Below are 461,373 nucleotides of genomic sequence, written 5' to 3'. Positions count from 1 at the left end.
CCAAATCTCCCAATGTAATTTTAAGGCTACATCCTGTTGCTACAACATTGCTGTCAGTAGTTTTTTCAGGTAAGAAACTCATTAGTGACGGAACCGCTAAAAGTCCCCCACTGAGGACAGTGGTTTGAAAGAATTTACGTCTATTCATAATATCGATTAGCTTTACTTTATTTATTGATGACACAAAGATACAAAATAATTGACAATTAATAATTGATAATTGACAAAAAACTCCCCGTGATGCGAGCTGCATAGGCAGTTTGCACCACGGGGAGTTTATTTATTGTGTGTTATGCTACGACTCGTGTTACGACTTAATTAGCTAAATTCTTTTTCTTAGAACTCTTTGCTTTGCTGTTGAACTCTAAACAGAGTTGTAACCAAAAGTCAAAGTCTTTTTTTTGGTTGTACCCCGTAGGGTCTACATAGCAATAGCCAGAGAGTTCTTTGCCTCTCATTACCACTGGCGAGAAGCCCTGCCTTTCGGCAATTTCTTCTGTCTGCTCAGGATCAAACCTACACATTAAGGAATCCTTTCCTATATTGATGCACATCTTGTCATTCACCAAGAAAGCCAAACCGCCAAACATCGCTTTTTCTTCCACCGTAATATGGGGAATTTTTGCTAAATATTCGCGAACTCTATTCGCAAGTGTTATACTATAAGCCATTTTTTATTAGATTTTTGAGCTAAAATAGTTTAAAGCTACTACAGTTCCCAAATGTCTCGACTCGTGCATATTGTTTACATACATAGCATCTTCTATAGTATCAATAGAAAATAAACCTACCTTAACCGTTGGAAACTCATTGAATAGCCTTCCTTGATAATCTTCTTTTAATTGATTTGCCGTACTGAGTAACAATTCCTTTACTTGGTAGATTTCTTCTTTTGAAGGTGTAATCTTTTGAGGAAAGGTGCCACGATTGTATTTCTCTAAAAAATCAGTGCTGATTAGCAGTTTATTTCCACTGAGCTGATAACATAAGAATTGTTGTACAGCAATACAATGTGCTATATTCCAAAAGATGTTATTAGAAAAACCTGTTGGGATATAGCCTAATTGTTCAGGGGTAAGACTATCTAAGTAAGTCAATAGGTTTTTGCGAATGGATAAAAGAAAGTCAAAGTGTTTTGTTTTTGTCATTTTTAAATATTTTTTAGAAATCGGGGGCAAAAGTACTGCCTTCAAACTAAAAAAATCTTGCCATAAGACAAGATTTTCACATTTCTTTCCTGATACGACTCAGTGAAGTATCTGTAATGCCTAAATAAGTAGCTATATGTTTTAAGGGGGCGTACTTTATAGCACTGGGTTTTTCCTTTATAAACTGCATATAGCGTTCTTTGGCGGGGAGTATAATCATTTCGAGGGAACGTTTCTTTGCCTCAAACAATTTCTCTGCCATAAAGAGTCGCCCCCATTCCGAATATCCTTTCAAACTGTGATAAAGTTCTTGAAAACGGTCATAATCTATATGCCACCCCTCACAATCGGTAAGGGCTTGGATATTTTCAGCAGAAGGTAAATGTTTAAAAAGAGAAAGTTCTTGCACGATAATTTCACCTTCACAAAAGAAGTCGGTAGTGATATCATTTCCTTCATAGTCATACACAAAGGCGCGAGCAACTCCTCTCTGCAAGATGAGATAACCACGAGCTATTTCGTCCTTGCGCAAGATAAAATCACCCTTGCGAAAAGCAATAGGCTGATGGGCTTTTTGTATCTGTTGTAACTCTTGAGCCCCTATAAGAGGGTGTTTGTAGATATTTTGAAATAAGTTATGTGGCATTATTATTCTTTGATATTAGCTAATAAACTCCCCATAATTACTGCCTGTACGACTCGTCCCACGAGGAGTTTTATTTACGCTTGTCGTGCTACGACTTGCCTGTCGTGCTACGACTCCTCGATTTTAAGGTAGTCTTTAGCTTTATCAGTAAGTCGCATTTTACCATCAGCAGCTTCTAATTTCAATTGGTGACAATTTGACACCGTTTCATTTCCCTCTTTTTTGAGTCGTTCTTTTAGTTTGTTCCAATACTTTCGAGCAGTAAGAAAATCTTTACTATCCGCAAGTATAGCCACTACATCTACAATAGAGAAATACCATTTCTCGTGAGTGTCGTCCCAAATGGTACGCACCTTGCGCTCTTCAAATAATTTGATAGCTTCTTTTTTCATATCCGATAAGGTTTTTGTGCTTTTTCAAACAACAAAAGTACAAAATAATTAATAATTGACAATTAACCATTGATAGTTTACAAAAACTCCCCGTGGTTACTGCCTATGCAGCTCGCACCACGGGGAGTTCATTTTCTAATTTTCTAATTCTCTCATTTTCTCATTTGCTAATCGACGATTTTATCAACTGTAGTATTGCTGCATCTATTTTCTCTGCTGTGCTGAAGTTTTGTTTTATATGGTATTTTTCAGCGATAGCAGTAATTTTCTCGTAGCGTATATTTACCGTTTTACCCTCCTCGTAGATGAGGATTTTCAAAGGGAGTTCAATAGCCAACCGAGGGTTTTCCTGCATTAGGGCGGTTCCTACTTTGGGGTTACCTACTATAAGCACGGTGGCAGGCTGCATACTTTCGCCTACTGCCTCAGCCGCTTTGTGATGTTCAATAGTAGCAAAAATGATAATTCCTTTGCTGTTCAGTGTTTTCTGAAGTGCCGCTACGGTCTCTTCAAAAGCTAATGGACTTTGGAAGTCTCCATAAGGTTTTATCACATCTTTACAACTGATAATATGTGCTGCTACTAAGAACGGGAATAATAAGAAGATAATAAGGTGTTTCATATAGTTTATTACAAGTGTTTTTCAAAGAAAGTAAGGGTAAGTTCATTTAGTTTGTGGTGGGTTTCCTCAATAGAGGTTTTGCCACTAAATCCCAAAAGATGAGGAAAAGGCACCCATAAAGGTGCATCGGTAAAATCTACGTGGAAGATATCAGGGATTTGTACAAATTCACTCTCAGCTGTATTTTTGCATAGGTTTTCCATTGTGCTGAGGTGCTCTTGAATATCGCTTTCTGTCCACCCCCCTGAGCGTTCTCTTTCTGTGCGCATAGCTTCTGCAGGACGTGTGATCACCATTGTAGGAACACGCAAGCCTGTTTGTGCTATTTTTAGCGGAATCTGTGATTCCATAATCAAATTAGCTTTGATACGAGGGGCTTTCCACGAGGCTTCCGATACGATAATTCCTCCGAGAGAAACCCCAAAAGCTCCTAATCTATCCAAGTTGAGTTTGTTGTAAAGAAGATGGTTAGGATCGTTTGTATTGAGCGCAGTAAGGAAATCTATTACTCGCAATACATCTTTGGCGAAGTAGGCTATCAATCCCCCTTCAAAGGTTTTTCCGTTATAGTTCAAAAGAGGATTTTCTTCTGTTAAGCTCTCATTGAGCATAGGGTCGATGAGTGTTCGCGGCAGGCTTTGGAGCGTACTACCGTCGGGGAAAGTTGCTAAGGCTACCGCCATAGGGCAATCAATACCCACCACTATATAGCCTTGAGAAACTAACTCTTGTATCTGAAAAGTGCTTATACATCGGTGACCATAAAGTCCTGTGAGGTACAGAAGTACAGGATATTGCGCTTTTTCCTTGTTTACAGGAGCTTTTTCTAAGGCATTAGAACGCTTGAATTGCAACGAATAAAGCAACGCCTTTGGAATATGCAAAAGCTCTGAAATAGCCTCGCTCACCTTTGTAGCTTCAGGGATATAAGGGGCGTAATCGTGGTGAGAGGTATTTTCGGCAGGGTACCACACTTGTATGGGGATTTGTCTGGCTTGGTGTTTATCCGTGATAAAAATCTCCTCCCTATCAGGGTCGGTTACCCAATAACTCACTGTGCCAACGGCATACTTGCCCATAGGTTTTGCAAAAAGCGCAGGACGGAATATATAGTAAGCCCCTCCTACGAGCAAGAGCAAGAACAATAGTATGGTGATAAGGATATACATCTTTTTCTTTTTCATTTGCTAATTATATTGAGGTAGTGGCAAAGATGTGCAATGAACCATCTGTTTCTTTGCGCTGTATATAGCCTTTGTGGGTCATTTGGTGTAATTGTTTCTTTACTGCTGCGGTGGCTATCCCAGCTTTTTTTGCATTTAAAGGTAGCCTGTGGCTACCTTTAAACGGTATAATATGCAAAAGTACATATTATTTTTTACTTAACCTACTAAATTTGTAGCTTTTGTATCAGCCACCCATTCCACCATCAGTGGCATCTAATTTTAACTGGTGATAATTTGACACCGTTTCATTTTCCGTCTTTTTTGAGTAATCCCCAAAGATGTGCATTTTGAGTTCTTTAAATCTTATTTCACTAATTGTTCTATCTGTTTTTGCAGTGTTGCTCGCTCGTTAGCCGATTTAGAAAGAGCAATCGCTTTTTGGTAGTGAGCAATTGCTTTTTGGTTATTGATATCAGTATACAAATATCCTAATAACTCGTGGTAGTAACGATTGTCTTGTAGTCCTAATTTTTCAGCTTCTACAATAGCTTTTTCTTTGCCGTACACCTTGCCGTAAGCAAAAGTCCTGTTTAAGGCTATTACAGAAGAATATTCAATGATAATGAGTTGGTTATATAGGCGGAGAATATACTCCCACTTATTTTCATCGGTAGGGGTAGTATGCCAATAGGCAATACCAGCTTCTAAGTGATATTTAGAGATTTGAGAGTCTTCGCAGGCTTTTACTAAGTAATAGTTGCCTCTGTGTATGAGTTCTTTGTCCCATTTGCTTTTATCTTGTTGTTCATAAAGGGTGTTTTCACCTGTGGTATTGATACGAGCTTCAAGTCTGGAACTTTGGAAACACATCAGCGATAAAAGAGCATTCACTTGTGGTGTATCAGTTTGAGGGTGCTCGGCAAGTAAGAGCGTAAGACGTAAGGCTTCTTTGCAGAACTCCTTTCGTATAAACTGATTGTTAGTTTCGGAAAAATAGCCTTCATTGAAAAATAAGTACAAACAGCGCAGTACAGTTTCTAATCGGGCTTGTATATCGGATGGGCTTACGGTTTTGATTTGAAAATGATGCTCTCTAAGCTTGTTTTTAGCCCTAAGAAGTCGTTTTTTTATAGTTTCAGTATTGGTGAGTAGGGCATTGGCAATCTCTTCTACTGTAAAACCACAGAGTATTTGCAAAGCCAAACTTATTTGTGATTCTACAGAAATAGAAGGGTCACATATATTGAAAAGCATTTCTAACTGACTGTCGTTTATTTCAGAAGTTTCAAAGGTAAGTTCTTCGCTTTTCTCAGTAGGTGTAAGTGTCTTTTTTACTTTATCTTCAAATATAGCTACGTGTTTTTCATAGTCCCTAGCTTTGTTTTTAGCGACAGTGTAAAGCCATGCAGTAGGGTTAGCAGGCAAGGGCTGTATTTCCCATAATTCATAGGCTTTTAAGAAAGTATCACTCGCAATATCTTCAGCAATCTCCAAATGAGAAAAGCCAAAATGGCGACATAACACTGCCACCATTTTAGCGTATTCTTTTCGAAACAAATCGGATAAAAGTTGTGAGTGAGGCATTTTAATCTCTTTTTAGCACTTCACGTACTTCAATACTGCCACCTACTTGTTCAAAAATAGGGTTGGCTTTAGCCATTTCCACTGCTTCATCAATGTTTTCAGCTTTTACTACCACATAGCCACTGATAAACTCTTTAATTTCGGTAAAAGGTCCATCGGTTACAACCTTATCGGCTTTGATAGTTTTGGCACTACCAGCGATAGGCAAAAGGGTATTGCCTTTGTCGGCTAATTTGTTTTGTGAAGCGATACCTGCAAGCCAGTTCATACGTTCTTGCATTTGCTCGGGAGTAGGTTTGAAATCAGCGATGTTGTTCAAACGAAAAATTAATACAAAATCTTTCATACATTTTTAAATTTAATATTATACCCCTATAACGATTGAATTTCCTCTATGGGGACAAAGATAGTAAAAATTAACAAATAAAAAACTCCCCGTGATGCGAGCTACATAGGCTGTTTGCATACGAGGATTTTATTTGTAATATGTTCTCGTTAAATGATTACATCTTCAGGAGAAGCATAAGAAAAAGGCACCCATCGGTAGTCCTTCTCTTTGCCTATATATCCCAAACCAGGGAAAGGTAAATGCCCTGCAAGAATAAGTGTATGCTCTTTGTAGCAGTTTTCGAGTACGCGTAGGCGTGTGTGAATACCTTGCTGATAATCAGTATCCCACAACACACCCCAATCGGGTTTAGCAATGAGCAAAGGCGAGTGAACCGTATCGGCTAAATGCTTTAACGAACGTCCCTCTGAGATGATAGTTACAAGCGTATGCCCCGGCGTATGTCCTTCGGCTAACTCGGTTTTTAATATCCCAAAAAGAGTATCACCTGCGCTGAAGAAGTGCAGATGATTGCCAAGAGCTTTGAGAATATTGCGCGAATAGTTTAAGTATTGTTCTAACTGCTGAGGAGTTCTCTTATATTTAGTTTTAGAAAAATCGGGATTAGGTGATAGCCAAAAGTCGTATTCCTTTTTGTTGATATAACATTGCGCATTAGGGAAAGTGAGTTTGCCATCGGGAGTGGTAAGTCCCCCAATATGGTCGCCGTGAGCGTGAGTGATAAATACATCAGTAATATCAGAAGGAGAAACACCTATCCTTATGAGATTTTCGGGGAGTCTTCCTATATTGGTTTTCCCAGAATGTTTGCCATTACCTGCATCGATTAAGATATACTTATTAGCCGATTTTATAAGCAATATATTCACCGACATCTGCATCAGTTCGGGGTTGAGATACAGTTTTTGCATCTGGTTTACAAAGTCCTTTTTAGGTATTTGAGGGGCAAAGATAGATTGAGGAGGAGTGACGTTCATATATCCATCAGATAGGAGAAAGAGCTCCAAATCTCCCAATGTAATTTTAAGGCTACATCCTGTTGCTACAACATTGCTGTCAGTAGTTTTTTCAGGTAAGAAACTCATTAGTGACGGAACCGCTAAAAGTCCCCCACTGAGGACAGTGGTTTGAAAGAATTTACGTCTATTCATAATATCGATTAGCTTTACTTTATTTATTGATGACACAAAGATATAAAATAATTGACAATTAACCATTGATAGTTTACAAAAATCCCCGTGGTGCGAGCCACACAGGCTGTTTGCATACGGGGATTTCTTTTTCTCATTTGCTAATTCCCTAATTCTCTAATTCCCTAATCTGCTAATTTCCAATCCTTACCTTTTACCTAAAAATTTCTCTTTGGCAACTCTATTATTGGGTCTATCGAGCGCTGTAACTACTATCTTACTACCTGAAAGGGCAGGGTTCAGGGCAGTAGTAGCGTATTGCCAAATGTCAGCGGTAAGTATGGCATTGCCTTCTTCAACGGTTTCCTCACCGTGCGATATCGTTACTTTCACCTGAATAACCTTAAAATTATCACTTACTTCAATGGTTATAAGCTCTCCTTTTTGGGTACCTGTATAGGCTTCGGCGTCGATGTGTCTGATTTCAGGAGTTTTGAGGTAGTCGGACACTGCCATATTATAAGCGTTGATAACACTTCGTCGTTTAGCCTCTGCTGTATATAAGTCTTTCAGAACAGGGTCTTGCAAAGCGTTTTTGGCATAGGTGCTAGCAAGCCTAAATCGGTTATTTTGCGAAATGAGAGTAGGGTGAGTAGTAGGCTTTCGGCGGGGTTTAGCAACAACAATAATCTTATCGCCTACTCTGCGGTATACTACTTGGTTACCGAGTTTCCCCGAGATGCCTTGCATTGCTAAGTTGTCTTTTATTTTAGCCATAGGTCTATTAGTTAATTTGTCCTTTTGTTAATTAGTACTGCAAAATTATAAAACATTTACTGAATTAGCAAATGTGCCCATCTGCTCTTCGGGTTAAGACTGTTTATCGTTCGGTGTAGAGCCACTGTAGACCCACTGTAGACCCACTGTAGAGCCACTGTAGACCCACTGTAAAGCCACTGTGGGTTCGGTATAGCTTCGGTGTAGATAGCAATAAAATTCTCTGTATGATTTTAATAGGTAAATATACGAATTTTCATTTTTATAAAACGTTTACTTAACCTTATTTCAAAGGGTTAAGCCTTATACTTCCCTCTTTTCCAAATTTCTACTGAGTTGATAATGTTCTGCCACAAAATATAACAACCAGGACCTACGGTAGAAAGAGGGTGCAGGTAGGTGGTAGCTATCCAAATGGCAAAAGCCGTATTTTTTTGTCCTAAGGCTTGTCCTGCCTCAATCGAAGCTTCAAAAAACCGACCTATATACCGTCCAATAGCGTATTGCATTAGGCATAATAGTAACCCCCAAAAAGCAATGAGCAATAAAAAACCTATCCCCGATTGTGCGTGGAAGATATTTTTAAGAGTCGTACCGGTAACTATCATCAGTGAACAACCCCAAAGATAGAACGAGAGGTCGGGAATGTGTATCAGCCATTGGTGAAAGCGGTGAAGTTGTGGTACAATCTTGGTAAGTAGTGCTAAGAGCATAGGCACAACCAACACCAAACACACTTTCTGCATTATGAGCGAGAATGCAGTCCAAAAAGTAAACTCCGATGCAGGTTCTATCAGCGGGAAACAAATCGGAATCAGTAGGGCGCAAAGCAGATTAGAGAGGAAAGTGTAGGTGGTCATCTGTTCCAAATTGCCCCCAAGTTTTAAGGTTACTACGGCTGCAGCTGCGGCACAAGGGGCTATCACACAAGCAAGAATGCTCTCCAAGAGTATCAACTCCTTCCCACCAATCCGAAAATAAAGAATCACCCCTACAATCGCTGCTACCAAAACAATTTGGAAGAGACTTGCCCAAAAGTGCCATCGTACAGGCAACAACTTCTTAAAGTTTACCTTGCAGAAAGTAACGTACAGTATCAGGAACATAAACAGAGGCAGTATAGTGTCGAACGTAGGAGCAAGTTTTTGTGAGAGAGTATCCAGCGCAGGCACGTAGTAAAATATGAGATATACCAAAGCGCCTATGCCCATAGAAATAGGCAGTGTCCAATTCTTTATAAAACGAATGAGTGTAAGCATTTTAAATTTACCGATGAGCTAATGATTTAAGGCTACAAAAGTACAAATAATTTGCTAATCAAACTGCCTGTACAACTCGTATTTAAAATTTCTAATTTGTCAATTTACTGATTTCTCTCTATCTTTGCCCTCAATTTACCGATTGTTAATGAACAAATTAAGACATTTCTATGAAACAGCTTTTATCACTTATTGCTATCCTTTCAGTATCAACTCTTTTGGCTCAAAATCCTTTTGAAAAAGAAATCTTGCAATCTAAGTATACTATCGATTCTATAGTAGCAACCGAAAAACTACTTCTTTACAAGAGAGAAGCCGCCGTTCAGCAGTCGCTAAAAGAGGGCAAGATTACCAAAGAGCAAAGTGCAAAAATGCTCAAAGAGATTAAGGAAGCAAGCGAACTGAGCACTAAACAGAAAACCTATAAAGAAGGCTTACGTCTATCTGCTCTTATCCAGCAAAAGGCTACTGAACTCAGTATGGACACCCTGCAAAAAAACGCAACGCTCGATAGTCTTATATCTACTGAGCCAAAAGAGAACTATATACAAACTGTTCAACAGTTAGATTCATTGCCCAATAAATATAATGAAAATAAACACGGAGTTACAGTAGCTATTCATTTGGCTATCGGATTACAGTCTGTAACCAATGATAAAACTTACTTTAACCCCTATTTAAATACAGAATTAGGACTTGTTTTTACCTCTCAATTGTATAAAAAGAAACAACTTTCCCTCAATTACGGCTTAGTGTGGCAAAGCAATAGACTGAACATAAAAGGTAATAATTATCTCATTTCAGAAAATGGTGACACAAAATTAGTACCTTTTTCTAAGCCTTTAGACCGAGCTAAACTGCGTGTTAATTACCTCATCTTGCCTATTGAATTACAAAAGAATTTTAAGTCAAAAATACATATAGGAGGAGGCGCTTACTTTGGCGCACTCATCGATGTAAACCAAAAGATAAAATACACTGAGGGAGACGACCATTTAAAACTATTTCTCCGCAATGGTTTGAAAGTAAATAAATTCACCTACGGACTATCAGCTCAAGTAGGCAACAAATGGTTTTCGATTTATGCTAAATACAGTTTAGCTCCCTTATTCGAAAATAGTCCTAACAATATACACCCTTTTTCAATAGGTATAAAATTTTAGTAGAATATGACAAAACGTTTCCTCTTTTTCCAGCTGATACTTTTTGCGCTCCCTTGTTTTGCTCAACAAAGGGTGGTAAACAAGCATCACGAGTCTGTTGAATACGTAAATATAGGCATAGTAGGCACCAATAAAGGTATTATTAGCGATGAAAATGGTTACTTTTCGCTCGAAAAGCTCGGGGCAAAGCCCACTGATAGCATTTATTTTTCACATTTGAGCTATCAACATAAAGTATTAGCTTATCGTGATATCAAAAAAGAAGTGCAACTCACCGAAGCAGTAATTAACCTTCCCACTACTACCCTAACAATGAAAACACCTAAAATACGCTATGTAAAAAGTAAAGGAGTAACTACTTTTTTTACTCTTTACGGCGAAATGAAACAGTATTTTCAGCAACACGGTGGCGTCCTCTCAGAATTAGGCGATTTCATTTCGCTTTCTAACGACACTCAGCTTACCGAGTTCAGTATTGAGATTAGGAAAAGTACCTTTTATATGGCAGTCTTGCGTGTAGTAGTGTACCAAACCGATAAGGAGCACAAAAACTTCACTCCGCTTATCAAAGAACCTATTTACATTCATTTATTTCCTTCTGATAACCCACAAACTTTCACTCATAAACTATCAGTATTAGTACCCAAAGGCGAAATGTGGGTAGGTGTACAGTTTGTGGAAGTGAGAGGTAAAGATGATGCTACTATTACCTTCAACGCTACTACCAACAAGTGCTGGTTACGCTTCCCTGATAATACAATCAGGCAAGTGAATGGAGGCTTCGGAATTCCCTTTACTGTAAAAGGCTACGACATCATCAAACAATAAAGACCAACTTTGCCAAAGTTAAATAATTTGCTAATTAGCAAATTTTCTAACTATTTTCCAACCTTTTTATTTTTTCTTCGTTTATAAGGGCAAATTGGAGGACTTATGAAAAAGAAAATATTTACATCTGCTAAACTATTGTTGATGGGAGTTATCCTATTGTGCTACCTTGTTTTTAGCGCTTGTTCAGCACTCACGCTTGAGTTTGAAGAGAGGGACTTGACCATTACAAATCTTGACGGCAAGACCATTCCCATAAGAGTTGAGCTTGCTCGCTCCATACGAGAGATGTCAAAAGGTTATATGGGGCGTGAGAATATTCCCGAAGGAACGGGTATGCTTTTTATCTTTAAAAGAGACGAAAAGTTAAGCTTTTGGATGAAAGATACGCCTACTCCCCTTTCTATTGCGTTCATTAACTCGAATGGCGAAATTCGCGAAACACGCGATATGACACCGTTCAGCCATCAAAGTGTGGACTCATCGGAACCTGTGCGTTATGCTCTTGAAGTGCCTCAAGGATGGTTTAAAAAAAACAACATAGGAAAGGGCTGTACAATCAAACTGCCGTAACCGATGAAGTTGAACAATCTCCTGTTTTTCTACATCGTACTTAATCTGAACCTTAAAAAGAATAAATCATTCATCATTTAAAGAAAAATGCAAATCGACCATCGTCTCATCGAGAAAGCTCAGCGCAACGACCGCTTAGCGCAAAAGCAGTTGTACGACCAGTACGCTCCTGCTTTGCTGAGTGTGTGCAGGCTGTACATTAGTGATTTGCAATTCGCCGAAGATGCCTTACTGAAAGCCTTTTTCAAGATATTTACCAGTCTCTCTAAATATGAAGAACAAGAGCACTTCTATGCGTGGATACGCAGGATTACTGTAAATGAATGTATAGATTTTCTCAAAAGCAAAGCCCAAAAGCTATCCTTCACCGATTGGAGCGATACTTACGACACTATCGACGAGAGTGATTTAGACAATGAATCTTTTAACGATGAACAAATACAAGCCTTTATAGATAAACTTCCTTCTGCCTGTCGTACCGTTTTCAATCTTTATGTGTTTGAAAATGAATCTCACAAGCAGATAGCAGAGAAGTTAGGTATTAGTGAAGGCACTTCTAAATCGCAATTGGCTTATGCCAAAAAACTTTTACAACAATACGTTACAAACTATAAAAAAAGAGCTTAAAAAATGTGGAAAGATAGCATACAACGCCTATTTAGGTATCGGAAAATTATCCCCTCGCCTACTCTATGGGAACAGTTAGAGACGCAATTAGCCGAGAGTGAAGCCCAACAAGCAAGGCAGAATAGCCGAAAAGTGTGGTATTACGCCATAGCTGCCTGCTTGCTATTGTGCCTCGGGATAGGGTATTTGTTACAACAGCAACAAACCAATACAACCCCTGAATATCAATCGCAGAAAGTAGTAGTTGTAACCACAGAAAAAGAAAATGTATCATCTGTTGGTACTACTATCACTCCTACTACGATAACCGAAACTCCCAAAGTTCCCATAGTCCAAAGGACTCTTACAACTTTGCCAGCTGTTAAGAGTTCCATAGCTTCTCCTGCCCTCCTCGATATCAATGAGGTAGATACTCTTTTTGCCGAGTATACTGCTGATGCTATTGAAACCAGAATTACAAAACAAATGGAAAAGCAAATAGCAGGGGATTTACAGCAACTATCGGCAGAAGATTTAGCTCTTATCGCTACTACTCAAGCTCAACTCAACCAATATGTAAATCAAAAATACGAGCAAGATGCTACTTTTAACACCATTGAAAGGGACTTGCTTAGAAACAGGGTAAAACTATTAGCTGAAAGGCTACTAAAAGAAGTAGGAACACGCGTTGTTTTAAACAATAAAGACTAAAAATAAATATCAAAATGAGAACATTACATTTTTTATGGGTGATTTGCTTGTTGGCGACAAGCGTCACCTTCGCACAAGACCATTCCAAAGAAGCTATCAAAAAATCGAAATACACGATAGACTCTATTGTATTTGCAGAAAAAGAAACGCTCAAAAAGAAACTTTCAGCTGTAAATCAGTTGCTCAAAGAGAAGAAAATCAGTGAAGAACTGAGTCAGCAGATGAAAGAAGAGCTCACGGCTACTACCGAGAAGAATATCAAAGAAAAGACGGCTGCTGAAGCCGAACATTTAGCGAAACTCATACGTGAAGGAGCGACATCAGCCTCCACAGAAACCCAAACCAATACGGTTACCACAGCTAAATCGGATGCGTATAAGCGCGCAATGGAAGAATTAGAAAATATTTTCCGCAAGAAGGAAGAGAAAAAAGTGAATACCAATCGTGCCTTAGACGAAATAGGGCTTTATATGGCAATAGGGTTTCACAACCTAAACAGTAGCAATGGCTTTGGTGATAATCGTTTTAAACCCTTAGGTTCTAAATCGTTTGAATTGGGCTTTACATCAGGGTTTCGCTTGCTTAAAACGAACAATTTGTTGCATATCAACTATGGAATTGCCTGGATGCACGACGGGCTCAAATTCAAAGAGAGCGAGTACTTTGTAAGAGAAAACGGTGTAACAAAATCGGTGGAGTATACCGCTAATAAACTTAACAAATCGAAATTGCGCACCAATTACCTCATCGTGCCTGTGGACTTCGAATTTGATTTTACACCTCCTAAAACTAAGAACGGAGTAACCATTTACCCTGTTCACGACAGTTTCAGAGTAGGTTTTGGGGGTTATGTAGGGGTATCTATAGGCAACAGTCAGAAAATAAGATATGACGATGGTTCTATTCATAAAAATGTTATAAGAGAGGACTTAAATATCAGCCCTTGGGTATATGGACTTTCGGCGCATTTAGGATATAAAAGTTGTGTGCTTTACGCTCGATATAGCCTCGCTCCTCTTTTCCGCAACAATCCTGTAAACGAGTATCCTTTTTCTATAGGGATACGTTTTGGAGATTAAAAGATTTGTTTTATATCTCTTAGCTAAAATTTATTTTCCTGAAAATAGTATTATAATCAAAAAACTTTGTACCTTTGCAACGTTGCTTGTAAAGGTACTTTTTTGTTTGGTATAAAAAGTAGCCTTTTGGACGATTCAAAAGATAACGGAGGATTTCAGAAGTAGTGTAAGAGGATTTTTGATGAAAAAAGGGTATTGGAAGGGTGTACTTAGCTTATAGGGAGCTTATAGGAAGCTTATACGAATCTTGGACGATTGGTATAGAAAGGGTATATAAGTGATTGACTCATAACACAATACAACAGTGCTAAAAATGTTAAAAACGGGGTTTCGAGGCGAAAGAAAGAGAATCCTCACCCCGATCACATACTCTCCTATTCGGAGACTTCTCCCAAGGAGAGGGGGAATAGGGACGAGTGACGATTGACGAATGGCAAATAACAGATGAAGAAGATAATATTAAAGAAGGAACTGAAATGAGGGGAAAGCGATTGAGAAATGGTATTGTTTGAAACTAATGATACATAAAACATCTAAAAATTGACAACTAACGACTAAACACTAAATATAATGACTAGTACAAAGAAAATTAATCCCGACTATGTGTTTGAAACCAGTTGGGAAGTATGTAACAAAGTAGGAGGTATTCACACGGTGATTACCACGAAAGCTCCGAGTATTGCGAAACAATTCAGAAGGAAATATATTCTGATTGGTCCCGATATTTGGCAACACAACGAAAATAAAGAATTTGTAGAAAACCCCGAACTCTTCAAATCGTGGCGTGCTAAAGCAGCTTCTGAGGGCTTACGCGTGCGTGTGGGGAATTGGAAAATAGAAGGCAACCCCATAGTAATTCTCGTAGATTTCTCTCATTATGTAAGTGCCAAAAACGAGATTTTGCGTTATTATTGGGATAACTACAAGCTCGATTCTTACAACAGTCCGTGGGATTACGTAGAGTCGGTGCTTTTTGGTTATGCAGTAGGGAAGGTGATTGAGAGCTTTGTGAAGTTCAACACTGCTTCACGCGAAAACGTGATTTGCCATTTCCACGAATGGATGACCGGTAGTGCGCTACTCTATCTGGAAGAAGAAATGCCTAAAATAGGTTCGGTATTCACTACTCACGCTACCGTAGTAGGTCGTGCGATTGCCGGCAATGGTTATCCGCTCTACAACGATATGAAGAACTACAAACCCGAAGAAATGGCCTATCGGTTTGGGGTACAACACAAGCACTTCCTCGAAAAAGAAACTACCAAAGTAGCCGACTGCTTCACTACGGTAAGCGAAATTACTGCCCAAGAAGCGTTGCACTTCCTCAGTAGAAAAACTGATATCATCACGCCTAATGGCTTCAACGACGCCATAGTACCAGCTGAAAAAGATTTTGATAAGAAGCGTGCAGAAGCTAAACAGCGTCTTATCAGCGTGGCACAGGCTTTGGTAACCCAACCTATTAGCAAGGATACCAAAATTGTAGCTATCAGCGGTAGATATGAGTTCCGCAACAAAGGTATCGATGCCTTTATTGATGCCTTGGGAGCACTGAATAGGAATTCTAATAACAAGAAAGAGCTTTTGGCTTACATCTTAATTCCTACAGCTCACGATGCGCCTAACCAAGGATTGCTAAACAATTTGCACAACCCTCAGCAAACTACCGAAAACGAACAAAAGCACCTTACCCATATTCTCCCTGATGTGTATCACGATGTGATAATGACTCGTATTTATGAGCAACAGCTCTTCAATAGGAAGGAAGATAAGGTGAAAGTGATTTTCTGTCCAAGTTATCTCAATGGCAACGACGGGGTGTTCAACCTTTCTTATTACGACTTGCTCATCGGGTTGGACGGCACCGCTTTCCCTTCGTACTACGAGCCTTGGGGCTATACACCGCTTGAAAGTTTGGCTTTTAAAGTGCCTACCATTACCACTACTTTGGCAGGTTTTGGCAAGTGGGTGAACGATTATTACCCCGAAAAACAAAAAGCGATAGAAGTAGTACCGCGCACCGATAGCAACTACGGTGAGGTAGTAGGCGCGATTGCTAAGAATATTCAGAATTTATTAGACAGGAAAGAACAAGACTTCCAAGAGCTTCGTGAAACAGCAGGTAAAGTATCAGAAATCGCTCTGTGGAAGAACTTGGTACAATACTACATAAAGTGTTATGAACTCACTCTTGAAAATATAGAGGACAGAGTGGAGAGTCTGCCTCCGGTAGAAACTGATGGGGTGGCATATCTAGAGAAATCGAAGGTGGTGAACACGCCTAACTGGCGCAGTGTGATTATCCACCGTGCAATTCCCGAAGCCTTACAACCGCTCGAAGAACTCGCTAAAAACCTTTGGTGGTGCTGGAATGACGAGGCTTACGAAGTTTTTAAATACATAGATAAAGCCCAATGGATAGAAGTGCGTAAGAACCCTATTGCATTGCTGGACAGCATCTCACTTACTCGTTATAAAGAATTGGAGCAAGATGCGGTATTTATGCGCAATCTTTCGAAAGTATATGGTGATTTCCAAGCCTATATGGCTAAGAAATCGGAGATGGTAAGTCCGTCTATCTCTTATTTTAGTATGGAATACGGCTTACATTCTTCCTTGAAGATTTATTCAGGAGGTTTGGGTATCTTGGCAGGCGATTACCTAAAAGAAGCCAGCGACAAGGCAACCAAAATCACTGGGGTAGGGTTGTTATACCGCTATGGTTATTTCACTCAAAAACTATCTTCAGCAGGTAACCAAGAAGCCGACTACGAAGCACAAGATTTCTCGAAGATACCGGTAACGCCTGTAACAGATGAGAGTGGAAAATGGTTGATTATATCAATAGATTTACCAGGTAGAACCCTATATGCACGTGTATGGCGTGTGGACGTAGGTCGTATAGAGCTTTATCTTCTCGACACCGATTTTGAGAACAACCGCGAAGACGACCGTTCTATCACCCACCACTTGTATGGAGGCGACTGGGAAAACCGTCTTAAACAAGAAATGTTATTAGGTTTAGGAGGTATTAAGATGTTGCGCAAGCTAGGTATCGACAGTGATATTTACCACTGCAACGAAGGGCACGCTGCCTTTATAGGGTTGGAACGCCTCAGCGAGTATATCCAAAACGAGAACCTTACTTTCTCGGAAGCGATGGAAGTGGTGCGCGCTTCGTCACTCTTTACTACTCACACCCCAGTACCCGCAGGTCACGATGCTTTTGAAGAAGGCTTATTACGCGCTTATTTAGGTAATTACGCCGATATATTGCACGTGAATTGGGAACAAATACTCGCTTTGGGTAAAATAAACTTACAGAACCCACACGAGAAATTCTCGATGAGTAACCTCGCAGCGAACCTTTCGCAAGAAGTAAACGGTGTGAGCTGGCTACACGGTGAGGTAAGTAAAGAAATCCTCAAAGACTTGTGGCCAGGTTATATGCCTGAAGAACTTCACATTAGCTATGTAACCAATGGGGTACACCAACCTACGTGGACAGCTGGCTTGTGGAAAGAAGTAGAAAACGAGGTGTTTGGCAAAGACTACAAAACACACCACTACGACCCTAAGAGCTTTGAGGGTATCTATAAGGTATCTGACCAACGCGTGTGGGAAATCAAAACGGCTCTTCGTTCTAAGCTCTTGCGTCGTGTAGAACAAAAGCTACGATTAGAGAAAAACACCCCTTATTTCTCTCCACGTCAGTTAGTGGAAATCAAAGAGAACTTACGCGAAGATATCCTTACCATTGGTTTTGCACGTCGTTTTGCAACCTACAAACGCGCTCATTTGCTCTTTACCAATATAGAGCGTTTGGATAAAATAGTGAACAATCCTGAGCGTCCTGTACAGTTTATCTTTGCCGGTAAAGCCCACCCTGCCGATAAAGCAGGACAGGATTTGATTAAGAATATTGTGGAAATCTCGAAATTACCACAGTTCTTAGGCAAGATATTATTCGTTCCTAACTACGATATGGAGCTCGCGCGCCATATGGTACAAGGGGTAGATGTATGGATGAATACCCCTACACGTCCGCTAGAAGCCTCAGGAACCAGTGGTGAAAAAGCTGCGATGAACGGGGTAATGCACTTCAGCGTACTTGATGGTTGGTGGGTAGAAGGGTATCGGGAAGATGCCGGTTGGGCTCTCCCTATGGAACGCTCCTACGAAAACCAGCAGTATCAAGACGAAATGGATGCAGAGACGATTTACAACATTATTGAAGACGAGATAGCTCCTATATTCTATGATAAGAATAAAGATGGCATCTCATCACGCTGGTGTGCACTCATCAAGAATACCATTGCCAAAGTAGCGGTAAACTTTACCACTACTCGTATGCTCACTGATTACGAAAAGCAATACTATTACCCAATGACTGAGCGCGTAACCAAGATTAAAGACAATCACTTTGCAATCGCTATTGAACTTTCGAACTGGAAACGCAAAGTAACTCAAGAATGGGATAACATAAAGGTAGTGAGCTTCAAAGTGCCTAATCGCAATGAGCAACTCATTTCTATTGGCAAAATATACAAAGGTGAAATTACCTTAGAATTAGGAGAATTACGCCCTGAAGACGTAGGAGTAGAATTGGTAGTAGCCCAACATAAAGACGATAAGTTTAAAGTACTCTCGACAAGTGAGTTTACAGTAGTGGCTCAAGAAGGCAACAAAGCTACCTATCAATTGGAAATTGCCTCAGAATATCCAGGTGCTTTGCACTTAGCAATAAGAATTTTCCCAAAAAATAATTTATTGCCACACCGCCAAGATTTCGCTTTAGTAAAATGGTTATAACAAATAAATAAGTATTTCATTTTAAAGTATATAGGAAGAAAATAAGCAAATATATAAAGGTTAAAAAACCTCTATTTTGGAGAGATTAAAAAGAATAAGAAATGTTAAAATTAATAAAAAAATATCTCTAAAATGATTTTGTATTAAAATAATACTTATATTTGCACCAAAATTAAAATAGTAATCAAAATTCATTTTTTAAGTATGAAGAAAATCAAAGTAACTTTATTTGCTTTAGCTGCTGCTTTTTCAGTGGCAGTTCAAGCACAAGATGAAGACAGTCCTTGGCAAATAGGATTTGGAGTGAACTCCGTTGATATTCGTACCCCTGATGCATTCGGGGACTTAATGAAAGACTGGGGAGGGCCAAGCGATATCAATATCCTTCCAGCAGTTTCTCGTCTTTCAGTAGGTAGATATATCGGAGCTGGTTTTTCTGCTGAATTATCAGGTTCTTTAAACAAAATCGAAAAAGGATTCGGTTATGTTAAAGACGGAGAAAAAGTAGATTTATCTTTCTGGTCTGCAGACTTAGCGTTGCAATACCACTTTAAATCTCTTTGGAACAAAGAGAAAGTAAAATGGTTTGACCCATTCTTACAAGTAGGTGGTGGTTATGCCGCTATTGACAACGAAGGTAAATTCCGCGCCTTAGGTGGTGGTGGTGTAAACTTTTGGTTTACCGAAAACATCGGTATTAACTTGCAGACAGCTTACCACCCTACTTTCCAATCTGATTCAAAAGTGGACTACTTCCAACATGCTGCCGGTATTACCATTAAATTTGGTAAAAAAGACCGTGATAAAGATGGTGTAGCTGACAAAGATGACCTTTGCCCAGATGAACCAGGTAAACCAGAATTGAAAGGTTGCCCAGACCGCGATAATGACGGTGTAGCTGATAAAGACGACGCTTGTCCTGATGAAGCTGGTAAACCAGAATTGAAAGGTTGCCCAGACAGAGACAATGATGGTATCGCTGATAAAGATGATGCTTGTCCTGATGAAGCTGGTCCAGCTGAATTTAACGGATGCCCTGATACTGATGGTGATGGTGTGCCAGATAACGTAGACCAATGTAAAGACGTAGCTGGTCCTAAAGAAAACAATGGTTGTCCTTGGCCTGATACTGATGGTGACGGTGTTCTTGACAAAGACGACGAATGCGTAGACGTACCTGGTCCTGCTTCTAACAACGGTTGTCCTGAAGTAACTCAAGAAGTTCAAAAGAAATTGAATGACTTCGCAAAAACTATCTTGTTCGATGTAAACAAAGCTACTATCCGTCCTGAATCAGCAACTGTATTGAACCAAATCGTTGACGTATTGAACCAATACAAGAATTCTAAATTCTCTATTGAAGGTTACACTGATATCAGTGGTAAGAGAGCTAAGAACCAAAAATTATCAGAAGATAGAGCTTATTCAGTTAAAGCTTACTTAATTGATAAAGGTATAAACCCTGCTCGTTTGACTGCAAAAGGTTTCGGTCCTGATAAACCAATCGCTTCTAACAAAACTAAGAAAGGTAGAGAGCTCAACCGTCGTGTTGAAATCAACTTAGTAAAATAGTTGTTTCTCTAACCCTTTTGTTACACATAAAAAGAGGTTGCCCGTAAGGACAACCTCTTTTTAATTATTAATTATCAGTTATTAATTACTAATTGTTTATGTTTCCTTCTATCGAAATTCAATTGCAAACCTTACCTAATAATCCTGGTGTCTATCAGTTTTACGATGCTACGGACACGCTTATTTATGTAGGGAAAGCCGTCAATTTGAAAAAGCGCGTTTCTTCTTATTTCCAAAAGGAACACGACAGTGCCAAAACACGTATTTTGGTGAGGAAAATTGTGCGTATAGAACACATAGTCGTAGCTACCGAGAGTGATGCATTACTACTCGAAAACAACCTTATCAAGAAATACCAACCGCGCTATAACATTCTCCTAAAAGACGACAAGAGCTATCCTTGGATATGTGTGAAGAAAGAGCGATTTCCACGCGTATTCTCTACGCGTAGGGTAGTAAAAGACGGTTCGTTGTACTTTGGCCCTTATACCAGTATGAAAACCGTACACACACTTTTAGATTTGATAAAAGAGCTCTTCGCTTTGCGCAATTGTAATTACGATTTATCTCCGCAAAACATCGCTAACCACAAGTTCAAAGTGTGCTTGGAATATCATCTGAAAAATTGTAAAGGACCTTGTGAAGGATACCAAAACGAAGCAGATTACAACCAGAATATTCAGCAGATTGTAGAAATCCTCAAAGGGAATTTCAAAGATGCATTACATCAGTTTAAAGAGGAGATGATGGCACTGGCTTCGGAAATGCGATTTGAAGAAGCACATCTCATCAAGCAAAAGATACAGAGTTTAGAGAACTATCAGGCAAAATCGACCATCGTAAGTAGTAAAATTAGCAATGTAGATGTATTTTCTATCGTTTCGGACGAAGAGTACGGTTATGTAAATTTCCTACAAGTAGCCTACGGAGCGATTGTGAGAGCTCATACTTTGGAGATTAAAAAGAAATTGGAAGAAACCGATAGAGAGCTCTTGGAATACGCTATTATTGATATTCGTGAACGTTTCTTCTCTAATTCCAAAGAGATTATTGTGCCTTTTGAGGTTACTCTTTCAGAAGGATTACAAGCGACTATTCCTAAGGCAGGTGAGAAAAAACAACTCTTAGACCTATCGATGCGCAATGCCAAACACTTCCGTCAAGATAGATTCAAGCAGGAGAAAATAGTAGACCCCGAACGCCATACGAACCGTATTCTCACCCAGATGCAACGCGACTTGCACCTTTCTGTCCCTCCGGTACATATTGAGTGCTTTGACAACTCGAATATTCAGGGTACGAACCCCGTATCGGCGTGTGTAGTATTTAAGAATGCGAAGCCAAGCAAAAAAGACTATCGCCATTTTAACGTGAAAACTGTAGAAGGCCCTAACGATTTTGCCTCGATGGAAGAAGCCGTATATAGACGTTATCGGAGATTGTTGGACGAGGAGCAACCTCTGCCACAACTGATTGTAATAGACGGCGGGAAGGGACAATTATCTTCGGCATTAAAAGCCTTAGAGCAATTAGAACTGCGCGGAAAGATAGCTATTATAGGTATTGCGAAGCGTTTGGAAGAAATATATTTCCCTGAGGATAGTATTCCATTGTATTTAGACAAGCGTTCGGAAACCTTGCGAGTGATACAGCAGTTACGTGATGAAGCTCACCGTTTTGGGATTACCTTCCACCGGCAAAAACGGAGTAAATCGGCTATTGTATCGGAGCTTGATGGAGTAGAGGGCATAGGAGAAAAGACTAAAGAAGTACTCTTACAACATTTTAAATCGGTAAAACGCGTAAGAGAAGCTACTTTAGAGGAGCTTACCCAAATAGCAGGCTTTAGAGGTAAGAAAGTATATGAATATTTCCAGAGTCATAAATAAAAACGAAGGCTTTATCTGTTGCTAATTACAATTTGTTTCATACCTTTGGAGCAAGTTCTATTATAGAAATAATCTATGGCGAAAACAGTAAACAGCTCAGCTGTAATAGCTTTATAATCAAACGTTATTCGGAGCTAAGACGAACAAAAGACGGTGCGAGCCGCACGGGCAGATAAAAAATGAACGAAGAAAAGAAGAACAAACAACGAACAAACAACGAACAAACAACGAACAAACAACGAACAAACAACGAACAAACAACGAACAAACAACGAACAAACAACGAACAAACAACGAACAAAAGACGAAGAACAGTGGTACAAATCTGGGTTCTTAGAGGTGTATAATGAGTACTTCTGCTATAAAAATAATTTATTCTTTTAATTAAAAAGTTTTTAATATATTATTCATAATTATTTCGTATCTTTGTCGCAAGTTTCATCTTAGAAAAAACACCTATGAAAAAACTAAGTATGGTAGCTCTTTTGGCAACGGCAATGGTAGCTTGCAACAACAGCACCAACACAACGCAAAGCACTGAAAAAGAAACCTCTATTATTATATGATAAAGTAGCGGATAAAGGGAAAGAATGAATAACTATGAAAGTCTCTGAAGCAATTAGTATCACAGATAAATTATTTGAGCTCTACAAGAAAAAGATAGAGGTAAACATTCCTCTATTTCTCTCAAAAATAAAAGAAATACCTCTTACAAAGGAGAGTTTTCAGTTCTATACGGCTGTTTCTTCTATGGCTTCTTCGAAAATTGAAGGAGAAGTATTAGACATCGATAGCTATTTGAAACATAAATTAAATGGAGTAATTTATCAAAAAAACTTAGTTGAAAAACCTAATGATGTGTTTGCTGCCTACACTTTTGCTCAGAACTCCCCCCTTACTGTTGCTAACCTACTGAAAGCACATAAAATTATTACAAAGAATTTGCTAACCGCCAGTTCACAAGGAAAAGTGCGTACTTCGGATATGATTATACGTGATGTGGCAAAAGGAATCGTTATCTATGAAGCCTGCGCTAAGGAAGAAGTGAAAAGTGAGTTTGACGCTTTTTGTAATTTCTTAGAAGAGCTCATAAAACGAACATTATCTGTACAAGAAACGTTCTTCTATGCCTCATTATTGCACTTATTTTTAGTAAAGATACACCCTTTTGACGATGGTAACGGGCGTACAGCGCGCTTACTCGAAAAATGGTTCTTAGCTGAAAAAATAGGTAAAAATGCTTGGTTTATACCCTCTGAAATGAATTATTGGGAACAGCGTGAAACTTACTACAAGAATATAGCTCTGTTAGGGTTCTTTTACGAAAAACTGAATTATAATAACAGCATACCTTTCTTACTAATGCTACCTAAATTTTTGAAAAATACTACTCAATAACTGAATTATTAATTGTTAATTGCTAATCGTTAATTGGATAATAATGCTTCTTTTCTTTAAAAACTCCAAAAACACTATCTATGTGGTAGCTACCGAAGTTGCCCTTACTGAGACCGACCTCAACAAACTGAAATGGCTGTTTGGCAATGCCCAGCAACTCCCCTACCCTACCCTTAGCGGTATTTTCATCGGACCCCGTGCGGCGATGATTACCCCTTGGAGTACCAATGCGGTGGAAATCACCCAAAATATGGACATTCACGGGATTACCCGTATTGAGGAGTTTCACGAGGTAACCGACCCCAATACACCTTTCGACCCTATGCTCTTTGAGCGATATAACGGTCTTACCCAAGACAGTTTTACTATTGACATTCAACCACAAACAACACTTGAAATAGATGATATCGAGGCATATAACCAACAAGAAGGGCTTGCGCTAAGCGCCGAAGAAGTTGCCTATTTGCAAAATCTCTCTCAACAACTCGGGCGCAAACTCACCGACTCGGAAGTGTTTGGCTTCTCGCAAATCAACTCCGAACACTGTCGCCATAAAATCTTCAACGGTACTTTTGTTATCAATGGTGAGGAAAAACCTTCTACCCTCTTCAAACTCATTAAAAAGACTTCACAAGAACACCCTAATAGCATTGTTTCGGCTTATAAGGACAATGTGGCTTTCATCAAAGGGGCTACTGTCGACCAGTTCGCACCCAAAAGTGCTGATAAACCCAATTTCTACGAAGTAAAACCTTTTGAGGCAGTGCTCTCACTCAAAGCCGAAACCCACAACTTCCCCACTACGGTAGAACCTTTCAACGGGGCTGCTACAGGTTCGGGAGGTGAAATACGCGACCGTCTCGCGGGCGGACAAGGTTCTTTGCCTTTGGCAGGTACGGCTGTGTATATGACGGCTTACCCTCGATTAGAAGAAGACCGCCCTTGGGAAAAAGGAATGGCTGAACGCCAATGGTTGTACCAAACGCCAATGGATATCCTCATCAAAGCCTCTAACGGGGCAAGCGATTTTGGTAATAAATTCGGGCAACCACTCATTACGGGCTCTCTCTTCACCTTTGAACACGAAGAAGGCGGACGCAAATTAGGCTTCGATAAGGTAATTATGCAAGCAGGAGGCGTAGGTTATGCCAAAGCCTCACAAGCTATAAAACACACCCCTCAAGAAGGCGACAAAATCGTTATCTTAGGCGGTGAAAACTACCGCATCGGGATGGGAGGGGCTGCCGTATCATCTGCCAATACTGGGGCTTTTGGTACAGGTATTGAGCTCAATGCCGTACAGCGTTCTAACCCCGAGATGCAAAAACGCGCTGCCAATGCTATTCGCGCGATGGTAGAATCGGACGAGAATCCTATCGTTTCTATACACGACCACGGAGCAGGCGGACACCTCAACTGTCTATCGGAACTTATAGAAGAAACTGGTGGTAAAATCGACTTAGACAAACTGCCCGTAGGCGACCCTACCCTATCGGACAAGGAAATTATAGGTAATGAATCTCAAGAGCGTATGGGATTGGTTTTGCCCGAAAAGGCTATTACCAAACTGAAAACCATTGCCGACCGTGAACGTGCGCCTATGTACGAAGTGGGCGTAGTTACTAGCGACAAGCATTTTAGCATTGCCTCCGCAAAGAAAGGTACCCACCCAATGGATTTAGACCTCAGCGCGCTCTTTGGCAGTTCGCCAAAAACTGTAATGACCGATGAAACAGTAGTTACTAATTACGAAGAGTTACACTACTATGCAAGTCAGTTACAGAACTATTTGGTACAAGTACTGCAATTAGAAAGTGTGGCTTGTAAAGACTGGCTTACCAATAAGGTAGACCGTTGTGTAGGGGGCAAAGTCGCCAAACAACAATGTGCAGGCGCACTACAACTCCCTTTGAACAACGTAGGGGTTATGGCTTTGGACTACAATGGCAAAGAAGGAATCGCTACCAGTATTGGTCATTCGCCTCTTACGGCACTCATCAGCCCTACCGCAGGCAGCCGCAATGCCATTGCCGAAGCACTGACTAACATTGTTTGGGCGCCACTAAAAGACGGCTTGCAAAGTGTATCGCTATCCGCCAACTGGATGTGGGCGTGCCGTAATAAAGGAGAAGACGCGCGTTTGTACGAAGCCGTAGAAGCAGCTTCTAATTTTGCGATTGAATTGGGTATCAATATCCCTACCGGTAAAGATTCCCTATCAATGAAACAAAAATACCCCGAAGGTGGTGATGTGATTGCCCCAGGTACGGTGATTATTTCGGCAGCTGCCCATTGTACCGACGTGCAAAAAGTGGTAGAGCCCGTACTCAAACGCAATGGAGGTAACATTTATTATATCAACTTCTCGGGCGCTCAATTTGAATTAGGAGGCTCGGCTTTTGCCCAAGTATTAAACAAAATAGGCGACAAAGCTCCTACTGTAAAAGATGCCGAAGGCTTTAAAATAGCTTTCAACGTATTACAATCACTGATAAAAGAAGGAAAAATACAAGCAGGACACGACATTGGTAGCGGCGGACTTATCACAACGCTTTTAGAGATGTGCTTTGCCGAAAACGACTTAGGAGCGACTATCGATTTGAGCGGACTTTCAGCCGATGAAGACCTTATCAAAACCCTTTTTGCTGAAAATGCAGGGGTAGTAATTCAAGCCGATAGCAGTGTTGAAGCTACTTTAGAAGAAAACTTCTTAGAATGGGCTAATATAGGCGAAGTAACTAATTCACAAGAACTTACTATTCACCATTTCGGAAAATCGTACCATTTCAATATCCCCGAATTGCGCGATGTGTGGTACCTCACTTCTTACCTGTTAGATAAACAACAAACGAAAAACGACAAGGCGACCGAGCGTTATCAAAACTACTCCGAACAGCCTTTACAATACACTTTACCAGCGCATTTCACGGGCGAAAAACCCGCACGCCCCGCAGGCAAACGCCCTATAGCGGCAGTGATACGCGAAAAGGGTAGCAACTCCGAGCGCGAAATGGCAAATGCCCTATACTTAGCAGGCTTTGATGTGAAAGACGTACATACCACCGACCTTATCAGCGGACGTGAAACCTTAGAAGATGTACAATTTATAGGGGCTGTAGGTGGTTTCTCTAACTCCGATGTATTAGGCAGTGCCAAAGGTTGGGCAGGGGCTTTGCTCTACAACGAGCAGGCTAAAAAAGTATTAGACAACTTCTTTGCTCGCCCCGATACCCTTTCAGTAGGTATCTGCAATGGCTGTCAGTTGTTTATGGAATTAGAAGTCATCAATCCTGAGCACGCAGAGCACGGAAAAATGTGGCATAATGATAGTGGCAAGCACGAAAGTGGTTTTGTATCAGTAACCATTCCAGAGAACAACTCGGTGATGCTCTCCACCCTTGCAGGTAGTACCTTAGGGGTATGGATATCACACGGCGAAGGAAAATTCCACTTGCCATTGGCAGAAAATCAGTACAATATCGTAGGTAAATACGCTTATCAGGAGTACCCTGCCAACCCTAATGGCTCTGATTACAACACGGCTATGTTATGCGACAAAACAGGGCGCCATTTGGTAACGATGCCTCACATAGAGCGTTCAGTTTTCCCTTGGCAATGGGCGTACTATCCGAGTGAAAAAACAGCGGTTAGCCCTTGGTTAGAGGCATTTATCAATGCCCGCAAGTGGATTGAAGCACGTAATGCCAAATAAAAATGGTAAATAAAATCTTAAAAAAATAAGTGCGCAAGTATTAAATTTACGCTAAAAAGGGGCTTATGGAGCCCCTTTTATATTAAACTTTTGTTAAACTTAAAAATACGCTTGACAGGTACTGTTTTATTCGTACCTTTGCGTCGCAATGAGGGTGGTAGCTCATTGTAAACTTCAAATAATAGTTTTCATAATTTAAAGTTTTGGTTGGTTAATGAAGAAGTCCGATAATCCTTTTATCGGACTTTCTTTTTTAATTCTTGCAACACTTCTTCTAAATCAACAGAAAAAGAAGGTAATTGTATTCTAATAGTACTGAAAGGGCAATTACCTTTTAGCTTCTTTGTGATATGAATATGCAAGGCATTGGCTTTCAATTCAAACACTACATCTTGGCACAAGGCATAAATATAATGAGTTTGCTCATTGTATTCAAAATAAAGTTCTTCTTCATAAGCTAATCTACTTATAGAAAAATATTGCTCCTTATTTACAAAAGCTATTTGCAAAAGCTCTCCCCAAGATGCACGAGGGTTGAGGTCTATTTCTTCAGAGGTAAAAAGTAAGGTGTTCATTATGTCTTAAACTATTTTATAGTTTCCCGTACTATCGGTCGGTTATAAACTGAATATTTGGATTCTGTGTTCATACTGCAATACTCATAATTCTATTATTTTTTTACAAAGATACTGATTCTTTCCTGAAAAGCAAGAAGATTTTTAAATTTTAGACTTGGAAAATCTCAAAGAGACTTAGAAAATATTAGAAAAACTTTGAGATATCAGAAATGAATTTGAACTTCCGGAAGATAACGAAGAAGTTCGAAGGAGGTGAGTTAGGTAAAAGGTGAAAGATGAAAGGTAAAATGGGTATGCTTAGCTTATAGAGAGCTTATAGGAAGCTTATACGAATCTTGGACGATTGGTATAGAAAGGGTATATAAATAGTTGATAATGAATAGCTAAAAATGAAGAATAAAATGGATTTTTGAGGAAAATAAAGCGATAAATAAGGAAAGTTAAGAGGGCGGTAAGACGATGGTATTAAGAACTGAAGAAATAGAATAATATCAATTATCTTGTTTAGTGTGAATTTTGATACTGCTTCTTTTTCGTGCGGGAGAAAACTGAAAATGAGCCGTGTAAAATGAGAATATTATACAGGTTAATCGTGTAGCGTATACACAAAATGAAGATTTTAGGGATATTGAAGTAAAGAATCTAAAATAGTATTAGGTATTGATAATAAGCTATTTAAGTGTAAAAAAGGCTACTTTATCATTTTTGGCACGCTATTTTCAATATAGAAAGTGTAAGTTTGACAGACGGGATGTTAGTAAGACTTGCAAGTGCATTTAAATCATAATAAATGATGACACTAAAAATTGCTTGAAAAAACTGAATTAAACAAAATTACTGAAAAATTGCTATAAGAAACATTGTTAGATAAAAATTATTCATTGAAACAAGATTTTGAGAAGACACAGAGATTGCTAAAATAAACATTGTTAATCAAAATTACTATAAGAAACATTGAATCATTAAAGCAAAGACTGAAAAAACTAAATTACAAAGTCATTTATTAGGCTATTTAAAGACAAAATTTTATGAGAAAAAACAAATACTTTTAAGTTCATAAAATTTTATCAACTTAAAAGTATTCATTTTGGAGTTAGTAGTAGTATTTATATGCATTGTGAAAAAAGACTCTTCCGAAAGGGAGGGTCTTTTTTTAATGGTTAATGATTAGTGATTAATAGTTAATAAGGTATTGCAGTAATCCTTTTGCGACTCCGTACCTCTCTTCTTTAACAGGGGTTAACACACTATTTTTAAAGGGGATTAATCACTTTTCGCTATTCGTTATTCACGGTAAGTCTTACAGTTTCTATTTTAGTCTGTGAGCAGGCTTCGATAGTGAAGATAAAAGGAGGAATCTCTATCACTTCGCCTTGAGTAGGGATTCCTTCGTTATGAAGCACTATAAAACCACCAAGTGTTTCGTATTCCTCGCTTTCTGGGATATCCAAATGATAGGTTTCATTGAGGTATTCGACCTCCAAACGCGCTGAAAAAAGGTATTCAGTATCGGATATTTGTTCTTCTATAAACTTATCTTTGTCGTGCTCGTCTTCTATTTCGCCAAAGAGTTCTTCTACGATATCTTCTAAGGTTACAATGCCCGAAGTACCACCATACTCATCAAGCACCACTGCCATACTCTTGCGTTTGCGGGTGAGAATGTTTAGTACTTCGTTTATTTGGATAGTCTCAGGGATATTCACAATAGGAATAAGCACTTCTTTAATGTTTTTTGGCTTCTTGAACATATCGAAAGAGTGAACGTAACCCAAAATATCATCTATATTTTCGTTGTATATCAATATTTTGGAAAACCCTGATGATACAAAGGTAGCAATAAGATTTTCAATAGATTCATTGAGTTCCACGGCTACTATTTCAGTACGCGGAATCATTATTTCACGTGCTTTTACACCCGAGAACTCCAAGGCGTTTTGGAACATCTGCACCTCACTATCTACCTCTTCTTTTTTAGGAGCGTTTTCCATCTGTTCGGAGATATAATCTACTAGCTCTACTTTAGAGAACGAAAGAGGCACATAATCGCCTTTCGTCTTGAAGAATACGCGTAAGACAAAATCGGATATCCACATCACAAAACTGGAAAACGGATAGAACAGCAGATAGAAAAAGTATGCAGGAATAGCAAATACTTTCAGGAGTTGGTTTGCATAAATCTGGAAGAACACTTTGGGCATAAACTCTGCCGTGATGAGAATTATGAGGGTAGAAATAATGGTATGCCAAAGGACATTTTGGAAGAAAGGAGGCAAAAGAACTGTCATTACTTTTCCCATTTCAAACCCATACACTACAAGGGCTACGTTATTGCCCACAAGCATAGTAGCCAGTAGTTTAGAAGGCTTTCGGGTGAGTTTGGTAAGCACATTAGCAATCACTCCTTCTTGCTTTTTAAGGATTTCTACGTGTACTTTGTTAGACGACACGTAAGCGATTTCAAACCCCGAAAAGAAAGCTGAAAGCACGAGTGTAGTAAGAATAATTATTACAGAAATAGGTTCCATAAGGGTATAATAGAAAAAGGCAGTTGCTATCAACTGCCTTTTATATAAGTGCAACACTTGTTATAATAGCTAAGCTGAGTGCAAGCTTCTTCATTAGTGATTCTTATTTTAAGTTATTCACTCGGCAAAGGTACAAAAAAATAAATAATGAACAATTATTTCTTATTTTATTGTTCTGATGTACTCCAAAAGTTCACGAGCTTGCTGTTCGTTCAAGCGCTGGTTGAGCATTAAGGTGTTGTACTCTTCTACCAACTTCTTGGCGATAGGGTCTTGCTTATCCATCACATCGGGATTAAGAATCATATTCATCACCCACTCTGGCGTACGGCGGTCGAGCAAACCTATCATCGCAGGCCCTGTGAGTCGCTTTTTAGGACGATGGCACACGGTGCAATAGGTGTTGAAAGTTTCTTCTCCTTTAGCTGCCATTGCTGCATCGGGGGTATCGGCTAAGGGTGGGGTGATGGTCTTCACGGGGCCTATCCCTTTGTTGTTTTGCCAATCGGAAAAATCGGGCTCTGGTGTACTGTTTGAAGGGGCAGGTGTAGTAGTGGTTGCCTCTTGGGTAGTACTATCGGTGGTGGTGTTATTGTTGTTCGTTCCGCCACCACAAGCGGTTAAAAGTGCCATAGTGGCGAATGTTAAAAAGTGTTTTTTCATTAGTGTTTAAAGAAATATAGCTTGCGCTATGAAAATTAATTAAGTATTCTTGTTTTGTAAAGCAGTATGACTAAAGTCATAGAAATTAAACAAAAATCAATAAGAAAATTAAACAAAGATATAGATTCCCTGTTTGATTTGGTGTGATTTGTTCAATTTATCTCCCTCAGGGAGACTGTTGCCTATAAAAGTTTTACGACTTCCTTAGCAAAATAGCTAGCGATAAGGTCAGCACCGGCACGCTTGATACTCACAATTTGTTCCATCATTACAGCATCGTGGTCGAGCCAACCGTTGGCAGCAGCAGCTTTCAGCATCGCGTATTCACCCGATACTTGGTAAACAGCCACGGGCACTTCGCTCATATTCTTCACCTCGCGAACGATGTCTAAATAGCAAAGCCCTGGTTTTACCATCACAATATCAGCGCCTTCCTCTATATCCATACGGGTCTCGCGTAAGGCTTCGAGGCGGTTGTGATAGTCCATTTGGTAAGTTTTCTTATCCTTAGGGATATCCTGTTGGTCTACGGGAGCACTGTCGAGTGCATCGCGGAAAGGCCCATAGAAAGCTGAGGCGTACTTGGCACTATAAGCCATTATCCCTACGTGCTCAAAGCTATTGTCTTCAAGGGTTTCGCGCAAGGCGAGGATACGTCCGTCCATCATATCGCTGGGCGCAATAAAATCAGCACCTGCCTGAGCATGTGAGAGTGCCATTGTACAAAGAGCATTTACAGTAGCATCGTTTACAATGCGTCCGTTTTCCACAATGCCATCGTGACCATAAATAGAATAAGGGTCGAGCGCTACATCAGTCATTACGAGCATTTGGGGAACTGCTTCTTTCACAGTTTTAATAGCGCGTTGCATCAAGCCATTAGGGTTGGCTGCCTCTACGCCTTTGTTGTCTTTGAGAGCGTCAGGCACTTTCACAAACAGTAATACCGATTTGAGTCCTAAGCTCCAAAGCTCTTTTACTTCTTTTGCCAATAGGTCGAGGCTATAACGGTAATAACCCGGCATAGAGGCTATTTCTTCTTTTACGCCAGTACCTTCAACTACAAAGAGAGGTACAAGAAAATCATTAGGGGTAACAATCGTTTCTTTTACCAAACTACGTACCGTATCGTTTACGCGCAAACGACGGTTTCTTCTGAGTGGATACATTATATTTAGTTATTAATTTTTAATGATTAATATTTAGTCCTTATTTATCTTTTTACCTGCTATCTGCTCGTGTGGTTCACTCCTTTTGCCTCAAAAAACTCCTTCACTTCTTTTTCAAAAATCTCTATGGGATAAGTGTGTGCCATAGTATTCAAGAGGTGAATTTCTATATTTTGCTGAGGACTCATATCTTCTCGGAGAACTGATAGCGACTCCCACGGTGTAATGACGTCGTCCTGCAAACCGATAACTATCTGCATATAAGTGCGGTAATTAGGGTTGGGTTGGGTGTTAAAAGGTACTTCGTGTCGATAGGTAAGTGCAGGATTGAACAACAAGCAAGGTTTTCCAAGCTTTTGAGCGAGGTAATAGACAATGAGCCCTCCAAGACTCGAACCTATAAGCACATCAACCTCAGCATACTCTTTTTGTAACTCAGCAAAGAGGTTAGGCGCATTCCGATAGTCAATCGTAGGGGCGAAGATTTCACCGTAAGGGGTGAGCACTGCGCGCCTATCGTCTTGTAAGTAGCTATCGAGACCGTGTAAATAGAGTATTTCCATAATGAGTGCAAAAGTACAAAACATTTTTTAATTGACAAATTTGTCTTCTGTTGGCTATAGTCAGAAGTGTTTCGTTTAGAAAATTGACTTTAACAAAATTTAAAACTTCACTCAACTTAAACCCCTCTTCTTATCACCTCAAAATCAACTTAAAAGCACCTTTTATTCGTCTTAGCTTCGCCTTACCTTCGCCTTAGGTTCGCTTTAGGTTCGTCTCAGAAGGCTCCAAAATTCATTTTCCTTTTTCCACCTTTATGTTTCAATATTTTTCTTTTCACTGAAAAAATTAGTATCATCTATCTGTTTTCTCTTCTGCTAATTTGCTAATTCCCGCATAAAGATATATATTTGCACTCTTATAATAAAAAACAACCTATATGTTCCAAACACCTTATAACGCAGCGCCCTTTTCGCGCTTTGCTCCTACCGACTATCTACCAGCCATCGAAAAAGCTATTGCCAAAAGCCTCAAAGAAATCGATACCATTGCTCATAATCCAGAAGTGCCTACCTATATGAATACAATACAGCCTTTGGCTTATGTGGGATTAGAACTCGACCGACTTACGGCGATGTTCTTCAACTTGAACAGTGCCGAAACGAACGAAACCCTGCAAGCAGAAGCTCAACGCATCTCGCCTCTGCTCACCGATTACAGCAATGATATCCGTTTGAACGAAGTACTTTTTAAACGTGTTGAAGCAGTTTACAAAACCCGCAATTACCTTTCCGCTTCAGCAGAACAACATACTCTACTTGAAAAGACTTATAAGAGTTTTACTCGCAATGGTGCAAATTTATCATCGAATGATAAAGAGCATTTGCGCAGAATTGACAAGGAATTAGCGCGCCTCAAACTGAAGTTTTCAGAAAATGTATTGGCTGAAACACAGCATTACCAATGGGTGATTACCCATAAAGAAGAGCTCAGCGGTCTGCCCGACTTTGTATTAGAGATGCTCACTACCGAAGCCAAAAAGCACCATAAAGAAGGTTGGGCAATCACCCTCGACCTGCCTGTCTATACCGCCGTGATGAAATATGCTAATAACCGTGAGTTACGCCGTAAACTTTTTATTGACTATCACAGTCGTTGTGCAGGTGATAGTGCTTATAATAACGAAGCCAATGTGTTGCGTATCGCTGAGTTACGTGCGCAACGCGCCTCACTGTTGGGTTATCCCGATTATGCCTCTTTGGTATTAGAAGAACGTATGGCAGAAACATCAGAAAAGGTAATGGATTTCTTGAATAAACTTTTAGCTAAAGCCAAACCGCAAGCAATCAAAGAATTAGAAGAACTAAAAGCCTTTTCAGGACTTGATGACTTTCAGCAATGGGATTTTGCTTATTATGCCGAAAAACTGAAACAACAGCGCTATCAAATAGATGACTCTCTATTAAAACCCTACTTATCTTTGGATAAAGCAGTGGAAGGAATGTTTGCAGTAGCACATAAGCTCTACGGTTTGCACTTCACCCTTACCGATGAGGTAGAAAAGTATCACCCCGAAGTACAAACCTACAAAGTAACCGATGATAAAGGAGAATATCTCGCCCTTTTCTACACCGATTTCTTTCCACGTACAGGCAAACGCAATGGTGCGTGGATGACCTCTTACAAAGAGCAATACACTGATAGTGAGGGAAAAGATTCGCGTCCACACATTTCCATAGTGTGTAACTTCACGCGCCCTACTGCTTCGGCTCCTTCCTTGCTCACCTTCAACGAACTGACGACTCTCTTCCACGAGTTTGGGCACGCTCTTCACGGTATGCTTTCTAAGGTTACGTATCCTTCTCTAAGCGGTACTAATGTAGCCCGCGACTTTGTAGAGCTTCCCAGCCAGCTGATGGAGAACTGGTGTTACGAAGAAGAAACCTTGCGCCTTTTTGCAACACATTACCAAACAGGTGAGCCTTTGCCCATAGAATGGGTGCAAAAAATAAAAAAAGCTGGTGTTTTTATGGAAGGACTTTTAAGTGTGCGTCAGTTAAACTTTGGGTTCTTAGATATGGCGTGGCATACCTACCCTCATTTGGAACGCCTTGAAGATGTTCACACTTTCGAACAAACAGTTACCAAAGAAACTCAACTCTATCCAACTGTGGAAGCAATGTGTATCTCGCCCGCCTTTTCACATATTTTTAGTGGAGGCTATGCCGCAGGGTATTATAGTTACAAATGGTCGGAAGTGTTAGATGCTGATGCTTTTGAAGTTTTTAAGGAAGCAGGTATTTTTAATACTGAGGTAGCTACTCGTTTCCGCAGAGAAGTGCTCAGCAAAGGTAGTAGTGAGAAGGAAATGACCCTTTACAAACGCTTTCGTGGAAAAGAGCCCTCTATAGATGCTTTAATAAGAAGAGCAGGATTCGACTTAGATAAGAGATAAAATAGTATCAATTAATAATAATCAATAGTATGACAACAGAAAATACACAATTGGTAATCCTTGATATTCAAGGGAAGTTATCACAAATCGTTTATAAATCGGAAGAAGTGTTACACAACAGCAGGATTCTTATTGAGGGGTGCAAGCTCTTAGAGCTTCCTATCATTTGGGTGGAGCAAATGCCCGATAAGTTGGGTGCTACTCACCCTGTGATTGCTGAGATATTAGAAGGCAAAACCTCCGTGAAGAAAAGTAGCTTTTCAGCTTGGGGCAATGCTGAGTTCCGCAAAGAGCTTAAGGCTAACAATCGCAAGCACGTATTGCTCATAGGTATTGAAACTCATATCTGTATTTACCAAACTGCGCTCGATTTACTCGCTGAAGGTTATGAAGTATCTGTAATTGCCGATGCAGTATCTTCGCGTACCGAAAACAATAAGCACATCGGGCTCACAATGCTACGTGATGCAGGAGCTACTCTATTAAGCACCGAAGCGGCACTCTTTGCTCTCTTGCGCACTGCCGAGCACCCGCGATTTAAGGAAATAGCAAGATTAGTAAAATAATGATTAATAAAAAGGCTGTAAGAGTTTTCTTACAGCCTTTTTACATTAACATTCTCCTACTTTTCTAATTTAATAGTGAGCACAGGTGTGCTGGAGTGATTTACAAGGTCACTACTGATACTTCCATTGAAGAAGTGAGCAATACCCTTACGTCCGTTAGGGAACATACAGATAAGGTCTATATTGTTTTCCTTCACATAGTTTAAGATTCCTGTTTCTACACGAATATCGTTATAAACGTGTGTTTCAAAATGCTGATGAGAGTGTTCAGCTTCTTTAAGGAACTCTTCCATACGTTTGTTTATTTCGGAAGTAGTGAGGAATTGGTAAGGAGTATTAACATACACCAAATCAACCTTAGCACCAAATACTTTGGCAAGTTTCAGTGCCTTTTCAAAAGGTTTTAAAAATCGTTTAGAGAAATCGCAACCAAACATCATATGTTTAATTTTGAGCTTTTCGTGTGGATTTTTAATTACCAATACAGGCACAGAGGCAGAGCGGATTACTTTTTCAGCATTAGAGCCTATAAAGAGTTCTTTGGCACCTGAAGCCCCATTAGAGCCCATAAACACAAGGTCGATATGGTATTTCTTTACAACTTCTTCCACAGCTTCGGGTAGCGGAGCGGTTTCAACAAGGTCAATCACTTCGACAGTGGTATCAATTTCCTTTTTAAGGTCGTTGAAACGCTGTTTAGTAAGGTTGAGGAAATACATCGCTTCGGGAACCGATACTTGACTTTCGGTCATTAAGCGGATAGGAAGTTCAATGGCGTGCAACACATATACTTTGGCATTGTGTTGCTTGGCTAAGTTAATCGCAACGTGTAGTGAAGCGATTGACTTTTCTGAAAAATCGGTGGTTACTAAAATGTTTTTCATAAGAATCTATTTTTTTTAGTTAAAAGTTATGAGTTTAGAGTTATGAAAGCGACCTACTCTAAAATTAGGTTTAGCTTATACAAAGCTTATACGAATCTTGAACGATTGTTATACAAAGGGTATATAAAGCATTCATTAACAGTTTTTTTATCAGATGTTTTTATCAAGAAAAAAAGGTGTTATAACGGCGGTAATTACTGTTTTTATTTTATTCTTAACAATCAGTTTATTAGTACTTTTAATACCTTTATGACCTACCAAATGCCTATCTATACAAATATTGATAGTTTTATGCGTTAGTTAAATTTCACGTGGTAAAGGTACTACTTATTTTTATAACTTCCAAACTTTTTTTACTTTTTTTCTTGTTATTTAGAAAATTCGTCGTATCTTTGCACCGAAAAGTAATACTTGAGGGGACATTTAAGTCCCCTCTTTTTATAGCAAATGAATTTCAAAGACCAAGTTAAAGAGTTAGTTAATAAGGCTTTAAGCGAGCACACTGAACTATTTCTAACCGATTTAAGCGTAGGAACTGACAATACCATTCGCGTGACTATCGACGGGGATAAGGGCGTAGGTATTGACGATTGTATAGAGCTTAGCCGTGCTATTGAAAACTCTTTAGACCGCGAGGTGGTAGATTTCGCCCTGGAGGTTACTTCGTTTGGTGCTACTGAGCCTTTTGTAATGGAACGCCAATACACTAAAAATGTGGGTAGAACCGTGCAAATCACAACACTCGATGGTAAAACACACGAAGGAGTACTGAAAGGCATTGTTGAAGGTAAAGCCGTACTCGAAACTGAAACTCGCGAACCGAAGCCCGTAGGTAAAGGTAAAATCACTGTAAAAAAAGAGCACTTGTTTGCGCTCACCGATATAAAAGAAACTAAAGTAATCATTAAATTTTAATTAAACGTATATGAATAGTCTTGAATTAATCGAATCATTCTCGGAGTTTAAAGATGATAAACTCATCAACCGCGAAACCTTGATGGCTATTTTGGAAGAGGTTTTCCGCAATACCCTAAAAAAGAAATATGGCTCTGACGATAATTTCGATATTATTATCAACCCCGATAAAGGCGACTTACAAATCTTTCGCAACCGTGTGGTAGTGGAAGACGGTGCAGTAACGAACGACAATCAGCAAATTGAACTTTCGGTAGCTCGCAAAATTGAACCCGATTTTGAGGTAGGAGAAGACGTTTCAGAGGAAATTAAAATTAATGACTTGGGTCGGCGTGCTATCTTAGCTTTACGCCAAAACCTGATTTCTAAAATTCACGAATACGATAGTATGACTATCTATCAGCGTTTCAAAGACTTGATAGGTCAGCTATACGTAGCCGAAATACACCATATCCGTCACAAAGCTATCATCTTATTAGACGACGAAGGCAATGAGATTATCCTTCCTAAGGAAAAACAAATTCCGTCAGACTTCTTTAAGAAAGGCGAGCACGTGCGCGGAATTATCGAATCAGTAGAGCTGAAAAGTACCAAACCTACCATTATTATGTCGCGTACCTCTCCTCTATTCTTGGAGCGTTTGTTCGAACAAGAAATCCCCGAGATTGCCGACGGGCTTATCACTATTAACAAGGTCGTGCGTATCCCAGGAGAGAAAGCAAAAGTGGCTGTAGATTCATTCGACGACCGTATTGATGCGGTAGGTGCGTGCGTAGGTGTGCGTGGGTCTCGTATTCACGGTATTGTGCGCGAGTTGGGCAATGAGAATATCGATGTATTACCGTTCACCAATAACCCACAACTGCTCATCACCCGTGCCTTGGCACCTGCACGTGTATCTTCAGTGATTATCAACGAAGAAGAAAAACGTGCTGATGTGTATTTGGCAAATGAAGAAGTATCGAAAGCCATTGGTAAATCGGGCTATAACATTCGCTTGGCGAGTCAGCTTTCAGGCTATGAAATCGACGTATATCGCGAAGGAGCAACCGAAGAAGATATTGAGCTTAGCGAGTTTAACGACGAAATTGAAGAATGGGTGATTGAAGAACTGCAAAAAGCAGGACTTGATACAGCTAAGAGTGTATTGGAACTTTCTACCGAAGAGCTAATGCAACGCACTGACCTCGAAGAAGAGACCGTAAACGAAGTGCTACGCATTTTGGCAGAAGAGTTTGAATAGGGTAAAAAAAAAATCTGTGAAAGCAGAGTATATGAGGGAGGTAGATTCCCTACAACTTAAACAAAGAATAATGTATCCTTTCTTCTTAAAAGAGGAATGGATTTTAATAAACATATATGAGCGAGGGAAAAAAAATAAGATTAAGCAAAGTTTTAAAGGAGTTCAATATCTCTATGGTAACAGCCGTAGAATATCTGAAGAAGGAGAAAGGGATAGAAATAGAATCTAACCCTAATACTTCTATTACAGAAGATATTGTGAAGTTCCTTTCGAACAAATTTAACGCCGACAAGAGTAAGCGTGAGGTTTCAAAAGAGATAGTGGAAGACAAGCGCAAAGAGCGTGAGGCTATCCGCATAGAGCAAGAGAAAGAAAACCAAGAGAAGCGCAAACAGCAGGAGCAAGAAGTGATAAAAGCTAAGGCTCAACTGGCTGGGCTCAAACCTGTAGGTAAAATAGACCTTGAAGAAGGTAATAAAAAAGAAGGAACAGCTCCTACTCAAGAAGCACCAGAACCAGAAATTACTACTTCAAAGCAGGAAGTAACTACTTCTAAAATAAAGACAACAACCTTGAAGCAAGAAGCAACTCCTGGAACAGTGCAATCTCAGCCGTCTGCCAAGAACAATAAAGAAAAAGATAAGAAAAAAGACAACAATAAACCCGACGCTCAAAAGAATAAATCTGCTTATCAAAATCCATTGGCACAAACCGTTGCTACGCAAAAGAAGAAGGAACAACAGAACCATAACTCTAAGGAAGAACTCACCTCTGAGATTCCCGCAGGTGTAATTGAAACCCAGTACCAAAAGCTCACAGGTCCTAAAGTAGTGGGTGAGAAAATAGACCTCAGTCAGTTTGAGAAAAAGAAGAAAAAGCGCAAACGCAACCGTCACAAAGACAAGGATAAAGAGACTCAAATTACTACTAATAGCGCTACTGATACTACCGGCGACAGCGAAAAACGCAAACGCAAACGCATTCGCAAAGATGAAGTGAATGTGGCTAAAGGTGGTGACAACACGAAGAAAGAAAAGAAAAACAAGATTATTGCCAAAATAGAACCTTCTGAAGAAGAAGTACAAAAACAAGTGCGCGAAACCCTCGAGCGCTTGCAAGGTAAAGGTACAAAATCTAAGGGGGCTAAATACCGCAAAGAAAAACGAGAAACACACCGACAAAAGGTAGAACAAGAGCTCGCAGAACAAGAACAACAAGAAAAAATACTAAAAGTAACCGAGTTTGTAACAGTAAACGAACTGGCTACAATGATGGATGTGCCTATCAATAAGGTGATTGGTGCGTGTATGTCTCTCGGTATTATGGTAACAATGAACCAGCGTCTCGATGCCGAGACCCTCTCAATAGTAGCTGATGAGTTTGGCTATGAGGTGGAATTTGCAACAGCTAACATCGAAGAAGCTATCCATACCGAAGAAGATCAACCTGAAGATTTAGTACCTCGTGCTCCTATTGTTACTGTAATGGGTCACGTAGACCACGGTAAAACATCGCTCTTAGACTACATTCGTAAAGAAAATGTAATTGCAGGTGAAAGCGGGGGTATAACTCAGCACATTGGGGCTTACAGCGTGAAATTAGAAAGTGGTGAGCGTATCACTTTCCTCGATACTCCTGGTCACGAAGCCTTTACTGCTATGCGTGCTCGTGGTACTAAGGTAACCGATATTGCTATTATTGTGGTAGCTGCCGACGACGATGTGATGCCTCAAACCAAAGAGGCTATTAGTCACGCACAAGCCGCAGGAGTACCTATTATCTTTGCTATTAACAAGATTGATAAACCGAATGCGAACCCCGATAAAATTAAAGAACACTTGGCGACTATGAATCTCCTCGTAGAAGAATGGGGCGGTAAAATACAGTCGCAGGATATTTCGGCAAAGCAAGGTATCGGTGTATCTGAACTATTGGAAAAAGTACTCTTAGAAGCTGAAATTCTTGAACTGAAAGCAAATCCCAACAAACCGGCGGTAGGTACTGTAGTGGAAGCAGCTCTTGACAAAGGTCGTGGTTATGTATCTACTATATTGGTAGAATCGGGTACGTTGCACGTAGGCGACTATGTACTGGCAGGTACCAACTCTGGTAAAATACGTGCTATGCACGACGAACGAGGTAAGAAGGTAAAAGAAGCAGGCCCCTCTACTCCTATTTCTATCTTAGGATTGGACGGTGCTCCACAAGCAGGTGATAAATTCTACGTATTCGAAGACGAAAAAGAAGCCAAACAGATTGTAGCTAAACGCGCTCAATTACAACGCGAACAATCAGTACGTACGCAACGCCACATCACCCTTGACGAGATAGGACGACGCATTGCACTGGGTGACTTCAAACAGTTGAATATTATTCTTAAAGGTGACGTAGACGGCTCAGTAGAAGCACTTACTGACTCTTTCCAAAAGCTCTCTACTGAAGAGATACAAGTGTCTATCATTCATAAAGGCGTGGGAGCAATTACCGAGTCTGATGTATTATTGGCTTCCGCCTCCGATGCTATTATCATTGGTTTCAACGTTCGTCCGATGACCAACGCACGCGCCTTGGCAGAAAAAGAATCTATCGATATCCGTACCTACTCTATCATCTACGACGCTATCAACGACCTCAAAGACGCAATGGAAGGAATGCTTTCACCAGTATTCAAAGAAGAGGTTACTGGTACAGTAGAGATACGCGAACTCTTCAAGATTTCTAAAGTAGGAACCATTGCGGGCTGTATGGTAACCGATGGTAAAATCTACCGCAACTCTAAGATACGTCTATTGCGTGACAATGTGGTGATTTATACGGGTGAACTTTCTTCACTCAAACGTTTCAAAGACGATGTAAAAGAGGTGAGCAAAGGTTATGATTGCGGTTTGCAGATCAAGAACTACAACGATATTCACGAAGGCGATATAATAGAAGCCTTTCAAGAAGTAGCAGTAAAGAAGAAACTGTAAAGAGAGATATAAAAAAAGCGCCTTAGGGCGCTTTTTTTATATCTCTGAACTAATTACTACTGCTATTGAAAAAAGCTTTGTGATAAAAATCAGCTAATAACACTGAGATAGCATCCATTTTTTGCTGAGGGGATAGCTTTTGAGCAATGGTTTGATAAATCTCTTCTTTATGTTGTTCAGCAAAGTTGCTCAGCAGTCCTTTTTCTTGAATCAAATGTTCCATAGTAATATCTTTCAGCTCATTAAGCATCCAAAGATGTGCCTGATAGCCTTCCTCTGCTTTGTATAGCAATTCTTGATTTTCAGCAGTATTATTCAAGTCATAGGCTTGTTTCTTAGCAAAGAGGTCTGCTTTAAACTTGTCATCACTTTCCAATGCTTGTTTATACAAATTCTTCAAACAACGGAATACAAAATAACGATAGTCAGCTTGTTGCTTCTTAGCTTTTTCTACAAGTAGCTTTTGCTCTTGTAACAAACGTTTCTTATCTTTCTTAGCACTTACTTGCAACTGACAGTGTACCTCTGCAATTTGAGTATTCAGTTCTCCCATAAAACTCAAATCAGTGATGTTTGAAAGTTCAGGTATATCTTTTGTAATTACAACTTCTGTAGTTGCTGTCACTTGTTGTTCTATAGGTTCTTCTACCGTTGTAAAAACTTCTGGCATTACTTTCTCCTCTTGTAATGGAATAGTATCCTTAGCTTTCTCAAGGTCTTCTGCTTTTTCAACTTTTTGCTTTTTCTCCTTACGAGGCTTTTTCTCTTTAGGAGTTTTCTCCTTTTTCTTAAATTTAAACGATGGAAAAGGCAATTCTACCTTTTCAAAATGGTAGGTATAACCTATACTCACATTAGTACTTTGTGCCGAAGTGTTTTGAGTATCACTTTCAGCATTGCGGAATGACTGTAAGGCGCTCAAGGTAAACTGGTGGTTTTTCCAAGGAAGAAAGTTTATATTTAGTTGCACATTAGCTGTGCTACCTTTGGAGGTGGCCGATTGTGAAACACTGTAGTTTCCTAAAAGTGTAGTGTTAAGTTTATCTTCAAAAAACGCTTTTCCCACCGTAAGAGAAGGTCCCATCACTTCTGTTTTTTCTCTCGCTACAATACTATATGAGTAGTTGAAGGAAGGTGATAAACTGAGTTTACTTTCAGGAAATTGTACCATATAGGCAGCTCCTGCATTGTGAAAACGAGAAATCCCTCCCCTGCGTACTATATCATTTTGTTTATTCACCACATCGTTGAAAGAATACGAAAGAGTTATATTCTGTTTTTCATTGATAGCATAAGCTATGTTGGCATTCGTGTTTTGTGATACTTGTCGGTAGTTGATAGAGTCTTGAGGGTGTTCATAGAGTTGCGGATTGTTGATTCTATCAAAAGGATTGATAAGTTTATTAGTAAACATCGTAAAGTTGCTATAACTTCCTGAAAGAGATAGTTTAGACGTAACCTTGGCATTTACATTGGCTGAGCCTACCCACTGGTTGGACTGTTTAGGCTTTTGTTGGTTTAAATTGTCGTGTTGTCGTCCTATGCTAGTAGCTATTGACACATTGCCATTAAATAAATTCAACGAACTGTTTAGGGTGATATTCTCCATATCGTTTACAAAATAGTAAGCCCCTAAAGTCTTGTAATCGGGGTCTACTTTCTCGTAACGTACCCCTACACTCGCCTTCGTGAAAATAAAGTTAATACCTGCATTGTAAGCTGTAAAATCCTGCTTTTGGCTTTGAGTATTGCCCAAAAGACTTAAAGCATATTCACCAAACACTTCTACAAAATGCAGAGGTTTATATTTAGCAAATCCTGAATACACTTGGTTGGATAGTGGATATATTTTCTTCTCATCGGGAATAGGCACCGATAGAGAATTAGCTTTATCGTTAGCAAAGAAAAGAATTCCGCCTATTTCTAAATCTTCTTTTTTATAGGAGAGCTTCGTGCCATAACCCCAACGCTCATAGGTAGGTATAGTTTGAGGGCGACCATCGTATTCAGTTGCTTTGGCAAGTCTACCTCCCATAAACGAAGCTCTTAAAGGATATTTTTCAGGGGTGAGCTCTAAGCCTCCTCCTGTAAATTGTAAACCGTTGAATGTATAAGGAGAAAAGCTCATACTCACATCACCTATATGGGCTAAAATCCATTTGTATTTAGGGTGCAGACTTAGACGATTAAACTTAAAGGGAATTTGGTAGTCTAAAGCATCTCCTTGATTGGTGTATCGATAATTGATAGGCATCGTCCAATCGTAAAAGCCCAAAGTAATATTACCATTGAAGAAATACAAGAAAGGTTCATTAGTAGCACTATCAGACGCCTGGTTATACACACCACTTACCGAAGCACTCCCGGAGATAGAAAAAGGTTTCTTCTTGAGTTTTTCTTTCAGCTGAGTATCTATATTCTCTAAATCTACCTGCTGAGCTAAAAGAGGTAGAGAAAGTAATACAAAGAATACAAGTAGGTAAGTTCGCGCCATTGATTAATGATTTTTTTGCATTTTAATATCAACAACTAAGTAAGATTCCGCACCATTGCTTACGTATTCCTTTATCTTAATAGCTCCTTTTCGCCCGTTAGCTGTCTCAAAAAGCACAATTCTGTTTGTCATTTCCTTATTGAAAGGAGCTTTGTTACTATTAGATTTAATAGACAATGAAGATAGAGTAGTTCCCGAAGAAAGCGCATCGAAATCAGCTACTGAGAAAAACACCTGCCCCTTATTCTCTTGTTTGTTGATAAAGTAACTTTTTGTAGCATTGGGAATAGGGTCAAAAACAGCTGTTTGTGCTTCATCTGGTGATAAGAATACATTATAAGCAAAAGAAGTGCTCTGCCCGAAATACACAAAATCAATAAGCTTGCCGTTCTCCGCTGTTACTTCATTAGGCTTTAGTACTTCCCCTAAAAAAGAAGAAAAATAGCAACCTACTGTTTTATTAGTATTGATACCTAATTTTATATCTGTAAAGGTAATAAGATTATCACCTGCTGTTACCGTAAAGTTCTTTCTTTCAGATAAAGTTTGCTTGTCGTTATTAGCTGTAAGCTCTATCTGATACGTTCCTGCGGTAGGAAGTATAAACGATGGATTTTCATCGGTGCTCTCTTGCTGAAAAGCCCCGCTACTCACTTTCCAGCGATAAGCAGTGGCATTTACCGATTGGTTTTTCAAGAACAAGCGTACAGGGGCTTGTGTATTATGAGGGTATTCATTGGTCATTTCAAAAGCAACAACTAAAGGCGCACGCACTACTACTGTTTTCTCCATTACCCGACGCTGAGAGTGGTTACTCGCTTCCAATCGCAATGTAAATACCCCCCCTTTTTCAAAGGTTACCGTAGGATTTTTCTCCGAACTATAAGCAGGCGTTCCTCCTTCAAACGACCATTGATAAGTAGTCGCTCCCTCACTTTGGTTGCTAAGAGTAAGCGTAAGAGGTGCTATATCACTCCCTTGTTGAGTAAAACTAAACAAAGCTGATAGCTCAGGGTAAACTGTAAACGATTTTTGGAAAGTGCGCGCCTCACCGTCTAAATTGGTGGTATGTGCTGTAATAGTATAAGTACCAGGCTCGGTATAACGAATATCCTCGGGATAAAAGGCATTAGAAGAAGTATAACTGCCATTAGGAAATTCCCACTGAAAAGCATCAGCTCCTGTGATTTTGTTTATGATGCGCACTTGTGCTGGAACATTGTAATTATCATCTACCATTGCAATGCTAAAATCACCCTCAATAGGCATATTTTGCTCTTGCTCACAAGCAAAGCAAAACCATAGTGCTAAACAAATTACTATCTTTAAAACTAAACGCATTGTATCATATTCTAAAACGGCTACAAAAGTAACACTTTTTATAGAATAAACCTAAAAAACATTTACTTTTTTAAGTCTAATATGTCATTCTTAACCCTCTAAGAACTAAAAAATCTGCTAATTCCCCCTACCCTATGATTCACACCTGTCTATGCGACTCTTGCACTTTCTCTTTCTTTCGCCTCGAAACCTCGTTTTTGGCATTTTTGGTGTTGTTGTATTATATTATGAATCAACTACTTATATACCCTTTCTATACCAATCGTCCAAGATTCGTATAAGCTTCCTATAAGCTCTCTATAAGCTAACCACACCCTCCTCACAGCCTTTTCTCTCCCAAAAACCTCCCAATACACTTTTTATATTTTTCGTTTTCCTCCGATAAATCAGACCAGTCCGATTTGTCCAACAAGTAAGACCTATTAAAGAACCTTTTTTATCACTACACTTTTGCTAATTTCCTCATTTCCTCATTTTCTAATTCTCTAATTTTATAATTTTCCCCTCCTCTTTTACAAAAAATTGTACAATTCAACTATTTGATGTATCTTTGCAAAAATACTATAAAATGAACTGCACTCGGTTATTTTGTTTCCTCTGTGTGTTTCTGTTTGCGAAAACACCCCTCTTTTGTCAAGAAGAAAAGTCTATTTCTACCGCTTTTCCGTTCTTAATCCTTAATTCTGATGCTATATCAGCAGGAAAAGGAGAAGTAGGGGTAGCTTCCTCTCCCGATGTGTTTTCCCAAAGAGTGAATGCTTCCAAATATATCTTTCTACCTACTTCTTCAGCAGTAGCCATTAATTATATGCCCTTCACTCATAGAGCTGTGCGCGATGTGTTTTTAGGGGGGATTACTTTTTACAAAAAGAGAATACGCGATGCTTTCGGGGCAAATTTCTCATATTTCAGTATCGGTGATGTCAACTTAACCCAAGACATAGGGCAACAATCGTATATGTTAGGCACTTTCAAGCCTACTGAGCTTTCATTGGAGGGCTCTTATAGTTTGCAATTAAGTCAATCGTTCGCTATGGGGGTTACCTCTCGTTTTTTAAGTTCACAACTATCTATTCCTTCGCAAGGGAAGAGTGTAGCCCGAGCATTAGCTTTTGATATAGCAGGCTATTTTTATTCACAAGAGCACTTTATTAGTAGTTTGTTATACCGATACACTTGGGGATTCCAACTTTCTAATGTGGGAACAAAGGTGAAGTACGACGACTTGGGCAGGTCTTTCTATCTTCCCACCCAACTGAAATTAGGAGCAGGTTTTTTATTGCAAACCGATAGTTATAACGAGTGGGAACTCTCGATAGAAGCACAGAAATACCTTGTGCCTACCCCTAATGAGCAAGGTGTCCCCGACAAAGATATTATAGAAGCCTTAATAACCTCTTTCTACGATGCTCCTAATGGTTTCCGTGAAGAGTTTCACGAGATTAATTGGGCAGTAGGTTTGGAATACAAGTATAACCAATCATTTTTCTTGCGCTCAGGATTCTTCTACCAACACAAGGACAAAGGCGACCGAAAGTTTCTATCCATAGGAGCAGGTTTTGCTTTTAACAATTGGCAAATGGACGTAGCTTATCCTTTTTCGTTCTCCACCTATAACAATCCATTCAACACCTTTAAAATTAACCTCATTTACCGCTTTGGGCAACAATGATTATTTTACAATCATCTTCTGCACCATCACATCTCTTCCCGTTTTTTAGCTTTAAGTGTAAAACCAAGTAATGAACAGAGAATTAATATGACAAGACGGAAGTGCATTTATTTTATTAATGGTTCATTTCATATAAATTCCTTATCTCCAAGTAATTAAAGGATTCTCCTCTTAATCTATAATTCTCTTTAATGATAATAGAAAAATCTTTAGCTGTAATAATCCAATTCCAATATTGATATGTATTGTTTATATCTATTAACTCCAATAGAAAATCATTCATCTTTTGTTCTCTACTAAGACACTTTATGTAATTTGTTTCCTTAAAAAGAAAGTTAGAATAATTATCATAAACCTCCCTTGTTGAGTTAATAGCCTCATTAAAAGAAAAGAAGCAATAACTCAAATACGAAATCTGATTAGTTTTATTCAATGGGTGATGAATGCCTAAAATAGCATTATATATAGATAACATTAGTCTGTTTCCAGAAACAAATATCTCCCCTACATAGGTTTCAAATAAACCTATTTCATTATAATATCCTTTAATTTCTTGCATTAAAATATAAAGTTATCAGTATTTAACCATTCTTCTAAAAAAGGATTGTAGTCATTCATACTTATATGCTCTAATGAGATAGGAGAATTTTTATTAATCACATAACTACATTTAAAAGCATATATAAAAAGTAATCCATCATATTTTAATCTATTATAAATTCCCATACCTCCAAATTCAAAAGGAAAATTATGTTGAAAGATATTCTCTAATTTCAATGTTTGGGAGAGAGAGGCTACAAATCTTTGATTTTTTTTGAAGATGTATTTTTTTTTCTAACTTACTTACCTCTTCAAAAAGAAAGTAAGATTCTTTTATATAAACCCCCTCTTTATCTTCTATATTTAGATATTTCAAAACATCTTTATTTTCTACATACAAATTCAATACTGGTATTCTTAGTTTATGATTTTGAAAATCACAAACTTCAGTTCCTATCCAGCTAGTTTCAAAGGTATAGAAATCAGACATTTCTTTATCTATATTTTCAAATATCATACTACTTCTTTTTTAAAATAATTGTTTGTAAACTATTTTTATCAATACTCTCCTTCATTCCTATTTTACCAATCCATTTCTCCTTTTATAGCTGAATAGATTTCCTCCTAAATCTTGAGTCAAATTATTTAATACTCACTATCTGTTATTCATAGCAAAGTACTACTAATCTATTTCTCGTCTTTCTCGAAGTTTTTGTATTTCCATTCCAAAATGATAGCCGATATCAAAAATATCTGTTAAAGCAAATTTTGTTGATGAAATATCAACAAAATTTACTTCATCATAAATTATGTTTTCAATTTTAAAATCAGTATCATAGGTCTTATTGTACCAATTTAAAACTTCTTCTAAATGTTTTTCATCATCACAAATAATACTAAAAGTTACTTTTTTATAATTCATATCTATACTTTTTATTTTGCACTATCGATTAAAGTTATTTTTACATTTGGAAACACCTCATTAAACTGCTGTATTCCTATACAAGAGAAATAATAGTTTTATACATTTTTTAAAGTTAATCTAGTATATAAACAACCTAAATCAAAGATATCTGCTAATGATATATTCCCTTTAATCCTAGCAAAATTCACTTCATCGAATATATATTCTACTAATTCAAAATCAGTAGAATATGTCTGATTATATATATTTATAGCCCTTTTTATAATATTCTCATTATCACAAATTATTTCAAAAATTAATTCTTTATTTTCTTCCATAATATTTTATTTTACACCATCGATTAAAGTTATTTTTACATTTGAAAACATCTCATTAAACTGTTGTATCACTCCTTGATAATCTATTTTACCAATCGATTTCTCCCTTTTCTCTCATTAAGTGTTCAATAACAGAAAGCCTATGACCAAGATTAAATAAGTCCTCTGGATAATATTTTGAGACTCTTATCTTACAAAAAATAGCTTCATCATCTATTATTTCTACTATTTCAAAATCTGTATTATTATAATTGTTATGTTGTTCTATAGCCTTATTCAAGACTACATAATCCATTACCATTACCTCAAAAATTAATTCTTTATTTTCTTCCATAATATTTTATTTTACACCATCTACTAATATTAACTTTATATTTGGAAACATTTCATTGAATTGTTGTATTATACCTGTACAAGATTTACAATACTCTAATTCTGATATTATTTTTAATTCTCCTTGCATTTTTCCATATACTCTTCCTTTTTCTGCGCCCAATTCATTAGCCAATCTATTAAGCATTTTATATTCGCTATCAATATCTCATAGTCAAGAATTACCAGTCTATTTCTCCATTTTGTCTAAGTTTATCTTCTAAAACAGCTAAGCTATATCCTAATCCAAATATATTTTGAATTTTCCATTTAGTTACCTTAATATCACAAAAAGGTACATCATCATCAATTATATTGATAATTTTAAAATCTGTTTCAAAAAACAGATTATAATTTTTAATTTCTTTTTCCAATATATCTGGTGATGTAACCATTATCCTAAAATTTAATTCTTTATTTTCTTCCATAATATTTTATTTTACACCGTCTACTAATATTAATTTTATATTTGGAAACATTTCATTGAATTGTTGTATTATACCTGTACAAGATTTACAATACTCTAATTCTGATACTATTTTTATTTCTCCTTTTATAGCTGAATAAACTTCGCCACTTTTTGCTCCTAAATCTTGAGCCAAATTATTCAACATTCTATACTCACTATCTGTTATTCTTAACCAAGTATTACCTCCTTTTCCCATAGCTTCTATTGCCTTGAAAATATGTATTTCATCTTTAGCTCTTTCTATATTTATACTTCTCCACATTTTATTATCTACTATTTTCCCATCTATAGTTCCTTCTAAATATCCTACGTTTCCGCCTTTTACTTTATTGGTAGCTCTGTAGTTTTTAATTTTCTGTGCGGCTTCTGCTACTTCATCAGCAGTAGCTTTAAAGATATTTTTGACCCCGTTCCAAATCTCTCGTTTTACAACTTTATCTGCGTTCTTAACAACAACTTCAGTAGCTACTTCTAATTCTTTTGCCGATCCCTTTAAAACCTTTTTGCTTTTCACTATAGCAGTAGTAGCGTTTTTCCCCGCTTTTAAAACTCCTTTACCTGCCTTATAAAAGCCCTTACCTACTACTGTAAACGTTAGCCCTGCTTCAATTACAAGTGATGTACCCGCTACAAGACGACTTCTTTCTTCTCCTTCAAAATTCTTCCCTGTAATTAAAATATAGCCACTTTCTATAGGAATAATATAATCTACTACTGTAAATAGGAAATTGCGTAATTCATCAGGCATCGGGGCTCTTTTAAACTCCCTAAAGTCAGGGAAAAAGCGCTCCCATTTTTGAGAATTAGGCTCATATACGTAAAAGTATTCTTTGTCGTGATCTTGTGATAAAGCATTGGCATACACATTATATTGAGTATGGAAGAAATAAAAGACTCCTCCTTTTGCTTTATACATCGTACCATTAGTACACTCTTGATATTCTATATAATCAAGATTGTATTGCCCAATTTTACCAATGCCTCCTTTTGCTTTTTTCCATTCTTTACAATGAGTAGTAGAAGTATTAGTGCTTTCGTGTACAAAATCTTCTAAATATTGTTTTATGTCAGCAATTGCACTCTGTTCACGTTGTGCAATTTTACTTAGAATCTCAGTTTGTCTTGCATTAATCTTTTTTGTATTCTCTAAGTCTTTTTTACCAACACTATTTCCTGCAAAACTTTTTTGCTGTTGAAGTTTCCTCAGTTCATTAACTTCTTCTTTTGTTATTAAAGGGTGTTTCTCTGTAAAACTTTCTACATCATTATAAACCGATAATGTTTTCTCCCATTGAGAGATATTCTCTTTAGTTTTCTTGTCATATTCTTCTTTGTCTATTTTATTTTCAGAAAGCTGTTTTTCTAACTTTTCTTGATTCTGAACTATCTCCTCTTGTTGTTTGCCTACATTCTTTAATGAATTTATAGCGTCACTAAGTGTTTTAATAATAGGCACTTCCACCACATTTCTCTCCGTCTCATCATAAGTCGTTACTAACTTCCCCTCTATGAGTTGACGTTCGGTGTTGAGCTTGATGCCGTTAAACACTACCTTTATCTTAGTGTCTTGCAGATAAGGTACTTTCACATAGCCTTCTCCTGAGTATATGCCATTGCTGCCCGTAGCGTTGAGCACGGTTACGGGGAAATCGCCTGCCGTAAAGGTCGTGTTAGGATATAGGTTATCCTGTAGTGGGTTAGTGTTCTTGATGCGTATTTCGGGTTTTACCCCACATTGCACTTGGCTCTTTTCGTCTATCTGCTCGGTGGTGGTAAACTCTTGTTCGGTGCTATACACATAGCTATCTTCACCAAAAACTGAGGTACTATTGGCTGTGTTTAAACCACAAGCTACACCTACTTTGTAGATGTAGGTGCGTCCGCGTTTAAGGTTCGTGAGCTTGGCATAGGGCATACTCACTTTTTGCGATCTCCACGTCTTGCCTTTCTCGCGGTACATCACCTTGTAAGGGTATTCCTGATTAGGCATCATCGCCTGAGCACTCCATCGCAATTGTGCCGAGGTGCTCTCGGTTATCGCTGTGAGGAACTTTGGCGCTTCACAATGAGAGACTAAATCAAAGTAAAATGTCTCGGAGTTGCCGTTGTTTTTAAAGTACGACTGTTCGTTAGGGTTATTGGGGTTATTTGTAAAAGCTCGTACCTGCCATACGTAGCGCTTGTTTTCCAATAGGATGGGCATCATATTGGTATACTGCAACGCAGGGGCATTGGTTTTGGTTTGGTATACTAATCTGCCGCTCATAAATGCCTCTTCGGGCACTAAAGCTAAATCCCATACTTCTTTGAGGGTGAACTCGTACTGCATAAAGGGGGCTACATCGCGAGGCATCCATTGGAAAACAATATGCTGAAAAGCGTTCTTTTTGGTAAGCACTTCTCCTTTTTGAGGCATTGTAAGTACAGGGGGTGAGTAGCGTCGCACTTGTATCATCGCGCGTCCTTTGTTGGACACGGGGCGACCTGTAGCTATGTCGTAAAGTGATAAGCCAATAAAATAGGTGCCTTCAGGAAGTAGCCCATTGTAAGTCGCCTCATTAATACCGTAGAGATTCTCGTAGCGCAGTAGGGTTTTAAAATCTATATTGGTAAGTGTACGTCGTACGCCTGGGGAGAGGTTTACCAAATAGGGGGTAATATAATCGGGTGTTTGAGCAATGACTTGTCCTTGGAAGTTTTCGAGCGAGAATCGTAGCGCAAAAGGTCGTCCGCCGGTAGAGAGGTCTTTGAGCAGGAAATGTGCTTGTATTTTCTGTTCAAAGGTGTCGGCATACCCTCTGAGGCTCTGAGGATAAGGAGGGGTAACGAACACTTGTACATCCACAGGATATTGCTGAGCTTGCAGGGTAAAGCTCAGCAAGGTGAGAAGGAGGAGTATGTAACGACGGAGGAGGGGCATTTTAATGACAAGTTACGAATGACTAATGATTTACAATCATTTTTTGAACCATTACATCACCTCCTGCTTCTAAGATTATCAAGTATTGACCTGATAATCTACTATTTGAAACAGGAATATTGAAAGTTGTACTTTCAGGTTGTTCAATAGGAGGGATTACCATTTGACCCAAGATGTCCATTCCGTAAATTTTTATAGCGGCAGGTTTTTTGAGTTTCACTTCTATGCGGAAAGTACCATTGTTAGGGTTATCTACAATTTTGAAATCATCTATAACTACTTCTTTAAAACTGTTTTCTTTACCGATGCCCAATCGGTCTTTTTCGACCCAAAGTGTTTTGTATATAGTCTTCTCACATCCGTCTAATAAGCCTTTTAAGCCTATGGTATAAGTACCTTCTTTAGGAAAACGCACTTCTGCTCCTCCGTTTTCTTCTTTGATAAGCGTAACTTCTTGAGGTAACACCCATTGGGTAGTAATGCTATGAGATAAGTTTATCAGTTTTACTGTATAGTTATAGTAAGCATTGGTTGCTGCCAAAAAGTCTACCTCTAATACTTTATCACTTTGCAACACCTCAAAAGTAGTCGCCTCTCTGCAACCTTTTTGGTCAGTAATTTCTACTTTATAGATACCTTTTGTTGATACTGCAAAAGTAGGTTCAGTACTAAGGAGGGTACCAGTACTATCTGTCCAACGGAAAGTAGCTGAAGGGAAAGCTGTGCTTAAATCAAACGAACGACTATCGCCTTGGCATATTGTGATTTGTGAAGGGATATTGATAACTGTTTTTTCAGGTTGCAATACTTCGTAAAACTGTTCTAACGCAGGACAATCGCTTTGGTCACGGAATACTGCTTTGTATTTACCTGCTTTTAACCCATTGATAGTTTTACCACCATTGGTAATACGTTGTGAAAGAAGATTCCCCTGAGCATCATACCACGAAACACTTATATTTCCTTTACCTCCTGAGAGTGTAAGCGCTATCTTACCATCATTGCCCTCATAGCAGGTTACGGGATTGATGATAGCATTGTTTACCTCTACTTCCTCAGGATAAGAAAGTACTACCTTTTCTTGCACAGAACAACCGCGACTATCACTTACAGTTACGAAATACTTCCCAGCCGATAGACCTGTGATATGAGCTCCTGAATGACCTGTATTCCAAAGATATGTATAAGGAGGGGTACCTCCAGAGGCTATGGCAGTTGCTTGTCCCCCATTAGGAGCACTACAGGTCATTTCTGATTTAGTAACCTTCAAGTAAAGAGGGTCAGGATAAGTAAGAGTATAAGTTCCAACAGCTTTATTTTCATTAGCATCTATAACTTCTACTTGATAGATACCATCTACAAGATCTGTAATAGTCTTATTTCTTGTTTCGGTATATGGTTTGTTAAATCTTTTCCATACATATCTGTAAGTAGGTACTCCTCCTTTAGCATTTACCGTCAGCGTACCATTACTATTGATGCTCGAATTATTATTGGGGTCACTATTACGAGGGTTACAACTGATAGGTGTAGCTTCAATGCTATTTATAATAAGTTCATCAGGCTCAGTAATGGTAATTTTCTTAGTAAGCGTACAACCATTTCTATCTTTAATAGTAAGCGTATAAGTATCTGCCCCTAAAAAATAGTAAAGAGCTAAAAACTCCCCCTTTTTTTCTCCTGTCCCCATATGAAGAGTGTTAATAAATTCTCCATTACTTGCTTGCAACTGAGTTGTATATCTATAACTATCGATCGGAGTCCCTCCGGTAATAATTGCTGAGATCATACCATCTTTACGCTTATAGCCCTTAGCATGTGTGATGAAGTTTACTTTCCCTTCATTAACAATAGTAATAGGCTTTGCTGGACCTCCTATTTTTACAACCACAGGAGATACTTTCCCATTTTTAAGAATCTGGCAATCGTTCTTATCGGTAATAGTAAGGGTGTAAGTACCAGTGGGTAAATTTGTAAGAAAAAAACTATTCCCACCAACCGTTACAGGAGGCTCGTCATTCTTAACGTATTTATAAGGAGGGGTACCGCCTAAGACTCGGACTTCTATTTTTCCTTTGGTATCTCCAAAACACTTATTGTCTGTTGGAAAAGCAGAGGCTGTAAGAGGTTTAGGAACAGTTATGGTAAAAATACCTTTGTGTTGTGCATCATCTGTATATAAGGGAATATCTTTTCTTTGCCCATTATTGTTTAGGTAGTAAAATTTTCCCATTATATCTATCTGATAATTAGTAGTTACAGAAGCAGTACGAAGTACCACATTATCTATGTGGTCGTGTTGTAAGAAATATTCTGTTAAATCTTTAGGTAAACCATCAATATCCCCTCCTTTTTCATTCTCCCCTGCTTTTATGAAAGAAAAACCATTGAATACTTCCCCTAAATAAGCCTCTCTATTTTTCTTATATTGTTCTAAACTACCTAATAATTTCCTACTGAGCTGGATAGTAACAGTAGCTGTAGTTTCATTACTATTACATAAAGGAGATTGGATATTTTTTATTGTAATGAAGGGAGCTGCTTGTGTAACAGTAAGAGGGATAACATTATTCAAGGGACAACTTTCTCCTCCTCTTACTAAAACTCTAAAATTTATAGTCTTCCCTATCATTTTTTCTGCTTCTTCTTTAAAAATTTTCTTAGCAGAAGTTCGAATAATATGTGGAGAAATCCAATTACTTATATATTCTGTAGAAGTAAAATCTCTCCACCCATATATAGGATGTTCATATTGAAATTTGTATAAATTTCTATCAAACCCTTCCTTTGCAACTAATAGAATTTCTGAGTCTATAGGCAAATAGCTATTGCTTTTGCCAGAAGTACTTATTGATTTTAAAGTAAGTGATGGGGTTACATTAATTCTAAAAGTAATATTAGTCATCCTCGGGGAGTGAGTATCTATTTCAAAGTACTGATTGGGGCATAAATTTAAAGGAATATTCTCTTCATAATGTGCATCGGTTCCTACTTTAAAGTTTACAAATCCTTTAACGTGAATGCTAAGAGGTTTCTTATTAATTCTAATTGGAGGAAGAAAAAGATTATTCTCTTTAGAACCATACCCCAATTTCTGACGGTATATTTCTTTACTTCCTCCTTCATAATAAATTTTTATAGAAATATAGGAAGATGTTTTACGTTTAACTTTTCTTCGGACATCATAGCTTAAATTAGTTAGTTCTATATTATATAAATAATCCTGAGCAAGTATAGTGGTAGTTGTTATGAAAAATAATATGAAGTAAAGGACTTTCTTCGTCATTGTAGTAAGTTTAATATTCAATTATTCAGAAAAGCTCAAGAAATAAAACCTTTCCTGAGCTTTTAAAAGATGCATTTATCGTTTCTCATAAGTATCTATTGAAGTCACTTCTTCTCCATCTTCATCTTTTTCTGTATAGGTAAGTATTAATTTATTTCCTGAAACAGAAAATGTATACACAGATTTGCCTACTGTAAGTTTATCTCCTAAGATAGAAAAGGTATTTTTAGATTCTTTTATAGTACAATTATTACTTATATTCAGTGCCTCAAATATTGTATAAGAATCTTCTGTGATAACAATGTGTTCTTGTTTATCACATTCAGTAAGTTTTACATCTTCTCCTGCATCTGTACTTGATACAAGATACCACGTTCCAATTAATGCTTTTTTTGCATCATCCTGGGGGTTTGGGCTGTCGTTATTGCTTTTTCCACACGCCGTGGCTAATAATAATGTTAAGGCTACAAAAGCCAAAGTAAAGATTTTTTTCATCGTATATTTTTTTTAAGCGTTATTAATGCGACAAAGGTAAGCTATTTTTGTGAGATGTGCAAATAATATGTGAGATATTTTTCTTACAAATCTACTTATTCCCTTTCTGTACCAGAAAACTTATCTAAAAAAATATTCTCTCCTTCTCTCCTTTGTTTTTCTTTCGCTTTATTTCCCTAAAATCACCGCTAATTCTTCACTCTTAGCTATTCATTATCAGTTCTTTATACACCCTTTCTATACCAATCTTCCAAGATTCGTATAAGCTTCCTATAAGCTCTCTATAAGCTAAGCATAAGATTCCTTCAAGCAAAAAGCACCTTCCCCATTTATTTATATTTTCGTTTTCTTATCTTTTAAAAGTAATAAAGCTACTAAGTATTCTCCTTTGGCTTTCTGTTGGTTGTAAATTTAGCGATGACTGCGTTTTGTTCAGGGCTATAGGTAGAAAGGTCGCCAAACTCGTTTTCTGTGGGCAAAGTGCTGTTTTTGAGTTGGTCGCTAATATCAAAAGGTTTTTCAATATGTCAAGGAACATTATTTGTTTTTTCAGAATTTTATAGCGTTAGACATTGTATCCATTTGTTTAGTAAGAAAATCCCCGTAAAACTTATTAGAAACAGTTGTCAAATCATTTATATCACGAAAGCCATAGTTATCATTTGAGTGAATTAAAGTATCTATCATCTTGTCACAATCAAACTGAGCTATGATATAAGGGTATTTTTTATCTCTATCTCTTTCCTCATTAAAAAGCATTAAATGTTGAACTAAAAGAACAATATTATTCTTTTTATCATAGATTCCAGAAAAATAATATAGGTCTGGTGATACTTTTTTTATATCAACAGAATCTGTTTTTACAAATATACAATATCTATTTCCACTAATTTCTACAATTTTAAATATCTGACCCGATATATAATAAGAAGTATTTTCTTTATATATATTCCAACTATTCTGTTCTTTTTTAGAATTATAGCAACTTTCATAAAACATCAAAAAACACATTATCCCCAATAAGGTTATTATTATTATATTAGCTGTCTTACTCGTCTTTATTACCATAGTTCTATTACCATTATTTTTATAAAACTTTTTATTTTCTCCCAATTATTTTTAGGAGTATTAAATGAGTCTCCATTTATAAAGTAATTCTCCCTTCCCATAAGTAACACTTCCTGTTATTACAGTAGAAACTCCCGCACCAATACCTATATTAGTTCCTATAGAGAACACATTCCAATCACTACCTTCTGCTATGGTTCCTGAAGTTCCCACAGAAATATCTACCCCTGCTGTTATTGAACCAGAACTAGCACCAGCCTCTATTCTTTTATATGTGTAATCTCCTTCAAATTTTTTCTGATTTCTCTCCCTGTGATTCCAAGTTACGAAATGAGATTTTGATCTATTAACTCCTGCTCCTACCGCCGAGATAGCTCCTACTCCAAATTCTCCTCCTTTATAGGAATATACATATCCTGCATTCTTTCCTCCCAAGAATGTAACATTTCCAAATATTCCTCCTCCTTCTAATTTAATACCAGAATTAGCTTCTATTCCTCCTGATATTTCAAGTCCTACCCCAACTCTATCTCTATTGGCGTTCACTACTTCTAATGCTTTATTTACAATCTTAAAAGCCTCTTCTATTTTATCTTTAGGTAAAATAGTCTCTAACCAACTTTTATCCACAGTACCTCCTTGGAAAGCAGGTTCTAATAGAGCATCTTGATTGGTTGCTGAAAGTGTTATAATGTCTTGTTTAAACTCGTTGTTTTTCTTTTTCTTGTAAAGATAGTCATAATACTTTTCTAACAAACGAATCTCTAAACTTTGTCCTTCTTTTTCTTGATAGTCTTGAGGAGTGTTTATCAGTTTTTGGGTCATAGTGTTTATACCATAGGCACTTCCTATCACTAACTGCCCCCAATTATCCGTTGGGTCCGCATTCTCTAGCATTTTCTTCATTACACGTTTGTATATCTCAATATCTTGCTTTTTAGAGAAAATTACTAAAGTAAATTGAATTTAGAGATTTTATATATGTGCTAACTAATACTTTATCTGCTTTAAGAAGATTTTTTCATTCATTCTCTTCAATGTATTTTTGGAACTTTACTTGGAACTCTTCTTCTTGATTAGTGACAGCTCTTAATTTTTTTTATAGGTATAGATTTTATATCTACCTCTTGTCCCTTTTCAAAAGTCCAATTTTCTATAATATAATATGTAGGAGAAAAATCTTTTATAATTATTCCATAGGAACCATTCATCAGATTATCACTATTAGCAATAATCCCTAAATCATATAATTTCATCTTATTTAGCAAATCCATCAAAAGGTGTTTTCTTTGTCTTAGCTGTTAATTCTATATCCGCAAAAGGGTACTGCTGAGCTTTAACTGTAAAACCAAGTAATGAACAGAGAATTAATATGACAAGACGGAGGAACATTTATCTAAACATCAAACATCATTTTGATTCAAGATTCTTTTCATACTCCCATCGTCCCAATTCTTTTCTCTTTTCTAACTGGTGCAAGACTAACTTCTTTATTTTTATATCATTAGTCTCAGATGCCAATTTTTCTAAAGCTAAAAGACTCTCAGGCTGTGGTTGAGCTCCTATAGCATAAATGATTTTTTTTATATATGAATATTTAGAAATCTCATCTTGTAAATATTCAGGAATATTATTTATTGCTTTTAGTAAAATAGGTATATTCTCAATATTGTTATTCCATGTAAATTGAAATAGAGTAACTATATCTTCATTTTCTATATGCCATTTTTCACATAATAATTCCCTATTAATACCTTCAAATAAAGAAATATTATTTATAGGAACAAGTCTTAGATAACTAAGATATTCCTTATTTTTCAGTTTAATAGCTTCTAAATATTTTTGAAGTATAAAATTATCATTTTGATAATTTGGCAATTTCTTATAAAATTCGTTTAATGATATATCTGAGGAAGCAAAATCTAAGATAGTATCTTTTTCTATTTGTGTCATTTTTTAATAATTTTTATAAGTTGAAATTCAATTATATTATTATTGAATTGATTCAAACCTTTTCCTTGACCTAAAGCGATATTAATTTGTTTTGTATTTGAGTTTCTTAATGTTTCTACTTTAAAACGAGTGCGTGTTTGATTCCAATTTCCACCAATATCTTTTGCTGTAGGCATTTTCTCAAATTTTCTTTCAACTAAAGGGTTACCATCAGTAACACCTATTTCTCTTAGTTCATCAATAGTACCTCTTTTTACCTTAAACTGAACTAATATTCCTTCATAGCCTTCTGAAAAAGCCATATTAGGTGAGGTAGTAGCCTCTCCTGTAGCCCGCATTTTATTTGTTCAAAAGTTTATCTTAAACTTTTTGACTCATAAAAATAACTCCTTGACAAAAAGTACAATAGTTTAAACCCTAATCATCTATTCTTTTCATACTCCCATCGTCCTAATTCCTTTCGCTTTTCAAGCTGATGTAAAGCCAATTCCTTTATTTTTATATCATTAGTCTCAGATGCCAATTTTTCTAATGTTAAAAGACTCTCAGGCTGTGGTTGGGCACCTATAGCATAAATGATTTTTCGTATATAAGGATATTTAAAATCTTCTGGCTCTAAATACTTAGGAATATTTTTTAATGCTTTTAATAGAATAGGTATATTTTTTATATTATTATTATAAATAGATTGAAAAGCACTTACTATATTCTCGTGTTCATTATGGAAATTACATAGCAAGAACTCTTGGTATAAAGCTTCATAATCCTTTTCACTTAATCTTTTAGGTAATTCCCATAGAATAGAATTAAAAAATTGATTGTATCCTTCTTCATCTATACAATCTTTAACACTATATAACAAAGATCTCAATTCTTGAAAATTGGCTTTAAAATCTGTCTTTTTTTTAAAATCATTTGTGTCAATTTTCCAATGATACAAATCTTTTATTAACTCATAATCTTTTTGATTTATGTTCTTCATTTGTTTTGTTATGGCAAATTGTCGTTTTTCGTCGTAAACGTTTGCAAAACATCTCTACAATATGATGCAAAAACAACACTTGTGACGGCAAAGGTAATGGAGATAGTTTTAAACTTTGTCAATTGATTGTTCCCATCGTCCTAATTCCTTTCGCTTTTCTAGCTGATGTAAAGCCAATTCCTTTATTTTTATATCATTAGTCTCAGATGCCAATTTTTCTAATGCTAAAAGACTCTCAGGCTGTGGTTGAGCTCCTATAGCATAAATGATTTTTCGTATGTAAGGATATTTAAAATCTTCTGGCTCTAAATACTCAGGTATATTGTCTATTGCTTTTAATAGAATAGGTATGTTTTTGGTACTATTATTCCACATTGTTTGAAATAAATCAACAATATCTTCGTGGGAATTATGAAAATTCAATAAAAGCAATCTCCTTAAAGGTTCTTCGTTAGAAGAATTAAAACAATTTAACAACCAACCCGTTAGGATAACATTTTGTACTGTTTCTAAGTCCTTTTTTTCTACTAATGCATATATTGCATCATTAAATGATGATTTATCAATTTCTTTTTTTAGAAAAGCTTTCAATTCTTCATCATCTTTTATTTCCTCTGTAAAATAATATTTATCCATTATATTATTTATAATATCAACAGTTTGCATATTTCTCCTAATTTTTAATTTCTTTTACAAATCTAAACTCTAAGATATTATCATTAAATATTTTCAATGCTTCTCCTTTTCCAAGTGCAATATTCACTTGCCCTTTTTCAAGTTTAAATCTTGCATATTTTTCATTCCAAGGAGAAATGTCTTTCTTCAAAGTAGCGTGCAATTCTAATATATCAGGGTGATTCCCACTTGCTATACCTATGTTCTCTAATTTCTCAATAGTACCTCTTTTTACCTTAAACTGAACTAATATTCCTTCATAGCCTTCTGAAAAAGCCATATTAGGTGAAGTGGTAGTCTCTCCTGTAGCCCACATTTTATTTGTTCAAAAGTTTATCTTAAACTTTTTGACTCATAAAAATAACTCCTTGACAAAAAGTACAATAGTTTAAACCCTAATCATCTATTCTTTTCATACTCCCATCGTCCCAATTCTTTTCTCTTTTCTAACTGGTGCAAGGCTAACTTCTTTATTTTTATATCATTAGTCTCAGATGCCAATTTTTCTAATGCTAAAAGACTCTCAGGCTGTGGTTGAGCTCCTATAGCATAAATGATTTTTCGTATGTAAGGATATTTAAAATCTTCTGGCTCTAAATACTCAGGGATACTATCTATCGCTTTTGATAGAATGGGTATATTTTTGGTACTATTATTCCACATTGTTTGAAATAAATCAACAATATCTTCGTGGGAATTATGAAAATTCAATAAAAGCAATCTCCTTAAAGGTTCTTCGTTAGAGGGATTAAAACAATTTAACAACCACCCCGTTAGGATAACATTCCGAACATCTTCCAAACTTTTACCATCTTCCAATAATAAAATAGCTTCGTTAAAATCTTCAATACTTATACTGTTTTTTAACATTGTTAATCTTTCTTCTCTTGTAATTTTTTTTGAATAATACAAATTGAATATATTTGTAATCTTGTTTATATTTCTCATTTCATTGTTATTTTTTAATTTCTTTTACAAACTTAAACTCTAAGATATTATCATTAAAGATTTTCAATGCTTCTCCTTTTCCAAGTGCAATATTCACTTGTCCTTTTTCAAGTTTAAATCTTGCATATTTTTCATTCCAAGGAGAAATGTCTTTCTTCAAAGTAGCGTGCAATTCTAATATATCAGGGTGATTCCCACTTGCTATACCTATGTTCTCTAATTTCTCAATAGTACCTCTTTTTACCTTAAACTGAACTAATATTCCTTCATAGCCTTCTGAAAAAGCCATATTAGGTGAAGTGGTAGTCTCTCCTGTAGCCCGTATTTTATTTGTTCTTAAAAGTTCATCATAATGTTCTTTAGACATAGTGCGATAAAACACTTCTCCATTTTCATAAACTTCATAATCTCCTATCTTCTTAATAAACTTACCTAAATTAAGTTTTTCAACTAACTTAGAGATACTCTTTCCTGCAATTCTTGTAACTTCCTCAGCAATGTTATTAGGTAAAGTTATTCTATTTCTATTAGCACTTTCTAATGTTTCTTGGGCTAATTGTTGGATTTCTCTACTTGTATAAATATCTGCGGATAAAGTAATTGCATTTATAGCGAATATTAATTGTCTGAGTTTCTGGCAAACTTCCTCATTTTCGCAACCCTCACTATAGGTTAAGAAAATATCAGCAGTAGCACTTCCTACTTCAACTCCTCCAATAACTGTTTTAAGTTTCCTATACGCTTGAGGAACTTCCTGTATACCTTTTAAACTATTTAAGCCAATTACAAAAGAATATGTATCAATATAACCTGATAAATAATTGAAAAAGGCATCAGAATTCCTTTGGTTTAACAAAATATAGGCAACAAAAGCAGGAATTCGTTTGTTTTCTAATTTTAAATTATCCTTATCAACTACTATGTAATCTAAGGCTTCAAAAGCTGCTGCAGATAAAGTTTTATCTGTTGTAAGTCCTACTTTAGGGGTAGCATACTGTAAATCAAAATAAATCTTTCCTTTTTCTATTTTTAAGATATGAGCATCAAACTTCCCTTTCTTGACTACAATATCCTGTTTTGCTTCTTCTTTAAAAGGAGTCCTTCCCCAAATTCTTAAAATCTCATTTATAAGGCGTTTTCTATTGTCTTCTCTACCTCCAAAGATAGAAGAATCGTCTAAACTATAAGCTAAGTCAGCCAATAATTTGTCTTCTGTTGAAAGTTTGGTTAAAAATTCTTTTTCTTGACCTTCTGGAATATTGTGCAAAATATCCAAGATTAAATCCTCTTCTGCTTCGCGAGAACTTCTTTTTATAAGAGCCTTTATAAGACCGATTCGTTCTTGTGGCGTAAAGTGAGCTAATCCACAAATAGCACTATTTTTGAGTTGTTCAAACTCTGTATCATCTATTTTACCATCTTCTAAGTAACCCCCAGTAACACTAACTTCCTCTAAATAGACAATATCATCTTTTGAACTATCTAGTACAGAACTTTGTTGATTTGAAGCTACTTGAGAAAGAGGTTCTCCTGACAAATAATCGGCAAAGGAATAGTTATCTGTCCCTGCTGAAGTATGTGTAGTCAGAATTTGTAACTTCCCAAAATCATATTGAGTGAAAGCTCCCATTCCAGGTGGGGTGGCTGTACCTCCTATTATTTCTTTTGGGAAATTCCATTTTCTATTCTTACTAATTAAGAACTTAACAGAAACTTTATAAGATGAACGACCTCTTAAACTTACTTGATAAACACGACTTTCAAAGCTATCGTTAGGCAATAAATCATCAAAATATTTTAAATCACTATCTGAGATAGGCTTGTAGTTCTTTTCAGAAAGATAGTAACAACGTATCTGTTGTAATATTTTGCTTACTAACCATTTTCCTTTATATTCACCCTCTTTTTGTCCTTGGAAGGCGTATAACTTCACTTTAGGGTCGTTGATTTGCTTCCAATCGCGGTAGAAGAAGTCTTGCCCATCATTGTAATCCATTAGAGCAGAGGTTTTACCTTTATCGGCATTTTTACCTTTGAAAGGGTGTTCGAGTTTGAAGATGCCGTGCCCCAGTTCGTGGGCTATGGTGCGGGCATTGGTGCTGTAAACAAAGCCGTATTGCCCACCTAATCGCATATAGCCGTGATTGCCAGTGCCGTCGTTTACCAAAAAGATGTAATAGGTGTTCTCTTTTGGCTTTCTGTTGGTTGTAAATTTAGCGATGACTGCGTTTTGTTCAGGACTATAAGTAGAAAGGTCGCCAAACTCGTTTTCTGTGGGCAAAGTGCCGTTTTTGAGTTGGTCACTAATATCAAAGGGTTCAATATGTCAAAGAACGTGAAAAAAAATTAATCTAAACATTCTAAATCCTCTATATTGTAATAACAAAGATTTATTAGAAAGGTATCTTTATTATTCTTATACATATCCTTAAATGTTTGGTAGATAATATCTTTACTATAATTACTAAAAGTTGAATTAATAAACTTTATATTGTTAGCTTGGATTAGTAAATAAGTGTGTTGTGTAAAATAGTCCTCGACGAAAATTTTACACGGTTTGCAGTCGATTTTATTAGCGTATTGTAACTGAATTTTATTTGTGTTTAGGGGGTCAGTTGCTATAAAAGAGTTCCCGTTGAGTTTATAAATTATATTTTCTTTGTAATCAAAATACTCTTTAAAATTAAAGTTTATAAATATATTCTTTTTAAAAAACAAGTATTTAAAAAAGGTTAAGTCACTATTTCTTACAGTTTCTCCCTCATTAGTTCTAAACCAAATAAATGTTACATTTTCTTTATCATCTTTTTGCAAACGAAGTTTACCTTCTTTTAAAAGATGGTAAATCCTATTATCTTTTTTCTGCATTACTTTTAAAAAAGTTTCATATGAGGGATTGCCTCCTTGACTTGCATAAAGATCATTATAATTTTTGTATAATAAACTATTTTCTATATAAATAACATTAAATTGTACATCTAAGAATTCAATATATTTAACTATGAAAAAAGCTATTATTAATATAATAGAGCTATATGTAATTATTCTTTTCTTCATTTTTTCACCTTCCTAAGGATTAGATTATAAAAATTAGTTTTATGGATCTTATCATATTCTTTTATCACATTCTCTTTAGTCTCATTCTTGTTTTTGATATAATAGTATTTCCAAACTAAATCAATATCATCTTTTGAACTGAAAATTAATTTCGCTGTATAAATATTTTTGTCATTTAGGAACCATATTTGGTTTGTCTCTTTTGCGTTATAGGTTAAATTACCTGCTTTTAGTTCGACACAGCATATATTAAATTCTTCTTTAGGTTTTATCTTAATCTCTCCTGTATAGTTTATTTTTTTTCCATTAATCACTATAGCATCTGCATATGAATAGGTGTTATAAAAACCTAATGCTTCCATAGAAGATTTATAAGTTCTTCTTGGTATTTGCTCATATATCTTTTCAAAATAACCATTTTTACTTCTGATTTCAATCTTTTTCTCTAATCCCAAACAGATATTAACTTTTATTGCTTCTGTAGAAGCTACACCTGTACGAAAGTATTCTTCCCACTTCTTTATTGAATCTTCAGCTTCCTTTCTCCCAACATTTTGAGCTATCTGAACTAATGCATCAAGAAAAAGTTTAGGATTTTGACAATCAGGACAATTAGCAATAAAATCATCTATTAACTTTCTAATTTCATCTTCCTTTTTTAAAAGTTTTTCTATTGTTTCAGTTTGTCTTGCATTAATCTTTTTTGTATTCTCTAAGTCTCTTTTACCAACACTATTCCCTGCAAAACTTTTTCGCTGTTGAAGTTCCTTCAGTTCATTAACTTCTTCTTTTGTTATTAAAGGGTGTTTCTCTGTAAAACTTTCTACATCATTATAAACCGATAATGTTTTCTCCCATTGAGAGATATTCTCTTTAGTTTTTTTGTCATATTCTTCTTTGTCTATTTTATTTTCAGAAAACTGCTTTTCTAACTTTTCTTGATTCTGAACTATCTCCTCTTGTTGCTTGCCTACATTCTTTAATGAATTTATAGCGTCACTAAGTGTTTTAATAATAGGCACTTCCACCACATTCCTCTCCGTCTCATCATAAGTCGTTACTAACTTCCCCTCTATGAGTTGCCGTTCGGTGTTGAGCTTAATGCCGTTAAACACTACCTTTATCTTAGTGTCTTGCAAATAAGGTACTTTCACATAGCCTTCACCTGAGTATATGCCATTGTTACCCGTAGCGTTGAGCACCGTTACCGGGAAATCACCTGCTGTAAAGGTGGTGTTAGGATACAGATTGTCTTGTAGTGGGTTAGTGTTCTTGATGCGTATTTCGGGTTTTACCCCACATTGCACTTGGCTCTTTTCGTCTATCTGCTCGGTGGTAGTGAACTCCTGTTCGGTGCTATACATATAGCTCTCTTCACCAAATACCGAGCTACTATAGGCTATTTCTAAGCCACAGGCTACACCCACTTTGTAGATGTAGGTGCGTCCCCGTTTGAGTCCTGTAACTTTGGCATAGGGCATACTCACCTTTTGCGATTTCCACGTCTTGCCCTTCTCGCGGTACATCACCTTGTACGGGTACTCTTGGTTGGGTATCATCGCCTGAGCACTCCAGCGCAGTTGTGCCGAGGTGCTCTCGGTTATCGCTGTGAGGAACTTCGGCGCTTCACAATGAGAGACTAAATCAAAGTAAAATGTCTCGGAGTTGCCGTTGTTTTTAAAGTACGACTGTTCGTTAGGGTTATTGGGGTTATTTGTAAAAGCTCGTACCTGCCATACGTAGCGCTTGTTTTCCAATAGGATTGGCATCATATTAGTGTATGCCAAAGCTGGTGAAAAGGTTTTAGTTTGGTACACCAATCGTCCCGTCATAAACGCCTCTTCTGGCACCAATGCCAAGTCCCATACTTCTTTGAGGGTGAACTCGTACTGCATAAAGGGGGCTACATCGCGAGGCATCCATTGGAAAACAATATGCTGAAAAGCGTTCTTTTTGGTGAGCACTTCTCCTTTTTGAGGCATCGTAAGCACAGGGGGTGAGTAGCGGCGCACTTGTATCATCGCGCGTCCTTTGTTGGATACGGGGCGTCCAGTAGCTACGTCGTAAAGCGACAAGCCAATAAAATAAGTACCCTCAGGAAGTAGTCCGTTATAAGTCGCCTCATTAATACCGTAGAGATTCTCGTAGCGCAACAGACTTTTAAAATCTATATTGGTAAGTGTGCGTCGTACACCTGGGGAGAGGTTTACCAAATAGGGAGTAATATAGTCGGGTGTTTGCGCGATGGTTTGTCCTTGGAAGTCCTCTAACGAGAAGCGGAGCACAAAGGGGCGTCCGCCGGTAGAGAGGTCTTTAAGCAGAAAGTGTGCTTGTATCTTCTGTTCAAAGGTGTCGGCATACCCTCTCAGACTCTGTGGATAGGGCGGAGTAACAAACACTTGCACGTCCACAGGGTACTGCTGAGCTTGCAGAGTGAAACTCAGCAAGGTGAAGAAAAAGAGTATGTAACGACGTAAGAACATAGTAATTATGGATTGTTAATTATTAATTGTTTTGACTTCTATTTTTTCAGTAGGGGTAGGTGAATTGTCTTTTAAAATGACTTTAAAAAGGTAGAGATAAGTGTTATCAGGTTGTATGTCGGTATCTTCAACTGAGGTAACAGGCGTAGTAAGACTACGCCACAACATAGGTTTATCTCCATTGATAGCCTTGTAAATTATCATTTCATTAAAGCCATCTTTTATAGGTAACCACTGCAAAGTAACTTTCCCTTTTTTAACACGACTTTGAAGTCCTCGTAATACCCTATCATCAGTTTTAGGTTTGTGATTGATTTGTATTACAGGCGAATAGTCAGAAAAGTTATTGTTATGGTCTTTTGCACGTACGCTATACTCATAAACTCCTGATACATTAGGAGGAACCGTATAAGTATAGGTTTCTTTTTTACTATTATTTTCAGAGTGAATGAGTTTCCAATCGGTAGCTCCTTTTTCTCTTCGGTAGAGCAAATATTGGGTTACATCGTCACTAAAGCTCTTACGCCAAGTAAGTTTCCACCCACTTTTGTCATCAGTATACTCAGTGAAAATAGGGGTGGTGGGAGGAACTTTATCGGGTTTAGTGAGTTCTAGCAATACGGAGGGAGCAGACTCATTCTTACGAAAATCGATAGCAGTTACCCAATAATATACTTTAGCATTCAAACTTTTGAGAACTACGGTATCTTTAAGGGAGGTATCGGTTATATGAGAGCCTGTGATACGCATCATCTCTTCACCTTTTTGGTTACCTCTAAATACGTAATACCCCATTAGGTCGGCATCAGTATTGGCTTTCCATTGCAAAGTTACGACCCCTAAAGTATCTATAGTCCCTGTGAGTTGTTGTACCCTTTCAGGAGGGGTTTCGTCATCGGGCTGTACTAACATCGCGAATGAATCGAAAGTAATACCATTTTTGGCATACGTGCGCACCTTGTAGTAATTAGAGGGCATTGTAGGGGTTATAAGTATTTGTCTGTCACTTATAGCAATAGGAGTTTTTATCTCTTTATAAGCCTTGTCGTCAGGCGAGTGCAAGAGAGAAAAGTGTGTAATCTCATTCTCATTTTCCTTAGAGAAATCCCAACGCAAGCGGTATTGCTTTTCGTCTATAGGAACTACCTCAGTAAGTTGTGCTATTTGCGTAATAGCCTTAATACCTTTGCCTTTTATCTCTTGAGAATACGGACTATAAGTTCCAAAGATTGTTTTTCCTTTTAGGCGATAGCGGTACTCCTTATCATTCTGAGCTAATGAATCTACATAAATCATCGCTGAGGAACGACTATTCTGATTCATATTCACCACGGGGTGTTCAGTTATTGGAGCAAAAGGAGCGTCGCCTTCAGCCTTTTCAATAAAGTAATAACTATAGAGTTGGCTAAGAGTTTGATAGTCCCACGTGAGGGTTACTTTCCTATCTTCAAAATGTCCTCTAAAACCGAAAGGAGCTGGTAATTCTTGAAAATCTTTGAGCCCTGCTACTACCCCTCCTTCTTTTACGCTAAGCTTATCATTAGGCAATAGTTTTACCTTATAAAGATAATTTTCATTGGGTAACACCTCGTTGTCTACATATCCCCAACCTGCAAAACAAGCTACCGAGAAGTCTAAATCGGCTGCCATTAGAGCAAAAGAAAAACGGTCGTCTATTTCGCGTGCTTTATTGGCAATGCCTTCTATGGGGTTTTGGTTATTAGAAATTTCCGTTTCAAAGGTTTCTCCATAAATAGCTTGTGCTACAATAGCTGCATTATCGTTCTTTTCTACCCATTCTTGCCACTTTTCTAACGGAGGAGTTTTGAATGTGCCTAATACTTTTATCTCGGGAGTAGCGAGCACTTTACCATTGCGAAGATATGTAGTCCGTTCCAACTGAAAACCTATATTATTGGCTTTCTGCCACGCTACAGGAGCATCTACTGCCCAACGTAAGGCAATGCTGTTTTTTCGTACCTCCTTGCTCATTTGCAAAGAAGAATTTTCTTGTGAAAAGACAAGAAAAGTAATGCTATATATAACTATAAATAAAACTCGTTTCATTTTCTCTTAAAACTTATATTTGTAAGGTGTTTCGGAAGTAATCTTCCCATCAGGCAATCGGTATTTTAACACTGCTTTGTAGTTCTTAGTAGGAAGCACAGGAAAATAGAGCTCCATAAACTCATTGTACAAAGGATTTTTAGCCAGTTCATTTAAATGATTGGCAAAATAATAATGTTGGGCATCCCAGTCTCTTTGATAATACATAAACACATCATATCGATAAGGGAATACCCGTTTTACATCATAACTATTCCATTTCAGTTCCTCAGGATAAAACGGAAAAACAGTGATAGCCTCTTTAGGAGGATAGCCTACGGTGTTAGTATCTCTGCTAAACCAAGGTTGTCCTTGAGGGTTATTGTATAAATATTTAGTAAATAAAGCGTCAAACTTATCATCTAATACGGCTTCAGCTTTTATGAGAGGAATTCCTGAATAAGTGGTGCCTATGAGTTCGCTCTCTTCAAAGGGCTCATCAGTATTCATATCGTTCTGTAGCAAGGCAACTGCCGAGTTGTATTTTATCCATAAGTGCTCAATTTTGAATTTTTTCATCTTGTCGCTCAGGCGCTCGTATTTACTAGTGTTAAATTGGTACGACAAACGTTCAAAGCCTCCTCTATCCACATTGGCTTGTGCTTTCTTGTTTTCAAAGGTGTAAGAAGTTTCATCTTCTCCTTTGTCAAAATCACCTTCTGAAACTTTAATGTTATTTTTCTTCTGCTGTGTTTTACCTGTGGCACTTACTTTTGCCCCTTGCTTACTATAGCTCACAATAGAAAGCCCATATTTAGTAGCTTTCGAGAGTTTAGGCATTGTAAAGGAGACTTTGTTCTCTGCTTTTAAGTAAGTCGGGTTGAGCTCAAGAGTTTTTCCTCCTCCTTCGGGCTCTATAAACAAGCGGGTATTCCAATGCGCATCCTCAAACAAATAAGACTGTCCTTGCTTTAACTGCACAAAGCCCTCATTACTTTCTCCTATGAAATAATTCTTTTGGTCTAACACAGGATAAGCGTATTTTATATTCTTATTAGGGATATACTCAGGTGCTTCGCCTGTAGTAAAGGTTCGCTCTTCGGTTTCTACGGCTTTTTTACCATCTACCATCACAGTCTGGTAACTTCCCCCTTTAAGTTCTTTAAAGCTTACACTTACTACTGCTTTTAGTTTTTGATGAGAAGGAAGCACCTCTCTTGGGGTGAAGTTGAGTTCATCCTGACTCTTGCCATAAGTTAGTTTCCCTTCTATGGTATTCCCTTGCGCATCGAGTACTTCAAATTTTTCTAAGTTCACGATATACGTATGGTCGCGGTCGTCTTCGGGAATTACAATAGGTTTCTCTAATTCTAAGTTGAAAGTAGCTTGAGGAGAGAGGAAGACATCTACCCCTTCACTACGGTCAGAAGGGGATACATCCGAGATAATTTTCATACCTCCTAACACTTGATCGCTTGCCAATTCACATTGTTCACCAAATTCCATTTTCAAACGGAAGCGACCTTTTACCAATCCGCCGAGGACATTGTAGTAGCCACCTAAATAACCTCGTGCCCAGAAAGGATTAGGTCCTGACCCTTGTAGTAAAGCTGCTACCCCTGCACTAAGTATTGGGATACGTTTGCGAATGAAGAACAGTTTTATTTTAATACCTAATTCTCCTTGTAAGTAAACATACGTTTGTCCGTTAGCATACCATCCATTGATACCCAGTTCTCCGCTTCTGCCCTTGCAATGGGCATTGCCGTAATTCTTTAACATTAAGTCTGAACCAAAGCCAGCGGCGAAACTTGCGTAGAGGAAACCTACATCAAATTTAGTATCGAAGTTCAAATGCGCTCCAAAAGCAAAACCTTTGCCTTCTTTTATCTGGTTAAGACTCTTCATATAACCGATCTCGTCAGGATTGAGTTTTAGTATTTCGGCTACCTTCGCAGGAGGCTGAGGTGCTTCGCCTATTTTAGTACCCACCATAAAGTAGGTTTGCGCTTTGATATTTAGGAAATCACCAAAGCCCACTTGTAATCCCATCATCTCACGAGTAGTCCCCAAGTGATAATACCAATCTTGTGGGTCTATATGCAATACTGCGCGTCCTGCTAAGCCACTATTGCCAGTCCCTCGTATTACTCCACCTGCTACATTCACGTATACTTCCATATTAGAGTGATAGGCTTTTTGGGCAAAGTCGTAACTCACATTTAGCTGTGCAAAGATAGGCGCTTTTTTGCTTTCATTGCTTTTATCTATGGTAAAATCATCAGGGATATCTGCTTTCCCTGAGTTGTCTAAATATTTGTATTTCTCATTTTTAGCCAACTCTTCCATTTTTACTACTTTTTGCACATTGTCAGCAAAGCCTTTTTGTACAGTAGCAAACGGATTGGATAGCTTATCTTGTAAAGCGTACATTACCGTTGCATTGCCATAAAAACCAATTTTTGAGAGACCTCCTCCTTTATAGGTTTGAATGTCTAACAAGGCTATAAAGGAAATCACTCTTTTGTCCTGAAAAGCTCCTAATACTCCTGCTTTGAGTCCTAACCCTATCTTTTCATCGGGAACTAACGAAAAGGCTTCTAATGCCTCTTTATCTTTAGGATTCCCCAAAGGACGCATTTGGTAATACGCTCCTCCTATAAATCCTGTTATTTTTACGTATTGGGTGTTGATATTTAGTCCATCTACCATAGCTTCAAAACCCCAATAGCGGAAGTCCTTACTACCAAATACAGCGTTAGCATTTACATCTACATCTAAAGATGTAATCTTGGTTGAAAGTTTTGCCTTAAATCCATTGCCGTACACTGGGTCGTTCTTCATTAGGTTTAACTCTCCACTTACTTTAGCTACTACTATATCTACATCCTCCAATTTGAGTCGGTTGATTTCAAATTTGTCGTAACTCCAGTGTTCATCGGTATTTTTAGCGTAGATATTAAAATCACCTTCGGCTGAAAACTTATCTTTTTGTAAGCCCACCCGTATACCGAAATGTAATTGGGCTCGTTCTTCTCTAAAAGCCACACTTACATCTTTGATACTCACAGGAAAGCCTGCTATTTTCTGTTCTCCTTCACAGCCAAAATACTCAGCTGATATGTAAGGTGCTTGTGTTTGTAAGGTGAATTTTTGGAAGTTAATACCTTCTAACCTATAAAGGTTTTTATCGCTCTTAGGAGCTTCTAAAACCATCGAGCCATCAAGTACTACTTTAGGAAGAAATTCTTTATTTTTTACTTGCAATTCAACATAAGAAGAAGGGAGAATTACAGCCTTTGCTTTCCACATATCAAAGGAAATAGAGTCTAACGACGAAACGCGAAGCATATAGTTATCTTCAGAAAAACTACCGTCAAAATGAATCCCGCGTGAATCGTCTTTCTCTATCGGAATCCTAAAAGCCCCTGAGAGAGCCCCTCCTTTGAGTTTGGAAGCTACAAAATCAGCTTGTATATGGTGTATGGCATATTTCCAACCTTTCTTTTTATCCTCTGACGTACGTCCTTCTTTAAAGCTAATGATATTGTCTGCCGATAAGCTCCCCGAAAAACCATACGCGTCCAAAAGGAAGTTAGTCGCCTTTAAACTTACTCTCCCTCCTGTTTTTTTGAACTCTTCAGGCAAGGTAACCGTGAGTTCTTGTATATAAAAACCTCGCCAACTCTCTTGTCCTGCTACTAAATACTCGTCATATCCTTGAGGGAATACCATTGCTGGAGCATTACTAGTATCACTCATATCCAAGACCATTCGCTCAGGGTGAAAGATAAAAGCTCCTTTATCTTTGTTTTGTATCTGCCTTGTAAGGGCAAAAGCAGGTAGTTTAAGCTCTACTAACAAGTTGTTAAAATCTTCAGCTTCTATAGCTACCTCACTTTCTACATAGCCATTGGCTATAGGTTGTAACTTATTGTCAACTGGTACTATAAGTTCATTAGAGATGCGTATTATCCCTCTTAAAGCAATTTTTTTCAATCCGTTACAATCTACCTCCACGTATGTTTGGTCGTCTACCGTTTCCCCTTTTACATTTCTACCTCCTTTGAGTAAAAACGACCAGTTTTTGGTATTACTAAGGGTTACATCACCCAATAACGACAAGTGTACATCGCCTACTAACTGACCTTCATACGAAAAAGGAATTTCAGTAGCTCCAAAGTACAGTTTCCGTTTGCCTGAAGGATTTTGGGTGTCAGGGAAAGTAATACGAGCGTAAATATTTACCCTCGTTTCGTTAGGAGAAAAAGTAGCTTTGGTAACCATCATTGCATACTCTACCCCATTTTTATTTTCCCTAATTCCCACAGGAAGTTCTGTAATATCTTGGATTTGGTTTACCCAATGGGTCTTATTTTCTAATGAAGTGAAATTTTCTTGCTCTTGTGCCCTTAAACCACCATAGCACAATAGCAAAAGTAGTAAATAAATGCTTCTTATCTTCATAGCAATAGTCATTTTAAAGCTACAAAAGTAAATATTATTTTTCGAATTAGCAACTTTATTTATATCAAAAGCAAAAATGCACTTATATCCATCAGTGAATAGAGGTTTATTTTAACATCATTTCGATATATAATACTGATTTATAATAGTTGTGTTTACATTGTAATCTGTGCGAGACTTTCAGGTAGCTTGTCTCCTATTTGTTTGATTTGTGAAGATTTGTAAGATTTCTGTAGCGTAAGCTACACTTTCCTTACGTCGAACTTACGCTAATTAATAAAAAGCTAAAAGTCACTTTTTAGAAATATACTAGCTTTGTATAAGCCATAAAAAAAGCGCCTTAAAAGGCGCTTTTTTTATCAATAGGGTGGAATATGGGGCTCGAACCCACGACCTTCGGAACCACAATCCGACGCTCTAACCAACTGAGCTAAGACCACCGTCTGTATTTTCGGGTGCAAAAGTAACTCCTTTTTCCCAATCTACCAAATATTTAGACAACTATTTTTTAGCTAAGTGTTAAGTGTTAAGTGTTAGGAACATTTAGCTCTTTGATTTTCAATCTCTTTTCTCCTTTCACTCACATACCCAGTTACAAGCCCTCACTGGCTTTACATTTTATCTTTTACCTTTTACCTCTACCAGTAATGGCGCTTTCTTGTCTTTCTCCGAAAGTTGTATCACCTCAGCTGGTAGTCGCCAATCAATACCTATGGTAGGGTCGTCCCAGCGCACACTACCCTCACTCTCGGGAGCGTAGTAATTGTCGCATTTGTATTGAAAAATAGCTTCTTCGCTCAATACAGCAAAACCGTGAGCAAAACCTCTCGGGATAAAAAACTGGCGCTTGTTTTCTTCGTTTAGTATCACAGACTCATACTGTCCAAAGGTAGGTGAGTCTTCTCGCAAATCCACTGCTACATCAAGTACTTCTCCTTTTACCACTCTCACCAATTTAGCCTGTGCAAAAGGTGGTTTCTGAAAGTGTAATCCGCGCAATACCCCATAGGTCGATTGCGATTCGTTGTCTTGTACAAATACAGTGGGGCTTACTAACTCATTAAATCGCTGTTGCGAGAACGATTCAAAAAAGTAACCTCTTCCGTCAAAAAACACCTGTGGCTCAATAATCACCACGCCTTCTATCTTAGTTCTGATTACTTTCATCGGTAGGATTTTGTTCTTCTTGTGCAGGAGCTACTTCTTCTGCTGGCTCTATAGGTTCTACTACTTTTGTGCGTTTGCTCTTGCGTTTAGTGGCTTGCAAATGCGTGATACGTTCATTTATCAAGTCTCCTGTGATGAAATCTATATTAGGCTCAGTATACGCTTTCTGATAGGTTTTCAGTGCTTTTTTATCATCGCCCATCTTTTCGTAATATTCAGCTAAAAAGAAGTTGGGCATAGCAGTTTTTAAGTAGCCATTGCTCTCTACGTATTTTGCTAATTTCTTAAGCGATTCCCAGTCTTGCGACGAATTAATAGCTGTATAAGTAGCCATCACATCGTTTAGTATAGGCACTTTCTTTACGCCTAACTGTTTATAAATAGTGTTATATTTGTTCTCCAAATATTCATAAATTCCCGTTTCAAGAGTCTCCATTTGGGTCTTAAACTCCTTGCCTCCTATGGGTTTATAAATGTCAAAACACATATCAAGTGCCTGTGCTATCCCCTGCAATTTAGCAGCGTTTACTGAGCTTCCTTTAAAATCAACAAAGTGATATTCTACCGATTCGTGCACGGGCGCCGAGCGCATCGCTCTTTCAAACTGAATTGCCTTGTCGTACACCACTTTGTTTTCCACATCAGCAGTAGCCATATAGTAAAATAAACGGTTAGGTACTCCCGCTGCCAAAGCGTGCGAAAACTCTTCTCCCATACGTGGAAGAGCCACTGGATTAAGGCTTACTATCATATTAAAAGTAGGTTTTTTCTCGGCAAGCATATAGTAATTAGCCAAAAAACCCGCCTCTTCCGAAGCAATAACCCCTTTTAGGTCAGCTATTGGGTATTTCCCTTGTATGTAAGGCACTAATTCTGCCGATACAAACTCAAAGAAACGAGCCGACTCATTAATAGGGCGACCCACCTCTTCTACCACCGTTACATCTTCTTGTTTGGGTTCATACACACCCACTACTATACACTTAGGCATTTCACCAAACTGTTCGTAATAACGCACCATCGAAACAACAGGCTCCATCAGCGTTTCGGCATTGAGCACTACTATCAGCGGATATGCCTGTCTATCCGTGTACTTTTCAGGCTTGTAGATACCTATCTTCTGTTTTCTATTGAGTCTCCCTGACGAAAAAGTCTCCGAAATAACCTGTGAAAACGCACTTTGTAAGGTTACCAAAGCGATAACGATTGTAAGAAATTTCTTCATTTTTTTATAGTATTTACTTTATTTTAAACGCACAAATGAAACAAAAAAGCTCCATATAGCAAAATTTTAAGCATTTTTTAACGAAATTTTAACTTTATACCGATACCTGCGCTTTAATCGTAGGGTAAGGGTCATAGCCTTCTAAACGAAAATCGTCATAATCAAAGGCAAACAAATCCTTCACTGCCCGATTCAAGTGCATCGTAGGCAAAGGGCGTGGCGTCCTGCTGAGCTGTAAAGCTACCTGCTCACGATGATTGTTATAGATGTGCACATCACCAAAAGTATGCACAAAATCTCCTAATTGCAAATCGCATACTTGCGCAAGCATCATCGTGAGTAAAGCATATGAAGCAATGTTAAAAGGCACCCCTAAAAACACATCGGCACTGCGTTGGTATAACTGACAAGACAATTTCCCATCGGCTACGTAAAACTGAAACAGTGCGTGACAAGGAGGCAATGCCGCTTTACCATTGGCTACGTTCTCCGCAAACGATTTTCCCGTATCAGGCAATACCGAAGGATTCCAAGCCGAAACGATAATCCGTCGGCTTTCAGGATTTTGTTTAAGAGTCTCTACCACCGTTTTTATCTGGTCAATCGCCTCGCCATTCCAGTGGCGCCATTGCGCTCCATAAACAGGACCGAGGTCGCCGTTCTCATCTGCCCATTCGTTCCAAATGCGCACCCCGTGGTCAGTGAGATATTTAATATTTGTATCTCCTTTTAAAAACCAAAGTAATTCATAGATAACCGATTTTAAGTGTATCTTTTTAGTCGTTACCAGCGGAAAACCCTTATTGAGGTCAAAGCGCATTTGGTAACCAAATACACTGGTCGTTCCCGTGCCGGTACGGTCATCTTTAGAATAGCCATTATCAAGGATATGGCGCAAGAGGTCGTGATATGTTTGCATTTTTAGTTAAGTGTTAAACCTAAGAAGTTAAATCGGTGCAAAGATACAACAATAATAAAAAATACCAATACCCTAACCCCTCTCATTCTATCAATCCACTTATTTCCAATTTTTTATATAGCTTATCTTTGTTCTGTATATCACTGCGCTTCATCTTTCCGCCCCCACACTCCCACTAAACTCCTTCAACAAATTTGCTAATTTCCAAATTCTCTAATTCGCTAATTCTCTTTTCTGTCATACTCCCCCCTAGTGCCTATGGCCTAAGGTCTATCACCTATTCCTCTTTCTTTCGCCTCGAAACCCCGTTTTTGCCATTTTTTACATCACTGTATTATGCTATGAATCAATCATTTATATACCCTTTCTATACCAATCGTCCAAGATTCGTATAAGCTTCCTATAAGCTCTCTATAAGCTAACCCCACCCTCCTTACAGCTCATTTTTTATCTTTTACCTGAATTACTTCTTCCGAACTTCTCCGTTTCCTTCCGAACCCTCCTAACAATCCTAACACATCGCTTTTGCGCTACGCACTTTGTCAAAGTTTGAAATTTTGGCAAAGTTGATGTTCCAAAAAGTTACCTCCCCATTCCCCCATTTTCTCATTCTCTAATTTCCAAATTTTCTCATTTTCTAATTTTTTCCCCTGCCTATGCCGCTCGCACCTTTGGCAAAGTTAATTATCAGTATTTTTAGTATTATTGACTTTTTCAGGTAGCTTGTTGCCCATTTGTTTGATTTTTCAAAGATTTGTACGATTTCTGTAGCGTAAGCTACACTTTATATAAAAGACTAAAAACAGCCTTTAAAAAGAATTTTAAACAATAAAAAAGGGCTTGCCGACGGCAAGCCCTTTTTTATAATTTACGAACCTAATAAACTGCAATATTATTCAGTAGCTTCAGCAGTAGCCTCTGGTTTAACTTCGGCTGTAGCTGGAGTTTCTTCAGCAGTTGCTTTCTTTCTACCACGACGGGTAGTTTTCTTCTTAGCGGTTTTAGCTACGTTGTAAGTAGTGTTGTAATCTACAAACTCAATCATAGCCATTTCAGCGTTATCGCCCAAACGGTTTCCTAATTTAATGATACGAGTGTATCCCCCTGGGCGGTCGCCTACCTTTACAGCCACTTCTTTGAAAAGCTCGGTAACAGCATATTTATTGCGCAATTTACTAAAAGCGATACGACGGTTGTGAGTGGTATCTTCTTTAGATTTGGTTACCAAAGGCTCTACAAATAATTTTAAAGCCTTTGCTTTTGCCAAAGTAGTGTTAATACGTTTATGCTCAATCAGTGAGTTCGCCATATTGGCAAGCATTGAATTTCTGTGAGCAGTTTTTCTTCCTAAATGATTAATTTTATTTCCGTGTCTCATTTTTCCTTAGTTAAAATATCGCAAGAGCGAGTTAATCTTTATCCAATTTATACTTCGAGGTGTCCATACCAAACACTAAACCTTTATTGACTACCAACTCATCAAGCTCAATTAATGATTTCTTTCCGAAGTTTCTAAACTTCATCAAATCAGCTTTATTGAAAGATACCAAATCACCTAATGTTTCTACTTCGGCAGCTTTCAAACAATTGAGTGCACGAACGGATAAGTCCATATCCACCAACTTAGTTTTTAGCAACTGGCGCATATGCAATGATTCTTCATCATAAGTATCAGTTTGTGCTATTTCATCAGCCTCTAAAGTAATTCTCTCGTCAGAGAAGAGCATAAAGTGATGAATGAGTGTTTTTGCAGCTTCTGTAAGTGCTTGTTTAGGGTGTATAGACCCATCGGTTTTAATTTCAAAGACTAACTTCTCGTAGTCTGTTTTTTGTTCAACACGATAATTTTCAATAGAATATTTCACATTTTTAATAGGTGTAAAGATTGCATCAGTAGCAATTACACCTATCGGTGCATTTGGTTTTGCATTTTCCTCAGCCGAAACATAACCGCGTCCTTTCTCAATAGTAATCTCTATTGTAAAAGAAGCTGAAGAATCCATATTGCAAATCACCAAATCAGTATTTAATACTTGAAAACCTGAAAGAGCTTTTTGAAAATCACCGGCAGTCAATTGTCTTTTACCAGAAACAGTAATAGTTGCTGTTTCGTTTTCTATATCCTCAATCTGGCGTTTAAAACGTATTTGTTTCAAATTGAGAATAATTTCAGTAACATCTTCTCTTACTCCTGATATAGTAGAAAATTCGTGTCCTACTTTATCAAATTTCACAGAAGTGATTGCAAAACCTTCTAACGAAGAAAGCATAACTCTTCGTAATGCGTTACCTATTGTTAAACCATACCCTGGTTCCAAAGGGCGAAACTCAAATCGTCCTTCGAAATCAGATGATTCAATCATTATAACTTTATCTGGTTTTTGGAAGTTGAATAATGCCATAATTTGACTGCTGTCTTTATTATTATTTAGAGTACAACTCTACGATTAACTGTTCTTTAATATTTTCAGGAATCTGAATACGTTGAGGTACTGCTACGAAAGTACCTTCTAATTTTTCAGGGTTCCAAGTGATCCATTCGTATACGGTGCTGTGAGCAGCCAATGAATTTTCGATCACACTTAAAGATTTTGATTTTTCGCGAACGCCTACTACATCACCTGGTTTAAGAGAGTAAGACGGAATGTTTACAATATTTCCGTTTACAGTGATGTGACGGTGAGATACCAATTGGCGGGCTGCACTACGAGTAGGAGCGATGCCCATACGGTATACTACATTGTCTAAACGAGATTCGCAAAGTTGAAGAAGCACCTCACCGGTAATACTTTTACTTCTTTTTGCTTTTTCATATAGATTATGGAATTGTTTTTCTAAAATACCATAAGTATATTTAGCTTTTTGTTTTTCTTGTAGCTGGATAGCATATTCAGAGCGTTTTGCTCTACGGCGTGCCAAACCGTGTTGTCCGGGAGGATAGTTTTTTCTTTCAAAAGATTTATCATCTCCGAAGATAGCTTCACCAAATTTACGAGCTATTTTTGTTTTTGGTCCTGTATATCTTGCCATTTTAAATTGTTTAAATGAAAGGTAGTTATGAATTAAGGCATTCCTTCGATAACAACTCACCTTTCTTACTTGTTAGTATTGAAATTAGACTCTACGTTTTTTAGGAGGGCGACATCCGTTGTGAGGTAGTGGAGTAACGTCGATAATTTCGGTTACTTCTATACCTGCATTATGAATAGTACGGATAGCAGATTCTCTACCGTTACCCGGTCCTTTCACGTATACTTTTACTTTTTTAAGACCTGCGTCAAAAGCAACTTTAGCTGCATCTTCTGCGGCTACTTGGGCAGCGTAAGGAGTGTTCTTTTTAGATCCTCTGAAGCCCATTTTCCCTGCTGATGACCACGCAATTACGTCTCCTTTTTTGTTGGTAAGAGAAATAATAACATTGTTAAAAGTAGCTGAAACGTGTGCTTCGCCTACTGACTCAACCACTACTTTTCTCTTCTTAGAGACTTTTGCATTCTTTGCATTTTGTTTTGCCATACTCTACTACTTATTATTTAGTTGCTTTCTTCTTGTTTGCAACAGTTTTTCTTTTACCTTTTCTTGTACGAGAATTGTTTTTAGTTTTTTGTCCGCGCAAAGGCAATCCGTTACGATGGCGGATACCGCGATAACAACCGATGTCCATCAAACGTTTGATGTTCAATTGGATTTCGGAGCGCAATTCTCCTTCAATTTTATAAGACGCAACCACTTCGCGAATACGAGTGATTTCGTCATCATTCCATTCGCTTACTTTTGTGTCTTCGTTTACTTGAGCTCTACTTAAGATTTCTTTAGCTCTACTTTTTCCAATACCAAAAATGTAGGTTAAACCAATAACCCCTCTTTTGTTTTTTGGTAAGTCAATACCTGCAATTCGTGCCATAATTATCCTTGTCGTTGTTTAAATTTAGGATTTTTCTTGTTAATTACGTACAATCGTCCTTTTCTGCGCACAATGATGCACTCTGAACTTCTTTTTTTAATTGATGCTCTAACTTTCATTTCGTTTTGTTTATATCAATAGAGTGCGCAAAACTACAATTTTTTTTTGTAATAGCCACATTTTTAGCTCACAAAAATGCAATTATACATTCCACTCACTCATTTTTAAGCATAAAAAACCATATTCAAGATACTGAATACAAATGCTTTATACTAAAAATACTACAAATAAAAAATTCTTTTTTATGATTATAATTTCTCACAGATATTACTAAAATAGGAAAATATCTGTGAGAAATTAACAACCAAAATATTGGAAGAATTCTCTTAATTAACTAATAACGGTAAGTGATACGAGCTTTACTTAGGTCGTAAGGACTCATTTCGAGTTTTACTTTATCACCAGGAAGAAGCTTGATGTAGTGCATACGCATTTTTCCTGAGATATGGGCAATCACTACGTGACCGTTATCCAATTCAACTCTGAACATTGCGTTAGACAAAGCTTCTACAATGGTTCCGTCTTGCTCAATTGCTGCCTGTTTAGCCATATATTAATTAAGATACTTTTCTGTTTTTACCTGTTTTCATCAAACCATCATAATGGCGATTGAGCAGATATGAATTTACTTGTTGCATAGTATCAATTGCAACCCCTACTAAGATGAGTAGTGAGGTACCACCGTAGAACAATGCCCATTGGTCTTGCATTCCGATGATTTTAAGCAGAGAAGGAAATATTGCTACCAAGGCTATAAATATAGAACCTGGGAGAGTAATAAGCGACATAATTTTATCTAAATAGTCGCCTGTTTCTTTACCTGGACGTATACCTGGTATGAAACCTCCACTGCGTTTTAGGTCATCGGCCATTTTGTTTGTAGGCACTGTAATTGCAGTATAGAAATACGTAAAGAGTATAATCATAGCTGCAAATAGCAGGTTGTACCAAAATCCGAAGACGTTTGAGAAGGCTGCTTGAACACTTTTTGCAAATTCTGATTGTGATAGTCCGGCTACAGTGGCTGGGATAAACATCAAGGCTTGAGCGAAGATGATAGGCATTACCCCTGCAGCATTAATTTTTAAAGGAATGTATTGGCGAGCTCCGAAGATGTTTCTCTCGTTAGTAGTTCCACCATCAGCTGTTCTGCGCGCATACTGTACTGGGATTTGACGTACTGCTTTGATTAGATAAATACAAAGCAAAATGATTACGAACCAAAGAATTATTTCGATAAGAATCAATAGAGGTCCTCCATTACCAGTAAGGCGAGAGGCTGTTTCAGACAAGAATGCGCGAGGCAAGCGGGCGATGATACCTACCATAATGAGGAGGGAGATACCGTTACCTATTCCTTTATCGGTGATTTTCTCACCTAACCACATTGCAAAAATAGTTCCTGTTACTAAGATAAGCACTGCTGGAACAATAAAATTGAGTCCCTTACCTAAAAGGAAGGCAGAATCAGGGACTCCTAATCTATTGATACCGTATAAGTATACAGGTGCTTGTACAATACATATTGCAATAGTAAGCCATCGAGTGATTTGGTTTATCTTTCTTCGTCCGCTTTCACCTTCTTTTTGTAGTTTTTGGAGATAAGGAATAGCGATTCCCATCAACTGTACTACGATAGAAGCCGAGATGTAGGGCATAATCCCGAGCGCGAATACTGAGGCATTAGAGAAAGCGCCCCCTGTAAAAGCGTTAAGAATGTCGAGCAATCCGCCACCTGAGGTTTTCGTTGCTAACTCGTGGAGTTGAGCGGAGTCGATACCAGGGAGGACGATGTGAGCTCCAAAGCGATAAACTAACAAAATTCCGAGAGTTAAAATAATTCTATTTTTTAACTCTTCAATTTTCCAAATGTTGGTTAGGTTCTCGATAAACTTCTTCATAAATTGAATATTACAAGGTTACAGCTTCACCACCAGCTGCTTCGATAGCAGCTTTAGCACTTGCTGTAAACTTATGAACAGATATTTTTAGCTTAGATTTTAGTTCTCCACCACCTAATATTTTCACCAAGTCAGTTTTTTTAACGAGGTTTAGTTGAACTAAGATTTCAAAATCTACTTTATCAGTAATTTTACCATTATCAACGAGTTCTTGTAGTCTACCCAAGTTGATACCTACGTATTCTTTACGGTTAAAGTTTTTAAAACCGAATTTTGGTACGCGTCTTTGGAGGGGCATTTGTCCACCTTCGAAGCCAATCTTATTAGAAAAGCCTGAACGAGATTTAGCTCCTTTGTGACCACGGGTAGCGGTTCCACCTTTACCGGAACCTTGACCGCGACCTACGCGCTTCCCTTCTCTGTGAATTGAACCCTGTGCGGGTTGTAAATTACTCAAGTTCATAACTTTGTATAAAAATATTATTTAACTTCTTCTACAGAAATTAAGTGTTTTACCTTATTGATCATACCAAGTATACTTGGTGTAGCTTCGTGTTCCACGGTTCTACCGATTTTGGTAAGTCCTAAAGCCTCGAGAGTAAGTTTTTGGTCTTTTGGACGTTTGATGCTACTTTTAATTTGTGTTACTCTAAGTTTTGCCATTGCTATAAAAATTAACCTTTAAACAATTTTTCTAAAGAGATGCCACGTTGAGCAGCAACAGTTTTAGCGCTACGCAACTGCAATAAAGCATCGAAAGTAGCTTTTACCACGTTGTGAGGGTTAGAAGAACCTTGTGATTTAGAAAGTACGTTATGGATACCTACTGATTCCAATACGGCACGTACTGTACCTCCTGCGATTACTCCGGTACCCTCAGTAGCTGGTTGTAAGAATACACGAGCTCCGCCGTATTTTCCTTTTTGTTCGTGGGGCAAGGTAGTACCGTTAAGAGGGATACGCACTAAGTTTTTCTTAGCGTCTTCTACTGCTTTAGCAATAGCTTCAGAAACCTCTTTTGATTTTCCTAAGCCGTGACCAACCACGCCGTTTTCGTCGCCTACTACAACGATAGCAGAGAAACCGAAAGCGCGACCACCTTTAGTTACTTTAGTAACACGTTGTACTCCTACCAAACGGTCTTTCAATTCCAAACCACTTGGTTTTACATATTCTACATTTTTATATTTCTGATACATAGTTATTAGAATTTAAGTCCGCCTTCTCTAGCACCGTCGGCTAATGATTTTACACGTCCGTGGTAAAGGTATCCCCCGCGATCGAAGGATACTTTTTCGATACCTTGTTTTAAAGCTTTTTCAGCAATAGCTTTACCGACCAATGCTGCTTTTTCAGTTTTAGTACCTTTGGCGGCACTAATTTCTTTATCACGTGAAGATGCAGCCAACAGAGTAGTTCCTTTAGTATCGTCTATGATTTGTACATAGATTTCGTTATTACTTCTGAAAACAGCCAAACGAGGTTGCTCAGCAGTACCTTTTACTACTTTTCTGATTCTGCTTTTAATACGTTGTCTTCTTTCTATTCTTGATAATGCCATTGTTCTAACTATTAAGCTGATTTACCTGCTTTTCTTCTCAACTCTTCGCCTACAAATTTCACACCTTTACCTTTGTAAGGTTCAGGTTTGCGGAAGCTACGGATTTTAGCCGCTACTTGACCGAGCAGTTGTTTATCGTGAGAAGTTAATTTAATGATAGGGTTTTTACCTTTCTCGTTGATTGTCTCGAGTTTAATTTCTTTGGGCAATTCGAGAATGATGTTGTGAGAAAAACCAAGGGCTAAATCTAACTTTTGTCCTTGGTTAGCTGCACGGTATCCAACCCCTACTAACTCTAATTCTTTAGTGAATCCTTCAGAAACACCTACGACCATATTATGGACTAAGGCACGGTATAAACCGTGTTTAGCGTTTTGGTCTTTGGTAGCATCTGTAGTTTCAAACACTAAATGTCCATCTTCTTGCTTTACAGCAATGTCTTTAACCTCTTGGGTTAATTCGCCTAATTTCCCCTTTACGGTTACCACGTTATCTTTGATAGTAACGGTAACGCCTGCGGGAATATTGATGGGTGCTTTACCTATTCTTGACATTCTTTATTGTCTTTTTATTGATTAGTAAACGTAACAAATTACCTCTCCACCGATATTGAGTTCTCTAGCTTTTTTACCTGTCATCACGCCTTGTGATGTAGAGATGATAGCAATACCCAATCCGTTTAATACGCGAGGTAGGTTATCAGCGCCAGCGTACTTTCTCAGACCTGGGCGGCTGGCTCTTTCAATATGCCTAATAACGGGTTCTTTAGTCACTTTGTCGTATTTCAAAGCTATTTTGATAGTACCTTGAACGGTAGAGTCATCAAATTTATAGCTAAGAATGAATCCTTGGTCGAAAAGGATTTTAGTAATTTCCTTTTTGAGTTTAGATGCAGGGATTTCTACGACTCTATGACCTGCGCTATTAGCATTTCTAATTCTTGTTAAATAATCTGCGATAGGATCTGTATACATAAATTTGTCCTTTTAAATTATTACCAACTTGCTTTTTTTACACCAGGAATTAATCCTTTGTTTGCCATTTCGCGGAATAACACACGTGAAATTCCAAAAGTGCGCATATACCCTTTAGGGCGTCCTGTAAGTTTGCAACGGTTATGCAGACGGACAGGAGAAGCATTTTTAGGGATTAGCTGAAGTGCTTCATAATCACCAGCTTCTTTTAGAGCTTTGCGTTTAGCAGCGTATTTAGCTACTAACTTTTGACGTTTCACCTCGCGGGCTTTCATTGATTCTTTAGCCATATACTTAGTTCTTTTTAAAAGGTAATCCTAATTCGCTTAATAATGATTTAGCTTCTTTATCAGTGTGCGCTGATGTAACGAAGGTAATATCCATACCTGCAATCTTGTTGATTTTATCAATGTCGATTTCAGGGAATATGATTTGTTCGGTAACACCTAAGTTGTAGTTACCTCTACCGTCGAATCCATTTGCTTTGACGCCTTGGAAGTCTCTTACACGGGGAAGAGCTGTAGTGATAAGGCGGTCTAAGAACTCGTACATTCTTTCTCCTCTGAGGGTAACTTTGGCACCTATAGCCATACCTTTACGGAGTTTGAAAGAAGCGACGTCCTTTTTAGAATAAGTGGGAACAGCTTTCTGACCAGTAATTTTGGTAAGTTCGTCTACGGCGTAGTCGATTTGTTTTTTATCGGCTACGGCAGCACCAACACCACGGCTCACAACTATTTTTTCAAGTTTAGGAACCTGCATTACGTTTTTATAGCCAAATTCTTGTTTAAGAGCCGCAATGATGCGCTCATTGTATTCTTGTTTTAATCTAGGTACGTAAGCCATATTATATTACTACATTAGATTTTTTAGAGATTCGCACTTTTTTACCGTCTTTCACTTCGAAACCTACACGAGTAGCTTTTTTTGTTTTAGGGTCGATGAGGGAGAGGTTAGAAATGTGAATAGATGCTTCTTTTTCTACGATTCCACCTTGAGGGTTTTGTGCGTTAGGTTTGGTGTGTTTTTTCACCAAGTTAAGCCCCTCAACAATCGCTCTGTTCTTCTCGCGGTCTACACGTAATACTTTGCCTTCTTTACCTTTATCTTCTCCGGCAATTACTTTTACGGTATCTCCAGTTTTAATTTTTAGTTTCATCATTTACTTTAGTTAAAAATTAAAGCACTTCTGGTGCTAATGAAACGATCTTCATAAATTGTTTATCACGAAGTTCGCGTGCTACGGGACCGAATACACGGGTACCTCTCATTTCACCAGCTGCGTTCAAGAGAACGCAAGCGTTTTCATCAAATCGGATATAAGAACCATCGGCACGGCGTACTTCTTTTTTAGTTCTTACAACCACCGCGGTAGAAACTTGTCCTTTTTTTACGTTTCCGTTAGGGGTAGCTTCTTTGACGGTAACTACAATCTTATCGCCAACAGAGGCGTATCGGCGCTTAGTACCACCGAGTACACGGATAGTTAGCACTTCTTTAGCGCCAGTATTATCGGCTACTTTTAGTCTTGATTCTTGTTGTACCATAATTACTTAGCTCTTTCAATGATTTCTACTAATCTCCAACATTTGGTTTTGCTCAATGGGCGTGTTTCCATTATGCGTACAGTATCACCAATGTTGCAATCGTTTTTTTCGTCGTGCGCAACGTATTTTTTGGTGCGCAACACGAACTTACCGTACATAGGGTGTTTTACACGTTTCACTTCTGAAACGACGATAGATTTATCCATTTTGTTGCTTGTAACAACCCCTATTCTTTCTTTTCTTAAATTTCTTTTTTCCATAAGGCAGGTTCGAATTATTGTAATTCACGTTTAGTTAGCTCACAAGCCAATCTCGCGATAGTTCTTCTTACGTTACGTAATTGAATTGGTTTTTCCAATGACGAAATTGCGTGTGCCATTTTCAAATCTGCATACGATTTCTTAAACTCACCAAGCTTTTCTTGTAGCTCAGTTATTGTCAATTTGTTAATTTCAGACTGTTTCATTGTTCTTTAATTAATTTTGATAATCTCTTGCTACAACGAATTTTGTTTTCACGGGTAGCTTTTGAGCGGCGAGGCGTAGCGCTTCTTTGGCTACGTCGAGCGGCACTCCGCCAACCTCGAACATTATTCTACCTGGTTTTACTACGGCTGCCCAGTATTCAACGGCACCTTTACCTTTACCCATACGTACTTCGAGTGGTTTTTTGGTAATAGGTTTATCTGGGAAGATTTTGATCCAAAGTTGACCTTCGCGTTTCATATAACGGGTAGCAGCGACACGAGCTGACTCGATTTGACGAGAAGTGATGAATGCTGAATCTAACGATTTAATTCCGAAAGTACCATTAGAAAGGAGCGCACCGCGGTGAGCTACGCCTTTCATTCTGCCTTTTTGTTGTTTACGATATTTCGTTCTTTTTGGCTGTAACATCTTTCTTGTTCTTTAAAAAATTACTTTTTGCGACGCGCTCTTTTGGGTGCACCAGCAGGCTTGTCAGTTGATTTACCGGAGAAGTTTCCACCAGTAGCTTTTTTAGTCATACCTACGAGTGGGGAGAGTTCTCTTTTACCATAGATTTCGCCTTTCATAATCCACACTTTGATGCCCATACGGCCATAAGTAGTGTGAGCTTCGTCAATAGCGTAATCGATATCAGCTCTAAAGGTTGAAAGAGGGATACGACCTTCTTTAAAGCTTTCGGAACGTGCCATTTCGGCTCCATTCAAACGGCCAGAAATCATTACCTTGATACCTTCGGCGTTCATACGCATAGCTGAAGCGATAGCCATTTTGATAGCGCGTTTGTAAGAGACACGGCCTTCGATTTGGCGGGCGATGCTTGCTGCAACGAGAGCGGCGTCGAGCTCAGGGCGTTTGATTTCAAAAATGTTGATTTGGATGTCTTTACCGGTGATTTTCTTAAGTTCTTCTTTCAACTTGTCTACCTCCTGACCGCCTTTACCGATGATGATACCGGGGCGAGCGGTGGTGATAGTAACGGTTACAAGTTTGAAAGTACGTTCAATAATCACGTGAGCAACACTAGCTTTAGATAAACGAGCGAGAACATATTTTCTGATTTTATCGTCTTCAGCGAGTTTATCTCCGTAATCATTGCCTCCATACCAGTTAGACTCCCATCCTCTGATAATTCCTAGGCGATTTCCGATTGGATTTGTCTTTTGTCCCATAGTTTATCTTAGCTTTCTGTGTTAAAATTTTTAGCTCCAAGCACCAAAGTTATGTGGTTAGAGCGTTTTCTAATTCTGTGTGCTCTCCCTTGTGGAGCTGGGCGTAAGCGTTTAAGGATAGCGCCACCATCCACACGGATTTCTTTGATGAATACTCCTGCTTCTTCCAAGTTAGCGTCCTCGTTTTTAGCTTGCCAGTTAGCGATAGCTGAAAGCAACAATTTTTCTAAACGAGCGGCTGCTTCTTTTTGGTTGAATTTCAAAATAGCCAAGGCTTTGTCTACTTGCTGTCCACGTACTAAATCCGCTACTAAGCGCATTTTTCGAGGAGAAGTAGGGCAGTTATTTAACTTCGCGAAAGCCAAGCTTTTTTTAGCTTCTTTAATTTCGTCTGCTCTTAATTTTTTTCTAACTCCCATAGCCTTAATTATTTTTTACCTTTATTTTTTGCACCTGCGTGTCCACGGAAGGAACGAGTAGGTGAAAATTCTCCTAATTTATGTCCCACCATATTTTCAGTGATGTATACAGGGACGAACTGACGACCGTTGTGAACTGCAATAGTTTGGCCAACGAAGTCTGGTGTAATCATAGAAGCGCGTGACCAAGTTTTGATAACGTTTTTCTTACCAGACTGTATATTTTGTTGGATTTTCTTTTCCAAGCTATAGTGAACGTAAGGTCCTTTTTTTAATGAACGTGCCATTTGTTAGTCTCTTATTTTTTTCTGCGTTCTACAATATACTTATTACTTGCTTTGGTTTTAGAACGAGTTCTATAACCTTTCGCTGGGATACCTTTACGTGAGCGTGGGTGACCACCGGTAGCACGACCTTCACCACCACCCATTGGGTGATCGACAGGGTTCATAACTACTGCACGGGTACGAGGACGGCGTCCTAACCAGCGTGAGCGACCTGCTTTACCTGAAAGTACCAATTGGTGGTCGGAGTTTGATACGGCTCCTATGGTTGCGAGGCAAGTGAGGAGGATCATACGGGTTTCACCTGAAGGTAGCTTTACAGTAGCATACTTACCATCTTTTGCCATTAGTTGAGCAAAAGTTCCTGCAGAACGAGCGATGTTAGCTCCTTGTCCAGGGCGCAATTCAATACAAGAAATTACGGTACCGAGTGGGATTTGAGAGAGCGGCATTGCGTTACCGATTTCAGGGGCGATATTTTCTTGACCTGCAACGATTACTTGATCAACTTTCAAACCAGCGGGAGCGATGATGTAACGCTTTTCGCCGTCGGTGTATTGAACGAGAGCAATAAACGCTGTTCTGTTTGGGTCGTACTCGATAGAAACTACTTTGGCGTCTACGCCGAATTTGTTTCGTTTGAAGTCGATAATACGGTACTTTTTCTTATGACCACCACCAATGTAACGCATGGTCATTTTTCCTTGATTGTTTCTACCACCGGTCTTTTTCAACGGAACGAGCAAGCTCTTTTCCGGCTTATCAGTAGTAATGGTGTCGAATTCGTTTACTACTCTAAAACGCTGACCGGGAGTAATCGGTTTTAATTTTCTAACTGACATTTTTGTCTATTTGTTAAATACTTATATATTACTATAAAAATCTATAGTTCCATCTTCTACTTGCACAACTGCTTTTTTAACAGCGTTAGTTTTAGCGATTTGCAAGCCTGTTTTTGTATAACGAGTAGATCGTTTAGGTCCGTAGTTAAGAGTACGCACGGATTTCACTTTAACGCCATAAGTAGCTTCAACTTCATTTTTGATTTGAATCTTGTTAGCGTCCTTAGCTACTACGAACGTATAGCAGTTTCTCAACTCGCTATTGTCGTTTGCTTTTTCTGTATTTACAGGTTTAATTAATACGCTCATTTCCTTCTTATTTTGTTAAAATTGACTCTAAAACTGCTACTGAGCTCTCAGTAAGTACTACGTTTGAAGCATTCACTAATTGATAAGTGTTTAACTCTGAAGCAGTTACTACACTTGAAGTAGGTACGTTACGAGAGGACAAATATACATTATTATTTGTATTTGGTAACACAAAAAGTGATTTTTTATTTTCTAAGCCCAAAGATTTTACAACTGCGGTGAAATCTTTAGTTTTTGGAGCGTCGAAATTTAAATCTTCAACTACAACGAGGGCTTGGTTTTGTAGTTTAGCGCTGAGGGCAGAACGGCGAGCCAAGCGTTTTACGTTTTTAGTAAGTTTTTGTGTATAGTCTTTAGGACGAGGACCGAATATGCGTCCACCACCCACAAATACAGGAGATTTTACGCTACCTGCACGAGCTGTACCAGTACCTTTTTGTTTTTTAATTTTGCGAGTACTTCCAGCCACTTCGTTTCTTTCTTTAGCCTTGTGAGTACCTTGACGTTTGTTAGCTAAATAGCGTTTAACATCTAAGTATACTACGTGATTGTTAGGCTCGATACCGAACACAGCATCAGAAAGGGTTACCTTTCTACCTGTTTCTTTTCCTTTTATGTTTAATACTGCTACTTCCATTATTTGTGAATAGTTACGTAAGCATTTTTGTGACCTGGAATACAACCTTTTACAACTAAAAGATTTTTCTCAGCAACCACTTTCAATACTTTCAAGTTTTGTACTGTTACCTTTTCAGCTCCCATACGTCCAGCCATACGCATACCTTTGAATACGCGTGAAGGATAAGACGAAGCGCCTACTGAACCTGGTGCTCTGAGGCGGTTATGCTGACCGTGAGTAGTTTGACCTACTCCGCCAAAACCGTGGCGACGCACTACCCCTTGGAAACCTTTACCTTTAGAAACGCCTGTGATATCCACAAACTCTCCTTCGGTGAAGAAATCGACGGTGATAGTATCACCTAATTTGTAATTGTCTTCAAAACCTTGGAATTCAACAACTCTTTTCTTTACAGAAGTACCTGCTTTTTTGAAGTGACCAAGCTCTGCTTTGGTAGCACGTTTTTCTGCTTTGTCATCGAAACCAAGTTGAAGAGCATCATAGCCATCAACCTCTTTGGTTCTGACTTGGGTAACTACGCAAGGACCTGCTTCGATGATGGTACAAGGTATATTTTTACCGTTCTCATCAAAAATGCTGGTCATTCCTACTTTTTTTCCGATTAACCCAGACATAAAATTAAATATTAAATTAGTTATTAGTTCTTTTTAATTGACAATTAACAATTGATTATTGACAATTATTATAATGTTTCAGGGTCAAAAAATGCCCGAGACTTTTTAACCCTGAATCATTTTTATCCGTTTTTCCCTAACCCACAGTTTCGGGACATTTTAGTAAAGTTATCAAACTTTGATTTCTACTTCTACACCACTTGGCAATTCCAATTTCATCAAAGCATCAATAGTTTTTGATGAAGAGCTATAGATATCTAAAAGACGTTTATGAGAGCTCAATTGGAACTGTTCACGTGCTTTTTTATTTACGTGAGGTGAGCGCAACACAGTAAAGATTTTCTTGTGTGTAGGTAATGGAATAGGACCTGTAACTACTGCACCTGTTGCTTTTACTGTTTTTACGATTTTCTCAGCAGATTTATCTACCAAGTTATGGTCGTAAGATTTTAACTTTATTCTTATTTTTTGTTGATTACCCATTTTTTCAATAAATTAGTTGCCTCTGGCATTTTTAATTACTTCGTCTGCAATGTTTGAAGGAGTTTCAGCATAATGAGAGAACTCCATTGTAGAAGTAGCACGACCTGATGAAAGAGTGCGAAGCGCTGTTACATAACCGAACATTTCAGATAGTGGAACAAATGCTTTAATTACTTTAGCACCGTTACGGTCGTCCATATTGTTTACTTGACCACGACGGCGGTTCAAGTCTCCTACGATATCACCCATATTTTCCTCTGGAGTAATAACTTCCAATTTCATAATAGGCTCCATCAATACAGCTTTTGCAGCACGAGCAGCTTCTTTGTACCCCAATTTGGCTGCCAACTCGAATGACAATGAGTCTGAATCGACAGGGTGGAATGAACCATCGATAAGAACAATCTTCATCGCGTCCATTTCGAAGCCTGCCAAAGGTCCATTTTTCATTGCTTCTTTGAAACCTTTTTCAACTGATGGGATATACTCTTTAGGAATGTTACCACCTTTAATTTCGTTTACAAACTCAAGACCTACTTTGCCTTCTTCAGCTGGTTCCATACGGAATACGATGTCGGCAAATTTACCACGTCCACCTGTTTGTTTTTTGTAAACTTCGCGGTGGTCAGCTTTAGCAGTGATAGCCTCTTTATACTCTACTTGAGGTTGTCCTTGGTTTACTTCTACTTTGAACTCGCGTTTGAGACGGTCTACAATGATATCCAAGTGTAACTCACCCATACCAGAAATGATAGTTTGCCCAGAGGCTTGGTCAGTTTTTACTTGGAAGGTTGGGTCTTCTTCAGCGAGTTTAGCTAAAGCCATACCTAACTTATCAACGTCGGCTTTTGTTTTAGGCTCTACAGCGATACCGATTACTGGATCAGGGAATACCATACTTTCGAGCACGATAGGATATTTCTCATCGCAAAGGGTATCACCCGTTTTGATATCTTTAAAACCTACTGCAGCCCCTATATCACCTGCTTCGATGTATTCGATAGGATTTTGTTTATTAGCGTGCATCTGGTAGATACGAGAGATACGCTCTTTGTTATTTGAACGAGTGTTCAACACATAAGAACCTGCATCGAGGTGACCAGAATAAGCGCGGAAGAATGCTAAACGTCCTACGTAAGGGTCAGTAGCAATCTTGAATGCCAAGGCTGCAAAAGGAGCGTCAACGGCTGGCTTGCGGAGTGCAGGCTCACCTGTTTCAGGATTAGTACCCTCAATAGCTTCTTTATCAAGCGGTGATGGCAAATAACGACATACCGCATCAAGCATAAATTGTACTCCTTTGTTTTTGAATGATGAACCGCATACCATAGGAATGATAGCCATATCCATTACTGCTGCACGCAATGCCTTATGGATTTCCTCTTCAGTAATTGAACTTTCATCTTCCATAAATTTCTCAAGTAATCCTTCGTCATAGCCTGCTACCTCTTCAATCAATTGAGCGCGATATTTGGCTACATCTTCTTTCATATCGGCAGGAATTTCTACTACGTCGAAAGTAGAACCTGAATTTTCTTCGTGCCATACAATGGCGCGGTTTTTAATCAAATCTACAACACCTTTGAAATCTGCTTCGTCACCGATAGGCAATACGATAGGAACCGCGTTAGATTTGAGCATATCTCTCACCTGGTTGCAAACGTTGAGGAAATTAGCTCCTTGACGGTCCATTTTGTTTACAAACCCAATACGAGGTACTTTGTAGTTATCAGCCAAACGCCAGTTGGTTTCCGATTGAGGTTCTACCCCATCAACGGCAGAGAAAAGGAATACTAAGCCGTCAAGTACACGTAAGGAACGGTTTACCTCAACGGTAAAATCGACGTGGCCTGGGGTATCGATAATGTTGAAGTGATACTCTTTAGCATCGGCGGTAGGTTTACCATTTTCGGTAGGGAAGTTCCATTTACAGGTAGTAGCCGCTGAAGTAATAGTAATACCGCGTTCAGCCTCTTGTTCCATCCAGTCCATAGTAGAAGCACCATCGTGTACTTCACCAATTTTATGCGTTTTACCGGTATAGAAAAGGATACGCTCGGTAGTAGTGGTTTTACCGGCATCGATATGTGCGGCAATACCTATGTTTCTTGTATATTTTAAATCTCTACTCATCGTGTTAATTAAAATCTAAAGTGTGAGAATGCTTTGTTAGCTTCAGCCATACGGTGCGTATCCATTTTTTTCTTCACAGCAGCACCTTCTTCTTTAGAGGCAGCGATAATTTCGGCAGCCAATTTCTGAGCCATTGATTTCTCATTGCGTTTACGAGCGAAACCGATGAGCCATTTCATCGCCATAGACACTTTGCGGTCTGGGCGGATTTGCATAGGAATTTGGAAGGTAGCACCACCCACACGACGTGAACGCACCTCAACGTGAGGCATCACATTGCTAAGAGCGTCTTTCCAAACATCTAATGCCGACTTTTCGTCGTTATTCTTCTTTTGTTCTACGATATCAATTGCGTCGTAGAATACTTTAAAAGCCACTGATTTTTTACCGTCCCACATAAGGTTATTCACGAAACGCGTAACCAATTGGTCGTTAAACTTAGGATCTGGTAAAAGGGGGCGTTTTTTAGCCTGTCTTTTTCTCATTTCTTTTCAGTTAAAAGATTTTGTGTGTTAAATTACTTTTTCTTTTTGTCGGCGGGAGCTGCTTGTCCTGGTTTAGGGCGTTTCGCACCGTATTTAGAACGGCGTTGCGTTCTACCTGCTACACCAGCCGTATCGAGAGCACCACGAACAATGTGGTATCTAACACCTGGTAAATCTTTTACCCTTCCGCCTCGTACCAATACTATCGAGTGCTCTTGGAGGTTGTGACCTTCACCAGGTATGTAAGCGTTCACCTCATTGCCATTAGTCAAGCGAACACGAGCTACTTTACGCATAGCTGAGTTCGGCTTTTTAGGCGTTGTGGTGTACACACGTGTACATACACCTCGGCGTTGTGGGCACGAATCCAAAGCAACCGATTTACTCTTCTTGGTAATTCTGGTTCTTCCTTTTCGTACTAATTGTGAAATTGTTGGCATAATTTACAATACTATATATTTGTTTATTTGTTTACTTGTTTCAGTCCATAGGACTTAGAGGTCTGGACTTAATTATCCAAAGCGGGTGCAAAAGTACAACTATTTTTTAAAACTGCAAAAGTCTCTGATAGATAAGAGGTGAGAAATGAGAGATAAGAGATAAGAGATAGGAGGTAAGAAACAAGAGGTATGGACACTATATTATCGTTGATTACCAATATTTTAATGAGATTTAGTTTTAGAAATTAGTGTAACATAAGTAGTTATGAAAAAGTTGTGATTTGTTACAAATATCACAAAATAATTCTATTTTTGTTCTATAACAATAGTCTTAATTTGAGGACTAAACCATTAAGGAGCATAAAAAAATAAGACGACGTAAAAACGTCGTCTTATTTTTTTTTCTAATTTCTTTTTTTACTCTCTTAATGTAGCCCCTAATTGCTTTTCAAAAGCGTCTTGGAGGTGTTGCATCGTTTTGTCGATTTGTTTATCGGTAAGAGTTTTATTGTTGTCCTGAAGTACAAAACTGAGGGCATAGCTCTTCTTGCCTTCGGGTAGTTTATCGCCTTGGTACACATCAAAAAGATTTACGTGTTTTAATAGGTTTTTCTCGGTAGCGTATGCCTTTTCGTAAAGGTCGGCGAAGGTTACTTTCTCATCGAGCAAAAGGGCTAAATCACGACGTACTTCGGGGTATTTAGAGATTTCCTTATATATCACTTTATGGTCTTGCACTTGCTCTAAAATCACTTCCCAATGCAAATCAGCTACAAGCACCTCTTGTTTGATATCGAAATCTTTAATCACTTTGCTTTTTACTACTCCTATCGTTCCTAAAAGGGTCTCCCCTATTTGCCAACGGAACCCTTCACTATTTATCGTGTCGTTAGCTTCTAAAGGTAAAATAGTGATTTCCTTCAAGCCGAGACGTTCGAAGAGAGATTCTACCACTCCTTTAAGTTCAAAGAAAGAGGTTTTTTGAGCGGGAGCGCCCCAATACTCAGGCCGGGTATTACCTGTGAGATACAACACCAAATGCTTGCTTTCAGTATAATTACCATCGATATAGTGATAGTTCTTGCCAAACTCGAACAACTTCAAGTCGGAGCGTTTGCGGTTGTTATTATAAGCAATCACTTCTAAAACTGAAAACACTAGATTCTTACGCATATAGCCCAAATCGCTACTCAAAGGATTGAGGAGCTTTACTGCTTGCTCTGGATTTCCGGCATAAGTAGTAATCTCTTTTTCTGACACAAGACTGTTGGTCATTATCTCAAAGAAGCCTTTCGCTACCAACTGGTCGGCTACCACATTTTGTATGTTGTGGTCGTCGTATTTGTTAGAATGCGCCATTGTAGCATTTAGTTTTTCAGGGAAAATGACATTGTTGTAGCCATAGATACGAAGGATTTCCTCTATTACATCGGCTTCACGCTGTACATCTACGCGGTACGAAGGGACTGACAAACCTAACCCACGTTCGGTAAATGAATTTACTTTGATATCTAAAGAGTGTAAGATAGCCTTAATTGTATCGCGTGAAATCTTCTGACCAATAAGTTTATCTATTTTCTCAAAAGTAAGAAACACCTGAAAATCTTCTTGCTTTTTAGGATAAAAATCTATCACATCGGATGATATAACCCCTCCTGCAATATTTTCAATCAGTACTGCGGCATACATTAGGGCGTATTTACAATCTTCTATATTAATACCGCGCTCAAAGCGATAAGAAGCATCGGTATTGATGCCGTGACGTTTGGCTGTTTTGCGTACCGATACAGCATCGAAATAAGCACTTTCTAAAAATACATTGCGAGTAAAATGAGTGATACCTGAGTTTTCACCGCCTAATACCCCTGCTATACAGAGAGGTTTTTCGGCATCACAAATCATAATGTCTTCAGCGTTGAGGGTGCGTTCTACTCCGTCGAGGGTTTTAAACTTCGTACCTTCGTCGGCATTCTTTACAATCACCTTGCGACCAATAATATGGTCGGCATCAAAAGCGTGAATAGGTTGTCCCATTCCGTGCAGTACGTAGTTTGTAGCATCTACTACGTTGTTCTTAGGAGTAATGCCTATGGCTTTGAGTTTGTTTTGTAACCATTCAGGCGATTCGTCTACGCGTACATTGCTAATGGTAACGCCGGTATAACGAGGTACGAGTTTTTTGTTCTGTACCTCTATATCCATTTTAAGTGAACGGTTATCGACGTGGAATTTTGTAATAGAAGGGGTGATGAGCTCTAATGAAATACCTTTTTGCATCAAGCCTGCACGTAAGTCGCGTGCTACACCGTAGTGGCTCATTGCATCGGCGCGGTTAGGAGTCAGTCCTATTTCGAATACCTCGTCGGTTTCTACCTCAAACACCTTACTGGCAGGGGTACCTACTTCCCATTTACTGTCGAGTACCATAATGCCATCGTGACTTTCGCCTAAGCCGAGTTCGTCTTCAGCACAAATCATACCGTAACTCTCTTCGCCACGAATTTTACCTTTCTTAATTTCGAAAGGCTTACCTTCTTTGTCGTAGAGTACTGTACCAATAGTAGCTACAAGTACTTTCTGCCCTTGTGCTACGTTAGGAGCTCCACAAACGATTTGCAAAGGAGCTTCGCCTCCTACGTCTACTTTGGTGATTTTAAGTTTATCGGCGTTAGGGTGTTTTTCGCATTCGAGTACGTGACCTACCACTACCCCTTTGAGTCCCCCTTTTACGCTTTCGAAGTGTTCAATCCCTTCTACTTCTAAGCCTAAATCAGTAAGAATGACCGCTGTATCTTCAGCAGGCATTTCTAACTTCAAATATTGTTTTAACCAGTTATATGATATTTTCATAGTTGTTTTTTTCCAATCTTCAATCAAGCGTTACTTTGGCAAAGTGTATACCAATATGTATACCGCAAAAAGTTATTACAGAGTGCAAAATTAGTAATTTTAGCAATAACCACAAAAAAAGCTATTCAAAAAAAATGAATAGCTTTTAAAATCTATATTATTTAACAGTGAGTTAGTCGTTTTTCTTTTTCTTCAAGGTTTCGGTTACTTGAGCTGAAGCTGTGAAGGAGGTAATCATATTGTTGAGCATCTCACTACCTGCTTCGGGTGAGTTAGGAAGTAGGATAAGATTACTATTGGTTTGCTGACCTACGGCTTGCAAGGTGTCGTAGTGTTGAGTAACCACAATAAGCGCTGAAGCTTCTTGCGAGCTGATACCTACTTTATGCAATACGTCTACACTCTCTACCAATCCGCGAGCAATTTCACGACGCTGGTCGGCGATACCTTGACCTTGCAAACGTTTGCTTTCGGCTTCTGCTTTTGCTTTTTCGACGATAAGGATGCGTTGTGCATCACCTTCGTATTGAGCAGCTACTTTTTCGCGTTCGGCGGCATTGATACGGTTCATTGCGGCTTTTACTTGGGCATCGGGGTCGATATCGGTTACTAAGGTTTTGATGATGTCGTAACCGTAAGTTTCCATTGATTCTTGTACTTCGCGTTTTACGGCGATGGCGATATCGTCTTTCTTAACGAATACATCGTCGAGTTTCATCTTAGGGACTTCGGCGCGGACTACGTCGAATACATAGCTGGTAATCTGGTCGTGTGGGTATTCGAGCTTGTAAATGGCATCGTATACTTTTTCTTTGATCACCACGAACTGTACTGATACTTTGATTTTGACGAATACATCGTCCAAAGTTTTAGTTTCGACAATGACATCGAGCTGTTGGATTTTGAGACTGATGCGAGCGGCTACTTTATCGATGATAGGTATTTTCATTTGTAAACCCGAATGACGAATGCTTTCGAATTTACCGAAACGTTCTACTGACACGGCAGTTTGTTGGCGCACGGTGAAGAAAGTAGATAGCAAAAATACTAATGCAAAAAAGAATAAAATGTAAAATAAATAGGGCATAATGTGAAATTTTATGGGTTATTAACGGCTACAAATGTACTTTCTTTTTTTGAATTGTGCAAGAAATATGAGAACAGAATTTTGAGTTTAAAATAATTTAAAGAAAATGAGGAAATTAGAGGATTAGAAAATGAGAAAATGGTGTGTGTGCTTGAGTTGGAGGAATGAGGCTGTGCCTCAGAAATTAAACAAAATTTAAACAAAATCAAGGCTACGCCTTATGAAATGGGAGGAGGTTGGTTGGGGTTTTGGGGGAAAAATTAGCAAATGAGGAAATGAGAGAATGAGGAAATTAGCAAATGGGGCGCGAGTTACAAGCTTGCACCAGAGGAGATTAACTTTGCCAAAGGTGCGAGCCACACAGGCAGCCGTAGCACGGCAGGCGAGAAAAAATTAGCAAATGGGGAAGTGTTGAGGGATTCGGAAGAAAACGAAGATTTTCAGAAGAAGACTGAAGAGTCTTTTGATGAAAAAAGAGTGTAAGGAGGGTGGGGTTAGCTTATAGAGAGCTTATAGGAAGCTTATACGAATCTTGGACGATTGGTATAGGAAGGGTATATAAATAATTGATTCATACTATAATACGACAGTGCTAAAAATGTTAAAATCGGGGTTTCGAGGCGAAAGAAAGAGGAAGAGGTGCTAGGCCTTAGACCATAGGCACTAGGGGGAAAACATTCCCCTTTACACATACTCCGCTCTCGCAGACTTCCGTTCAAAAGGGAGAATGTAGTGACGGAAAAAGGAAGAAATGACGAAGGGCGAGGGGCGAATGACGAGGGACGAATAAAGAAGAGGGTTATATTAACTAACAATCCTTCCGCTAACGCGTTTCTTATAGCCTACACCTCATTTCCTCATTTGCTAATTTACTAATTAGTCTGGCATTATTTTTGAAGCTCTATTGCGGTAAAATAAATCATCAACAAGAACTCATCAATAAAAAAATCATTAAGAATGAAAACCTATTTTTTCTGCCTTATGGCAATAGCTTTCACAACAGGGTGTGCTAACGGCAATAGCCAAAGAACACCCTCACTTATCACTAACGACGAAAATTCAACTCATCAACAAGCAGAAATGAAAAAAACAAACAAATCAAAATCTACTGACATCTATTTTGCAGGAGGTTGCTTCTGGGGCACCGAACACTTCTTTAAACAAATTCGCGGAGTACTCGCCACCGAAGTAGGCTATGCCAATGGTAAACTCTCCAAAGCTCCCAGTTACGAACAAGTAAGTACAGGCAATACAGGTTTTGCCGAAACCGTAAAAGTAACCTACAACCCTCAACTCATCGACCTCAACCAACTGCTCGACCTTTATTTCAAAATCATTGACCCCACTTCCCTCAACAAACAAGGCAACGACCGTGGCACGCAATACCGCACAGGCATCTATTACGTAAACGAAACCGAAAAACCGCTTATCAATAAAGCTATTGCCGCACTTGCCACTCAATACAGTAAACCCATAGTAGTAGAAGTGCTCCCTTTAAAGAACTTTTATAAAGCCGAAGAATATCATCAGGCATATTTAGATAAGAATCCGCAAGGCTATTGTCATATTTCACCAGCCTTGTTTGAAATAGCCCGCAAAGCCAATCCAGCTAAACAGAAAGGCTTTAAAAAGCCTTCCCAAGCCGACCTTCGTAAGCAACTCACCCCCGAGCAATACGCCGTTACCCAAGAAAGCGCTACCGAGCGCCCATTTGCCAATGCCTATTACAACGAGTTTCGCGAAGGTATTTATGTGGATATTACCACCGGCGAACCCCTCTTTATCTCTACCGATAAGTTCGAATCAGGCTGTGGCTGGCCAAGTTTCTCTAAACCTATTGATAAAAAACTCATAGAAGAAAAAACCGATAAATCTCATAATATGACTCGTACCGAAGTGCGCAGTAAGTTAGGCGACGCACATCTCGGCCACGTTTTTAACGATGGCCCTAAGGATAAAGGAGGCTTGCGCTATTGTATCAACAGTGCCTCATTGCGCTTTATACCCAAAGACGATATGGAAAAAGAAGGTTATGGCAAATATATATCCCTCTTAGAGAAAAAAACTAAAAAATAGAAAATTAATACTCTCATTCTAAGAAAGGGGAAGACTACTATTTTAGGTCTTCCCCTTTTTACTTATTACTTATCATACACTTAGCCCAAGCTATACTTGCTCTTATCTTTAATTTCGCTTCTTCGTCCTACAAACAATTTTTTAAATTTGCTTTTCTCATTTTAAAGTTCTACCTTTGCAAAACTTTTAACCATTAACCTTTCATTAACTCTTAACTCATAACTAAAAAGATGATTATTCAAAAAAAAGACGTATTAGAAGCGCTCCGCAAGATTACCACTCCTGGTGAAGGAAAAAATATGGTAGATAGCGGTGCTGTACAAAATATAGTAGTTTTCGGTGATGAAGTGGTAGTAGATGTAGTGATAAACAACCCCAGTCTGCAAGCCAAAAAACGCACCGAAGTAGAGGTGATGAAAGCCATTCACGGCGAAGTAAACGAGAAAGCCAAAGTAGTGGTAAATGTAAAAGTAATCGCCCCCGAAGTTACTGAAATTAAAGGGAAACCTATTCCAGGTATTCAGAATATCATAGCCGTTGCCTCAGGCAAAGGAGGCGTAGGAAAGAGTACTGTTACAGCCAACTTAGCAGTAGCACTTGCCAAAATGGGCTTCAAAGTAGGTGTGCTCGATGCCGATGTATATGGTCCCTCTATCCCTATGATGTTCGATGTAGCCACCGAGCGTCCGCGTTCAGTAACCATTGAGGATAAATCGTTTATTCAGCCCATCGAAAACTACGGGGTAAAAATACTCTCAATTGGGTTCTTTACCAATGCCAATCAAGCAGTAATATGGAGAGGTCCTATGGCAGCCAAAGCTCTTAACCAACTCATTTTCGAGGCTTATTGGGGCGAATTAGATTTTCTACTCATCGACCTCCCCCCAGGTACAGGCGACATTCACCTGAGCATTATGCAAGCCTTACCTATCACAGGGGCAGTAGTAGTGAGCACTCCACAGCCCGTCGCCCTTGCCGATGCTCGTCGTGCGGTAGCAATGTTCGGACAAGAAAATATCAATGTGCCTGTGTTGGGTATCGTAGAAAATATGGCTTACTTTACCCCTGAGGAATTGCCAAACAACAAGTATTATATCTTTGGTAAAGAAGGAGCTAAACACTTGGCAGGAGAACTAAAAGTGCCTTTCTTAGGCGAAATACCCTTAGTACAAGCCGTTCGTGAAGCAGGCGATACAGGGCAGCCCATAGCGTTACAAGAAGGCAGTCCGCAAGCAAAAGCCTTCCACTCCTTAGCGCAAGAAGTGGTGAAGAATGTAGTCACTCGCAACGAAAACCTCCCACCCTCTGAGGCTATCAAAATTACTAATATGGCAGGGTGCAGTAGCAAGTAACAATTAATAAGTAATAATTATGGATACACCTATTGTAGAACCTAAAGAAAGAGATGTTTTACCTCTTTCTAACATATCAAAAGAAGCTCTAAAAGCTATAAAAGAAGGTTTAGAAGATGAAAAGAAGGGTGTTTTTATACCCCACGATGATGTTATGAAAGAAGCCAAAAGAGTTATAGACCAATGGGAGCAAAAGATGATGAATTGAGAATTGTATGGACGCCCAAAGCACAAATACAATACTTAGATGCTCTATTGTTTTGGATGAAAAAGACCTTCTCAAGGTCTTATAGTGATAAAATAGAAACGGAAGTAGAAAAGATTGCTAATCTACTTAAACAAACTCCAAGAATAGGACAGAAAGTATATGATATTGAAAATACAACAGAAGAATTAAGAAGGGTGATAGTGCTTCATAATTTCTCCATCTATTACAAAATCATAGAAGATAAGAAAGAAATTCGCTTTATTGTTTTTTGGGACAATAGGAATGATCCTGACGAATTAGATTTAAATTAATTACTAACTTCTTATAACTAATAAACAACAATATCAATGAACCCAGAAGAACTTAAACAAGAAGTAATAAAAGCTTTAGATAAGATACGTCCCTATTTGCAAAACGATGGGGGAGATATTTCTTTAGTGGATATCGAAGATGGCAAAATCGTAAAAGTACGATTAGAAGGTACTTGCACTAACTGTTCAGTAAACCAACTCACACTTAAAAGCGGAGTGGAAATGACTATCAAAGAGTTTGTACCTCAAATAGAAAAGGTAATCAGTGTGGAATAACTAATCAGTATAATGGCAACGAATAAAGAATCGAGAAAAGAATATTGGAAACGCAAGTGGCTCAGTAAATACCGCTTGGTAGTAATGGACGACAGTACTTATGAGGAGAAAACCTCCTTTCGCTTGAGTCGTCTTAATATCTTTGTGTTTGGTTCCTTGTTTGCCTTTGTGCTCATTACGCTCACCACCGTGCTGATTATCTATTCACCTTTGCGTCAGTATATCTTAGGGTATACTGCCGTAGAAAACAAACGCGAGACTTTAAACTTGCTCTTTAGGGTAGATTCCTTAGAAGGTAAAATACAAAGTAATGATGAGTATCTCGCTTCACTGAAAAAGGTACTTGTAGGTAATATCAAACCTCAACAAGACAAAGATACTACCAGCTTTAACATCTCCGACCCTAAATACAACCCTAAGGCTTACAGGACAACTCCTACAAAAAAAGATTCTATTCTTCGTAAAGAAGTAGAAGAGGAAGAGACTCAACCTCAAGACAGTTTATAATACAAAAAAACAATGACAAAACTAAGTGTAAACATCAATAAGATTGCCACCTTGCGCAATGCACGTGGAGGCAATATCCCCGATTTGTTACAAGTAGCCAAAGATGTACAACAGTTTGGTGCCGAAGGTATCACTATTCACCCTCGCCCCGATGAACGTCATATCCGCTACCAAGATGCCTTCGATTTGCTAAAAGTAGTAACCACCGAGTACAATATTGAGGGCAACCCTATCCCTAAGTTCATCGATTTAGTGTTACAAGTAAAACCTACCCAAGTAACTCTTGTTCCTGATGCCGAAGATGCTATTACCTCTAATGCGGGTTGGGATACCGTTAAACACAAAAGTTTTTTAACTGAAGTAGTAACTGAGTTTAAGCGCAACGGCATTCGCACCTCTCTTTTTGTAGACCCAGTGGAAGCAATGGTAACGGCTGCCGCTACCACAGGAGCTGACCGTGTGGAGCTTTATACTGAGAGGTATGCGCGTGAGTACGCTCGCGGTGATAAAACCGAGATAGCCCCTTATATAAAAGCAGCCTTAGAAGCACAAAAAGTAGGATTAGGACTCAATGCAGGACACGATTTGAGTCTCGACAATGTGAAGTACTTCAAAGATAATATTCCTAATTTATCGGAAGTATCCATAGGGCACGCACTTATTTGTGAAGCACTCTATTTAGGTTTAGAAAATGTAATACAACTCTACCTAAATAAATTGGCAGATTAGTAAATTTGTCAATTAGCAAATTAGGAAAAGTGCTCCTTAGATTAGCCAATAATCATACATTAAATATCAACAAAATGAAAACACATCTTACCTTAGGGGAGTTCATCATTCAAAATCAGAAGGACTTCCAGCATTCAACAGGTGAGCTCTCACGTTTGTTGAGTGCTATTAAATTAGCCTCTAAGTTAGTAAACCGTGAAATAAATAAAGCGGGGCTTGTTGAGGATATTTTAGGCGATATGGGCAAGGAGAATATCCAAGGAGAAGTACAGAAGAAATTAGACGTCTTTGCTAATGATCTCTTTATCCGTGCGCTTACACAGCGCGATGTAGTATGTGGCATAGCTTCCGAAGAAAACGAATTCTTTATACCGATTACGGCTTCTGAAAACAGTCCTAATAGCAAATATGTGGTACTCATCGACCCACTGGACGGTTCGAGCAACGCCGACGTAAATGTAACGGTGGGCACAATCTTCTCTATCTACAAACGTATAACTCCCATAGGTACACCTGTGCAATTGGAAGATTTCTTGCAAGAAGGCAAGAAGCAAGTGGCAGCAGGATATGTGGTCTATGGGCTTTCTACTATGTTAGTCTACACTACAGGACACGGAGTAAACGGTTTTACACTCGACCCTTCTATCGGTACTTATTACCTTTCTCACCCTGATATGAGGTATCCCAAAGATGGTAATATTTATTCGATTAATGAGGGAAATTATGTGCATTTTCCACAAGGAGTAAAAGACTATATCAAATATTGCCAAGCATTAGAGGACGACCGTCCTTATACCTCTCGATATATAGGTTCTTTGGTCTCCGATTTTCACCGCAATATGCTCAAAGGTGGGATTTATATTTACCCGCAAGGTACACGTACGCCAAGAGGTAAATTACGCCTGCTTTATGAGTGCAATCCTATGGCTTTTCTTACTGAGCAAGCAGGAGGTAAAGCTTCAGATGGTTATGGACGTATAATGGACATCAAGCCTACAAAGCTACATCAGCGGGTGCCTTTCTTCTGTGGTTCGGAAAATATGGTGAAAAAAGTAGAGTCGTTTATGGCAAAATATCCAAAAGACAAACCTGAATATTAGTAAATTATAAAATAGAGAATAAAAAACTTGCAAAATATTTGCTCAATATTTTGCAAGTTTCGAAAATAGTATTACTTTTGCACCCGTAATGAAAGAAGGTACCTTAGCTCAGTTGGTAGAGCAAAGGACTGAAAATCCTTGTGTCCCTGGTTCGATTCCTGGAGGTACCACGAGATCTTCTTCATAGAGGAAATTTTTCATATTTTTAAGGATTAGGAATTGCAAAAGCCTCAGCGTAATGCTGAGGCTTTTGTTTTTTATTTTATACTATATACTTTCCTATTTAAAATATTCTGTATCCTACTGAAAGGCTAAACACTTGGTTTGAGGTACTTTCAGAACGGTTAGGGAGCACATCGCTGAAACCAATACCGTACTGAATGCCTGCTGTAAATCGTTTAATTTCTACGCCTGTGGCTAAGTTTAATCCTGCATCAAAAGGGCGTAAATCATCAGAAGAACGATTACCTATGCTGAGGGAATGGCGATTGGTTACTTTATAATCCTTTAACTTATCTTTCTTGTAGTAAGCCCATTCTTCACGACTATTGCCCCACAAAGCAGCTGCTACATAAGGACCTGCTTTCCAAACGAGTTTTACATTCCTGAGTTTAAGTTTATAGCCTACATAAAAAGGCATCTCTAAGTAACCATAAGTGTAATGCAACTCACTGATTTGTTTTTCTTTACCTTCTTTATATTTATACTCATAGGCTTGCCCTTTGGTGTTGAGCATTAAACCTGTTTCAAGAGCGAGTCCAGTAGGGAAGTTCAAACTGAACAACGCCCCTGTATGAAAACCTGGGGTAAAAGTTCTATCACTATTAGAAGAATCGGCGTAATAAAGTCCTGCTATATTGCCTCCTATTTTCACTTCTAAACCTGGCTTTACCTGTGCCTGTAACATCGCTATACTGCTGAATAACATTACAGCTAAAAATAGTTTTGTTCTTTTCATTCTATATTGATTTTTGTTATTTAAAGTACAAAGATACAAAATATTTTGTAAATGAACAAACTTGCGAATATATTAATTATTATTACCTTTGCCTCCCAAACTAAAAGCTGAACACTAATACTTAACAACTGATGAAACAGATAGACGGTTTTTCTAAACTTACCAAAGCCCAAAAGATTGCCTGGCTTTGCGATACTTATTTCCCTAATATAGAGAATGCTGCATCTTTTTTTGAAAAGTACCACAATGCTGATACTGACCTTCAGAAACTGCACGACGAGTTTATTGAAAATACAGTCTCTAACTATTATCTGCCCTTTGCGGTAGCACCTAACTTCCTCATCAATGGGCGCACTTATACTGTACCTATGGCTATTGAAGAGAGTTCGGTGGTGGCAGCTGCTAGCAGGGCAGCTAAATTCTGGCAAAGTCGTGGTGGTTTTCATACCGAAGTGCTTTCTACCGAAAAAACAGGGCACGTACATTTCTTCTTCTACGGTGAAAAAACTAATTTAGAAAACTTCTTCAACCACATACAACCCTTGATGCTCGCTAAAGCACAACCCATTACTGCCAATATGGAAAAACGCGGGGGCGGTATTACTTCTCTTACCTTAGTGGACAAGACTGATGCTTTGGCACACTATTATCAGCTTTCGGCTACTTTTGAAACCTTAGACGCTATGGGTGCGAACTTCATCAATTCGTGCTTAGAATCCTTTGCACAGACGTTTAGAGAAGAAGCGGAACAGGACGCCTCTATCGGTGATAAGTATGAAATCGTAATGTCGATACTCTCGAACTATGTGCCTAACTGTTTGGTACGCGCAAAAGTGCAATGCCCTATTGAGGAGTTGGAGATTGCCCACTTAAAAGGTGCTGAAGCTGCAAAGAAATTTGTGCAAGCTCTCGCTATTGCCAATGCTGATGTGTACCGTGCTACCACTCACAACAAAGGTATAATGAACGGTATTGACTCGGTAGTTTTGGCTACGGGTAATGATTTTCGTGCCATAGAAGCTGGTGCACACGCTTATGCTGCTCGTAGCGGGCAGTACAAGAGCTTATCGGCTGCGTGGATAGAGGGCGATACTTTCTTCTTTGCCCTTGAACTCCCTTTGGCTTTGGGCACCGTGGGCGGACTTACTACATTGCACCCTTTGGTAAAAACGGCTCTTGAAATCCTTGAAAAGCCTAACGCTCGCGAGCTAATGCAAATAGTGGCTTGTGTAGGGTTAGCACAGAACTTTTCGGCTGTAAGCTCGCTGATTAGTCTGGGAATCCAGAAGGGGCATATGAAAATGCACTTGAACAACATTTTTAATCAATTAGGGGCTACCGAAGAGGAGAAGCGCGTACTTTCTTCTTATTTTAAAGATAAAACCGTAACATATAACGAAGTAGCCGAAGCTCTCAAGAAAATTAGGAAATGAGGTGCGAGCCGCACGAGCAGAAAATTAGAGAATGAGGAAATGAGAAAAGTGTGTCATATCCTGAAATAGGTTTACACTAAAAACCATAAAAAGATATGACAAAAGGGAGGAAAGAAACAGTTCGGTACAGTGATTGCTTTAAGTTGAGTATCGTAGAAGAGATTGAGAGAAACGGATTGAGTATTGAAAACTGCCGACGCAAGTACGGCATTGGAGGAAGTACAACGATTCAAAAATGGCTCAAAAAGTATGGTAAAAATCACTTATTAAATAAAATAGTACGCGTGGAAACAATCGATGAAATCAGGGAGCTTCAAGCTCTTAAAAAGGAGTTAAAAGCCCTTAAAGAGGCTTTTGCTGAAACGACTTTAGAGAATAAAGTTTATAAGACTTATTTTCAAATTCTTGGTCAGGAAACAGGAATGGGCGATGAAATAAAAAAAAAGTTAGAACAAGAGTTATTGAAGTACTTTCCAAAACAGAAAAGATAAGCGCTCTTTGCAAGTGTTTTGATATTAGCAGACAAGCTCATTATAAAGCAGTTAAATCGTTTAAGGAGGTAGCGCTCAGAGAGAGTATAATTATTGAGATGGTACAGGAAATACGTCGAGAACTGCCCAAGATAGGAGGAAAGAAGCTTTATTATATGTTATCAGATAAGATACATCAAGTAGCAAAAATAGGGAGAGATAAGTTTTTTATGATATTGAATAATAATGATTTACTTATTCAAAGGAAGAGGAGTTATGCCCGTACGACCTATTCTAATCATTCTTTTAGAAAGTGGACAAATCTTGTTAAAGATGTAGAAGTGAGTGCTAAAAATCAAGTATGAGTAAGTGATATAACTTATATTCGCACCTTAGAAGGTTTTAGGTATTTATCGCTTATAACTGATTTATATTCAAGAAGGATAGTGGGATATTGGTTAAGTAATAGTCTATCTATTGAAGGGTGTTTAGAGGCTTTGAAGAAGGCTTTAAAAGGGAAGAAAAAGTCAGAGTCTTTAATACATCATTCGGATAGAGGAGTTCAATATTGTTGCAAAGAGTATATATTGTTATTGCAAAAAGAGCACATTCAAATTAGTATGACTCAGGAGAATCACTATTATGAAAATGCTCACGCGGAGCGTATCAATGGGATTCTCAAGCAAGAGTTTAATTTAGGAGTTACTTTTAATACTGAACAACAAGCTCTTAGTGCGGTATGTTCGGCTATAAAGACATATAATCAAAAACGTCCTCACTATGCATTGAACTTAAAAACTCCTGATCAGGTGTACTTTCAAAAGGTAGCTTAATGAGAAAAATATTACTAATAAAACAATAATTAATTATGACAACCTTTTTAGGACGTGACAATGACAATGAAAAAGTTTATAGCAAATAACTATAAAATAGGAAAAGCTACCCCTCAAAGGTAGCTTTTCCTATTTAAGCAATAAAAATTATGTTATGAAAGATGTTATTCTATATGTTATTCAGTAGGAATACCATCGGCTTGTACTGGCCAACCTGGGTTTTGGTAGATAACACTGGTAGCTACATTTCCTCCTTTGGAAGTGCGTAAGAAGTTTTCAAAGCCTATGGGTGATAGGTAGTGTGCTTTCGTCCAAGTGATACCGTTGTAATACAAGTTGTTTTGTTGTATAATTTGATAAGGACGAATGTACACGCTCAATGTTTTTGCCGATATATTAGGGCTAGCAGCAGGTAAAGCTATTAATTTAGAAGTACCATCAGTATTCTTATAAGTATCCTTATCATACATACTTGTCCAAAGATTCATTCCTTCTATTTGATAATTGCGGAGCTGATCCATAGCGCGCCAACGACGAAGGTCGTTATTGCGCATTCCCTCAGCTATGAACTCACAACGGCGTTCACGACGAATATTATACAAAGTAGCATCTACCTTTTGTCCTGCTGAATAGACCGCCCAGTCGTTTTCTTTGGTAAGGTCGGTAGCGGCTATAGTAGCACTATAATCCTCACTCACTCCAGCACGAGCGCGTAAAGCTTTCCAATAACGGCTAGCATCATTATCAAGGCTATTGTTTTTCACATAGCAAGCTTCAATATAGTTAAGGTAAGCCTCAGCGGCACGGAATACTATACAACCTGTCTCAGTAAGCACTGCATCGGTAAGGTACTTAGCATCGCCATTCAATCCTTTTTTTACGTCATATCCTGTTACCGATTTTCTTTCAACTATTGAGTTGATAATGTCAGGATAGTTATTCACTTGCTGAGTAACAGCCAAATAATCACCTGGTACACGCATAAAGAGTTGCAAGCGCTCATCTCTGTTTACTTTTACAGTAGTAAGATCGGTATCACCTTGGTAGCCAGAACCATTGGCGTAAATAGGCAAACCGTTTTTCATCAAGAAAGCATCTACAAAACCACGTGTATACCCACTGTTACCACCACCAGTCAAGAAACCATTGGTATAATGTCCTACACTTTTTTCAGCACTGTACTGTCTCCAAAACAACACTTCTGAATAGCCTGATAGACTATTGTCTCCATACATTTTGAAATAAGGATTACTAAATACATCAGCACCAGTAGTATTGTGGTTATTGGTTACTAATGGGAAAGCATCGGCCACAGCTTTGGCAGAAGTCATTGCTTCTGTCAAAAAGTAATTAATTTCAGTGTCTATGTTAATAGAAAATCCTGATAAGTAAGGCATATTAGCTCCTGGCCAACCAGCACCTCCTGGCACGTGGGCTGTACCTTTGTGATATTTGAGCCAAGTACCTTCAAAAAGAGCTACACGCGAGCGGAAAAGCTGAGCAACTTCTTTGCTGATACGGTTTTTACCTTCCACAGGACTTGATTTTAATAAACTGATAGCTTTGTCTAAATCTTCTAAGATAAAGCGGGCTACCTCATTGCGAGGGCGACGTTTGGAAGCTTCTATTAGCTCGTCTTCATTATCGGGAAGTACTGTTTTTACAATAGGAAAATCTCCGTAATATTCTAAACGATTAAAATATTCATAAGCTCTTAAAAAGTAAGCTTCTCCCAAATAATGTTTGATATTAGCAGGATTTCCTACTATTTTTCTTTCCTCTATTTTTGGGGTTACTTCTGCTATAAAATAGTTGATAGCTCTGATATTCCCAAAATCATACCCATCAGTTCCAGTAGGTACGTGCCATTGCCCTTTTAGCCATGCAGCATTAGGGTTTCTATCAGCTTGGTTATCAGTACCATTATCTGCTTTGAAACGTCCTATACTATATCCTCCGTGAGTAGGAAAATTATAATAACTAATGGTATATGCCGCCATATCCGATTCGGTATTGAAATACTGTTGAGGAGTGATGTTTGATAATGGCTCTCTATCCAAAAACTTATTACATCCTATAAGCCCTACCGAAAAGGTAGCTATGATTATATTTTTGTATATCTTTTTCATCGTATTAGTCTTTTAGAAGGTTAAACTTAATCCTGTTGAAATCACTCTTGAAAGAGGGTATAGCTTACCTTGTCCCCAAGAACCTCCATTGGCTTCTGGGTCGAATATCTTAGAGAGTTTGGTAAAGGTAAATACGTTATCGGCTGAGATATAAATTCGCAAATTGTCTATACCAATAGTTTTCATAATATCAGAAGGGAAGTCGTAACCTAATTGTATATTTTTCAAACGTACATAGGCTGCATTTTGTACCCAACGGGTTTGACCCACAAAGTTCTTTCCTCCACCGTCCATAGTAGGACGTGGATAATACGCATCTACATTAGGACCAAAAGGACTATCAGTACCTTCGGGACGGAAGTAATCTAAATGTTCTTTAAAACCTGCTGATTGCCATACGTTTTGGTTAGCTCCTCTAAAATAAGGAGAGTCGTTGAAGATTAAATCACGCTTACCTGTACCTTGCCAAAACATACTGAAATATACATTTTTGTATTTCAAATCAACAAGTAGTCCAAAATTATAGCGAGGAGTAGTGTTTCCTATAATTTTTCTGTCACCTGGGTCATTCACAGTATTAGAACCTCCGTTGATTTTACCATCACCATTGAGGTCTTCGTACATTATATCACCTGCTGCCCAGTTGTTCCCCAAAGCACTTTGGTCGTGTGTTTTTAACCATTCTGTCATCTCTGCATCGCTTTTAGCAATACCTCGTGTTTGATATCCCCATATCTCACCTAAATATTGTCCTTCGTAATAAGTTCCTAAGGAATTATTCTTGTTAGGGTATTTTGTAATTTTTTGACGGCTGTCGGTAAGATTAGCTTTAATGTTGTACGAGAAATTCTCGCCTATTTTGTCATTCCAGCTGGTTATAATTTCAAATCCGTTTGAGACCATATCGGTATTGTTAATACGAGCAGGGGCAGTACCCAATACAGGAGGAAGTTCTGGTGCAGGACCTACCATATTATAGGTTTTACGGCTAAACAATTCAAAAGTAAACTTAAAACGGTTTTTTAAAGCTGTTAGGTCAAAACCAGCGTTCCAAGAAGCTACTTTTTCCCAGGTAAGAGTAGAGGCTATTAAGCCTGGAGCGTAGGCTGTATTGGTCTTATCTCCATTGAGTAGCCAATTACCATTGTTAGCCCCTATATTCATTGTTTGATAGAAAGGATACCAACTATCGGTATTTTGGTTACCCAATTCTCCATAAGAACCTCTTAGCTTAAATTCACTTACCGCTTCACCAAATTTGCCAAGGTGTTCCCAAAAGCTTTCTTTGGCAATATTCCAACCAACAGAAGCTGAAGTAAACAAGTTCCAACGTTGGTCGCGCAAAAAGCGAGAGGTACCGTCATAACGAACGTTTACTTCCAATAAATACTTACTGTCGTAGTTGTAGTTGATCCTGCCAAAGAAACCTGCGGTTGCCCAGTGTTGATAATCTCCACTTACATCATCATTCTTTCCTCCTGTAGTGTTGAGTGAAAGAGAGTTCTTGCTGTATATCTCATCGCGAGAAGCAGAAAATTGACGTGATTTGAATAGCTCTGATTGAAAACCTGCTAATGCAGTAACTGTATGTTTCTTAATCTCTTTAGTATAAGATGAATATATATTAGTATTGAAGAAGTTGTAACGGGCTGCCCATTCACTTATTTTTGAATGACCAGCAGGTGCTGAACCATCACGCGAGATAGCAATAGGCTCTCCGTGTAAGCCATATTTGTAGATAGGCAAGTAGTACCAATTGTTAAAAGAAGTTGAAGTGCGATAGTTGAGCTCTACATTGGTCACCCATCCTTTTATAGGATTGAATACCAATGCTAATTGTTGGGTAAGTTCATCACTTTGTGTTTTATCACGACCTTCATTAAGCTGTGCTATCTCATTACCATTCATATAATGACCATTAGGGTCTTTAAGTGGTAAGGTAGGCCAACGTCTGGCTATGTTGTGGAAAAATAATCCTCCTAAATAAGAAGAACGGGAGAAATCCATACGACTAAAACGGGAATTGTAATCCAACTTTAAATAAGGAAGTATTTGTGCTGATATTTTCCCATGTGCTGAATAACGCGACATTTTATCGGTATTATAGCGAGATAATCCCTCAGCATCAAGCCAACCTAATGACACATAATATTTTATCTTTTCAGTACCTCCACGAGCTGTGAAATTATGCTCTTGTGAAGGAGCAGAAGTTCTATAAAACTCTTTAAACCAATCTACATTAGCCCAACTTTGCTTGTAGTCATTCCAAGCACCGTTTCCATCTTTGGTTGGGTTCCAATCGGTAGCATCTTTTAGCAATCCTGCTTTATATGCCTTGATATTCTGCACAATACGATCTTCAAATACAGGAGCTCCTCCGTTATTCTTTTGAGCCTCGTTGAAGTAATAAGCAAAACTTTCTGAATCCAACATATTAGGAATACCTACTGGTGAGGCAAGACGGTAATTGGTATTGTAATTCATTGTCATTCTACCATCTTTACCTGATTTAGTAGTTACTAAAATCACCCCAAAAGCCGCACGCGACCCATAAATAGAAGCTGAAGCTGCATCTTTCAACACCGAAATACTTTCTATATCATTAGGATTTAAAGTATTCATATCACCTTCCATTCCATCTATAAGTACTAAAGGGCTACCACTAGAACCTGAACCAATAGTACCTGTTCCGCGAATGTTGAATGAAAGGTTACTATCCAACTGTCCACCTCCATTTCCTACAGAGAAGTTCAACCCCGAAACGTTTCCTTGTAGGGCTTGGGTTACGTTGTTTACGGGGCGATTCTCTAATGCTTTGGAATCTACTGAGGTTACTGCACCTGTAAGGTTTTCTTTCTTTTGAGTAGCAAACCCCACCACTACTACTTCGCTGAGTTGCTGGGTATCTTCTTTTAGCTGTACATTAACTGTATAAGAATTGCCACCCCTACAACTTTTTTAGTCTGGGTAGTAAATCCTACAAAGCTAAACTCGAGCACATCGCCCGCTTTGGCTTGGATTTGGTAATTACCGTCAAAATCAGTAGATGTACCGTGCGTAGAGCCTTTAACCACTACGGAAACTCCGGGTAAAGGCGTTTTTTTATCGTCAGTAACTTTACCTTTTACTGAGATGGTTTGTGCCATAAGAGTTGTTAAAAAGCAACCTAACACAAACATAACAAATGTTAAATACTTTTCTTTCATAAGTTTGGCTATTAAATGAAATTTACGGCGTAAAAGTAGCACTATTTATTATATCTACCAAATAATTATAGCTAATATTTTTAAATAATTTTATATACTTCGCTAAATAGAGGAGATAATCATATGAATTACAATAGATAAGGAGAAAATAAAAGAAAGTGTATTATTATTAATTTTAACACTTTTCAAAAGAAAAAGGAAGAAAGTGTGAGGTCGTAGCACGACGGGCGGGGAAAATTAGCAAATGAGGAAATTAGAGAATGAGGAAAGGAGTCAATATTATTAGTTTATTCAACTTTGGCAAAGTTTAAAACTTTGCCAAAGTTTGAGATGAAAAAGTGATGTTCTAGGACTGTTAGGAGTGTTCGGAAGGAAACGAAGATTTTCAGAAGAGGGGAAGGAGGGTTTTTGATGAAAAAAGGCTGTAAGGAGGGTGGGGTTAGCTTATAGAGAGCTTATAGGAAGCTTATACGAATCTTGGACGATTGGTATAGAAAGGGTGTATAAATAATTGATTAATAGTGTTATATAACAAGGCTAAAAATGTTAAAAACGGGGTTTCGAGGCGAAAGAAAGAGGAAGAGGTGATAGGCCTTAGGCCATAGGCACTAGAAGGGAGTGTGACGGAAAAGGGAAGTAATGACGGGGAACGAATGACGAGGTGAGGCGGTGAAAAAGTTTTATGAGATAGGTTAAAAAAGTGGGTGCTGTCGGAGAGACTTAGGGGAGCAAAAAGATAGACGTGGTAGAATAGGTGTTTATAAAAAAACTTTAGAGAGAAATTGTATTTAATATAAGTTCGTTGTAAAGTAGCCAGAGAATAGTTGGAGCTGATATATGACATCTTTTGATTTTTGACTACTGAGTGAAATTAGTAGGGTTTATACCATTCTTGTCCGGTGAGGTCATATATCTTTTGGATTTTATGAAGGAAGGCTTCGAAGTCGAGGTTAAGGTCTATGAGTTCGCCAGTGTGAATATCGAATACCCAACCGTGAACAGCAGGGTATTGGTGTTTGAGATAACTTTCTTGCACAACTGCCATTTTGGTAACATTGAAACACTGTTCTTCTACGTTCAGTTCTACCAAACGGCGGTAACGCTGGTCGGCATCAGTAATGGCATCGAGTTCTGCTTGATGCAAGCGGTATACATCGCGAATGGTACGCAACCAAGGGTTTAACAAACCAAAGTCTTTGGCTTGCATAGCAGCCTTTACACCTCCGCAATCGTAATGACCACATACGACAATATGTTTTACTTGCAGATGTTCTACGGCATATTGTATCACAGCGGTAGAGCTCATATCGAGGGTGTTTACTACATTGGCAATATTGCGGTGTACAAACACTTTACCAGGACCTACACCCATTAACTCTTCGGCAGCTACACGACTATCGGAGCAACCTATATAAAGATAGTCGGGGTTCTGGTCTTCGGCGAGTTTCTCGAAGAAATGAGGGTCGCCCTCTTTGCGGTGTTTTACCCATTGACGATTGTTTTCGAATATTTTGTTGTAAGTAGGCATAAGTTATAATGATTAGTGGCTACTGAGGTGGCAAAGGTAGATGTTTTTAGGAAAATGACAAATATTTGCAGAGAAATCTCCGAAAAGCTGAATATCAGTGTACATACAGTAACCCGTTATAGGCAAAATATCCTAAGAGAAAACACACGCTGATAATGTGGAAGCTATTGCCTTCGCCAAAAGAATGAGAGTAATTGGTTAATTAGTAAATTAGGAAATTATTTGTATCTTTGCACCTTGAAAACAAGAATTAACTATCTACCATTCATCATTAATCATTAAAAAAGATGTCAGAAGAATTAAAAGAACAACGCTCTAATAACTTTATAGAAAATATCATTGAGGAAGACCTTGCGAAAGGCTTTCCCGCCAGCGCCTTACGCTTTCGCTTCCCTCCAGAACCGAATGGCTACTTGCACCTCGGTCACGCGAGTTCTATCTGCCTCAACTTCGGATTGGGCTTGCGCTACAACGCCCCTGTAAATTTGCGTTTCGACGATACCAACCCTTCTAAGGAAGAACAAGAATACGTAGATGCGATTCGCCGTGATGTAGCGTGGCTCGGATTCAAATGGGATAAAGAATGCTATGCTTCCGACTATTTTCAAGAACTTTACGACTGGGCAGTAATGCTCATCAAACAAGGAAAAGCTTATGTCGATAAACAAACCTCCGAAGAAATTGCTGCTCAAAAAGGTACGCCAACGGTAGCAGGAACTGAGAGCCCCTATCGCAATACCTCAGTAGAGGAGAATCTCACCCTTTTTGAGCGTATGAAAAACGGTGAGTTCGAAAATGGCACGTATGTACTCCGCGCCAAGATAGATATGGCATCGCCTAATATGCTAATGCGCGACCCTATCATTTACCGCATTATGAACGCTTCACACCACCGCACAGGCGACAAATGGCACATCTACCCTATGTACGACTGGGCGCACGGCGAAAGCGACTACCTCGAACAAATATCTCACTCCCTTTGTACATTAGAATTCTTACCACACAGAGAGTTATACGATTGGTTTTTAGACCAGGTAATCTCCTCCCCAGCCCTCCCAAAAGGAGAGGGAGATAACATCTCCCCTGCCCCCCTTCAAAGGGGGAGTGTGCGACCCAAACAGAGAGAATTTGCACGGAGGAATTTGAGTCATACGATTGTAAGTAAACGTAAGTTGTTACAATTGGTAACCGAAAACTATGTTGCTGGCTGGGACGACCCTCGTATGCCTACTATCTCAGGCTTACGTCGCCGTGGTTATACCCCTGAAGCCATTCGCAAATTCGCTGATACCATCGGTATTGCCAAACGCGAAAACCTCATCGATGTATCGCTATTGGAATTCTGCGTGCGCGAAGACCTCAATAAAAAAGCTAACCGTGTAATGGCAGTGCTCGACCCTGTGAAGGTGGTGATTACTAACTATCCCGAGGGACAAGAAGAATGGCTTGACGCCGAAAATAATCCCGAGATAACCCCTATGACCTATCGTAAGGTGCCTTTCAGTAGAGAAATTTATATTGAGAGAGATGACTTTAGAGAAGAGGCTGACAAGAAGTATTTCCGATTGAAATTAGGAGGAGAAGTACGTTTGAAGAATGCTTATATCATTAAAGCTGAAAGCGTAGTGAAAGACGCTCAAGGAAATATTACTGAAATACATTGTACTTACGACCCCGATAGCCGTAGCGGTAGTGGTACCGAAGCGAGTATGCGTAAAGTAAAAGGCACATTGCATTGGGTGTCCATACCCCACGCCGTGAAAGCCGAAGCGCGCCTCTATGACCGCCTCTTTACCGTTGCTGAACCCGACCGCCAAGAAGATAGCTTCTTAAACTACATCAACCCCAATTCTCTAAAAGTAGTAACTGCTTATGTAGAGCCAAGCCTCAAGACCGCCCAAGCAGGCGACACGGTACAGTTCCAACGTATGGGATATTTCAGTGTAGACCCCGATACTACCCCCGAAAAATTGGTGTTCAACAAAACCGTCGGCTTAAAAGATACGTGGGCTAAGATTAGCGAATAAGATATCATACACTAAAACAAAAAAAGGATTGCCCTAGAAGAGCAATCCTTTTTGCGTGTAATGAAAGGAAAAAATCTACTTTAGCTCAAAATCTTTTTCGTTGCTGTTATCGGCGGAGTGTTGGGCTACCCAGAGTTTGAAAGCGCCAGGTTCGGTTACTTTTTTCAAATCGGCGTTGTAAAAGGCTAAAAGGTCTTCGGTGATTTCAAACTGCACTTGTTTGCTTTCGCCTGCCTTGAGAGCCACTTTTTGGAAGCCTTTGAGCTCTTTCACCGGACGGGTTACACTACCCACCAAATCGCGTATATATAACTGTACTACTATTTCACCATCGCGCTTGCCGGTATTGGCTACTTGGGCTGTAACGGTGAGTTTACCTCCTTTACTGAGTGTGGCACTGCTGAGCTGTACATTACTAATATTAAAGGTGGTGTAGCTCAATCCGTAACCAAAAGGATAGAGAGGTGTGACAGGCGCATCCTCATATTTAGAACGGTAATCAACTGTTGGGTTATTAGGGTCAACGGGGCGACCGGTGTTCTTGTGATTGTAATAGATAGGCACTTGCCCAACATTACGAGGGAAACTCATCACCAAACGCCCTGAAGGGTTGTACTTACCTGATAATACATCGGCGATGCCATAACCTGACTGGGTACCAGGGAACCACACTTGCAAAATAGCATCGGCTAATTCACTTTCTTCACTAAGGTCGAGCGGACGACCGCTATACACTAATAACACTATAGGTTTGCCTGTTTGTTTGAGGGCGCGGAGCAATTCACGTTGAGGAGCGCGCAGACGTATATCGGTAAGGCAAGCGGATTCACCAGACCAGTTATAATCTTCACCTAAGGCTACTACTGCTACATCGGCGGTACGTGCGGTGGCTACTGCTTTGGCTATATCGGCAGAAGTTGTGGCGGTAAGTGTACAACCTTTGGCATAGCTAAACTGCACCTTACTATCTTTATACACTTCTTGTAATCCTTTGAAAAGAGAAGCGCTGAGTTCACGGTCGCCGCGACCTTGCCATTCGCCATTTTGGTTAATAGAATCTTTTACCATAGGGCCTATAAGGGCTACCTTTTTCGGGATATCGGGAGTGATAGGCAATACCTCGGCGTTGTTTTTGAGCAATACTACCGATTTAGCAACGGCAGTGCGGGCTACTTGCAAGAACTCCGGTTTCATAAGGGTTGTTTTGGCGCGGTTCTCTTCGAGGAACTTGTAAGGATCATCAAACAAGCCCAACACGAATTTCATTTCCAAGATACGGCGTACAGCGGTGTTGATAGCCTCTTCTTTTACCTTACCCTCTTCGACTGATTTCTTGAGATGCTTGATAAAGTTAGCACCTGTCATATCCATATCAATACCAGCATTGATTGCTAGCTCGGCAGCGTGCTTATTATCAACCGCAACACCGTGAGGAACCAGTTCGTTAATACCGGTATAATCGGTTACTACAAAGCCTTTAAAGCCCCATTGCTTGCGAAGGATATCGGTCATTAGATAGCGATTGGCAGTTGCAGGGATACCGTTTACCTCGTTGAAGGAAGCCATTACGGTGCCCACTCCTGCATCGATCGCTGCTTTATAAGGTGGTAGATAGGCATTCCAAAGGGTGTGCTGAGAGAGCTCGGCAGTATTGTAGTCGCGCCCTGCTTCGGCAGCACCATAGGCAGCAAAGTGTTTTACACACGCTAAGACAGTATTGGTTTTGCTAAGCGAATGCCAGTCGGAACCTCCTTGAAAACCTTGTACGCGAGCTTTGGCAATTTCACTTCCCAAGAAAGGGTCTTCGCCAGCGCCTTCCATCACACGACCCCAGCGCGGATCGCGAGCGAGGTCGACCATAGGGGCGAACGTCCATTTGATGCCATCGGCAGCAGCTTCTTCGGCAGCAATAGCAGCGGTTTGGCGCATTAGGTCTAAATCCCAAGAGCAGGCTTCGGCAAGCGACATAGGGAATATGGTTTTATAACCGTGAATCACGTCGTAACCAAAGAGAATAGGGATACCCAAGCGAGTTTTCTTGACAGCTATATCCTGCAATTTGCGCACCCCAGGCACGGTAACAGCGTTGAACACACTGCCTACGAGACCCTTTTCGAGATAAGGCTGAAAGTCATCGGACATTACGGGGCCTGTAACATCCCAATTAGCGGCAAACTGAGTAAGTTGTCCTATTTTTTCTTCTAAGGTCATCAGCGATAGCAAAGAATCTACCTTGCGTTCGATGTTTTTATCGCCACTGAAGGACTCCCATTTCACAGGGGTTTTATCGTCGGTTTTTGACGAATTGTTACAAGCTACTACAGCGAATAAGACAGTAACAGCACAGATTAATTTCTTCATAAAACTTATTTTAAGGTGAGTTCGCTATAAAACGAGTCTCACGAATTTACACAAAAATGATATATCACGTGGGCGTATACAATACGCCCCTACACAACATACTGCAAGAGTGATTGATTATCACAACTATTAACTTTAGAAAAGTTTGCGATAGCATTTACTGATAAATTCTCACATAATCGATTTGAAGGCTATCTTCGGTGAAATTATTAGCTACTTGACCTCCCAATGTTCCTCCCATCGCGACGTTTAGGATAAGGAAGAATTTTTGGTTGAATGGCAATTTAGCGTTGTTGTCCATTTCGAAATAGTTCTTATTATCGACTGCAAAGATAATCTTTTTTTCTGTCCACGTCATCGTATAGATATGAAAATCTGCAGAAGTGTTTGCAAATTCAGTTTCTTTGTCGTAATCGCCCTGATGGTTGTTATCGCTGTCGTACCAATGGCAAGCGCCGAGTATATGGGTCTTTTTATTACCTTTTTGTTCGAGCATATCTATTTCGCCACATTTAGGCCAGCCGTCGGTAGCGAAGTTATTGCCCAAGAACCACATTGCAGGCCAGGTACCTTTGGCAGCAGGTAATTTGGCTTTGATTTCCACCTTACCATATTTGAAACCATACAAACCTTCAGTTTTGAGTCGTGCAGAAGTATACCCTCCACTGCCATCGGCTTTGGCAGTAATTTTGAGCACACCGTTTTCAACTTTCACATTTTCGGGGTCTTTGGTATAGGTTTGCAACTCATTGTTACCCCAACCATTGCTACCTTTGCCTAAATCATACGTCCATTTGGTCGCATCGGGGGTGCCCGCTTTATTGAACTCATCAGACCATACGAGGTTGGTAAAACTATTTTCGGAAGGTTTGGTAGTGGTAAAAATGTGATACCAAGCAAACTGACTATTAGGTTGCATCACGCGCACGACAAGTTGTGTATCGGTAAGGCTGATGATATCATAAGTGCTTGCTCCTACCCACCAGCCGAGCATACCACCATTGGAGAGCTCGATAGCTGTACCGCGATAGGCTTTGTTGTTGTACTTACCTTGGGTAGCGGCTTTGGAAGTAGAAGGCACGAAGGACACTTGTTTCTCGCCTGTAATCGTAGGGACTACATCGGTGCCGTGACATTGGTCTTTAGCTACACCTAACACCTCAGCATAAGCTCCTGGTATGAACACGTGGTTGGCAGTTTGTTTATAGGTAATACCATTAGCTGTACGGGTGAAGATAAAGGAATTTTCGAACATACAAGTACGAGTAGCGTCGAATGGTGTTGCTTGCCACCAAGCGGGGTAGCCATATTCGCCATTATCGCCACTTTCTTGAGGTCCTAAGCCTGCATATCCCGCTACATTGGCAGCCCAATACCAAGTTTTAGTATCGCCTACATTCTTACCAGCAAGCATATTTTCGGCTTCAGCATCGGAGAAGGAACTGTATACTTCCAATTCTAAAGACACAGAACTCATAGAGCCTCCTGCACCTACAGCACTTACTACCGCTGTGAATTTGTTGGTACCTACTTTGGTATAGCGGTGTTGGATTTTACCAGAGGGAGCCATTTCGGTCTTGCCATCGCCGAAATCGACACGGTAAGAAATGGCGTTTTGGGCGGTTACTACAAAGTTCACCAAGCCCGTGCCATCACCGTGAGGATGAGAGTTATCAGCCCCCACGATGCTGAATGAGGCATTTACATTAGAAGGAGGTGTAAGGTCTCCAAACTCGTGCTTATCTTTACAACTTATAAAGACAAAAGCTACTAATAGGGTTAAAAGATTTAAGGTTTTCATTTTAATTTGTCAATTTAGTGCGAACCGCACGGGTAATTAATTCAGTGTTATTTCGTCGTAGTAATAAGTGGTATCATCGCCTTTTTCACCAAAGTCGAAGAAAACAACTACTTTGGTGTAGGTTGCGCTGGTATCAATGCCAGTAAAATCAAAAGAAAGTTCTTCCCAAGTGTTCTTTTTGGTGATGCGAGCATCTACTTCTTTTGCTTCATCGCTAGTAGCTCCCTCTAATTTCACTTTTACAACAATACCTGTTTTAGGTGACAAGGCTTTTAGCTTCAATACCTTGTAGGTTTTTATATCCAAACTTTCGGAAGTAAAAAACGCACCTGCCCACGTTTCACAACCTTTGGTGCGCACCATTTTGGCTACTTTGGTAGAAGTATTGCCTGTAGTATTAGGGTTGGCTACTACTTCAACATCTGCCATATTGCCAAAGGTAGTAAACTCGGGAGCTGTACCCTCAAAGTTTTCGATTATCACGGTATTCGATTTTTTGTAGAAATATAAGTTATCAATAAATACTGTACCTTGTCCTACTAATTTGATTTGGTGTACATCGGTGATTACAAACCCTTGTTTGGTGTAGTCGCTTAGCGGAATATCGATGCTTGTCCACTTATCGGCAGTGAGGGTCTTTTTGACGAACTTCTCACCGTCAGCGCCTGTGCTTTTGCTAATCAAATAGATATCTAAAGCTGTAGCATCGGCAGTCCAAACGTCTAAATGTAAGAACTCCATCGCTGATAGGTCGATTTCTCGGGCAAATTGGATACCTTGATAATTGAGGTGAGCGTATTGCAAAATTTCATCAGTACCCAACTTAAAGAGGTTGTAAGCAGTGGCTTGCCCCCAATTAGGGTTGAAATCGGTGCCTGCTACATTGGTATATCGTCCGCTAAAAAGCGAAACGACCTCTTGTGCTTTGCGGATTGGAGGTTGAGGAGCTGCAGTAGTAGGCTGTTGCAAAGCAATTACTCGTACCGTTTTTTGTACTTTAGTAGTTTGTTTGCCCGCACCTTTCACTTCTATGGTAAGGGTGTAAGTACCTACTTGCTTATAAATGTGTGAAACTTCCTCTCCTATATTGCCAGAGACCGGTTTTTCGTCGGCACTTTCACCGAAATACACATCGTAAGTAATCGCAAAGTTGGCTTTAGCTGTTACATTCACTTTTTTGGAGACAGCTTGGTCGTTAGCGACGGTTACCTCTACATTCTCAGGGGCGCGGAAAGACACCTCTAAAGGCAAAGTCGCTTCGGCTTCCTTGCCAGCAATGTTCACAGCTACTATTTTCACTTGGTAACTACCTTCAGCATAAGTGTGTGCTACCGAACCTCCTGCTTTTACCACAGTGGGGGTTGCAGTGCTATCGCCAAAGTAGACCTTATAAGTAGCTACCCCCGTAGCTAAAGGAGTGATGGTTACAGCTCCCGAGTTATCGGTGCTCACCTGAAATTTAGCTGAAACATCAGTAGGAGCCGTGGCATTTTGGACGAAACTGAGATCGTCCTTATCTTTTTCGCAAGCTACCATTCCAATGAGGAGCAGTAGTGCTATTAGGGTTTTGAGTGCTTTCATTTTAATTTAGATAAGAGATAAGAGATAAGAATATGTGACACAAAGAAAACTTACTTCGTAATTTGTCATTCGTAAATTGTCATTAATATCCTTGGTTTTGTTGCCAATTGCCATTAGCAAAGCGTATTTCTTCGTAGGGTACGGGAAACACTTCGTTTTTATTGGCAGTAAAGCCTTGTATTTCGGTACCTTTACCCGTGCGGACTAAGTCGAAAAAGCGCAAGCCTTCGCCTAAGAACTCTACACGGCGTTCTTTCCATATTGCTTCGGTAAGGGCAGTGCCCGAAACCGTAATATTGTGATTTTCATCGCCAAAGGCACGTTTGCGCACTTGGTTGAGGTAATCGCGAGCACGTTCATCGCTGATATTACCACGGTTGAGCGCTTCGGCAGCCATTAAGAGCACATCAGCATAGCGAATAGCACGATAGTTATTAGGGTTGGTAAGATTGGGGTCGGGGCTATTGAGGTCACCTTTGCGAGCAATGTATTTGCGGTTGAAATAGCCTGTATGTTTATACCCTTCGGCATAAGTAGCATTGTTCGCGGCTGCCCACGCTACGATGTCTAAAATCGCTACATCTTTGCGGAGGTCGCCTGCTTCAAAAGCATCGACTGCCTCTTGTACAGGTACGTTAAAACTATAGCCAGAATCGAACACAGGACCGTTGTAGTTGCGGATACTGTTAAACCCTACCGCTACATTCCCTTTGCTACATTGCAAACAGTCAAAGCTCGCACCTTCAGCATCGGTGTATTGTATCTCGAATACCGATTCAGCACCATTTTCACCTTCTTTTTCAAAGATAGACGCATAGTCGGTTACAAGAGAATAGGTATTGCTGTGTATCACGGTTTCTAATACTTGAGCAGCTTCGGCAAATTTGTTTTGGTATAAATACACCTTGCCGAGTAGCGCTTGAGCGGCGCCTTTGGTAGCACGCCCTACTTGCCCGTCGGGTGGTGTTGTAGGCAAGTGAGGAATGGCAGCCAAAAGGTCTTTCTCAATAGAAGCATATACCTCACTCACAGGGGAACGGGGTATTTTTTGTTCGTCGCCACGCTCAAATCGTTTGTTTTCTTTGAGTGGAATCGCTCCGAACCATTTCACGAGTTCAAAATTGTAATAAGCGTGAAGGAAATGTGTTTCGGCAATGATCACCTCTTTGCCCTCAAAGGCTGTTTTGTTTTGGAATTCCAAGATATAAGCCGTGCGGTTTACACCAGCAAACATCCAGTCCCACAAGTCTTTGAGTTGTGCATTGACAGGAGTATGAATCATCTGGTCTATTTGTTGAAAACCAGGTACATCGGAAGCACTTTCACCTCCGCAAAGGGTATTATCGGAGGCAATTTCGCCCATAAGCACATTTATATACGTAGAATGTAACAAATTGTAAGCTGCAATCAGCGCATTTTGGTAGTCTTCCTTTGAATTGAAATAGGTCTCCGAATTGATTTCGTACTGTTTAGTCTTGTCGAGAAAATCGTCGGAACAAGCAAAGGCAAAGACAAAAAGCATAAGCCCTATTGTCCATTTCTGTATGTTATATATCGTTTTCATTTGTTTGTATGGGTTTTAAAATGAAGTATTAAATCCTAAAATAAACTGACGGGCTTGTGGATAGAAGCCGTAATCAATACCTCCACCAATGGCATCGCCAGAGGTAGCTGAGGGGTCATAACCTTTGTACTTAGTAAACGTAAAGGCGTTGTTTACTGAAAAGTACACGCGGAAGCTTTTCATCTTCACACTCTCCAATACCGATGCAGGAATCGAATAGCCCAACTGTATATTCTGAACGCGCAAGAATGAGGCGTCTTCTACAAAGAAACTTGAGAATAAATTATTGGTAGTCGCCCCTGTGGTTACACGAGGCACGCTGTTGCTGGTGCCCTCACCACGCCAACGGTCAAGATACAAACGCTGACGGTTTACGTTAGGTTGTGAACGCTCGTAGTTGCGCACCATCTCTTTATCGAGCTCGGCATACATATAGGTTGAGAAATCAAAGTTTTTATACTTAGCATTGAGGTTCAAGCCCATATAGTAAGTGGCGGTAGGTTTACCCAAATAAGTACGGTCTTTAAAATCGATTACTCCGTCGCCATTCACATCTTTATACCTGATGTCGCCAGGTTTGGCAGGAGCCCCTAAGGCAAGTTGTGAAGGGTGTGCATCTACCTCAGCTTGGTTTTGGAAGATTCCATCGGCTTGCAAACCGTAGAAGTAACCAATAGGTTGCCCCACCTCCATACGTGCAGGCGCTAACTGACCTACGCTGAAAGCCCCTCCTTCTGGAATCACATCACCATTGATTGATACCACTTTGCCGTCTAAACGGGTAATGTTGTAGTTAAAGCCCCAAGAGAAAGGTTTGGTTGCATCACTTCTATAACCTAACGCTACCTCAAAACCCTTATTTTGAGTATTACCAGCGTTCACGGTGGGGTTTGATGCTCCTGGTGCAGCCGTTCCTATAATACCTGAGACAGGGAAATTAGAAATGAGCAAATCGTTGCGGTTTTCTATAAAGTAATCGAATACTAACGATAATCGGTTCTTCAAGGTATTGAAATCAAAACCAACGTCTAACTTTTCAGCTACTTCCCATTTAGCACTTGGGTTGGGCAATTTGCCTACAGCTTTTCCACGCACTATCTGTCCGTTGAACACGTACACAGCTTCCCCGTTTAAAATCGCCTTATAAAGGTTTTTACCGGCATTGTTACCCAGTGTACCGTAACTACCGCGCAATTTTAGGAAGTCTATCCATTTGCTGTCTTTCAAGAAGCCTTCATCGGATACTTTCCAACCTGCTGTTACTGATGAAAACAAGTCGGCGCGGTTGTCTTTCGGGAAGTCTGAAGAAGCATCACGCCTAAGCATCGCCGATAGCAAGTATTTGCTCTTAAAATCGTATTGTAATCTACCAAAGAAAGAGGTAAGACGCGAATCGTTCATATACGAGTTATCAGTTTTGCTATTGTTCGTACCTGTAGTAAGCCCTATATCGGCAAAATCCCAAGAGTTATTAGGCACATCGTAACCCGTAGCGCTGAGTCCACTGCCCCAGTTCCGTTGCGCACTGGTTCCCACAGTGAGTGAAGTGTTGTGGTTTTTCCAGAAAGTTTTGTTATAAGTAGCAAAAGTCTCCCACGTATAGGCGTGCGTTTCGTTCTTTTCCTGAGTTACCGTACTGCGACTGCGGTTAAAGATTTTGCCCGTACCAAAAAAGCTCAGCGGTTGAAAATCTTTCTTCTCATCACTATAAGTCTTAAACCCGATACGCGAAGTGAGGTCTAAGCCTTCTATGAGATTATAGCTCAACTGGAAATTCCCCTCCAATCCATTACCATCGTACTGATTATAGGTATTGTCTATTTGTGCCAAAGGGTTAATTACCTCATTACCCAAAAAGCCCGTTAAATCCTCATCGTGCAAGCCGTAGGTAGGCGAGAAGTTCAAAGCGTTGAAAAGCACTGCTCCCAAGCCGTTTTCCTCAATGGTTTTGCGCTTGTTGTTGTAATAATTGGCAGTGAAGTTCATCTTAAGTTTTGGTGAAATATCAGCTCCCAAACTCACTTTCACGTTATTGCGTTTAAAGTTGGATTTTTCGGGGGCTACAATACCGTCTTGGGTAAGATGTGATGCCCCTAAGTAATAACTAAATTTCTCACCTCCACCCGAGATACTAGCTGTCATATCTGAAATAACAGAATTCTTAAACACCTCGTCTTGCCAATCAATGCCTTTGCCTAAAGAAGCTAAATTGCCAAAAGGTAACGCCTGTCCGTTGGCAGCATAACTCTCGTTGAGTAAGGCAGCATACTCGGTAGCGTTCATATAATCCAACTTTTTGGTAGTTTGCTGAATACCGGTATAAGAGCTAATTTTCACTTCCAAAGGTGTGTTTTTGCGTCCACCCTTGGTAGTTACGAGTACTACCCCATTCGCCCCTTTAATGCCGTAGATAGCCGCTTGAGCGTCTTTCAATACAGTAAGACTCTCAATGTCCTCGGGGTTGATACTGTTCAGTGCCCCTTCGTAACCGTCGATAATTACCAAAGGCTCGTTGCTACCGTTAGAACTCACTCCGCGAATGAGAATGTTTATCTTCCCTCCAGGTGAACCCGAAGCCTTGTTTACGCTCACCCCTGAGGTAGTACCTTGTAGGGCAGTAGCCGCATCCACAGGCTTTAGTTCGGTAATGGTCTTAGCATCTACTACTGATACCGAACCTGTTACGTCCTTTACTTTTTGAGTGCCATACCCGATAACTACCACTTCACCGAGGGTTTGGGTATCTTCTTTCAAGGTAACGTTCAGCGCATTGCCATTGTTCACAGTGATTTCTTGAGTGATGTAACCCACATACGAAAACACCAGAACCTGACCTTTCTTCACATTGTCTAAGGCAAAATTCCCCTCGAAATCGGTAGAGACCCCGCGGGTAGTGCCTTTTACAACCACCGAAACCCCCATCATCGGACTGTTAGGAGCTTCTTTCACATTTCCTTTTATGTTATAAGTTTGTGCCACTGCCAAACTCGTACATAAAAATAGCAACATTGGTAAAATAAATACTTTCATCTGAATTGCTCTTTTTAAATGGTATGTTAATGTATTATATTAGGTTTAACTTGTTTCTAACTTCCTCTTTTCTTCCCTTTACTTTCGCTTCTCTACCTATTACTGATATTACCGGCATTGTTGTATTGTATTATTAATCAACTATTTATACACCCTTTCTATACCAATCGTCCAAGATTCGTATAAGCTTCCTATAAGCTCTCTATAAGCTAAGTCCATCATTCATCTAGTAAAAATCCGTCTCTTTTTTGGGATAAAGTTAAGAATAATTTTCGTGCGCTTTCGTTCTTCCATTCCCCCGTGGTAACTTTTGATAAGTTTTATCTCAAAAATGATAAATTACAGCCTTAATTTCAAAACAACAAATCACCTTTTTCAGTTGCTTTTTCCTACTCTCTCTAAATTTATACTTTTCAATCAGTATTATTGGCATTTCTGGCATTAACTCAGTATTACTTTCTCTTTCCTTTATTTCTCTTTCAATCACGCAACAAAGATAAACGCAATTATTCAACACACAAAATATTTTACCTATACAAAAAATATACAAGGAATATTTTTAACGTAAATGTATAGTTACTATTAACGAGAATTACAAAACAAACCATTGTAAATCTTACATTTAAACTTATATACAAAAAATCGATGTAAAGGTAACAACAAATAAAAAACACCTCTTAAAAAGAGGTGTTGTATAGGTAATGTATATATTTTTTTAAGAAAATCAATTTATGTTTTCTACTCACTCGTACGACTCACATCTGCCTATGTAGCTCGCATCACTAATCATTAACCACTAACCATTAACCACTAACCACTAACCATTAATTTAGAGCTTTAGAATGTAATCGGTAAGGTTCTGGTTGCGCTCTAAACGCATTTTTTTGCGCAAGCGGTAACGCTTTATCTCTATACTTTGGGTAGAAATGTTCAGTAGGGGAGCAATTTCTTTACTCGAAAGGTTCAAACGCAGGTAAATGCACAGTTTGATATCATTAGGAGTAAGGTCAGGGTGAAGCGATTTAAGCCGATTAAGGAAGTCGCGATCAGTTTGATTAAAGATTTCTTGAAAATGCTCCCAGTCGCCTTCGCTGTTGATATTATCTTCCACAATATGCAATACCTGTTTGCTATTACCACTGCTCAAAAGTGCCTCTTTGATGCTCATTAGCAGTTCATTCTTGCGCACGATGTTCATCGTAGTCACCGCCAACTCGCGGTTCTTGCTCTCCACTTCACTATGGAGCTTATCGTTTTGGAGTTTCATTACCGTACGGTCATTTTCCAATTGCAATAGAGCGAGTTCTTTCTCTTTTTCTTGTTCTACCTTCTTCTTATGACGCTTGTAATGAACTCTATACACACGGTGGATAATAAAAAGCAAAAGCAGTAAGAGTCCTATATAGGTAGCTATCATCACATTAGTGGCATACCAAGGTTTTTCTATTACAAAGTGAAAAATAGCCGTATTGGTCGAAACAGCATTTCCCACTCTGGCTCTTACCAGAAAGGTATAATCACCTGCAGGCAGATTATCAAACTGCACACTTGCCTCTTTGCTCCAGTCGCTCCAGTGCTCATAAAGTCCTTCCAATTTATATTGATATACAGTTTGAAACATCGCATTATAGGCGGGCACACTATAGCTAAAACGCAGATTGTTTTGGTTATGTGCCCAGCGGTTATCAGTACTATTAAGAGCAATAGGTTGCCATACGCCTTCTACTTTGCTTTTGTCTATATGGTCTATATGCACCTCATAAGCGGTATGGTGCGACGGATTAAACACAAAATCCATAAAGCCGGTGCTCGTACCTAAAAGGCAATCACCTTCTCGGTACTCATTGAGGTTCTCAAAACCTACCAAATCCTTGCGAAAAGCAGCCGAGAGAGGCATCTTTTTCAGCTGAAGTGCCTTGTCTAACTTACCCTGACTCATCTTCACTATATTGTATTGGGTAAAAAACCACAATCCGTCCTCTTTACCCCGTAACATAGTGCCCGATAAGTAGGCATCTTGGTCGAATAGCCGATGGGTAAGGCTTTCATCTTGCACAAACTTACGTGCGGTAATATCATATTTAAACAAGCCTTTTTCAGTGAAATACCAAATCTCATTGCGGTATTTAGCAATCGCCGACTTGCGTCCCATTGGGGCAGAAGTCTCTTTGTGCACTTGGAGTACTCTGGTAAAATCAGGGGAGAGTTGCAACCGGAACACGCCTTTGTACTCGTGGCTTACCAATAGTTCAGTAGGCGAAATAAACTCAAAAAACCTACTCGATACGTTGAATCCTGTTATCTTATTGCGGTATTGCCAACGCCCTTCTTTCAGTTCCAAAAGGTATAAACCTTCATAATTGCCTTGCAAGAGCCAATTAGGGTGTCCTTCCACAGGTTTAATATCCCAAGTACCCAAAACATTACACACCAATTGTGCTCGATGGTTGTTTATCACAAACGTACCTGAATTGTGCCCACAAAACAAAGAGCCTTGTAGTTCTTTCAGTTGCCACACTTGCCCTTTAGTACCTTCAACCAACTGAAATGGCTGACCTGCTTTCAAAGGAAAAGACGCATAAAAAAGCCCCTGATTGGTACCCAAATACAAATCACCTTGGTAAACAATAGAGGTATAAACGGCTCCTAGCACTCCTTCGTTATCTTTATACTGGCGGAAAGGCGAAAAGAAATTCACCATACTAATGCCATTGTCTAAGCCTAACCACACATTGTGTTCTTTGTCCTCGAAGATAGAAAGCACCGTGTTGTTTTGCAAGCCTTGCTTCTGATGAAGGTGCTCCCACAGTTGTCCTTCTGGCGATAATCGGTATACACCATTGGCAATCGTCCCCAGCAAGATAGAACCGTCAGAGAGTTGTTCGCAACTGTAAATGTTTAGGGAAGAAGTAAGCGCCTCAGTACTCACTTGCCAAGGTCTCACCTCAGCAGGTGTTCCTTCGTAAATGCCTTTGTCTTGGGTAACAAATAGAAACTTACCTTTATATGGGAAGATATTAATAACAATATGCTCGCGGAAAAGAGGCGCTTCCGAACGTAACTCTTCTTTACCATTCACAAGAGCAAAAAGCCCCTCATTCATCTTTTGAAAGAAGATATGCTCGCCCACTTTGAAGATTTTAGGTAGGTTGTTTTGCGAATGCACAATGTGAAAGCGGTCGTGCTGAGAGTCGTAAATATAAAGTTTGTGCAACGACTGGAAGAGCACCCAATGGTCAAAAAAAACAATTTTCCATACCTCTTCGTCTTCTATATCCTTAGGCGGCAAGCGTTTACTCAGTGAAGTATATTGCAAACGGTTGAAAGCATCTGCTTGCCAATAACCAAATTCAGCAAAACCTCCCGTATAGATAGTGTTACCTTTGGCGTTTACGGCGCGCACTATCGCCCCATTGGGCAAGGGGTAATGTTCCCATACCACCCCATTGAACTCCAATAGACCTATATTGTTAGCAAAATATATCTTTTGATTTATCGCTTGACATATTTTCCAATTCTGACTCTCACCCGAGTATACCGAAGGAGCGTAGTTATAGATAGGTGGCAATAACTGAGCGTGTATCGTCCCTACAAACCACCCCATCAAAACACACAGAAAAACACGCATACGCATAAGGTATTAAAGTTTAGTTGCTGGCAAAGATAACTATTTTATTTTGATTATTCCAAAAAACATCCTCTATTTTCAATGAAAGTCTCTTTTCGCTTATTTCTCCCTCATCATTCGCCTCTGAATTGGTATTATTGGCATTTTTGGTATTATCGTATTAAAATTGATGTTCTTTATTTTTAGTCATTAATCAAACAAAGGGCGATGTTCACACATCGCCCTTTGTTAAAACCCAATTTTCAAAACACTGTTAGTAATAAACTTCTGGTTAGGTTAGATATAAGATAATGCTGGGCTTAACCTTTTATCTTTTTTACTGCACCTTAAAATTCAGTTTCTTTAATCCCTCCTGTACTTCGGGGCAACTCATAAATAGTTTCCAAATGAGACCCGTGCGGTGATTTTCTATCATCGGGGCAATAGTGAGTTGGTCGATAGCTAAATAACGCTTAGGATACCATACCGCTTGCTCGCTAAAAGCATCGTAAAAGCCGTATTTACCCCATATCACATCTCCTAAATCGTAATAGAAATGCTTGAGCGCAACCATTGATTCTTGAGGGGTATAAGGGAAGCTGGAAAGTGCAGCAGTAGGCACGATTACCCCTAAATCGTTACTAGGGCTGTGGGCTGAGTACCCTTTTACTGAATAACTGGCGGTAAGTCCCCAGCAGTTCGCCCCATAACCTTTATAACCTTTCGGGTTTTCTAGGCAATATTTGTAGTTGATAAGGGTGTGATTGCGATTCAAATCCCAGTAATTGGCATAATCATCACTGAGTCCTTTGGGGTTCAACCCTATGTACGAATAGTGCGCCCAAAATAGGGGACCTCCGTATTGTTCTGCGAAGTTGTGTTTGAGAATCAATGGTAGATTGTACGTTACCTGAGAGCTTTTAATAGCTCCTCCACGTGCCCAACCGTTGTGATAAGCCGAAGCAGGAATGGTGTGGGTTGGCGAAGAAGCTGCCAAAATATAGGTAATCAAGCATTCGTTATAACCTTTCAGAGGAAAATTCATCTGCCAATTGTAATTAGGACTCCAATGCCAATAGAGCACATCTTGTCCGTTTAGGTACCAATCCCATTCCATTTCGCGCCATAATTTATCAATGCGAGAAGCTAAGGCTTTTTCGGTATCGTTCCCGTCTTTGAAATACTGACGTACACAAAGCAATCCTTGCATCAAGAAAGCGCTTTCCACAAGGTCTCCCCCATTGTCTTTTTGTCCAAAAGGTTTGGTCTTACCCGTACGCCCGTCTATCCAATGCGACCATACACCGTGATAACGGTCGGCTTTCTCTAAGAAAGTTACGATTTTTGTAAATCTTTCTACTGCCTCAGCACGAGGGATAAAACCGCGCTCTACACCCACCAATAGCCCTGCAATCCCAAAGCCCGAACCTCCCGTAGTGATGATATGAGCATCATCGGAAGGAACATCTATATGAATGCGCTCAGGGGCTAACCCCGAGTTAGGTTCGGCACCGTCCCACATATAGTTGAGGTGCGCACGCTGGATATAATCTAAGAAAGCATCGTCGGAAGCAAATTCCATCGGACGATTCTTTTCAACAGGTGGTTTAGGAGTAGGCGTATTACCGCCTTTCTTACTGTCCTTACTGCAACTGCACGACGCGCAGAATGCAATAAGAAGCACAAAAAGTGTTCTGTTTATCTGTTTGATATGCTTCATATTTTGTATATTTTTCTATTTTAACATCAATTCAATATAATATTAATACTGATTTACAGTTATATTTATATTGCAATCTGTGCAATCTAACAACATCAGCTACTTATCTCCCCGCTAGCGCGAGCTTGTAGCTCGTGTTCCTATCCTTCACTAATTTCTCCCTTTGAAAGTAGCCAGCAATAGCTGGGTATGTGCCCCACGAGAACGGAGTATGTGTAAAGAGAGATGTTACCCTCGTCATTTGTCATTCGTTACTCATCTCTACACCCCCTCTCCTTGGGAGAGGGACGGGGTTAGGATTCTCTTTCTTTCGCCTCGAAACCCCGTTTTTACCATTTTTTGTGTCGCTGTATTATGCTATGAATTAACAACTTATATACCCTTCCTATACCAATCGTCCAAGATTCGTATAAGCTTCCTATAAGCTCTCTATAAGCTAACTCCACCCTCCTTACAGCCTTTTTTCGCCCAAACCTCTCCCTCCCTTCTTCCGAATTGCTCCGTTTCCTTCCGATAGCTCAAATATTTCACTTTTAAGGATATAGACTTTGCCAAAGTTTGAAACTTTGGCAAAGTTAATTGTACACTGTCTGTCGTGCTACAAGCTCCCTCCACATTTCCTCATTCTCTCATTTTCTAATTTTTCCCCGCCTGCCGTGCTACGGCTGCCTGTGCGGCTCGCACCTTTTACCTTACCTAAAACTCCATTCTAAAAAGTCTTTGGTGTTAAAAGCAGGGTGCCAAGCGTTGTGATTGGCTCCGTAGAACTCTATGTATTCTACTTTCTTGCCAGTGCTTTTCAACGCCTCATAGGCTTCGCGCGAGTAAGTCACCGGTATCACATCATCGATATCACCGTGATAAAAGCGGAATAGAGTTTTCCCTTTGAACTCACGCATACGCTCTATATTAGTCGCCCCACATATCGAGACAGCTTTGGCAAAGGTATCGGGGAAGCGATACACCATATCCAAAGTAGCAATCGCACCCATCGAAATGCCCATAATGTACACTCGTTTAGAGTCGATAGGGTAAGTAGCCAAAGTCTCGTCTAAAAGTTCCTTCACCAACCGCAAATGACTGGTAATAGGAGCGTCCTTTGGTAGAGGATTACCGCTTTTGTAACCTTTTTCAGGACGCTTTTCAAGCGACCAATATGCCCCCTCAGGACACTGCGGGAAGAGCACAAAGCAAGGATACTTATCTCGGTTCGCAGGATTGCTAAACACCGTGCCCCCATTGCGCAACTGACTCTCATTATCGTTTCCTCTTTCGCCAGCTCCGTGCAAGAAGAGCACCAAAGGGTATTTCTTGCCTTTCTCCATTTTTTTAGGTTGAAGAAAGCGATAAGGCATACTATTCTTTTGCTTATCCACATATACGCCTTTGGTATACGCCTCATTCTGAGCACTGATACTAATGCTGTAAAGAAAGATGATAAAAATTATTAAATATCTATTTTTCACTCGCTAATGTTTTTATTTGAACATCATTAATAGGTTCATTAAAGAAATAAAACTGGTCTAACTGACCTTTGTAGAATCCTGCCCATCCTTGTGCTCCTGCCCCAGTAGTGAGCGGAGGAGTAGTTTGAAAAGGAAGCGTTCCTATTACAAGAGTACCTAAGTTGGGGCACGCTATGCCTCCCAAAGTCTTAAACTCTTGCGAATGTACCTCTGATCCATTCCGAAAAATAGTAAACTTACCTGTGGTAGCATCATAACGAAAAACCAAATGTACCCATTTGCCTAATGTTTCTGGGATTATCTTATCTACCCAACCATCTTTGGTACCGTTGCTCAAATGCAGTTTAAAACGTCCATTGGTTTGAGTAGAATTACCTGGTTCCATAAATAGGTCTATATAACTCCAAAAACCTTTGTTATTAGTTAAAGAAAATAATCCTGTTGCCTTAGTAGGTTTTTCGGCATTCATCCAAAAAGCGATAGAAAAACTACCTAAGTTACCCAATACATCGTGCAACGATTTACCACCATTAAGTGGAGTAGTAGGAGGCGTGATAAGTATATAGCTATTATCAGCTCCTTGATAAGCTTTCTTTACTTTTCCTTGTGTATAAGAAGCATTTCCTACTACTTGAGTAGTTGCTTTATACACACTCATATCCTCACTATTATCTTCAAAAGTAAAAGCTAATTTAGGCTTTACATAGTCTAAGATAGGAGGTTGCTTGGGATAATCAAACGCAGGGTCTTGGTCTAAGTCTTGGAAACAGCTGGTAAAAGCTGTCAGACTCACCATAAAACTGATATATAATACATATTTTTTCATTGTAGTAAATTTTAGATTTTCAACTTAGCCGAAGTTTGAAACTTTGGCTAAGTTTAGACCTGTTATCTCAATTAATAATTAGGGTTTTGAACGAGTACACCGTTAGAACGGTCTATCTGTGTTTGTGGTAAAGGGAACAAACGATGTTTTACTTGATAAGAGGCTTTACCTGCATTATGAAGAGTTTCTACATCTATATTCCAACGTACTAAGTCATAAAAGCGGTCAAACTCCATACCCAGTTCTACACGGCGCTCGTGACGAATAGCCTTACGCAAATCACTTTGATTAGTGGTAGTAACGGCAGGAAGCACAGGGGTACTACTAGTTCGTCTTGCACGGGCGCGCACTTGTTCCAAGTAGGTAAGTGCTTCGGCACTGTTACCAAGCTCATTAGCTGCTTCGGCAGCCATTAAGAGTACATCGGAATAACGAATAAGGCGAATATTGAACCAATAACCAAACTTGCTATTGGTGCGACGCAAAGCAGGATCAGTATATACTTTCTTGTTGTAATACTTATTCACTACATCATTATTAGCGATAGGTTTTTCGCCATAGGGTGTATTAGGCTGCATAGCGTTGGCTTCTGCTATATTTTTAGCAAAATAAAGCAAGGTTTCATCTTTGCGAGGGTCACCTGTTTCAAAAGCATCAGCTAAGTATTGAGTAGGACAGTTGAAACCCCAACCGAAATCCCATTGCCCAGAACCGCGCACTCCTTGTACTTGGGCAAAAGTACTTCCTACTTGTTCTGCTTTGTATGCCTTATCAAAAGTGCATTGCAATTCAAAAATAGAACCGGGTCCATTCTCGCCTGTCTCACGGAAAATCTTATTGTAATCGGCACTTAGATTATACAATCCTGAGTTAATTACATCTACAGAAGCGGTATACATTTCTTGCCAATTACTACGCATCATATAGGTGCGAGCATGCAGGGCGCGAGCAGCTCCCCAAGTAAGGCGTCCTACAAAAGTAGTAGGCCACATTCGTGGTAAATCGCGCTCGGCAATAGCGAGGTCAGCATCAATTTGTGCGTAAATGTTTTCTACTGATGCTTTTGGTTTATTGGCTTCATCTCTACTTTTCACCGAGAAGTTAATAAGAGGTACTTCACCAAAGGCGCGCACCAAATTGAAAAAAGCATAAGCACGGAAGAAATGAGCTTCTCCTCTATTGACTTTATCTGTTTCTGCCAAAGAGGTTTGATTGGCATTATTAATCTTATCAATTACAGTATTGGCTGCGAAAATCAATTCATAGTTTCCGTCGTAATACTGTGATACAAGAGCATTGGTAGCTACGTAATTGAAATCGTCTACATTCTTAGAATCAGCTGAATCTCCTGCGTTAGAGCCTTTTTCGGCATCTTCACTGCGGAAGCTGTGTACCGCCAAAGCTGGCAATCCTGACGTGATAGAAGAAGCTCGCATTTTACCATACATCCCAAAAACTTCGGCTTCATAAGTACCAGCGGCTCCTTTTTGTTCTCCTTCATACCATTCGCCTTGAGGCTCTTGGTCGAACTTGTTGCAATGGGTGAAGAGGGCAACACTTGTTACCATTAATCCTATTGCTATAATATGGTTTATATTCTTTTTCATAATTGTTAATTAAAAAGTGATATTTACACCGTAAGTAATAATCATTGGCATAGGGTAAGTACCCGTATCGATACCGAAAGATAAGGCACTACCTCCTATTTCGGGAACATAGCCTGTGTTTTTATGCCAAGTTTTTAGGTTTTGCATATTGGCATAGAAGCGCAATTTCTGTACTCTTAGACGTTGTAATACGTCTTGTGGCAAGCTATAGCCTAACTGCACGTTGCGCAAGCGGAAAAAGCTACCATCTTCTATATAGTATGAAGAGTTCATACGATTGATGGGGCGACTGTTATCTACAATAGGCTCCCAGTTAGAAGTGCCTTCGCCGTGCCAACGGTTCAAGCGGTGTGCTTGGTAGTTAAGGGTCGCATAACCACTTTCACCCCAACCGCGATAAATTTCGTTGCCATAAGCTCCCATAAACTCTGCTGAAAGGTCAAAGCCTTTGTAGCCGAGATTGAGACTAAAACCATAGGTAAGATCTGGGGTAGGATTACCTATCATCTCACGGTCTTTGGTGTCTATTTTACCATCACCGTTGAGGTCGGCAAATTTAAGGTCACCAGGTTTAGCTCCAAAAGAATTTACTGGAGAATTGGCAATGTCCTGATAATTTTGATATACACCAATCACTCTGTAGCCGTAAAAATGACCAATAGGATAACCTTCCAAGCTACGCGCTACGTCGTTTGGACCACTATATACGGCATACTCTGCATTACGACCTAATGAAAGCACTTTGTTATCAATAGTGGTGATATTGGCACTTACACCATAACTAAATCCGCTTTCTTTGAGTTGGTCTTGCCAAGAGGCTGAAATTTCCCAACCTTTATTCTCTATCTCTCCGAGGTTCTCCAAAGAGTTTTGTGTACCTGCAAGGCTAGGCAGATTTACAATAAGGTCTTTGGTTTTCTTATGATAGTAAACAGGCTCTACACTGAGGCGATTGCCTAAGAAACGGAACTCGGCACCGGCTTCCCACGCATAGGTCTTTTCCCAACCTAAGTTTTGTACTAAATAGGCAGGTACATAGCCTGTAATAATACGGTCGCCAAAAACAGCACTACTTGAACTTACTAATCTAGGGTAAAGAGGGTAATCATTGCCTGTGTTTTGGTTACCTAGCACACCCCAAGAACCTTTTAGTTTGAGGTAATCTACTACTTTTTGGTTTTTCATAAAGGCTTCTTCACTGAGTACCCAACCTGCGCCAAAGGAGTAGAAGTTGTCCCACGTATTGCCCAAGCGATGAAATACTGAAGCTCCATCACGGCGATAAGAAGCGTTGAGCAAATAACGATTGTCGTAATTATAAAGAGCTCTAAGGAGATAAGACATAGTGAAGCGTCTGTTTTGTGAAGAATCATTAGAAGAATTCTTAGCTCCAAAAGAAGAAAGCCACCATTTATCGGTATTGCCGTTAGGAGAAAAAATAATATCGTCCATATGCTGACTACGCGCTCCATTTAACTTAGAATATTCTTTATAATCAGTAGTGAGCCCTGTCATTGCATTGAGGTTGTGTTTCCCCCATTGCTTTTTAAATGAAAGTATGTAATCTTGCTGAGTGCGCAAAGTGGTTGCCTTAGATTGTGAAAGGGTTTCATACTGTCCTCCTATGTGTTTTTTATCGCGAGTTAAAGGACTATACACATAGGTAAGAGGGTCGAATTTGCGTTCTTCGTGGACGTTATAATCGGCGGAGAAAGTGGCTTTGAAAGTAAAGTCTTTCAAGAACTTCAATTCTCCATAGATGTTCCCTGTTAAACGGTGAATAGAAGCTTTGGCATTATTAGCTTGTTCTTCTACACGTATCATAGGATTGTATACCTGTGCATTTTGGAAGTTAGGCATATCGTAAAACAAACCTGTATTTTCATCTTTCACGGGGGCAATAGGAACCGCTTTGAGCGCTGCTTCTACACCGCGCCCGTCGGCAGGGAGGATACGTGAGCCATTGGCTTGGAAACCAAAACGCAAAAAGTCGGTTACGTTGTAATCGCTGCTGAGGTTGAGGGTGAGTTTAGAGAGCTTTTCGTGCTTGATAGAGCCTTCTTCATCGGTATAGCCTGCCCCCATATAAAAGCGCCCCTTTTCGCCTGAGCTAGCTACGCTCACGTTATGATTGGACACCCACGCACGGCGGAAGATTTCATCTTGCCAATCGGTATTAGCTTGCCAATGGGTATAATCAAACGGATTGGCGCCTTTATTGGCTAACTCTTCGTCATAAAGAGTTTTAAAGCCTTCGGCATCAGTCATTGCAACACGGTCGTTGATGACTTTTAATCCTACGGAAGAATTGATGTTTACGATGGTTTGTCCTTTTTTGGCTTTCTTGGTGGTAATGATAATCACCCCATTGGCACCACGAACCCCGAAGATTGCGAGAGACGAGGGGTCTTTGAGGATTTCCATAGACTCGATATCCTGCGGGTTGAGGTAGTTGATATTATCGGTAAAGAGCCCATCGACTACGTACAGAGGTGTATAGCCGTTGATAGAGTTTGTACCGCGGATACGGATTTCGGGGTCTTGCCCTGCCCGCCCTGTATTAACGATTTGCACCCCAGCTACCTTCCCTTGGATAGAGGCTAAGGGGTTGGTAGACGGACGGTCAGCAAATTCATCGGTTTTAAGACTGACAATAGAGCCTGTAAGGTCTCGTTTTTGAGCTGCCCCATACCCAATCACTACTACTTCTTTGAGCTCTTGGGTATTTTCTCTTAAAGTAACATTAATGCGGGAGCGTCCTGCTACTTTTACATTTTGGGTCTGCATACCTACGAAGCTGACTTCTAAGACGGCATTGGAGGGCACATTGGGAAGTGTATAGTGCCCTTCGAAGTCGGTAGAAGTACCCTGGGTAGTACCCTTTACAATTACGTTTGCTCCTGGAATGGGGTTTTTAGTCCCTTCTTCATAAACGGTACCTTGTACGGTAATTTGCTGAGCGTGCAGGGTAACGGTTAGAGAAAACATCAGGAAGAAAAACAATATTTTCTTTATTTCCATATGTTATTGATTTTTTTCACTGCAAAATTGCTAAAAGTTTCTTTTATCTCCAAAAAAAGAGCTACGTCAAAACTACTACAATGAAAAATTAACGAAATGACGTACTACGTCAAAAGTACTACAAGAAAATGCAATATTTTGATTGTTAGATATTTCTGAGAATAAAAAAGAATAAAAAATTGAGAGAATTAGAAAATGAGAGAATGAGTAAATATTGTTAGTTCATTTAACTTTGGCAAAGTTTAAAACTTTGCCAAAGTTTGAGATGGAAAAGCGATGTGTTAGGGTTGTTAGGAGGATTCGGAAGGAAACGGAGAAGTTCGGAAGAGAGAAGGGAGGGGTTTTGGTGAAAAAAGGGTGTAAGGAGGGTGAGGTTAGCTTATAGAGAGCTTATAGAAAGCTTATACGAATCTTGGACGATCGGTATAGAAAGAGTATATAAAAAATTGATTCATAGTATAATACAGCGACACAAAAAACGGTAAAAACAGGGTTTCGAGGCGAAAGAAAGAGGAAGAGGCACTAGGACTTAGGCCATAGGCACTAGGGGGAATATGACGGAAAAGAGAAGGGATAATTAGGGAATTAGCAAATTAGAAAATTAGTAAATGGGAAAGTGTGAGGTCTTAGGGCATAGGCAATAGGGAGGTGACGGAAAGGGGAAGTAATGACGGGGGACGAATGATGACTTACAAAGGGATGTGGCAGAAATAGAGTTTTTTTTTTAGAATGTGACAAGGTAAAAAGTAAAGCGAAGGTAGGAGAGAGATGTAGTGAACAATTTAGCAAAAAAGAAGAGGTAAGAATGCTATGGCAATTCTTACCTCTTCTTATTATAGTTCAATACAATTAAAATATCGCAGAGAACAATTTAGGATTGATGTTTAGGCTACACCAGAACCAGTCTTGGTAACCGCGTTGGTTAGCAGTACCTTTGAGGGCTTTGGTGCCATCGTTAGCAAAATAAGTAGAGTAACCTACTTGTAACCCTATAAAAGGTTGTACTTTTAAGTTGTACACCAAGTCGATTTCACTGCCATAGCTACTGTGTTTTTTGCCACCAACTTCAAATTTAGCAGCAGGTGCAAAGAAGTGATAAGTAGCGCTGAGGTTGCTCTTTTCGCCAGTGCGCACATTGGCAGTGAGATAAGGATTGAGCAAACCTACGGAAGGAGTGAAACCTACATAGTAATAATCCATAAAACCGTAGAACTTGTGGTTGGTACCGCTGAATGGATTGAATTTCTTGTCTTTACCCGAAGTGTCATCAGAGGCGTTGCCACTGAGGTAATCTACTCCAGCGGTTAAACCAAAGATAGGAGAGAACTTGTAGCCTGCGTTCACTGCAAACATATAAGCGCTTTTATCGGCTCCTGTAGCGTTTTTACCGGTTTGCATATAAGCAGAAGCTCCATAGGTGAACTGGTTACTTTTGCCAGTGTAGTGTGCACCAAAAGTTTGCATATTTTGGTCAGCACTATCATCAGTACGGTAACCTAAGTTAGCAAACAAGAGCGACAATTGGTGCGCTTCACTGATGCTATAGTGTGCGTGAAGAGCTTGCAAGTGTTGGTAATCCTGACCCAATCCTGGAGTAAAATTCTGTCCGCTGGGAGTATTTACATTTAGCGTAGGGGTCGTGGTACTTCCTGATTGGTTATAAGCAAAGAAACCGCGGAGTGTCAACTTTTCAGAAGGTGTCCAGTTGAGGTTCACTGCATCGTGGCTACGTCCGGCAGGGTGCCAATCGAGAGAGCCGAAAATACGGTCGTCGTCCAGTGCAATCACTTGTCTACCTACTTTTGCGCTAAGGGTATTCACAAGAGGGAATTCGGCATAAGCCTCAAAAACCGACATACCGCCTGTTTTATCGACGGCTTGTACTTGTTGCGCTTGCCCCCAAACGTTCACGTTTTGAAGAGAAACGTACAAATGTAGGCGGTCGCTATGCTTATAGTCGAAGTTTAAGCGCACGCGGTTGTTGGTGAGGATAGCAGGCGATTCACCTTCTACTAAAGGACGATATGCCCCATTGCGGTACTCGAAACGCGGACGAATTTGTGCTGATAGAGTGAACTCGTTATCGGCAGGTGGCGGAGGAGGTGGCGTCATCATCTCTTCCATAGGAGGTTGTGGAGGAGGAACACCTTCATTAGGGGCAGGAGGATTTTCTACCTGCGCAGTTGCTAAAGTGGGGTACAAAACGAAAGCGGTACCCAAAGCAAAAAATGATAATAAATGTTTTTTCATTGGTATAGTGTTTTTAAAATATTTTACGTTTAAAATAGGTTAAAATGCTGAAAATAAGTCATAAGTACAAGTTTTCTTATTTAGAATAACAATAAAATAAGGATATATCTTTATTTTCTTTTGCAAATGTAAGGAAACTATTTTACATTTGCAACTATAATCCGCAAAACGAAATGTACAAAATCGCAAAACGAAATGTACATAAATTTCAGGGTGTAAAGATATAAAAAAAGCCGTTACAATGTGATATTGTAGCGGCTTTTCTAATGGCAAAATTAAAGTTATACTTTTATGGGGTAATTAGCTGTGAGTATCTCTAAGCGTTTTTTACCCTTGGTGTTGGCACTGCTTAAGTGTAGTGCTATTTCTTGCTGATACCAGCCATATTCAACTACTAAGCGGCTTAATTCAGGGTTGTGGTAGCTGCTGAGTAGGAACTTACCTTTTACCTTTGTAAGTACAGACAGAAGAGCGTCAAAATGCTCTTGGGTGTAGCCACCATAATGTCCTTGGTCAGCACCTACATAGGGTGGATCAATGTAGAAGAAGGTGGTAGGGGTATCGCGGTGCTCGATCACACTTAGGGCATCGTTATTTTCAATCTGTACGGTCTGTAGACGCTGAGAGTATATGTCGGTAAACTCTTTTATCTTGTTGTTTAAAGCACCTACATTCTTGCCATTGCTGGTGATGCGGCAGTTGAGTATTTGGTTGGAAAAACCACAATTGGTAGCAAACCAAAATGCCCAAGCGCGTTCAATGGGAGTAAAGACAAAGGGTGAGTGATAAATCACTAAGGCGTGTTTATAGGCTTCGCGGCTTACGAGAGTTCGTTCTACGAGTGTTTTGAGCTGCTGGAAGTCTGTTTTGAGCACTTGATAGAAGTTGTAGACGTTGGCATTGAAGTCATTGATGATTTCTACTTTCGTGGGTTGTTTTGCCCAAAATACTGCGCCTCCGCCAAAGAAGGGTTCTACATAGAGTTGATGCTCAGGGATTAAAGGTAGGATGTAGGGTAGCATTGTCTGCTTACCACCATAGTAAGTTATTGGTGTGCGTTGATAGATTTTTGATGTATTTTTCATAGAAGTTTTGGTTGGTTAAGTTATTATTTGTACTTTTGCAGTTCCCCAACTATAATAAATAATAGCCCGAAAACCCACAGAAGACATTAGAGATGTCCTCCGCAGGGCTTTCGGGTCGTATTTTATAGTTGGGGAACTATATTAAGCGGAGGCATCTTTTTTACTTCGTTCCTCCATTGAAGTGGTATTTAAATACCTTTTAAATTCTTTTTAAAGTATTGAAACAGGTTGAGACGCCAAGCAATAAAGGCAAGGACTACTAAGGCGATTGCTATAATGCTGAGGGTGATGTATACGCCTGCCTGAAAGCCGTGTACTTTGACTTGTTTTTGTTTATGAGTGTTCTTTACAGCCCTGCGCTCTGATGTGTTATTTATGGCTTTTGCGCGCGCAAATTGCTGGCTGCTTAGCTCTTGTCGCTCACTGCTGGCGGTATTGGCATATTGCCCGCTTTGAGTGAGCACCCCGCCTGTGAGGGTGATTTTCTCAATGAGTTTGCCGTCCTTCTCGTGGGTATAGATGAGGTCGCGGACGGTGCCGTCTTTATCTGTTACGGTGCTCAGTGAGAAGTGCGCCGACTGCAATAGGGACTGGTTTTCGAGGGTGCTGACCTTCTTGCCTATTTCGGTAAATAGGCTGTCGAGCTGGGCGTTATAATGCCGCTCAGTGGTCTGCACAGTCTTTTCGGTGGATACCTGCTTGGTGCGGCAGGCGGTTAGCATTAGTGCACAGAGGATAGTGCACAGTGCATAGTGTTTCATACGTGTTTATTTTTGTTTATTATTTATTCTATTAGTCCAATGTAGGTCCAACGTAAGTCCAATGTAGGTCTAAGCTCAAAGCTGTTTGTACTCGGTTTTGGCATCGAAACTTGGGCAGGCTTTGTTAACGCCTGCAAAATCGCGGTGCCCTAAGATTTGGGCGTTGGGGTAGAGCTTTTTTAGGGCTTTGAGTAGCTCTAATAGGGCGACTTTCTGCTGCGGGGTGCGGGTGTCTTTGGGTAATTGGCTGTGTGCCTCACACCCGCCGATGTAGCAGATACCAATGCTATCTTTGTTATGCCCCTCAACGTGAGCGGGGATGAGGTTTACATCTCTGCCCTCGTGAATAGTGCCGTCAAGGTAGATGACGTAGTTGTAGCCTATGCCTTTGAAGCCGCGTGCACGGTGCCACTGGTCGATATCCTTTACAGTAAAGGCTTTGCCTTCGGGTGTGGCTGAGCAGTGGACGACGAGGTAGGTGATTTGTCGAGTGGATTTTTTGAGTGTTAGCATAATAGATAATAGATTAAAAACAGGATGATGACAATCGGGTTTACGAGTGCTACCCACAGCGGATTGTATGCTAAGGGGTATTTTTTGCCGTGATAGATTGCCCACTGATGACGTTGTGAGGCATCGAAATATTTTGCATCTGCCCGCGTGAGCGGATAGAAGTGGAAGTACACAAAGCCAAAGTATAGGACGATAAACAATAGCACATAAACTATGTATTGTAAAGGGCTGTTGTAGATGGCAAGTGTCCCACTGAGTACCATAAGAGGGAAAATGATATTTGCCCCTCGTGTAAAGCTGCCTACCTTAGTGATGTAAGATAAGGCAAAGAGTTTAATGATGTATTTGTGCATAATTTATCTAATTAAAATGGTTCGTGAGAGCATCCTAAATATAGTTTATACATAGGTGAAATCTCATTTGTAGCTATATTTGTTAGCGTACAGTAACCCTCAAAATAGTCGTTTTCTCTTATAATTTTATTTTTTTCATCTTTAATTATGTATGTCCCATTATTTTTATTAGTATTATTATTGGTATATCCAAATGAAGAAACTTTATCTAAGAGGATTGACGTCTGAGAGTTCGTTTCATAAATACTAATCAAGTAGCCCTTTAAACTAAAACCACACCAAACAAACCTATCTTCCTTCCCATTGCCCCATTGCCAATTGCTATAGAAATCTTGATCATTATCCTTAACATTACACAAACAATCGATAGTACCATTTATAAAATTAACATCTCCACGATTACACCATCGCGTGGCATCTAAATTTCCTGTAAGAGTTGTGAATACTTCTCTAAGGTTCATTGTTGGTGGAGGAGTTAGAGTTTTTGTAACCATCAAACTGCCTATAATTGCTTCCTGTGTATTCCAAATATTACCTTTTTTCTTCCCTTTCAGGAGTTTTTTTGTGTAAGGTGAATAGTCAAAACTTACGTGACTTTGATATATTTTTAAAGTATGAGAAATATTGGTGTTGCTCTCATCAATATTACCCCAAAATCCCGTCATATTAAGCCTTATAGTTATTCTACCTGTCTCAGTAGTTACAGTTGCTTCCACTCTATTATTCAAATGAGCATTAGGAGCATTGTCATCTATAAGATAAAAAGCATTATTAATTGTTCCAAATAGTGTACAAAACTTATTGTATATATCTTCCTCTTGCTCTGGATCAAAATAAAAATGTATGTATGGATTTGTGCTAAGGGTATCTAAATTAAAAGATTGTTCTACTAATACAGCATTGAATAATCCTACTTCCTTACCTGCATTACCTAAATCAAAAAACGATTGACAATTCATAGGTTAATTATTTATTGTTAATACTCGAATACATCTTACCATTACAAACTGTAATAGTAGCTGTACTGCCAACACCTCCCTCTATAGAATTATCTCCTATATAATCTCCAGAGAAGGTTAGTTTTTGAGGAAAGGTTTTAATAATTGCAAAAGTTATGTTTTTGGATTGAGGAAAAGATAAGGTTGCATCTTTTGTTACATTTTCAGAACTTAGTACTAATATACAGTTATTAATGTTATCTTTTTCTTCTAACCAAAAAGTAGCTGTTGCAGGATATCTAACTTTAACTTCTTTAATAGTTTCAACTTGGGAAGATAGATTTGCACTTATCTTCTTATTACCATTTTCCTCTGTGATGGTAATATTATCTCCAGCAATGATATTGTCTTTGCCCATTTTACCTGCCAGAGCATCTTCTAAACCTGCAATGTTGCTAATGCCCAGCTGAGAGAGGATTTGCTTATTCTGCTTGATATAGTTTACAATCTCTTGCAGTTGGTCGAGGTCAGTGTCGTCTGATTGCAAGATATGGTTGATAGCATCAATAGCGGCTTTGAGGTCTGCTGCTGTACCTGTGTAGCTACCTTTGTCGAGCTTGCGGTCAAAAAGAGCTTGGTGTGCGTTGGTATCATTGATATGATTATTAATCATCTCGGCACTAACAGTGTTTTCGAGAGCTGCTTTAAGTCCTTCGACACTATCAATGGGCATCTTTTCATCCTTGTGCCAATAGCTTTCTATCCACGCCCAAAATTGGTTTTGGGTGGGTTTCTTGAAGTTGGAGAACCAACCTTTGAGTATTTCTTTTGCTGTTGCCATTTTTATTTAGTCGTTAGGGGTTAGTGATTAGGGATTAGTCGTCAAAGCCTACAAATTGAATGAATTTTACTACGCGTGAGGGCTGGATATTGTTGTGGGGCTGGTTACCACCTTCTGATTGTGTAAATGGTGCTGTTACATCACCTTGATAATTCCCTCTGGGACCTCCTGTGTTGTTTACTGATACTTCCCAGTTAGAACCTCCTTTTCCACTATCATCTTGTGAATAATAGTAATTATTAGTGTTAGCAGAGTGGTTGTGGCTTGGCATCTCTCCAGTAGTCAGGGTATGTGTTCTTTCACCCAAAGTTTTATCAAGTGTGCCAAAATCAAAATCGCGTGGACGGTAGCCCACAGGTACATAGCCGCGCATAGGTTCGTATTCTATCCAGCCGATAGGAATCGCATCTGCGGGTTTACCCCATATTGCTACGGTACCAATAGGAATGGTATGCTTGACGCGCCACTCTAACTTGGCAATGCGAGCGATGACGGTGGTTAAGGGATCAATGCGCTTAAAGTCTGCCCAAAGGTAGCCATCGGGGCTGTTGCCAAAGGTAGCATAACGGGTGTGCTCTACATCTTTGCTGGTGCCGTCCTCAAAGGGTAGAGAGGTGATGTCTTCTCTTACAATTACTTTATCAGAGAGGGTACTGCCTTTGAAGGGCAACACCTCGTCAAGGGCTTTGATGTAGACCACGCCGCTGGCAACGCTGTTGCCTGTGATCTCACAGCCTTTGAGGATTACCAGCTCGCCTGCCATAGCACCAAGGGTGTTAAAGAGGCTGTAAGCATCCTGCATATAGTCAAGGGTGTTGGTTTCAAAGGGGAAGCCGCCTGTGTGTTTTAGGTTGAGTTTGTTCATTGTTTTAAGCGTCTTTTAAAAGGTTTTTAAATCGGGATTCAAGGGTTACGAACTCCTGAAGGTTTACCAGGTTAATGGTGGGACCTACGTTGGTGGTAAAGCGCATCCGTTTGATGGCTGCCAGCAGGTCGGCGATGAGGGTGGTAAGGCTCTCGCGGTGGTTTTTTACCAGTAGCTTCTCGTCGATGGTAAAGCTGGCTTTTTCGGTGTTTACCTCAAAGGCTTCAAGGCTCTCGGCGTGCAAAAGGAAGGGCTTGGTGTCGCTGTTTTCAATGATGCCTATCAGGGCAAGGCTTCCTACCTTTGGCTTGAGGTAGAGGCTGCCGATGCCGAGTAGTACGCCGAGGAAAGGTAAGTCGCTATCTAAGTCGGTTGCCTGGCAGGTTTTTTCTTCCCAATTGACTGAGCTGATGCGTGCCCACTGCACTTGGGTGGGTACTTGGCTTTTGATGTTCTTTGTCATCAGAGAGGTAAATTCGTCTACTATATTCATTTATTAGGGGTTAGGGGTCAGTGATTAGGGGTTAGTAGCCTGTGCGGCACGCACCCCTATTTCTATTTCTTGGCGGTATTGTGAGGCTTCGAGGGTTTTCTTTACGCGGTCTACGTAATAGGTGCCGTGGCGGTCGGGGTAAAGGGTGGATGTTATCTTTACTTTTTGCCCGTGTTGCACGCTGGGGATACCGTAGGTGGTAAAGGTGCCTTCAAAGCCTTCGTGTTTACTGAGTTCATACAGGCGACGTACTTCTTTGTCGAGTTCTTCTTGTGTGCTTACGTTCCAGCTCATATTGATGGTTGTTACAGGGTTCTCATCGCCGTACTCAGCTTTGAGTTTATTGCCTTTGCCGTGGGTGGCAGTGCCAACGATCTTTACGGTGCGTTCTTCCTTCGATAGGTATTTGAGGCTATTGTCAGTACAGTTGCGCTCTAAGTCAAAGGTGTGATATTCATTTGGTTTACTTACTTCTGAATAGGGTTTGGCAACTGTTAATTTACCTTCTCTAATAAAGCTGTATATTGCCCATTCTTTTTGGAGCTTATCAAGCACTGCCCCAAGGGTGGTTTTGCTAAAACGTACAGCTCCAAGAGGTACATCGGCATCGGTATTGATGGGTAGGCTCTTTACTATGTCAGTAAGGAACTTTTTCAGAGTTACGCTTGAGGCGGCGTAGTTTACAGGGAGCTGCCTTAGCTTCCACATCTCATCGGAGAGGGTGAGACGTATAGGGAAGTCGGCGGATACTTGTGTGATGTAGCCTGTGAACTCTTCTACAAGGGTGCCGTTATAGCCCATCTTAATGCTTACTTTGTCGCCTACCTTAAAGAGGTCGCGCACCTTTTGCTTATCAAAGTCGCCTACGTTGCGGGGTAGTACGATAGTTGCCGTATCGGTGAGCATTTTCCAACTGCTTTCTATCTCTATGGCGGAGACTTTCTGCACCTTAAAGGGCAATCCTTTCAAGGGGTAAAAGGTGATTTCGGTTTGTAGAGCGAGGGTCATAGCTTATAGATGAGTTCAAAGGGTTCGTCACTGATGCAGTTTAGTTCTATGGGTATCAGGTTGGGGCTACCTTCAAGGCTTCGTATGTCAATGCTTTCTATGACTATATTGTGGATGTTCTTCCACCCAAAGAGTTCGCCTTCTACAGATATGCTCTGCACGGCTTCACTCCACTCAACGAGGCGACGCTCATACTCTCGGACAGTAAGCTCATCGGTGATGCAGAGGGTGCGGATGCGGATGCTCCAATCGTCGAAGCCGTAAATTTCTTTGACGGTGCCGTTGCCACCTATCACATCGGTACGTGTAAGCATCTTTGAGCGGGAGAAGTCTGCCATTGTGGCAGGGGGTAGCCAAAGGTCAGCAAGGGCTTTTTCGGTGATTTGCCCTTTGCTGTTATAGAACTTATAGCTGCCGCCTTTGAACTTAATGGGGAAGACAATGGGGGTGCCAAGCTTTGAGAGGCGTTTGGCTTCTTCGCTCTCGGCTATTTTCAGACCGCTGTAAGTGATAGGGGTAGGCTTATCGCTGCCGATGGGTGCGGTAAGGTATACAGGCGGGGTGGTGCCGAAGGCTGCCTGAAAGAGTTGTCCTATGTTATAGCGGTTGTCCATTGCTTATTTTAATTTGTTTCTTGATACGCTCATAGTCTTTACCATCACGTTCTAACTGTACCTTTACGCGTTTCTCAATTGCCACAGGGTCGTGCTTTGCCTGTACCCACTCTACGGCGTTGATACCTACCAGTGGATCGCTTTTTAGGTTGCCTTGGTAGAGTTGCAGCAAAAGAGCAACCTCTTGCAGCTCACTCTCACCAATGACAAAATCACCACCGATGATTTCTAAATCGTTGTCTTTTAGTAAAATGTCTTTCATATCTTAGAGGGTCACTACGGCATCGCGCATACGGTCATTGATAAGTCCGATGACTTGGTTAGCAGCTGACTCCTTGCTACCTATGTTCTTGTCAATGGTAAAGGTGTTCGTCATCTGTATATTCACATTGATAGTCTTACTACCCCCACCCCCTGAGCCGCCACCTATACTGAGTGTATCAGCTTTGCCACTGCCTTTGTCACCACTTTTGCTTGTAGCGAGGTCTGCCCCTTTGCCATTAGTATTATCTCCAATAGCAGAGGCAGGTGATAGTGTACCACTGGCAGTAGGCTTTTTAGTAGCTTCCTCTTTCTTCTCATCACTTTTCCAATGAAGCGATTGTCCAGCTTTTTTAAACTCCTCAGCAGCTTTCTTACCTGTCTCTACTGCCTTTTTAGCACTGTCAGCAATAGCTTGCTTACGGGCTTCAGTATCGGCGTGTATCTGTGCCAGCATCTTGTTGTTCTCAGCTTTATCGCCGATACCCATTGCATTCTTAAAGTTGTACCAACCCTCTTTAATCTTGTTGATACCAATCATTAAGCCATTGACAAGTGTATTCCAGTAGAGTTTTACCCCTTCTACCCACGTTTGAACCAGTAGCTTTGCACCGTTCCAAGTGTGTTTCCAAGCCTCACCCCAGCCACTAACTTTTGAGGCAAGGTAAGCAATACCAGCGATAAGCGCTCCTATGGCTACAATGATAATACCGATAGGGTTTGCTGATAAAGCTACATTCCACAGCCATTGCGCTGCGGTGGCAATCTTTGTCCATACAACCATCAGCTTTTGAGCGACAACGGTTTTGCTGAGCCAAGAGCCAAAAGAGGTGATAATAGGACCCAGTCCTGACCACGCAGCCCCTAAGTCGCCTGCCACTGAAACAGCACCACCCAAGGCATCACCCATCACCCCTAAGTACTTAAAAGCTCCAAAGCAAGCAATCTTCACATCTTCAAGCCACGCGTGTACGCGACTCATCTTCTCACTCCAGCCACCCATCACCGTCTGCGATTGCTCTACTGCTACGTTGGTGCCTGTTATCTGCTGGGTGAGCTCAGCCTGTGCATCGGCAGTATTAATAAGTCCTTGTGCTGCTTGGATATTCTCAGCACCAAAGACAGCCGCCAGCACATCGGTATCCTTACCTACCTTTTGCAACTCCCTAAGACGCTCAGCAAAAGGCAATGCAGTGTCGGACACCTTCTGCATATTTACCCCATAGGCTTTTAGCATCTCGGTAGCCTCTTTGGAAAGTGCTGAGGGGGCATTCATCTTAATAAGCACGTTACGCAAGCCTACCCCTGCCTCTGCGCCGTATTTACCACTTTGGGCTAAGGCTTGGAGAGCCGCGTTAGTCTCTTCAAAACTCACATTAGAGAGCTTTGCAGCTCCCCCAGCATTTACAAGAGCTTGGGCTATCTGAGGCACTTCGGCAGCACCTTCTTTGGCTCCTGCTGCCATTACGTTCATCATTCGCTCCATAGCCCCAGCAGCTTCAATAGGGTTGGTAAGGTCTACCCCGAACTGTAGCATTGAGGTAGTAAGCGCATCGGTAGCCCCTACTACATCGCCGCCCATTGTCTTAGCAAGCGTGTTGGCATACTTTCCCATCTTAGAGAGTGCCTCATCGCTTTCACCTATCTGAGGACCCAAGCGCGAGAGGATGGTCTGAAAAGTAGAAAGGTTATCCGTAGCACTCCCGCCGAACTCTTTGGCAAGGTCGCGTGCACGGCTGCCGAGCTTATCCAACCCTTCGCCTGTAATGCCTGTGATTGCCGAAACGTCTAAGAGTGCAGCCTCGTACTGCTCACCCGTTTGCGCCCCACGAGAGAAAAGCTCTAAAAAGCTACTCAGTCCCTGTGAGGCTGCCTGCCAATTGATAGCAGAGAGCTGGCTAAGGCGTTCTCTAAAAGTGCTTACCTTTTCCGTAGCTTCCTCTACCTTCTGCTGTGCACGGGCTATTACGCTGCTGACATTGTCAGTAGCGGAGAAAGTCCAAGTGGTAGTGTAACTGCTCATCTAAGGGGTTGCTTTAGAGAAAAATTCGTTAAGGGTTTCAATAAGGGCAAGTTTTGTAGCACGATAATGAAGTCGCTCCTCACACTTCAGTCGGAAGTCTATTGCCTGAAAGGTGCGGATATACTCCTCATCTTCCATAGTAGTGGGGTCTTTATCCGTATAGGCTGTGATAAGAGCGTCAATACCTTCGAGAAAGTCGTAGGTGTCAAGCTCTAACAGCGACCCCTCTATACTTTTTTTAAGGCTACCTTCGCCGTCTCAATCATCGTGCTAAGCTCAGTAACCAGCCCCATATAAACAGAGGCATCGCTTTCCATCAGCTCAGTATCACCCAAAAGAACGCAGTTTTTCACCACTGCTTCGTTGATTTTCTCGGGAGCATCTTTATACTCTTTGCTGGTGATAAGGCTTAGTAGGCTTTTGTTGGGCTTCTTCACTAAAAAGCAGGCAGGCTCCTCACTTGGGGTGCCGTCCTTATCGAAAGTAGTGCCTGAAGGATATACCTCAATTTCACGCACTACACGTGGGTATTTAGCTTTGAAGTCCTCTAATTCTGCTTGTGTGTATGGTTTCATCTTACTTATTTAAATTATTGTTTACCTTGCTGTGACTTAGATGTTCCAGTCGATGTGGGAGATGATCAGCTCGCATTTTACGGCTATGGAGCCGTCGCCTTGCTTTACATCTACGCCGTTGCCTGTGAACTCGACGTTGCGGATAGCGTCCTTTTGGATGGTGCTGTCTTTCTTTTCGTAGGCGGCGATCATATCAAAGGGCTCTATGTCTTGAAGGCGTTTGCCTTTGGGCAGTGAGGCGAGGATGGCGTCTATTTCTTCTTTGAGAAGGGTGATAGAGGCTTTTGCTTCGTAGTTGCTTTCGGAGCGACCTACGGGGTAGGCGCCTGCTGCCATTACGTTTTCTTTCTTGGTGGTGTCGGAGTAGCTCAGCTCGGTGATGCCTACTACATCACGCCCCAAGAGGTTGAGGGTGATGTTGTTCCAGCCTTGGAGCTTTCCGAATTGGTTTATAATTGTTGTCTTTGCCATAATGTTATAACTTGTTTGTTAATCCTACATTGCCCTCAATGATGTAGAGGATGTCGGGCATTACGATGCGCAGTACGGCGACGAGGGGTTTGTCCTCATCTACGACTTGCTTGGGGCTGATGCTTACCTTTAAGCCGTCGATTTCGCCTGTGGTGAGCATTTGCTTTTCGATGGCTTTGGAAGCGAGTTCTTGCAGGGAGGTTACAGTGGTGTCCTTCAGGTAGCCTGTGGTGGGATCTTTGGGCAGTTTGGCTTGTATGCGTGGTGTGGTGGTACGGCGCAAGATGCGGACTGCTTTGTTCCATACGCGGTTGTTCTGAATGTAGCTGTAATCGGAGGCTTTGCTGGTGCAGGTGGGGGCTGCTGAGAAGTAGATGCCTGCGGTGTCGGGGTAGCTTCCTGCTATGATATAGCCCCTATCTTTGAGCAGCTTGAGTTGCTCATTGCTGAGGGCGTCGGTACTTACACCTGTGGAGATGCTTGCTGAGATAAAGCGTTTGCGCCCTGTGTCAGTCAGGGGGTAGGTGCTACCGCCTTTGGCGTCTTCGGGTTTGGTTTCGATGTCCACGGAGCCTAAGCTCTCGCTGACGTTGCGCACGGCGAGCATACCGAGGGCTGCCCCGATGGCGGCGTAGTATTTGTAGTGCTCGGAGAGGGCGGCTATGGCGCTATCTTGTGCGATGACTACGGAGACTTGTGGGGCTGCTTTCTCTTTGAGGTTGGGGAGGCTGTTGATGGCTAAGCCTTCTTTGCCTTTGCCTTCCAGAAGGAGAAAGTCAATGAGGATGCCGTCTTTCTTTACGGCATCGATGATGGCGGTTTGCAACTGGTCTACATCGGCGGCTACGGTGCTCAGATCGTTATCAAAGCCGAAGGCGGCAATGCCTTTGATATCGGAGTTGCCTCGTAGGGTTTTTAGGATTACCTCGGCTTTGTCTTGGAGTTTTACACCTGCCTCTACGGGCAAGAAGTAGATGCTGCACGCAGGGGCTAATCGGAATACTTCGGAGAGGTGGTGATGTGCCAGTGTGTGGTTGTTAGCATCAAAGCTCTCGGTAATGCCAAGTGCTTCGGCGTCTTTGAGCTGTATGAGTAGCTCTGCTTTATCGGCGGTCAGCTGTGTGCCTGTGGTGGGGATAGCCCCCACCAGCAAGAACACATTGTCGGCAGTATCCTCAGTGCGACCGAGTCCGCCGTCTGCTTTTTTTATTCTAAATCCTTCTAAATATCCCATAGCTTATTTTTTAGGTTTAAACCACGAACCATTACTTTTAGTGTTTTCTCCCTCTGAAGAATTTACACTTTCATCTTTTGGGGCTTCATTCTTAGCCTTGCCTTCTCTCTTAAAAGAGTAAACTTTCATCTGACCCGAAGCGTGAAGATGAGCGCGGTTTTCATCAAAAAATACCTGTCCATCTTCGGTAACATACACCTCTTTGAGTCCATTCTTTTCTATGACTCCTTGAGCTCTCAATTTGAGCTCTTCTATACTGAATGTTTCCATTTTCAAATACTGTTTAAATTATTTTTAAAAAGCCGTGCAAACGTTCATTGCCTGCACGGCTCGTGCTCTCTTTTAGCCTGAGATGATGGCTGCCGTCCCCTCGTCTTTGATAGCTACACAAACGAAGTATAGCTCAAAGCCGATGGTATGTTGGCGATTTTCAGGGTCATCTTTCTTATCCCTCGCATAGCGGGTTACAGTACCCGTTCCCTTTACGGTATAGTTCTTGTGGAAGACAATAGAGGCTTCCTTTCCTTGAGCTGCTACCCCAAAGGCTTCTTTTTCACCGCTGTTGTAGGTAGGTGCGTAGGTGCTTTCGTAGACCTCAAACCCGTAGTAGTTAGAGGCTATTTGCCCTGTGGCTGTGTTTTGGTAACGGGTTTTGAAAGTGAGGTCTTCCAAAAGTAAGTCTGCTACGTGATCAGCACAGAGCACCAACACACGCCCTCCCTTAGGCACTTTGAGCTTATCAAGCTGCTTTTTCAGGTTGATAAGGTCTTTGGCTGTCAGCCGCTTTCTACCATTTTCATCTGCTTCACCTGTGGTAGTAAGCACGGGTGTGTTTGCAGTGTTTTTCTGTGGAGCGATGGACTGCAAAGCGTGCTGTGCGGTTTCATCCTCAAGGGTTTCGCGATGTTGCTGCTGCACATCACTTACTTTTTCATAAGGGAGCGCGTACAACTCATCGGTGGTTACAGCTGTGTTAGTAGTTTCATACTTGTGAAGCGTAACTACTACCCTACCGTCTTCACGCACCTTATTACTGATAGGATACGTCTTATTATCTATCAATACCTTAGGTGCAGCACCTTGAACAGGTATTTTGATAACATTGTATCCTACCCATCCATTCTTACTCTTTACGGCACCAAGCCAAGTGTTTTCGTGCCTAAAATTCTTGATAAGCTCAGCTTCTGCCAGCTCATTCTTTACTGCTAAATTTTCTGATTTTATGGGCATTTTACTTACTGTTTAAATACTGTTTGTTAAGCTCAGCAACTCTTTCGGGGTTGCTGTCAATGAGAGCCTCAAGGGCTTCAGGGTCTTTTTCGATATAGTCTTCGATAGTCCAGCCCCTGTGATCATCAGCCGAAGCATTAGGCTTGTGGTTGATGGTTTCAGAGGCAGGGGTTACACCTTGCATCTTGTCAAAGAGGTCTTTGGTTTTGTCGTACTCAGCAGTGGCTAAGCCTACATAAGTCTCTTTGAGGTCTGCGGTGATCTTACGCTGTAAGATAGCTTGATGAACGAGCTTTTCGGCACGTGTTTTAGCGGCTGCTTGCTCATCAGCTTCTTTTTCTCTGAGTGCATTAATGCGCGCTGTGATTTGCTCGTCGGTGGCGTCTTTTGCCAAGCCGAGGGAGGCGATTAGTTTGTCTCTATCCATTTTTTGTACATTTACTTTTTTGTTATTTTCTTGTTTTGGGGCTGGTATTTTAGGACAGCCACAGGCTTGCATCATTGCAAGGGTTTCGTCGTTGTACTCGGGGTTGCCGTCTACGATTTGGGTGATAAGCCCGAGGGTAAGGGCTTCTTGTGCGCTCATCCAGTAGTCTTGCTTCCAAAGGGTGTTTATCTCTTCTTCGGTTTTATTAAAGCGTTTGGCGTAGGTGGTGCGGTAGAGGGCGGTGATATTCTCTAAGGCTTTCATATCGGCTTGCATCTGGTCTATGTTGCCTGTGAACTGTGTCAGGGGTTTGTGGATCATAAACTGTGAGGAAGCGTAAGCCTCTGCGGGGAAGTGTGCCATTATATAGGTGCCTGCGCTGGCAACCAGTGCGCCCGCTTTTATCTTTACGCTTTGAAGACGGCGGAGTTGATTGACGATTTCGGAGGCGTCGTAAACGGAGCCGCCTTCGGTGTTGAGATAGACGGTGGCGGTTTTGATGCCTTGGCGAAGTGCCTGATCTATCTCATAGCGGAGGTCGTCGGCAGTCCATCCGAAGTAGATGCGCCCTGTGATGCGGAGCTCTAAGGCGTCAGCGTTGATATGTGCGATTAGGTTTTTCACGATTGTTGTTTTTGACGGTGCAAAGTTGTAACAAGTGGGGATTGTGAGCAAATAGCTGTCCCAAATTGGGCAGTAAATTACACCTAATTTAGGTGTGATTTACTGCCTATTTTGGGACGGGAATTTTAAGGGGTGGCGTGGTGGGAGTACCTTTGCGGCAAAGTTTTAAGAATATTATGGCACGGAGTGTAGAAGAAATAGAAAATGAGATTTATAAGGCTAAGGAGAATGAGGGGGCACTTGTGGAGCTTAACAGCACTTCGAAGGTGGCTGTGTGGCGCTTGTGGGTGTATATCATTGCTTTTGTGATACAGAGCCTTGAGAAGTCGTTTGAGTTGCACAAGGCGGATATAGATGAGCGGCTCAGTAGGCTTAAGCCTCATACAGCGCGCTGGTATCGGGAGAAGGCACTGGCTTTTCAATATGGGTTTAACTTGCTGGCAGAAAGTGATCTTTTTGATAATAGGGGAAAGAGTGAGGAGCAGATTGCTGCCTCGAAGGTGGTAAAATATGCTGCTGTAACAGAGGGTGAAGGTGCTACACGCTTGATTGTGAAGATAGCGGGGGAAAAGGATGGGAAGCTCTCACAGCTGAGTAGTGATGTTGAAAAGTCGTTTGGTGCGTATATGGCTCGGATTAAGGATGCTGGGGTGCCTGTGACGGTGATTAATTATTTGCCTGACCAGTTAAAACTGCATCTTGAGATTGTGCGCGATGCTTTGGTGCTTGATAAGAATGGCACTGACATCACCTCAGGGGAGAAGCCTGTAAGGGATGCTATTGAGGGTTTTATGAAGGAGTTGCCTTTTGATGGTGAGCTTTCGGTGCAGAAGTTAGTGGATAAGATACAGGGTGCTCGTGGAGTGATGGATGTAGCGCTTAAAGAGGTACAGACACGTTGGATTGACCCTCTGAAGGGTTCGTACGGGGACTGGGAGAGTATCAATATTATAAAGGTGCCTGAGAGTGGTTATTTTGCAGTGTACTTGGGAGAGGATGACCCTGTGGAGGTACGCTCGTCTGTAAGATATATACTTAAATCGGAGTTATGATGATAGATAAGATCATAAAGTATTCGGCTCAGAGGTTGGGTATAGGGCAGCTACCTACTTTTTTGCGCAAACGTAAGATGGTGGCGTGGCTGAGGAGTTTGTTGCAGCCTTTGGAGAGCTTACACGGCTCTTTTATCACGGAGCGCGCGGATGCACTTTATAGGCTTAGCCACAATGGACAGGTGTGCTACCTTGAGAAAGTGCTTAATGATAAATACGACCCTGAGCGGAAACGTATATACATCACTGATGGTAATAAGCACAGTCGTACTTATATATACACACGTGCAGAACAGCGCCCTAAATACTTGGGGAAGCTATTTTTGCAGCTCAGAGATGCTTATGCAGATACAGGGGTGGATTTTATTGTGAAGGTGCCACAGGAGCTTTACAAAGAGAATGATTATGAAAAAATGGCGCTGATTGATTACTACCGCTTAGCATCAAAGAGATATAGAATAGAACCTTTTTAAAGACACATAAAATGCTCAACACAGAAGAACTTAAAAGAGATATCAAGGAAGCCTTCAAAGCAGAACAAACCGAAGAGGAGGACTACGAGGCAAGCCTTGAGCGCATTGCCGAGAAGATCGCTCAGGCTGTAATAAAACAGATAAAACAAATTAAAATCACCTACACCCAAGGTTTAGCCTCACAAAGTGGGGGTACAGTCAGTGGTGTATTCAATTATACCATAAGCTAAGATGAACACAGTGGATATATTTACAGCGCTCTTTGGGATGGGTTTTATAGGCACGGCTATCGGATGGATAGTGGAGCGCAAAAAGCGTAATGCTGAAACCCAAACCATTGACATAGAGAACCGAGGCAAGCAGATACAGCAGTATAAGGATATGTTGGACGATTTGCCTATGCGCTATGAAAAGAAGTTTAAAGAGTTTGAAGAGTTGTACAACCGAAAGATTCAGCTCTTAGAGGATGAGATTGCAGTGCAAAAGCGGGTGATTGCCTCACTTAAAGCAGAGAACAGCGAACTGAGAAAAAAGATAAAAGGATATGCAGATAATAGTATTACATAATCAATCTCTATTAGATGCTTGTTTGCAGCACACAGGGAGCCTTGAGGGGCTTTTTGACTTGGCTTTGGCAAATGCTGTAAGTCTTACTGATGAGCTCAGTGCAGGGCAAAACCTTCAGGTGCCTGATGGGATTGCTACCGATAGGGATATTCTCGGCTATTACACGACTCGTGGATTGCAGCCTGCTACTGCCTTCACTGAGGAGGATAAGCAAATCCTCGACCGCAAAGAGGGTATTAGCATTTGGGCTATTCATCTTGATTTTATAGTGAGTTAGTGGTCAGGGGATAGAGGTTAGAAATGAGTATAAACTAAAAGCTAAGATATGGCAAAAGAGACAGAAAAGAAAGCGGCACGCATTTTATTTGTAGAGCAGAATAAAGGCTCTGAGGAGATTGCAGTGCAGCTGAGTGTAAATAAGCGTACGGTAGACCGCTGGGTAAAGGAAGGGGAATGGAAGAAGATACGCGATGCGAAGACGAATGCGGGCAAGGAGCGCATCGAGCGTTTGCAACAGGTGGCTGATTCGCTCACTGAGGAGCGTATCCAAATCATTGAGCGTATTAAAGCTCTTGAGCAGGAAAAGGACAGTGTGGACGACAGTTCAGAGGTGGCTAAGGAGCTGTACGATTTGCGCCGACAGAGTGCAACTATTGACGATGCGATTGCGAAGTGGAATAAGCGCATTGAGAGTGTAAACAAGGAAACGAGGATCACCCTTACGGTGTATATGGAGGTGATGGAAAGTGTCTTTGATGCTTTACGCAGCTTTGACCAAGGGCTTTATATGCAGACGCTCGACTTTCAGGAGGCGCATTTACACGAGATAGCTACTAAGTTATGAAACAGATAGATAAGGTTAAACAGGAACGCTACTTACAGAAACTGGCTTTTGCGCGTTCCTCTGGGGCTCGCTTTGCTGGGGAAACGCCCGAAGAGCGGAGGGCTACCATTGAGGCGTGCCGCAAAGACCCTGCTAAGATGGTCGCCCGTTACTTTGCTCACTATGCCGATGCTCCTTGTGCTGACTTTCAATTGCAATGGGCGGCAATGGTGGGGAAGAACCCTGCTTTTAAAGGTTTCTGTCAGTGGGGGCGTGCGCTTGCCAAATCGGTGTGGAACGATATTTTTATTCCCTTTTGGCTATGGCTGCGGGGTGAGCCTGTGTACTTGGTGATCATCGGCAACTCACAGGAGCGTGCTGAGCAGCTGCTTGAGGATATACGGGCGGAGTTTGAGGTAAATGCTCAAATCCTCGCTGACTTTGGTGAGCAGAAGCAGCTTGGCAGTTGGGAAGATGGTTTTTTTATCACCAAAGGGGGCTTTATTGCTCAGGCTTTGGGTATGGGACAGAACACCCGCGGGCTGCGCGTAAAGAACAAGCGTCCTACGCACATTGTAGCGGACGACTTAGAGGATAGGGAGATCAATAAAAACCCGCGCCGTCAGGCTGAGATAGCCTCGTGGATAGATACGGCTGTTATCCCCACTATGGATGGTAAGTACAGGCGTTTTATTCAGGCGAATAACCGCTTTGCGCCTGTGATGATACAGACCCTTTTGCAGGAGAAGCACCCTACTTGGCGCGTGCATCAGGTGAATGCCTACGACCCCGTAACTTTCGCTCCTACGTGGGCAGGGAAGTACCCTGCTGATTACTTTTACGACTTGGTATATGGTGATAATGGTATCGGTGAGCTGGCAGGAAATGCTGAGTACAACAACGCTCCGCACGTGGAGGGGGTGGTGTTCAAAGATGAGCAGTTTCAATGGGTGCCGCTGCCGCAATTGCGCACTATGGAGTACATCATCGGGCATTGGGATATTGCCTACGCTGGCAACACGACCAGCGACTACAATGCTGTGGTGGTGGAAGGATTAAAGGAGGGGCGTTTTTACGTGATAAGTACCTTCTGTCGCCAAAGCAAGATGCGCGCTGCCGTGGAGTGGATGTGCGACTTTCAGAAGGCTTTGCCCGCTACGGTGGTGGTGCATTGGCAGTATGAGGCGCAGTTTTGGAATGATGAAGTGCAGCGTGTATTAGAGGAAGTGCAGCGCGAGCGAGGGGTACGTCTGAACATCTTTAAGCGCAGCCTTGATAAGAGTAAGAAGTTTGACCGCCTGATGAGTTTGCAGCCTTATTACCAAAATGGGCGTATCTACTACAACGAAAAGCTCAAAGGCTCGGTAGATATGCAAACGGGCACGGGGCAACTTAAAGGGATAGAACCTAACTATAAAGTGCACGACGACTGGGCTGATGCACACCAAATTGCCACCAAAGACCTCGAAATCTATATGCCTGAGAAGAGCTTTAAGGCGGTATTCGTAAAACCTAAAGGCATCAATCGCTGGTGAGTGCTACGAGTGCTACGAGCAGTGCTACGAGCACACCGATTTATATAAGTATTAGTTATGCAGTATTTAAAGAAAGAACAGTTAATATCCAAAGCCTTTGAGCGCTCGATAGATGAGAGTAGCAAAGACTTTGAGCAGGCACTTGCTGAAAGTGAGGGCGAGCATATTGCCATCTTTAAAAGTCTTTTAAAACGCTTTTACAATGTAGAGGCTATTTTTGATAAAGATAAGCCTATCTACAATCCTTTGTTGGGGCGTATCCTCACCTTCTTGGTGCTCTCGGATGTCTTTTCGCGCAATGCCTATCGCAAGTACAACGCTAATAGCTTTACCGAAAAGAACAAAGAATGGGCTGAGAAAGAGCTCGAAAAGCTCTCTAAGGGCATCATCATCTTAGAGGACTTGCCTAAGAAGCCTGACGACCCTAACAACAAGAAAGCCGACAGCATTTTCGGCAACCTCAGAAACGAAGATTTTTACATATAGAGATGAATATATTTAGCAAAGCATACCAAAAGATAGAGGGCTTTGTACTGCGCAAAGCCTCGTACTTAGCCCTAAAAGCAGCCTTGGGCACTTCTCCACGCAGTAGTGCCCCCAGCACTACGCTTCAGCATAGGGCTAAGATGCTCCGCGTGCAGACTTTACAGAGTTGGAAGAGTGCTGTAATGCTTGCCACTGACCTCGAGAACCCCGATAAGGCTCGGCTGCGTGAGCTTTACGACAACTTAGAGCAAGACAACCACCTCGGCTCGGTGGTCGAAAGCCGCATTGCCAAAACTCAGCAATCGCCTTTCAGGGTGGTAAATGAGCACGGCGAGCGCAACGATGAGGCTAAAAAGCTCTTCGAGACGGTGTGGTTCCAAGACTTTGTAAAGTATGTGCTGATGAGCAAGTTTCAAGGTACTACCCTGTTGGAGCTCATCAAAACCGATGGAGAAGGACGCCTTACTGAAGTTACCGAAATACCCCAAGGACACTTCAACGCCCTGAAAGGTATTATCCTCAAAGAGACAGGCGATACCACAGGCACCTCGTATAGGGACGGCAAGCTCAGCAACTATTACATTCAAATAGGTAAGGACTACAACGACCTTGGGCTCTACACCCTCGTCGCTCCTATTGTGCTTGCTAAAAAGCTCGGTTTGGGCTCGTGGTTAGACTACATTGAGAAGTATGGTGTTCCGCCTCTGTTTATCACCACTGACCGCGACGACCAAACACATATAGACCAGCTGCGTGAAGCTGCCGAGAACTTTAAAGCCAGCCCCTTTATGATAGGTGTAGGTGCTGATAAGTTTGAGATACCTAACCTCACAGGCGGCAACAACGGCGAGGGGGTATTCGACAGCCTTATCAAGCGTGCCGACAACGAGATTTCCAAACGCTTCTTAGGCGGTACAGGCTTAACCGATGAGAAGGGCTTTGTAGGATCAGTAGAAGTGCAGTTTGAGCTCGCCTCCTTCCGCTTTGAGTCGGACAAGATACTGGTAAAGCACTACATCAATACCTACCTTATCCCGCTACTGGTTAAGCTCTCACCCCTCTATGCCCCGCTCGCTTCCTTGCGCTTTGAATGGGACGACGAAGAGCCAATGACCACCGAGAAGCTCTGCAACATCGTCCAAACCCTCGGCGTACATTACGACTTCGACCCCGAGCAGGTAGAGGCAATCACAGGGCTGAAAATCGTAGGCATCAAAGATACCACGCCAACGCTCACAGCGATTGGGAACGAAAAAAAAAAAGCCTATACGATAACACCCTAAACGAGCGTTGGCAACTGCGCAAAGCTCTGTTGCGTGCTGAGCAGCTCTATACACATAGCCACTGTGAGTGTGCGCACGACACCCACGCCTTAGACCTTACAGGTTGGCTAAAGGTAATGGAACAAATAGCTAAAGATAGATACAATGGCACCCTCAAAAAAGGAGAACTATCCGACGGCTATATTTTAGAAACCTACAAAGAACTTAATGGGGCTATGTGGGAGGGCTTTGGCAAAGATAACTTCAAGGTGAATAAACAAACGGGAGCTATCTCGCCCGAAGTGCTGCAAATGCAGCGTAACCTATACAAGTTTAGCGGGGCAAAAAACTATGTACTCCTACAGCAAATAAATGAAATCTTACGCTCAGACAAAGGCAAGAATTGGCAAACATTCCTACAAGAAGTACAGAAGCTAAACCCTAAGTACAACAAGAACTACCTTCAAGCTGAGTGGCAAACAGCCAAACAAGCGGGCTACCACGCTGCTAATTGGCAGGAGTATGTAAAGCGTAAAGACTTATACCCTAACCTAAAGTATTGTACCCAAAAAGACGAAAGAGTACGAGAAGAGCATCGCCCCTTAGAGGGCTTTATTGCTCCTATTGAAAGCGACTTTTGGAAGGACTTCTATCCGCCCAATGGCTGGCGTTGCCGTTGCTATGTCGTACAAACAGCGGAACCCGCAAGTATGGGTGATATGCCTCAGCTTAGCGATAAAGACTTTCCTAAAGAGTTTCGTGGTAATGTAGGCATTAGTGGGCAAGTGTTCAAAGAGGATAGCAGCAATCAGGGCAAACCTCATCCTTACTTTGCCCTCGCCTTAGATGCCGACAGCGACACTAAAAAAGCCTTTGAACTAAGCAAACTAAAAGCACCCTATACAGAAGTTTATGAGGCTAAAAACGGGGCAATGGTAAAGGTAAGCCCCTTTGCCGACGAAAGCGACCTTGCTAAAAACCTAAAAAGTGCTATTATCATTGCCGACAACTTGGGCGTAAGTATGAATATACGCCCGCATATAATTATTGAAGGGTATAAGAACCCCGAATATGAGATAAAGGGAAATATAGCCGACAGAAAAGAGTCTATATCTTACACAGGAATCAAAAAGAATTTAGAATACGCAAAAGCACAAGGAGTAGGAACTATTGTGTATGATATTACTGAGTTTAAAGGTTGGTCTGCAACTGATATTACAAAACATCTGAAAGGTAAAATAATGAACTATAAAGGAGCTGATTTTTTGAAAGAAATGTACTTTATCAATGGAAATAGAGCTATTTCTTTCACAAAAGAAGAGTTATTTAAAGACTATTTAAAAATAGTTGAAAAGCTAAAATCATTAAAATAAGCAAAGCCTTAATGTCTAATAAATTAAACATCAAGGCTTTACTCTGGTAGCGGCAGGAGCGCCCTCCCCCCGCGAGTTGTAAAGGATAGCCTATTACACCGCAAAAGTACAAATACTTTTTTAAATAGCAAATAAAAATGATTTAAATTCTATTTATGGCAAATTTTCAGACACCAAACTTTGAGGCTATGGTAAGGGAGATATTTAAAAACATATCCCCAAAGGTAGCACAAAAGGCGCGGACTTTCTTTATGCAATCATTTATAAAGCAGGGCTTCACCGATGCTTCGTTTATCCCTTGGGTAAAGCGTGTAGACGCGTTGCCTCATAAAACACTACAGCAGTCGCTTACGCTCAAAAATAGCCTGCGTATAGCAGAGCAGTCACCTGAAAGGGTAGTGATTTCAGCCGGTGAAAAATTGAGCTATGCAGCTATACACAACGAGGGAGGGACTATAACTGTGAAAGTAACTGATAAAATGCGAAAATACTTTTGGGCTATGTACTATAAAACCCAAAATAATCGCTATAAGGCTATGGCTCTTACTAAAAAAACAAGTCTTACCATACATATACCTAAGCGGCAGTTTATTGGTGAGAGCTATACCTTAGACAAACAATTGGAAAAGCTTATCATAGAGGAAATACACAAAGCAGACGAAAATTTAACTTTTGAATAATGGAACACTGGCAAGATTTATACATAGAACTCGCTGAGCGTATTAGCGAGAAGCTACCCGAAATACGTTGGATAGACCTTTGGCATAACCAAGTAGGCTTCTTAGCTGATGAGCACCCTTTTGGTACGCCTGCCGTATTTATTGGGTTTCGCTCCGCACAAATCAATGATATAGGCGAACTGGTACAGATAGTAGATTTGCAGGTAGATTTTTATTTGTATTACGAGACTTTCTTAGACACTTTCCAAGGGGCCTACAACCAACAAGGAGCATTGGAATTTACCAAGAGCTTAGACGCTCTTTTTGGTAACTTTCACGGCACATCGGGTAGAAACTATAGCAGTATGCGCCGTGTGGCTTTTGCGCCTATAGATACGGGTACAGCAGGCAACTTATACCAGGTTACTTTTGAATGTAAGTTGCACGATAGTAGTGCAATGAAGTATTACGAACCTACGCAAGTACATTTGCAGGTGGAGGATGAGGACAATAAGTATTTTCTAGGAGTAGATTAAACCCTATTGAAGATGATATTTTCGATGGTACGCTCTGAACGTAGAAACTTTTCAGACAAGGTAGATACAATATAGCCGTGTTTAAATTTTTGCTGCTGTGATAGCTTTTCATATTCCTCACGGATAAGAGCGTATAGGCGGGCGGTAAAGTGTCGTTGTCTTTTCATAGTAGAAAGCAATTAGAGAAGTTTTATACTGCAAAAGTACGGCATAATTAGTAAATATGCAAATTAATGAAACGAGCCAATTAGCACTATTACATTTGCTAATTGGCTCGTTTTTTTATTGCTTGTTGCTTGTGTGGCTCACACTTCCCATCGCTTTTGGTTAAGATAGGTCTCGGCGTAGGGCATTGCTGTACCGTCGAGCTTCTTTTTGTTTTTCTCTTTCTCTATGCCTATGAAGGCTTTGATGACTTCTTCGGGCTTGAGCTTTTCAAATTTGCGTTGCGCTACCGACTTAGTACCGATGCGCCCGTAGGTTGCCCAAAAGTCCTCAAAAGTGACGGAGGCGGGGACTTTCCTTATATCTATGATTTTCTTTAGCTCGGTATCTTTGGCGAGTTTTTCCATACGTTCCACCGTAAAGGGAAAAACGTCAATACGCAATAGCCACAACCAACCTTTTTGGGTGAGAGGAGCACCTACACTTTCAAAGGCTTTTAAATCGCCGTTTAAATCGTATTTAAAACAGTGCTCAACGCTTGTGCGCTTACTTTTCATATAAAATAGTGTTTCCATTATGCTAATTGTTCGTTAATATCATAGGTAATTTGCAGAAGGGTTTGGCGTTCGTATTGTCCGTAATGTTCCATTGTAAGGATGTAGCCTAAGAACTTTTCTAACATATCGGCTTCGTAGAGCTTGAGCCAAAACTTGCGTTGTTTTTGCGTAACGAAGCTCATATAAAAGCGGGTGGCTTTAAGGGTTACTTCGCGCATTATGCTGTAAAGTACACGTTGCTCACGGTTGTTGAATAGGGGTTGCCCTATGAAAGTGGCGCGAGCAAGGACTTCAGCTTGGGCACGTGATAAGGTAAGGGGGATTTTCATTGGTTTGCTACTTTATAAAGGTCTATCAGTTTAAGTAAAAGGGCTTCACGAGCTTTCTCATAATGTTTCTCGTAGGCAAACTCCCAACATTCTCCAAAGTCTAATTTTGGGGTGAAAATATAGGCTGAAGTGCCTTTGCTGGTGGCTTCGAGGTTGCCGTAATAGCCTTTTGCTCTGAACCAAGCGAGGGCTTGCTCCCAGGTGGGTATGGTTATATAATTTTTAATTCCTTTATTGTAAAAGAAATTAAATTCTTCTAACGGCTCATACCATTTAAACATACATTTTTCTGAAGCTACTACCGTTATTTCAAGTAATATTTCTCCTATATTGCGATCATAGTATAATATACAAGGCTCATTAAACCCTATTTCTTTGAGTTCTTTGGCGATGTCGAGGGGGACAAGCCAAGTGGGGTATTGTTCTATTTTCATTTTTTTATAGTTTAATTAAGTAAGCTGGTCTTAAAATAAAGCTGTCAAACTCAAACCCGCATAGGTGATGTTTATCTTTTTCTACGTATTGTGCAAAGGAAATGTTAAGGGGTTTGCATCGGGGGTACTCTTCATTAAGTTCATTGGCTTTTTCGATGATGTATTCTTTTATTTTATCCAGCTCCTTTGCTTGGTATAGTTCGCCATCCATTCCTCTGAGAAAACAAGAGAATTGTTCTTGCAACTTGTTCTTAGTTTGTATGCCACCGACTAAATGGCAAAAATAATGTGTAGGTGTTTCTTTCATTTTTAATAGTGTTTAAAGGGTTATAAATTGAGTGATAATTGCAAGCCTTGTGGCTCTTTAAGGTTGTAAAAACTATAAACCTCTGCACGGAGTTTGTCGGCTATGAGGTTGCGTTCGGCTTCTGATATTTGCTTCCTATCAGCATAACTATTGTACTGTATGGCTAATTCGGGTGATTTTTTGAAGCGTTTGTCGTGTAAGATAAGTATTTCCCAAATGCTGTATATATGTTTACTCATTTGGGCGTCTGAGGCTTCCTCTTCTGTTTGATAGCGGATGTGTACTACTTTCATCATTTGCTTTACTTTCTCTTCGGTTTTCCAATGCCACGAGTTTTCAAAGACGATGATTATTGAGGGCTTCCTTATAACTTTTGGGGTGAGCTTCCTAAGCCCATACCATACTCTTAATCGTATTATACTTCCCATTGTTCTTTTGTTAATTGCTTGCCACAATCTTTACAGAATATTGCGGTTACTTCTACTGTAACATAGTGGGCAAGGGTTCGGCGTTCGGTATGCTTGTGAGGGCAATTGGCTAATATGCTAATTTTCTCATTGACTAATTTTCTAACTTCTTTCATATCTCTGTGTTAGCATTTTTTCAAAGATGTTATTTACTTTTCCTACCTCACTGGGGGTGAGGTTTTGGAGGCTTTTTTTGAAAGGGTTTTTGCTACTGCAAAACCACTTACCAAGACGTTTGATGTCGGCATACTTGGGGTTTATTTTATCTCGCCAACCGAGTTCGTGACATAGGGCTAATAGCTTTAAATGTTGCTTGTTTTGGGCATCGAAATAGGCGTGCATCTCGAACTTATAACCAAGGTGCTCGGCAAGGGTGAAAAACTCGTCTTCGGTGAGGTTTTTGGTACTTGGAAGCTCTCTGCCAATAAAGCTACATACAAAGTTTAGGCGGGCTTCTCGGTATCTGAAACGCTTACTTAAAAGGGTTTGGAGGATCTTGATTTGATGGACTTGTATGGTCATTGTTGTTAGGCGTTAGGTTTTAGGGGTTAGTCAATTTCTACTTCGTATGCCCAATCCATAGCATCATTTTCTCTTATGTTGTAAGCAAGCCAATCAAACGCTTCTGGATACTTGCTACTTTCACAATCTTCAACAGAAAATCCAAAGTCTGCCATTTTATCTAATTGTTTAAATACTTCATCGGAGACTTCTACATCTTCTAAACCTACGGTGTAGGTTACTTTTACAGTTAAATCTTTAATCTTTTTCATTTTAAATGGTGTTTAAACGTTGTTTAAAAATAGCTCCTCGCCTTAGCGGATCTCCTATGGGCGTCCCCTTAGTACTAGCGACCGGACTAAGGGCGGAGGAGCCTCTTTTAGCTACCGAGATAACTAAAAGTGTGGTTATGCGGTGGCTTTCTCTTCGTACTTCTCGTGTACAGGAAAGAGTTTTTTAATATCGGTACCAGGGGGGAAGTCTACCGACGAGAGCGATAAAGGTATGTTACACTTTTTGCCTTGCTCGTCAATCGTGTTAGCTTCGATATAGAATGCCGAACGCTGTGGACGATAGGCTTGGGCTATGATGGTTACAGCATCGGTGAAGGCGGGGCTGTTGAACTCTTTGGCGACACGGGTGAGTTCGAGTACGCGGGAGGCTTTGAGATTTCCTTTTGCATCCTTTTTTAATAGGCGGTTAATAACTGACACGAGCTTGGCACTGTCATCGTCTTTGGCGAGGGAGGCTATAAAGTGACCTACTTTCTCTATACCGGCATTTACCGTGTCGTCCCAGTTGTCGATAACGCGGAATCCGTAAGTAATGGTGTTACCGTGCTCATCAGTGAAGGTGTGGCTCTGTTGGTCTCCTTTAACATCATAAACTTCGTTTTTAGTATCTAACAAAATTTTTAGGGCTTCAAAGGTGTGGAGCTTTACTTCTGCGATTTGCTCTGAATAGTTCTGTAACTTGCCAATGATTTGTGGAATTGCCTCATTGACGAGGGCTTTGTATGCCTCGCGGTTTTCGTTTTGTGCTTGTTCACGGCGTTGTAGTTCTGCTTTGAGTTCGTCGGCTGTGAGGTGTGTTAAATCTACTGTCATAATTGATAATTGTTATTTGTTAATATCCTGTTACTTTTACTTTATATAGCGGGTGCTTGCTTAGCGGTTGCCATTCGGCGTTGTCATCTTCCCATAGGAGTTCGCGGGTAAAAGCGTCGTATCGAAATGCAGGAGGTTGCCACTGATTGTAAGCACACCAGTCCTGTAACTTCTGCACTAAGGTAGGCACTTTGTCGGTTTTACCTGCGCGGTATTGGCAGGTTTGTAGCCGTTGCTCGAAGGTAAGCACCTGTAAAAAGGTGTCAAGAGCAAGGGCTTCGGTGTATGCTAAAAATCTGCTTTTCATCGTTATTTTGTTATTAGTTTGCCGTATTTTTTGAGGTCTGCCCACCATCGCACGCTATCACCGCTAATACCTTGCGGGAGGTATCGCACGGGACGCTTTTGTTTTTTGGCGGTTTTAAGTAGTTCTTTGGCTTGCTCTCTGAGCTTGCGTTGTATATACTCGTAGTCGCTTATTTCGTTAGGCTCTATTCTCATATTGTGTTCGGTTTATCTTCGGTGCGAGCCACACGGGCGGTTATTTTTTTAAGCAATATACTGGGATAGTATTGCAGGATATTCTCAGCGTAGATGGTGATGAGCAGGAGGACATCCTCAGCGTTAAAGAGGGTAATGTCATTGCTATAGTGTCGCTGTATTGTTTGCTCAACGAGGTCGTACCATTGGTCATCGTACCAGTTCATTAGTGTGTCGTGGCTGATGAGAGGTTTTAAATGCAATGCTTTGCCTTGTTGTATAAGGTGGACACACCAATCTATATAGAACTCATAGCGTAGGTTCTCGTACTGCAAATAGGTGATCCCTAATTGGTGGGCAAGGGCGTGGCGATAGGTGATTTGCTGGGCTATTGTATTCATAGGTGTTTTTTGTTAATTATCTACATCACCCCAATATTCGGCGGCTTTTTTGGGGTATATTACAAAGGGTCGTCCGCCTCCGTTAAGTCTTCCTTCGGCAAAGGCTTTGTAGCCTTCTACGCGTATTTTCATATCTACATCGTAACGGGCAAAGTCGGCGAGCTCGCCTTTGGGTTCTTTGCCATTGGCTTGGCTAATGAGTATAAGTGCTTTGTTGCGTTCTTTCATTAGTCGTTTGAGTTTTTTGTAATCTTCTTTATCTACACGCAGGTACTGTACGGAGTCTATGATTAGGAAATCGGGGGACTTGTGTTTGCTCATTCGCTCGATGAGTTCGGGTAGGGGTTCGTTGTCTAATAGTAGGAACTTGCCCTCTACACCGTCCATATAGTTGCGCTCCATATTCATTTGTACGGTGTGCGATACGCCTTCCTCTAAGGAGTTGTAGGCTACTTTGCCAAACTGGGTAAGATAGCGCGCCCATTGCATTGCTAAGGACGATTTGCCGCTGGAGGAGCCTCCCCATACGATGGCAGAGAAAGCTCGGTCGGGACAGCCTACAAAGTCTTTCCATTGTCCGTCAAAGGATAGGAGTTTGAACTTTTTGTTGAGTATCTGCTTGGGGGTGTATGCTTGTGCCATTTTTAGGTGTCAGTTGTTAAATATTAGTCGTTAGTGGCTTCGAGGTGGGCGAGTTTGAGGGCGTGTACTTTGCGCTTTACACGGCGAAGGTCGCCCTCGCAATCTGTCCATACAGCTTTTATATCGGTTTTTGTGGTGATGCCATTGGCGGTGCATATTTGTATGCAGTCGGCTTGGGTAATGGCATTTACCTCTATGAAGTTGCGCCCTATACGGCTGTATATTTCTTTATAGCCTTTTTTGTTGAGTTTGAGCCCTCGTTTGATACGTTTTTCGAGGAAATCAGTAGCGCACATTACAATACCGCAATGCTCTTCTAAGAGGTTGTAAAGGGTGATAAAGAAGTATAATACTTGGTCATTTACTTTGTCGAACTCGTCTAATAGAATTACTGGGTTTTCAGTAGATTTTAGCACGCGCACGGCTTCGTTTACCATTTCGTTTACAGTGAGCCCGCTGCTGTCGCGTCCCATTGCTGAAAGGAGTTCGCTCATAAAAGCTTTTTTATTCCAAAACTCGTTGCACTGTACCATATAGGCGTTGGGGTTTTCTTTTTCGTAAAGCTGCATTGTTTTGGTTTTGCCACTACCTGCAGGAGCGATGATAGCATATACTTGGCTATGCTCTTGAGCATCGCTGATAAGGGCGGTGAGGGTTTGGTAAGCAGCTGTTTCTACACACACCCAGTCTTCTTTGGCGAATATTTGGGCTTTGATGAGTCGCCACATTTTATCGGCTATACTGTCCCAATTGCCTTTAAGTACTTGGGTAATAGTAGCGCCTGATACGCCTTTGAGGGCATTGGCGGCTTTGTTTTGGTTGCCTTTGCGGTTGCAAAAATCGTTGAGGGCTTGGGCGATTTGTTGTTTTTCTTGTGTGTTCATTTTATCAATGTTTATTTATTAATAATTATAGTATATTGCTGATGGTTATGGGGGTGCTTTCGAGGGCTTCCCATTGCTCATCGTCCCAAATGGTATTAGAAAGGGCTTTTTGGTAGCTGCCAAAGGTATCGGCAGTGGTGAGTTTTCTGTTTTTTCTACGGCTTTCTACTCCTTTGACGGCAGGGAGGCTTAAGCCTTGTTGGTGAGCACTCATACCGAATTTTTCTAACAACTCTTCGGTAGTGTCGCGACGGCTGATGCGTTTCTCATCGGTGAGGCTTTGTACTTGTTTGAAGTAGGCAGCTTCAAAGTCGTCTTGCTCTTGTATATTGCGGTGTACTTCTTTCTTAATTTCGGCACCTGTTACCATTTTTAGCCCTAATGGGGTATCTTCATAAAGATATATAAGGTCTACATTGTCGGGGTCAAACTTCACTACGAATTTTTTGCCTATATTCTTTTCTAACCAATCTACATCGGGCAAGCCGTCTGAACGGTAGACCATATAGCTGTATTTTTGTTTCTTTTCGGTGAAGCTAATACCCGAAGCATCGCAAGTGATAGGCTCTTTGCGGGTAACCCAAAATAGGGAAATCATATCCCACATTTCTACTTTTTTAGTATCGGGGTTATAGCTTTCGTAGTACATTTGTATGCGTGGTTTGCCTGTTTTGGGGTGGGGGGCTTCGTTCCACTCACGCCTGCGTTGCAAGTAACGTTCTTTTACCTCATCAAGTGTGGGGAGGCTTTTTTGGTTGGCAAGTATGTACTCCATATTGGCTTTACTCTCGTCTTTTTTGGTAGTGATATTCATACCCGAAAAGAACCAATCACGCTTTAGGTACTGACTTTGCAACCTACCGAATACACTCTCAATAGTTTTTGACTTACCATTGTAAGGCTTAGTGGCAGTTTGTACCTGTGCTATCTTAGTAAGGAAGTCGCCAGAGGTGAGTTTCTTATGTCCGCCTTGGTTATCGTGCGCTATTTGGTAAGGGCGATAGCCTGCCGTTTGCACTGCCATTTTGTAGGCGTTGTATTGGGCTATATAGTCTTCCTTAGGACCTATGTAATACCCTAAAAGTACTTCGCTGTAGGCGTCTATTACTTCATATACTTGGCAGGTAGCCATTTTGCCGTTTTCGTCTAAATAATAGTAGTTGAGTTTTGTACCATCGCTGTACCAAAGGCTGTCGCGCATTGTAGGCAGTTTGGTTTTGTGTTGGAAGCCGTACTTTTCTTTGTAGGCGAGCTCTCCGTAACGATGTCCCCACCATAGGGGCTGTATTTCCTCATCATATAGGTAGTTATAGAACGTTTTTTCGTCCTTAATGAGTTTCCACCCTTCGCCGGTAGCTTTATCGTTATACTCGGCGTGTAATTGTGTGAGACTGGCGCATTTATTTACTTGGTTGCACCAGCGGGCGAGTGTCCATTCGGCAGCTACTCCTGTGAGTTTAGCGGCGGTTTTATTGAGGTAGCCGCTGTGTATAAGCCCTTCGTAGCCTGCTACAGGGTAGCGTTTAGAGGTTTTTACGCCTTTGAAAGCAAGGACTTTGGCTTTGAGGTCTCGCGAGTTAGTGGGGAGTTTGTGTTTATAGGTATGGCGGGGGAGTTGTGCTACTACGCTTGCCATATTGTCCCACACTTGTTTATTACCAAACTTTTTGCGTACTACTACGTTGGTAGCAATGAAGTAGCAGGCAGAGAGTATCATAGCGTTGTGCGTGTACTCTTTTTGTCTGTCCTCAGGGATAGGGGTTTGTTCGCCCTCATCACCTTCAACGGTATAGGTAGCAAAGAAGTTCTCGGCATAGTAGTCGGGGGTGATGTAGTCTTCAAAGAGGATGTGCTTGGTGCGCTCGTAGGGGTCGCATTGTGAGGTTATCTTATCTTTGAAGCGTTCGGGCAGTGAATTGAATACTACCCAAGCGGTACGCCCGTTACCTCCCGTATTGAGCTTTTTGAGGTTTTTACGTTTGGCGAGTTGCTTATAATTGCTTTCGCTCATTATTTGCCCCTCTCCATATAACCACGAAGCTGATACACATAGTATGTTATTGATATATTCAAACATAGTTTTGTTTTTTTGCCTTGTTCCCCAGTGCAGTTGCGAACTGCGCTTAGCTTGCTGTCGGTCACACCAACCACTGGGGAGATAAAAAATAAATTATGAGAAACGTGTACTTTGTTATTCGCGGTACTTCACGTGTTTGTGGTACTCTATTTTTTCTCTTTTTACGACAATACCTAAGAAGGTAGTGCGTATCTCTCTGCCGATGATAAGGAAGTCATCATTGATGAGGTAAATGGTTTTTACTTTCATTTTAAATAGGGGTTAAAAGGTTTTTAAATGTTTGAAAGTTGGCGAGCCGCTTCCCGCTTCAAAAGTTCTTTAACGATAGGGCGAACCTCTTTAAGTTCCTCCGCGATAACTTCTCGTATCAATGGTGCGAGAAGTTTTTTTAATAACTTTTTCATAGTGTTTAAACGTTTTCTAAATGCTCTATAAAATAGATATAAATTCCTCCATCTCCGAAGTCTACATCTACACGAGTTTCCTGTCCTACGTTGTAGACTTTAAGGACTATACCGACTCCTTCTTTCATTACCCAGCCAAATTCATCTGGAATTTCTCTTACTTTGTCTCCTACTTTCATAGTGTTATGCTTCATAAAGTTTTAATTCTAATTGTACTACTTGTGGCAGTCCTTGGACCTTGGTAAGCTGCTGATAACCGTTGCGCAGTTGCAAAAGAGCCTCAAAAAACTCACGATTGATGTACCACTTACCTTGGGCAGTGCGGTAGAAGTGCTGGGGGTATTTGCGAATACGGCGATGATAAGAACCGCTATTGACAGAGTAGCCGTGTAATAGAAGGCTTTCAATGTATGGTAAAGCTTCCTTGCCGTAAACATTGAGAGAGGGGGGCATTTTGATGATAGATTGCTGGGCTATCTTTTCCATTTCAATGAAGTAACGGCGTATTTTCCTGCCCCATTCATTGCGTTCTACCATTGCCAGCTCTTTTGCCATATTGACTGTGAGGTGATAGTCTATTGTAGGACGTCCTTTTTCTATTTTTCGCCCATTTTGGCGTAAATTCTGATTTTCAGTATTTCTGTACTGATTATCTTCTACAAAAAAGTCTTCATTTGCAATAAAACCATACTCCTGAATGCGCCCTTTTATCCAATTGGAAAAGTCTCGGCGAGTTTGAAGCTTTCGGTGAAGCTCACGGGCATCTACTAATTGAATGCCTTTCTGTTCGATGATTGTGATTAATTTGTCCATAGCTTAATCATTTGAGTTTGTTTTTACATCTACTTGTACATCGTCAGCTTCTTGTTGTAGTAATTCTTTAGCACGCTGACGGATAGTTTGCTGTACATCGGAGTTATATACATACTTAAGAGCTGTTTCTACCGTTTGAGTAGTTACTCCTATCTCCTTTGCAATTTGTTTCTTTAATTCGTGAACAATTCTTATTTTTTTCATACATTTGTCCCGTTAAATGTTGTTATTAATTTTCGGGGACAAAATTATAGACAATTGTTTAAACTTGCAAATTATTTTTAAACTTTTTTCTAATTATTTTATGAAGGCAATAAATAGAGTTATTCAATATATTGATAGTAAGGGTGTTAGTAATAGTTCCTTTGAAAAAAGGTGTGGTCTCTCTAACGGCTATTTAGGTACTCAATTAAAGCGAAATGCTGATTTAGGAGAAGGAATTCTTAATAAAATTTTAGACAATTGTTTAGATTTAGGTCCCGAATGGTTACTTACGGGTAGAGGCGATATGCTAAAACCTGAGCACGAAAATCAATCTAGTGAGATTACTATCGTCAAAGGCAATCGCAGAACCAGTGACGCTATGATAGAATCACAGGAAATACCTTTGTATGACTTAGATGCTACGGCAGGGCTATCAGCTTTTTTTAAAGGAGACAAAAAAGCCAGTATAATAGACACTATAAAGATACCTAATGCTCCAAGATGTGATGGTGCATTTGGTGTAGTGGGTGATAGTATGGTACCTTTGTTAAGGTCTGGAGATACTATTCTTTATAAAGAAGTACCCCTTAATATAGATTATATTATGTTTGGCGAGATGTATGTACTAAGCTATGATTTAGGAGATTGGGAGGAGGTGATAGCGGTTAAGTATATACATAAAAGTAAAAAAGGAAAGAACTATATAAAATTGGTTAGTGAGAACCCCAATCACGCCGATAAAGATATTCCCTTTGCTTCTATCAGAGCATTAGCGTTGGTGAAAGTAACTATTAGGTTTAATACTCCATACTAATAGTGTTGTATATAGGGGAGAAAAGGCACTTTTTAAGAGCTAATACTATAAACACTCTGTAAATCATAGGTTTATATATAAAATACCCTTATTATTATGGTAATACCCCCCGCACAATATGCCAAAAAGTGCAAAAAATGGCTTTATATAGGTATTATACCCCCGCCTTAATACTACACAAAAAGGGGCTAAATGTAACCCCAACTGTAACCCCAACTGTAACCCCAACGCCCAAAAGTACCTTTTTGAGCGTGGAGGTAGCAGGGTACCTTTTGGGGGTGTTTTCTACCCCTATGGAGGTGGCTTAGCGGTAGCTATAAAGCACAAAAAAACGCCCAAAAAGGGCGTATTTGTTGGGGTTTTGGGGCTTTTTTTGGGGTATTACTTACACCGTTGGTATATAATGTTTATGTTTGTACAATAAAAGGTATAACATTGGGGCATTTTATGCATATAAATGTAGCGTTTTGTACATTTTGTTTTACCCGCCTTTTTGGGCTTTTTTATGGTAACTAATTGTATTTTAGGGCTTTTTTAGGCTTTTTTTATTGTAGTAGTTTGTACATTTCATATTACCCCTTATACAACGAAAAGCAACGAAAAAAATATTTTTTATATAATGGCGACAACAGATAACAACACCCCATCTACTAAAAAAGGACGATGGTTTCGTTTCTTAATTCCCTCGTTAGTAGGGATACTGATAGGGCTTTGCGGGTATATTTTTTATATATCGAAAGCGCACACCTATCTGTCCGACGACCCCAAGGCGTGTGTGAACTGCCATATTATGGAGCCTGAGTACGCTACGTGGATGCACTCTTCGCACGGTCGCAATACTGTGTGTAACGATTGTCACGTGCCTCACGACAACGTTTTTCGCAAATATTATTTTAAAGCGAACGACGGTCTGCGCCACGCCACGATGTTCACTTTCCGATTGGAACCTCAAGTGATTAAAATGCACTCTCCAGGGCAAAAGGTGGTACAAGAAAACTGTATCCGCTGCCATAGTACTTTGGTAAGTGAAGTACAAGCAGGCAAGGTGACTGCTGAAATGGCACACGCTGATAATGGCAAATTGTGCTGGGATTGCCACCGCGAAGTACCTCACAGTCGTGTGAGAGGGCTTAATGCTGCTCCTCATTCGCCTGTGCCTATTGTGGACAATATGCCGAGCAACACTCCCGATTGGCTTGACAAAATGGTGAAAAACAGAGAAAAATCAAATAATTAAAAAAACGAAATATAATTTATACAGCGATGAAAAAGAAACATTGGTTAATTGCAGGTTTATTAGCAATAGTTACCTTCTTATTAGGTCTATTGGCTAATTCGATAATGAACAGATCAACAGAAGCTCAGTTAATAGCTAGAGGTGGTAATAACCTTAAAGAAGGTGAATGCCGCAATGAGCTTTACGAACCGTTCTATCCTCGTGAATACGCTTCGTGGGCAGCTACTGCCGACACTACTTTCCGTTCTAGGTATATGAGTAGTCAAGATGATGATTTGCTCGCTTTGCGCCCCGAAATGGTAATCCTTTGGGCAGGGTATGCATTCTCTAAGGAATACAACGCTCCACGCGGACATATGCACGCTATTGAAGACGTTACTAAAATCCTCCGTACTGGTGCCCCTACTGATTCAACTCACTCTCCTCAACCAGGTACTTGCTGGACTTGTAAAAGCCCTGATGTGCCTCGCCTAATCAAAGAAGTAGGTGCTGAAACTTATTACAGCGCTCCTTGGGATCAATGGGGTAGCCAAATCGTAAATCCTATCGGTTGCGCTACTTGCCACGATACTAAAACTATGAAATTGCAAGTAAGTCAATTGGCTTTACAAGAAGCCTTCAAACGTCAAGGTCGCGATATCAATAAAGCTACTCATCAAGAGATGCGTTCTCTTGTGTGTGCGCAATGCCACGTAGAGTACTACTTCAAAGGTGATAAAAAATATCTTACTTTCCCTTGGGATAAAGGTATGACTGTTGAAAAGATGGAAGAGTACTACGATGCAGAAGGTTGGACTGACTATGTACACCCACTTAGCCGTACTCCTATCCTCAAAGCACAACACCCCGACTATGAACTTTCTCAACTCGGTATTCACGGACAACGCGGCGTTTCTTGTGCCGATTGCCATATGCCTTACAAAACCGATGGTGCTGTGAAATTCACCGATCACCAAATTAGCAGTCCATTGCGTAACGTATCAGCAAGCTGCCAAACTTGTCACCGCCAAAGTGAAGAAGAATTGGTGAAAAACGTATACGATCGCCAAGATGCTGTATATGGTATGCGTATGAAACTCGAAAAACAATTAGCAAAAGTACACTTTAAAGCTAAATTCTTGTGGGATAACGGTGCTACTGAAGAACAAATGAAACCTACTTTGGCACTTATCCGCAAATCACAATGGCGTTGGGATATGGTACACTCTTCACACGGTGCCGCTTTCCACGCTCCTATCGAATCTGAACGCCTCCTTAGCGATGGTCTTATCTATGCTTATCAAGCTGAAAATAATTTAGATGTGCTTAAAGAAAAACTAAACATCAAAACAGCTTTCGTGATGCCTGATATCAGCACTAAAGCTAAAGCTCAGAAAGAAATCGGTCTAGATATCCCTAAAGAAGAAGCTGCTAAGAAAAGATTCTTAGAAACTATCGTTCCTAAATGGATTAAAGAAGCTAAAGAAAAAGGACGCTTAGTAACCCAAAAGTAATTTACGAATTACGAATGACAAATGACGAGTAGGGGCGAATGTAATTCGCCCCTATTTCTTACCTCTTATCTCTTACCTAACTATGAAACAATATCCTTTCGCTATTTTAGTAGCGTGTATTTCGCTGATGATAGGGTTTGTGTTACAACTTACCTTAGGAAGTATCAGCAAAAGTTGGTTTAGCTTTCCTTACAATGTAATAGGAGGCTTTGCCTTTGTGGTACTCACTACAGCTGTATATTTTATTTTTAGAAAAACAAATTTTATCGTGCGCTTTTCATCAGCGCCTTTTGCTATTGTTACGGTCGTAACCCTTGGGGTACTCACCATTGGTTTGGGGAGCATCAACGTAAATCCTCAAGAGGTAGCTCATAGCTTTGTGGGCAAATTGGGCTTAGACGACCTTACCAAAACTTGGTACTTTGGTATTATCTTCGTATTGGCACTGATGAATCTTTGGTTTTCTATCCTCAAACGCTCGATGGTCTACCAACGCAAAAACATACCTTTCCTCCTCAATCACTTTGGCTTATGGCTTACAATGTTCGCTGGCGTATTAGGACAGGGAGATATTATACGTCTGAAAATGAACCTCTATAAGGATAAACTCGAATGGCGCGCTACTACTGAAGATAATCAAATGGTAGAACTTCCCATTGCAATGGAACTCAAAGAGTTCAGTATTGATATTTATCCTAACAAACTATTTGTGATTGATAGTACAGGTTCAGCACTACCTCACGAAAAACCTCAAGGCTTTATGCTGGAGAAAGAAGGTGACTATGCAACCCTGCTGAACTGGAAAATCACCCTTCTCCAATATCTTGAAAAAGCTATTCCCGATACCGATAGTACCTACATCAATCACACGATGTGGGGTGCGACCAATGCGGCTAAGGTAACCGTAGAAGACCTTCGTACTCACAAAAAGAAAACCGATTGGATTTCTGCAGGTAACTTCCAATTCTCACCTCGTGCCATTCATTTAGACGATGAGCATACCTTGGTAATGGCTCCTGCCGAAGCACGTAAATTCCAATCTGAGGTATTAGTATATCAAAAAGGAAAACAAGAAGTTTTAGAAGAAAAAATAGAGGTGAATCACCCTATCAGTGTAGGTGGTTGGCGTATTTACCAATTGAGTTATGACGAGCGTATGGGACGTTGGTCAGAACTTAGTGTGGTAGAACTCATTTCCGACCCTTGGTTACCTGTCGTTTATGTAGGAATTTTCTTACTACTTGCTGGCGGTATTGCCCTACTCTTTGAAGTAAAAACTAAAACAGCTAACAAGTAACAGCTAACGCTGTTGTTAATTATTAATTGTCAATTGTTAATTAAAAATGTGGCATTATTTTAATCTTATAACATATATCACAGTAGCTTTGTGGCTACTTTCAGGTACGCTTATCTACAGCAAGAGCAAAGCGCTTAGAGGAGTGAGTATTGTAGCTCACTTGGTAGCTACCTTAACCATAGGAGGTTTTATTGTTGCCTTATGGCAAAATTTAGACCGTCCGCCATTGCGCACACTTGCCGAAACGCGTATTTGGTATGCCTTTTTTATGGGACTCATAGGCTGTGCTATCTATTGGCTCTATCGCCAAAAGTGGATGCTTAGCTATTCAGCAGTAATGGGTATTGTATTTATAGTGCTTACCTACACTCACCCCGATACGATGAACAAAGCCCTGATGCCTGCCTTACAGAGCGTGTGGTTCATTCCACACGTAATCGTGTATATCTTTGCTTATGCGATGTTGGGTATGGCTTCACTTACTGCTTTCTATGGTATTTATCGCTATAAAAAAGGAAAAGAAGTACAATCAATCTTTACTGTCATCGACCAACTCGTAAAAATAGGCTATGTATTTCTCACCTTTGGATTGCTTTTTGGAGCTCTTTGGGCAAAAGAAGCGTGGGGACACTATTGGACGTGGGACCCTAAAGAAACTTGGGCGTTTATCACTTGGCTCGGCTATTTGGTATATCTCCACCACAAGTACAATCACAAAGAAAAGAAACCCTTTCAGAGTTTTATCATTGTAGGGCTCGCATTCATACTGTTACTCATCTGCTGGTTTGGCGTTAACTACTTGCCAACGGCACAAATGAGTGTTCATACCTATTCAGGATAAATAATAAAAAAAGCTGTTAAGCGGGGGACTTAACAGCTTTTTTTACTTGTTGTGCTACGATTTTTGCCGAAAGTTATAACTGCCCGTGTAGCTTACACCTTCCCATTGGCTAATTCTCTAATTTCTCAACCCGCCTATCCTCTTTCCGTCAAAACCCTAGTGCCTATGCCCTAAGGCCTATCACCTCTTCCTCTTTCTTTCGCCTCGAAACCCCCGTTTTTAACATTTTTAGCACTGTTATATCGCGTTATAAGTCAATTACTTATATATCCTTTCTATACCAATCGTCCAAGATTCGTATAAGCTTCCTATAAGCTCTCTATAAGCTACCCCACCCTTGTCATAGCCTTTTTTTACCAAAACCCCTCTCAACTCTCTTCCGAACTTTTCTGTTTCCTTCTGAATACTCCTAACAGTCACCAACACATCGCTTTTTCATCTCAAACTTTGGCAAAGTTTCAAACTAAGGTTGTAAGGAACATTTTTAACTATCTGAATAAGAATACATTTTTGAAGGATCTCCTCCGCAATGGATTACAATTTCTTTAATTATTTCATCTTGTAAACCATAACAAAATCGCCTTTTAGGGATTTTATAGCCTTTCAATCCTTCTTCTTTTATGTATGTCAATAGTAATATTGATGCTATTAATATCACATACATCATTACTTGTATGCCATTGAGATTTCTTGAAAAGAAATGTTTAAAGTTAAGCTTTTGCTTTATAAAACGAAAATACTGCTCTATCTTCCAACGATTTCTATAAATTCCGGCTATTTGCTCATCACTAAAATCATCGGTTAAGTTACTTAAAAACAGTATCTTCTCTTCTTTAATTTCTCCTCTCTTCTCATCCTTCTTTAGCAGTCTACCCTCTATCAAATCTGTCTTTCATTCCTCTGTCGAACACTGCTATATCTTCCTTATTAGCAGTATGTTCCTTGAGAATATCACCAAGTGCTAAATCTTCACTTATCATTTCTTGCTGGTGATGAATTTTACACTTGAATGGTAAGTTTGAAAATCCTATGGTGAATTTTAAGCTTAGCTTTCCTTGCTCATCTTTTTTATTCTTCTGTCCATTTTGCATTCCTAAATGGAGTAGTTTGGATGAGATACTCACTATTGTAGAATCATAACTACTTATTTTAGAAGTAATTCCTTCTTCTAAAAAAGGTGCATACTTCTTTACGCAATAAGCAAAAAGTCTTTCAAAGAAAACTACATTTATTTTAGCAATCCTTTCTGCAATGCTACTGTGTGATATGACTTTAGTAAGTGATATCTTAGCAATCATTTTAAAGAAATTCGTGATATAAAAGTTTTCAAAGGTTCTTAGACTAGCTCTATCATCTGTCAAAGTACCGAAAATTAGTAACTTAAATATTTCTATTCCTTTAAGTTTTTTGCTATATTTATCGACTCCTGTTTCTTTTACAAGAAATTCTAACTCTTTATCTTCTATCTTAGAAAAGATATTTGAAATTCTTTTTCTATTCTTTATTATAGTGGTCATAACTTTTTTTTTGCAAAGATAATACTTACACAGTATTCCTACAAAAAAACATAGTTAAAAATCAGTACTTTATAAATCTTCCTTACAGTTTTGGTTTCAAATCTTTGGCAAAGTGTGTGCCACTAAAAGTGACACATCGGAGCTATCGGAAGGAAACGGAGAAGAACGGAAGAGGGCTGAGAAGAATTTTGATGAAAAAAGGCTATGAGAAGGGTGGGGGTAGCTTATAGAGAGCTTATAGGAAGCTTATACGAATCTTGGACGATTGGTATAGGAAGAGTATATAAGTAGTTGATTCATAATATGATACAGCGAGTATAAAAATGGTAAAAATGGGGTTTCGAGGCGAAAGAAAGAGGAAGAGGTGATAGGCCTTAGGCCATAGGCACTAGGGGGGAAGTGTGACAGAAAAGAGATTTAGTAAATTAGAAAATTTGGAAATTAGAGATTAGCAGATTAGGTGTGAGACAGACGAGCGGGTACGAACTACACAGGGGATTGTAGCAAAATAGGCAATAAAAAACTTTGCCAAAGTTGTAGAACGATAGGTAGGTGTTCAGAACCTTTGACAAAGTGTTATGGTATAAAAAGCAATTTTAAGCTTGTGTTATTTAGAAAAGTGTGGTTACCCGATAATCATTCCGGCGATAGTTGCGGATAACAGAGAGGCTAAAGTACCCCCGAGAACGGCTTTTAAGCCGAATTGAGAGAGGGTTTTGCGTTGGTTGGGGGCTAAGGCTCCTATGCCTCCTATTTGAATGCCTATGGAGGCGAAATTGGCAAAACCACAAAGCATATAGGTTGCCATAATGATAGATTTGTTATACATTAGGTGAGGAGCACTCGTCATATCCTTTAGGGTGGCTAACTGAGTGTAAGCCACAAATTCTGAGGAGGAGAGCTTAATACCAAGTAATTGTCCCATCAGCATAACGTCTTCTTTGGCAATACCAGCGAGCCACATAACGGGTGAGAAAACGGTACCTAAAATCATTTCTAAAGAGAGTCCGTTATAAGGAGTATTGCTGGCTATGATATTGTTGAGATGTGTTTGATAACCCACCCAATTAAAGAAATAATTAATCATTGCGATAAAAGCCACAAATACTAAAAGCATAGCCGCTACATTGGCAGCAAGTTTAAGTCCTTCGGTAGTACCATTGGCGATAGCGTCGAGCACATTAGAACCTACATTCTCCATAGAGACGTGCGAATCGTTGGAGAATTGCTCGGTTTGAGGGCATAGCATCTTGGAAACTACGATAGCACCGGGGGCTGCCATTACGGAAGCTGCTAAGAGGTGTCGGGCGAAAAGCAAGCGCATTTGGGGGTCGTCGCCACCGAGGTATTGGATATAAGCAGCCATAACGCCTCCTGCTACGGTAGCCATTCCGCCTATCATCACAAGGAGGATTTCGGAGCGAGTCATTTTGGCTAAATAGGCTTTAATCATCAGAGGGGCTTCGGTTTGTCCTAAGAAGATGTTACCTGTAACCGAAAGACTTTCGGCGCCTGAGATATTCAGCAGTTTAGACAATGCCCACGCCATACCACGCACTATTACCTGAATAACACCTAAATAGAACAATAGGGAGGTGAGTGCAGAAAAGAAGATGATGGTGGGGAGCACTTGGAAAGCGAAGATATAACCTATACTATTGGTATCGACTAAGTTACCGAGGAGAAACTGACTGCCTGCTCTTGTGAAATCTAATATGAGCACAAAGATACTACCGGCAAAATCGAAGGCGTCTTGTATAAAGCCTACTTTTAGAATACCTATTGCAATGGAGAGTTGTAGGGCTAAGCCTATGCCAATAGTCTTCCAATTAATAGCGCGCCTATTGCTACTGAAAAGATAGGCGATAAACAGGAGGGTAATCATACCTACCACACCACGAGTAAAACTTTCGAGAGAGAAACCTTCGCTAGCGACAGCCTTCATTACTTGTGTAGTGGCGGTTTGTGTAGTAGGAGATTGTGTAGCGTCTTGGGCGACACTTATGAGTGGTAAAAGGAAGCTAAGACTTCCGATGGTTATGTTTTTTTTCATTGGTATATAGTTTTAAAAAGTACTATCGCGTTTAGAGATTTCATCTCTGATAAGCGCTGCCATTTCGTAATCTTCATTTTCGATACAGTCATTTAGCATTGTTTTTAGTTCGGGTAAGGCGTATTTAGTATATCTGTTTCGGCTGCTGTCTTCCTCATCAACATTGTCTAACGAAGGGCTTATGGTATTGGAGGGCTCATCGTTGAGCAAAGGGATATAAATGCCGGCTCTTTGAATGATATCTCGATAGGTGTAGATGGGTGCGTTGCAACGCAAGGCAATGGCGATGGCATCGCTGGTACGAGCTTCGATGGTGTATTCTTGACCATTTTGTATACAGAGGATATTGGAGTAGAAAATGCCTTCTTCTAATTTGTAAATCACGACTCTTTTTATTTGTATACTGAAAGTATCGGCGAATATCTTGAAGAGGTCGTGTGTAAGAGGTCGAGGAGGTACAAGACTCTTCTCTAATTCCAAGGCAATAGATTGTGCTTCAAAGGTACCAATGACGATGGGTAGCTTTAAATCGGTCTCGACCTCGTGCATTATAAGCACAAAGGCATCGTTCTGCGATTGATTGTATGATATCCTTTTTATGAAAAGACGCACTAAATCCATTGGAAGGTTACTAACATAAAATACAAATTAGGGGGTAAAGTTATAACAATTATTTTAACTACAAAAGATTTTTAACATATTTTTTCTTCTTTGTAAAAGAAAAGGCTGTTCAATCTTGTATTGAACAGCCTTCGCATTACATAAGATTTTACTTGTTACATTTGTTTGGTAAGAGTATATTCTTTTACCATTTTAGGTTCTTTACCATCTTCACCTACTTGTACGATATTATCGCCTTTGGTAATATAGAAAGATTTGTGATTATCAGCTTTAGAAACGAGTGTAAAACCTTTATCAGTGTGTTCTACTTTACCTTCTTCTTTAGATTCGAAGTTTTTGCTTGCACAGTTTTCTTGTTTTACATAGGTGTCATCGGCATAGAGATGGATAACGGTAGCCATTCCGCCGCAATCGGCAGCAGGAAGAGTACCTACATAAGTAGCTAACAATTGAGGAGTTACCATTTCTTCTACTTTTTCAGCAGCATTCTCCATCATAGTAGTGGTTTCACTTACTACAGTGTTAGCAGTTTGTGAAGGATTGTTTTGGCAGGAGGCGAGCATAAGCACAGCAACTCCCAATGTTAAGATGTGATTTTTCATAAAATATAATGTTTATTTATTTACTTATTCAAAAAGTGTACCAATACTACAGTAAATTCACTTCCCTTTCCTACTTCGGAAGTAAAATGAATGCTACCCCCGTAGGAAAGTACGATGTTTTTCACCATTGCTAATCCCAAGCCACTACCACTGGTTTTGGTAGTGAATTTTGGTTCGAATATCTTTTCTTTATCGACATCGGGGATACCCGTACCATTGTCTTTTACTTTTAGAGTAATATCGGTATCGGTTTTATTAAGGCTCACTTCAATAGAAGGGAAAGGTTCGTTTTCGGTAGCTTGTAGCGCATTTTTCACCAAATTGGTAACTACACGACCGAGCTGGTCTTTGTCGAATACACTTATAATCTCATCGTGAGAATGGGTGAAGTGAATTTCATCAGAATTAAAGATATCTAAAGTGCGTTTGATAACAGAAACAAAATCGAATTCCTCATCATTTTTAGCAGGCATATTGGTAAGTGCCGAGAAGGCAGTAGAAATATTACTCAATATGTCTATCTGTTGGATAAGAGATTCGCAGAATTCATTAGTTTGTTCAGCGGTTTGAGGCTCTCGAAGGGCTTTGCGTTGATAACTTTGCACGGAGAGACGCATAGGAGTAAGAGGATTTTTGATTTCGTGTGCTACCTGCTTTGCCATATCGCGCCACGCTTGTTCGCGTTCGGATTGCGCCAAAAGGGCTTTGCTGTTCTCAATCTCATCAATCATTCCATTATAGGCATTTACCAACTCGGTAATCTCGGTAGGGGCAGACTTTAGAAGTATCTTTTCGTTTTGGGAGAGCAAACGAGTTTTCTCTAAACGACCTTCAATGGTTTTAAGCGATTTGGTAATATATTTAGAAATGAAGTAAGCTACCGTAAGGGCAACTACCAAGAGCGAGAAATACACCATCGCTAAGTTGTACAACGACCCTTTTAAAGCGCGCTCGTTGAAGGTGTCGTTCTCGAAATAAGGAATGTTGAGAATAGCGATAGGCTTGAACTGCAAATCGGTAATATAACTGTAAGAGGTTTGATAACCACGCCCTGCAAATTCGTGGTGCTCAACAAGACGTTTATTGAGCGTAGCAGAAAGCTGATGCAATACATCAGGAGGAATGAAAAACGCATCTTGGTCGGGCGAGAGAGAGGCTTTGGAGCTTTTTAGCAGAACGCCGTCGAGGTCATAGAGGGCAAAGTTTAGGTTTTGGATATTGGCAATGCTGTAGATATCCTCCCGAAAGATAAGGGGTATATAAGGGGTTTCGACAGGGAAAGTGGTTTGCGAGAATACATATTGTATCTGCATCTTGATTTGGTTTTCCTTGTCGATAAGTCGCTCATCGTGATATTCTAATGCCTGTTTTTTATACTGCCCAATCATTACAAAAGCTAAGATAGCGAAAGCTACTAGCACGAGTAGGGTCATACTGAGGAATATCTGAAAACGAAGGGTGTTTTTTTTAAACATAGTGTCCCCTTATTACAGGTTATTTTAAGCCTATTACAAAGGCTGCGGGATAAGATTTTTTAATCTCTACAAGTTTCTTCTCAGCCTCTAAACGCGTACGGAAACTACCAAGGCGCACTTTGTAGTTAGGCGACTCGAAAGTGAGCAATACAGGGTATTGTTTGTATTTGCTTTTGGCATCGAGCATTACTTTATTAGCTTCGGTGATATTGCCATTATAGATTTGTACTTGGAAAGCGCTCTCGGTACGAGCTATTTCCTTTTTGAGTTCCATAGCATCGGCTATATTCTTTTCCTGACTAATAGTTATTTGTGCATAGGAAGCGCTTGTGAGCAATAGTATTCCAGCTATAAATATGTTTTTCATCATCAATATAAATTTAATTCTTTTGTTTTCTTTGGCGTAAGAACCAATACAATTTACTAAATCCAAAGCCTATGCCAAACAAGGCTATAAAGAAAGTAAATATACCTCCCAATACTTTTAAATTGATAGGTTCACTTTGGGGAACGTAGAGTATTTGTCCGTTAGCAGTACCTATAAGTCCTAAGAGAGTGATAAGCAAACTCACCAAAAAGTGCAACTCTAAGCGCAGGTCTTTCTCGGGTAAGAGCTTTTGGAGACCCCAAGCACCTAATATAATAAACACTACCACGCTCGCACCTATCCAAAAGGCAATATGCTCAAACGATACCCCTGTATAATAAAAGATGGCTTGAGTGAGCACGTAGAACAATGCAGGAAAGATAAGCAGGTTAGGATACCACTGCAAAACTCTATGCCAACGACTTTCTTTACCTTTAAAAAGCGTCCGTAGTGAAGTAAAACAATACGCCATACACACAGCAGTTTCTACGGTGAGCAGTACGGTAATATTGCCAAGAACTTTGGGGTCGCTGAGCATTGTTTGGAGGGTAACTTGTGACTGCTCTGAGGCAAAATCAGTAGCCAACCATACAAACAAGAAACAAACAGCTGCAAATAACACCTGTTGCCACAGTTTCCAAAAACTGAGTTTCAGCACTACGTTCAGCATTATAAAGGCTGTAAGAATTGCTATCACCATATCACATATCCCTTATCTCTTACTTACATACTCAGTTGCGCCAGCTCGCCGATTTTACTTATTACCTTTACTGAGTCTTCTCCGTCGTTTTGTTTCCAGTGTACTACCACACGTTCATCATTGATAGCGTCTACTTGCTTACCGCTGTAATCGGGTTGTATGGGAAGATGACGACTAAAACGCCTATCAATAAGCACTAAGAGCTCTATTTCAGAAGGACGCCCGAAGCTCTGTATAGCACTGAGAGCAGCGCGAATACTGCGCCCTGTGTAGAGCACATCGTCTATAAATACCACTCTCTTGTTTTCGACGATAAAGTCGATAGCAGTAGAGTTGGCTTCAAGAGGTCTACCTGTGCGCCTAAAATCGTCGCGAAAGAAAGTAATATCCAATAAGCCTAATGGAATATCAGCAATGTGGTATTCGTTAGTGAGTAGTTCTACCAATCGCTCAGCTAAATAAGTGCCACGAGGCTGGATACCGATAAAAACCGTATTCGAGAAATCATTATGGTTTTCTATCAGCTCACAAGCGAGGCGGTGTAGCATCACTCGGAGTTCCTTCTCGCTGAGGATTTGTTTTGTATAGGTATTCATTTGACTTAAAAACTGAGGGTATTTAAGTTGCGTTGAGCATCGGCATTGCCCTCGCTAGCGGCTTTTTGGAAAAAGACTTTGGCATTCGCCTTGTCGCCCAACATATAGTAGCAAGAGGCACGATAATTATTCAGTACAGCATCTACGGGCACTCCTAAGCTCTCCATTTCAGCCATATCATTAATAGCTTTTTGGTATTGCTGTGTGTTGTAGTAACTAATAGCACGATACCTGAGCCCATCTATATGAGCAGGTACTTTTTCCAAGAACTTCGTAAATATAGGAATTGCTTCAGCATAACGTTGCTGCAAATAGAGTTGCATTGCCTGAGTGTAAAGAGGAGCAAACTGTTCTACCTGCATACGCGAGATAATCTTGTTGCGGTTATTAATTATATCTTTATTATCGGGCAAATATACAATGGCACTATCTAAGGTAGCACGAGCATCAGCTATTAAGTTATTTTTCTCTTGCAGATAAGCCAAAGAGTTCCACGCTTGTACCTCACTGCGATTACCGCGAAGAGCGTCTCTATCTACATCTACGTGGAAACGGTTTTTCAGTATAGTTTTCCACTTAGGTTGTGGTTTCTGCACACTGTCTTTTTCCAAGCCTAAATACTGTTTGAGCAAGTGAATCGATTCTTGTTCTTTACCCATATTGTTCAGCGCAAAGGTCTCTAAATTTAGGTTACCGAAGAAATTCGGCTTTATCATTCGGGCTTTATGAGCATATTTATAAATACTATCGTTGTTTTTGTTTTCTTCCATAAAGTATGATACAGCAGTAAAATACTCAGGGCGCGCATCATAAGGGTGGTAATGAATGGAAGCCAATACTTTACGTGCCTCATCGAATTTCTTTTCGTCTATCAAGTAACGCGCTTTTTCTACATCTACAGGCTCAGCCACTGCCGTGAGATTTGGAATACGAGGATAGTTGCGTATCAGGTAATCCGAAGGTGATTTAGTAGGACGCACCCCTTGTTGCTCTTCTTTTACCATACGTTGTATTTTAGAAGAATCAAAGTACATACGTTCTACTACCACATTCAAAACCATTGCCACTACGGCTACTGCTCCTATAAAACCTACAACACTCATTGGCAATTTGCGCTCTTCTGCTTTTTTCTTACTGAAATACAATACTGCCAGACCTACTGCTATCCCTACATAAATACCAAAAAGGGCTTGAATTTCGGGGCGGTCTTGAGGAAAGTTAAAGAATGCATCGAACGAATAAGCAAAGAGACCAAACAATGGTAAGAAAAACCATTGCTCTTGCTCAGGATTCTTGTTTTTATAAGTGCCTCTTAGGAAATAATAAGCTGCTAAGAGGAAAATAGCCAAGAACGCCAACCCTGCGAAGATTCCCGCTTCGGCGGTGAGCTCCAAAAAGTCGTTGTGGTTCTTATACATATAAATATAATGCGGACTATAAGAATTCTCATACTGTAAGAAGCGTACCTTCCAGTTACCAATGCCTACGCCCAACAGTGGGTCGTTCGGGATCATATCAGTAGCAGTAATTACCCAAGCCGTTTTACGCAAGTTGTTACTGGTATTCTCTTGATTAGCTACCTCAGCTAAACGAGCCCCGAAACTGGTGCTTTGTCGCACTTGTTGAGGGTAGAGATAGTTCTGTACAAACGAGAAAATACCAAAAGCAAGAACTACCAAGCCTACGTGCATCAGTACTTTTACGCCCGTTTCACGGCGTTTTAAGATAAAATAGTCGATAGCACCATACGTGATGAAGATAAGCGTTGTAAGAATAGTTGCTAAATAGAAAGCACGGGTACTCATAAAGAAGATTGCCAAAGTACCGACTAAAACACCTATCCCTCCGATGATACGCAAGGTGTTTTTCTGAAAATAAAACAACCAGATAGCAAAAGGTATCTTAATAAACATAGCCGAAGCCAAAATATTCTTGTTAGAATACGAGCCTTTGATATTGTAATCAGCACTAATACCCTTGATGATGCCTTTTACCCCGTCGAGGGTTACCAAAAAGTCATAACACAAAAGAATTGTCATCGCAACTGCCAAATGTACTAAACTCTTTTTGTTGTAAATTACCAAAGCCGATACCATCCAAGCAGCTGAGAAAGCTGTAAATATCTTAAAGAAGTGCAAAATCGCTTCTTCTATATCAATAGCTTTGGTAAACGAGAGCAATGCCAATACCATTATCAGGCAGTAAGCAATTCCTATTTTATTGGTAAAAAAGCCAAACAGTAATTGTGTGCGTTCTCTGAATTCTTTAATAAAAAACACAAGCCCTACTACTATCAAGTTCAGAATAGCAAAGGTGTAAAACTTTGTAGCATTGGAGTCGAATGCCATCCAGTTAGGGGTAAGTACCGTTACATAGCCATAGGCAATGAGCAAGACACTCGCCAAAAGCTTCATACTCGAACTCCCTTCCTCACTCACTGTGGGGGTAGGTTTAATAGGATTCTTGCTGGGTGTTTTCTTCTTGTTGGGTTTCATCTTATGTATTTATATAATTTTTCAACTAACAATTAACAATTAATATCTGTAAAAGTCACTTTCTCTTCTCATTTACCTTTTATCTCTTATCTCTTACCAGCTCTTATGGCTCTTACTGCCCGTGCGACTCGCACCTTTTACCTATTTGAATCATCTCATACGCCAGTCCCGTTTGCTTCACTACGTCTTCGGTGCGTTGCGAATGAGTATCGGTAATAAAAAGCTGTCCGAAATGTTTTTGAGTAACCAACTGCACCAACTGCGTTACGCGAGTATCGTCAAGCTTATCAAAAATATCATCTAGAAGCACTATAGGCGTAATCCCTAACGATTGCTTCAACACTTCAAACTGCGATAGCTTTAAGGCTATCAAAAAAGACTTCTGTTGCCCCTGACTGCCATACTTCTTCATCGGGTAGCCCTCAATCTCAAAAAGCAAATCGTCCTTGTGAATACCTGCGGTAGTGTATTGCGCACTGCGGTCTCGCTCAGTATTTTCGGCAAGCTGGGTAGCCAAATCGCTTTGGTGCAAACTGCTGTCGTAGTGCAAACTCACTCGTTCCTTACCCCCCGAAATATACGCATACTGCTCGCTAAAGATAGGCAAAAACTCTTCCATAAAAGCTCGCCGTTTCTCATAAATGTGTTGTCCTAAGGGCGCCAACTGCTCGTCGTAAATGTGCAAAGTCTCTAAAGAGAAAACGCCTCCTTCTGCCATTTGTTTCAGTAACGTATTGCGTTGCAAGAGCGTGCGGTTGTAGCGCAAGAGCAGTTCTAAGTAAGCCCTATCAGTTTGCGAAATCACACTATCCAAAAACTTACGGCGTGTTTCACTACCTTCTACTATCAAGTCGCGGTCGGAAGGTGAAATGAGCACCATAGGGTATTTACCTATATGGTCAGCCAGACGTTCATAGGCTTTACCGTTGTGTTTCATCACTTTCTTCTGTCCTTTTTTAAGGCTACATACTATCTGCTCTTCACGTTCTTCCTGCCGAAACTGTCCTTCGATAAGATAAAACTCCTCGCCGTGGCGTACGTTCTGCACTGCCGAAGTAGTAAAGTAGCTCTTCGCCATACCTAAGTGATAAATAGCATCAAGCAGATTCGTTTTCCCTACACCATTATCCCCTACAAAACAGTTGATAGTAGGGCTAAAGGCATACGCTTGTGAGAGTATGTTCTTGTAGTTTACGACCGATATTTGTTTGAGAAACATCATTTGTTAGTGCAAAGGTACGAATAATTTGTGAATTACCAAATTTGTATCTCTCTTGCTTGTTTTTCTTAACTCTTAGCTCCTTTTTAATATCCCAAAGTGTTATACAATAAAAAAGAGACGAATACTATTCGTCTCTTTTTTATAGATTTACCAAATCTTATTTCCGTTTAAAGATAGCGTATGAATCACTAAAATAAACAACGCGAAGGCGAGATCCACCATTCTCTAAAACACAAGTGTAATAATGACTTGTATCACTTTTCTTTCTTATTTTATCTTTTTCACCTACCTCAGTAACATAATTGTAATCATCTATTTGAGAGTTACAATCATCTCCATTTTTCCAGTGTTTATAGTAAGTAAAACGGTCATCTGTAATAAGGAGTCTTGTTTGACCAGTGCAATTGTCAATAGGAATATCAACTCCTCCTGTTACTATTTTTACGGCTTGCCACTCACCAATGATTGAGTTGCCTGTTTTATCATCGTCTTTACAAGCAAAGAGCATAAAGGCGGATAATATGAATAAAATATTTCTCATCTTATAATTATTTTTAAAGTAATGGCAGATGTTATATCTGTATCTACCATTACTGTAGTTTTACAAAATTATGCTATTCCTCTTCCGAAATGATATTAGTGTAACGCTTAAATCCCTCATCGTTTTTATACACCTCTAATCTCCCTTTAGGCACATAAATACGAGCTATAGGATTAATTAGAGTATTAAAAGGATCTTTTACTCTGGGGGGATTTATTCCTCTAAAGGTAGCTGTAGTTAATTTACTACAAGCGAAAAATGCCCCCTCTGCAATATTCTGTATATTTTTAGGAATTGTAACCGAAATAATCGTTCCATTACCCCAAAAAGCACTTTCACCAATAGCTTGTAAGCTTTCAGGGAAATTGAGAGAGGGAATTTCACAATCATAGAAAGCACCTTTGTCAATAGAGATAAGCCCTTCTAAGAATTGAACAGAGGTGAGTGATGATGACCCAAAAGCAAATTCTTTTATGACCTGTACACCTGTGGGGATAGTAATACTCGTTATTTTAGTATACCAAAATGCTTCTTTTTCTATACTCTTTAAATTGGTAGGGAGTGTAATATTTACTATATTTTTATGTATATAGAAAGCTTTTTCACCTATAACTTGTACTTTACTAAGAATAGGATCAGCTTGCATATCAAGAGCTGTTGTATTCTCATTCTTCCATTTTACTAAAGTAAGTCCATCAGGGCTTAACTCATAGTCGGAAGAAGAGATCCCACTATCTTTATCTTTACAAGCAAAGAACATAAAAACGGATAATATAAATAAAATGTTTCTCATAGCTATTCTTATTTATAGTTAAAACGCTGTTCTATAAACATAGTACGTACTGTTACTTCGCGATTGTCTTTTAAGGAACGTACTTTATAACCAATAGGAACAGCTCCTTTTACTAAACTTTCTGACTTAGGCACTAGCAAAAATTTAATAAAGCTATCATAGTCTGTTACTGTTTTAGCTTCTGATAAAGGACCTCCTGCAAGTAATATTTTTATATGTTTTTCACTAAAATAGGCTCTTTGTGTATCAATTAGTTTCGTATCTACTGTTCCTCCTACTGTTTTAAGACCTACACCAATACTTGCCTCTATTTTCTTTGTAACTTCTGAAACACTTTCATCAGTTTCAACTAATAGAGTAGCTACACGCCCATAATCTACACTACTGATATATACAGGCTCATAATTACCTATGATTTGGATATTTCCCCATTCGTTAGCCGATTTAGGATCAATAGATACATTGTAAAACAGTTGGCGTACTTTTATCAATATATGTTTTTTAGTATTAATATTGAGTTCTTTTTGCTCATAACCAAAACTACCTTTTGCCAATCCTTTAAGCACTTCTACTTTTACGTGAATCCCTAAGGTTTTACAAAAACTTTCTTGAGTTGTTACTTCATTAGAAACATAGGACATATATGATGCAACATTATTATAGTCTACCTTTTCAGCTTTTTGGCTTACCAACGTATTTACTTTTTCTCTTACATCACTGGGAGTAGGAATAGCTGTTACTTTCACTACAGCTCCTGAGCCTTTTAAAGTAGTAGAGAGCGTAATTTCTTTTGGGTTGTTAATTTTCAAATTGGTATACTCCCCTTCTAAAAAGGCTTCTCCATTCAATACACTACCTGGGTAGATAGTTTCGAGGTTCGTGGCATCTACTATCTGAACAGGGTCTAAGGTTTGTTGTACTTTAACGGTTTCAATCACCTCATTCTTGTTGCCTATAAACCTACCTGTTTCCTTAGAGGCAATCACTTGTTCGCCTTGCTCAGGAAACGTTACTGATTTCAAACCAGCAAGCCGGTCTGAAAAACTCTCATCTTTATTACAAGATAACACACACATAGCTACTGCTATGAAACTTACAGATTTTAAATTTAATAATTTCATATTCGTCTATTTTTTATTTTATATCTTCTTCTTTACTCAAGCACTAATAGCAACTGTTAATAATGCACAAATAGTTATTTTTGTTAAGTTCATAATATATACAATTATTCTAAAAACCTATCGCTTTTTTCAATAGGTACATTGTAATAAGTAACACGAAATTCCTCTTGTCCTTCTTTTTGCTGTACAATAGTAATTGAAGCTAAGTGATGTGTATCCCTTTCTTCTTTATCTTTAAAAGAAAGCACCTTTCCTTCTTCAAAAGCTCCTTCATATTTAAAACGATTACATCTCACAATAAATGTCTTATTCCACTCCTTGCCGGGGGGAGAAAGATAAATATCAGTCTCATTTACCCCATCTTCCATTTTAAGATTATAATGTATAACTGGTCTACTTTCTCCATCAATATTTCCCCTATCAGTAGAATAATTTAAGTAACGTTTTAGTTCTATCCTTACCGCATTAAAGTTAAGGCTGGGTAACTCTATTTTTTTGAGTTCTTCTCCGTTTAACATCTTTTGCAAGATAAAAGGAAGTTTAAATGTGCCAGGTACAAGGGGTTTAATGTAAAACTTGTAACTCCCTATTTTATGAAACTCTATATAAGGTTCGGTAACTCTTACTTTCTCACCATTGGCATTTTCAAGATAAAAATCATAATCCACTCGTGTTTGGTGGTTTTTATCCTCCTTCGTGATAGGAGTTAATACATATTTTACACTGGGTTCACTACTATCAGCTTCATTAATAGTAAGCGTATAGGGAATTTCATCTCCTACTACTATATTTTTGAGATTTTTGTAAGGTATTATCTCCTCCCCATAGGCACCTGTAAAACCGTCTTTAATTGTAGCTGTAAATTCTATAGGTTGCTGTGGTTGCTCTTCATTAGTACTATCCTTGCTACAAGAGGTAATACAGATTGTTAAACTTATAAAGGCTAAAAACTTTTTCATTTTTGTTGTTTTTATTTAAAAAAAATGTCGTTCAAAATGGTCTTCGTTCCTTTTTTCAACAGGAATATTAAGATATTCTATACGAAGCTCTTCCTCTCCTTCTCTTTTTTGAACAATAGTAATAGTAGCAAAATCATAGGAATAAAAGTGAAAGTCAAAAGTGTATTTCTCCCCTGCTCTTAAATCCCCTGAAAAAGTAGGGGTGTTGCTATTATTGCATTTTATGGCAAATGTTTGTGTTGTCTTTTCTTTAGGCGATAAATAAATATCCGTTTCTTCATCACCGTCATCTACTTGAAAATAATATATAGAGTTAAAACTTGACATAGGTTTGTCTCCGATATTATAGAACCTTGTCAATTTTTTGTTCATTAATAAAATCTTTACCACATTAAAATTAATAGTAGGGAAAGTTGTTTGTTCTGCTTTTTTCCCCTCGTGTTTTTTTAGTAAAATAAAAGGTATTTTAAATGTGCCAGGAACCAATGGTTTAATATAGAACTTGTACTTCCCTGCTTTACGTAATTCTATATGAGGCCACCCCACTTTCTCTTTTTCTCCTTTGTCGTTTTCAAGGTACATTTCATAGTCTACTTGCAAAGATTGGTGGTTTTTATCACTTGTTTTAGTAGGAATAAGCACATAATTCCCTTCAGAAGATATCTCTTTTTCTTTAATTGTAAGAGTATAAGGAATATAATCCCCTACCAATATATTTTTAAGACTTTTGTGCAAGATGAGTTCTTCTCCGTTCTCTCCTGTAAACCCATCTTTAATAGTAGCACTAAAAGTATCACTTATCACTTCAGGCACTTCTTCTTTTGCAACCTTGTCTTCACTCTTGCTACAACTAATAGAAGCTATTACTAAGCTCATTATAAATAAATACTTTTTCATATCACATTGTTTTTAAATTACCTATCATAAAGATTCTAAAATCTTATATAAGAATAACTATTCTCCATCACGGTACAAAAATACACACTTTTTTGTTCCCCACCAAATATTTCATCATCTTTTTTGTTTTACATATAACACAAACCATTTGCTAACGTTCCTGCCCGTACGCTCACACCTAATCTGTTAATTCCCTAATTTAACTGCCCGTGTGGCTCGCATCCCCTCCCATTTTCTCATTTCCTAATTTGCTAATTCCCTAATTATCCCTTCTCCTTTCCGCCGCTACATTCCCCTTTTTTCGTTGCTCTCTACTCGTCACTACACCCCCTCTCCTTGGGAGAAGTCTCCGAATAGGAGAGTATGTGAACGGGGTGAGGATTCCCTTTTCTTTCGCCTCGAAACCCTCTTTTTAACGTTTTTTGCGTTGTTGTATCACAGTATGAATCAACTACTTATATACCCTTTCTATACCAATCGTCCAAGATTCGTATAAGCTTCCTATAAGCTCTCTATAAGCTAACCCCACCCTCCTTACAGCCATTTTTTACCTTTTACCCAAAACTCCCCTTTTTAAATATTCCGTTTCCTTTCGTAGTGCCTTAATCTCTATTCCCTCTCCGAAAACTCTAACTAATCTTCACACCAGATAGCCAACCAGATTATTGTATTCAACAAAGATTAAATTAGCACCATAAGCATTCATAGTCAGTTATTGCAAGGGAGTGAATTGTATGAAAGAATGTGGAATACTCACAACCGAGCTAAAGAATGGGCTTTATAAGAAGATAAAATAAAAAAAAGCACTTACATTATGTAAGTGCTTTTTTGTTGCTCCCCCTACTGGACTTGAACCAGTGACCCTCTGATTAACAGTCAGATGCTCTAACCAACTGAGCTAAGGAGGAATATATTCTACTTATGTTTTCCTTAATTGCGGTGCAAAGGTACAACTATTTTTGAAACCTGCAAATTTTTAAGCAGAAAAATATTTAATATTTTTTAGTTGTATTGCTAAGTCGTTTATTTTCAACAATAATATAAAGAGACTTTACCGAAAATTTAATAGTCTCTCGTGCTACGAGTTTTGGTAAAGTCCTTATTACTATTTATGTAACTCGTATTACTTTTGTACAAAGTAGTGATAGAACCACGGAATGGTTTCAATACCTTTTAGGAAGTTGAAAATACCGTAGTGTTCGTTAGGTGAGTGGATAGCATCGCTATCTAAACCAAAGCCTAAGAGAATAGATTTGCTACCTAATTCTTCTTCAAAAAGAGCTACAATAGGGATACTACCACCTGAACGCACAGGTATAGGCTCTTTCCCGAAGCTCGCTTGGCAGGCTTTTACTGCTGCTTGGTAAGCAGGCGTATCGGTAGGGGTTACATAGCCTTGTCCGCCGTGGTGCGGAGTTACTTTCACGCGCACACCTGCTGGTGCGATACTCTCAAAGTGTTTGGTGAAGAGCTCGGTAATTTCGTGGTTGTCTTGGTTAGGCACTAAGCGCATTGATATTTTGGCATAAGCCTTACTTGGGATAACCGTTTTAGCTCCTTGTCCGGTATAGCCTCCCCAGATACCATTTACATCAAGGGTAGGACGTATAGAGGCGCGCTCGGTAGTGGTGTAGCCTTTTTCGCCATATACCTCATCGATATCTAAGGCTTTTTTGTAGGCTTCGAGTGAGAAAGGTGCTTTTGCCATTTCATCTCGTTCAGCTTGTGAGAGCTCTTCTACTTTATCGTAGAAATGCGGAATGGTAATGCGGTTGTTCTCGTCGTGCAAAGAAGCAATCATTTTAGTAAGCACGTTGATAGGGTTCGCTACGGCACCACCGTATAAACCAGAATGCAAATCGCGGTTAGCACCGGTAACCTCCACTTCCACATAGCTAAGTCCTCGTAACCCCGTAGTGATAGAAGGGGTGTCGTTAGCCAACATACTGGTATCGGAAATGAGAATAATATCGTTTTTGAGTTTTTCGTGGTTGTTTTTTACAAACCAACTAAGACTTCCTGAGCCTATTTCTTCCTCGCCTTCAATCATAAACTTCACATTGCAAGGGAGCACGTTGTTATTCACCATATATTCAAGGGCTTTCACGTGCATAAACATTTGCCCCTTGTCGTCGCAAGCCCCACGAGCGAAGATAGCTCCATCAGGGTGAATATCGGTTTTTTTGATAACAGGCTCAAAGGGGTCAGATTCCCAAAGCTCAATAGGGTCGGCGGGTTGTACATCATAGTGTCCATATACTAAAACAGTAGGAAGGGCAGGGTCGATAGTTTTTTCGCCATAAACGATAGGGTAGCCAGGGGTTTCACATATTTCCACCTTGTCGCAACCAGCCTTTTCTAAGGCGTTTTTTACAGCATCGGCAGTGTTGAGCACGTCCTGAGAATAGGCAGCATCGGCACTGATAGAGGGCATTTTAAGCAGTTCTATCAGTTCCGCAATAAAGCGGTCTTTGTTTTCATTGATATAATTTTTTACTGAATCCATATGTCAATTAACAATTTACAATTAATAATTATCAATTTGTGGTTTTAAAACGCAACAAAGGTACATTATTTTTCTAAAATACCAAAATTTCATCTATAAAAAGCCAAGCATCACCTCCTTTTGGAGGTGTTTTTACGTTTTTGAGGGTGAGCTTGATATAGCGTGCTTCCGTTGGACTAAACTTCAACACAAAATCTTTTAAGGTGGCTTTCCCTCTCACTACACAAGGCTCGTTGTGTGTTGCTACTTCACGGTAGTTTTTACCGTCGTTTGAAAGGAATACCATAAATTTTACGGGAAAGTAAATACCAGATGCTTGAGCATCCATTGCTCCTATGCGCACCTCTCTCACCTCAGTAGCTTGCTCCAAATCTAGGGTGAGGGTTACATCGTCGCCTAACCAACCGAGCCATTGCCCATCGTGAAAGTTTTTGCTACCGCGAATGATATTGGTGAGCGTCGCTTCTCCTTGCCCTTGATAACTTTTGTGATAAAGTGGACTGTAACTTACTTTCTTATCTATCGCTTTGTGGAATATTACTTCGCCAGTGGTAATGGTGTTGGTCGCCTTTCCACTGAAAACAGTTGCTTTAAAGGTCGTGCTTCTATTCAGCGCAATAGGCTGGTGGTATTTCGTAGCTTTTTCTATAGGAGTATCTCCCAAAGCGTAGCGAATGTCGGCGTTGGGGACTTCACAGTCTAATTTTAGAAAGATATTCCCCTTTTGGTTTTCAACGGTAGGCACTACTTGGTACATAGAGCGGGCATAGTTCACCTTCATCACGTCCAAACGCTTCATAAAGGCTTGAGTGCGATTTATAAAGTTGTCCCAATTCTTCAAGTTATCGGTTGTCCAACTGATTTCAGCAAGCGCCAACAATCGCGGAAAGAGCATATATTCCGAATGTTCAGTGCTACCCACGTGTTCTGCCCATAAGTTGGCTTGCGTACCCAAAATATTTTTTTGCAGCGCTGGGCTGAGGTTTTCTTTTTCAAGACTGTAATGGTAAAGGGTTTTGAGCGGTAAGTAACCGCCATTGGCTTGAGGCTCATAGTCGGGAAGACCTTGATAGTTGTCTATATAGCAATCGCTAGTGAGGACAACAGGGTTACCTTGTTCGAGGGCTTTTTTACCTACCTCGATACCGCGCCAATTCATCACCACTGCATTGTTAGCCAAACCCCCGTCCATTATCTCGTCCCAACCTACCAAAGTGCGCCCTTTGGATAGTAAGAAATCATTTATACGCTTGATAAAATAACTCTGTAATTGGTGCACATCTCTTAAGTGGTGGTCTTTCATACGAGCTTGACATTTAGGGCACTTTTCCCATTCGGTGTGAGTGGCTTCGTCGCCACCTATGTGAATGTATTTACTGGGGAAAAGCTCCATCACTTCGGTAAGTACATCTTCCAAGAAAGTGAAAGTCTCTTCTTGCCCCGCACAATAAATATCGGTGATAGGCCACACCGCGCCTGAGGGTACTCCTATAGGGCGTTTGTGACAAGAGAGTTCGGGGTAAGCCGCTATGGCACTCATTGCGTGGGCAGGCATTTCTATTTCGGGGATTACCGTAATACCACGATCAGCGGCGTATGCTACAATCTCTTTAATATCTTCTTGGGTATAGAAACCTCCGTATTTTTTAGGAGCTGTCGCAGGATTAGCAAAGGCGTTGGCGGAGTTAGGAGTGCGCTCATTCCATAGTTTATCTTCTTGGTCTACACGCCACGCACCTATTTCGGTAAGTTTAGGATACTTTTTAATTTCGATGCGCCAACCTTCATTGTCTACTAAGTGGAAGTGGAAGGTATTGAGCTTGAGCATTGCCATACGGTCGAGGGTTTTCAGTATATATTCCTTGGGGAAGAAATGGCGAGAAACGTCCAGCATCAATCCGCGCCAAGCGTACTGAGGAGCATCAGTGATGGTAACTGCGGGTACCGCCCAATCAGTCTTTACGGGTGTAGTGCTTTCAAACTCTTTAGACAGTAGCTGACGTAGCGTTTCGAGGGCGTAAAGTGCCCCGTTATAACCACCTGCCTTAATAATAATTTCTTTAGGGTTTACAGTGAGGGTATAACCTTCTTTAGGAAGAGATGTATCAGTGTCAATCATTACATAATTAGTCAAGAGAGCTACTTTTTGTACAGAAAACCTAAATCCAGAAGCCTTCTCAAATTGTTCGAGAAAAGAACGCCGAGCTCGCATCAAAGCAGGGTCAATCACAAAAACAGTTTCCTTAGTAAACCGGAAACTACCCTTACCCAGAGTGAGCGATTGGGGTCGCGGAATAACATTAAGGTCACTCTCGGTAAAGGCAACCTCTTTATGAGGAAGTTGGCAAGCAACTACCCATAAAACACTAATGCATAAGAATTTTTTTATTGTCTTCATTGGTTAATTTACGAATTTGCTAATTCTCTTTTATGTAAGATATGCTATCGCAAATCCTACACAAACACTTAAGAACTTTAGCAGGTTAAAGCGATGTCCTTCGGAGTTTTCAAATAAGATAACGGTAGAAATATGCAAGAAAATACCTATTACAATAGCCGAAAGCTCCGTGTGGTAATTGATAAGGCTTGATACTGTGTTGCTTAAAAAAGTGCCTAATGGCGTCATTAGGGCAAAGAAGAGTAAAAACAGTGCTGTCTTCCACTTGTTCACTCCTGAATTCACAAAAAAGGTGGTAAGCACAATAGCCACAGGCAGTTTGTGCACGAATATACCATACACGAGGTCGTGATTATGCCCGTGAGATAGCGGGAAACCTTCTAAAATGGAGTGAATACTAAGGCTGATAAAGAGTGAGAGCGGGAAAGCACTATGCTGGTGTGGGTGTGGGTGCTGGGTGTGACCGTGTTCGGCTCCGTACGAAAAGAACTCTAAGACGATTTGCAAGAGTACTCCTACTATCACAAATAGCCCTATGTATTTAAAACCGTGCTGCTCATCGTGAGAGTGATATACTTCGGGTATCAGCACGAATACAGTGAGTGCTAATAGGTAAGCGCCACTGAAAGAGGGTAGTAATTTGGTGTATTGCTGTTGGGCAGGTTTAAAAAAGGTAACGAATGAGTAGCCTAATACCACTGCCAGAAAAGGGAGAAGATAATTCATTTTACATTTAATCTCTTACCTGTTTTTTAAAGGTAGCACGGCGAGCAAAGATAACGGGGTCAAAGCTCTTCCAGAGTTGTTGAATAGCAATATTTTCTTCGAGTTCAGGTGTAATCACGCAATGAGTAACCCCATTGCGGGTGAATATATCATAATAATAGTCGAACAACAAGGCAGGAATACCCTTACTTTGGTATTCGGGGGCTACCCCAATAAGGTAGAACTCCACCGTATCGTGATGTCGTTTCGATTGTAACAAATACCACCAACCCCAAGGGAAGAGTTTGCCTTTTGCCTTTTGTAATGCTTTAGAGAACGAAGGCATCACTATGGCAAAACATATCAGTTTACCGTCCTTATCTTCAATAAAACGTACATACTCAGGATTGATAAAAGGGATATACTTTTGTTTGAAGTACTCTCGCTGACGTTCGCTTATAGGCACGTAGGAGGCTAACTTAGAATAAGTTTCGTTGTAAAGGTCAAACATTGCATCTACGTGTTTGAGTACTTCTGTAGTAGTAGGCGTATCGATGAACTTTACCCCATAGCGCTTTTTTATGGCTTCAGCAGTTTTCTTAAAGAGCTCAGGTTTAGAGTTCTTTACTAAAAATTCCATCTCTACAAAGCCTTTTTCTTTGGTAAAGCCTAATTGCTCTAAGTGCCGATTATAATAAGGATAGTTATACCACGTCATCATATTCGAGAGATGGTCGTAACCTTCGGTAAGCAATCCCACTTTGTCCATATTCGAAAAACCTATAGGTCCTTCCATATACTCCAGTTGATACTCACGAGCTTTTTCAGCTACCTTATCCAAGAGAGCTTGTGTTACTTGAATGTCGTCTACCATATCCAGCCAACCAAAGCGCACTTTCTTTATGTTCTGTTTAAGGTCGTGCTGATTGATAATAGCTACTACGCGCCCTACCATTTTACCTTTCTCATTGTAAGCTCCGTAAAAGAAGGCTTCGGCATTGTCGAATACAGGGTTCTTGGTTTTGTCAAAAGAGGCTACCTCGTCGCTGATGAGAGGCGGCACCCAATGAGGGTTGTTTTTGTATAAAGACAAAGGAAACTTCACAAACTCGGTAAGTTCCTTTTTAGTGGTGAGTTCTTTAATCAGGATCAATGGCATTACGTCTGTTTCTTTTAGGTTTTTTCTTGTGTTGTATTTTGGTAGTTTCTATTGTTTCACTCAATACCTTCTTGATATAGCTGTTGTGGTTATCGATGCGATAAGAAGCCCCGAACAATCCCATATAGCGTTGTGGGGTATCTTTCCAGCCAAAGCCCATATCGGCATTGAGTTGTATTTTATCGGAAAGCAAGAAGGCAACGCCAAGACGTGTAATTTGGTCGTTGTAATGCTGGCTGTGAATACCTTGATGCTCTGCAAAGATACTAAACCAACCATTGTCTAAGTTATGAGTAACGGTGAACAAATAGCTGTATTCGGTGTTTTTACCGCTTAAGAACCTATCAATGATACCGTTTGCTACCAACACCACACGGGGGATAGGCTCTGCTTGAAAGATAGCTGCTATTTTAGGAGAGAGTGCTGGTATTGATTCGTAGTAATATCGCTTGTTTGGTAAGAAATTCACCCCTGCATAAAGAGATATGGAAGGTGTGAGGTTGCGCCATCTAAAAGAGTTATTAGCCTTCCAACTGTAAATACTCGGCTCTTCATCTAAAAAATCAGGTTTAAAGAGCAAATACTTAGCTCCGATAGTATTGTTCACAAAGCCAAAGTGCGAAGTCGTACCATTAGATGCAATTGTACGGTCATAAGCAAGAGTACCATTGAGCATCACTTCCAATTCTTCTTTATAAAAACCATAACGCACTGCATAGTTCATTCCAGTAAAATCCATAGAAGTGCCTGTCTCTTTGTGGTGGTTGTGCTCGTACCATAAACCTCCTTCAAATTGTAATACTCTCGCCCCTACTGCATAAGCACTTTGTGAAGTGCCTGGGAGGTTTGAGTTAATAATTTCAGTGTATTGTGCCTTTGCCAAAAACGGAAAAGCACAAAGCATTAGCAAGTATATTTTCTTCATTGTATATGAATATTTTAGGCGACAAAGGTAGGAAAAAGTTTTTTACTATACAACTTTTATAACCTAAACACATTCTTCTTCACTTTTAACTTCCCCTTTACGTCGTAAACGATACCGTCTTCTTTTAAGTAATTTCCTATATTCATTTGCAGAAATTCTTGGTGCGCCACGCAAAGCACCACTACATCGTTGTGGGTAGGGAGGTTTTGTGGTTTAATAGCTACCTCAATACCGTACTCTTCAAGAGCCCGCTTAGGGTCTGCCCAAGGGTCGTACACTGTAATATTGTTAGTAAAATTTTCAAGGGTACGGTAGATATCCACTACTTTCGTATTGCGAGTGTCGGGGCAGTTTTCTTTGAATGTAAAACCTAAGAGTAGGATTCGGCTGTCCTTCACAGGCATACCTTGTAAACACAAGCGGTTGATAATCTGATAGGCGATATAGCCTCCCATCGAGTCGTTCGTCTTGCGAGCTTCCATCATTAAGCGTGGCGATACGCCGTGCAGTTTAGCTTTTTGTATAAGGTAGTAAGGGTCTACCCCTATACAGTGTCCACCTACCAGACCGGGGCGGAAGGGCAAGAAGTTCCACTTGCTGCTTGCTGCATCTATCACCGCATTAGTATCAATCTCTAAAATATTGAATATCTTCGCTATCTCATTCATAAAGGCGATATTCACATCACGCTGAGCGTTTTCTATCACTTTAGCGGCTTCGGCTACTTTTATAGACGGAGCAAGGTAAGTGCCTCCCCTCAGCACTGAATTGTAGAGAGTATCTATTTCCTGTGCTACCTCAGGGGTAGAGCCTGAGGTAATCTTGCAGATAGTCTCCACGGTATGGTGCTTATCACCAGGATTAATGCGCTCGGGCGAGTAACCCACAAAGAAATCGCGGTTGTATGCAAGCCCCGACACGCTTTCCAAGATAGGTACACACATCTCTTCCGTCACTCCTGGGTAAACTGTCGATTCGTAAATCACTATATCTCCTTTTTTTAGCAATGAGCCTACTGTTTGGCTCGCCTCGCGCAAGGCGGTAAGGTCGGGTTGCTGATAGAGGTCGATAGGTGTAGGTACTGCCACTATGTACACATTGCAATCCTTAGCGTCATTTGGGTTCGCGGTGCAAATGAGGTGGGTAGCCAATCGCTCTTTAAGGGTTTCACTACAGATTTCGCCCGTAGTGTCAATACCCGTGTTGAGGCTCTCCACTCGCGCCGTATAGGGGTCGTAACCCACTGTGGGATATTTTTTGGCAAACAGACAAGCTAAGGGGAAACCCACATAACCCAGCCCAATAATGCCTATTTTATATGATTTCATCTAAATAATTAACAATTCACAATTAATAATTAACAATCCTTTTCCCAAAACTCCACCTCGTCCAGCAGGGCAGAAAGTTCTCTCCTCTCACCTCCTATTGTCTGAGGCTTATGCCCCAAAGCTTAGTGCCTAAATCATATTATACTGTTTTAGTTTGCGATATAGCGTCCGCTCCGAAATCCCCAAGGCTTTGGCGGTTTCCTTGCGCTTGCCACCGTTGTGTTCTAACGACTTGCGTATCATCTCGCGCTCTTGCTCTTGAAGTGAAAAACGCTCTTCTTCCGCAGCTTCCTCATAGTCGTACACCTCTTCGTGAGATAGGATTTCTTTCTCGGTAGGAGGTACGGGAATGATAGAATAAGCCGGAGAGCTCGCCTCATTCTTGTATGAATCATTGCCGTAGATGCGGTGAATAAGTCCCTCGTTGTCCTGTTGTACTTGGGCTGAATTGCCGTGTTGTAGCAGTTCAAGGGTAAGCTTTTTCAAGTCGTTGAGGTCAGATTTCATATCGAAAAGCACCTTGTAAAGCAATTCGCGTTCGTTGCTAAAATCACTATCCTGGCGCGCTTGCTGAGGTACAACCTGTGGTAGATTGCTACCCTCATCAGGTAAGTAGGTGCGCAAAATACTCGCTGTAATATCCCTGCGCTGTTCAAGTACCGAAATCTGCTCAGCTACATTGCGCAACTGACGGATATTCCCGCTCCAGCGGTAGTTCGTGAGCAGATGTACCGCATCTTCGCTGAGCTTCACAGGAGGCATTTTGTATTTCTCGGCAAAATCCGAAGCAAACTTGCGGAAAAGCAAGTGGATATCCTCTTTGCGTTCGCGCAAAGGAGGCAAATGTATCTCTACTGTACTGAGTCGGTAGTAAAGGTCTTCGCGAAAACGTCCTTTTTTAATAGCTTCTTGCATTTGCACATTGGTAGCCGCCACAATGCGCACATTCGTCTTCTGCACCACCGATGAACCTACTTTTATGAACTCGCCATTCTCGAGTACCCGCAAGAGGCGCACTTGGGTAGTGAGGGGCAATTCACCTACCTCGTCCAAGAAGATAGTCCCGCCATCGGCTTCCTCAAAATACCCACTACGGGTAGCGGTAGCTCCCGTAAAAGCGCCTTTTTCGTGACCAAAAAGTTCCGAATCGATAGTCCCTTCGGGGATTGCTCCGCAGTTTACGGCTATGTATTTACCGTGTTTGCGTAGGGACAGCGAGTGAATGATGCGCGGTATAGCCTCTTTCCCCACCCCACTTTCTCCGGTGATGAGTACCGAAATGTCAGTAGGGGCTACTTGTATAGCTTTTTCGATAGCGCGATTCAGCTTAGGGTCGTTGCCAATAATGCTAAATCGCTGTTTTATAGCTTGTATATTTTCCACTTTTTTAGTTGAGAGTTTATGAACGGCAAAGGTACGAATATTTTTTTGAATTTATGTCAGTTCGATATAACAAAATGCTATTTTTCAATCGCTTTTCCTCCGCCTTTCCGCCACCACACTCCCACTAAACTTCTCCTACAAATTTGCTAATTTCCCAATTTTCTAATTTACTAATTCTCTTTCCCGTCACTACATTCCTCTAGCACTTATACGTCATAACACTTTGCCAAAGTTTTTGCCTGTGCGGCTCGCACTATCTTTCTGCCACCACACTTCCACTAAACTTCTCCTACAAATTTGCTAATTTCCCAATTTTCCAATTTGCTAATTCTCTTTCCCGTCACACTCCCCCCTAGTGCCTATGGCCTAAGGCCTAGTACCTTTTCTCTTTCTTTCGCCTCGAAACCCCGTTTTTAACATTTTTAACATTGTTGTATCACACTATTAATCAATAACTTATATACCCTTTCTATACCAATCGTCCAAGATTCGTATAAGCTTCCTATAAGCTCTCTATAAGCTAACCCCACCCTCCTCACAGCCTTTTTTCACCAAAACTTCTCTCAGCTATCTTCCGAAAACCTCCGATATCTTCCGAATACTCCTAACAGTATCAACACATCGCTTTTTCATCTCAAACTTTGTCAAAGTTAATAGCCTGTCGTGCTACGACTGCCTGTGCGGCTCGCACCTCATTCCCTAATTTTCCACCTACCCGTCGTGCTACGACTTGTTAATTTGCTAATTACTTCGTACCTTTGCACTTTCAATAACTATCAATAGAATATAATAATGAGAAAAATACTCTTAGCACTCTCTGTTTTCGCTTTTACGCTGAATGCAATAGCCCAAGATAACCCTTGGCAACAACAAGCTGATTACCAAATGAACGTAACGATGGACGTGAAAAACTTTCAGTATAAAGGCACCCAAAAACTCACGTATACCAATAACTCTCCCGATACCCTACGCGTAGTATTCTACCACCTCTATTTCAACGCTTTTCAGCCAAATAGCGAAATGGATAGCAAACTGCAATCCATCCCCGACCCCGATAGACGTATGGCTAACAATCTCGGCACCGATAAAAACCCCATTTACGAGAGTCGTATAGCCAAACTCTCACCTTCTGAAATCGGACTATTGCGCATTACGGCTATGAGTCAGGACGGACAAAAAGCTACCTTCTCTCACGAAAGTACAATCCTAAAAGTAACCCTCCCCACCCCTATTCTACCTCACAGCAAAACAGTACTCGATATGACCTTTGAAGGTCAAGTGCCCGTAATGATACGTCGTGCAGGTCGTAATAGCCCCGATGGTGTAGCGCTTTCAATGGCACAATGGTACCCTAAAATGGTAGCTTACGATCATCAAGGTTGGCATACTACCGAATACTTAGGTCGTGAGTTCTACGGCGTTTGGGGTAACTTCGATGTAAAAATCACCCTCGACAAAACCTATGTGGTAGCAGGTTCAGGCGTGTTGCAAAATCCTAACGAAATGGGCTGTGGTTATGAAGATAAGGGCGTAAAAATACCCCAAACCAAAGCCAAAACGAAAACGTGGCACTTTGTAGCCGAACGTGTACACGATTTCACTTGGGCTGCCGACCCTCAGTTTACTCACGATAAGCACACTCTCACCGACGGTAAGACCATACACTTCTTCTACAAAAAATATCCAGAGAATTGGAAGCGTATCCAGCCCGATATGCTCAAAGTATTCGATTATTTCAATACACTTATAGGCAAATATCCTTGGCCTCAATACTCTTTCATTCAAGGAGGCGATGGTGGTATGGAGTATGCAATGTGTACCCTTATGGAAGGCGGTAAGAAATATGAGAGTTTAGTAGGCACCGCCACCCACGAACTGGCTCACGCTTGGTTTCAACACCTCTTAGCTACCGATGAGGCAGCTTATCCGTGGATGGACGAAGGGTTTACCTCCTATATCCAAACACTTGCCGAACAACAAGTGTTGCACCTCATTCCTGCAACCAACTATCCCTTTACTAAAGCCTACAATGGCTACCTAAACTTAGTAAAATCGGGGTTACAAGAACCTACCATCACTCATTCCGACCGTTATGCGACGAACTACGCTTATAGTATTGCCGCTTACTACAAAGGGCAGCTCTTCCTCACTCAGTTAGATTATCTAATGGGTAACGAAGCACTGATGAAAACTCTCAAACGCTACTATCGCGAATATGCTTTCAAGAATCCAACCCCCAATGATTTTATTCGCATAGCCGAAAAAGTATCAGGAATGCAATTGCAATGGTTCCTCAATGAGTTTATGCAAACTGACCACGTAGCCGATTACGCTATCGACAAGGTAGAAGCCAAAGGAAATAAAACGGCAATTACCCTCAAACGCTTAGAACGCCTGCCTCTTTCTATCGACCTTTTTGTAACCGATAAAGCTGGTAAAACCCAATACGTATATGTGCCCTTGCGAATGACTTACGGCGAAAAACCAAACACTTACCCTAATTATCCCCGTACGGTAGTTCCTGCTTGGGGTTGGGGTAACCTTACCTACACTTTTGAACTCGATATGCCATTGAACAATATCCAGAGTATAGTATTAGACCCTAATAACAGAAGTGTAGATATCAACAGAGAGAATAATATTTATAAGAAATAGAATGTATACTGTTATTATCTTTTTAGGATTTTATAATTTGCTCTTTGCCCTCTTCCATTTGTTGTTTTGGAGACTTTTTAAATGGAAGGAAGAGGTACATAAACTCAGTTTTGCCAATCGCGGAATTATCCAAATTCTCAATATACAAATAGTTTATTATTTTGTAGCAGTAGCAATAGTTTGTTTTTGTTTTACTAACGAACTTCTCACTACTGATTTAGGTAAGGTTTTCTTACTTGGCAACTCGTTGTTCTGGGCAATACGTTTGGTACAACAATATATATTTTTGAGGAAAAATAGTTTTGTAATTCACTTTTTGGCAGTACTATTTTTGTTAGGAACAGTATTATTTTTATTACCTTTGTTTTATTAAAATCAGTATATACTAACTCCTAACATCTAACACCTAAACAATGGACAATATTTTAGGATACGATACAATAAAGAACTATTTGCAAGCCAGTGTGGAAGCAGGTCGCATTCCACACGCTCAATTATTTGTGGCAGGCGAAGGACAAGGCGCTCTGCCAATGGCAATCGCCTACGCAACTCTCATTCTTTCGCACGATAACCCCAAGGCAAAGGCTCAATGCGCCCAACTCGCTCACCCCGACCTTCATTTTGCTTTCCCCACAGCTATTAATGACAAGGTGAAAAAAGACCCTATTAGTGCTCTCTTTATGGACGAATGGCGCGCTTTTGTAAAAGAACAGCCTTATGGTTCCCTTTTTGATTGGCTCGTATTCTTAGGTATAGAGAAGAAACAAGCCAACATAGGGGTAAATGAGGCTAAAGAGATTACCAATAAGTTAGCACTGAAATCATTTGAAGGTGGTTATAAGGTAATGATTATCTGGATGGCAGAGAAGATGAATGCCGAAGCCTCTAACAAGCTCCTCAAACTCCTCGAAGAACCCGCCGATAAAACAGTCTTTCTCTTGGTGGTAGAAGATGAAAATGCCCTATTAGACACTATCAAATCACGTTGCCAAATCCTGCGTTTCCCGCCCCTAAGTGAGAATGCTATCAAAGAAGCCCTCGTAGAACGTGGTTTAGCTGATGCCGAAGCGACCAAAATAGCTCTACGCGCTCAAGGAAACTTCAACAAAGCCCTCCAACTGATGAACAACAAAGAAAGCGAAGAAGCCATTTTTGAGCGTTGGTTTATTGCGTGGGTGCGCACAGCCTACCGCGCACGTGGTAACAAAGCCTCTATACAAGGACTCTTGCAGTGGAGTGACGAAATCAATACCGTAGGGCGGGAGGCGCAAAAACAGTTTTTGCAGTATTGCGCTGAGGTATTCCGTCAGGCGTTCCTACTGAACTATACCGCCTCTAATTTGGTGTATATACAATTCGCCGACCCTACTTTCCAACTTGCCAAATTTGCCCCTTTTATTCACGGCGGTAATATCGAGGCAATACACAACCTCCTCGAAGAAGCCCAGTTACACGTAGAGCGCAATGGCAATGGCAAAGTTATTTTCACCGATTTAGCTATCAAACTCACCCGGCTATTACACACTAAGCAATGAGACAATTTTCTAATTTTCTAATCTGCTAATTTTCCAATTTGAAATTATGTTAACCGCAATTTCCCCCATCGATGGTCGTTATGCCGATAAAACGACCTCCCTTGTGTCTTTCTTCTCCGAAATGGCACTCATTCGTTATCGTGTGCAAGTGGAAGTAGAGTACTTTATCGCACTCTGTGAACTCCCCTTACCTCAACTTGCCAATTTTCCTAAGGAAAAATACACCGATTTGAGAAAACTCTACCAAAATTTCACTGAAGAGGAAGCTCTAAAAGTAAAAGAAATAGAGCAAACTACCAATCACGATGTAAAAGCGGTTGAATATTTCATTAAAGAGGCTTTTGATAAATTGCAATTAGAAAAATACAAGGAATTTATCCACTTTGGTCTCACCTCTCAGGATATCAACAATACCGCTATTCCACTTAGCATCAAGGAAGCTGTACAACAAGTGTATTTGCCTGCCTTGGAGCAATTACTCAGCAAACTGAGAAGTTTAGTAACCCAATGGAAAGATGTCCCTCTACTGGCGCGCACTCACGGTCAGCCGGCGTCCCCTACGCGTTTAGGCAAGGAGTTCGAGGTGTTTGTCGTTCGTATGGAACAGCAGTTACAAACCCTTATAGCAGTGCCTTATGCTGCCAAGTTTGGGGGAGCTACCGGTAACTACAACGCTCATAAAGTAGCCTATCCTAATATCGATTGGAAGGCTTTCGGCACTCGCTTTGTAGAGGAAATATTAGGCTTGCACCATTCTTTTCCCACTACTCAAATTGAGCATTACGACCATCTTGCATCGCTTTTCGATGCTCTCAAACGCATCAATACGATTCTCATCGATTTGAACCGCGATGTTTGGACGTATATCTCTATGGATTATTTCAAACAACAGATAAAAGCTGGCGAGGTAGGTTCTTCGGCTATGCCTCATAAAGTAAACCCTATTGATTTTGAAAACTCCGAAGGTAATTTAGGCATAGCCAACGCTCTTTTAGAGCATTTATCGGCAAAATTACCTATTTCCCGTCTACAACGCGACCTCACCGATAGTACTGTATTGCGCAATGTAGGGGTGCCTTTTGGTCATATACTCATAGCCCTGCAATCTACCCTCAAAGGGCTCAATAAACTCCTTTTAAATCAGGATAAAATCCGTGAAGATTTAGAAGACCATTGGGCAGTAGTAGCCGAGGCTATCCAAACGATTTTGCGTCGAGAAGGCTATCCTAACCCCTATGAAGCTCTCAAAGCCCTCACGCGCACCAATACAGCTATCACTGCCGAGACTATTAGCAGTTTTATCGATACCTTGGAAGTAAATGAAGATGTAAAGGCAGAACTAAAAGTTATAACGCCCGAGAACTATACGGGAGTTTAAAATAACAGCCACAATATCTAATAAAAAAGCCTACTTGAAATTTCAAGTAGGCTTTTCTTTTTTATTAATACTTCATCTCTTAAAAATCTACGGTTACCCCTAATTTTTCAGCAATAATCGCATTGATATACTCCGAAAGGGCTGGAATGCTTACACTCTCCAATACGGTATTTGCAAAAGCATAGGTGAGTAAGGCAGAGGCTTCTTTTTTGCCTATCCCACGTGTTTGCAAATAGAATAAAGAGTCTGCGCTGAGAGAACCTACGGTACAGCCGTGTGAGCACTTCACATCATCGGCGAAGATTTCGAGTTGGGGCTTGGTGTATACCGTTGCCTTATCGGAGAGGAGGATATTGTCGTTCTGCTGATAAGCATTTGTTTTCTGAGCGATTTGCTCTACCATTATCTTACCGTTGAACACATTGGTTGCTTCATCACTTACGATACTCTTATAATCTTGATGACTCTCACAGTTAGGATATGCGTGGTTCACCAGCGTATAATGGTCGGTGTGCTGTGTGCCTTGCAAAATGCTCAATCCTTTGAGAGTAGATTCTAAATGCTCGCCTTGGTGATAGAAATTGAGGTTGTTGCGAGTGAGTGCCCCACCAAACGAGAAGGTATGTACGCTGGCGTGGCTATTTGCTTCTTGCGAAATATAGGTGTTATCGATAAGGGAAGCCGTCAGGCTATCGTTTTGCAATTTGTAATAATCAAGGAAAGCATCTTTGGCTACAAACACTTCGGTTACCGCATTGGTAAGGATTGCCGTAGCAGTATCCGATAAGTTTTGGTGAACTTCAATGACTTTGAGCTGTGCATTCTCACCCACTGCAATAATATTGCGCGGCTGGTAGCAAGTGGTTTCTTTTCTGTCGTTGAAATACAGCAACTGTATGGGTTTATTTACCACTTTCCCCTTAGGTACTTCTATATATATCCCTTCTGAGGCAAAAGCCGTGTTGAGGGCTGTGAATATATCGCCTTTTTCGGTATTGGTGTTGAAGTATTTTTTGATAAAGGCTTCTCCTCCTTTGTGCAACGCCTCTAATAGGGGCGTAATGGTAACACCTGCTATTTCTTTACTCGACATTTCTGGGCAGTAATAGCCGTTTACAAACACGAGTACATCACAATCCTTAATCCAGTGTTCGTATAGCGCTTCTGCGGAGAGGGTTGTTTTATTATAAATAGGTTGCCACAAGTGGTAATCAGTAGCTTGGAGGTTAGTGAGAGAGGTGTATTTCCACGCTTCTACTTTTTTATGAGGGAAACCTTTTTCAGCAAAGAAACTAAGGGCTTCTTTGCGAATGTCTTTTAATATATCGCCTTTATGTGGGAACTGCTCAAAAGTAGCTACCCATTTGTCTTTTAAATTCATAGTCTAATTTGCTTATCCTTTGAGCCAATCATAGCCTTTTGCTTCCAATTCTAAGGCGAGGTTTTTGTCGCCTGTTTTTACGATTTTACCGTCGGAAAGCACGTGTACGCAATCGGGAACGATGTAGTCTAAAAGGCGTTGGTAGTGGGTGATAACAAGCACCGCATTGTTTTCGTTTTTGAGTTTATTCACCCCATTGGCTACAATGCGTAGGGCGTCGATATCAAGCCCAGAGTCGGTCTCGTCTAAAATAGCTATTTTAGGTTCGAGCATTGCCATTTGGAAGATTTCGTTGCGTTTCTTCTCACCGCCAGAGAATCCTTGGTTGAGGGAACGCGAAAGGAAGTCAGGATTGATTTCTAGAAGGGCTGCTTTTTCGCGTATTTTTTTGAGAAGTTCAGCAGCAGGCATATCGGGTAATCCTTGTGCCTTGCGACTCTCATTGATAGCAGTTTTGATGAAGTTGGTTACTGATATTCCAGGGATTTCTACAGGGTATTGGAAAGACATAAAGATACCTTTATGTGCGCGCTCTTCGGGGGCATCTTCTAACAGACTTTCGCCATTGAGGAGGATATCACCCTCTGTTACCTCAAAGTTTTCGTTACCCGCAATCACCGCCGAAAGGGTAGATTTGCCCGCTCCATTAGGTCCCATAATAGCGTGTACTTCGCCTGCTTTTATTTCTAAGTCAATTCCTTTAAGGATTTCTTTGCCGTCCACACCTGCGTGGAGATTTTTTATTATTAACATTCTTAATTGAGTTTAGTGATACTTCTCTTCTAACTATAAAGTATGATACACTTGTATTAGTACTCATATTTCTCAATAGTACCATCATTTCCGTCCGTCACTTTGGTAATTTTAGTAGCGTAACCTTGCGGGTTATTAGCTTCATTTTTATATTCTGTACTTAAGTATGGGCTACCTTTAGTAAGTCCTAAGCTAGGGTTGTTAGAGTCTTCTAGTTGTTGGGTTCGTTCGAATACTTTCACTACAAGGTTTTTGCTATTAGTGGCTTCATAAAGCTCATAAAAAGTGTAATTTTCTAAAGGAGTGTTTGCTAACGTGATAAGTTGTATTTGCAAGTTTCTCTTGGGGTTTTTCTTCTGTAAGTCATACTCATATAGATAGGTCTTTCTAAAAGAAACTACTCCGTTTGTGAGATTATCGTATACTTTCTTTATCAAGTTGCCTTCTGGACTAAAAGTATAGATATATGTGTCGTATCCAGAATCACCCGTTGCCACCACAGTATGGGCATCTGGGTAGGTAAGATTGTAAACTACTGAAGGGATAGGGGCAAATTTACTTAGCTTCCCATCTTTGTAGTCAAAAGTAATAGACATAGAAAACTTTCCTAATTCACTTTTTTTAATTTCAGTAACTTGGTCTTGGTCATTAAAGCTAAATTCTACAACTTCTTGAGCTATACCGTCTTTATCAATATCTATTCTGGCAGGAAGCTTTTTACCTTTTAGAGGTTTAATAATCAAATGTTTGACCTCCTTTCGTTCTGATCCAGAAATTTCGTACTCTTTTGCTTCTTTAATAAAACCATCCTCTACGGTGTAAACCATTTCGGTGGAACTATCTGCTGAATATTCTATGATGTACTTAGTAGGTAATATAACCTTTTCTTCCCAAGGGTCAGGAGCTTTGTTATTGTTATTATTGTTATTGTCATCATCACTTTTGCAGCAAGCAACTCCAATGAAAGCAAGACTTGCTAAGATTAACAGTTTTCTCATAACGATTTTTTATTAAATTAGGGAGCAAAGATAGTCTTTTTTGGTGTAACGGACAAAAAATGAGATAAAAAAGGCTCAGTATCTGCATTTAGGTCAAACACACAAAATATCTTCTGTGAAATTAGTGACACTTCTCTTCCAGCTATAAAGTATGATACAGCTTGTATTAGTACTCATATTTTTCAATAGTACTATCATATCCCATCGTCACTTCGGTAATTTTAGTAGCGTAACCTTGCGGATTATTAGCTTCATTTTTATATTCAGTTAAATATGGAGTGCCTGTAGTAAGTCCTAAGCTGGGGTTGTTAGAGTCTTTTTGTACTTGGGTTAGTTTAGTTTGTTTTACTACAAGGTTTTTGCTATTAGTGGCTTCATAAAGCTCATAAAAGATGTACTTATCTAAAGGAGTGTTTGCTAACGTGACAAGTTGTATTTGCAAGTCTCTCTTGGGGTTTTTCTTCTGCAGGTCATACTCATATTGAAAGGTCTCTCTAAGAAAAACTTCTCCTTCGTCATTGAGTTTATCTTTTACTTTCTTTATCAAGTTGCCTTCTGGACTAAAAGTATAGGTTTTTCTGTCGTGTCCAGAAGCACTCGTTGCGACCACAGTATGGGCATCTGGGTAGGTAATTTTGTAAACGATTGAAGGAGAAAATTCACTTAGTTTTCCATCTTTGTAGCCAAAAGTAATAGACATAGGATGCTTTCCTATTCTACTTTTTCTAATTTCAGTAACTTGGTCTTGGTCATTGAAACTAAATTCTACAACTCCTTGAGCTATACCGTCTTTATCAATATCTATCCTGGCAGGAAGTTTCTTACCCTTTAGGGGCTTAATAATCAAATGTTTGACTTCCTTTCGCTTTGAACGATAGGTTTTGAACTCTCTTGCTTCCTTAATAAATCCGTCCTCTATGGTGTAAACCATTTCGGAGATATCATCCTTTGAACGCTCTATGATGTACTTAGTAGGCAATAATGTCTTTTCTTCCCACGGGTCAGGAGTTTTTTTATTGTTATTATTGTTATTGTCATCATCACTTTTGTGGCAAGCAACTCCAATGAGAGCAAGGCTTGCTAAAATTAACAGCTTTCTCATAACGGTTTTTTTAATTAAATTAGGGAGCAAAGGTAGTCTTTTTTGACGTAACAGACAAAAAATATTTCTCCTATCTCCTTCTTATATTCGTGCCACATACGTGGTTTAGGTGTGGTACAGGCACCCTATACCCATCGTAATAACCTAATTTCTTTAAAAACCTCTCTATGGGAAAATTTAGCCCGCCCTGCTAGTGGCGTTTCGTTCCTACTCTCACCATATCATCACTAAGGTACCTATGGTAATGAGTGAGACACCTATCACCGATTTAAGGGTGAAGTCTTCGTGTAGGAAGATAATAGCCAAAACAAAGGTGATGGCGATACTTAGTTTATCTACCGAAACAACTTTGGTAGTTTCTCCCATTTGCAGGGCTTTGTAATAGCACAACCACGATGCCCCTGTGGCAATTCCTGAGAGGATAAGAAAGAGCCAACTGCGCTGGCTTATCTGGGCAATATTATGCTGACTTTGGGTGATAAAAACCATTGCCCACGCCAGCAACACAACTACCACTGTGCGGATAGCGGTCGCTACATTAGAATTGACCCCTTCAATGCCTATTTTGGCAAGAATAGCGGTAAGAGCAGCAAAGATAGCCGAAAGTAGTGCAAAAACGAACCACATCATACGTTATTTTGTGACAAAGGTAAGTATAATTTACTAATTAGCAATTAGCAAATTATCTAATCTGCTAATTTATAAATATGTAAGGCATCCGCTTGGTGGAGCGGGGTAACAGTAATATCGGTGATTTGAACTTTATCTGGCAGATTGACGATATAGGCTATGGTGTCGGCGATATCTTCGGCATATAGGGGCGTGATACCCTTATACACGTTTTCGGCTTTCTGCTCATCGCCTTTGAAACGCACCTTGCTGAAATTGGTCTCTACCAATCCTGGTTTTACGTTGGTAACCTTTATTTTTTTATTCATTAGCTCTATGCGCATCGCATCGCTTAGGGCTTTTACAGCAAACTTGGTCGCACAATAAATACTGCCATTGGGGTAAGCTATCTCACCCGCTACCGAGCCGACGTTCACTATTGTCCCCACTTTGTCGGTAGCAATCATTAGCGGAATCACACTGTTGGCAATATAGGTAAACCCTTTGATGTTGGTGTCAATCATCTGGTCTATATCTTCTATGGCGTAAGTATAGAGGTGTTGCAGTCCAATAGCTAACCCTGCATTGTTGATGAGTATATCTATTTGTCGCCACTTTTCGGGTAAGGACTGGATATTTTTCGCCACCTCTTGGTAGTTTCTCACGTCGAAAGCTAAGGTTATAACCTCCACAGCGTGTTCTTTTTCGAGTTGGGCTTTCAGTTCTGCCAATACCTCAGCACGACGAGCGCAGAGAATCAAATTGACGCCCATTTGTGCCAACTTTTCGGCTACTGCTTTACCTATCCCGCTGCTTGCACCCGAGATGAAAGCTATTTTTCCTTTGATACGATTTAGTTCCATTTGTTTAGATATTTAAGTGTTAGGTTTTAGGTGTTAGAATATTCCACTTTGCAAAAGTTAGTGGTAAATTATTCTTTTCTTAAATAGGCTATTTCTTTCTGCAATTGAGCAATTAAATCATCTTTGGATTTGATGAGTTGTTCTGTTATTTCTTTGTTTTCTTGGTAAAAATGTTCTATTTTTTGTTGATATACTGCATCATTATGATAGTTATTTTGTACCATTTGTTGTTTTTCTAAATCGAGCAATTCTCCTACAGGTATTTCTAATACCATAGAAATTTGGAAAAGTCTTTCTACTGATAATTTAGTTTCTCCTATTTCCAATTTGCGATAAGCAGGTACAGAGAGGTGTAGTTCCTCAGCCATATTCTCATAAGAATACCCCTTTTTAGTCCTCTCTTGTACAATTTTATTGATTACATTTTCTATATTCATCATAATAAGTTAATGATTTGAGAGGCAAAAGTAAAAAATATTATCGAAAAAGTAAAATATATTTTGAAAAAGTTTAAATAGAATATTGTTTTAAACGCTTACTTTTGCACCGTTAAAAATCATTTAAAAACCATAAAACAATGAAGAACTTTCTATTATTTCTAATTTTTGGAATGGGATTAATGTCTTGTTCTGATAATCTAACAACTTCTAAAACTGACAAGCTAATAAAAGAAGCTTTAGCCGAAACAACTCCTTTTTATGGGGTAGCACGTGTAGTTACAGGTGAAAGAAAATATATTCTTGAAGAAGAATTAGCTACTTATGAGAAATTAGCTCAAGAAGGTTATATCACTATGAAAAAGTCGGATTCACCTCTTAGTAATGATACATACGATATAACTTTTAATGACAAATCTCAGCCCTTTATAATTGCTAAAAGTTATGACGGTTATTATATGCGAGCCTATACCCTTGTGTTCGATAAAACCGATGAAATACAAATAGTAATGCAAAATGAAGCGCAAGTAAAGGCTATTTTTAAGAAAGAAGAAAGGACTCCCTTCTACAATCTATCTTTTTTAGCTAAGGAGGATACCTATATGAGAACCTTTACCTTTGATAAAACAGAAAATAAAGGTTGGGTAACGCATAGTGTGCTTCCTATGCTCAGACTTTCAAAAGGAATTGCTCAAAAAGAACAATAATTAAAACAAGTATATAAAATATAAAACAATGAAGAAACTATTTTTAATGCTATTTGTTGCCTTGTCTTTTATAGGGTATGCTCAAACCAATAATGATTGGGAAAAAGTAATCATCACTCGTAATCCTGAAGATATAAAAGGATTAAAACGTTTGAATGATGTCTCTGCCGAAACCAGTAGATTGTATGGAAAACAATCTAAATTACGAGATGAAACTACTAAGAAAATCAAGCAAGAGGCGGCTAAAATAGGTGCTACTATAGTACTTATCACTGTTGATAATTTTGCGATGACACCTATCAATAATGTGAATATGGTAGGGACTGCTTATAGTGGTGAAGTTGCTCAACAAGAAGAAAAAGTTCCTCAAAAAGCAGAAGTAAGAGGTGAAAAAGTATCAGAAGAAGATATTATTATTACACGAAATCCTGAAGATATTAAGGGATTAACACGTTTGGGAGATGTATCATCAGAAGCAAGTAGACTTTATGGAAAACAATCTAAACTGCGTGATGAAGCAACCAAAAAATTAAAAAAAGAAGCTGCAAAATTAGGCGCTACTATAGTGCTTATTACAGTTGATAATTTTGCAATGACTCCAATCAACAATGTGAATATGGTAGGAACAGCTTATAAAAAATAACCTACTATCATAATAAGAACCAACTTTGCTAAAGTCTCAAAACTTTGGCAAAGTTTTTTATCTCCATATCTTTCTCATTACCCCTTCTACAGTAGGTTGTTGATACTTACCCTCTTTATCTTTTGTGGTATTGAACACAGCAGGGTCAAAGTGCGGACAGTTGAGTGCTAAAAACTGAAAGAAGTAGCCATCGCTGTAAAACATATAAGGCATAAACTCCCGTTGAAAATCGTTTTCGCACTCAAATTCATTATTTATGATGATACGCACAAAAGCTGCGATGTCCTCTCGGGTGAGGTTGTTGTGTTTTACAGGGTCAGGCATAGCCAAATCAAAGGCAAAGACTTCAATGCCATTGCTTTCCCACCATTCCCACAACCAAGTGTTGGAAAGGTCTTTACCGGTGAGCTCACTGAGGTATTGCTCCATCGCCTTGTATTCTTTGTCAAACACTTCTTCGGGAGTGTCTTCACTTTGAGTATCCCAAAAGGCTTCGTAGTCTTGCAGGCGTTTGAGCACGAGTGGGTACAGCTTTTCTGCGGTTGCAAAATCGGGGCGTAATTCTTTTCTAAGGTTTTTCATTTTCGTTAATTTTAATCATCATACGAAGTGTAATCCCATTGCAGACCATAACTTCCTAAATCATTTAATAGTTTATCAAAAAGAGCTTTTTGGGTAGTCCCTATAAAGATAGCTGTGGGTTTTCCAGAATCTCGGTGTATAGAGAGTGTTATCACAAGCTTAAAATCTTCATCGGTAAAGGTGCGTTGTCCTTCCCAACTGAGAGAGGTAAGTTCGGTATATTGTTTTTCTATATGGGCAACTGCTCCTGTGGGCACTTCAAAGTCTTCCATTGTAGCTCGCACCCTGTCTTGCTACGACCTTTGTAAAAGTTGATTACCTTATAATCACTCGCCTTTTCGGTGTGCGTAGGGGCGATTGGCAAATCGCCCTTTAAGAAATAAGCCCATTCTTTTGCAATCTATTTTTGTTTGACTCTAAAAGAGCGAAGCCTTTATTTTTGCTTATTTTTTTATCGAATTTCTATAGCGTGAGCTACATACACTTCCTCTTATCATTAATCATTAACCATTCATCACTAACCATTCATCATTTTTCTACCTCTTTTTTACTTCGCTCGCCACTACTTGGGAGAGAGGTTGAAGGTGAAGCCTTCCTCATTCTCATATTCAGAAACTCTACCCCTAACGAAAACGCTATCGCAAAGTACAAGTATCCCTTAGGCACAGCACCCACCGTTTGCCCTGCCAATACCGCTTCCGATAGGTGCATACTCTCAGTAATAAGCATAAAACCAATGAGTATCAAGAACGAAAGTGCCAATATCTGAATCGAAGGATTGCGGTTTACAAAGTTGCCCACAGGGTTTGCAAAAAGCATCATTATACCCACCGAAAGCACTACCGCTGTAATCATTATATAAATCGCCCCTGTTAGCCCGCTGGTCATTCCCACCGCTGTAAGAATACTATCCATCGAGAAAATAAGGTCTATCAGTAGTATTTGTACAATAGTCCCCCCGAAAGAAGCGTGTTGTCGCCCCTTAGGGTTATCCGATTGTGTAACGTGTTCTATATGATTCACTTTCGCGTGAATTTCCTTAGTCGATTTATAGAGCAGGAAGATACCCCCCGCAAGCAGTATGAGAGCCTGCCCGTTAAAATGAGCTGAAAACCACCCCCAGTCAAGGCTGATAAGCGGGTCTTTCAACCTAATCAGAAACGAAATGCCCAATAAAAGAGCAATGCGCAAAAACATCGCCAAGAAAAGCCCTAAGCGTGTGGCGCGCTTACGTTGATGTTCGGGCAGTTTACCCGTAACGATAGAGATAAATATCACGTTATCAATCCCCAATACAATTTCGAGAAACGTAAGAGTAATAAGCGCCACAAAGGCATCAGCAGTAAAAAGAAAATCCATTTTATTTTTAGTTTTTAAAACGCAAAGATAAATCAAAAATTGAATATGAATACAACCCAAAGCCCAAAATGATAAAATTCTTATTCAATTACACCTCATTATAAGAAAAGTTTCCCATCGCCACACTCCCAAAAAACTCCTCCCACAAATTTGCTAATTTCCAAATTTTCTAATTCGCTAATTCTCTTTTCCGTCATACTCCCCCCTAGTGCCTATGGCCTAAGGCCTAGTGCCTCTTCCTCTTTCTTTCGCCTCGAAACCCCGTTTTTACCATTTTTTGCATCGCTGTATTATACTATGAGTCAACTTTTTATATACCCTTTCTATACCAATCGTCCAAGATTCGTATAAGCTTCCTATAAGCTCTCTATAAGCTACCACCACCCTCCTCAAAGCCTTTTTTCATCAAAAACCCTCCCTCCCCTCTTCCGAAACCCTCCGTTTCCTTCCGAAAGCTCCTAACAGTCCCAATACATCGCTTTTGCGGTATGCACTTTGCCAAAGTTTCCCACTTTGGCAAAGTTGATTATTGATATTATTGGTATTTCTGATATTATTGACATTTCCCTCATTTCCTCATTCTCTCATTTCCCTGCCCGTGCGGCTCGCACCTCATTCTCTCATTTCCCTGTCCGTGTGGCTCGCACCTCATTTTCTAATTTTCTAATCTCCTAATTTCCTAATTTTAATTGTATACAACCTAACACTTTTTTTCTTACCTTTGTAGCTTAATATAAAACATTCTTACTTTCTAAGTATACTAACCAATGAAAAAGCAACTTTTCTTTATCACACTCTTACTCCTTACCGCCTTTGCTTGTGCACAAAAAAAGCCTATTAAAGTGGCGTGTGTTGGCAATAGTATTACCTATGGCTTTGGCATTGAAAACCGCGAACAAAACAGCTATCCTTCGGTGCTCCAACGTCAGTTAGGAAAAAGCTATGAGGTGGAAAACTTTGGTCATTCAGGAGCTACTTTACTCAGCAAAGGACATAAGCCTTACATTCAGCAAGAAGAATACAAAAAAGCACTTACCTTTGCAGCAGATATTGTGGTCATTCACTTAGGTATTAACGATACCGATCCCCGCAACTGGCCTAACTACCGCGATGATTTCGTAAAAGATTATCTATCTCTCATCGCATCGTTTAAAAAGGCAAACCCCAAAGCGCGTATCCTTATCGCTCGTATGACCCCACTCGCACATCGCCATAAGCGATTCGAATCTGGCACCCGCGATTGGCACGCCGAAATACAACAAGCCATAGAGCGCATCGCCAAGCAAGCGGGCGTGCAACTTATCGACTTTCACGAGCCTTTATATCACTTTCCTCAAATGCTCCCCGATGCGGTACACCCTAATGTTCAAGGGGCGGCTATCTTGGCACAGGTAGTTTACAGTGCCATTACAGGCGATTACGGAGGTTTGCACCTCCCCGCTATCTATTCCGATAATATGGTGTTGCAACACGGCATACCTCTCACCCTGAGTGGCATCGCCAATACAGGTACTAAAATCACTGTGAAGATAGGCAAACAACAACTCACCACTACCGCCGATACCAATGGCAAATGGCAAGTAACCTTATCGCCACTTACTGCCAAAGAAACCTATACGCTTCAAATCACAGCAGGTAAAGAAAAACGCACCTTTACCAATGTAGTAGCCGGCGAAGTATGGCTTTGCTCAGGGCAATCGAATATGGAGTTTTATATGAACCAAACTTCTACGGGCGAAAAGGATATTCCGCAAGCCGATAATCCTAATATTCGCCTGTTTGATATGAAAGAAAGGTGGCGTACCGACCCCGTAGAATGGAATGCCTCAGTATTAGATTCGCTGAACCATTTGCAATATTACCGTCCTGCTCAGTGGCAAGTATGCTCTCCTAAAACAGTAAGCCATTTTTCTGCGGTAGCTTATTACTTCGGGCGTACTCTCCAAAAAGATTTGGATATGCCTGTGGGGCTCATTTGCAATGCTGTGGGGGGCTCACCTACCGAAGCGTGGATAGACCGCCGTACTTTGGAATACAACTTCCCAAGTATTCTTTATAATTGGCGTGAAAACGATTTTATAATGGATTGGGTGCGCTCTCGTGCTTCCGAGAACATCAAAAAGTCTACGGATAAGCTCCAACGTCACCCCTATGAGCCTGCTTATTTATTCGAAGCGGGAATACTCCCTTTAAACCATTATGCTATCAAAGGGGTAATATGGTATCAAGGCGAATCGAATGCGCATAACAAGGACGCTCATAGCAAGTTATTTCCTCTATTGGTGAAGAGTTGGCGCACTGAGTTTGGCAATCCACAAATGCCTTTCTACTACGTACAGCTATCCAGTATCAATCGTCCGTCGTGGGGTTGGTTTAGAGATAGTCAACGTCGATTGATGAAAGACATACCACACAGCGGAATGGCAGTATCTTACGACCACGGTCACCCCACCGATGTACACCCAAAGAACAAACAACCCATAGGCGAACGCTTAGCGCAATGGGCTTTGAATGATACTTATGGCAAGACAAATATAATCCCTTCAGGACCTTTGTTCCGTTCAGCGACTTTCAGTGGGAAAGTAGCCACAGTTTCTTTTCAGTATGCACAAGGCTTACACACCGCCGATGGTAAGCCCTTACGCGGTTTTGAACTTTCTGACGGCAATGGTATTTTTTATCCTGCTACCGCCGAAATAGTAGGTGAAGAAGTGAAAGTAACCAGCAATCAAGTCGCTACCCCTAAAGTCGTGCGCTACGCTTTTACCCCTGTTACCGACGCCAATTTAGTAAACCAAGCCAACCTCCCGGCTAGTACCTTTACAAGTGAAGAATAATGGTTAGAGGTTAACGATTAGTGATTAGTATAAAGCAATCGCTTTTGCGTCGTGTCACGTCCTAAAAAAGGTTGTCATAATTAATTATTGTTTTATTAGTAATATTTTTCTCATTAAGCTACCTTTTGAAAGTACACCTGATCAGGAGTTTTTAAGTTCAATGCATAGTGAGGACGTTTTTGATTATATGTCTTTATAGCCGAACATACCGCACTAAGAGCTTGTTGTTCAGTATTAAAAGTAACTCCTAAATTAAACTCTTGCTTGAGAATCCCATTGATACGCTCCGCGTGAGCATTTTCATAACAGTGATTCTCCTGAGTCATACTAATTTGAATGTGCTCTTTTTGCAATAACAATATATACTCTTTGCAACAATATTGAACTCCTCTATCCGAATGATGTATTAAAGACTCTGACTTTTTCTTCCCTTTTAAAGCCTTCTTCAAAGCCTCTAAACACCCTTCAATAGATAGACTATTACTTAACCAATATCCCACTATCCTTCTTGAATATAAATCAGTTATAAGCGATAAATACCTAAAACCTTCTAAGGTGCGAATATAAGTTATATCACTTACTCATACTTGATTTTTAGCACTCACTTCTACATCTTTAACAAGATTTGTCCACTTTCTAAAAGAATGATTAGAATAGGTCGTACGGGCATAACTCCTCTTCCTTTGAATAAGTAAATCATTATTATTCAATATCATAAAAAACTTATCTCTCCCTATTTTTGCTACTTGATGTATCTTATCTGATAACATATAATAAAGCTTCTTTCCTCCTATCTTGGGCAGTTCTCGACGTATTTCCTGTACCATCTCAATAATTATACTCTCTCTGAGCGCTACCTCCTTAAACGATTTAACTGCTTTATAATGAGCTTGTCTACTAATATCAAAACACTTGCAAAGAGCGCTTATCTTTTCTGTTTTGGAAAGTACTTCAATAACTCTTGTTCTAACTTTTTTTTTATTTCATCGCCCATTCCTGTTTCCTGACCAAGAATTTGAAAATAAGTCTTATAAACTTTATTCTCTAAAGTCGTTTCAGCAAAAGCCTCTTTAAGGGCTTTTAACTCCTTTTTAAGAGCTTGAAGCTCCCTGATTTCATCGATTGTTTCCACGCGTACTATTTTATTTAATAAGTGATTTTTACCATACTTTTTGAGCCATTTTTGAATCGTTGTACTTCCTCCAATGCCGTACTTGCGTCGGCAGTTTTCAATACTCAATCCGTTTTTCTCAATCTCTTCTACGATACTCAACTTAAAGCAATCACTGTACCGAACTGTTTCTTTCCTCCCTTTTGTCATATCTTTTTATGGTTTTTAGTGTAAACCTATTTCAGGATATGACACACTTTTCTCATTTCCTCATTCTCTAATTTTCTCATTTCTATATTTTCTTTATCTTTGCAAAAAAATATGTTTTTAATGAAGAAATATATCATCACTTTATCGCTTTTGTGCCTCGCAATGGCTTGCAAAAGCCCCTCAACCGGACAGATAATCCCCCAAGAGGAGATTACTAATCAAATGTATTTTACCTCCAAACCCATTGTTTCTGCTCATCGGGGTGGGGGAGGAGAGCAACTTAAAGGCTATCCCGAAAACTGTTTGGAAAGCATTCAATACCTTTCCAAGAAAGGAATACACAGCTTTGAGATAGATATCTTCGAGAGTGCCGACGGCGATTTGCTCCTAATGCACGACGATAAGTTAGGACGTACCGCCACAGGTCAAGGAGTTGTATCAGCTCTTACTACCGCACAGTTACGCACTGAAAAACTCAAAGATGAGTTCGGTAATGTAACTGCTTTTCAGATTCCGTTTTTAAAAGATGTACTTTCGTGGTGTAAAACAAATAAGGGGTACTTAATGTTAGATTTTAAAAAGGGTATTTCTTATCAAAAAGTGGTAGATTTAGTGCGCGAAGAGAAGATGGAAGCGCAAGTGGTGCTTATCAGTTATAATACTGCACAAGCCGAAGCCTTGCATAAGGTAGCTCCTGAGATGCTCCTTTCGGTGAGCGCCCGCAATGAAGACGAACTGAACCGTATTTTGCAAACAGGTATTCCTAAACAGAAGTTGTTGGCTTTCACCGGTATTCGTTTAGCTCCTGATCAGCTGTACGAGCGTTTAAACCAACTAAAAATACCTGCCATATTAGGTACATTAGGTAACTTAGATAAGCGTGCTGCTACCAAAGGCGACCACCTATATACCGAGTGGGCAAAGAAAGGTATACAAGTTTTTTCTACCGATAGACCTTTGGCATTCAAGTAAAAAAAAAGAGGTAAGAAACTTACTTCTTACCTCTTTTTTTATCTAAAACAAATCGTTTTCGCTAATACTCTTGTCGTGTTTAGTATAAGCAGTAGGGCGTTTGGCAAAGAAGTCGTCAAGCTCATTGCTGAACACTTCCTCCTCAAACCACATCATCGGTTTAGCTTCCTCTCCCGAAATACCAAAAGGCTTTCCTAATCCCAATTGTGTAAGCGAGTCGTCCAAACGATAACGCATATAGTTCGACAAGTCTTTTTTGCTAAAAAACTCCAATTCACCTTGTTCAAAAATCCAGTCTAGCATCTTGTCTTCCAAAGTGATATAACTACGGATAAAAGTAGTCGCATCTTCTTCGGCTTTAGCTTTCATTTCTGGATTTTCTTCAAATATCTTTTTGAGAATATAAATACCTGCATTGGCGTGTAACTGTTCGTCTACCGATGTCCACGCAATAATATTCGCTACGTTTTTCAAGAACCCTTTAAAACGCGTAAATGAAAGAATAGTAGCAAACTGGCTGAACAACGAAGCATTCTCAATAATCAATGTGAAAAACAGAATCCGCTCCATAGCGTTCTCACGATTTTTAGCCAAGTATTCCTTTAATACATTACTGCGTTCTTTAAAAACAGGTACCTCCAATAAGTTTTCAAACTCGTTGTTGTAGCCCAAAACCTCCAATAAGCGTGCGTAAGCCTCGCTGTGGCGGAACTCACATTCGGCAAAAGTAGCCCCTAATCCGTTGAATTCAGGTTTAGGGAAGAGGTCATAGAGGTCTCCCCAGAAAGTCTTTACCGATACTTCCACTTGGGCGATACCTAATAGAGCGCGTTTCACTGCCTCTTTTTCCACAGGTGTTAACTCCGATTTAAAATCCTGAATATCGGCAGTAAATTCCACTTCTGAGTGTACCCAAAACGATTTGTGCATAGCGTTCACAAACTCCATAACCTCAGGATATTCAAAAGGTTTGTAGTTCTCGCGTTTGTCAAAAATTCCCATAATGATAAATGTTTTTTTATGAATGTTTTAATGATGTTTTACAGAGCGCAAAGATAATAAAAATACTATAAACTCCAATAATTTTTCTAATTTGCTAATTCCCACATTCCCTAATTCTCTCATTTTCTCATTCTCTCATTTTCTCATTCTCTTATTTTCTCATTTTCTCATTTTCTTCACCTTACCTTTGCTCTTCCTTCAAGTAGCCTTTTATTTTCAATAATTTTACCTTTTATCTTTTATCTTTTACCTTTTATCTAAATCCCCCCCCTGTTGATAACTCTGTTAATAACCTGTTAATTTAAATTGATAACTATTTTTTGTCAATAATAAATTTATTCGTACTTTTGCCTCGTCAAACAATGATTAAACATTTATAGAACTATGGAAGAATTTGTAAAATTAGTAGAACACATTTTGTATATGGAGAATTTCAACACTGCAATTACTCCTGATTTAAAACAAAAGTTTATAGAGCTTAACAGAACTTATGGCAATAATGTGCCCGATAAGTATAAAGCAGACGTAAACAGATTATATAATAGCTTTCGCGATAAACAAAGCGTAGAGGTAGATAGTAACGCTTACGCTGTTAGCTAATAGTAAATGAATGTTTTAGTAACTGGAGGTAGTGGGCAATTAGGTTCTGAAATTCAGGCTAATTCTCACAAGAAAAGTTGCTACTATTTCACGGATATAAATAGCTTGGACATCTGTGATGTCCAAGCTATTCGTGCTTTTGTGCAACTCAATAATATTGATGTCATTGTCAATTGTGCAGCTTATACCAATGTAGATAAGGCCGAAGACGACTCAGCTCTCGCAACTCTTATCAATCATACAGCTGTCGAGAATTTAGCAACTGTTTGTAAAGAACACAACTTGCCTCTTATTCATATTTCCACCGATTATGTCTTCGGAGGAAGTAAAAACACTCCTTATACCGAAACCGACCCAACCACACCTCTTGGGGTGTATGGGCGTACTAAATTAGCAGGCGAACAAGCAATACAACAAGCAGGCATTGAACATCTCATTATCCGTACAGCGTGGTTGTACTCATTGCGTTTCGGTCATAACTTTGTAAAGACTATTCAGCGTCTCAGTGCCGAACGTACTGAACTAAAAGTAGTATTCGACCAAGTAGGTACCCCTACCAACGCTTCTGATTTAGCCGATTTTATTGTGCAAGCAGTCGAAAACCTTTGGTATAAAGGCAAACGTGAGGTCTATCACTTCTCTAACGAAGGGGTTTGCTCGTGGTATGACTTTGCAGTAACTATTGTAGCGCAATCGGGTAATAATTGTAAAGTATCGCCCTGTCGTTCCGATGAGTTTCCAAGCAAAGTAACGCGCCCTGCCTACTCAGTGTTAGATAAAACCAAGCTAAAAAAAGACTTTAATTATCCAATTCCTCATTGGAGGCATAGTTTTAATTGTTAATATTAATTGTAAATAATTAAATTAAATATGGGACTTATAATAACCATCGCAATCATAGTGATTGTAGTATTTTGGTACATTAGTGCCAATAATAAATTGGTAGCATTAGCCAATAATCGTGAGAATGCCTTTGCTGATATCGATGTGCAACTCAAGCAACGTCACGACCTTATTCCTCAACTCGTAGCAGCTGTAAAAGGCTATATGACTCACGAGTCCGAAGTGCTTACCAAAATCACTCAAGCGCGCAGTCGTGCTATGAGCGCTACTGATATAAACGATAAGATTGCAGCCGAGAAAGAACTCTCTTCTGCTATGGGTGCTTTCAATATCCAAGTAGAAGCTTACCCCGATTTGAAAGCGAATACTAACTTTATGCACCTCCAACAAGAAATTGCCGATATAGAAAATAAATTGGCGTCAGTGCGTCGTTTCTTCAACTCTACTACCAAAGAGCTGAATACCGCTATCCAATCGATACCTACTAACATCGTAGCAGGTTTCAAGAAAATGACTCCACAACCCTTCTTCGATTTGGGTACAGAACAACGCCAGCAGTTGGATAAAGCTCCAGAAATTTCGTTTAGCTAATCGAATGCACAGAAGATATATAAAGGAGATGTTTTATAGCGTCTCCTTTATTTGTTTTTTGAACATTGTTTGGTATTCTCATATAAAACTAATATCTTTGCAACTTCTACATTTGTAAGTAAAGAAAAATTGGTAATAATAAAAACCTAAATTATGCAATATCTTGGTATCCGACAACAAATCGCACGAAATAACACCAAGTCTGTTCTGTATTTATTAGCCTTCCCCTTGCTAATCCTTGCGGGAACCTATGCGGTATTGTATATGCTTAACGACCAAGATATAGAGGCTGTGAATGCTCAATTCCTTTCAGTAGTCCCTATGATGCTGATAGGGGTAGCTATATGGTTTGTAATCTCCTACTTCTTCAATACCCAAATGATACAAACCGCCACTCACTCTCGTCCCTTAGAACGCCGTGAGAATATGCGGGTGTATAATCTCACCGAGAACCTTTGTATGAGTGTCGGAATGCCTATGCCTAAGCTCTATATTATAGAAAGCGATGCGCTCAATGCTTTTGCTTCTGGTATCAACCAAAAAACCTTTGCCGTCACCCTCACACGTGGTATTATCAACACGCTTAACGACGACGAACTCGAAGGGGTGATAGCTCACGAACTTACCCATATCCGCAACCGCGATGTCCGTTTGCTTATTATTACCATTGTGTTTGTAGGTATTTTTGCCACGATTGCCAATATCGCTTTCCGCACGATGCTCAACAGTCAGTTGTATTCTTCGCGCAATAGGCGAAACGAAAAGGGTGGGGGAGGAGCTGTTGTGCTGGTAGTCTTATTGGTAGCAGGGGTCGTCTATTTCTTTTCAATACTCTTTAAGTTGGCACTTTCTCGCAGTCGCGAATATATGGCTGATGCAGGAGCTGTTGAAATGACCCATAAGTCTTTGGCATTAGCCAATGCCTTAAAGAAAATCTCAGGGCACTCCACCATCGAAGGTGTGGATAACGACGAAGTAAAAGAACTCTTCATCGACTATAAAGCCGAAGGCTTTTTTGCAATGTTCGCCACCCACCCACCTATTCGCAAACGCATACAAGTATTAGAGCAATTTTAATGACTTATGTTAGCTCAAATTAACTAAAACATTCTTGCACATAAGCTTCTCTTCTACAACTCCCCTTGATTCCTTCAGTAAACGTACCTCCCCTATGTATCAATCATAGAAGTTTTCTTCATTCATTCTTCGCCTTTTGTTTCTCTTTCCTTCATTCTAGACCCACTGTAGACCCACTGTAGACCCACTATAGAGCCACTGTAGAGCCACTGTAACCCCACTTATCCTTCGTTTAAACCTTATCACTTGTCCGTATGCCCCACCCTTGCTCGTGTGGTTCGTATCGTATTTTTGTTTGCTTTTACATCACAAAGCTTTGCCAAATCCTAATTGGCTAATTATTCACGTAAGCTAAAAAAACAGCAATAAAGTTAAAACATATTATTCATAAAATACATCTGATATTCAAATGTTTGTATTTACAGTCAAAATATTTTCGTAAAAAAAGTGTTAAAAATTTTGTCGATAAAAAAAAATGTTATACTTTTGCGCTCTGTAAAAAGATAGACGCCGGCATAGCTCAGTTGGCCAGAGCACGTGATTTGTAATCTCGGGGTCGTGGGTTCGAATCCCTCTGCCGGCTCAAAAAAAGTACATATTTTAATAGTTCAAATATTCGGGGGAGATACTCAAGCGGCCAACGAGGGCAGACTGTAAATCTGCTGGTTTTACCTTCACAGGTTCGAATCCTGTTCTCCCCACTGTCATATTTTTATTTTTTTTGCGGGAGTAGCTCAGTTGGTAGAGCGTCAGCCTTCCAAGCTGAATGTCGCGAGTTCGAACCTCGTCTCCCGCTCTTTTTTTGTATGCTGATGTAGCTCAGGGGTAGAGCACTTCCTTGGTAAGGAAGAGGTCACGAGTTCAAATCTCGTCATCAGCTCTGACGTATTTTGTACACACATCAAACACTCATTTATATAACTAAGATTTAAAATTTATTTAAAAATGGCAAAAGAAACATTTGATCGTTCCAAACCCCACTTGAATATTGGTACTATTGGACACGTGGATCACGGTAAAACAACTTTGACAGCCGCTATTACTAAAGTATTAGCCGATGCTGGTCTTTCAGAAGTTCGTAGCTTCGATTCAATCGACAACGCTCCCGAAGAAAAAGAACGTGGTATTACCATTAATACCTCTCACGTAGAATACCAAACAGCTACTCGTCACTACGCACACGTAGACTGTCCTGGCCACGCCGACTACGTAAAGAATATGATTACAGGTGCTGCCCAAATGGACGGTGCTATCCTCGTAGTTGCCGCTACCGACGGACCTATGCCTCAAACTCGTGAGCACATCCTCCTCGGTCGCCAAGTAGGTATTCCTCGTATCGTTGTCTTTATGAACAAAGTAGATATGGTAGACGACCCAGAATTGTTGGAACTCGTAGAACTCGAAATGCGTGAGCTTTTGAGCTCTTACCAATACGATGGCGATAACACTCCTATCATACAAGGTTCAGCTCTTGGTGCTCTTAACGGCGAAAAGAAATGGGTTGATAGCGTTCTTGCCCTTATGGACGCTGTTGATAAATGGATTGAACTTCCAACTCGTGACGTAGATAAACCATTCTTGATGCCTATCGAAGACGTGTTCACTATCACCGGTCGTGGTACCGTTGCTACAGGTCGTATCGAAACTGGTGTAGCTAAAACAGGTGAAGCAGTTGAAATCATCGGTATGGGTGCTGATAAATTAACCTCTACTATTACTGGGGTTGAAATGTTCCGCAAAATCCTCGACCGTGGTGAAGCTGGTGACAACGTAGGTTTGTTGCTTCGTGGTATCGACAAAAAAGACATCAAACGTGGTATGGTAATCTGCAAACCAGGTTCTGTAACTCCACACGCTAAATTCAAAGCTGAGGTGTATATCCTTTCTAAAGAAGAAGGGGGTCGTCACACTCCATTCCACAACAACTACCGTCCTCAATTCTACGTACGTACAACCGACGTAACCGGTACTATCCACTTGCAACCAGGTGTCGATATGGTTATGCCAGGTGATAACGTAACTATCGAAGTAGAATTGTTGCAACCTATCGCTCTTAACGTAGGTCTTCGTTTCGCTATCCGCGAAGGTGGTCGTACCGTAGGTGCTGGTCAAGTAACTGAAATTCTTGACTAATTAGCTTAGAAGGTTAGGTTAAATATTATTTAATACAAAAAAGTTTTGAGCATAAAAACTCAAAACTTTTTTAAAATACGGGTGTAGTTCAAGGGTAGAATAGCGGTCTCCAAAACCGTTGATGGGGGTTCGAATCCCTCCACCCGTGCTTAACATTGCTAAAGTTCAAACTTTGGCAATGTTTTTTTGTTTTTATCTTCTAAAAATCATATCTCTGTATCACATTATTTACTTTTATCTTTTACCTGAATATACTCCATATTTTTGATGATAACTAAAAAAGTTGTACCTTTGTGGTGTCAAACCCAGAAACGATATTTCCAATGAAACCTTTTTATTTTTTCTTCTGTATGCTCCTCGTTATGAGTTGTAGCAAAAGTTCAAATGATAGTTCTTCCAATCCTTTACAAGGCACGTGGAAACTTATAGCTGTGATCGACGAAACTGGAAATGGTAGAAAGCCCGATCCTACAGTAGCCGATTGTTCGGATTGTTATGTGATTACTTTTAATAATGATGGTACTCTCACAGGAAAAACACATACTAATTTGCTTAGGGGAAATTACTCTTTTAGTGCTGAAAGCAGTGTGTTATCAATTGAAAAAGGCTTAGGAAGCACTAACACTGCTGAAACTGCTGATGGTGAGTTGTTGATAAAAGTACTCACAGGTAAGAGTATTTGTGTTTTCAAAAACAATTTGCTAAAAGTAGTCAATCAAGATACTCAAAACATTAAAGAATCCTTACTTTTCGAAAAACGATGAAACCTTTTTACTTCTTTTTCTGTATGCTCCTCGTTATTAGTTGTAGCAAAAGTTCCGATGATAATAACGCTTTTGCTTTTACGCCTCTACTCAATAGTTATACGGGTTCTACTGCTTCTGTTACTCACCAGCAAGAAATTATTCATAGCGAAACCGAATTACAAGAAATTGCTAAAAAATGGGGTATAGAACACAAAATAGCTAAACTCCCCCAAATTAATTTCAACACTGAACAGTTGGTACTCATTTGGGGAGACATCAAAGGTTCGACACCATCGCAAATAGAGGTAATCTCGGCTATAGAATATGATGACTATATAGAAATCATCACTGAAAGCAAAGTAACAGGAGATGCCTCGGCACTTAGTCGTCCTTTTTGTATTATTAAAACGACTAAAACACATAAGAAAATGGTGATTAAGAGTAATATCTCTACTAGTGGAATTATAGATTCTTAAAACAATTTCCTTAAAACATTTGTTTTTTAATGACAGGTTTAATACCTTTGCGGGGTAGTTTATTAGGTATCAGACGTTAGAGTTTTTTCAGAAACTCTCCGAGCTTCTCCGAAAATTCAAACACTCCTAAACAACTTTACTCAAGAATTTCAACTAAATATCAATCAACAAGAAGTAAAGGTATCATCTCTTACCTCTTATCTCTTACCTAAACAAAATGGATAGTAAATTTAACATAGGACAACGCGTGTGGGTTTCTCCTCAACTCACAGGGAAACCTGATTGGGTAGAAGCTACCGTTACCGAAATAGAACAAAATCCTTTTATAGGAATTGTCATTGAAGTAAAAACGGACAATGGCGAATTATTCTTTGAAAAAGAAGATATGTTTAAACCCGTTGAAGAGGAAGAATTATGCACGCTATAGCTTTTGACTTAATAGTTTCTGAGCTAAAGAAACATTATAAAGATCCATATCACAACGCTTATGCTGAAATTAGAAAAGTACTTAAGCAAAATAATTTTTATTGGATACAAGGGAGTACTTATGCTACTGAAGGCGATTTGCGAACCCTTTTTCGTGCTATACAAAGCCTAAAAAATATTAAATGGTTTTGCCTTTCAGTAAGAGATATTCGCGCTTTCAAAATAGAAGACTACTCCGATTTCACTCAAGAATTTCAACTAAATATCAATTAACAAGAAGTAAAGGTATCATCTCTTATCTCTTATCTCTTAACTAAACAAAATGGAAAGAATAGCAAGTTTTTGTATCGACCACCTCAAACTGGAGCGTGGCATTTATGTATCGCGTAAAGACTATGTAGGCAACGAAGTGCTTACCTCTTTCGATATCCGTATGAAGCTCCCTTACCGTGAGCCCGTACTCGGTAGTCCCGAAACGCATACTATCGAGCACCTTGCCGCTACTTGGTTGCGCAACAACCCCGAATGGAAAGACAAGATTATCTATTGGGGGCCTATGGGCTGTATGACCGGTAATTACCTTATTCTCGCTGGCGACTATACTTCTAAAGATATCGCCCCCTTGATTACCGAACTCTTTGAGTATATTGCTAATTTTGAAGGTGATATCCCTGGTGCCTCAGCTTTAGAATGTGGCAATTTCTACAACAACAACCTCCTAATGGCGAAGTATGAAGCTAAAAAATATTTAGAAACTCTTCACCACCTCACCGATAAAAATCTAAATTACCCAGAATAAAAACTATAAACAATGAATACACCCGAAAAATTATCCCTCTTGCGCTCTAAAATGCAAGAAAACCACATCGACGCTTTTGTGGTATTCAGCGCCGACCCTCACCTTAGTGAATACCTCCCCAAAGAATGGCTCGAACGCGCTTGGCTCTCTGGATTTACAGGCTCTGCGGGTTTTGTAGTCGTTACCAAAGATAAAGCCGGCTTGTGGACGGACTCTCGTTACTTTGTACAATCGGCTATTGAGCTCAAAGGCTCTGGCATCGACCTCTTCAAGGACGGTGTAGAAGGTACCCCCGATTATGCCGATTGGCTCGTATCAGTACTTCCTGCTGGGGCTACTGTGGCACTTAACGCCTTGGCAACCTCTCACATCGCTTGGGAAAAACTACAAGCTACTTTAGCCACTCACAATATCAAATTGGTACATAAACCTCTCATCGACCTTATCTGGACGAACCGCGAAAAAGACCCTCTTCATCACATTTTCGTACACCCCGATAAATGGGCAGGACAAACCGTAGCCGATAAACTCACCGCTATTCGCAAAGCAATGGCTAACCACCGCACTACCTTGCACCTTATCACTGCCTTAGACGATGTAGCTTGGACACTCAACCTCCGCGGTAGCGATGTGGCTTACAACCCTGTATTCCTCGGTTATATCGCCCTCACCGATAAAGAAGCGACCCTTTTTGTAGATAAAGCTAAACTCACCCTTGAGGTAGAAGCTCATTTGGCAGCAGCCAAAGTAAACGTGCGTGCTTATAATGAGTTTTACAACTATTTGGCTACCGTAAAAGGACAAAATATACTCCTCGCCCCTAATACGAATCAAGCGATATTTGAAGCCCTCCAAAAGGACAATAAACTCGTGCAAGCTCCCGCTCCTGGCAACCTGATGAAAGCCGTGAAAAACCCTACCGAGCTCGAAGGATTCCGCACCGTAATGGTACGCGATGGGGTGGCAATGGTGAAGTTCCTCTACTGGCTCACCCACCAAGTAGGCAAAGAACCAATGACCGAATACAGCATTGGCAAGAAGCTACGCGACTTCCGCGCCGAAGGCAAGAACTTCGTAGGCGAAAGTTTTGGCAGTATCATTGGTTATCAAGGTAATGGTGCTATTGTACACTATTCAGCTCCTGAACACGGCAGTAAAGAGGTACACCTCGAGGGTAGTGTTTTGGTAGACTCTGGCGGACAGTATCTTGAAGGCACTACCGATATCACTCGTACCATTCCGTTAGGCAAAGTAAGTCAGCAGTTTATAGACGATAGTACCCTAGTACTCAAAGGAATGATACAACTCGCAATGGTACAATTCCCAAGAGGTACTCGTGGTGTTCAGCTCGATGCTTATGCCCGTATGGCACTTTGGAAAAACCACAAGGACTACGGGCACGGTACAGGTCACGGGGTAGGTAGCTTTATGAACGTACACGAAGGCCCTCAAAATATCCGCAAAGACCTCAACCCACAAGTGCTATTAGCAGGTATGGTATGCTCCGACGAACCTGGGGTATATCTCGAAAACCAATACGGTATTCGTCACGAGAACCTCATTACGGTGCGTGAAGTAGCTACCAACGAGTTTGGTACCTTCTACGATTTCGAGACCCTCACCCTTTGCCCGTTTATGCCCTCAAGCATCAATGTGAGTCTCCTTACCGATGTAGAGCGTAAATGGCTTAATGCCTACCACAAAACTTGTGAAGAAAAACTCGCTCCTCTTTTGGAAGGCGAAGTAAAAGAATGGTTCTTAACTCTTGTAAAACCTTTGTAGTTTAGCTTCTATTTGTTTTTAAATATACTGAAGGAAGGTTATCCGAAGCTCTATTTGGGTAGCCTTTTTTAATTATTACGCTTGCCAATTGTTTATTATTTTGTACTTTTGAGCCCAAAATATAATAAGATGTCTGTAGAAGTTCAACAACTAACAAAAATATACGGACAGCAAGTGGCTGTCAATGCTATCAGTTTTCAACTTGAAAAAGGTGAAATTACCGGCTTTTTAGGACCTAATGGAGCAGGTAAATCTACTACTATGAAAATGATTACAGGAGCGCTTACCCCTACTGATGGAACAATAACAGTAAATAGCATTGATATACTAAAAAATCCTATTGAAGCACAGAGAACAATAGGGTATTTGCCTGAACACAATCCGTTGTATACCGAAATGTACGTGCGAGAATATCTGCGCTTTATGGCTGAACTATACCCCAAAGTCCCCTCCGATAGAATTGAAGAGGTAATTGCTCTTACAGGGCTTTCTTCTGAAAGCAATAAGAAGATAGAGGCGCTCTCCAAAGGCTATCGTCAGCGTGTAGGCTTGGCTTCTGCGCTTATTCACGACCCCGAAATTCTTATACTCGATGAACCTACCACAGGGCTCGACCCCAATCAGCTGGTAGAAATACGCCATATTATCAAAGAGTTAGGTAAGCGTAAAACAGTGTTGCTATCTTCTCATATTATGCAAGAAATTCAAGCTTTGGCTGATCGTGTGATTGTATTGCATAAAGGTAACATCGTGTTAGATAAGAAAATGACTGAACTGCAAAACAAAGAACAAATTATAGAAGTAGCTTTTGATTTTCGTGTCGAAGAACGCCTCTTACGCGCTTTGCCTAACATAGTATCAGTGCATAATGTCTATGATTTTCTATATCAGTTACAGTTCGATACCTCAGAAGATATGCGCCCCACTGTATTTGATTTTGCCAAAGAAAACGGATTGAAAATACTACAAATTAATCACAAGCATAAAGACTTAGAACAAACCTTTATTCAACTAACGGCTAATAATTAAAAAAGTTGCTTGATTTTTTCAAGCAACTTTTTTTATTGACCATTAGGCATTATTTTATTCAGAAACGCCTCCCTACAATTCTCAGCAATCGTAATGCGTTGTTTGCCAAATACTATTTGGTTGCGCTCCACTACTTCTACTTTGTCCAAAGCTACTATAAACGACCTATGCACTCGCATAAACCGTTCTTCCGGTAATTCCTCTTCCAATTTCTTCAAGCTCATCAGCGTTATAATAGGTTGTGGCTGACTGTTGAGGTATATTTTTACGTAATCTTTAAGACTTTCTATATACAAAATATCATCATACATCACCTTTATTTGCTTGTAATCTGCCTTTACAAACATATAATTCTGCGCTATTTCGAGCGGTTTTTCAGTAACAGAAGGTGTGCTTAATAGCAAAGCCTTTTGAGCCGTCTCCAAAAACTCAACATAATCAAAAGGTTTCAATAAGTATCCAATAGAGTTTACCTTATATCCCTCAATAGCGTATTGGTCAAAAGCCGTAGTAAAAACAATTTTAGTAGAGGTGGGTATCTTTTTAGAAAGCTGGAGCCCTGTAAGCTCAGGCATTTGGATATCCATATAGATAAGGTCGGGCACGCTACCTTCATATAAGAACGTCAATACATCAATAGCATTGCTAAATTTGCCCACTAACCTCAGAAAAGGAGTCTTTACCACATAACTTTCTAGCAGTTGGAGCGCCATAGGCTCATCGTCTACAATGATACAAGTAAGTTGCATTTTGCCACAGATATAAAATTCCAAAGGCAAAGATACACTTATTTTTCTGTTATATACCCAAATAATAATATTTTTTCCTCCCCCACACTCCCACTAAACTCCTCCAACAAATTTGCTAATTTCCAAATTCTCTAATTTGCTAATTCCCCTTTCTGTCATACTCCCCCCTAGTGCCTATGCCCTAAGGGCTATAACCTATTCCTCTTTCTTTCGCCTCGAAACCCTCTTTTTAACATTTTTAGCCTTGTTGTATTATACTATTAATCAACTACTTATATACCCTTCCTATACCAATCGTCCAAGATTCGTATAAGCTTCCTATAAGCTCTCTATAAGCTAACCCCACCCATCTTACACCCTTTTTTCATCAAAAACTCTCCCTCCCTTCTTCCGAAAACCTCCGTTTCCTTCCGAAAGTTCAGAACCTCTCTAAGATTCTCCGAAAACTCCGATAAACCTCTCTCCCCATTTCACAAGGGGTAGGCTTGATTTTGTTTAAAATTTGTTTAATTTCTGAGGCACAGCCTCATTCCTCTAACTCAACCTCGCACCTCATTTCCCCATTTCCTCATTTTCTAATTTCCTCATTTTCTAATTCTCTCATTTTATAATTTTCTAATTCGCTAATTATAGCTATCTTTGCATTTTAATTACTCAAAAAACTATGGCAGATAAACACCATTACAAAGGTCTTACCGATGCGCAAGTCTTTGAAAGTCGCCAAAAATACGGCGAAAACTCCCTTTCATCAGTAGAAGGTGAACCGCTTTGGAAACAATTCTTAGAAAAGTTCACCGACCCCATTATCATCATTCTTCTCGTTGCCCTCGTCTTCTCTTTTGGAGTATCTACTTATGAGTATGTGGTGCATAATGAAGGTTTCGATGCTTTCTTAGAGCCCATAGGGATTCTCTTTGCTGTACTCTTAGCTACAGGTGTCGCTTTCTATTTTGAACATAAAGCCAATAAACAATTCGAAATTCTCAATCAGGTAAACGACGAGATTTACTACAAAGTCATTCGCAACGAACACATTACACAAGTGCTCAAAAAGGATATTGTAGTAGGCGATATAGTGATTTTGGAAACCGGAGAAGAAGTACCCGCCGATGGCGAGCTCCTCGAAGCCGTATCAATGCATATCAACGAGTCTACCCTTACCGGAGAACCTTTGGTACACAAAACCACCAATCCAGCCGATTTTGAGGTAGAAGCTACTTACCCTTCTAACTACGTTTGTCGCGGTACTTCGGTATCCGATGGTCACGGTATTTTTGAAGTGAAAAAGGTCGGCGATGCTACCGAATATGGCAAAGTGTTCGAAGGGGTTCAGATAGACAACACAGTGAAAACTCCCCTCAACGAACAGTTGGATAAACTCGCAGGAATGATTACCAAAATCAGTTACGCCATTGCAATTTTGGTGATTGTAGGTCGCCTTATTCTATATTTTACGCTTCCTGCTCATAACATAAACCAAATCGATTGGATTGATTTTGGTCACTATCTTCTCAATACAGCGATGATTGCTATTACTGTGGTGGTAGTTGCGGTACCCGAAGGCTTACCGATGAGTGTTACCCTCAGTTTGGCTTACAGTATGCGCAGTATGATGGCTACCAATAACCTCGTGCGCAAGATGCACGCTTGTGAGACGATGGGTGCTACTACCGTGATTTGTACCGATAAAACGGGTACACTCACCCAAAACCAAATGACTATCTACGAAACTTATTTCAATCGTTTTACAGATGAACAATTAGGTGAAAAACTCATCGCCGAATCAATGGCGGTGAACTCTACGGCTTACCTCGATTTTACTGATAAAGAAAAACCAAATGTGCTGGGGAATCCTACCGAAGGAGCTCTCCTATTGTGGCTCTACGGCAAAGGAACCAACTACTTGCCCATACGCGAAGGGAGTGAAGTGCTTAACCAACTCACTTTTTCTACCGAACGCAAATATATGGCTACTTTGGTGCAATCACCAGCGTTGAGCAAACCGGTATTGTACGTAAAAGGAGCTCCCGAAATCGTAATGACTTTTTGCTACGAAGGTGGTAAATTCCTTTCCGATATTCCTCAAGCCGATTTCGAGGCAAAACTATTACAATACCAAAACCAAGCGATGCGCACTATCGGTTTTGCTTATAAAGTAATCGACGACCCGAATACGGTAATATCCGAAAATGGTAAGTTAGTGATAAATGGCTTAAATTTTATAGGTATTACTGCTATTTCTGACCCCGTACGCCCTGATGTGCCTGCTTCTATTGAAGAGTGTTTGCACGCAGGTATTCAGGTGAAGATTGTAACCGGTGATACACCAGGTACCGCTCGCGAAATCGCCCGCCAAATACATTTGTGGGACGATACTTGCACCGAGCGTAACCAAATCACCGGCGTAGAATTTGCCGCGATGAGCGATACCGAACTCTTAGATCGCATTACTGACCTACGTCTGATTTCACGCGCACGTCCGCTCGACAAAGCACGCCTCGTGAACCTATTGCAACAAAAAGGCGAAGTTGTAGCCGTAACCGGTGATGGTACCAACGATGCACCAGCCCTCAAAGCTGCCCAAGTAGGTCTTTCAATGGGCGACGGAACCTCAGTAGCCAAAGAAGCTTCCGATATCACTATCTTGGACAACTCGTTCAGTAGTATCGGTAAAGCCGTGATGTGGGGGCGTTCGCTCTATTTAAACATTCAGCGTTTTATCCTCTTCCAGATGACTATCAATGTGGCAGCGTGTATCATCGTGCTCATTGGGGCATTTTTAGGGGTAGAGTCACCGCTTACCGTAACCCAAATGCTCTGGGTGAACCTCATTATGGATACCTTTGCGGCATTAGCGTTAGCGTCTTTACCACCGAGCAATCGCGTAATGAACGATAAACCTCGTGCGCGTGGTGCTAATATCATTACAAAGCCAATGACGAAAGGCATTTTTGGTGTAGGAGGATTCTTTGTAGTGTTGCTTTTTGGTTTCATTCAGTACTTTAAAAATGAGGATATCACCAGTCTCACTCAATTTTCAATTACTGATTATTTCAGTCATTTCTTTCACTTCGGAGCACCCAAAAACGGACTATCGGCTTATGAACTTTCCTTGTTCTTCTCGATATTCGTGTTCTTGCAATTCTGGAATATGTTCAATGCCAAAGCTTATCGTACCGGAAAGAGTACTTTTTATAATATAGGCAAGAGCCAAGGTTTTATACTTATCGCTACGGTGATTGTCATCGGTCAAGTGTTTATCACTACTTTTGGTGGACAGATGTTCAACGTAACCCCACTCAAGCTCACCGATTGGACAATCATCATTGGCACTACCAGCCTCGTACTCTGGACAGGAGAAATTCTCAGAGCCATAAAAACAGAAAAGTAATAGTTACATACTTAGCCGAATTTTCAAACTTTGGCTAAGTTGATTACCCTAATAATCAAAATCCTTTAGTTACATTGTAAGGGCGATTTGCCAATCGCCCTCACAAAACAAAACTTTCTAGATAAGCTCTTTTTTTGTATTAAAACTTTGCTGATTTGTTAATTTTCTCCTATCTTTGCCCCTGTATTAACTCAAATAAAAGAAATGAAAAAGGCTTTTTACAGCCTTATTGCTATTGCGGTAACATTAGTAACCTTTACTGCTTGCTCCTCTGATGGAGGAGGTAATTAAAACCTAAAAAATAATCATTAAAACATCAACAATATGACTTTTTTTAAGACTCTCTTAGCCACTATCCTCGGATTCTTTATCTCTATGGGGATATGTTTTATTCTTTTCCTCATCTTCATCTCTGTGATGATAAGCTCAGTGGTAGGTGGTGCCAAAGGTGAAGAAGTGAGTGTGAAGGACAACTCTGTACTCGAACTCTCTTTTGAAGAACCATTAGTAGACTACGGCGAGCGCATAACCTTTAAGGATTTCGACTATACCTCTGAATCCTATAACGGACTTAATGCAACTCTCAAAGCTATTGAGAACGCCAAAACCGACAAGCGTATCAAAGGTATTTACCTCAAAAGTACGGGTAATATCGGCGGATTAGCTTTCGCTCAAGAACTTCGTAAGGCTTTGGAGGATTTCAAGACTTCTGGCAAATTCGTCTTAGCTTATAGCGATGAAATTTCCCAACTCGATTACTATCTCCAAACCGTAGCCGATAAGGTGTATATTAGTCAGCTCGGAAGTGTTGCTCTCCGGGGTCTCTCTTCTGAAGTCCTTTTCTTCAAAGGGCTCCAAGAAAAAAGCGGTGTACAAATGGAAGTGATTCGCCACGGTAAATACAAAAGCGCTGTAGAACCTTTCTTAGACAATAAGATGAGCGATAACAACCGCAAGCAACTCACCGAATTACTCTCTGCTATGTGGAACGTCATCGTTACCGATATCGCTAAAAGTCGTAATATTCCCGTAGAAAAACTCAATGAAATAGCTACCAATGTAGGCGGACGCACTGCACAGTTAGCTAAAAACAACGGACTCATAGACGGTATCCTTTTCCGCGATGAATTCGAACAAATCATCTGTGATAAAACCGGTAGTAAAAGTATCGATAAGGTTGATTTTATCAAAATTGAAGATTATGCCGAAGCCGTAGTAGGCAAAGCAACGGGCAAACACTCCAAAAACAAGATAGCTGTTATCTATGCCGATGGTCAGATTATGCAAGGCGAAGGACGTGCCGAAATCGTGGGCAATGAAACCATTATCCGCGCCTTGCGCAAAGCCTCTGATAATAAAGATATAAAAGCTATTGTGCTTCGTATCAATTCCCCTGGTGGCGATGCCTTAGCCTCTGAATTGATGCACAGAGAAATCGAAGTTACTAAAAAGAAGAAAAAGGTATATGTTTCTATGGGCAACTATGCCGCTTCAGGAGGCTATTATATTGCGTGCAATGCTAATCGCATTTTTGCAGAAGCAGGTACTATCACCGGTTCTATTGGGGTGTTTGGGGTAATTCCTAATGTAAATGCTTTAGCTACCAACTGGGGTATAAATGCCGAAACTGTAAGCACTCACCCCAACGCTCAGTTTTATAGTGTATTCCAAAAACCTACTGAACAATTTAAAAAAGAAATGACCGAATCTATCGAGCAAGTGTATACTGTATTTTTAGACCGTGTAGCCAAAGGGCGTGGTAAAACGGTTGCCCAAATAGACTCCATTGCACAAGGAAGAGTATGGAGCGGTAAAGAAGCTCTTGCTAATGGTTTGGTAGACGAAATCGGCTCGCTAAACGATGCTATCGCCTACGCTGCCAAAGACAACGGACTCAAAGAATATCGCACCGTTTCTTACCCTACTTTTGAGATGGACTTTAAAGCAATGTTCCGCCGTTTTGGAGCGAATCTGAGAAGCGAGAACTTGTGCAATGAGATGGGTGTAGAAGCTTATGAAGTCTATCAGCAGGTGAAACATATCGCTCAGCAACGTGGAGTGCAAGCCCATTTAGAATACGATGTGAAACTGAAATAGTTATAAAAATTAACACAATATTAACACCTAAAAACTTGCTTAGTTCATTTTAAAGAAGTACATTTGTACAGTGAAATTCTAAATAGATGAAGTTATGAAACGAGCTATGTTTGAATATACCACAATGATTTTATCGAAAGTGAGTTTCGACCCTAACCTATTTTGTAAGGAACTTAAAAAAGCTATTGATAGGTTATTACCTTATGAAATAGAAGAATTGAAAGTTTGGTTAGATGACTACACCAAGAATAAGCCCGAGCTGATGCAGTGTATGGTGCTTATGGATAAATGATAACAAAAGCTGCCTACGAGAGTAGGCAGCTTTTTCTTACTTTTTATCTCTTACCTAAAAATGAACATCACCAGTACTCAAAACCCCCTAATAAAGAAAATAGTTCTCCTCAGCGAGAAATCACGCGAGCGTAAAAAAGAAGGAATATGTGTAGTAGAAGGTGCCCGCGAGATACGCTTAGCCCTTGAAGGAGGCTATACTCTCGAAACACTGCTATATCAGCCTGAGATTTTTGCAGAAGGACACTTGCAAAAACTTCTTAGCCATACAGCTCAAAGAGTAAATCCTATCGCTATTAGCAAAGAAGTATACCAAAAGATTAGTTATCGCAGTTCTACTGAGGGGGTTATTGCCTTAATACAGACTAAAAAACACAGCTTAAATACGTTAGCTTTCGCAACCGACTCTCCTTTGTTATTGGTAGCTGAAGCTCCTGAAAAACCAGGTAATATAGGGGCTCTCCTTCGCACTGCCGATGCTGCTAATATAGACGCTGTGATTATTGCCAATCCTAAAACTGACCTCTACAACCCTAATATTATACGCTCGAGCGTGGGTTGTGTGTTTACTGTTCCTATTGCAACGGGGAGCACTACTGAAGTGATTGATTTTCTCAAAGCCAAAGGTATCAATAGCTATTGTGCTGCTCTTACAGCCTCTAAACCTTACTACGAAGTATCGTTTGAGGAAGCCAGTGCTATCGTAGTAGGTACGGAAGACCAAGGTCTTACAGAGGAATGGCTTACTCATAGCACTCAGAACATCATTATCCCAATGGAGGGCGTAATCGACTCTATGAATGTATCAGTTGCTGCTGCGGTGCTTATTTTTGAAGCGAAAAGACAAAGGGTAAATCTTAATTAATAAAATATTTATAGAGAACAAGAGCTCCACTTAGCCTTGCTAAGTGGAGCTCTTTGTTATTATTTGTGTTCGTGTAGTCCGCATTCTTTTTTACTATTGCTTTCCCACCACCAACGACCTGCACGAAAATCTTCACCCTCTTTGATAGCACGAGTACAAGGGGCACAGCCTATGCTTACAAAACCTTTGTCGTGTAGCACATTATAAGGAATGTTATGTGACTTGATAAAGGCTTTGGTATCTTCAAACGTCCAATGGAGGATAGGATTGTATTTAAAGAGCTGGTAAGTATCGTCCCATTCGAGTATAGGGAGATCTTTACGAGCATTACTTTGGTCGGCACGCAAACCTGTTACCCATACTTTCTTGTCTTTTAGCGCTCGGCTAAGGGGTTCTACTTTGCGTATATGACAGCACTCTTTACGCAGTTCTACTGAGCGATAAAAAGACAAAGGACCATTTTTATGTACATATTCTTCTATATCGTGTGTTTTGGGATAATAAGGCAAAATATGTGTATTGTAGCGCTGTTCAGTACTTTCCCAAACTGAGTAAGTTTCGTTGAACAAACGACCGGTATCTAAGGTGAAAATACTAATAGGAATTTGGTTTGCGAGAATGAGGTGAGTAATAGCTTGGTCTTCTAGCCCAAAGCTGGTTGAAAAAACTATCTCATTAGGAAATTGTTCAGCTAAAAAAGCAAGACCTTCTACTTCTGTTTTTTGTAAGAGAGCGTTATGTAATGTTGTTAATCGTTCTTTCATAGTGTTATTTATTGTCAGCAAAAGTGAGATAAGGCATAATTTCTTTTATAGGTACTTTCACTTCAAAAGGCGTATCTACATAAGGAGCTATCTCAAAAGGTTCATAGAACAAAATGAGAGCATCGGCTGCTACGCCCATTTGGTTAGGAAGACGAAAGATTCCGTCTTCAAAATCAAACTTCTTATCATCTAAAGGAGTGATGGTGGCGTTTTGTTGTGCTTTCTCAAAATAATGTTTGGCTATTTGGGTTACTTTTTCTTCATCGGTAAAGAGGTTTTCATTAGTAATTACTTCGCCATTATCTAACGCAAAGTGAGTGAAAACTTTGGTTTGTATGGGTTGTGCTTCACCGGTAAAAGCATAACGGTTGGACACTAAAGAAAGCATCTTACTGTTTTGCCACATAATGCTATCGGTAGCGATAAACTCGAAAGCAGGGAGTTCAGGGAAATGTTCGTGAAGCTTATAGTAATCTTTTGTAAGGCTATCTAAAGCTTTTTCTATACTGATACCTTCCACTTGTAGAGAGTCGTCGTTGGAAAGGAGAAAATTGGAGAGTTGTAGCTCTATCTCTTGATTGAAATTCTTAGCAAACTCGCTATTACCGTTGCAATATAGATAGTTTAGGCTTACAGAGAAACAGTTATCTTCGCAATTCTCATCGCTACGTTCTATAGTTTTCTCTTCAAAGCTGATTTTTTGAGTACGGGTATAGTGACGGTAAATGCAGTAACCGCAGTAACCGATTATTATAATGAATATAAGACCTAAAATAAGACTTAGTTTTTTTATATTGTTTTTTTTCATCTTTTTAAAACCTTTGTTTGTAGAATTTCAATTTTACCAAAGTTTGCGACGCAATTAATCATTTACAATTAATCACTAACCATTGACATAGATATTTCGGCATACCATTGCTGATAGGTTGATTTGTTTGTCGTTTACCAGTAGAGTCATAGAGTCGTCGAAGGGTTCTTTGCTGAGTACTTCTATTTCGTCGCCAAGAGCTATATTCATTTTGTTGAGGTAAACGAGAAATTCCTTAGAGGTGTTCTTTACTGCTGCACATATACCTTTATCGCCTTGTTTGAGCTCGCTTAATAGGGTTTGAATAGTGGTGGTAAAAACGCCTTCTTTGTTAGGAATCGGGTCGCCGTGGGGGTCTTTTTTAGGAAAATCGAGGAAAGCATCGAGGCGCTCTATAAGTTTTTCTGACTGTATATGTTCTAACTCTTCGGCTATTTCGTGCACTTCGTCCCAAGAGAAATTGAGTTTTTCGACTAAGAATACTTCCCAAAGACGATGTTTGCGAATGATAGCAATAGCTTTCTGCGTGCCTTTTTTAGTAAGTGTTACCCCTTGATATTTTACATAGTTTATGAGCCCCTTATCGGCTAACCTTTTAAGCATATCGGTTACTGATGAAGCTTTGGTATTCATCACTTCGGCAATAGCATTGGTATTCACCTCTTCTTTCTTTTCGTTATAAAGGTGAAAGATAGCTTTCAAGTGGTTTTCTTCAGATAAGGTCATTTTGCTTTGTTTTTAAGAGAAAAACCGCCTTTTACAGCGGTTCTATTACTAAATGCATCAGCTATTTTCTAATTCAGTAAAGAGAGCTTTTAGCTCGGTAGCGTCGTGCGGACTGAGTTTACCTGCAAGCACAAGACTCAGTTGGCGACGTTGTAGGGCACCGTCGTAACGTTCTTTTTCGAGTTGGGTTTCTGGCTCTATCTCAGGTACTTTTACGGGGCGACCGTTTTCGTCTACCGCTACGAAAGAGTAAATCGCCTCGGTAGCTTTGGTACGTTCGCCATAGATATTTTCCATCCACACATCGATATATACTTCCATAGAAGTAGAGAAAGCGCGAGAGATGGCGGCTTCGACCGTTACGATGCTTCCTATGCGTATGCTGTGAGTAAAAGCCACGTGGTTTACTGATACGGTAACGGTTAAACGCCCAGAGTGACGTTGTGAGGCAATACTAGCAGCTCTATCCATACGGGCGAGGAGTTCACCTCCAAACAGAGCGTTGAGGTGATTGGTTTCGCCTGGGAGTACGAGGTCGGTGAGTATAGTACGTGAGTCAGAAGGTTTTTTCTTGAGTTTCATCATTATTTTAGGGTTGAGTTAGTATCCAGCCACCGTCGAGTTTTTTCTCTTCTTTAGAGTTTTGCACTTCTTTTTGTTGTAGTTTAGCTTCGTCCATAGAATCGAACCCGCCATAACTTACTTGGTACAAACCTCTGGCGTTCATTCCTAATACGAAAGCGTTTTTATACCCCAGCTTTTGGAGTTGTTTCACTCGGGTTTCTGCGTTTTTCTCGTCTTTAAAAGCCCCTGCAATCACTTGATATTTTTTAGCTGCCATTGCCGAATTTGTACGTACAGGGGTAGAGGCTACACCTGAGGTATTGGTTTGAGCGGGCTTAGGTGTTGTAGTGGTTTGTGCAGGTTTGGGCGCAGTGCTGGTTTGCGCTGGCTTAGGCGTAGCTGTAGCTTGTACAGGCGTGTTAGCGGGCTTGGTTGTCGCTACCGTAGTGGCAGCTTGATTAGTGGACTGAGTAGGTTTTTGTTCAGGCTTTACTTGCTCAGGTTTTACTTGTTCGGGCTTTTTAGCCTTTACTTTTTCTACTTGCAAAGGAATAGCAGGGATAGTAATAGGCGGGGTGAACACGGCTGCTTCGCTGAGTTTTTGGTTAAGACGCTCTTGTACCAAGCTGTCAGTAATTGCAAACTGTTGTTCGTTATTGCCATCGTTTACTACTCTTTCGCCGAAGAGCAGGTAGGCTCCATAAGCCAAAAAAGCTAAGCCTACTGAGGCTACTGCTGTATATTTTACATACGGCATTATTTTAGCAGGTTTCTTTTCCTTAGCTGGCGGTGGGGTAGTACCTCTGTGGGTTTTAGGAGTATTGGTTACCACAGGAGCTGTAACTTGGCTCACAGGACTTTCAGTAGGAGTTACTACGGCATCTTCTTCTTCTGGCGGAAGGTTAGGAATGCCGGTATCGGTACTTGAATGGTCGAGTGTAGGACGGATTTGATTTTCTTCTATTTTCAAATCGGAGGCGGTTACTTCGTGAGGTACGAAAGGCGCCATACCGAAAGAATCGGTGAGGAAATTCACGTCGTCAGCGGGTTCGAAAGAGATACGACCTTCGCCGACTAACCTAAGAGTCCCGATTTTTTCGAGATTTAAGGTTTGGTCTTGCTTCAAGATGCGTTTCCACCCTTCGACAGCTAAGTTTACGTAATCTTCTACCAAGTTATACTCGATACCTGTTTGTTCGGATATATACTTGATGAGCAAGCCGTCGTTAGAAGTGAGGCTTGCGTTGAAACTGAGCTCTCGTTTAGGAGGGTCGAACGTTTTATCTTCAGCCATTTGGGCTGATTTCCTATTAGATATAAATGCTCCAAACTTAGGGATAATCACGCATTGGTGTTTGTAGAGCAATTCTTCGATGTATACATTTAGGTCTTTCATAATTCCGATATTTTAAGTTATTAAAATGATGGATTTGCCTTTTGAAACAACAAAGGTACGATATTTTTTTATACCGACCAAGTTTTTTGATAAAAAAGTGGTCTTGCCAAGAATCGAACTTGGATCAAAAGTTTAGGAAACTTCTATTCTATCCGTTGAACTACAAGACCTGTAATTAATTTTTTGCAAAGGTACGACTTTTTTTGAAACTACGAAAAAATGTGATGAAAGAAGAGAAAAGTGCGAGGCCTTAGGCCTTAGGGCATAGGCACTAGGAACGCGACGAAAAAGTGACAAGAGGGTGGGAAATTAGGAAATGAGAGAATGAGAGAATTAGGAAATGAGGAGTGATAAAAATAGTTTTTGACAGGTCGGACGTGTCGGACGGAGGTTAGGCGAGATTGAAAACTTTATTGGGGAGGGTCTTTGAGAGTCGGAAGGAAACGGAAAAGTTCGGAAGAAGGTTAAGAGGGATTTTGATAAAAAAAGGGTGTAAGGAGGGTGGGGTTAGCTTATAGAGAGCTTATAGGAAGCTTATACGAATCTTGGACGATTGGTATAGAAAGGGTATATAAAAAGTTGACTCATAGTATAATACAGCGATGCAAAAAATGGTAAAAACGGGGTTTCGAGGCGAAAGAAAGAGGAAGAGGTGATAGGCCTTAGGGCATAGGCACTAGGGGGGGGGAGTATGACGGAAAAAATAATGAAATGACGAATGACGAGAGACGAATGACGAAGAAAATGTGATGAAAATCTCTCGCGGACTTCCCTCGGAGAGGGGGAATGTGGCGAATCATTTATTGGGTAAGCCCCCGAACCCCCGAAGGGGGACAAGCTGGAAAAGGCGACAAACTTCCGCCTTTACACATACTTCGCTCTCGTGGGGCACATACCCAGCCATCGCTGGCTACCTTCAAAGGGGGAATATGGCGACGGAAAAGAGAAGAAATAATTAAAAAATTAGCAAATTTGGGAATTGGTAGTGAGAGCACGAGCTAAAAGCTCGCGCCAGCGGAGTAAAGGCTTGCGCCAGCGGAGGGCAAAGTTGAACCTCCTATAAAGCGACCTCCAATGAGGTCGGTCAGGCAGAATGGTTCGGACTTGTGGGACGAGTGAAGGAAGAATAATGCCGGAAGGGTGATTTTAGAGTGATGTGGGAAAGATGTTTTGTGGTTTATAGAAAAAAATCATCATTTTGAAACGTTAAAATTGTTTAGGTGGGGTTATTAAGATACGGTGTTTTTTACACATATGAAAAAATGTATTAAAAGCCGTTTTTAGCATTATAATCTTCATAAAAAAGCATAAATAGGCTATTTTTATATGTTAATTATTCACAAAACATAAAAATATAAAAAGCTGAAAAACAGCTTTAAAAATGTTAATAAAAATATAAATGTGTTAAATATGCACATTTTTTTTGTAAAAAAATAGTGCAGTAAAAAAATAATGAGTATATTTGCTGAAAATTTTGCACACTATAGCTACGTACTATATAGGTGTTGTGAGATAATAAGTAATTTTATAGCAAGAAAATAGTTTAAGTAAATTTTTATCGACAATGAAAAGAATAGTATTGTTAATGCTCGCACTATGCACTATGGGGGGGAAAGCTCTTTCGCAAGAGCTGAACTTGCCACAAATGAACCAATATTTGGCAGATAGCGAATTTCTTATTGCCCCTACCTATGCAGGTATTGGGGACTTTGTGAGAATACGTCTTTCAGCAGGTACTCAATGGGTAGGCGTTAAGGGCGCTCCTGACTATCAATCGCTTGCGGGAGATATGCGTTTAGGAGAACGCAGCGGCGTGGGGCTTATGCTTTATAATGACCGCAACGGGAACACCAAGCAAATGGGGGGTAAAGCTACGTTTGCACACCACCTTACACTTGACCGTTATGACAACCACTTTATTTCATTTGGTATTTCGTATGCCTTGAACACTTTTAGGATTGATATCGACAAGTTCGACAATATTCCTGACCCACAAGTTACTAACGACCGCTTTACTGTGAATCACAACTTTGATGTAGCGGTGCTTTACCGCTATAAAAGATGGTTTGTAAACCTATCGGGTTTGAACATCTTAAACAAGGATATTGAGCGTTTCTACAAAGAAGAGCCTAAGGCTTTGCGCAATTACCTTGTTTACGCAGGATATCGTTATAAAAAAGATAAGAACAGTCGTTTTGAAATAGAGCCTTCAGTACTCTATCAGTACTACGAAAGCGACGGGCGTTCTACTACTGATTTTAACCTTAAATTCCGCTGGATGGATTTAGACGATTATTATTGGGTAGGGGTGAACTATCGCTCGTTAAATGACCAAATCTTCAAACCGCTGAACATTGGTCCTATGGCGGGACTCAAACGCGGAATGGTGTACTTTGCATACTCTTACCAACTCCACTTAAACGAACTTATCAGATACAACTCAGGTACTCACGTGATAACCTTAGGTCTTGACCTATTCCAAGGAGTAAGTAACTGTAAATGTGCACAGCGATAGTAGTATAACAATATAGAATGCAACATATTATCTTAAAGAACATACGCGTTCGCGCCAATCACGGATGCCTTGCTGAAGAGGGCATTATAGGGAGTGATTACCGCGTGGATGTGAAGGTGAAAGTTCCTCTTGAAAAAGCTATTAAGAGCGACCGACTTGCTGACACGGTAGACTATGTACACTTGAACAGGATTGTAAAAGAAGAGATGGCTATACGGTCGGAATTATTAGAGCACGTAGCGGGTCGCATTATAGACAGGATATTCAAAGAACTTTTTGAGGTTCAGAAGATAACACTTGAGATTGCAAAAATCAATCCCCCTATTAATGGCGACGTAGCCTCGGTGAGTGTAAAAATAAAACAGAAAAAACTTGCTAATTAAAAAAAAGGTAGTAACTTTGCACGCTGATACTACAAAACATAAAAAGGCATCGTGGCCGAGGGGCTAGGCAGAGGTCTGCAAAACCTTTTACAGCGGTTCAAATCCGCTCGATGCCTCACTTTTTAACTAAATAATTAATCCACAAAGTAAAAATTTCAAAAAGATGACAAACGTTTTAGACAAATTTATTCAGGATGTAAAAGACAATATTCCTGGATTTATCGCCGTTTCAGTAACTGAAGTACGTTCAGGGGTTTCTTACGGTGCAGAATCAGTAGATCCTAGTTTTGACCCTAACTTAGGTTCTGCTTATAACTTAGAGGTAGTGAAGGCTAAACAAAATGCACTTCAAGCATTAGGATTGGCTACTAAGGAAAAAATAGATGAGATTGTAATTGTTTTAACTGACCAAAATCACATTATTGATGTGTCAGCAAATGGTAGTTATTTCATTTATTTAGTAGTAGACTCGACTAAAGCAAACTATGGTATAACAAGAGCTTTACTCGCTAAGTACAAAAAAGATTTAGCAGCTATATTCTAATCACAGCTCTAATTCCCACAAAATTAAGTTAGTAAAAGATTGTAAAGAAGTTATTATTAAAAGAAAGCTACCGTATTGGTAGCTTTTCTTGTATCTTTGCCCAATTACAAAATATAATGGAAGCTACTGCAAAGACCTATACCGTACAAGAGGCAAAAGAGCGACTGGAAGCCTATTGTGCCTACCAAGAACGTTGCCACCGCGAGGTAGTAACGAAGCTACGTGCGATGGGTATGATACCTTTGGCTATTGATGATATAGTGGTACACCTGATACAGAACGGCTTCCTAAACGAAGAGCGCTTTGCTAAAAGCTTTGCCCGTGGGAAGTTTCGCATCAAAAAATGGGGACGCGTGCGCATAGAGCGGGAACTGAAGACCAGAGGGCTTTCGGATTACAATATTGAAGTGGGCTTAGAAGAAATTGACGAAGAAGAATACATAGATACTTTCGAGATAGTGGCTGAGAAAAAACAAGCTACCATTAAAGAAAAGAACCTTTATAAAGCTAAAGCTAAACTGGCTAATTACCTACTGTACCGCGGTTGGGAGCCGGATTTGGTTTATGAGAAAGTAGAAGAATTATATGAAAAGTAGAGCACAGGAATCAACGAACGCTATAGAGCGTATGTATGTAACGATGAGACACCTCTTTTCAAGGGGTTTCTATAAACCTATGGGTATCTCGGGCGAGGCACTACGCGAATCACTACTGGTATTACGCCCAGAAATCTATGGTAGTATTGCAGAGAGCAAATCGGAACTGAGCGGGCTTATTTACGTACTTGACCGTCTGCCTGAAGGGATTGAGCAGTGTAAATACATCAACCTAATTGCTGATGAGGGATACCGCCAATCGCACTTCAAGCCTATTATCCCGCCGAAACGTCGCCGCAATTGTTACCGCATAGACCCTGAGCAGATGAATATTGAAATCACTCGTGGTCGTTCGGATATTTACGACGTGCTTACGCACCTTACTTTCCTATTTATAGAGTCACACAAAATCGCTGACCGCATTCTGTTAGACGACAATAAAATTTCGCACGATTGGGCAAAATTAGAAGCCAATATACAAAAGAGTAAACTCACCCTTGCCGAGCGTGAGGCTACCTTTATACACATAGGCAACCTTTTAGGGCGCACTTTTGAAGAGGTGCTGGGGGCTTACAAAGCCTTAGCTACTCCTACCCTACCCGACCGCTTTATCCACATTATTTACTGGTTAGGGAAGCTCGCTCTGAACGAACGCGTGAACGACGATAAGCGCACTATCACCTTTAGCACTGTATTGCGCGAGCGTATCGGGCATCACCTGCACGGAGAGATATGGGCGGAACACATCAAGCATATATTACTAAAAAATGGACTCTTAGAACGCCCGTTACACATCATCAGTGCCAATATGCACAGCGTAATGAACAGCTTGTTTGCTAAAAAAGCACTTGCCAAAGAAGTGGAAGTAAGCTCACGTGTAGAACTCTTCGAGCTCCTAAGTCTGCCCGAAAGTGAACCTTTACGCAAAAAAGTGAAGGAATACGCTCATAAACACGGAATGATTTCGGTAGACGATACTTCTGGCACGAATATCGACGTGCAACTGTTTGACACTGCCAAAATAGACTTTACAGATACACCATACGAAGTACATTATCTTGAAAAGGGTGAAAAACCTGTGATATTAGTAATGGACTACGCTTTTGGTGAACAAGCCTTTGAGACCATAGATGAACTCCTAAAACCTTATCACAAAGGAGGCAAGACCTATTTCTTAGACGTTCTTTCTATCTCAATTATGGGTAAGGCAGGCATCTTGGAAGGCGAGAAAGGAGACCTAATGATTCCTACTGCACACATCTTCGAAGGTACGGCAGATAACTATCCTTTCCACAACGAATTTACCAAAGCTGACTTTGAAGGCAATGGACTGAAAGTGTTTGAGGGCTCTATGATTACTGTGCTGGGAACTTCGCTACAAAATAAAGATATATTAAAATTCTTCCTACACTCTACGTGGAATGCAGTAGGCTTGGAGATGGAAGGTGTACATTACCAAAAAGCCATACAGTCGGCATCAAAAATACGCAAGAGCATACGTGAAGATGTGAAAGTGCGTTATGCCTACTACGCTTCCGACAATCCTTTGGAGACTGGTAGCACTCTTGCCTCAGGAGGCTTGGGTACTACGGGAGTAAAGCCTACCTACCTCATCACCTTTAAAATATTAGAGCAGATTTTTAATTAAGTACAAGTCACACAAACAGTCGTAACAGTACAAACAATTAGAGTGAGCGACACAAGTATTATTTTTAGAGGTACGCTTTTTCAGAAAGCATTTGCTAATTTGATAATTAATTCCTACCTTTGTACCTTAAAATATTAGTGTCATCAAAATATGAAAAAAATAAGCTTTGTACTGATAGCGTTGTTGGTCGCTATCGCTTGTAAGAAGAATGTAAATTTCAACAGCGACCCACTAGCTTTTAAAGATTATATTTCAGGGTATACCTCAGGGCTTATCTCTGCTCACTCAGGAATAAAAATACTACTGAATGAACCCTTGTCGCAAGACAAAATGGACAAGGTGAGCGACCTTAACCTCTTTGAAATTTCGCCTAAGGTGAAAGGAAAAGTGGTGTGCGTAAACCCTACACTTGTAGAGTTTATGCCTGAAAAACCTTTGGCTCAAAACACAGAGTACCGCGTGTCGTTTCACGTAAAGAAGCTCTATGCAGTACCAAAAAAGGAACTGGAGATTTTCAACTTTACAGTGAAAACTTTTCAACAAGCCTTTCGAGTAAGGTCAAACGAGTTACAGTCGTATAACCGTGATTATTATTTTCTTAGTGCTGAACTCTTGGCTAATGACCAAATACCTTACGAAACCGCTAAAGAGATTTTAAAAGCGACTCTTGATGGGAAGAAAGTAGGTGTAAAATTCCAGTCGCAAGGCACTAATAACAAGTTTGTAATTATCTTCGACAGCTTACCTCGTCTCAACAAAGAACAAACTCTTCAAATAAAATGGGACGTTAAAGATATACCTAAAGAAAACCTCATACCTTTCTCTTATACTATTCCGCAAAAGGGGGTATTCAAGGCACTGAACGCTAAAACCGACGGTGCCAACCAAGCTTTCAGTGTAAACTTTTCTGACCCCTTAGAAAAAGAACAAGATTTTACAGGACTCATAAGCCTCAGCAATACCAATACTGCACTGAAATACAGCGTAAACGGCAACGTAGTGAAAGTCTTCCGCGAGGAACAAAAAGAGGGCGATTACAAGGTGCACGTTTCTAAAGGTATCAAGAATATCTATGGCGACCGCTTGGAAAAAGAAGCGACTTTTGACATCAAATTTTTACAGCAAAAACCCGATATTCGCTTCCTTAAGAGCGGTACTATCCTACCGAGCTCACAGAATTTGAAAATCAACTTCCAAACTATCAACTTGCGCGCGGTGAATGTAACAGTATATCGCATTTTCGAGAACAATATCTTTCAGTTTTTGCAAGATAACGATTTGGGCGGAGGCTCGTATATACAGCGTGTAGGCAAACCTATTGCACGAAAAGTACTCAAACTGAACGACAGTGCGCTCTATCCGCTGAACGAGTGGAATACTTATTCGCTCGACCTTGCTTCGGTGATTACGCCCGAACCAGGGGCGATTTACCGAGTAGAATTAGGAATGACCAAAAACTATTCACTCTACGCTTGTGGTGCTAAAAACGAAGAACCTCTTGACCTTTCGTTTGAACAAAAACCATTAAATGACGACGATGTAACCTACTCTCAATACTATGATTACGACGAAGAATTCTATTGGGAAGAAGACGAGGATAGTCCTTGTAAAGACAATTATTACTACGGCAGAACGGTGGGTACCAATGTGCTTGCTTCCGACCTTGGGGTAATTGTAAAGAAAGGACAAACGAACAACTTTACCATAGTAGTAAACGACTTGCTTACTACCAAACCGGTAGTTGGAGCAATAGTAGAGGTTTTCAGCTACCAACAGCAGAAAATACAAGAAGGCAAAACCGATAGTAAGGGAATATTGCGCTTAGACCTCAGCAGTCGTGCTTACTTTGCTAAAGTGAAGAAAGACAAGTTCACTACCTATGTGAAGTTAGACGACGGCGCACCACAGTCGGTAAGCAAATACGATGTAGATGGTATGCGCTTACAGAAAGGACTCAACGGCTTTATCTATACCGAACGTGGGGTATGGCGACCCGGTGATAGCATTTATGTGGGCTTTATCTTGAACGACTTTGCCCAAAAGACTCCTGAAAAACTGCCTATCAAACTGCGCTTTACTGACCCTTACGGAAAGGTGATAGCCGAGCGTATGCAGAGTAGCAACCCTACCAACCAGTATGTATTTGGACTAAAAACCAACTCCGATGCGCCTACGGGCAATTGGAGTGTGAGTATCTCGGCAGGGGCTACGAAATTCAGCAAACGCATCAAGATTGAAACCATTAAGCCTAACCGCTTGAAGATAGAGAACAACCTCAACGGTAAACTTATCAGTCAAAAGGGCGACAATGTGCGCTTGCAAGTGTTGTGGTTACACGGCTCTCCAGCAGGTAATACAGGTGTGAGCGTGAAAGCAAAGTTCTACCCCTTAGAAACTGCCTTCAAAGGTTATGAAAAATACGTGTTCAACAATCGCGCTTATCAGTTTGAGAGCGAAGAGATGAACGTATTTGAAGGGCGTACCGATAGCAACGGGAATGCGAATTTCTACTTCAGAACGAACGACTTAGATGCTCCTGGTATGCTAAAAGTGAACTTCCTCACCCAAGCCAACGAAAGTGGGGGCGATTTCAGTACCGATGTGAGTACAGCCTCTTTCTCACCTTATAGTGAGTACGTAGGTTTACGCTTGCCCGAAACCAACAAATACGATTATTACAACACCCAACAAAACCACACTTTCGATGCAGTAGTACTCAGCGAAGACGGCAAACCACTCAGCCATAAAGACGTGTCGGTAACCGTGTATAAAGTAGGCTGGAACTGGTGGTGGGACGCTTCGAACCAGAATATCTCTACCTACAATAGCAGTAGTAGCAATGCTATTTACACCACTAAAAACATCACTACCGACAGCAGTGGTAAAGCACGTTTTACACTCAATATTCCGGATGCCGACTGGGGTCGCTATTTTATTATGCTCACTGATGACCAAAGCGGTCATAAGTGTGGCACGACTGCTTATTTTGATTGGGGTGACTGGACTGGCAAATCGCGTGGCAGTGAAGGTAGTGAAGCGGTAATGCTCGCTTTGGGTACTAACAAAAAAGAATACAGCGTAGGTGAAAAAGCTAAGATTAGTTTTCCGTCAGACAAAGGCGGTCGCGCGCTCATCTCGGTAGAAAACGGGAACGATGTACTCGAAACTCACTGGGTAGAGACCGCTAATAAAGAAACTACTTTTGAGGTACCTATCACCAATAAGATGACGCCTAATGTGTATTTCTATGTTACCCTCTTGCAACCGCACAACAAAACGCTCAATGATGCGCCTATACGCCTCTATGGGGTGATACCGGTGAAGGTGGTAGACAAGAATACCGTCCTCAATCCTGTCATTCAAATGCCCGACCGATTGACTCCTAACCAAAAGGTACAGATTAAAGTAAGTGAGAAATCGGGTAAACCGATGACGTACACTTTGGCTATCGTAGAAGACGGACTCCTAAACCTCACTCGCTTCAAAACTCCTAACCCTTGGAATACTTTCTTTAGCAAAACTGCTCTTGGAGTAAAGACTTGGGACGTATATGACGATGTAATAGGTGCTTATGGAGGTACTATCAATCAAGCGTTCAGTATAGGAGGAGACGAAGATTTAGGCGGTGCCGATGCACAGAAAGCAAACCGTTTCAAACCGTTTGTAATATTTAGAGGTCCTTTTGAACTGAAAAAAGGGGCAGGGAATACTCACACCGTGAAAATTCCTAACTATATGGGCTCTGCTCGTGTGATGGTAGTAGCCAGCGATGTGAAAGGCAACGCCTATGGTAGTGCTGAGAAAAAGGATATACCTGTGGTGAGTCCGTTATCGATTTTAGGTTCCTTACCACGCAAAGCAGTGCCTAACGAGAAAATCGTGTTGCCGGTAACCGTTTTTGCTATGGAAAAACAAGTGAAGAACGTATCGCTACAAGTAGAGACTAACGGTTTGTTTAAAGTAGTAAGCACACGCAACCAACAGTTGCACTTTGAGAAAACAGGGGAGCAAATGGCTTACTTTGAACTTGAAACCACCTCGCAAACGGGTATTGGTAAGGTGAAAATCATTGCTACTTCGGGTAAAGAAAAAGCGACTTATGAGGTGGAAATGGATGTGTACAACCCTAATCCCGTTACTTATGTAGTACAAAACGCCGTACTACAAGGCGGACAGTCACATTCTCTCAATATCAATCTCTTTGGTGAAAAAGCCAAGACTGTATTAGAAGTATCGAGCTTCCCAGGGGTGAACCTTACCCAGCGTTTGGGTTATCTTATCGCTTATCCGCACGGTTGTAGCGAGCAACTCACCTCAGGGGCGTTTCCTCAACTTTTCTTAGCTGACTTTGTAACCCTTTCTAAAGAAAAAGCCAATGAGGTGAACCGCAATGTAAGTGCTACCATTAGCAAATTGTATGAAAACCAACTCTCTAATGGAGGTTTTACCTACTGGAAAGGTGGCAAGTATGCCGATGATTGGGTAACCTCGTATATAGGTCAGTTTTTTGTAGAAGCCGAGAAGAAAGGTTATGTATTGCCCTCAGGTAGCAAACAGCGTTGGCTCGACTATCAGAACAATGAAGCGCGCCAATGGCGTTACGAGGGTAAATACCAAAACGATTTTGCCCAAGCCTATCGCCTCTATACTTTGGCTCTTGCCGGAAATCCTAACATAGGCGCTATGAACCGCTTGCGTGAACTCAGTGAGCTCACTCCTAACGCTAAACGCACTTTGGCAGCTGCCTACGCTCTTGCCGGACAAAAGCAAACCGCTGAAAAGCTCTTCCAAACCACTTCCATAGACGACGATGCCGATAGCTATTACGGCTCGGTGTTGCGCAATAAAGCAATGGCAATGGAAACCGCTTTGCTTATCGGTAGGAAAGAAGATGCAGGACGTTGGGCATTGGAGATTGCAGAAAAGCTCTCGACTAACGATTGGCTCAGCACTCAAACTACAGCCTATTCGCTTTATGCAATGGCAAAATATGTACAGAAGAACAAGAGCGGTAGAAATATCAATGCAAGCTATACCCTTAGTGGTAAAACCGAAAACTTAAAATCTACCGAGCCAATACTACAGAAGATGCTTACAGCCAAAGGTAATGAGACTTTACAAGTGAAGAACAACGGCAACCAAACCCTTTATGTACGCCTCATCACCAGCGGTATATTACCTGTAGGCAAAGAACTCGCTATGCAAAACGGATTGGCTCTTAACACGACTTACCGCGATAACAACGGACATACACTTGATGTGACCAATTTGCGCCAAAGCACTCAGTTTGTAGCTACTATTGAGATAACAAACCTCACAGGGGAGAGAGTAGACAATGTAGCACTCACTCAAATTATCCCTTCGGGCTGGGAGATTGTAAACACCCGATTTACTGACTATGATGAAGGTGATGGCAACGGTTATATAGACTACACTGATTTCCGTGATGACCGCGCGAATTTCTACTTATCGCTGAAAGCCAAACAAACAAAGTATATCAAGCTCAAGCTGAATGCTTCGTATGCGGGACACTACTATCTGCCGGGCACTTATGCTGAGGCAATGTACAGCAACCGCTACAATACCCGTACCAATGGTAGATGGGTGGAGGTAATTAGGAAATGAGATAATTAGAAAATGAGGGAATGAGAAAATGAGAAAATGAGGAAATTAACAAATAAGATGTGATATAAAAACTGCCTGCAGTAATGTGGGCAGTTTTTTATTTGAAAGATTTCTGAGAAGTTCGGAGGTGCGAGGTCGTAACACGGCAACCGTAGCACGGCAGGCAATCGTAGCACGGCAGGCGGGGAAAAAATTAGCAAATGGGGAAGCGTTAAGGGATTCAGAAGATATCGAAAATATTCGGAAGAGAGAAGGGAGGGTTTTTGATGAAAAAAGGGTGTAAGGAGGGTGGGGTTAGCTTATAGAGAGCTTATAGGAAGCTTATACGAATCTTGGACGATTGGTATAGAAAGGGTGTATAATTAGTTGAATCATAGTATAATACAGCGATGCAAAAAATGGTAAAAACGGGGTTTCGAGGCGAAAGAAAGAGGAATCCTCACCCCATCCCTCTCCAAAGGAGAGGGGGATATAGCGACGGAAAAAAGAAGGGATAATTAGAGAATTAGCAAATTTGGAAATTAGTAAATGAGAAGTGTGATTAATCGAAGGGACTTTGAAAGAGGTTGGATTTTTGTCATTGTATAAAAGTTTAACATTCCTTTAATAGTAGAGAATAGAAAAAAGTATTACTTTTGCCTCAAAATTTAAATACTAACATTCATTATGAAGAGAATTTTATTGAGCCTTTTGGCAATGGCTACGCTTGTAGGGTGTGGTAGTAAGGACGATAATAATCCTACCCCTCCTCAGAGACCTGACTTCACAAAAGAACAGCAAAACTATCTGCCTACTAAAAAAGTAAAACACGTAACAGCTACTTATGTAGAGGCTGATTATGAAAATGGTTCTTACCCTTCCGTACAATACAAAGACTTCTTAAACCCTGAGTTGAATCAGGGACAAAAGTTTACAGTGAAAACTATGGAGTACTTCTATGAGTATGACAATGCAGGTAGAATCACTAAGGTTACTTTTAAAAGAGAGGGAGACTCTGATATTGTAAGTACCCTCACTTATTCAAATATTTCGGTAACCATTACGTCTCCTCCTCCTTATGATGGGATTAGAGAGCCTCGCTCTATAGAATATGGACTCAATTCTTCTGGTAACATATTAAGCTTAGGGGTATACAACGAGAAACAACAACTCAAAAACTCTATGAGTGCAGGAACTTTTACTTGGGAAAACGACAACCTCACTAAAATCAGTAGAAAAGTAACGAGAAATGGGGTGGTTAAAGAAAGAGGAGTGAAATTTTCTTACAATAGTGCTACTAATAAAAATAAATTTTACTTACTTGATCATACAGGAGATGATATCCGTAGCTATCAGGAATACTTTGCACTTTCGATTGCTATCATAAAAGGAGCAGCTCCTAAAAACTTACCTATAGAAGCGACCCCTTTAGAGGAAAACGATTCTTATAGTAGTCGTTTTGAGCGCCCAGTGAGCTTCAGTTATACTTTTGACAGCGATGAGTTTGTAAAAACTATTGCTGAAAAAGAAAATAAATTTGTCCCTGGTTCGTTATATTCATACGTTCCTAACAATGGCAACAACGAAATTGGTACTTATTGGAGTGAGTTACAAACACTGATTGCAAACATTGAGAATAAAACGGTTACTGATAAGAGCTACAAATTTATCAGTGATGATGGTAGTACTCGTATTTTTGAGATTACTGTACCTGTAAAAGTAGAAAAAGATAGCAATGGTAAAACTATCAATCTGAACGTGAATAAAGTTTGTAAGTTTACCGTATCTTATAACAATACTTCTGCTACTGATATCCGTATGGAAGCTACCTACTATGCTGATATAATTACGAATTACGAATTAAATTACTAATACCACTATGAAGAGATTTTTATTAAGCCTTTTGGCATTGGCTACCCTTGTAGGGTGTAACAGTAAGGACGACAACACTCCTACGCCTGCAAAGCCTCTATCGGAGCAACAGCAAGCTTATTTGCCTACTAAAAAAGTAAAACGTATAAGCTGTACTTATATTGATGAAGGTACTACAAGCAACACTAATAGTCCTAACAGTTATTTAGAAGCTGAATTATACAACCAAACGTATACTTTACGTACTGCCGAATACCTATACGAATACGACAATATGGGTAGAATCAACAAGGTTACCATAAAACAAGAAAGAAAACCTGAAGATGTAAGAACTTTTACCTATAAGGACTATTCGGTAATAATTACCGCTCCTTATGATACCGAAGTGAATGGTCAATACGATATTCAAGCGGTAGAGTATGGACTAAATGCAGCAGGTAATACACTCGGGTTTGGTATGTACAACGAAAAACAACAACTTAAAAGTGTAAGTGACGAGATTATTACTTGGGAGAATGACAATATTACGAAAATTATTAGCAAAGATGATAGAGAAGGAAATAAAATTCTCGAAACTGTCTTAACTTATTACAACAATGAGAATAAGAACAAATTTAACGTTTTTTCTTTTGATTTCAGTAGAGAAAGCAGAAGTTTTATGAATTATTTCGAAATGCCTATCGCTTTGATAATTGGTGCATCTCCTAAAAATTTGCCTAAGAAAGTAGTAATTCCGTCTTCTCGCTACAATGGAGAAATAGAAAACAAAATCATAGAACTTGCTTACACTTTTGATAATGATGGTTTTGTGAAAAACATTAGCGAAAACGAGTATTTAAGAACTGGAACTTCAGTAGGAGCTTATTATCAAAATCCCTCTTATGGAGATATTGATGCTACAACTATGTCAAACACTTTGCAAGATCTTATGACTAAGATTGATAACGGAACAGTTACCGGTAAGAGTTATAAAGTCATCAATAACAAACAAAATGAGCGTGTAATTCAATTTACCATTCCTATAAAAGTAGAGAAAGATAGCAATGGTAAACCACTCAACCTGATAGTAGATAAAATCTGTGAATATACTTTCAGATATATCACTGAAAATAATCAGAAAAAGTTATCACAAATAGAAATGAATATAACATTCAAACCTCATTTAGTAACCCATTACGAACTCAATTACTAATAGACTTTGAAAGCAGAAATCAAATTGTCCGCCCTCACACAGTGAGGGCGGACAATTTGCTAATTACTAAATTAGTCGTACTTTTGCCCCCTGAAACTAACAACAAATGCGAACAAGAAGTATAAAGAAAAACACTATAAACGTCATAACCCTTGGGTGTTCTAAAAATGTATATGACAGCGAAGTGCTGATGGGGCAACTCAAAGCGGGTGGCAAAGAGGTGGTGCACGAACAAAAAGGCAATATTGTGGTGATTAACACTTGTGGGTTTATCAACAATGCCAAAGAGGAGAGTATCAACACTATTTTGGACTATGTACAACAGAAAGAAGCCGGATTGGTAGATAAGGTGTTTGTGATGGGGTGTCTCTCTGAACGCTATAAACCCGATTTGGAGAAAGAAATCCCTGATGTAGACCAATACTTCGGCACCAGTGAGCTCCCTGCTCTTTTGAAAGTACTCGGTGCCGACTATAAGCACGAGCTCATAGGCGAGCGTCTCACTACTACCCCTAAGAACTACGCCTATCTCAAAATATCGGAAGGTTGCGATCGCCCTTGTAGCTTTTGTGCGATTCCGCTAATGCGCGGGGCGCACCTATCGACTCCTATTGAAGCTCTCGTAACCGAAGCGGAGAAGTTGGCTGCCAAAGGAGTGAAAGAACTTATACTCATCGCCCAAGACATTACTTACTACGGTCTCGACCTCTACAAAAAACGCGCCTTAGCTGACCTACTGCGTGCTCTTGTGAAAGTAGAAGGCATCGAGTGGATACGCATACACTATGCATTCCCTACCGGCTTCCCGATGGACGTATTGGAGGTGATGAAGACTGAACCTAAAATCTGTAACTATTTAGACATTCCGCTTCAACATATTTCTGACTCTATCCTAGCAAGTATGAAGCGCGGTACTACCCAAGCGAAGACTACTAAACTGCTGAAAAAGTTCCGCGAAGCGATACTCGAAATGGCTATACGCACTACCCTTATTGTGGGGTACCCAGGAGAAACGGAAGAAGACTTCCAGAAGCTGAAAGACTTTGTAAAAGAGATGCGTTTCGACCGTTTGGGTTGTTTTACTTACAGTCACGAGGAAAACACTACCGCCTATGCGCTCGAAGACGATGTGCCGGAAGAAGTAAAGCTTGCACGTGCTAACGAGATTATGGAGATACAGTCGCAAATATCGTGGGAACTCAACCAAGAAAAGGTAGGCAAGACTTTCCGTTGCCTTATCGACCGCAAAGAGGGCAACTACTTTGTAGGTCGCACCGAATACGACTCGCCCGATGTAGACAACGAGGTGCTTATCGATGCTAAAAAACACTATGTAAAGATAGGTGATTTTACAGATGTAAAGATTATCGATGCTACCGATTACGATTTGTATGGAGAGCCGTGCTAATCAACAAATTGGCTAATTCGCAAATTATTATTACCTTTGCACCTGTGAAAATAGGTAATATAATGACAAGTATCAAGCAAAGAGAAGAAATACAAGCCACAATTTGGAAAATAGCCAACGAAGTACGCGGAGCAGTAGATGGGTGGGATTTTAAACAATTTGTTTTAGGCACCCTTTTCTATCGTTTTATCAGCGAGAATTTTACTAATTTCATCGAAGGTGGTGATGAGAGTGTGCAGTACGCTCAGCTGCCCGATGGGGCTATTACCCCTGAAATAAAAGACGATGCTACAAAAACTAAGGGTTATTTTATCTATCCCTCTCAGCTGTTTGTGAATGTAGCTAAAAATGCGAATACCAATTCCAATCTCAATACCGATTTAGCAGCTATCTTCTCGGCTATCGAAAGCTCTGCCAATGGCTACCCCTCTGAAGCAGATATCAAAGGACTGTTTGCCGACTTCGACACTACCTCCAACCGCCTTGGCAATACCGTTGAGGAAAAAAACAAACGCCTCGCCGCGGTAATTAATGGAGTGGCAGGGCTTAGTTTTGGCGATTTTGAAAACCATCAAATCGACCTCTTTGGTGATGCTTATGAATTTCTTATTTCTAACTATGCTGCCAATGCAGGCAAATCGGGTGGGGAGTTCTTTACCCCTCAGAATGTATCAAAACTCATTGCGCAGTTGGCTTTGTTGGGGCAATCATCAGTAAACAAAATTTACGACCCTGCTTGTGGGTCGGGCTCTCTCTTGCTACAAGCTAAAAAACACTTCGATGACTACCAGATAGAAGAAGGCTTTTTTGGGCAGGAAATCAATCATACTACCTACAACTTGGCGCGTATGAATATGTTCCTGCACAATATCAACTACGATAAATTCAATATTGCCTTAGGTGATACGCTTATCAACCCTTGCTTTGGCGACGAAAAGCCTTTTGATGCCATCGTTTCCAATCCTCCTTATTCGGTGAACTGGATAGGTAGCGACGACCCTACCCTTATCAACGACGACCGTTTTGCGCCAGCAGGTGTATTAGCGCCAAAATCTAAAGCCGACTTTGCCTTTGTATTGCATTCCCTCAGTTACCTTTCAGCTAAAGGGCGTGCCGCTATTGTCTGCTTTCCCGGTATTTTTTACCGCGGAGGTGCCGAGCAGAAAATCCGCAAATACCTCATCGATAACAACTATGTAGAAACCGTCATCGCCCTACCGCCCAACCTCTTCTACGGTACGAGCATTGCCGTGAATATATTGGTACTTTCCAAACACAAACCCGACACCCTTACCCAATTTATTGATGCCAGTGGTGAGGACTTTTTTAAGAAAGAAACCAATAATAACGTACTGACCGATGCCCATATAGCGCGTATTGTTAGCATTTTTGCTGACAAAGAGGCGGTACCTCACACCGCTGTACAGGTAGACAACCAGCAGATAGCCGAAAATGACTACAACCTATCCGTTAGTTCGTATGTAGAAGCAAAGGACACCCGCGAGGTGATAGATATTCAGCAACTCAATGCCGAAGTAGCGCAAACCGTAGTGCGGATTAATGAACTGAGGGCTGATATTGAGGAGATTATTAGAGAAATAGAGGGGTAGTATATGAATAGTGAAATAAAATATCTGATTTATAATACACCGCAAGAAGCGGTTTCAGTTGCAGAAGGAAAACTTGACAAAATTCAGTTACCGAGAAAATCTCGGCAACTGCAACTGATAAGGCAAACTCAGAATGATGTAACTATTTCCAAAATGGAAACAGTTCACCCCTTTAGTTGGTTAATATGAAAAACGATGAAATATAGGCATAATTTGCTTAATCTAAAACCTATTCCAATAATAACAACAAATGACACAAGAACAAAAAATATTCCCTTATATAGCCCACCTCCTACAAGGCACTGAAGTGGTATGGAAACCGCTAGGAGAGGTAGCAGAGTACATAAGAGGTATAACGTATAATAAACAGGCAGAGATACAACACAAAGATGGTTGGAAAGTTCTAAGAGCAAACAATATAACATTAAAATCTAGACAATTAGATTTCAATGATATTAAAGTTATTGATAAAAGTATTAAAGTTCGAGATAACCAGCATTTATATAAGGGAGATATTCTCATTTGTGCAGGTAGTGGCAGTAGAGAACATATTGGTAAAACAGCCTATATCTTTGAAAATCTTGAATATATTTTTGGAGGTTTTATGGGAGTCATTAGAACCAACAAAGAATATCTTTTATCAAGATTTTTATTTCATTATCTAGGCTCATCTTCTTTTTCTACTTATCTAAATAAAGAGCTAAACTCAAGTACTATTAACAATTTGAACTCTTCAATTATGAACAAGTTCCAAATCCCCCTTCCTCCTCTTTCTGTTCAGCAAGAGATTGTTCGTATTTTGGACAAGTTCACCCAGCTGGAGGCGGAGCTGGAGGCGGAGCTGGAGGCGGAGCTGGACTGCCGCAAGCGGCAGTATGAATACTACCGAAATAAATTATTGACTTTCAATGAGATAGGGGGTACTGAGATAGTTTGGAAAACGCTAGGAGAAGTAGGTGTTTTTTATGGAGGTCTTACAGGAAAAAATAAATCAGATTTTGAAAATGGAAATGCTTCATACATAACATATAAAAACATATTTGATAATATAGAGATAAACTTTGATAGACTTGAGAAAGTTAAGATTTCTCCTACTGAAAAACAGAATAAAGTAAAACATGGAGATATATTATTCACTGGTTCGTCAGAAACAGCAGAAGAAGCAGGAATGTCTTCTGTTATTACAACAACTATAGAAGAGGATATTTACTTAAATAGTTTTTCTTTTGGAATACGATTTAATAAAGATATAAAACTACTCCCTACATTCTCTAAACATTTATTTCGTAGTCATTCTGTACGTATTGCAATTTCAAAGACAGCTAGTGGTGTAACACGCTTTAATATTTCAAAAGAACGATTAAAAAAAATCTACATTCCTCTCCCTCCCCTCTCCGAGCAACAGCGTATTGCCAACATTCTTGATAAGTTCGATACTTTAGTCAATTCTATCAGCGAGGGGCTGCCGAAAGAAATAGCCCTACGCAGAAAACAATACGAGTATTATAGGGAGAAATTATTGTCGTTCCCCTCGTAGGGGTCAATGGCAATTGACCCTAAATATTGAGGAAGGATTGTTGTTTGAAGGCGAATTGCCTTTTAAGGGCGAATTGCAATTCGCCCCTACAACAGGATACAAACATTGTCAATATATTGCAAATGAGGGTAAATAATGTAATGAATTATGGATTGTTTTTCCGTTATGATACACATCACACCGTAGAGGGCAATGGCAATTGACCCTCAAACAATTGACCCAACATTTGAGAACGAATCGCATTTCAGGGGTGAATTATTCCCAAATATTCAATAAACCAATAAAAATGAATAATTATTATTATAACCCTGATATACATCACCGTAGATCTATACGCCTACAAGGATATGATTATGCACAAAAAGGAATGTATTTTATAACCTTATGCGTACAGGAAAGAGAATGTATTTTTGGTACTATATTTGAAAATAGGATGTTCCTTAATGAAATAGGACAAATCGTAACTGATGAATGGGTAAATACTATGAATATTCGTGATAATGTGATAATCCACGATTTTATCGTGATGCCTAATCATATACACGGTATTGTAGAAATAACATATAATAAAAACAATGAATGCCTGATAGGTGAATTTGTTTCACCAACAAAATCAATAGGAGCTATTGTAAGAGGTTTTAAAATCGCCACCACCAAAAGAATAAAAGATTTCATAACCCCTGTAGGGGCGAATGGCAATTCACCTAATGGTAATTATCCCCTACAAGAATGGATTATCAATCATTTACCACATATATGGCAACGGAATTATTATGAACATATTATAAGAGATTACAACGACCACGAACGTATTGCCAAGTATATAAATACCAATCCCTCACGCTGGGAAGAAGATATGTTTAATGAATAATTTACAATCGTTTTTCTATGATGATAAACATCACACCGTAGAGGTCAATTGCCATTGCCCCCTCAAACAATATGGGCGAATTGCCTCACATACTCAGCTGCGCCAGCTCGCTGACTTTGCCCTTACAGATAAGATAAAATAAATTATAATCATATTATGACCTACAACACTATCGCCGAAACACAAAACTACATCGTTTTAGACAATTATACTAAGCTCTCTAAAGTGAGCGAAGCACCCGCTACTTACCAAAGCGAAAATGCTTTAGAACGCGAATTTATAGAGGATTTGGTAGAACAAGGCTATGAATACCTGCCGCAGCTTACGACCCCCGCCGCACTCTTGAATAATGTGCGTACGCAGCTGCAAAACCTCAACAGCGTAACCTTCTCCGATGCCGAGTGGCAGCGCTTTGTAGAGGAATATTTAGACGCCCCCAGCGATAACTTGGTAGAAAAATCGCGCAAACTGCACCGCGATTATATCTACGACTTTGTATTCGACGATGGGCATATACAAAACATCTATTTGGTTGATAAGAAAAATATCATTCGCAATAAGGTACAAGTAATCAATCAGTTCGAACAGAAAGGCTCTCACGCCAATCGTTATGATGTAACGATTTTAGTGAATGGGTTGCCCTTAGTGCAAATAGAACTCAAAAAACGAGGGGTGGCTATCCGTGAGGCGTTCAACCAAGTGCATCGCTATAGCAAAGAGAGTTTCAACAGCGAGAGTTCTCTATACAAATACCTGCAACTCTTTGTCATTTCCAACGGTACCGATACCAGATATTTTGCTAATACCGTAAAGCGCAATAAAAACAGTTTCGACTTTACAATGAATTGGGCAAAAGCTGATAATTCTCTTATACGTGACCTGAAGGATTTTACCGCTACTTTCTTCCAGAAAAACACTTTATTACAAGTGCTACTCACCTATTCGGTATTAGATGTAAGCGACACACTATTAGTGATGCGCCCCTACCAAATAGCCGCTACCGAACGACTACTGTGGAAGATAAAAAGTGCCTATCTGGCTAAGCACTGGAGCTCTCTTGAGGGGGGTGGTTATATATGGCACACTACAGGCTCGGGCAAAACGCTCACCAGCTTTAAAGCTGCCCAATTGGCTACCCAGCTCGATTTTATCGATAAAGTGTTCTTTGTAGTAGACCGCAAAGATTTGGATTATCAAACGATGAAGGAGTATCAACGCTTTTCGCCCGATAGTGTAAATGGCTCAGGTAGTACTGCCGGACTCAAACAGAATTTAAACAAGAACGACCATAAAATTATCGTTACTACTATCCAAAAACTCAATAACCTGATGAGGAGCGAAGAGCACTTGCCGGTATACGACCAGCAAGTTGTTTTCATCTTCGATGAGGCACACCGTTCACAATTTGGTGAAGCGCAAAAGAACCTTAAAAAGAAGTTCAAAAAGTACTACCAATTTGGTTTTACAGGCACCCCTATTTTCCCCGACAATGCCTTGGGCAGCGAAACTACTGCCAGCGTGTTTGGTCGCGAACTGCACGCTTACGTAATTACCGATGCCATTCGCGATGAAAAAGTGCTGAAATTCAAAGTAGATTACAACGATGTACGTCCTAAGTTTAAGGGTATAGAAACCGAGCAAGATGAAGCCAAACTCAGTGCTGCCGAAAACAAACGCCTCTTGCTACACCCCGAACGTATTAGGGAAATAGCTACGTACATCTTGCGCAATTTCCGCCTCAAAACCCACAGGAATGAGGGTAGTAATAAGGGGTTCAATGCAATGTTTGCCGTTAGTAGTGTAGAGGCTGCCAAATGCTACTACCAAGAGCTCAACGCTTTGCAAAAAGATAGCGACCGACCGCTCAAGATAGCGACTATCTTTTCTTATGCTGCCAATGAAGAACAAAATGCTATAGGCGACATTACCGACGAAACTTTCGAACCTTCTGCTATGGACGTCAGTGCCAAAGAGTTTTTAGAAAAAGTCATTGTCGACTATAATGTGATGTTTAAAACAAGCTTTTCATTAGAAAGCAAATCGTTTGAAAACTACTATCGCGATTTGAGTAACCGTGTGAAAAATCAAGAAGTCGACCTGATGATAGTAGTAGGTATGTTCCTCACTGGTTTTGATGCCCCTATGCTCAATACGCTATTTGTAGACAAAAACCTGCGCTATCACGGACTTTTGCAGGCTTATTCTCGCACTAATCGCATCTACAACAGCACTAAGAGCTTTGGTAATATCGTCACTTTCCGCGATTTAGAAAAAGCTACCATCGATGCTATTACCCTTTTCGGCGATAAGAGCACCAAGAATGTAATCCTCGAAAAAAGTTACCAAGAGTATCTCGAGGGCTTTACTGATATTATTACCGGTAAAGCTTGCCGAGGCTATAACGAAATTGTAAAAGAACTAAAAGAACAATTCCCCGACCCTGATGAAATTCACACTACAGCGGATAAGAAAGCCTTTGTAAAGCTCTTTGGCGAATATTTGCAGGTGGAAAACATCTTGCAAAACTACGATGAATTTGCTCATCTCAAAGCGCTGCAAACCATTGATAAAAACGACCCTGAAGCGTTAAAATCCTTTGCCGAGGAGCATTTCCTAACCGAAGAACAAGTCGCTTCTATGGTACAATTAGAGGTACTAAAAGACCGATTAGTGCAAGACTATAAGTCCACTTATAACGATATACGTGATTGGGTAAGCAAGGAACGCGAGAACGCAACGCAAGAAAAACAGTTAATTGATTGGGAAGAGGTGGTTTTTGAAGTAGATTTGCTCAAATCGCAAGAAATAGATCTCGATTACATACTCGAACTCATCTTAGAACACCACAAAAAGAACAAAAACAAAGAGGCTTTAGTAGAGGAAGTGCGTCGCATTATCCGTGCCAGCATAGGTAACCGTGCCAAGGAAAGCCTTATAGTAGATTTTATCAACGAAACTAATTTAGATACTATTGACGACAAACCGACTATCATAGCAGCGTTCTTCACTTATGCCCAAGAGCGACAAAAAGCTGAAGCTGCCGAGCTAATCACGGAAGAAAACTTAAATGAAGAAGCTGCCAAACGATATATACAGCTATCTCTAAAACGCGAATACGCCAGCGAAAACGGCACTGACCTCAATAGCATTTTGCCTAAAATGAGTCCGTTAAACCCACAATATCAAACCAAAAAACAAACTGTTTTTCGCAAAATAGCTGCTTTTGTAGAAAAGTACAAAGGCGTAGGAGGTGAATTGTAATTTTATAATTCACAAATCAGCTAATTTACAAATTATTACTACCTTTGCACTATGAAAAAATACTTAATAGCCTGTCTCGGCAATATAGGGGCTGAATACGCCAACACACGTCATAATATAGGATTCCTTGTAGCCGATACATTGGTGAAAGACCATAATGTTTCTTTTACTACTCAGAAACTTGGTGACCTCGCCGAAATTAAAGTGAAAGGACGTACCTTTATATTGTTGAAACCTTCCACGTATATGAACCTCAGTGGCAAAGCGGTACGCTACTGGATGGAAAAAGAGAACATTCCTTTGGAAAACCTTTTAGTCATTTGCGACGATTTGAATATCCCGTTTGGCACTATCCGAATCAAAGGCAAAGGTAGCGACGGGGGGCACAACGGACTTAAAGATATTCAGGCTCAACTGAACACCCAACAATACGCACGTTTGCGTTTTGGTATTAGCAGTAATTTTGAATCGGGCAAGCAAATAGACTATGTACTCGGCGAATGGACTCCCGAAGAGCAAACCCTCCTCCCCGAACGCCTACAAAAATCTGCCGAAGCCGTCCTTTCTTTTGGCTTAGCAGGGCTTAATATTACAATGAATACGTTTAATAACAAGTAACCCCTAACCCCTAATACCTATGTACACACATCACCTCATTCTCATTCTGCACCTCATTGCTGCCACTATTTGGGTAGGCGGACACTTAGTATTGGCTATCGGCTATTTGCCAAAAGCTCTTAAACGCAAAGATTTTAGCTATATAGGCAATTTCGAGAAGACTTACGAGCCTATCGGAATGCCCTCTCTTGCCGTATTAGTTATCACAGGTATTTTGATGGCTTACGACTACAATGCAGGTTTGAGTTCTTGGTTTTCATTCGCTACTCCTATTGAGCGCGTGGTATCGCTGAAACTCACTTGCTTGCTCACCTCTATTTGTTTTGCTATTTCGGCACAAACGCGCGTTTTGCCCAAACTGCGCAAAGGTCAGCTCAACAAGTTGCCTGAAATGGCAGTGCATATTATCTGTGTAACCCTCATAGGGGTAGTAATGGTAGTACTGGGTAGTTTAGTAAGAATAGGAGGAATACAATAATATTAGAGGGCTAACTAATAAACTTCCATTAGCCCTCTTTCCTTTAAGATTTAAACGCAGATTGTTTCTCTTCAAACTTCCCGACTGGTTAAATTCTGCTTTTACTTCTCTTAACTTTCCATTTTCACTCACACCTAAGGTTTTTATCTGATTCTGATTATAAACCAATTGTTGAAGTCAGTTGTTATGGGTTACACCTGCTCTTTAAGTTGCATTTGTATCATAACAAAAAAAATCTCTCTTCTTTATACAGCTTCCTATCAGCTAAGCCCACCCTCTTTATTCTTATCTTTTGTCTGAATTACCTCTTCCGAACCTCTTCAATTTTCTCCGTCTCCGTTTACTAATCTGTTAATTTTCTAATTCTCTCATTTTCTAATTTGCTTATTTCCCACCCTCGATTGGTTTTAGTAACATTCTAAATTCAATCAGTGTTCATTTAGTATTCAATTAATCTTCGGTTAGTCTCCATTGTAGAGCCACTGTAGACCCACTGTAGACCCACTGTAGACCCACTGTAGACCCACTGTAGAGCCACTGTAGACCCACTGAAGACCCACTATAAAACCTCTATTTGTTTATTTATTTTAAAATATGTAATATTGCACTTGTCAAAGAAAAAAGTATTTTGTTATAAACCTTTGATAAACACAATATAACAAATACCTAAACATTTCCTTTACTTTAATATTTCTTACAGTAGATAGAATTTGATAAATAAACGAAAAGAAATGATAACAACCCTTTAACTATAACACCCTACCTTTGCCCCAACGAAATAAGACATTTTCCATATAACTAAAATTCCAAAATTATGGATAGATTACATTCATACAAAACCAAACTACTGATGCTCGCTTGGCTGTTCGGGCTATGCGTAGGAGCACAATCCCTGTTTGCCCAAACAGTAAAAGGGAAAGTAGTTGATGAAGACAATATGCCTCTGATGGGTGCTACCGTATTGGAAGCAGGTACTAAAAACGGCGTAACCTCCGATTTCGACGGTAACTTCCAACTCAGCTTGAAGAACGGAAATGCTACCTTAGAAATATCCTTTATGGGATATAAGAGTACCAAAGTGCAGGTGCAAAACCGCAACAACATCACTGTAAAGCTCTTGCCCGAAACCACCGAACTAAAAGAAGTGGTGGTGGTAGGGTATGGTACCCAAAAGAAGGAAACTGTAACAGGTGCTATTTCTTCTGTCAAAGGAAATAAACTCGTAGAAAATGCAGTTGCCAACGTCTCCAATGCGCTGGTAGGGCGTATGCCAGGGATTACTTCCACTCAGTCCAGTGGTGAGCCTGGCAGGAACGCTACTACCATTCGTATTCGGGGGGTGAGTACCTTCAATGCAAGTAGCCAAGAACCTTTGGTAGTAGTAGATGGTATCCAAAGCTCTATGAATGCCGTAAATGCGATGGACCCTTACGAAATTGAAAGTATTAACTTACTGAAAGACGCTTCGGCAACAGCTGTCTATGGTGTGAAAGGAGCTAATGGGGTGGTGGTAGTAACTACCAAAAGAGGTCGCTCTGGCGCTCCTAAGGTGAGTCTTACTTATAACTTTGGTATGAGTGAGTTGGCTACTCAGTTAGACCTGCTCAATTCTTATGATTATGCGCGCTTCCGCAACGAGGCTATTCGCAATGACAACGACCCAAGTAACTTCGATAAGCTGTTCAGTGAAAGCGGTTTTCACAACGAGTTGTGGAAGTTCAAGAACAATCGCGACTATACACCTCAAGAGGTGGAAGCGATGAACCTCACCCCTGAACAAAAACAAGCCCTGCTAAATAGCCCCGCACTTTATTACACAAGTCATAACTATTTCAAAGAAGCTTTTGGCGGAGTTTCTCCTCAAACGCAATTCAACTTAAATGTATCAGGGGGAAGTGAGAAAACGCGTTACTTTACTTCTTTGGGATATTTCTATCAAGGAGGTACTTTCAAAGAAACTAACTACCACAACGCCGATGTAAACTCTAAATACGAGCGTTACAACTTCCGCTCTAACTTCGATTTTGAACTTACCGACCGCACCAACCTCACGCTCGACCTTGCTGCTGTATCTTCAAAAGTAGGTGGTATTTTAGGTAGTGAGCAAGACGGCGATGTAAACAGCGAAACAGCCCGCAAAAAGTCGATGTTAGTACACATTTTGGCGAATACACCTTTTGCAGGTCCTGGTATTGTAGACGGACGTTTAATCGATGGATATGTAGATGGTGTAAATCCTTTAGTAGGTAAAGGAGGTACAGGTTATTCGGTGTTGTCTAGCTTGCTCTGGCGACCTTATCTTACTACCTATCAAACCGACTTAAACCTAAACTTAAAACTGAAACACAAACTCGATTATATCACTCAGGGTCTTTCTATTTCGGGTACTTTTTCTTACAACGATTTATATAGAAAAGGTGTAAAAAGAGAACGTTCTATCCCTTCATATAGCGTAACTCGCAACCCTAAAAACCCTGCTGAACTACTCTTCTTTGGTGGCAGACTCAAACACACTACCCTCACCGACCGCTTTAAATCAAGCAAGTGGCGTCGCCTCTATTTTGAAGTAGCGACTAACTACGACCGCTCTTTCGGAAAACACAATATCACTGCCTTACTTTTGGCTAACGGACAAAAAACGTATGACCCTGGTTTTGAGTTCAACGTGCCTGCTGGTATTATGGGGCTCGCAGGTAGGGTTACTTACGATTACGACCGCCGTTACCTTATTGAAGGTAATATGGGGTATAATGGTACCGAAAACTTCGCCCCTGGCAAACGCTTCGGGTTCTTCCCTGCCTTCTCATTGGGTTGGGTAGTTACTAATGAAAAGTTCTTCCCTAAAAACAATATTGTTACTTACTTAAAGCTCAGAGGTTCTTATGGCGAAGTAGGAAATGACCAAGTAGGTGGTCGCCGTTTTCTATACTTGCCTAGTACTTGGGGCTATGGTTATGAAGGCTACCGCAACGATGGCTATGGTGCAGGAGGTTACTATTTCGGCAGTAGTGATGGTACTACCAAAGACCCTTTCTATACCGGTGCTTGGGAAACGCGTGTAGGGAACCCCAATGTTACTTGGGAACGCGCCAAAAAAAGCAATGCGGGTATCGACCTGAATATGTTTAAAGATAGGCTTACTATCAATGCCGATGTATTCCAAGAAAAACGCGACAACATCTTGTGGAACAGAGGTACAGTGCCTGGTATTGTAGGTTCCGACCTCCCTGCGAGCAATATAGGTAAAGTAACCAATAAAGGTTATGAAGTACAAGTGCACTGGGGCGACAAGATAGGCGATTTCACTTATGGTATCGGGGGGAATGTATCCTATGCTAAAAACAAAATAGACTACCGCGATGAGCCTAACAACCCTCACCCTTGGATGAATGAAACGGGCTATTCTATCGGGCAGTATAGAGGTTATCTCACCAATGGTTTCTACAACACTTGGCAAGAGGTAATGCAACGCCCTTATTCGCGTTTTGATGGCAATAAAGTGCAACCTGGTGATCTCCGTTATGTAGATGTGAATGGCGATGGCGTTATCGACGAGAAAGACCGCGTGCCTATTGGTTATGCAAACTTCCCTCGCTATACTTTTGGGGCAAACCTCAATGTAGGTTACAAAGGATTTGAAATATCAGTGTTGTTCACCGGTACGGCTCAAGGTTCTATGCCTTTGGATTTCTATACGCGCAACCCTTTCTATATGGGTACAGGAGCTGCTTTCCAACATCAGTACGACGGACGTTGGACTCCTGAGAAAGCTCAAAATGGCATTACCCCTACTTTCCCACGTGCTTCTATGCGCACCGGTGATAATATCAACGGATTGTTTAGCGACTTCTGGTTGCTCTCTACCGACCATATCAAGCTGAAAAACATAGAAGTAAGCTATCTCTTGCAAAAGAAAATGTGGTTAGAAAAAACGGGCATCTCATCGGTGAAACTATCGGTGAGTGGTAACAACCTCTATACGTGGTCTAAAATGCACGATGGTTACGACCCCGAACAACAAGATTCTAACGGCGCTGCCTCTGGATATCTCTACCCTATGACCCGCACTTATAGCGTAGGGCTCAACGTTCAATTTTAAAAAATACAACCAATGAAAAAGCTCATTTATACCACCTTAATTCTCGTCTTTTTCTCACAAGTATTTTCTTGTAAGTTAGAAGACCACTTTCTCGAAAAGAGTCTGGGGAGCGATGTGAATGTCGATTCTATCTTTTCGAGCAAACAGAAATCTCTCTCGGCTATTGCCCAAGCCTACGCGATGAGCCTGCAATCGGGTATTACCTTGCGTTACGACAACGGGCGCATTAGCGGGCTGAAAGCGGGAACGCTCTCTCACCTATCGGGAGAAGTGAACGATGTGAAATTCAGTTGGGAAGACACCTATAAAATTCAACGTTCTGGAATGGTAGCCAGCGACTCCGATGGCAAAGCATTGAGTTCCGATGGTTTCGTGTTCAACTACCAATCTATCCGTCAGTGCTATTTGGTGATTGAGAATATCGATAAAGTCCCCGATCTTACTGAGGTACAAAAGAAAAGTATCAAAGCCGAAATGTATACCCTCATCGCCTACCGATATGAGGAGATGTTCAAACGTTACGGCGGGGTGCCTATTATAGAGGGTACACTTTCAGTAGATTCCGACCTGAATATTCCTCGCGCTACCTTGCGCGCTACCTTAAACCACATTATTGCCCTTTGCAACAAAGCTATTCCCGACCTACCCGATAGCTACAACGCTTCGGAAAAAGGACGTGTAACCAAAGGTATCCCAATGTGTATCAAAGCCGAAGCATTGATGTACGCCGCGCGTCCGCTGTTCAATAGCAATACGCCTTATATGAGTTTGGGAGGCAATAACAACCTGATTTGTTTTGGTACACATGATGCTTCATTGTGGCAACAAGCCATAGAGGCTAATGAGCAAGTGATACGCTGGGCAACTGCCAATGGTTATCAAATCATCAATACTGGGAACCCCTTAGCCGATTACGGTACAGCAGTAGCAACCCCTAACAACCGAGAAGTACTCCTCGCCTTCAAATCACAAAGCTTTATAGAGGCTTATAACCCTCACAGCCAACCAGGAGGAGCAAATTCTATGAGTTACTTGCAACTTACCCAATACTACAAAACTGATGGAACTGACCAAATGTGGACGGGTGAAAACTGGGAAAGCTACGCAACTTATGTGAACAAGTGCAATGAGTTAGAAGCCCGCTTTAAAGCCTCAGCAGCGATTGCAGGACAACAAGCGTGGAACAACCCTGGTTCGCATTATTGGTCAAGTGAGACTTTGGCAAATGCCTCTACTTGGGAAAAAAGAGCGGGCAGTGAAGGCGCAGGACGCCGTGTGAAGTTCTTCTATATGGCTGATACACGCGATTGGTTTGAATTCCCTTTGTACCGTTTGGCTGAGTTCTACTTGAATCTCGCCGAAGCCTATAACGAAGTAGGCAATCCTGCTCAGGCTTTGCAAAACCTAAACGTTATCCGCTCGCGTGCAGGGCTGCCCAATATTACTGAAACAGGACAAGACGCTTTGCGCAAACTCGTACAAAGAGAGTGGGCAGTAGAGTTCTACGAAGAGAATCACCGTTATTTTGATGTAAAACACTGGAAACTCACCGATATTGCCAATGGTATCATTGGAGGAGAAAAGAAAGGAGTAGTTTTTGAGTACGCCCCAGGAAAATCGGAAGGGTGGAATGCGTGGGATTACGCTTCTTATGCTGTGAAACCTGTCTATACAGGGTATTGGGACAACAGTCAGTATTTAGAGCCTTTCCCTCAATCGGAAGTGAACAAAGGCTACTTGATACAAAACCCAGGGTACTAATAACCAATTAATAAAACAACTGAAATGAAATATAAACATAACATATTATTTTGTAGCCTTGTGGGCTGTATGCTTTGGGCAGGTGCTATGCAGGCACAAAGCCCTCTGAACGTACCCGAAGAATTGTCTACGCTTTCTACCTCATCAGTAAAAGGAGAACAACTCTTAAAAATGCCCACAACTAACTTTACCAACAGTTTGTTTGGGTTGCTACCTGGACTCACTGTATTGCAAGGCGGAGGAATGGACAATGCCAGCCTAAATATCCGTGGGTTGGGTTCTTACAACTACCCTTCTGTCACCTATTTTATCGATGGTTACCAAAGTGATTTTATACTGCTATCACCTTCTGAAATCGAGTCGATTACGGTTTTGAAAGATGCGGCTGCCTTAGCGCCGTTTGGTATGAAAGGCGCACACGGCATCGTGTGGATTACCACCAAACGCGGTGCAGAAGGCAAGCCTGTGGTAGGGGTAGATTTCCAAACGGGCGTGCAAATGCCTACGGTACTGAGCAAACCGCTATCGGCTACCGAGTATGCCCAGCTATACAACGAGGCTTACAGTAACGATGCAGGTGCTTGGACGAGCTTTTACAATATTCCTAACGATGTGAAATACAACACCGATTGGTACGACAAAGTGCTCAAAAAGTCGGCTTTGTTTGATAGGCAAGATGTGAGCATACGCGGAGGCTCGGCTACTACCAAGTATTTTGTGCTATTAGGGCACGCGGGCAACAGTGGTTTGTACTCCTCTAAGAACGATGATTCGCATTCTAGCGGAAGGTTCGACCAATATCTCGTAAAGGCAAATTTAGACTTCAGTATGCTCAAAATATTTGAAGGAAATGTAAATATCAACGGGCGTATAGAAGACCGTAAATCGGCTAATTACAACGAGTATAAGCTCTGGCAAAACTTGGCGAGCTACCCTAATATCATTTATCCGGCGCAAAACCCCAATGGCTCATTCCCTGGTACAGCTATCCACCCCGATAACCCTTACGCTTCTATCCGAGCCTTAGGCATCAAAACCCTACACGACCGCACTTTAGGGGCTAATTTCAACCTAAAAGAGAAATTAGACTTCATCACCCCTGGGTTGTACATACAACAAGGTGTATCGCTCAGTTCGTGGACACGAGGCACACGCATTGTAAGCAGAGATTACACTCGTATGTTCAATGGGGTAGCACAAACCACCCATCGCGATAGTAACTACAAAGTAGACGATGACTGGGGTACCAACCAATGGAACCGTTTGCAGTTTCTGTTAGGTGCAGGTTATGCCCGTGAGTTTGGACAAAACACTTTCCAAACAGCGGTAAATTACCTTCAATACGTTTATAATATAGACGACAATCTCAACGGAAAAGCGGGTTTGAACAACAACTACGCCTATCAGAACATCGGCGGACGTGTGTTCTACGATTGGAACAAACGCGTATCAGCAGAATTTGGTTTTGCCTTCGGTGGATCAGATAACTACAAGAAAGGCAATCGGTTTGGTTTTTATCACGCCCTTTCAGCAGCCTATCAGGTTTTCAATGAGCAACACCCTTCGGCGAATGCCAATATCAATCGGTTGAAATTGCGCGCTTCGGTAGGTACTACGGGTAACGATGTGTACAACGAAGGTCGCTACTTATACGAACGCTATTACGGCTCTTACGGAGGAGGTGGTTTTGCCACAGGAAACGACGACCCGTCTTGGCATAGTGCCATCGGACTAAAATACGTGCCTAATGAGCGTATATTTGCTGAAAAAGCCTATAAGTACAACATAGGCGTAGAAGCTAAATTCTTCAACAAATGGGACGTGATGATAGAGGCTTTCCTCAACAAACACGAAGGTATTATCTCCCCTGATTACAGTATTTCAAGTGTCTTTGGGGCTACCCCTCCCTATAAAAATATAGGAAAGGTAACTAACCGAGGTTTTGAAGTGAGTACTCTCTACAGCAACGCAGCAGGAAAACTCACTTATAGTATAGGCGCTAATGCTTCGTTTGCTAAAAACAAAATTGACTATATGGCTGAGTACGATGCTACTAGCGAGAGTTCAGCTCAAACAGGCAGACCTATCGGCACGCGCTTTGGCTATGAAGCTGCTGGTTTTTACGATATAAACGATTTTGACAGCAATGGCAATCTGCTACCTTCACTCCCTAAACCTTCCTTTGGAAACGTTGCCCCTGGTGATGTGAAATACCGCGACTTAAATGGCGACAACCGTATAGACCCTGCCGATAAAACTGAAATAGGCAAAAGCTACCTCCCTACACTCACGTATGCCGGTACACTCAACCTTGGTTATGAAGGATTTGACCTTGGCGTACTCGTGCAAGGAGTACAAGGCAGAGAGGTGAATTTATTAGACGATGCACGCCAAAAAACAGTTGCTTTTGAGAACAACGGCAATGTGTATGCTATCGCCAAAAACCGCTGGGCTTACTATCCTGCACAAGGCATCGATACCCGTAGCAACGCCCAGTATCCACGTTTGTCGTTATTGAGCAACAACAATAACACCCAGCCTTCCACTTTGTGGATAAAGAAAGCTAATTACCTAAGAGTACGCTACATAGAGTTAGGTTACAGCGTTCCTAAACGAATGCTCGACGAGATAGGCGTTAGCAAATTGCGCATTTATGTGAATGCTGCCAATCCGTTTACTTTCTCATCACTGCTTACCGATTACGACTTAGACCCCGAAGTACTTTCGGGTTACCCTGCCCTCAAATCGGTTACTATGGGTGTGTCTTTAAAGTTTTAAACAAATGAACTACCGAAAATATATCGCTATGTTAAAGAGTAATAAACCGAGCAGAACAATCTTTGCAGTGAGCTGCATTGCGCTGATGAGTACACTCATCGGGTGTAATGTGTTAGACACCAAAGAAGATATTTACGATACCGACGAGCAGATAAAAACCAATTACCAAGTGTTGTACGATTTTGGTTATGCTGCCTATACACGTTTACAAAACCGCTTTGATGCCATCGATGGCAATCTGTTTGCGGCAGTGAGCGACGAGGCTGAATATACACTTTCGCCTTCAAACACTCAAATTTTTAACGAAGGAAGCTGGAATAGCACCAACAACCCCGATAATTCGTATGCTTACAACTACGAAGGCATACAAGCGGCTACTTATTTCTTGGAAAAATTCCCTAACTATGCTTCTTTCTTAAAGCAGAACCGCAACCTTATCACTCAAAACGACATCAACAACTACAATCGCGATGTGAAGAGCATAAGGGCTTTGCGCTTTGAAAACCGCGTGTTGCGTGCTTATTTCTATTTCGAACTACTGAAACGCTACGGAGGGGTGCCTCTTGTAAAAACAACGCTTTCCGCCGATGACAATACACATTTGCCTCGCAACACAGTGGACGAGGTAGTGAATTATATCGTGAGTGAAATCGATGCTTCCAAAGATAGCTTGATTACCAATTGGGGAAGAGATTTTGATATTGGCTTAGACGGGCGTATTACCAAAGGCGCTGCCTTAGCCCTTAAATCCAGAGTGTTACTCTATGCGGCAAGTCCGCTGTACAACCCCACTAACGATGTAAACAAGTGGAAAGCAGCTGCCAGTGCTGCCAATGAGCTTCTCAGTTTAAATCTCTACAGCCTCGACAATAGTTACCGCGATTTGTTCCTCGGCGACAAAAGTGCCAAAAGCTCAGAAACCATTTTTGCTATTCGCCAAAGCGCCACCAATGATTTGGAAAGGAAAAACTACCCCATTGGCACGGCAGGGGGCAACAGCGGTATCACGCCTTCACATAATTTGGTGAGTGCTTATGAGTACAAAGGTGCTCCTGACCCTAATGATATATACGCCAATCGCGACCCTCGACTCAGCTATACGATAGTAACCAACAACAGTCAGTGGAACGGACGTACAATGGAAATATACGCAGGTGGTGCTGACAACTACAACGCCAAAAACGCTTCACGCACGGGCTACTACCTCAAAAAGTTTTTGAACGACAATCTTGATTTAGTGCAAGATGAAAAAAGACTCCGCTCTTGGATAGTGTTCCGCTTGGCTGAAATTTACCTCAACTATGCCGAGGCGATGAACGAAGCCTACGGACCCGATGCTAACAACGGTTATGCACTTACTGCCAAAGAGGCTATCAATTTGGTGAGAGGCAGAACGGGCGTGGAAATGCCTGCGATTACTACGGCATCAAAAGAGGAGTTCAGAGAGAAAGTAAAACACGAACGCCGTATAGAACTCGCTTTTGAAGAACACCGCTATTGGGATTTGCGCCGTTGGAAAGACGCTACTACCGTGCTCAATGAGCCGCTTACTGGAGTGCAAGCTACCAAAAATGGCAATCATTTTAGCTATCAAGTAAAAGAAGTAGAAAAGCGCACTTTTACCGAAAAGATGTACTTCTACCCTATTCCTCACAGCGAAATCAATAAATCTAACGGAATTGTAAAACAAAACCCAGGTTGGTAGTGTGAGCCACACGGGCAATTACCCCTCGAACCACCGAAGGGGACAAGCTGAAAAAAAAGAATATAAATAATTAGTATAAAACCTCATCGCTTTTGCGGATTCTCTCCCCCTTCCCTTCGGGGAGGGGGAGAAGGAGGGGGTGAGGACAATCTCTTATATATGAAAACAAAAAACATTACATTATTGCTACTCCTATTCGTAGCCTTCATCGCTTGTAAAAAAGACGATGTATTTGAAGACCCTGGTATAAACAATATCTATATGCCACAAGCCTCGTTGAACAACGGAGGTAATGAATACAATGTGCCTTTCGGCGGAAACTCCGAAAACTACACTTTCGACGAGACTACCAAGAAATTGAAAATAGTGCTCGGCGTGAAGAACTCTGGTCTCTCTACCGATGGCTTTGCTGTAAAAGTAAAAGTTGATGCACAAGCTACTAATGCTTATATAGAAAAGTACAAAAACGACGAGAAAAAACCGGCTGTAGTACTACCCGAAGGCTCTTACACTTTGCCTGAAAGCGTAAGCGTTGCCTCTGGTAAAAGTGAAGAATCGTTTTACTTGGACGTAGATGTGCAAAAGCTCCTTACCGACCACCCCGATTACTACAAAAATCGTATCGCTTTGGCAGTAAGCATTTATGGCAATGAGAGAATCCTCCAAAACAAAGCGACTACTATTGTAGTGATTGACGGGGCGAAGTTCTTGCCTACTCCACCTGAACCTCCTAAGCCTCCTGTGGAAAATATGCTCAAAAAAGACGCTTGGAAGATTCTAAAACAAGGTATAGATGGAAAAATTACAGCCGATGCTAAGATTAATATCGTAGATGGTAATATCCAATACTCATCTGGTAAAGTAGGTGGTAAGTTCAACCACGTGATTTATCAACCAGTAAACGTAGAAAAAGGACAGACTTACACTTACGATATGCACGTAGAAATCAAAGGAAAAGCGTGGGGTTGGATACAAGCGTATGTGAGTGAACACGAACCCGAAGAAGGCAAAGACTTCGGCGATGGCAAGGTATTAGAGCTCCAAAACAACATCACCTCTCCTATGAGTGGTTCATTTGCCGAACTTTCATCTATCCAAGACCAAAAAACCTATACCACTGGTAAAACCGGTACGCTATACTTTGTAATAAAGATAGGTAGCTGGGATAACAACTTTGAGGACTTAGCCCTCTCTGATATCGTATTCAAGAAAGATAATAGTCCTAAGCCTCCTAAACCTCCCGTAGAGACTAGCATCAAGAAAGACGCTTGGAAAATACTGTTGCAAGGCATCAATGGAGGTCTTTCAGAAAAAGCTGATATCACCATTACCGATGGTAATATTCATTACACTTCGGGCACCGAAGGAAAGAAGTTCAACCACGTAATTTATCAGCCTATTGAAGTAAGCGGAGGTGAAACTTATACTTACGATATGACACTCACCGCCAAAGGCAAAGCGTGGGGCTGGATACAAGTGTATATAAGTCAGTGGGAACCTGAAGAAGGCAAAGACTTTAACGACGGTAAGGTGTTTGACCTATCAGGAGAAATCAAAACACCTAAAAGTGGACTGATGTCGGAATTAGCCTCAGGTGAAAAGACTTATACAGCTACAAAAAGTGGTAAGCTATACTTTGTGATAAAGATAGGTAGCTGGGATAACAATTACGAAGACTTGACTTTTTCGGATATCTTTATTAAAAAAGCACCTTAAATGAATTTATTAAATAGATAATTAAAAAACATATGAAAAACGCAACAACCTTTAGTTTTATTACAATGTTATTGTGCGGGCTTACTGCCTGTAACAAATCGGGAGGAGACACTCCTATTGAAGACAACCCTATGCCTGAAACCCCTACTGAGTGGGTGTTAGACTTCCAAGACAACTTCGATGGCAATACCTTAAACACAGATAATTGGGCTGTGTACGACAATGAATACCTCGAAAAAGAAGGTAAACTCAAACCTGAGAATACGCGCCGTACCTATGCCATAGAAGTGAAAGACGGCTTCTTGAATTGCCTTATCGACAAAGATTATAAGCGCGAAGGAATGTTTATAACAGGTGGAATAGCTCATAAGAAGAACTACAAATACGGCAAGTTTGAGTTCAGAATACGTATGGACGAAGACCCTCATAAGTCTTCCAGCGGTTTAGGACTTACTTGGCCTGAGAGTGAAAAATGGCCTGACGATGGCGAAAACGACATCTATGAAACAAATCACGAGGACAACGCTTGGAATACCTATATCCATTACGCAGTATCTGGTAAAGACCAACAGTATCAACAGAGCTTCCGCAACTACAGCAAAACCGATTGGCATATTGTAGCAATGGAATGGGCTCCTGAGTACATAAAGATTTACATCGACGGTAAACTCGAATGGACTCTTAAAGACCCTATAGCAATGGCTAAAGCACCTCACCATTTATGTTTCCAAACTGAAAAAGACATTAACAAACCTTTTACCAAACAACTCAAACTACAAGTAGATTGGGTAAAGGTATACAAATATGTACCTAAAAAGTAAATGAGATATCCATACAAGTTTCTTCCCTTTCTCATCGGTATGCTCCTATGGCTTGCTCACCCCATCTATGGGCAAGCCATTAGGGAGCATATATTGTTAGATAACGGTTGGAAATTCAGCTTAGGGCACGCTACCGACCCTACTAAAGATTTGTACTACCGTGTATATAACGACTTCTCTAAAACACTTTCCAAAGGCATTAACTTTTCGAGCATAGACTACGACGATAGCGCGTGGCAAACCGTAGACCTCCCTCACGATTGGGCAGTAATTCTCCCTTTCAGTGAAAAAGGTGATTGGTCACACGGATATAAAGCTTTAGGCAGTACCTTCCCAGAGCACAGTATCGGTTGGTATAGAAAAACCTTTGAACTGAGCAAAGCTGAAGCAGGCAAACGCATCGAACTGCAATTCGACGGTATTTTTAGAGACAGTCGGTGTTGGGTAAATGGCATTTATGTAGGGCATCACCTCAGCGGGTATATAGGAATAAAGTACGATATTACCGATTTGGTGCATTTTGGCAAACCTAACGTGATTACCGTAAGGGTAGACGCTACCCAAAACGAAGGTTGGTTTTACGAAGGCGCAGGTATCTATCGGCACGTGTGGCTGAACTCTTACAACTCTGTTCACTCTTCCCCCGAAGAGGTTTTTATCTATACCAAAAGCATTGGCAAACAAGCCGAAATGCACACTGAAGCTACTGTGCATAACCGAGAGACAAGCTCACAAACATTTCAGGTGGAATGGACTATTCTTAACCGTGAAAAGAAAGTAATAGCTACTCACCAATCTGCCAATACTACTTTTGCCCCTAACGAAAAAGTAACTGTAAAGAGTAACCTTAACATTCCTAATGCCCAGCTTTGGGACACTGAACACCCCTATCTGTACACCTTAACAACGAAAATCATTTCCAACGGAAAGACCACCGACCTTATTCACACCCGCTTTGGGGTGCGCACTTTTAGTTATCAATCCGACGGCTTTTACCTCAACGGCAAAAAAATGAAAATAAAAGGCGTGTGCGTACATCAAGACCACGCCGGCATAGGTACTGCACTATTAGATGAGTTGCAGTATTATCGTATTGGGTTACTCAAAGCGATGGGTGCCAATGCCTACCGCACTGCCCATCACCCTCATAGCCCTGCCGTGCTACAAGCCTGCGACAGTTTGGGTTTATTAGTGATGGACGAGACTCGACTCTTAAACAGCGGACGAGAATACCGTCAACAATTTGAAGACCTTATCAAGCGCGACCGCAATCACGCTAGCGTCTTTATGTGGTGTATCGGGAATGAAGAAGAAAAAATACAAAGTACCGAAACTGGTGAGCGCATCGCTCGTACGTTGGTGAGTTTACAACAGCATTTAGACCCCTCACGCGTGAGCACTTATGGCGCCAACGTAGGTAATGAAAATGAAGGCGTGAGTGCTGCCATACCCGTACGAGGCTTCAATTACAACCTCTATGGGCTTACCGATTATGAGAAAGCGCACCCCAATCAACCTATCATCGGTACCGAAGTAGCCAGCACCGTGGGTACTCGAGGGGTGTATCTGCCAGAAATCGTGCTCGACAAAGCCGGGGGGTACAGTGGTCATTTTGTAGCCGATACCCTACGCGCCTATCTGCTCGACCAAGACAAGAGTTACCCCAGTTGGGCATCACAAGCACAGCAATGGTACAGCACGACTGCTAACGACCCTCGTTTTATGGGAGGTTTCGTATGGACGGGCTTCGACTATCGCGGAGAGCCTACCCCCTTTGCGTGGCCTAATATTAGTTCGCATTTTGGGGTAATGGACGTGTGTGGTTTCCCTAAGAACGTGTATTACTACTACAAAGCCCATTGGAGCGAATCGCCTGTATTGCACATAGCCCCTCATTGGAATCTGAACCTGCCCCAAAACACTGTGGTAAAAGTGTGGGTATATAGCAATACCGAAGAAGTGGAACTTTTCTTGAACGGAAAGACGCTCGGCAAACAAAAAACACCTGCTTTTGGACACTTATATTGGGAAGTACCCTACGAAAAAGGTACGCTGAAAGCCGTAGGCACTAAGAATGGGAAGCGGATTACCTCCGAAATAACTACTACCGAAAAACCTTTTGCGATTGTGCTTTCTCCTCATAAAACAAAACTGAAAGCCGGTAAGCAAGATGCCGTAATAGTGAACGTGAGTGTAGTAGATAAAAAAGGACGTGAAGTACCCAATGCCGATGCCCTTATACAGTTTCAGCTTACAGGAGATGCTCGCATTATAGGAGTAGGAAACGGCGACCCCAGTTCGCACGAGAAAGATACTTTTGCGGAAGGAGAGCGTGTAGAGCGCAAACTCTTCAATGGCAAATGTCAAGTGATTATCCGCTCAGGTGAAAAAGACGGAAAGGTACAACTACGCGCTACAAGTAACGGACTGAAAGAAGCGGTGGTGAGAATGAATTAAGGTAAAAGGTAAAGCCAGAGAGGGTTCACAGCTAGGTACGTCAGTAAAAAGTAAGTTAAGGCTTGAACGAAGAATAAATAAAGGGAAAAACTAACTTAGAGAGAAAAGTGAGAGAGCATATTGCTGTATTGACAAATATTTTATAACTTTGTGGTGTGAATTAGCAGATTAGAAAATGAGAGAATTAGAAAATAGGTAATGATAAAAAAAGGGTTTTTGACAGGTATAACTTGTAGGGCAAATCAGGCTGGTTAGGATTTTCGGAAGGAAACGAAGCTTTTCAGAAGGAGGCTAAGAGGCTTTTTGATGAAAAAGGGCTATGAGAAGGGTGGGGTTAGCTTATAGAGAGCTTATAGGAAGCTTATACGAATCTTGGACGATTGGTATAGGAAGGGTGTATAAATTATTGATTAATAGTATGATACAGCGATGCAAAAAATGGTAAAAACGAGGTTTCGAGACGAAAGAAAGAGGAAGAGGCACTAGGCCTTAGGCCATAGGCACTAGGGGGAGTATGATGGAAAAGGGAAGTAATAACGAGAGACGAATGACGAATGACGAGGGTAATGTGGTGAAAACATCTCCTTATATACACACTCGGTTGTTGCCGACAATCCCGAAAGAAGACTTTCTGCCAAAGAGTATTTTTATAATAGAAAATGCTTTGGTGCAGGAATTGAAAAGAATAGTAAGTAATCTTAAAAACAATTATATATGAAGACAAAAGCATTTTTAGCAATGTTGTTATTGGTAATAACAGCTTGTGGTTGTTCTAAAACAGAAGAGGAAACAACATTTCCTGAGGCTGTAATGGTTAAGAGTTTTGCGACTGTAGCAAATACTCCTGAGCATAGTTTTGTGAATTTTGCCCTTACCCAAGATGGTTACCGAGTTGTCCAAAATAAAGAAGCCCTACAAGCGCTCTTTCCTAATACTGACCTCAGTACTATAAAGGAATTTAAGGATATTGATTTCGGTACACAGACTCTTATCATAGGAAGAAAAGGACTTTCTGAAATGGCACAGGCGAAATGTAGGTTTAGCAAGAAAAACAATAATAGCTACGTGCTTACGGTAGACCTCGACTTACTTGGACTATTTGGACCAGTAGTGTTATACTACGGTGCGGTAGTACAAAAACTACCTGAAAACACTACTGTATCCGTAGATGTGTTGCCTCTTGAAGTGAATAAAGACATTTAAGTACGAGGTCGTAGCAAGACAGGTGGGAAAATTAGAGAATTTGGAAATTTGGAAATGAGCAAATGAGGGTGTGAGTCACACGGGATTATTAGCAGGTTTGTCGGAGGGACTCTGAGAGGCTCATCAGAAGAACCTGCCTGCTTTCTGTACGATTGAAATTCGTAAGACAAATAAAAGCATCACTTATAAAAATAATGAATAATCTTAAAAATAGTTTCATATATAAAAACAAAAACGTTTTCAAAACTTGTTACCCATTTCCTATTACTTAATTTAAAATGAACATAACCCTACATAAAACACTAAGAAACGCTTTGTTTTTAATGCTTTGCCTAAGTAGTCCGCTATGTTTGGCACAAGCAAATATAACGGTAAGCAAAACTCACCCGCGCTATTTTGAAAAAAACGGTGCAACGTGGATTCCTATTAGCACTAATTATCTACCATCGCATAATTTTGAAGAGGTAGAAAAGTACTTTAAACATTTTGCCGAGAACGGTGGAAATGCAATGCGCATCTGGATAAGCACTGAGTTCTTAGAAATAGAAGACCAAAGGGAAGGAAAATACAATCCCGAGAAGTTAGCGCGTATAGAACAGTTGCTACAACTTGCCGAAAAGTACCATATTTACCTTAAATTCACCCTGCATCACTTGCGTACTATCTCTAATAACATCTCACCTGAGGCTTCTTGGTGTAACAGCTATTCACTAGCTACCAAGTTCAAGAATGTAAGCGAGTATGTAAGTACTAAAAAAGGCAAAAAGTCCTACTTAAAACGCCTCAGAGCGATTGCTAAAAAATGCCAAAACCACCCGTATGTATATGGCTGGGAGTTGTGGAACGAAATGGATTCAGCAGTACCCGAAGCAGAGTGGCTACCTTTTACCGAAGAGATGCTCGGTAAGGTGAAAAAGTTATGCCCTGAGCAATTGGTTACCCAAACCTTAGGCAGTATGCACGCCTCTTATATGGACGACTACTACAAGAAGTTAGCAGTAATACCTGACAACGAGTTTTTGAGCATTCACCGTTATCTGGACGAGGGCGACAAGTGGCATCAATACCCGATAGTGAAAGGAGCTGTGAGTGCTTTAGCAACCGATGCCGTAGCTATGGGATTGGCATTTACCAAAAACGACCCCAAGCCTGTTATCATCAATGAGATAGGAGCTGTAAACCCCAACCACGCAGGACCTTCGTCGCTTTATCCCAAAGACACAGAGGGCATTTTGTTACACGATTTTATCTTTGCACCTTTCTTTGGAGGTAGTGCAGGTTCGGGCAATACTTGGCATTGGGATCATTATATCGAGCCCAACCAACTGTGGTATCACTTTGGGCGTTTCAAAAATGCTATTGAAGGAATTGACCCTGTGAAAGAAGCGATGCAACCCTTCTTTTTCAAAAGAAATGCTGTAGCCTGTTACGGACTAAAAGGCAAAACAAAAACGATATTGTGGTGCAGAGACCTAACTAACAATTGGAAAACAGAGCTACGTGAGGGGCGTCCTGCCCAAATGAAACGAGATTTCGAAATACCACTCAACCTTATAAATATAAAATATACTCATTACAGTGTTTACGACCCTTGGACGGATAAATGGGAACGACATATGCCTATGTATGACGGAAAGGCATTGATTCCAGCCTTCAAGCGTTCGATAGTAGTGGTATTAGAAAACCCATAGCATCTTCCTGTCTTCTTTCCTTAGTTTTCTTATTGCCCTGATAGATGAGCAAAGGGCAAAATTATAAGAACAAAGCAATATGTAATTCTCATTTTAAGGGAAGGGTACAGGCAGGAAGGTGTTTTTTATAAAAACATTAATGTATCTATGAGATATAGCAAACACATCTTTAAAACGCTTATTTCGTTACTTATGATAGGTTGCGCAGCACCCGCTATTCTAAAATCTGATAATGAAAAATTCACCCAAAAGAGTTTCAGTGGCGATAAACACATAGAACAGCGTGTAGATTCGGTTCTACATTTGATGACTCTTGAAGAAAAAATCGGACAAATGACACAATTCTCAGCCGATTGGTCGGTTACAGGTCCTGTAATGGCTGATAAGTACCAACCTTACCTCGAAAAAGGCTTGGTAGGAAGTATTTTTAACGCTACTTCGGTTGCAGGTATACGAAAATTGCAAAAAATAGCGGTAGAACAAACACGTTTGGGTATTCCTATCCTCTTTGGTCAAGATGTGATACACGGCTATAAAACTATCTTTCCCATTCCGTTAGCTGAGTCTTGCTCGTGGGATTTGGCATTGATGCGCAAAACAGCTGAACTCGCTGCCCGTGAAGCTAGTGCCGATGGTATCAACTGGACGTTTGCCCCTATGGTAGATATTACCCGCGATGCTCGTTGGGGACGCGCAATGGAAGGCGCAGGCGAAGACCCTTATTTAGGAAGCCTCATTGCCGAAGCGCGCGTAAAAGGATTTCAAGGGGGAGACAATTGGCAAACGTTGAGTAGCCCTCACACGCTTTTAGCTTGTGGTAAACACTTTGCCGGCTATGGAGCTGCCGAATCAGGCAAGGACTATAATACAGCTGAACTCTCTATGCACACCTTGCGCAATGTATATTTACCTCCTTATGAGGCGACCTTAAACGCAGGGGTGGGCAGTATAATGGCTTCTTTGAACGAGATAAACGGTGTACCTGCCACTGCCGACAAGTGGTTGCTTACTGAGGTGCTTCGCAAAGAATGGGGCTTTAACGGCTTGTTAGTGAGCGATTACACAGGCATTAACGAGTTGGTGCGACACGGGGTAGCCAAAGATGATAAACAAGCGGCAAACCTCTCAGCCAATGCAGGAATAGAAATGGATATGAACGGGGCAACCTTTATTAAATACCTTAGTGCCTTAGTGAAAGAAGGTAAAGTAACCGAAGCTCAAATTGATAAAGCAGTAAGGCATATATTGGAAATGAAGTTCCTTTTAGGTCTTTTTGATGACCCCTACCGATACTTAGATGAAACCCGTGCCAAAGAAAATACTTTTACTGAGGAATATCTGAAAGTAGCGCGACAAGCTGTTGCTTCCTCAGTAGTACTCTTGAAAAATGAAGCTGAAGTATTACCCATCAAAAAAGATAGTGGTAAAACGATTGCTGTAATAGGCCCTATGATGAACAACACAAGTGATATCAACGGCAGTTGGACGTGCTTAGGCGACGGCAAACAAAGCGTGAGTTTACTCACAGGGCTTACCGAGAAATACAAGGGTACAAATGTAAAACTTCTCTATGCCGAAGGCTGTGGTTTTACAACTATTTCAACAGAACAACTCAAAGAAGCGGTTGCTATGGCTCGCAAAGCCGATAGGGTATTAGTAGCCGTAGGTGAACAGAGCAGCTGGTCAGGAGAATCGGCGGTGCGCACCGACATTCGTTTGCCTCAAGCACAACGCCAATTGCTCGAAGCACTAAAAGCCATAAACAAGCCCATAGCTATCATTACTTTTAGCGGACGACCGCTCGACCTTTCTTGGGAAAACGAGAATGTACAAGCTATTTTGCAAGCGTGGTTTCCTGGTACGCAAGGGGGCAATGGCATTGCTGATGTGATAGCAGGCGATGTAAATCCTTCGGGGCACTTAACGATGTCTTTTCCGCGCAGTGTAGGACAAATCCCTATTTACTACAACTACAAAAACACAGGGCGACCTGTATATACAAATAATGAAGAAGTAGACCACCGCCCTCATTATAACGCAGGCTATTTGGATAGTTCCATTACGCCTCTTTATCCTTTTGGTTACGGACTCAGCTATACTACCTTTGCTATTAGTAATGTGCATCTGAATAAAAAAAGTATGAAACGTTATAACGATAGCATTATAGTAAATGCCTCTGTGCAGAATACAGGAACAACCGAGGGCGAAATAGTGTTACAACTCTATACCCGACAGTTAGTAGCAAGTGTTAGTCGCCCCGTAAAGGAATTGAAAGGGTTTCAGAAAATCTCTCTCAAGGCAGGTGAAAGCAAACAAGTCCGTTTTGAACTGCCTTCCGAAGCTCTTGCGTTTTACGGTATCAATGGAAAAAAGGACACTGAGCCCAGCGAGTGCTTGCTGTGGGTGGGCTTACATTCTGCCGATAATAATAACGAACAACATTTTACAATAGAAGAATAACAAACCATAAAATAGTAAACGATTATGAGAATACAACGTACCTTATTCTTATCAGTACTTGCTTTGGCGAGTAGCCTCAGCATAGCGCAAACCCACGATTGGGAAAACTTAGCGGTAAGCAGTATCAACACCGAAAAAAGCCATAGCCACTATGAGCCGGCTGGAAAAGTACTCCTCAACGGCAATTGGCAGTTTGCCTACTTCAAGCACTCTTCACAAGTGCCTGCCGATTTCTTTTTGGGCAAAGGTATTACCCAATGGGACGCTATAAAAGTGCCTTCAAATTGGCAACTGCAAAGCAACCGATATGACCCTCCTGTTTTTACCAATATCAAATATCCGTTTGAGATGAACCCTCCTTACACCCCTAAGGACTACAACCCTACGGGAGTGTATAGAACGCAATTCACGGTGCCTAACAAATGGAAAGGCGAGCAGGTGTTCATTCACTTTGCGGGAGTGCAATCGGCAATGGAGTTGTTCATCAATGGTAAGCAAGTGGGCTATCACGAAGATGCAATGCTACCTGCCGAGTTCAACATCACTCCTTACCTAAAAAAAGGCAAAAACGAGCTGTATGTAGAAGTCTTGAACTGGTCGGACGGCAGTTATATAGAAGACCAAGACTTTTGGCGACTCAGCGGTATTTATCGCGATGTATACCTCTTTGCTACCCCCGAGTTGCGTATGCGTGACTTTTCGGTTTATCCTCAGCTCGATGCGCAATACCGCGATGCTACCTTGCAGGTGCAAGTAGAGGTACAGAATTTAGGCGAAAAAGTAAGTGATGCCCTTGTGGTACAAACCACCCTTAAAGACAGTAAAGGCAATGTGATAGGCACTGAAAAAGCCTCTATTGCGGATATTGCTGCGGGAAAAGAAGCTACCGTTAGTGCCCAAATAGCTGTAAAAAATCCGTTGAAATGGACTGCCGAAACCCCTAACCTCTACAAAGTGGAACTCAGTTTGCTCACCGCCAAAGGCAAAGTGTTACAATCGTTTACTCAAAATGTAGGATTTAGGAAAGTTGAACTAAACAACGGATTGCTTCTTGTGAATGGCAAGCCTGTGAAGTTTAAAGGAGTGAACCGACACGAGTTCGACCCTTATAACGGTCGCACCATTACCCGCCAATCGATGATTGACGATATTATCCTGATGAAAACGCACAACATCAATGCGGTGCGCACCTCTCACTACCCCAATCAGCCTGAGTGGTATACACTCTGCGACGAATATGGTTTATATGTGGTAGACGAAGCTAATATCGAGAGCCACGGATTGTGGGAGAGTGGCTACTACATAGGCGAACGCCCCGAATGGCAAAAGGACATCGTGGAGCGCAATGTGAATATGGTTGCTCGCGACAAGAACCACCCTTGTATCATCTATTGGTCGATGGGGAATGAATCGGGTTGGGGCAAGAACTTCGATGCGGCTTACGAGGCGATAAAAGCCCTCGACCCTCAAAAGCGCCCCGTGCACTACGAGTCTAAAAACCCTGCTTATGCAGGCGTGCTCTCGCATTACGATATCATCTCTAATATGTACACCGAGCTCAACCACCTGAACAATCTCTTTACCGAAGACCCTAAACGCCCTGTGATTATTTGCGAATATGCCCATTCTATGGGTAACAGCTTAGGCAACTTCCGCAAGTATTGGGAGCTTTTTGCTACCAATGAGCGCTACCAAGGTGGTTTTACGTGGGACTGGAAAGATCAAGCGTTGCGTTGCAAAGATAAGAACGGCAAAGAGTATTGGAACATCATCAATCATATCGACAAGGCGAATGTGAACGACGGATTGGTAAATGCCACAGGCGTTCCTCAACCCGAAATGCACGAACTGAAAAAGGTATATCAGTATTTCAATGTAAAGGATATTGATATCAACACAGGTCTGGTGCTCATCAGCAATAGCAACTACTTTGTAAATAGCGACGAGGTGTATTTGCAATGGGAACTTATCGAGAATGGCAAGCCTATCGCTAATGGGGTAATCAACGACTTGAACATTGCCCCACAAAGCCAAAGAGCCCTACAAATACCTTTCGATACAAAATTAGTACAAAACGGCAAGGAATACTTTATGAACTTCCGTTTTAAGAATAAAAAGGCAACTGCTTGGGCTTCAAAAGATTTTGAAGTAGCCAAAGAACAACTCGCCTTTCCTAACCGTGTTGAGAGAGAACTCACCAAGCCTTCCGATAAAAAACTAACCTTTACTGACGAAGCGACAAACTTCACCGTAAAAGGCGACAATTTTACAGCCGTATTCAGCAAAAAAACGGGCGGTTTAAGTCAATTTACACATAAAGGGAAAAACCTGCTTTCAGAAGCGATGGTGTCCTCTTTTTGGCGTGTACCTACCGATAACGATGAAGGTGGTTTTGAACAATCATATGCCTCAGCTTGGCGTAAAGCGGGATTAAAAGAAGCTACGGTAAGAGCTACTGAAATGAAAGCTACGCAAATAGGGGAAACCCAAGTGAAGATAGTAGCACACAACCGAATTGAAACCAAAGCGGGCAATATCAGCCAACAAGTAACTTACCTCATCAATGGCGAGGGACGTATAGATATCAGCACAAATGTGGAAGTGCCTGCCTCTGTGCCTCCTTTGGCAAGAGTGGGAATGCTCCTAACACTCGACAAGAGTTTTAACAAAGTGGAATGGTACGGCAAAGGTCCTTATGAAACTTATGCCGATAGAAAAGAATCGGCTTTTGTGGGTATTCACAGCGGTGCAGTAAAGGATATGCACTTCCCTTATGTGATGCCTTCTGAAAACGGCAACCATATCGATACCCGTTGGCTCAAACTCCTTTCGGGTACTACCGAACTATACATCAGTGCTCCTAAGCTATTTAATTTCAACGTACAAGACTATTCGGACGACGCTCTGAACCAATCCAAAGAAACCCAAGAACTGCGCCGTGGAGACCACACTTATTTGCACATCGATGAGGCTCAAATGGGTGTAGGAGGAGACGACAGCTGGTCGCCACGTGTACATAAAGAATTTTTGCTCAACCAACCGTATTATCATTACGAATTTAGTATTCAGGTAGGGAGGAAATAAGGAGGTCTAAGGCCTTAGGCCATAGGCACTAGGGAAGCGACGGTTAATTATTCAAATCCTCGTGGAGTAACTTTTTGGAACATTAACTTTGCCAAAGTTTGAAACTTTGGCAAAGTTTATACCGCAAAAGTGATTTGAATAGCAAATAGGAGAGTTGAGAAATTCGGAAGGAAACGGAGGAAATCAAAAGAGGGTTAAGACTGTTTTTGGTGGAAAAAGGCTTTAAGGAGGGTGGGGTTAGCTTATAGAGAGCTTATAGGAAGCTTATACGAATCTTGGACGATTGGTATAGAAAGGGTATGTAAAAAGTTGATTAATAGCACAATACAACAGTACCAAAAATGCCAAAAAGAGGGTTTCGAGGCGAAAGAAAAGGGAAGGAATGACGGGGGGGACGAATGACGAAGGTAATGAGGTGAAAAAATCTTCCTTCTCACATACTCCGCTCTCGCGGACTTCCGCTCAAAGGGGGAATGTAGTGACGGAAAAGGGAATTAGTAAATTAGAAAATGAGAGAATTAGCAAATTTGGAAATGAGAAAACTACTCTACATAATATGGGCGTTATTTCCTGCGTTGCTCTCAGCGCAGGACTGGGCGTATCTATCCAAAATCACCACCCACAACGGATTGGTAAGCAATGAGGTTACCAGTATGTTGCAGGACTCAAAAGGCTTTATATGGATAGGCACTGATGACGGTTTGCACAAGTTTGACGGCTATGATATCACTGTTTATAAGCACAATAGCACCCAGAAGAACAGCCTGGCAGGGAACTCTATCAGGTGTTTGTTTGAAGACAGTCAGCACAACCTTTGGATTGGCTTAAAAGGCGAAGGACTCAGTAAACTGAACCTGCGCACGGGTATCTTCACCACCTACAAACATCAAAAAGGGAGTAATAGCCTTAGCTATAACGATGTAGCGGGCATAGTAGAGGACGAGGCGGGTATGATTTGGATAGCCGTAGACCGTGGTGGACTGGATATGCTCAACCCCAAAACAGGAGTTTTCACTCATTACGACGTTCTAGAAAAAGGCACTTCCAAACCTCTGAATAACGCCCTTACGGGTATGGTGGCTACCAATGGCACGCTCATACTCAGTTCGTGGGGTGGCGGGGTGTATAGCTTTAACCGCAAAGAAAAACAGTTTGAACTACACCCTTATTGGCATACAAACGACACTGATGAGAAGGTATGCAAGCACATTTTCAACCTCTACAAAGACCAAGAAGGCACTGTTTGGGTATCATCGGCTCACGGTGGTTTGTATAGCTTAAATGAAAAAACGAAAAACTACCAACGTTATGCCGTGTGTGGCGCGACCCATTGCACGCATAATGTGAACGCGCTTTCGGTAGCCGATGACGGTCAGCACAACATTTGGATAGAGACCAACGAGGGCATCAAACTCCTCAACAAAAACACTCACACCATTACCGACTTGCAAAACCCGCAACTCGCTAATGAAAGTGTGAATCACATCTACCGAGATAAAAGCCAACTGATGTGGGTGAGTACCGCCTCAGGAATTTACTATTTTAGTCCTACCCCTGCCCAATTCAAATGGGTGAGGTACAAGAATTTTCTTTCGGAAAAGCAAGTGCGCGCTATCTTTAAGGACAGCAAAGGCAACCTCTGGATAGGCGGCTTAAACCATATTGATAAACTCAACCCCGACAGAAAGACGCTCACTGCTTTTAGCAACCAGTCCTACAACCCTAATACCCAGCTCTATCAGGCTTTTTGTGAAGATGCCGAAGGCAATATTTGGATAGGCAACTACGCCAATTACCTCATTAAGTACAACCCTTCGTCCAACAGTTTTAGTCAAGTACCCATTCCAGTGCCTACCGGTACGAACTACACCTACCGCAACGTCTATCAAATTACCAAAGATTGGGATAATTCCTTTTGGCTTGCTACCGAGTTGGGGGCAATTAACTACCAGCCCGCTACGGGTGTTTTTACCCCGCTATTTGAAAGTAAAAACATCATCTACCCCGAAGATAAAACCCACGTAATTCACCGCGACCAAGACCTCCTTTTGTGGGTAGGTACCGAAAAAGGCTTGCGTTGTTACACCCGCGACCTAAAACTCAAACACACTTATACAGCCCTGAAAAACAACACACACGCCCTGAGCAACGACTTTATTACGGCTATCCACGAGAGCAAGGACGGCACCTTGTGGATAGGCACCAAAGGAGGGCTACACAAGTTCGACAAGAAAACCCAACGCTTTGAACTCATTCGCCGTAAAGGCACCGACTATGGCGACCCTATTTTCGGTTTGGCAGAAGACGATAAGGGCAATCTGTGGATGAGTACCCCTTCGGCAGTACTGAAATACACCCCAAAAAGCCAACAATTTCAAGTGTTCAACGAGTACGACGGATTGCAAAATTCGGGCTTTCAATTAGGAGCTTTTGCACAAGCCAAAGACGGCGAGTTGCTCATTGGAGGAAAAGACGGTTTTAATACTTTCTATCCTCAACAGCTTACCCTTAACCAAACCCAACCCAAAGTAGTAATTTCCGATTTTCAAATATTCAACAAATCGGTACGACCAGAAGAAGGCGGGGTGCTCACCGAGGTAATAGACGAGACCCAAAGCATTCACCTCAAACATTGGCAATCAGTAATATCGTTCCGTTTTTCGGCATTGAACTACCGCGCTTCTTTCAAAAACCAATACGCCTATATGCTCGAAGGTTTCGACAGCGATTGGATTTACGATGCTTCCGAGCGCATCGCTACCTATACAAACCTTAACCCAGGTACTTACATTTTCAAAGTAAAAGCCACTAACAACGACGGGGTGTGGAGCGAAAAACCTACTACGATTAAGATAATAGTAGCCCCTCCGCTTTGGCGAACAACTTGGGCTTATATCCTCTATACCTTGCTGGGGGTGGGCTTGCTCGTGCTTATTGTGAAGTATTACACCATCAAGGAAAGAGACAAGCAGAACCTGCGTATCTCGCAATTGGAAGCCCAGCGTATGTACGAAATCAACGAGATGAAAACCAACTTTTTCTCTAATATCTCTCACGAGTTCAAAACACCGCTTTCGCTGATTGTAGGTCCGCTAAACCAAATGGTAGATGATGAGAATTCTCCTAAACAGCACAAAGAGAAATATACAATGATGTTGCGCAACGCCCAAAAACTGATGCGCCTCATCAACCAATTACTCGATTTTAGAAAGTTAGAAAAGAACAAATTAGAGCTGAATTTGCAATACGACGATGTGGTGAAATTTGTAAAAGGAGTGAGTGAAACCTTTGCTTATCTGGCTTTAGAAAAACAAATACAATACACTATCAAGAGTACAATGCCCAGCTTATGGATGCCTTTTGATGCCGATAAATTAGACAAAATTCTCTACAATCTCATCGGAAATGCCTTCCAATACACCCCCGAAAAAGGTGCAATCACGGTGCTCATTGCTACTGTGGTGCAAAATCAGCAGAAGTTTTTGCAAATCAAGATAGCCGATACAGGCATTGGCATCTCCAAAGAAGAACAAAAACAGCTCTTTACCGCTTTCTTGCAAGGCAAACGCCAAAAAGAAATCCACAACGAGGGGGCTGGCTTAGGGCTCGCTTTTACCAAAGACCTCGTCGACCTACACCAAGGACATATAGAGGTGGAAAGTGAAGAAAAACAAGGGGCTACCTTCACGGTATTGTTGCCTATTTTAGATGTGCCACAACTCCACGACGAGGCTTCTATCACCTTGCAACAGATAGACACTACCCAAGCGGTAAAAGAAATAGCTCCACAAGAAAATACAACCGACAAGGAAGAGACTATTTTGGTAGTGGAAGACAACGACGATATGCGCGATTATATACAGCACATTCTCAACGAGCATTTCCACGTACTATTGGCTCGCGACGGCGAAGAGGGCTTAGAATTGGCAATTACCCATATCCCCGACCTTATCGTATCGGATATTATGATGCCCAAACGCGATGGTATTTCAATGGTAAAAGAACTCCGCGCCAACGAAAAAACAAACCATATTCCTATCATTCTGCTCACTGCCTTAGACAAGGAATCGCAAGTAGTAGAGGGGTATAGTTTGGGTGTAGAAGACTATATCACCAAACCTTTTTCGGCTAAAATCCTCAGCAAGCGCATCGAAAATATACTGCTTTCGCGCAAGAAGCTGTGGGAACAGTACAGCTCCTCATCTGACCTGAATGTGTACCGCGAAAAACTCATCGGGCAACCTTGGAAAAAAGAGTTTGTAGATAAAGTGAACAACATTGTAATGGAACACCTCAGCGACCCCGAGTTTGGTATCGATGCCCTCGCCGATGCCCTAAATATGAGCACTAACCAACTCTTCAAAAAGGTAAAAGCCATTATGAACACCACCCCTTACAACGTGATTGTACAAATACGTATGACCGCCGCTGCCCAACTGATGAAGCAAGGCAATTTGAATATTTCGGAAGTAGCCTATAAGGTGGGTTACCAAGAGCTATCGAATTTCAGTCGCTCGTTTAAGAAGTTCTACAATGCCTCACCGAGAGAGTATTTGAAAGGGGAAAGTGAAAAGTGAAGCGTATAAGCTAATTTGATAAGTTTTCTAAAAGAAAAGATAAGTGGATAAAGACTTTATTGCCTTACCTTTGCACCACAAAATGTACCACCAAAAAAGTATTTGTATGTTTTTAAGAAGTTATATATGGCTTTTATTACTTGGGGTTGCCTCCATCACTACCACTGTGAAAGCGCAACCCTATGTATCTCCCATTGGTGCACAAGTGTTCATAGAGCCTGGTCAAAGTGATGAGGAGATAAATACTTGGTTTAAAGTCCTCAGCGAGCACCAAATGAACTGTTGCCGCATTCGTATGTTTGAGAACTATATGAAGCGCCCCGACGGTACTTGGGATTTCTCGCTGTTCGACAAGGCTTTTAAAGCAGCAGAGCGGTACAATGTGAAGATTGTAGGCACGCTCTTTCCCGCTGCGCCCGACAATTCGTTAGGTGGCTTTAAACACCCTTATTCGCAGTCGCATCTACAAGAAATTGCTACCTATATCAAGCAAGTAGTAACCCATTTCAAAACCTCTCCTGCCCTCTATGGTTGGGTGCTGATGAACGAACCTGGTACAGGAGGTTGGGTACCTAATGATGCTTTTGCTAATACCCAAAAAAGTGAATGGCTCAAAACACTACAACCTACTACCTACAACAGCAAAGGCTACCCACAAATAGTAGATTTCGCCCCTCAACAGTTCTTGCTACATTACAACACTTGGTACCTGCAATGGATTGCCAACGAGGTGAAAAAGTACGACCCTAATGCCTATTTGCACGTCAATTCTCACCAAATATTCAGCAATATTGCCGAATACAACTTCCCCGCTTGGCGCAACTTCCTCAGTTCGTTAGGCGCTTCAGCTCACCCCAGTTGGCATTACACTATGTTTCACAGAAATCAGTACGCTACGGCTTTGGGGGCAAATTGCGCTATCATACGTTCGGGAGCAGGCGAATTGCCCTTTTGGGTAACCGAATTGCAAGGGGGCAACAACACTTATAGCGGTTATAAAGCCTTCTGCCCTACCAAAGAAGAAATTACCCAATGGCTGTGGACGAGTATTGGCAATGGTGCTGAACACATCTTGTTTTGGTGCTTAAACCCGCGTGCTGTGGGCGATGAAGCAGGCGAATGGGCGCTCGTAGATTTCCAAAACCAACCTACCGACCGACTCACTGCTGCCTCCGAAGTTGCCAAAACACTCCGAAAAATCAATATCAGCAAATTTAAACCCGTAGTAGCCAATATTCATATCCTCTATACCCGCGAAACTCTTTGGGTAGAAAAGAAAGCACAACTAAATGATAATACCAACAATAATTACGAGGGCAGAAACACGGGAGGAGCTATGAAATCGGCGTTTGCAATGTATGAAACCCTACTTGAAAACGGTATCAATAGTCAGTTTCAGTGCTTTGATGAGTTCAACTGGAACAAACCCTCTTACAAAGGCGAAACCATTATTTTATCAGGACAAATAAGCCTCCCATCGCGTTATTGGGAACCCCTGCGCAACTTTGTACGCAATGGTGGCAAACTGATAATGGAAGGACTCAGTGCGTTCTACGACGAAAATATGTTAGCCCTACATCACACAGGATTTCCGCTACAAGATGTATTGGGAGGAGCACTGAAAGAAGTAAAATGCCTCCCTACCGATTTTAGTGTAAATTACCAAAACGCACCCCTGCCCGCCCACCTTTGGAAAGGGAGTATCTACAATACTCAAGGGCAAATAGTAACCCAAGAGGGGAATAGTGTGTTGGCAACGCGACATCGCTTTGTAAGGGGAGAGACCTTTTGGTTTCCATCGCTATTGGGTATGGGTGCTTTGCGCAGTGGCAAAGGGGAAGCGCTTTCGCGTTTGCTACTCGCCGAAGCGCAAGCTACAGTCCCTTTTCAGTTTGAAACTTACCAAAAAGGAGTGCAAATGTATACAATGCAAAAAGGCAATCAATACCTTACTATCCTCATCAACAAACGTCCACAAACTACCACAGTAGCATTGTGTTGCCCCAAAGGAGTAAATCCTTCGGTCGTTTTTGCTGATAAGGGAGGAAGTGCAACAGCTAATACCGCACGCCTATCCTCTGAAGAAACGTTGGTGATTCTTTGGAAATAGATACAAATTAATATTGATGTTTTTTCCTAAAAAAGCTGTACGAGTATAGTCACATCGTACAGCTTTTTTGTTATTCGATGTGAATTCGATCTTAGAAAAGTGTAGCTTATGCTACAGAAATCTTACAAATCTTAAAAAAATCAAACAAATGGATAGCTTTGCTGTTTTAAATGTCTCGCACGAAGCCAGCGAGAGCCCACAGCTGGGTATGTGAAACACGGATTGCACAGATGATTCGTTTGTAAAACATCATTGTTTCACAGATGAGCCTTTTCAAAAGAAGGCGATTTGCCAATCGCCCCTACAATAATGTTACTAAAAGAAATTGATTTTCAAGGCAATTAACTTTGCCAAAGGTGCGAGTAGCATAGGCAAAACTTTGGCAAAGTGTAGCGACGCAAATGCAATTTTAGGACTTTACGGAAAAACAATTGTAAATCAATATTGTATATATCGAACTGACATTATTTAAGATTTTCTTTGATATCGATAAGCATTTGCTTTACACGCTCTAACTTTGTAACCACATCAAGGTTTGTAAGAGGTTTCTGCTTGTCTTCTTTAAGACGTTGACGCGCCCCTTCAAGGGTGTAGCCTTGTTCTTTCACCAAATGATAGATGAGCTGGAGTTTCTTAACATCATCGGGAGAGAATTTCCTGCTTCCCGAACTCGTCTTTCTCGGGCTGATAATAGAAAATTCCTTTTCCCAAAAGCGAATAAGAGAAGCATTCACATTGAAAGCCTTGGCTATTTCTCCTATGGTGTAATATAGTTTATCGGGTAATACAATATCCATTTCTCTAAGAAATTATCAGTTATCAGTTACATTCACACAGCCCCAGCCGTCGTATTCTCCTTCAAAAGAAGAAGCAAGCTCTATCAGTTCCCATACGATATTATTGATATCTAACGGACTATCCTCACGTGTGGCTTCGACGGTGTAAGGAAAAGTATGTCCTTCGGATTTTCGTTCCTCTACTGTTTTCTCATCACTCAAACGCACTTTATAGCCTTTTTCGGCTACTTTCTCGGCAAAACCTTGTTGTTGTGCCTCACTTTTGAAGTAGATAAAATGGTCGATTTCACGAGGCACTTCCATCTTATCTCCTTTCTTCTCAAGTTGCATTAGCACTTTTCTGTTCTGCATCGTTTGATAAGAAAACTCATCAGGATAAAGAAAGTCGAAATAATCTTCCCATTGGGCATCTTCAGCGGTATTATATCCCGATTTATAACCCTCAAAAGCTTGTAACGCTTCTTCGCAAGTCTGTGCTAAAACTTCCGCATTATTACAGTAAAACCAAAGCTCTAAAAAGCCTTCGGATTTTACCACACCTGCCAATACTGCTCCTGTGGCTTCGGCTTTCTCGCTTATGGCATCTTCTATATCACAGAGGATAGGATACTCCTCCTTTGAAGGAAATCCATCAGAGGTAGGATTTTTCATTTTTATATAAAACTGTAAACGTTGCGATAAGCCCTCGAGAGGAGCAAGCTCAAACAAGGCTAAATTGGTGCGTATAGAAGCTGGGACGCCTTCGATATGGCACATAAAGAAGTCCCAATTCTGGGGAAGATTATGGTGAGTCATATGGGTTTAATTAACAAAATACTATTTCCAATCATCTTAGTCAAGCGATTGATTTTCTTGGGTAGAAACGTGTAGCATCTCGGTGTATTCGCTCGGGGTAAGGTTGCCATAATAGAAGTGTATCGGGTTGATGTGTTCGCCGTTCTTTATCACTTCGTAGTGCAGGTGTGGAGCTTCCGAGCGACCGGTACTTCCTACCCTTCCTATGAGGTCGCCACGCTTGACGTGTTGTCCTGCACGCACATTGTAAGCCGAAAGGTGTCCGTAGAGAGTTACATAGCCATAACCGTGGTCGATGCGAATGTGGTTACCATAACCTGAGGCATTGCTATCGGCACGTGCTACTACACCATCGCCCGCAGCATATACAGGAGTGCCTTGGGGCGCAGTGAAGTCCATACCATAATGGAACTTACGCGCTTTGGTAAAAGGGTCGATACGCCAACCATAACCCGATGCCATATGCTTTAAATCTTTATTATTAATAGGCTGAATGGCAGGAATGGAAGACAGGAATTTTTCCTTTGCTTTAGAAAGTTTAGCAATCTCATCTAACGATTTTGACTGTACGACCAACTGTTTTCGCAATATATCTAAGCGTTTGTTTGTATTGGCAACAAGTTTGGAGTTTCCGTATTTCTCGAGGTTTTTATAGCGGTTAGGGTCTTTGAGGCTTTTGCGAACACTATCGGGGATAATAGGAGCGTTGAAGTAAAGGCGGTACATATTATTATCGCGTTCTTCAAGGTCGGCAAGCACATCTTCCGCCAATTCCATCTTTTTGTTCAGGATTTGGTAGTTGGTTTCATAGGTTTTAATCTCGCGTGCTAATACCACCTCGCGGGGGGTGAAAAACAAGCGTGAGTTAATCATTATAAAAGAGAATAAAATCCCGAAGAGTGCAGCAGCTGTAAGAAAAATCAAAGCATTGCGCACCTTTGTACGCTTTCGGGAGAGGATGCGTTTATACGAGAGCGTATCGGGGTCGTAATAATATTTTACCTTTTTCATACGGGCAAAAGTATAAAAAAAATATGATATTTGCTGTTTTATGACAAAAAAAATGTAATTTTGCAGTGAGTTAGGTGTCAGGCATCAGGTGTTAGGCATCAGGTAATTGTTAATTATTAATTGAATTTATGGGTATTTCAGAAATTATATTTATACTTTTTATGGTTTTAATCCTTTTTGGGGCTGATAAGCTCCCAAGTATTGCGCGGGGTTTAGGAAAGGCAATGCGCCAACTGCGCGATGCTACCGATGAGATTAAAACTGAAATACAACGCGGTGCCGAAAAGGCAGGTGTAGATACTAAAATTGTAGAAGAGACTCAAAAAGAAATTGAAAAAATGAAAGAAGATTTTAAGGGTTAGAAGTTTTTTTTGAGTTTTTTAGAAAATCTCTAAGAGATATAAGGCGTGAGATGAAACTTTTATAATATAAACAATAGACTCCTACAAACTCAATATTTGTGGAATTTCTCACAATATAAGGATAAGATACTATAAAAGCCCTTTTTATTAGAAATTAAGAAAGGGCTTTTATAATAATCAATAAATAACTTTAATTTTTACCAATAGCAACAAACTCAGCATCATCAAAAGCTATAGCTTCACCTAAAGGACGCCATTTATTAAGTTCTTCCTTTTCTTCTGTTCTTTTAGCTTCCAAAAGGTCATAAGCATCTTTTCCTAATACGAGTCTCAAAGGAGGTTCCTTATCATTGATAGCTTTGATAATAACCTTTGCTGCTTTCTCTGGATCTCCTTGTTGTTTTCCATCACTTCCGTAAAGATAATTGCGCAGAGGTACAATAGTATCGTCATAATCAACAATATGATTTTCAGGGCGTAAATTACCTGCTCCAGCAAAATGAGTCCTAAGAGCTCCTGGTTCTACTATTGTTACTCTGATACCTAAAGGTTTTACTTCGTGGTAAAGTGCTTCAGAAAAGCCCTCTAAAGCATATTTTGCAGCTCCATAAAGTGAAAATCCACCAATATTTACGCGTCCTCCAATACTTGATACATTTACAATATTACCACTTTTTTGTCGGCGCATTATAGGTAATACCAAACGAGTAAGCTCAATAGTTGCAAAGAAATTGATTTCCATTTGAGCACGTATTTGCTGACTTGAAAATTCTTCCAAAGCTCCTAAATCGCCTCTTCCTGCACAATTTACTAACACATCTATTCTACTAAATTTAGCTATAGCTGTTTGTATTGCCTCTTGTCTTTCTTTTTCATTAGTAATTTCTAATGAGACAACCAATGTGTTTTCTCTAAAAGTATTTACTAAATCAGTTACTTTTTCTGGATTGCGAACAGCAAGTACTGCTACATTGCCTTCTTTCAAAGTTTGCAAAGCAATTGCTTTACCTAAACCACTGCTTGCTCCTGTTATAAAATACACTTTTTTCATTCTGTAATTAAATTATAATTTTAATAATGAAGCAAAGATATAAATTAGATTTCTCTTAGCAAGTTAAAGCAATGTTAAAATTCTGTTGAAGTTAAATTTGATATGGTTTTAATGCTTTTTGGGGCTGATAAGCTCCCAAGTATTGCGCGTGGTTTAGGAAAGGCAATGCGCCAACTGCGCGATGCTACCGATGAGATTAAAACCGAAATACAACGGGGTGCTGAAAAGGCAGGCGTAGATACTAAAATCGTAGAAGAGACTCAAAAAGAAATTGAAAAAATGAAAGATTCGATAGGGAAATTGGAAAATTAGCAAATTGGCAAATTAGCTAATGAGCAAATTGCAACCTCTGATATCGGCGTTGTCGAAGCGTCCTAATACTTCAAAAGTACCATCGGGGTATAGTTTGCCTAAATCTTGAGTAGCAATAAAACTACACGACTCTCTATTAGCCAAATCGATGATATTGAGTCCGCCGGTTTTGCCAGTAGGCAGATAGCTAAGTGCATCATTCGTATCGCGTATAAGGACTTTGAGCCAAGGTACACACTTATAAATTCCCTTACCCACAGAATAGGCTTGCGAGAGCAGTTCGGTCATTCCGTATTCGGAGTGAATCATTTCGACACCAAAGCCTTTGCAGAGGAGTGCGTGCAACTCTTCGCGCACGAGTTCTTTACGCCTACCTTTCATTCCGCCAGTTTCCATTACAATCGTATTTTTTAAGGAGAAAGTATGCTCGGTTATAAGGTCGAGTAACGCAAAGGATACCCCTATGAGCAGTACTTTCTTGCCCGAAGCATCGAGGGTTTGCAAACGCTCAGCTAAGAGGTCGTATTCGTTGAGATAAAAACCGCTATACTCACTACCTGAGCGCTCAATAAGGTCGGCTACCATAGTGATAAGCGATGAGCCGGTGCGTTCTAAATACGAGGGAAGAAGGGCTAAAACTACATAATCTTCAACGTTGCCGTAGAAATGTTCAAAGCCTTTACGAAAGCTTTGTTCATACAAGCTAAGGTCTTTCACATAGTGTCGGGAGGTTTGTGCGCCTGTTGTACCACTGCTGGTGAATATCTGCTGAGGTGTGGTGTGACCGCAGTACACTTTTTCAGTTTTAAAACATTCGATAGGAAGAAAAGGTATTTTTTCGAGTGTGTTTACCTCATTAGGAAGGCAGTTCAATAGGGTACAAAAGCGATGGTATACCTCGTTGTTTTCGTATTGATAACGAAAAGTATCCAAGGCAACAGCTGTAAAATCTATGTTTGCTGATAGTTGAATTTTGTCGTTCGTTAAAGTGAAGTATCGCTTGGGCTATAGAAATTAATCAAAAAAATTAAGTTTTTGCCTCATTGATAGACTTTATCAAAGGCTTAGCACTTCGACAAAGTGTATATCGCAAATTTTATTGATTATCCAATTTATATTTATCAACTGAGCTTAATTAAGGCAAAAGTCCTTTTAGAAGACCGAAAGAAGGGTTTAGCAAGATGGTGCTTAGAATGATGACAAGGACTACAAGCACAATTTTCACCCAAGAGGAGTACTGTTTTTTGGGAGACGCTAAGAAAGTGTCGTACTCTTTTCGGGTTTTTACGGTAGCGATTTTCTGTTCGAAATAAATATCTATCAAAGAGGGCAAATCCTTTACGGTACGAGCTTTTGAGGAGGCGCTATTTTTTTGTGAGGTTTTCTTTTTAGCTTGTTTTTTGGGTTCTTCGGTTTTCTTTTGTCCTTTTAACTCGGCGGCGAGGTCGGCGTCGTAGTCTTTACGACTTTCGGGGTCGGAAAGGACTGCGTAAGCTTCTTGTAGGCTTTTGAATTTTTCGGCAAAGAAATCGTCGCCCTGATGTTTATCGGGGTGATAGGCTTTTGCGAGCTTTTTGTAGGCATCGCGTATTTGGTCGTCAGAAGCCTTTTGGCTAACTCCTAATATTTCGTAGTAATCCTTTAACATTATAATCTTGGTTTTTGAGAGGTGTTATCGTGGCTTTCCCAGCCGATGAGTTTGTTATTTTGGAATGTGAGGGTAAGGGTTTTGTAGTGCCAACGTTCGGTAGTAGAACCTTTGAATCCTGCACTTTGGACTTCTAAGGGTTTACCGAGCGCCATTTTCACCAAAAAGTCGGGCATACCTTCGGTATATACGCCTTTTTCGACGGAACTTGTGGTGGGCTCACCGTATTCACTTTTGATGAGCTCCATAATTCTGTCTTTGGTATCTTCTTCGTCTACCAAAGCATTTTGCCATTTTTGGCGTTTTTCTTCAATGGATTTTTCTCTTTTTAAGTTGGTAGTTCCCTGCATTACAAGTATATAAATGAGGTAAGCTACGCTTATTGTGAGAATAGAATAATATATCATTGTATGCTTATTTTATTATATAATTCTTCACTGAGGGTGCAAAACTACAAAAACAATTTTTAATATACAAATTTGAAAATTAGCAAATTTGAAAATTGGGAAATTAGGAAATGATGGTGTGAGTCGTACGGGTAGTTTTTAAGAAGAATAAAATAGGGATTTTCAAAAAGAAAAATATACTATGATATAGGTACCTTATACGAACCTTGAACGAATCTTGGACGATTGGTATAGGATAAAAGGTGCTTTTTTGAAAGGCGGGAATCTATAAAAAGGGGATTCTATGGTAATATATTCTGCTTTATTGGTAGAAGAGTAGAATATATTTCCTGTGTGACTAGTAGCAACTCTGAAAGTCAAAAAAATATTCGGAGGGGGGTTGCTGATTGGTAATTATTTTATATCTTTGCTTGAATTAAAAAAAAGAGGTTGAAAAAGGGGTAGAACGACTTTTTTGTATTAAAAACTGATAACCTCGGAGGAAGGAGCAAAGAGAATATGATATTTAAGTTTAAGCAATTTAGCGTAAAGCAAGCACAAAGTGCGATGAAGATAGGCACTGATGGGGTGCTATTGGGGGCGTGGACGCCTATTGAGAATCCTAAAAGTATACTGGATATTGGGGCGGGAACGGGCTTATTGTCGCTAATGTTAGCTCAACGCTCTGACGCTCCTGTGATTGATGCCGTGGAAATAGACGAAAAAGCCTATATAGAATGTACGGAGAACTTCGAAGAGAGCCAATGGGGCGACCGCTTGTTTTGCTATCACGCTTCGTTTCAGGAATTTGCTTTGGAGATAGATGAAGTGTACGACCTTATCATCTCTAATCCGCCTTTCTATACCGCTGATTATAAAACAGCTGAAAAAGCGCGCAACACGGCTCGGTTTACTGATACGCTTTCGTTTTCGGAGCTCTTAGAAGGGGTGAGCAAATTACTGTCGGACGAGGGTGTTTTTAGTATTATTTTGCCATATAGCGAAACCGAAGGATTTATCGCTCTTGCATCGGGTTATGGTCTTTTTCCTCAGAAAATCACTCATACGCGAGGCAATGCTACGGCTGAACTAAAACGGAGTATGCTACTACTGAGTAGAAAAGAGCTCTCCTCCTACCCTATCGATGTGCTTATTATTGAGAAGGAACGTGGGGTTTATACTGAGGCATACAAGTCGCTCACAAAGGATTTTTATTTGAATTTAGGAAATGAAGTGGACTAAGGACTAAGGGGAGTAATTTGGTGATTTGGTAATTATGCATTATCTTTGCCAAAAAAAGAAATATGAGAACTGTAAAATATAACGAAATGGTTAATTATAATGTAAGTATTCCTAAGGAAAATGCTCCTATGTTTGAATCACTTTTCAAGAAATACAACGTAATTGCCGAACCTACTGTAGTAGCAGAACCCGTAGAGGAGTATATTCCTAACGAGGAAACTATAAGAGCTATTGAGGAGGGAAGAAGAGAGTATAGAGAAGGACTACTAAAAGGTTATAAAAATCTTGATGAATTATTTAGTGATTTAGACAATGAATAATACGGAGCAAGAAGAAATTCCTAAATATTCTATTTTTATAACAACTACCTATAAAAAAGAATACAAAAAATTCTCTAATCAGGAAGCTAAGAAAAAGGCTATAAAAGAAATTATAAAAATCCTGATGTACAAAGGAACTGAAGGTATTCCCAAGAAAAATCTTCCACATCTCTTAACAGGAAATTACAAAGGTTGTTGGGAATGCCATATAGAGTCTGATTTGTTACTGATTTGGGAACAAAACGATGAAAATATGGCTATTATACTTCAAAGAATAGGTAGCCATTCTGAACTTTTCTATAAAAACAAGAAATAAAACACTTCCTCTTTTAGCACTGAAAAATGAACCAAGAAGTATTTACTGCTCTGCAAAACAAACTGAAAGTGGGTAACCGTCGTGGCGTGCACCTCAATGCTCTTCCTGGTGCTTCGCGCTATAAGTTTGATATCGCACGTCTCTCGGCTATATTCAAGAGCTTGCCCGAACGCTTTATCCTCGACTTACTCACCTTACGCAACCTCAACTTTTCGTTTTCTATTCACGATACCGAAAGTACTGATATAGATATCCCCCGTTCCCCCCAAGGGGGACAAGCCTCTAAAAAGATACCTAAAGAACGTGAGGCTACCTTAGAAAAACTCGTAGATAGTATCGAAAACCTAATGTTCCAAAGCGAGGTTATCACTTCGGAAAAAGGGGTAAACACACTCGGCTTTGGCTTCCCCATACTGTTGCGTCGGGATATGGGCGACGGACAACTAACAGCGGCCCCTATCCTAATTTGGTCGGTGAAGATAAAGCCAGCTACCCAAATGAATACGTGGGTAATAAGTCGTAGCGAGGAAGACCCTATCTACCTAAATGAGGTGCTCATCAACCACCTACAAAACGATTCGGGCGTAAGTCTTAAACCTATCCCCGACGAGATGCTAGAAGACGGAAAAATCGATAAACCTGAACTGCACTCTCTTTGCTCGGATATCCTCAACCAACTGAAAGTTACCCAAAACTTGGATTTCCTGCTGAACAACTATACCGAGATTTTCCCCCTGAAAACAAAAGCGGAGTACGAGGAACTTTTGCCTAACAAAGGAGATGCTTTTATAGAAAAATGTGGTATCCTCTCCCTCTTTGAAGTCCAAAAGCAGAATATCATCAACGATTACGAATCGCTGAAAAAGGAATTTGTACCTTTGCAGACAACAGCCAACGAACAATTCCAATCGCTGAGCGCTATTGAAACCGACCCCTCTCAACAGTCGATTTTGGAATCGCTGAAAAGTCAGCAGAAAATACTCATTCAAGGTCCCCCAGGTACGGGCAAGAGCCAAACGCTCACGGCGATTCTCATCAATGCTTTGGAAAACAAACAGAAAACATTAGTAGTCTGCGAGAAACAAACTGCCCTAGAAGTGCTCTACAACGCCCTGCAAAACAAAGGTTTGGGCAGGTATTGTACAATGATAAAAGATGCTATTGCCGACCGTAGGTTTATTGTAGATGCCGTGCGTAACCATATCGATAATGCCGAGTTTAAAAAAGAAACACCAGCCTTCCTCGAAAATCTCCTTGCCGAACAAGTGCAAGCAATGCGCAAAATCACAACAGATATCAATGCTATTCACCACAAACTCAACCAACCACTCCTCAACCAACTGTCGTGGACAGATGTAATGGCGGAGCTAATGCGCTACGAAACAGATAGAGAAGAACTCAACCTCTCGGCTTTTTCTTTTCAGTTTACCAATGAAGAATTTGCCTCTCTCGCACCCCTTTGGCAACAAGGTGAGGCACTCTATCAGCGATATGCACCCTACGCTCAAAATCATCTGTTCAACCCCAAAAAACTCACCGCAACCAATCTGTTTAACACCCAACAACAACTCGCTGAAGCCTTCAAGCAATACGCTCAACAGTGGGAGGTTATCCAGCAACAAATAGCCGTTTATAAAGCCTATTACCTGCACAAGCGCAAAGAGGAATTTGTACAACAGCTGGACACCTTAGCGCAATACCGCAATGAGTATGAGCTCATTACTGCTACCCTCCCTCCTACTTCACCTGTGTATCAACCTGAGGTCACCAAAGGATTTTTCTACAAGCTCTCAGCACTCTTTTCTTCTGAGAAAAAGCAGGTGCTGAAAACCCAAAAACGCTTACAAGAGCTCTGTACTGCCATTAAAGCACTCAGTTTGCACCGCAATTTTTCGTCGATTGCTATTTCCGATAACCTATTGCTCAACAAAACTGTTATTGCTGAGTACTCTCCTGCCATTGCGCAAGCACAAACCGATTTCGACAGCAAAGCCAATGCTGATTTCGCTGCCTTAGACCTGCTGAATTATTACGAACGCTCGTTTGTGAATGCCGATTTAGACAAGCTCATAAGCGAAGTAAAATCGCTTAAAAACCGTATAGAAGCTGATAGTTGGCTCGACACCCTCAATTTTGGCAATACCTTTGCCGAGTTTGAAGCCTTTATCACCCGCAGTTTAGCGACCTACAACAACTATCAAGCCGACCCTGCACAACCTTTGGTAGTTCAATACGAATGGTTTGCATTCTTCCAATCACTCAACGATTTCCAAGAGCGCATCGTTTTATCACTTACCAAAGTAACGCATTGGGAAGCCTCCTTCCTCTACGCTTATTACACCTTGCTCTTGCAACAAAATGCCGATGACACGCTAAACTTCAACGAGCGCGATTACGCCGATTTTAAAAAGAAAGTACACTACTTCGCCTCTGCCCAAAAAGATTTTATCGAGGGCTACTGGAATACCCAGCAACGCAAAGCTGTAAAAACGTTTGAAGAGACTAACAAAGAGCTCACTGTGGCGAACCTCTACAACAAACGCAAAAGTGAAAAGCACAACCGCCTTACCTTAAGGCAAATAGCAATGAAGGACACCGACCTCTTTACGAGTTTCTTCCCTATTATCCTCACCACCCCCGATGCTTGTTGCAATCTGTTTGAGGGCAAGAATTTCTATTTCGACAATGTGGTGTTTGACGAGGCAAGTCAGCTGAAACTCGAAGACAACCTGCCTGCTATGCTCAAAGGCAAGACGATTATCATTGCAGGTGATGAACACCAAATGCCTCCGTCTAATTACTTTAGCAAAGTATTCGACGGTAGTGCTGAAGATGAGGACGACAACGAGGAAGAAGATGAAGTACTCACCTACAAAAATGCGATGCTGAACATAGAGTCGCTCTTGGATTACGCTTTGGAATACCAATTCAGTAAGAACCATTTAGATTTTCACTATCGTTCTAAACACCCTTATCTGATTGATTTTTCTAACCACGCTTTCTACAACGCCCGATTGCGTCCGCTACCCAGCACCGAAAATCGTACCCCTATCCATTTCACTCAGGTAAATGGCACATTCGATGAGCATATCAACCGTGAGGAAGCCGCTGAAGTGTTGCGTATCCTCTCACAAATAGAGCCTCGCCCTGACGGTAGTTACCCATCGGTGGGAATTGCGACCTTCAATATCACCCAGCGCAACTACATACGCAAACAAATACTCCAAAAGCAAAATGACCCTACCCAAACGGCTTTCCGAGAGAAAATCAACGCCTTAGAGCAAGCAGGACTCTTTATCAAGAACTTAGAAAACATACAAGGTGACGAGCGCGATATCATCATCTTATCGGTAACTTATGGCAAGAAGAAAGGTGGCAAGTTCGTACAGAGTTTTGGTCCGCTGAACTTCTCCAAAGGCTACAAACTGCTGAATGTGATTATCACCCGCGCCAAGGAACAGATATACGTGTGCAACTCTATCCCCGAAGAATTGTTAGCTACCTATAAAGAGGCTTTAGCACAAGAAGGCGCTAACAACCGCCGCGCTGTGCTCTACGCCTACCTCGCCTACGCCCGTGCCGTAAGCGACGGCAATGATGCCCTTCGCCGTGAAATACTATCGGAACTCGACCTCTACGGACACAAACACACCGATATCGACCAGCAAAGTAAAAGTGCTTTTAAAGAACAAACCTACCGTCAGCTCAAAGAAAAATACCCCGACCAGCGTATTACAATGGACTACGAGTTTGGGGGTTATACTATCGATATTTTGTTAGAACCCAAAGAAGGCAAGCCCGTAGCTGTAGAATGCCTCAGCAAACCCCTTTACAACAACGATTTAGCCTATTTAGAAGACCTGCACAAGGAAAAAATATTGCTCAACGCCGGCTTTGACTACAAAAGAAAATGGGCGAAATAAGTGCACAGGCAGGTGGAATATCAGAAAGACCGTAACAAGAAAAATAAAAAAGCGACTCCTAAGGAGTCGCTTTTTCTATACGGAATTATATCTTTAGTTAAACGTTTATTTTACTTTTTCTACAATAGCTTTGAACGCTTCGGGGTGGTTCATTGCTAAATCGGCAAGAACTTTACGGTTGAGCTGGATATCAGCTGCTTTAAGTTTACCCATAAATTGAGAGTAAGACAATCCGTGCAAGCGAGCCCCTGCGTTGATACGCACAATCCACAAAGCGCGGAAGGTTCTCTTCTTGTTACGGCGGTCGCGGTAAGCGTACTGCATTGCTTTCTCAACAGCGTTTTTGGCTACCGTCCAAACGTTTTTTCTGCGGCCAAAGAAACCTTTGGCTTGCTTCATTATTTTTTTCTACGAGCTCTACGAGCTACAGCATTTACTGATCTTGGCATAAATTCCTTTTTTTAATTTTTGTAGCAGGTGGTTTGTGCTTAAAACAAACGCTTAGGGGTACCTACTCCACGGTTATTAATTTCCTACTATTTAAACAATTATTTTAAGCCTAATTGTTTCTTCACGCTTGCTTCGTCGTTAGAGTGAACGAGCGTAGCGTGGGTGAGTGCTAACTTGCGTTTTTTAGCTTTCTTAGTTAAGATGTGGCTTTTAAACGCGTGTTTTCTCTTGATTTTACCAGAGCCGGTGAGCTTGAAACGCTTTTTAGCTCCAGATTTAGTTTTAATTTTTGGCATTTGCTTAGATTTTTATTGATATAATTCCGTTTTTTAGGTAAGAGATAAGAGGTAAGAGGTAAGGTTGCATACCTCTTATCTCTTACTTCTTACCTTTTATCTTTAATTATTTTTTCTTGGGTAAGGGTGCGAGGAACATCGTCATACGTTTTCCTTCGAGTTTAGGCATTTGTTCTACTTTGCCATAGTCTTCGAGGTCAGTGGCGAGGCGCAAGAGGAGGATTTCCCCTTGGTCTTTGTAGATGATAGAACGTCCTTTAAAGAATACGTAGGCTTTTACTTTGGAGCCTTCTTTGAGGAACTTCTCGCCGTGTTTCTTCTTAAACTCATAGTCGTGGTCGTCGGTTTGAGGACCAAAGCGAATTTCCTTAATTACTACTTTGGTAGCTTTGGCTTTCATCTCTTTCTCACGCTTTTTTTGTTCGTAAAGGAATTTCTTATAATCGATTACCTTACAAACAGGAGGCGTGGCGTTTGGTGAAATTTCCACCAAATCGAGTTCTAATTCATTAGCAATTTCTAATGCTTTGCGAGTGGGGTATACGCCTCCTTCGACGTTTTCCCCTACCAAACGCACCTCAGGAACGCGGATATCGCGATTGATACGATGAGGTTGTTTGTCATCTCTGCCCGGTGTGTTACTTTTTTTTATGATGGCTATTTAAATTTAAAATTACTTTCACTATTCTAATTTGCTAATTAGCAAATTGTTTAATTGACTTAGCGACTTCGTCGTTGATGAGTTTGGCAAAGGCTTCTACGCTCATACTGCCTAAATCTTCACCACCGCGTTTGCGCACTGATACGGTGCCTTCTTTCTCTTCATTTTCGCCAACAATGAGCATATACGGGATTTTTTGAGTCTCGGCTTCGCGTATTTTTTTGCCCATAGTTTCAGCACGATTGTCTATCAGGGTGCGAATATCGGAATTTTCTAACAATCTCAAAACTTTTTGAGCATAATTTTCATATTTTTCACTCAATGATAGTACGATAGCTTGACTCGGGTTGAGCCATAATGGGAAGTTTCCGGCGGTGTGTTCCAATAAAATGGCTACAAAACGTTCCATACTTCCGAAAGGCGCACGGTGAATCATTACAGGGCGGTGCATTTCATTATCAGCGCCTTTATACCAAAGGTCGAAACGCTCTGGGAGGTTGTAATCTACCTGAATGGTACCGAGTTGCCAGCTTCTGCCTAAGGCATCTTTCACCATAAAATCGAGTTTAGGTCCGTAGAAAGCGGCTTCACCTGTTTCGATTACATAGCTCAAGCCTTTTTCTTTCGCAGCGTTGATGATGGCATTTTCGGCTTTTGCCCAATTCTCATCACTACCGATGTACTTGGTAGGGTTTTCGGGGTCGCGCAACGATACTTGTGCGGTAAAATTGTCGAATCCAAGAGAGCCAAAAACATAGAGCACCAAATCGATTACGTGTTTGAACTCGTCGTCTAACTGTTCAGGAGTACAGAAGATGTGCGCATCGTCTTGGGTAAAGCAACGCACGCGGGTTAAGCCGTGTAACTCGCCACTTTGTTCATAGCGATATACTGTACCGAACTCGGCAAAACGCTTTGGCAAATCTTTATAACTCCAAGGGTGTGAATTGTATATCTCGCAGTGATGCGGACAGTTCATCGGTTTTAGTAAATATTCCTCGCCTTCGTTAGGGGTGGCAATGGGTTGGAAACTATCTTTCCCGTATTTATCCCAGTGTCCTGAGGTTACATATAAATTCTTATGACCGATATGTGGGGTAACTACCTGCTCGTAACCGGCTTGTTTTTGGGCTTTGCGCAAGAAGGCTTCGAGGCGTTCGCGCAAGGCAGCTCCTTTGGGTAACCAGAGCGGTAAGCCTTGTCCTACCTTGTTAGAGAAGGTAAAGAGTTCGAGTTCTTTACCGAGCTTGCGGTGGTCGCGTTTTTTAGCTTCTTCAAGCAGTTCGAGGTATTCGGTGAGTTCTTTTTGTTTAGGGAATGAGATACCATACACACGAGTAAGTTGTGGGTTGTGCTCATCACCACGCCAATAAGCCCCAGCAGCGCTGAGTACTTTTACAGCTTTTACAAAACCTGTGTTTGGGATATGCCCCCCACGACAAAGGTCGGTGAAGGTACTATGGTCGCAGAAGGTGATCGTACCATCTTCGAGGGCTTCGATGAGTTCGGTTTTGTACTCATTTTTGCCTGCATAGTACGACAAGGCTTCGGCTTTGCTCACAGGGCGCATTTTGAAAGGGTGTTTGCCACGAGCGATTTCCAAGAATTTAGCTTCAATAGCAGGAAAATCTTTTTCGGAAATCGGTTTGCCGTTGAAATCGACATCGTAATAGAAACCATTAGCGATGGCAGGACCTATGGTGAGCTTGATGCCGGGGTAGAGCTCTTCGAGCGCTTGTGCCAAGATGTGCGCTGAGGAGTGCCAGAAAGCTTTTTTACCTTCGGGACTATCCCAAGTGTATAATGTTAAACTACCGTCGGTCGTCAGGGGGGTAACGGTTTCTATGGTTTTGCCATTGAAGCTGGCAGAAAGGACGTTACGCGCCAGTCCCTCGCTGATAGAGGCTGCGATTTCGGCGGGAGTAATCCCACTTTGGTACTCTTTTACAGAGCCGTCGGGTAGTGTGATTTTAATCATTTTTTTGTTGTTGAAAATTGGTGTTGTTGTGTTAGAAAGTGCAAAAGTACAAAATAATTAGTAATTGACAATAAATAATGAAGAAAAATATTTAGAAAATGAGGTTAATGCCAATAATGCCAATAATGCCAATAATGCCAATAATGCCAATAATGCCAATAATACCGGAAATACCAGTAATCAACTTTGCCAAAGGTGCGAGCCGCACAGGCAGTGTGAGCCACACGGGCAGGAAAAATTAGGAAATGAGAAAATGAGAAAATTAGCAAATGTGGAGGGTTGAGAGGTTCGGAAGGAAACGGAAAAGTTCGGAAGAGAGCTGAGAGAAGTTTTGGTGAAAAAAGGGTGTAAGATGGGTGGGGTTAGCTTATAGAGAGCTTATAGGAAGCTTATACGAATCTTGGACGATTGGTATAGGAAGGGTGTATAAGTAGTTGATTCATACTGTAATACAACAGCACTAAAAATGTTAAAAACGGGGTTTCGAGACGAAAGAAAGAGGAAGAGGTGATAGGCCTTAGGGCATAGGCAATAGGGGGAGTGTGACGGAAAAAGGGAGAGATAATTAGATAATTAGCAAATTAGAAAATTAGTAAATGGGGAAGTGTGAGGTCTTAGGTCATAGATAATAAGGGGAAAGTGTAATAGAAACCTCCCCCTAGCCCCCTTCAATGGCGAGTCATTTATTTGGTAAGCCCCCGAACCCCCGAAGGGGGACAAGCTGGAAAAGGAAACAAACCTCCCCTTTTACACATACTCCGCTCTCGCGATACACATACCCAGCTGTCGCTGGCTACCTTCAAAGGGGTAATTAATGACGAATGACGAATGACGAAGGAAATGTGATGAAGATCTCTTGCTGGCTACCTTTAAAGGGGAATGTAGTGACGGAAAGGGGAAGGCAAGATGAAGGAATGATTTTTGGTTGATAAATTTAACTGATAATTAATGTATTGGTGGGGCTAAGGTGAGATTGAGGATAAAAAAACACGGAAAAAATTTGCAGTTAAAAAAAACTGTTGTACTTTTGCGCCGTCAATCATTGAAACGTTCATCATTTGCGGGTGTGGTGAAATTGGTAGACACGCTAGACTTAGGATCTAGTGCTTCACGGCGTGGGGGTTCGAGTCCCTTCACCCGCACAAGAGCCTTAATTCATCAGTAGTGAATTAAGGCTTTTTTATTTTTATGGTAGGGTAAAGATAAAGGAGATTGGCAAGTATTAGTATAAAGCCCCCGAGCCCCCGAAGGGGGACAATCTGCAAAAGCGAAGGGGGGAAGGGACACAAAAGTGATTTTGATTTGCTATAAAACAGACAATAACTATGCAGAAAACAACTATCATCAGTATTATTCCTCTACTCGTATTCGTAGCATTATTTTTAGGTAGTGGGTTGTATTTCGACAACTTCTACTCGCTACCTGCTCCTATTATTGCACTTTTTTCGGTGGTAGTGGCTTTGCTTATCTACCGAGCTCCTATGAAAGAGAAAATAGGATTGTTCTTTAAAGGGGCGGGTGATAGCAATGTACTACAAATGTGTATGATTGCACTTTTGGCTGGGGCATTTGCTTCGGTGGCTAATGCTTTGGGAAGTACGCATAGTATTGTGAATATGGGTATGTATTACATCTCGCCAGAGTATTTTCCGGTAGGGATTTTTATCATTGCATCGTTTCTTTCATTTGCTACGGGCACTTCGGTGGGTACTATTATGACGCTTTCGCCGATAGTGTTTGACCTTGCCACCCAAAGCCAGTCGAATACGGCACTCATAGGCGCATCACTGCTATCGGGTGCGATGTTTGGCGATAACCTATCTCTTATTTCGGACACGACGATTGCCGCCACACAGTCGGTTGGATGTCAGATGAACGAAAAGATGAAGGCGAATGCTAAAATTGCGATACCAATGGCGATTTTAACGGTTATCATACTGCTGTTGATAGGGAATCCTGACGCTGAAAATCACCTTCACAATCAGTTGTATAGCGATTTTAACGCTGTGCTTATTTTGCCTTATGTAGCAGTGGTGGTAATTGCGCTTTTTGGGGTAAACGTATTTGTGTCGCTTTTCTTAGGTATTCTTATCTCGGGAGTGATAGGGTTTACGTACGGCAAGTTTCATTTCTTGCAGTTTGCTACCGATATTCACAAAGGTTTTATGGGAATGGCTGACACCTTCTTCTTATATTTTATCATAGGAGGGTTGGCGTTTTTGGTAGAGCATTTTGGCGGGATTCGGTTTTTGATGAACCTCATTACTCAGCGCATCAAAAGTGGCTCGTCGGCTCTTTTAGGTATGGGCTTTTTGGTGACAGTAGCCGATGTGTGCGTGGCGAATAACACGGTGGCTATTCTCATCGCTTCGAAGACGAGCAAAACGATTGCTGAACAGTTTAAAATACCATTGCGCAGTGTGGCATCGGTATTGGATATCTTCTCTTGTTATGCGCAGGGGCTTATCCCGTATGGAGCGCAGGTAATTGCCCTATACAAATTTGCCGACACGATAGATTACCCCCAGCTGGTGATGTATGCTATTTACTTACATTTACTGCTGATAGGCACTTTGGGGTATATTTATGTGGGTAAAAAGTAATAAAAAAGTTGTTTTTACAGAGCATTAACAGTAATGTCTTCTACTTTATAAGTGTTTGTATTCTATTAAACTACATAAGTTTATCATAACAGACTATAAAATTATTGTAAAATAATTGCAAAAAAATTTGCAATTATCAAAATATTGTTTTAATTTTACGGCGAATTTAATTGACTTACCTAAAAGCCAATCTTTTGACTTTTCCGTAGCCAGAATACCAAACCTTATGAACGACCCACTATTGCTACCATACCTCCCTGTTATTCAGGGAAGGCATCAGCACTTTATCGATGTCCTTCATAGAGTGCAAGGGGACGCTAAGTGCCTGGCTGATGCTTGTAATTCGCACCTCTACTACGGTCTGCACCGTACTCATACAGAATGGGTGCTACGCGAGTGGGCTCCAAATGCAACGGCTATCTTTCTTCTTTGTGATAGCAACGACTGGCAAAAAAACAAACACTATTCTTTCACTAAACTAAACGACCAAGACTGGGAATTGCGCCTCCCTGCTAATATCCTCCGCCACGAAATGCTCTACAAACTACTTGTGGAATGGGAAGGAGGCAGTGGCGAACGCCTCCCCTCACATACTATCCGCGCTGTGCAGGACGATTATACCAAGGTGTTTTCCGCCCAAGTGTGGTGTCCCGAGCACCCCTACCACTGGCAACACCCGCGTCCCAAAGCTACTCCACATCCACTTATCTACGAAGCACATATAGGAATGAGTACCGAGCACCAGCGCGTGAGTACTTTTATAGAGTTTCGCCTTTATGTGCTACCTCGTATCGCTGCTTTGGGCTACAACACCCTCCAGCTGATGGCAATACAAGAACACCCTTACTACGGTTCTTTTGGCTATCAGGTGGCTAACTTCTTTGCGGTGAGTTCACGCTTTGGTACGCCCGAAGAACTCAAAGAACTCATCGATACTGCCCACGGCTTAGGCATACGTGTACTGCTTGATATTGTACACTCGCATTCGGTAAGCAACGAGGCAGAAGGGCTCAGCCACTTCGACGGTACCGACTATCTTTACTTCCACCGCGGTGAACGCGGTAAACACCCTGCTTGGGACTCCCGCTGTTTTGACTATGGCAAGCCACAAGTACTGAATTTTTTACTTTCTAACTGTAAGTATTGGTTAGAAGAATATCGCTTCGACGGTTTCCGCTTCGACGGCGTTACTAGTATGATTTATTACGATCACGGTTTAGGCAAAGCCTTTACCGATTATAGTTTCTATTATGATGGCAATGAGGACGACGACGCTTTGGTGTATCTCACTATGGCTAACCAACTTATTCACGAGCTCTACCCCGAAGCGCTGACCATTGCCGAAGAGATGAGTGGATTGCCCGGTCTTGCTTCGCCTATTGCTGAAAAAGGTGTAGGCTTCGATTACAAGCTGAGTATGGGTATCCCCGATTATTGGATTAAGCTCCTCAAAGAAGTACCTGATGAGCAATGGCACGTAGGTAATATCTATTACGAATTGACTAACAAACGCGCCGAAGAACGCACTATTAGTTATGCCGAAAGCCACGATCAAGCCTTGGTGGGTGATAAAACGATATTTTTCTGGCTCACCGATAAGGAAGTGTATACGGGTATGAGCGTATTCGACCACAGTCTCATTATCGACCGTGCGATGGCACTCCACAAGATGATACGTTTGGTAACTCTTGGTACCGCAGGTGGGGGATACCTCAACTTTATGGGCAACGAATGGGGACACCCTGAGTGGATTGATTTTCCGCGCCAAGGTAATGGTTGGAGCTATGCCCACGCACGCAGGCTATGGAGTTTGGTAGACGACTCTAACTTGAAGTTTAAATACCTCAACGCTTTTGATAGCGCGATGATACACTTTGCCACCGATAGTAAGTTCCTAGACCGAGAACCCCATATATTGGTGCGCGACATCAAGCGACAGCTACTCATATTCGAGCGAAGTGGTTACTTATTTGTTTTCAGTTTTAACCCCACTACCTCCTACACCGATTATCAATTTGATGTGCCAGCAGGCAAATACATTACCGTTCTTAATACCGATAACCTCGCCTTTGGAGGCGACAACCGCATTGATGAGAGCGTAGAGCATTTTACGCAGTACACTGGCAAAGAGAATTTGCTGTCGTTGTATATACCCGCGAGAATTGGAATAGTATTAAAAATTGACAATTGATAATTGACAATTGACAATTGGTTGTGAGGCAGATTATGTTAATTATTAATTGTGATTACTATTAATCATCTATTGAAAAATTATGAAAAACAATATTGTTAAAGAAAAGTCTTTTGATTTTGCTATTCGAATTGTAAAACTTACAAGAATATTACAAGAAGATAAAAGAGAATTTGTAATCAGTAAACAATTGTTGCGTTGTGCTACTTCGGTAGGTGCTTGCATAAGAGAATCAGAACACGCTGAAAGTGATAGTGATTTCATACATAAATTACAAATAGGACTCAAAGAAGCTAACGAAACTGAATATTGGTTAGATCTATTATATGCAACTCAATATCTTAATGAGAAAGAATATGAATCAATAATAGCTAACTGCAAAGAAATATTAAAACTACTCATTTCAATAATTAAAACTAAGAAAGAAAACACCAAAAAAGAAAGTTCTAATAAAAACTAATAATCACACCCTTTTGACAATTGACAATGTCAATTGTCAATTATTAATTGTTAATTGAAATATGAGTTATTTATCATTCAAAAAAGACCAACTAATTAATCTTGAATACTCTCTGGATAGAGAGTTTCTCGGTACGAACCGAGGGGGAGGCTACTGCTCCTCTACTCTCGTTTTTTGCAATACCCGTAAATACCACGGGCTATTGGTAGTGCCTATTGAAAAATTCAGAGGCAAAAACTACGTGATGCTCTCCTCCTTAGATGAAAGTATCATTCAGCACGGACGCGATTTCAATTTCGGCGTTCATAAATACGAAGGTACCTATGAACCGCGCGGGCATAAGTATATCGTAGATATTTCCTACGAAAAAGCATTTACCGTTACTTACCAAGTAGGTGGCGTATTGCTGAAAAAAGAAATCTTGATGATGCACAATGCTCCCCAAGTATTGATACGCTATACGCTACTAGAAGCCCATTCGGCTACCCTTTTGCGCCTAAACCCTCTCTTAGCTTTCCGCGATATACATTCTCTTAGCAAGCAAAACCCCGTAGCCAACACCCAAGCCGAAGCAGTAGGCGGTGGCGTGCGTGTAAAACTATACCCAGAGTTTCCTTATCTCTATATGCAACTCAGCAAATCCGCTAATTTTGGTGGTGGGGCTTATTGGAACAACAACATCTATTACACCAAGGAAAAAGAACGCGGGTATGACTACCAAGAAGACCTCCTCAGCGTAGGAGCTTTCGAAGTGAGCCTCAAGAAAGGCGAAAGCATCGTCTTTTCAGCCAGCTTAGAGGAAGCCAACCCTAAGAACCTTGCAAAGGACTTTGCTAAGTACCTCAAAGAGCGCGCCGATCGCAATTCGTTTGAAGAATGCTTGCAGTACGCCGCCTCTCAGTTTATTATTCACAAGGCAGGCGAAACCCGTATCAAGGCAGGTTATCACTGGTTCGACAGCAATATGCGCGACACTTTTATTGCCTTGCCAGGTATTGCTCTATCGGGCAGTACAGCCAAGATATTTGAAGACGTGCTCACCTCTACTCAAAAATACTTCTACGAAGGGCTTTTTGCTAAGGAAATCAGTACGCACAACATACACCCTGAGTATGATGCCGACACCTCGTTGTGGTTCTTTTGGACGCTTCAACAGTATGAAAAGGAAACTATTAAGAGTAAGAAACAACTTTGGAAGGAGTATGGCGATACAATCAAAAGTATCTTAAACGCCTACAAGCAAGGCACTCATAAGAATATTCGTATGGAAGCTAACGGGCTCATCTGGAGTGATGACCTTACACGTCCGCTTACGTGGTTTGATGCGCAAAGCGATTACGGCGCCATCGTGCCACGCAATGGTTATGTAGTAGAAGTGAATGCCCTCTGGTATAATGCCGTGTGTTACGCCCTTGCCTTAGCAGAAGAGGCAAAAGATAAAACCTTTCTCGGCGAATGGTTCTCGCTACCTGAAACCATCGAAAAGAGCTTTGTAGAGACTTTTTGGATAGAGGACAAGAAGTACCTTGCCGACTATGCCAACCGCACGAATAAAAACACCGATGTACGCCCTAATCAGCTCATCGTTTGCGCTCTCGACTATGCTCCCATAAACGAGAAGACTAAGAAGAGAGTATTAGACATCGTCACCCAAGAGTTGCTCACCCCTCGAGGGTTGCGCAGTTTATCTCCTCAAAACCCTCGTTATGAAGGCGTGAGTGTAGGCAATGTATATGTGCGCGACAAAGCCACCTTCAACGGGTCGGCACACCCTTGGTTTATTGGGTTCTATATAGAAGCCTATCTGAAAATCTTTGGAGCACAGTACCTACCAGAAGCGCAAGCTATTCTAGAAAATTTTGAAGAAGAGCTCAACGAACACGGCGTATGTACTATATCGGCTATCTATGACGGCAATCCACCATTCCACTCACGCGGTTGTATTGCCAAAGCTAAGAATGTAGCCGAGATATTACGTGCTCAATGGCTACTGAGCCAAATGCCTGCAACACTTTGAGAAAGTTATTTTAATATGATAAGAAATATCTTAATATTATTGATATGTGTCTTGTGCTGTTCTTGCCTTAGTAAAGAAAGTGATTACACCAATAATGGAGTTAAAGAAGTACAAAAAGTGACACTTACAATTACAGGAGAGATAGGAGAAGCCTTTAGTTGGCCTGAAGTGAAATTCGAATGTTTTAAAGCACTAATAGGTAATAAAGAACTTTGTTTTAGCAACAACCAAATAAAAGGTATTACCCTTGAAAAAGGTTATAAATATCAGTTGAAAGTCAAGAGAATCATCTATGACTACCCTATTCAAGATGGTAACCTGCCCGATGATTATGAGTTAATCAGCATCATCTCAAAACAAAAATTAGAATAACGCTCTTCTTGCTCCCTGCGTAGGAGGGGATTGGGGAAGGAATAAATAAAAGCATATGAAGAAAGCAAGAGTATTAATGTTTGGATGGGAATTTCCCCCTCATATCAGTGGGGGATTAGGAACAGCCTGCTTAGGTATTGCCCAAGGATTGGCTAAAAACGGCGTAAAAGTGCTGTTTGTGATGCCAAAAGCCTCCGGTGATGAGGACGGCAATGTGGCTAAGATTATCAACGCTAGCGATGTAGAGATGTTGCAAAACGCTGAAAAGATTGAAGATTTCTGGAAACACATCAATTTTATGGAGATAGGTTCGAACCTCGTGCCTTACCTGGACCCCGAAACCTTCGCCCGCGAACGCGACCAATACCTCAAAGAAGGCGAACACCGCGAGCGCATTTCGTATCATAACAAATTTCAGTTTTCGGGCAAATACGGCGCCAACCTAATGGAAGAAGTGTACCGTTATGCCTTAGTAGCAGGCACTGTTGCCCAACGCTATGAGTTCGACGTGATTCACGCCCACGACTGGCTTACCTATAGCGCGGGTATCATCGCCAAGAAGATTTCGGGTAAACCCCTTATCGTACACGTACACGCTACCGAATACGACCGCGGGGGCGAGTACAACCGCAATACACTGGTATACGACATCGAAAAACGCGGTATGGAAGCTGCCGATAGAGTAGTAACCGTGAGCAACTGGACGCGCAATATCGTTATCGAAAAATACGGTATCCCTGCCGAGAAAGTGATTACTGTGCACAATGCAGTAGACTTTAAAGCGGAAACCGACGCCAAAGAAGAACGCGGTATTAAAGATAAAATCGTTACTTTCTTAGGGCGTATCACCTTACAAAAGGGTCCTGAATACTTCGTTGAGGCAGCTGCAAAAGTGATGAAACGTATGCCTAACGTACGCTTTGTAATGGCAGGCAGTGGTGAGAAGATGAACCCCTTAGTGCGCCGTGTTGCACAATTGGGATTGGGAACCCGCTTCCACTTCACGGGTTTCCTCAGGGGTAACGACGTACAGCGTATGTTCCAATACAGCGATGTGTATGTGATGCCCTCAGTATCCGAGCCTTTTGGGATTTCTCCTTTGGAAGCAATGCGCTCAGGAGTACCTACTATTATCTCCAAACAATCGGGAGTAGCTGAGGTACTCCACCACGCTATCAAAGTAGACTATTGGGATATCAACGCCCTTGCCGATGCTATTTATGGCATTTTGGCTTACCCTACCCTCGCTCACTATATGCAACGTGAAGGGTATGACGAGGTAAACCAACTGAAATGGGAAAAAGCTTCCTTGAAACTCAAAAACATTTACGAATCTTTAATATAAAATAACCAACGATGAAAAAGTCAATTTGTATCTATTTCCAAATCCATCATCCCGAACGTCTTAGAAAGTATCAATTCTTCGACATCGGTAAGAAACATAATTACTTCGATAATTACGCCAATCGCTCTGAGCTTGAAGATTTGGCTGAGCATTGCTATCTACCTGCTAACGCCTTGCTCTTGGAGCTTATCAATAAATACAAAGGCAAGTTCAAAGTAGCTTTTTCTATTACGGGAAGTGCTATCGACCAGCTCGAAATGCACACTCCTGAGGTGATACGCTCTTTCCAAGAACTCGCCCAAACCGGTAGTGTAGAGTTTTTGGCAGAGACTTATTCCCACTCTTTGGCTTCGCTTTCCGATGATACCGATGAGTTCGAACAACAAGTAAAACGCCATACTACGGCTATCAAAGAGCTCTTTGGCAAGAAGCCTGTAACTTTTCGCAACACCTCTCTCATCTATTCCGATGCCATAGGCGAACGCGTCGCAAAACTCGGTTTCAAGACAATGCTCACCGATGGAGCTAAGCACGTATTGGGTTGGAAGAGTCCAAACTTTGTCTACAAAAACGCTATCGACGAAAACCTCAACCTTTTGCTCAAAAACAGCAAACTCAGTGATGATATCGCCATACGCTTTTCCGATAGAAATTGGAGTGAATACCCTCTCACTTCCGAAAAGTATATCAGTTGGGTGAAAAACAGCTTGCAAGATAGCGAGGTGCTCAATCTCTTTATGAACTACGAGGTAATAGGCTATTACAACAATGCTCAAAGCGGTATTTTCGACTTCTTGCGCTATTTCATCGTCTATATGATGGAAGACGATAACTATGAGTTCTTATTACCTAAGGAAGTAGCCAAAAAGCACCCTGCTAAATATGTCTTGCCTGTGCCCTACCCTATTTCTTGGACAGACGAAGAGCGCGATACCACCTCTTGGCTGGGTAACGAGTTGCAAAAAGAAGCTTTCCGAGAGCTCTTTAAGATACAAGCAGAGGTAAGAAAGAAAAAGAACGCCGACCTGATAGACGATTATACTCGTCTGCAAGCCAGTGAGCACTTCTATTTTATGCGCACTAAGCTCTTTTCAGGTGCCGACTATCACAAGTACCGCTTACCCTACGATTCGCCTTACGAAGCCTTCATCAACTATATGAACGTGCTCAGCGATTTCATCGAAAGATGCAAACCACACGAGCAAGAAGAGGTGCAAACCACACGAGTAACAAAGAAAAAGAGCCAGACAAGGAAAAAGTGAAAAGTCACTTTTGAGTTCCCTTCTCCCCCTATTTAAGAGAAGTCAGCGAGCTAGCGTAGCTGAGTATGTGAAAGGGGGGAGAGGTTATCCTCTTTTGAGAAACGCTACCCCTCGAAACCTATGCCCTATGGCGTGTAACCTAATGACTAAAAGAAAGTTTAATAATAATTTAAAAGCAGACAAGATGAAAAATGTAAAAACAAGGAAAGACAATTTCTTTGAAGAGATTGTCGCTGAAGAACTGAAAGAACTGTCTGGAACCAACAAAGTTGCCGAGACGAACCTCGACGAGATGCCCGCAGGACATCTAAGTAGCGAAGAGTTTCTCTATACCACACCTTTTAACGAGAAAAACTCACAGCTCGCCAAGAATACCGACAACGACTTAGTAGAAAACATTATTTACACTCCTTAAATAAAAAGCCCCTCGCTCACGCGAGGGGCTTTTTTGCTTTTTTTCAAATTTGCTATTTTGCTATTTTGTACTACCTTTGCAAAAAAAGAAGAATACAATGCGTTTTTTGAGTTATATCATAGCCTTTTTCACTCACCCCATCTGGTTCCCTATCTACGGAGCTATGGTGGTGCTTTTTAATATACCTTTCCCTCTCCCGGTAGAGCAAATGAAGTTTACGTGGCTATTATTACTAATAGTTACCATTGCTATCCCTACACTCATCTACCTCATCTTGTTTGTAGTAGGCTGGTTGCAGAACCCTTTTATCATTCCTTTAGAAAAACAAAAATGGCTTTTGTACGGCTATATAGCAATGCTCTTAGGGGTAGCTTTCGGCATCACCCCCATCGACCCCTATCCTATTCTCTACTTCTACGTGATGAACTTAGCCATCAGTTGTTTTATAATTTTGTTTTTACATTTTCTGCGATTGCAAGTCAATATGTTTGCTATGGGAATGGGGGCGCTTACTACCTTCTCAGTATTGCTCAGTATTGCCGTAGAAAAAGATATGACCTACATAATAGCCTTTTTCTTATTCCTCAGCGGAGCCTGTATTTCAGCACAAGCTTACCTCAACCAGAAGTCCTTATGGCTAATGTTTTTAAGTTGGCTCATTGGGGTTTTACCACAGCTCTCGCTACTGTTATTGTTCAGAAATCTAATTTTCGCAATGTAGCAAATTAGCCTTTTAAGCCTTTGAACAAATTATTCCTATTATTTATTGGCTAACAATTACCTAAGTAGCACCATTTGCCCCCTTAATAATTTACATATTATTCAAGGATTCCCACCTCACACTTCCCCATTTACTAATTTTCTAATTTGCTAATTCCCTAATTATCCATTCTCCTTCCCGTCGTACTCCCCCTAGTGCCTATGGCCTAAGGCCTAGTGCCTCTTCCTCTTTCTTTCGCCCCGAAACCCTGTTTTTAACATTTTTAGCGTTGCTGTATTATATTATGAATCAATTTTTTACACACCCTTTCTATACCAATCGTCCAAGATTCGTATAAGCTTCCTATAAGCTCTCCATAAGCTAACCCCACCCTCCTAACAGCCTTTTCTCGCCAAATCTTCTCTCAGCTCTCTTCCGAAACTCTCCGTTTCCTTCCGAACATTCTTAACAGTACTAACACATCGCTTTTGCGGTACACACTTTGCCAAATTTAATAGCCCGTCGTGCTACGACTGGCCCGTGTGGCTCGTACCTTTGGCAAAGTTGATTAGTGGTATTATTGACATTTACTCCATTTACTAATCTGTTAATTTCCTCATTCTCTCATTTTCTAATTTTCTAATTTCCAAGTTTGCTAATTAGAAAGTTCGTATTTTCGGGTTATATTGTTCAACAATTTGCAAGAGATAAGACAATGTCTCGCGCGACATTGTAATCCTTGTAATTTTTGGTGATTTGATTTTTACATATAAACCATTTTTGCTATAACCCCAATCTATATCCGTGATTTTAGCAGGGTCAATTTCACGAATCGCATAGAAAATAAAGAAGTACAGTTGCTTGTTACACAACACAAATGGCGGATTGTAGCGAGTGAGAACAAATAGACTATCTTTTACTTTTAACAGCAAGTCGAAATCACTATCACTCATTTGTTCTACCAGCATACGCAGAGCTTTTTCGTTGCGCTTGAACACATAAGAAAGGAGGTAATACACCAAAAAGGGAATAAGTAAAGAAAGGAGGGTTTCCCCTATTATTTCATCAGGAAACAACAAGTGTAGCACCTCTACACCTTCTTGTATCATCAGCACAAGATAAAGAAACAAAGGCGCTAAAAAAATCACGATAATAATACCGGTAACCCACAAGCGGAACTTACGTACCTTTTTCAAATAAGCCTCCCGCTTTTGTGACAGTTGGTGCTGAGGGCGATAAAGTGCTAAGCGTTCTTCGAATTCGTTTTTGCGTACTATTATAAAGTACATACTAACACCGAGAATGAGGAGAATCAAGAGAAAAAGAAAAAATGGAAAGAAAAAAAGTGTATCCATAATTTTGGCTGAAAACTCAAAAAAAAGTCGTTAATCACTAATTGACTAACGACTTTTTTCTACATTACGATATTGATAATCCTATTAGGCACTACAATTACCTTTTTAGGGGTGTTGCCTTGTAGCTGTTCTGCGGTTTGAGGATCGGTGAGAATGGCTTGCTCTATCTCTGCCACACTCATACTTGTAGCATAAGCGCGTTTAAAGCGTACTTTGCCGTTGAACGATACGGGATATTCCTTGCTGTCCTCTTGTAAATACTTATCCTCGTGTACGGGATAAGGTGCATAAGTTACACTTTCGGCATTTCCGAGCCTTTTCCAGAGCTCTTCGGCGATATGCGGAGCGAAGGGAGCTACCAGCACCGCAAGAGGTGTTAAAACGCCTCTATGGTGGCATTTTAGCGATGATAGCTCATTCACACATATCATAAACTGACTCACCGAGGTATTGAATGAGAAATTCTCGATATCTTCATTTACCTTTTTAATCGTTTTATGCAGTGCTTTGAGCATTTCGGGTGTAGGGGCTTCATCGGTTACTTGCCAGCCATTGTCATTGAAATACAAACGCCATAACTTGCGCAAGAAGTTATACACCCCCGAAATACCTGCTGTGTTCCAAGGTTTTGCTTGTTCCAAAGGTCCTAAAAACATTTCGTAGAGGCGCAAAGTATCAGCGCCATATTGCTCGCAAATATCATCGGGGTTTACCACATTGTATTTGGATTTAGACATCTTTTCTACTTCACGACCTGTGATATACTTGCCGTCTTCTTCTAAAATAAATTCTGCGTTAGCAAATTCTTTACGCCACGCTTTGAATTTATCAATATCTAACTCATCGGAAGTATCTTTTAAGAGAGAAACATCAACGTGAATAGGTTGTATTGATTGTCCTTTTACTTGATTTTTAGAAACAAAGGTATTGGTGCCCTCTAAGCGATATGCAAAGGCACTCATACCCAATATCATACCCTGATTAATCAGTTTTTTGAAAGGTTCTTCAGTGGGGGCAAAACCGCGGTCTTTGAGGAATTTGTTCCAGAAACGAGAGTATAACAAGTGCCCTGTGGCGTGTTCGCTACCTCCTACGTAGAGATCTACGTTTTGCCAATAGTCTACTACGGCTTTGGTAGGGAAGGTTCCACGTGCGTCTTTTTCCATCATATACTCTAACCAATACCACGAAGAGCCTGCCCAACCTGGCATTGTATTCAATTCTAATGGGAATACAGTTTGGTTATCAATCAGCTCATTGCTCACTACCTTATGGTTTACAGTATCCCACGCCCAAGTGGTCGCATTGCCCAACGGTGGGTTGCCCTCTTCGGTAGGGAGGTATTTCTCTACTTCGGGTAGAAGAATAGGGAGGTACTCCTCGCCTATCATCTGTGGCAAGCCATTTTCATAGTATACAGGAAAAGGTTCGCCCCAATAACGCTGACGTGAGAAGACAGCATCGCGGAGACGGTAATTCACTTTGGCTTTGCCTACTCCTTTGGCTTCTAAGGCAGCTAACACTTTGTCAACCGCTTCGTCAAAGTTATTGCAACCATTGAGAAAATCCGAATTTTGGTAAGTCATTCCCTCTTTATCGGTAAAGGCGTTTTCCGAAATATCTTTATCGAAGATGTTAATCACTTCGGGCATTCCTTTGGCACCTTTGAAGTGTTTGGCAAAGGCATAATCGCGGTCGTCACCAGCAGGCACTGCCATTACAGCCCCCGTACCATAGCTTGCTAATACATAATCGCCTATCCAGATAGGGATTTGCTTTCCGGTAAGAGGGTGCATGGCATACGCCCCTGTGAAAGCTCCTGATACGGTTTTGGTATCTGCCATACGGTCGCGCTCTGAACGTTTGGCAGTAGCTACGATGTAGGCTTCTACCTCAGCGCGTTGTTCCTCAGTAGTAATTTGCAATACTAAGGGGTGCTCGGGAGCAAGGGTAAGGTAAGTAACACCGAAGAGAGTGTCGGGTCTTGTAGTAAATACAGTGATTTTACCGTCGTTATTAGCCACTGAAAAATCAATACTTGCTCCTACTGATTTTCCTATCCAGTTGCGTTGACTTTCTTTGATGCTTTCACTCCAATCGATAGTGTCTAAACCTTGTAAGAGGCGTTCGGCATAAGCGGTGATGCGCATACTCCATTGGGTCATCTTCTTGCGAATCACAGGGTGACCCCCACGTTCGGATACACCATTCACGATTTCATCGTTGGCGAGTACAGTTCCTAAGGCAGGACACCAGTTTACTTCGGTTTCTGCCAAGTAGGTAAGTCGGTATTTTAGTAAATGACGTTGTTTGCTTTCAGCTGTCATTGCGTGCCATTGGGCAGCAGTGAAGGTTGGGGTATCGTCGTCACAGGCAGCATTTACCTTGCTATTGCCTTCTGTTTCAAAGAGAGCGATAAGCGTTTCGATAGGCTCTGCCTTGTCGGTTGCGTTGTTATACCACGAGTTGAACAACTGTATGAATATCCACTGGGTATGACGATAGTAATCGGGGTCGGAGGTCTTTACTTCGCGACTCCAATCGAAAGAAAAGCCCATTTTATCTAATTGTTCGCGGTAACGGGCGATATTCTGTGCCGTAGTGAGGGCTGGATGTTGCCCTGTTTGGATAGCGTATTGCTCGGCTGGCAGACCAAAACTATCATAACCCTGAGGGTGCAACACATTAAAGCCTTTGTGACGCTTGTAGCGCGCTACAATATCGCTGGCAATATAGCCCAGCGGATGCCCTACGTGTAAGCCCGCTCCTGAGGGATAAGGGAACATATCGAGCACGTAGTACTTAGGTTTAGTGCTGTTATTTTGGGCTTTGAAAGTTTGGTGTTTAGCCCAATATTCTTGCCAAAAGGCTTCTATTTCTTTGTGATTGTAAACCATTCGTCGTTAATTTGTGGATTTGCTAATTAGCAACTTTGCCAATTATGGTGCAAAGGTATGAAGTAATTAGCAAATGAGCAAATTTGGGGATTGGCAAATGCTGAGAAGTAAGAAAATAGAATTCTTTGCCAAGATTATAAAACCTTGGCAAAGATGAAGAAAGTTTATGTTTTTCGATTAACTTATGTTTCTAAAAACGTGGGAGTTTTTCAGGGATAATGTGTGCTGTGTCGTACCCTGCAAAGTGTTTCAGGTAGTTTTGCAACGTAGTACCATTGCCATCGGCAAAGGCATAGCGTCCTTTTTTCTTCAAATATTTTTTTACTGATTGCGCTCCGACTAAGTGAGCTGCGGCTAATATGCCTGACTCGGTAATTTCTATACCGTTAATTTTAGTGCCTACGTATTGCTTGATTTCATTGCGCAAATACCATTTGTTGCGCTGAAGACTAAGGGTAAAAAGTCGTTCTTGTTGTTCGGGGGAATTGAGGAATTGCTGAGCGTCTTTTACTCCGTAGAACTGCAAAGCTGATTTTCCGAATTGATATTTCCCCATATAGCCAAACCTATTTACTATAAAATAATTGCCTCGTGACTCGCGGTAGGCTAAGGCTTCTTTAAAGCCTATAAAACTTTTTCCTACTTGTGGTGGATTTAAGGAAAACAGATTGGGTTCGCTTGTTATTTCTTTTGGCATAGCGGTAACCAAACGAGGTATATCTACTACGAAGCTGGGCGGTACTACGGTAGTTCTCTCTTCATCACTTTTTACAGTAAAACCCAACATAAAAAATACGGCCATCATCACGGCACAATAATACCTCTTTTTTATATTTTTCATAAAAATTGTTTTCTTTAAGACTTACATCTGTTCTTCATAAGAAGTACACCTGCTTAAAATTATTTCGGGGGCAAAATTACAAAAAAAATGCCAAATGCAACTATTTTGGGTTATAATTTTATCGATAGTGCTATAAGAGTTCTTGATAGCTACCTTCTAAACATTAGTAATTACAAGGGTCGTAGCACGACGGGCGGGGGAGAAATTAGAGAATTAGGAAATGAGAGAATGAGGAGCGAGCCAAAGCCAGCGAGAGCTCACAGCTGGGTATGTGGGGGCGAGAGAAATGAGAGAATGAGAGAATGAGAAAATTAGGAAATGAAGATTGTTAGTTTATTCAACTTTGCCCAAGTTTGAAACTTGGGCAAAGTGTGTGCTACAAAAAGTGACACATCGGAGGGTTCGGAAGGAAACGGAGCAATTCGGAAGAGGGGAGAGAGGATTTTTGGTGAAAAAAGGGTGTAAGGAGGGTGTGGTTAGCTTATAGAGAGCTTATAGGAAGCTTATACGAATCTTGGACGATTGGTATAGAAAGGGTATATAAGTGGTTGAATGATAGTATAATACAGCGATGCAAAAAATGATAAAAAGAAGGTTTCGAGACGAAAGAAAGAGGAATAGGCACTAGGCCTTAGGCCATAGGCACTAGGGGGGAGTATGACGGAAAAGGGGGAATGTGGTGACGGAAAAAGTGAAGGGAATGTAGGGTCGTAGCATAATGGGAAATTATCTTTGGCAAAGTGTGTACGAGCTACAAGCTCGCACCAGCGAAGGAAACCTCCCCCTATTCACATACCCAGCTGTCGCTGGCTACCTTCAAAAGGGGGAATGTGGCGACGGAAAGGTGGAGGTAAGATGGGGGAAGTTTATAAGATAGAAAGTCTTTTATTTTGTCCACGAGAAAAGGCGCATATCTCCTGCTTCTAAGGTGTATGTTTTAGAGGTTGTCCAATTGACGGGGAGCAAGCGGGCTTCTTTGCTTACTTCTTGTACTTCGGCAGTGGCTTTTATCTCTAAGGGCAACGTTTTGAGAGGACTGTGGTTTACAATCATCAAATAGTAGCGAGACCCGTTCTGCAAAAGCGAAACAGTTGCTCCTATATCGCCTGTTTTGAGGACGTCAAAGTTTTTGGGCAATACCAATCTTTTTGTGCCTGCGGGAATGCTTTTGCCGGTATGCCATACGTTGAGCATCTTTGCTCCCACGAACACGCCGGAAAGTTTCTGTACTTCGGCATTGGCTTGGGCTAATCGGTAATAGGTAGCATTTTTAGAGCCGTCGGGCGCAATAGGCGCTTTGTAAGTTAGGTTATCAGGAGGGGTGGTATAGGTAAAGAACTGCATCAGTTGCGAACCATAGGCTAAGTTGGTGTACAGTTGCAAGCGCAGGTCGGCAAGAGTAGGTTCTGGGTATCCACCTTCACCGAGAGGGTGGGACGATGATAGCACGAGCGTCCATAGAGGAATGCGTAATTCTTTGGCTTTTGCCGAGAAGACTTCTAAGTTTTTATACCACAATCCGTTTACGGTTCTCTCTTTTGCTCCTTTGTTCAGTACGATAGGGTAGAAGGTAGAAGAGAGCATTTGCAGAGGGAGGGTGCGGGTAGCTTTTTCAAGATAAGCATTAAAGGAGGCACCTAATTGCTTTTCGGAAGTGTCTATTGAGAGGAAATTCACATAGCAGATGCCTTTTTTGTCGATTTGCTGAAAGCGTTTCATCTTCGCTGCTATCTTATCTAAATCTTTCATTGAGGGTTCGTCTGCCATAAACCAGCCCGCCACAGCAGGGTGGTCTTTTAGGGCTTTAATGGTTGCTTCGGTATCGGTAGAGAGTTCTGAGCAACTTACAATACTCTTCATTTGTAGGTTTTGCATCTTATTCAAAGCCTCTTTCACTTGGGCGAGGGGCGAATGATAAGTGTACATATTGTAATTTAAGCCCGCTTGTTTCATTTCTTGATAGGCTTCAGTAGAGGATTGAGGGGAGAGTCCTATCCACGCCATCATTGGAAAGGGGGTGTTGCTGGAGATAAGAGAGCCATTATCTTCGCTGTTATTATCTTTTTGGCAACTTGTGAAAAGGCATAAAGCACTTAAAGTGATGTAAAAAAATCTTTTCATTTGGGTAATGTTTATGGTCTTGATAGCGCAAAAATACAAAATAAATTGTAAAAAAGGTGACAATATGAAAGAAAATGATTACTTTTGTCGCAAGAGAAGTCGTAGCACGACAAGCAGTATGAGTCGCACAGGTGAAAAATTAGCAAATTTGTAAATAAGCAAATGAGGAAATGTGAACCATATATATAGTTTGAGCCACACAGGCATCTGTAGCACGGAAGGCAAAAGAAAAACGATTTGAGAACAAAAAACTCACGAGCAAAAATTTAGAACTAAATAAAAGAACAATGAAAAGAACGATTTTAATGCTCCTTATTGCCTTTGGAGCACTCTCTTGTAGTAAAGAGGATATTAAGAAATTAGAAGGTAAGGTAGATGTTACCGTCTACGTAAAAGACAACAACGGTACGCCCTTAAAGAATTGGGAGGTATATGCTTACGATGAATGGGCGTGGGAACACAAAAGTGACTCGCACCCTACTTTTCACGCGAAGCGGTCGGCGACTGATGATGAGGGGATAGCCTCGTTTGTACTGAGTGTAGATGTGATTGATGAGCAAGAAGTGTATCAGTTTGTGGTGTATTACACTGAGGACAACGCAGGGAAGAAGAATCTTTCGGGCACTGAAATTACTAAGAATAGTTTGAAGACAGTGAAAACGGTTACCCTTAAAGCGAAAGAAAAATCAACGATTACAATTGCGTTGTAGTAGTTATCGGACAGATTTCCCCCTTGAAACTTAAAAACGCTAAAACATTATGGATAGGAACAGTGTTTTACAGTACAAAAATCTGTTTGACGGCATTACTCATTATATAGAAAGTGAAGATGCCAAAGAGAAAATAGAAGTGTGGTTTGCCCGTGAGTTACAAACCATATTGGGCTATGCCCGATGGGAGAACTTTTCGGTAGCGATACACCGAGCAGTTGCTTCGTGTAAGTCGCAACAAATCAATGTAGATGACCATTTTCGTGAGGTCACGAAAATGGTCGAGTTAGGTAGTGGTTCCAAGCGTGAAATTATGGATTTTATGCTTACTCGTTACGCCTGTTATCTCATTGCTCAGAATGGCGATCCTAAAAAAGAGGAAGTAGCTTTTGCTCAGAGTTATTTTGCTGTACAAACCCGTAAGGCGGAACTCATAGAAGAACGGCTCAATTTACTCTCTCGTTTAGAAACACGCGATAAACTCAGAAGTGCCGAAAAGCAACTTTCACAGAATATTTATGAGCGTGACGTTGATGATAAAGGCTTTGCGCGTATCCGCTCCAAAGGCGATACCGCTCTTTTTGGCGGACATACTACTGAGGATATGAAGCTACGGTTAGGAATAAAAGCCAACAGACCTTTGGCAGATTTCTTACCAACGCTTACGATTGCAGCTAAGAACCTCGCTACCGAAATGACCAATTACAATGTAGAAAGTAATGATTTGCACGGCGAATCTGCCATCACACACGAGCACGTACAAAATAACCAAACTGTACGACAAATGTTAGGACAACGTGGTATCAAGCCAGAAGAATTGCCTCCCGCTGAAGATATTAAGAAATTAGAACGCAAAGTAGCACGTGATGAGAAAATGATAGTTGAACGCTCTCAAAAATTGCCTAAAAACTAAAATAATAATAACTTACCTATTACCTATGCTAAGATTCACCGCTCTTACTACCGCACAAAACCGCAAACCGGTGGCGGTACCCGAAAATGGCAAACGCTCCGAACTGTTTGCCCAAAATGTATTCAACGAAGAGGCTATGCGCCAACTGATGACCCGCGATGCCTTTGCCGCTGTAATGAACGCCATACACAATGGCACTAAAATAGACCGCCGTGTAGCCGACCAAGTGGCGACCGCTATGCGCGATTGGGCAATATCCAAAGGCGCTACCCATTACACCCACTGGTTCCAACCTCTTACAGGGGGCACTGCCGAAAAACACGATGCTTTCTTTGAGCCCGTTACCCGCGACCGTGCTATCGAACGCTTCGGGGGCGGACAGCTCGTACAACAAGAATCTGATGCTTCCAGCTTTCCCAATGGCGGTATCCGCAATACTTTCGAGGCACGTGGCTACACCGCTTGGGATCCTTCTTCACCACCTTTTGTCTACGGCACCGTGCTTTGTATCCCTACAATATTCATCGCCTATACCGGTGAGGCATTAGACAACAAAACGCCACTGCTCAAAGCCCTTAGTGCTATCGACCAAGCAGCTACCGAGGTTGCGCGCTATTTCGACAAGAATGTGAGCAAAGTAACCACTACCTTAGGCTGTGAGCAGGAGTACTTCCTCATTGATAAAGCTCTTGCCAATACCCGCCCCGATTTGATGATTACCGGCAGAACGCTTTTAGGACATCAAGCGGCGAAAGGACAACAGCTGGACGACCACTATTTAGGGGCAATTCCCAGCCGTGTGTTGGCTTTTATGCGCGATTTGGAACAAGAGTGCCTATTGCTTGGTATCCCCGTGAAAACGCGCCATAATGAGGTCGCTCCTAACCAGTTTGAGTTGGCTCCTATTTTTGAAGAAGCCAACCTTGCTGTCGATCAAAACTCTTTGCTGATGGACGTGATGCGCAAAGTAGCCGAACGTCATAGCTTTGTAATCCTATTCCACGAAAAACCCTTTGCAGGGGTGAATGGGTCGGGCAAACATAACAACTGGTCGCTGGTTACCGATACAGGCGTAAACCTTTTAGCACCCAGCAAAACACCTATCAAGAACCTCCAATTCCTCACTTTCTTCATCTGCACTATCAAGGCAGTATGTGAATACGAGCCTTTGTTAAGGGCTTCGGTAGCATCGGCGACTAACGATTACCGATTAGGTGCCAATGAAGCACCGCCTGCCATTGTATCGGTGTTTATAGGCGAACAGCTTACCCAAGTGTTGGACGCCTTAGAAGTATCGTCTGATAACCTATCTCCCGAAGAAAAAACCGAACTTAAACTGAATGTAGTAGGCAAAATACCCGACCTTTTCCTCGACACTACCGACCGCAACCGTACCTCGCCTTTCGCCTTTACGGGCAACAAGTTCGAGTTTCGCGCGGTGGGCTCTAAAGCCAACTGTGGCAAACCTACAATGGTACTGAGCACCATAGTAGCTCAGCAACTCACCGAGTTTAAGAAAGCCGTTGATGCGCTCATCGAAGGGGGCAAGAAGAAAGAAGATGCTATTTTTAAAGTATTGCGCCGCTATATTAAGGAAAGTAAGAAAATACGCTTTGAAGGCGACGGCTATAGCAAAGAATGGGAGGAAGAGGCTGCCCGCCGTGGACTATCAAACCATAAAACGACACCTGAGGCATTGAAAGAAAACATCAGTGAGAAGGCTGTGGCTTTGTTTGAAAGTACAGGAGTACTCAGCAAAGTAGAACTTTTAGCGCGTTATGAAATTGGCTTAGAAGAATACGTGAAAACCGTGCAGATAGAATCGCGTGTATTAGGCGATATTGCTCGTAATCACGTGGTGCCAACAGCCGTGCGCTACCAAAATACGCTTATTGAGAACGTAAAGGGCTTAAAAGAAATATTTGGCGATAGCTACCAAGAAGTAGCTGCTGAGCAAATGGAGCTTATACGCCATATTTCGGAGCATATCAAGGTTATTCACAGCCAAGTGGAGGCAATGGTAGAGGCTCGCAAGCACGCTAATCACTTACCCGATTTTGAAGCCAAAGCCGATGCTTATTGCACGCAAGTAAAACCTTTCTTTGAGGTAATACGCTACCATTGCGATAAGTTAGAACTTATGGTAGATGATGAGCTTTGGACACTGACGAAATACCGGGAGCTGTTTTTTAATTAGCAAATTAGAAGATTAGAGAATGAGAAAATGAGAAAGTGAAGATTGTCAGTTTATTCAACTTTGCCAAAGGTGTGAGCCGCACGGGCAATAAATCAATCGGCTTTATCAGCCGAGTCGGGCTCGTCAGGCAAAACCGATTTTTTTGTAATTCGTAATTGAAATCTTAGACTTTGATAAAGTAAATCAATACAAAATGAGCCAATGTGCAGGTATGCACATTGGCTCATTTTCTAAATACTAATTTGCTAATTTATTCGATAATAGCAGTAATTTCATCTTTCCAAGTACTCCAATTAGGAGCATTCTTGTAATCGTTTACTCTTCTTGAAGGCACATAAATATTTCTTCTTATTGATGATCCACTAAAAAAAGCACTATCTCTTTTCAAAGTAGGAACTTCTAAAAAAGCTTTAACTGTAATATTACTTAACACAAAACAACCTGAAAAAGCTCTTGAACCTATTATACGTATGGTTTCAGGTAAGATAGCTTTTTCAGCTTTTTCACATGAAGCAAAAGCTGCTTCCCCTATTTCAATAAGCCCAGTGTTATCTAAATTAATTTGGGTAAGAGCTGTGCAGGTGTTAAATGCATTGTCACCTATTTTTTCTACCTTGCCAAACTGTACTTCTTTTAGTTTGTAACAACCCTTAAATAGAGAGTTTGCTATTTCTTTAGTGTTGGGTAGTTTTATCGAAGTTATATCGGTATTTTCAAAGGCAGCTTCCCCAAAAGTAATATTGGATGTGCTATTAAAAGTAACTGTACTAATAGAAGAGTTTATAAAAGCATAATCACCTATTTCTTTCAAGTTAACAGGCAGGTTTATGCTTTGTAGTTTGGTGTTTCTAAAAGCATTTGCTTTAATAGTATTTACTTTTTGTAGTTTGCTATCGGCTTGCATATCTAGTGAAGTAGTACTAGTGTTAGTCCACTTCACAAGGGTCAAACCGTCAGCACTAAGTTCATAGTAGCTAGCAGGAATGTCGTTGTTTACAGGTTCCTCTGTTTTATCTTTGCTACAGCTTGCAAAAACAGTAGCAGCTAAGGTTAAAAATAAAAATTTTTTCATGGTGTTTTTTTTGATGTTTAGAGTGCAAAGCTACAAAATAATTATCAATAAACAATTAATTATAAAGATATTTTTTAGTATAACCAATCCAATATATCAAACTGGCAGGAGCTACAAGAAAAGCACCAGCAAAGGAAATGTCAGTTTATTCAACTTTGCCAAAGGTGCGAGCCGCACAGGCAGTGTGAGCCACACGGGCAAAAACTTTGGCAAAGTGCATACCGCAAAAGCGATGTGTAGGAACTATTAGGAGCTTTCAAAAGGAAACGAAGATTTTCATAAGAAGATTAAGAGGTCTTTTGGTGAAAAAAGGGTGTAAGGAGAGTGGGGTTAGCTTATAGAGAGCTTATAGGAAGCTTATACGAATCTTGGACGATTGGTATAGAAAAGATATATAAATGATTGATTAATAATATAATACAACGATGTAAAAAATGGTAAAAAAGGGGTTTCGAGACGAAAGAAAGAGGAAAAGGCACTAGGCCTTAGGCACTAGGGGGAATATGACGGAAAAGGGAACGAATGACGAATGACGGAGGTAATAGGGGGAATGTAGCGACGGGAAGGAGAAGGGATAATTAGGGAATTAGCAAATTAGAAAATTAGTAAATGGGGAAGTGTGAGGTCTTAGGGCATAGGTAATAGGGAGGTGACGGAAAGAGTATAGGCGGGTTGGAAAATTAGAGAATTAGCAAATTTGGAAATTAGCAAATGGAAAAGAGGTTAAGAAATTCGGAGGGGCTTAGGAAAGGTGTAAGCGGTGAGAGAAACTTATTAAGGGATTAGACCTTAAATTGCTATAAAGTGGAATAAGAAAAACGGTGGGATTCTTTGTTAATTGAAAATTATATCGTACTTTTGTACTTTAAACATCATTAAAACTAAGTATGAATCTGAAAAATATATCGTTTAAGAAGCTACTTACACAAGGCGGTCTTGCGCTTGCTACCCTGCTATCACGGCTGTTAGAAGGCTGTATCGCTTTGGCTTCGATGGTATATAAATTACTACGTTATGCCTTAAAAGTGCTCTGGGCGGTATTTATCTTCGCTTTGCTTATAATTCCTTATGGTATCTTTAGACTTTACCAAGGATATAAGAATAGAAAAAACGCTCCGAAAAAGGAACAGGAACAGATAGTATATACGGGCAACATATTCCACCGCAGTTGGCAATGGTTGCGGGCTAAACCTTATCAGTTTTACCTCAAATGGATAGGTATACCAATTGGGATAGGCGTAGGAGGTATACTGTTGCTCATCTTGTTAATTTACTTTGGGGCTTTTGGCAGGTTACCCTCAGAGGAGGATTTGAAAGAGTTGCGCCAATCGGAAGCGAGTCTTGTTTACGATTACGAGAACCAATTGATAGGGAAATTTTATATCTTCGACCGTACCAAAATAGAATACAAGGACTTTCCTCCTTATCTTATCAACGCACTTATCGCTACCGAAGACGAGCGTTTTTACTTGCACAAAGGGGTAGACACGAAGAGTTTGTTTAGGGTGTTCTTTAAATCACTACTTTTGCAAGACGACTCGTCAGGAGGGGGAAGTACTGTTACAATGCAGTTGGCTAAAAATATTTATGGACGTGGACAGCGCTACGGGAAACTTTCGATGCCTATACACAAAATCAAAGAGATGATTATAGCCAGACGCATAGAAAAGGTATACAGCAAGGAGGAAATCTTGACGCTTTACCTCAATACTGTGCCTTTCAGCGATAATACTTACGGGATAGAAAGTGCGGCGCAACGATTCTTTGACAAATCGGCGAGAGACCTTACGCTTAATGAAGCGGCTACGCTTATCGGTACGCTTAAAGCGACGAATAGCTATAATCCGCGTACCTCACCCAAGCGCAGTGAAGAGCGTCGGAATGTGGTGTTGGCACAGATGAAGAAAAACAACTTGCTGACCGAAGACGACTTTAAAGTTCATACAAAAGACACTCTTAAAACTACGGCAACTACCGCTGAAAAAGATGGTGTAGCGCCTTATCTTGTAGAACAAATACGCTTACTATTACCTGAACTGCTGAAAGACGTGAAGAAGCCAGACGGTTCGGCTTATAATATCTATAAAGATGGATTGCGCATCTATACGACCATTGACAAGACAATGCAGGAGTATGCTGAGAAAGCAGTGGAAAAGCATTTGACATCGTTACAACAAGATTTTGAACAGACCTATGGCAAACGTGCTCCTTGGAACTTGGACAGTGACTGGTTTAAGGAAGAAGTGAAGAAGTTGCCTGCTTATAAAGAACTTGAAGAGCAAAAACTCTCGGAAGCGCAGATATGGGCGAAGCTGAGTGAGAAGAAGCCGATGGATTTATCTTTCTATACCGAAGACAGTATTAAAAGGCATAGTACATTGGACAGTTTGTCGCGTTTTATACGCATATTAAACACGGGATTTGTGAGTGTAGAGCCTCAAACGGGCGCAATTAAAACTTATGTGGGTGGGGCAGACTTCCGCTACTTTAAGTACGACCATATCCTACAAAGCCGTCGCCAAGTGGGCTCAGTTTTTAAACCGATAGTATACGCTACTGCCTTAGAGATGGGAATGCCTGTGTGCACGCACTTTTCGCCCTTGCCTTTGACCTATGCTGATTACGAATATTGGTCGCCACGCAACGCTTCTAAGACTGACGATGACCCTAACATATATTACTCAGTATGCAAGGGATTGCGAGAATCATTGAACACCATAGCAGTACAAACGCTCTTTTATGCGGGGCTAAAGAATGTGATAAAGAAAACACGACAGTTAGGCATCACTTCTCCCCTACCGAATGTACCTTCGATAGCATTGGGTTCGGCTGAACTATCGGTGATAGAAGTAGCTAAGGCTTATACGGCTTTTGCGAACAAAGGGGTGCCTGTAGAGCCTTATTTTATCACCCGAATAGAGAACAAAAAAGGGGAAGTAATATGGGAACGCAAACCTAAGGTTTTAGCTCCTGCACTGAGTGAACGCACTGCCCAAATAATGATACAGATGATGCGCTCGACCGTGAACGAAGGTACCGCATCACGTATGCGTGGGCAATACGGACTTACCAATGACCTTGCGGGTAAAACTGGTACGACCCAAGACAATAAAGACGGTTGGTTTGCGGGAATGCTTCCCAACCTTGTAATGATTACGTGGGTGGGTAATGACCAGCAGATAGGTTTTAAAAGTACGCGTTTGGGACAAGGAGCTAACTCGGCATTGCCTATTGCTGCCTTGTTTGTATCGCAACTGAACCGCAACAGCAAGTATAAAGACCTAACGCGAGCTACTTTTAAGGTAAGCGAAGAGATACGTACGGAGGTAACTGAATGTGAGCCTACTGTACGCGAAGGTTTCTTTGACCGCCTTTTGAGCAGTACTGCCAAAGATACCATAAGAGCAGGAGATGTGCATTATCGGATTTATGAGCGCAAAGGTAAGCTACACAATGTGGAAGATGAGGAAGATATATCGGTAGACGATGTGGTAAATCCTGCCAATACACCTGCGCCAGCACCAAGCACTCAAACAGCTACACAGGAAGGGAAAGAAAAGAAAAAAGGGCTTTTGGATAGGATTTTTAGTCGTAGCACGACAGACGATTAGTCCTAGCACGACAGGCAATTGAATGAGAAAATTAGGGAATGAGAAAGTTAGCAAATGAGGAAATGAGGAAGGATAAGATTTTAAGAGAGGCAATAAAACATTGAGATAACTAAAGACTAACAAATTAAAACTAATATAGATGAAAAGAATAGTATTTTTAATGGTGTCGTTCATCTTGATGACACCTTACATAAACGCACAAGAAAAAAAGAAGTTTGCTGTGAGAACCGTTGCTTTTTACAACGTTGAGAACCTTTTCGACACGATTAATGACCCTCATAAGTTTGATGATGACCGCACTCCTGAGGGAGCTGACCGCTGGACGAGTAAGGTGTATAACGACCACGTACACAAGATAGCCAAAGTAATTTCGGAGATAGGAAGTGATGTTACCAAACACGCCCCCGATATAGTAGGTCTTGCCGAAATAGAAAACGAAGCGGTAGTGAGAGACCTTATCAATACCGAATATTTGAGGAAATATAATTATGGGATTGTACATTACGAATCACCCGACGCTCGTGGGGTGGATGTAGCCCTCATCTACAAGAAAAGCGTGTTTAAACCTACTGCTTCATTTCCACACTCTCTATACCTCACCAAAGATGACGGAAAGCCTCTTTACACTCGCGACCAACTGTTAGTAAGTGGTGAATTGGACGGTGAAATGATTCATTTTATAGTAAACCACTGGCCTTCGCGTTTTGGAGGAGAAGCTAAAAGTAGACCCAGTCGTGAAAAAGCGGCGGCTTTGAACAAGAAAATTATAGATTCACTCCTCAGCAAAGACCCTAATGCTAAAGTGATAGCAATGGGTGACTTTAACGACGACCCTATTAACTCAGGCTTTAAGAATGTGTTAAAGACCAAAGACAAAAAAGAAGATGTAAAACAAGGAGAGTTATTTAACCCTATGGAGGCTATGCTGAAAAAAGGAATGGGAACGTTAGCCTATCAGGACGGATGGAATCTTTTTGACCAGTTTTACTTTACTTATGATTTGCTAAAAGAAGATAAGAGCAGTTACCGCTATTGGAAAACGGGGATATTCAATCGCTCGTATTTGGCTAACCCCAAAGGGCGCTATAAGGGATATCCTTTCCGCAGTATGAGCAATGGTAATTACACTTGGGGATATTCTGACCACTTCCCGGTGTATATGTATCTTATCAGAGAACTGAAATAAGGAAATAAGAATATTTATGTTAGCAATTGAGAGGCTACCCGAAGAGTTTAAAATATTTTTGGGTAGCCTCTCAAACTTTTCTATTCTTCTCTCACCTCTGTTGTCTCCTGAGTAGGTGCTTCTACAGGTGCTGTACTCTCAGGCTGAGGTGCAATTACAGGAGGCTCTTGCTCCTGTAAAGGTCTGTTTTTAGAAAGTTTAAAACCTACACCTACCGAAATGGCAAAGTAATAACTTTGAGCGTCTTTAAAGTTTAGATAAGGAGTAGGTTCTTGATTGGTGAGAGGCGATAGATTGGTAGAAAAACGACCGTCTACAGTAAGGATGATTTTAGGAAATTCCCACATCACACCTCCTCCTAAATGCAAATTCATCATAACACTATTGAAATGTGAGGTGATATCATACTTTTCACTGTATTGTTTCTCGGAATAAGAGGCTAAAAGTAAGAATTTAGGAGCTACTCCTATTTGTCCAAATCCCCTAAATTTCTTTTTACCTTCTATTTGTAGTAAAATAGGTACTTCTAAGCAATCAAAACGAATAAAATGACGGTCGGATAGTTTTAAATCAGAACCTTCGGGACGAAAAGGAATAGCTTCGCGTTTGTACATCACTTCGGGTAAGAATACCCAATGGGTCTTGAGCGGAAGGCGGAAGAATACGCCTGTATTAAAAACTCCTGAATGCCCAAAATACTCTATATTATAGCTTTCATTGGCTGTTTTAGGAGTTATAACGCTTACCGTTGCCAAAGGATTATTAAGTTTTACCCCTATGGCTGTCTGAGAAAAACCGAGTGTAGCAACACTCAAAAAAACGATGGTGATTAAAAAACGTTTCATAATATATGTTGTTAAAAATTAAAAATCTTGTTCTTGTGATGTATTCACCTCAGCAGGAATACTATCATTAGTAATTGTTGGGAGCTCTTCTTGAGGAATAGTTCTCATCTTTTTAGAGAGTTTGTAGCCTGCCCCCAACGAAATGCTAAACACAAATGTTCTCGCTTTATCAAAATTTATATATTCTGTACGGCTTCCCGATGCTAAGTTCGTTATATTGGTAGAAAAACGGGCATCAACTGTATAAATCCATTTAGGGCGCTCAAATAGCACACCTCCTCCAATATGTCCTATCAACATCACTGTATTAAATTGGGAACTCCCTCCGTAAGTAACATTTTTAGAGGCATCATAAAAAGAAGAAGAGAAGAGGATTTTAGGTGAGAAACCTACAAAACCAAAACCTCTAAACGCTTTCTTACCTTCGTATTGTACTAAGAAAGGCACGTCCAGGTATTCAAACCTATAATAAGAATCTTTGCTGCTATTCTCTATTCTAAAACGCACAGCTTCGTGCTTAAAAAGCAATTCACTTTGTAATACCCAACGCTCTTTTAAAGGAATACGAACGAAGCCTCCAAGGCTAACAAAGGCATTGTAGGTTTTCAGATCAACATTGGCTGTTGTATATAAAGGAGTTATTAAGCTAACAGCCGATAGAGGATCCGTTACTTTTATCCCTATAGCCGTTTGCGCAAAGCTAAATGTAGTAACACTCAAAAAAATGATGATGATTAAAAAACGTTTCATAATATATGAGTTAAAAAACTAAAATTCTTGTTCTTGTGGTGTATTCACCTCAGCAGGAATACTATCTTTGATAATAATTGGGAGCTCTTCTTGAGGAGTAGCCCTTTCTAAAGGCAACACTTTCTTTTTAAAAGGCTTGTAACCTGCCCCTAAAGAAAACGCAAAATAATAGCTTTGTGCCTTAGTGAAATCAATATCAGGGGTGTTCTTTTCAGAAGTAAGTGGTGTAAGGTTGGTAGCGAGTCTTCCATCAGCAGTAAAAACCCAATCTCTTCTGTTCCATAAAACACCTCCCCCAACATTTAAATTGAGAACAACCCTATTAAAAGAGCTCGTAACATTATGGTCGTCTTTTTCTAAAACAGCAGAATACTTTGCTGAAGTTAAGAATTTAGGAGCCACTCCTAATTGAGCAAACCCTCTTACGGTGCGCTTTCCCTCCCATTGTAACAGGATAGGAACCTCAGCATACCAAAATTTATATACTCCGCGATCAGAGAGAAGTTCTTCTATTGTTTCCTCTTGATGAAAAAACCAAACCCCCTCACGCTTGAACAACGCTTCGGTTTGTAGTGCCCAATGTGTTTTTAGAGGTATTCGCATAAAAGCTCCTATATTAAAAGCCCCTATATAAAACTCACCAAAAATACCTCCTCCGTTTCTAATTCCCTTTGGTGTATTTGCAATTTGATGTTTCATTACATTAACTGCTACAAACGGATTAGCAACTTTCACCCCTACGGCTATTTGGCTATAGCTAAATGCCGAAATACTTAAAAGCATAGCAGTGATTAAAAAACGTTTCATAATATTTTAGTTAAAGATTATTATTACCTCTTATCTATTACTTATTGCCTAAGTCTAAGTATTTTTCAAAGTAATCAGCAATGTCTTTGAGTTCTTGGCGGTAGTGATCGTCGTCTTTCTCGGTAAGGATACCATAGCCATAACGACGGAAGTCCTGTAGTATATCCGAGAGTCGGTTGGTGATGAGTTTGAGCGTAATATGCACATTGTCTTCCGTGCGATTGGAGAGGTAAATCCCTAATACCTTCCCTCCATTTTCTTCCACTATCCTACTGATTTCAGTAAAAGAATAATCGTGAACACTTCTTTCTAAGATGAGTATCCGACCCGCTTCTTGTATAAAAGGCGTTTTGGTGAGTTGTTGTATAAAGTCTCCCAAGTAGTAATAACCTATAAATTGCTGAGTCTCATTTATTACGGGGAGCATATCGGTGTGATAGGAAGCGAAAGCCTCTATTACGGTATCCCACGTAGCAGTTAGCGATACAAAAAAGCGTTCTAACGCATACTGATAATCACTTACTAACGCCTCTTTAGCTACCCCTTCCACTGCTTCTTTGCGGAGTACCCCTATAAAAGAATTCCCTTCACACACGGGCAAAGCCGAAGGTGAATGCGCCTCAAAAAGTAACTTCACTTCCTCTATTGAAGTTGTAAGCGTAGTATATAAAGAATGGGTTGTCATATTATTACTTGAATTAATAACAGTCAGATTTTATTTGTCCTTTGTTTTGGTAGTAGCTCAGCGGTTTTTCTAAATGTTCTCTACAAATCGCCTCTAAGACTTCGGTCACCGCTTTCTCCATTGCAACCGACCCGCATATCATTATAATTCCTTTGTTTTTGAGGAGTTCAGCAAAGAAAGGAGCTTCTCTTTGCAAGATGTCTTGCACATAGAATTTATCCCCTTCACGCGAGAGGGCTTGCCAATAGTTGGCTATCTTTCCTTCGCGAGTAAACTGTTCTATATAAGGTCGGTAGATTTCCAAAGAGGCTTCACGGCGGCAACCCCATATCAGGGTGATGGGTTTCTTTTTAGTGTTTTCGGCTATCATTCCTATAAAGGGCGCCATCCCCGAACCATTGGCAATACAGACCACTTGAGGTGCTTTTTTAGGAAAATGGAAATGTTTTTTGGCTACCAAAGCAGCTTGCAATGTATCGCCTATTTGCAAATTGTTCAGCAGGTTAGACACTACCCCTTGTGAGTGTAGCTTCACACTCAACCACACATCTCCTTGATATTTAGCAACCGAATAGAGTCGTTCACGTCCGTCTTCAGGAGTAATGCCAAAGAGGTCGCCCGAGGCAAAACTACTTTTTGGAGACGGGCGTAGCGCTATTAGGAAAATATCGTCGTCCATTACGGGCGTTTTCTCTGTTACCGTAAAAGAGAGCGGTTTGCGCTGAGGCTGTACTTTGAAATCATCAGGCAAAGCCAAAAAGAGCTTTTGTGCCATAGCCCAAGCCGTTGCCCACGCTTTAAACTGACCGAAATCTTGGTCATTTACGGTATGCAAAGGCAGCGCACATTCTGCTTGTGCAGTAGCCGACAAAAGTTGGTCTACTTTTTTGGCATATTTGCAGAAATCGGGGTAAGCATCAGAGCCAAAACCGAGTACGCTATACGCCAAAGGTTGTGCGGGGGGATATTTCGCCCATAGTTGCGCAAAGTGAGTCGCATTGATAGGCGCCTCACCATCGCCATAAGTGCAAGTAAATACGATGAGTTGCTCTGCTTTAGCAAAACGAGTATAGGCATTCATATCGGTGAGGTAGGAACGTTTGCCCAAACGGAGGAGTTCGTTATGAAAAAGGATAGCAAATTTGCGGGTGGTGCCTCCTTCGGTGCCTACTAACACAATATATTCACATTCGCTTTTATCAAACGGATTGTTGATGCCCTTCTTTCGTTTTCTGAGGGTCATCGCAAAGCCAGAGTAGAGGAAGAACAACAGCGCCACACACGAGAGCAACAACACGGTCGCCCAGAGGCAATGCCCTTTGCCGACGTGCAGGGTGCGCACCAAATACGCCAAGCCTTTATAAGGAGAGGTGGAGGTGCTAATCACCTCGCCCGTAAACTGATTGACTACTATATTTTTATCGATGAAATCTACTTTATAGACCTCTTCTACATCTTCAAAAGCAGGAAATTCTACTTGGCGCACTTCGGCGAGAGGCACTTGGAAAACGGAGAAGTCTTTAGCGGGTTTTGCGGGCGTTTCTTGTAGTGTGCTAACATCGTAATTGTGTTCGGTTTTGAACTTAGGAAACACTCCCACTGTTTCGAGCATCATATACACCCCTGTGAGGGCGATGATAAAGATAGGCACGAGCGCCCAGCGCCCCAGAGTACTGTGGTAATGATTGTAGAATTTCTCTTGCGGGAGCTTGTGGAAGAACCTGCCCCAGCGTTGCTGTTTGCGGGCGATGAGCCATATACCCGACAAGGCTACTACACACAAACACAAGGCTGTAAGCCCCATTATCACCCGTCCCGTTTTGCCCATATAGAGCGAGCGGTGTAGCGTTTTGACGAACTGTATAAACTTCGAGGGTTTGTAATTTCCTTTGATGACTTCCCCCGATTGTGGATGGATAAAGAGTTTTTCGCCCTCAGCAGTCTCCACCTGCACAAAATGATTGCGGTCGATAGTGAGTTTAAGGACGTCTATATTCTTTTCCTTTAAAACGGCAATTGTTTGGGCAAGAGTAGTGCTTTCAAACGCTACACTTTTGTAAGGCAACGTTTGATTATACACCGATTCACCTGCCAAGATAACCCCCGTAAGAGCTCCCAGCAGTATGAATACCCCTGCTATCAGGGAAAGAATTAAATGAAGTTTACGCATAATAATTACGAATGACGAATTACGAGTGACGAATTACGAGTGACGAATTACGCAAAGGAGATTTGTCGATGTGTTAATTTGTTTGGCACGAGCTACAAGCTCGCACCAGTGGTGGGGAATTGCCATTCGCCCCTACATAGTACCTAACTCAAATCGTATTTTCTTTGCATTCTTCAGCGCCTCGTGACTGATAAAATAGGTTTTGTAAGGCTTGTCGTCGATGTAAATGTTCTTAATGTAAATGTTTTCAGGCGAAGCATTACTTTCTATTACCAAATCACCAGCAGGATAGTACTGCGGATTGCGTTTGAGGGTGATTTTAGTAAACTTAGGCGAGGTGAAAGTATAGTTAGGCTCAGCGGGAGTAATAGGATAGAAACCTGCCATTCCATAAATGAGCCAAGCCGACATTACTCCTGTGTCTTCATTGCCTGGGAGCCCCGCAGGTTTATTTTGAAAATACTCATTGATGAGTTGGTCTACTTTCTGTTGGGTTTTCCACTCTTTGCCTTTTAGGAAGTTGTAGAGATACGGATAGGCAATATCGGGTTCGTTTGCCATATCGTACTGCTTACTGTCGAAAATATGGTCGAGTTGCTTTTGAAAAGGTTTTTCACCGCCCATTAGCTTGATCATTCCTTTTACATCGTGGGTTACCATATATACGTATTGCCACGCATTGCCCTCTATATAGCCCACATTTTCTTCAAAGTTAGCTCCACTTTCGGGGTTAAAAGGCGCATACCACTTGCCATTGGCGTGACGCGGACGCAATAAATGGGTTTCTTTATCGAATAGCTTTCTATATGAAAAGGCTTGTTTATTAAACTTCTCGTAATCGGCTTTTTTGCCGAGTTTCTTGGCAATTTGTGCAATGGCAAAGTCGGCAGCATTGTACTCTTGGGTAGTAGATACAGGTCCTTTTACACCCCCATCTACACTCAGGTAACCCAACTTCCAATACTCTTTCACTCCTGGGCGTATAGGGTTATTTTCAAGCGTATTCGCTCCTTTTAGCATCGCCTCGTAGGCAGTTTGTATATCAAAATCGGTAAGTCCGCGCAGGTAAGTATCTGCTAATACTATGCTGGCAGGGTCACCTACCATCGTAAAGGTTTCGGTAGAATTGAGTTCCCATTTAGGTAGCCAGCCGCTTTCTTTGTAGATATCGAGCATCGTGTGCACCATTTGCAATTGCTGTTCGGGATAGAGCAGGGTGAGCAATTGGTGGTAATTGCGATAGGTATCCCAAAGCGAGAACACCGTATAACGCTGGTGATTTTTGCCTATTTTGTTAGTCTTGCTCTCAGGGTAATCGCCATTCACATCGTTAAGGAGATTCGGGTGAATAAGCGCGTGATAAAGTGCTGTGTAGAATATCGTTTTTTGGTCGTCGGTACCGCCTTCTACGGTAGCGCGGAGGGCATCGTTCCACGTTTGGCGGGCAGCGGTGTACACCTCGTTGAAAGTGCGGTTGCCTATCTCTTTCTCAAGGTTTTCACGAGCGTTAGCTATGCTCACGTACGAGATGCCCACTTTTAGTTCCACCACCTCTTCTTTGTCGAATTTATAGCGGAAATATGCCCCAATACTATCGCCTACTACCTCGCGAGCGAATTGTTCTTTGAGACGAGTTTCGCCATTGTACCACATCCATTGGGCTTCAACCCCTTGGTGTTTTTCTGGCTGATGCCAAACGCCATAAGAAGGTGCTACTTTGCTTACTTTGGCTACAAAATACACTGGATATGCCAGCTCCGGACTGTTATAGCAGAAAGTCCCTACCATACGCATTCCTTCCACCTCGGTAGGCGATACGAATTTCAGCATCGCGCCCTTTTCGTTGGTGAGTCCGAGTCCGAGATTGATGAGCAAGTTAGCTTCTCCTTTAGGGAAGTGATAACGAGTGATACCTGCGCGGGTGGTGGCAGTAGCTTCGGTTTTGATATGGTATTTAGTGAGGAAATTGCTGTAATAACCCGCTTTGGCGACTTCTTTTTGGTAGGTTGAGCCGTATTTTAGGTGATTGATTTCCAATTTACCAGTGGTAGGCATTGCAATAATCACCCCCAGTTCAGGACAGCCCACCCCGCTGAGGTTCACGTGAGTAAGCCCCGTGAAGAATTTATTTTCATTTACATAAGGATTTGAAAGCCAGCGGCTGTCTTTTTCAAGCGGAGCTTTTACGCCAGTAGTATCGAAAGCCACGTTGAAAGGTGAAATGCTAAGCATACCGCGCGGAGCAATAGCCCCAGGGTGGGTAGCACCAAAGTTAGAAGTGCCAATCAGCGGATTGATATAATCCACGGGCTGTTGTTGAGCGTGTAGTGAGGCAGTAAAGCAGAGCCCTAAAAGAGTTATATATTTTTTTATCATTTTAATAATGTATTTTTTATGGTTTATATTGGCAAATGAGCTCCTATATAACCTATGTATATTTTGAGATTATCAGGGAAAATATAGATACGTAAATTTTCCTTTGGTTTTATGTGCAAATCAAAATATTCTGTTTTACCATTAGGTAATTTGAATAGTCTCTCTTGTTTCTTTTTGCTATTATTATTTGTCGAAGTTGATTCAGTAGAAATGTCTAATACTGAATTAAACTTCATTGCTTCATTTTCGTTAAATCTTCCATTATTCCAAGATGTTACACAATAGTCATCTAATAGTAAAAGTGTTTTTAATATTTGTTTAATACTACCAACACTTTTCAATTGAGTTTTTACTCCTGGACATAACTCTATTCTTTTAAAAAGCAACGACTGTCTTTCCCAAATCTCAATTCCCTTGGTAATATCTTGTATCTTTTGCTTTTTAAACAAATGATATTTCTCTTCTGTGTCAATATGTCGCTCATTTTCTTCTTCAAAGCACGCTCCCCAAAAAGCATTCTTTTTTTGAGGATAATAAGTATCTATTTCATCAAGTGTACGAAAATCTTTTTCTGAAGAGATACTTTCCAATAATTTACACACTGTGCCTATAAGTTGTCCATCTGTAAAAGTAGCTATTATTTCACAAAATATTCCTTCAGACGTTTCAATATACCAAAAAGTATCGCTTCTTAAAAAAGTGTCTTCTGGTTTAGCTTCCTTTACTATTATATTAAGAGTTTTAAAATTTTCTTCCAACTCTGCAACACTTGCATTTTCATACCCTATGTTGGCTAAATAAAAGTTAAACATTTCGGCGTAATTTTATAAGTTCGGCAAAGTCAATTTGTGTTTGGTCAAAAAAGCCCTTAGGCCATTTATCAAGTTCTCCTTTCTCATTCATTGAGATAGGGTGTACTTCTGGCTGTTGTTCTCCTTTATCAAAATAATTAATAGTAATATGGCTACTTTCTATTTCTTTTTTAGCTACCGCTAGCTGTATACCATTGATTATATGGTCGCTATGGGTTTCTACTACTATACGCAACCCAGCATTTGCCATTTTAGCTAAGAAATACCCTATTTTAGATTGTGCTGCAGGGTGCAAATGCGCCTCTGGGTTCTCTATGATTAGCAATCTATCTTTTTCAGCCAATAAACAAGTAACAATAATAGGTAAAACATAACTAATCCCAAACCCTGTGTTGGTTGGTGAGGTAGGATTACCTTTTGAAAAAGCATTTTCCACTTCAAGCCTTGATGTATGTGTATCTTTATCAATATAAGCCTCAACAGTAATTCCGTCTAATATATATGCTAACCAAGCATTTACTCTTCTAACAAAAAGAGCTCCAAAATTATAATTTTCATCATTTAAAATTCGAGCATCATCTACTTTAAATGTAGTACCTTTATTATCAAGCTCTTTAATAACTTGTGCTGTATACTCTCCTTGAAATCCTGTATTAGGAAAAAGAAAAGCATTAAGTGGCTGTGAAATTCTAGGCCCTATTCTTTCTGCATTAAGATAATAAAACTCTCTAAAAGACAATGGATTATCTTGATAAGTATTTCTTAATCTATTAGAAATTATATTGAAAATCACTTCCCCTTTTTCATATGACACTTTTAACTCCTTATCGTTTTCTTTTAGTACAATCATCATTGTTTCTGTTCCAGAGTTTAGATTATAACTATTCCCTAAGTTCAGACAATACGCTCCGTTTAGTTCAATATTTTCTTCTTCTTTCTCAAGGGTCCTCCTCAGTAATAAAAGTGCTTGGATAACAGAACTCTTACCATTTCCATTCCCTCCTGCCAATACTGTCAGTTGGTTGATAGGTATTTCAGTCTTCTTAAAACATTTAAAATTTTGGATGTGTAAGGTTATCATATTTCTATATTTTTAGTAAATAAATCGTTAAACGTATCAAAAATATATAACATATTAGCTTTTGAGTTAGTACTGTATGAGAGATAATTATATAGTTTACTATCTTCAAATATTTTATCTGCAATAACTTCTATCAGTTGTCCTTCCTTATTATAAATAGCTACTTTTTCATAAGGATATTGTGAAAGCAATAGAGAAGTTACTACAAAAAGAGCTTTGTTTAGTATTTGTTTCCTAGTAGTAGTATCTGGTAGTATTTTTCTAAAAGCATATCTACCACCTATCAGATAACTTGCATTTTTCATTGCATTTACAAACAACTGTACTTTCTGTTCAAAATCTTGTGGTACATCTTTTTGATGGAGTTGGGTATAATCATCTAAAAAACTCTCCATATAGCCACTGTAATCATTAATATTGCCATTACGACTAAAAAGCTCCTCAAAAGCTAAAAAACGCAGAGCAAGTTCTTGGTCGTCCATACGAGTGCTTCTTACACTATTATCTGTCGCAGTTTTAAACTCAGTAGTACTTACCATTACTTTAAGCGTATCGCGCAATCCTTGTCCTGCCAAGCAGTTTCTAATTTCTTGATTATTTAGTGGGCGTCCTCCAGTATTGATACGCCTAAAAATATCATATTTTACTTGAGAAGGAGAAATAGGGTCAATAATGTTTGCTGAAATATTAGTAAGATTAAACCAACGTACATATTTAGCTTCTAATCCTTTCTTATTACCTTCGTCTTTAAAATATCTCCCTTCACAGTTTTCTAAGTATTGCAAATTCCTTAAGGGGAATTTATTATCTATAAATTCTTTAATGGTTGAAATACGTTGTAGACCATCTATTACTGTAAGATTTCCTTCTAATTCTTCTGCAAAATAGAACATTGGTAAGGGAATACGTAGTAAGATAGATTCTATAAGTCTCGACTTTCTAAAAGGATCCCATACCAAATTGCGCTGAAAAGCAGGGGTAAGGTCTATATCGCCATTATCTATCATTACACTTATTTGTGCAAGCGAGATTTTATCAGTACGTACTTTTATTTTTTCAGGGTCATAAGGTTTGTATTCAGTACTAATACTTCCTTCAGAATTATTAATCCCCGATTGCTCCAATTCTATAATCTTAACAAAAGCATCTCCTTTAATTTCATTGAATTCTTCCTCGTTAATATCTACTGTTTTTGAAACTATTCTAAGTGTTTTATTTTCTAAATCAGTCTCTACTTCCAATAAAACCTGATTATTCTCTTTGTTGATAAAATGATAACGGTTGGTCGTTTCTTCTTTCTTTACAATAGAAAAGTCAACCGTCTCAAAATTGTCATTTATTTTAACATCTATATTCATTTGTAGATAAGTTTTTTATGAATCGTGCAAATGTACAACTATTTTTTAGAAGAAGCAACACTTAATAACTTATTATACATTTCTATCAAGGCTTGCCATACCATTTCCCTGTGATATCGTTGTTCTATCAAAGATCTGCTATTACTCTTTAACTTATGATACAACGGCTTATCATCTAATAATAACGTCATTGCTTTTTTAAAAGCTTCTGCATTTTTAGGAGGAACGATAAGTCCGTTTTTGTTTTCTATAATAATTTCGTTACTACCGTTGATATCGGTTACGATACAAGGTAATTCCATAGCACCTGCCTCTAATACTACATTGGGGAGGCCTTCGCGATAACTTGGGAATACAAAACAGTTGGCTATTGCTAAATAAGGGCGTACGTCTTTTTGCTCTCCTACGGATATAATATCAGGGTCTGTATCTATGGCGCTTAATGTTTTTGTTTGCAAGGGGTCTAAATGAGCTTCTTGTCTGCCTACTAATAGCAGTTTTATAGGAGATGTTGTTTGCTGTTTCAGTGCTTGAAAAGCGGTAACCAATTCATTAATTCCCTTATCACCTACTAATCTTCCTACAAAAACATATACAAAATCATCTGCTCCTATGCCTAAGGATGCTCGTAAAGTAGCTTTATCAGTAGCCGAAAAATGTGTTTTAGAAAAATAATCGGTATCTATCCCGTTGATATTGCCATTAGCCAATACTTTTAAGGGTTTTGCTGTAATATGAAATCGCTGTAAATCTCTTTTTACTCCTTCACCTTCGGGATATATATCGGTAGCCGACCAGCATAGTAACTTATCCATCGCTATGAGTAGCCGTTGCATTACACCTTTGCGAGTGGGAAAAATGAGTCCGGTGAAAGTATGTATCCTGATAGGTACTCCTGCCATTTTTGCAGCCAGCATACTCAATAAGCCTGCCTTTGGAGTAATAGAATGTACTATAGTAGGTTTTTCCCTCTTGAACAAGCGATAAAGTTTCAGTAGAGAACTCAAATCTTTCAAGGGAGCAATAGGGCGCGACATTGCGATAGCAAAGGTATTTACCCCTTCTCGCCTCTTTACCTCTTCCAAGTCTTCTCCTTCACCCGAAATAGCAGTTACCTCAAAAGTCTCGTTCAAGAACTTTAGTTGCCCTTTTAGCAGTGAGTTTAAAGACGAGGGTACAGTGGCAGTTCTAAATAGTTTTGTTTTCATCTTGATAAGCTGTATAAGGTTTTACAGGGTTGATTTTTACATTGCGCCTATTCACAAGCCATTGCTCCATACCAAAAATATGAGCTATTCTATATACAATACCTTTGAGAAAATTCGCTCTAAAATAGTGTTTCCAATAGCTTTCATTAGGATATTTACTAAAAATATAGGCTTTACTTTGCTGAGCTAAAAAATACTTCTTGTAATAGTTATTGCCTACTTCTCTATAAAACATCAAAGGCTCATTCAAACGCACAAAATGGTATTTTGAGTGGGTGCGGTACCACAGTTCAGCATCTTCCATTCGAAGCGCTTTGGTATCATAAGGATTTTCTAAAAACCACTGTTTTTTAGCTATGATGGTAGGGTGTATAAAGCTTTTTACACGTGTTAAAGTATTTTTGGGAGTGATAGGGTATCGCGTGCTTGTTACGGCATTCTCATCGTTTATGATATAGGCATTAGTGCCGAGTACATCTATCTCGGGGTGAGCTTTCAATACTGATAATTGTCTTTCAATGCGAGCAGAGTGCATTATATCATCAGCGTCCATTCGGGCAAGATAAAGTCCTTGCGCAAGAGAAGGAAGCTCGTTGAGTCGCGTTGCCAAGTTCTTATTCTTTCCATCGCTTATTACTTTTATACGACTGTCTTTCTGAGCATAGCTTTGAGCAATAGATAAAGAATTGTCAGTGCTTCCATCGTCCAATAGCAACAATTCCCAATTGGTATAGGTCTGTTGTAATACCGATTCAATGGCTAAAGCTAAATACTTTTCGGCATTGTAAAAAGGGAGTCCAATGGTTACCATCTATGCGTGTTTTAAAGTGTTGTACAAAGTGAAAAAGGCGTATAGGAAAATGAAAAAAGCAATCACGGCGGTCTTAGGTTTAAAGTCTTTCGAAAAACAAGGCTGTACAATAAACGGAATAGCTATCCAAGCAAAAAGTCCCCAACGGTCGGAATACGGAATCTGGAATGCCATAAAAAACAGAAAACTTACGCTTATAAAGTATTTTAAAAGCTGGTCGTAAGAGGTGCTCCAAGCACTCGCTACCATAAACGATTGCTTACGCATATAGAGCCCTATCCCCAGAAATAGCGTGGTAAAAGCTACAAATTGTGGCTTGAATCCCACTTGATATAAGCCATCATCATTTAGAAAATAAGTACTAAATCGCCCTGGGTCTTTCCGCAAAATAACTTCCATAACCGAAGCAATATTTAACAGCCCTATATTTAGATAGGCTAAAACAATCCCCAATACATATAAGGCTAAAAAATAGTACAATGGAATTCTTTTAGCTATTAATTGCAATAGCAGAAATACAACAATAGGAATTATTACAGTGGTGTGGGTAATAAAGGCTAATAATAGAAATAAATAAGCTGTGTATTGCTTTCTTTCCCATAAACTATAAGCAAATATTAAAAAAGCTAAAGAAAGTCCTTGTCTGATAATATTAATGGCTAAACTCTCTGCAAAAAACAATGACACAAAGGAGAAAAAAACAAAAAAAGCATTTGCTTGGTATTTGTTACTTAAGTTTTTCAAAGCATAGGCTGTGATTCCGTAGAAAAGTCCTGCAATTATTAGTAAAAATACCGAAAAAGGAGCGCCTATACTACTCAATCCTGCCATCAACCAGCTGAACATTACCTCTATTTTTACAATCGGAGGTACATCGCCTGCCATCCAGTAGTGATAATTTACCGTATCTGTACCTACACTCACGTCTCTAAACCCTACAATCGCAATAAAATAAAGCACAAAGAAAGGTAAAGCGTGTTTTGAAATAAAAGAGGGTAATTTATCTTCATTACCTCTATCCTTTTGGTATGCCCAAACGAGGGCTATAATAGCCATTAGTGCATAACCAACGTTATACAATAGCTTAAAATACGCTTCTGAAATTCCTAATGGTGCAATCATTGTTCTTTATTTTTATACATAATTTGTTTCACTTCCTTTGCATAAAACACAGCAAAAAGCGACCCTATCACTAAACATTTTAACACAAAAGAGAGGTATAAATTATGAAATTCAATAGCTCGGGTAAAATAGGCTATCAATAATAGCCCTACAAATATAATGGCTACTTTCAGCAGATTCCATAACTGATGCTTTAAAATTCCTTTGAGCACTTTATCAAGAGAGAAACTCACCCAAAGGAACATTATCACACTGTGGATTACAATTCCGTAGAGCACCCACTGAAAACTTCCGCAGTAGGCAATCAAAAGAACGGGAATAATGAGCAGTTTCCCGATGAGTTCTATCCGCAAATATTGGTTAGTGTCACCTAATACCGCAAAATAATCGATATTTAAGTTATAAAGCACTATAAAGACTCCTGAAAGGGAAAGGATTTGTAATATCGGGATACTTTCTGTCCATTTTTCTGATAATATAATAATTATTATCTCCTTTGAAGCAAAAAATAGCACACAACTCACAAAACTCACCAATAAGAAAGTAACCTTTTCAAAAAAAAAGAACTTATCACTTTTAGCTTTGAGATTTTCTTCCTTAGAAAGAGTTGAGAAACTTACCTTTTTTACAATCGTAGAAATATTGGAAGAAAACAAATCGCGAAAGGTTACTGCACGAGTGTAATAACCCAAAGCACTTGCACTAAAAAACTTACCAATAAACACGTAGTAAATATTAGTTTGGAGGATATTTAGCAGGTTTGAAAACAGCAAATTCCCTCCATACAAAAACAACTGTTTAAACGATTGCCAAGAGAACAACCAACTGGGGCGCCATTTATTTAAAATCCAAAAAAGTGCTACTGTAATAGCTTCTCCAATAAGCACTCTATACACCAAACTGTACACACCCCAGCCTCTTTTTGCCATTACGATAGCGCAAACGGCACTGATAGTTACAGAAATGAACGAAACAACAGCAATCTTTCTGAAAGCTAATTCTTTTATAAGTATAGTGCGATGTATGAGCTCAAAAGAAACTAGTACAATGTTAAGTCCTAATAACTTTAATAGAGGCTGAATAGGAGGGTTACCAAAAAAAGAGGCTATCCCTGCTGATGAGACATAGAGGAGTAGATATAAAAAGACTGAAAAACCTATGTTTATAAAGAAGATAGTGCTATAATCGGTTTGTGTAGTGTTCTTTTTATTGATAAGTGCCGCGCCAAAACCTCCTTCTACCAAAACATTTGTTACAGTAATGAAGAAGGTAGCAATACCAATAAGACCAAAATCTTCAGGCACGAGGATACGAGCCAAAATAATCCCTACTACAAAATTCAATATTTGTTGTAGGAAATTATCCACTGAACTCCAAAATAAATGCCTAAAAGAATTGCTTTGTAACATTAAAAAAATGATTCTCTACATTAAGTAGTTAAATTGCAAAAGTAGCAACTCTGCCGAAAAAAAACAACAAAAAGGACGTATTTTTATTTTTTGAGTATTGATAAACAACTTCTCAGAGAGACTCTGAGTGTATCGGAAGGAAACAGAAGGAATCGGAAGAGAGCTGAGAGAAAATTTGGTGAAAAAAGGGTGTTAGGAGGGTGGGGTTAGCTTATAGAGAGCTTATAGGAAGCTTATACGAATCTTGGACGATTGGTATAGAAAGGGTATATAAGTAGTTGATTCATAATGTGATACAACAGCGCTAAAAATGTTAAAAACAGGGTTTCGAGGCGAAAGAAAGAGAAAAGGCACTAGGCCTTAGGCCATAGGCACTAGGGGGGTATGACGGAAAATCAAAAAAACCTCCTTCCTCTCACATACTTCGCTCTCGCGAGGCACATACCTAGCTATTGCTGGATACCTTCAAAGAAGGGGAATTAGTGACGGAAAAGGGAAGAAATGACGAGGGACAAATGACGAGAGGATATCTGTGAGGAAGCGTTTTCGTAGAAAAAAGAACTATGTAAATAGGGATTGTGTAGGATATATAACGAATGTAAGAACTTACAGTGCTGGGGGTGAGAAAATATTTATGGGTGAATTGCTAATTGATAATTATTTTCTATCTTTGCCAAAAATTTACCCATTTATGAATGTAAGATTTACTATACTCACTACCACAATGTTTGCCCTAATGGCTTGTAATAACGGGCAACAGGAAATAGCTGTTGCCGAAGATGCTCTTGCTAACACTCAAAAAGCTGAGGAAGCACGCGATAAGAGCAACGAAAGAAATCCGTTTGGTGCGGGTGGGGCGAATTTTTCTAACAACGTATCGCTACCAGCTACACAGCAAGGAGCGAAGCTCAATCCGCCTCACGGAGAGCCAGGACACCGTTGTGATATAGCCGTGGGGGCTCCGCTACCCAACGACGGCAATGTGATAGCCCAAACGCAAACACAAGCACAGCCTGTGAGCAGTGCCGATGCTAAGCCCGTAGTTTCGGGAGGTATGCCACAAGTGCAACAGGTGCAGGTGGCACAACCTCAGACACAGCAAGGGGTGGCGACGAAGGGACAGAAACTGAATCCGCCTCACGGGCAACCAGGGCACCGTTGTGATATACCGGTGGGCGCTCCGCTGAACAGTAAGCCTGTGAAACAACAAGCACCAGCTACGCCTAAAACGGTAGAGCAACAAATAGTTATCGACCCCAAAATGGCACAACAGCACACGGGGACTACTGAACCAGGCTTTTCGGGGAAGCCTAATCCGCCTCACGGGCAACCGGGACACCGCTGTGATATAGCGGTAGGAGCGATATTGCCATAGAAAGAAGCGCAAGGGGTGATTTTTAATATGTAAATGAGTGAAAAAATAGCAATACAGGGTATCAAAGGTTCGTTTCACTATCAGACGGCTGAGAGTTACTTTGGCAAAGACATAGAGGTGCTAGAATGTCGTACTTTTGATGCGGTAGTGAAAGCACTGCTGAAAGGCGATGCTAACTGGGGCGTGATGGCTATTGAGAATAGCATTGCAGGAGCAATATTACCTAATTATGCCCTTATAGACCGTCATAACCTGCACATTACAGGGGAGCACTATATGAACATACAGCACCACTTGATGGCGCTAGAAGGGCAACGCTTAGAGGATATTACTGAGGTGCATTCGCACTATATGGCACTGTTGCAGTGTAAGGATTTCTTTCACGATTATCCTGATATACGACTGGTGGAATCTCCTGATACAGCTGAGGCAGCACGACAGATACACTTGCAACAACTCAAAGGGGTGGCGGCTATTGCTTCGGCATCGGCTTCTGAGCTCTACGGCTTGCCTATTATTGCGGAAAGCATACAAACCATTAAGCGTAATGCTACCCGCTTTGTGGTACTCAGAACTACTGATGCACACCTACCCAAAAGAGATATCAATAAGGCGACGCTTAAATTCCAAGTATATGACAAGAGCGGTAGTTTGGCAACGGTGCTGAACGTGTTACGCGATTACAATATGAATATGACTAAAATACAGTCGTTGCCTGTAATAGAGACTCCTTGGAAATACGCATTCTTTGTAGATGTGGTGTTTGATAGTTATGCCCGATACCAGCAAGCGATGCAACTTTTGGATATTATGACAGAAGAGCTAAAAGTATTAGGGGAATATGAAAATCGGTTGAACAGTGAGAGCTATTCAAAATCAATCATATAGAAAATAAATATAAAAAAACAGATTAAAAGATAGCTTCTATATCAAAAATATTGACTAATATTGACCGCGAAATTAATAATCAATGGTTAGAGGTTAATGATAAATGACAAAAGACTAATTAGAAATGGCGAATTATGAATTACAAAAGGTGGCTGTATTTAGACGCAATAGAGTGCACCAATACTTACATACCCAGCTTTTGTTGGCTTTATTTCTTAGCTTTTACTTGTTATCTGCACAGTCTATTTCTTTAGAGAATATATGGACGCAACACGCTTTTTACCCCGAACGTATGTACAACTTGAAGGCACTGAAGAAAACCCCACAATATACAGTGCTCGAATATAACCGTGACAAACACATTCAGGAAATTAACCTTTACGACTTTGCGACGCTCAGCAAAGTACAAACACTCTTTGAAACTAATGAAAGAGTGAATAGGATTGAGAGCTATGAGTTTTCTCCTGATGAGAAAAAGCTCCTTATCGCTACCCGAAAAGAGGATATCTACCGACATTCGTTCGTAGCTAATTATTTTCTGTACGACCTCGCCACTGGCGACCTTAAAAAAGTGAGCGATAAGCGCATACAAGTCCCCACTTTTTCACCTAATGGTAAGCAATTGGCTTTTGTATACGAAAACAACTTGTATTTATACGACCTTACGACGGGTGCGGAAACCCAAATCACTACCGACGGACAGAAGAACGCTATCATTAACGGTACTGCTGATTGGGTGTACGAAGAAGAGTTCGGGATTGTGCAATTGTTCGCTTGGAATGCTGATGGTACACAATTAGCATTTATACGTTCAGATGAGCGCAAAGTACCTGAGTTTTCAATGGATATCTACGGTTACGACCTCTATCCTACACCTTATACTTTCAAATATCCCAAAGCAGGGGAAGCTAATTCGGCGGTGAGTTTGCATATCTATACTGTGGCTGATAAATCGGTGGCTGAAATACCCTTGAAAGCCTATTATATCCCACGTTTGCAATGGACAAACGACCCTCATAAGCTGACGGTACAAACTCTCAATCGCCACCAAAACGATTGGCAACTCTTGCAAGTGAATAGCCAGACGAAGGCAACGACTTCCTTAGTGAAGGAAACCAGCGCGACTTATGTAAGCATCAACAAGGAGATACTATTTTTACCCGATAATAGTTTTATTTACCAATCGGAGAAAGATGGAAATAACCATTTTTACTACTGCAATGCCAAAGGGAAATTAGTACGCCAGCTCACGCGTGGTAACTGGGAAGTAACCGATTGTTATGGCTATGATCCTAAAACCCAGCAGTTGTTCTACCAATCTACCCAGACGGGCTCTACCCGCCGAGGGCTCTATGCGGTAAGCTTCAAAGGCAAAACTCCTCGCGCACTTTCTACTGAGGCAGGAACAAACAAAGGCACATTCAGTGGGGATTATACAATGTATATCCACGCTTTTGCCAATGCCACTACGCCTCCACGCTATACGCTAAACGATACCAAAAGTGGAAAGCAACTCAAAGAAATCGTTACCAATGCCGAATACGCCCAGCGATTGAAAACCTATAATTTGCCCGAAAAAGAGTTTATGGAACTGAAAACTGCTAAGGGTACTTTCAATGCTTATATGCTCAAACCTAAGGATTTCGACCCTAAAAAGCAATATCCGCTCTTGATGTACCAATACTCAGGACCAGGTTCACAAGAAGTCGCCGACCAATGGTGGGATATGAATGACTTTTGGCACGCAATGCTCACCCAAAAAGGCTATATAGTGCTATGTGTAGACGGCAGAGGCACAGGTTACAAAGGAGCAGATTTTAAGAAATGTACCTATCAGCAACTGGGTAAATACGAAGTTGAAGACCAAGCAGAAGTCGCTCAGCTCGTAGGGGCTTATCCTTATATAGATAAGAGCAGAATAGGGATATGGGGTTGGAGTTTTGGCGGATTTATGTCGTCTAACTGTCTGTTTCAAAAAGGCGATATATTCAAGATGGCGATAGCAGTAGCCCCTGTTACCAATTGGCGTTTTTACGATACTATTTACACCGAGCGTTTTATGCGTACCCCCCAAGAGAACGCAAAAGGTTACGACGAAAATTCACCGTTGTTTCACGCTGCCAAACTCAAAGGTAAATACTTGCTCATTCACGGTAGTGCCGACGACAATGTACACGTGCAAAATGCAATGGTGCTCATCAATACCTTGGTGAGTTTGCAAAAAGATTTTGATTGGTTAATTTACCCCGATAAGAATCACGGTATTTACGACAACACAGGTAGCACACGCTATCAGTTATATACAAAAATGACGAATTTTATCATAGAAAATTTATAAACAAAGCCCCCGTCCCCCCGAAGGGGGACAATCTGTAAAAGAAAAACTTTACTGGATTAAAAATATTTAATGTAGAATTTTAATTTATAAACAAACTTTTTAATTTATTAAATAAATGGATACAAACGTAGAAAATGCGAAAAAGAAGCACCCTAAGGGGCTTTATTTGGTGTTCCTAACAGGTATGTGGGAGCGTTTCAGTTACTATGGAATGCGTGGTATTTTGATGTTATACCTCACCAAGACGTGGCTTGAAGGCGGATTGGCTTTCGATAAAGCTACAGCGAGTCTTATCTATGGCTTTGCCACAGGACTTACCTATTTCACTCCACTGATTGGCGGTTGGATAGCCGATAACTTTTTAGGACAACGCAGGGCAGTATTGTTAGGGGGACTCATAATGTTCTTCGGAGAGTTTGCGTTGTTCTCTATAAACACTCACTTTGGCTTATATTTAGGGCTATTTTTGTTGATTATAGGTAACGGGTTCTTCAAACCGAATATTTCAGCCTTAGTAGGAGGACTCTATGAATCAGGTGATAAACGTTTAGACTCGGCTTTCTCGATTTTCTATATGGGTATTAACTTAGGGGCTTTCTTAGCACCACTCATTACAGGATTCCTTACTGATAACATCTTTGCTACTCACGGTGTAGATGCACAAGGAAAAGAAATAATCCTTTCTTACGGTTATAGATATGGATTCTTGGCAGCTGCTATCGGTATGCTTATAGGAGAATTGATATTTATTTTCTTTGCACAGAAATACTTAGGCGACCTTGGATTGCAACCAAAAGGTGGTAAGAAAAAAATACAAGAACTTTCGGAAGCCGAAGTGCAAAAACCACTTACCAAAGAAGAAAAAGAGCGTATTGCTGTTATCTTTATCTATTTCTTCTTTGCAATCTTCTTTTTTGCAGGATTTGAGCAAGCGGGCTCTTCGCTTACCCTTTATACCGATAACTATATCAACAGGACGGTGATGGGCTTTGAAATTCCTACTGCTTGGTTCCAATCAGTAAACCCATTGTTTATTGTATTATTAGCACCGGTATTTGCATCGTTTTGGGGTACTAAAATGGGACAACGTCTTACTACTCCGTTTAAAATGGGAATGGGAATGATACTCTTAGGGGTAGGGTTCTTCTTTATGCTTGGCGCTGTTTACGAGCGCGGTGGCTCCATAGGGGTAGACCCTAAAGATATAGCAGTGAAAGCGAGCTTGGCTTGGTTGGTGCTTACTTACCTTACACATACCATTGGTGAGTTGTGTTTATCACCGGTAGGACTTTCTACGGTTACAAAACTTTCACCTCCGCGTTTAGCAGGACTTATGATGGGTGTTTGGATGATGGCTGCTTTCTTCGCCAATGCAGCAGGAGGAGTGATTGCTTCTTACGTAGAGAAACTTGGGGCAAGCGTAGTATTTGCTGCGGTTTCAGGATTTGTAATCCTTTGCGGTTTAGGAATGATACTCCTTAACAAGAAACTTCAAGCGATGATGCACGGAGTAAAATAGTGCGAGCGTGTGAGCCACACAGGCGCGTACGAACCGTATAAGTTATATAATAAAGGCTGTCCTATTTTAGGACAGCCTTTTTTGTTGTATTTATCGGACGATTAGGACTTGTCGGACGGAGGTAAGACGAGATTGGTAGCTTTATTGGGGAGGACTCAGGGAATAGAAAGGTATCGGAAAAGAACGGAAGAAGGCAGGGAGGGTTTTTGATGAAAAAAGGGTGTAAGAAGGGTGGGGTTAGCTTATAGAGAGCTTATAGGAAGCTTATACGAATCTTGGACGATTGGTATAGAAAGGGTATATAAGTAGTTGGTAATGAATGATTAAAGGAGAAGAATTAGGGGGTGATAAACGAGAAGAAAAACGAAAATAAAACAAAGATTAGTGAGGTGTGTCGTGAAAATTGTTTTTTGGTATTGTGTGTTATTTTTGTATTTTTGCACCGAAATAAAAGAAGAAGCTACGAGCTTATGTTTAGTGACTTAATAATTATAGAATGAAAAAAATACTTTATATAATACTTTTTTTTGCTGTGGAATTGGCTACGGCACAGGAAAATACGGAAAGCACATCGGTTATAGGAAATGTAAGCACTGAAACTACAGTGCAAGTAGTGCCTGAGAAACAAAGCAGATGGTTTTACCAAGGGGAATTAAGTTTTACTTTTCCTCGAAATGGTGGTGCAAAATACTCTTATAGCTGGTTAAACTCTCGTACGAATTTGTATGAAGGCGACGAGGCATTACTAAATGAGAAGCCTATTATCTCAAGTGATTTTACAGTAAATTACCGCTTGTTTAGGATATTGAGTATAGGAGTGGTAGGCGGTTTTACACATTTTCAAAACCCTGTAGCCTCAGGATTAAAATTGGGTAGTGTACTCCGTTTGAACCCTGTAAAGAATTATCAGGGAAATATTTTTGTACAAGTAGCTGGCTTTCTGCCTTTGAGTACCTTAGTAAAGCCATCAATAGGGAAGTGAAGGTGGGGCTATCCATTCCGTTTTTAGTGAGAAATAAGTATAGTATGTTTTTATCGGCTTATACTTCTTACACGAGTTTTGATGTAGCAGAACCTCTTTTTTGGAGTGAAACTCCTGAGATGATGGAGTATAGAGGGATAGGGTTTAGCTTTGGAGTGCGGTTTTAAGGTATATACAAGAGCTTTAAAATAGTCTCTTGATTCCTCGAAGAGAGCAATTCATAAAAGAGACTTTAGTGGAATTGACAATAGGTAAATTAGCAAATTACTAAATAATCTGTATTTTTGCACCGATAATTTATATTATTTAATCAAATCAATAAATCTTATTTTTCGGTTGCTTTTACCTGTGTCAGGGTCTTTGCTACTCCAATCTTTTATGAGGCAATAAATACCATTGTGTTCTTTGAATATTTCTTTTTGACAACCATTACAAGTAATTCTTCTTTTTTCTTGTTGTCCATATATATCAAATCCTATTTCTGTAATGTTATGCTTACAGCTACAAGGTATAACTCCTTTAAGTCCGTCCATTTGCCATAAATTCCAAGAGATAATGTAAGCAATGTATTTAATAGATTTTTCTAAAGGGCGCTTACCAAACTTAGCTTCGTAATACTCTATGAATGAAACTAATAATGCTTCCCGAGCTAATAGTAAGTTATCGCCTTGCCATTCAAATCCGTAAATGTTTTTATAAGCTTCTTGTGCCATTTCAAGCCATTCGCCTGAAGAGGTTGTATTTTCTGAAATTACCCTGAGTTTGCGATCGAGCATTCCTATACGTTGTTCAAGAGGAACATATACACCTGTAGTCGTGTCATAACGGCTTACCAAGTAGGGGGCTTCTCCACAACTTAGCTCTATTCGGGTAGCACGTACATAATCCTTCCACGTTTTTCCTTCAGGGAAAGTGATAGGAGCTTTTACTGCTTCCCAAGTGTGCTTTTCTGTATCTTCAATATTAAAAACCTCTTTACGACCAAACCACGCTTCATCTACTAAATTATTTTGAGCGTTGCACACCCACGATGGGGTAAACACTTCTGCCATTCCTTTAGTGCGTTCTATTTGTTCTTCTTTTGATTTGATAGCTCTGGGGCGGATCACATTGCCATTTTCACCCGTAATATGTTCTGCATTAATGGTATCAAAATAGGTATACCCTTCTCCTTTAGCGGCATAACTATCTGTAGCCCAAAAGATATTCTTTTGGGTAGTGTGATCTTTTAGTAAAAGCGTAAAAACATCTTCAGATTGTTTAAAGAGTTCGTTTTCACTTATATCAATTTCGTTTGCCATTAGTAGTTCCTATAATATAAATTATACCTAATATGGCTACATTTGAACTCTCTCTAAAACCTCGTTTGATTTATATCTTTACCATTGCCGATGAAGCTCATAGCGACTGCGTAAAGATAGGAGAAACTACTTTTAACGGTGATGGATTGCCCGAGACTAATAGCAAAGAACTAAACAATGCCGCTCATAACCGCATTAAACAATACACCCAGACCGCTGGTATCAGTTACCAATTGTTACACACTGAACTCACTCTATTCTCTCGTGATGGAAAGATAGGTCTCTTTAATGATAAGGAGGTTCATTCTGTATTAGAACGCTCTGGAGTAAAGAAAAAAGCTTTCAAAGGGGCTACTGAATGGTACTGTTGCGACCTTGCTACGGCTATAAAAGCTATTGCTGCCGTAAAACAAGGTAGAAAAAGTCTGAAAACGGAGGATATTAGCACTACTGAAAACCCTATCATTTTTCGACCCGAGCAAGCCGATGCTATAGAACGTACTGAAAAGCAGTTTAAAAAGGAAACCAAATGCTATGGAATGCTAAAATGCGTTTTGGGAAAACACTCTGTGCACTACAAGTAGCTAAAGACTTACAAATGAAGCGTACTCTTATCGTAACCCACCGCCCAGTAGTAGATGCTGGTTGGTATGAGGATTTTAGAAAAATCTTCTATAATAGTCCTAATTATTACTATGGTTCTAGAGCTAAAGGAGAAAATGATTTTGCTTCATTGGAAAAACTTGCAAACAAAGGGGGTAATTATGTGTATTTTGCCTCAATGCAAGATATGCGGGGATCTAAAGAAGTAGGTGGTAAATTTGACAAAAACAATGAGCTTTTCTCTACTACTTGGGACTTTTTGATAGTAGATGAGGCACATGAAGGAACTCAAACTGAATTAGGACAATCCGTGATTATGCACCTAAAAGGTACAGACACTAAAGTATTGCGCCTTTCGGGTACTCCTTTTAATCTGCTTGATGACCACAAGGAAGAGGAAATCTTTACGTGGGATTATGTGATGGAGCAAAAAGCTAAGATAGATTGGGAAATTACACACTTGGGAGATGCTAATCCTTATGCTGCACTACCTGCTATTCATATTTACACCTACGATTTAGGGCGGTTAATGAGCGACTATAGCGACGATGAAAAAGCCTTTAACTTCCGTGAATTTTTCCGCACTCACGACAATGTAGATTTTGTTCACGATAAAGATATAGACAAATTTCTCAACTTGCTTTGTGACGACAGTGAGAGTTTTTACCCTTATGCCAATGATAATTTTCGCAAGATTTTCCGTCATACGCTCTGGATATTGCCAGGTGTAAAAGCCGCTAAAGCCCTCAGTACTAAGTTGCAAAATCACCCTATATTTGGGGCTTTCAAAGTAGTGAATGTAGCAGGCGATGGCGATGAAGAAGAAGAAAGCAGAGATGCTTTGAAATTAGTGGAAGATGCTATAGGCGAAGACTCTGACCAAACTTATACTATTACTCTTTCGTGTGGGCGTCTCACTACAGGGGTGAGTATCAAGCCTTGGACGGGGGTATTTATGATGGCAGGGGCTTATAGTACCTCAGCTGCAAGCTATATGCAAACAATCTTCCGCGTGCAAACTCCCTACACCCATAACGGGCGTATGAAAACCGATTGTTATGCTTTTGATTTTGCTCCTGACCGGACATTGCGCGTGCTAGCCGAAAGTGCTAAAGTATCGGCTAAAGCAGGTAAACAAACTGAAGAAGACCGTAAAATATTAGGCGATTTTTTGAACTTCTGCCCTATAATAGCTATTGAAGGTAGCCAAATGAAGCCTTATGATGTAAAAACAATGCTGGGGCAACTGAAACGAGCTCAGATAGAAAAAGTAGTGCAATGCGGTTTTGAAGATGGAGCTCTCTACAATGACGAACTGCTTAAACTCACTGAAGTTGAACTCAAAGATTTTAGTGATTTGCGAGCTACTATCGGAAAAACCAAAGCAATGCCCCGCCCTGGAGATATTGATATTAACAAACAGGGGCTCAACAACGAACTCCACGCTGAAAAAGAACGTTTGGAGAAAAAAAAGAAAAAAGACCTTACTACTGAAGAAGCCGAACGTTTAGAACAACTCAAAGCTCTTGGCGACCAACGACGCGAAGCAATAGCCATACTACGCGGTATTTCTATCCGTATGCCGCTCTTACTCTACGGGGCTGAAATCACTAATGAAGACGAAGAACTCACTCTTGACAACTTTGAAAAATTAGTAGACGACCTCTCGTGGGAAGAGTTTATGCCTCGTGGCGTGACCAAAGAGTTTTTTACTAGATTTAAACGCTATTACGATCCCGATATTTTCCGCGAATCGGGTAAACGAATTCGCGAAATGACACGTATGGCTGATAAGTTTACTATAGAGGAACGCATTAGTAGGATAGCGGCTATCTTTGCTACCTTTCGTAATCCCGACAAAGAGACCGTACTCACTCCTTGGCGTGTAGTAAATCGTCATCTCTCTGATTGCTTAGGAGGCTATTGTTTTATGGATGAGAATTTTGAACAGCCCTTAGATGTGCCGCGCTATGTGACTCAACAAGGGGTAACAGAGGAGGTATTTACCCCTAAGAGTGTGATTTTAGAAATCAACTCGAAGAGTGGGTTATACCCTTTGTATGCTGCCTATAATATCTACCGTTCTCGTATAGAAGAAGCAAAGAAAAAATATAAAGAAGAAGTAGGTAGACAATTAGCCCTGCAACTATGGGATGCGACCCTTGAAGAGAACATCTTGGTAGTATGTAAAACCCCAATGGCACGCAGTATAACCAAACGTACATTGGTAGGCTTTAGAGACACTGCTGTCCACGCCGAATACTACGGAGATCTTATTGAAAACCTCACCCAGAAGCCCGAAAGCGTAATAAACACCCTGCTCAGTGGCAAATTTTGGCATTTTAACAACAAAAAAATATGAAGATAGACGCTATTATAGGAAATCCACCCTATCAGGTAATGGACGGAGGAGCTCAAGCGAGCGCAAAACCTGTTTATCAACTGTTCATTCAGCAAGCTATAAAACTCATCCCAAAATATATTAGTTTGATTACTCCCAGCAGGTGGTTTGCAGGAGGTAAGGGATTGGATGACTTTCGTGAAGCAATGCTTGAAAATAAACACTTTAAAGCTATACACGATTACCCTAATGCTGCTGAGATATTCTCTAATATCGAAATCAAAGGAGGAGTAAACTATTTTTTTTGGGACAGGGAATATAAAGGAGATTGCCTTATTAGAACTTATGAAAACGGTGAATGTATCTCAGCACTAAAACGTCCGCTTAAAGAAAAGAATGCCGATGTATTTATTCGATACAACGAAGCTATTCCTATTTTTAGAAAAATACAATCTCTGGAAGAAAAAAGTTTTAGTGAACTCATAAGTTCTGCAAAACCTTTTGGATTAAGAACCTATTTTAAAGGTAAAAAAGAATCTTTTAAAGGAGCTGTAAAAATCTATGTGAATGGAGGTATAGGGTACGTTAAGAAAGAAGAAGTATTAAAAAATCAGCAATGGATAAAAGAGCATAAAGTAATTGTTCCTTATGCTGTAGGAAGTGGCAATAGCAAGACCGATAAAGTAAACCCTATTTATGCAGAGCCTAACTCTTGTTGTACAGAAACCTACTTAGTAATAGGCCCTTTCGCTACGAAAAAACAATGTGAGAATGTAATGCAATATATAGAAACGAAGTTTCTACACTTTTGTCTAACACTAAAAAAGAATACTCAACACTCAACCAAAGAGTTTTACCAATTTGTTCCGCAACAAAACTTTGATGAGGAGTGGACAGATGAAAAACTATATAAAAAATATGGGCTTACTCCTGAGGAAATAGCCTATATTGAAAAAATGGTAAGACCTATGGAATAGCAAAAAAGCGTACAGCAGGTGAGCTGTACACTTTTTTTAAACTATTGGTTTAATCATTCGCTCAATAAAAGCTACTTCATCTTCTGAAAGATTATATTTAGCATAAAGTTGTTTATCTATAGCTTCAATAGTTTGCGACCAATCAATATCGCTTGAAGAGGTGAAGTCTTGCAGAGGGATAAGTGAAAATACCTTTTGATTAACTTGCATTGTTCCGTGTCCTAAGAATAAAAGAAAACGAAAAAAAGAAGTTTCCATATACTTTGCACAATTATTCATTTCATCTTCTTTTTGAAATATTCCTACAAGGAGAAATGTTTCCGTGCAAATATCATTAGGATAGCCTTTTATGTATTCAGGAGGAGTTACGGCATCCGATGAATAAGTTGTGGTAAAAAACAACTTGTATTTATTTAAAACATTGTATTTATCTGTTATATCTTCTTTAGTTATATAACCGAAAATACGTTTAGCACCTCCCTTTTTTCCTTTTACGCCAAAGACTTTTACAGAATCTTTAAAAGATTCAAATGCTAATAAAGATTTAGGATACTTATCAGGATTATTAAAAATATCTTTCCTAAGACCGAAAGGGCGTGTTTTTGACACAATTGTTGAGAACTTTAACGGATTATGTTGATGTATTTTCTCAAGAATAGGGAGAACTCTTATGTCTCGCACTACATAATCAAAGAATTTATTATGTAATTGGTTACCTCCTTTAATTTCTTCCCCCTCCATTGTAATATAGGTGTAAACAACGTTTTTGTTAGTCTTTTTTCTATTCCAAAGAAAGTAACAAATTCCTCCATCATTGTGAGCAGTGGGGAATATGGAACGGTCATCTCGGTAATCTTTTATATAAGCAAGATGAGGGTCATTTTTCATTTCTTCTAAGAAAGGAATCAGTTCACTTCGCCCTCCAATCATCCATTTAGAAGGCATAATCAAACTTATAAATTGACTACTGAGTTGTTTTGCTAATGTCACAAATTTATGATATATAGGAGCTGCTGCATCTTCTGCTCCAGCTCCTCCGTCCATTACCTGATAGGGTGGATTTCCTATAATAGCGTCTATAACAAGTTTTTCTTATATTGTAACCACTATATATAAAATTCAAACAATATGGTTACAACCTTTGAAACTGCTCTCAAAGAGAGCCAAATGGCAGAAAATACCATCACTGCCTATCTATATGCTGTAAACGATTTCTACGGAAAGTACAAATCCCTCAGCAAGGAAAACCTTTTGCTCTACAAAACATACCTTATCGAGCATTTTAAACCTAAAACGGTAAACTTGCGTATTCAAGCTCTGAATAAGTTTTTGGAACATATAGGTAAGCCTAAACTTCGATTAAAATCAGTAAAAGTGCAACAACGTACCTATTTAGAAAATGTGATCAGTCAAGCAGATTACCTCTTTTTAAAAGAACAACTCCGAAAAGAAGAAAACCCAATGTGGTATTTTGTAGTGCGATTTTTGGCAGCTACAGGGGCAAGGGTAAGCGAGCTTATCCAAATAAAAGTAGAACACGTAAAAATTGGCTATTTCGATCTATACACTAAAGGAGGTAAAGTGCGTCGCCTATTCATCCCACTTCAGTTACGTGAAGAGACTATAAAATGGCTCACAAAAGAGCAAAAAACTTCGGGCTACCTATTTCTCAACCGCTTGGGAGAACGTATTACTACACGAGGTATTGCCCAAAAACTCAAACTCTTTGCTGAAAGATATGGTCTCAATTCTAAAGTCGTGTACCCACATTCATTCAGACATAGATACGCTAAAAACTTCTTGGAAGCCTTTAACGACATCTCTCTCCTTGCCGATCTTATGGGGCACGAAAGTATTGAGACTACCCGTATTTACCTCAGGCGAACAGCCTCAGAACAGCAGGCTATTGTAGATAAGATTATTACTTGGTAGAGGAATTGGCGGACGCTTATTAAAGGCTCTTATGGTATTGTAGAATTAAAATTATTTACTACCTTTGCACTCAAAATCATTCTAAATAATAATCGTTATGGAAGAAGTGCGCAACCGTGCTTGTACTGTTGCCGAGCTAAAGAAGGGCGAAAAAGGGATTATACAAGACTTTGATATTACTAAAATACCTCAAAAACTCATTGATTTAGGTTGTTATGCGGGCAGTGAAATAGAGGTACTCCAAAAAGCTACTTTTGGCGACCCTATCTATATCCGTATGAATGAGGCATATCTTTCGATTAGAAAGGATATGGCAGAGAATATTCAATTAGCAAATTAGGTGCAAGCCGCACAAGCAATTTAATTAGCAAATTAACAAATTGGCAAATTTAAAAATCGCCCTTGTGGGCAACCCTAATACCGGTAAAACTTCGCTCTTCAATGCATTGACGGGCTTGAACCAAAAGGTGGGCAACTACCCTGGTATTACTGTCGAAAAAAAAATAGGATACTGCAAGCTTTCCGATACCCAGCAAGCCGAAATCATAGACTTGCCGGGTGCCTATAGTCTCAACCCAAGCTCGGAAGACGAGCATGTGGCTGTAAATGTGCTTACACATAACTCTGAGCCTCATTACCCTGATGTGGTGGTAGTGGTGTGTGAGGTGAGTAACCTCAAGCAAAATCTCTTGCTCTTTACCCAAGTAAAAGACCTTGGGTTGCCTACGATACTTGTTATCAATATGGTAGACCAGATGCGCAAAAAGGGTATCAGTATTGAGGTGGAAAAATTAGCGCAAGCTTTGCAGACGAAAGTTATCCTCACCAGCACTCGCAAAGGCGAAGGGCTTACGGAGCTGAAAGAAGCGATTGTAAATTATCAACAACTGTCGCTCACTCCTTGCGTAGATATCTCTCGCTTAGAGGCAATGACTTTTGGCACGTCGGAAAGTGAGCAACGACGCAAACAGCAAAAAGAAACGATACTTCGCTATCAGTTTATCAACAGAATACTGAAAGAGACGTATACGGTAGACCAGCGCAAAGCACAGACGCTTCGAGCACGTCTCGACCGCTTCCTCATACACCCCTTCTTTGGCTATGTGGTGTTTGCTGCGATACTCTTGCTTATCTTCCAAGCAGTATTTACTTGGTCGAGCTATCCGATGGATTGGATAGAAAACGGTTTCAATGTTTTTGGGGAATGGCTTGCTACTAAACTACCCGCTGGTGCACTTAGCGAATTATTAATAGAGGGTATCCTACCAGGAATCGCAGGTATCACAGTGTTTATCCCCCAAATAGCTGTACTCTTCACCTTGATTGCTCTATTGGAAGAAAGTGGCTATATGAGTAGGGTGGTGTTCTTGATGGACAATGTAATGCGTCGTTTTGGGCTTAGTGGTAAGAGTGTTGTTCCTCTGATTTCGGGAGCAGCTTGTGCCGTACCTGCTGTGATGATTGCCCGCAATATTGAGAATTGGAAAGAACGCCTGATCACCATACTTGTTACTCCGTTTATGACCTGTTCGGCACGTTTGCCTGTATATCTCATCATCATTAACTTGGTAATCCCAGACGGTGATTTTTGGTGGATTAGCTATAAAGCGTGGACGTTTTTTGCGATGTACTTTTTGGGCTTTGCAGTAGCTTTGCTCTCGGCTTTCATCTTAGACAAAGTACTGAAGATGCACAAAAACAACAGTTTCTTTATCGCAGAAATTCCCGATTATAAAATTCCACTTTTGCGTAATGTATGTCTCACTGTATACGAGAAGACCAAAGGCTTTGTAATAGGAGCCGGGAAGTTCATTTTAGCAATTTCGATACTTTTGTGGTTCTTAGGGTCTCACGGGGTAGGAGAAAAGTACAACAGCATAGAGACTACCGCCGAGCAGTTGGCACAAACTCACCAGTGGACTGCCGAGCAGAAAGCACATTACATAGAAGCCCAAAGTCTTGAATACTCGTTTTTGGGTTACATAGGCAAAGGAATAGAACCCGTATTTCGACCGCTGGGCTACGATTGGAAAATCAGTATAGGGGTAGTAGCCTCGTTTGCAGCGCGAGAGGTGTTCATTAGTACCCTATCAACGGTTTATAGTTTAGGAAAAGATTTGGATACCGAAGGTGAAGAGGGGGAACGTACTATCTTGGCAAAAATGCGCGCTGAAGTACGTCCTGATGGCACGCCTGTATACACACTCGGCACCGGTATTTCGCTCTTGCTCTATTACGCTTTTGCAATGCAGTGTCTTAGCACTGTTGCCGTAGTACGAAAAGAGACCAACAGCTGGAAATGGACAGCTATCCAATGGATATTTATGACGGGAATTGCCTACGTGAGTGCAATGATGGCATTTATTTTAATTAGATAATTAGCTAATTAGCAGATTACCCCCGTTCCCCCGAGGGAGACAATCCGTAAAGATGATAATCGACAAATAATGAAGTTAGGTTTAGTATTTTCAGGTGGCGGGGTGCGCGCTTTGGCACACGCTGGATTGTTGAAGGCTTTGGAAGAAAAAGGCTTGCAACCCTCAATTATTTCGGGTACCAGTGGTGGAGCGCTTATTGGGGCACTCTACGCTTGTGGGGTAAAGCCCGAGGATATGGTGCATTTTTTTAAAGAAACACCTGTGTTCAAATGGTCGATGCTCACTTTTAAAAAAGTGGGATTAGTAGATAGTGCTAAATATACTAAGTTCTTTAAGAAACAATTCCAATGTCCGACTTTTGAAGACTTACGATTGCCCTTAGTGGTAACAGCTACTAATCTGTTGAACGGTAAAGTACAGTATTTTAGCAAAGGAGAGCTCATTCAGCCCCTCATTGCATCGTCGGCACTACCACCTTACTTCTCACCGGTGAGAATAGGAGACAGTTTATATTGCGATGGTGGACTGCTGAACAACTTCCCTATAGAACCCCTCAAAGACCGATGTGATAGAATTATAGGGAGCTTTGTGAATCCGCTAGAAACGATTACCGAAAAGGAGCTCAGCAACTCGTTCCAGTTTATGCAACGCATTTACAACATCACTATGGATGGCAATTATAACCGCAAGTTCAAAAAATGTGACTACTTACTACTACATAACCTCAGCAATGTAGGCGTACTCGATACTAAAAAGCTCGATCACGCCTTCGAATATGGATACGAACAAACAATTACCAAATTAGCTGATTTGTCAGTTAGCTAATGAGTAGAGGCAAACATTGACAAATTACTAAATTAAGACATTAACTTTATGAGTGAGATTTCTAAAATTCTATTCTTGGTATCGGATAGTTTGCTGATACCCGACATTATCGTACTCTTGGTACTTTTTGTGCGCGCTTTATTATTAGTAGGTAGTTTCTACAATCGCTTCATCACTAAATACAAAAACGACAAACAGCTGAATGAAGCTATCAGGACGCTCACACCCGAAAGCGCAGAACAGCTTAAAGCCCTATTGCCCGCACACGATAACGCCCTTTACACCCAATACTTGCGTGATATTCTTAGTCATATACCCGACGAGGCATATTACGACTATATGATTTCCAACTTCGAGAATGAAGGCGAAAAAGACATAGCCACCTCCAAGCTATTGGCGAAAGTAGGTCCCGTTTTGGGGCTCATCGGTACACTTATCGCTATGAGTCCGGCGCTTACGGGGCTCTCCACTGGAGACATTTCTAAGATGGCGAGTAATATGCAAGTGGTATTTGCCACTACTGTTGTAGGCTTAGTGATTAGTTTAGTAGGGTTGGTAACTTTGCAGTTCAAACAACGCTGGTATAGCAAAGAAATCAATAACCTTGAATATGTAAGTAGAGTATTAACTCAACCCGCAAGACAATGAAAACAAACCGACGCATATCCCGACTCAAAGACGATGATGCCGACCCGCTAAGTGTAGTGGTAAACCTCTTTGATGTGGCAATGGTCTTTGCCGTTGCCTTAATGGTATCGATGGTGATGAACCTGAATATGGCAGATTTCTTTTCGGGTGAAGATTTTACCATTGTAAAGAAGAAAGGTGATGATATGGAAATCCTTCGTCGTGAAGGACAGAAAATCACTAAATATAAAACTGTAGAAGGTGCAACCCCCGATGCTTCTACCACTCAGAAAAAAGGTAAACGCCTCGGGGTAATGTACGAAACCGAGAATGGCGAAACTATATTGTTGCCTGATGAAGAATAAGCATAAATAAACCCTATTAAATATGAAAAAGTTTCTCATTAATTTCGTTGTTGTACTGCTACTACTCATAGGAACCCTTTACGTGGCGGGCTATGGTTATATTCTCAAAGCAGTAGTGGTGGTCTACAGCACGGGGCATACTACTACTTTCCTTGATGATTATACCTATTTTGACAATCGTACAATTGCTAAAAGTCCTACTCCTCAGCCTTGGCCACTTTCAGCAGATTACAACAAAATACCCGAAACCCCCGAGTTACAAAATGCTCACAAGAAATACGGAACGGTAGCTTTTCTTATCATCAAAGGAGATAGTATATGGCACGAACAGTATTTTGAAGGCTATAATACTGAGAGCAAGAGTAATTCGTTTTCTATGGCAAAAAGCTATGTCTCGGCGCTCTTGGGTAAGGCTATTGCCGATGGTTATATCAAGAGTCTCGACCAAAAAGTAAGTGATTTCTTTCCTGAGTACAAAAAAGGCTTCGGAGCCCAGCTTACGGTAGGCGACCTGTCGTCTATGGCATCAGGGCTTGACTGGGACGAGGCGTATTACAATCCGTTTTCTATTACGACTCGTGCTTATTTTGATAAACATTTTAGAGAAAAGATGCTCCAACTGAGGATTGTTTCTCCTCCTGGGAAAGCCTATAAATACCTCAGTGGAAATACTTTCCTTTTGGGAATGGTATTGGAGAAAGCTACAAAGAAGACCCTTACTCAGTATCTCACCGAGAGCTTATGGCAACCGATGGGTTGTGAGAGCGATGCTCTTTGGCAATTGGACAGTAAAGAAAGCGGACTCGAAAAAGCGTATTGTTGTATTGCTTCGAATGCACGTGACTTTGCCCGCCTCGGAAAACTCTATCGAGATAATGGTAAGTGGAACGGCAAACAGCTATTAGACTCTACCTTTGTGGCAACTTCCGTACAACCGCGCTTTGCCGAGAGTCCAGAATACGGCTATGGTTGGTGGTTATTAGACTATAAAGATACCCATTTCTTTATGATGCGTGGACATTTGGGACAATACGTAATTGTAAATCCTACTGATAAAGTCATCATTGTGCGTTTAGGACATCGCACTGCTGATACCTCTCCTGAAGACAGTAAGTTTACACAAGACATTTATGATTATATAGATGAGGCATATAAGGTTTTAGGCGTTAGAGGGTAGTAGAGCAATGAGACTTTAAATTAATAGTTGAATTTCAGTAAAAATGCTTAACAAGATTAATCTTGAAGATATTCTCTTCTTAGACATAGAAACGGTACCACTCTATGAACAACACGCTGAGCTTTCGGCTTTAGAACAAGAACTGTGGGAGGAAAAGACACGTTATCAGCGGAAAGATGAGTTTACTGCTGAAGAATTTTACGACCGTGCGGGTATTTGGGCGGAGTTTGGTAAGATTGTATGTATATCAGTAGGTTACTTTTCTTTTCGGTATCAGCAACGCACTTTTAGGGTTACCTCGTTTGTGGGAGAGGAAGAAGTGTTGTTAAAAGATTTTGTGCGTTTGGTAGAAGAACACTTTTCACGTGCTAATAAATTGTTTTGTGCTCATAATGGCAAAGAGTTTGACTTTCCTTACCTTTCGCGACGTATGATTATCAATGGGATTCCTATTCCTCAAAAACTACAGTTCTTTGGCAAGAAACCTTGGGAAATTCCGCATCTTGATACCCTTGAACTATGGAAATTTGGTGATTATAAACACTTCACTTCGCTGAAGCTCTTGGCTCATATTCTCGGTATTCCTTCGCCTAAAGACGATATTAATGGTAGCGAAGTGCGTGATGTGTTCTACAATGAAGGCAATGTAGACCGCATTGCTACTTATTGTGAAAAAGATACTATTACAGTAGCCCAAATACTGCTACGTTTCCGCAACGAAGAGCTTCTAACCGATGATGAAATCCTAATTGTAGGACATTAACTTTTACTTCTATTTTAAATACTGAGGTTCAAAATAAGCAATATCTTCGAAGTCTTGTTTTGTATATTTTTCTATAGCAAACGGAAGCATATCTTTTGCCTCAGGGAAGGCATTGGGTATAAATACAGCATTATGATGCTTACAGATAGTAGCAAACTTCGTACTACCATCACCTAAAAAAGTTACTTTACCCCTATTTAGTTCTTCTTGATAACTATGCTCATCGAGGATTTTAGCTTCAGTAGGACTCACAAACTGATAAGCACTATTAAACACGGCGCTATACACCTCCATACGGCGTGCATCGAGCATAGGGATAATACAATTGCCCTGAGCTTGGTGAGCGAGGATTTGCAAGGTGGGAATAGCAATTAAAGGTTTCTCCAAAGCAAAACAAAGACCCTTGGCAGTAGCAATACCAATGCGCAAACCTGTATAAGAGCCTGCGCCAGCACTTACGGCTATAGCATCAACCGCAGAAAGGGGTAAGGAGGCTTGTTGCATTACGTCTTCAATGAAGAGATGTAAGTTTTCAGAATGAGTAAACTTGCCTGCATTCTCAGATTTTTCAGCTATAATGTGATTGTCTTTTGATAGGGCTACCGAGCAATTGAGCCCTGAAGTTTCTATGTGAAGGATAATCATTTTTGTTGTATTTTCAACTTAGGGGGAATGTGTGATGCAAAAGCGACTTTTTATTTTTCACTTTTCCCAGAAACAATTAGAACTATTTCTCCTTTAATATTCTTATCTTTATAATAGTCTAAAAGTTGTTGGAGGGTGCCACGTTGGGTTTCTTCGTGTAGCTTAGTGAGCTCACGTGAGAGACTCGCAGGACGGTCGGTACCGAAAGTGGTAATAAAGTCAGTGAGGGTTTTGAGCAATTTATGCGGGGAGATGTAGAAAATCATCGTTTTGGTTTCAGTTGTGAGCTGAGAGAGGCGAGTTTGTCGTCCTTTTTTATCGGGGAGGAAGCCTTCGAAGGTAAAACGGTCGTTAGGCAAGCCACTGTTTACCAAGGCAGGCACAAAGGCTGTAGCTCCTGGTAAGCATTCTACATCTACTCCCTCAGTAAGGCAGGCACGTGTAAGCAAGAAGCCGGGATCGGAAATGGCGGGTGTTCCTGCATCGGTGATGAGTGCTACGGTAGTACCCCCTTTGATGCGCTGTACCCAACCGTCTACCACTTTGTGCTCGTTGAACAGGTGGTAACTTTGCATAGGAGTATGGATATCGTAGTGTTTGAGAAGCTTACTACTGGTGCGCGTATCTTCGGCTAAGATAATATCAACCTCTTTGAGCAAACGGAGTGCTCGCAAGGTTATATCTTCGAGATTGCCTATGGGGGTAGGAATGAGATAGAGTTTGCTCATTACACTTCAAAGCGTTTGAGAAGGAGAGAAAGGAAGCGTTCTTCGTATTCCTCTTTGTCTTTCCAATAGTTGTAAGTAGGTTTTATTTCTTGTTCTAAGTATAAAACAGCATCTTGCATTGTATTGAGTTCTCCGATATGTTTTACAACTTTGTTATATTCGCTTTCACTACCAAGGAAGAGTTTTTGTACAAAAGCCAATTTATCATTCAAACCTATTTGAGCATTTTTACCTAACTTATCGTTAAGAGATTGTACGGGTTTTATATTCTCATCAGTTTCTTTTCTATCGAATACTGTGTGCTTAGACTGAGAAATATATTCTTCTAAGGAAGGGGATTGCTTTAAGATGCGTTGTTCATCGGTGTACTGAGGTTGCTCAATAAACTGTTCGGGCTGTGTTACTTGCTGAGGTTGCTCGATAGCAAAATCTATTTGAGATGTTTCTACTCTTTTAGGTTGTTCCACAGGTACTGCCCATTCGGGTTCGGGCTGGTGTACTTCTACTTGGGGTTGCGCTATTTTTGCAGTTTGTTTTTGAACGGGTTTTGGTTCCATTGCTACAAACGAAGCTTTTTCTTTTGTTTGTCCTTTAGGAGCAATAGGTTGCACTTCGGTAGCTTCTACTTTGATGTCGAAAATATCTTTTTCTTGATTTTCATCAATGAAATTAGATACTTTTTTCATCATTGAGTTTTTTCGGTTTTCATTAGCACCTAAGTCTTGATAATATTTATCAACGAAACTCAATATAGTGATTTTTTCAGCTAATTTATGAGCCTGTCTATTGAGTTCTATGAGGTTAAGTTTCCCTTGTTTAGCAATAATTTCGGTAGCGAGAGCTACTAAACTTTGTTCTAATTCTTCTTTCATAGATTGCTATTCTTTAGTTAAGATGTGGCAAAGATATAAAATATTTTTGAATAATAAAGAAATAACAAAAAAACAGACTGCCTCAGAAAATCTTTTTGGAGCAGTCTGTTTTTTTAGATTACTTAATTGAAGCTTCGTAAATACCTTCGATAGTGTGAGTTAAAGTATCGTTGAACTGAGCATCGGTTTGCTGAGCTGAGAGTCCTTCGGTAAGTGCTCTTGAGAAACTGGCGATTACGCCTTTGTTTTCGGCGAGGATATCATTGGCTTTCTCTCTTGGGTAACCTCCTGAAAGGGCGACTACACGCACTACACGAGGGTGCTTGGTGAACTCTTTGTAGAGATTGTTAATAGTTGGCAAAGAGAGTTTGAGCATCACGTTAAAAGTCTCGGGGAGGGCATCGAGGTGTTTTCTTATCTCGTCGCGCAAGATAGCTTCGGCAGGAGATTTATCGGGGATATTGATATCTACTTCGGGCTCTATAATGGGCACGAGTCCTGCTTTTACGATTTGTTTGGCTATCTCAAACTGTTGTTTTACCACTCGTGCAATACCGTCAGGAGAGGCTTTTTTAATGACTGAACGCATTTTGGTGCCGAAGATATGACGCTCATTGGCACGCTCTAAGAGTTCTGTAAGACCGCTTATAGGTTTCATCAGTTGAACGCCATCGGCGTCTAAGCTTTCTAAGCCTTTATCGACTTTTAAGAAGGGAACTATGTGTTTTTCTTCCCAGAGATAATCGGCGGTGTATTTACCGTCGATTTTTCTATCCATTGTCTGTTCGAAAAGGATAGCACCGATAATTTTATGGCTGTTAAAAGCGGGGCTTTTGATGATGCGGGTACGCATTTGGTGAATGAGGTCAAACATTTGGTCTTCATTGCTATATTGGTCTTCATTCACACCGTAAAGTTTAAGGGCTTTTGGGGTACTACCGCCACTTTGGTCGAGGGCTGCGATAAAGCCCTTGCCATCTTTCATTTGTTTGAGTTGTTCTTTTTTCATAGTGTGTTACTGTTTAAAAGATAGTACAAAGGTACGAAATATTTTTTAATTGACAAAAATTAATAATACTGGAAATGGCATCAACTTTGCCAAAATTTCAAACTTTGGCAAAGTGCGTACCGCAAAAGCGATGTGTTGGGGTCTGTTAGGAGGATTCGGAAGGAAACGGAAAAGAGCGGAAGAGGGGAGGGAGAGTTTTTGATGAAAAAAGGCTTTGAGAAGGGTGGGGTTAGCTTATAGAGAGCTTATAGGAAGCTTATACGAATCTTGGACGATTGGTATAGAAAGGGTATATAAATAGTTTACTCATAGTATGATACAGTGACACAAAAAATGGTAAAAACAGGGTTTCGAGGCGAAAGAAAGAAGAATCCTCACCCCGTCCCTCTCCCAAGGAGAGGGGGGATATAGCGACGGAAAGAAGAAGGGATAATTAGAGAATTGGCAAATTAGAAAATTAGTAAATGGGAAAGTGTGAGGGCTTAGGGCATAGGCAATAAGGGAAAAACATCTTCAAAGGGGGAATGTGGCAACCAAAGGGAAACTATTGAAGGGTTCGGAGAGGCTCAAAAGGGGAGAACCAAAGACAAAGAGGGCTATATTAACTTTGGCAAAGTTTGAAACTTTGCCAAAGTATAGTGATAACAAACATCTCTCTAACTCGCTTTAAATGGGGAATGTAGTGATGGGGAAAAAAGGGAATGTAGTGATGGGGAAAAAAGGGAATGTAGGGACGAAAATAGTTGTTTGGTGGGGAGGACTCGTAGGAAGGAGGTCGGATAGAGGGGGCTTGTGAGAAGATGTTATGCGGTTAGCATTTTGGTGCATTGGGCGATGCGTTCCTCTAAGGAGCCTTTTAGAATATAGTATTGTATGCCGTGAGCGTTCAGATGTTGTTCAAAAAAAGCAAATACGCTCTCGCGCTCGTGGGGTTTATCGCGGAGGTCGTCGGGTTGCCAAGGGACATCTACATAAGTGAGAAAAAGGGTGTGGTAATGATGTGTGAGGGCTGCGCGCTCTATTTGTGGGTTGCATTTGCCATAGTAAAGGTAAGAATAGACCATTAGTTCGAGCAGACAGGTGTCGCAGAACAAATATTCATTGGCTTGTTGGATACGTTTGTTTTCGAGAGAAACTTGTCCGTGAGCGATGGGTAGGAGGTCGTCCCACGTGCAGGTGAGATGCTGAGTGTCCCACTTGTGTTGCAGGTAAGTGCGCATATATTCCTCAGCCCATACGGTTTGGAACTGCTGGGCAAGGGTACGACTGAGAGTGGTTTTGCCGGTGCACTCAGGACCTACAAAGGCGATACGCTTTATCGGGCTGTCTCGTTGCGCAAGTGTTGTTTCCATTCTCTATAACCCATAATGGCAATAATGGTGAATAAAAAGTACTGAAAGGAGGTGAATAGCATTCCTTTTTTGAGGTAGAGGGGTACTGAAATGAGGTCGCCGAGAATCCAAAAGACCCAGTTTTCTACTTTGCGTTTTGCCATTAGCCACATTCCTATCAAGAAAATGGAGGTGGTAAAGACATCGACATATTCGGTAGGGAGGAAGTTGTGGAATCCTAAGGAGATTCCCTGCATAGAAAAGTTGTTTTTGATGTAAGGTTTCAGGTAGTATACCGCAGTGACAAAAACCAAGCTAAAAACACCTAAAAGAGTGCAGATTTGCCAATCGCGACGGGTGGTAACGGAAATAGTAATCACATTGTCTTGGGCGTTCTTTGCCCATAGTATCCACCCGTAGATACTCATCGCTGTATAATAGGCATTGATAAGCATATCGCCCCACAGCACGTAGTGCCATAGCAGGTATACAAATAACACCGTGCTGATAATACCCGTAGGGTATACCCATATATTTCCTTTTTTAGCCAGCCAAACACTCAGGAACCCAAAGAACACACCTATGATTTCTAATACCACTAAATGGGTAGGGACTCCTTGATACTGACTAAAAAACCAATTGAAAAACGCTTCCATATAAGATACTCAGTTAGGCTTGCTCGCTGGCTTTACTTAGAAGAAAGGTTTATACTCGTGGCGGTCGGACTTTACGATTTTCACGTACATCAGTCCGCGTTCTACTAAGTCGAGAGCTTCTTCTATCTCGGTGGTGAGAACATTCATCACTTGGGTATACTCGCCATAGACTTGGGTACTGAGAGGGTTTTCTTGTACGATGAGCCCAGAGGCGCGCAGTTTCTTGATAAAGTGAATGATAGGACGCTCGTAATCGTCTTGCAACGGGCTAAAAGTAAGTTCAACAGATACTTTCATAATGATGAATGATTAATTATTAAAGGTTAATTTATATTCGGGACAAAAGTACAAATAAAATGGGAAATTACAATTATTTTACTACCTTTGCGCAAAAATATGTATCTCTTTCAGCCAAAAGAGTAACCCCCTTTTTACCTATATTGAGTGAAGATAAAATGAACTAAAAACACCCTTCGAAGAGGGAATTAGCGAATTTAAGAGGGAGTATGCTTGAAGTTTTTGGCTTGATGGAGGATAAATTATTTAATGAATGAAAAAACGGCTTTTTCTACTCGATGCTTATGCCCTTATTTTTAGGGGTTATTACGCTTTTATCAAGAATCCGCGTATCAACTCCAAAGGGTTGAACACGTCGGCTATTTTGGGCTTTATGAACTCTCTTTTAGAAGTAATTAAAAAAGAAAAGCCCGACCACCTTGCTGTGGCTTTCGACAAGGGAGGAAGTGTGGAGCGCACGGAACTCTTTGCCGACTATAAAGCCAATCGGGAGGAAACGCCCGAAGCTATTCGGTTGGCAATCCCGTATATTCACGAAATCTTGAAAGCCTTGCATATTCCTATCATCGAAAAAGAGGGTTATGAGGCTGACGATATCATCGGGACACTCTCTAAACAAGCTGAAAAGCAGAATTACCAAGTGTATATGGTAACGCCCGATAAGGACTATGCACAACTTGTGAGTGATAATATCTTTATATACCGACCTTCGCGCGGAGGTAACGATGTGGAGATTTGGGGCGTAAAAGAAGTACAAGAGAAATTTGAGGTACAAAATCCTTTACAGGTAATAGACTTCCTCGGAATGATGGGTGATGCGGTAGACAATATACCTGGACTCCCAGGAGTAGGCGAGAAGACCGCTAAAAAGCTACTTGCTGACTTTGGCTCTATGGAAAACCTTCTCGCCCATACTGACCAGCTGAAAGGCAAACTGCGTGAGAATATAGAGAGCAACAAGGAAAAAGGAATCCTCTCTAAACAGTTGGCTACCATTATGCTGGACGTGCCTGTAACATTTGATGAAGAAGACTTTGCGATGTCCGAACCCGATTTTGAAGCGGTAGGGAGGATATTTGAAGAGTTAGAATTTCGTCAGTTATTACAGAATTTTCTCAGAACGTATCAGCCCCAGATGACAACAACACCCCCGCCACTTACAGGGAATAAGCCCACAGAGGGACAGTTAAGTCTCTTTACGCAAGGCGACCTATTTGCCCAACCGCAGGTAATGAGCGAGAAGAAGAACAGCACTAATACACCTCACTTCTACCAATTAGCCGATACCCCAATGGCGCAACAACTGCTTTTGCAGAATTTATTGCAACAAACCGAAGTGTGTTTTGATACCGAAACGACCAGTGTGAACGCCCTGGAAGCCGAATTGGTAGGGATTTCCTTCTGTTGGTCGGCTCATAAAGGTTATTACGTACCTTTCCCTACTGATAAAGCAGAAGCAACAAAACTGCTTGAAACTTTTCGTCCGTTCTTTGAAAATGAGCGTATTGGTAAGGTTGGTCAGAATTTGAAATACGACCTTAAAGTATTGCAAAACTACAACATTGAGGTGCGAGGCGCACTCTTCGATACGATGATAGCCCACTATCTGCTGAATCCAGATATGCGCCACAATATGGATATCCTCAGTGAAACCTATTTAAACTATACCCCTATTACTATTGAGAGTTTGATAGGTAAAGGTAAGGCACAACGCTCTATGCGTACTGTTCCACTCGACCAAGTGAAGGAATACGCCGTGGAAGATGCTGATGTTACGTGGCAACTCAAAAACGTATTTAAGGAGGAAATGCCCAAAGTGAATGCCGAGAAAATCTATACTGATTTGGAAGCGCCTTTGATAAAAGTGTTAGCCGCTATGGAACGCGAAGGAGTGAACCTCGATGTACCCTTCTTAAAAGAATACGCTAAGATCTTAGATGCTGATATTGCACAACTCGAAGCCACTATAGCCGAGCAGGCAGGAGAGAGCTTCAATTTGGCATCGCCGAAACAGCTAGGAGATATTCTTTTTGAAAAACTGAAAATTGACAGTAAACCTAAGAAGACAAAAACAGGTCAGTATGCCACTTCCGAAGAAGTATTAGCCCCCTTTGCTTCTAAGCATAAGATAGTAGCCGATATACTTGAATGGCGACAAGTGCAGAAGCTGAAATCTACTTATGTAGATGCCTTGCCTTTGGAGGTGAACAAACTCACCGGTCGTGTACACACTACCTATATGCAAACGGTAGCTGCGACGGGTAGATTGAGCAGTAATAATCCTAACTTGCAGAATATTCCTATCCGCACTCCTCGCGGTCAGCAGGTGCGCAAGGCGTTCATCGCACGCAATCCTGATTATGTGCTTCTCTCTGCCGACTATTCGCAAATAGAGCTTCGCATCATCGCTGCCCTGAGCGAAGAACACAATATGATTGACTCATTCCTCCGCAATGAGGATATTCACCGTTCCACAGCTGCCAAAGTGTTCCACGTGCCTTTGGAAGAGGTAACTCGCGAACAGCGTAGTCACGCCAAGACAGTGAACTTTGGGATTATCTATGGTGTATCGGCTTTTGGGCTCTCGGCTCAAACCAATTTGAGTCGTTCAGAGAGTAAGGAATTGATAGACACTTATTACGCTACGTATCCCAATCTGCGAAACTATATCAGTAAGCAAATACAATTTGCTCAAGAACACGGCTATGTAGAGACCGTATTGGGAAGGCGTCGCTATCTACCCGATATTCACTCTCGTAACCAAGTAGTGCGCGGAGCAGCTGAGCGCAACGCTGTGAATGCCCCGATACAGGGTTCGGCTGCGGATATCATCAAAATTGCGATGATACGCATACAACACGAGTTGATTCGCCAACAACTTCAAACCCGTATGCTCTTGCAGGTGCACGATGAGTTAGTGTTTGATGTACCTAAAACAGAGCTCAATATCGTTAAGCCTCTCATTAAAGAAGCAATGGAAAGCGCTTTTAACCTTGCTGTTCCGCTTGTGGCAGATTTAGGGGTAGGGGATAACTGGCTCGATGCACACTAGAATTAGGTAAGAGGTAAGAGGTAAAAGGTAAAGCCAGCGAGGGCTCACAGCTGGGTATGTGAATAAAAGGTAAAAGGTGAGGCGACGCAAACTTTGGCGAAATTTGTGGCTCAAAGGTGTCATTTCCTTGTTAATTGTCAATGTAAATTATGTACAAGATATTTCCTAAAAAACGCTATCAAAAAACTTTGAGTATTCTCAAACAATATGTCCCTCAGGGTAGCACTATCCTCGATGTGGGGGTGGAGAATCCTTTTTCGGCAGTAATGCAACAAGAAGGCTATACTGTGCTCAACACTACGGGACAGGATTTGGATTTTGAATCACACACCCTACAAGCCTTTAAGGCTGATTTTACAGTAGCTTTGGAAATTTTAGAGCACTTGGTAAACCCTTTGGCAGTTTTGCAGAATCTTCCTACTAAAAGAGTACTCATTACTGTGCCCTTGCGCCTTTGCTTTGCCAAAGCTTACCGCAATACGTCTGACCCTCGCGACTGTCATTATCACGAGTTTGAAGATTGGCAATTGGATATGCTGGTAGGGAAAGCGGGTTTTCGTATTATTTATAGAGAGAAATGGACGCACCCTGTGAAGAAGTTAGGTTTACGTCCGTTATTGCGGTATTTTACGAATAGATACTACGCCGTAGTGGCAGAGAGAAAATAATAGTTGAATCTCCCTTCGGGAGAGAAATTAAACAAATTGCAACAAATCAAACAAGTTGTAGCAAGCTACCTGAAAGTCTCTCACAGATTTCTCGGATTACACGGATTTAGCACAGATGATTCTCTTGTAAAACATTATTGTTCCACGGATTGGCTCAGCTTTAGCTGAGGAATTTTACGGAACAATAATGAAAAAGCAATTGTAAATCAATATTGTATATATCGAACTAATGTTAAATTATATTAGGATTGAACCGGCTTTTTAATAGGAATTAGAGAATTTCGGAGAGACTCAGAAATGCGAGGTCGTAGTACGACAGACAGTGTACAATTAACTTTGGCAAAGGTGCGAGCTACACAGGTAGCCGTAGCACGACAGGCGAGGAAAAATTAGCAAATGAGGAAGCGTTGAGGGGTTCGGAAGAAAACGGAAAAATTCGGAAGAGGAGAGGGGGAGTTTTTGATGAAAAAAGGGTGTAAGGAGGGTGGGGGTAGCTTATAGAGAGCTTAATAGGAAGCTTATACGAATCTTGGACGATTGTTATAGGAAGGGTATATAAGTAATTGACTCATAATATAATACAGCGACACAAAAAACGGTAAAAAGAGGGTTTCGAGGCGAAAGAAAGAGGAAGAGGCACTAGGCCTTAGTCCATAGGCACTAGGGGGGAGTATGACGGAAAGGAGAAGAAATGACAAGGAACGAGGGACGAATGACGAAGGTAATGTGGTAAAAATATCTCTCTTCTAACATATCTAGTAGTCGCTGGTTGCCTTCGAAGGGGAAATGTAGCGACGGGAAGTCGATGCTAAATTTTAGCACAACAAGCAGGTGTGAGCCACGTGGGTAGGTGTAGCGCGATGGGTAATTAATTTAATATGAATCGGATATGAGGAAAATGTTATTAAAGTTATATATGTAAAACAAATAAATTGCTTCACTACTTTAAAATCTCACACAAAGCTAGCGAGTGATCTCTGCTGGGTATGTGAAAGATTGATTTCACTGATTACAATATACGTACAACTGTAAATCAGTATTATACATCGAACTGACATTATTTATAAAAAATATTATACTCTCTTCACTATTATTGCCGTTATGATAAATGATAGAAAAGCAGGAATAAACCACTCTATTCGGTAGTCAGCCAAGGGTAATAACGTTTTGAAGTTATTAATCCAGGCTATATGTAGCAAATCACCTATGATGAAAAGTCCTGATAATATAGCCGTGAGCGTTACCCCCACTATATAAGGAGCATTGCTCTGCACCCGTTTGCCAAAGAAAAGCACAAATAAGGTAAGTGCGATGGTGATAGGATATGAGAAATCTAACAGATAGCCAGCGTAATGAATAATTTCATCTACACTTCTGATAGAAAGCGCAAACGACACTAAGGAACAAATCCACACTCCCCATTTATAAGGAATACGCCCTTTGCTGATGTTCTCGAAAATCTCACCCATAGCCGATACAATAGCAATAGCCGAAGTAAGGCAAGCAAATGCTACCGCTATTGATATTACAATACCACCATTGTCGCCTAATACGCTATAAGCTATATGCTTGAGAATATCTATATAGCTAATCCCTTCGGAAGAAGAAAGATTAGAGGTAGCTCCTAGATATAGCAATCCTCCGTAGATAAAGACCAAACAGCCAGCGGCTATGACCCCAGAGAGTATGGTTACTTGCTTTTTCTCAGCCTCACTGCGGTAGCCCTCTCGCACGATTGACGAGATAATGAGCCCCGAAAAAATAACCCCTGCAAGCACATCTAAGGTCAAGTAGCCTTTTGAAAAGCCAAACGCAAACGCCTCTCCAAAGCTATAGCTGTTGTCTACCAATTCCTTAGGCGCATTGATGGTGCCCACGACTATCAGGATAGTAAGTGAAAGGATAAGAAAAGGTGTGAGTATTTTACCGATGATGTCTACTATTTTGGCTTTCGAGATAGAGAGCAAAAGCGTGATGCCAAAGTACAGCACCCCAAAAGTAATTTTGCCTATTTGAGGGAAGAAAGGTTGTACTGCCACCTCGTAGGTTGTAGACCCCGTACGCGGTACGCAGATAAGGGGACCTAAGGTAACAATGATTAAAAACACAAGCGCATTTACGAATAACGGAGGGAAGCGCTTGCCTAAATCGGTGAAAGTAAGTCCTACAGAGGCTACCATTACCACCGCTAAGAACGACAGTAGTATGTCCGACACAAAAAAACCTGCAAAAGCCACACCACTTAAAGCTCCTATTTTCAATCCTATATAAGGGGGAATAACCAAATTGCCCGCCCCAAAAAACATCGCAAATAGAGCAAAACCTGCTGTTAGAATTGTAATGAATTTCTTTTTGTCCATAATAAATTAGGTTTATATAGGTTAGAATGCTACAAAGGTATAATTTTCTTTTTATAAAACAAATCTTTTCTTTAATTTCTTTTTAAAGTTTTTATTAGTAGCTTCGTAAATTATTCTTACTTTTGTCGTCAGAATCTTAATATTTAAATTGAAATGACAGGATTTTCAGCTATTGATTTCGAGAGCTCAATCAGAAATTGGAAGAAAGGTGTTTTTAGCTACGTCTCTACAATTGCAAATGAAGGGGGACGAGAAATAAATTTTGGGAGATTGCGAATTAGTTTGTATTTTTGCGCATCAATCGAGAGAGGACAGAGAGACGAGAGGGGCTGGTGAGATTTAGAAACTAAAAAATAAAACAAACAAAAATGAATGATTTTTCGACTGCGGATTTTGAAGGACTCATTAAAGAGTGGATTACCGGACTTATTAAATTTGCGCCTACACTATTGTGGGCAATTGCGCTTTATTTTATAGGGCGATACATTATTCGGTTTATTGCAAAACTCCTTAAAGGCTTGATGGTACGCCGTGGAGTAGACGTGGCTTTGCAGGGATTCCTCTTGCAAGTTGTACGGTGGATACTCTATATTGCTCTGTTCCTTACTATCGTGCAAGTGATAGGTTTGCCTGCGACTCAGTTTATCGCGATTATTACCAGTGGTTTTGTAGCAGTGGGGTTAGCCTTACAGGGGTCGCTATCCAACTTTGCAAGCGGGATAATGATTCTTATCTTTAAACCTTTCCGCGTAGGCGATACCATTGAAGGTAATGGCGAAAAAGGGACGGTAAAAAACATTGGACTCTTTGCTACAACTCTTAACAAAGCCAACAACGAGCAGGCGATAATCCCCAATACCCAACTTTTTAGCAATAGCATTATCAATTACAGTAGGGAAGAGAAGCGCAGGGTGTACGTATTAGTAGGCATAGGTTACAGTTCGGATATCCAAAAAGCTCGCGAAGTGCTCTTGCAAATTGCTAAAGAAGAGCCCAAAGCCTTGCCTGACCCTGAGCCTGTGGTATATGTAGAGGAATTGGCTGATAGTTCGGTGAACCTTTCACTGCGCTATTGGTGCTTGACTTCCGAGCACGCAGGGTGTATATTCCGTACTTTAGAGACTATCAAAAATCGCTTCGACGAAGCTGGTATAGAGATACCATTCCCACAAGTGCAAGTGCATCAGTAGAGAGGCAGTGATTAATGGTTAATGATTAGTGATTAAAATTGTTCTTTATTCATTGTTAATTGGTCTTTATTTAGTACTTTTGCAACGTAAAAACATAAAAAACTATGGACGCAGAGCTTATAGATAATATCTTAACTGAAGACGACCTCCTTCTTAAACAACAAAAAGAAGCGAAAAAGTATAGTATACAAAAAGGTTTGGAGGAAGATAAGGCAGGGTTACATATTCCTCAAGAAGATGTAGAACAAGAAATGAATGCGATATTATGGTCGTAGTTTGGACTCCTAAAGCAAAGGAGGAGCTGAAAGAAATTCTTATTTATTGGAAAAAACGGAACAAAAGTAATACTTATTCAGTAAAACTGAATACAGAGGCACAAAAAGTAGTTAAATCTCTTATTGATAATCCATACATCTGGCCTATAGAAGAAGGATATGAAGATGTCCGTTCTGTTTTAGTGTTTTATAATTACTCTATTTTTTACAGAGTAGAAAACAATATTATTCGTATTCTTTCTTTTTGGGACAATCGAAGAAATCCTAATAGCTTAGATTTATTTGATTTTTAAAAAGAAAAAACATACAGATACCGGCTATAAAGATAGTCGGTATTTTTTTGTGAATATTTCGTTGTTAATTGTTCTTTATTTAGTACCTTTGTGGCGTCTTTAACATCATAAAAATGATTTTACAATGAGAAAAATCTTCTTTTTGGCCTTCGTGGCTATTGCTTTGGTGAGTTGTCGTAAGAAAGATGACAACGGTAACGAGGTAAACGTATCGCCTAATGACTACACTCTCAGTGCCGATGGTCTTACCTTAATAAAATGGACTAATAGTAGTACTATTTCTATTGATATGCAAGGGGATAGCAATTTGCGGAAAGTAAATACTATTGCCGAAAATGCTTTTAAAGACCTTAAAAGTTTAAGAGCGATTACTTTTTCGGACAATTTAAAAGAAATAGGTTCTGATGCCTTTTCAGGAACAAACCTCAGTGATGGCGTAAACTTCAACTCTTATTCAGACGTTGTTTTTGGCGAGAGGGTTTTTTATCGTTCGAATATTAGAAAAGTGGTGCTCCCTAATACTAAAGCGTTATCTAACCGGATTTTTGCTGAATGTAGAAACTTAAAAGAAGTTACTTTTAAAAGAACGGGTATTATAGGCGATGGGGCTTTTTCGTCTTGTGGAACTCTTGAATTAGTAGATTTAACAGATGCGGGAGTTACTCATATAGGGAAAGAGGCTTTTGCTAACTGTAAAGTTTTGAAAAAGGCAATCCTTTCGGTAACTATGAACTTAAAGACGATAGGAGATAAATCGTTTGCGAACTGTACTTCGTTAGAGAATGTTACTATTCTTGCGCTTTACCCGCCGTATTTAGAGGGAGATCCTTTTTCTGGGATAGCTAAAACTAAGTTTCCTACTTTTTATATCCCGAGAAAACCTAAGGATTTATTGGATATATACAAAGGGGATAACAATTGGAAAAATTTAGTTGATAAGATTCAGTTAATACCAAAATAATTAGGTGCGAGCCGCACAGGCAGTCGTAGCGCGACGGGCGGTGTGAGCCACACAGGCGGGGGAGAAATGAGAGAATGAGAAAATGAGAAAATTAGAAAATGAGAGAATTAGAGAATGAGGAAATTAACAGATTAGTAAATGGAGTAAATGTTAATAATACCTACCGACAATCAACTTTGGCAAAGTTTGAGATGAAAAAGTGATATACTGGGACTGTTAGGAGCTTTCGAAAGATGTCGGAAAAGAACGGAAGTGAGCTGAGAGAAATTTTGCTGAAAAAAGGGTGTAAGGAGGGTGGTCTTAGCTTATAGAGAGCTTATAGGAAGCTTATACGAATCTTGGACGATTGGTATAGAAAAGGTATATAAGTGATTGACTCATAATATAATACAACAGGGTTAAAAATGGCAAAAACAGGGTTTCGAGGCGAAAGAAAGAGGAATCCTCACCCCGTCCCTCTCCCAAGGAGAGGGGGAATGTAGCGACGGAAAGGAGAAGGGGTAATTAGAGAATTAACAAATTAGAAAATTAGCAAGGGAGAGCACGAGCTAAAAGCTCGCGACAAAAAAGAGGGAAGGTGGAGACGGAAAAAGTGAAGGTAATGTGAGGTTATAGCGCGACGAGCTGATGGGAAATTAGTGGATTAGTAAATTTGAAAATGAGAAAATTAGTAGCTTGCAAAAATTGATAAATACGATAAAAAATAATTATACAATGAGAAAAGTTTTATTATTAGCTTTGGCAATGATTGCTTTAATGGGCTGTCGGAAGAGTGATGATGACAACAACGGTAATTCTACCGCTGATTATGAGCTCAGTGCTGATGGGCGTACGCTTATCAAATGGAAAAACGCGAATACTACGGTGCTTGATATGCAAGCTGATGAGAAGCTCAGAAATGTGAACACTATCGGGAAAGAGGCTTTTAAAGAACATCAGAACCTCCAATCGATTACATTTCCGAATAACTTGAAAGAGATAGAAGAGAGTGCTTTTGAGGATGCAAACCTCAGCGGTGAGGTTGTCTTCAACACGAAAGCTACCGTTGATTTTGGCGAAAAGTGCTTCTACCACACTCATCTGAAAAAGATAACATTCCCCAATATGAGTGTGTTAGGTATCAATGCTTTTTCAGTTTGTAGAGAGTTAAAAGAGGTTACTTTTAACAAAGTAAAGAAATTAGGTGATTTTGCGCTGAGAGATTGCAATGCTGCCTCGCTTACCTTTGAGGGGACGGGGCTTACTGAAATAGGACACGGGGCTTTTGTGGGGATGTGGAAGCTAAAAGAGATTACTTTACCTGAGACGCTCACTAGAATAGAATCAGATGCTTTTTGGCAATGCATAGTGCTGAAAAAGCTTACTATTAAAGCGGTAAATCCACCTGCCTTACATATTAACAGTATTTTTGGCACTAACGATAAAAGTGTGATACCTACTATTTATGTGCCTAAGGGTTCGGTAGAACAATACAAAAAAGTGGCAGGCTGGAAAGATTTTGCGGAGAAAATACAAGCAATTAATTAAATTAAAGAATGAGAAAATTAGGAAATTTGAAAATGAGAAAGGTTTTATTATTAGCTCTTATAGGGATTGCTTTGGTGGGCTGTCGGAAGAGTGATGATGACAACAACGGTAACTCTACCGCTGATTATGAGCTCAGCGCTGATGGGCGTACGCTTATAAAATGGAAGAATGCGAATACTACAGTGCTTGATATGCAAGCTGATGAGAAGCTCAGAAATGTGAACACTATCGGGAAAGAGGCTTTTAAAGAACATCAGAACTTACAGTCGATTACATTTCCGAATAACTTGAAGGAGATAGAAGAGAGTGCTTTTGAAGAAGCAAGCCTTAGTGGTACCGTTACCTTCAATACCAACGCTACAGTAGTTTTTGGTGAAAAAGCTTTCTTCAAAACAAAAATTAGAAAACTCTCCCTTCCTAATGTAAAAAGACTGCCCTATAGCGTATTGTCAATGTCTTATAATCTCGAAGAATTACACTTCAATAAATTAGAAATATTAGGATTTGGCGCTATTGGGTGGAATTATCTAAAAGAAATTAACTTAGAAAATACAGGACTCACTGATATAGAAACTGTGGGAATTTCGGGGTGTACGGAGATGAAGAGTGTTGTCTTGCCTGCAACACTGAAGACTATAGGGTATGATGCTTTTTGGTATTGCCAACAACTTAAAACAATAACGATTAACGCTGTAAACCCTCCTGCCTTAGTAAATAACCCGTTTAGGGCTACTCGTATAGAAAAGATATACGTACCTAAAAGCTCGGTAGAGCAATACAAAAGAGCTACTTTCTGGAGTGCTTTTTCTGATAAGATATATCCGAAAGCACAATAAATAATAATTGAGGGCGGTATGTCATATCCAAAGATTAAGATTATATTGATGTATTTGACTTAGATATTTATTAGGTATTTTTAAATTCTGTAATTTTTATCCAAAACTATATGAAACGCTTTTTGACTGTTATTGCTTTTTTAAGTATCACTTCGATAGGTTTTTCGCAAGTGGCTATAGGAGTACGCTTTTCCTATCCTTTTACTATGGTACAAAGTATGCGTCCTGTTACCCCAAATGTACCATCTTCATCTGTAAGCTTTGGTAAATTTAGAAATTACTTAAATGCGGGAGGTTTTATTAGGATTCCTGTACAAGAAAGATTAACATTCCAAATTGAAGGAATGTTCAGTATTGCCGAAGTAGATTTTGACGGTAAATATCAAGGTAGTTCTTTTCATTCGGGCTACCGTTTTGTGCATTTTGATATGCCTTTTTTGTTACAATATGAAGGCAAGCGACCTATTAGAGGTTTTGTACAAACAGGTTTTTCACCTAAATTTTATTTGATGCGCGAGGTTAGTTTGGATAGCTCTTATGATATTTCGTTTGCTGACACCCGTCGTTTTAAGAAGAGCTTACTGATGTGGCATATAGGGGCAGGCATTCTCTTTGAGCGTAAGCATTGGATTTTCACTCTTGATCATCGGTTTTCTATGAGCGTGTTTAACGTGTCGGAGCATAACAATAAGGAGTTTTTAGACCTCAGCAAAGCGAAGTTTTACTTTTTTAGTACTTCCTCAGGTATAGCGTATAAGTTTTAAATTTGTACATCACTTTCCACTGGTTATTTTTTCATTTGTAATTGTGAATTGAAAACTATTTCATATATTTGTCCCTAATAATACAATTGACTAATTGATAAATTAATTATGAACTTTACCATAGCACGTGAGCACCTCAAGAGTGTGCTCCTCCCTACACATCTCATTTATAGTCCGCTCTTCTCAGAAGAATCTGGCAACAAAATCTATATCAAGCCCGAAAACCTTCAAAAGACAGGAGCTTTTAAGATTCGTGGCGCTTATAACAAAATCCTTAAACTCACCGAGGAAGAGAAAAAACGAGGAGTTATTGCTTCTTCAGCAGGAAACCACGCACAAGGCGTTGCCTACGCAGCACGTGAATTGGGTATCAAAGCTGTGATTGTAATGCCTAAAACTACGCCTCTTATCAAAGTGCAATCTACCAAAAAGTACGGTGCAGAAGTAGTGCTCTACGGCGATGTATACGACGATGCTTACCAAAAAGCGAAAGAGCTGGAAGAGAAAGAAGGCTACGTGTTTGTACACCCTTTCAACGACCCTGACGTATTGGAAGGACAAGGTACTATCGCCTTAGAGATATTGGAAGAACTGCCTAACACCGATGTGATAGTTGTACCCATAGGCGGTGGCGGACTTATCTCGGGGATTGCTTGCGCTGCTAAACAGCTTAAACCCGATATTAAGATTGTAGGTGTAGAACCCTCAGGAGCTGCTTCGGCAACTGAAGCACTGAAAAAGAATAAGCTTGTTACCCTACCCGAAGCCAATACCATTGCTGATGGAACTGCTGTAAAGCGCATAGGAGAGCTTAATTTTGACTTTATTAAACAATATGTAGATGAAGTGGTAACGGTAGACGATTACGAGCTTACTGAAGCTTTTTTGCTATTAGCAGAAAAGCACAAGCTTATCGCTGAGAACTCAGGCGTATTACCTTTGGCAGCACTCAAAAAACTCACCGACCGCGGTAAAAACGTTGTGCCTGTAGTAAGTGGGGGCAATATAGATGTGCTAATGATATCTTCGATGATAGGCAAAGGATTGGTGAGCAGAGACCGTATTTTCAACTTCTCGGTAAGCATTCCTGACCGCCCTGGTGAACTCGCTAAGATCACTCAAATTATTGCAGAAGTGGGAGCTAATGTAGTTAAACTCGCTCACAACCAGTTTAAGAACCTCTCACGTTTCCGCGATAAAGAAGTGCTTATTACGGTAGAGACCAACGGTACCGACCATATCCAGCAGTTGGTAAGAGCTTTTAAAGATAAAGGGTACGAAATTACCGCTAAGTAGTTGTTATCAGGACAAGCACTTTTAGATTACTAAAAAAGACTTTGCCAAAGGGTCGTAGCACGATAGGCTATTAACCCCTTGGCAAAGTCTTTTTATTTTCTGTTAAGCTATACGACTTATTGACTTCAGACTTTTCTCAAAGAGAATTCTGCTTTATATTCTTTGCCGTTTTCTTCGATGAGTACATAGCCTTTGGGCAGGTCTTTTAATAAATAGTCGTATTCACTATCAGATAGTCTACGTGTACTTACTGCTGCTGGATATCTAGTCATATTTTCTATTTTCAGATTAGGAAATACAATAGCTTTTATAGAAGCATTACCTATTTCTTCATTAAAGAAAATATTAATTTGTTTAGCGAAAAAAGAGGCGTCTTTGTCTATAAGCTCAGCAGTACCTTTAACTTTCAAGCGTGGAGGAGTTTCAGGAACAACTTTTTGAACGGTAATTTCTTGACCAAAAACCTCTGATTTCAGGTGTACTTGAGAGGATAATACTACCTTATAAGTACCTGACTCTACACTTTTATCTATTTCAAAGGTTGCGGTGGTACCTCGGTGATTATAAGTACTTAAAGTTACTTTTGTTTCTCCGTTTTTAATTAAAAGTAACTCGCAATATCTGTAATTAGTATTAAAACCTACGCTCATATAGGTAAAGTTTTCTCCTATTATGGTTAATTCATCACCTGTTTTTAGGGTAGTTGTAGAGAGAGATTTGATTACTGGAGCATAGGTAGGCACTATGTTTATCGCTTGTCCGTCGCTGTTTACAAAAGGAAGTACTTGCTCTTTAGCACCCCCTTTTACTACAAACTTAAAGTCATTACCTCCGCTGAAAGCTCCAGCAGGTGTATTGAACATCTTAAATTCGAGGTTGTAACCAGACATTTCTGCAACTGTAAGCTGGTAATCTTGTCCGTTTTTGCGTAGGTAATAGGTGTATTTCTTTAAGGCTTCAGCATTAGCGTATACTAGCACTTTAAAAACTTGCAAGTTGGTAGTTGCTAATGTTTGTACAGGACCTTCAAAAAGATTAATATCTAAAACATCTAAAACAATCTCACTACTATCTAAGGTAAAAACACCACTTTCCACTTCTTCTTTGTCGAAGGTTGCTTTAAAGCGATATTGACCGTTTTTATAAGTCGCAGGCAAGACCACATATACACGTCTTTCTTTTTTGTCTATCTTTTGTACTTTGAGGTCGTAAGAGAGCGCGCTTCTGTATTTAAGGAGCTTTACTTTTATTTGCTCTTTTTTGACGGGTAATGTATTTACCTCGAAGAAAATCACCTCGCCTCCTGCTTTGTTTACCGTATATTCATTAGGAACGAACCCAATTTCTATTGGAACCTGCGGTTGTTCAGTCTTTTCGGTGGTAACCAGTACTTTGTAGGTTTTAGTACTTTTGTTTTCGGCGGTTACAGTGTAGGTTACTTCCTTAGAGAAGTTTTGAGCTACCCCTGTATTGGGGCTTACGGTAGCGCCCTTAGAAACCGTGATGGTAGGAGTAAGGGTGGTGACATCGGTGTCTTCAGGTAATTGGGCGGTGATAGTGGTATTGCTGATAGTACCACTATAAGTGTTACCCTCTACGGTAAAGACAAACGAAAGAATGTCTTTTTCAGCGCTCAGTGGGAGCGTTTCATCATTGTCTTTCTTGCACGCAAAAGCGATGAGCAAGATGCATAAAACGTACAATTTTTTCATTGTAGATAATTTTTTTTGAATTGCTTGCTATTAGAAAGTGCAAAGATAAGACGTAATTAGCAAATGAGCAAATAAGGGAATGAGAAAATGAGGTACTACATCTCTCCTCGTTTCATCTTTTCGAGATTAGCTTTTACCTCCTGGCGTTGGGATTCAAATTCATCATTAGTTTTTGAAAGGAGTTTTACGGCTTTTTCTTCGAGCTTAATAGCTTCTTGTTTTTCACCGCGTGTGTACAAGAGGTGTGCGAGGGTATCTAAGTAATAAGGATTTTCAGGTTCTAACTGTACTGCCGAGCTTGCCCACTGATAGGGTTCTGCTAATTTAGCGGGGTCGTTTTTATGTTCTTCGTACACTTTCCAAGCGATGTTATTAGCGCGGTTAGCAAAGCGCATTTTGTAATACTTCCAACTGTTTTCTTCATCGCCTTCGGAGAAAGCCTTATCGAGTGCTGCAATGAGATTACTATCTCTTTTCAATAGGCTTTTATAGTATTCGCCGAAATAAGCACTGGCTTCTTCTACGTTGTTTTCATAGAGAAAATCGATGTAATCATCAGCGGTAAGTACGTTCTTTTTGACACCTTCGATATAAACGGTTTTTACAGGTTCAAAAAGAGTTTTGTCGTTAAATACAAGACGGTCGAGAAGAGTACTGAAGTGTCCATAGTTTGTTTCTATTACGCCTTTCTCTAAGCGTTGTTGATAGTCTGTATTGTCATCGTTTTTAGGAATGAGTTTTTCGTTATGTGCTTTAATTTCCTCGCTGAACTTCACCAAATAAGCGATTGCGTCTACATCAGCAAGAGAAGCAGGCTTTTCGGCATTGAAAATTCGGTAATAATAATCGCTATCATTGCTATTAAGAGCGAGCAAGAAAGCATATGCGGAATCGAGTTTGCTATCGTTTTTATGAGCGTTTACGATACGCTGCCATTGGGTAGTTAGTTGCTCAGGGGTAAGTTGCATTTGGTAGATGCCTTTGGGGTTTTTGAAATCGGAGAAGTAATCTTCTTGCTCTTGCGCTATATAGTCGAAGGCTTCTTCCTCATTAGCATCGCCTGTTTTTTGCACGGGACGATTTTTAGCTAACAAATACACACGCTGGCTGTCCTTTTTGAGGAAAGTGGTAAAAATAGCTTGTAGGTCTTTTACAGAGAGCTTAGGGTTACCCAAAGCTTTGTCGAGCGCACGAGCCATTGCTATTGTACCGAACTGCTGTCCGTAAGAATCACTCGTTACAATTTCGTCATTGGCAACCTCTTCGATAGTAGAGGGCTGATTGTAAAGCAGATTACCGGCTACGTCAAGCACAGCCATTTGGTTACCTGTAGGTACGCCTTTGGCTTTGAGGGTTTTCATATCTTTGGTAGTAGCCAAATAGAGTTCATACGGATAGCCATTGCTACCGCCTTCTTCTTTATATTTGGCAAAAAGGGCAGCGAATTGTTGTTGAGCCTCTTTGTTATCGGGTTGTTGGAAAACTATTACCAAACGGCTATATTTATCGGCTGAAGCAAGGGCAGCTTTCAAGTTCTTGGGCAGTGAAATATCTGCTTGGTTTTTCTGCTTAGCTCTTTTTTCAGGATTATATTCGGGGATATCCTGTTCTTCCTCAAAAGCGATGAGATATTTCCAATTCTTTACATTTTCCTTATTGCTACGGGCTACTTTTGCTGGATTAGGAGTGCTTGCCTTGTTACTGAACAGAATTGCGTTATCGGAATCACCTTCGGTAAGAGAAATCGTTCCTTTATCGGGGTTGTAAGTGCCTTTTAAATTAAGCATATTATTGGTTCCTAAAAATTCTACTTCCACGCCGTTGGTTGTCTTTCCGATAGGATATTTCTCAATAATTACTTCTTTGGATTTATTGTTAAAAGCTACTGAATGGGCATTCACTAAGTAAAGGTTTTCAGTACGTGGCACTTCAAAACTTTCTAATACATAGTAACCAACTCCATTGCTGTCTTTTGTTTTTTCTACATTTTCCAATGAAGTGATTTTGTTATGTACACACACATATTCCACTTCACCTTTGTTGTTTTCGTAGCCTACATATAAAAAATGTGGGTCGCCAAAGAGCCCTGTTCCTATTTTAAAGGTAATTTGCAACTGAGAGCTATTGCTCTGTTTCTTCTCAACCAAAAAAGACGATGCATCGGAAGAGAACTCTATTTTTTTGTCCTTTAAGGTATAGTTGCCCGAAGCGCCTACCAATTCGTAAGTGTTGTTATTACCAATCCTAAGCTCCAAAGCATTGCCAAGAGAGCTGGCTTTGTAAGAGCCAGCAGGAATAGGGTTTTGGGCTATAAGTGATAGCGGAAATAGTGCTAATAGGGGAAGTGCTTTCATTTGAGTAAAAAATTAAGAGTTAAAAAGCTGAGACTTGTGTAGCAAAAAGTGAGCCAGATCATTCTGTATACTTTTTGATAAGGCGAATCATTAAGTCGCTGAGTTTTTCGACTTGATACTCCCCTACACTGGGTTCTAGATGGGCGTTACCTATACCGCTGTCGTCGGTGATAAAGACATAGGTACCATTGGTATATATTGCCATAAAACGCATTAAGAACTCGGTGGGCTTATCGATACCACTGGCTACGATAGGAATGAGTTTGATGCCTTTCTCGGCAGCGGTTTTAACTGATGCTTGTACGCTTTTGAGTACCTTATCTTCGTGATGTGGAGGAGCATCGAGTACTAAAAAGGCAATACGTGTGCGTGCCTCGGCGTCCCATTGGAGTTTATTGAGCTGATTGAGGGCTGAGTGTACTGCTTCGGGGAAGTCGCCACCACCATCAGCTTTTTGGTTATTAATAAACTGAATGGTTTTATTGATATCCTTAGTAAAATCGGAATGTTTGACTACATACTCATCGCCTTCGTCGCGATAAAAGACCGTAGCGGTGCTTATTTTGAGGTTTTTATTTCCTTCTTCTACCTTACTGATTACGTTCTTCAAGTCCATTTTTAGAAACTCTAACTCATCACTCATTGAGCCGGTAGCATCTACCATAAAGGCAATTTGCACTTCGTTTGATGCTTTTTTTACTTCATTTTTAAGCGCAATACGGTTGAGTGTGTTTTCGCTAATTGCTTTTTCTGTGCTCACCCATTGGTCGTTTACTTTTAGGCGCAAATGCTCGGTGTTAAGCTCTTTTTCTTTTTGGAAGGCACTCACCCATAGTTCAGCTTTACCCGTGTTATCGGTTTTAGCTGTCCATAGCAGGGTATTGTTGCGATAGAGCGCAACGGTAACATTCACAGCAGGCTTACCATTAGCGGTTACAAGTACCGCTATACGGTGATTGGTGTACATTTGCCAATGTTCGGGGAAAGGAGCAAATTCATTTTTATTTAGCGTTTTTTGATAGAAATCCCAACTATTGAGGTCGTTCCACTCGCCGGCAGTTACCAAGCCGGACTGAGGTTGGGGGTCGCTTTCGGGACGATGTTTGCGGTGCTTAGGTTCAGTGTGTTTTGCTGGTTTGCTGGTTGCTACATCTTTTGCTACTGACATTTTAGCTGACATCGTACTTTCGTCACTTCTGCTAACATCGCCTGTTATTTTAGAGGATTTTCTCTTAGCGCTCTTTTCGCCGTAGCCAACTACGGCTATCTCGGCTAATTCGCCACTACTTTCTTCTCGGTAATCGGTGGCAGAGCTTTCATATGGGTAATCGGAGGTACTGCTTCCACGATCAACGGGTTTATAAGCGTTTCGGTTGCCACAAGCTCCTATGAGTAGGGCGAGGCATAACAATAAAAAATAAGATATGTTTTTCATTTTGGAATATAGTTTTTGTGTTTTTAAGAGAAAGTATACGAAAATAATGCCAAATTAGTACAATGATGCCGGAAATGTGGATAAAAAAGATTATTAGTAGGCAAGAGCTAGAATAAAGCCCCCGACCCCCCGAAGGGGGACAAGCCACAAATAGGGTTACTTGGTTGAAAAGAAACATTCTCTTGTCACATATCCAGCTGTGAGTCCTCGTTGGCTACCTTCAAAGGGGGAATGTAGTGACAGTCATTTCTTCCCTTTTCCGTCGTACTTCCCCCTATTGCCTATGGCCTAAGGCCTATCACCTCTTCCTCTTTCTTTCGTCTCAAAACCCCGTTTTTAACATTTTTAGCCTTGTTGTATTATACTATGAGTCAATCACTTATATACCCTTTCTATACCAATCGTCCAAGATTCGTATAAGCTTCCTATAAGCTCTCTATAAGCTAACCACACCCTCCTTACACCCTTTTTTCATCAAAATCCCTCCCAACTCACTTTTTATGTTTTTCGTTTTCCTCCGATAACTCAAACGAGTCCTATTTGTCCGACAAGTCAGATCCATTAAAAAACCTTTTTTATCACTATCCATTTCCAAATTTCCTAATTCTCTAATTTTCTAATTTTCTATGCCCATCGTGCTACGACTGCCCGTGCGGTTCACAGCTAATTTACTAATCACTCAAACTCTCATTAGCCTAAAAACACTTCAATTTCAATTAAAGAATAATATTTTAAAGTGTTAAATAAAGTTAAATTTCACAGAAAGTTACAGTTTAATAAACAGCGCTTAAAAGCGAATTATGAGTCCCTATATACTTGAAAATAAGTGTTTTGCAAAGTAATATGTGAAAAACTAAAAAAAACGCAATGTTTTTGGCGATTCTCTGAAAATATTGCAAAGAATTCAGCAAAATGATGAAAAAAAATAGGGTATTTTCAGAAAATGCACTTGTTTTATTCAAAAAATAGCATTAGGAAATTATACACATTTGGTTATTTAACATAGAAAAAAATTACCCATAAAATTTGCTTTTATAATTTTTTTTCTGAACCTTTGCAAAATTAATTGAACGAAATAATATAATAGCGATGAAAGAAAAATTGATGTATGCACTGTTATGCACTGTGCTGTTCTTTGGTGTTGCCTTTGCCCAAGAACGCACCGTAACAGGGGTAGTAAAAGATGAAGGAGGCACTCCACTACCCGGTGCCTCAGTACTGGTAAAAGGTACTTCTCACGGGGTCGCCACCGATTTCGATGGTAAATACTCCATTAAAGTACCCAATGACAGCGCCGTATTAGTCTTTTCTCAGCTGGGGAGTGCCTCAGTAGAGAAAGTAGTAGGTACTGCCAAAGTGATTAACGTTGTCCTTAAAGAGAACGTAACTGAACTTAAAGGGGTAGTCGTTACTGGTTACCAAGAGTTCGACCGTTCTAAGTTTACGGGTAATGCCCAAACCCTCAAAGCCGACAATATCAAAATGGACGGCGTAGTCGATGTAGGTCGTATGATCGAAGGTCGTGCCGCAGGGGTAAACGTACAGAACATCTCTGGTACTTTTGGTACTTCACCTAAAATTACCATTCGCGGGGGCTCATCTATCTTCGGCGATACCAAACCGCTATGGGTGGTCGATGGTGCCGTACAAGAAGAAGTAGTAAACCTTAGCTTCGAGCAACTCGCTTCGGGTGATGCTTCTACCCTGGTAAGCTCCGCTATCTCTGGTATCAATGCCAACGATATCGAGAGCATCGAAATCCTTAAAGATGCTTCAGCCCTTTCTCTTTACGGAGCACGCGCCCTGAACGGTGCCGTGATTATCACTACCAAAAGTGGTAAGAAAAACGTAAAAACACAGATAAACTACCAATTAGAAGAGTCCGTGCGTATGATTCCTAACTATAATCAGTACGACATTATGAACTCTCAAGAAACAATGGACGTATATCAAGAGTTGGAACGCAAAGGCTACTTCTCGCTTTCTTCTCATACCCAAGCGCGTTACGGTGGGGCTTACAATATAATGTATCGTGCTATCGATACCTTTAATCCCGCTACAGGCACTTTCTTACTCGAAAATACCGATGCAGCACGCGTTGCTTTCTTGCGCAAATATGAATACGCTAATACCGATTGGTTTAAAACTCTCTTTCGCCCATCGCTCACTCAAAACCATACGGTGAGCCTTTCAGGTGGGGGTGAAAATGCAACGGTGTATGGTTCAGTAGGTTTCTTTGTAGACCCCGGTTGGACAATTGCTGACCGTGTGCACCGTGTAACTGGTAACCTCAAAACCACCTATACGCTTTCACCCAGCGTAAAGATAGGGGTGCTTACACAAGGCTCTATCCGTACCCAAAAAGCTCCTGGTACCTATAGCCGTGCTACTAATGCCGTAACAGGAAGTTATGAACGTGATTTTGATATCAACCCTTTTAGCTATGCGCTTAACACCACTCGTGCTTTGCGCCCTTATGGCGATGATGGTAAGTACGAGTTTTACCGTTATAACTATGCTCCTATGAATATCTTGCACGAGCTCGCCAATAACTATATGGATTTGAATGTGCTTGAGTATAAAATTCAGGGCGACTTAGAAGTGAAACTCGCCAAAGGATTGAAGTATAATTTCCTTGGTTCTGTACGCCACGTAAAGAGTTCAAACGAGCACTCTATGAGAGAAGATTCTAACGTAGCAGAGGCTTACCGCGCCAATCAGACTACTGTTGTAACCAAAGCTAATCCTTTCTTATTTACTGATCCTGCCGACCCTGATGCCCTTCCTCAAGTAGCATTGCCTAATGGGGGTATATACAAACGCACTGAAAACAACTTGCAAAGTTATTACTTCCGCAATGCCTTAGAGTATAAACGCTTGTTTAAAGACGTACACGACCTAAAAGTATTCTTAGGGCAAGAGTATCGCCATACCGACCGCGATAACTCTTTCTTTAACGGATATGGCTATCAGTTTGCACGTGGAGGGACTGCCTTTACCGATTATCGCATTATTCAAAAAGCGATACAAGAAAATACTCCTTATTTTGGCAAATCATACACCAAAGAACGTGGTATAGCTTTCTTCTTGCAAGGCACTTATACCTATGATAACCGCTATGTTTTTGCTGGTACACTGAACTATGAAGGTTCTAACCAATTAGGGCGTAGTCGCTCTGCTCGCTGGTTACCTACTTGGAATGCGAGTGCTCGTTGGAACGCTTCCAACGAGAAATTCCTCGAAGATAATAGCACCATCTCAAACCTTGCTTTCCGTCTTAGCTACGGACTTATCGCTGGTTTAGGAGCTGCTAGCAACGCTTTGGCTATCTTCGAAAATAGTATTGCCAATCGTTATAACTCTGCCGATAGAGAAAGTATGATTACTATTAAGTCCCTACAAAATAGTGAACTCACTTGGGAAAAAGTATACGAAACTAACGTAGGTATAGAACTCGGCTTGTTTAAAAACCGTATCAACTTGTCATTAGACCTTTATCAAAAGAACTCTAAAGACCTAATTGACCTTGTTCGTACCTCAGGTATTGGTGGTGAAATTACCAAATTAGCCAACAATGCCACAATGGTAACAAAAGGGATTGAACTCGCTTTGGATACTAAAAATATCAAAACTGATGATTTTAGCTGGAATACAGGTATCAATTTCGCTTATTTCAACCAAGAAATTACAAGCCTTCTATATAAGCCTAATGTATTTAACTTAGTGCGCGAAGTAGGAGGAAATGTAGTAGGAGGCGCCCGCAACACTTTGTATTCTTATGATTTCAGAGGGTTAAATGATAAAGGTCTCCCCGTGTTTAACTTGCGCAATGGCAGTACCGATTATGCAGATATTGATTTCCAAAACCGTCAAGATATCCTTTCTTATCTCAAAAAAGAAGGAGCGGTAGAACCTAACCTCACCGCTGGGCTCTCCAATACTTTCAAATATAAAAATTGGGAATTTAGCTTTTTGATTACGGCTTCAGCTGGTAACAAAATACGCAAAGCAGACCAATATACTGTAGATTACAACGACCTCAGTGTATTCCCTAAGGAAATGAAAAACCGATGGGTAAGAACAGGTGACGAAAAGATAACTAATATCCCTTCTATTCCTTCTAAATTCACTCTGAATGAGGTGGGAGAAGATACTTTGCGTCGCGTGTACAATGCCTACAACCATTCTACTGCCCGTGTAGTAGATGGCTCTTTCATTCGTATGAAAAGTATGAGTCTTTCTTATACTTTTGCCAAAGACGTATTAGATGCCTTGCACGTAAACAATCTTACCTTGCGCTTACAAGCCACCAATCCGTTCTTGATTTATGCCCATAAAGACCTCAACGGGCAAGACCCCGAGTTCTTCCGCACTGGTGGGGTTGCCTATCCTGTAAGTGCTCAATATACATTTACTATCAATTTAGGAATCTAAAAATGAATACACCGATGAAAAATATACTATATACCACCACAAGAATAGTAGCCATAGGATTACTATTCGCTTCTTGTGATAAATTCTTAGACGAAGTCCCTGATACTCGTACCGAAATCGATACTCCCGAAAAAGTACAAGAACTCTTGGTAAGTGCCTATCCTGATGCTTTGTATATGGATATTGCCGAAACAATGAGTGATAATGCAGGTGATAAAATAAGCCTTACCGAAACTTCTATCTTAAACACAGAACTCTACCAGTGGAAAGATAGCAAAGAAACCCGATGGGATGCTCCTACTTTCTATTGGAAGGCAGCTTGGGGTGCCATAGCCTCTGCTAACCACGCCTTAGAAGCCGTAGAAAAACTAGGTGGAGGTTCCTCTCTTAATTACCTCAAAGGAGAAGCACTCGTAGCACGCGCTTACGCCCATTTTATGTTGGGGCTGTTGTGGTGTAAGCCCTACAACCCTGCTACCGCCTCTTCCGATTTAGGATTACCTTATGTAACCGCTGCCGAGAAAGTAGTATTTGCTAAGTACACACGCTTGTCGGTAGAAGAATACTATAAGGCTATCGAAAAAGACCTCGAAGAGGGCTTACCTCTTATCGATAATACCTCGTATAGCAAGCCCAAATTCCACTTTACCAAAGAAGCTGCTCATATTTTTGCTACTCGTTTCTACTTAGTAAAAGGAGAATGGGCTAAAGTTATTGCACACGCCAATGAAGCTCTTGGTAGTAATCCTGCTGCCAAAGTACGCGATATAAACAAGATAAATACCCTTACCACTTTGCAACGTCAGGCGCAATACAGTAGTACCAGTGAGCCTTCCAACGCTTTGATTACAGGAGCCTCTTCCAAATATCAAAGAAACCTTAGTCGTAATAAATACGGGATGACGGCTACTTTATCTGTCTATTTGTCGCAAAGAAGCTTACACCCACTTAATATGCCTTGGGCATATGATTTCCAAGGAGGTAATGAGAATGTACAGAATATTCCTAAATATCAAGAATATTTTAAAGTAGACAACGTTTCAGCAGGTACAGGTTACCCCTACGGAATGGCTACTCTCTTGCTTTATGACGAAGCCCTGCTTAACCGTATGGAAGCCTATGTAATGACAGGGCAAACAGCTAAGTTTATCGAAGACCTAAAAGTGTATTTACCTTTTAAAACAGGGGAAACACTCGATGTAAGTAACATTACCGAAACAGCTCTTAATACCAAATACAACGGAAAAGGTACTGAGCTCTCTCCTGCTTATACACTTACCACTCCTCAGCGCCAAATGTTGCAATGTCTGCTCGATTTGCGCCGTATAGAATTTGTTTTCGAAGGATTGCGCTGGTTCGATATTAAACGTTTTGGTTTAAAAGTAATTCACCAAAAGGGGAACCAAACCTTAGAACTCAACAAAGGCGATTTGCGTCGTGAGTTGCAAATACCCGAAGACGCCTTGGCTGCAGGTATTACTCCTAATCCAAGATAAAAAAAACAAGTATCAATTAATAATTTAACAATTGACAATTGTATGAAAAAGATATACTTTATAGCAATGTTCACTCTCTTGTTAGTGGCTTGCAACAGAAAAGAGACACTTAGTGATAAAAGTGTGCTTAAAACCAAAGTAACAGCTCAAACTGAATTGGATACTTATATATACAACAATTTCCAAAAACCTTATAACATTATAGTTACTTACAACTGGAAAGATTCCGATTTCGAGTTTAACAAGTTTCTATATCCCCCTACCGAAAGCAAGATAAAACCTATGCTTGAAGTAGTTAAAAAGGTTTGGATAGATAGCTATTCCGAAATAGCAGGAGCTAACTTTATAAAAGAAGTGGCTCCAAGACAAATTTCATTGGTAGGAGGTTATAACGTTAATGAAAACGGTACAATTACTCTTGGTTTTGCCGATAGTGGTATGAAAATTACTCTTTTTAATGTCGACCAGCTCGACCTTACCAATCACGTTGGCACTCGCCGGTATTTTCATACCATTCAGCACGAGTATTGCCATATTATCAACCAGAAAAAACCCTATTCTACTGAGTTTGGCAAAATAACCCCCAACTATACCTCCGTTTGGGCAAACTATAGAAATGATGAAGCTAACGAGTTGGGCTTTATTACCAATTATGCTAGAGCCAATGATGTAGAAGACTTTGCCGAAATGACCTCTACAATGCTTGGGATGAGCAAAACTGCTTGGGATGCTAAAGTAGAGGCTATTACAGATACCAAGGCTAAAGAAGCTATTCGCAAGAAAGAAGAATTTGTAGTAGCCTATTTTAAAAGCGAATGGAATATAGACTTTTACGCACTACAAGCCAAAGTAGAAGAACAAATGCTTTCTGTATTACAATAAAAACCTGATGAACGATGAAAAAGATAATATTCACACTAATAGTATTGGCAACACTGGTTGCTTGCCAAAAGAACGAACCCGATAGCTTGTTCGACAAGAACCCTTCGGAACGTTTTGAAGAAAGTCAAGCCGAATTGCGTAAAGAACTTACTACTGCTCAGCAAGGCTGGAAACTTACCTATTTTACTAAAGAAGGCGTATTTGGTGGCTACCATTTTTTGATGAAGTTTACCCCCGAAGGTCTTGTAACAATGGTATCCGATTTCAATAGTAGTACAATCTCTCCTACCACCAGTAAATATGAAATACAAGAGGGACAAGGTACTATGCTTGCTTTCACCACTAAAAATTATATTCACGAATTAGCAGATGCAATGCAAGGAATACGAGGTAAAGGGTATGCAGGGGAATTCGAATTTATTTATTATGGTAAAGAGGGGAACAAACTTAAATTCAAAACCCAGCGCAAATCTACTGAGCAGTTTGTATATTTCGAACCCGCTACAGCACAAGATTGGACAGACATTACTACGCTTTCAAGTAATCTCAGTACCTTGGTTGAGAATATGTCTAATTATTATATGAAAGTAACTGCTAATGGCACTAGTACTGATTATGAAATTGGTATGCAAAACGGGCTTATAGGGGTAGCACCTCTCAACTCTAATACACCCTCATTAGCTTCGACAATGGCTACTAAAACAGGAGTAGCCTTTAAACCTGCCCTTACTATACAAGGCAAGAAGTTTACTGAACTAACCCGTGATGATAGTACCACCCCTCCTACCTATAAAGCCACCGTAGACGGGGTAACGGCAGAAGTATATTTTTCATTAACACCTCCTGATGTATTTGTTACAGATGATTATAAAGATGTTAATACAAAAATAGTAGCATTCATCTTACTTACAGATGAAATGAAAAAATATACAAATATTACAAGTACTCCTTTCTATGAAAATGTCTTAAAAGTAAATAGCACTACCGATTTCACAAGAACACAATTAGTTTTTCAAGGCACAAAATGTCTTGTAGCTTTAGGTTATAACTTTAGTGGAACAGAAGCGTATTACACAGCAACTTTTGATTATGAGTTAAGAAACAAACGTCTTTATCTCAAGAATAAAGCAGAAAATACTTTATCTGCTCAATGGCAGGCTCCTGCTAATAGTACAGTTTTACAAAGAGCACGGTCTGCTATGGATTATTTCGCAAATATAGCCTCTGATGGTTTTTATGTAACCAAACTTTCTAAAAGAATCGGACGTTATACCAATCCTGCTTATACCTTACAAAGTGCTAATACCCCAGAGAATAATATTCCTTATTATGCACAAATGAGATAAAAATAAATAAACTGTATAAAAAGTTTCAAGATTATTTTTGCATCACCACACTTTGCCAAAGTTTCACACTTTGGCAAAGTTATTTAACCTCTAAAACTCTAACCTAAATGTACAAATTTATCCTTATAGTAGCTGTACTCCTGCTCATTACCCATATTTTCTATGAGCCCTCAGTAATAGGCATTACTGCCCTATTACTGCTTATTGTGCTATCTATTTGGAAAATAAAAAACAGTACTAACACCTAAACAAAATACAAATGAAAAAGTTATTATTATCCCTGTTATTATTATGCGCTACTGTTAGTGCTTTTAGCCAAGAAAAAGGAACCGCCAAAGATAGTATTCCATATGTGAAATGGTCATTCATACCCTCTGCCGGTATAGGTTTTGCCGAAATGGTAAGCAACGATTTTCAAACCTTCGGGATTTTTGAACACGGTCATTTACAAATACACTATTATCCCGAAAGAAACTTCCGTTTGGAAACAGGATTAGGAGTATCTCATTTTTCACAAGGAAACTTTAAAGAGAGTGAAAAAGAATACTCCCTGCTAAGGGTAGCCACCCTTGAAGTACCTGTGAGATTAGAAGTGCTTACTCCTGTAAATAACAATGTTTATCTCCTTACAGGTGGGGGATTACAGTTCAACGCTCCTATATGGCATCAGTTTAAAACCCAAGACGTAAACTACCAAAGCTCCACAGGAGGTACTCTCAACCTCTCTCTTCACCTCCTCGCTGGGATAGAAATCTACGCTACCGATAAAACTATACTCTCTATTTATGGAGAATACGGAGGCTCTTTTTGGCAAAAAGGAAACTATGTAACTCGCCATCAAGCTACTATTAATGTTGGTTACACTTATATATTCTAAAAAACGTCAGTTCTCACAGGTGCGAGCCACACGGGCAGGAGAAAATTAGCAAATGGGTAGTGATAAAAAAGGTTTTTTGACAGGTCTGACTTGTCGGACAAATAGGACTGGTCAGAGCTTTCGGAAGGAAACGGAAAGGTTCGGAAGGGCGTATTGAGGTAAAAGGTGCAAAATAAGGAGTAAGATGGGTGTGCTTAGCTTATAGAGAGCTTATAGGAAGCTTATACGAATCTTGGACGATTGGTATAGAAAGGGTGTATAAGTAGTTGATTCATACTGTAATACAACAAGGCTAAAAATGTTAAAAACAGGGTTTCGAGGCGAAAATAAGAGAAAGGACAGACGACTTACTGAAGGTCTCGGAAAGACTCTGAGAAACTCGGAGGTGCGAGCTATAAAGTCGTAAAGAGGGGAGTATGGCGATATAAAAGAGAAAATAGCATTTGGTTATACCCGACTGATGTTAATCAAAAAGAGAGGGGAGACAGTTTATGTAAACTGTCTCCCCTATTGTTATATAAAATAATAGCGATGGGATTTTACTACTGTTTAAAATACTTCTCTAAACTCTACTTCTTTATCGGTTTTGTTTACGATGAGTATTTCAGAAGATTGGGCAGTATGACCTAAATCTTTACCTTCATCTATGGTATATTTTACCAAAATACCACCTGTAAGTGTGGTTTCTAAGGCTTTTACCACTATTTTTACTTCCTTATTGCTGGCAGGAGCCACGATAGCTAAAACGCTCTGTTTGCTGAAATCAATAGCGGTGGGACGCGCTGTGATAGTAGTAGCGCCTCCAAAGATACGGTCAAAATCAGCTTGTGAGTCGATTTTTAAAGTTTCTACTTTTGTATTTTGGAAAGTATTATTGACAAAATAGTTCTCAGCGGGAGTGTAACTCACAGCATTTTTACTGTTGCCACAACTGGTGAGAAACGTTGCTATTACTGCCATACTTAGGATAAGTCTTTTCATTATTTGTGAGTTTTTAATGATAAACCGCTAACATATGGGCAAAAACCGTGCCAAGGCTATAAAAGGTCACGTGCAATAAGGCGTTCCATACCCATTTTTTTTGCTGCACGGTCACCTTGTAAACCGTGTAAAAAGACACCTAAGCAAGCAGCTTCTACCGCACTATAACCCTGAGCCCGTAAGCCCGTAAGCATTCCGGTAAGCACATCGCCACTACCTGCCGTTGCCATTCCTGCATTTCCAGAGGAATTTATCCAATATTTTTCTCCATCGGTCATCATCGTATAGGCTCCTTTGATGAGAAGTATTACTTTGTGCTCTTTGGCAAAGGCTTTGGCTTTAGTGAGCTTGTGCAGGTCGTCGTCCCACTTACCTATAAGACGCTCTAATTCCTTAGGGTGTGGCGTGAGAATTGCATTTTTTGGAAGGGTTTTTAATTGTTCAGGGTGTTGAGCGAGGATATTCAGCGCATCGGCGTCTATTACAAAAGGTGTATCAGGGTATTGTTGAAAAAGACCAAAGAGAGCTGAGGCAGTTTCGGGATGCGTACCCCAACCGATACCCACGCCTATGGCAGAGGGTGTAAAAGAAATCTCTACTGTCTTATAATGTTTTTCTTCCTCACAGGTGAGTACCATCGCCTCAGGTAGGGCAGTTTGCAGTATGTTATAACCACATTGGGGAATTGCAACGGTAAGTAGACCTGCCCCTGCGCGCAATACGGCTGTTCCGCTAAGCACTACTGCCCCTATTTTACCATAGCTCCCACCTACAAGTAACGCGTGCCCATAAGTACCCTTGTGCGAAAATTTAGCACGTCGTCGTTGTAATTGCTGTATATCGGATTCGAGATAGTAGAAATCCGGGTGAAGAGTCTTTAAAAAATGCTCGTCTAAACCTATGTTGAGCACTTCCCACTTACGGATATAGCAACCTGTGGAGGGAAGGAAGAAAGGCAATTTTGGGGTTTGAAAAGTGAGCACTTGGTGAGGGTGTACCCAAATCTCCTCGGGAGACGGAATACGTTCGGTAGGCAGACCCGAGGGCATATCTACACTTAATATATAGCTGTTAGAGTTATTTAAATTCCCAAATATTTGTTGTATCCATTTAGGAGCTGGACGGTTGAGTCCAATGCCAAAAGCAGCATCTATCACTATCTTACCAAACGTAATATTATTTACTTGTTCGGCTCGTATTTCGGCAATTGCAATTCCTTGTGCTTCTAAGAGTTCTTTATTCTGCTGGCAATCGGGCGATAGGTGTTCGCTAAAGCAAAGCAGATAAGTATTCACTTGCCAACCGTCAGCTATGAGCATACGCGCCAAAGCGAGACCATCTCCTCCGTTGTTCCCCGTACCTGCCAATACGGTAACAGTTCGCTCTTTGGGGAGGTGTTCTTTTATCCACTCAAAGAGTTTAGTTGCGGCGCGCTCCATCAGTTGCCACGAGGTGATACCTTCAGCAGAGATAGTATGCGCATCAGCTTCGCGCATTTGTTGTGTGTTTAGAATTTTCATTTCTCTAAAGTAAAAAGATGTTAGCTAATCAAAACATTTGCTAACCTACTAATCTGCTAATTTCTAAATTAAATTGCGTGTGTAACTCGCTTTTAATTCTTATCAGGTTTATAGAGTGATTGCTTAAAGAGCTCATCGGGTTTCATTGCTAAAATTTTCAACATAGATTCCTCTTTGTGATTTTTGGCATAGGCTTGTACTATGCGCAACCCTATAAATCTACCTATTTGTCCTGGTGATTCGTTGTCTAATTCTAAGTAAAATTTAGAGAAAGGGGCTGGATACAAAAAGCGGGTGAGCAGTTTCTTATCTGTTTGATATAACAATTCTTTTTCTATAAAATAACGCCATATCTCAGCTTCGTTTGCCTCAGCCCAAGCGTACTTCTTTGCGTCATACCGCAAAAGGTCAGCAGGTGTTTTTTTGGGTAATAACTCACTTTCTAAATAGAGCTTCTTGCCCTCGTAAATCATATTGTCCAAGAAAGTGAGGTGTATGCCACGAGGTACGAGTTTATCGGCAAAAGCATCAGCTACATCTATCACAAGGTTTTTCTTGTCTAAATCAGCTCTGATGTACTTATCCATATCTTGGTAGTATTTGTGTTGAGTTCCTAAGTAATTATCTGTACCGATAAGTAAGAGACTATCGGCATAAATCACTCGGGTTTCATAAGCTACCCTACTGATAAGCATCACTACCTTAGGTGGCTCAAACTTGGGAAAATAATACTTAATATGCTGAAACAAATTCTTAATCTCTTTCTTCTCAGCAGAAAGTGTACCTACACTCTTTTCAATTTCTCCGTACAAATCGGCATAATGCAGATTCGCAAAAGCAGGAATATCAGGGAAGATAGAACCCTTTCGTATCTCACACCACTCTTCGGGAGTAACGCTCTGAGTGAAAAAATAAGGATACTGTGCACTTAACTCACCCATTTTTGCGTCGGGAGTCTTCATAAAGAGCGAATCAAGACGTATCCAATCAAAGTTCATCGGAATCGCTGCTATTTCTTTCTCTTTTTTGTCGCTACAAGCGATTGCTAATAGCAGACTCGTAAAAATAAATATTTTCCTTATCATGGTATTTGTTATTAGTCGTTAGTTTTAGCTCTTAGATTATTGTCCAAATCGGCTAATTATCACACTCCAAAAAACTGCGTATCTGTTCCTCTTTGGGTGCAAAGATAAAGCAAATTTATCAATTTAACAATTAGTTGTCAGCCTTCAGCTTTGTATAACCAGTCCGGCTCGCCCAAGTAATCGCCTGTCGTACTGCAACCAATAATAAGAAAAGTCGTTCAGCACCTTGCCAAACGACCTTTCTCAAATATTAACCCTCTAAAATTATTTCTTCTTTTTCTTCTCAAAATTCACCGCACACGAGTCGATTTCCGATACGCGTAAAGTGTTTACCATTCCCTTGCCTTGCATTGGCATCGATACGAGACTTATCATTATATCACCCATATCCACGTAGCCTTTTTCGTTGGCAATGTGGTTAATGTCTTCAATAAGCTCATCAGTAGAAACAAAGCGGTCGTAGTAGAAAGTAGTTACCCCCCACAAGAGGTTCAACTGGGTGAGGATACGCTTGTTGGCAGTAAAGATGAGAATGTGCGAATTAGGTCGGTACGACGAAATGCGGAAAGCAGCATACCCACTGTTTGTAAGCGAAGTAATCACTTTGGCATTGGTGTCGTTCGCCATCTTGGCTGCGTGAAAACAGATAGTGTTAGTTACATAGCGCAACGAACGGATAAAAGGTGTAACAAGTGGTACTTGTATCAAATTCGAATCCTCTACACTCTTGATGATGCGAGTCATTTGTTGAATTACCTGTACAGGGTATTTTCCTACCGAAGTTTCGCCTGAAAGCATTACCGCATCAGCACCGTCCATTACCGAGTTTCCTACGTCGTTTACCTCAGCACGGGTGGGTGTCAAACTGGAAATCATACTTTCCATCATTTGGGTAGCGATGATTACCGGAATGTGGTGTGATTTAGCTTTGCGCACCAATTCTTTTTGGATAAGAGGCACTTCTTCAGCAGGGATTTCTACTCCAAGGTCACCACGGGCAACCATAATCCCATTACAAGCTGCCATAATCTTATCAATATTCACCAAGGCTTCTGGCTTTTCTATCTTGGCAATGATAGGAATTTCGTGACCTGCATTCTCTTTGATGAGGTCTTTTAAATCCTGAATGTCTTCAGGGTGACGCACAAACGATAACGCAAACCAGTCTACGTCTTGTGTGATAGCAAAAAGGGCATCACGCACGTCTTTTTCGGTAAGCGCAGGGAGTGATATTTTGGTGTTAGGCAAGTTCACGCCCTTTTTAGATTTCAGCGGACCGCCTTGCACTACTACCGCTACTACCTCGTCTTCGCGGTTGGTGAATTCTACTTCAAAGATGAGCTTCCCATCGTCTAACAAGATACGCTCTCCTGGGTTCACGTCCATCGGGAAAGCTTTGTAGTTCATATACACGCGCTCTTTAGTACCTACGAAGGGCTCTCCGGTAACGAAAGTAACTCGGTCTCCAGGGTATACCGTAGCGTCGTCTTCCATTACCCCCACACGTAATTTAGGACCTTGTAGGTCAGCGAGGATAGCGGTATGAAAGCCGTTTTCTTCGTTGATTTGGCGAATCATTTGCACGCGGTTGCGCACATCGTCGTAATCGGCGTGCGAGAAGTTGATGCGGAATACATTTACCCCTGCAACCATCATATCTCTTATCACCTCAGGACTCTCGGTCGCTGGACCTAAGGTCGCTACAATCTTTGTTTTCTTTGTATTTAACATTCTTGAAAAATCAATTTATATTTTTTATCTAAGGTATCAATTGCTATTTCTCGTGCGGTAGTGGCAGGTACTTCACGAAGCCGATTTAAAATTTTCGGTATATCCAGCCGCCCTTCAGTATCTATCTTCAAAAAGTAATCCACCTTCTTTTCGTTCTCAACCAAATATTGCACCTGTGGCAGTTCTTCAAAAAGGGTAACCACAGCGGTAGGAGCTTGTGTGTCTTGCAGTTTGTTAGCTATACAATGCCAAGTAATATCCGTAGAGGTGTCCTCCCAAGTATAATAGGAAAACTGTCCTCCCGAAGGCATCGTCAAACAAGCCTTTCCTTTTGTCTTAGCCAACTGCAAATGTAGCGTTTTATTTAAGAAATACGCCAACTGATAGTCTTCCAAATGGGTGTGAAGAGCGATAAGTTTATAATCGCAAAAAAACTCTGTCGATAGCTTCAGTTTTGCCATAACCACTCATTTCGGGTGCAAAGATACAAAACAATTCACAATTAGCAATTAACCATTGATAAATTTAACTTACATACTAACGGAACTTACAATAATATCTATAAAACAAAAACCTAAACACCGCATTACGCTAAATGTTTAGGCTCTAAGTTAATCTTCCCTTCTCGATTCCTTTATTTTGCAATCGTCTGTATGGCTCACTGCCGCCTGTCGTGCTACAACTGCCTGTCGTGCTACGACCTCACACCAATTACCTTCCCATATATATCAGCAATATACTGATATCCGCTGGCGATACCCCACTGATGCGCGAGGCTTGCGAAAGAGTAACAGGGCGTATCTTTTTCAGCTTCTCGCGCCCTTCAAACGAGAGCGATACTATCTTGTCGTAATCGAAGTTATCGGGAATGCGCACACTCTCCAAGCGGTTGAGTTTATCAGCATTATTGCGCTCTTTTTCTATATAGCCAGCGTATTTCACCTCCACTTCTGCGCAGGTTTTTTCTTCCTCGGTAAGTTCGTTCTTCTTTATATATTCGGCAATACGGTCTATAGCCTCAAAGTCAGCAAGAGTTACATCGGGGCGAGAAAGTACCTTTTGGAACTTGTCGCCTTGTTTCATTGGTGATGACTCGTATTTTTCGAGTATAGGGTTTACCTCTTCGGGGGTAACACTCAATTCCTTTATATAAGTGATAAATCCACTCACCTTGCGTTCTTTGGCTTCCCACGCACGATAGCGCGCTTCACTTACAGTACCTATTTCATACCCTAACGGAGTCAATCGTCTGTCAGCATTATCCTGTCGCAAGAGGGTGCGGTATTCAGCGCGTGAGGTAAACATACGATAAGGTTCTTCGGTGCCTTTGGTGATGAGGTCATCAATCAAAACTCCTATATAGGCCTCGTCGCGTTTCAGTACAAAAGGAGCTCGCTCGCGTATTTTCAGTACCGCATTCACGCCTGCCATTAGTCCTTGTGCAGCGGCTTCTTCATAGCCTGTAGTTCCGTTGATTTGCCCTGCAAAGTACAAGTTTTCTATAAGTTTTGTTTCAAGGGTATGTTTCAGTTGGGTAGGCGGAAAATAGTCGTACTCTATCGCATATCCTGGGCGGAAAAATTTCACCTTCTCAAAACCAGCTACCTGACTCAGGGCAGCATATTGCACTTCTTCGGGCAAAGAAGTCGAAAAACCGTTCACGTACATCTCTACAGTATGCCAGCCTTCGGGCTCTACAAACAGCTGATGATGGTCTTTGTCGGCGAAACGATTGATTTTATCTTCTATCGAAGGGCAATAGCGCGGTCCTACCCCGTGGATAATGCCCTGAAACATAGGCGAACGGTCGAAGCCTGTGCGCAATATATTATGTACGCGCTCGCTGGTGTACGTCATATAGCAGTCTTTTTGCACTGCGAGCGGCTGTGTTTCAGCAGAGAAAGAAAACTTTTGTGGTTGCTCATCGCCCGGTTGAGGAATCATCTTACTGAAATCAAGCGAGCGTGCATCTACACGTGGAGGCGTACCTGTCTTCATACGTCCCGCCTCAAAACCGTGTTGTACGAGGCACTCGGTGATGCCGTATGCTGCGGGTTCACCTGCACGCCCTCCGCCAAACTGTTTCATTCCTATGTGCATCACTCCGTTCAAAAAAGTACCATTAGTGAGCACTACACTCTTCGCTTTGATAGTAATCCCCAACGAAGTGCGTACTCCTACTACTTTGTCTTTCTCTATCAGAAGGTCGTTTACCATTCCTTGAAAGAAATCAAGTGTAGGCAGACTTTCCAACTGCAATCGCCACGCTTCCGAAAAACCCATACGGTCAGATTGTGCACGCGGACTCCACATAGCAGGCCCCTTCGATTGGTTGAGCATTTTAAATTGAATAGCGGTTTTATCAGTGATAATCCCCATATAGCCCCCCAAGGCATCTATTTCGCGTACTATCTGCCCCTTGGCAATACCTCCCACAGCAGGGTTACAGCTCATTTGGGCGATATGTTGTAAGTTCATAGTAATCAGTAGTGTGCTGGCTCCCATATTGGCAGCCGCAGCGGCAGCTTCAGCACCTGCGTGTCCTCCGCCCACTACTATCACATCGTATTCAGTTGTAAACATTTGTCTAATTTGCAAATGTGCTAATCTGCTAATTTGCTAATTTTTCTTTAGAAGTTTATACAGTTCTTTGATACTCTTTTCGAAGCGTTTGATGAGTTTAGGATTAGTTACTTTACTGCGTAACTGAGGTTGTTCATACCAAGCGGTATCAGCTCCTGCCCTACTATGACTCAGTTCCAATTGGTTGTCTATATTTACAATAAAATAATAATCAGAAGGAAAATAAGCGTCTTTTTCATCAAAGAACACAATAGATTTCGGTAGATAAAAATCTCCATATTCATAGGTAGTGTGAGGTTTTTCAGTATTCCACACTACAGCATACTTAAAACCTTTGGTGTTGTTCCAGAAAGCCCACGACGATGTTTTCTGAGGAAGCTCAAAAATCTGCAAGGCATCTTCGGGAATGAAAGCACTGAGTTGTATGATTTTATTGAATAAATCAACGGTAATCACCTCGTTTCTTAATGGGTGACCGTGTAGTTTCCTCTCTCTGTAATAGATTCTTGGCATAACAATTCAAACTCTTTTAAGTGTGCAAAGGTACAAAATAAAATCATAACTAAAAAATGATACGCAAAAAATAATATTTTTTCCTTTTCTAAATTCTATCTTACAACCGTCTCACATCTCTCTTAGTTTTTTACTGGAATTTTACAAAAAAGTCGTATAGGTTATCGTTTTCGGAAAGGTTGAGTTTTTTGCGGATACGGTAACGGGCAGTTTCAACCCCACGAATGGATACACCTTGCATAGTGGCGATTTCTTTGGTTGTGTAATTAAGCCTTATCAGTACGCAAATGCGCAAATCGGTGGTGGTGAGTGAAGGGAAACGCTCTTTGAGATTCTTGAAGAAGTTCTTGTGAATCATATCGAAGTTTTCTTGGAATACTGCCCATTGGTCTTCTTCTGAGATATTCTCGCGGATATGTTGCAAAATAAGATGACTTTTGGCTTTACTTACTTTCTGGTTGTCCATTAGTTGTTCGAGCTCTACTATGAGATTGGTAAGGAACTCGTCGCGCCTGATGTTTAGCATAGTGGCTTCGGCAAGAGCCTTACTCTTGTACTCTAACTGGTTGGCGAGCATTTGGTTTTGGAGTTTGGTTACTTCTTGTTCGCGTGACTCGAGCAGGCGTTGGCGACGTATTCTTTCACGCAAGAAGGAACGCTCTTTTTTCTTCATTTTATAACGGAAGTAGATAGCTGTTGCTACGATACTTACCCCGATGAAGCTGACGAAATAGAATATATAAGCCCAAAGGCTTTTATACCAAGGGGTGGTGATTTGAAACGGGAGAGAATAGAGGGAGAGCTCTTTGTTTAGTTCGTTGAGCACTTTTACTTTGAGCCTGTATTTACCAGGGGGGAGATTTTGATAACTGATGCTAAAATCGGGGTCGGCTTGCGTCCACCGCTTGTCATATCCTTCTAAGACGTACCACAGTTGGTAATGTTCTTTACTAAAATTGGGATACTGAAATTGGAACACCAAATTGTTTTTGGCGTAAGGGAAAGAAGGATTGGCGGTAATTTCTTCCAAAAGATATTGGTCGGTATCGCGGTCGTAGGAGCGGAGGCTTTTTAGGCTGAGATTATAGGGGTAGGTGGTTTGAGGGGCATTATCGGTATAACGGGCGATACTACCGTCTAAACAAAAGAAAGAAGCACCATCGGAAGACACGAATACTGAGGCGCGGTCTTCGGTGGTGGGGTGTTGGAGCTCATCGAAAGCAATCTTTTCGGTTATTTTGTATTGACCATCGGCAAAGGAAACTAAAAAGTAATCGGTGGCAGTGATAAACCAGAACCAATTATCGTTTACGGGTACTATATTGCGGGTTTTGGTGAGCTGAGGGAGTTGTTCATTGAGGATAGTATAAGGTACAATTTCTTCTTTATCTTCGTTGTAGTAGTAGAATTGAGAGCCGTCGGCAAAGACTACTTTTCCGCGTATTTTGAGGAGGCGAAGGGCTTCTTTGGTTTTAGGTTTACTGAACACTGTTTTGTGTTTCACCTTTCTTAGGTCTTCGGTAAGTGAAAGTTTGCAGACGCCTTTATAGATGTGATTTGTCCAGATGTTGCCCATAGGGTCTATTTCGATGCGATAAGTAAGGTCGAAGAAGCCATCGACGATATGTGAAGGCTCCCACCTGCCAGCTTTGTTTCTCTTGTAAATAGTAAGTACAGAATACGAAGAGCCGACGAGCACCTCCTGACCGTGAATCGTTCCCTTCTTTAAATCCATACCTCCGACGCCTACATTGCTGAGGGGACGTAATTGGTCACCTACGAGTTCGGAGACTCCTTTGTTATGTCCTACAAATAACTGGTGGTCGAACTGCTTTACGAACCACACTTGGCTTGAGAAGTTGGGCAGTTTGTTGAGTTTTCCGTTAGTAAGGGAAAAGACTCCTTTATTAGAGGCTAAGTAATAAGAGTTACCTTGCTCAGCCATATCGCTGATGAGCTCTACATCGCCATTTAAATTTAAGAAGCGGAGTTTGCTAGGGATTTCAATCATAGCAATACCGTTGTCTAAGGCTACCCAGAGGTTGCGCTGGATATCTTCATAAAGCCCGAGTACGGTGTTATTGTTCAGTCCGTTTTTCTTGTGAATATGCCACAGGAGTTTACCTGTGCTGACATTGATAGCATACAAACCTTCGGAAAGGCTTCCTAAGATGAGGTTACCTTCATCGGTAATGAGCGCACGGTTCAGCCTAATGGAGGGTAATAGAGCGTCGATATCGGTAGTGAACTTGCGCAACTGGTCGGTTTGAGGGTTGAAAAAGAACAAGCCATTCTTGTCGGTTACCAGAAGGAGTTCTTTTTGATAGGGGATAGTAGCGATTACCAATCCTCCTAAGCTGTTAGTAGAGAGTTTTTGATGGAGGCGATGTTGAGGGTCGATGGTATAAAAGTCGGCATTTACGCCTTGCATATAGAGGGTATTGCCGTCGGAGAACATTGCAAAAGGGGCGGGTTTAGGGCTGAAAGCGCGTACTTGGTTGCCGTCGAACACAAAATAGGAGGAGAAAGTTTGGAAGTAAATCTTATCTTGATGCTTGAATATGCGCCAGACTTCATCGTTGTGAAAGCGGTAATCTTTGAGTTGGTCTTTTAGAGAAGTGTAGATCAATTGGTTTTGAGCATTGCGCTGGAAGTAGCCAAACTCTTCGAAAGAGCCTACATAGACGCGCAGTTTGGAATCGTTATTATCGGCAAAAACAGAACGGGCTATTTTTTTCTGGGGCAGATAGTGGAGTTGCCATACCTGTCCGTCGAAAGTAAGTAGCCCTTGGTTATTAGCCACGTAGAGGACGCCCGTTTTGCATTGGCTTATTTGCCAATTTTGCAAGCCTGCCTTGTATTGAGTTTGAGAGTAGTTATAGATAGGTGGGACAAAGGGCAAGTCCTGATTTTGAGCTGTTGTGGTGGGGAAATGCCCCAAAAGAATGATAAGTAAGATGATGAAGTGCTTCATATCTATCGCACAATAGTGAGCGACAAAGGTACGAAAAAAAATTAAATAATGTGCATTGGATAGGTAAAAGATATGAGGGAAATTAGAAAATTAGAAAATTAGAAAATGAGGAAATGAGGAAATGAGAGAATAAAAGAAAAATCGATTAAAAAAATAAATAATTTAGGTGTGAGTAAAAAGTAGTGATGGCTATTAGGGTGAAAGACAAGGTTTGTCAGGAGGTAGAGTGGGGGTAAGATAAAGGTAGGGTGAACGATGAGTGGCTCTACAGTGGGTCTACAGTGGGTCTACAGTGGCTCTACAGTGGCTCTACAGTGGCTCTACAATGATGATTAATCAAATTATAATCGAAGATTAGTTGAGTTTATAGTGCTATTATCTGCTAATATCATTGGCAACTGGTTAGATTTGTCGGACATAAAATAACTAACGTAAGTTCGATGCAACAAAAGTGTAGCTTACGCTACAGAAATCTTACAATTCTTTACAAATCAAACAAATAGGCAACAAATACATATTCTGCTATGCCAGCTTGCAAACTACACACAGATTACACGGATTGCACGGATAGTTTTTCAATTGACAATTGACAAATGTGATGTGCACGGATTGGCAACTTCGTTGCTGGATTTCACGGATTATAATACAAATACAATTGTAAATCAGTATTGTATATATTGAATAGATATTATAGTCAAACAAAAATAGATTACGACTCAATAGGCTTGTTTTTAGAGGGCGATTTGCAAATCGCCCCCTACAATATACTGAAAAAGCGACTGATTATCAGTGTATCAATTTTACTAAGGGTTGTAGCACGACGAGGTGAGAGCTACACGAGCAGGTGGAAAATTAGAGAATTAAAAAATGAGGGTGTGTAGTTAATCGGAGTTCTCAGAAAATCTCGGAGAGGCTCAGGACATCACTGATGACTAAAAACTAAGTACTAAATTTTGCTAATTTACAAATTAGTTATTATCTTTGTCGCCAGATTACTAATGGAGAGAATTGCCTTGATATTAATAGGGTGAATTGTCTCACATACTCAGCTGCGCCAGCTCGTTGACTTTGCCCCTACGACATAACACAAAACTTGATTTATATTAATAACTAAAAACAATGAAAACATTGCGTACTTACAGCGATTTTAAAGATATCGTTTTTGATAAGAAAGAAGTGGCTATTAGCAAAGAAGCTAAAGCCCTCATAGAAGAGAGTTACGCTTTCTTAAAAGACTTTGCAGAGAACAAAATCATCTATGGCGTGAATACGGGCTTTGGACCGATGGCGCAATACCGCATTGAAAAAGAAGACCAATTGCAGTTGCAATACAACCTTATCCGCAGTCATAGTTCGGGCTTAGGGGAGGTGTTTGATGAAGAAACCGTGCGTGCAGCTATATTGTGTAGGCTTACGAGCTTGTCGTTAGGCAAATCGGGAGTGCATATAGAGGCAATTGAACTGATGCGCGACCTATTGAACTACCGCATTACCCCGCTTATTTTCCAACACGGAGGCGTGGGAGCTAGTGGCGACCTTGTGCAGTTAGCCCATCTCGCCTTAGTGCTCATAGGCGAAGGAGAAGTGTTCTACAAAGGCGTGCGCAGACCTACGGCGGAAGTATTTGCCGAAGTAGGACTCAAACCGCTACAAATACATTTGCGCGAAGGGCTTTCGTTGATGAACGGCACCTCGGTAATGACGGGCTTGGCAGGGGTGAATGTGTATTACGCACAAAAGCTATTGGATTGGACAGTGAAGTTCACAACGGCTATCAACGAGCTAGTACAGACTTATGACGACCATTTTTCAGAAGAGTTAAACAATGCCAAACAACATACTGGGCAAAAAGAAATCGCCCGAATGATGCGCGACTTCTTGCACGACAGCAAGCGCACCCGCAAGCGTGCAGAACACCTTTACAAAGGGGAACACAACGAAACTGTATTTAAAGAAAAGGTGCAAGAATACTACTCCTTGCGCTGTGTACCACAGATACTCGGGGCTGTATACGACACCATTGCCCATACTGAGCGCATCGTAGAAGAGGAACTGAACTCGGCTAACGATAACCCAATAGTAGATGTGCCTACCCAACAGGTATATCACGGGGGTAACTTCCACGGCGATTATATATCCCTTGAAATGGACAAGCTTAAACTGGTAGTTACCCGTATGACAATGCTTGCTGAGCGACAACTCAACTACCTTTTGAATCCTAAAATCAACGAGCTATTGCCACCGTTTGTAAACGCAGGGAAATTGGGCTTTAACTTCGGTATGCAAGGGGTGCAATTCACCGCTACCTCTACTACTGCCGAAAACCAAACCCTCTCTACCTCGATGTATGTGCATAGTATCCCGAACAATAACGACAATCAGGACATTGTGAGTATGGGTACCAATGCGGCGACCCTTACTCATAAAGTGATAGACAACGCTTTTCAGGTGCTTGCTATTGAGGCTATCACCATTGCGCAGGCTATCGATATTTTGGGATGTTATGACGAGCTTTCGAGCACTACAAAAGAATGGTATAGGGAAATAAGAGCCATTATTCCGTTCTTTAAGGAAGATTTGGTGTTTTATACTTACTTGAAGGAAGCCACATCGTGGTTGAAGAAATAGAATGTTTTTCAACTTTGGCAAAGTTTGAAACTTTGCCAAAGTGTAACGACAGCGTGATTGAAAAAATAGAACAATCTGACTTGTCGGACTAATGATAGAAAACAAAAAAAGAAGTAAAACTAAATAAAAAAACAAATGAGAAAGTATGCTATTATTACAGGTGGTTCGCGAGGTATAGGGCGCGCTATATGCGAAAAGCTCGCACAAGACACCGATTATCATTTACTCATTGCTTACCAAAGCAATGAGGTAGCTGCACTTGAAACCCTTAATCACATCAGGAAATTAGGACGTGAGGGAGAGATTATACGCTTTGACGTTTCTGACCACCAAAGCACTACCGAAGCCCTCACCAAATGGCAACACGACAATAAAGATGCCGTAGTAGAGGTGATTGTGAACAATGCGGGTATTAACCGCGATGGACTTTTTATGTGGATGCCCCAAGAGGATTGGAGCAAGGTGATTTCCACTACCCTCGATGGCTTCTACAATGTAACTAATTTCTTTATCCAAAAGATGTTACGCCATCGTTATGGACGTATTATCAATATCTCATCGGTATCGGGAGTGAAGGGAACCGCAGGGCAAACTAACTATTCGGCTGCCAAAGGTGCCATTATTGCGGCTACCAAAGCCTTAGCACAAGAAGTAGCCAAAAGACACATCACCGTGAATGCCATTGCTCCTGGTTTTATCCGCACTGATATGACCTCTTCGCTCAACGAAGAAGACCTCGTGAAACTTATACCGGTAGGTCGTTTTGGGGAAGCCGAAGAAGTAGCCGACCTCGTATCGTTTTTGGTATCTAAAAAAGCTTCGTATATCACCGGAGAAGTGATTAATATCAACGGGGGGGTGTATAGTTAGGTAAAAGGTAAAAGATAAAAGGTAAAAGGTAAAAGGTAAAGCCAGCGAGGCTCACAGCTGGGTATGTGAATAAAAGATAAAAGGGATTGCACAAAAAGCGTTGGCAAAGGTCGTAGCACGACCTTTGCCAACGCTTTCTTATAATATCAATTGTTAATAAAGAATTATCCTTGGTGAGTTTTCTTCAATAAATCGTTTACTACTTTTACGGGGTTGAAGGTGATGATAGGTACTTCTACGAATAGGGTAATCCAGTGAGCCATTGAGCCGTTCCACAAACCAGGGAGTTCGAGAGCTTTTAGCGGTCTGCCCATAAAGGTTTTGGAAGTTATAAAGGCTTGGTTAGGATCTACGTACTGTTGTAAATCGAATTTCTCGCCTTTATAGTTCTTCGTGCCACAAACCAAATCTACGGGGTTAAAGTGAGTAGATTGCTGGAAAATTTCCTTTTGCTTGGCATCTGCCATATTCACCTGTGCAGATTCGATGATTTGTAAACTATAGTTTTCTCCATCTTTCACCCAGAAAGGACCTCCACCGGGTTCTCCTTCGTTCTTCACCATTCCGCATACGCGTATAGGGCGATTCAGTTGCTCTTTGATAAACTCCATAGCATATTGACGGCGGAATTTATAGAGATAATCGGGAACAGAGATATTAATTTCTTTGAGGAAATCGAGGATATGCTTAATCTCTTTCTTTTTAATCTTATCATTATCTATACGATGTAGGATTTTAAACACTTCGTCTTGTACTTCACATAGTTTTCCGGCGAGCGCTTCTTTGTAAAACACGGTCTCATCGGTATACTTTTTCACTACCACATTATCAATATTCTTGATGAAGATGATGTCGGCATCGATATCGTTGAGGTTGCTGAGTAGCGCTCCGTGACCCGCAGGGCGGAAGACTAAATTACCTTCTTCGTCGCGGAAAAACTCATTATCTTCGGTTACCGAAATTGTATCAGTACTTGGTTTTTGGTAAGAGAAAGTTACATCGAAAGTAATGTTATAGCGTTCTTCGAGTATAGGTTTGATATGGTTAAGTTCCTTATAAAAAGCTTCGGTATGCTGCTCGGTGATGGTGAAGTGTAGGTGTGCTACTTCCTCATCGGAGGCATAAAGTACTGCTTCGCGGAAGTGCTCTTCAAAAGGAGTGGCGATTTTCTCGGAATGCTTATGGAAAGGTAATAATCCCTTAGGCATATTGCCATAGCCCAACCCTTCTTCATTGAGAAGCGTATTGACGATGATGTGTTTTTGGATATCTTCGTTTAGTGAGGAAAAGTCGGGGTGATTTTTATCAATAGCAGCTTTTAAGATAGGATAAAAGGCAAAGCGTTCGAGACCTTCGAAGAAGGTTTTAACTTCCTTGTTACCTGTTCGATTGACATAAGCTATAAATGACTCACGATCGGGTTCGAAATCGTCTCGGAAAGCGAAAAGAGCTTTAAACATACGGGTAGCCGCACCAGAGGCAGGTACGAATTTGAGGATAGTGTTACCGCGCTTTCGTTTTTGATAAATAGCAGCGTACTTGGCGGCTTCTTCTTTGCTGAGCGGAATAATACCATCGTCTATCACAGCGGCTTTATACAGTTGTATAGGAGGAATTCCTTGTTTGAATTGCGCTATTTGGGCTTCGAGTATTTCTTCGGAGATCCCTTTTTTAATGAGCAATTGGCGGTCTTTTTCTGTTAATTCATTCATAATATAATAGTTTCGTTTAACATTCTAAAACTTACGATTGTTTTAGAGGACAAAGATATAAACAAAAAAGATAAAAGCAAATAAAAAGCAAAAAAAGTTTTTGGAAGATAAAAGGTAAAATTTATGACAGCTGAGTATGTGGCAAATTAGAAAATTAGAAAATGAGGAAATGAGGAAATGAGAGAATGGGGCGTGAGCTTGTAGCTCACGCTAATAAAGGGACTCGGGGGTGTGAGCTATATGAGTATTCTTATTATTTAGTTTTTGAAATCACAGATTCTTCTGTAGTTATATCGGCTTTTGCGCGGTCTCTTCCTATTTGAAAGCCTATGGTAAGGAGTATTGCTATCGCCCAAATAATAGAAAGTAACAAGCGTCTTTCTTTATTTTTCTCGCGATAAGCACTGGCTAAAAAGATACATAAAAATACAATAACTAACCACATAATATAAAGGTTTAATGAGAGATATAATACAAAAATTCGCCTGTAGCTTTCCCTAATCTATAAATAAAAAACATAGACAAGATAACAGCTACAAGGGTTAGTCTTTTGTTACTAAGAATAAGGCGACGGACTGAGGTAAGAAAATTCATAAGTCTTTCTGGATATTCCCTACAAACTCTCCTAAGGCATAAAAAACGCCATATAAGAACCACCATAGTAGAATGGCTAAGAATATCATTTTGGGTATGGATACTGTTTCTGATTCTTTTGTTTTCATATTACAAACGAGTATTAATGTTAATAACTATTGTCCGAACAATCCTTCAAGAAACCCTTGTTTGGCGGAAGTCCAGTTGTTGTACAGATAGGCGATTGCCATTAGTATTAGGAAAGCGCCTATAATTCGGTTTGGTTTTGATTTTTTCATATGCTTATTATTAAAAATACGAATTAAGGAAAATGTTGGCAGGGTCATCACATACAGGCATTATAAAAGTCATCAGCGTTGTTTACCTTTTTCATACCCCTCATAAAAAGAGTTTAATAGACTGTCGATGTCTTGTGCTAAGAGAGCAACCAAAAGAGCTATAACTATTACAATTAAGATTTTTGTACGTGTTTTCATAACGTATGTGATTAAATTCGGTACAAAGGTAGTGAATTATTATTTATAAAACAAAAATAATGATACCAATAATACTAAAAATACCAATAATGCCAGAAATACTGATAATGCCAGAAATGCCAGAAATGCCAAAAATACTGATAATTAACTTTGCCAAAGTTTCAAACTAAGGTTGTAAGGAACATTTTTAACTATCTGAATAAGAATACATTTTTGAAGGATCTCCTCCGCAATGGATTACAATTTCTTTAATTATTTCATCTTGTAAACCATAACAAAATCGCCTTTTAGGGATTTTATAGCCTTTCAATCCTTCTTCTTTTATGTATGTCAATAGTAATATTGATGCTATTAATATCACATACATCATTACTTGTATGCCATTGAGATTTCTTGAAAAGAAATGTTTAAAGTTAAGCTTTTGCTTTATAAAACGAAAATACTGCTCTATCTTCCAACGATTTCTATAAATTCCGGCTATTTGCTCATCACTAAAATCATCGGTTAAGTTACTTAAAAACAGTATCTTCTCTTCTTTAATTTCTCCTCTCTTCTCATCCTTCTTTAGCAGTCTACCCTCTATCAAATCTGTCTTTCATTCCTCTGTCGAACACTGCTATATCTTCCTTATTAGCAGTATGTTCCTTGAGAATATCACCAAGTGCTAAATCTTCACTTATCATTTCTTGCTGGTGATGAATTTTACACTTGAATGGTAAGTTTGAAAATCCTATGGTGAATTTTAAGCTTAGCTTTCCTTGCTCATCTTTTTTATTCTTCTGTCCATTTTGCATTCCTAAATGGAGTAGTTTGGATGAGATACTCACTATTGTAGAATCATAACTACTTATTTTAGAAGTAATTCCTTCTTCTAAAAAAGGTGCATACTTCTTTACGCAATAAGCAAAAAGTCTTTCAAAGAAAACTACATTTATTTTAGCAATCCTTTCTGCAATGCTACTGTGTGATATGACTTTAGTAAGTGATATCTTAGCAATCATTTTAAAGAAATTCGTGATATAAAAGTTTTCAAAGGTTCTTAGACTAGCTCTATCATCTGTCAAAGTACCGAAAATTAGTAACTTAAATATTTCTATTCCTTTAAGTTTTTTGCTATATTTATCGACTCCTGTTTCTTTTACAAGAAATTCTAACTCTTTATCTTCTATCTTAGAAAAGATATTTGAAATTCTTTTTCTATTCTTTATTATAGTGGTCATAACTTTTTTTTTGCAAAGATAATACTTACACAGTATTCCTACAAAAAAACATAGTTAAAAATCAGTACTTTATAAATCTTCCTTACAGTTTTGGTTTCAAATCTTTGGCAAAGTTGATTGTTTAGTATTTTTGGTATTTTCCACCCGCCCGTCGTGCTACGACCTTTGGCAAAAGTTGGTTGTTTGGTATTTTTGGCATTTACCTCATTTTTCCCATTCTCTCATTCTCTCATTTTCTAATTTGCTAATTTTCTAATTCTTTCATCTGCTAATTAATCTGCCCGTGCGGCTCGCACCTTCTTCCTAATCTAACAATATTTTTTACCAAAAAAGTGATTTTGGAACGATTTTAGCTGTATCTTTTCTTATAAAGAAATAATCAGTTATTTTTATGAAACGCTTTCTATTTGCAAGTATCGCCTGCTCCTTGCTCCTATTGGGTTGTAACAATAGCAACAATAAAAACGGAGAAACTTACCTCCCCTCTTCAGTAGGGCAAATCAACACCCTCGCCGTGGTCATCGATAACGACCTCTGGGAAGGCGCCGTAGGCGATACCATTCGCCGTTACTTCGCCGCCCCTATCGATGGGCTACCTACCGAAGAACCTATCTTTTCGTTACATCAAGTGCCCCCACAAGTATTTGAAGGCAACACCCGTAACAGTCGCAATGTGCTCATTGTGCATCGCGGTAATAAAAATGAAGCAACGATTAGCGACGATGTATACGCCAAACCACAAGTAGTATGCGAAGTACAAGGCAAACAAGTGCGCGATATAGCCTGTAAAGTCGAAGAATTTCACGACCAGTTTATCCTTGCGTTCAAGAACAACGACCTGAAAGAAACACGTCATCGTTTTAACAATGCCCTTAGCAAAGACAAACAAGTAGAACAAACCTTAGGCTTCAAATTCGTGATGCCCGCCGTGTACCAGGTGAGAAAATACGGCGACAATTTCTTCTGGATAGAACGCCCTATCAAAGGCGGGAGAGCAAGTATTATCCTTTACGAAATGCCTTTGGGAAGTATCCCTGCCGATGAAGAAGGGCGCGCTAAAACCATCGTAAAGATGCGCGACTCCATAGGCAAAAAATATATTCCAGGCCCCAAAGAAGGTATGTATATGGTTACCGAAACCTATTTAGCTCCCAGCATTAGCGAAATGAAAATTAAAGGACGTAAAACCATTGAAAGCAAAGGCTTGTGGGAAGTAAAAGATTTCGCCCTTGGAGGCCCTTATATCAATTATATTATTGAAGACAAAGCCCATAACCGCCTGGTAGTAGCCGAAGGTTTTTTATATGCCCCAGGCGTTGCCAAACGCGATATGCTCTTCGAACTCGAAGCTATTATCAAGTCAATAGAATTTAGTCGTTAGAAAAAGATTGCCAATTCAAAAAAGTTTTGTAATTTTGCACTATATATTATTTCTTTGTTCAGAATCGTCCGTTAAGTTTGACAATTCCGACATACCTAATTCACTAATAACTAACAACTAAAATCTAATAACTATGCTAAGTATATTTTTAGGGGTAGTAGGTCCCTGGCAAGTAGTCATCATTGTAGCCCTTATATTATTGCTCTTTGGAGGCAAGAAAATTCCCGAATTAATGCGCGGTCTGGGCACAGGTATTCGCGAGTTCAAAGATGCTACCAAAGAGAATAACGATACCGACAAGAAAAAAGAAAATACCGAGAAATCAGAAATTGAGATGTCAAAATAATTTCATATATTTACACTCTGAAAATTAATGCATTATGAGATTATTTAATGAACAAAACCTCTTATAGTTTACTAAACGCTTTAAAACTGACTTAGATTGCGAAGAATATTTAGTTTCTTCAAAATGGGAAGATGGATATTGCTGTCGCAAATATGGTCAGAAAAGATTTTTATGGATTTGACACAGAAAGTCCTACTGCAGGAACACTATTTTATGCAAAAAGTTTGTGAAGCTATGAAATCCAGTGAATTGCACAAATTGAATGATAGCGTTTAGGTTGATGAATTTACCATAGGAGGAAAAAGAGGAAGGAAAACAGCACAAGTTACTACTGACCAAAGGAAAGGTTATAAACCTATAAAAGACTTTAATATAACTCAAATTCCTTAGTATGTAACTAATAGGCACCTCAGTATTTTTTTACTTAAAAAATCGCAACTTTGCAATATAATAAATCGCAAGAAATGAAAAATAGTAGTATCTCCCTATGTTACAAAATAGGGTATTACATCAGTCTTTTTGGAGTGGCAACTATTCTACTTTGGATAGGCGCATTCAAGTTTACATATGCTGAGGCAGAGGGAATTAAATCCTTGGTAGAACAAAGTTTCCTGCTATCATGGCTTTATAAAATTCTAAGTTTGCAGGAAGTTTCCAATCTCATAGGCGTAATAGAGATAGCTATAGCAGTAGCACTGATAATAGGGATATTCTCTCCCATAGTGCGTAAATTAGCCTTTGTAGGTTGTACAATTACTTTTCTTATTACTTTGAGTTTTCTTTTTACTTCTGCTAAAACCTATTACTATATAGAAGGAGTTCCCGTTACTGATTTCTTTATTTTAAAAGATATTCCTATGTTAGGTTTTGGAATGATAAGTATGAACAAGCCTAAGTAGCTTTTTTAAAATGGAAAGAAGAATATTGCTGTAGCAAATGTAGTCATAAAAAATATTAAGTCAGAAAAGATTTTTATGGATTTGATACAGAAAGTCCTACTGCAGGAACACTATTTTATGCAAAAAGTCCGCGAAGCTAAAGATTCTGCCCTTGCTGAACTCCAACAACGTGCTGCCCAAAAAGGTGCTAATGCGATCGTTGGCATCGACCTCGATTATGAAACCGTAGGCGCTAACGGCGGTATGCTAATGGTTACTGTTAGCGGCACTGCCGTAGTTATCTAATTAGCAAATTGACAAATTGACAAATTGGCTCATCAACAAACTAACTTCTTGGTATAAAGTTGCGCAAAGATCTTTGCCTTGGCGTGGCACCGCTAATCCCTATAAGGTGTGGCTCTCCGAAGTAATTTTACAGCAAACGCGCGTAGTGCAAGGTCTGCCTTACTACCAGCGTTTTATCAGTCAGTACCCTACCATCACCGATTTAGCCAATGCCCCCGAAGAAGAAGTGCTCAAACTATGGCAGGGCTTAGGCTATTACTCGCGCGCTAAGAATCTACACCACACAGCGCAATATATCGCTACTGAATTAGGAGGTGTCTTCCCCAAAACCTATAAAGAACTTGTAAAACTCAAAGGTATAGGCGATTATACCGCAAGTGCCATAGCTTCCTTTTGTTATAACGAACCTTGTGCCGTAGTCGATGGTAATGTATACCGTGTGCTCTCTCGTCTTTTTGGTATTGCAACACCTATTAACAGTCCACAAGGTGCCAAAGAGTTCAAAGCATTAGCTTACGAATGTTTAGATAAGCACAACCCCGGCACTTATAACCAAGCCCTGATGGAGTTCGGTGCCTTGCAGTGCACTCCCCAGAGTCCCGATTGTGCAAATTGTGTATTACGTGACCACTGTTGGGCTTTTCATCATCAGCAAGTAGACGTCCTACCCGTAAAAATCAAGAAAATCACTATTAAAAAACGCTATTTCAACTATCTCGTATGGCTCAATCCTTACGGACAAACCCTTTTGCAAAAGCGCAAAGGCAAAGATATCTGGCACGGGCTCTATGAGTTTCCACTACTCGAAACTCACGCTCCTGCTACTACCGAAGAAATAGCCTCTATCTTACCCTCTGCTACCGTGAGCTTGTATAACGAAATGCCTGTAATCCACAAACTCACCCACCAGCATATTTATACTTCTTTTTGGATAGTTACCACCACCGAACTCCTTGATAATAGCATACTTATTGCCGATATACACAGCTATCCCGTATCAGCTCTCACTGCAAATTTCATTACCAAATTTTGGTAGTTTTAAAATTTTGTCGTACTTTTGGAGAATATTTAGATTATCAACTTTATATTTATATATATCAATGAACGGAACTTTAAATAAAGTTATTCTCATAGGTCGTATGGGAGATGTTGTAAAGCTTACCTATTTCAGCGAAGGTAACTGCATTGGTCAGTTCCCCTTAGCCACTGATGATGAGTATACCAATCGCGCTACCAACGAGCGCATTAGCAGTACCGAATGGCATACTGTTATCGTACGCAACAAGCTGGCAGAACTCGTAGAGAAATACACTCACAAAGGCGACCTTATCTATGTCGAAGGGCGCATCAAAACACGTAAATGGCAAACGGAAGACGGCGTGATGCGCCAAACAACTGAAATCCACGCTTCCGATGTAACTTTTCTACCAAATCCTAAACGTGATGGGCAACCTAAACCAGCTCCTAAAACAGCTGAATCTAAGGCTCCTGAACCGCCCGTAAGCACGGAGCCTCCTTTCTAAATGTGTAACGAAATAATAATATTTTGGAAACAGAACCTTTGTCGGTACTCTCATTAATGCCTTTCTTAAGCATTGACGTGGGTATCGTTATTCAATTTGCAGTGTTTATACTATTATTATTCTGCTCTGCTCTTATCTCAGGAGCTGAGGTAGCTCTCTTTTCGCTTACTCCTGCTGAGATTGAAACACTCAAAGAAGAAAAAACGCCTACGGGCAATATTATAGCCAAGCTCGCAGAGAATCCTAAAAAGCTATTGGCAACGGTACTTATTGCCAATAACTTGGCAAACATCACTATCGTACTCCTCTTTGCCGATTTAGGCGACTTTCTCTTCGGAGGAATTAAAACTCCTTGGGTACGGGCAGTACTCGATGTAGGTCTGGTTACCTTCGTGCTTCTGCTCTGCGGTGAAATTCTGCCTAAAATCTACGCCAATCGCAACAATATTTTGTTTTCACGGCGCATAGCTTACTTCATCTATTCTCTCGACACCTTCTTTACGCCCATCAGTATGCCGATGAAAAACTTTACCGTATGGATACAAAAAAAATTGGGCAAGCAGAAAAGCAATATTTCAGTAGGACAACTCTCGCAAGCTTTAGAACTTGCCTCCGAAGAAGATACCACCAACGAGGAAAAGAAGATATTAGAGGGTATTGTCTCTTTTGGCAATACCGAAACCCGCGAAGTAATGGTACCCCGTGTAGATATCTTTGCTCTCAGCGAAGAGCTCTCATATCAGGAGTTGCTAAACGAAATCGTGGCGATAGGCTATTCACGCATTCCCGTATACCACGAGAATTTAGACCATATCACAGGGGTAATTTACATCAAAGACCTCTTGCCACATTTAGACAAAACTGATTTCGACTGGAATAGTGTGAAACGCAATGCTTTCTTCGTTCCCGAAAACAAGAAATTAGACGATTTGTTGAGCGAGTTTCAAGAGAAGAAGATACACCTCGCTGTTGTAGTAGATGAGTACGGTGGTACTTGTGGAGTGATTACCTTAGAGGATATCATAGAAGAAATTGTGGGAAATATCAACGATGAGTTTGACGATGAAGATGTAACACACTTCAAGATCAATGATAATGTCTTTGTTTTTGAAGGAAAAACGGTATTGAAGGACTTCTATCGCATTCTTGAATTTACTGATGAAGAAGAGGCTCTATTTGACGAAAATCGCGGTGATGCCGAAACGCTTGCAGGCTTTCTCTTAGAGATTTCGGGCAACTTCCCTCAGAAAGGAACACCTATCCTCTTTGGTAACTATAAATTCATTGTAGAGGCTTTTGACAAGAAACGCATCAAGCAAATCAAAATCATTAGAACGAACAATCCACAATAAATACATATGAAATATTCTAAAATAATTGACACTATATACCAATCTGTTTTATCTGCTGATAATTTAGGTAAAGTTCCTACTTATATCCCAGAATTGGCACAAGTGAACCCCGATAAGTTTGGGGTATATTTTTATAGCCTCAATAAACAATCGTATGGGATTGGTGATTGCGATGAAAAGTTTTCAGCACAGAGTATTTCTAAGGTATTAGCCCTTTCATTGGCGTATAGTATTATAGGCGACCAACTATGGCGACGTGTAGATGTAGAACCTTCGGGCACTTCATTCAACTCATTAATACAGTTAGAAGCCGATAACGGTATTCCACGTAACCCTCTTATCAATTCAGGGGCTATTGTAGTTTGTGATATTCTCCTCTCTATCTTGGAAGATGCTGAAGCCGATTTCTTAACTTTTGTAAGAGAATTAGCTAATGATGATAGTATAAATTACTCTATATTAGTAGCCGAGTCGGAGAAATCAGTGGGATATCGCAATTTTGCCTTATGTTATTATATCAAATCATTAGGGAACATAGAGAATGACCCTATTGAGGTACTCAATTTCTACTTTAAACTTTGTTCATTAGAGCTTACTTGCAAATCGATGGCATATATCTTCTCGTTTCTTGCCAACGATGGTATCCGTATGCACGATAGAGTTCAAATCCTTACTGAAACTTGTACTAAACGGGTAAACGCTTTGATGCAAACGTGTGGTTTCTATGATGAGTCGGGGGAGTTTGCTTTTAAGGTGGGACTACCAGGTAAAAGCGGTGTAGGAGGTGGCATTGTAGCTCTTTTGCCTAATCAATATAGCATTGCGGTATGGAGTCCAAAACTTAATAACAAAGGGAATTCGTATAGAGGAATGAAGTTCTTAGAAGAGTTTACCGCACAAACACATACTTCTATTTTTTAGTAATAAAATATATGTCAAAGAATTATTTCAGTACCTTTATCAAATACTTTTTTCAGGGGATACTTATCATAGGTCCGCTGAGTGCTACTATCTGGATTATCTGGTCGATATTCAAGAGTGTAGATAACCTTGTGCCTGATATCTCAAAGGCTTACCCAGGGTTAGTTTTTGCTTTGGTTTTACTTGGTACTGCTATTATTGGTTTTATTGGTAGTCGACTGATTTTAGGAAAACTGTTCGTGGGACTATTAGATTATTTAGTAGCTCATATTCCCGGTGTAAAGGTTATTTATTCTTCTATTAAAGATATTTTAGCTTCTTTTGTAGGTGACAAACGCAAGCTTACTAATCCGGTATGGGTAAAAGTGAATGAAACGCCCGAAATATGGCGCATTGGGTTCCTTACCCAACCTTCTATGGATTTTGCTGAACTCAGCGAAATGGTAAGTGTTTATCTTCCGCATTCGTATGCTATTTCTGGTTGGGTGATTGTTACTTCCAAAGATAACATAAAGCCTGCTGAAGGTTTCTCTTCCCAAAAAGCGATGGAGTTTGCCCTTAGTGGCGGAATCCTTTCTAATACTAGTAATGCCAATAATACCAGTAATGCCAATAATATTGGTAATAAATAGTGATTTTATATAGTAGTTTATTGTTTGTTTAGGCTATTAACATTGTGGTATTAAATACATTTTTCTTCTTCGCAGTGGCAATTATCGGTGTCTATTTCAAAAGTGCTGTGGGTAATCCCTTCGTGTGAGAGTTTGTGCTTTAACTCCGCTTTAATATTCATAAATTCTTTAAGCGTAATGCACTCTTTTAGTACAATATGAGCCGTGAGAGCGTTCTGTGAGCTACTGAGCGCCCAAATATGCAAGTGATGTACACTCTCTATCATTGGGTGCTCTTCTATAAGGTGCTGTATATGCTCCTTATCGATGTCGTGAGGCACTCCATCTAAGATGAGTTTTACACTTTCTTTGAGCAATCCCCAAGTGGAGAACAGAATCACAATACCTACCATAAAACTACTGATAGGGTCGGCTAAGTTCCAACCGGTAAAATATACAATTGCCCCTGAGATAATTACCCCTACCGATACTAAAGCATCGAGCATTAGGTGCAGAAAAGCCCCTTTGACGTTGATATCTGTCTTCTGTCCTTTGTAGAATAGGAATGCTGAAACTGCATTGATTATCACTCCTATAAAAGCTGTAAGCATAATTGCTGAACCTACCATTTCGGGCGGATTAGCAAGACGCTCGAAGGCTTCGATAAAGATTTTTATCACAATGTACATCAGTAATACCGCATTGATGAGCGATGCGAGAATAGATGCTTTTTTGTAGCCATAGGTATAGAGCTGAGTAGCGGTGCGATGGGTGAGTTTCATACCGATAAGTGAAATCACTAAACTGGCAACATCGCTTAAATTATGACTTGCATCGGAGATAAGTGCTAAGGAATCGACGCGAAAGCCTACTACAAACTCAATAATTGTGTAGAGCAAATTCAACCCAATGCCTATGTAGAAGGCACGATTGAGAGTACTGAGGTCAGTTACGGTGTGATGATGGTGGTCGTGACCGTGGTGATGATGGTCGTGTTGGTGGTGTGAATGTTCCATAATAATATTTTTCTATTAAAAATAAAAGGTAAAAGGTAAAATCAGTAATGACTCACAGCTGGGTGGTGTGTGAGTAAAAGGTAACACGCGATGCAAAGGTACGAATTATTTTGTAATAAGGGTGATTTTAAGGTAAAAGATAAAAGGTAAAGCCAGCAGAACTGGCTTTACCTTTCTTGTTGTTACTCACTTTAAAGGATAAATTCCTTTGTGGTAACATTGGCAGGACGGTCGGTGGCTGTTACTATTACCTTATCGCCGGTAAGAGAAGCGTTTACCACAGTGGTGGTATACACCCACTTACCTTCTTGGAAGGTAGCATTCCCCTCTTCTACAAGTGTAGCATCGTGGTCGGTGATTTTCACTTTCACGCCTGTTACTTTAAAAGTGTCGGATACTTGTACGACAATCTTTTCTCCGGTAACGGAACCTGTATAGTTTGAGGTATCTACCGCGTCAATCACAGGAGCTTTAAGATAATCGGCAATTGCCATATTATAGGGGGTGGTACCTGGACGCTTTTTAGCTTCCTCGGCATAGCTTTGCTTAAGTGCACTATTTTGCAAAGCGCTTTTAGCATAGAAAGCTGCTCGAGCAAACCTTTGCTGATGCAGCTGTTGTGCTTGGCTTGCTTTCTGAGAGCGAACGGGGGCTTTCCCTACGATGGTTTGTCCTGCGCGTTGGCGGAATACGATTTGGCGAGCTAACATACCGCTCAATCCTTCGGTTACTACATTATTTTTGCTTTTTGCCATAATGATTGATTTTTTAGATAAGAGGTCAAAGAACTAAAAGAAGGAAGGCGTCGACTTTATATTTACCTTTTGTCTTTCGGCTGCTCCCCTTATCAAGTTTTTACGGTGCAAAATTCTGGCGATAATTTTTTATGGGCAAATTCTTATTCAAGGGTTGTAGGATTTTAGGACAAGGATTGTGCGTTTGAGATACAAGGCTGAGAATTGAAGAAATGAGAGTAACACAGTAAATACAAGAAAAAAAGTCGCTAAGCGAGATGCTTAGCGACTTTTTTATTATCAAAATTAAAATCTAAAAAACGTCCTTGATGTGTTTCATACTGTTGGCAATACTGCCTTTGGCTTCTGCAAAGTCGCCTTGACCTATTTTCTTGATGATGTTGGTCGCAAAACCTTTCATCTGTTCAAAAGTGATATGAGGAGGCATCGCTAAGGTATCGCGATTGGTGTAGATATTCACCAAAGTAGGTCCGTCGTGCTCGAAAGCTGCTTTTACGGTGGCTTCGAGGTCTTCGGTTTTGCGCACTTCATAGCCTTTGATGTTCATCAGGTCGGCGAGTTTGTCGAAAGGTGGGTTTACCATATTGGTTTGCCAATCGAGGTAGCCCGATACTTCCATTTCGAGTTTTACCATTGCGAGCGAACGGTTGTTGAACACAAATATTTTCACAGGGTATTGATATTGCATCAGGGTAGCCAAGTCGCCCAAGAGCATTGATAGCCCGCCATCGCCACACATTGCTACCACTTGTCTGCCTTTGGACGAAGCTGCTGCCCCAATTGCCATTGGGAGGGCGTTTGCCATAGAACCGTGGTTGAACGAACCAGTGAGGTAACGTTTGCCCGTACCTTTGATAAAGCGCGCTGCCCATACTACATTCATACCTGTATCGACGGTGAAAATAGCATCGTTGGCGGCGTATTTATCCAAAAGTTTAGCCGCATATTCGGGGTCTATTTGGTTCTCTTCGGTTTTCTTTTTAGTGTAATCGTCCAATGATTTTTCGAGATCCAAATACTCTTTGTGAATGTCTTTGAGGAAACTATCGTCGGTGCGAGGGGTGAGTTTAGGCAATAAGGCGGTAATGGTATCTTTCACATCGCCTGCAAAACCGTAATCTACTTTGGCACGACGCCCAATGATATCGGGGCGTTCATCTATTTGGATAATAGTGCTTTTCTTAGGTAAGAACTCCGCATAAGGGAAATCGGTGCCGAGCATTACGAGCACATCGGCTTTGGCGCAAGCATCATAACCTGAACGATGCCCGAGCAAGCCGTTCATTCCCGCTATATAAGGGCTATCGGTGCGGTCGAAGAATATTTTGCCACGGAAAGAAGCCACGATAGGTGCTTTAAGGGTTTCGGCAAGCTGTTCTACTTCTTTCACCGCATACTGACAACCGTGACCGCAGTAAAGGGCTATTTTCCTGTTTTTAGCATCGTTTAGTACGGCTGATAATTTGTCGAGTTCACTATCGGAAGGGCGCACTACGGGTTTTGCTAAGAAGGTTTGTGTAGCGGAAGGCACTTCTTCGAGGTCGGCACCTGCCACATCGCCAGGGAGTCCCAACACCGCCACGCCTTTCTCGTTGATAGCCGTTTGTATGGCGCGTTGCATCATTGTGGTGAACTGTTTTGGGGTATTGGCTACATATACGTATTTACTGCAATCTTGAAACAGCAAGAAGGGGTTGGTTTCTTGGAACCAGTGGGTACCAAATTTATGGGTGGCGCAGGTGCTGGCAATGGCAATCACAGGGTTGCCTGAGCGGTTGGCATCGTAGAGTCCGTTGATAAGGTGCACGTGTCCAGGACCTGAACTTCCCATACAACAGCCTATGCCGTTTAGTTCGGCGTCCATAGAGGCTGCATAAGCTGCTGATTCCTCGTGGCGGACGTGTATCCACTCAAGGCGACCATCGCGACGGATGGCGTCGTTTACAGGGTTGAGGCTATCGCCGGTAATGGCATAGACTCTTTTTACGCCTGCTTGTACTAACATTTCGACCAATTGGTCGGATACATTTTTACTCATATGTTTTATTATTAATGGTTTTTTGTATGCAAAAATAATACCAATTAATACTATTTTGAGTCGCACGGACGAGAGAAATGAGAGAATGAGGAAATGAGAGAATTAGAAAATGAGGAAATGGGAAAATGAGGTGCGAGTTACGAGCTTGCACCAGAGGAAGTTAACTTTGCCAAAGGTTGTAGTGCGACAGGCGGGTGAAAAATAGTGTTATATATTATATTGAACTGATATTAATGGGTAGGCTTACTCCTTAGAAAGAAATCGCTGTAGAAGTTTTGGGTTTGCATAAGCAGGTTGTGAGTGCCTGAATGTCTTACGGTGCCGTTTTCTAAAATACAAATACGGTCGGCGAAGTGTTGTAAGGAATGCAAACGATGAGAAATAAAGAGTGTAAGACTATCGCATTTAATTTGATTGAGTATCCTATGCACAAAAGCTTCGGTATGCCTATCCATTGCTGAGGTAGCTTCGTCTAAAATGAGCAATTGAGGTTTCTTAAACAGCGCCCGCGCAAAGGCAATAAGTTGTTTTTGTCCGCCTGAGATATTTACACCTTTCTCTCCTAGCTGAGTAGTTAAGCCTTGTGGAAACTGATTGAAGTAAGTGTCAAAACCATATTCACTAAGAAAAGCCAAGAGGTCTTCTGCTTTACAAGGAGTTCCTAATAAAATATTATCCAATACATTTCCGTTGAAAATAGCTACTTCTTGAGGAATATAGGCTACTTTACTGCGATAGCTCTTTGTAGCAATAGTGTTTAAAGGGTATTGCTGATTGATGTAAATAACACCTTCATCGGGAGGGTAAAACTGTAATAACAGATTGGCAAGCGTACTCTTACCACAACCATTTTCACCTACAACAGCCACTATTTCGCCTTTGTTTATTTGTAAAGAAAGATGGTGCAAGATAGGTTTTCTACCTATAAAGCGAAACGATACGTTTTCTAAGGTTATCCTATTGATAGTGTGGATATTTTCACCTTCTTCTTGCTCAGGAGGTATGGCTGTGAAATTGTACATACGAGCAAAAGCCACTTTAGCTTCGTTGATAGGAATGCTTATTAGGGCTAAATTGAGAACAGAGGGCAATAAAGAACCTACCATTGAGAGGATAGCCATCAGTTGGCCTAATAGTAATGTTCCGTTTAGCACTTGTATGGCATTGTAAACGAGTATGCTCACTAAGAAAATGACGCTTATCGCTCCTGAAAGCCAAGAGAGTTTGATATTTACTTTACCTAACTGAAAAGCTTTCTCTTGCGAAGATAGAAAAATAGTCTTGTTTACTTTTGAAAAGACCCCTTGTTTATTACCTATCTTTATATCGGTAATGCCTTGAAAGGTATTGATATAATGACTTTCGACCAAAGCGTAACTCTGCATTACTTCGCGTTGTAAGGCAACGATTTTAGCATTGTTTTTATGAATGACGAAAAAGTAAATGGGAATGGAAAGCAAAGTGAATACGCCCACTTGCCAAGAGTAGTAAAACAAGAATGTAGAGGTGATAAACACTACCAAAATATCAATGAACGTAGCACTCACGAGCATTTTTATCACCCGTTGAATGCGCTGAGTGTCGTTTAGGCGGGCTACTAATTCGCCTATTTTGCGTGTATCGAAAAAGAATTTGGGCAAGTGGAGAAGTTTGCTAAAAAACTGCTCATTGATACGCGTATTGAAGTCTTTGGCTTGCAAGAGTAAGAAATATTCTCTCACTACTGAAATACCAATGCGTGCCAATAACAAGAAAGTGAGCAATAGCACGCCTTGAATGAGTTTACTAACGTCTTTTGAGGGGAGGATATTATCGATGAGTTTTTGAGAGAAGATAGCCATAGCTAAACCTAAAACAGCTATAACCGTGCCTAACAGTCCGCTGATGAGTAGCAGGCGTACGTCTTTTTGAATGAGGTTTAAAAACCATTTAAACTGTGCTTTTTGCTGTGTTGTTTTCTTTTTAAACTGCGGAGTAGGGGTGAGTGTTAGACAAGTTTTAGAACGCCAAAGGCTGTTTAATTCTTTTGGAGATAGTTTTATAATACCTTTGGCGGGGTCTCCAATGATAAATACACCCTTTTCAAAGCCATAGCACACTACATAATGCTCTAAGTTGCCCATAGTTAAATGCAGTATAAGCGGAGCGTTATAGGCTTTGAGAACTTCTATATCAGTCTCGTTGCCTTCTGCCTGAAAGCCTATGGAATTGGCAGCTTGGTAGAGCCCTAATAGGGTAGTGCCTTGCACGGTAGTACCACTAAGGGAGCGGAGTTCTTCTAAGGTGTGCGCGCCACTGTAATATTGGACAAGAGACAACAAGCAAGCCACTCCGCAATCGCTTTGGTCGTGCTGGAGTACAAAAGTTTTATGAATAAGTTTTAGGGAGAGAGGCATATAACAGAAAGGCTGTTAAAGTTAGTTAGTTTTTAGTTTTTTTCCTTTTGGTCTCAAAATATACTACTAAAAAAGTAATAACGAATAGAATGCCCGATACTATTTGAGCAATTCCCCCTTCATTATGGAAATATTCCACTACAGCATAGATAGTATTACCCAAAGCGAGGAGTATCATTGCTATAATAACAATAGGGTTTCTAGGATTCATAACTAAGTATTTTTAACTCCCTCATTTAAGAAACCCTAAATGGGGTTGTTAAGGTTAAATTTTATAAAGCAAGCTAACGCTCTTGTTGTTCTTTTTCTTCTTCTTTTCGTATTTTGTAAATGTCTATACCGACAGATATACCAGTGGATACACATACAAAAACATTGATCATCATAGCCCAAAATATTTTGGGTTCAGGATTCATCACTACAACGTAAGCAATGCTAGCCCCTGCAGTAAGAAAGGCAACTATAAATATAACACTTCTTAAATCCTTTCTTAAATAAGGTTTCATATAGTATCAATTAATTTCTATTACAAAATACCTATCTGTTTTAACAAAACTATAATACGATATAGGAATAATGTACAAAAGTAAAACTAAGCTAAAAAATAACATAGGTATCTTTCCAAAGAAAAGCAAGAAACACACTATTAAAGTAAAACCTCCTGCTAATAAATAATATTTATCAGAAAGACGACTTTTGATGTTTATAACGGTATTTTCTGACAAATGAGAAACTGTTTTGTGATTCTTTTTGAAAAGGAGAGGCTTTATTACTTCTATACAGTAGCTTTCAGCTTCTTTGAGGGGTATTACTACCTTTTTTGCTGGAGAAAGTTTTACCTTTTCACCATTTATAGCCACTGTGATATTGCATAACGGGAATATACTTCTTTTGAGAACCATAGAAAAAAGTTTCTTTACTTTAAAACCAAATAAGTTTGGCGAGAATGATAAGAAATAGTATAAAATAGCAAATAGTAATATAATATTCCTTTTTATAGTGTTTAGCTATGTACTGCCTCAAAGCCTCTAAAACAAGAAGCACTACAAGAACGGTTACTATATGTGCTAAAAGCACTTCGTACCACTGATAGCCTATGATATTTTTGCAAAGGTATACACTGCTTAATATAAAATACCCTATAAAGAAAGGATTTTTAAGCAACTGACCTACATTGGCTAGCACCTTCCCTTCTTTATACTTTTCGGAATATATGAAAGGGATAACCAAATGTAAGGAGATGAACACTACTGAGTCCATTAAAAAGGCTTCGGTGAAATGTTCTTTCTCAAAAGCAAATACAATGACTATTACGTAGAGGGCTAATAATACAGCGTATAAAGCTATAAATATTTTAGATAAATCTTCCTTTTTCATACAGATTGTTCTTTTCTCTTTTCTTCATACAAGAAGCCTGCTCCTGCTACACTTAAAGCTAAGATAAAGGATATATTTTTAAAAAAAGTATCGCTAAAAAAAGCTATATAGTTTTGGAGAAGTATCCCCATAATACATATATAAATATAGTAATACCTCTTGAATTTTAAAAGATATAAACTTAGTTTGACAATAACTGTTGCCAAGATAAGCAAAGCTACAACTAATACTACTGTTTCAAGGATAGAAAAAGTATTTTCTATTTTATAAAAGAGCCCCATTAGTAAAGGCAACAACAATACTACCCAATTGGGGATATATAAACTTTGCTCTTTGAAAGTAATGTATTTATTTTCTTTAAAGTTATCTAAAGGAATAAAAATAGATAAAGAAAATATATTTAATACAATGTTGTACAAAACAATATTCCCTTCTGTCTTATCTACAAGATAGAATAATACAATAGTAATAGCTACTACAAAAAGCCTAAATAAATTGCCAAAAATGCGCATAATAAGCTGTAATGGTTTTTTGGCTTATGCCTCAAAAGCAAAAGGTTTTAACAACCCTCATTTAAGAAACCCTAAATGAGGGTTGTTAAGGTTAAAAATTTTTACATTGAAGCAAGCTAACGCTTTCGCTCTTCTTTTCGTTGCTTTGATATGCCAATTCCTACTGATATAGTTGTACATAAACAAGCAAACGCGTTAATTGACAAACCCCAAAAGGTTTTATTATCCGTATCTGCTATTAGAAGGTAAGCAATGCTTGCTCCCATAGTTCCTAAAGCAACCACAAATATAACACTTCTTACATCTCTTTTTAAAAAAGTTTCCATAAGAACAAATATTTTTTCTAGGTGAAACAAGAGTATCCCCAAGAAGCAGGAGCAACGGCAAAACCAACAGCTGCAGCGTATAAGCCGATTCCTCCTGTTGCTACGGCAAGACCTGCAAAAGCAGCAGCTAATCCAACAGAAGCAAAGGCACATTCAAGCCCTCCTCCGCCTCCTTGGATTTCTTCCATTTGTTTTAATTCAAGTTTTTTCATCGTTTAAAAAATTTATATTAATAAATAATTACTATCATCTAAAAAGAAGTATCCACAAACGCTAGCTTTTTTGCTCCTCTCCTTAACAGATGATTTTATTTTTCGCCTAAGAGCTGTAATAGTTTTTCGGCTCTTAGTTGTCCTTTATGCCTGAGTAGTAATTTGCCTTGCGCATCGTAAGCCAATATATAGGGTATACTATTGGCTTCGAATTGTTTAGCAAAAGTATAAGTGCTATCTTGCAAGCATATTACCTTATCTTTATCCAGTAAGTTTTGCTTTATGGCAAAGGCTTTAATGGCTTCTTTGCTCTCGTTTGAGATGAGTAGTAATGTGGTTGCTTTAAAATGTTCTAACTGCTCGCTAATGTCTTTGGTTTCATAGAAACAATAGCCACATTCGGTATTGAAATAGATAAAAACTGCTTTGTTATTTTTAGGAAGGTTCGCTTTCGTAAAAGCACTCCCTTCTAAGGTTTGAAAGCTAAACTCGGGCAAAGTGCTGAGTTTTTGCTGTACTTGCTCTTTGTATTGTAGCTTTTGTACGATTTGAAAGCCCATAAAACTTAGAAATAGTAGTACGACTGCTATAATGAGTTTCTTTATGACTGATTTCTTCATATTACGAAATATTTAAGGTAAAGAACATCACACATACAACCCATAAGAGTAAGCCTACCCCATAACCACTTGCCATAATGTTAATCCCTTTGCCGGTGGTGCTACCGATGGCTTTATTCAGTTGTACCGCCATAAAAAACCAATAGGCTATTTCGAATAAATTCAGCACTTGCAAAGGATAGATAAACCAAACAGCAATGCCTTTATACCCTGTGATATTCAGTGCTGAAAGCGGATAGAAATACTGCACGTCCTCCAAAGTAAAATTGGGCTGAAAGAACGCAAACCAACACAACTTAACAATAGGGACGACTAAAAAGATACATTCGCCTAATAGCGCCATACGAAAGAGCTGTTTATAAGGTAGTTTCTCATTGTAAAACAGACAACCTATGTCTATCAGCAGGGCGGTAACGCTTATTTTTATCAGTAGTAGTATAGGAACGAACACATAGCCTACCCATTGCCATTTATCTTTAAATGAGAGTACTTCTTTAATCTGTTCGGCAGTGAGTTGTTCGGATAAGGAATGTGCCATTACGCCGTTTAGGTTTAGCACTACCGATGAGATATAAGAAAGCACTATATAAGTAGCTGATAAAGCAATAAAAATAGAACTGTTATTCCATTTCATAATAACGCATTGGTTTTAAATCACATTACAAAGGTATAGTATCTTTTTTGAATTTCGCAATACTTTTAAGAAGAAAAAATAAACCATTGGTTTATGAAAAATATACTTTTAGTTAAAAAAAATTGCGTATTAGTGTATTTTTCCTACCTTTGCCAAGAAAACTAATAGTATATATTTGGTATGGAAATAAACAAAATATTAGAAAGAATTGCTAAAGAAAGAAGCAAAAAAGGCTATACGTATGAAAATATGGCTGATGATTTAGAAATTACTCCTCCTGCTTATAGAAAAATAGAAACAGGCGAGACTAAACTTTCGGTGGAGAGAATGTTCCAAATCTCTACTGTTTTGGGCATTCCTGTAAATGAGCTCTTGGATATAGGAGAGAGTTGGGTGCAACATAATAGCTATAATAAAGATTCTAGTATTTCTGCTCAAAGAATAGAGCACTTTTATCAAGAGAATAAAGAGACGATAGAGAGGCTTATCGCTTCGTATGAGGCACGGCTGAAAGAGAAGGACGAACAAATAGCTTTTTTAAAAGGGTTTTTGAAGAAGTAGGTCGGTAGCACGACGGGCGAGGAAAATGAGGAAATGAGAAAATGAGGAAATGGGGTGTGAGGTTGTATTAGAGGAATGAGGCTGTGCCTCAGAAATCAAAAAAAATTAAACAAAATCAAGGCTACGCCTTGTAAACCAGCGGAGGGATTGTTAGTTTATTCAACTTTGCCCAAGTTTGAAACTTGGGCAAAGTTTGAGATGAAAAAGCGACAGTTGGGACTGTTAGGAAGATTCGGAAGGAAACGGAGAAGTTCGGAAGAGGGGAGGGAGGATTTTTGATGAAAAAAGGGTGTAAGAAGGGTGGGGTTAGCTTATAGAGAGCTTATAGGAAGCTTATACGAATCTTGGACGATTGGTATAGAAAGGGTGTGTAAAAAATTGATTAATAGTATAATACAACAATGCAAAAAATGGTGAAAACGGGGTTTCGAGACGAAAGAAAGGAAAAAGGAACTAGGCCTTAGGCCATAGGCACTAGGGGGAGTATGACGGAAAAAGGGAATCTAGAGACAAAAAAAGTGAAGGTAATGTAGGGTCGTAGTATAACAGGAAATTAACTTTGGTAAAGTGTGTACGAGCTACAAGCTCGCACCAGCGAAGGGCACTAGGGGATAACATTCCCCCTCTCACATACTCCGCTCTCGCGGACTTCCGTTCAAAGGGGGAATGTAGCGACGGAAAGAAGAAGCTATCGGGGTAGGGTCGGAGAGGCTCAAAAGGGGAGAACCAAAGACAAAGAGGGCTATATTAACTTTGCCAAAGGTGCGAGCCGCACAGGCAGTCGTAGCACGACGGGCGATTAACTTTGGCAAAGTATAGCGACGCAAATACTATTTTGAGACTTTTTCGGACAGCTTCTTTTTCACTATTCATTTTATCTTTCACTTTTCTCTTTTAACTGGTTCAGTGCGCTTCCTGCCTTAAACCAACCTATTTGCTGAGCGTTGTAGGTATGGTTGCAGGTAATCACGTCCTTACTGCCATCTTTATGTACAAATTCTAAGTGCAAAGGAGTGCCAGGTGCAAAGGCGGTGAGGTCGAGGAAGTTGATCACGTCGTCTTCTTGAATCTTATCGTAATCGGCTTCATTAGCAAAGGTAAGGGCGAGCATTCCTTGTTTTTTAAGGTTGGTTTCGTGAATGCGCGCAAACGATTTTACCAATACCGCTCGTACGCCCAAATGACGAGGTTCCATAGCAGCGTGCTCACGTGAAGAGCCCTCGCCATAGTTGTGGTCGCCTACTACTATGGAAGGGATACCCGCAGCTTTATAGGCGCGCTGTACTTTAGGCACTTCGTCGTATTCGCCGGTAAGTTGGTTTTTCACGGAGTTAGTTTTACCGTTGAAAGCATTTACCGCCCCTATGAGCATATTGTTGGAAATATTGTCCAAATGTCCGCGGAAACGCAACCAAGCCCCTGCCATCGAAATATGGTCGGTGGTGCATTTTCCTTGCGCTTTGATAAGGAGTTTAGCCCCTGTGATGTTTTTGCCGTCCCAAGGAGCGAAAGGTGTGAGCAGTTGGAGGCGGTTAGAGGTAGGCGATACCACTACCTCGATGTTGCTACCATCTTCGGCGGGAGCCTGATAGCCAGGGTCATCAACCTCAAAACCTTTAGAGGGCAACTCTTCGCCATAAGGAGGAGTGAGTTTTACCGCTTCACCTTGGTCGTTGAGCAAGGTATCGGTGATAGGGTTGAAGTCTAACCTACCGGCAATCGCCAAAGCCGCTACCATTTCGGGTGAAGCAACAAAAGCGTGGGTATTGGGGTTACCATCAGCACGTTTGGAGAAGTTACGGTTGAAGGAATGCACAATTGTATTTTTCTCTTGTTTTTCGGCGCCTTCTCTGTCCCACTGACCAATGCAGGGACCACAGGCATTGGTGAATACACGGGTGCCCAACTGCTCGAAGATGTCTATAATGCCGTCGCGTTCGGTAGTATAGCGTATTTGTTCAGACCCTGGGTTGATACCAAAGGAAGCTTTAGGGGTAATTCTCTTTTCCAAGGCTTGTTTTACGACCGAAACCGCGCGGGTGAGGTCTTCGTAAGACGAGTTAGTACACGAACCGATGAGCCCCCATTGCACCTCGAGAGGCCAATCGTTGGCGCGGGCTACTTCCTTCATTTTGGATACAGGAGTGCCTCTATCAGGGGTAAAAGGCCCGTTGATATAAGGCTCTAAGGTAGAGAGGTCTATCTCGATGAGTTGGTCGAAATACTTCTCGGGGTCGGCATAGAGTTCGGGGTCGGCGGTGAGGTAAGGCGCAATGGCATCGGCAGCGAGGGCTACTTCTTCGCGCCCAGTGGCAAGCAGATAGCGACGCATTGCCTCATCATAGCCAAAAGTAGAGGTAGTAGCTCCTATTTCGGCACCCATATTACAAATGGTACCTTTCCCTGTACACGAAAGTGATTTAGCACCCTCGCCGAAGTATTCCACAATAGCGCCCGTACCCCCTTTTACGGTGAGGATATCGGCGACTTTAAGAATCACATCTTTGGGGGCAGTCCACCCGCTGAGTTTACCCGTGAGTTTTACGCCTATGAGCTTAGGAAATTTCAGTTCCCACGGCATTCCTGCCATCACATCTACGGCATCGGCACCGCCTACGCCAATGGCGAGCATTCCTAATCCGCCAGCGTTCACTGTATGCGAATCAGTGCCTATCATCATTCCGCCAGGGAAAGCGTAGTTTTCTAAGACTATTTGGTGAATAATCCCTGCGCCAGGTTTCCAGAAACCAATACCATATTTGTTGGATACTGAAGAGAGAAAATCGAATACTTCTTTAGACTGTTCAGTAGCTACTTTCAGATCGGTTGTAGCGCCTTCTTTGGCTTGTATCAGGTGGTCGCAGTGCACCGTGGTAGGCACAGCCACTTTGCTTTTACCCGCTTGCATAAACTGCAAGAGCGCCATTTGGGCGGTCGCATCTTGACAAGCGATGCGGTCGGGAGCGAAATCTACATAGTCTTTCCCACGCTCAAAAGCACGTGAAGGAGTGCCGTCCCACAAGTGGGTATACAATATTTTTCAGCAAGGGTAAGGGGGCGTCCTACCACTTGGCGGGCTTTGTCTACGCGCTCAGGAAATTGGGCGTAGACTTTCTTTATCATTTCAATATCAAAAATCATAATATCTTTTTTAGTGTTTTACTTCCTTGCATTACTGCTGTTACTTTGGTGAAATCGGGGTGGTAATAACCTCCTAACTCTACCGGCGTACCTTGTATACGGGTGAGTTCTTCCACGATAGTCGCTTCGTTGTCTTTTAGGGCTTTGGCAATAGGAGCAAACTCTTCAGCAAGTGCAGTATCCTGAGTTTGTGCCGCTAAGGCTTCTGCCCAGTAAAGTGCCAAATAGAAGTGACTTCCGCGATTGTCGATCGTGCCTACTTTGGCTTGTGGCGATTTATCGTTGTTCAACAGCTTACTCGTTGCCTCATCGAGGGTTTGGGCTAAGATTAAGGCTTTGGGGTTCTCGTGTTTTTGCGCAAAATGCTCTAACGAAGCTCCTAAGGCGAGAAATTCTCCTAAGGAATCCCATTGAAGATGATTTTCGGCAAGAAACTGTTCGGTTAATTTAGGCGCCGAGCCCCCTGCACCCGTTTCAAAGAGTCCGCCACCGTTCATCAAAGGGACGATAGAGAGCACTTTGGCACTGGTGCCCAATTCTAAGATAGGAAACAAGTCGGTGAGGTAATCGCGCAACACATTGCCCGTTACCGAAATAGTATCTTTGCCCTTGCGAGTGCGCTCTAAGGAGAAGAGCATAGCCGTTTCGGGCGACATTATGCGGATATCTACCCCCTCGGTGTCGAGTGTTGCCAAATAGTGTTTTACCTTTTTGATGAGTTGCGCATCGTGAGCGCGGTGCTCGTCCAACCAAAAGACCGCAGGTGTTTTGCTGAGGCGTGTGCGTGTTACTGCTAATTTCACCCAATCTTGTATGGCAGCATCTTTCGCAGTACACATACGCCAGATATCGCCTTTTTCTACTTTGTGCGACAAGTACACTTTACCGTCGGTGCCTATCACCTGTACACGTCCGCTATGAGGGATTTCGAAAGTCTTGTCGTGCGAGCCGTATTCCTCAGCTTTTTGCGCCATTAAGCCCACATTGGCAACGCTTCCCATCGTAGCAGGATTGAACGCCCCGTGTTTCTTACAGAAGTCAATCACCACTTGGTAGATACGCGCATAAGTACTATCGGGCAGTACCGCCAAAGTATCTTGAGCCTCGCCTTGAGCATTCCACATCTTGCCCCCATTGCGAATCATTGCCGGCATAGAAGCATCTACAATCACATCGTTAGGGAAATGCAAGTTGGTAATCCCCTTATCAGAATTTACCATCGCCAAAGCAGCTGCTCGCGCAAGTGCCCCCTCGATATCGTGTTTTAAAGGCTCTTGTTCTTCAGCTGGCAATTGTTCTATTTTGGCGAGGATATCCGAAAGACCGTTACGTGCATTCACCCCTAAGGCTTTCAGTTCACGTGGGTGTTTTTGGAACAAATTAGCAAAGTACGTTTCAACCGCATAGCCAAAGAGAATGGGGTCGGAAACCTTCATCATTGTAGCTTTCAGGTGCAAAGAGAGGAGTACACCCTTGTCTTTCGCTTCGGCAAAGGTTTTTTTATAGAATTTGCAAAGCGCCTCTTTGCTCATAAAAGTAGCATCTATCACTTCGCCCGCTTGCAAAGGAATATCGGCTTTGAGCACCTGTACCTCGTGTTTAGGGTTTACCAACTCTATACGCACCACATCGGCTTTTTGAAGGGTGACCGATTGTTCGTTGTGGTAGAAATCGCCCGCTTGCATCGTAGCAACTTCCGTGAGACTCTCAGCACTCCACGCTCCCATTGAATGCGGGTGTGTTTGAGCGTACTGTTTTACCGATTTAGGTGCACGCCTATCGGAATTACCCTCGCGCAACACAGGGTTCACCGCACTGCCTTTTACCTTGTCATACCGCTGTTTGATAGCTATTTCGGCTTCATTCGCAGGATTTTCAGGGTAATCGGGGAGCGCATAGCCTTGTGATTGCAGTTCGGCAATAGCCGCTTTCAGTTGGGGTACCGAAGCACTGATGTTAGGCAACTTGATGATATTGGCTTCCG

At 40.5% G+C, this 461,373-nt stretch carries 415 protein-coding genes, 11 tRNA genes and 10 pseudogenes (2 of these 436 cut by a window edge); 181 read left to right on the top strand and 255 right to left on the bottom strand.

Annotated elements, in window-relative coordinates; translation table 11 throughout:
* The 13 genes from AM608_RS10100 to AM608_RS10045 all read right to left on the bottom strand — a co-directional run.
* A protein-coding gene (locus AM608_RS10100; RefSeq protein WP_053581655.1) for an MBL fold metallo-hydrolase crosses the window boundary here: on the bottom strand, nt 1–148 show its beginning. Its footprint begins 857 nt before the window's first position; the window shows 148 of its 1,005 coding nt (coding positions 1–148); it begins with the start codon at nt 146–148; the stop codon falls past the left edge of the window.
* 166 nt (nt 149–314) lie between these two features.
* On the bottom strand, nt 315–671 hold the full coding sequence (locus AM608_RS10095; protein WP_034554179.1) for a TfoX/Sxy family protein: 357 nt from the start codon (nt 669–671) through the stop codon (nt 315–317).
* Nucleotides 672–677: 6 nt separating this feature from the next.
* Nucleotides 678–1,148 (bottom strand): DinB family protein, encoded by a 471-nt coding sequence (locus AM608_RS10090; protein ID WP_034554180.1) that lies wholly within the window; start codon nt 1,146–1,148, stop codon nt 678–680.
* Between the two features lie 76 nt (nt 1,149–1,224).
* Entirely contained in the window at nt 1,225–1,794 is a 570-nt protein-coding gene (locus AM608_RS10085; RefSeq protein WP_009417638.1) for a Crp/Fnr family transcriptional regulator, read from the bottom strand.
* A gap of 107 nt (nt 1,795–1,901) precedes the next feature.
* Nucleotides 1,902–2,186 (bottom strand): hypothetical protein, encoded by a 285-nt coding sequence (locus AM608_RS10080; RefSeq protein ID WP_009417686.1) that lies wholly within the window; start codon nt 2,184–2,186, stop codon nt 1,902–1,904.
* A gap of 160 nt (nt 2,187–2,346) precedes the next feature.
* Complete coding sequence (locus AM608_RS10075; protein WP_009417599.1) at nt 2,347–2,808, bottom strand: DUF302 domain-containing protein; 462 nt, start codon at nt 2,806–2,808, stop codon at nt 2,347–2,349.
* 8 nt (nt 2,809–2,816) lie between these two features.
* Nucleotides 2,817–3,992, bottom strand: coding sequence for a carboxylic ester hydrolase (locus AM608_RS10070; RefSeq protein ID WP_009417689.1), 1,176 nt, complete (start codon nt 3,990–3,992; stop codon nt 2,817–2,819).
* A gap of 7 nt (nt 3,993–3,999) precedes the next feature.
* On the bottom strand, nt 4,000–4,170 hold the full coding sequence (locus AM608_RS12285) for a hypothetical protein (RefSeq protein ID WP_009417712.1): 171 nt from the start codon (nt 4,168–4,170) through the stop codon (nt 4,000–4,002).
* A gap of 167 nt (nt 4,171–4,337) precedes the next feature.
* Nucleotides 4,338–5,558: an RNA polymerase sigma factor gene (locus AM608_RS10065; protein ID WP_009417658.1), complete on the bottom strand. Its 1,221-nt coding sequence runs from the start codon at nt 5,556–5,558 to the stop codon at nt 4,338–4,340.
* A 1-nt stretch (nt 5,559) separates the two neighbouring features.
* Nucleotides 5,560–5,904, bottom strand: coding sequence for a YciI family protein (locus AM608_RS10060; RefSeq protein WP_002666814.1), 345 nt, complete (start codon nt 5,902–5,904; stop codon nt 5,560–5,562).
* A gap of 149 nt (nt 5,905–6,053) precedes the next feature.
* Complete coding sequence (locus AM608_RS10055; protein WP_053581655.1) at nt 6,054–7,058, bottom strand: MBL fold metallo-hydrolase; 1,005 nt, start codon at nt 7,056–7,058, stop codon at nt 6,054–6,056.
* 186 nt (nt 7,059–7,244) lie between these two features.
* On the bottom strand, nt 7,245–7,814 hold the full coding sequence (locus tag AM608_RS10050) for a hypothetical protein (protein WP_053581654.1): 570 nt from the start codon (nt 7,812–7,814) through the stop codon (nt 7,245–7,247).
* 296 nt (nt 7,815–8,110) lie between these two features.
* Complete coding sequence (locus AM608_RS10045; RefSeq protein WP_053581653.1) at nt 8,111–9,073, bottom strand: transporter; 963 nt, start codon at nt 9,071–9,073, stop codon at nt 8,111–8,113.
* Between the two features lie 170 nt (nt 9,074–9,243).
* Between AM608_RS10045 and AM608_RS10040 the strand changes: the two genes are divergently transcribed.
* The 12 genes from AM608_RS10040 to purL all read left to right on the top strand — a co-directional run bounded on the left by AM608_RS10040 (nt 9,244) and on the right by purL (nt 27,416).
* Nucleotides 9,244–10,236, top strand: a complete 993-nt coding sequence (locus tag AM608_RS10040; protein ID WP_053581652.1) for an outer membrane beta-barrel protein — start codon at nt 9,244–9,246, stop codon at nt 10,234–10,236.
* A 6-nt stretch (nt 10,237–10,242) separates the two neighbouring features.
* Nucleotides 10,243–11,064 carry a carboxypeptidase-like regulatory domain-containing protein gene (locus tag AM608_RS10035; protein WP_053581651.1) on the top strand — a complete coding sequence of 274 codons (822 nt, stop codon included), beginning with the start codon at nt 10,243–10,245 and terminating at the stop codon, nt 11,062–11,064.
* A 105-nt stretch (nt 11,065–11,169) separates the two neighbouring features.
* A complete protein-coding gene (locus AM608_RS10030; protein ID WP_009420227.1) occupies nt 11,170–11,637 on the top strand; it encodes a DUF192 domain-containing protein in 468 nt (155 codons plus the stop codon).
* 87 nt (nt 11,638–11,724) lie between these two features.
* The gene (locus AM608_RS10025) at nt 11,725–12,264 is read left to right on the top strand and encodes an RNA polymerase sigma factor (RefSeq protein WP_053581650.1); all 540 of its coding nucleotides are present in this window, start codon (nt 11,725–11,727) and stop codon (nt 12,262–12,264) included.
* Nucleotides 12,265–12,267: 3 nt separating this feature from the next.
* On the top strand, nt 12,268–12,954 hold the full coding sequence (locus AM608_RS10020; RefSeq protein ID WP_053581649.1) for a hypothetical protein: 687 nt from the start codon (nt 12,268–12,270) through the stop codon (nt 12,952–12,954).
* A 14-nt stretch (nt 12,955–12,968) separates the two neighbouring features.
* Nucleotides 12,969–14,033 (top strand): hypothetical protein, encoded by a 1,065-nt coding sequence (locus tag AM608_RS10015; protein ID WP_053581648.1) that lies wholly within the window; start codon nt 12,969–12,971, stop codon nt 14,031–14,033.
* A 570-nt stretch (nt 14,034–14,603) separates the two neighbouring features.
* Nucleotides 14,604–18,845 carry an alpha-glucan family phosphorylase gene (glgP, locus tag AM608_RS10010; RefSeq protein WP_053581647.1) on the top strand — a complete coding sequence of 1,414 codons (4,242 nt, stop codon included), beginning with the start codon at nt 14,604–14,606 and terminating at the stop codon, nt 18,843–18,845.
* Nucleotides 18,846–19,049: 204 nt separating this feature from the next.
* Nucleotides 19,050–20,417 carry an OmpA family protein gene (locus AM608_RS10005; RefSeq protein WP_009420233.1) on the top strand — a complete coding sequence of 456 codons (1,368 nt, stop codon included), beginning with the start codon at nt 19,050–19,052 and terminating at the stop codon, nt 20,415–20,417.
* Nucleotides 20,418–20,515: 98 nt separating this feature from the next.
* On the top strand, nt 20,516–22,306 hold the full coding sequence (gene uvrC / locus AM608_RS10000; protein ID WP_053581646.1) for an excinuclease ABC subunit UvrC: 1,791 nt from the start codon (nt 20,516–20,518) through the stop codon (nt 22,304–22,306).
* 179 nt (nt 22,307–22,485) lie between these two features.
* Complete coding sequence (locus AM608_RS12175; RefSeq protein ID WP_157466325.1) at nt 22,486–22,653, top strand: hypothetical protein; 168 nt, start codon at nt 22,486–22,488, stop codon at nt 22,651–22,653.
* 253 nt (nt 22,654–22,906) lie between these two features.
* Complete coding sequence (locus AM608_RS09995; RefSeq protein ID WP_053581645.1) at nt 22,907–23,704, top strand: Fic family protein; 798 nt, start codon at nt 22,907–22,909, stop codon at nt 23,702–23,704.
* A gap of 43 nt (nt 23,705–23,747) precedes the next feature.
* Complete coding sequence (purL, locus tag AM608_RS09990; protein ID WP_053581644.1) at nt 23,748–27,416, top strand: phosphoribosylformylglycinamidine synthase; 3,669 nt, start codon at nt 23,748–23,750, stop codon at nt 27,414–27,416.
* Between the two features lie 236 nt (nt 27,417–27,652).
* Here purL and AM608_RS09985 read toward each other — a convergent pair whose 3' ends face one another.
* From AM608_RS09985 to AM608_RS09965, 5 genes are all read right to left on the bottom strand, one after another.
* The gene (locus tag AM608_RS09985) at nt 27,653–27,991 is read right to left on the bottom strand and encodes a hypothetical protein (RefSeq protein WP_053581643.1); all 339 of its coding nucleotides are present in this window, start codon (nt 27,989–27,991) and stop codon (nt 27,653–27,655) included.
* 1,280 nt (nt 27,992–29,271) lie between these two features.
* Nucleotides 29,272–30,522, bottom strand: a complete 1,251-nt coding sequence (locus tag AM608_RS09980) for a hemolysin family protein (protein WP_053581866.1) — start codon at nt 30,520–30,522, stop codon at nt 29,272–29,274.
* Nucleotides 30,523–30,684: 162 nt separating this feature from the next.
* A complete protein-coding gene (locus tag AM608_RS09975; RefSeq protein ID WP_053581642.1) occupies nt 30,685–31,185 on the bottom strand; it encodes a cytochrome c in 501 nt (166 codons plus the stop codon).
* 182 nt (nt 31,186–31,367) lie between these two features.
* On the bottom strand, nt 31,368–32,354 hold the full coding sequence (hemB, locus tag AM608_RS09970) for a porphobilinogen synthase (RefSeq protein WP_053581641.1): 987 nt from the start codon (nt 32,352–32,354) through the stop codon (nt 31,368–31,370).
* 59 nt (nt 32,355–32,413) lie between these two features.
* On the bottom strand, nt 32,414–32,941 hold the full coding sequence (locus tag AM608_RS09965) for a YqiA/YcfP family alpha/beta fold hydrolase (protein ID WP_082315863.1): 528 nt from the start codon (nt 32,939–32,941) through the stop codon (nt 32,414–32,416).
* A gap of 353 nt (nt 32,942–33,294) precedes the next feature.
* On the opposite strand from AM608_RS09965, the gene AM608_RS09960 reads away from it, so the two are divergent.
* Nucleotides 33,295–35,310 (top strand): M3 family metallopeptidase, encoded by a 2,016-nt coding sequence (locus AM608_RS09960; protein WP_053581640.1) that lies wholly within the window; start codon nt 33,295–33,297, stop codon nt 35,308–35,310.
* Between the two features lie 29 nt (nt 35,311–35,339).
* On the top strand, nt 35,340–35,876 hold the full coding sequence (locus AM608_RS09955; protein WP_053581639.1) for an isochorismatase family protein: 537 nt from the start codon (nt 35,340–35,342) through the stop codon (nt 35,874–35,876).
* 56 nt (nt 35,877–35,932) lie between these two features.
* Here AM608_RS09955 and AM608_RS09950 read toward each other — a convergent pair whose 3' ends face one another.
* A complete protein-coding gene (locus AM608_RS09950) occupies nt 35,933–36,760 on the bottom strand; it encodes a universal stress protein (RefSeq protein ID WP_053581638.1) in 828 nt (275 codons plus the stop codon).
* Between the two features lie 447 nt (nt 36,761–37,207).
* Here AM608_RS09950 and rimP point away from each other — a divergent pair, with 447 nt between their 5' ends.
* The 3 genes from rimP (at nt 37,208) to infB (ending at nt 41,887) form a co-directional block, all read left to right on the top strand.
* Nucleotides 37,208–37,675, top strand: a complete 468-nt coding sequence (gene rimP / locus AM608_RS09945) for a ribosome assembly cofactor RimP (protein WP_053581637.1) — start codon at nt 37,208–37,210, stop codon at nt 37,673–37,675.
* Nucleotides 37,676–37,685: 10 nt separating this feature from the next.
* Nucleotides 37,686–38,918 (top strand): transcription termination factor NusA, encoded by a 1,233-nt coding sequence (nusA, locus tag AM608_RS09940; RefSeq protein WP_053581636.1) that lies wholly within the window; start codon nt 37,686–37,688, stop codon nt 38,916–38,918.
* A gap of 116 nt (nt 38,919–39,034) precedes the next feature.
* The gene (gene infB / locus AM608_RS09935; protein WP_053581635.1) at nt 39,035–41,887 is read left to right on the top strand and encodes a translation initiation factor IF-2; all 2,853 of its coding nucleotides are present in this window, start codon (nt 39,035–39,037) and stop codon (nt 41,885–41,887) included.
* 49 nt (nt 41,888–41,936) lie between these two features.
* Here the strand turns inward: infB and AM608_RS09930 are convergent, their stop codons facing one another.
* Both AM608_RS09930 and AM608_RS09925 read right to left on the bottom strand, forming a co-directional pair.
* Entirely contained in the window at nt 41,937–44,381 is a 2,445-nt protein-coding gene (locus AM608_RS09930) for a primosomal protein (RefSeq protein ID WP_053581634.1), read from the bottom strand.
* Nucleotides 44,382–44,384: 3 nt separating this feature from the next.
* Entirely contained in the window at nt 44,385–45,722 is a 1,338-nt protein-coding gene (locus tag AM608_RS09925) for a PKD domain-containing protein (RefSeq protein ID WP_053581633.1), read from the bottom strand.
* A gap of 568 nt (nt 45,723–46,290) precedes the next feature.
* Here AM608_RS09925 and porV point away from each other — a divergent pair.
* On the top strand, nt 46,291–47,394 hold the full coding sequence (gene porV, locus AM608_RS09920; protein WP_053581632.1) for a type IX secretion system outer membrane channel protein PorV: 1,104 nt from the start codon (nt 46,291–46,293) through the stop codon (nt 47,392–47,394).
* Between the two features lie 115 nt (nt 47,395–47,509).
* On the opposite strand, the gene AM608_RS09915 is transcribed toward porV, so the two are convergent.
* The 62 genes from AM608_RS09915 to AM608_RS09615 form a co-directional block, all read right to left on the bottom strand.
* Nucleotides 47,510–47,953, bottom strand: coding sequence for a hypothetical protein (locus AM608_RS09915; protein ID WP_053581631.1), 444 nt, complete (start codon nt 47,951–47,953; stop codon nt 47,510–47,512).
* A 189-nt stretch (nt 47,954–48,142) separates the two neighbouring features.
* Nucleotides 48,143–48,451 (bottom strand): hypothetical protein, encoded by a 309-nt coding sequence (locus AM608_RS12640; protein ID WP_253273475.1) that lies wholly within the window; start codon nt 48,449–48,451, stop codon nt 48,143–48,145.
* A 165-nt stretch (nt 48,452–48,616) separates the two neighbouring features.
* Nucleotides 48,617–48,856 carry a hypothetical protein gene (locus tag AM608_RS09905; RefSeq protein WP_053581630.1) on the bottom strand — a complete coding sequence of 80 codons (240 nt, stop codon included), beginning with the start codon at nt 48,854–48,856 and terminating at the stop codon, nt 48,617–48,619.
* Nucleotides 48,857–48,954: 98 nt separating this feature from the next.
* Nucleotides 48,955–49,176 carry a hypothetical protein gene (locus tag AM608_RS12280; protein ID WP_053581629.1) on the bottom strand — a complete coding sequence of 74 codons (222 nt, stop codon included), beginning with the start codon at nt 49,174–49,176 and terminating at the stop codon, nt 48,955–48,957.
* Nucleotides 49,177–49,264: 88 nt separating this feature from the next.
* Nucleotides 49,265–49,510 (bottom strand): hypothetical protein, encoded by a 246-nt coding sequence (locus AM608_RS09895; RefSeq protein WP_053581628.1) that lies wholly within the window; start codon nt 49,508–49,510, stop codon nt 49,265–49,267.
* A 6-nt stretch (nt 49,511–49,516) separates the two neighbouring features.
* Nucleotides 49,517–49,696, bottom strand: coding sequence for a deaminase domain-containing protein (locus tag AM608_RS09890; protein ID WP_053581627.1), 180 nt, complete (start codon nt 49,694–49,696; stop codon nt 49,517–49,519).
* Nucleotides 49,697–49,730: 34 nt separating this feature from the next.
* On the bottom strand, nt 49,731–49,976 hold the full coding sequence (locus tag AM608_RS09885) for a hypothetical protein (protein WP_053581626.1): 246 nt from the start codon (nt 49,974–49,976) through the stop codon (nt 49,731–49,733).
* A 6-nt stretch (nt 49,977–49,982) separates the two neighbouring features.
* A complete protein-coding gene (locus AM608_RS12635; protein WP_053581625.1) occupies nt 49,983–52,937 on the bottom strand; it encodes a deaminase domain-containing protein in 2,955 nt (984 codons plus the stop codon).
* 22 nt (nt 52,938–52,959) lie between these two features.
* Entirely contained in the window at nt 52,960–55,569 is a 2,610-nt protein-coding gene (locus AM608_RS09875) for a T9SS type A sorting domain-containing protein (protein WP_253273474.1), read from the bottom strand.
* A gap of 729 nt (nt 55,570–56,298) precedes the next feature.
* Nucleotides 56,299–56,718, bottom strand: a complete 420-nt coding sequence (locus tag AM608_RS09870; protein ID WP_053581624.1) for a lipocalin family protein — start codon at nt 56,716–56,718, stop codon at nt 56,299–56,301.
* Nucleotides 56,719–57,267: 549 nt separating this feature from the next.
* On the bottom strand, nt 57,268–57,831 hold the full coding sequence (locus AM608_RS09865) for a hypothetical protein (protein WP_227915219.1): 564 nt from the start codon (nt 57,829–57,831) through the stop codon (nt 57,268–57,270).
* A 15-nt stretch (nt 57,832–57,846) separates the two neighbouring features.
* Nucleotides 57,847–58,692, bottom strand: a complete 846-nt coding sequence (locus AM608_RS09860; RefSeq protein WP_053581623.1) for a hypothetical protein — start codon at nt 58,690–58,692, stop codon at nt 57,847–57,849.
* A 170-nt stretch (nt 58,693–58,862) separates the two neighbouring features.
* The gene (locus tag AM608_RS09855; RefSeq protein ID WP_053581622.1) at nt 58,863–59,042 is read right to left on the bottom strand and encodes a hypothetical protein; all 180 of its coding nucleotides are present in this window, start codon (nt 59,040–59,042) and stop codon (nt 58,863–58,865) included.
* A 154-nt stretch (nt 59,043–59,196) separates the two neighbouring features.
* On the bottom strand, nt 59,197–59,739 hold the full coding sequence (locus AM608_RS09850; RefSeq protein WP_053581621.1) for a hypothetical protein: 543 nt from the start codon (nt 59,737–59,739) through the stop codon (nt 59,197–59,199).
* The gene (locus tag AM608_RS09845; RefSeq protein ID WP_053581620.1) at nt 59,736–60,077 is read right to left on the bottom strand and encodes a hypothetical protein; all 342 of its coding nucleotides are present in this window, start codon (nt 60,075–60,077) and stop codon (nt 59,736–59,738) included. The genes AM608_RS09850 and AM608_RS09845 overlap by 4 nt, the downstream gene beginning before the upstream one ends.
* An 83-nt stretch (nt 60,078–60,160) precedes the next feature.
* The gene (locus tag AM608_RS09840) at nt 60,161–60,721 is read right to left on the bottom strand and encodes a hypothetical protein (protein WP_053581619.1); all 561 of its coding nucleotides are present in this window, start codon (nt 60,719–60,721) and stop codon (nt 60,161–60,163) included.
* 108 nt (nt 60,722–60,829) lie between these two features.
* Nucleotides 60,830–61,387 (bottom strand): hypothetical protein, encoded by a 558-nt coding sequence (locus AM608_RS09835; RefSeq protein ID WP_053581618.1) that lies wholly within the window; start codon nt 61,385–61,387, stop codon nt 60,830–60,832.
* Nucleotides 61,388–61,394: 7 nt separating this feature from the next.
* On the bottom strand, nt 61,395–61,676 hold the full coding sequence (locus tag AM608_RS09830; RefSeq protein ID WP_157466322.1) for a hypothetical protein: 282 nt from the start codon (nt 61,674–61,676) through the stop codon (nt 61,395–61,397).
* Between the two features lie 119 nt (nt 61,677–61,795).
* Nucleotides 61,796–62,344 carry a hypothetical protein gene (locus AM608_RS09825; RefSeq protein WP_053581616.1) on the bottom strand — a complete coding sequence of 183 codons (549 nt, stop codon included), beginning with the start codon at nt 62,342–62,344 and terminating at the stop codon, nt 61,796–61,798.
* A 7-nt stretch (nt 62,345–62,351) separates the two neighbouring features.
* Entirely contained in the window at nt 62,352–64,625 is a 2,274-nt protein-coding gene (locus AM608_RS12630; protein WP_053581615.1) for a hypothetical protein, read from the bottom strand.
* 65 nt (nt 64,626–64,690) lie between these two features.
* A complete protein-coding gene (locus AM608_RS09815) occupies nt 64,691–65,401 on the bottom strand; it encodes a hypothetical protein (protein WP_053581614.1) in 711 nt (236 codons plus the stop codon).
* A complete protein-coding gene (locus tag AM608_RS12330; protein WP_216594883.1) occupies nt 65,398–67,884 on the bottom strand; it encodes a fibronectin type III domain-containing protein in 2,487 nt (828 codons plus the stop codon). Before AM608_RS12330 ends, AM608_RS09815 begins: the two co-directional genes overlap by 4 nt.
* A gap of 15 nt (nt 67,885–67,899) precedes the next feature.
* Entirely contained in the window at nt 67,900–69,951 is a 2,052-nt protein-coding gene (locus AM608_RS09805; protein WP_053581613.1) for a fibronectin type III domain-containing protein, read from the bottom strand.
* Nucleotides 69,952–69,957: 6 nt separating this feature from the next.
* Nucleotides 69,958–74,409: a hypothetical protein gene (locus AM608_RS09800; RefSeq protein ID WP_053581612.1), complete on the bottom strand. Its 4,452-nt coding sequence runs from the start codon at nt 74,407–74,409 to the stop codon at nt 69,958–69,960.
* 353 nt (nt 74,410–74,762) lie between these two features.
* Nucleotides 74,763–74,838, bottom strand: a tRNA-His gene (locus AM608_RS09795).
* A 177-nt stretch (nt 74,839–75,015) separates the two neighbouring features.
* The gene (gene rfbC, locus AM608_RS09790; RefSeq protein WP_053581611.1) at nt 75,016–75,564 is read right to left on the bottom strand and encodes a dTDP-4-dehydrorhamnose 3,5-epimerase; all 549 of its coding nucleotides are present in this window, start codon (nt 75,562–75,564) and stop codon (nt 75,016–75,018) included.
* Entirely contained in the window at nt 75,545–76,789 is a 1,245-nt protein-coding gene (locus AM608_RS09785; protein ID WP_009420422.1) for an alpha/beta hydrolase-fold protein, read from the bottom strand. Before AM608_RS09785 ends, rfbC begins: the two co-directional genes overlap by 20 nt.
* A gap of 94 nt (nt 76,790–76,883) precedes the next feature.
* The gene (locus AM608_RS09780) at nt 76,884–77,708 is read right to left on the bottom strand and encodes a thymidylate synthase (RefSeq protein WP_009410566.1); all 825 of its coding nucleotides are present in this window, start codon (nt 77,706–77,708) and stop codon (nt 76,884–76,886) included.
* Nucleotides 77,709–78,600: 892 nt separating this feature from the next.
* Complete coding sequence (gene rplQ / locus AM608_RS09775; RefSeq protein ID WP_002675077.1) at nt 78,601–79,086, bottom strand: 50S ribosomal protein L17; 486 nt, start codon at nt 79,084–79,086, stop codon at nt 78,601–78,603.
* A 31-nt stretch (nt 79,087–79,117) separates the two neighbouring features.
* Complete coding sequence (locus tag AM608_RS09770; RefSeq protein ID WP_009411648.1) at nt 79,118–80,110, bottom strand: DNA-directed RNA polymerase subunit alpha; 993 nt, start codon at nt 80,108–80,110, stop codon at nt 79,118–79,120.
* Between the two features lie 22 nt (nt 80,111–80,132).
* Nucleotides 80,133–80,738, bottom strand: a complete 606-nt coding sequence (gene rpsD / locus AM608_RS09765; RefSeq protein WP_009411647.1) for a 30S ribosomal protein S4 — start codon at nt 80,736–80,738, stop codon at nt 80,133–80,135.
* 84 nt (nt 80,739–80,822) lie between these two features.
* Entirely contained in the window at nt 80,823–81,224 is a 402-nt protein-coding gene (gene rpsK / locus AM608_RS09760) for a 30S ribosomal protein S11 (protein WP_002679512.1), read from the bottom strand.
* A gap of 13 nt (nt 81,225–81,237) precedes the next feature.
* On the bottom strand, nt 81,238–81,612 hold the full coding sequence (gene rpsM, locus AM608_RS09755) for a 30S ribosomal protein S13 (protein WP_002675068.1): 375 nt from the start codon (nt 81,610–81,612) through the stop codon (nt 81,238–81,240).
* 2 nt (nt 81,613–81,614) lie between these two features.
* Nucleotides 81,615–81,731 (bottom strand): type B 50S ribosomal protein L36, encoded by a 117-nt coding sequence (ykgO, locus tag AM608_RS11855; protein ID WP_002676536.1) that lies wholly within the window; start codon nt 81,729–81,731, stop codon nt 81,615–81,617.
* A 275-nt stretch (nt 81,732–82,006) separates the two neighbouring features.
* Nucleotides 82,007–82,222 (bottom strand): translation initiation factor IF-1, encoded by a 216-nt coding sequence (infA, locus tag AM608_RS09750; RefSeq protein WP_002675066.1) that lies wholly within the window; start codon nt 82,220–82,222, stop codon nt 82,007–82,009.
* A 7-nt stretch (nt 82,223–82,229) separates the two neighbouring features.
* Nucleotides 82,230–83,573, bottom strand: coding sequence for a preprotein translocase subunit SecY (gene secY / locus AM608_RS09745; protein WP_002675064.1), 1,344 nt, complete (start codon nt 83,571–83,573; stop codon nt 82,230–82,232).
* Between the two features lie 10 nt (nt 83,574–83,583).
* Nucleotides 83,584–84,036 carry a 50S ribosomal protein L15 gene (gene rplO / locus AM608_RS09740; protein ID WP_053581610.1) on the bottom strand — a complete coding sequence of 151 codons (453 nt, stop codon included), beginning with the start codon at nt 84,034–84,036 and terminating at the stop codon, nt 83,584–83,586.
* A 17-nt stretch (nt 84,037–84,053) separates the two neighbouring features.
* The gene (gene rpmD, locus AM608_RS09735) at nt 84,054–84,236 is read right to left on the bottom strand and encodes a 50S ribosomal protein L30 (protein ID WP_002675060.1); all 183 of its coding nucleotides are present in this window, start codon (nt 84,234–84,236) and stop codon (nt 84,054–84,056) included.
* An 11-nt stretch (nt 84,237–84,247) separates the two neighbouring features.
* The gene (rpsE, locus tag AM608_RS09730; protein ID WP_002675058.1) at nt 84,248–84,772 is read right to left on the bottom strand and encodes a 30S ribosomal protein S5; all 525 of its coding nucleotides are present in this window, start codon (nt 84,770–84,772) and stop codon (nt 84,248–84,250) included.
* 5 nt (nt 84,773–84,777) lie between these two features.
* Complete coding sequence (gene rplR, locus AM608_RS09725; protein ID WP_002679484.1) at nt 84,778–85,134, bottom strand: 50S ribosomal protein L18; 357 nt, start codon at nt 85,132–85,134, stop codon at nt 84,778–84,780.
* 11 nt (nt 85,135–85,145) lie between these two features.
* Nucleotides 85,146–85,688, bottom strand: a complete 543-nt coding sequence (rplF, locus tag AM608_RS09720; protein WP_009411645.1) for a 50S ribosomal protein L6 — start codon at nt 85,686–85,688, stop codon at nt 85,146–85,148.
* Nucleotides 85,689–85,709: 21 nt separating this feature from the next.
* Nucleotides 85,710–86,108 carry a 30S ribosomal protein S8 gene (gene rpsH, locus AM608_RS09715; RefSeq protein WP_002675052.1) on the bottom strand — a complete coding sequence of 133 codons (399 nt, stop codon included), beginning with the start codon at nt 86,106–86,108 and terminating at the stop codon, nt 85,710–85,712.
* A gap of 20 nt (nt 86,109–86,128) precedes the next feature.
* Complete coding sequence (gene rpsN, locus AM608_RS09710) at nt 86,129–86,398, bottom strand: 30S ribosomal protein S14 (protein ID WP_002675050.1); 270 nt, start codon at nt 86,396–86,398, stop codon at nt 86,129–86,131.
* 4 nt (nt 86,399–86,402) lie between these two features.
* On the bottom strand, nt 86,403–86,954 hold the full coding sequence (gene rplE / locus AM608_RS09705) for a 50S ribosomal protein L5 (protein WP_053581609.1): 552 nt from the start codon (nt 86,952–86,954) through the stop codon (nt 86,403–86,405).
* A gap of 1 nt (nt 86,955) precedes the next feature.
* Nucleotides 86,956–87,270 carry a 50S ribosomal protein L24 gene (gene rplX / locus AM608_RS09700; protein ID WP_082315861.1) on the bottom strand — a complete coding sequence of 105 codons (315 nt, stop codon included), beginning with the start codon at nt 87,268–87,270 and terminating at the stop codon, nt 86,956–86,958.
* A 16-nt stretch (nt 87,271–87,286) separates the two neighbouring features.
* Nucleotides 87,287–87,655 (bottom strand): 50S ribosomal protein L14, encoded by a 369-nt coding sequence (gene rplN, locus AM608_RS09695; protein ID WP_002675043.1) that lies wholly within the window; start codon nt 87,653–87,655, stop codon nt 87,287–87,289.
* Nucleotides 87,656–87,657: 2 nt separating this feature from the next.
* The gene (gene rpsQ / locus AM608_RS09690; protein WP_002675041.1) at nt 87,658–87,915 is read right to left on the bottom strand and encodes a 30S ribosomal protein S17; all 258 of its coding nucleotides are present in this window, start codon (nt 87,913–87,915) and stop codon (nt 87,658–87,660) included.
* A 14-nt stretch (nt 87,916–87,929) separates the two neighbouring features.
* On the bottom strand, nt 87,930–88,121 hold the full coding sequence (gene rpmC / locus AM608_RS09685) for a 50S ribosomal protein L29 (protein WP_002675028.1): 192 nt from the start codon (nt 88,119–88,121) through the stop codon (nt 87,930–87,932).
* A gap of 10 nt (nt 88,122–88,131) precedes the next feature.
* Nucleotides 88,132–88,551 (bottom strand): 50S ribosomal protein L16, encoded by a 420-nt coding sequence (rplP, locus tag AM608_RS09680; protein WP_002679503.1) that lies wholly within the window; start codon nt 88,549–88,551, stop codon nt 88,132–88,134.
* A 20-nt stretch (nt 88,552–88,571) separates the two neighbouring features.
* On the bottom strand, nt 88,572–89,312 hold the full coding sequence (rpsC, locus tag AM608_RS09675) for a 30S ribosomal protein S3 (RefSeq protein WP_002679516.1): 741 nt from the start codon (nt 89,310–89,312) through the stop codon (nt 88,572–88,574).
* An 8-nt stretch (nt 89,313–89,320) separates the two neighbouring features.
* The gene (rplV, locus tag AM608_RS09670) at nt 89,321–89,731 is read right to left on the bottom strand and encodes a 50S ribosomal protein L22 (RefSeq protein ID WP_002675020.1); all 411 of its coding nucleotides are present in this window, start codon (nt 89,729–89,731) and stop codon (nt 89,321–89,323) included.
* An 8-nt stretch (nt 89,732–89,739) separates the two neighbouring features.
* Nucleotides 89,740–90,018, bottom strand: a complete 279-nt coding sequence (gene rpsS, locus AM608_RS09665) for a 30S ribosomal protein S19 (RefSeq protein ID WP_002675018.1) — start codon at nt 90,016–90,018, stop codon at nt 89,740–89,742.
* A gap of 11 nt (nt 90,019–90,029) precedes the next feature.
* Nucleotides 90,030–90,857, bottom strand: coding sequence for a 50S ribosomal protein L2 (gene rplB / locus AM608_RS09660; protein ID WP_053581608.1), 828 nt, complete (start codon nt 90,855–90,857; stop codon nt 90,030–90,032).
* Nucleotides 90,858–90,878: 21 nt separating this feature from the next.
* Nucleotides 90,879–91,166 carry a 50S ribosomal protein L23 gene (rplW, locus tag AM608_RS09655; protein ID WP_002675014.1) on the bottom strand — a complete coding sequence of 96 codons (288 nt, stop codon included), beginning with the start codon at nt 91,164–91,166 and terminating at the stop codon, nt 90,879–90,881.
* 7 nt (nt 91,167–91,173) lie between these two features.
* A complete protein-coding gene (gene rplD / locus AM608_RS09650; protein ID WP_002675013.1) occupies nt 91,174–91,803 on the bottom strand; it encodes a 50S ribosomal protein L4 in 630 nt (209 codons plus the stop codon).
* Nucleotides 91,803–92,420, bottom strand: coding sequence for a 50S ribosomal protein L3 (gene rplC / locus AM608_RS09645; protein ID WP_053581607.1), 618 nt, complete (start codon nt 92,418–92,420; stop codon nt 91,803–91,805). Before rplC ends, rplD begins: the two co-directional genes overlap by 1 nt.
* A gap of 171 nt (nt 92,421–92,591) precedes the next feature.
* Nucleotides 92,592–92,903: a 30S ribosomal protein S10 gene (rpsJ, locus tag AM608_RS09640; protein ID WP_002675011.1), complete on the bottom strand. Its 312-nt coding sequence runs from the start codon at nt 92,901–92,903 to the stop codon at nt 92,592–92,594.
* 12 nt (nt 92,904–92,915) lie between these two features.
* On the bottom strand, nt 92,916–95,036 hold the full coding sequence (gene fusA, locus AM608_RS09635) for an elongation factor G (protein ID WP_053581606.1): 2,121 nt from the start codon (nt 95,034–95,036) through the stop codon (nt 92,916–92,918).
* A gap of 8 nt (nt 95,037–95,044) precedes the next feature.
* A complete protein-coding gene (rpsG, locus tag AM608_RS09630; RefSeq protein ID WP_002675008.1) occupies nt 95,045–95,521 on the bottom strand; it encodes a 30S ribosomal protein S7 in 477 nt (158 codons plus the stop codon).
* A gap of 32 nt (nt 95,522–95,553) precedes the next feature.
* A complete protein-coding gene (rpsL, locus tag AM608_RS09625; RefSeq protein WP_002675007.1) occupies nt 95,554–95,961 on the bottom strand; it encodes a 30S ribosomal protein S12 in 408 nt (135 codons plus the stop codon).
* 417 nt (nt 95,962–96,378) lie between these two features.
* Entirely contained in the window at nt 96,379–98,811 is a 2,433-nt protein-coding gene (gene pheT, locus AM608_RS09620) for a phenylalanine--tRNA ligase subunit beta (protein ID WP_053581862.1), read from the bottom strand.
* Nucleotides 98,812–98,983: 172 nt separating this feature from the next.
* Complete coding sequence (locus AM608_RS09615; RefSeq protein WP_002675001.1) at nt 98,984–99,898, bottom strand: SPFH domain-containing protein; 915 nt, start codon at nt 99,896–99,898, stop codon at nt 98,984–98,986.
* 957 nt (nt 99,899–100,855) lie between these two features.
* On the opposite strand from AM608_RS09615, the gene msrB reads away from it, so the two are divergent.
* From msrB to AM608_RS09570, 9 genes are all read left to right on the top strand, one after another.
* Nucleotides 100,856–101,974, top strand: coding sequence for a peptide-methionine (R)-S-oxide reductase MsrB (msrB, locus tag AM608_RS09610; protein ID WP_053581605.1), 1,119 nt, complete (start codon nt 100,856–100,858; stop codon nt 101,972–101,974).
* 230 nt (nt 101,975–102,204) lie between these two features.
* A complete protein-coding gene (locus AM608_RS09605) occupies nt 102,205–103,326 on the top strand; it encodes an Mrp/NBP35 family ATP-binding protein (RefSeq protein WP_053581604.1) in 1,122 nt (373 codons plus the stop codon).
* 19 nt (nt 103,327–103,345) lie between these two features.
* Complete coding sequence (locus AM608_RS09600) at nt 103,346–103,534, top strand: hypothetical protein (RefSeq protein ID WP_009419041.1); 189 nt, start codon at nt 103,346–103,348, stop codon at nt 103,532–103,534.
* Nucleotides 103,510–103,845 (top strand): type II toxin-antitoxin system RelE/ParE family toxin, encoded by a 336-nt coding sequence (locus AM608_RS09595; RefSeq protein WP_053581603.1) that lies wholly within the window; start codon nt 103,510–103,512, stop codon nt 103,843–103,845. The genes AM608_RS09600 and AM608_RS09595 overlap by 25 nt, the downstream gene beginning before the upstream one ends.
* Before the next feature lie 36 nt (nt 103,846–103,881).
* Nucleotides 103,882–104,121 carry a NifU family protein gene (locus AM608_RS09590; RefSeq protein WP_009421579.1) on the top strand — a complete coding sequence of 80 codons (240 nt, stop codon included), beginning with the start codon at nt 103,882–103,884 and terminating at the stop codon, nt 104,119–104,121.
* Nucleotides 104,122–104,133: 12 nt separating this feature from the next.
* Nucleotides 104,134–104,628 carry a hypothetical protein gene (locus AM608_RS09585; RefSeq protein WP_053581602.1) on the top strand — a complete coding sequence of 165 codons (495 nt, stop codon included), beginning with the start codon at nt 104,134–104,136 and terminating at the stop codon, nt 104,626–104,628.
* A gap of 12 nt (nt 104,629–104,640) precedes the next feature.
* Nucleotides 104,641–105,357: a pyridoxine 5'-phosphate synthase gene (locus AM608_RS09580; RefSeq protein ID WP_053581601.1), complete on the top strand. Its 717-nt coding sequence runs from the start codon at nt 104,641–104,643 to the stop codon at nt 105,355–105,357.
* Between the two features lie 74 nt (nt 105,358–105,431).
* A complete protein-coding gene (fbp, locus tag AM608_RS09575; RefSeq protein ID WP_053581600.1) occupies nt 105,432–106,457 on the top strand; it encodes a class 1 fructose-bisphosphatase in 1,026 nt (341 codons plus the stop codon).
* 97 nt (nt 106,458–106,554) lie between these two features.
* Nucleotides 106,555–106,627: transfer RNA gene (locus AM608_RS09570), tRNA-Phe, on the top strand.
* Between the two features lie 113 nt (nt 106,628–106,740).
* On the opposite strand, the gene AM608_RS09565 is transcribed toward AM608_RS09570, so the two are convergent.
* On the bottom strand, nt 106,741–107,415 hold the full coding sequence (locus tag AM608_RS09565) for a porin family protein (RefSeq protein ID WP_009750564.1): 675 nt from the start codon (nt 107,413–107,415) through the stop codon (nt 106,741–106,743).
* Nucleotides 107,416–107,546: 131 nt separating this feature from the next.
* On the opposite strand from AM608_RS09565, the gene AM608_RS09560 reads away from it, so the two are divergent.
* The 4 genes and pseudogenes from AM608_RS09560 (at nt 107,547) to AM608_RS12625 (ending at nt 110,151) form a co-directional block, all read left to right on the top strand.
* Entirely contained in the window at nt 107,547–108,848 is a 1,302-nt protein-coding gene (locus tag AM608_RS09560; RefSeq protein WP_053581599.1) for a hydroxymethylglutaryl-CoA reductase, degradative, read from the top strand.
* A 95-nt stretch (nt 108,849–108,943) separates the two neighbouring features.
* Entirely contained in the window at nt 108,944–109,339 is a 396-nt protein-coding gene (locus AM608_RS09555) for a transposase (RefSeq protein ID WP_053581598.1), read from the top strand.
* Between the two features lie 353 nt (nt 109,340–109,692).
* Nucleotides 109,693–109,887: pseudogene (locus tag AM608_RS12795) on the top strand (DDE-type integrase/transposase/recombinase); the annotation flags it as partial.
* A 51-nt stretch (nt 109,888–109,938) separates the two neighbouring features.
* The gene (locus AM608_RS12625) at nt 109,939–110,151 is read left to right on the top strand and encodes an integrase core domain-containing protein (RefSeq protein WP_253273472.1); all 213 of its coding nucleotides are present in this window, start codon (nt 109,939–109,941) and stop codon (nt 110,149–110,151) included.
* A 176-nt stretch (nt 110,152–110,327) separates the two neighbouring features.
* Here the strand turns inward: AM608_RS12625 and AM608_RS09540 are convergent, their stop codons facing one another.
* The 3 genes and pseudogenes from AM608_RS09540 to AM608_RS09530 form a co-directional block, all read right to left on the bottom strand.
* Nucleotides 110,328–112,280, bottom strand: coding sequence for a RagB/SusD family nutrient uptake outer membrane protein (locus AM608_RS09540; protein ID WP_053581597.1), 1,953 nt, complete (start codon nt 112,278–112,280; stop codon nt 110,328–110,330).
* A gap of 12 nt (nt 112,281–112,292) precedes the next feature.
* Nucleotides 112,293–115,486, bottom strand: a pseudogene (locus AM608_RS09535) (SusC/RagA family TonB-linked outer membrane protein).
* Between the two features lie 871 nt (nt 115,487–116,357).
* Nucleotides 116,358–117,014 (bottom strand): carbonic anhydrase, encoded by a 657-nt coding sequence (locus AM608_RS09530; RefSeq protein ID WP_009417398.1) that lies wholly within the window; start codon nt 117,012–117,014, stop codon nt 116,358–116,360.
* A gap of 69 nt (nt 117,015–117,083) precedes the next feature.
* Here AM608_RS09530 and AM608_RS12790 point away from each other — a divergent pair.
* Nucleotides 117,084–117,216, top strand: a pseudogene (locus tag AM608_RS12790) (LuxR C-terminal-related transcriptional regulator); the annotation flags it as partial.
* Between the two features lie 85 nt (nt 117,217–117,301).
* On the top strand, nt 117,302–119,041 hold the full coding sequence (locus tag AM608_RS09525) for a glutamine--tRNA ligase/YqeY domain fusion protein (protein WP_053581596.1): 1,740 nt from the start codon (nt 117,302–117,304) through the stop codon (nt 119,039–119,041).
* A gap of 75 nt (nt 119,042–119,116) precedes the next feature.
* On the opposite strand, the gene bglX is transcribed toward AM608_RS09525, so the two are convergent.
* The 30 genes from bglX to AM608_RS09375 form a co-directional block, all read right to left on the bottom strand.
* Complete coding sequence (gene bglX / locus AM608_RS09520) at nt 119,117–121,402, bottom strand: beta-glucosidase BglX (RefSeq protein WP_053581595.1); 2,286 nt, start codon at nt 121,400–121,402, stop codon at nt 119,117–119,119.
* 157 nt (nt 121,403–121,559) lie between these two features.
* Nucleotides 121,560–123,203: a family 16 glycosylhydrolase gene (locus AM608_RS09515; protein WP_053581594.1), complete on the bottom strand. Its 1,644-nt coding sequence runs from the start codon at nt 123,201–123,203 to the stop codon at nt 121,560–121,562.
* A 36-nt stretch (nt 123,204–123,239) separates the two neighbouring features.
* Nucleotides 123,240–124,784 carry a PKD domain-containing protein gene (locus tag AM608_RS09510; protein ID WP_053581593.1) on the bottom strand — a complete coding sequence of 515 codons (1,545 nt, stop codon included), beginning with the start codon at nt 124,782–124,784 and terminating at the stop codon, nt 123,240–123,242.
* A gap of 82 nt (nt 124,785–124,866) precedes the next feature.
* Nucleotides 124,867–126,348, bottom strand: coding sequence for a RagB/SusD family nutrient uptake outer membrane protein (locus AM608_RS09505; protein WP_053581592.1), 1,482 nt, complete (start codon nt 126,346–126,348; stop codon nt 124,867–124,869).
* 15 nt (nt 126,349–126,363) lie between these two features.
* The gene (locus AM608_RS09500) at nt 126,364–129,378 is read right to left on the bottom strand and encodes a TonB-dependent receptor (RefSeq protein WP_053581591.1); all 3,015 of its coding nucleotides are present in this window, start codon (nt 129,376–129,378) and stop codon (nt 126,364–126,366) included.
* Nucleotides 129,379–130,207: 829 nt separating this feature from the next.
* Nucleotides 130,208–133,012: a triple tyrosine motif-containing protein gene (locus AM608_RS09495; protein WP_053581590.1), complete on the bottom strand. Its 2,805-nt coding sequence runs from the start codon at nt 133,010–133,012 to the stop codon at nt 130,208–130,210.
* A gap of 310 nt (nt 133,013–133,322) precedes the next feature.
* Nucleotides 133,323–134,705, bottom strand: a complete 1,383-nt coding sequence (locus AM608_RS09490; protein ID WP_053581589.1) for a glucoamylase family protein — start codon at nt 134,703–134,705, stop codon at nt 133,323–133,325.
* Between the two features lie 692 nt (nt 134,706–135,397).
* Nucleotides 135,398–136,171, bottom strand: a complete 774-nt coding sequence (locus AM608_RS09485) for a prolyl oligopeptidase family serine peptidase (RefSeq protein ID WP_053581588.1) — start codon at nt 136,169–136,171, stop codon at nt 135,398–135,400.
* Nucleotides 136,161–136,997 (bottom strand): LamG domain-containing protein, encoded by an 837-nt coding sequence (locus AM608_RS09480; protein ID WP_053581587.1) that lies wholly within the window; start codon nt 136,995–136,997, stop codon nt 136,161–136,163. The genes AM608_RS09485 and AM608_RS09480 overlap by 11 nt, the downstream gene beginning before the upstream one ends.
* A 71-nt stretch (nt 136,998–137,068) precedes the next feature.
* Nucleotides 137,069–138,604, bottom strand: coding sequence for a RagB/SusD family nutrient uptake outer membrane protein (locus tag AM608_RS09475; RefSeq protein WP_053581586.1), 1,536 nt, complete (start codon nt 138,602–138,604; stop codon nt 137,069–137,071).
* Nucleotides 138,605–138,613: 9 nt separating this feature from the next.
* Nucleotides 138,614–141,625 carry a TonB-dependent receptor gene (locus tag AM608_RS09470; protein WP_053581585.1) on the bottom strand — a complete coding sequence of 1,004 codons (3,012 nt, stop codon included), beginning with the start codon at nt 141,623–141,625 and terminating at the stop codon, nt 138,614–138,616.
* 849 nt (nt 141,626–142,474) lie between these two features.
* Entirely contained in the window at nt 142,475–143,875 is a 1,401-nt protein-coding gene (locus AM608_RS09460) for an alginate export family protein (protein ID WP_053581583.1), read from the bottom strand.
* Nucleotides 143,876–144,156: 281 nt separating this feature from the next.
* Nucleotides 144,157–144,960: a DNA adenine methylase gene (locus AM608_RS09455; RefSeq protein WP_053581582.1), complete on the bottom strand. Its 804-nt coding sequence runs from the start codon at nt 144,958–144,960 to the stop codon at nt 144,157–144,159.
* 188 nt (nt 144,961–145,148) lie between these two features.
* Nucleotides 145,149–145,721 carry a hypothetical protein gene (locus tag AM608_RS09450; protein ID WP_157466316.1) on the bottom strand — a complete coding sequence of 191 codons (573 nt, stop codon included), beginning with the start codon at nt 145,719–145,721 and terminating at the stop codon, nt 145,149–145,151.
* 75 nt (nt 145,722–145,796) lie between these two features.
* Entirely contained in the window at nt 145,797–146,234 is a 438-nt protein-coding gene (locus tag AM608_RS09445) for an N-acetylmuramoyl-L-alanine amidase (protein ID WP_053581580.1), read from the bottom strand.
* The gene (locus tag AM608_RS12160; RefSeq protein WP_157466313.1) at nt 146,228–146,587 is read right to left on the bottom strand and encodes a hypothetical protein; all 360 of its coding nucleotides are present in this window, start codon (nt 146,585–146,587) and stop codon (nt 146,228–146,230) included. Before AM608_RS12160 ends, AM608_RS09445 begins: the two co-directional genes overlap by 7 nt.
* Nucleotides 146,588–146,598: 11 nt before the next feature.
* Entirely contained in the window at nt 146,599–147,546 is a 948-nt protein-coding gene (locus AM608_RS09440) for a hypothetical protein (protein ID WP_053581579.1), read from the bottom strand.
* 7 nt (nt 147,547–147,553) lie between these two features.
* Nucleotides 147,554–148,366 (bottom strand): hypothetical protein, encoded by an 813-nt coding sequence (locus AM608_RS09435; protein WP_053581578.1) that lies wholly within the window; start codon nt 148,364–148,366, stop codon nt 147,554–147,556.
* Between the two features lie 34 nt (nt 148,367–148,400).
* Nucleotides 148,401–149,231 (bottom strand): hypothetical protein, encoded by an 831-nt coding sequence (locus AM608_RS09430; RefSeq protein WP_053581577.1) that lies wholly within the window; start codon nt 149,229–149,231, stop codon nt 148,401–148,403.
* Nucleotides 149,232–149,235: 4 nt separating this feature from the next.
* Entirely contained in the window at nt 149,236–149,724 is a 489-nt protein-coding gene (locus tag AM608_RS09425; RefSeq protein WP_157466310.1) for a hypothetical protein, read from the bottom strand.
* A gap of 24 nt (nt 149,725–149,748) precedes the next feature.
* Nucleotides 149,749–150,732 carry a hypothetical protein gene (locus tag AM608_RS09420; protein WP_053581575.1) on the bottom strand — a complete coding sequence of 328 codons (984 nt, stop codon included), beginning with the start codon at nt 150,730–150,732 and terminating at the stop codon, nt 149,749–149,751.
* A complete protein-coding gene (locus tag AM608_RS09415) occupies nt 150,729–151,346 on the bottom strand; it encodes a DUF6046 domain-containing protein (protein WP_053581574.1) in 618 nt (205 codons plus the stop codon). Before AM608_RS09415 ends, AM608_RS09420 begins: the two co-directional genes overlap by 4 nt.
* Nucleotides 151,330–151,608: a hypothetical protein gene (locus tag AM608_RS09410; RefSeq protein WP_053581573.1), complete on the bottom strand. Its 279-nt coding sequence runs from the start codon at nt 151,606–151,608 to the stop codon at nt 151,330–151,332. The genes AM608_RS09415 and AM608_RS09410 overlap by 17 nt, the downstream gene beginning before the upstream one ends.
* 3 nt (nt 151,609–151,611) lie before the next feature.
* Nucleotides 151,612–153,630: a phage tail tape measure protein gene (locus AM608_RS09405; RefSeq protein ID WP_053581572.1), complete on the bottom strand. Its 2,019-nt coding sequence runs from the start codon at nt 153,628–153,630 to the stop codon at nt 151,612–151,614.
* Nucleotides 153,631–153,857: 227 nt separating this feature from the next.
* Complete coding sequence (locus AM608_RS09400; protein WP_053581571.1) at nt 153,858–154,205, bottom strand: hypothetical protein; 348 nt, start codon at nt 154,203–154,205, stop codon at nt 153,858–153,860.
* Nucleotides 154,206–154,241: 36 nt separating this feature from the next.
* Nucleotides 154,242–154,676, bottom strand: a complete 435-nt coding sequence (locus AM608_RS09395) for a hypothetical protein (RefSeq protein ID WP_053581570.1) — start codon at nt 154,674–154,676, stop codon at nt 154,242–154,244.
* A gap of 4 nt (nt 154,677–154,680) precedes the next feature.
* Nucleotides 154,681–155,910: a DUF2586 family protein gene (locus AM608_RS09390; RefSeq protein ID WP_053581569.1), complete on the bottom strand. Its 1,230-nt coding sequence runs from the start codon at nt 155,908–155,910 to the stop codon at nt 154,681–154,683.
* 3 nt (nt 155,911–155,913) lie between these two features.
* Complete coding sequence (locus AM608_RS09385; protein ID WP_157466307.1) at nt 155,914–156,180, bottom strand: hypothetical protein; 267 nt, start codon at nt 156,178–156,180, stop codon at nt 155,914–155,916.
* A 72-nt stretch (nt 156,181–156,252) separates the two neighbouring features.
* A complete protein-coding gene (locus tag AM608_RS09380; protein WP_053581567.1) occupies nt 156,253–157,140 on the bottom strand; it encodes a hypothetical protein in 888 nt (295 codons plus the stop codon).
* 1 nt (nt 157,141) lies between these two features.
* Complete coding sequence (locus AM608_RS09375; protein WP_053581566.1) at nt 157,142–158,191, bottom strand: ATP-dependent Clp protease proteolytic subunit; 1,050 nt, start codon at nt 158,189–158,191, stop codon at nt 157,142–157,144.
* Between the two features lie 176 nt (nt 158,192–158,367).
* Here AM608_RS09375 and AM608_RS09370 point away from each other — a divergent pair, with 176 nt between their 5' ends.
* From AM608_RS09370 to AM608_RS09315, 12 genes are all read left to right on the top strand, one after another.
* Nucleotides 158,368–159,243, top strand: coding sequence for a hypothetical protein (locus AM608_RS09370; protein WP_053581565.1), 876 nt, complete (start codon nt 158,368–158,370; stop codon nt 159,241–159,243).
* Nucleotides 159,240–159,716, top strand: coding sequence for a hypothetical protein (locus tag AM608_RS09365; protein WP_253273468.1), 477 nt, complete (start codon nt 159,240–159,242; stop codon nt 159,714–159,716). Before AM608_RS09370 ends, AM608_RS09365 begins: the two co-directional genes overlap by 4 nt.
* Before the next feature lie 11 nt (nt 159,717–159,727).
* Nucleotides 159,728–159,946: a hypothetical protein gene (locus AM608_RS09360; protein WP_053581563.1), complete on the top strand. Its 219-nt coding sequence runs from the start codon at nt 159,728–159,730 to the stop codon at nt 159,944–159,946.
* 1 nt (nt 159,947) lies between these two features.
* Nucleotides 159,948–160,283, top strand: coding sequence for a hypothetical protein (locus AM608_RS09355; protein ID WP_053581562.1), 336 nt, complete (start codon nt 159,948–159,950; stop codon nt 160,281–160,283).
* Nucleotides 160,261–160,560 (top strand): hypothetical protein, encoded by a 300-nt coding sequence (locus tag AM608_RS09350; RefSeq protein ID WP_053581561.1) that lies wholly within the window; start codon nt 160,261–160,263, stop codon nt 160,558–160,560. The genes AM608_RS09355 and AM608_RS09350 overlap by 23 nt, the downstream gene beginning before the upstream one ends.
* 48 nt (nt 160,561–160,608) lie before the next feature.
* Entirely contained in the window at nt 160,609–161,127 is a 519-nt protein-coding gene (locus AM608_RS09345) for a hypothetical protein (protein ID WP_053581560.1), read from the top strand.
* Nucleotides 161,124–162,641 carry a hypothetical protein gene (locus AM608_RS09340; RefSeq protein ID WP_053581559.1) on the top strand — a complete coding sequence of 506 codons (1,518 nt, stop codon included), beginning with the start codon at nt 161,124–161,126 and terminating at the stop codon, nt 162,639–162,641. The genes AM608_RS09345 and AM608_RS09340 overlap by 4 nt, the downstream gene beginning before the upstream one ends.
* Before the next feature lie 57 nt (nt 162,642–162,698).
* Nucleotides 162,699–163,127 (top strand): hypothetical protein, encoded by a 429-nt coding sequence (locus AM608_RS09335; protein ID WP_053581558.1) that lies wholly within the window; start codon nt 162,699–162,701, stop codon nt 163,125–163,127.
* Between the two features lie 2 nt (nt 163,128–163,129).
* Nucleotides 163,130–164,410 carry a DUF935 family protein gene (locus AM608_RS12615; RefSeq protein WP_053581557.1) on the top strand — a complete coding sequence of 427 codons (1,281 nt, stop codon included), beginning with the start codon at nt 163,130–163,132 and terminating at the stop codon, nt 164,408–164,410.
* Nucleotides 164,411–164,526: 116 nt separating this feature from the next.
* Nucleotides 164,527–165,762, top strand: a complete 1,236-nt coding sequence (locus AM608_RS09325; RefSeq protein ID WP_053581556.1) for a phage minor head protein — start codon at nt 164,527–164,529, stop codon at nt 165,760–165,762.
* A gap of 155 nt (nt 165,763–165,917) precedes the next feature.
* Nucleotides 165,918–166,442, top strand: coding sequence for a phage virion morphogenesis protein (locus tag AM608_RS09320; protein WP_053581555.1), 525 nt, complete (start codon nt 165,918–165,920; stop codon nt 166,440–166,442).
* Entirely contained in the window at nt 166,442–166,957 is a 516-nt protein-coding gene (locus AM608_RS09315; RefSeq protein WP_053581554.1) for a hypothetical protein, read from the top strand. Before AM608_RS09320 ends, AM608_RS09315 begins: the two co-directional genes overlap by 1 nt.
* Here AM608_RS09315 and AM608_RS12155 read toward each other — a convergent pair.
* The 21 genes from AM608_RS12155 to AM608_RS09230 form a co-directional block, all read right to left on the bottom strand.
* On the bottom strand, nt 166,954–167,124 hold the full coding sequence (locus AM608_RS12155; RefSeq protein ID WP_157466303.1) for a hypothetical protein: 171 nt from the start codon (nt 167,122–167,124) through the stop codon (nt 166,954–166,956). The genes AM608_RS09315 and AM608_RS12155 overlap by 4 nt on opposite strands.
* A 138-nt stretch (nt 167,125–167,262) precedes the next feature.
* Nucleotides 167,263–167,697, bottom strand: a complete 435-nt coding sequence (locus tag AM608_RS09310; protein WP_053581553.1) for a hypothetical protein — start codon at nt 167,695–167,697, stop codon at nt 167,263–167,265.
* Nucleotides 167,697–168,008, bottom strand: a complete 312-nt coding sequence (locus tag AM608_RS09305; protein ID WP_053581552.1) for a hypothetical protein — start codon at nt 168,006–168,008, stop codon at nt 167,697–167,699. Before AM608_RS09305 ends, AM608_RS09310 begins: the two co-directional genes overlap by 1 nt.
* Complete coding sequence (locus tag AM608_RS09300; protein ID WP_053581551.1) at nt 168,005–168,442, bottom strand: hypothetical protein; 438 nt, start codon at nt 168,440–168,442, stop codon at nt 168,005–168,007. Before AM608_RS09300 ends, AM608_RS09305 begins: the two co-directional genes overlap by 4 nt.
* A gap of 4 nt (nt 168,443–168,446) precedes the next feature.
* Entirely contained in the window at nt 168,447–168,749 is a 303-nt protein-coding gene (locus AM608_RS09295; protein WP_053581550.1) for a hypothetical protein, read from the bottom strand.
* A 20-nt stretch (nt 168,750–168,769) separates the two neighbouring features.
* Nucleotides 168,770–169,177 (bottom strand): hypothetical protein, encoded by a 408-nt coding sequence (locus tag AM608_RS09290; protein WP_157466301.1) that lies wholly within the window; start codon nt 169,175–169,177, stop codon nt 168,770–168,772.
* Nucleotides 169,165–169,332, bottom strand: a complete 168-nt coding sequence (locus tag AM608_RS12150; RefSeq protein WP_157466299.1) for a hypothetical protein — start codon at nt 169,330–169,332, stop codon at nt 169,165–169,167. The genes AM608_RS09290 and AM608_RS12150 overlap by 13 nt, the downstream gene beginning before the upstream one ends.
* Nucleotides 169,319–169,738 carry a hypothetical protein gene (locus AM608_RS09285; protein ID WP_053581548.1) on the bottom strand — a complete coding sequence of 140 codons (420 nt, stop codon included), beginning with the start codon at nt 169,736–169,738 and terminating at the stop codon, nt 169,319–169,321. Before AM608_RS09285 ends, AM608_RS12150 begins: the two co-directional genes overlap by 14 nt.
* A 26-nt stretch (nt 169,739–169,764) precedes the next feature.
* Complete coding sequence (locus AM608_RS09280) at nt 169,765–169,989, bottom strand: hypothetical protein (protein WP_053581547.1); 225 nt, start codon at nt 169,987–169,989, stop codon at nt 169,765–169,767.
* A gap of 135 nt (nt 169,990–170,124) precedes the next feature.
* Nucleotides 170,125–170,823, bottom strand: a complete 699-nt coding sequence (locus AM608_RS09275) for a DUF3164 family protein (protein ID WP_053581546.1) — start codon at nt 170,821–170,823, stop codon at nt 170,125–170,127.
* 19 nt (nt 170,824–170,842) lie between these two features.
* The gene (locus AM608_RS09270; protein WP_053581545.1) at nt 170,843–171,130 is read right to left on the bottom strand and encodes a hypothetical protein; all 288 of its coding nucleotides are present in this window, start codon (nt 171,128–171,130) and stop codon (nt 170,843–170,845) included.
* 2 nt (nt 171,131–171,132) lie between these two features.
* Nucleotides 171,133–171,324 (bottom strand): hypothetical protein, encoded by a 192-nt coding sequence (locus AM608_RS09265; protein ID WP_053581544.1) that lies wholly within the window; start codon nt 171,322–171,324, stop codon nt 171,133–171,135.
* Nucleotides 171,321–171,704, bottom strand: a complete 384-nt coding sequence (locus AM608_RS09260; RefSeq protein ID WP_053581543.1) for a hypothetical protein — start codon at nt 171,702–171,704, stop codon at nt 171,321–171,323. The genes AM608_RS09265 and AM608_RS09260 overlap by 4 nt, the downstream gene beginning before the upstream one ends.
* Nucleotides 171,705–171,716: 12 nt before the next feature.
* Nucleotides 171,717–172,346, bottom strand: a complete 630-nt coding sequence (locus AM608_RS09255; protein ID WP_053581542.1) for a hypothetical protein — start codon at nt 172,344–172,346, stop codon at nt 171,717–171,719.
* A gap of 23 nt (nt 172,347–172,369) precedes the next feature.
* Complete coding sequence (locus tag AM608_RS09250) at nt 172,370–173,230, bottom strand: AAA family ATPase (protein ID WP_053581541.1); 861 nt, start codon at nt 173,228–173,230, stop codon at nt 172,370–172,372.
* 25 nt (nt 173,231–173,255) lie between these two features.
* Nucleotides 173,256–175,307: a hypothetical protein gene (locus tag AM608_RS09245; RefSeq protein ID WP_053581540.1), complete on the bottom strand. Its 2,052-nt coding sequence runs from the start codon at nt 175,305–175,307 to the stop codon at nt 173,256–173,258.
* Nucleotides 175,308–175,421: 114 nt separating this feature from the next.
* Complete coding sequence (locus AM608_RS12735) at nt 175,422–175,556, bottom strand: hypothetical protein (protein ID WP_256379109.1); 135 nt, start codon at nt 175,554–175,556, stop codon at nt 175,422–175,424.
* A 23-nt stretch (nt 175,557–175,579) separates the two neighbouring features.
* On the bottom strand, nt 175,580–175,711 hold the full coding sequence (locus tag AM608_RS12730) for a hypothetical protein (protein WP_009412681.1): 132 nt from the start codon (nt 175,709–175,711) through the stop codon (nt 175,580–175,582).
* A gap of 5 nt (nt 175,712–175,716) precedes the next feature.
* Nucleotides 175,717–175,905: a hypothetical protein gene (locus tag AM608_RS09240; protein ID WP_053581539.1), complete on the bottom strand. Its 189-nt coding sequence runs from the start codon at nt 175,903–175,905 to the stop codon at nt 175,717–175,719.
* Entirely contained in the window at nt 175,895–176,524 is a 630-nt protein-coding gene (locus tag AM608_RS09235; RefSeq protein WP_053581538.1) for an antA/AntB antirepressor family protein, read from the bottom strand. The genes AM608_RS09240 and AM608_RS09235 overlap by 11 nt, the downstream gene beginning before the upstream one ends.
* Before the next feature lie 3 nt (nt 176,525–176,527).
* Nucleotides 176,528–176,728 carry a hypothetical protein gene (locus tag AM608_RS09230; protein WP_053581537.1) on the bottom strand — a complete coding sequence of 67 codons (201 nt, stop codon included), beginning with the start codon at nt 176,726–176,728 and terminating at the stop codon, nt 176,528–176,530.
* 16 nt (nt 176,729–176,744) lie between these two features.
* Here AM608_RS09230 and AM608_RS09225 point away from each other — a divergent pair, with 16 nt between their 5' ends.
* From AM608_RS09225 to ccsA, 6 genes are all read left to right on the top strand, one after another.
* Nucleotides 176,745–177,542 (top strand): S24 family peptidase, encoded by a 798-nt coding sequence (locus AM608_RS09225; RefSeq protein ID WP_053581536.1) that lies wholly within the window; start codon nt 176,745–176,747, stop codon nt 177,540–177,542.
* A gap of 137 nt (nt 177,543–177,679) precedes the next feature.
* The gene (locus AM608_RS11820) at nt 177,680–177,850 is read left to right on the top strand and encodes a hypothetical protein (protein WP_157466297.1); all 171 of its coding nucleotides are present in this window, start codon (nt 177,680–177,682) and stop codon (nt 177,848–177,850) included.
* 311 nt (nt 177,851–178,161) lie between these two features.
* Nucleotides 178,162–178,779, top strand: a complete 618-nt coding sequence (gene nrfH / locus AM608_RS09220) for a cytochrome c nitrite reductase small subunit (RefSeq protein WP_053581535.1) — start codon at nt 178,162–178,164, stop codon at nt 178,777–178,779.
* A gap of 26 nt (nt 178,780–178,805) precedes the next feature.
* The gene (gene nrfA / locus AM608_RS09215; RefSeq protein WP_053581534.1) at nt 178,806–180,272 is read left to right on the top strand and encodes an ammonia-forming cytochrome c nitrite reductase; all 1,467 of its coding nucleotides are present in this window, start codon (nt 178,806–178,808) and stop codon (nt 180,270–180,272) included.
* A gap of 82 nt (nt 180,273–180,354) precedes the next feature.
* A complete protein-coding gene (locus tag AM608_RS09210; RefSeq protein WP_053581533.1) occupies nt 180,355–181,569 on the top strand; it encodes a cytochrome c biogenesis protein ResB in 1,215 nt (404 codons plus the stop codon).
* Nucleotides 181,570–181,615: 46 nt separating this feature from the next.
* Entirely contained in the window at nt 181,616–182,410 is a 795-nt protein-coding gene (ccsA, locus tag AM608_RS09205; protein WP_053581532.1) for a cytochrome c biogenesis protein CcsA, read from the top strand.
* A 484-nt stretch (nt 182,411–182,894) separates the two neighbouring features.
* Here ccsA and AM608_RS09200 read toward each other — a convergent pair whose 3' ends face one another.
* The 24 genes from AM608_RS09200 to AM608_RS09085 all read right to left on the bottom strand — a co-directional run bounded on the left by AM608_RS09200 (nt 182,895) and on the right by AM608_RS09085 (nt 208,773).
* A complete protein-coding gene (locus AM608_RS09200) occupies nt 182,895–183,293 on the bottom strand; it encodes a transposase (protein WP_053581015.1) in 399 nt (132 codons plus the stop codon).
* A complete protein-coding gene (locus AM608_RS09195) occupies nt 183,280–183,927 on the bottom strand; it encodes a hypothetical protein (RefSeq protein ID WP_053581016.1) in 648 nt (215 codons plus the stop codon). Before AM608_RS09195 ends, AM608_RS09200 begins: the two co-directional genes overlap by 14 nt.
* 625 nt (nt 183,928–184,552) lie before the next feature.
* A complete protein-coding gene (locus tag AM608_RS09190; RefSeq protein WP_002675080.1) occupies nt 184,553–185,980 on the bottom strand; it encodes a NupC/NupG family nucleoside CNT transporter in 1,428 nt (475 codons plus the stop codon).
* A 12-nt stretch (nt 185,981–185,992) separates the two neighbouring features.
* On the bottom strand, nt 185,993–186,601 hold the full coding sequence (locus AM608_RS09185) for a bifunctional nuclease family protein (protein ID WP_015782363.1): 609 nt from the start codon (nt 186,599–186,601) through the stop codon (nt 185,993–185,995).
* 155 nt (nt 186,602–186,756) lie between these two features.
* Nucleotides 186,757–187,203, bottom strand: coding sequence for a copper resistance protein NlpE N-terminal domain-containing protein (locus AM608_RS09180; RefSeq protein ID WP_009417407.1), 447 nt, complete (start codon nt 187,201–187,203; stop codon nt 186,757–186,759).
* A 20-nt stretch (nt 187,204–187,223) separates the two neighbouring features.
* Nucleotides 187,224–188,678 carry a HAMP domain-containing sensor histidine kinase gene (locus tag AM608_RS09175; protein ID WP_053581531.1) on the bottom strand — a complete coding sequence of 485 codons (1,455 nt, stop codon included), beginning with the start codon at nt 188,676–188,678 and terminating at the stop codon, nt 187,224–187,226.
* A 19-nt stretch (nt 188,679–188,697) separates the two neighbouring features.
* A complete protein-coding gene (locus tag AM608_RS09170; protein ID WP_009410186.1) occupies nt 188,698–189,048 on the bottom strand; it encodes an SPOR domain-containing protein in 351 nt (116 codons plus the stop codon).
* A 10-nt stretch (nt 189,049–189,058) separates the two neighbouring features.
* Complete coding sequence (locus tag AM608_RS09165) at nt 189,059–189,745, bottom strand: hypothetical protein (protein ID WP_053581530.1); 687 nt, start codon at nt 189,743–189,745, stop codon at nt 189,059–189,061.
* A 23-nt stretch (nt 189,746–189,768) separates the two neighbouring features.
* A complete protein-coding gene (pyrR, locus tag AM608_RS09160) occupies nt 189,769–190,341 on the bottom strand; it encodes a bifunctional pyr operon transcriptional regulator/uracil phosphoribosyltransferase PyrR (RefSeq protein WP_053581529.1) in 573 nt (190 codons plus the stop codon).
* A gap of 5 nt (nt 190,342–190,346) precedes the next feature.
* Nucleotides 190,347–192,836, bottom strand: a complete 2,490-nt coding sequence (locus tag AM608_RS09155; protein ID WP_053581528.1) for an O-antigen ligase family protein — start codon at nt 192,834–192,836, stop codon at nt 190,347–190,349.
* A gap of 112 nt (nt 192,837–192,948) precedes the next feature.
* Nucleotides 192,949–194,055, bottom strand: a complete 1,107-nt coding sequence (locus AM608_RS09150) for a DNA replication/repair protein RecF (RefSeq protein ID WP_157466349.1) — start codon at nt 194,053–194,055, stop codon at nt 192,949–192,951.
* Nucleotides 194,056–194,215: 160 nt separating this feature from the next.
* Nucleotides 194,216–194,599, bottom strand: coding sequence for a lipocalin family protein (locus AM608_RS09145; protein ID WP_082315855.1), 384 nt, complete (start codon nt 194,597–194,599; stop codon nt 194,216–194,218).
* A 73-nt stretch (nt 194,600–194,672) separates the two neighbouring features.
* Nucleotides 194,673–195,392, bottom strand: a complete 720-nt coding sequence (locus AM608_RS09140) for a leucine-rich repeat domain-containing protein (RefSeq protein WP_053581525.1) — start codon at nt 195,390–195,392, stop codon at nt 194,673–194,675.
* An 8-nt stretch (nt 195,393–195,400) separates the two neighbouring features.
* On the bottom strand, nt 195,401–196,513 hold the full coding sequence (locus tag AM608_RS09135) for a thiol-activated cytolysin family protein (protein ID WP_053581524.1): 1,113 nt from the start codon (nt 196,511–196,513) through the stop codon (nt 195,401–195,403).
* 104 nt (nt 196,514–196,617) lie between these two features.
* Nucleotides 196,618–197,472 (bottom strand): hypothetical protein, encoded by an 855-nt coding sequence (locus AM608_RS09130; RefSeq protein WP_053581523.1) that lies wholly within the window; start codon nt 197,470–197,472, stop codon nt 196,618–196,620.
* A 15-nt stretch (nt 197,473–197,487) separates the two neighbouring features.
* A complete protein-coding gene (locus AM608_RS09125) occupies nt 197,488–198,369 on the bottom strand; it encodes a hypothetical protein (protein ID WP_053581522.1) in 882 nt (293 codons plus the stop codon).
* Nucleotides 198,370–199,203: 834 nt separating this feature from the next.
* A tRNA-Asn gene (locus AM608_RS09120) sits at nt 199,204–199,277 on the bottom strand.
* Nucleotides 199,278–199,492: 215 nt separating this feature from the next.
* Nucleotides 199,493–200,875, bottom strand: a complete 1,383-nt coding sequence (locus AM608_RS09115; RefSeq protein WP_053581521.1) for a dipeptidase — start codon at nt 200,873–200,875, stop codon at nt 199,493–199,495.
* Nucleotides 200,876–200,948: 73 nt separating this feature from the next.
* The gene (locus AM608_RS09110) at nt 200,949–203,273 is read right to left on the bottom strand and encodes a glycoside hydrolase family 20 protein (protein ID WP_053581520.1); all 2,325 of its coding nucleotides are present in this window, start codon (nt 203,271–203,273) and stop codon (nt 200,949–200,951) included.
* Nucleotides 203,274–203,303: 30 nt separating this feature from the next.
* Entirely contained in the window at nt 203,304–203,999 is a 696-nt protein-coding gene (locus tag AM608_RS09105; RefSeq protein ID WP_053581519.1) for a ZIP family metal transporter, read from the bottom strand.
* A gap of 7 nt (nt 204,000–204,006) precedes the next feature.
* Nucleotides 204,007–205,137 carry a GNAT family N-acetyltransferase gene (locus AM608_RS09100; protein WP_172672753.1) on the bottom strand — a complete coding sequence of 377 codons (1,131 nt, stop codon included), beginning with the start codon at nt 205,135–205,137 and terminating at the stop codon, nt 204,007–204,009.
* Nucleotides 205,118–206,062, bottom strand: a complete 945-nt coding sequence (locus AM608_RS09095) for a transporter (RefSeq protein WP_053581518.1) — start codon at nt 206,060–206,062, stop codon at nt 205,118–205,120. Before AM608_RS09095 ends, AM608_RS09100 begins: the two co-directional genes overlap by 20 nt.
* A 56-nt stretch (nt 206,063–206,118) precedes the next feature.
* On the bottom strand, nt 206,119–207,390 hold the full coding sequence (locus AM608_RS09090; protein ID WP_053581517.1) for a nucleotide sugar dehydrogenase: 1,272 nt from the start codon (nt 207,388–207,390) through the stop codon (nt 206,119–206,121).
* A 129-nt stretch (nt 207,391–207,519) separates the two neighbouring features.
* The gene (locus tag AM608_RS09085) at nt 207,520–208,773 is read right to left on the bottom strand and encodes a sigma-54-dependent Fis family transcriptional regulator (RefSeq protein WP_053581516.1); all 1,254 of its coding nucleotides are present in this window, start codon (nt 208,771–208,773) and stop codon (nt 207,520–207,522) included.
* A gap of 792 nt (nt 208,774–209,565) precedes the next feature.
* Between AM608_RS09085 and AM608_RS09080 the strand changes: the two genes are divergently transcribed.
* The 4 genes from AM608_RS09080 to purB are packed head-to-tail and all read left to right on the top strand — an operon-like array spanning nt 209,566 to nt 214,341.
* The gene (locus AM608_RS09080) at nt 209,566–211,428 is read left to right on the top strand and encodes a M1 family metallopeptidase (RefSeq protein WP_053581515.1); all 1,863 of its coding nucleotides are present in this window, start codon (nt 209,566–209,568) and stop codon (nt 211,426–211,428) included.
* A gap of 1 nt (nt 211,429) precedes the next feature.
* Nucleotides 211,430–211,801, top strand: coding sequence for a hypothetical protein (locus AM608_RS09075; protein ID WP_053581514.1), 372 nt, complete (start codon nt 211,430–211,432; stop codon nt 211,799–211,801).
* Between the two features lie 40 nt (nt 211,802–211,841).
* Nucleotides 211,842–212,963 carry a hypothetical protein gene (locus tag AM608_RS09070; RefSeq protein WP_009410986.1) on the top strand — a complete coding sequence of 374 codons (1,122 nt, stop codon included), beginning with the start codon at nt 211,842–211,844 and terminating at the stop codon, nt 212,961–212,963.
* A gap of 46 nt (nt 212,964–213,009) precedes the next feature.
* A complete protein-coding gene (gene purB / locus AM608_RS09065; protein ID WP_053581513.1) occupies nt 213,010–214,341 on the top strand; it encodes an adenylosuccinate lyase in 1,332 nt (443 codons plus the stop codon).
* A gap of 79 nt (nt 214,342–214,420) precedes the next feature.
* Here the strand turns inward: purB and sufD are convergent, their stop codons facing one another.
* The 7 genes from sufD to AM608_RS09030 all read right to left on the bottom strand — a co-directional run bounded on the left by sufD (nt 214,421) and on the right by AM608_RS09030 (nt 220,487).
* Nucleotides 214,421–215,722, bottom strand: coding sequence for a Fe-S cluster assembly protein SufD (gene sufD, locus AM608_RS09060; protein ID WP_053581512.1), 1,302 nt, complete (start codon nt 215,720–215,722; stop codon nt 214,421–214,423).
* Nucleotides 215,723–215,734: 12 nt separating this feature from the next.
* Nucleotides 215,735–216,475, bottom strand: coding sequence for a Fe-S cluster assembly ATPase SufC (sufC, locus tag AM608_RS09055; protein ID WP_053581511.1), 741 nt, complete (start codon nt 216,473–216,475; stop codon nt 215,735–215,737).
* Between the two features lie 56 nt (nt 216,476–216,531).
* Complete coding sequence (locus AM608_RS09050; protein WP_053581510.1) at nt 216,532–217,473, bottom strand: hypothetical protein; 942 nt, start codon at nt 217,471–217,473, stop codon at nt 216,532–216,534.
* A 166-nt stretch (nt 217,474–217,639) separates the two neighbouring features.
* Complete coding sequence (locus AM608_RS09045; RefSeq protein WP_053581509.1) at nt 217,640–218,575, bottom strand: hypothetical protein; 936 nt, start codon at nt 218,573–218,575, stop codon at nt 217,640–217,642.
* 213 nt (nt 218,576–218,788) lie between these two features.
* Nucleotides 218,789–219,205, bottom strand: a complete 417-nt coding sequence (locus AM608_RS09040; RefSeq protein ID WP_015782396.1) for an EamA family transporter — start codon at nt 219,203–219,205, stop codon at nt 218,789–218,791.
* A gap of 56 nt (nt 219,206–219,261) precedes the next feature.
* Entirely contained in the window at nt 219,262–220,047 is a 786-nt protein-coding gene (locus tag AM608_RS09035) for an SDR family NAD(P)-dependent oxidoreductase (RefSeq protein WP_053581508.1), read from the bottom strand.
* Between the two features lie 68 nt (nt 220,048–220,115).
* On the bottom strand, nt 220,116–220,487 hold the full coding sequence (locus AM608_RS09030) for a helix-turn-helix domain-containing protein (RefSeq protein WP_009420435.1): 372 nt from the start codon (nt 220,485–220,487) through the stop codon (nt 220,116–220,118).
* A 137-nt stretch (nt 220,488–220,624) separates the two neighbouring features.
* On the opposite strand from AM608_RS09030, the gene AM608_RS09025 reads away from it, so the two are divergent.
* Both AM608_RS09025 and AM608_RS09020 read left to right on the top strand, forming a co-directional pair.
* On the top strand, nt 220,625–221,191 hold the full coding sequence (locus AM608_RS09025; protein ID WP_053581507.1) for a hypothetical protein: 567 nt from the start codon (nt 220,625–220,627) through the stop codon (nt 221,189–221,191).
* Between the two features lie 28 nt (nt 221,192–221,219).
* Nucleotides 221,220–221,834 carry a hypothetical protein gene (locus tag AM608_RS09020; RefSeq protein ID WP_053581506.1) on the top strand — a complete coding sequence of 205 codons (615 nt, stop codon included), beginning with the start codon at nt 221,220–221,222 and terminating at the stop codon, nt 221,832–221,834.
* A 57-nt stretch (nt 221,835–221,891) separates the two neighbouring features.
* Here the strand turns inward: AM608_RS09020 and AM608_RS09015 are convergent, their stop codons facing one another.
* From AM608_RS09015 to AM608_RS09005, 3 genes and pseudogenes are all read right to left on the bottom strand, one after another.
* Nucleotides 221,892–222,416 (bottom strand): hypothetical protein, encoded by a 525-nt coding sequence (locus tag AM608_RS09015; RefSeq protein ID WP_053581505.1) that lies wholly within the window; start codon nt 222,414–222,416, stop codon nt 221,892–221,894.
* Between the two features lie 11 nt (nt 222,417–222,427).
* Nucleotides 222,428–222,688: pseudogene (locus tag AM608_RS09010) on the bottom strand (SMI1/KNR4 family protein); the annotation flags it as partial.
* Nucleotides 222,689–222,944: 256 nt separating this feature from the next.
* Nucleotides 222,945–223,775 carry a TerC family protein gene (locus AM608_RS09005; RefSeq protein ID WP_053581504.1) on the bottom strand — a complete coding sequence of 277 codons (831 nt, stop codon included), beginning with the start codon at nt 223,773–223,775 and terminating at the stop codon, nt 222,945–222,947.
* A 767-nt stretch (nt 223,776–224,542) separates the two neighbouring features.
* Between AM608_RS09005 and AM608_RS08995 the strand changes: the two genes are divergently transcribed.
* Nucleotides 224,543–226,612: a GDSL-type esterase/lipase family protein gene (locus tag AM608_RS08995; protein WP_053581502.1), complete on the top strand. Its 2,070-nt coding sequence runs from the start codon at nt 224,543–224,545 to the stop codon at nt 226,610–226,612.
* 113 nt (nt 226,613–226,725) lie between these two features.
* Here AM608_RS08995 and AM608_RS11805 read toward each other — a convergent pair whose 3' ends face one another.
* Together AM608_RS11805 and AM608_RS08980 are read right to left on the bottom strand one after the other, a co-directional pair.
* Entirely contained in the window at nt 226,726–227,184 is a 459-nt protein-coding gene (locus AM608_RS11805) for an integrase core domain-containing protein (protein WP_157466295.1), read from the bottom strand.
* Nucleotides 227,185–227,537: 353 nt separating this feature from the next.
* Nucleotides 227,538–227,885 (bottom strand): transposase, encoded by a 348-nt coding sequence (locus AM608_RS08980; protein WP_253273467.1) that lies wholly within the window; start codon nt 227,883–227,885, stop codon nt 227,538–227,540.
* Between the two features lie 159 nt (nt 227,886–228,044).
* Here AM608_RS08980 and AM608_RS08975 point away from each other — a divergent pair, with 159 nt between their 5' ends.
* On the top strand, nt 228,045–228,905 hold the full coding sequence (locus AM608_RS08975; RefSeq protein WP_053581500.1) for a glycerophosphodiester phosphodiesterase family protein: 861 nt from the start codon (nt 228,045–228,047) through the stop codon (nt 228,903–228,905).
* Between the two features lie 42 nt (nt 228,906–228,947).
* On the opposite strand, the gene AM608_RS08970 is transcribed toward AM608_RS08975, so the two are convergent.
* Complete coding sequence (locus tag AM608_RS08970; protein ID WP_002675128.1) at nt 228,948–229,907, bottom strand: ribonucleotide-diphosphate reductase subunit beta; 960 nt, start codon at nt 229,905–229,907, stop codon at nt 228,948–228,950.
* Nucleotides 229,908–230,291: 384 nt separating this feature from the next.
* On the opposite strand from AM608_RS08970, the gene AM608_RS08965 reads away from it, so the two are divergent.
* From AM608_RS08965 to gldA, 17 genes are all read left to right on the top strand, one after another.
* Complete coding sequence (locus tag AM608_RS08965) at nt 230,292–230,507, top strand: hypothetical protein (protein WP_002675130.1); 216 nt, start codon at nt 230,292–230,294, stop codon at nt 230,505–230,507.
* 6 nt (nt 230,508–230,513) lie between these two features.
* Nucleotides 230,514–231,350, top strand: a complete 837-nt coding sequence (gene rfbD / locus AM608_RS08960; protein WP_053581499.1) for a dTDP-4-dehydrorhamnose reductase — start codon at nt 230,514–230,516, stop codon at nt 231,348–231,350.
* Nucleotides 231,351–231,377: 27 nt separating this feature from the next.
* Complete coding sequence (locus AM608_RS08955) at nt 231,378–231,941, top strand: LemA family protein (protein ID WP_053581498.1); 564 nt, start codon at nt 231,378–231,380, stop codon at nt 231,939–231,941.
* 153 nt (nt 231,942–232,094) lie between these two features.
* Complete coding sequence (locus tag AM608_RS08950) at nt 232,095–233,018, top strand: M48 family metallopeptidase (RefSeq protein ID WP_053581497.1); 924 nt, start codon at nt 232,095–232,097, stop codon at nt 233,016–233,018.
* A 509-nt stretch (nt 233,019–233,527) separates the two neighbouring features.
* Nucleotides 233,528–233,601, top strand: a tRNA-Thr gene (locus AM608_RS08945).
* A 36-nt stretch (nt 233,602–233,637) separates the two neighbouring features.
* Nucleotides 233,638–233,719: transfer RNA gene (locus AM608_RS08940), tRNA-Tyr, on the top strand.
* A gap of 22 nt (nt 233,720–233,741) precedes the next feature.
* Nucleotides 233,742–233,814: transfer RNA gene (locus AM608_RS08935), tRNA-Gly, on the top strand.
* A gap of 12 nt (nt 233,815–233,826) precedes the next feature.
* Nucleotides 233,827–233,898 (top strand) — tRNA-Thr (locus AM608_RS08930).
* Nucleotides 233,899–233,963: 65 nt separating this feature from the next.
* Complete coding sequence (tuf, locus tag AM608_RS08925) at nt 233,964–235,151, top strand: elongation factor Tu (protein ID WP_002675136.1); 1,188 nt, start codon at nt 233,964–233,966, stop codon at nt 235,149–235,151.
* 77 nt (nt 235,152–235,228) lie between these two features.
* Nucleotides 235,229–235,299 (top strand) — tRNA-Trp (locus tag AM608_RS08920).
* A 175-nt stretch (nt 235,300–235,474) separates the two neighbouring features.
* Complete coding sequence (locus tag AM608_RS08915) at nt 235,475–235,915, top strand: lipocalin family protein (protein WP_053581496.1); 441 nt, start codon at nt 235,475–235,477, stop codon at nt 235,913–235,915.
* Nucleotides 235,912–236,373, top strand: coding sequence for a hypothetical protein (locus AM608_RS08910; RefSeq protein ID WP_053581495.1), 462 nt, complete (start codon nt 235,912–235,914; stop codon nt 236,371–236,373). Before AM608_RS08915 ends, AM608_RS08910 begins: the two co-directional genes overlap by 4 nt.
* Nucleotides 236,374–236,590: 217 nt before the next feature.
* Nucleotides 236,591–236,800, top strand: a complete 210-nt coding sequence (locus AM608_RS08905) for a hypothetical protein (RefSeq protein ID WP_009409933.1) — start codon at nt 236,591–236,593, stop codon at nt 236,798–236,800.
* Nucleotides 236,788–237,072: a virulence protein gene (locus AM608_RS08900; RefSeq protein ID WP_015782379.1), complete on the top strand. Its 285-nt coding sequence runs from the start codon at nt 236,788–236,790 to the stop codon at nt 237,070–237,072. The genes AM608_RS08905 and AM608_RS08900 overlap by 13 nt, the downstream gene beginning before the upstream one ends.
* A 49-nt stretch (nt 237,073–237,121) precedes the next feature.
* Nucleotides 237,122–237,598 (top strand): S-ribosylhomocysteine lyase, encoded by a 477-nt coding sequence (locus tag AM608_RS08895; protein ID WP_053581494.1) that lies wholly within the window; start codon nt 237,122–237,124, stop codon nt 237,596–237,598.
* Between the two features lie 12 nt (nt 237,599–237,610).
* Nucleotides 237,611–239,380 (top strand): aminopeptidase P family protein, encoded by a 1,770-nt coding sequence (locus AM608_RS08890; protein ID WP_053581493.1) that lies wholly within the window; start codon nt 237,611–237,613, stop codon nt 239,378–239,380.
* 129 nt (nt 239,381–239,509) lie between these two features.
* Nucleotides 239,510–240,409, top strand: a complete 900-nt coding sequence (gene gldA, locus AM608_RS08885; RefSeq protein ID WP_053581492.1) for a gliding motility-associated ABC transporter ATP-binding subunit GldA — start codon at nt 239,510–239,512, stop codon at nt 240,407–240,409.
* Between the two features lie 32 nt (nt 240,410–240,441).
* Here gldA and AM608_RS08880 read toward each other — a convergent pair whose 3' ends face one another.
* The gene (locus tag AM608_RS08880; RefSeq protein ID WP_053581491.1) at nt 240,442–241,158 is read right to left on the bottom strand and encodes a LytTR family DNA-binding domain-containing protein; all 717 of its coding nucleotides are present in this window, start codon (nt 241,156–241,158) and stop codon (nt 240,442–240,444) included.
* A 664-nt stretch (nt 241,159–241,822) separates the two neighbouring features.
* Here AM608_RS08880 and AM608_RS08875 point away from each other — a divergent pair.
* From AM608_RS08875 to AM608_RS08860, 4 genes are all read left to right on the top strand, one after another.
* Complete coding sequence (locus tag AM608_RS08875; RefSeq protein ID WP_053581490.1) at nt 241,823–244,549, top strand: calcium-translocating P-type ATPase, PMCA-type; 2,727 nt, start codon at nt 241,823–241,825, stop codon at nt 244,547–244,549.
* A gap of 324 nt (nt 244,550–244,873) precedes the next feature.
* Entirely contained in the window at nt 244,874–246,646 is a 1,773-nt protein-coding gene (gene sppA / locus AM608_RS08870; RefSeq protein WP_053581489.1) for a signal peptide peptidase SppA, read from the top strand.
* Between the two features lie 94 nt (nt 246,647–246,740).
* Complete coding sequence (locus AM608_RS08865) at nt 246,741–246,938, top strand: hypothetical protein (RefSeq protein WP_009410562.1); 198 nt, start codon at nt 246,741–246,743, stop codon at nt 246,936–246,938.
* Between the two features lie 60 nt (nt 246,939–246,998).
* Nucleotides 246,999–247,802: an RNA methyltransferase gene (locus tag AM608_RS08860; protein WP_053581488.1), complete on the top strand. Its 804-nt coding sequence runs from the start codon at nt 246,999–247,001 to the stop codon at nt 247,800–247,802.
* Between the two features lie 59 nt (nt 247,803–247,861).
* Here AM608_RS08860 and AM608_RS08855 read toward each other — a convergent pair whose 3' ends face one another.
* The 6 genes from AM608_RS08855 to AM608_RS08830 form a co-directional block, all read right to left on the bottom strand.
* The gene (locus AM608_RS08855) at nt 247,862–248,566 is read right to left on the bottom strand and encodes a phosphoadenylyl-sulfate reductase (RefSeq protein ID WP_053581487.1); all 705 of its coding nucleotides are present in this window, start codon (nt 248,564–248,566) and stop codon (nt 247,862–247,864) included.
* 4 nt (nt 248,567–248,570) lie between these two features.
* A complete protein-coding gene (locus AM608_RS08850; RefSeq protein ID WP_053581486.1) occupies nt 248,571–249,374 on the bottom strand; it encodes a DUF3298 and DUF4163 domain-containing protein in 804 nt (267 codons plus the stop codon).
* 75 nt (nt 249,375–249,449) lie between these two features.
* Nucleotides 249,450–250,100, bottom strand: a complete 651-nt coding sequence (locus AM608_RS08845) for a metal-dependent transcriptional regulator (protein ID WP_009420442.1) — start codon at nt 250,098–250,100, stop codon at nt 249,450–249,452.
* Nucleotides 250,101–250,157: 57 nt separating this feature from the next.
* Entirely contained in the window at nt 250,158–250,685 is a 528-nt protein-coding gene (locus tag AM608_RS08840; protein ID WP_015782391.1) for an acyl-CoA thioesterase, read from the bottom strand.
* A gap of 4 nt (nt 250,686–250,689) precedes the next feature.
* Nucleotides 250,690–252,060 (bottom strand): SPOR domain-containing protein, encoded by a 1,371-nt coding sequence (locus AM608_RS08835; protein ID WP_053581485.1) that lies wholly within the window; start codon nt 252,058–252,060, stop codon nt 250,690–250,692.
* A 98-nt stretch (nt 252,061–252,158) separates the two neighbouring features.
* Nucleotides 252,159–252,230 (bottom strand) — tRNA-Arg (locus tag AM608_RS08830).
* A gap of 1,394 nt (nt 252,231–253,624) precedes the next feature.
* On the opposite strand from AM608_RS08830, the gene AM608_RS08825 reads away from it, so the two are divergent.
* The 30 genes from AM608_RS08825 to AM608_RS08670 all read left to right on the top strand — a co-directional run bounded on the left by AM608_RS08825 (nt 253,625) and on the right by AM608_RS08670 (nt 306,659).
* Nucleotides 253,625–254,575 carry a type IX secretion system membrane protein PorP/SprF gene (locus tag AM608_RS08825; protein WP_009411039.1) on the top strand — a complete coding sequence of 317 codons (951 nt, stop codon included), beginning with the start codon at nt 253,625–253,627 and terminating at the stop codon, nt 254,573–254,575.
* Nucleotides 254,576–254,592: 17 nt separating this feature from the next.
* Entirely contained in the window at nt 254,593–254,958 is a 366-nt protein-coding gene (gene folB, locus AM608_RS08820) for a dihydroneopterin aldolase (RefSeq protein ID WP_053581484.1), read from the top strand.
* A gap of 45 nt (nt 254,959–255,003) precedes the next feature.
* Nucleotides 255,004–255,074 (top strand) — tRNA-Cys (locus tag AM608_RS08815).
* Nucleotides 255,075–255,121: 47 nt separating this feature from the next.
* Nucleotides 255,122–255,502 (top strand): hypothetical protein, encoded by a 381-nt coding sequence (locus AM608_RS08810; RefSeq protein WP_053581483.1) that lies wholly within the window; start codon nt 255,122–255,124, stop codon nt 255,500–255,502.
* Between the two features lie 116 nt (nt 255,503–255,618).
* Nucleotides 255,619–256,098 carry a regulatory protein RecX gene (locus AM608_RS08805; RefSeq protein WP_053581482.1) on the top strand — a complete coding sequence of 160 codons (480 nt, stop codon included), beginning with the start codon at nt 255,619–255,621 and terminating at the stop codon, nt 256,096–256,098.
* Entirely contained in the window at nt 256,088–257,746 is a 1,659-nt protein-coding gene (locus tag AM608_RS08800) for a hypothetical protein (protein ID WP_053581481.1), read from the top strand. Before AM608_RS08805 ends, AM608_RS08800 begins: the two co-directional genes overlap by 11 nt.
* 150 nt (nt 257,747–257,896) lie before the next feature.
* Nucleotides 257,897–263,371 carry an alpha-2-macroglobulin gene (locus AM608_RS08795; RefSeq protein WP_053581480.1) on the top strand — a complete coding sequence of 1,825 codons (5,475 nt, stop codon included), beginning with the start codon at nt 257,897–257,899 and terminating at the stop codon, nt 263,369–263,371.
* A gap of 666 nt (nt 263,372–264,037) precedes the next feature.
* Nucleotides 264,038–265,222, top strand: coding sequence for a hypothetical protein (locus tag AM608_RS08785; RefSeq protein ID WP_053581478.1), 1,185 nt, complete (start codon nt 264,038–264,040; stop codon nt 265,220–265,222).
* A 7-nt stretch (nt 265,223–265,229) separates the two neighbouring features.
* Entirely contained in the window at nt 265,230–266,414 is a 1,185-nt protein-coding gene (locus AM608_RS08780; RefSeq protein WP_002674731.1) for a hypothetical protein, read from the top strand.
* A 106-nt stretch (nt 266,415–266,520) separates the two neighbouring features.
* The gene (rimO, locus tag AM608_RS08775) at nt 266,521–267,822 is read left to right on the top strand and encodes a 30S ribosomal protein S12 methylthiotransferase RimO (RefSeq protein ID WP_053581477.1); all 1,302 of its coding nucleotides are present in this window, start codon (nt 266,521–266,523) and stop codon (nt 267,820–267,822) included.
* 62 nt (nt 267,823–267,884) lie between these two features.
* Entirely contained in the window at nt 267,885–269,432 is a 1,548-nt protein-coding gene (locus AM608_RS08770; protein ID WP_053581858.1) for a type I restriction-modification system subunit M, read from the top strand.
* A 250-nt stretch (nt 269,433–269,682) separates the two neighbouring features.
* Nucleotides 269,683–270,969 (top strand): restriction endonuclease subunit S, encoded by a 1,287-nt coding sequence (locus tag AM608_RS08760; RefSeq protein ID WP_053581475.1) that lies wholly within the window; start codon nt 269,683–269,685, stop codon nt 270,967–270,969.
* Between the two features lie 286 nt (nt 270,970–271,255).
* Nucleotides 271,256–271,840 (top strand): transposase, encoded by a 585-nt coding sequence (locus AM608_RS08755; protein ID WP_053581474.1) that lies wholly within the window; start codon nt 271,256–271,258, stop codon nt 271,838–271,840.
* Nucleotides 271,833–271,982 carry a hypothetical protein gene (locus tag AM608_RS12145; RefSeq protein ID WP_157466293.1) on the top strand — a complete coding sequence of 50 codons (150 nt, stop codon included), beginning with the start codon at nt 271,833–271,835 and terminating at the stop codon, nt 271,980–271,982. Before AM608_RS08755 ends, AM608_RS12145 begins: the two co-directional genes overlap by 8 nt.
* Before the next feature lie 14 nt (nt 271,983–271,996).
* Entirely contained in the window at nt 271,997–275,101 is a 3,105-nt protein-coding gene (locus AM608_RS08750) for a type I restriction endonuclease subunit R (protein WP_053581473.1), read from the top strand.
* A gap of 51 nt (nt 275,102–275,152) precedes the next feature.
* The gene (gene pth, locus AM608_RS08745; RefSeq protein ID WP_053581472.1) at nt 275,153–275,719 is read left to right on the top strand and encodes an aminoacyl-tRNA hydrolase; all 567 of its coding nucleotides are present in this window, start codon (nt 275,153–275,155) and stop codon (nt 275,717–275,719) included.
* Between the two features lie 19 nt (nt 275,720–275,738).
* Nucleotides 275,739–276,197, top strand: a complete 459-nt coding sequence (locus tag AM608_RS08740) for a CopD family protein (protein ID WP_053581471.1) — start codon at nt 275,739–275,741, stop codon at nt 276,195–276,197.
* 814 nt (nt 276,198–277,011) lie between these two features.
* Entirely contained in the window at nt 277,012–280,296 is a 3,285-nt protein-coding gene (locus tag AM608_RS08735) for a TonB-dependent receptor (RefSeq protein WP_053581470.1), read from the top strand.
* 12 nt (nt 280,297–280,308) lie between these two features.
* Entirely contained in the window at nt 280,309–282,057 is a 1,749-nt protein-coding gene (locus AM608_RS08730) for a RagB/SusD family nutrient uptake outer membrane protein (protein ID WP_053581469.1), read from the top strand.
* 24 nt (nt 282,058–282,081) lie between these two features.
* Entirely contained in the window at nt 282,082–284,835 is a 2,754-nt protein-coding gene (locus AM608_RS08725; RefSeq protein ID WP_053581468.1) for a SusC/RagA family TonB-linked outer membrane protein, read from the top strand.
* Nucleotides 284,836–284,839: 4 nt separating this feature from the next.
* The gene (locus AM608_RS08720) at nt 284,840–286,540 is read left to right on the top strand and encodes a RagB/SusD family nutrient uptake outer membrane protein (RefSeq protein WP_053581467.1); all 1,701 of its coding nucleotides are present in this window, start codon (nt 284,840–284,842) and stop codon (nt 286,538–286,540) included.
* 159 nt (nt 286,541–286,699) lie between these two features.
* Nucleotides 286,700–288,256 (top strand): DUF1735 domain-containing protein, encoded by a 1,557-nt coding sequence (locus AM608_RS08715; RefSeq protein WP_053581466.1) that lies wholly within the window; start codon nt 286,700–286,702, stop codon nt 288,254–288,256.
* A gap of 32 nt (nt 288,257–288,288) precedes the next feature.
* On the top strand, nt 288,289–289,077 hold the full coding sequence (locus tag AM608_RS08710; RefSeq protein WP_053581465.1) for a glycoside hydrolase family 16 protein: 789 nt from the start codon (nt 288,289–288,291) through the stop codon (nt 289,075–289,077).
* Nucleotides 289,078–291,534 carry a beta-galactosidase GalA gene (gene galA, locus AM608_RS08705; protein WP_053581464.1) on the top strand — a complete coding sequence of 819 codons (2,457 nt, stop codon included), beginning with the start codon at nt 289,078–289,080 and terminating at the stop codon, nt 291,532–291,534.
* Between the two features lie 714 nt (nt 291,535–292,248).
* Nucleotides 292,249–292,737 (top strand): hypothetical protein, encoded by a 489-nt coding sequence (locus AM608_RS08695; RefSeq protein ID WP_053581462.1) that lies wholly within the window; start codon nt 292,249–292,251, stop codon nt 292,735–292,737.
* A 278-nt stretch (nt 292,738–293,015) separates the two neighbouring features.
* Nucleotides 293,016–294,428, top strand: coding sequence for a cellulase family glycosylhydrolase (locus AM608_RS08690; RefSeq protein WP_053581461.1), 1,413 nt, complete (start codon nt 293,016–293,018; stop codon nt 294,426–294,428).
* Nucleotides 294,429–294,575: 147 nt separating this feature from the next.
* Nucleotides 294,576–296,888 carry a glycoside hydrolase family 3 N-terminal domain-containing protein gene (locus tag AM608_RS08685; protein ID WP_053581460.1) on the top strand — a complete coding sequence of 771 codons (2,313 nt, stop codon included), beginning with the start codon at nt 294,576–294,578 and terminating at the stop codon, nt 296,886–296,888.
* A gap of 24 nt (nt 296,889–296,912) precedes the next feature.
* Nucleotides 296,913–299,972: a glycoside hydrolase family 2 TIM barrel-domain containing protein gene (locus tag AM608_RS08680; RefSeq protein ID WP_053581459.1), complete on the top strand. Its 3,060-nt coding sequence runs from the start codon at nt 296,913–296,915 to the stop codon at nt 299,970–299,972.
* A 533-nt stretch (nt 299,973–300,505) separates the two neighbouring features.
* The gene (locus AM608_RS08675; protein ID WP_053581458.1) at nt 300,506–304,549 is read left to right on the top strand and encodes a two-component regulator propeller domain-containing protein; all 4,044 of its coding nucleotides are present in this window, start codon (nt 300,506–300,508) and stop codon (nt 304,547–304,549) included.
* Nucleotides 304,550–304,592: 43 nt separating this feature from the next.
* Entirely contained in the window at nt 304,593–306,659 is a 2,067-nt protein-coding gene (locus tag AM608_RS08670; RefSeq protein ID WP_053581457.1) for a beta-galactosidase, read from the top strand.
* A 464-nt stretch (nt 306,660–307,123) separates the two neighbouring features.
* On the opposite strand, the gene AM608_RS08665 is transcribed toward AM608_RS08670, so the two are convergent.
* From AM608_RS08665 to AM608_RS08655, 3 genes are read right to left on the bottom strand one after another with little or no spacing between them, the layout of a single operon-like run.
* Nucleotides 307,124–307,456 (bottom strand): MerR family transcriptional regulator, encoded by a 333-nt coding sequence (locus tag AM608_RS08665; RefSeq protein WP_053581456.1) that lies wholly within the window; start codon nt 307,454–307,456, stop codon nt 307,124–307,126.
* Nucleotides 307,457–307,471: 15 nt separating this feature from the next.
* Nucleotides 307,472–308,251, bottom strand: coding sequence for a DUF695 domain-containing protein (locus tag AM608_RS08660; protein WP_053581455.1), 780 nt, complete (start codon nt 308,249–308,251; stop codon nt 307,472–307,474).
* 36 nt (nt 308,252–308,287) lie between these two features.
* Complete coding sequence (locus AM608_RS08655; RefSeq protein WP_002675822.1) at nt 308,288–309,262, bottom strand: M23 family metallopeptidase; 975 nt, start codon at nt 309,260–309,262, stop codon at nt 308,288–308,290.
* A gap of 128 nt (nt 309,263–309,390) precedes the next feature.
* On the opposite strand from AM608_RS08655, the gene AM608_RS08650 reads away from it, so the two are divergent.
* Nucleotides 309,391–309,624, top strand: coding sequence for a twin-arginine translocase TatA/TatE family subunit (locus AM608_RS08650; RefSeq protein ID WP_053581454.1), 234 nt, complete (start codon nt 309,391–309,393; stop codon nt 309,622–309,624).
* Nucleotides 309,625–309,814: 190 nt separating this feature from the next.
* Here AM608_RS08650 and AM608_RS08645 read toward each other — a convergent pair whose 3' ends face one another.
* A complete protein-coding gene (locus tag AM608_RS08645) occupies nt 309,815–310,675 on the bottom strand; it encodes an oxidoreductase (RefSeq protein ID WP_009421835.1) in 861 nt (286 codons plus the stop codon).
* Nucleotides 310,676–310,777: 102 nt separating this feature from the next.
* Between AM608_RS08645 and AM608_RS08640 the strand changes: the two genes are divergently transcribed.
* Nucleotides 310,778–310,987 (top strand): twin-arginine translocase TatA/TatE family subunit, encoded by a 210-nt coding sequence (locus AM608_RS08640; RefSeq protein ID WP_009421854.1) that lies wholly within the window; start codon nt 310,778–310,780, stop codon nt 310,985–310,987.
* A 12-nt stretch (nt 310,988–310,999) separates the two neighbouring features.
* Here the strand turns inward: AM608_RS08640 and AM608_RS08635 are convergent, their stop codons facing one another.
* The 3 genes from AM608_RS08635 to AM608_RS08625 all read right to left on the bottom strand — a co-directional run bounded on the left by AM608_RS08635 (nt 311,000) and on the right by AM608_RS08625 (nt 313,042).
* Complete coding sequence (locus tag AM608_RS08635) at nt 311,000–311,920, bottom strand: acyltransferase (protein WP_053581453.1); 921 nt, start codon at nt 311,918–311,920, stop codon at nt 311,000–311,002.
* Nucleotides 311,921–312,122: 202 nt separating this feature from the next.
* The gene (locus AM608_RS08630; RefSeq protein WP_053581452.1) at nt 312,123–312,635 is read right to left on the bottom strand and encodes a DnaJ domain-containing protein; all 513 of its coding nucleotides are present in this window, start codon (nt 312,633–312,635) and stop codon (nt 312,123–312,125) included.
* Nucleotides 312,635–313,042 (bottom strand): hypothetical protein, encoded by a 408-nt coding sequence (locus tag AM608_RS08625; RefSeq protein ID WP_016478404.1) that lies wholly within the window; start codon nt 313,040–313,042, stop codon nt 312,635–312,637. The genes AM608_RS08630 and AM608_RS08625 overlap by 1 nt, the downstream gene beginning before the upstream one ends.
* Before the next feature lie 498 nt (nt 313,043–313,540).
* Between AM608_RS08625 and AM608_RS08620 the strand changes: the two genes are divergently transcribed.
* From AM608_RS08620 to AM608_RS08605, 4 genes are all read left to right on the top strand, one after another.
* Entirely contained in the window at nt 313,541–314,263 is a 723-nt protein-coding gene (locus AM608_RS08620; protein WP_053581451.1) for a tRNA1(Val) (adenine(37)-N6)-methyltransferase, read from the top strand.
* 62 nt (nt 314,264–314,325) lie between these two features.
* Nucleotides 314,326–314,583: a flagellar motor switch protein FliM gene (locus AM608_RS08615; RefSeq protein WP_015782214.1), complete on the top strand. Its 258-nt coding sequence runs from the start codon at nt 314,326–314,328 to the stop codon at nt 314,581–314,583.
* The gene (locus tag AM608_RS08610) at nt 314,576–314,899 is read left to right on the top strand and encodes a type II toxin-antitoxin system YafQ family toxin (RefSeq protein ID WP_009417366.1); all 324 of its coding nucleotides are present in this window, start codon (nt 314,576–314,578) and stop codon (nt 314,897–314,899) included. The genes AM608_RS08615 and AM608_RS08610 overlap by 8 nt, the downstream gene beginning before the upstream one ends.
* Nucleotides 314,900–314,925: 26 nt before the next feature.
* Entirely contained in the window at nt 314,926–318,822 is a 3,897-nt protein-coding gene (locus tag AM608_RS08605; protein ID WP_053581450.1) for an AAA domain-containing protein, read from the top strand.
* 105 nt (nt 318,823–318,927) lie between these two features.
* Here AM608_RS08605 and rplT read toward each other — a convergent pair.
* From rplT to thrS, 4 genes and pseudogenes are all read right to left on the bottom strand, one after another.
* Nucleotides 318,928–319,271 (bottom strand): annotated as a pseudogene (rplT, locus tag AM608_RS08600) (50S ribosomal protein L20).
* 99 nt (nt 319,272–319,370) lie between these two features.
* Nucleotides 319,371–319,568: a 50S ribosomal protein L35 gene (gene rpmI / locus AM608_RS08595; RefSeq protein WP_002674635.1), complete on the bottom strand. Its 198-nt coding sequence runs from the start codon at nt 319,566–319,568 to the stop codon at nt 319,371–319,373.
* A gap of 106 nt (nt 319,569–319,674) precedes the next feature.
* Nucleotides 319,675–320,172, bottom strand: coding sequence for a translation initiation factor IF-3 (infC, locus tag AM608_RS08590; RefSeq protein WP_106096058.1), 498 nt, complete (start codon nt 320,170–320,172; stop codon nt 319,675–319,677).
* A 91-nt stretch (nt 320,173–320,263) separates the two neighbouring features.
* On the bottom strand, nt 320,264–322,207 hold the full coding sequence (thrS, locus tag AM608_RS08585; protein ID WP_053581449.1) for a threonine--tRNA ligase: 1,944 nt from the start codon (nt 322,205–322,207) through the stop codon (nt 320,264–320,266).
* Between the two features lie 64 nt (nt 322,208–322,271).
* Here thrS and AM608_RS12605 point away from each other — a divergent pair, with 64 nt between their 5' ends.
* The 13 genes and pseudogenes from AM608_RS12605 (at nt 322,272) to AM608_RS08525 (ending at nt 333,593) form a co-directional block, all read left to right on the top strand.
* Nucleotides 322,272–322,490: a hypothetical protein gene (locus AM608_RS12605; RefSeq protein WP_053581448.1), complete on the top strand. Its 219-nt coding sequence runs from the start codon at nt 322,272–322,274 to the stop codon at nt 322,488–322,490.
* Nucleotides 322,491–322,493: 3 nt separating this feature from the next.
* Nucleotides 322,494–322,580 (top strand): annotated as a pseudogene (locus tag AM608_RS11785) (glycosyltransferase); the annotation flags it as partial.
* A 308-nt stretch (nt 322,581–322,888) separates the two neighbouring features.
* Complete coding sequence (locus AM608_RS12600) at nt 322,889–323,032, top strand: hypothetical protein (RefSeq protein ID WP_053581447.1); 144 nt, start codon at nt 322,889–322,891, stop codon at nt 323,030–323,032.
* Nucleotides 323,033–323,267: 235 nt separating this feature from the next.
* Nucleotides 323,268–323,349, top strand: a tRNA-Leu gene (locus AM608_RS08570).
* 183 nt (nt 323,350–323,532) lie between these two features.
* A complete protein-coding gene (locus tag AM608_RS08565; protein WP_053581446.1) occupies nt 323,533–324,810 on the top strand; it encodes a Na+/H+ antiporter NhaC family protein in 1,278 nt (425 codons plus the stop codon).
* A 226-nt stretch (nt 324,811–325,036) separates the two neighbouring features.
* The gene (locus tag AM608_RS08560) at nt 325,037–327,001 is read left to right on the top strand and encodes an alpha amylase C-terminal domain-containing protein (protein WP_053581445.1); all 1,965 of its coding nucleotides are present in this window, start codon (nt 325,037–325,039) and stop codon (nt 326,999–327,001) included.
* Nucleotides 327,002–327,083: 82 nt separating this feature from the next.
* Nucleotides 327,084–327,461, top strand: a complete 378-nt coding sequence (locus tag AM608_RS08555; protein WP_015782208.1) for a four helix bundle protein — start codon at nt 327,084–327,086, stop codon at nt 327,459–327,461.
* A 61-nt stretch (nt 327,462–327,522) separates the two neighbouring features.
* Complete coding sequence (locus AM608_RS08550) at nt 327,523–329,478, top strand: glycogen debranching enzyme N-terminal domain-containing protein (RefSeq protein ID WP_053581444.1); 1,956 nt, start codon at nt 327,523–327,525, stop codon at nt 329,476–329,478.
* A 117-nt stretch (nt 329,479–329,595) separates the two neighbouring features.
* Entirely contained in the window at nt 329,596–329,850 is a 255-nt protein-coding gene (locus tag AM608_RS08545) for a DUF4377 domain-containing protein (protein ID WP_253273465.1), read from the top strand.
* A 55-nt stretch (nt 329,851–329,905) separates the two neighbouring features.
* Entirely contained in the window at nt 329,906–331,195 is a 1,290-nt protein-coding gene (locus tag AM608_RS08540; protein ID WP_009411518.1) for a glycosyltransferase family 4 protein, read from the top strand.
* Nucleotides 331,196–331,206: 11 nt separating this feature from the next.
* Nucleotides 331,207–332,457 (top strand): glycoside hydrolase family 57 protein, encoded by a 1,251-nt coding sequence (locus AM608_RS08535; RefSeq protein WP_053581442.1) that lies wholly within the window; start codon nt 331,207–331,209, stop codon nt 332,455–332,457.
* Between the two features lie 184 nt (nt 332,458–332,641).
* The gene (locus AM608_RS08530; RefSeq protein ID WP_053581857.1) at nt 332,642–332,872 is read left to right on the top strand and encodes a hypothetical protein; all 231 of its coding nucleotides are present in this window, start codon (nt 332,642–332,644) and stop codon (nt 332,870–332,872) included.
* A gap of 97 nt (nt 332,873–332,969) precedes the next feature.
* Nucleotides 332,970–333,593, top strand: coding sequence for a hypothetical protein (locus tag AM608_RS08525; protein ID WP_009421420.1), 624 nt, complete (start codon nt 332,970–332,972; stop codon nt 333,591–333,593).
* Nucleotides 333,594–334,231: 638 nt separating this feature from the next.
* Here the strand turns inward: AM608_RS08525 and AM608_RS08520 are convergent.
* The 4 genes from AM608_RS08520 to AM608_RS08500 form a co-directional block, all read right to left on the bottom strand.
* Nucleotides 334,232–334,861 (bottom strand): hypothetical protein, encoded by a 630-nt coding sequence (locus tag AM608_RS08520; protein ID WP_253273463.1) that lies wholly within the window; start codon nt 334,859–334,861, stop codon nt 334,232–334,234.
* A gap of 125 nt (nt 334,862–334,986) precedes the next feature.
* Entirely contained in the window at nt 334,987–337,824 is a 2,838-nt protein-coding gene (gene leuS / locus AM608_RS08515) for a leucine--tRNA ligase (RefSeq protein ID WP_053581440.1), read from the bottom strand.
* A 190-nt stretch (nt 337,825–338,014) separates the two neighbouring features.
* Complete coding sequence (locus AM608_RS08510; RefSeq protein ID WP_009411537.1) at nt 338,015–338,665, bottom strand: hypothetical protein; 651 nt, start codon at nt 338,663–338,665, stop codon at nt 338,015–338,017.
* Nucleotides 338,666–339,550: 885 nt separating this feature from the next.
* Complete coding sequence (locus tag AM608_RS08500; protein WP_053581438.1) at nt 339,551–340,786, bottom strand: hypothetical protein; 1,236 nt, start codon at nt 340,784–340,786, stop codon at nt 339,551–339,553.
* 287 nt (nt 340,787–341,073) lie between these two features.
* Here AM608_RS08500 and AM608_RS08495 point away from each other — a divergent pair, with 287 nt between their 5' ends.
* The 3 genes from AM608_RS08495 to AM608_RS08485 are packed head-to-tail and all read left to right on the top strand — an operon-like array spanning nt 341,074 to nt 344,606.
* Nucleotides 341,074–341,496 carry a hypothetical protein gene (locus AM608_RS08495; RefSeq protein WP_053581437.1) on the top strand — a complete coding sequence of 141 codons (423 nt, stop codon included), beginning with the start codon at nt 341,074–341,076 and terminating at the stop codon, nt 341,494–341,496.
* Nucleotides 341,497–341,545: 49 nt separating this feature from the next.
* Nucleotides 341,546–342,409: a DNA damage-inducible protein D gene (gene dinD, locus AM608_RS08490; protein WP_053581436.1), complete on the top strand. Its 864-nt coding sequence runs from the start codon at nt 341,546–341,548 to the stop codon at nt 342,407–342,409.
* Nucleotides 342,410–342,434: 25 nt separating this feature from the next.
* Nucleotides 342,435–344,606 (top strand): glutamine synthetase III, encoded by a 2,172-nt coding sequence (locus AM608_RS08485; protein WP_053581435.1) that lies wholly within the window; start codon nt 342,435–342,437, stop codon nt 344,604–344,606.
* A 250-nt stretch (nt 344,607–344,856) separates the two neighbouring features.
* Here the strand turns inward: AM608_RS08485 and AM608_RS08480 are convergent, their stop codons facing one another.
* Nucleotides 344,857–345,678, bottom strand: a complete 822-nt coding sequence (locus AM608_RS08480; RefSeq protein ID WP_053581434.1) for a leucine-rich repeat domain-containing protein — start codon at nt 345,676–345,678, stop codon at nt 344,857–344,859.
* 887 nt (nt 345,679–346,565) lie between these two features.
* Between AM608_RS08480 and AM608_RS08470 the strand changes: the two genes are divergently transcribed.
* Nucleotides 346,566–349,289 carry a penicillin-binding protein 1A gene (locus AM608_RS08470; protein WP_053581433.1) on the top strand — a complete coding sequence of 908 codons (2,724 nt, stop codon included), beginning with the start codon at nt 346,566–346,568 and terminating at the stop codon, nt 349,287–349,289.
* 139 nt (nt 349,290–349,428) lie between these two features.
* Nucleotides 349,429–350,475 (top strand): endonuclease/exonuclease/phosphatase family protein, encoded by a 1,047-nt coding sequence (locus tag AM608_RS08465; RefSeq protein WP_053581432.1) that lies wholly within the window; start codon nt 349,429–349,431, stop codon nt 350,473–350,475.
* Between the two features lie 80 nt (nt 350,476–350,555).
* Here AM608_RS08465 and AM608_RS08460 read toward each other — a convergent pair whose 3' ends face one another.
* The 13 genes from AM608_RS08460 to AM608_RS08400 form a co-directional block, all read right to left on the bottom strand.
* A complete protein-coding gene (locus tag AM608_RS08460; protein ID WP_053581431.1) occupies nt 350,556–351,320 on the bottom strand; it encodes a porin family protein in 765 nt (254 codons plus the stop codon).
* Between the two features lie 18 nt (nt 351,321–351,338).
* Complete coding sequence (locus AM608_RS08455) at nt 351,339–352,070, bottom strand: porin family protein (RefSeq protein WP_053581430.1); 732 nt, start codon at nt 352,068–352,070, stop codon at nt 351,339–351,341.
* A gap of 18 nt (nt 352,071–352,088) precedes the next feature.
* A complete protein-coding gene (locus AM608_RS08450) occupies nt 352,089–352,877 on the bottom strand; it encodes a porin family protein (protein ID WP_053581429.1) in 789 nt (262 codons plus the stop codon).
* A 37-nt stretch (nt 352,878–352,914) separates the two neighbouring features.
* Nucleotides 352,915–353,562 carry a CBS domain-containing protein gene (locus AM608_RS08445; RefSeq protein ID WP_053581428.1) on the bottom strand — a complete coding sequence of 216 codons (648 nt, stop codon included), beginning with the start codon at nt 353,560–353,562 and terminating at the stop codon, nt 352,915–352,917.
* 13 nt (nt 353,563–353,575) lie between these two features.
* A complete protein-coding gene (locus tag AM608_RS08440) occupies nt 353,576–355,732 on the bottom strand; it encodes a PepSY domain-containing protein (RefSeq protein WP_053581427.1) in 2,157 nt (718 codons plus the stop codon).
* A gap of 132 nt (nt 355,733–355,864) precedes the next feature.
* Nucleotides 355,865–358,108: a GH92 family glycosyl hydrolase gene (locus tag AM608_RS08435; protein WP_157466291.1), complete on the bottom strand. Its 2,244-nt coding sequence runs from the start codon at nt 358,106–358,108 to the stop codon at nt 355,865–355,867.
* A 23-nt stretch (nt 358,109–358,131) separates the two neighbouring features.
* A complete protein-coding gene (locus AM608_RS08430; protein WP_053581426.1) occupies nt 358,132–358,920 on the bottom strand; it encodes a hypothetical protein in 789 nt (262 codons plus the stop codon).
* Nucleotides 358,913–360,001, bottom strand: a complete 1,089-nt coding sequence (locus AM608_RS08425; RefSeq protein ID WP_053581425.1) for a DUF3696 domain-containing protein — start codon at nt 359,999–360,001, stop codon at nt 358,913–358,915. The genes AM608_RS08430 and AM608_RS08425 overlap by 8 nt, the downstream gene beginning before the upstream one ends.
* Complete coding sequence (locus AM608_RS08420) at nt 359,998–361,359, bottom strand: DUF262 domain-containing protein (protein ID WP_053581424.1); 1,362 nt, start codon at nt 361,357–361,359, stop codon at nt 359,998–360,000. Before AM608_RS08420 ends, AM608_RS08425 begins: the two co-directional genes overlap by 4 nt.
* Nucleotides 361,360–361,397: 38 nt before the next feature.
* Nucleotides 361,398–362,567 (bottom strand): glycosyltransferase family 4 protein, encoded by a 1,170-nt coding sequence (locus AM608_RS08415; protein WP_053581423.1) that lies wholly within the window; start codon nt 362,565–362,567, stop codon nt 361,398–361,400.
* A complete protein-coding gene (locus AM608_RS08410) occupies nt 362,548–363,378 on the bottom strand; it encodes a glycosyltransferase family 2 protein (RefSeq protein WP_053581422.1) in 831 nt (276 codons plus the stop codon). The genes AM608_RS08415 and AM608_RS08410 overlap by 20 nt, the downstream gene beginning before the upstream one ends.
* The gene (locus tag AM608_RS08405) at nt 363,379–364,500 is read right to left on the bottom strand and encodes an EpsG family protein (protein ID WP_053581421.1); all 1,122 of its coding nucleotides are present in this window, start codon (nt 364,498–364,500) and stop codon (nt 363,379–363,381) included. It lies immediately after the preceding gene.
* A complete protein-coding gene (locus AM608_RS08400; RefSeq protein WP_253273462.1) occupies nt 364,497–365,843 on the bottom strand; it encodes a lipopolysaccharide biosynthesis protein in 1,347 nt (448 codons plus the stop codon). Before AM608_RS08400 ends, AM608_RS08405 begins: the two co-directional genes overlap by 4 nt.
* A 757-nt stretch (nt 365,844–366,600) precedes the next feature.
* On the opposite strand from AM608_RS08400, the gene AM608_RS08395 reads away from it, so the two are divergent.
* The 6 genes from AM608_RS08395 (at nt 366,601) to AM608_RS12725 (ending at nt 373,178) form a co-directional block, all read left to right on the top strand.
* Nucleotides 366,601–367,284: a hypothetical protein gene (locus tag AM608_RS08395; RefSeq protein ID WP_053581419.1), complete on the top strand. Its 684-nt coding sequence runs from the start codon at nt 366,601–366,603 to the stop codon at nt 367,282–367,284.
* Between the two features lie 33 nt (nt 367,285–367,317).
* A complete protein-coding gene (locus AM608_RS08390) occupies nt 367,318–368,172 on the top strand; it encodes a prephenate dehydratase (RefSeq protein WP_053581418.1) in 855 nt (284 codons plus the stop codon).
* A gap of 124 nt (nt 368,173–368,296) precedes the next feature.
* Nucleotides 368,297–370,510 (top strand): S9 family peptidase, encoded by a 2,214-nt coding sequence (locus tag AM608_RS08385; protein ID WP_053581417.1) that lies wholly within the window; start codon nt 368,297–368,299, stop codon nt 370,508–370,510.
* A gap of 115 nt (nt 370,511–370,625) precedes the next feature.
* On the top strand, nt 370,626–372,029 hold the full coding sequence (locus tag AM608_RS08380; protein ID WP_009417397.1) for a peptide MFS transporter: 1,404 nt from the start codon (nt 370,626–370,628) through the stop codon (nt 372,027–372,029).
* Nucleotides 372,030–372,525: 496 nt separating this feature from the next.
* Nucleotides 372,526–373,011: a hypothetical protein gene (locus AM608_RS08375; RefSeq protein WP_253273461.1), complete on the top strand. Its 486-nt coding sequence runs from the start codon at nt 372,526–372,528 to the stop codon at nt 373,009–373,011.
* Nucleotides 373,012–373,055: 44 nt separating this feature from the next.
* Entirely contained in the window at nt 373,056–373,178 is a 123-nt protein-coding gene (locus AM608_RS12725) for a hypothetical protein (RefSeq protein WP_256379108.1), read from the top strand.
* 135 nt (nt 373,179–373,313) lie between these two features.
* Here the strand turns inward: AM608_RS12725 and AM608_RS08370 are convergent, their stop codons facing one another.
* Complete coding sequence (locus AM608_RS08370; RefSeq protein WP_053581416.1) at nt 373,314–374,312, bottom strand: hypothetical protein; 999 nt, start codon at nt 374,310–374,312, stop codon at nt 373,314–373,316.
* 32 nt (nt 374,313–374,344) lie between these two features.
* Here AM608_RS08370 and AM608_RS12325 point away from each other — a divergent pair, with 32 nt between their 5' ends.
* Genes AM608_RS12325 through AM608_RS12315 form a run of 3 tightly spaced genes read left to right on the top strand, consistent with a single transcriptional unit; the run spans nt 374,345 to nt 378,233 of the window.
* The gene (locus tag AM608_RS12325) at nt 374,345–374,896 is read left to right on the top strand and encodes a GIY-YIG nuclease family protein (RefSeq protein WP_216594882.1); all 552 of its coding nucleotides are present in this window, start codon (nt 374,345–374,347) and stop codon (nt 374,894–374,896) included.
* On the top strand, nt 374,842–377,277 hold the full coding sequence (locus AM608_RS12320; protein ID WP_216594881.1) for a DEAD/DEAH box helicase: 2,436 nt from the start codon (nt 374,842–374,844) through the stop codon (nt 377,275–377,277). Before AM608_RS12325 ends, AM608_RS12320 begins: the two co-directional genes overlap by 55 nt.
* Nucleotides 377,274–378,233, top strand: coding sequence for an Eco57I restriction-modification methylase domain-containing protein (locus AM608_RS12315; protein ID WP_216594880.1), 960 nt, complete (start codon nt 377,274–377,276; stop codon nt 378,231–378,233). Before AM608_RS12320 ends, AM608_RS12315 begins: the two co-directional genes overlap by 4 nt.
* A 36-nt stretch (nt 378,234–378,269) precedes the next feature.
* On the opposite strand, the gene AM608_RS08360 is transcribed toward AM608_RS12315, so the two are convergent.
* Nucleotides 378,270–379,277, bottom strand: a complete 1,008-nt coding sequence (locus AM608_RS08360) for an Eco57I restriction-modification methylase domain-containing protein (RefSeq protein WP_053581415.1) — start codon at nt 379,275–379,277, stop codon at nt 378,270–378,272.
* Nucleotides 379,278–379,361: 84 nt separating this feature from the next.
* Here AM608_RS08360 and AM608_RS08355 point away from each other — a divergent pair, with 84 nt between their 5' ends.
* The 8 genes from AM608_RS08355 (at nt 379,362) to AM608_RS08320 (ending at nt 386,300) form a co-directional block, all read left to right on the top strand.
* Complete coding sequence (locus tag AM608_RS08355; RefSeq protein ID WP_053581414.1) at nt 379,362–380,165, top strand: tyrosine-type recombinase/integrase; 804 nt, start codon at nt 379,362–379,364, stop codon at nt 380,163–380,165.
* A 97-nt stretch (nt 380,166–380,262) separates the two neighbouring features.
* On the top strand, nt 380,263–380,505 hold the full coding sequence (locus AM608_RS08350) for a FeoA family protein (protein WP_016478477.1): 243 nt from the start codon (nt 380,263–380,265) through the stop codon (nt 380,503–380,505).
* A gap of 40 nt (nt 380,506–380,545) precedes the next feature.
* Entirely contained in the window at nt 380,546–382,543 is a 1,998-nt protein-coding gene (gene feoB, locus AM608_RS08345) for a ferrous iron transport protein B (protein WP_172672752.1), read from the top strand.
* Between the two features lie 69 nt (nt 382,544–382,612).
* Nucleotides 382,613–383,368 (top strand): patatin-like phospholipase family protein, encoded by a 756-nt coding sequence (locus AM608_RS08340; protein ID WP_053581413.1) that lies wholly within the window; start codon nt 382,613–382,615, stop codon nt 383,366–383,368.
* Between the two features lie 48 nt (nt 383,369–383,416).
* Entirely contained in the window at nt 383,417–384,016 is a 600-nt protein-coding gene (locus tag AM608_RS08335) for a MotA/TolQ/ExbB proton channel family protein (RefSeq protein ID WP_053581412.1), read from the top strand.
* On the top strand, nt 384,013–384,360 hold the full coding sequence (locus AM608_RS08330; RefSeq protein WP_002674860.1) for a DUF2149 domain-containing protein: 348 nt from the start codon (nt 384,013–384,015) through the stop codon (nt 384,358–384,360). The genes AM608_RS08335 and AM608_RS08330 overlap by 4 nt, the downstream gene beginning before the upstream one ends.
* Nucleotides 384,361–384,382: 22 nt before the next feature.
* Nucleotides 384,383–385,537, top strand: a complete 1,155-nt coding sequence (locus tag AM608_RS08325) for a serine hydrolase (protein ID WP_053581411.1) — start codon at nt 384,383–384,385, stop codon at nt 385,535–385,537.
* Between the two features lie 43 nt (nt 385,538–385,580).
* Complete coding sequence (locus AM608_RS08320; protein WP_053581410.1) at nt 385,581–386,300, top strand: 3'-5' exonuclease; 720 nt, start codon at nt 385,581–385,583, stop codon at nt 386,298–386,300.
* Between the two features lie 9 nt (nt 386,301–386,309).
* Here AM608_RS08320 and tsaB read toward each other — a convergent pair whose 3' ends face one another.
* The 7 genes from tsaB to AM608_RS08285 all read right to left on the bottom strand — a co-directional run bounded on the left by tsaB (nt 386,310) and on the right by AM608_RS08285 (nt 391,838).
* The gene (gene tsaB / locus AM608_RS08315) at nt 386,310–386,945 is read right to left on the bottom strand and encodes a tRNA (adenosine(37)-N6)-threonylcarbamoyltransferase complex dimerization subunit type 1 TsaB (RefSeq protein ID WP_053581409.1); all 636 of its coding nucleotides are present in this window, start codon (nt 386,943–386,945) and stop codon (nt 386,310–386,312) included.
* A 50-nt stretch (nt 386,946–386,995) separates the two neighbouring features.
* Nucleotides 386,996–387,673: a 16S rRNA (cytidine(1402)-2'-O)-methyltransferase gene (gene rsmI / locus AM608_RS08310; protein ID WP_009410831.1), complete on the bottom strand. Its 678-nt coding sequence runs from the start codon at nt 387,671–387,673 to the stop codon at nt 386,996–386,998.
* The gene (locus tag AM608_RS08305; RefSeq protein WP_053581408.1) at nt 387,673–388,545 is read right to left on the bottom strand and encodes a hypothetical protein; all 873 of its coding nucleotides are present in this window, start codon (nt 388,543–388,545) and stop codon (nt 387,673–387,675) included. Before AM608_RS08305 ends, rsmI begins: the two co-directional genes overlap by 1 nt.
* 118 nt (nt 388,546–388,663) lie before the next feature.
* Nucleotides 388,664–389,554 carry a fructose bisphosphate aldolase gene (locus AM608_RS08300; RefSeq protein WP_053581407.1) on the bottom strand — a complete coding sequence of 297 codons (891 nt, stop codon included), beginning with the start codon at nt 389,552–389,554 and terminating at the stop codon, nt 388,664–388,666.
* Between the two features lie 803 nt (nt 389,555–390,357).
* Nucleotides 390,358–390,906 (bottom strand): AAA family ATPase, encoded by a 549-nt coding sequence (locus AM608_RS08295; RefSeq protein WP_053581406.1) that lies wholly within the window; start codon nt 390,904–390,906, stop codon nt 390,358–390,360.
* Nucleotides 390,870–391,541 carry a nicotinamide riboside transporter PnuC gene (gene pnuC, locus AM608_RS08290; RefSeq protein ID WP_009419092.1) on the bottom strand — a complete coding sequence of 224 codons (672 nt, stop codon included), beginning with the start codon at nt 391,539–391,541 and terminating at the stop codon, nt 390,870–390,872. Before pnuC ends, AM608_RS08295 begins: the two co-directional genes overlap by 37 nt.
* A 36-nt stretch (nt 391,542–391,577) precedes the next feature.
* Complete coding sequence (locus AM608_RS08285; RefSeq protein WP_002674885.1) at nt 391,578–391,838, bottom strand: thiamine-binding protein; 261 nt, start codon at nt 391,836–391,838, stop codon at nt 391,578–391,580.
* 253 nt (nt 391,839–392,091) lie between these two features.
* Between AM608_RS08285 and polA the strand changes: the two genes are divergently transcribed.
* Together polA and AM608_RS08275 are read left to right on the top strand one after the other, a co-directional pair.
* The gene (gene polA / locus AM608_RS08280) at nt 392,092–394,890 is read left to right on the top strand and encodes a DNA polymerase I (protein WP_053581405.1); all 2,799 of its coding nucleotides are present in this window, start codon (nt 392,092–392,094) and stop codon (nt 394,888–394,890) included.
* A gap of 149 nt (nt 394,891–395,039) precedes the next feature.
* Nucleotides 395,040–395,558, top strand: a complete 519-nt coding sequence (locus tag AM608_RS08275) for a bifunctional 2-polyprenyl-6-hydroxyphenol methylase/3-demethylubiquinol 3-O-methyltransferase UbiG (RefSeq protein ID WP_053581404.1) — start codon at nt 395,040–395,042, stop codon at nt 395,556–395,558.
* A gap of 1,073 nt (nt 395,559–396,631) precedes the next feature.
* Here the strand turns inward: AM608_RS08275 and brnQ are convergent.
* On the bottom strand, nt 396,632–397,918 hold the full coding sequence (gene brnQ / locus AM608_RS08270; protein WP_053581403.1) for a branched-chain amino acid transport system II carrier protein: 1,287 nt from the start codon (nt 397,916–397,918) through the stop codon (nt 396,632–396,634).
* 368 nt (nt 397,919–398,286) lie between these two features.
* Between brnQ and AM608_RS08260 the strand changes: the two genes are divergently transcribed.
* From AM608_RS08260 to ilvA, 8 genes are all read left to right on the top strand, one after another.
* A complete protein-coding gene (locus tag AM608_RS08260) occupies nt 398,287–399,108 on the top strand; it encodes a mechanosensitive ion channel family protein (protein WP_002674535.1) in 822 nt (273 codons plus the stop codon).
* A gap of 104 nt (nt 399,109–399,212) precedes the next feature.
* Nucleotides 399,213–399,383, top strand: coding sequence for a hypothetical protein (locus AM608_RS08255; RefSeq protein WP_009418193.1), 171 nt, complete (start codon nt 399,213–399,215; stop codon nt 399,381–399,383).
* Nucleotides 399,374–399,676, top strand: coding sequence for a type II toxin-antitoxin system RelE/ParE family toxin (locus AM608_RS08250; protein WP_053581401.1), 303 nt, complete (start codon nt 399,374–399,376; stop codon nt 399,674–399,676). The genes AM608_RS08255 and AM608_RS08250 overlap by 10 nt, the downstream gene beginning before the upstream one ends.
* A 124-nt stretch (nt 399,677–399,800) precedes the next feature.
* Entirely contained in the window at nt 399,801–400,637 is an 837-nt protein-coding gene (locus tag AM608_RS08245; protein ID WP_053581400.1) for a leucine-rich repeat domain-containing protein, read from the top strand.
* 714 nt (nt 400,638–401,351) lie between these two features.
* Nucleotides 401,352–402,164: a leucine-rich repeat domain-containing protein gene (locus AM608_RS08240; protein WP_053581399.1), complete on the top strand. Its 813-nt coding sequence runs from the start codon at nt 401,352–401,354 to the stop codon at nt 402,162–402,164.
* A gap of 8 nt (nt 402,165–402,172) precedes the next feature.
* The gene (locus AM608_RS08235) at nt 402,173–403,000 is read left to right on the top strand and encodes a leucine-rich repeat domain-containing protein (protein WP_053581398.1); all 828 of its coding nucleotides are present in this window, start codon (nt 402,173–402,175) and stop codon (nt 402,998–403,000) included.
* Nucleotides 403,001–403,110: 110 nt separating this feature from the next.
* Nucleotides 403,111–403,764, top strand: coding sequence for a porin family protein (locus AM608_RS08230; protein ID WP_053581397.1), 654 nt, complete (start codon nt 403,111–403,113; stop codon nt 403,762–403,764).
* A 108-nt stretch (nt 403,765–403,872) separates the two neighbouring features.
* Nucleotides 403,873–405,060, top strand: coding sequence for a threonine ammonia-lyase (gene ilvA / locus AM608_RS08225; protein ID WP_053581396.1), 1,188 nt, complete (start codon nt 403,873–403,875; stop codon nt 405,058–405,060).
* Between the two features lie 125 nt (nt 405,061–405,185).
* On the opposite strand, the gene AM608_RS08220 is transcribed toward ilvA, so the two are convergent.
* The 4 genes from AM608_RS08220 to AM608_RS12585 form a co-directional block, all read right to left on the bottom strand.
* On the bottom strand, nt 405,186–406,772 hold the full coding sequence (locus AM608_RS08220) for a DUF5018 domain-containing protein (RefSeq protein WP_053581395.1): 1,587 nt from the start codon (nt 406,770–406,772) through the stop codon (nt 405,186–405,188).
* 95 nt (nt 406,773–406,867) lie between these two features.
* The gene (locus AM608_RS08215; protein WP_053581394.1) at nt 406,868–409,126 is read right to left on the bottom strand and encodes a hypothetical protein; all 2,259 of its coding nucleotides are present in this window, start codon (nt 409,124–409,126) and stop codon (nt 406,868–406,870) included.
* 58 nt (nt 409,127–409,184) lie between these two features.
* A complete protein-coding gene (locus tag AM608_RS08210; RefSeq protein ID WP_053581393.1) occupies nt 409,185–410,561 on the bottom strand; it encodes a hypothetical protein in 1,377 nt (458 codons plus the stop codon).
* A gap of 436 nt (nt 410,562–410,997) precedes the next feature.
* Nucleotides 410,998–411,150 (bottom strand): glycine cleavage system protein T, encoded by a 153-nt coding sequence (locus tag AM608_RS12585; protein WP_082315845.1) that lies wholly within the window; start codon nt 411,148–411,150, stop codon nt 410,998–411,000.
* Between the two features lie 500 nt (nt 411,151–411,650).
* Here AM608_RS12585 and AM608_RS08205 point away from each other — a divergent pair, with 500 nt between their 5' ends.
* The 6 genes from AM608_RS08205 to AM608_RS08185 all read left to right on the top strand — a co-directional run bounded on the left by AM608_RS08205 (nt 411,651) and on the right by AM608_RS08185 (nt 419,596).
* Nucleotides 411,651–414,995 (top strand): SusC/RagA family TonB-linked outer membrane protein, encoded by a 3,345-nt coding sequence (locus AM608_RS08205; protein WP_053581392.1) that lies wholly within the window; start codon nt 411,651–411,653, stop codon nt 414,993–414,995.
* Nucleotides 414,996–415,009: 14 nt separating this feature from the next.
* Nucleotides 415,010–416,491, top strand: a complete 1,482-nt coding sequence (locus tag AM608_RS08200) for a RagB/SusD family nutrient uptake outer membrane protein (RefSeq protein ID WP_009421594.1) — start codon at nt 415,010–415,012, stop codon at nt 416,489–416,491.
* A gap of 42 nt (nt 416,492–416,533) precedes the next feature.
* Entirely contained in the window at nt 416,534–417,373 is an 840-nt protein-coding gene (locus AM608_RS08195; protein WP_009421606.1) for a putative zinc-binding metallopeptidase, read from the top strand.
* Between the two features lie 14 nt (nt 417,374–417,387).
* Complete coding sequence (locus tag AM608_RS08190) at nt 417,388–418,719, top strand: DUF4302 domain-containing protein (RefSeq protein WP_009421604.1); 1,332 nt, start codon at nt 417,388–417,390, stop codon at nt 418,717–418,719.
* A gap of 107 nt (nt 418,720–418,826) precedes the next feature.
* Nucleotides 418,827–418,967, top strand: coding sequence for a hypothetical protein (locus AM608_RS12275; RefSeq protein WP_172672751.1), 141 nt, complete (start codon nt 418,827–418,829; stop codon nt 418,965–418,967).
* A gap of 11 nt (nt 418,968–418,978) precedes the next feature.
* Entirely contained in the window at nt 418,979–419,596 is a 618-nt protein-coding gene (locus AM608_RS08185; protein ID WP_053581391.1) for an outer membrane beta-barrel protein, read from the top strand.
* 549 nt (nt 419,597–420,145) lie between these two features.
* On the opposite strand, the gene AM608_RS08180 is transcribed toward AM608_RS08185, so the two are convergent.
* The 8 genes from AM608_RS08180 to AM608_RS08145 all read right to left on the bottom strand — a co-directional run bounded on the left by AM608_RS08180 (nt 420,146) and on the right by AM608_RS08145 (nt 430,983).
* Nucleotides 420,146–420,577 carry a hypothetical protein gene (locus AM608_RS08180; protein WP_016478468.1) on the bottom strand — a complete coding sequence of 144 codons (432 nt, stop codon included), beginning with the start codon at nt 420,575–420,577 and terminating at the stop codon, nt 420,146–420,148.
* 56 nt (nt 420,578–420,633) lie between these two features.
* Nucleotides 420,634–422,097 (bottom strand): NAD(P)H-hydrate dehydratase, encoded by a 1,464-nt coding sequence (locus tag AM608_RS08175; protein WP_053581390.1) that lies wholly within the window; start codon nt 422,095–422,097, stop codon nt 420,634–420,636.
* Nucleotides 422,098–422,189: 92 nt separating this feature from the next.
* Nucleotides 422,190–423,182, bottom strand: a complete 993-nt coding sequence (locus AM608_RS08170; protein ID WP_053581389.1) for a gliding motility protein GldB — start codon at nt 423,180–423,182, stop codon at nt 422,190–422,192.
* Nucleotides 423,183–423,446: 264 nt separating this feature from the next.
* Nucleotides 423,447–424,913, bottom strand: a complete 1,467-nt coding sequence (gene pyk, locus AM608_RS08165) for a pyruvate kinase (RefSeq protein WP_053581388.1) — start codon at nt 424,911–424,913, stop codon at nt 423,447–423,449.
* Nucleotides 424,907–425,374, bottom strand: a complete 468-nt coding sequence (locus AM608_RS08160) for an IPExxxVDY family protein (protein WP_002674816.1) — start codon at nt 425,372–425,374, stop codon at nt 424,907–424,909. Before AM608_RS08160 ends, pyk begins: the two co-directional genes overlap by 7 nt.
* 250 nt (nt 425,375–425,624) lie before the next feature.
* On the bottom strand, nt 425,625–427,496 hold the full coding sequence (mnmG, locus tag AM608_RS08155; protein ID WP_053581387.1) for a tRNA uridine-5-carboxymethylaminomethyl(34) synthesis enzyme MnmG: 1,872 nt from the start codon (nt 427,494–427,496) through the stop codon (nt 425,625–425,627).
* Nucleotides 427,497–427,532: 36 nt separating this feature from the next.
* Nucleotides 427,533–428,009, bottom strand: coding sequence for a hypothetical protein (locus AM608_RS08150; protein WP_002674818.1), 477 nt, complete (start codon nt 428,007–428,009; stop codon nt 427,533–427,535).
* A gap of 130 nt (nt 428,010–428,139) precedes the next feature.
* Complete coding sequence (locus tag AM608_RS08145; protein ID WP_053581386.1) at nt 428,140–430,983, bottom strand: triple tyrosine motif-containing protein; 2,844 nt, start codon at nt 430,981–430,983, stop codon at nt 428,140–428,142.
* A gap of 1,119 nt (nt 430,984–432,102) precedes the next feature.
* Between AM608_RS08145 and hutH the strand changes: the two genes are divergently transcribed.
* Together hutH and fabG are read left to right on the top strand one after the other, a co-directional pair.
* On the top strand, nt 432,103–433,611 hold the full coding sequence (hutH, locus tag AM608_RS08140) for a histidine ammonia-lyase (protein ID WP_053581385.1): 1,509 nt from the start codon (nt 432,103–432,105) through the stop codon (nt 433,609–433,611).
* Between the two features lie 135 nt (nt 433,612–433,746).
* Nucleotides 433,747–434,481, top strand: coding sequence for a 3-oxoacyl-ACP reductase FabG (gene fabG, locus AM608_RS08135; RefSeq protein WP_009410614.1), 735 nt, complete (start codon nt 433,747–433,749; stop codon nt 434,479–434,481).
* A 164-nt stretch (nt 434,482–434,645) separates the two neighbouring features.
* On the opposite strand, the gene AM608_RS08130 is transcribed toward fabG, so the two are convergent.
* From AM608_RS08130 to AM608_RS08110, 7 genes are all read right to left on the bottom strand, one after another.
* Nucleotides 434,646–436,193, bottom strand: a complete 1,548-nt coding sequence (locus AM608_RS08130) for a DUF4301 family protein (protein WP_053581384.1) — start codon at nt 436,191–436,193, stop codon at nt 434,646–434,648.
* Nucleotides 436,194–436,446: 253 nt separating this feature from the next.
* Nucleotides 436,447–436,638 (bottom strand): hypothetical protein, encoded by a 192-nt coding sequence (locus tag AM608_RS08125; protein ID WP_053581383.1) that lies wholly within the window; start codon nt 436,636–436,638, stop codon nt 436,447–436,449.
* A 145-nt stretch (nt 436,639–436,783) separates the two neighbouring features.
* Complete coding sequence (locus AM608_RS08120) at nt 436,784–436,915, bottom strand: hypothetical protein (RefSeq protein WP_009419051.1); 132 nt, start codon at nt 436,913–436,915, stop codon at nt 436,784–436,786.
* A 27-nt stretch (nt 436,916–436,942) separates the two neighbouring features.
* Nucleotides 436,943–437,065 (bottom strand): hypothetical protein, encoded by a 123-nt coding sequence (locus tag AM608_RS12720; protein ID WP_009421580.1) that lies wholly within the window; start codon nt 437,063–437,065, stop codon nt 436,943–436,945.
* A gap of 72 nt (nt 437,066–437,137) precedes the next feature.
* Complete coding sequence (locus AM608_RS12715) at nt 437,138–437,263, bottom strand: hypothetical protein (RefSeq protein ID WP_255493547.1); 126 nt, start codon at nt 437,261–437,263, stop codon at nt 437,138–437,140.
* A gap of 187 nt (nt 437,264–437,450) precedes the next feature.
* Nucleotides 437,451–437,849, bottom strand: a complete 399-nt coding sequence (locus AM608_RS08115; RefSeq protein ID WP_053581015.1) for a transposase — start codon at nt 437,847–437,849, stop codon at nt 437,451–437,453.
* On the bottom strand, nt 437,836–438,483 hold the full coding sequence (locus tag AM608_RS08110; protein ID WP_053581016.1) for a hypothetical protein: 648 nt from the start codon (nt 438,481–438,483) through the stop codon (nt 437,836–437,838). Before AM608_RS08110 ends, AM608_RS08115 begins: the two co-directional genes overlap by 14 nt.
* Nucleotides 438,484–438,874: 391 nt before the next feature.
* Here AM608_RS08110 and AM608_RS08105 point away from each other — a divergent pair, with 391 nt between their 5' ends.
* The 11 genes and pseudogenes from AM608_RS08105 (at nt 438,875) to AM608_RS08065 (ending at nt 445,822) form a co-directional block, all read left to right on the top strand.
* Nucleotides 438,875–439,864: a DUF4837 family protein gene (locus AM608_RS08105; RefSeq protein ID WP_009411523.1), complete on the top strand. Its 990-nt coding sequence runs from the start codon at nt 438,875–438,877 to the stop codon at nt 439,862–439,864.
* A 133-nt stretch (nt 439,865–439,997) separates the two neighbouring features.
* A complete protein-coding gene (gene tatA / locus AM608_RS08100; protein ID WP_009421490.1) occupies nt 439,998–440,210 on the top strand; it encodes a twin-arginine translocase TatA/TatE family subunit in 213 nt (70 codons plus the stop codon).
* Nucleotides 440,211–440,277: 67 nt separating this feature from the next.
* Nucleotides 440,278–440,597, top strand: a pseudogene (locus AM608_RS12270) (hypothetical protein); the annotation flags it as partial.
* Between the two features lie 77 nt (nt 440,598–440,674).
* Nucleotides 440,675–441,109, top strand: coding sequence for a DUF417 family protein (locus tag AM608_RS08095; protein ID WP_053581382.1), 435 nt, complete (start codon nt 440,675–440,677; stop codon nt 441,107–441,109).
* Nucleotides 441,106–441,228 (top strand): annotated as a pseudogene (locus tag AM608_RS12580) (IS1595 family transposase); the annotation flags it as partial. The gene AM608_RS08095 and the pseudogene AM608_RS12580, both read left to right, overlap by 4 nt.
* A 13-nt stretch (nt 441,229–441,241) precedes the next feature.
* A pseudogene (locus tag AM608_RS08090) lies at nt 441,242–441,394 on the top strand (heavy metal-binding domain-containing protein); the annotation flags it as partial.
* 16 nt (nt 441,395–441,410) lie between these two features.
* Nucleotides 441,411–442,430, top strand: a complete 1,020-nt coding sequence (gene mutY / locus AM608_RS08085) for an A/G-specific adenine glycosylase (protein ID WP_053581380.1) — start codon at nt 441,411–441,413, stop codon at nt 442,428–442,430.
* Nucleotides 442,431–442,494: 64 nt separating this feature from the next.
* Complete coding sequence (locus AM608_RS08080) at nt 442,495–442,917, top strand: single-stranded DNA-binding protein (RefSeq protein WP_053581379.1); 423 nt, start codon at nt 442,495–442,497, stop codon at nt 442,915–442,917.
* Between the two features lie 56 nt (nt 442,918–442,973).
* Complete coding sequence (gldE, locus tag AM608_RS08075) at nt 442,974–444,269, top strand: gliding motility-associated protein GldE (protein WP_053581378.1); 1,296 nt, start codon at nt 442,974–442,976, stop codon at nt 444,267–444,269.
* A 6-nt stretch (nt 444,270–444,275) separates the two neighbouring features.
* On the top strand, nt 444,276–445,190 hold the full coding sequence (locus AM608_RS08070) for a glutaminase (RefSeq protein ID WP_009418159.1): 915 nt from the start codon (nt 444,276–444,278) through the stop codon (nt 445,188–445,190).
* 11 nt (nt 445,191–445,201) lie between these two features.
* A complete protein-coding gene (locus AM608_RS08065) occupies nt 445,202–445,822 on the top strand; it encodes a DUF502 domain-containing protein (protein ID WP_053581377.1) in 621 nt (206 codons plus the stop codon).
* A 50-nt stretch (nt 445,823–445,872) separates the two neighbouring features.
* Here AM608_RS08065 and AM608_RS08060 read toward each other — a convergent pair whose 3' ends face one another.
* From AM608_RS08060 to AM608_RS08000, 12 genes are all read right to left on the bottom strand, one after another.
* A complete protein-coding gene (locus AM608_RS08060; protein ID WP_053581376.1) occupies nt 445,873–446,817 on the bottom strand; it encodes a cation diffusion facilitator family transporter in 945 nt (314 codons plus the stop codon).
* Nucleotides 446,818–447,008: 191 nt separating this feature from the next.
* Complete coding sequence (locus AM608_RS08055) at nt 447,009–447,572, bottom strand: hypothetical protein (protein ID WP_002674601.1); 564 nt, start codon at nt 447,570–447,572, stop codon at nt 447,009–447,011.
* Between the two features lie 292 nt (nt 447,573–447,864).
* Nucleotides 447,865–449,610, bottom strand: a complete 1,746-nt coding sequence (locus AM608_RS08050; protein ID WP_053581375.1) for a thiamine pyrophosphate-dependent enzyme — start codon at nt 449,608–449,610, stop codon at nt 447,865–447,867.
* A gap of 230 nt (nt 449,611–449,840) precedes the next feature.
* Nucleotides 449,841–452,006 carry a peptidase domain-containing ABC transporter gene (locus tag AM608_RS08045; RefSeq protein ID WP_053581374.1) on the bottom strand — a complete coding sequence of 722 codons (2,166 nt, stop codon included), beginning with the start codon at nt 452,004–452,006 and terminating at the stop codon, nt 449,841–449,843.
* 25 nt (nt 452,007–452,031) lie between these two features.
* Nucleotides 452,032–452,217: a hypothetical protein gene (locus AM608_RS08040; RefSeq protein ID WP_053581373.1), complete on the bottom strand. Its 186-nt coding sequence runs from the start codon at nt 452,215–452,217 to the stop codon at nt 452,032–452,034.
* A 73-nt stretch (nt 452,218–452,290) separates the two neighbouring features.
* The gene (locus AM608_RS08035) at nt 452,291–452,512 is read right to left on the bottom strand and encodes a hypothetical protein (protein ID WP_053581372.1); all 222 of its coding nucleotides are present in this window, start codon (nt 452,510–452,512) and stop codon (nt 452,291–452,293) included.
* Nucleotides 452,513–452,927: 415 nt separating this feature from the next.
* Complete coding sequence (locus AM608_RS08025) at nt 452,928–453,383, bottom strand: hypothetical protein (RefSeq protein ID WP_053581370.1); 456 nt, start codon at nt 453,381–453,383, stop codon at nt 452,928–452,930.
* On the bottom strand, nt 453,380–453,895 hold the full coding sequence (locus tag AM608_RS08020; protein WP_053581369.1) for a hypothetical protein: 516 nt from the start codon (nt 453,893–453,895) through the stop codon (nt 453,380–453,382). The genes AM608_RS08025 and AM608_RS08020 overlap by 4 nt, the downstream gene beginning before the upstream one ends.
* Nucleotides 453,896–454,011: 116 nt before the next feature.
* Entirely contained in the window at nt 454,012–454,221 is a 210-nt protein-coding gene (locus AM608_RS08015) for a hypothetical protein (RefSeq protein ID WP_009420184.1), read from the bottom strand.
* Nucleotides 454,222–454,238: 17 nt separating this feature from the next.
* On the bottom strand, nt 454,239–454,433 hold the full coding sequence (locus AM608_RS08010; protein WP_053581368.1) for a hypothetical protein: 195 nt from the start codon (nt 454,431–454,433) through the stop codon (nt 454,239–454,241).
* A 95-nt stretch (nt 454,434–454,528) separates the two neighbouring features.
* Nucleotides 454,529–455,053 (bottom strand): redoxin domain-containing protein, encoded by a 525-nt coding sequence (locus AM608_RS08005; protein ID WP_053581367.1) that lies wholly within the window; start codon nt 455,051–455,053, stop codon nt 454,529–454,531.
* 1 nt (nt 455,054) lies between these two features.
* Nucleotides 455,055–455,687, bottom strand: a complete 633-nt coding sequence (locus AM608_RS08000) for a hypothetical protein (protein WP_053581366.1) — start codon at nt 455,685–455,687, stop codon at nt 455,055–455,057.
* A gap of 180 nt (nt 455,688–455,867) precedes the next feature.
* On the opposite strand from AM608_RS08000, the gene AM608_RS07995 reads away from it, so the two are divergent.
* A complete protein-coding gene (locus tag AM608_RS07995) occupies nt 455,868–456,248 on the top strand; it encodes a helix-turn-helix domain-containing protein (RefSeq protein WP_009421502.1) in 381 nt (126 codons plus the stop codon).
* Between the two features lie 626 nt (nt 456,249–456,874).
* Here the strand turns inward: AM608_RS07995 and AM608_RS12140 are convergent.
* The 3 genes and pseudogenes from AM608_RS12140 to AM608_RS07980 all read right to left on the bottom strand — a co-directional run.
* Nucleotides 456,875–457,060 (bottom strand): hypothetical protein, encoded by a 186-nt coding sequence (locus tag AM608_RS12140; protein WP_157466289.1) that lies wholly within the window; start codon nt 457,058–457,060, stop codon nt 456,875–456,877.
* Nucleotides 457,061–457,122: 62 nt separating this feature from the next.
* Nucleotides 457,123–459,389: pseudogene (locus AM608_RS07985) on the bottom strand (aconitate hydratase).
* Nucleotides 459,386–461,373 carry the 3' portion of an NADP-dependent isocitrate dehydrogenase gene (locus AM608_RS07980; RefSeq protein WP_053581365.1) on the bottom strand. Its footprint extends 220 nt past the window's final position, so the window shows 1,988 of its 2,208 coding nt (coding positions 221–2,208); its start codon lies beyond the right edge, outside the window; it ends in the stop codon at nt 459,386–459,388. The pseudogene AM608_RS07985 and the gene AM608_RS07980 overlap by 4 nt, the downstream one beginning before the upstream one ends.

This window comes from Capnocytophaga sp. oral taxon 323, assembly GCF_001278825.1.
GTDB lineage: Bacteria > Bacteroidota > Bacteroidia > Flavobacteriales > Flavobacteriaceae > Capnocytophaga > Capnocytophaga ochracea.
Note: the sequence above shows the minus strand (reverse complement) of the source record. Positions and strands in the feature narration are given on the sequence as shown.

What these genes read in the sequence shown, in the direction of transcription:
- AM608_RS10095 (WP_034554179.1), bottom strand. Translation starts at nt 671, where the DNA reads ATGGCTTATAGTATAACACTTGCGAATAGAGTTCGCGAATATTTAGCA.
- AM608_RS10090 (WP_034554180.1), bottom strand. Translation starts at nt 1,148, where the DNA reads ATGACAAAAACAAAACACTTTGACTTTCTTTTATCCATTCGCAAAAAC.
- AM608_RS10085 (WP_009417638.1), bottom strand. Translation starts at nt 1,794, where the DNA reads ATGCCACATAACTTATTTCAAAATATCTACAAACACCCTCTTATAGGG.
- AM608_RS10080 (WP_009417686.1), bottom strand. Translation starts at nt 2,186, where the DNA reads ATGAAAAAAGAAGCTATCAAATTATTTGAAGAGCGCAAGGTGCGTACC.
- AM608_RS10075 (WP_009417599.1), bottom strand. Translation starts at nt 2,808, where the DNA reads ATGAAACACCTTATTATCTTCTTATTATTCCCGTTCTTAGTAGCAGCA.
- AM608_RS10070 (WP_009417689.1), bottom strand. Translation starts at nt 3,992, where the DNA reads ATGAAAAAGAAAAAGATGTATATCCTTATCACCATACTATTGTTCTTG.
- AM608_RS10065 (WP_009417658.1), bottom strand. Translation starts at nt 5,558, where the DNA reads ATGCCTCACTCACAACTTTTATCCGATTTGTTTCGAAAAGAATACGCT.
- AM608_RS10060 (WP_002666814.1), bottom strand. Translation starts at nt 5,904, where the DNA reads ATGAAAGATTTTGTATTAATTTTTCGTTTGAACAACATCGCTGATTTC.
- AM608_RS10055 (WP_053581655.1), bottom strand. Translation starts at nt 7,058, where the DNA reads ATGAATAGACGTAAATTCTTTCAAACCACTGTCCTCAGTGGGGGACTT.
- AM608_RS10050 (WP_053581654.1), bottom strand. Translation starts at nt 7,814, where the DNA reads ATGGCTAAAATAAAAGACAACTTAGCAATGCAAGGCATCTCGGGGAAA.
- AM608_RS10045 (WP_053581653.1), bottom strand. Translation starts at nt 9,073, where the DNA reads ATGCTTACACTCATTCGTTTTATAAAGAATTGGACACTGCCTATTTCT.
- AM608_RS10040 (WP_053581652.1), top strand. Translation starts at nt 9,244, where the DNA reads ATGAAACAGCTTTTATCACTTATTGCTATCCTTTCAGTATCAACTCTT.
- AM608_RS10035 (WP_053581651.1), top strand. Translation starts at nt 10,243, where the DNA reads ATGACAAAACGTTTCCTCTTTTTCCAGCTGATACTTTTTGCGCTCCCT.
- AM608_RS10030 (WP_009420227.1), top strand. Translation starts at nt 11,170, where the DNA reads ATGAAAAAGAAAATATTTACATCTGCTAAACTATTGTTGATGGGAGTT.
- AM608_RS10025 (WP_053581650.1), top strand. Translation starts at nt 11,725, where the DNA reads ATGCAAATCGACCATCGTCTCATCGAGAAAGCTCAGCGCAACGACCGC.
- AM608_RS10020 (WP_053581649.1), top strand. Translation starts at nt 12,268, where the DNA reads ATGTGGAAAGATAGCATACAACGCCTATTTAGGTATCGGAAAATTATC.
- AM608_RS10015 (WP_053581648.1), top strand. Translation starts at nt 12,969, where the DNA reads ATGAGAACATTACATTTTTTATGGGTGATTTGCTTGTTGGCGACAAGC.
- glgP (WP_053581647.1), top strand. Translation starts at nt 14,604, where the DNA reads ATGACTAGTACAAAGAAAATTAATCCCGACTATGTGTTTGAAACCAGT.
- AM608_RS10005 (WP_009420233.1), top strand. Translation starts at nt 19,050, where the DNA reads ATGAAGAAAATCAAAGTAACTTTATTTGCTTTAGCTGCTGCTTTTTCA.
- uvrC (WP_053581646.1), top strand. Translation starts at nt 20,516, where the DNA reads ATGTTTCCTTCTATCGAAATTCAATTGCAAACCTTACCTAATAATCCT.
- AM608_RS12175 (WP_157466325.1), top strand. Translation starts at nt 22,486, where the DNA reads ATGAACGAAGAAAAGAAGAACAAACAACGAACAAACAACGAACAAACA.
- AM608_RS09995 (WP_053581645.1), top strand. Translation starts at nt 22,907, where the DNA reads ATGAAAGTCTCTGAAGCAATTAGTATCACAGATAAATTATTTGAGCTC.
- purL (WP_053581644.1), top strand. Translation starts at nt 23,748, where the DNA reads ATGCTTCTTTTCTTTAAAAACTCCAAAAACACTATCTATGTGGTAGCT.
- AM608_RS09985 (WP_053581643.1), bottom strand. Translation starts at nt 27,991, where the DNA reads ATGAACACCTTACTTTTTACCTCTGAAGAAATAGACCTCAACCCTCGT.
- AM608_RS09980 (WP_053581866.1), bottom strand. Translation starts at nt 30,522, where the DNA reads ATGGAACCTATTTCTGTAATAATTATTCTTACTACACTCGTGCTTTCA.
- AM608_RS09975 (WP_053581642.1), bottom strand. Translation starts at nt 31,185, where the DNA reads ATGAAAAAACACTTTTTAACATTCGCCACTATGGCACTTTTAACCGCT.
- hemB (WP_053581641.1), bottom strand. Translation starts at nt 32,354, where the DNA reads ATGTATCCACTCAGAAGAAACCGTCGTTTGCGCGTAAACGATACGGTA.
- AM608_RS09965 (WP_082315863.1), bottom strand. Translation starts at nt 32,941, where the DNA reads ATGTTTTGTACTTTTGCACTCATTATGGAAATACTCTATTTACACGGT.
- AM608_RS09960 (WP_053581640.1), top strand. Translation starts at nt 33,295, where the DNA reads ATGTTCCAAACACCTTATAACGCAGCGCCCTTTTCGCGCTTTGCTCCT.
- AM608_RS09955 (WP_053581639.1), top strand. Translation starts at nt 35,340, where the DNA reads ATGACAACAGAAAATACACAATTGGTAATCCTTGATATTCAAGGGAAG.
- AM608_RS09950 (WP_053581638.1), bottom strand. Translation starts at nt 36,760, where the DNA reads ATGAAAAACATTTTAGTAACCACCGATTTTTCAGAAAAGTCAATCGCT.
- rimP (WP_053581637.1), top strand. Translation starts at nt 37,208, where the DNA reads ATGAATTTCAAAGACCAAGTTAAAGAGTTAGTTAATAAGGCTTTAAGC.
- nusA (WP_053581636.1), top strand. Translation starts at nt 37,686, where the DNA reads ATGAATAGTCTTGAATTAATCGAATCATTCTCGGAGTTTAAAGATGAT.
- infB (WP_053581635.1), top strand. Translation starts at nt 39,035, where the DNA reads ATGAGCGAGGGAAAAAAAATAAGATTAAGCAAAGTTTTAAAGGAGTTC.
- AM608_RS09930 (WP_053581634.1), bottom strand. Translation starts at nt 44,381, where the DNA reads ATGGCGCGAACTTACCTACTTGTATTCTTTGTATTACTTTCTCTACCT.
- AM608_RS09925 (WP_053581633.1), bottom strand. Translation starts at nt 45,722, where the DNA reads ATGCGTTTAGTTTTAAAGATAGTAATTTGTTTAGCACTATGGTTTTGC.
- porV (WP_053581632.1), top strand. Translation starts at nt 46,291, where the DNA reads ATGAACTGCACTCGGTTATTTTGTTTCCTCTGTGTGTTTCTGTTTGCG.
- AM608_RS09915 (WP_053581631.1), bottom strand. Translation starts at nt 47,953, where the DNA reads ATGCAAGAAATTAAAGGATATTATAATGAAATAGGTTTATTTGAAACC.
- AM608_RS12640 (WP_253273475.1), bottom strand. Translation starts at nt 48,451, where the DNA reads ATGATATTTGAAAATATAGATAAAGAAATGTCTGATTTCTATACCTTT.
- AM608_RS09905 (WP_053581630.1), bottom strand. Translation starts at nt 48,856, where the DNA reads ATGAATTATAAAAAAGTAACTTTTAGTATTATTTGTGATGATGAAAAA.
- AM608_RS12280 (WP_053581629.1), bottom strand. Translation starts at nt 49,176, where the DNA reads ATGGAAGAAAATAAAGAATTAATTTTTGAAATAATTTGTGATAATGAG.
- AM608_RS09895 (WP_053581628.1), bottom strand. Translation starts at nt 49,510, where the DNA reads ATGGAAGAAAATAAAGAATTAATTTTTGAGGTAATGGTAATGGATTAT.
- AM608_RS09890 (WP_053581627.1), bottom strand. Translation starts at nt 49,696, where the DNA reads ATGCTTAATAGATTGGCTAATGAATTGGGCGCAGAAAAAGGAAGAGTA.
- AM608_RS09885 (WP_053581626.1), bottom strand. Translation starts at nt 49,976, where the DNA reads ATGGAAGAAAATAAAGAATTAAATTTTAGGATAATGGTTACATCACCA.
- AM608_RS12635 (WP_053581625.1), bottom strand. Translation starts at nt 52,937, where the DNA reads ATGCCCCTCCTCCGTCGTTACATACTCCTCCTTCTCACCTTGCTGAGC.
- AM608_RS09875 (WP_253273474.1), bottom strand. Translation starts at nt 55,569, where the DNA reads ATGATAGGGAAGACTATAAATTTTAGAGTTTTAGTAAGAGGAGGAGAA.
- AM608_RS09870 (WP_053581624.1), bottom strand. Translation starts at nt 56,718, where the DNA reads ATGAAAAAAATCTTTACTTTGGCTTTTGTAGCCTTAACATTATTATTA.
- AM608_RS09860 (WP_053581623.1), bottom strand. Translation starts at nt 58,692, where the DNA reads ATGAAGAAAATGCTAGAGAATGCGGACCCAACGGATAATTGGGGGCAG.
- AM608_RS09855 (WP_053581622.1), bottom strand. Translation starts at nt 59,042, where the DNA reads ATGAAATTATATGATTTAGGGATTATTGCTAATAGTGATAATCTGATG.
- AM608_RS09850 (WP_053581621.1), bottom strand. Translation starts at nt 59,739, where the DNA reads ATGACACAAATAGAAAAAGATACTATCTTAGATTTTGCTTCCTCAGAT.
- AM608_RS09845 (WP_053581620.1), bottom strand. Translation starts at nt 60,077, where the DNA reads ATGCGGGCTACAGGAGAGGCTACTACCTCACCTAATATGGCTTTTTCA.
- AM608_RS09840 (WP_053581619.1), bottom strand. Translation starts at nt 60,721, where the DNA reads ATGAAGAACATAAATCAAAAAGATTATGAGTTAATAAAAGATTTGTAT.
- AM608_RS09835 (WP_053581618.1), bottom strand. Translation starts at nt 61,387, where the DNA reads ATGCAAACTGTTGATATTATAAATAATATAATGGATAAATATTATTTT.
- AM608_RS09830 (WP_157466322.1), bottom strand. Translation starts at nt 61,676, where the DNA reads ATGGCTTTTTCAGAAGGCTATGAAGGAATATTAGTTCAGTTTAAGGTA.
- AM608_RS09825 (WP_053581616.1), bottom strand. Translation starts at nt 62,344, where the DNA reads ATGAGAAATATAAACAAGATTACAAATATATTCAATTTGTATTATTCA.
- AM608_RS09815 (WP_053581614.1), bottom strand. Translation starts at nt 65,401, where the DNA reads ATGAAGAAAAGAATAATTACATATAGCTCTATTATATTAATAATAGCT.
- AM608_RS12330 (WP_216594883.1), bottom strand. Translation starts at nt 67,884, where the DNA reads ATGTTCTTACGTCGTTACATACTCTTTTTCTTCACCTTGCTGAGTTTC.
- AM608_RS09805 (WP_053581613.1), bottom strand. Translation starts at nt 69,951, where the DNA reads ATGAAACGAGTTTTATTTATAGTTATATATAGCATTACTTTTCTTGTC.
- AM608_RS09800 (WP_053581612.1), bottom strand. Translation starts at nt 74,409, where the DNA reads ATGACTATTGCTATGAAGATAAGAAGCATTTATTTACTACTTTTGCTA.
- rfbC (WP_053581611.1), bottom strand. Translation starts at nt 75,564, where the DNA reads ATGAAAGTAATCAGAACTAAGATAGAAGGCGTGGTGATTATTGAGCCA.
- AM608_RS09785 (WP_009420422.1), bottom strand. Translation starts at nt 76,789, where the DNA reads ATGAAGAAATTTCTTACAATCGTTATCGCTTTGGTAACCTTACAAAGT.
- AM608_RS09780 (WP_009410566.1), bottom strand. Translation starts at nt 77,708, where the DNA reads ATGCAAACATATCACGACCTCTTGCGCCATATCCTTGATAATGGCTAT.
- rplQ (WP_002675077.1), bottom strand. Translation starts at nt 79,086, where the DNA reads ATGAGACACGGAAATAAAATTAATCATTTAGGAAGAAAAACTGCTCAC.
- AM608_RS09770 (WP_009411648.1), bottom strand. Translation starts at nt 80,110, where the DNA reads ATGGCATTATTCAACTTCCAAAAACCAGATAAAGTTATAATGATTGAA.
- rpsD (WP_009411647.1), bottom strand. Translation starts at nt 80,738, where the DNA reads ATGGCAAGATATACAGGACCAAAAACAAAAATAGCTCGTAAATTTGGT.
- rpsK (WP_002679512.1), bottom strand. Translation starts at nt 81,224, where the DNA reads ATGGCAAAACAAAATGCAAAGAATGCAAAAGTCTCTAAGAAGAGAAAA.
- rpsM (WP_002675068.1), bottom strand. Translation starts at nt 81,612, where the DNA reads ATGGCACGAATTGCAGGTATTGACTTACCAAAAAACAAAAGAGGGGTT.
- ykgO (WP_002676536.1), bottom strand. Translation starts at nt 81,731, where the DNA reads ATGAAAGTTAGAGCATCAATTAAAAAAAGAAGTTCAGAGTGCATCATT.
- infA (WP_002675066.1), bottom strand. Translation starts at nt 82,222, where the DNA reads ATGGCTAAACAGGCAGCAATTGAGCAAGACGGAACCATTGTAGAAGCT.
- secY (WP_002675064.1), bottom strand. Translation starts at nt 83,573, where the DNA reads ATGAAGAAGTTTATCGAGAACCTAACCAACATTTGGAAAATTGAAGAG.
- rplO (WP_053581610.1), bottom strand. Translation starts at nt 84,036, where the DNA reads ATGAACTTGAGTAATTTACAACCCGCACAGGGTTCAATTCACAGAGAA.
- rpmD (WP_002675060.1), bottom strand. Translation starts at nt 84,236, where the DNA reads ATGGCAAAACTTAGAGTAACACAAATTAAAAGTAGCATCAAACGTCCA.
- rpsE (WP_002675058.1), bottom strand. Translation starts at nt 84,772, where the DNA reads ATGTATCAGAAATATAAAAATGTAGAATATGTAAAACCAAGTGGTTTG.
- rplR (WP_002679484.1), bottom strand. Translation starts at nt 85,134, where the DNA reads ATGGCATTATCAAGAATAGAAAGAAGACAACGTATTAAAAGCAGAATC.
- rplF (WP_009411645.1), bottom strand. Translation starts at nt 85,688, where the DNA reads ATGTCAAGAATAGGTAAAGCACCCATCAATATTCCCGCAGGCGTTACC.
- rpsH (WP_002675052.1), bottom strand. Translation starts at nt 86,108, where the DNA reads ATGTATACAGATCCTATCGCAGATTATTTAACAAGAATTAGAAATGCT.
- rpsN (WP_002675050.1), bottom strand. Translation starts at nt 86,398, where the DNA reads ATGGCTAAAGAATCAATGAAAGCCCGCGAGGTGAAACGTCAAAAGTTA.
- rplE (WP_053581609.1), bottom strand. Translation starts at nt 86,954, where the DNA reads ATGGCTTACGTACCTAGATTAAAACAAGAATACAATGAGCGCATCATT.
- rplX (WP_082315861.1), bottom strand. Translation starts at nt 87,270, where the DNA reads ATGATGAAACTAAAAATTAAAACTGGAGATACCGTAAAAGTAATTGCC.
- rplN (WP_002675043.1), bottom strand. Translation starts at nt 87,655, where the DNA reads ATGGTACAACAAGAATCAAGACTAAAAGTAGCCGATAATACTGGCGCT.
- rpsQ (WP_002675041.1), bottom strand. Translation starts at nt 87,915, where the DNA reads ATGGAAAAAAGAAATTTAAGAAAAGAAAGAATAGGGGTTGTTACAAGC.
- rpmC (WP_002675028.1), bottom strand. Translation starts at nt 88,121, where the DNA reads ATGAAACAGTCTGAAATTAACAAATTGACAATAACTGAGCTACAAGAA.
- rplP (WP_002679503.1), bottom strand. Translation starts at nt 88,551, where the DNA reads ATGTTACAGCCAAAAAGAACGAAATATCGTAAACAACAAAAAGGCAGA.
- rpsC (WP_002679516.1), bottom strand. Translation starts at nt 89,312, where the DNA reads ATGGGACAAAAGACAAATCCAATCGGAAATCGCCTAGGAATTATCAGA.
- rplV (WP_002675020.1), bottom strand. Translation starts at nt 89,731, where the DNA reads ATGGGAGTTAGAAAAAAATTAAGAGCAGACGAAATTAAAGAAGCTAAA.
- rpsS (WP_002675018.1), bottom strand. Translation starts at nt 90,018, where the DNA reads ATGGCACGTTCATTAAAAAAAGGACCTTACGTTCACTATAGCTTGGAA.
- rplB (WP_053581608.1), bottom strand. Translation starts at nt 90,857, where the DNA reads ATGTCAGTTAGAAAATTAAAACCGATTACTCCCGGTCAGCGTTTTAGA.
- rplW (WP_002675014.1), bottom strand. Translation starts at nt 91,166, where the DNA reads ATGAGCGTATTAATTAAACCTGTAAATACAGAAAAAGCAAACGACAAT.
- rplD (WP_002675013.1), bottom strand. Translation starts at nt 91,803, where the DNA reads ATGGAAGTAGCAGTATTAAACATAAAAGGAAAAGAAACAGGTAGAAAG.
- rplC (WP_053581607.1), bottom strand. Translation starts at nt 92,420, where the DNA reads ATGTCTGGGTTAATCGGAAAAAAAGTAGGAATGACCAGCATTTTTGAT.
- rpsJ (WP_002675011.1), bottom strand. Translation starts at nt 92,903, where the DNA reads ATGGGTAATCAACAAAAAATAAGAATAAAGTTAAAATCTTACGACCAT.
- fusA (WP_053581606.1), bottom strand. Translation starts at nt 95,036, where the DNA reads ATGAGTAGAGATTTAAAATATACAAGAAACATAGGTATTGCCGCACAT.
- rpsG (WP_002675008.1), bottom strand. Translation starts at nt 95,521, where the DNA reads ATGAGAAAAAGACAGGCTAAAAAACGCCCCCTTTTACCAGATCCTAAG.
- rpsL (WP_002675007.1), bottom strand. Translation starts at nt 95,961, where the DNA reads ATGCCAACAATTTCACAATTAGTACGAAAAGGAAGAACCAGAATTACC.
- pheT (WP_053581862.1), bottom strand. Translation starts at nt 98,811, where the DNA reads ATGAAAATATCATATAACTGGTTAAAACAATATTTGAAGTTAGAAATG.
- AM608_RS09615 (WP_002675001.1), bottom strand. Translation starts at nt 99,898, where the DNA reads ATGCCCTATTTATTTTACATTTTATTCTTTTTTGCATTAGTATTTTTG.
- msrB (WP_053581605.1), top strand. Translation starts at nt 100,856, where the DNA reads ATGAAAACCTATTTTTTCTGCCTTATGGCAATAGCTTTCACAACAGGG.
- AM608_RS09605 (WP_053581604.1), top strand. Translation starts at nt 102,205, where the DNA reads ATGATTATTCAAAAAAAAGACGTATTAGAAGCGCTCCGCAAGATTACC.
- AM608_RS09600 (WP_009419041.1), top strand. Translation starts at nt 103,346, where the DNA reads ATGGATACACCTATTGTAGAACCTAAAGAAAGAGATGTTTTACCTCTT.
- AM608_RS09595 (WP_053581603.1), top strand. Translation starts at nt 103,510, where the DNA reads ATGGGAGCAAAAGATGATGAATTGAGAATTGTATGGACGCCCAAAGCA.
- AM608_RS09590 (WP_009421579.1), top strand. Translation starts at nt 103,882, where the DNA reads ATGAACCCAGAAGAACTTAAACAAGAAGTAATAAAAGCTTTAGATAAG.
- AM608_RS09585 (WP_053581602.1), top strand. Translation starts at nt 104,134, where the DNA reads ATGGCAACGAATAAAGAATCGAGAAAAGAATATTGGAAACGCAAGTGG.
- AM608_RS09580 (WP_053581601.1), top strand. Translation starts at nt 104,641, where the DNA reads ATGACAAAACTAAGTGTAAACATCAATAAGATTGCCACCTTGCGCAAT.
- fbp (WP_053581600.1), top strand. Translation starts at nt 105,432, where the DNA reads ATGAAAACACATCTTACCTTAGGGGAGTTCATCATTCAAAATCAGAAG.
- AM608_RS09565 (WP_009750564.1), bottom strand. Translation starts at nt 107,415, where the DNA reads ATGAAAAGAACAAAACTATTTTTAGCTGTAATGTTATTCAGCAGTATA.
- AM608_RS09560 (WP_053581599.1), top strand. Translation starts at nt 107,547, where the DNA reads ATGAAACAGATAGACGGTTTTTCTAAACTTACCAAAGCCCAAAAGATT.
- AM608_RS09555 (WP_053581598.1), top strand. Translation starts at nt 108,944, where the DNA reads ATGACAAAAGGGAGGAAAGAAACAGTTCGGTACAGTGATTGCTTTAAG.
- AM608_RS12625 (WP_253273472.1), top strand. Translation starts at nt 109,939, where the DNA reads ATGACTCAGGAGAATCACTATTATGAAAATGCTCACGCGGAGCGTATC.
- AM608_RS09540 (WP_053581597.1), bottom strand. Translation starts at nt 112,280, where the DNA reads ATGAAAAAGATATACAAAAATATAATCATAGCTACCTTTTCGGTAGGG.
- AM608_RS09530 (WP_009417398.1), bottom strand. Translation starts at nt 117,014, where the DNA reads ATGCCTACTTACAACAAAATATTCGAAAACAATCGTCAATGGGTAAAA.
- AM608_RS09525 (WP_053581596.1), top strand. Translation starts at nt 117,302, where the DNA reads ATGTCAGAAGAATTAAAAGAACAACGCTCTAATAACTTTATAGAAAAT.
- bglX (WP_053581595.1), bottom strand. Translation starts at nt 121,402, where the DNA reads ATGAAGAAATTAATCTGTGCTGTTACTGTCTTATTCGCTGTAGTAGCT.
- AM608_RS09515 (WP_053581594.1), bottom strand. Translation starts at nt 123,203, where the DNA reads ATGAAAACCTTAAATCTTTTAACCCTATTAGTAGCTTTTGTCTTTATA.
- AM608_RS09510 (WP_053581593.1), bottom strand. Translation starts at nt 124,784, where the DNA reads ATGAAAGCACTCAAAACCCTAATAGCACTACTGCTCCTCATTGGAATG.
- AM608_RS09505 (WP_053581592.1), bottom strand. Translation starts at nt 126,348, where the DNA reads ATGAAAACGATATATAACATACAGAAATGGACAATAGGGCTTATGCTT.
- AM608_RS09500 (WP_053581591.1), bottom strand. Translation starts at nt 129,378, where the DNA reads ATGAAAGTATTTATTTTACCAATGTTGCTATTTTTATGTACGAGTTTG.
- AM608_RS09495 (WP_053581590.1), bottom strand. Translation starts at nt 133,012, where the DNA reads ATGCGTATGCGTGTTTTTCTGTGTGTTTTGATGGGGTGGTTTGTAGGG.
- AM608_RS09490 (WP_053581589.1), bottom strand. Translation starts at nt 134,705, where the DNA reads ATGAAGCATATCAAACAGATAAACAGAACACTTTTTGTGCTTCTTATT.
- AM608_RS09480 (WP_053581587.1), bottom strand. Translation starts at nt 136,997, where the DNA reads ATGAAAAAATATGTATTATATATCAGTTTTATGGTGAGTCTGACAGCT.
- AM608_RS09475 (WP_053581586.1), bottom strand. Translation starts at nt 138,604, where the DNA reads ATGAAAAAGAATATAAACCATATTATAGCAATAGGATTAATGGTAACA.
- AM608_RS09470 (WP_053581585.1), bottom strand. Translation starts at nt 141,625, where the DNA reads ATGGAAATAAAGAAAATATTGTTTTTCTTCCTGATGTTTTCTCTAACC.
- AM608_RS09460 (WP_053581583.1), bottom strand. Translation starts at nt 143,875, where the DNA reads ATGAAAAAACATTTATTATCATTTTTTGCTTTGGGTACCGCTTTCGTT.
- AM608_RS09455 (WP_053581582.1), bottom strand. Translation starts at nt 144,960, where the DNA reads ATGAAAAATACATCAAAAATCTATCAACGCACACCAATAACTTACTAT.
- AM608_RS09450 (WP_157466316.1), bottom strand. Translation starts at nt 145,721, where the DNA reads ATGAAACACTATGCACTGTGCACTATCCTCTGTGCACTAATGCTAACC.
- AM608_RS09445 (WP_053581580.1), bottom strand. Translation starts at nt 146,234, where the DNA reads ATGCTAACACTCAAAAAATCCACTCGACAAATCACCTACCTCGTCGTC.
- AM608_RS12160 (WP_157466313.1), bottom strand. Translation starts at nt 146,587, where the DNA reads ATGCACAAATACATCATTAAACTCTTTGCCTTATCTTACATCACTAAG.
- AM608_RS09440 (WP_053581579.1), bottom strand. Translation starts at nt 147,546, where the DNA reads ATGAATTGTCAATCGTTTTTTGATTTAGGTAATGCAGGTAAGGAAGTA.
- AM608_RS09435 (WP_053581578.1), bottom strand. Translation starts at nt 148,366, where the DNA reads ATGGCAACAGCAAAAGAAATACTCAAAGGTTGGTTCTCCAACTTCAAG.
- AM608_RS09430 (WP_053581577.1), bottom strand. Translation starts at nt 149,231, where the DNA reads ATGAACAAACTCAACCTAAAACACACAGGCGGCTTCCCCTTTGAAACC.
- AM608_RS09425 (WP_157466310.1), bottom strand. Translation starts at nt 149,724, where the DNA reads ATGAATATAGTAGACGAATTTACCTCTCTGATGACAAAGAACATCAAA.
- AM608_RS09420 (WP_053581575.1), bottom strand. Translation starts at nt 150,732, where the DNA reads ATGACCCTCGCTCTACAAACCGAAATCACCTTTTACCCCTTGAAAGGA.
- AM608_RS09415 (WP_053581574.1), bottom strand. Translation starts at nt 151,346, where the DNA reads ATGGACAACCGCTATAACATAGGACAACTCTTTCAGGCAGCCTTCGGC.
- AM608_RS09410 (WP_053581573.1), bottom strand. Translation starts at nt 151,608, where the DNA reads ATGAAAGACATTTTACTAAAAGACAACGATTTAGAAATCATCGGTGGT.
- AM608_RS09405 (WP_053581572.1), bottom strand. Translation starts at nt 153,630, where the DNA reads ATGAGCAGTTACACTACCACTTGGACTTTCTCCGCTACTGACAATGTC.
- AM608_RS09400 (WP_053581571.1), bottom strand. Translation starts at nt 154,205, where the DNA reads ATGAAACCATACACACAAGCAGAATTAGAGGACTTCAAAGCTAAATAC.
- AM608_RS09395 (WP_053581570.1), bottom strand. Translation starts at nt 154,676, where the DNA reads ATGGCAAAGACAACAATTATAAACCAATTCGGAAAGCTCCAAGGCTGG.
- AM608_RS09390 (WP_053581569.1), bottom strand. Translation starts at nt 155,910, where the DNA reads ATGGGATATTTAGAAGGATTTAGAATAAAAAAAGCAGACGGCGGACTC.
- AM608_RS09385 (WP_157466307.1), bottom strand. Translation starts at nt 156,180, where the DNA reads ATGGAAACATTCAGTATAGAAGAGCTCAAATTGAGAGCTCAAGGAGTC.
- AM608_RS09380 (WP_053581567.1), bottom strand. Translation starts at nt 157,140, where the DNA reads ATGCCCATAAAATCAGAAAATTTAGCAGTAAAGAATGAGCTGGCAGAA.
- AM608_RS09370 (WP_053581565.1), top strand. Translation starts at nt 158,368, where the DNA reads ATGGCACGGAGTGTAGAAGAAATAGAAAATGAGATTTATAAGGCTAAG.
- AM608_RS09365 (WP_253273468.1), top strand. Translation starts at nt 159,240, where the DNA reads ATGATGATAGATAAGATCATAAAGTATTCGGCTCAGAGGTTGGGTATA.
- AM608_RS09360 (WP_053581563.1), top strand. Translation starts at nt 159,728, where the DNA reads ATGCTCAACACAGAAGAACTTAAAAGAGATATCAAGGAAGCCTTCAAA.
- AM608_RS09355 (WP_053581562.1), top strand. Translation starts at nt 159,948, where the DNA reads ATGAACACAGTGGATATATTTACAGCGCTCTTTGGGATGGGTTTTATA.
- AM608_RS09350 (WP_053581561.1), top strand. Translation starts at nt 160,261, where the DNA reads ATGCAGATAATAGTATTACATAATCAATCTCTATTAGATGCTTGTTTG.
- AM608_RS09345 (WP_053581560.1), top strand. Translation starts at nt 160,609, where the DNA reads ATGGCAAAAGAGACAGAAAAGAAAGCGGCACGCATTTTATTTGTAGAG.
- AM608_RS09340 (WP_053581559.1), top strand. Translation starts at nt 161,124, where the DNA reads ATGAAACAGATAGATAAGGTTAAACAGGAACGCTACTTACAGAAACTG.
- AM608_RS09335 (WP_053581558.1), top strand. Translation starts at nt 162,699, where the DNA reads ATGCAGTATTTAAAGAAAGAACAGTTAATATCCAAAGCCTTTGAGCGC.
- AM608_RS12615 (WP_053581557.1), top strand. Translation starts at nt 163,130, where the DNA reads ATGAATATATTTAGCAAAGCATACCAAAAGATAGAGGGCTTTGTACTG.
- AM608_RS09325 (WP_053581556.1), top strand. Translation starts at nt 164,527, where the DNA reads ATGGAACAAATAGCTAAAGATAGATACAATGGCACCCTCAAAAAAGGA.
- AM608_RS09320 (WP_053581555.1), top strand. Translation starts at nt 165,918, where the DNA reads ATGGCAAATTTTCAGACACCAAACTTTGAGGCTATGGTAAGGGAGATA.
- AM608_RS09315 (WP_053581554.1), top strand. Translation starts at nt 166,442, where the DNA reads ATGGAACACTGGCAAGATTTATACATAGAACTCGCTGAGCGTATTAGC.
- AM608_RS12155 (WP_157466303.1), bottom strand. Translation starts at nt 167,124, where the DNA reads ATGAAAAGACAACGACACTTTACCGCCCGCCTATACGCTCTTATCCGT.
- AM608_RS09310 (WP_053581553.1), bottom strand. Translation starts at nt 167,697, where the DNA reads ATGGAAACACTATTTTATATGAAAAGTAAGCGCACAAGCGTTGAGCAC.
- AM608_RS09305 (WP_053581552.1), bottom strand. Translation starts at nt 168,008, where the DNA reads ATGAAAATCCCCCTTACCTTATCACGTGCCCAAGCTGAAGTCCTTGCT.
- AM608_RS09300 (WP_053581551.1), bottom strand. Translation starts at nt 168,442, where the DNA reads ATGAAAATAGAACAATACCCCACTTGGCTTGTCCCCCTCGACATCGCC.
- AM608_RS09295 (WP_053581550.1), bottom strand. Translation starts at nt 168,749, where the DNA reads ATGAAAGAAACACCTACACATTATTTTTGCCATTTAGTCGGTGGCATA.
- AM608_RS09290 (WP_157466301.1), bottom strand. Translation starts at nt 169,177, where the DNA reads ATGGGAAGTATAATACGATTAAGAGTATGGTATGGGCTTAGGAAGCTC.
- AM608_RS12150 (WP_157466299.1), bottom strand. Translation starts at nt 169,332, where the DNA reads ATGAAAGAAGTTAGAAAATTAGTCAATGAGAAAATTAGCATATTAGCC.
- AM608_RS09285 (WP_053581548.1), bottom strand. Translation starts at nt 169,738, where the DNA reads ATGACCATACAAGTCCATCAAATCAAGATCCTCCAAACCCTTTTAAGT.
- AM608_RS09280 (WP_053581547.1), bottom strand. Translation starts at nt 169,989, where the DNA reads ATGAAAAAGATTAAAGATTTAACTGTAAAAGTAACCTACACCGTAGGT.
- AM608_RS09275 (WP_053581546.1), bottom strand. Translation starts at nt 170,823, where the DNA reads ATGACAGTAGATTTAACACACCTCACAGCCGACGAACTCAAAGCAGAA.
- AM608_RS09270 (WP_053581545.1), bottom strand. Translation starts at nt 171,130, where the DNA reads ATGAAAAGCAGATTTTTAGCATACACCGAAGCCCTTGCTCTTGACACC.
- AM608_RS09265 (WP_053581544.1), bottom strand. Translation starts at nt 171,324, where the DNA reads ATGAGAATAGAGCCTAACGAAATAAGCGACTACGAGTATATACAACGC.
- AM608_RS09260 (WP_053581543.1), bottom strand. Translation starts at nt 171,704, where the DNA reads ATGAATACAATAGCCCAGCAAATCACCTATCGCCACGCCCTTGCCCAC.
- AM608_RS09255 (WP_053581542.1), bottom strand. Translation starts at nt 172,346, where the DNA reads ATGGCACAAGCATACACCCCCAAGCAGATACTCAACAAAAAGTTCAAA.
- AM608_RS09250 (WP_053581541.1), bottom strand. Translation starts at nt 173,230, where the DNA reads ATGAACACACAAGAAAAACAACAAATCGCCCAAGCCCTCAACGATTTT.
- AM608_RS09245 (WP_053581540.1), bottom strand. Translation starts at nt 175,307, where the DNA reads ATGTTTGAATATATCAATAACATACTATGTGTATCAGCTTCGTGGTTA.
- AM608_RS12735 (WP_256379109.1), bottom strand. Translation starts at nt 175,556, where the DNA reads ATGAAAGTAAAAACCATTTACCTCATCAATGATGACTTCCTTATCATC.
- AM608_RS12730 (WP_009412681.1), bottom strand. Translation starts at nt 175,711, where the DNA reads ATGAAAAAGTTATTAAAAAAACTTCTCGCACCATTGATACGAGAAGTT.
- AM608_RS09240 (WP_053581539.1), bottom strand. Translation starts at nt 175,905, where the DNA reads ATGAAGCATAACACTATGAAAGTAGGAGACAAAGTAAGAGAAATTCCA.
- AM608_RS09235 (WP_053581538.1), bottom strand. Translation starts at nt 176,524, where the DNA reads ATGGACAAATTAATCACAATCATCGAACAGAAAGGCATTCAATTAGTA.
- AM608_RS09230 (WP_053581537.1), bottom strand. Translation starts at nt 176,728, where the DNA reads ATGAAAAAAATAAGAATTGTTCACGAATTAAAGAAACAAATTGCAAAG.
- AM608_RS09225 (WP_053581536.1), top strand. Translation starts at nt 176,745, where the DNA reads ATGTTGTTATTAATTTTCGGGGACAAAATTATAGACAATTGTTTAAAC.
- AM608_RS11820 (WP_157466297.1), top strand. Translation starts at nt 177,680, where the DNA reads ATGGCTTTATATAGGTATTATACCCCCGCCTTAATACTACACAAAAAG.
- nrfH (WP_053581535.1), top strand. Translation starts at nt 178,162, where the DNA reads ATGGCGACAACAGATAACAACACCCCATCTACTAAAAAAGGACGATGG.
- nrfA (WP_053581534.1), top strand. Translation starts at nt 178,806, where the DNA reads ATGAAAAAGAAACATTGGTTAATTGCAGGTTTATTAGCAATAGTTACC.
- AM608_RS09210 (WP_053581533.1), top strand. Translation starts at nt 180,355, where the DNA reads ATGAAACAATATCCTTTCGCTATTTTAGTAGCGTGTATTTCGCTGATG.
- ccsA (WP_053581532.1), top strand. Translation starts at nt 181,616, where the DNA reads ATGTGGCATTATTTTAATCTTATAACATATATCACAGTAGCTTTGTGG.
- AM608_RS09195 (WP_053581016.1), bottom strand. Translation starts at nt 183,927, where the DNA reads ATGACCACTATAATAAAGAATAGAAAAAGAATTTCAAATATCTTTTCT.
- AM608_RS09190 (WP_002675080.1), bottom strand. Translation starts at nt 185,980, where the DNA reads ATGAAAAAAAACATAACCATCGGAAGTCTTAGCTTCCTTTTACCACTC.
- AM608_RS09185 (WP_015782363.1), bottom strand. Translation starts at nt 186,601, where the DNA reads ATGGATTTAGTGCGTCTTTTCATAAAAAGGATATCATACAATCAATCG.
- AM608_RS09180 (WP_009417407.1), bottom strand. Translation starts at nt 187,203, where the DNA reads ATGAAAAATCACATCTTAACATTGGGAGTTGCTGTGCTTATGCTCGCC.
- AM608_RS09175 (WP_053581531.1), bottom strand. Translation starts at nt 188,678, where the DNA reads ATGTTTAAAAAAAACACCCTTCGTTTTCAGATATTCCTCAGTATGACC.
- AM608_RS09170 (WP_009410186.1), bottom strand. Translation starts at nt 189,048, where the DNA reads ATGATGAAAAACATATTTATAGCTGGAATACTATTGCTCACAAGCGCT.
- AM608_RS09165 (WP_053581530.1), bottom strand. Translation starts at nt 189,745, where the DNA reads ATGGTGATAGCAATTCTTACAGCCTTTATAATGCTGAACGTAGTGCTG.
- pyrR (WP_053581529.1), bottom strand. Translation starts at nt 190,341, where the DNA reads ATGAATACCTATACAAAACAAATCCTCAGCGAGAAGGAACTCCGAGTG.
- AM608_RS09155 (WP_053581528.1), bottom strand. Translation starts at nt 192,836, where the DNA reads ATGAAACCCAACAAGAAGAAAACACCCAGCAAGAATCCTATTAAACCT.
- AM608_RS09150 (WP_157466349.1), bottom strand. Translation starts at nt 194,055, where the DNA reads ATGTTTCTCAAACAAATATCGGTCGTAAACTACAAGAACATACTCTCA.
- AM608_RS09145 (WP_082315855.1), bottom strand. Translation starts at nt 194,599, where the DNA reads ATGAGAAATATTTTATTCATATTATCCGCCTTTATGCTCTTTGCTTGT.
- AM608_RS09140 (WP_053581525.1), bottom strand. Translation starts at nt 195,392, where the DNA reads ATGAGAAACATTTTATTTATATTATCCGTTTTTATGTTCTTTGCTTGT.
- AM608_RS09135 (WP_053581524.1), bottom strand. Translation starts at nt 196,513, where the DNA reads ATGAAATTATTAAATTTAAAATCTGTAAGTTTCATAGCAGTAGCTATG.
- AM608_RS09130 (WP_053581523.1), bottom strand. Translation starts at nt 197,472, where the DNA reads ATGAAAAAGTTTTTAGCCTTTATAAGTTTAACAATCTGTATTACCTCT.
- AM608_RS09125 (WP_053581522.1), bottom strand. Translation starts at nt 198,369, where the DNA reads ATGAAAAAGTATTTATTTATAATGAGCTTAGTAATAGCTTCTATTAGT.
- AM608_RS09115 (WP_053581521.1), bottom strand. Translation starts at nt 200,875, where the DNA reads ATGGATTCAGTAAAAAATTATATCAATGAAAACAAAGACCGCTTTATT.
- AM608_RS09110 (WP_053581520.1), bottom strand. Translation starts at nt 203,273, where the DNA reads ATGAAGACAATAAAAAAATTCTTATGCATTAGTGTTTTATGGGTAGTT.
- AM608_RS09105 (WP_053581519.1), bottom strand. Translation starts at nt 203,999, where the DNA reads ATGAATTATCTTCTCCCTTTTCTGGCAGTGGTATTAGGCTACTCATTC.
- AM608_RS09100 (WP_172672753.1), bottom strand. Translation starts at nt 205,137, where the DNA reads ATGCCATTGATCCTGATTAAAGAACTCACCACTAAAAAGGAACTTACC.
- AM608_RS09095 (WP_053581518.1), bottom strand. Translation starts at nt 206,062, where the DNA reads ATGAAGAAAATATACTTGCTAATGCTTTGTGCTTTTCCGTTTTTGGCA.
- AM608_RS09090 (WP_053581517.1), bottom strand. Translation starts at nt 207,390, where the DNA reads ATGAAATCATATAAAATAGGCATTATTGGGCTGGGTTATGTGGGTTTC.
- AM608_RS09080 (WP_053581515.1), top strand. Translation starts at nt 209,566, where the DNA reads ATGAGAAAAATACTCTTAGCACTCTCTGTTTTCGCTTTTACGCTGAAT.
- AM608_RS09075 (WP_053581514.1), top strand. Translation starts at nt 211,430, where the DNA reads ATGTATACTGTTATTATCTTTTTAGGATTTTATAATTTGCTCTTTGCC.
- AM608_RS09070 (WP_009410986.1), top strand. Translation starts at nt 211,842, where the DNA reads ATGGACAATATTTTAGGATACGATACAATAAAGAACTATTTGCAAGCC.
- purB (WP_053581513.1), top strand. Translation starts at nt 213,010, where the DNA reads ATGTTAACCGCAATTTCCCCCATCGATGGTCGTTATGCCGATAAAACG.
- sufD (WP_053581512.1), bottom strand. Translation starts at nt 215,722, where the DNA reads ATGAATTTAAAAGACAAATGGGTAGCTACTTTTGAGCAGTTCCCACAT.
- sufC (WP_053581511.1), bottom strand. Translation starts at nt 216,475, where the DNA reads ATGTTAATAATAAAAAATCTCCACGCAGGTGTGGACGGCAAAGAAATC.
- AM608_RS09050 (WP_053581510.1), bottom strand. Translation starts at nt 217,473, where the DNA reads ATGAGAAAACTGTTAATCTTAGCAAGTCTTGCTTTCATTGGAGTTGCT.
- AM608_RS09045 (WP_053581509.1), bottom strand. Translation starts at nt 218,575, where the DNA reads ATGAGAAAGCTGTTAATTTTAGCAAGCCTTGCTCTCATTGGAGTTGCT.
- AM608_RS09040 (WP_015782396.1), bottom strand. Translation starts at nt 219,205, where the DNA reads ATGATGTGGTTCGTTTTTGCACTACTTTCGGCTATCTTTGCTGCTCTT.
- AM608_RS09035 (WP_053581508.1), bottom strand. Translation starts at nt 220,047, where the DNA reads ATGGAACTAAATCGTATCAAAGGAAAAATAGCTTTCATCTCGGGTGCA.
- AM608_RS09030 (WP_009420435.1), bottom strand. Translation starts at nt 220,487, where the DNA reads ATGATGAATATAGAAAATGTAATCAATAAAATTGTACAAGAGAGGACT.
- AM608_RS09025 (WP_053581507.1), top strand. Translation starts at nt 220,625, where the DNA reads ATGAAGAACTTTCTATTATTTCTAATTTTTGGAATGGGATTAATGTCT.
- AM608_RS09020 (WP_053581506.1), top strand. Translation starts at nt 221,220, where the DNA reads ATGAAGAAACTATTTTTAATGCTATTTGTTGCCTTGTCTTTTATAGGG.
- AM608_RS09015 (WP_053581505.1), bottom strand. Translation starts at nt 222,416, where the DNA reads ATGAAAAACCTTAGAAAAGAATTACGCCCCGATTTTGCAACCGCAGAA.
- AM608_RS09005 (WP_053581504.1), bottom strand. Translation starts at nt 223,775, where the DNA reads ATGGATTTTCTTTTTACTGCTGATGCCTTTGTGGCGCTTATTACTCTT.
- AM608_RS08995 (WP_053581502.1), top strand. Translation starts at nt 224,543, where the DNA reads ATGAAAAAGCAACTTTTCTTTATCACACTCTTACTCCTTACCGCCTTT.
- AM608_RS08975 (WP_053581500.1), top strand. Translation starts at nt 228,045, where the DNA reads ATGTTTTTAATGAAGAAATATATCATCACTTTATCGCTTTTGTGCCTC.
- AM608_RS08970 (WP_002675128.1), bottom strand. Translation starts at nt 229,907, where the DNA reads ATGGGAATTTTTGACAAACGCGAGAACTACAAACCTTTTGAATATCCT.
- AM608_RS08965 (WP_002675130.1), top strand. Translation starts at nt 230,292, where the DNA reads ATGGAAGAATTTGTAAAATTAGTAGAACACATTTTGTATATGGAGAAT.
- rfbD (WP_053581499.1), top strand. Translation starts at nt 230,514, where the DNA reads ATGAATGTTTTAGTAACTGGAGGTAGTGGGCAATTAGGTTCTGAAATT.
- AM608_RS08955 (WP_053581498.1), top strand. Translation starts at nt 231,378, where the DNA reads ATGGGACTTATAATAACCATCGCAATCATAGTGATTGTAGTATTTTGG.
- AM608_RS08950 (WP_053581497.1), top strand. Translation starts at nt 232,095, where the DNA reads ATGCAATATCTTGGTATCCGACAACAAATCGCACGAAATAACACCAAG.
- tuf (WP_002675136.1), top strand. Translation starts at nt 233,964, where the DNA reads ATGGCAAAAGAAACATTTGATCGTTCCAAACCCCACTTGAATATTGGT.
- AM608_RS08915 (WP_053581496.1), top strand. Translation starts at nt 235,475, where the DNA reads ATGAAACCTTTTTATTTTTTCTTCTGTATGCTCCTCGTTATGAGTTGT.
- AM608_RS08910 (WP_053581495.1), top strand. Translation starts at nt 235,912, where the DNA reads ATGAAACCTTTTTACTTCTTTTTCTGTATGCTCCTCGTTATTAGTTGT.
- AM608_RS08905 (WP_009409933.1), top strand. Translation starts at nt 236,591, where the DNA reads ATGGATAGTAAATTTAACATAGGACAACGCGTGTGGGTTTCTCCTCAA.
- AM608_RS08900 (WP_015782379.1), top strand. Translation starts at nt 236,788, where the DNA reads ATGCACGCTATAGCTTTTGACTTAATAGTTTCTGAGCTAAAGAAACAT.
- AM608_RS08895 (WP_053581494.1), top strand. Translation starts at nt 237,122, where the DNA reads ATGGAAAGAATAGCAAGTTTTTGTATCGACCACCTCAAACTGGAGCGT.
- AM608_RS08890 (WP_053581493.1), top strand. Translation starts at nt 237,611, where the DNA reads ATGAATACACCCGAAAAATTATCCCTCTTGCGCTCTAAAATGCAAGAA.
- gldA (WP_053581492.1), top strand. Translation starts at nt 239,510, where the DNA reads ATGTCTGTAGAAGTTCAACAACTAACAAAAATATACGGACAGCAAGTG.
- AM608_RS08880 (WP_053581491.1), bottom strand. Translation starts at nt 241,158, where the DNA reads ATGCAACTTACTTGTATCATTGTAGACGATGAGCCTATGGCGCTCCAA.
- AM608_RS08875 (WP_053581490.1), top strand. Translation starts at nt 241,823, where the DNA reads ATGGCAGATAAACACCATTACAAAGGTCTTACCGATGCGCAAGTCTTT.
- sppA (WP_053581489.1), top strand. Translation starts at nt 244,874, where the DNA reads ATGACTTTTTTTAAGACTCTCTTAGCCACTATCCTCGGATTCTTTATC.
- AM608_RS08865 (WP_009410562.1), top strand. Translation starts at nt 246,741, where the DNA reads ATGAAACGAGCTATGTTTGAATATACCACAATGATTTTATCGAAAGTG.
- AM608_RS08860 (WP_053581488.1), top strand. Translation starts at nt 246,999, where the DNA reads ATGAACATCACCAGTACTCAAAACCCCCTAATAAAGAAAATAGTTCTC.
- AM608_RS08855 (WP_053581487.1), bottom strand. Translation starts at nt 248,566, where the DNA reads ATGAAAGAACGATTAACAACATTACATAACGCTCTCTTACAAAAAACA.
- AM608_RS08850 (WP_053581486.1), bottom strand. Translation starts at nt 249,374, where the DNA reads ATGAAAAAAAACAATATAAAAAAACTAAGTCTTATTTTAGGTCTTATA.
- AM608_RS08845 (WP_009420442.1), bottom strand. Translation starts at nt 250,100, where the DNA reads ATGACCTTATCTGAAGAAAACCACTTGAAAGCTATCTTTCACCTTTAT.
- AM608_RS08840 (WP_015782391.1), bottom strand. Translation starts at nt 250,685, where the DNA reads ATGATGAAACTCAAGAAAAAACCTTCTGACTCACGTACTATACTCACC.
- AM608_RS08835 (WP_053581485.1), bottom strand. Translation starts at nt 252,060, where the DNA reads ATGAAAGACCTAAATGTATACATCGAAGAATTGCTCTACAAACACCAA.
- AM608_RS08825 (WP_009411039.1), top strand. Translation starts at nt 253,625, where the DNA reads ATGAAAAGAATAGTATTGTTAATGCTCGCACTATGCACTATGGGGGGG.
- folB (WP_053581484.1), top strand. Translation starts at nt 254,593, where the DNA reads ATGCAACATATTATCTTAAAGAACATACGCGTTCGCGCCAATCACGGA.
- AM608_RS08810 (WP_053581483.1), top strand. Translation starts at nt 255,122, where the DNA reads ATGACAAACGTTTTAGACAAATTTATTCAGGATGTAAAAGACAATATT.
- AM608_RS08805 (WP_053581482.1), top strand. Translation starts at nt 255,619, where the DNA reads ATGGAAGCTACTGCAAAGACCTATACCGTACAAGAGGCAAAAGAGCGA.
- AM608_RS08800 (WP_053581481.1), top strand. Translation starts at nt 256,088, where the DNA reads ATGAAAAGTAGAGCACAGGAATCAACGAACGCTATAGAGCGTATGTAT.
- AM608_RS08795 (WP_053581480.1), top strand. Translation starts at nt 257,897, where the DNA reads ATGAAAAAAATAAGCTTTGTACTGATAGCGTTGTTGGTCGCTATCGCT.
- AM608_RS08785 (WP_053581478.1), top strand. Translation starts at nt 264,038, where the DNA reads ATGAAGAGAATTTTATTGAGCCTTTTGGCAATGGCTACGCTTGTAGGG.
- AM608_RS08780 (WP_002674731.1), top strand. Translation starts at nt 265,230, where the DNA reads ATGAAGAGATTTTTATTAAGCCTTTTGGCATTGGCTACCCTTGTAGGG.
- rimO (WP_053581477.1), top strand. Translation starts at nt 266,521, where the DNA reads ATGCGAACAAGAAGTATAAAGAAAAACACTATAAACGTCATAACCCTT.
- AM608_RS08770 (WP_053581858.1), top strand. Translation starts at nt 267,885, where the DNA reads ATGACAAGTATCAAGCAAAGAGAAGAAATACAAGCCACAATTTGGAAA.
- AM608_RS08760 (WP_053581475.1), top strand. Translation starts at nt 269,683, where the DNA reads ATGACACAAGAACAAAAAATATTCCCTTATATAGCCCACCTCCTACAA.
- AM608_RS08755 (WP_053581474.1), top strand. Translation starts at nt 271,256, where the DNA reads ATGAATAATTATTATTATAACCCTGATATACATCACCGTAGATCTATA.
- AM608_RS12145 (WP_157466293.1), top strand. Translation starts at nt 271,833, where the DNA reads ATGAATAATTTACAATCGTTTTTCTATGATGATAAACATCACACCGTA.
- AM608_RS08750 (WP_053581473.1), top strand. Translation starts at nt 271,997, where the DNA reads ATGACCTACAACACTATCGCCGAAACACAAAACTACATCGTTTTAGAC.
- pth (WP_053581472.1), top strand. Translation starts at nt 275,153, where the DNA reads ATGAAAAAATACTTAATAGCCTGTCTCGGCAATATAGGGGCTGAATAC.
- AM608_RS08740 (WP_053581471.1), top strand. Translation starts at nt 275,739, where the DNA reads ATGTACACACATCACCTCATTCTCATTCTGCACCTCATTGCTGCCACT.
- AM608_RS08735 (WP_053581470.1), top strand. Translation starts at nt 277,012, where the DNA reads ATGGATAGATTACATTCATACAAAACCAAACTACTGATGCTCGCTTGG.
- AM608_RS08730 (WP_053581469.1), top strand. Translation starts at nt 280,309, where the DNA reads ATGAAAAAGCTCATTTATACCACCTTAATTCTCGTCTTTTTCTCACAA.
- AM608_RS08725 (WP_053581468.1), top strand. Translation starts at nt 282,082, where the DNA reads ATGAAATATAAACATAACATATTATTTTGTAGCCTTGTGGGCTGTATG.
- AM608_RS08720 (WP_053581467.1), top strand. Translation starts at nt 284,840, where the DNA reads ATGAACTACCGAAAATATATCGCTATGTTAAAGAGTAATAAACCGAGC.
- AM608_RS08715 (WP_053581466.1), top strand. Translation starts at nt 286,700, where the DNA reads ATGAAAACAAAAAACATTACATTATTGCTACTCCTATTCGTAGCCTTC.
- AM608_RS08710 (WP_053581465.1), top strand. Translation starts at nt 288,289, where the DNA reads ATGAAAAACGCAACAACCTTTAGTTTTATTACAATGTTATTGTGCGGG.
- galA (WP_053581464.1), top strand. Translation starts at nt 289,078, where the DNA reads ATGAGATATCCATACAAGTTTCTTCCCTTTCTCATCGGTATGCTCCTA.
- AM608_RS08695 (WP_053581462.1), top strand. Translation starts at nt 292,249, where the DNA reads ATGAAGACAAAAGCATTTTTAGCAATGTTGTTATTGGTAATAACAGCT.
- AM608_RS08690 (WP_053581461.1), top strand. Translation starts at nt 293,016, where the DNA reads ATGAACATAACCCTACATAAAACACTAAGAAACGCTTTGTTTTTAATG.
- AM608_RS08685 (WP_053581460.1), top strand. Translation starts at nt 294,576, where the DNA reads ATGAGATATAGCAAACACATCTTTAAAACGCTTATTTCGTTACTTATG.
- AM608_RS08680 (WP_053581459.1), top strand. Translation starts at nt 296,913, where the DNA reads ATGAGAATACAACGTACCTTATTCTTATCAGTACTTGCTTTGGCGAGT.
- AM608_RS08675 (WP_053581458.1), top strand. Translation starts at nt 300,506, where the DNA reads ATGAGAAAACTACTCTACATAATATGGGCGTTATTTCCTGCGTTGCTC.
- AM608_RS08665 (WP_053581456.1), bottom strand. Translation starts at nt 307,456, where the DNA reads ATGGATATTGTATTACCCGATAAACTATATTACACCATAGGAGAAATA.
- AM608_RS08660 (WP_053581455.1), bottom strand. Translation starts at nt 308,251, where the DNA reads ATGACTCACCATAATCTTCCCCAGAATTGGGACTTCTTTATGTGCCAT.
- AM608_RS08655 (WP_002675822.1), bottom strand. Translation starts at nt 309,262, where the DNA reads ATGAAAAAGGTAAAATATTATTACGACCCCGATACGCTCTCGTATAAA.
- AM608_RS08650 (WP_053581454.1), top strand. Translation starts at nt 309,391, where the DNA reads ATGGGTATTTCAGAAATTATATTTATACTTTTTATGGTTTTAATCCTT.
- AM608_RS08645 (WP_009421835.1), bottom strand. Translation starts at nt 310,675, where the DNA reads ATGAAAAAAGTGTATTTTATAACAGGAGCAAGCAGTGGTTTAGGTAAA.
- AM608_RS08640 (WP_009421854.1), top strand. Translation starts at nt 310,778, where the DNA reads ATGGTTTTAATGCTTTTTGGGGCTGATAAGCTCCCAAGTATTGCGCGT.
- AM608_RS08630 (WP_053581452.1), bottom strand. Translation starts at nt 312,635, where the DNA reads ATGTTAAAGGATTACTACGAAATATTAGGAGTTAGCCAAAAGGCTTCT.
- AM608_RS08625 (WP_016478404.1), bottom strand. Translation starts at nt 313,042, where the DNA reads ATGATATATTATTCTATTCTCACAATAAGCGTAGCTTACCTCATTTAT.
- AM608_RS08620 (WP_053581451.1), top strand. Translation starts at nt 313,541, where the DNA reads ATGATATTTAAGTTTAAGCAATTTAGCGTAAAGCAAGCACAAAGTGCG.
- AM608_RS08615 (WP_015782214.1), top strand. Translation starts at nt 314,326, where the DNA reads ATGAGAACTGTAAAATATAACGAAATGGTTAATTATAATGTAAGTATT.
- AM608_RS08610 (WP_009417366.1), top strand. Translation starts at nt 314,576, where the DNA reads ATGAATAATACGGAGCAAGAAGAAATTCCTAAATATTCTATTTTTATA.
- AM608_RS08605 (WP_053581450.1), top strand. Translation starts at nt 314,926, where the DNA reads ATGAACCAAGAAGTATTTACTGCTCTGCAAAACAAACTGAAAGTGGGT.
- rpmI (WP_002674635.1), bottom strand. Translation starts at nt 319,568, where the DNA reads ATGCCAAAAATTAAAACTAAATCTGGAGCTAAAAAGCGTTTCAAGCTC.
- thrS (WP_053581449.1), bottom strand. Translation starts at nt 322,207, where the DNA reads ATGATTAAAATCACACTACCCGACGGCTCTGTAAAAGAGTACCAAAGT.
- AM608_RS08565 (WP_053581446.1), top strand. Translation starts at nt 323,533, where the DNA reads ATGCAGAAAACAACTATCATCAGTATTATTCCTCTACTCGTATTCGTA.
- AM608_RS08560 (WP_053581445.1), top strand. Translation starts at nt 325,037, where the DNA reads ATGAACGACCCACTATTGCTACCATACCTCCCTGTTATTCAGGGAAGG.
- AM608_RS08555 (WP_015782208.1), top strand. Translation starts at nt 327,084, where the DNA reads ATGAAAAACAATATTGTTAAAGAAAAGTCTTTTGATTTTGCTATTCGA.
- AM608_RS08550 (WP_053581444.1), top strand. Translation starts at nt 327,523, where the DNA reads ATGAGTTATTTATCATTCAAAAAAGACCAACTAATTAATCTTGAATAC.
- AM608_RS08540 (WP_009411518.1), top strand. Translation starts at nt 329,906, where the DNA reads ATGAAGAAAGCAAGAGTATTAATGTTTGGATGGGAATTTCCCCCTCAT.
- AM608_RS08535 (WP_053581442.1), top strand. Translation starts at nt 331,207, where the DNA reads ATGAAAAAGTCAATTTGTATCTATTTCCAAATCCATCATCCCGAACGT.
- AM608_RS08530 (WP_053581857.1), top strand. Translation starts at nt 332,642, where the DNA reads ATGAAAAATGTAAAAACAAGGAAAGACAATTTCTTTGAAGAGATTGTC.
- AM608_RS08525 (WP_009421420.1), top strand. Translation starts at nt 332,970, where the DNA reads ATGCGTTTTTTGAGTTATATCATAGCCTTTTTCACTCACCCCATCTGG.
- AM608_RS08520 (WP_253273463.1), bottom strand. Translation starts at nt 334,861, where the DNA reads ATGTACTTTATAATAGTACGCAAAAACGAATTCGAAGAACGCTTAGCA.
- leuS (WP_053581440.1), bottom strand. Translation starts at nt 337,824, where the DNA reads ATGGTTTACAATCACAAAGAAATAGAAGCCTTTTGGCAAGAATATTGG.
- AM608_RS08510 (WP_009411537.1), bottom strand. Translation starts at nt 338,665, where the DNA reads ATGAAAAATATAAAAAAGAGGTATTATTGTGCCGTGATGATGGCCGTA.
- AM608_RS08500 (WP_053581438.1), bottom strand. Translation starts at nt 340,786, where the DNA reads ATGAAAAGATTTTTTTACATCACTTTAAGTGCTTTATGCCTTTTCACA.
- AM608_RS08495 (WP_053581437.1), top strand. Translation starts at nt 341,074, where the DNA reads ATGAAAAGAACGATTTTAATGCTCCTTATTGCCTTTGGAGCACTCTCT.
- dinD (WP_053581436.1), top strand. Translation starts at nt 341,546, where the DNA reads ATGGATAGGAACAGTGTTTTACAGTACAAAAATCTGTTTGACGGCATT.
- AM608_RS08485 (WP_053581435.1), top strand. Translation starts at nt 342,435, where the DNA reads ATGCTAAGATTCACCGCTCTTACTACCGCACAAAACCGCAAACCGGTG.
- AM608_RS08480 (WP_053581434.1), bottom strand. Translation starts at nt 345,678, where the DNA reads ATGAAAAAATTTTTATTTTTAACCTTAGCTGCTACTGTTTTTGCAAGC.
- AM608_RS08470 (WP_053581433.1), top strand. Translation starts at nt 346,566, where the DNA reads ATGAATCTGAAAAATATATCGTTTAAGAAGCTACTTACACAAGGCGGT.
- AM608_RS08465 (WP_053581432.1), top strand. Translation starts at nt 349,429, where the DNA reads ATGAAAAGAATAGTATTTTTAATGGTGTCGTTCATCTTGATGACACCT.
- AM608_RS08460 (WP_053581431.1), bottom strand. Translation starts at nt 351,320, where the DNA reads ATGAAACGTTTTTTAATCACCATCGTTTTTTTGAGTGTTGCTACACTC.
- AM608_RS08455 (WP_053581430.1), bottom strand. Translation starts at nt 352,070, where the DNA reads ATGAAACGTTTTTTAATCATCATCATTTTTTTGAGTGTTACTACATTT.
- AM608_RS08450 (WP_053581429.1), bottom strand. Translation starts at nt 352,877, where the DNA reads ATGAAACGTTTTTTAATCACTGCTATGCTTTTAAGTATTTCGGCATTT.
- AM608_RS08445 (WP_053581428.1), bottom strand. Translation starts at nt 353,562, where the DNA reads ATGACAACCCATTCTTTATATACTACGCTTACAACTTCAATAGAGGAA.
- AM608_RS08440 (WP_053581427.1), bottom strand. Translation starts at nt 355,732, where the DNA reads ATGCGTAAACTTCATTTAATTCTTTCCCTGATAGCAGGGGTATTCATA.
- AM608_RS08435 (WP_157466291.1), bottom strand. Translation starts at nt 358,108, where the DNA reads ATGATAAAAAAATATATAACTCTTTTAGGGCTCTGCTTTACTGCCTCA.
- AM608_RS08430 (WP_053581426.1), bottom strand. Translation starts at nt 358,920, where the DNA reads ATGTTTAACTTTTATTTAGCCAACATAGGGTATGAAAATGCAAGTGTT.
- AM608_RS08425 (WP_053581425.1), bottom strand. Translation starts at nt 360,001, where the DNA reads ATGATAACCTTACACATCCAAAATTTTAAATGTTTTAAGAAGACTGAA.
- AM608_RS08420 (WP_053581424.1), bottom strand. Translation starts at nt 361,359, where the DNA reads ATGAATATAGATGTTAAAATAAATGACAATTTTGAGACGGTTGACTTT.
- AM608_RS08415 (WP_053581423.1), bottom strand. Translation starts at nt 362,567, where the DNA reads ATGAAAACAAAACTATTTAGAACTGCCACTGTACCCTCGTCTTTAAAC.
- AM608_RS08410 (WP_053581422.1), bottom strand. Translation starts at nt 363,378, where the DNA reads ATGGTAACCATTGGACTCCCTTTTTACAATGCCGAAAAGTATTTAGCT.
- AM608_RS08405 (WP_053581421.1), bottom strand. Translation starts at nt 364,500, where the DNA reads ATGATTGCACCATTAGGAATTTCAGAAGCGTATTTTAAGCTATTGTAT.
- AM608_RS08395 (WP_053581419.1), top strand. Translation starts at nt 366,601, where the DNA reads ATGAATGTAAGATTTACTATACTCACTACCACAATGTTTGCCCTAATG.
- AM608_RS08390 (WP_053581418.1), top strand. Translation starts at nt 367,318, where the DNA reads ATGAGTGAAAAAATAGCAATACAGGGTATCAAAGGTTCGTTTCACTAT.
- AM608_RS08385 (WP_053581417.1), top strand. Translation starts at nt 368,297, where the DNA reads ATGGCGAATTATGAATTACAAAAGGTGGCTGTATTTAGACGCAATAGA.
- AM608_RS08380 (WP_009417397.1), top strand. Translation starts at nt 370,626, where the DNA reads ATGGATACAAACGTAGAAAATGCGAAAAAGAAGCACCCTAAGGGGCTT.
- AM608_RS08375 (WP_253273461.1), top strand. Translation starts at nt 372,526, where the DNA reads ATGAAAAAAATACTTTATATAATACTTTTTTTTGCTGTGGAATTGGCT.
- AM608_RS12725 (WP_256379108.1), top strand. Translation starts at nt 373,056, where the DNA reads ATGTTTTTATCGGCTTATACTTCTTACACGAGTTTTGATGTAGCAGAA.
- AM608_RS08370 (WP_053581416.1), bottom strand. Translation starts at nt 374,312, where the DNA reads ATGGCAAACGAAATTGATATAAGTGAAAACGAACTCTTTAAACAATCT.
- AM608_RS12325 (WP_216594882.1), top strand. Translation starts at nt 374,345, where the DNA reads ATGGCTACATTTGAACTCTCTCTAAAACCTCGTTTGATTTATATCTTT.
- AM608_RS12320 (WP_216594881.1), top strand. Translation starts at nt 374,842, where the DNA reads ATGCTATGGAATGCTAAAATGCGTTTTGGGAAAACACTCTGTGCACTA.
- AM608_RS12315 (WP_216594880.1), top strand. Translation starts at nt 377,274, where the DNA reads ATGAAGATAGACGCTATTATAGGAAATCCACCCTATCAGGTAATGGAC.
- AM608_RS08360 (WP_053581415.1), bottom strand. Translation starts at nt 379,277, where the DNA reads ATGGACGGAGGAGCTGGAGCAGAAGATGCAGCAGCTCCTATATATCAT.
- AM608_RS08355 (WP_053581414.1), top strand. Translation starts at nt 379,362, where the DNA reads ATGGTTACAACCTTTGAAACTGCTCTCAAAGAGAGCCAAATGGCAGAA.
- AM608_RS08350 (WP_016478477.1), top strand. Translation starts at nt 380,263, where the DNA reads ATGGAAGAAGTGCGCAACCGTGCTTGTACTGTTGCCGAGCTAAAGAAG.
- AM608_RS08340 (WP_053581413.1), top strand. Translation starts at nt 382,613, where the DNA reads ATGAAGTTAGGTTTAGTATTTTCAGGTGGCGGGGTGCGCGCTTTGGCA.
- AM608_RS08335 (WP_053581412.1), top strand. Translation starts at nt 383,417, where the DNA reads ATGAGTGAGATTTCTAAAATTCTATTCTTGGTATCGGATAGTTTGCTG.
- AM608_RS08330 (WP_002674860.1), top strand. Translation starts at nt 384,013, where the DNA reads ATGAAAACAAACCGACGCATATCCCGACTCAAAGACGATGATGCCGAC.
- AM608_RS08325 (WP_053581411.1), top strand. Translation starts at nt 384,383, where the DNA reads ATGAAAAAGTTTCTCATTAATTTCGTTGTTGTACTGCTACTACTCATA.
- AM608_RS08320 (WP_053581410.1), top strand. Translation starts at nt 385,581, where the DNA reads ATGCTTAACAAGATTAATCTTGAAGATATTCTCTTCTTAGACATAGAA.
- tsaB (WP_053581409.1), bottom strand. Translation starts at nt 386,945, where the DNA reads ATGATTATCCTTCACATAGAAACTTCAGGGCTCAATTGCTCGGTAGCC.
- rsmI (WP_009410831.1), bottom strand. Translation starts at nt 387,673, where the DNA reads ATGAGCAAACTCTATCTCATTCCTACCCCCATAGGCAATCTCGAAGAT.
- AM608_RS08305 (WP_053581408.1), bottom strand. Translation starts at nt 388,545, where the DNA reads ATGAAAGAAGAATTAGAACAAAGTTTAGTAGCTCTCGCTACCGAAATT.
- AM608_RS08300 (WP_053581407.1), bottom strand. Translation starts at nt 389,554, where the DNA reads ATGAAAAAAGAACAACTCAAACAAATGAAAGATGGCAAGGGCTTTATC.
- AM608_RS08295 (WP_053581406.1), bottom strand. Translation starts at nt 390,906, where the DNA reads ATGGAAACAACACTTGCGCAACGAGACAGCCCGATAAAGCGTATCGCC.
- pnuC (WP_009419092.1), bottom strand. Translation starts at nt 391,541, where the DNA reads ATGGAAGCGTTTTTCAATTGGTTTTTTAGTCAGTATCAAGGAGTCCCT.
- AM608_RS08285 (WP_002674885.1), bottom strand. Translation starts at nt 391,838, where the DNA reads ATGAAAGTATCTGTTGAACTTACTTTTAGCCCGTTGCAAGACGATTAC.
- polA (WP_053581405.1), top strand. Translation starts at nt 392,092, where the DNA reads ATGAAAAAACGGCTTTTTCTACTCGATGCTTATGCCCTTATTTTTAGG.
- AM608_RS08275 (WP_053581404.1), top strand. Translation starts at nt 395,040, where the DNA reads ATGTACAAGATATTTCCTAAAAAACGCTATCAAAAAACTTTGAGTATT.
- brnQ (WP_053581403.1), bottom strand. Translation starts at nt 397,918, where the DNA reads ATGGACAAAAAGAAATTCATTACAATTCTAACAGCAGGTTTTGCTCTA.
- AM608_RS08260 (WP_002674535.1), top strand. Translation starts at nt 398,287, where the DNA reads ATGAATGATTTTTCGACTGCGGATTTTGAAGGACTCATTAAAGAGTGG.
- AM608_RS08255 (WP_009418193.1), top strand. Translation starts at nt 399,213, where the DNA reads ATGGACGCAGAGCTTATAGATAATATCTTAACTGAAGACGACCTCCTT.
- AM608_RS08250 (WP_053581401.1), top strand. Translation starts at nt 399,374, where the DNA reads ATGGTCGTAGTTTGGACTCCTAAAGCAAAGGAGGAGCTGAAAGAAATT.
- AM608_RS08245 (WP_053581400.1), top strand. Translation starts at nt 399,801, where the DNA reads ATGAGAAAAATCTTCTTTTTGGCCTTCGTGGCTATTGCTTTGGTGAGT.
- AM608_RS08240 (WP_053581399.1), top strand. Translation starts at nt 401,352, where the DNA reads ATGAGAAAAGTTTTATTATTAGCTTTGGCAATGATTGCTTTAATGGGC.
- AM608_RS08235 (WP_053581398.1), top strand. Translation starts at nt 402,173, where the DNA reads ATGAGAAAATTAGGAAATTTGAAAATGAGAAAGGTTTTATTATTAGCT.
- AM608_RS08230 (WP_053581397.1), top strand. Translation starts at nt 403,111, where the DNA reads ATGAAACGCTTTTTGACTGTTATTGCTTTTTTAAGTATCACTTCGATA.
- ilvA (WP_053581396.1), top strand. Translation starts at nt 403,873, where the DNA reads ATGAACTTTACCATAGCACGTGAGCACCTCAAGAGTGTGCTCCTCCCT.
- AM608_RS08220 (WP_053581395.1), bottom strand. Translation starts at nt 406,772, where the DNA reads ATGAAAAAATTGTACGTTTTATGCATCTTGCTCATCGCTTTTGCGTGC.
- AM608_RS08215 (WP_053581394.1), bottom strand. Translation starts at nt 409,126, where the DNA reads ATGAAAGCACTTCCCCTATTAGCACTATTTCCGCTATCACTTATAGCC.
- AM608_RS08210 (WP_053581393.1), bottom strand. Translation starts at nt 410,561, where the DNA reads ATGAAAAACATATCTTATTTTTTATTGTTATGCCTCGCCCTACTCATA.
- AM608_RS12585 (WP_082315845.1), bottom strand. Translation starts at nt 411,150, where the DNA reads ATGGATAGTGATAAAAAAGGTTTTTTAATGGATCTGACTTGTCGGACA.
- AM608_RS08205 (WP_053581392.1), top strand. Translation starts at nt 411,651, where the DNA reads ATGAAAGAAAAATTGATGTATGCACTGTTATGCACTGTGCTGTTCTTT.
- AM608_RS08200 (WP_009421594.1), top strand. Translation starts at nt 415,010, where the DNA reads ATGAAAAATATACTATATACCACCACAAGAATAGTAGCCATAGGATTA.
- AM608_RS08195 (WP_009421606.1), top strand. Translation starts at nt 416,534, where the DNA reads ATGAAAAAGATATACTTTATAGCAATGTTCACTCTCTTGTTAGTGGCT.
- AM608_RS08190 (WP_009421604.1), top strand. Translation starts at nt 417,388, where the DNA reads ATGAAAAAGATAATATTCACACTAATAGTATTGGCAACACTGGTTGCT.
- AM608_RS12275 (WP_172672751.1), top strand. Translation starts at nt 418,827, where the DNA reads ATGTACAAATTTATCCTTATAGTAGCTGTACTCCTGCTCATTACCCAT.
- AM608_RS08185 (WP_053581391.1), top strand. Translation starts at nt 418,979, where the DNA reads ATGAAAAAGTTATTATTATCCCTGTTATTATTATGCGCTACTGTTAGT.
- AM608_RS08180 (WP_016478468.1), bottom strand. Translation starts at nt 420,577, where the DNA reads ATGAAAAGACTTATCCTAAGTATGGCAGTAATAGCAACGTTTCTCACC.
- AM608_RS08175 (WP_053581390.1), bottom strand. Translation starts at nt 422,097, where the DNA reads ATGAAAATTCTAAACACACAACAAATGCGCGAAGCTGATGCGCATACT.
- AM608_RS08170 (WP_053581389.1), bottom strand. Translation starts at nt 423,182, where the DNA reads ATGATAAGGAAAATATTTATTTTTACGAGTCTGCTATTAGCAATCGCT.
- pyk (WP_053581388.1), bottom strand. Translation starts at nt 424,913, where the DNA reads ATGTTAAATACAAAGAAAACAAAGATTGTAGCGACCTTAGGTCCAGCG.
- AM608_RS08160 (WP_002674816.1), bottom strand. Translation starts at nt 425,374, where the DNA reads ATGGCAAAACTGAAGCTATCGACAGAGTTTTTTTGCGATTATAAACTT.
- mnmG (WP_053581387.1), bottom strand. Translation starts at nt 427,496, where the DNA reads ATGTTTACAACTGAATACGATGTGATAGTAGTGGGCGGAGGACACGCA.
- AM608_RS08150 (WP_002674818.1), bottom strand. Translation starts at nt 428,009, where the DNA reads ATGCCAAGAATCTATTACAGAGAGAGGAAACTACACGGTCACCCATTA.
- AM608_RS08145 (WP_053581386.1), bottom strand. Translation starts at nt 430,983, where the DNA reads ATGAAGCACTTCATCATCTTACTTATCATTCTTTTGGGGCATTTCCCC.
- hutH (WP_053581385.1), top strand. Translation starts at nt 432,103, where the DNA reads ATGAAAACATTGCGTACTTACAGCGATTTTAAAGATATCGTTTTTGAT.
- fabG (WP_009410614.1), top strand. Translation starts at nt 433,747, where the DNA reads ATGAGAAAGTATGCTATTATTACAGGTGGTTCGCGAGGTATAGGGCGC.
- AM608_RS08130 (WP_053581384.1), bottom strand. Translation starts at nt 436,193, where the DNA reads ATGAATGAATTAACAGAAAAAGACCGCCAATTGCTCATTAAAAAAGGG.
- AM608_RS08125 (WP_053581383.1), bottom strand. Translation starts at nt 436,638, where the DNA reads ATGTGGTTAGTTATTGTATTTTTATGTATCTTTTTAGCCAGTGCTTAT.
- AM608_RS08120 (WP_009419051.1), bottom strand. Translation starts at nt 436,915, where the DNA reads ATGAAAACAAAAGAATCAGAAACAGTATCCATACCCAAAATGATATTC.
- AM608_RS12720 (WP_009421580.1), bottom strand. Translation starts at nt 437,065, where the DNA reads ATGAAAAAATCAAAACCAAACCGAATTATAGGCGCTTTCCTAATACTA.
- AM608_RS12715 (WP_255493547.1), bottom strand. Translation starts at nt 437,263, where the DNA reads ATGAAAACACGTACAAAAATCTTAATTGTAATAGTTATAGCTCTTTTG.
- AM608_RS08110 (WP_053581016.1), bottom strand. Translation starts at nt 438,483, where the DNA reads ATGACCACTATAATAAAGAATAGAAAAAGAATTTCAAATATCTTTTCT.
- AM608_RS08105 (WP_009411523.1), top strand. Translation starts at nt 438,875, where the DNA reads ATGAAACGCTTTCTATTTGCAAGTATCGCCTGCTCCTTGCTCCTATTG.
- tatA (WP_009421490.1), top strand. Translation starts at nt 439,998, where the DNA reads ATGCTAAGTATATTTTTAGGGGTAGTAGGTCCCTGGCAAGTAGTCATC.
- AM608_RS08095 (WP_053581382.1), top strand. Translation starts at nt 440,675, where the DNA reads ATGAAAAATAGTAGTATCTCCCTATGTTACAAAATAGGGTATTACATC.
- AM608_RS08080 (WP_053581379.1), top strand. Translation starts at nt 442,495, where the DNA reads ATGAACGGAACTTTAAATAAAGTTATTCTCATAGGTCGTATGGGAGAT.
- gldE (WP_053581378.1), top strand. Translation starts at nt 442,974, where the DNA reads ATGCCTTTCTTAAGCATTGACGTGGGTATCGTTATTCAATTTGCAGTG.
- AM608_RS08070 (WP_009418159.1), top strand. Translation starts at nt 444,276, where the DNA reads ATGAAATATTCTAAAATAATTGACACTATATACCAATCTGTTTTATCT.
- AM608_RS08065 (WP_053581377.1), top strand. Translation starts at nt 445,202, where the DNA reads ATGTCAAAGAATTATTTCAGTACCTTTATCAAATACTTTTTTCAGGGG.
- AM608_RS08060 (WP_053581376.1), bottom strand. Translation starts at nt 446,817, where the DNA reads ATGGAACATTCACACCACCAACACGACCATCATCACCACGGTCACGAC.
- AM608_RS08055 (WP_002674601.1), bottom strand. Translation starts at nt 447,572, where the DNA reads ATGGCAAAAAGCAAAAATAATGTAGTAACCGAAGGATTGAGCGGTATG.
- AM608_RS08050 (WP_053581375.1), bottom strand. Translation starts at nt 449,610, where the DNA reads ATGAGTAAAAATGTATCCGACCAATTGGTCGAAATGTTAGTACAAGCA.
- AM608_RS08045 (WP_053581374.1), bottom strand. Translation starts at nt 452,006, where the DNA reads ATGCCTCTCTCCCTAAAACTTATTCATAAAACTTTTGTACTCCAGCAC.
- AM608_RS08040 (WP_053581373.1), bottom strand. Translation starts at nt 452,217, where the DNA reads ATGAATCCTAGAAACCCTATTGTTATTATAGCAATGATACTCCTCGCT.
- AM608_RS08035 (WP_053581372.1), bottom strand. Translation starts at nt 452,512, where the DNA reads ATGAAACCTTATTTAAGAAAGGATTTAAGAAGTGTTATATTTATAGTT.
- AM608_RS08025 (WP_053581370.1), bottom strand. Translation starts at nt 453,383, where the DNA reads ATGAAAAAGGAAGATTTATCTAAAATATTTATAGCTTTATACGCTGTA.
- AM608_RS08020 (WP_053581369.1), bottom strand. Translation starts at nt 453,895, where the DNA reads ATGCGCATTTTTGGCAATTTATTTAGGCTTTTTGTAGTAGCTATTACT.
- AM608_RS08015 (WP_009420184.1), bottom strand. Translation starts at nt 454,221, where the DNA reads ATGGAAACTTTTTTAAAAAGAGATGTAAGAAGTGTTATATTTGTGGTT.
- AM608_RS08010 (WP_053581368.1), bottom strand. Translation starts at nt 454,433, where the DNA reads ATGAAAAAACTTGAATTAAAACAAATGGAAGAAATCCAAGGAGGCGGA.
- AM608_RS08005 (WP_053581367.1), bottom strand. Translation starts at nt 455,053, where the DNA reads ATGAAGAAATCAGTCATAAAGAAACTCATTATAGCAGTCGTACTACTA.
- AM608_RS08000 (WP_053581366.1), bottom strand. Translation starts at nt 455,687, where the DNA reads ATGAAATGGAATAACAGTTCTATTTTTATTGCTTTATCAGCTACTTAT.
- AM608_RS07995 (WP_009421502.1), top strand. Translation starts at nt 455,868, where the DNA reads ATGGAAATAAACAAAATATTAGAAAGAATTGCTAAAGAAAGAAGCAAA.